Source organism: Okeanomitos corallinicola TIOX110 (genome assembly GCF_038050375.1).
In the GTDB taxonomy this organism is placed as follows: Bacteria; Cyanobacteriota; Cyanobacteriia; order Cyanobacteriales; family Nostocaceae; genus Okeanomitos; species Okeanomitos corallinicola.
This window is the reverse complement of record NZ_CP150886.1, coordinates 2,479,699-2,941,071: the sequence shown is the minus strand read 5'-3', so window position 1 is coordinate 2,941,071 and position 461,373 is coordinate 2,479,699. Positions and strand designations below refer to the sequence as shown.

Genomic DNA, 461,373 nt, shown 5'->3' with positions numbered 1-461,373 from the left:
CCTTTATCGCTTAACTCAAGCAACGGTTACTGACACAACGAACGGTAACGAAACTACAAATTATGTTTACGATAATGTGGGTAATCGGTTAAGTCGTACCAGCACAAACGATGGTACAACCACCTACACCTACGATGAAAATGAAAGACTGCTGACTCAAACCAATGACGGAATTGTTACTAACTATAGCTACGATGATGCGGGTAATTTAATTACCACCGCTACAAATGGTGAAATTCAAGTTACCTACACCTGGAACAGTAAAGGTGAACTGAGTAAAGCAGTTATAAATCAAGATGGAACTGAACAAACAATTGAGTATCAATACAATACAGATGGTATCCGCGTTGCGTCTACGATTGATGGAGAAACTACCAATTTCTTGATTGATACAACCCAACCAGAATTTGCTCAGGTGATTGAAGAATATAATGCAGGTAATACAGATGTTACCTATACCCACGGACTTGATTTAATCAGTCAGCAGCGGAATGGAGAGACATATTTCTATCATACTGATGCTTTAGGAAGTACGCAGATTATTACAGATAATGTTGGTAATATTGCGAATGCTTACATTTATAATCCCTACGGTAGTATCAGTCAGCAAACAGAGATTGTTCAGAACAGTTACAAATATACTGGAGAGCAATTTGACCCAGAATTACAAAGTTATTATTTGAGAGCAAGATATTACAACCCATCTACTGGAAGGTTTGTTTCAAGAGATCCATTTGCAGGCTTTACTGAAAGACCATTGAGTCTGAATAAGTATACTTATACGGAAGGGAATCCAATCAATGCGATCGATCCTAGTGGGGAAGTTGCAGTTCTAATTTATCCTAGTTTACTAACATCTCCCGCAAATCAAGCTGCTTTCTTCACCATAACTGCATTACAAACATTTGGTTCTGCTAACCTATTATTTATAGGAAATGTTTTAGAGGGTGCTAATGATGGCAATAGTAGAGCAGATAATTTTCTTCAAGTCGCTTTGAGTAAAACTAAAACACAACTGGATAAAATTGAAAAGGCAGTCAAAATAATAGCTAAAGGGACACCAAAACCTTTAGGTAGAGCAATTAAAAAAGGATTTGATCTAGGAGAAGATATAGGAATAGAGTACATTAGTTCAAAAATTGGTTTAAGCTAACATTTACTACGGAGATACGTTTGAAGGGAACGAAATGCTTCGTTGTTAGATTCCGTAATTAATCCATATATCAAATGGAAATAAACTTAATTCAATTTGATGTATAGTGCGATCACTTGATTTTGTAGGGTACTTTTCCTGAAGCTTTGTTATTCCATTGTTTGATAATGGGGAAAGCACCACCCTAATGGAATATGCGGTGGATTACACTGTCGCTAGTCCACCCTACAATTTATAATTATATGGAAATGCGATCAGTATAGATTCAGGGTGCGATCGCTTTTGGGGAAGGCTGATCATTTATAGGGTAATTTATTAGTGCGATCGGTTTTTTTGTGAGGATTGGAGGGCGATATTTATTTGGATCCCAACATCAAAAATTGTGCAGATTTTAAGAGAGAATTTTACTACTATTATGCAATTTTACAACAGTGAAACGGAAAGTATTTTGCTCTTAATTTGAGTGTGATATTGCAGTTTGTAGGGTGCGTTAGGTGGCGATAATTTTTGACAAAAAACCCAAGTTAACAATCCACCGTGTTGTTTAGGATTACAATTTGTCATAATCTTCTGGTTCTACATTGGGGACTTTGGCTAAAACTTGTTGGAATTTATCCCAACTACCGCGTTTAGCTTTTTCTTCGATATAGTCTTTGGTCATCCATGCAGAAACTTGTGCTGATAGGGCAATAGCTACAAGTTGTTCTAGGGACATATTTTCTTTGGCTGCTAAGGCTTCGATTTGTTTATATAAAGATTCAGGGATTTGTACGTTTAAGTTACTCATGATAATTCTCCTACTTGTTGTAAGAATTGTTTAGGAGTTAATACTTTGATGCCAAATTTTTCTGCTGCTTGTAAATCCTTTTGATTGTAAGTGATAATAAAGTCGGCTTGGCATTCTACAGCTAAATCTATGACAAAATCATCATCTGGGTCGCGTGCAACTGGCCGCCATAGATAAAAAATATTACATTGGTTGGATATGGCACAAATCGCTTCTATAATATTATCAATATCTTCATCTTCTAGGTTTAACTGGTCTTTTTCTCGTTTAAGTATTTCTTCATACTCGAAGATTAAAGCGGTCGAAATATTTAATTGCCAACGAGTATCGTTGAGTATGCTTAATAACTTGTAGGATGCACCACGGTTAGAGCGTAGACCAGCTAGAATTACATTAGTGTCTACTACAATTTGATAAGGTCTAGTCATTTTTTAGTTTGTTCCATAGTACCTTGTGTTTAGTTAGTTGCTGTTTGTTGATAAATATCAAATAATAGCCTCACCATCCTGATCAAAGAAATATAACTTTTTCGTATCTACTGTTAAGGTTATTTTTGATTTCCCTAAAATTTCTTGTGCTGTAGCAACTCTAGCAATTAATAATGAAGAATCTTGTGGATTTTCTTCTTTATTTGTTCCTATTTCTGAACCACCATCTCGATTTTCTGCTACTTCTATTTTATCAACTCCAGCATGAAAATAAATGATCATTTCATGTCCCAGAGATTCAACAGTTTCTATATCTACTTCAATATTATGACCTTGAGAAATTTTATCTCCATAGGCAAATGCTTCTGGACGTAAACCTACTAAAATTTCTTGATTGAGATAATTTTCTAATTGTTGATAACGATTTATTGTTTCTGGATCTATTACTAATGGTTGATTTCCAAAGTTAATTATTAAGTCTCCCATCTCATTTTTAATTAGCTTACTTCTAAAAATATTCATGGCTGGAGAACCAATAAAAGCAGCGACAAATGTATTAGCTGGAGAGTCATAAAGTTCTTGTGGTGGGGCAATTTGTTGGAGTTCTCCTCCTTTCATGACTGCGACGCGATCGCCCATTGTCATTGCTTCTACTTGATCATGGGTAACGTACACCATTGTAATGCCCATATTTCTTTGCAATTGGGATATTTCGGTTCTAATTTGTACCCGCATTTTGGCATCTAAATTAGATAATGGTTCATCCATTAAAAATACCGAGGGGTTACGCACAATGGCCCTTCCCATTGCTACTCTTTGTCTTTGTCCTCCTGACATTTGTTTGGGTTTATTATCTAATAGGTTGGTTAAACCTAATTTTTCTGCTGCTGCTATTACCCGTTTTTGTCTTTCTGCTTTGGGCATTTTTAACATTTTCAAGGGAAATTCCATGTTTTCCCTAACTGTCATGTGTGGGTAAAGGGCGTAGTTTTGAAATACCATTGCTATGTTTCTTTCTTGGGGGGTTTTGTCGTTGACTATTTCTCCCCCAATTAAGAGTTTACCACCACTAATTTCTTCTAGTCCTGCGAGCATTCTTAATGCTGTTGATTTTCCACAACCAGAAGGTCCAACGAATACTAAAAATTCTCCGTCTTTGATATCTAAGGAGAGGTTTTTTAGGGCGGTGTAGCCGTTGGAATAAACTTTGAATATTTGTTGGAATTCTATTGTTGCCATGATTTATTCTCAATAAGATGATGTTTTTTGTTAGTTAATACAGTAATTTAAGTAATTTAAAATTCTTGAACAAGAATAATTAAAATTGCTGATTTCAAAGAACTAATTTTAGTTTAAATAATATCCCAAATAATTTCATCTTATACCAATTTTATATAAAGTTGCGCCAAATAAATACCGTAGAGACTCTACATCCGCGAATAAAGCGCATCCTCATAAAGAAATGGTATTACAATATCATCACAATAAAGTTTTAAGCTACGCGACATAAATAGCATCCTTTTCTACAGCATCAATAATTTGAGGTTTTAACATCTTTTTAGTGACTAAATCAACGGATAAAGATAAATTATCTTCTAAAAAAAATTTAAGTCCATATATTTATCAAAGGATATTTTTCCTTGAAATTCTACCAGTAAATCAATATCGCTAGTAGTTTTCGCTTCATCTCTTGCATAAGAACCAAATAAAGCTAAGGAAGTGACACCATAACTTTTAATAGTGTTTAAGTTTTCTCTAAGAAAGTTAATTAAATATTCTCTGTTCATAATTTGTAATTTTGTTTTATCAAGATTTACAGGATTTTGTTTGATGTTTGATGTAGTAATTCAAGAATAGAGTTTTTTACCCTTTCACTCCTGAAGAAGCAACACCTTTAACAAACCATTTTTGGAAGATTAAAAAGAGGATTAATACTGGTGCTACCATCATGACTCCAAAGGCCATGATATCACCCCATTGTAGTGGTGGTAAGGTTTGAAATTCGGCGATCGCAACGGGTAATGGTCTAACTTCTTCTCCTACTGTAATCATAACAGGCCATAAAAATGAACCCCATTGTGTTAAAAAGGTCAGAATTGCCACAGTAGCAAATGCAGGTTTAGCAACGGGTACTATAATTTGAAAAAATGTCTGCAATGCACTCGCACCATCTACTTTTGCAGCTTCTTCTAATTCTTTGGGGAGGTCAATAAAAAATGTGTAAAATAAGTAAATAGAAAAGGCATTAGCGATAAAAGGTACAATTTGCGCTATATAAGTGTTACGCAAACCGATTAAGGTAATTTGAAAAAATAAGGGTACTGCAATAGCTTCAAAGGGTATAATCATTAATGCCAAAACTACAGCAAATAAGATATCTCTCCCTTGCCATTGCATCCTAGAAAAAGCATAAGCTGCCATTGAATTTATCAATAATCCTATTAATACTATCATACTGGTAATGAACAGAGAATTAAAGAAATACTGGGTAAATTTAACTCTTTCAAAAACATTTTCATAATTCTGTAATGATATTTGCTCAGGAATAAAGGCCTTAATACTCCCAGATTCAACTAATACTAAATCATCAGGTTTTAAACTCCCTACAATCATAAATAAAATTGGGGCAATAAATAAAAAAGCTAACAAAGTCAATATTAAATAAACAGCAAACTTACCGATTATCTTTTGATATTTTACTGGAGAAATAGACATACTAACTAAACCCTTAAATTCATCTTGCGTCCATCTGCATTTATCTGCGTTCAATCAATTGCCCTTTCCTGCTTAACAACAACTCTCTGAATAATTGTAATTGATAAAACTACCAAGAAAAAGACTACCGTCATCGCAGCACCTTTAGCCATTTTCTGTTGTTCAAACGCTGCCTTTACTGCTTCGTACATTACTGTAGTTGTAGCATTATTTGGTCCACCTTCAGTCATGATTTTAACTTGATCAAATAACCGAAATGCTAAAATTGATGTCACCAACATCACGAAAATCAAAGTATTCCGTAATTGGGGTAAAGTAATATAAATAAATTGATTAATTTTATTACTTCCATCTATGGCGGCGGCTTCATATAAATTCTCTGGAATTGATTGTAAACCAGCTAAAATAATTACCATTTGAAAGCCTACTCCTTGCCACATAGATAATAACATAATCGCAGGTAAAGCAAATGTTGAATTACGTAAAAAGTCGGTTGTTTCCCAACTTCCAAATGTTAAAAATTCCATTAATGAGTTCATCATTCCATCAGGGTTAGGAGCATAAATTAAGATCCAAACGACTGAAACTAAGGACATGGGAAATACAACCGGCATAAAAAAGAATGTTCTAAAAATTGCCATTCCTTTTAATGGTTGATTTAATAATATTGCTATTCCTAAAGCTATTGCTGTTTGCACGGGAACTATAACTAATGCAAAAATTCCGTTGTTTAATAATGCTCGCAAAAATGCTGGGTCTTTAAGGATGCGATAATATTGTTCTAAACCGATAAATTCTAAGGGAAGTGGTGAACCAAGGCGTAAATTTGTAAAGGATAAAATGATGGCGGAAATAAATGGTATTCCTAAAAATAGGAATAGTCCTATTAATGCTGGGGTTATGAATACAATGTGTGTATTTTTTCCTTTTGTAAGTTGGGTAATTAATCTATTCATTGGTTCATTCAATTTATTGATAAAGCACCGCAGAGACGCAGAAAATACAGAGAAGATAACGATACTAACAACTTTTCACCAGTCACCAGTCACCAGTCACCAGTCACCAAATTTGTGGATATCCTTGATTATCTTCTATGTCTATATCAATGGTTATGGCTGCTTGGGTTAGGGCTTTTTTAACTTCCATACCATCAATAATATTGTTGACTGCTTGTTGAAATGCTGAAGTTACTACTGCATATCCAGGAGTTTGGGGACGGGGTACTGTTTGACTATTTAATAATTGTTCGGCAAATAATCTTAAAGGTGCGCCTTCTTGATACAATGGTGATTGAGCGATCGCACTTTTTGTAGCTGGTACTGCACCATTGGCGTTTGTCATGGCTAATATTTCTTGGGGTTGTAATAGAAATTCTAGAAATTTTACCGCTGCTTTAGGGTTTTTACAATTAGCAGTTATTCCCCAATTCCATGAACCTTGTCCCGTTTTTGAACCTTGACCAAAATTAGGTAATGGTAATAATACTAAATCATTTCCTAATGCTTTTTTATAGCCATCATAAGCCCAATGTCCAACCCAAGAAAGGGCTACTCTGCCACTGGTAAAAGCAGCATCATCTAGGTTAGAATCTACATAATTTTTTTCTATCCAAGTTTGTAAATTATTAATTGCTTTGATTGATTTTCTACTATTAATTGCGCTATTTGCTTGCAGTGAATTACCTTTTTGTTTGAGTAAAGTTCCGCCAGCAGAATGTATAATTGGTGAAAATCCATAGGTGAACCATTCACCGCCATAATTTAATTTTAAGTCTAAAACTTGTCCATCTTGATTTGGATCTTGTTTGGCTAATTTGGCTAATGCTTGATTAAATTCTTTGACTTTCCAAGCATCTTGATTATTTTCAGGAATTCTAATTCCTGCGGTTTCTAATTGTTGACGATTGCCGTAAATTCCTAAACCAGAATCAAATGTACCGACGGAATAGAGTTTATTCCCATAAGTTCCCTGTGCAATTATTGATGGTAGTAAATCTGCTTTTACTTCCGGGGAAATGATCTCATCAATGGGGATTAAATTTTGCTGCCAAACATAGTTATAAACAAAGGGGCCATCAAATTCTAAAATGTCTGGTAAGTCGTTAGAAAGTGCGGCTGCTTGGACTTGGGAATTATAAGAACCTTCGGGAATAAAGGTTAATTTTACCTTGATTTCTGGTTTTGATTGATTATATCTTTGTGCTTGTGCAGATATTGTTTTTCTTTCTGCTTCTTGTCCTGCATGAACCCAAATATTTAAAGTGTTATTATTTTTTGTACCACTAAAACAGGAAACTAAAATTAGGGAAATCAAAAATAAACTGCATAGTAGAGGAATATTAAAATATTGGCGATATCTAGACATAATGTTGTGAAATTGGAGTATGAAATTCACTGCAAACAAATTTAGTAAATTTCATCTCAGGACAATTTTAAATACTATTTTAATACAAGATGTAACTTGAAAATCTTAAAAAATATTTAATCAGAGATTTGCATTAGAGTGAAATCTAGATATATCCTATGTTTGAGTAGAGTGTTAATTTTCTTAAAAGTTATGGCTGGACATAGTAAATGGGCAAATATTAAGCGTCAAAAAGCGGTAGTTGATGCTAAACGGGGAAATGTATTTACAAAGCTATCACGGGCGATTATAGTTGCAGCTAGGAGTGGTATTCCAGACCCAGCAGGAAATTTTCAACTGCGAACTGCGATAGATAAAGCGAAGGCGGCGGGTATTCCTAATGATAATATTGATAGGGCTATTGCTAAAGGTGCAGGTACTTTCAGCGATGGTAACAGTTTAGAAGAAATTCGCTATGAAGGTTACGGGCCTGGTGGGGTAGCGGTTTTAATTGAAGCTTTAACAGATAATCGTAATCGTACCGCTGCTGATGTGCGAGTTGCTTTTAGTAAAAATGGCGGTAATTTGGGGGAAACCGGTTGTGTAAGTTGGATGTTTTCCCAAAAAGGTGTTTGTATAGTCGAAGATGTAATGGATGAAGAAAAACTTTTGGAAGCATCCTTAGAAGCTGATGCTGATAGTTATGAAATGACAGATGATGAAGTTGCAGAAGTTTTTACAGAATTTACCAATTTAGAAAACCTTAGTCAAACTCTCAAAGCAAAAGGTTTTCATGTCACAGATATAGAATTACGTTGGATACCAGGAAATCAAATTGAGGTGACAGATCCAGATCAGGCTAAATCTGTGTTTAAATTAATTGATACCTTGGAAAATTTAGATGATGTCCAAAATGTGACGGCTAATTTTGATATTTCTGAAAGTTTAATGGAGTTGAGTTTGTAATTAAATCTTCTGAGACTGTAGGGTGTGTTAGCGTCAACGTAACGCACCAAATTAAATTTTGTAGGTAATAATTCTTTACTTATTATTCTCAACATTACAGAGAAGATATCATATAATTAAACGCAGATTAACGCAGATAGAAAAAACAAGATTTCAAATAATTAAAATTAGGATAATAAATAGGCATTTAGCATTGCTAAACCCTTACAAAACAGTTTCTTTACCATTACCAAAAATTATTATCTATTATGTCCAGATTATTAGTCACCCAATACCAAACGGAAGTACAAAAAATTATCCAGTTTGGTGGGTCAAGAAAAGAAACTTCTATCCGGTTCGCTTTCCAAAATCTGTTAAATGAATATTGCAAACCTAGAGATTTTTTACTTATTCCTGAATTAGATTTTAAACTCCCAAATGGTAAAGTTGTTTATCCCGATGGAACAGTTAAAGATGCTTTGCGGTTAGATTGGGGTTATTGGGAAGCTAAGGACGAATATGATAATTTAGATCAAGAAATTGAGAAGAAGTTAAATAAGGGTTATCCTGATAGTAATATTTTATTTGAAGATTCCCAAACTGCGGTTTTAATTCAAGCAGGTACAGAAACTCAGCGTGTATCTATGCAAGATGCTGACGCGCTGGATAGTCTAATTAATAATTTTATAAATTTTGTTCGTCCTGAAGTTCAAGACTTTCGATCAGCTATAGAAATTTTTAAACAAGATATTCCCATTATCTTAGATTCTCTCAGAAAGTTGATTGATTGTCAAGAGGGGAATAATCAATCTTTTGCAACTGCTAGAAATAAGTTTTGGGAACTTTGTAAAAAGTCCATTAACCCGGAAATTACGTTGTTAGATATTCGGGAAATGATGATTCAGCATATTTTAACTGAGGATATTTTTATTAATATTTTCAGTGAGTCGCAGTTTCATCAAGAAAATAATGTTGCGCGGGAATTACAAGGGGTAATTTCCACGTTTTTTACCGGAAGTTTAAAGCGGAATACTTTGGGAAGTATTGAAAGATATTATGCAGTAATTAAAAGAACCGCTGCTAATATTGTCAACCATCAAGAAAAACAGAAGTTTTTAAAAGCATTATACGAGAATTTTTATAAAGCATATAATCCCAAAGCTGCGGATAGATTAGGAATTGTTTATACTCCTAATGAAATCGTCCGGTTTATGATTGAGAGTGTGGATTTTTTGGTACATCAACATTTTGGTAAGTTGTTAGCAGATAAAGATGTAGAAATTTTAGATCCTGCGACGGGTACGGGTACGTTTATTACTGAGTTGATTGATTATTTACCTCCCCATAGTTTACAGCATAAATATAAACATGAAATTCATTGTAATGAGGTGGCAATTTTACCTTATTATATAGCGAATTTGAATATTGAATATACTTATAAACAGAAGATGGGAGTTTATGAGGAGTTTGAGAATATTTGTTTTGTGGATACTTTGGATAATGTACCTTTTGTAGATAAACAATTGGACTTATTTGTTACGAGTGTGGAAAATACCGCAAGAATTAAACGACAGAATAATCGGACTATTTCGGTAATTATTGGGAATCCTCCTTATAATGCTAGACAAGATAACTTTAACAAAAATAATGCTAATCGTAGTTATAAAGCAATAGATAAATTAATTAAGGAAAGTTATATTAAAAATAGTAATGCACAAAATAAAATAGTTGTTTATGATATGTATGTTCGTTTTTATAGATGGGCAACTGATAGAGTAAAAAATGGTCTTATCTGTTTTATTACTAATTCATCTTTTCTAGATAGTCGTGCATTTGATGGCTTCAGAAAATCTATTCAAGATGAATTTAATTATGTATATTGTATTGATTTAGGAGGTAATGTTAGAGAAATATCAGGAAAAGATGGTGTATTTATTTCTGAAAAACATACTATTTTTGGTGAAAGCGCAATGACTGGTATAGTTATCTGCTTTCTGATTAAAGATAGTAATTCATCAGGTTGTAAAATATTCTATTCTCATCCTTTCCATGTTCATGAAATAAGAGAAAATAAAATTAGCTATTTAGCAGCAAATAAATTTAATCAAATTCCTTTTCAACATATCACACCTGATAAAAAATATAATTGGATAAATCAATCTGATAATAATTTTGATTCTCTTTTACCCTTGGTTGATAAAAACGTAAAATCAGGTACGGGAGAAGCAGCAGTTTTCAAGTTATTTACAATTGGAGTAGTTACGAATCGAGATGAATGGGTTTATGATTTCAATGATTTGAATTTAACTCAAAAAATGCAATTAATGACAAAAGTGTATAACTTGTCTGTTCAAAATCAAACTATGGATAACTCTATTAAATGGAGTTCATCACTAGAGAGTTATTTGCAAAGTGGTAAACGAGTTGAATTTGATCAAAATTTAATCCAATTCACTTTATATAGACCATATTTAAAATTATATCACTATAGAGAAAAAATCTTTAATCACAGATTAACACAAAACCATTATGAATTATTTTCACAAAGTTTACAGAGTGATAATTTTTTAATTGCTTTTTCTTGTGTTGGTTCAAGTAAACCTTTTCAGTGTTTAGCTGCTAATTCATTAGTTGATTTACATTTTACAGGTGACTCTCAATGTCTCCCCCTCCACCGATACGACAAAGAAGGAAACCGCATTGATAACATAACCGACTGGGGATTAAAACAAATTCAAACCCATTATCAAGATGAAACAATCACCAAAATAGATATCTTCCATTATACTTATGCAGTATTACATAACCCAGAATACCGCAAAAAATACGAACTAAATTTAAAACGCGAATTTCCCCGCTTACCCTATTATGAAAACTTCCAAAAATGGGTGAACTGGGGAAAACAACTCATGGAATTACATATAAATTATGAAACAGTCACACCTTATAATTTAACCCGTGTGGATATTCCTTTAAAAGACAATCAAAAAACCATTAAAGTTAAACTAAAAGCAGATAAAAATAAAGGTGTAATCATCTTAGATGATATTACCACATTAACAGGAATTCCTGAAATAGCTTGGGAATATATGCTAGGAAATCGCAGTGCATTAGAATGGATTTTAGATCAATACAAAGAAAAGAAACCCAAAGATCAAACCATTGCGGAAAAATTCAATAATTATCGTTTCGCAGATTATAAAGAACAGGTAATAGAATTATTAATGAGAGTGTGTACAGTCAGTGTAGAGACGATGAAAATAATTAAAGAAATGTCGGATATTTAGATCCCCGACTTCTGAGAGGATGTTTTAAAAGTTTTTAATGTATAAATTGACCCCTCTCCATAGACGCGAAGCGGCTTCTCGAAGAGTACCTCTCCCCTACAAGGAGAGAGGCTTTGAAAACCCCATTCCCTGGTAGGGAAGGGGGGTAGGGGGGTTAGGTTTTTGGAGATTATGGGTTTCATATAATACTTTACAAACAAAAATCCGTCGTTGTTTTGGTGATTATCGTTATGGTAGCCAATTTTCATCTAATAATTGTTCGATAGTATACGGACATTCTAGAGGAAATTCAACCATCATACCTGTTTTTTTATTGACATATTTTAATGCTTTCTGATAAATTTTATCTTGATTTTCTTGTAAATGATTGCGTAAATTTTTAGTTAAATACTCATTCAATTGAGTTCTAAAACTGATAATTTCAGCTTGCCAATGATTCGCATTATATTGATGTTCACTTTTCCAGTATTGTAAGAGTAATAAATGTCTAATTATTTGTTCTAAAAAACTCTCAACTGTCAATTTATCTCGACGACTCATGGCTTCTAATTCTTCAATTAAATGCTCTAAGTCGAGGTGTTCTAACTGCTGTTCTTTTAACATTGTTATGGTTGCTGCTAACCATTTCTCGTTATCAACCTCATACAGAGAATATATGTCATTGATTTGAGTCATTATTTTACTATAATTTTGATCATAACTACTTCCTATCCTAACATATTTATGAAATATACTTAATAGTAAGTAATCATAAAACAGACTAATACTATTTCTTTATGAGGATGCGCTTTATTTGCAAATGGAGAGATGTTCCATGGAACGTATCTACGGTATTTATTTGGCGCAACTTTACACAGAATTGGTATAACTATCCTATTAAATGTCGCGATCAGACACAAGTTTATTTATAAAAAAGGTTATAACAAAGGTTATAAAAAAGTTTTTCCCTGATCTTGCTCTATTATGAGACTTGCGTAAAAATAAGAGTAAAACGCCTTTATCTATATTCACAATGTCACTTACTCAAACTCTCACCCCTCCCCAAACAACCACAGACAACCGCAAATATGACTATGACTTAGTGATTGTCGGTGGTGGTATTGTTGGTTTAACCTTGGCCGCTGCTTTGAAAAACTCTGGTTTAAATATATTGTTGATTGAAGCTAGGGTTACATCTGCTGCGGTATCTAAAGGTCAAGCTTATGCTGTACATATGTTATCAGCGCGTATTTTCCAAGGTATCGGTATTTGGGATAAAATTTTACCCCAGATTGCTAAATATAGACAGGTATTTTTATCTGATGCTGAATATCCCGATGTGGTGAAATTTCAAACCGCTGATATTAGCACAAAAACACCAGAGTTAGGTTATGTTGCTGAACATTTTGCACTTTTAGAACCTTTACAAGAGTTTGTCCAAAATTGTCAAAATGTCACTTATTTATGTCCAGCAGAAGTGTTAAATACACAAACTGAAAATGATCTAGTTACTGTTAATATTAAAGTTGATGGTGTAGAACAAAAAATTAAAACTAAGTTGTTAGTCGCTGCTGATGGTTCACGTTCTCGAATTCGTGAAGCTGCGGGAATTAAAACTAAAGGTTGGAAATATTGGCAATCTTGTATAGTTGCTTTTGTAAAACCAGAAAAATCACATAACTATACAGCTTATGAGAAATTTTGGCCTAGTGGTCCCTTTGCGATTTTACCTTTACCTGGTAACAGATGTCGGATTGTTTGGACTGCACCTCATGAGGAAGCTAAAGCTTTGTGTGCTTTGAGTGATGAGGAATTTTTAGCGGAATTAACTAAACGCTATGGGGAACAGATGGGTAAATTAGAATTGTTAGGCGATCGCTTTGTTTTTCAGGTACAATTAATGCAAAGCGATCGCTATGTTCTTCCCCGTTTAGCTTTAATTGGTGATGCTGCACACAACTGTCATCCCGTCGGTGGACAAGGTTTGAATTTAGGTATTCGTGATGCTGCTGCTTTAGCTGAAGTTATTCAAACCGCACACCAAGCAGGTGCAGATATTGGTAAAATAGAAGTTCTCAAAAAATACCAAAGTTGGCGGAAAAAAGAAAATCTAGCAATTTTAGGTTTTACTGATTTATTAGATCGAGTATTTTCTAATAACTTCTTACCTGTGGTAGTTGTCCGTCGCTTGGGTTTATGGTTAATGAAACGAGTCCCAATGTTAAAAACCTTTTCCCTAAAATTAATGATTGGGTTAAAAGGTAAAACTCCCGAATTAGGTAAAATGTAAGTCAGCTTTCAGCAATCAAAACCTTGTTTATATATGAACTTTAAAATCATCCCTTTCAGCCTCGCATTATCTATTTTATGTGGTGGTTTTATCATCACTCAACCTGTGTTCGCTAACCAAGCAGAAACAGAAGTAAAATCTATTTGGTCTGTATTCTCTTCAACGGCAGGTGGTTTTAAGATTTTAATGCCAGGTCAACCTACTGAAACCACACAAAAAGTGAAAACTAAAACAGGTGAAATAGAAGTTAATATGTTTACTGTTGAGCGTCAAGAGGAGGGTACTAAATATACCGTAGCTTATATTGATTATCCACAGGAATATATTGACCTCTTAATCAAGAAGAATCTTGTAGAACAGGCAATAGATACTGGTAAAAATACAGCTTTAGACAGTGCAAAGGGAACGATTATCAGTGAAGAAAAAATCACCTTAGATGGTTATTTAGGGAAAGAGATAAATTATACTAAACCAGGACAAAGAGTGACTAAGCACAGAATATTTTTAGTAAGAAATAGACTATATCAAGTGAGTGCAGAAAGCGATCAAGCAAAGCAAAAATATCTAACTAAAAGTATCAGTGGTTTTTGTGATTCGTTTAAGTTATTAGCAAAATAACTAAATTTGAAAACATCTGTTGATCTGCAATTTTTGCTATTTGTTGATAAAATATCCTGAATAGTAAATTCTTAGGATTGATAACATTTTCCGCGAGTAGTGTTAAAGTGGCAAGAAACCGATCAAAATTTTGATTTTCCAGACTTTAGGCTAAAAGCGGGTATTCATGCAAAAGAAACTACACAACAAGCAAATTGTTCTGATTGCTGGCGCGGGGCTATGTGCCTTTTTAGTTGGGGGTATGTTTGCTGCCCCGGAAGCTGGAAAAATCCTGAATAAATGGTTGAACTTGAGTCAGAGTCAGCCTGGAAAAATAGCTGAAATCAATCAATCACGGTCAATCGTTTTTAATTTATCGTCTAAATCTTTACCAGAAAGAGCAGCACAGTTAGTAGAAATTGCTGAAAATGGTAGTTCTCCAGATCGAGAAAAAGCACGTTATCTTTTAGCTAGTGATTATATTGAAACAGATCAAGGTAGAAAAGCGCTGGATTTATTGACGGGTTTAGAGAAAGATTACCCCGTTTTAGCACCGTATATTTTACTCAAACAAGCCCAAGCCCATGATATGGTGGGTGATAAAGGCAAAGCCTCGGATCTGCGCCAAAAAGTTTTAAAAGAATATCCAGATCAACCAGTGGTAGTCAAAGCTATGTATTTGATCGGACTACCAACAATAAATGATCAGGCGATCGCTAATTTTCCTTCCCATCCCCTCACCTGGGAAATTATCCGCCGACGCTTACGAGAAAACCCAAATCAACCTAAATTACAATTAATTCTGGCCAAATATGCAGCTGACGAACCGGGAATTGTAGGAATTTTAGATCAGTTAGCAAAGCAACCACAACTGACAGCAGCAGACTGGGATCTGATTGGTTCAGTATATTGGGAAAATAACCAATTCGCTAAAGCTGCCAATGCTTACAGTAAAGCACCCCAAACAGCTAAAAATCTCTACCGTCGGGCTAGGGGTTTACAGATAGATAAAAAACGAGATCAAGCAATTACTATTTATCAACAACAGGTACAACAATTTCCTGATGATGAAGAAACAGGAACAGCACTATTAAGACTAGCTGAACTTGCTACTGGTAAAGCTGCCATCCCTTATCTAGATCAAATTATTAATAAGTTTCCTAAGACAGCACCCCAAGCATTAGAACAAAAGGCTAAACGATTAGCATCTTTAAAAGATAATGAGTCTGCTAATACCACTTGGAAATTATTATTAGGTCAGTATAGTAATTCTGAAGAAGCTGCGGAATTTCGCTGGAAAAATGCCCTGGATAAAGCCAAGAATAAAGATTATGCAGGTGCATGGCAATGGGCCCAACCAATAGTCACAGAAAATAAGCATAGTATTTTAGCTCCCAGAGCCGGTTTTTGGGTAGGTAAATGGGCAACTTTACTAGGTAAACCGGAAGATGCACGTACAGCTTATCAGTATGTATTAAGTCAATTTCCTCAGTCCTATTATGCTTGGCGTTCTGCCAGTATTTTAGGTTTAGATGTGGGTGATTTTAGTAATGTCCGGTTGATGAATCCTGAAATTGTTCCTCGGCAGCGACCAGTACCTCCTGCGGGTTCTGATGCTTTTAAAGAGTTGTATTTATTAGGACAAGATCGAGATGCTTGGTATGAGTGGGAAACTGATTTTAAAAACAAAAGTAAACCTACGGTAAATGAACAATTTACAGAAGGTTTGATGCAATTAACCAGGGGTCAAAATCTCATTGGTATTGCAACTATCTCTAAATTAGAAGATCGAGAAACACCAGAAGAACAGGCAGAATATGCAGCTTTAAGTCAACAAATAACCTATTGGCAAGCCCGTTATCCTTTTCCTTATTTTCAAGAAATACAACAATGGTCTACTAAACGTAATTTAAATCCTTTATTGGTGACAGCTTTGATGCGGCAAGAGTCCCGTTTTCAACCTAAGATTAAATCTGTAGTTGGTGCAACTGGTTTAATGCAGGTAATGCCAACGACGGGAGAATGGATAGCCCCACAAATTGGGATGAATATCAAAGATTTAGATTTGGAAAATCCCAATGATAATATTATGTTGGGTACGTGGTATTTAGATCATACTCATCAACAATATAGCAATAATTCTATGTTGGCGATCGCTAGTTATAATGCAGGCCCAGGAAATGTTGCCAAATGGTTGCGAACTATGCCAAAACAAGATCCTGATGAATTTGTAGAGGAAATTCCCTTTGGTGAAACTAGAAATTATGTCCGTTTAGTGTTTGGTAATTACTGGAATTATCTGCGGTTGTATAATCCTTCTATGTCAGCTTTGGTAGCAAAATATTCAGAGAATCAGCCTCAATTACCAAAGCAGTAATTTGTAAAAGAGGGCGAAAATATTTGAAAATCCCCTCTTTTTCATAGGGATTTTTATCTATTGATATTACGTCTGTTCAGAACTCTTTATTAGGAATAAAAGTCAGAAAGTGACATAATGATAAATTTACGAATTTCTAGAACCCAACGCGATCACAGCATTTTGTCCCCCAAAACCAAAACTAAAACATAATGATGTTTGCATTTGCTGTTTTATTGCCTTGCTGACAAAATTTAGGTTAAATTCTGGTTGTTGTAATCCCACACAGGGGGGTAGTATTTTATGCTGTAAGCTCAATAGGGAAAATGCAACACCTAAAGCTCCCGAAGCTCCTAGTGTATGCCCCGTAGCACCTTTAGTAGAACTAATTGCTACTTGTGGAGGAAATAAGGACTGTATAATTTTGCTTTCTATCTTATCATTAAGAATAGTAGCAGTACCATGAGCGTGAATGTAATCTACATCCTGCGGTTGCAAATGACTACGTTGTAAACATTGTTTAATAGCAGCGATCGCACTTTTCCCTGCCGGTTCGGGCTTATTACCATGAAAAGCATCTGCTGTCAACCCAAAACCTAAAATTTCCCCGTAAATCTTAGCTTGACGTTGCTTTGCTAACTCAGCAGATTCCAGCACAAACACCGCCCCACCTTCACCTAAAACCAAACCTTCCCGGTGTAAATCAAAAGGATAGGCACCTGTTTTTGCTAAAGCTCCCATTTGTTGAAATCCGCAGATAGTTAGAGGAGTAATAGGTGCTTCCACTGCACCAGCGATCGCCCGTTGATATTGTCCAGTTTGGATTAACATGACAGCTTGGGAAATTGCCCAAATACCCGTAGCACAAGCCGCCATCGGTGCTAAAACAGTGCCTGATGCCCCAATTTGTCTAGCCACTGCGATCGCATTCATCTGGGGTAGAGTATCTAACCAGTTGTCTAAACCTAACAATTCTGGATTGGGATCATTACCATACATTCGTCGTGCTAAATCTTCCCAACAACCTTGATAACCACGACTAGAACCTATGACCACAGCACATTCAGACAGAGGAGTTGTTAATTCTGCATCCTCCAACGCATCATTAACCACACTGTGATTTAAAACATTTAATTTAGATGGTTGATCTGAAATTAGCCCTAAAGGAACTTTTGGTAATTCTGGAAATAGTTGGTGTAACTTAATTCCCGTTTTCCAACTCAGTAAATTTTCCCAGCTATCTGCCAAGTCATTACCCAAGGCAGAAACTAAACCAATACCAGTAACAACAACCCTAACCAAGTTTAGATTTTTTATATTTCAGAAAATAAATGATCAATGATTAAAGTAGTCAACAGTCAATATTTGCAACTGACCACTGACTACTAACTACCAACTACTCAGGAGTCTTTAAATTCTCAGCCCCTTGGGTAACTTTAGCAGAATCAATTTTATCACCCTGCTGAATTTGGTTAACCACATCAAACCCATCGGTTACATAACCAAAAACAGCATAGTTGCTATCTAGAAATGCTAAATCCGCAAGAGCAAAATAAAATTGAGAAGATGCAGAATCAGGCATTTGGGATCTTGCCATAGCTACTGCCCCCAATTTATGAGTCAAAACAGGCTTTTTCTTAATTATTTGCCCATAAACAGGTTCATCTTCACCCTCTGGTTTAATTTCCAAAGGTATGCGACGTTCAGTACCAATTTTTTGATCTACATAACCACCTGTACCATCTCCACGAGGATCACCACCTTGAACAACAAAAGGCTGGGGATCACGCACAACCCGGTGGAATGTTAAACCGTCATAGAAGCCCTTTTGGACTAAATCAACAAAATTTCCCGCAGTAATAGGAGCATTATCACCATCAACTTCGATAGTAATTGGACTACCTTTAACTGTCATCACTACAGTAGCTTTACCGTCGAGCCGTGGTAAATTTTTCATTCCTGGAATACTCTCACTTTTATTTTCTGATACAGTTGTCACTTTAGCTGTTGAATTGGAGCTTGTCTCCGTTACCTTAGAGGTAGTTGTAGAAGCTGGAGATGTGTTAGAAGAAACCTGTTCTGTTGAACATCCCCCCAACATCAAACCACCAATCATCAGAAAAAGCACTAAAAATTGTGAAAATTTTAAACGCATTGATAATTATTTACTCAACCAGAGTATCTTAACAATTTTGGATTTTAGATTGGGGATTGGAAAATGGGGAAAAATACAATCATAATTTTTGCCTATTTTTGCCTTTTCCCTATTCCCTTACTTACGAATAACCTCTGTTCAATCCAACATCTAAAATCCAAACTTCCTAAAGTCCTTCTAAGGGTACGCTTAAAAAGCGAGCTAACTGAGCGCCTTGGGTTTCTAATTCAGCTAGAGACATAGGTTGACCCACTCTAGTGAGAGGAATATCACGTCTTCCCTTCACCTTGAGATAAAGAGCGCGTTGGGGATTCAAACCTTCCTTAATAGAGATGCGAACAGACTGTACATCTTGTATGCGGTTTTCTATTTCAATTTGACGGTTTTTACCAGGAAACCCCCAGCGAAAAATTTTAAATTTACCAGTTTCCTGATTAAATTCATTGTAACCGCCGCCTACATCCCATAAAATAACTAACCACAAGTATAAAGATAGCAGCAAACCCGCTGTACCGTACAAACCCATTACTAATCCTTGGGGTATGAACACCAGTTGAGTCGGATCAGTAACAATGAGTAAATTGACTCTGAGATAGCTAGAGATACCAGCCAACAAAAAGCCAGATGCTCCCATAGTCACAATAGCTGCCCAACAGTAGTTACTCAACCGACGAGAACCGAGAACGTTTTGATGCAGCAGGCTATCGCCTTTATTGATCGTTGTTGATGTCGTCATTTAAACTACCTTAGACCGTGAGATTTTCTTTGCAAACTGGGAAATGGTTAATGAGAGATGGATCTCGAATTTAACTGCACCTAAACCATCAAAGATACATTTTCTCAAGCTTATGCCTCAATCTTTATTTAAAAATTAGGGTGATCAGACTTGTAGCCACAAAACTGTTACTCTTTGATTTGATGATGAGTCTTGTGTTAGAGATTTTAGTGAATTTTACCATTTTGACGATAAAACTACCCCACAATTTCAGCATTCCAGGGCAGTTTACTGATCAAGCTAACATTCTCTTGGTTGAGCAATATGTATTGCAAGTTATAATATTTATGAGACAAGTTGTATCATTTTGTTAAAATTATGATACATTTATAAATTTAACGTTCTCAATAATTAACTAAATTCACCTATTCCATCAGGCTAAAAATTGATGAATGTGATAAGTTAAGAATCATTAAGTTACCACAGGCTAAATGATTAGAAAGTGGTGGCAGTAATGGCATAATTCTGAGAAATGCCTCAATAGCTAGGTGATAAAATCTCAGAGCATCTTAGTTACCTAAAGGTAGCGAAGAATGTCAAAATTACGTTTAATTCCTCATGACAGTAGCTGAAAGCATAAAAACTTTAACAGCATCCTGTCTTAAAAAACGTCGCAATTTTAGTAAACAAGAGGATTTTAGTTAAATGACCATCGCAGTTGGGCGCGCCCCCTCAAGAGGGTGGTTTGACGTACTAGACGACTGGTTGAAGCGCGATCGCTTCGTATTCGTAGGTTGGTCAGGAGTATTACTATTCCCCTGCGCCTTCCTAGCACTAGGCGGTTGGCTAACTGGTACAACCTTCGTCACCTCCTGGTACACCCACGGATTAGCATCATCCTACCTAGAAGGTGCAAACTTCTTAACAGTGGCAGTATCCACACCAGCAGACAGCATGGGACATTCCTTATTGTTCCTGTGGGGACCAGAAGCCCAAGGTGACTTCACCCGCTGGTGTCAATTGGGTGGCTTATGGCCATTCGTAGCACTACACGGTGCATTCGGATTGATAGGCTTCATGTTACGCCAATTTGAAATTGCCAGACTCGTAGGCATTCGTCCTTACAACGCCCTAGCATTTTCAGGTCCGATTGCGGTATTCGTCAGCGTATTCTTGATGTACCCCTTGGGACAATCTAGCTGGTTCTTCGCACCCAGCTTTGGAGTAGCAGCAATCTTCCGTTTCCTATTATTCCTGCAAGGTTTCCACAACTGGACACTAAACCCCTTCCACATGATGGGAGTAGCAGGGATCTTAGGAGGTGCATTACTTTGTGCCATCCACGGTGCAACCGTAGAAAACACGCTATTTGAAGACGGTGAAGGTTCAAACACATTCCCCGCATTCAATCCTACCCAAGCAGAAGAAACCTACTCCATGGTGACAGCAAACCGTTTCTGGTCACAGATTTTCGGGATTGCATTCTCCAACAAACGCTGGTTACACTTCTTTATGTTGTTTGTACCAGTAACAGGCCTGTGGATGGCATCCGTAGGCATTGTCGGTTTAGCATTAAACCTGCGAGCTTATGACTTCGTGTCCCAAGAATTACGGGCAGCAGAAGACCCAGAGTTCGAAACTTTCTATACCAAAAATATTTTGTTGAACGAGGGTATCCGTGCTTGGATGGCACCTCAAGACCAACCCCACGAACAATTCGTATTCCCAGAGGAGGTTCTACCACGTGGTAACGCTCTCTAATAGATCCCTTGTCGGTAGCGGCCGTGACCAAGAATCAAGCGGTTTTGCTTGGTGGTCAGGTAACGCTCGTTTAATCAACTTGTCTGGTAAACTGCTGGGCGCTCACGTTGCTCACGCTGGTTTGATCGTATTCTGGGCAGGAGCAATGACTTTATTTGAAGTTGCTCACTTCATCCCAGAAAAGCCTATGTATGAGCAAGGCTTAATTCTTCTCCCTCACATCGCCACATTAGGTTGGGGCGTTGGTGTAGGTGGTGAAGTTATTGACACCTTCCCCTACTTCGTAGCAGGTGTATTACACTTAATTTCCTCCGCTGTTCTTGGTTTTGGTGGTATCTACCACGCTGTACGTGGTCCAGAAACCTTAGAAGAATACTCTTCTTTCTTCGGTTATGACTGGAAAGACAAGAACAAAATGACCAACATCATCGGTTTCCACCTGATCATTTTGGGTTGTGGTGCGTTGCTGTTGGTTCTGAAGGCTATGTTCTTCGGTGGTGTATATGACACCTGGGCACCTGGTGGTGGTGATGTTCGTGTGATTACTAACCCCACTTTGAACCCTGCTGTTATCTTTGGATATCTCACCAAAGCTCCCTTCGGTGGCGAAGGTTGGATCATCAGTGTTGACAACATGGAAGACTTGATAGGTGGTCACATCTGGATCGCTTTCATTTGTATTGCTGGTGGTATTTGGCACATTTTCACTAAGCCTTTTGCATGGGCGCGTCGCGCGTTCATCTGGTCTGGTGAAGCTTACCTATCCTACAGTTTGGGCGCTCTTTCCTTGATGGGCTTCATTGCTTCCGTCATGGTTTGGTACAACAACACTGCATACCCCAGTGAGTTCTTTGGTCCTACTGGTCCAGAAGCTTCTCAAGCACAAGCTTTGACATTCTTAATCCGTGACCAACGCTTAGGTGCTAACGTTGGTTCTGCTCAAGGTCCTACAGGTCTTGGTAAATACTTGATGCGCTCTCCGACTGGTGAAATCATCTTCGGTGGTGAAACCATGCGTTTCTGGGATTTCCGTGGCCCTTGGTTAGAGCCTCTCCGTGGTCCTAATGGTCTTGACTTAGAAAAAGTTAAGAATGATATTCAGCCTTGGCAAGCTCGCCGCGCTGCTGAGTACATGACTCACGCTCCTCTGGGTTCTTTGAACTCTGTAGGTGGTGTGGCTACCGAAATCAACTCTTTCAACTATGTATCTCCTCGTGCATGGTTGGCTACTTCTCACTTTGTATTAGGTTTCTTCTTCCTCATCGGCCACCTGTGGCACGCAGGACGCGCTCGTGCTGCTGCTGGTGGTTTTGAAAGAGGTTTGGATCGTGAGAACGAACCAGTTATGTCCATGAATGATCTTGACTAGGTGTTGCTAGTCTTTTTATCACTGACAACCAATTAATATTTTTAAGTCCTTGCAATGTTGCAAGGGCTTTTTTTTGTTTAATTTTTAAACTTTTAACAGCAAAAAATTACTTATTATCTTTCTAGTTATGGATTTACATTGACTCGCCCACTACATAATAATTGTTGAGAATTTAAGGTTATTTCTTGAAGGGCAACATCTGCTCCCAGGTCTATGTTGTATCCAGAGTTATTTTCTAAGATAATTACTTGATTGCGTTTAATTGTAATTGGTGCTAGTTGTATTTCCTGAGTGTTAATAAGTTCCAAACCAGCTTCTATCTCCAGATGTGTATTTTTGCCTTCAGATGGTAAGATGGCAAAAAGAGTTAACAATTGATTTTCAATGGTAATTTTTTTCCAGGCAGTAGGCTGGTAGTTTTCGTTGATTTCTGGTAAGAGTTTAAATAGTAGATCATTTAAAGCTGTTGATAATAGTTCTGATGATAGGGAATTATTCAGATCCTGTTCTTCTACTATCAACTCACCAACTATAGGTACTATTTCCAATAATCTTAGGCTTTTACCTTTAAGTATTGCTCCGATATTTATTTGTATATTTTTAGCTGTCAGTTCAACACTGGTAACATGAATACCTTGATAAACGGCATTTTTTGCCAAAATAGATACTACAGGAATATTGCCGGCAAGAAGTTGGCGATCGCTTGCCCCAATCTCAATTTCCATCTGAGATATTTGATCCAACTGTGTTCTCAGCCATAGCTTAATTGCAGCGGTGAGAGTTTTAGTCACTAATCGTACTCTTTTGTTATTTGCTGTTGAGGTGTCTGGATCTGTCATCTAACAAAATTAATGGCTATGTTTGCCCAAAAATCAATGTTCTTAAACTTTTATTAAACTTAATAGTGATAACTATTAACTGGAAAATGACCAGTAAATGAGATGATTAAATTTTTGGTATTAAATCTAATAATCCCCAATCATATCAGTTGACAACTAATAAAGGAAGAAGAAATTTTGGCATGGAGGCACGGATACAAAAAATAATTTCTCAATGGGGTATTGCTTCTCGGCGTGAAGCTGAGGAAATGATTAAGCAGTCTAGGGTACAAATAAACGGAACTCTGGCACATTTAGGTCAAAAAGTTGATCCCCAAACAGATACTATCTATGTTGATGGTAAACCTATTTGTGCCGAACAGCGACCCTCTTTGATTTATCTCTTACTACACAAGCCAGCCGGAGTAGTTTCTACCTGTTATGATCCCCAAGGAAGGACGACTGTTTTAAATCTACTACCACCACAATTACAGAATGGTTCAGGTATTCACCCAGTTGGACGCTTAGACGCAGAGTCTACGGGTGCATTAATACTCACAAACGATGGGGACTTGACATTTGCCCTCACTCATCCTAGACATAATATTTCTAAGACATATCATGTTGTGGTTAAAGGACATCCCCCAGAAAAAATTCTGAAGATGTGGCGTAAAGGTGTTTTACTCGCAGGTAGACAAACAAGACCTGCAAAAGTACGTTTAATTGAAGAATTGGCAACCCATAGTAAATTAGAAATTATTCTACAAGAGGGGAGGAATAGGCAAATTCGTCGTGTAGCTGAACAGTTAGGATATCCTGTATACCAACTCCATCGTATTGCGATCGGTTCGATTGAATTACAAACACCAAAAACCAGATTTTCACTGGGTGTAGGTGAATATCGTCATCTCACTCCAGAAGAGATTATTTTTTTAAAAAACCAGATAAAGCGGATATCTATTAATGATTAAACTAAACTAAGGAGTGCAATAAAAATCATGAAATGGCTCAGAAACAATGCAGAAAAGCTCAATAAACCGTCAATAGAGGAACAACAATCAGCAAAATTAACACAATTAGGGGCTAAACTGGCAGAATTACGGCAAAAAAAAGGTTTATCACTAGATGAAATTGTAGCAATTACAAGGATTCCCAGTAGATTATTGAACGCTATAGAGGTAGGTGATATACAAGATTTACCAGAACCAATTTATACCCAGGGTTTGATCAGGCAATTTGCTGACGCATTGGGACTCAGGGGAATAGATTTTGCTAGTGATTTTCCTGTAGGTTTTCACAAGGTGAGTCTACCGAGTCATAAAGTGTCTGAACCATTTTTGCAACTACGTCCCATACATCTGTATTTGTTATACATTTTTGTAATTTTCTGCTCTGTCAATGGTTTATCCCAGTTGTTAAACCAAACTGCACTGCAAGCAAATAACAGCCAAAATCAACTCAAGGTACAAACAAATTCGGACTTCACATCTCAGAATCTCCAAGCAGCAGATTTAGAGAAAATAAAAACGGAGATTAATACTTCCTCATTTAAAACGGTAGAAATTGATGTCACTTTCAAATCATCATCTTGGATTCGTGTGATTACTGATGGTCAAACAAAGTTTGAAGGAGTTTTACCAAAAGGATCGCATCGTAACTGGAAAGCTAAGGAAGAATTGACAGTCATCACTGATAATGCTGGTAGTGTGTTAATGAGTATTAATCAAGAACAACCCAAGCAAATGGGAGAACAAGGAAAATCAGGAGAAATTAGGATTGCGAATAAAGTCAAATCTTAAAACTTGATCACTTACTTAGATGTTAATTTTGAAATGAATAAAGAATTTACCACTGAACCGCAAAATGCGTATCAGAAAAATTTCTGCTATGAAAAAACATAGCTGATTTAACATCACTCAATCTAGTCATGTTGCACGCAGTCTGGTGATTTAGTTACGGTTTGCTGATAGCGAAGCGTGGTGTAAACCATTCTCCTACCCCTTCAAGAAGAGACTTTTTAGTAAACCTAGTTAAACCAGTTTTTACCTCAGCAGTAGGTTATGAGTACGGCGTAAAATCTGTTGTTTAATACTACGTACTCATCAACTATTAATCAGGAATTAATAGGAGCGCGTCCGTAAAGTTGGGTAAGATTTTTTAGGCGATCGCCCAATTCTTCACTTAAAACACCGTCCCGATAACGCCATTCCCAATTACCCTCAGCCGTACTCGGATAGTTCATTCTGGCTTCATTTCCCAATCCTAAAACATCTTGCAAAGGAATAATTGCCTGATTGGCAATGGAACTGAGAGCTAAACGAATGAGATTCCAGTTTATGCCATCAGGACTGATAGATCCCAAATATAACAACAAATTTTGCTTTTCGTAATCATTCGTAGTATTAAACCAGCCTACAGTCGTATCATTATCGTGAGTACCAGTATAAACTACTGCATTACGTGGATAATTAAAAGGTAAAAACGGATTACCAGGATCAGAACCAAAGGCAAAATGTAATACCTTCATCCCTGGAAATTCAAACTGATCTCGCAATGCTTCTACTTCGGGGGTAATAATTCCCAAATCTTCCGCTAATATTGGTAATTTCCCCAATTTTTGTTTAATAACTTCAAAAAATTCTACTCCTGGGGCTTTAATCCATTCCCCATTAATAGCAGTTTCTTCACCTTGAGGTACAGCCCAATAACCTTCAAATCCCCGGAAGTGGTCAATGCGAATTATATCTACATAATCCAGCATGGCTTCAAACCGTTGTACCCACCATTGAAAATCTTGTTTCTGCAAAGCTTCCCAGTTGTAAACCGGGTTGCCCCATAATTGACCTGTAGCGCTAAAATAATCGGGTGGTACTCCTGCCATTAAAGCCACTTCTCCTGTTTCTTCATCTAAGGCAAAAATTTCCGGATTTGCCCACACATCAGCGCTGTCATGGGAGACATAAATGGGGATATCACCAATAATATCTACACCATTTTGATTAGCGTAATTTTTTAGTTGTGACCACTGACGGAAAAATTCATATTGAATGAACTTGTAATAAAATATTTCTGGGGCTAATTCCCGTTCAACTTTAGCTAATGCTGTTGGTTCTCTTTGAGTTAATTCTTTTTCCCACTTGTACCAACTTGCTCCATTATTGGCATCTTTGAGTGCCATAAATAAAGCATAATTATTTAACCAGTAGCCTCTCGTATTACAAAAGGTGTGAAATGCTTCTCTTTGAATAGCTGTGGCATCGGTTTTAAACTTTTCGCAGGCTTGTTTGAGGAGATTAATTTTGATGGGGATAACTTGCTCAAAATCCACTTTATCAGTGGAAAATACTGGCAAGTTTGCAAAATCAGTTTCTACTAAATAACCTTCATCAACCAATTTTTCTGGACTAATTAACAGGTGATTTCCTGCCATTGCAGAGTAGCACATATAGGGAGAATTACCATAACCAGTGGGCCCAAGAGGTAAAACTTGCCAATATTGCTGGTAGCTATTTTTGAGAAAATCAATAAACTTATAGGCTTGTAAACCTAAATCCCCAATTCCGAAACGACTGGGGAAGGAACTAGGATGGAGTAAAATTCCGCTTGATCTAGGAAAAGGCATAATTAACCTAAAATATAAAAGAAAACAATTACGCGCACCGTATTACAAAAGGCGATCATTTAAAAGACAGACATCGCATTTATCATGACATACTCAGGCTTGATATTTGGTATTCATGAAGAAATAGGAAATATGGTAAAGAAATGAGAAGATTAATTACAAGAACTCAGTCATACTCAGACTTAGATCCTTACCTAATTAACAATGATGGCTTATAGAAATCCTGTACCTACTGTTGATATTATTATTGAATTAATTGATAAACCTCACCGTCCGATCATTCTAATTGAACGACACAATGAACCTTTAGGATGGGCTATTCCCGGCGGTTTTGTAGATTATGGTGAACCGCTGGAAGTAGCAGCAAGACGGGAAGCTGAGGAAGAAATCGGGCTACAAATAGAGTTAATAGAGCAGTTTCTGGTTTATTCTGATCCCAGTCGTGATCCCCGCCAGCACACGATTAGTATTGTGTTTTTGGCTACTGCAACCGGTGAACCTGTGGCGGGTGATGATGCTAAGGGTGTGGGTATTTTTGAACCTTGGTGTATTCCGATGAATTTATGCTTTGACCATGATCGGATTTTACGGGATTATTTGCGGTATAGGAATTATGGGATTCGTCCTCGTTTGGGGTAAACAAAAAATTAGCAACTGGTTAGATAGATTCCAAATGGGTTCTATAGGTCTTGAAATAATGGTGTACTTAGATATCTTTCACCAAAACTAGGTTGAATTACTACTATCAAGCGTCCTTGGTTTTCAGAACGTTGAGCAACACGAATAGCAGCGCATAAAGCCGCACCACTAGATATTCCCGATAGTAAACCTTCTTCTCTTGCTAATCTCCGACCATAGGCGATCGCCTCTTCATCAGTAACAGCAATTACTTCATCAATCAATTTTACATTCAAAACTTGGGGAATAAAACCAGCACCAATACCCTGAATTTTATGGGGACCTGGTTTACCACCAGATAAAATTGGACTGTTAGCTGGTTCAACAGCGATCGCCTGAAAACCCTGTTTTTTAGCTTTTAATACTTCCGCTACACCAGTAATAGTACCACCAGTACCCACACCCGCCACAATCATATCTACCAAGCCATCCGTATCTTCCCAGATTTCCAAAGCTGTAGTTTCTCTATGTATTTTAGCATTAGCAGGATTCCGGAACTGTTGCAACATATAAGCATGGGGTGTAGTTTCCACAATTTCCTGCGCCTTGCGAATTGCCCCACTCATCCCTTCAATACCCGGTGTCAATTCTAACTCTGCCCCATAAGCCCGCAACATCGCCCTGCGTTCCGAACTCATGGTTTCTGGCATTGTCAAAATTAACTTATACCCCTTAGCCGCCGCAGTCATAGCCAACGCAATACCCGTATTTCCTGATGTTGGTTCAACCAACACCGTCTTACTAGGAGTAATTAAACCCTCAGCTTCCGCATCATTAATCATACTTACCCCAATGCGGTCTTTTACCGATGCTGAAGGGTTCATACTTTCCAACTTCACCACAATTTGTGCAACACACCCCTCCTCTTGAGGAATACGGTTTAACTCCACCAAAGGAGTCCGGCCAATTAATTGTGTAATATTTTTAGCAATCCGCATGATAAATTATGATTCCTTTAAATGTAGTACATGATATCTAACTGTCTTCGTAAATCTCGCTGTTCAGAGAGATCCTGAAGGGAATATTTTTGTAAAACTGAATTTGCCGCCTGACCAGCTTCTTGCCAAATTTCTTCTATAATCGAACTATCTACACTTTTAGGGTTACTGTCTTCTTCACCAGCTTTAACATCTAACCCTTCTAAACATTCCAAAATATCAAAAACACTAATTTTCCAAGGTTCTCGCGCTAACAAATAGCCACCTTTTGAACCTCGTTGACTTTTCACAATACCCCCCCGTCTTAAAGTAGCCAATAACTGCTCCAAATAACGATCAGGGATATTTTGTTGAGTAGCAATTTGCCGAATTTGCATCGGTTCGCCATTTTCATAATGAGTTGCCATTTCTAACAACGCCAAAATTGCGTATTCAGATTTACAAGATAATTCCACAGGCTGCTATTTAAGAATAAAGGATCAAGAGTAAGGATGAAAGAAAAATGATAAATTATCAAAATTGTTCATATTTATAGTATACTCCGGTTCTCCAGTGGGGTTTGTACTTTTATTTAATCAGCAACAAAAAACCCGCCACAAAGCGGGTACAAATAAATGTTTAAACTCTCAAGTTTTAACTAAATTCTGACAGCAGTTTACAGATACATGAGGTACAAAAACTATCAAATTCTTGTGGGGTGGGCATCTTGCCCGCCCTTATATACCTCACCCAAATGAAATAAGCTGTAACTTTCTGACTTCAACTTTCTGACTTAGAAGCTGAAAGTAGTTCTCAGTGTACCGATAAATACATCTTCATTGTTGCTGCTTTGTCCAATATTGGGCAACCAAATTACACCAGGAGTAACAGAGATGTTTTCGGAAACTTGATACTTATAGAAACCTTCTACTTGGTAAGGAATATCATTTCCAGCAGCACCATTGTTAAAGGAATAAGGTTGAGCGCCACCAAAGACACCTAAAACGTTACCTTTCTTACCAAAGTCAGGTAATGCTACACCCATTCCATAAGACCAAGCTTCATAATCATCATTAGCTCCAAAGCCCGTAACATCATGGTAAGAAACGAAACCACTGATGGAAAGTTTATCACTGGGTCTGAAAGCTGCGGAAATACCGTAGGAGTTACTGGAAGATGCATCGGATGCACTCAGACCATTAGCCGCATTAGTACCAACCACACCAACAGGCGCTCCTCCTCTATTTGTCAGACCTAGACCTGAGTCAAACAAGGTACTACCTGAACCATGATAGCCATGTACATAAGTAGCAGCTAAAGCAATGCGATTACCAACATTGAAGTTTAACTGACCTAAAGCAGCATAGTTACCATCAAACAAACCAGCACCCGCATTAGGATCATTAGCTTCTGAAGCTAAATAACCTAAAGTCACAGAACTAGGTTTGAGAATACCGCCACCTTGACCAAAAGGTACATTCAGAGCAATACCAGAACCACCACCAACTCGATAAATGGGGTTTTCAGAACTGAAGGTACTTAAAGAACCATTACCACCATCGGTCTTATCGAAGAAGTAAGGGTTATTGGTAGCTGCATAATGACTGTGTTGACCACCAGTAGCAGCAATGTAAACCTGTGCAGGTCCAACAGGATATTCGTAGGTTAATTTGTCAATAACAACATTGTTTGTTCCAGTGCTACCAACATCAAAGGTTTGTGTTGTTTCTCCAGAGGGGCTAGTACCATCTGTACCAAAACCACCTGTGTTACCCGCAGCTAAACGGGTATTTAACATATCTCTACCAGTGAAACTGCTTTGCAAGTTCAAACGTACACGATCTTGGAAAACAGTCTTACCAGCAGGATTACCATTAAAAGAGTCACTAACAGCAAAAATTGCTTCACCTTGTAACTTGGTGGTGGTAGAGAACTGGTTAGCTTCTAACTCAGCGGTACGTGCTTCTAAAGCATCTACACGACCACGTAAGGTTGCTAATTCAGCAGAAAATTCTTCTTGTAAACGTTGCAGAGTTGCTAAATCTTGTTTCGTCACCATATCAGCGGTAGCTGTGGCGATCAATTCATTAACTCTATCTAAACAAGCATTTAAACCAGCAGCAAATTCATAACGGGTTAACGCCCGGTTGCCGCGATATGTACCATTGGGATAACCAGCAATACAACCATATCTTTCTACCAAAGACTGTAAAGCCTGGAATGCCCAGTCAGTAGGTTGAACATCAGAAAATTGAGAAACTGATGTTACCTGAGATTGTGTATTACCTTCGTTACTGTAGCGTTGAACTTGATCTAATTTCTGAGCCAGAATTACAGGTTGTTGCGCTACATCTGTTTCTGGTGCTACTTCAACACTGCCACTTGGAGATGCAATAGCAGTTCCAGATACTAATATTGTTGCCCCTAACACTGCTGGGCTAACAATTAGAGATTTCCACAAGAGATTAGACATCTTCACCTTTACTCCTCACACCATATTTTTTAGATAGCCGTTCGTGTCGTATTTATTTACCAGAAATGCGACATCTCAACTGATACCTGTGAATCGAGGCATAACTGCCCCTAATATAATCTTAGTTTTCACAAGGCTAATAATTGATTAACGAATCATTAAAATTCCATGCAATTAGCTTATGTAAAAACTTCCACACTATAGTTAGATATTATATGATATGTCAGATGAATAATCAAGACTAGTCCCTCAATATAAGTTATATTCTTGGTTTACAGAAATATAAAAAGCCTGAAACCATTATTTTCACCTGTTTATCCTTGTTGTGTTGGCTTGGAATTTCTGAATGCTGGATAATATTCAACCCTTATAAACAGAGTTATTGGTTATTACATAAATTTTGCTTAAATTATGTATTGCTAAGATTAAACCTGATTAAACAGTCAAATATATAACTCTAAAGATAAGAAGACAAAATTAAAACCTAAAATTTATGTAGAATATATAGCAGGTGACAGGGAACAGGTGCTACGCCACGGTGACAGAGCTAGAAGTCTTTCAGTGTCTAAGTTCTAGTTCTGCTTAATATCCTAACCGCCTTGTCCATTGCTATATCTCAAAGCTTAATTTCTTTATGTATTTTTAGATAAAAATTCCCTCTACATACAGCAGAGTGTAGATCAATAAGGTACAGAATCAAAATTGAAACCTAGACACCAAGCTAGTTTCACTCCTGACTCCTGAATTCTGCTGTATATATAAAAAACTATCCGCCCTAATTCAGATCGGTTGATCTAACTTAGGGCGGTCTAGCGGGTCTTCAGGTTGCAACCAGACTGCCGGAAGGAACTCCGACTTTTAGCCTAGCTACTTGAGCTAACTTAGTATCTCAGGATGACTAAGGCTAACTATTAGAGAACAGCCCCGGCGCACAGCCGGCTAACTGCAACCTGATGACCCATGCGTATACTACTTTCTATCATGGGCATCACCTCCTTATTGCCTAAACGGTCTTAGTTTCAAAAAGGCAGAGCCAAAAAACTCTGGGTTTTTAACCTAAAATCATCGTAACACATAAAATTATTTTAGCAAGATTGAAAAATAAAAAAACCCCAGACTATTTGCCTGGGGGAAGTTGATTAAATTAAAAACGATGAATTTTAAAGGATGAGATTAATCCATCATCAAATTAGAGAGCGTTACCACGTGGTAATACTTCTTCTGGGAATACGAATTGTTCGTGGGGTTGGTCTTGAGGTGCCATCCAAGCACGGATACCCTCGTTCAACAAAATATTTTTGGTATAGAAAGTTTCGAACTCTGGGTCTTCTGCTGCCCGTAATTCTTGGGACACGAAGTCATAAGCTCGCAGGTTTAATGCTAAACCGACAATGCCTACGGATGCCATCCACAGGCCTGTTACTGGTACAAACAACATAAAGAAGTGTAACCAGCGTTTGTTGGAGAATGCAATCCCGAAAATCTGTGACCAGAAACGGTTTGCTGTCACCATGGAGTAGGTTTCTTCTGCTTGGGTAGGATTGAATGCGGGGAATGTGTTTGAACCTTCACCGTCTTCAAATAGCGTGTTTTCTACGGTTGCACCGTGGATGGCACAAAGTAATGCACCTCCTAAGATCCCTGCTACTCCCATCATGTGGAAGGGGTTTAGTGTCCAGTTGTGGAAACCTTGCAGGAATAATAGGAAACGGAAGATTGCTGCTACTCCAAAGCTGGGTGCGAAGAACCAGCTAGATTGTCCCAAGGGGTACATCAAGAATACGCTGACGAATACCGCAATCGGACCTGAAAATGCTAGGGCGTTGTAAGGACGAATGCCTACGAGTCTGGCAATTTCAAATTGGCGTAACATGAAGCCTATCAATCCGAATGCACCGTGTAGTGCTACGAATGGCCATAAGCCACCCAATTGACACCAGCGGGTGAAGTCACCTTGGGCTTCTGGTCCCCACAGGAACAATAAGGAATGTCCCATGCTGTCTGCTGGTGTGGATACTGCCACTGTTAAGAAGTTTGCACCTTCTAGGTAGGATGATGCTAATCCGTGGGTGTACCAGGAGGTGACGAAGGTTGTACCAGTTAGCCAACCGCCTAGTGCTAGGAAGGCGCAGGGGAATAGTAATACTCCTGACCAACCTACGAATACGAAGCGATCGCGCTTCAACCAGTCGTCTAGTACGTCAAACCACCCTCTTGAGGGGGCGCGCCCAACTGCGATGGTCATGAGAAAAATCTCCAAATATTATAAGTACGGATATTATCTGTCTATGGGTTGATTATGACATAATTTCCATAAACAGAAAGTTAACCAGATTGTCAATCTAGTTTACAATTTTTTACTGTCTCTAATCATAATAAGTGATTTTCTCTAATTTTTCCAGCGGTATAGGAGATAAAATTTAATCTTGGTGACTGGTAATGGGTAATTGGTAATGGGTAATTGGTAAAAAAATAACTAACCAACGACTAATAACCAATGACTAATAACCAATGACTAATGACCGATGACTAATAACGCTAGAATTAGTCCTACAATCTGTGAAATGTAATTAACTCTCAATGTTTACCATAGACTTAAGCATCAAAAATACTGCTTTTCCAATTTCAGTACAACGTAAGTCTGCTGAGGATGCAGAAGCTGTCTACCAGCTAATCTTGGCGGCTATGCGTTCTGGCAATCCTGATATTGTGGAACTCAAGTGTGAAGGCAAAACTGAAAAAAAGGTGGCTGTTCGGGCTAGTGAAATTTCGGGAGTACAAGTTTCGCAGAAAGATGGTGCAGCTAGTGGCAGTGGTAAACCACCTGGCTTTGCTGCGTTCACTGCTGCTGAGTAACTCAAGGTATAAACATGACAGCAGTAGGCATTGAAGTTAATAATTTGAACTTCTTTTGGCCTAGTGGGGAGCAAGTAATTAAATCTTGCTCTCTACAAGTTCCTAGAGGCGAATTTTGGATGCTTTTGGGGACTAATGGCAGCGGGAAGTCAACTCTTTTGAGGTTAATAGCTGGTTTATTAACTCCTCAATCTGGGGAAATTGGCATCTCTCCCCCGGTTGGTTTTGTATTCCAAAATCCTGATCATCAATTGGTTATGCCTACGGTTGGCGCTGATGTGGCTTTTGGGTTAGTGGAAGAAAAATTACCTCCGACTATGGTGAGAGCTAGGGTTGAGGAGGCTTTAGGGGCTGTGAATTTGCTGTCTTTACAACGACGGCCTATTTATGCTCTTTCTGGCGGACAAAAACAACGTGTGGCAATTGCTGGGGCGATCGCTCGTCACTGTGAAGTTTTATTATTAGATGAACCGACTGCGTTATTAGATCCAGATAGTCAGCTAGATTTGGTGGCTAGTGTGCGTCGTTTGGTCAAAAGTCGCGGTATTACTGCTTTATGGGTGACTCACCGTTTAGATGAGTTGAATTATTGTGATGGTGCTTTCTTATTAGATAGGGGTTCTCTGGTGGATGCTGGGGAGGCTGAACGGCTGAAAAAACTATTAATGAAAGAAGGTGGAGAAAAGTAATATAGATATGAGCAAATATGAGCAGTTCCCCAATTACCTATCACCAATTAAATATATAAGAATTATTTATTTTTATATCGAAAATTAATATAACCCTGATGAATAGGTACTTTTATTAACTTTTTCCCTCTGTCTGAGGGTTTATTTTTGCTGTGTAAGATATTTTTTATTCTCTGTAACATAGTGTTACAAGCGATGCTTCAATTACTATAAGTCTTATGAATGATTTTTGTTAACTCTAGATATTTGTGATTAAAAACGATGCCCCGTTCTATCATTCCATCCCTTTTATTAGTGGATGGTTACAATATTATAGGCGCTTGGCCTTGCTTGCAAAAAACCCGTGATCATGCTGGACTAGAAGTTGCACGTGCTGAATTAGTCGAATCTATGACTAATTATAGTGCCTTCCAAGGATATGAAACTCAAATAGTTTTTGATGCTCAATATCAAAACACTGCTAGTAATAGAGAAATGATTACAGACTTTCTCACGGTTCATTACACAGAGTTTGGACAGACAGCAGATACTTACATAGAAAAAGCTTGTGCGGGTTTGCGTCAGCAAGTTGCACAATGTTTGATTTCTCGCGTCATTGTTGCCACATCAGACCGAGCGCAACAATTAATGGTTCAGGGGTACGGTGCGGAATGGTTGTCAGCGCAACAACTGTGCGGTGAAGTTGAATCTACGGCTTGTCGAATGCGTCATAGATATCAATCCCGCAAACAATCCAAAGGTAGATTTTTGGCTAATGCCATTGATGCTAAGGCTAGGCAGAAGTTAGCGCAATTGCGTTTAGGATTGTAGCTCACTCTATGCCCAAAGGTCTAGACTCCTGTTTGGGAGCGGCTTTAGCCTGTAAGAAATTGTATAAGTGATTATATATTTCTGCTGCCAGTTAAGGGAGTCAAAAATTAATTTAAAAAAAATCCCAAAAATTTTCCCAAAGTAGTTGACAACATCTTTTTTTAAGTCTATTATAGTAAACGTTGAGAGCGTTCCTCAGTAGCTCAGTGGTAGAGCGATCGACTGTTAATCGATTGGTCGCTGGTTCGAATCCGGCCTGGGGAGTTAATAAGTATTTTTTGAGAAGCATGGAGTTTAATACTTCATGCTTTTTGATTTTTTAATATATCCCTCTATCATCTGGTGGAGGGAACATCTGCTAGGTGTGAAAAACTACTGTCACCAAAGGTAGAAAGGCTAAGAAAAAGATATGAAAAGATTGCATTTGTATTTCTGAAGTTGGTTCTGGAGTTGTTAATAAAGCGTCTATTCTTTTTTCCAAACGGTCTACTCCCGAAGAACCTAAAGCTGCACAGCATACATCTGAGGTTAGGAGTTGATTATTGACAACTAACAATAATGATTCTGCTAATGTGAGGGGATCTACTTGGGATGCTGCATAGCTATCAGCCCTTAATTCCCTTAACATTAACAGTTCTTGCCATAGAGGTTCTGTATTTGGCAACCATGCTGTACAGGAACGCATCCAACCAAGCCAAAAAAACCAAAATGTATCCCTATACTGATAATGCCCTTGTTCATGGGCTAAAACGCTTTCTAGGTGGGAAGGTGAGAGGGTTTCTAGTAGTCCTTGACTAACGACTAATTCTGGTTGCCAAAAACCCATTTGACCGGCAAATAAGGCTTTTGTTTGTAGGAGTCTGACTGGTTTACCTGCAAGATTTATCTGTGGACATTCACGGGCAGATTTTACGGATTTCCAGCCTTGAAAGGCTTGTTTTAATGCCAGGATGTTAAAAAAACTGAGGAAAATTAAGGCGATGATGTAACTGGAGGAACCTGTGTACATTCCTCCCATTTTTCCTTGTGTACCCATGCAAACCACAGCGGTGACTGTCATAAAGATGAGTAGGGGAGGGAAGAGAAATAAAAATAAGGTTTTACGCCATCGTAAATACCAGTTACCATCGGGGATGCTGGCTGAATGTCTTAACCAGTAAGCGATGGTAATGGCGGTGAAAATCATGAGTAGGTGCATAATTATTATTTTTCTCCTATTTTTCTCCCTTGGCTTGACGTGCAGCTTGAATACGTTTAGCGATCGCTTCTATCTGTTCACTAGCTGCTTCATCTAAACTATCAGCAAAGGCGGCTACAACATCGGGGTTTCCTACTGCTAAAAACCGCTGTAGTTGATCATGGGCTTTGATCATGTCTGCCTGTTTTTTGGTGAGTAATGGCCGCCAATAAAAGGCTTTTCCCTGTTTATCGCAAGTTAACCAACCTTTTTCAGTAAGTCGGCGTAAAACTGTGGTGACAGAGGTGTAAGCTAGTTCACGGTTAGGATCGGCAAGGATGCGATCATGTACGTCTTTGACTGTGACTGAACCTAGTTCCCAAACGATGCTGAGTATTTCTGCTTCTAGGGGACCGACGGATAATTGTTTGGGTTGGTAGTCTGGTAATGGACTCATGTTGATAATTTTTTGGGTTAGTTAACAGTTTACATACATCTTGTCATGGAAAATGTTGGGTTTCCTTGCGTCAACCCAACCTACTGTTGTGGAAAATATTAGCTGAGTTTTTTAGTGCTGGTGTTGTTGTTGAGAGTTGTTTTTACAACTACCTTCTGGGTGATCATGGTGGTGGTTTTTACCGTGACTACAACCTTGTAAGTCTTGCTGCATGAGACTTTCACTCATTTGTTGGAATGATTCATCTACGGGTTTTAAACCGATCCATGCGTCTATTTTTTCAACATCAAAACCTATTTCTCTTTGATCTCCTACTTCTAATAATGGACGACGGATCAAGAGGGGATCTCTCAGCATCATGATCAAGGCAGTTTCTGCATTGATATTTTCAGGGTTGACTTGTCCTGATTTAATGCTGGGTGCGGCTTTATTGAACCATTCTATGACGGGGCGATCGCCAAAAAATGATTTTAATCTTTCTACTGTCCAAGGTTCTGTTAATAGGCTATATGCTATGACTTGATGACCTGCGGCTGTGAGTAATACTTTCTGTCTAGTATTGTTTTTACAGCCTGGTTTTTCATAGAAAATTACTCTGGCCATTGGTGTTTCTCCTGTGGGTTTTTTGTTGAATTTTTCGATGTTTAGTAATTAAACGCAGATGTAGCTTGCTTCCCGAAGGGTACGCAGATGAACACAGATAAATAATGAGTTTATGGTTCTATGTTTTTTACGTTAGTCTGTTATTTATATTTTTGGCTGCTAAATTCAAAATTTTTTAGCAATATGATTAATGATGTCGAATTCAAATCTCTTTTGAGAATCTGTTTCTCCGTAAATGTTAAATGTAACTGTGGGTTCTTCTCCTATTGATTGAACTTGATGTATAGTATCTGGGGTAAAACTAATTAAGTCTCCAGGGTGTAAATTTAGTTCTCCAACTTGTTCTATTTGATCAGTCAATTCTGGATTAGATTTTCTACGCCAAAATGTGTTTTTTTCTTGACCTTTTAATATTAAAACTATTCCCCATGTTCCATGATTATGAATGTTAGATTTTGTTCCTGGTGCAAAGGTAACTGTCTGTACAGTTAGGGGAAATCCTAATTCATCATACAATAATAAAACAGATACACCGGTTTTTGGATCTGGTTCTAAGTTTTGGGTTTGTACCCAGTAAGAATTAGTTATTAATCTTCTAACTAATATTCTTAATTCTGGTAAACAATTTGATTCATCTTCAACATTAATCAGTACATCTTCTACTTCTGTTAAAAACCGATATAGCCGATAATTTTCACGTAATAAATCCCATTCTCTGGCTGATTTACAAAGTTGATACTGTCCATCTCCAGGAATAAACCAATCCTTACATTCCATAATTTTAAATTTAATTAGTAATACCTATAATTACAAATTTAGCTGTGAACTTTGCGGTAAAAAAAGTATCGGCGGATTTGCCTTTGGTAATTGGACTAATGGTTGTGTAGGAGTTTCAGGAAGTTCTGGAAAGATGATTTTATTACTACTGGATAATGAGAATGCGGAACTAGGAATTTGTGTGGAGAACCAGTTATTCATACTTTAGTGATTTGTGATTGATTAGTAATTACGAATTATGAATTATTCGTCTTCTTCTTCGGGGGGACGGGTTAAAATCTCAAAGAGGATACCTGCACCAAAGTTATTTTTATTGTCAATACTTTTAATTTTGGTACTGATTTCTTTGGCTTTTTCTATGTTTCCTAATTTAGCTAATACTAAACCAGAAGCAGCATAAGCATTTAGGAATAATCTGATGTTGGTTTCTTCTTGACGTTGAATGAGGATCGGTTGCAGTTCTTCCCAGTTATCAGGTAATTTTTCCATTTCTTTGATTTTAGCAGTTATTTTTTCTGCTGTTGTCAGTGCTAAAACATAATTATTTTTGTAATAAAAAAATCTATAAGCTGCCACTAAAACATCTGTATTTTCTCCTGTTTTAGCTATTGCTTGCTGCATATATTTTTCGGATTCTTCTGTATTTTCCCAGGTTTGGGATGCTAATATTAGTAGTTTTTTAACATCATCAGATACATCCAACCAGGAAATTTTGTTTTCTGTGGGTTCTATCATGGTAGTTAGAGATGGCAATTTGTTTAAGTGAATATTTACCAGATTTGATGATTCCCAGGTTTTTTATTTAATTGATGATGAATGATTTATTTTAATTTTACATGAAAATCAAAATAATACCAATTATATAGAAATATTTTCTGATTGTTTTTGATGGGATTTAAGTTGTTTATGTATTTGGTTGTTTTTAGTTTATAGCTAACTTTTAAACACTTATATTCTGTTTAATCTGTTGAATGGGTAGTTGAATAGAAAAAGTTGTTCCCTTTTCTAGTTCTGATTCACAGCAAATTGATCCCTGATGTCTCTCAACAACAATTTTATAACTAATTGATAATCCTAATCCTGTACCTTTACCGATGGATTTTGTAGTAAAAAATGGATTAAATATTTGTGATTTTACTTTTTCGGTCATCCCAGATCCATTATCTGATATGTTTATTTGTACAAATTGAGTATTAATTCTTGTGGTCTCAATCAAAATTTTAGGGATAAAATCAAATTTTTGGTTATTCTCAGACTGAGAATTTAAAGCATCTATGGCATTACTAATAATATTCATAAGTACCTGATTAATTTGTCCTGCATTACATTCTACTGAGGGTAATTCACCATATTTCTTAATTATGCTTATATCAGGATGATTTGAGTTTGATTTTAAACGATGTTGTAAAATTACTAAGGTACTATCAATTCCTTCGTGAATATTGACAGGTTTCATTTCTGCTTGATCTAAACGGGAGAAATTACGTAAATTTAAGACTATTTGATCAATGCGATCACTACCAATTTTCATTGAATTTAATAGACTTGGTAAATCTTCATATATAAAATCTAGGTCAATTTTCTGCATATATTTTTGAATATTAGGATCTGCTTGAGGATAGTTTTTTTGATAAAGTTCGATTAATTTTAATAAGTCCTGGGTGTACATTTCTGCATGATTAATGTTGCCAGAAATAAAGCTGAGAGGATTGTTAATTTCATGAGCAATACCTGCTACAAGTTGTCCGAGACTGGACATTTTTTCGGCTTGAATTAATTGGGTTTGGGTAATTTGTAATTCTTGTAATGTTTTTTCTATTTCTGCTGTTCTCACAGCTACTTTATTTTCTAAATTGTTGTAAGCATCGTCAAGGGAATTAGCCATTTCATTATATATTTTAGCCATCATTCCCAGTTCGTCTCTACCTTTGTCTTTAATTCTCACTGTAACACCGGGATGTAAAGCAGCTTGAGTCATGGCTTGAGAAACTTGATCAATGCGTTTACCAACTAATTTATCAAAAAGTAAATAGATGAGAGTAATGAGGACAATTGTTAAACCTATAAATGTAAAGATAACCACCTGAAACATGGAAGTTTGATGATTTAGTAAATCTTTGGTAGGTACATAAATTATTAACGTGCTGATAATGTCACCAAGTTGCCAATTGAAACCGTTTATTTTTCCATACTTATCTATAATTTCTTTAGGTGCATTTTCTGGTTTACCGTGACATTTTAAGCAACTATTTTCCATTATAATTGGTTTGGCTAGGTAAAATAATTTCTCGTTACCATATTTTTTATATCCGGTTTTTCTAGTAATATTGGGATGTCTTTGAAAATAGGCAATAATTTTTGATTCTAATTCGTCTGCTTTATGATCAGAATTCATAGGATTTAAAGCAGGTTGCCTATATATGTATTCTGGCATTTCTTGGTTGAAAATTTTAAAGATTCTACTTGTGGTGAAACCATGAGATTGGGCTTCCAAAATCATTGTATCTGTATGTTTTTCTATGGCTGGACTAAGTTCATTGATTACATAATTACGACTGGCTTTTCCAAAATTTAATACTAATTCACTGCGGTTAAGAGCTTCTTTTCTAAAGGCATTTTCTTGAATTCTAGATAAGTTCCAAACTCCTACACTCATGACAATTATTAGTGATATCATTACTGCTATAGTAAATTTAAACCTTAAAGGTATTTGTGTCCTCGGTTTGACAAGAGGTGTAAATACTTGGGTAGGTAGCTCTTCAACTTTTTTGTAACGCATTGCTTTATATAAACATTAAAATATCTCGATTTTTGATAATTCGATCAAGATAGTTGATGTCTCATGTAAATAGTACCCGGTTTCTTAATTTTTTGTCTCAGTATAAATACCAACAATAGTTGCCTGTCAGCAAGCCCTACATACAAGATTATTGATGTTTGAAAAGGTGAATAACAATCATATTTGAGTAATAACTGATGTTGATTTTTATAGAGTTACTTTTACCTTTTCTTGCAGAGATGATAAATATATTTCTAATGAGCAATAAAGCTTACAGTGGGAGATAATTTTACAGACTGACAATACCTGACCATTGCACCTTTTTTTCCTTTTGCCGACGGTAGGAAAAGAAATACTCTGGAGTTTGAAAAGTGCAGTAGGGAGCGATCGCTATTTGTTCTGCATCAATTCCTAATTGCTGTAATTGTAGATGATTAATTTTTCTGACATCTAAACGTATCTTTCCCGGTTCTGAATCTGGTAGTAAAGGCGAGTCAGGTAAATCCTGTAAAGCTGTAACTATTGTATTCGAGTCATGATGTGATATAATTGTGCTGCCAATTTCTGCTGCCACTTCTACAGAAACTTGGTAAACTTCACCAGCGATCGCCGGGCCTAGAGCAAATCGCAAATCTTGTAAATTGCTGCCTTGAGATTGCATTCTGGTAACGGCTTGGGGGACTATCTTCGCTGCTGTACCCCGCCAACCTGCGTGTAAAGCTGCTACTTGTCCGGTTTTAAGATCACCAATTAGCACGGGTGTACAATCAGCAGAGGCTACCCAAACAGCCTGTAAAGGCTCTTGACTAATTAAACCATCTGCCGAAGCAAATTCATCATTGCTACTGTGCAAAAACTCATTTACTTCTTGAGGTGTCAAAACAGTATTACCATGAACTTGTTTCAAACGATAGGTAACAGCTTCTGGTTGTAGTGCTGTTGTTAATTCTGGGGGTAAACGTGGCCAGTATTGACGGGTAAAAAAACCATGAGGCCAAGATTTTAAAAGATTACAAGTTAGGTAAGACATCCCTTGCCAACTTTGCCAGTTCCAAGTGTGCATCTTTTATCAAACCTCAATCAAAATTTACAACTGTCAATCAATGCTAACTTGAACAATGGGATTTAGGTGAATATCTGTGGGATTTGATCAACAAACTTTAGAAAATTTCTTACACTTAGGGCGTAAGCATCCATATTTACCATTTTCCATACATCTTTTTGACAATCTCCCCTCAACTAATCAAAAGGTATGGCAGTTAGTTGACCAAGGAGCAAAACCAGGCTGTGTAGTAATTGCTACCCAACAAACCGCAGGGAGAGGACAATGGGGGAGAGAGTGGATATCTCCTACTGGTGGCCTATATCTGTCGGTGGCGATCGCCCCTAAACTAGAAGTTACCAATAATTATCAGTTAACATTGGCTAGTGCTTGGGGAATCACCTCACAACTACGAAATTATGGCGTAAGTGTGGGAATAAAATGGCCTAATGATTTAGTATTGGATGGTCGTAAACTAGGCGGAATTTTAACAGAAACTAAAGTTCGTCAAGGACAAATTAGCCAAGCAGTAATTGGTGTTGGTATTAACTGGGTCAACCCAGTTCCAGAAACTGGCATCAATTTAAAATCGTGGCAAGCTACTCAAAACTTTCACCCAATGTCTGGACTAGAAATGCTTACTGCTACCGTTTTACTAGGAATAGAATCCGGTCTCAAGTGTCTTCATCACGAAGGAATAAGCATACTATTGTCTCGTTATCTGAATTTACTTACAAACATGGGTGATCAGGTGTATGTAAATAATCTTTTAGGTACTGTGATTGGCGTGTCACCCCAAGGAAATCTGAGGTTAAAAATAACTGAAGATGATAATAACAAATTGATGACACCAGAAATTTCTATAGAACCCGGTACAATCAGTTTAGGTTACTGTAAAAATTCTGTTTAACTTCCGGGTTGGCTACAAATTTCTCCCTTGAGAACAAGCAAACCATAGATATCATTTCTGTAAACTTATTACACAAACAACTGAGAGAAAAAATGACGCAGCCCGATAAATCTGCCCATAAAATCCCCAGAAAGCGGACTCAAAGTTTAACAAACAGACGTTTTGCGTCTACATTACCAGCCCAAAGCCTTGGTTGGTTGAGTAGTGTTAGTCTCTTGAGTGGTGGCTTTGTATTTGCTCAAACGGAATCACCAGTGGAAATAGCAGTTCCCACTATCGAAAATTCCCAACCCCAAAAAGTTGCTACAGAAGCAAAACAAGAAGCTAAAACTACTCCAGTAGCAGTTAAATCACAACCAGATTTTGCGGCACGGCAAGCTAGACTCAAACAGAAACTTAATCAAGCAAAAGTTTCTCAAACAACAGAATCTGTGCCTAAATCTCAGCCAAAAGCTGAAAATTCTCAACCTGCGGTGATTCTGAGAACTAGCAAACCCCAGGTAGAAAAATCACAGATTAAAAAAGCGGAAACTCCTGTTAAAGCAGAACCTGCAAAACCAGCAAAAGTTGCTAAACCAGTTAAAAATAATCAAAATACTGGCAGTGCAACTACCAGGAAAGCAAAAGATTACAATAACGCCTACATTGATCCGACAGAATACAAAAGTCCTGCTAATAGCAAATATGAACCACCTAGTTCTGTAGTTGTGACAGAACGTTCTACAGGTTGTGAAGCTATTTTCTCTAAACGAGAAATTGCCGCTGGTGCTTGTGGTCAAAAATCTCCAGCAACTCCTAGTGTGGCTGATGCACCTCAAAAGTCTGCTCCTAGCTGGATCAAGAAAAGTGAAACTGCTAGTTTGAAGACAGTACCATCTACAGCTACAACTACGGCTAAAGCTACAGCTATAACCACGACTACAAAGAAGGTGGCGACAACATCTAGCCCCAAACCTCAGAGTAATGTGGTTAAGGCTGTTGCTGCGGCGGTGAACAGTAATCAGACATGGCGCTCTGCCAGAACTGATTCTAGCAGTCATACAAAAACTGCTTATCGTCAGAATCGCTTTATTCCTCAAGCCAGTGAGTTTTCCTCAACTACAGTGGTGAGTTCTACACCTGTCGCTCCTAGTTTTGGGACTTTACCTGCGCCTATGGCTGAGGGTAATGTCGCACCCCGTCCTAGTAATGTATCCTACGATTTTGCTTTAGCTGCGGTGTTGCCACAAGTTCCCTATAGTCAGGCTTTTGCCTATAGTGGTGGTTCTGGAGTGATGTTCCCCTTGTCAGTTGCATCACCTGTAACTTCTCTGTTTGGTTGGCGGACACATCCCATTACAGGCGATCGCCGTTTCCATGCAGGTACTGACCTGGGAGCGCCTACAGGTACACCGATTTTGGCTGCGGCTAAAGGTCAAGTGGAAACTGCTGACTGGATGGGTGGTTATGGTTTAACAGTTACTGTTAACCACAGTTCTGCCCAACAAACTCTTTACGGTCATATGTCAGAAATTTTGGTTAGTCCCGGTCAATGGGTAGAACCAGGAACTGTAATTGGTCGAGTTGGTAGCACTGGAAATTCTACAGGCCCTCACCTACATTTTGAAGTTCGTCACCTCACCGCTAACGGTTGGGTTGCTGTTGATCCTGGTGTGAAATTACAAGCTGGATTAAGCAATCTGTTGTATAGCACCAGAACTGCACAGGCTAGGTAGGTGATTGGTGATTGGGGACTGGTGATTGGGAGAGAATATTTTTACCAATGCCCAATGCCCCATGCCCCATGCCCTAACCTACAAATACCCGTGTTCTATTAAGAATGCGGGTGTAACTTCCTCCTGATCAGGTGTTTTTCCTGGGGAAATGAACTTTTCCACGTATTTACCCAGGATGTCTGCTTCTAAATTCACCCAATTACCTGGATTTAAACAACTGAGGTTTGTTTCTGAATAGGTCAGAGGAATGACTGCTACTGAAAATTGGCAGTTTTCTGGTTGATATGTGGCTATAGTGAGACTGATACCATTGATGGCGATGCTACCTTTGGGAACGATGTAACGGGCGATCGCATCAGGTGCAGCAAAGGTCATTTCCCAAGATGTAGCCGTCTGTTCTGCGGAAATTAGTTGACCCATACCGTCTACATGACCCATGACAAAATGACCGCCAACTTTACCACCCACTCGCAGCGATGTTTCTAGGTTGACATATTGGGCTTGGGTTTGTTCTCCTCCTAAAGTGGTACGGTGCAGGGTTTCCGGTGAAGCGGTGGCAATAAAACCATCTTTTAAAATGTCCTCAACAGTCAAACATACCCCATCTACCGCTACACTGTCGCCATAAGCTAAATCTTGCATAATTACATCTAACTTACTGACAAAAGTAATTTGCCAAGAATTATTAGATAGGGGTTTGATTGTACCTAATCCTTGAATTAATCCTGTAAACATGATTTTTCTGCCAGTCTAACTCTATTTATGTAAGCATTCAGCTATTAACGGACGTTTCCCAGACTTAACAGTTCAGTAGTCAGCTTTTTACTGTGGGGAATGGGCAAGAAACAAAAGTTTAGTAATTCTTACTTTTGAACTCTTAACTCCTGACTCTTGACTGCTTTTATTGGTTAATTTTGGCGGAAATTAACTGATAATTCCTACTAAAAATGTAAAAACTTTCTAGATAATTTTGTGAATTTTTATCAGTTGATTAACATTGCCACATTAACATCAATCTCAAGGCATACTTGGGTAAGACAACTATTATTTTGGGAGAACAGATTGACCTACTCTGGTTTTCACTACAAGTTCGGAGTTTAATAGAAGCAATTATAGAGAAGAAAAGCCCTATGTTTACTTCTGTCTTAGAAAAACCCAATCGAGGGTATTATTTGCCACATAGCACTCAAATAATTAAAGGATTTCAGAGGGTTAGCCAATGATTGAAATGAGAGTCGCTGGTATAGCATTAGATGCCATAACCCGCAGCCCGATTGTACTTTTGAAAGATAGTTCAGATCGTCGGGCATTGCCAATTTATATTGGTCAAGATCAGGCTAGGGCTATTATGGGTGCAATGGAGCATCAAAAACCACCTAGACCTTTAACTCATGACCTGATGGTGAGTGTTTTAGAGACTTGGGATATGACCTTAGAAAAGGTAATTATTCATTCCTTACAAAAAGATACATTTTATGCTGCTTTGATTGTGCAGCAGGGAGATGTAAAAAAAGAGATTGATTCTCGTCCTAGTGATGCGATCGCCATTGCTTTACGTACAAATACACCGATTTGGGTGATGGAAGAAGTGGTAGCTGATGCTTCTATTCCTGTTGATCGTGATGCTGATGAAGCTGAACAAGAAGCCTTCCGCGAATTTATTTCTAATCTTCGCCCTGAAGATTTGATTAAACGATTTGATAACAGTGAAGGTTAAAAAATAGGGCATTGGGCATTGGGCATGGAATAATAACTCATAACCAATTACCCATTCCCTATTTCTTGTGATGCAATACCGACGTTTTGGTAAAACAAATTTAAATTTATCAGTGTTTTCTTTGGGGACAATGCGTTATTTAAGTGACGTAGAAATTGCCCATCAAACTATTGAAAAATCTTTATCTTTAGGTATTAATCATCTAGAAACTGCTAGGGGTTATGGTCAAAGCGAAGAATATTTAGGAACAGCTATCAAAAGCGGTTTATCAGTACCCAGAAGTCAATTATATATCACTACGAAAATTCCTCCCTGTGTTGATGCTGATACTATGGAGAGGTTAATTGATGAATCTTTACAACGCTTAAATTTAGATTATTTAGACTGTTTAGGAATTCATGGTTTAAATACAAGACAACATTTAGAATGGGTAGAAGCTAAAAATGGCTGTATGCAAGCTGTTTATAAGGCTGTGGATGATGGCAGAGTTAAACATATTGGTTTTTCTACTCATGGTAGTTTAGAGATTATTTTAGCAGCAATTAATACTGATTTATTTGAATTTGTAAATTTGCATTATTATTATTTTTTTCAACGTCATAATTCAGCTATTGATGCAGCTATAGAAAAAGATATGGGTGTGTTTATAATTTCTCCTGCGGATAAGGGAGGAAGACTTTATACACCACCGGATAAATTGAAAGAACTGTGTCAACCTTTCACACCTTTAGAATTAAATTACCGATTTTTATTAAGTGATCCCAGAATTACTACTTTAAGTGTAGGTGCTGCAACTCCAGAGGAATTAATTGCACCTTTGGAAGTTGCTGATCATGTTGGTGAGTTGAGATTAGAAGAAATTAAAGTTTTTGAAAACTTAGAAAATCAACAAAATCAGGTTTTAGGAACTGATAAATGTAGTCAATGTTATGCTTGTTTACCTTGTCCTGAAAATATCAATATTCCTGAAGTTTTAAGGTTAAGAAATTTGGCAGTTGCGTATGATATGAATGATTATGGAAAATATCGTTATGGAATGTTTGAAAATGCTGGTCATTGGTTTCCAGGAATGAAGGGAAATCGGTGTACAGAATGCGGTGATTGTTTACCGAAATGTCCTGAAAATTTAGATATTCCAGCGTTATTACAGGATACCCATGAAAGGTTAAATGGGAAAGCTGGGAGGAGGTTGTGGGGTTAGGTAACTGATAATTTTATGAATTACGTAAATTCACTATTGCTTTTTATCTAGATATTTTGAGCTATTTATCAGCAAAATATAGAAAATAAACAATTTTTTGGCTGTAATGACACAAAAATTACAATCCTTATTATAATGATTGCAGTCATTTAACATACATAATCATGAGTCCAAAAATCAAGGATTTACAGGCGGGTTACGCTAAAACTCGCTTGCTGCTTGCGTTGTGGGATTTGGGAGGAACTGAGCAGAAGGTAGCTAGGGGTAAATTAAGCAAGCGGGTAGTCTCTAAAGGTCAGAAGATGGCCGACTATCAAGGTATTTTAGAGGATTTGGAAGCACAGGGGGCTATTAATGTTGCTAAAAAGGGATCTGCTATTAGTTACACTCTCACGTCACCAATAGGGTTAGAGGTTTTGGGTGCGGGTTTGCGTAGTGGTGAGTTTAAATTTAAGGGAAATATTATTGGTACTTGGGCTGCTAATGCGTTGTTGCGGTGGATAAGTGCAGTTAATGTTGTGGTTGCTGCACCAGTTGCATCAGGTAATGAAGTTAAAAAAGAAGTCATTAATTCTTATGAAGAGTTTAAGTCTGTCGCGTTGGATGTTTATGACAAGTTGAATTATGAATATAATTTCAATAATTTAGTACCTATTTATCGTATTAGAAGAAAAATAGGAGAGCGTGTTAGTAGAACAGAATTTAATGATTGGTTATTAGAAATGCAAGCTAATGATATTTTTCAACTGCAAGGAGGGAGTATAGAAGATAGCGCACCAGATAAAATAGAAGATTCTGTCAGTACAGAATTAGATGGTTTACGTTGTTATGCTCGACTGTTGAAAGATTAAAAAATCTTAGCTTTTATTGAAACATTCACACACCAAACTGAGATTATTATGACTACTGACACATCAAAAATTGATCAACTAATTAAAACTCATAACCCATTTGCAGGACATATTGTCGTTAGACCTCAACAAATATGGGGTAAAAGTTTTCCTGATGTTCCTTCAATTAATTCTCATGCTTCTAATGCTGTATTTGATGCAATTGACAAAATTAATCGAGGTCAACTTCAGACAGTAGGAATTACAATTACTGCGGAAAAAGGACTAGGAAAAAGCCATATTATTAGTAGAATACGTCATCAATTACAAACAAGAGAAGACAGCTTATTCATTTACATGAGTAAGTATGATAACTTGAATCAAATTCAATATCAATTTTTGCAAAGTGTTACATCTAGTTTAAGAGCATTCATTAGACCTGATGTAATGGCATTTCAAGAAATAGCCGCAGAATTAATTAATGAATCAATGGGATGGAAACATACTACAGAACAATATATTAGTAGTGTATTTCCGAAATTATTAAAACAATCTTTGGTCAAATATAATTCAGTTGCAACAGTAGTTGAAACATTAAGAAATCACATTGAACAAAAAAAACCTAATATTACCAACCCTTATATAATTCAAGCAATTCTGTGGACACTTTCTACAAATCAGATTAATGCTGCAAATTTTTGGTTATCAGGAAAAGAACTACCAGAAGCACACGCTCAGTTAATGGGATTACCAAATATTACCGATAGTGACAAAGAAAATCAAGCATTAAATAATGTTCGGCAAATTCTCGATATTATTAGTGATTATAGAGTTCCTGTAATTTGTTTTGATGAATTAGATATTGCTGACATTGCAGATAATGGATTTACAGCAGCACAGGTAATTGCTAATTTATCTAAAGATTTATATAACAACCTAAAAAAAGGTGTTGTATTATTAGCAATGTATCCTGATACATGGAATCAACAAATTAGGGTATTACCACAAGCAGAAGCAGTAATTGATAGATTGGTTACTGAAAAATCTGATAGACAACCAATTGAATTAAGATACCTTAATTCTGATCATGTAGTTGCGCTAGTGCAAACATGGTTAAAAGAATTTTATCAAGAACATCAACAAATACCACCTCATCCTCTTTACCCATTTAATGAAAATAAGCTGAGAGAACTTGGTAAAGGTAAACCTACTATTAGAGTAGTTTTAAGGTGGTGTGCAGAAAATTTTATTCCTGGGGTTACTCCACCTCCTGTTAATCCTGTAAAAGGATACTATCAAAGTGAATTAGATAATATTGACCCTAATTCATTCATGGAAGATGAATTATCAATTGTAGTAGCTTTAAAGTTAGCATTTATTAGTTTAGCTAAAGATAGAGTAGAACTAGAAAATGTGAAAGTTGAAGCAGTAGAGGAAATTGTCACAACTAAAGCGGATGAAGGATATCTAAATTTTCGAGTCGTTGGTAATAACAGACAAGTCAAAATAGGAATTCTTGTTCTACAACAATCTGGAGGAAAATTTATAGGTGCAGCATTAAAAAGATTGATTAATTACAAAAAATTTGATTTTACTCGTGGTTGTTTAATTCGCTCCAAAAAAATTAGTTCTGGAGCATCAGTACCTCAACAATGTTTGAAAACTCTTTTGCACAAACAAGGTGGAGAATGGGTAAAATTACAAAGTGAAGATATTCAACCTCTCTTAGCTATTTCGACGATATACTATAATTGTAGAACATATGAACTGACAGAAGAAGAAATTTTTGATTTTATCAAGCAAGAAAAAATTGCTATTAATAATCCTTTAATCAGAGAAATTTTAAGTGACCCTTCTGGTCAAGAACCTGATAATTTAACAGATGATGACTTACCAATGAGAATTCCTCAAAGTGTTGAAAATAGCGATGATATTAAATTAAACATCTAATTTCAATAATCATGAATCAGTCCTTTTCACTTCCTACAGCATTGTGTTTACCTGTCCCTGATGTTGAAGCACTAATACAGGGAAGAACAATAGCAGCTTTACCCAAAATGTTTCTTCGTCCTGGACAAAGATTTTCTCTTTATCCTGTTAATTTTTCATCAAATATAACTTTTATCAAAGTATGGGCTAAATGTGAACTTTGTCAAATTTTAGATAAAACAGCACCACTAGATATTATATCTAAATTAACCATCTGGAATTTACAAACATTTGCAGAAATAATAGAGAAACATCAAAATATTTTCCTAGCCTATTTACGAGTTTATCACTTAGATAAACCTTATGAAATTCCAGCTATTCCTAATATTGAAAATAAACTAGGTAAATTTGCACCTTTACTTTATAATATTTCTGCATCTGAAGCTAAACCAGTATTAAATGAACAGATATTTCTTCAACGTAAATACCAATTAGAAAACCTAGAACCTCCCCTACATCCTGAACTAGCAGAATTACAAACAGCATTATCACAAATAGCTAACAATAACCCAGCAGCAGAACAATTAGAAAATGACATCAAAGTATTTTTAGGTTGGGGTAATGCAGCAACTACAAATACACTAAATTCTGATTTAGATTGGATAAAAACAATTGCAGCATTAGGAGATAGAAGCATAGAAGAAGAGAAAAAAAGCAACTATCAAGCGGGTACAGACTTTGAAAATATATCCCGTCAAAGCCTTGATTTTTTAGGATTTAAAGTTGAAACTGCTTATAAAGGAGGTGCTGGAGGTTTAGATTTATATTGTTCACAACCTTATCCTTTAGTTTGTGAATGTAAAGCAGGTAAAAGTATTCCTAGTGGTACAGTTGAAGAATTAATTAAACTAGGTGGAATGCACTTAGGTAGAGAACAATTTATCAACTCATCAAAATTAGTAATAGGTCCAGGTAAAGCTACTTCAGATAATCTCAAATCATCAAAAGAATGGAAAGTAAGTATTATTAAAGCTATGACATTACAAAAATTAGTAGAATTAAAAGCAAAATATCCAGGTGCAATAAACTTAATTGAATTAAAGGAATACTTAGAACCCGGTCAAATAGATGATAAAATCAACGAATATATTGATAAAATAGAACAAGAGATTAAATTGCGATCGCAAATTATCCAACTCGTCAAAAAACATCTAGAAAAAACAGTTACTAAAAATGCTAAAGTCGGTGAACTTAGCATAGCATATCTTTATGAATATTCACCTCAAAACTTAGAAGAAAGAGAACTATATGAAATTCTGATAGAGCTATCATCACCATTAACAGGTTACTTAGGAAGAATTAAAGGAGATTTCTGGAAACAAGATCAATTTTATTATCTACGCGACTTACCAACCAACTAAAAATAACACTTCTTTCTTCTTTTCTTATCTTCGCGCTCTTCGCGTCTTCGTGGTTTGTTTCCTCAAGTTATCCCAACATCAAAACCCCCTCCAAAAAATTAACCACCAAAGGTAAAAACTCCAACCACTCAGAACCCAACAAAACCTCAGTCAACTCATCACCAGCATAAACAGGAACTTCATATTCCTTACCATCTAAAATTACCCTCCCTAAATATCTTTTAAAATTAACTTCACCCTGAGCAGTTCGCAAAATTTCTTTATCTATATACTCCCATTGAAGACTATCTAAATCTTGTGTATTAATAGCCATAAAACCAGTAAAACCAGTATCCAACAAAGCATCAACAGGTAAAATTAAACCATCAGCAGTAATTAATTCAATCTCAAAAAACAACTGCTTTCTCTCACCGAAATAACCCCCAATCATATTCTACCAACTGCTCCCAATTCATTTAAACAAAAAACACAATGATCTCCATTAGGAAACTTTTCCCGTGCTTTTTGATGTGTAACTTCTTTATCTTGATCAATCACATAATCACCACTATTTAATTCAATAGCTATATACCAACCATAATGATCCTTTATCAACTCAGGACGTACTTTTTCAAAAATCGCCCTATAACGTTGGTGTTCTGCTTCTCTTTCAGCTTTACGTTTAGCTAACTCTTCCGGGGATAAAGTCAATTCAGGAAAAATTCTTCCTCTTCTTCTTCCTGGTTTTGGTGTTAATTGAGTCATATTATTAAAACCTAATTACCAACATTTTAATTGTATCATTAAACCATCTCAACTGTAGAATTTACCACCAATAATAAAAACACTGAATCAGTCTCAAAGCAATAAATAAACACCAAAATTATATTACTTATATTTTTGATACCTTATTGCTTCTCCATATTTTATGTAGTATCATATTAAACTAACACAAATAATCGTCAAATATATACTTGTCAACTAAATCAGCAGTTGAGAGTATTCAATATCAAAAACATGATTAACAAAAACTGGTATAAACAAGCATGGAAATTCTTACAAAGGGAAAATCTAGACCGAGTTTTATTAGTAATCACCATTCTTGTTATCTTTAGTTCCATCACATACTCAATCGTAGAAAACAAAACAATCATTGATTCTGTATGGTGGACTATAGTTACAGTAACCACAGTTGGTTATGGAGACATTTCACCAGTCACCTTACCAGGACGTTTAGTTGCTATTGTCAACATGATAGTAGGAATTGGTGTTCTAGCCATACTTAGTGCTTCTCTAGCTAGTTTTTTAGTTTCCAAAAAAATAAAAGAGGATTTAGGAATGAGTGCTTACAAATTTGAAAATCATATTATTGTATGTGAGTGGAATTATCGAGCAGAGGTTATCATCAAAGAGTTTCGTCAAGATAGTGATTTTAAAGAAGCTCCTATTATTCTCATTGCTGATATTGATAGAAAACCTATTGAAGATGAAAACCTCTATTTTATTAAAGGTAAAGTATCTGATGAAACCTTAATCAGAGCAAATATTAATAAAGCTAAAACTGCCATCATTTTAGGTGATGATAAATTAGAACACAACGCTCGTGATGCAACCACAATCTTATCTACTCTGATAGTCGAAAGTTTAGCATCTTCTGTTTACACAATTGTAGAACTAATGAATGCCGCATATATTGATACTTGCAAAAAAGCTCATGCTGATGAAATAATTGTCAGCAGTCATATTAGTAGTATGTTAATTTCTCAAGCCGCTATCAATCATGGTATTACTTACGTTATTTCTGATTTATTAAGTTTTCAAGACGGAGCAAATAAACTTTATAAAGTTCCTGTACCTCGTTCTAAAATTGGAATGCCATTTATAGAAGCATTCGTTCATATTAAACAAACATATCAAAGTACCGTTGTTGCTTTACAAAAAGGACTCCAAGGGGAAGTAATGTGCAATCCTTCTAACCAATACAAACTAAATAATCAAGATTATTTAATTATAGTTGCCACAGAAAGTTCTTATCAAGAAATCCAAAAATCTCATCTGAGATAATATAGTAGCTGACAGTTGACAAGTGACAGATTTAAAAGTGTTTTGGCTCTATATTTTATCATCTTTTGATATCCTAACTTTCTTGTCTGCGACTATATTTAAAAAATAATTTTGGCATATCTTGGATATAAACTTAATCAAGTTACCTAAAATTACAATTTTTGTGTATCATTCATAAAAACGTAACTACTGTTAGCAAAATTCTCATAAATTAGTTAATTTATAATTAGTAGTTGGAAATTAGGAAAAAATCAGTGGTTCCCCTAAAAGACAATAATCCTACACAAATTACACCATACATAACCTACGGACTAATTCTTGTAAATATCCTGGTTTTTCTCTATGAAATAAGTCTCTCACCCCAAGCATTGAGTGGATTTTTACAACTAGCGGCCGTAGTTCCTAGAGAACTATCTTTAAGCTTTGCAGGAATTCCTGTCAATCAACCTGTCCCAGAATTGGCAACTTTAATTACCTCTCAATTTCTCCACGGAGGGCTTTTACACCTAGCTGGAAATATGTTATTTCTGTGGATATTTGGTAACAACGTAGAAGATAAATTAGGACATTTTAAATATTTAGTATTTTATTTATCTTGTGGTGTTTTAGCAGCATTAGCACAGTGGTACTTTACCCAAAATTCTAGCATTCCTTCCTTGGGTGCAAGTGGGGCTATAGCTGGTGTCATGGGTGCATATATTATTCGTTTTCCCAGAGCAGAAATTCTCACAGTTATACCCCTGGGAATTTTATTTCCTACTCTCTGGATTCCTGCATATTTCTTTTTAGGATTTTGGTTTTTACAACAGGCTTTTTACAGTTTTGCCAGTTTAGAAACACCAACAAATATTGGTATGGAAAGTGGTGGTATTGCTTACTGGGCGCACGCAGGAGGCTTTGTTTTTGGTGTTATCCTTGCACCATTATTAGGGTTATTTAATGATAGATATGGCAGATAATATTTATAGCTATAATTAGCTATAAATTCAAGTTTTGATTTGATGTTAGTAATTAATGAATTCCCCATGCCATAGAGGTCAGGGGAATTACACTAAAAATTTGAATTGTGATTGATCAAAAAGTGGACTCAAAACCCATGGGGAGTCTAAACTCAGTAAACTCATGGCAGTAAAAAAAACCAATATTTTGAAACCAAATCAACTGATTACATATTCTCAACAGTCAACCGGAAATGCTTTCAATTAGCTGCCAATTTCGGTTATTTTCAATTTCTTGTTTGAGAAAGTCAAACACTTGCCGACAGTGGTTGTTTAATTGCAGTGGCAATTCCTCATTTTTGATCACAATATTCATGCGAACTTCTGTATCTGTTGCAGTAGTTTTATCCATAAGCACTTCTACTGTAACCAATTTAGAAAAAGGTATGTGACCAGGGATTTCACGAGCCATAATATATTCGGCTGTGTAGTATTGAACATCTAAACTAGACTCCTGAAGGAGTTGTATCATCAGTGGTTGGATATGTTCGATGGGAACAGAAACAACAAAAGAACAAGTATAACGAGCCATAAAAGCCCCAATTTTTGAAACACTCTGTCCATCCTATAATATAATAGGGTCGAGTCAAGAATAGGTGTTTGTTTCTGAATAAATAAAAGATGGTGTGCCTAAACAACCGGTGTGGCTGTAATTACAAACCATAAAAGAAGTGCCAAAAGTATCACAGTGATTTTAATCAGCAAGTATGCGGTGCTGTCGGATGTAATATGATGGTATGCCATTTCCCGCTACCTCCATTGTCATTAGTTAAGAATTTGTTTGATATTCATCTTGAGGTATTTATTTTTATTATCACTTAATAATTGCCTGGTGAAATACTAATTACATTTTCTGTAATATTATTGAGTTTTATTAAGTTGATACCTGCTGTTAAGATTCTATTTTGATATGGAGGCTGTTAGGATTTAAACCCAGAAAATGATAAATTTTAATCCAGTTAGATAAATTTACAGCAATTCTCATTTGTAAAATCAAATGTCTATAAAAACTCTAATTTCACCTTCCTTAACCCAAGAATATTACTGTACGACCAATCTAAATATATATGATGCTTCTGAATGTATCCGTTTAGCAACCCAAGCTGCAACAGATAGACATTTACGCATCACATCAACTCATCAAAATACATCTATCACGGTTTGTTTATGTGAAGATAATTATCCCGGTTGGCTATCTATTCAAGATATACAATTTCTCCAACCAGCAACAATAACATATCAACCTCAAGTAGTCTCCGCTTCAGAAATTCAACAGCGTATTCCCGAAATTATCGCCTTTACTCAAGCTGCAAAAATGCAGACTAATTATTATCTTTGGGGGGGGACTGTAGCACCTAATTATGATTGTTCTGGCTTAATGCAAGCAGCTTTTAAATCTGTTGGTGTGTGGCTACCAAGAGATGCTTATCAACAAGAAGCTTTTGTTCAAACTATTGATATTAATGAAATACAACCAGGGGATTTAATCTTTTTTGGTACTCCTCAAAAAGCTACTCATGTGGGTTTATATTTAGGCGAAGGTTGTTATATTCACAGTTCAGGAAAAGAAATAGGCAGAAACGGAATTGGTATTGATCAACTTTCGGAACAAGGTGGTCAAGTTAGTCAGTCATACTATCAACAATTACGCGGTGCTGGGAGAGTGATAAACAGCTACATTAGCAATCAGCAATAATACTTTATTTTCACAAATATACTATGGCTCTATGTCAATTCCCAAACCGTGTAAAATCATTCATCAGATACAACTAATTAGCAATGACCAAATACCAAATACCAATCACCAATCACCCATTACCCATCACCCATTACCCAATACTAGATGTATCCATAGTTGTACCTATCAAAGATGAGTTAGAAAGCTTACCTTTACTGTTAGAAGCTATTTCTCATACTCTCATTGCTAGTGAGTTAAGTTATGAAATTATTTGTATTGATGATGGTTCTACAGATGGTTCACCGGAATTTCTCAAGGAACAAGCACAATTGCGGACTGATTTAAAAGCTGTCATTTTACGACGCAACTATGGACAAACTGCGGCTATGTCTGCTGGTTTTAATTATGCTACAGGTAAAGCTATTGTCACATTAGACGCAGATTTACAAAATGATCCGGCTGATATCCCCATGTTATTAGCAAAGCTAAATGAAGGTTATGATTTAGTCAGCGGTTGGCGTAAAAATCGGCAAGATGGGGCAGTAAATCGGCTACTTCCTTCTAAAATCGCTAATTGGTTAATTCGTCGTACTACTAGCGTCTATATTCACGACTATGGTTGTTCTCTCAAAGCCTATCGTGCTGAATTGGTGGCAGATATGCACCTTTACGGAGAGTTACACCGTTTTTTACCTGCTTTAGCTTATATCGAAGGGGCAAGAATTACAGAATTACCTGTCCGTCATCATGCGCGACGGTTTGGAAAAAGCAAATATGGTATTTCCCGAACTTTCCGAGTGTTAATGGATTTGCTAACTATTCTATTTATGAAAAAGTTCCTCACTCGTCCTATGCACGTTTTTGGGTTATTAGGTTTATTCTCAATGGTGTCTGGGGGAGGAATAGGAATTTACCTAACTTTTCTGAAATTCGCTTTTCAAGCAGATATTGGTAATCGTCCTTTATTGATCTTAGCAGTGTTATTACTGGTTACAGGTGTACAACTATTTTGCTTCGGTCTTTTGGCAGAATTGTTAATGCGTACTTACCATGAATCCCAAGGTAGGCCAATATATCGAGTGCGGGAGGTGGTGGCACAAAATGTTAAGTAACGTAACAATAGAAGAAAAAACTACTTAACATTACAATTACACCTACTGTGAAAAGTTTTAATAATTTTGAACCTGAGTTAAGGCGAAACTTGCTGACATTATTTGCAGCAGGTTTATTATTTTGGTCGAGTTTAGCTTCGTTATTACCGACTTTACCTTTATATATTGAGTCCATTGGGGCGACAAAACAACAAATAGGTATTGTGATGGGTAGCTTTGCGATTGGGATGTTGATATTTCGTCCCCAATTGGGAATTTTAGCAGATCGTAAAGGTAGAAAGATTGTTTTACTAATTGGGATGATAGCATCTGCGATCGCTCCCTTTGGTTATTTGTTAGTAAAATCATTACCACTAATAATGGTAATTCGTGCCTTTCATGGTATCAGTATTGCTGCTTTTGGGACTGGTTTTATGTCCTTAGTTGCAGACTTAGCACCAGAACACCGTCGCGGTGAAATCATTGGTTACATGAGTCTAGTTAACCCCATCGGTGTAGCCATCGGACCTGCTTTAGGTGGATATTTACAAGCATCTGTAGGTAATACAGCCTTATTTCTTAACTCTTCTTTGTTAGCTAGTTTGGGTGTCTTGTGTCTGTTACCTGTAGTTAACCCACCTATCCTGGAACAACCACCCAAAAATGCTCAGGATGGATTTTTACGCACATTAATTAGTCCTCGTGTATTTATTCCGGCTGTTGTTTTACTAATCATTGGTTTAGCGTTAGGTGCTGTACATACCTTTATTGCTTTGTATATTAAATCCACAGGAGTAGATTTAAACGCTGGTTTATTTTTTACAGCTGCTGCTATCTCCAGCTTTAGTATGAGGTTGTTTGCTGGTAAAGCTTCTGATAGATATGGAAGGGGTTTATTTGTCACCTTTAGTTTAGTTGCTTACACCGTTTCCATGATCATGATTTGGCAAGCAAACAGTGTAATCATGTTCTTAATTGCAGCAGTGATAGAAGGTGCTGGTTCTGGTACTGCTATTCCCATGATTTCCACCATGATGACAGATAGAGCCTTACCCCACGAACGGGGAAGAATATTTGGAGTATCTTTAACAGGATTTGATATTGGTTTAGTGATAGCTGGGCCTGTATTTGGGGCAATCGCTCAACAAATAGGTTATCGGGGAATGTTCGGTTTTACCACTGGTTTAACTCTTTTGGCTATTCTGATTTTTGCCACTCTTTCCAGCCAAAATATCTCTAAATCTTTCCGCTTTGCTTTTGGCCTTGGGGAAGATGTCTATGCTTTAAAAAGATAATACATAAAAATAATTGCACAAACTCAGTTGTAGAATTTGTGCAATTATTCATTATTATTATCTAACGGGCGAGGAGGGATTCGAACCCCCGACACCGTGGTCCGTAGCCACGTGCTCTAGTCCACTGAGCTACACACCCTTAACCAACGAATTTCATAATAACACACACTTCCCCAATGACGCAAGAGTTTTTCTCAAATTCCTCACATTCTTCTCAACTGACTCATCTCGACTCCCAGGGAGAGGCACAAATGGTTGATGTATCAGGAAAAATCCCCACTGTACGGGAAGCTGTAGCCACTGGTAGAGTGAGGATGCTCCCGGCAACTTTAGCCGCTATTGAAGCGGGAAATGCACCTAAAGGGGATGTTTTAGGCACTGCCAGGTTAGCGGGAATTATGGCTGCTAAACAAACTGCTAATTTAATTCCCCTTTGTCATCCCTTACCTTTACAGAAAATTACTGTTGATATCACCCCAGATGCTGAACTCCCTGGTTATCAAATTTATGCCACGGTAAAAACGAAAGCGGAAACAGGTGTGGAAATGGAAGCTTTAACGGCGGTTTCTGTAGCAGCTTTGACGTTATATGATATGGCTAAAGCTTTAGAAAAGACGATGCAAATTGAATCAATTTGTTTAGTGAGTAAGACTGGTGGGAAATCTGGAGATTTTAAAATCAACTGAATCCAGAATCCATCACCTAATCTTACCCATAGCCTTGTTTAGCTCCGCTGGATTGCCAAATTGTTGATTTTCTGGCAATCTTTCTAATAGTGAAAGAACTTCCTGATCTGCTCCGTGCTTGCGAGCGTGTTTAATTAATTCTTCTTTATTCGCAGGATAGCTAACACCTTTTAAGTGTTTTTGTACTGAAACAGGATTAGCTTTAGTCATTTTTATTTAGCCCTTATAGTTTTTTACATCTTTACAAGTAGATTTATGGACTTCCTCTATCAAAAAGATGAAAAAATTTTGATGCCAGAAAGCCAAAAGGTATAAAATTAACATCTAGTTCAATTACCGCCGAAAATATTAACATCAGTAATATGTGTTAATATACGTAACAAATTGAAAAAGATTAATTATTTATGCCTCCTCGTTGGCCACGTAAACCAGATCGCAAAGATCCAGAATTTCGGAAGTTAGATGATCGGATGAATTTTGCTTTTCATGTAGCCGTTGCTGCTACTGTTAATTCTGGGTTGTGGTTTTTCCACATCTTGAAATCTACAACTTGGGAATGGTTGACACCATTAACACTAGGTTGGGTAGGGGTAATATTACTGCATCTGATTTATATTAGTGCGATCGCTAATTATTCAGAAACTCCACCCACATCAACCTAAAGACTTACCACTGATGCTAGGGTATTTGTAACTGATGGTGGTAGCTATACTCTAGCTAGATGCGTCATAATGTGAAGCAAGCTGAAAAAGGCTAAAAATTATTGCATTTGTTGTATCATCAGGTTATTTTTTATGACTCAAACTAATACCACAGAATTACTAGAAGCCCTAGCAGCAGACATCGGCGAAAATGTTTATATAGATGTTGCCAAATGGCATCTTCACTTATCAGATGCTAAAATAAGCCGTTTAGTTGCTGAAAAATTATATCCATTAATTACTGAAAAAAACGTTAATGAAAACCAAGTTTTGGAAATATTAGCATCTATCCCAGTTAAAATCGCTGGAGGTAGAAAAGAATTGCCACTAAGTGATTTATTACCCCTACAATGTCAAGTAAATTTGATTGATATTTTAGAGAAATATCAGCGAGAAATATAACGATAAATATAACTTTTTGTAGATGTCGGGAGTTAGAAATTCAAAATAGGATTTACTTAATGAATTAGTTTGAATGTAATAATTCATAATTCGGTAGGTAGGGGTTTAGCAATGCTAAACCCTCATGATCTAATAACCATTTATCTGATTACTAATCTAAAATTATAAATAATTAAGGGGGATTCTATCTATGTTTCTACAACTCAAAAATAGTGGCGTTTTAGTAAAAATCATTGATGTGAAAGAGTTAATAGACCCAAATAGTGATATTATCCATGCTCAAGATCAAGAAGGTGAAGAAGAACAAGAAATAGATATCTATCAAAAGGAAAGTTTAGTTTTCCCTTCTGGAGAAAGATTACCACGTTGTTGGTTAGATGCTAATTACCGCAGTTTGAAAGTTGCTTAATTTAGTAATTAGGGTTTAGCAGTGCTAAACCCCTACCCGTATCTAATTAACGGCTGCTTTTTCTTCGACTGTTACAGCTTCAGAATTTTTAGAAAATGCTTTAAAAATCCAAGTTGTGAAAATATGAGAAAGTACACCCATTGGCCCTGCAAACAAACACAAAGTTAAAGAGTGAATTGTCCAAATTCCGGTTTTTTGACCTTCCCAATATATCCATCTACCCACAAATAAATCCATCACTAAAAAGTGAATCCAACCTGTAGCAGCAGCGGTTTCATCACCAAAAAATCTGGCAATATCTGCTAATTGCGGATTTGATAAAGCAGCGGCGTTTTCTGGGGTAATGCTAATGACAAATAAATAAACATAAGCACCAGCCAAAACCACAAACGGAAGAAATGATTCCATTACCTTGCGGGTGACTTTCCAGTTAGGTAACAAAATCATTAACGCCCAAAATGGTAAAACAAACAAATTGGCAATATTGAATAAATCGGTGATATTCATAATTACAAAGCAACAAGTTGAGATTCTATCTCTGATGATTGTAAATCACGACCGATAAAAACTAAACGGGTTTGTTTTTCTTCCTCTGGTTTCCAAGGACGATCATAAAATTTATCAAATCTTGTCCCTACACCTTGCATAACTAACCGCATGGGTTTATTTGCAACAGCAACAAATCCTTTTATTCTGTAAATTTCTTGTTGTTCTGCAAGTTTCTTTAATGTTGCTTGCAGCTTGTCTGGGTCAAAAGTCCGGTCTAAAATTACATGAGTTGAGTCTATTTCATCATCGTGATCATGTTCTTCTTCTGTGTCATGATGACTAGGACGATCATCTAAATTATCTTCAACTGCGGCGGCAAATCCTAGTAGTACAGATGGGTCAAGTTTACCATAATCACTAGAGACTATTTTCACTTCTCTAGGTAATTCATGTTTGACTAATTCTACTACTTTTGATTTTTGTTGATCATCAATTAAATCGGTTTTATTCAAAATTACTAAGTCTGCACAAGCAAGTTGATCTTCAAATAATTCTTGCAATGGTGTTTCATGTTCTAGACTATCATCTTCTTGTCTTTGTGCTGCTATAGCTTCTAAATCACTAGCAAATGTCCCCGCAGCAACCGCAGCACAATCTACCACTGTAATCACTGCATCTACTGTAGCTGCGTTGCGGATTTCTTGCCAGCGAAAAGCTTTAACTAAGGGTTTTGGTAATGCTAAACCGGAGGTTTCAATAATAATATAATCTATACTATCTCGGCGTTTTATTAATTCCCGCATTGTGGGATAAAATTCTTCTTGGACGGTGCAGCATAAACAACCGTTGGCAAGTTCAAATATATTATTTTCTTGATTTTCTTCTATTTCATCTTCTGGGCAAATTTGACAGGATTTTAAGAGTTCTCCATCTATTCCTAGTTCGCCAAATTCGTTAACTAATACTGCTATGCGTCGTCCTTCGTTGTTTTGTAATAGGTGACGGATGAGGCTGGTTTTACCGCTTCCTAAGAAGCCTGTGATGACGGTAACGGGGATTTTTGTGGCCATGTTTGGTGTGTTGTTTTGTTATTTAATTTTACACTATTTCTGTTGTGATGGAAGATTTTTGATTAAATGAACCACGAAGAAGCGAAGTACACGAACGCCAAAAAATCAATTTAGTGTATTTTAAATTTCTCTTGCTGTAATTCGAGCATAATTATAAATTTTGGGGCTGATTCTTGTTCCTTTACTGATTAAATCATCTAAAATATCTTTGACATTATCAATCAACCCTTGATCTTTCGCTAAAATAATTACTCCAACTAAACCAATAATTGTCAAACCTCTACTAATAGCAACTTTTCTACCAGCTTTTTCATCAATTAACAGTTGATCTGCTTTTAATTCTTCTGCCAAAATAATTGCAGAACATTCTCCTAAATCTAAATCTGTTTCTAATTGTAATTTTTCAATAAGTTGGATATTACTGATAGAACGAATTTCTAGCCATGAAGCTGATTTTACAGCTAAAACGGCGGGATGATTACCTGTGGTTAATTCTTCATAGACTTGTTGAGGAATTATTACTTTTCCAAATACAGCATGAAGTAAATCTAATTTACCAACTTTAGAAAGTTCACTTAATGGGGTTGTATCGGAAACAATAATCATAAATTGTTGGCTTGCAACTTCATTTTCGCCTGATTTATTTCTGCTTGAAATTCCTCTAAACTCATACTATCGTCAAATACAGATATTTCATATTTAGACATTAAATCTATAACATCTAATCGAGATATTCCTAATAATTCACTAGCTTTACCACTGCTAATTTCTCCATGTTTAAGAAGTGTCATAATATAAGCTTCTTTAGCTTTATTTTCCGCTTCTTGTCTGATAGAGTCTGTGATGGTATCAATGGGAAGAGTAAATTCTACTTTAGTCATAAGATCACAATTTTCTATTTGTAAGTAGTTCTCGTTCTCAAAAAACTTTATACTATATATAATATCATTTATAACATCTAATCGAGATATTCCTTTACCCAGTAATTAAGTCTACCCAATTTTAAACCCCTAAAATCAGTTTAAAATTGGGTTTTAGCTGAATGCTTACCGAATTATAATTATTGCATTCTATCAATTGTGCGATATTGAATTGCTTCTGCAACATATTGGGGTTTGAGATTTTCTTCCCCTGCTAAATCTGCAATTGTACGCGCTACTTTGAGAATGCGATCGCTCGCTCTTGCAGATAACCCTAATTTTCTAATTGCTGCTTCTAATAAATTTTTACTGGCATCATCTAATTTACACCATGTTTGTAAATGACGACTTTGCATTTGAGCATTACAACGGAGATTTATTTCTGATTGAAACCGATTTGTAGCAATATTTCGCGCTTTTTGCACTCTTTCCCGGACAGATTTTGATGGTTCTCCTGTTGTGATAGTTTGGGTAATTTCTTCTGGTTTAAGACGATTTACTGCTACTTGTAAATCAATTCTATCCATTAAAGGCCCTGATAATTTTGCCCAATATTGCTCACGCTGTCTCGGTGAACAAGTACATTCTTGAATTGTATCACCATAGTAACCACAAGGACAGGGATTTGTACTAGCTACCAATGTAAATTGTGCAGGAAAAACAACAGATTGCCGAGTACGAGAAATGGTAACATAACCATCTTCTAAAGGTTGTCTTAAAAATTCTAAAACATCTCTTTTAAATTCCGTTAATTCATCTAAAAAAAGTATACCGCGATGGGATAAGGAAATTTCTCCAGGACGGGGAAAACTACCACCACCAACTAAAGAAGGCCCTGATGCAGAATGGTGAGGACTGCGAAAAGGGCGATCGCGTACTAATGAACCGCGATTTTTTAATAACCCAGCTACGGAATGAATACGTGTTACTTCTAAAGATTCTGAAAATTCTAATGGTGGTAAAATTCCTGGTAAACGTCTTGCTAACATCGTTTTACCACTACCTGGAGGTCCGACAAATATTAAATTATGTCCTCCCGCAGCAGCGATTTCTAAAGCTCTACGTGCATGAGATTGTCCTTTAACATCTTGTAAATCTGCTAAATTTAAAGATGTTGCTGTGAAATTTTCTCCTATTGCTTTTAATTTTACAGGTTGATAATTTCCAGGATTATTTAATAAAGCTACGACATCAGTAATATTGTTACAACTATAAACAGCTAATCCTGCTACAACCGCAGCTTCTTGAGCATTGTCAGCGGGAACAACTAAGCCAGAAATTCCCATTTTTTGGGCTGTTGCTGCAATAGGTAAAACCCCTGAAACTGGACGTAAACTACCATCTAAGGAAAGTTCACCTAAAAATAGAAAATCTCCCAATAAATCAGCTTTTACCTGTTCAGAAGCGGCTAAAATGCCCACACTAATTGGTAAGTCAAAAGCAGGGCCTTCTTTCCTTAAATCTGCGGGTGTTAAGTTAATAACAATCTTCCGCATCGGAAAGCCAAAACCTGTATTTTTTAGTGTTGCTTTTACCCGTTCTTTAGATTCTTGAATTGCCGAATCTGGTAAACCTAAAATCACAATTCCTGGTAAACCACCGGAAACATCAACTTCGACACCAACTTTGACAGCATCAATACCAACAATAGATGCACTCCAAACTCTAGCTAACATTTATTTTTACCATTCACTCTTTAAATTCTCTACCAGATGAGTAGGTAAATTTGCATGAGTGTAAACACTTAATCAGATAGTTTGTCATCAAAAAACTTCTATTCATGAAGATTTTTAGCAAATTTTTCGGAAACTATTCTGCAAATTGTTTGCACACTAACTGATATTCAGCTTACATCGGTATCAATTTTGGCTTTTACTAAATCAAATCATAATTTATCATCCATTGAACACAAATCAAATTCTATTCCTCTTATCTGTAAACTCAGTTACGTTTTCCCATTAGCTATGAATGTAGAATTCATTTAACTGAAATTCAATGGAGTCTAAAACTATTAGGTGAATAAGTAAAATATTAAAATCTTTCAGTAGGGAAATCAAGCAATTTGTTGTTAAATTAGATGCCAATAACTAATTTTAATTGAGAAAAAATCAAAAATAATCAAAATACATATGAATACGAACTGCTATTCAGGAGAAAAAATCGGATAATATCAATTTCCATAAACTTTCACTTAATACTGATTGCCATGATCGCCAAGTAAACAAAGTTGGCTCAGGCAGGAAATAAATTCAGTATTTAAATATTAAGTGTAATTAAAAGGAAGTTGATATATGAATTTAGAGATTTGTTTTTCTAGATATATCTCCATTTCCGATCAGGAGCAAATAGATAAATAGCAAGACGAGGATCTAGGTGCTGAAATGGGTGAATTCAAAAGTATGAATTCTCTAAATTTTTTGTGGCATGACAACTGATATTTTCCCAAATCAATCGAGGCTAATTTGCTTTTTTACTTTCACAATTCACAAACTAGATAAAAGGGCAAGATACCATGTCGAAGGTAACTGAAAAGCCAAACTTAACAGAAGAGGCACTAGAAAAATCTAAAGTTTGGTTAAAAGTTGCTGTGGCCTTACCTGTGGCGATCGCTGCTGGTTTTCTAGCTACTGCTAAAATTGAACAACTTAAAAAACTAACTTCTTCCGTATCTGTCGCACCCGTTCCCAGTACCACCAATGCTATAGGTAGATTAGAACCACGGGGAGAAGTAATTAGAATTGCTGCCCCCAACTCAGGACTATCCGCAGGTTCACGAGTGCAGCAACTTTTGGTTAAAGAAGGACAACGAGTACAACAAGGTCAAGTGATAGCCATTCTCGATAGCCGCGATAGTAATATGGCCGCAGTAGAGGAAGCAAAAGCTAGACTACAAGAATCTCGTGCTAATTTAATGCGTATCAAAGCTGTTTCCCCCAGGGATATTCAAGCTCAACAAGCTGTCATATCTCGTTTGCAAGCACAGTTGGTAGGAGAACAGGAAGCTCAACAGGCGACTATTGGCCGTATTGCGGCTGAGTTAAGCGGTGAAAAAGTTGCCCAAACAGCTACCATTAGACGCTTAGAAGCAGAACTTAGTGGACAAAGAGATGGTTTAAGAGCGACAATTGACAAGATCAGAGCCGAACAGCGTGACGCTCAAGTTGATGCCGGACGTTATGAGTTTTTATACCGAGAAGGGGCTATTTCTCAGCAAGAAAGAGATAAAAGGCGTTTGCGTGCAGCCACAGCTAATCAGCAAGTGCGGGAAACTCAAGCTAGTTTAAGACAGGCACTAGGAACATTACAACAACAAATTGCTGAAGCTAGAGCAACTCAAATTCAAACCATAGCTACCTTGCAACAGCAACTAATTGAAGCCACTGCTACCCGTGATAAAACAGTAGCGACCTTACAAAGACAAATTGATGAAGAAAGGGCAAGATTAAGCAGATTATTAGATGTTCGTCCCAGCGATATTCAAATTGCCCAAGCTCAAGTTACCAATGCGATCGCCTTTGTCAGAAAAGTCCAAGCAGAACTGCAATTAAGTTATGTCAAAGCACCAACCCCTGGAGAAATCTTAAAAGTTTACACCAAATCAGGCGAGGTGATGAGTCCCAATGGTATCGCCGAAATTGGGCAAACAGATCAAATGTTTGTAGTTGCAGAAATTCCTGAAGATAGTATTGGCAGAATTCGTCTTGGTCAAAGTGCTACTATCACCAGTGATAACGGTGCATTTAGTGGTTCATTTACAGGAAATATTACCGAAATTGGCAGAAAAATCGGTAAGAAAGATGTCTTAAATACCGACCCCGCCGCAGATATTGATGCCAGAGTAGTAGAAGTTAAAATTGCCCTTTCTGTACAGGATAGTCAAAAAGTTTCTGGTTTAACTAATGCTAAAGTCCTTGTGGAAATCAACACGGATGATATTAGCAATAAAAAGTAATCTTAGCACAGGGAAACATTCTGTTTAAGACCAAGCTGCGCCATCAAAATTATTATCCATCCCCTATTTTTAACAGTTTGATATGACTCAGAAAATACCTCTATCTTGGCTACAACTAACAAGAGAAAAAATTCGCCTAGCTGTAGCTTTATCAGGTATTGCCTTTGCTGATATTTTGATGTTTATGCAGCTAGGTTTCCGAGATGCACTCTACTACAGTAATGTCAGAATGCACACCAGTTTAAAAGGAGACATAGTTGTAATTAATAATCAATCTAATGCTGTTTTAGCCATGAAACCTTTTTCTCAAGTCAGGTTATACAAGGCTTTAGATTTATCAGTAGTAGAATCTGTACATCCTATCTATTTAGACTACACAAGTTGGAAAAACCCCATTACAGGCCGTCCTCGAAGTATCCTCACCTTTGGCATAAATCCAGAATTTAATGTTTTTGATTTACCTGGAGTAGAGAAAAATTTAGATAAACTTAAAATTCCCAATGTTGTCTTATTTGACAGTTCTTCCAGAGTAGAATATGGTCCAATTGCCAGCGATTTTAATCAGGGAAAACCTGTCAGAGCCGAGGTAAGAGGAAGAAGAATTCAAGTAGTTGGATTATTCACTTTAGGAGCTTCCTTTGGTGCAGATGGAAATTTAGTTACCAGTGATATTAACTTTTTAAGAATATTTCCTAACCGCCGCAAGGGATTAATTGATATTGGTTTAATTCGATTAAAACCAGGGGCAGATCGAGACCAAGTAGCTGCATATTTACGGAATTATTTACCAACAGATGTTAATATTTTCACTAAACAAGAATTTATTGACTTTGAAAGAAATTATTGGGCTACTAGTACCGCTATCGGCTTTATTTTCACTTTAGGAACAATTATGGGTTTTATTGTCGGAACTGTAATTGTTTATCAAATTCTTTATACAGAAGTTACAGATCATTTATCTGAATATGCTACCCTCAAAGCCATAGGATATACACAAAACTATTTATTAATGGTGATTTTACAAGAAGCATTTATGTTAGCAGTTTTAGGATATATTCCCGGATTTGCTTCTGCTCTCTTTATGTATCAGGTAGCTAGAGATGCGACTTTATTACCAGTTTTCATGAGTTCTTATCGCGCTATTATGGTGCTAGTTTTAACTATTTTAATGTGTTTTATTTCTGGAGCGATCGCTATGAGAAAACTAAGCTCTGCTGATCCTGCTGATATTTTCTAAACGCAAAAAATTCCCTATTACCTATTTCTGATTATGAACATGAAAGAACCTGTAATTACCATTAGAAATATTAACCATTACTATGGTAAAGGTGCGCTGAGAAAACAAATATTATTTAACATCAACCTAGAAGTATATGCAGGGGAAATTGTCATTATGACTGGACCATCAGGTTCAGGTAAAACCACATTATTGAGTTTAATTGGTGGTTTACGTTCTGTACAAGAAGGAAGTCTCAAATTGTTAGGCAAAGAACTATTTGCTGCTAGTCAAAGTAAACTTGTACAAAGTCGGCGTAACATAGGTTATATATTTCAGGCTCACAATTTACTTGGCTTTTTAACCGCTAGACAAAATGTCCAAATGGCAGTGGAATTAAATCAAAGAATTTCCCAATCTCAAGCTATTAAAAAATCAGAAGCTATGTTAGGTGCAGTGGGGTTAACAGAAAGAGTTAACTATTACCCAGACAATTTATCTGGTGGACAAAAACAAAGGATAGCGATCGCTCGCGCTTTAGTCAATCAGCCCCCATTAGTTTTAGCTGATGAACCTACAGCCGCCTTGGATAAACAATCAGGACGCGATGTAGTAGAAATTATGCAGCGCCTGGCTAAAGAACAAGGAACAGCGATTTTACTTGTGACTCACGATAATCGTATTTTGGACATAGCTGATCGCATTGTCGAAATGGAAGATGGACTTTTAACTCGTGATGCTAAAAACTTACCTGCCAACAACAAAGTAAATTTCCCTGTTTCTGATCACCACTAACCACGATCAAATTATTCACCATTGTCTTTTAGTAAGTGATTTTAAATTTCAACTCAGACCTATTTGCTTTAAACTTGTCAGTAAATTTTACCCATGTTGTGATTATCAATTATCAATGAGACATAATTTTGCCACTATTCCGTTAAGCCTTAGCCTTTCTATTGGCTGTGTTTGAAGGCATAGTAGCACTTGGTTGACGAGTCGTCCGAAAAGTGACGTTAACACCCTCATTTGACTGTTCCAGCACCAGTAAAGGGGTAGGTTTAGCCTTTTGATCCCAGTGCATATAAACGATGCGACCTTGAATTGTCGGTTGCCATGAATCATCCTCATTTCTAGGACTCAGATAAGTTTCTATACAGTCCATAATTTGGCTGATAGTAGTGGAAGTTGCTTGGGTTGGTAACTTCATCAATCTAATTTGAATCCTAAACAACACTCTCTTTACAGTGTTGGGAGGAACACCAGTCTCATGCTCAACATCAAAAGTTTCATCTACTTGTCTACCGGTACTACTAGCAACCCCAACTTGTCCCTGCTGAGACTGGCCAGGACGCAGAGCCGTAGTAATTTTATCTTTAATCTTGAGTTTAATTTGATTAACAATGCCAAAGTGAAACACCTCCTCTGACATCCTCATCCGCAAATAATCAAGATTAAAGTCCCGCGAGTGAACTAAATCAGGGTTAGTTTCCATTTTGCGAATAGTTTCCAAAGCTAGTTTCAGCTTTTTTTCTAGTTCTCGCGTGCGGAATTTCTCAAACTTGACTTTCTTTTCGTATTTATGAACTAAAATCTTCCCATAAACAATGACCGCCATTAATCCTAAAAGCAGTCCCCCACTGGCGAACATGAATATAGGTGGTGTAGAAGACTCAGTTGTCTGTACTTTTTGGGTAGACTTTTGAGCTATAGCACCTGAAGACTGGGCTAGAAATATTGTACTAAGCATGGTTAGCAAATTAAAATATTTTACTGGTAATGTTTAGAATGCCCAAATATTTGGTATTACTTTACTATATTGTTAATATTTTTTAACATTACAGCACTTTATTAAGTTTTTATATGCCTAAACACATCAGTAATTCTAGTGATTTACAAAATATTCGCCTTTTAGCCACTGATATGGATGGGACATTGACTCAAGCAGGAAAATTCACTTCAGCACTGTTAGAAGCCTTAGAAAATTTAGTAGCAGCTGGAGTTCAGGTACTGATAGTTACTGGACGTTCAGCCGGTTGGGTTAGTGGTATAAACAGCCTAATGCCAGTGGCAGGTGCATTAGCAGAAAATGGCGGTTTATTTTATTCATCCTATCATTCAAAATCAACAGCTTTAACAGCAATTCCTGATGTGATTAGTCATCGTCAGCAATTAGCTGCGACTTTTGCCAAGCTACAACATCAATTTCCCCACCTCCAGGAATCTGCGGATAATCCATTTCGTATCACCGATTGGACTTTTGATATTTTTGATTTGACATTAGAACAAATACAGTATTTAAGTGATTTTTGTCAACACGAAGGTTGGGGATTTACGTATAGCAATGTTCAGTGTCACATTAAACCCCAAGGACAGGATAAATCTGTAGGGTTATTAAAAGTGTTACGCGAGTATTTTCCGCATTATTCATTAGATCAAATTGCTACCGTGGGAGACAGTCCTAATGATGAAACTTTATTTGACAGTCTTCATTTTCCTATTTCTATAGGTGTAGCTAATGTCCAGAATTATCTGAGTCAGTTAAAATATCAACCCAGATATATAACCACAGCTTCGGAAGGTGAAGGATTTATTGAACTATCCAAGTATATTTTGCAAAGCTAATTCAACTTAATTAATCATATAGACACTTCCAGACACTTCAATCAGGGATATTCTGCCTCTACTGAAAGTGTCTAGATAAAAATTATTAGATATTACTGAAAATTTGCGTAAATTTTATCAGTTATATTTTTAATCCTGATTATTTTTTTATGAATTCTATCTATTATATCAAATTTTTTTTCTCATAACCTAATTTTACAGAAGAGTTAGTTTGTTCTTATCAAAGTATTTATAACTAATGCTTAGATAATATTTAGGCAAACTTATGTATCTTATATAACTTTTTTTAAAGCTAAAATACCCTAACATCTTGGCGTAGCGGATTTTGAAAATTTTTCAATCTTCGCCATAGCAAATGTTTGCCTGTAATTTGAACTTCTCAGCTACAAGGCCAAACACTGAGCAGTTTATCAACTCAATATTTTGGTTGTATATATGAAATCACAATATTCGAGATTAGTAATTAATAAGTTAAGGTAATACCATTTTTATAATTTCTTTGTTATTTTGTATTTAACGGGACAGTTATTCAACATACCGTCAGTTTAAATAGCAAGTAGTTAAAGAAATTTCCTACTGATTCTTTGTGAGATATTCCTGTTGCAATTGTCTTACCTAGAATTAGGAACTAAACGCAGATTTGTTTAAATCATCAAATGTATGATCACAAGTCAAACTGGCAAAATTTCACCACTCAGAAGAAAATAGGATTTACAAATATGATCACCACCAACAATCAATCTATTATTTTTCCCAATTTGATCAACCAAATCAAAGAAATTGATCAAACCAATCACAAATACGATTTGCTGCAACCTATACGTCAATGGTTAGATGAAATCGCCATTAACAATTATCAACTAGCTAAATTGATCGCTAAACTGATTCCTGCACAGTGTCCTTTTGAACGTGATATATTGATTTTTGGGCGCAAAATTGCCCATATCCCCCCAATGTGCAAGTTAAATCCACTATATGAACAATTTGTGGGCTTGCGTTTTCGTGCATTGTGTTATTTAGTAGATGAATGTGGAGAGGATATTCAATCCTACTGCTAGGTACACTTGTCTTCCAGATTGCATGAATATCAAAGTTGAACATCAACCAAATCAAGAACACCTGAATCAGTTAGGTGTGTACAAATGGCCAATTTGGGAAAAGGAAGTTTCCAAATTTCCTTGGACTTATGACTCTCAAGAAACTTGTTATTTTTTAGCGGGGGATGTAGTTGTTACTCCTGATGGTGGAGAATCTGTACGAATGGGTAAAGGAGATTTAGTAACTTTTCCTGCGGGTATGTCTTGTACATGGGAAATTATCAAAGACGTAAAAAAACACTACTTGTTTGTCATAGATATTGATCAAACTTGACTTTGAAGCATAACCGTATATTTTTTGTTTGCTGTGCAAACTCTGTTTTCTTGCTCCTAAATTACGGCTAGTGAGAATTTCCAGAAAGTCAGGTCAATGATCTCAAATTTAATCATCCCATTTTTTCAAATAAATCAGCTAAAACAACATTAGAAAATAAGAATCCTTGAGGATCAGTTAAACGTAATTTATCACCGACAATTTCTGCCCAGTGTTGATCTAAATATCGCTGTAAATATTGTTTAATTTCGGCAACTTTTTCAGATCCAAACTTATTAGATAAATATTCTAAACTCAAACCTTCTGACAACCGTAAACCCAACATTAAAGTTTCTAATAATTCTTCTTGTAAAGGTGTGATTTCACAATCAATGATTGCGCCATTTTCTAACCATTGATAATATTCTTGGGTTTTACGAGGACGGGTAAAACGTTTACCTTGGACATAACTTGCTGCACCCATACCAAACCCGTAATAACTAAGATTGTGCCAATAAACTAAATTATGTTGACATTGGTGTTTACTTTTGGCATAGTTGGAAATTTCATAATGTTCATAACCTGCATTAGTTAAAATATTTTGCCCTAATTGGTACATTTTCACAGTTGTTTCATCTGTGGGTAGGGGTTGATTTCCTGGTTGGTAATAACGACCAAAAGCTGTACCTGGTTCAATGGTTAAATCATAAATGGAGATATGGGTGGGGGATATTTCTACTACTTTGGTAAGGGAATTTTGCCATTGATCTAAAGATTGATGTGGCAACCCGGAAATTAGGTCTATGCTAAATTCGGGTATCTCCACTTGGTGAATGAGTTCAATAGCTGCAAAAATATCATCAACGGAGTGCGATCGCCCAGCAATTTTTAACAATTCTGCATCAAAGCTTTGCACACCTAAACTGACCCGGTTCACACCTGCACTGCGATAACCTGCAATATGTGCTGAATCGAACGTACCAGGATCCATTTCCATAGAAATCTCCGCACCCTCCGCAATGCCAAAACGCTGTTCTAAGGCCGTTAAAATACATTGCAACTGTGCGGTAGATAAAAGTGAAGGTGTACCACCACCAAAAAAAATGGTTTTGAGAGGTTGGTTAAAACTTGGTGAGATGTTGATTTCTTGACAGACGGCTTGAACGTATTGACGAATTGTACCAGAGTCTTCGCCCCGCAAGCGATCGCCCACCACAAACACCGGAAAATCACAATAAAAACAACGTCGCCGACAAAAGGGAATATGTACATAAGCAGCAGTGGGAACTTGAGCAGTCATATCTTTGAGACTCATGCTGAATGAAGAATTAAATTAAATTACTGGAAAATAAAAAGTAATGAAAATTAGTAAATTGTTTACAACTTTTTATCTTTTAATTACAAAAATAAGAATATTTTTGCAGGGAAAACTCTTTGGTTATAATGTTTGCATATATTGTCTTAACTGCCGAAACCCTGAGAGTAAGTACATAATTTATAAATCAATGTCACCGTTGAAATAAAAAATACCTTACTTGACGGGGTAAACACAGTTTTAGGAAAAAAACACAATCATGCTTGATTTCATAATCATTCTTTCATTCATTTTGGCAGCATCGGGAATAGGTTACTTTAGTACCGATCTCCTACCGCACGGAACTCTTAACGGTGTCACCAATTTAGACGCACTGCGCTTAGTAGTTGCTGTTTTTGCGGCTCTGATTGGTGGTGCAATTGGTTTAAGTTTCCAAACCACCTACAGACGCTTAGAAGCACAAGTCAAAGAAATGCCTCTAGAAGTCATTTTAACTCGTGCCATTGGCTTAGTAATCGGGCTATTACTAGCTAATTTAATGTTAGCCCCGCTATTTTTACTACCCATACCCGCAGATTTTGGATTTATTAAACCTCTAGTAGCAGTTGTTGGTAGCATTATACTCGCTGTTACTGGCATGAATTTGGCAGATACCCACGGACGAGGTTTATTACGGTTAATTAATCCTAATACTGTAGAAACTCTAGTTGCAGAAGGAACTCTTAAACCTGCAAATACCAAGGTTTTAGATACTAGCTGCATTATAGATGGCAGAATTGAATTACTACTAGAAACTGGATTTTTAGAAGGTTTAATTCTTGTACCGCAGTTTATTTTACAAGAACTGCAACAAGTAGCTGATGCCAGTAAAGATCAAAAACGGGTGAGAGGAAGACGAGGTTTAGATATTCTCAACCGTATTCGGGAAATCTACCCAGAAAGAATTTTGATCAATCCTGTTGACTATGATGATGTTCAAACAGTGGATGCAAAATTAGTAAAGTTTGCCCAAGAAATTAACGGAACATTGTTAACTAATGATTACAATTTATCTAAAGTTGCCAGTGTCCAAAATGTACCGGTTTTAAATGTCAATGATTTAGTAAATGCTGTTCGTCCTAGTTATTTACCTGGTGATAATTTAGATTTAAAAATTCTCAAAGAAGGTAAAGAACCAACTCAAGGAGTTGGTTATCTAGATGATGGCACAATGGTAGTTGTGGAGGAAGGAAGCGGTTATGTTGGTGGTGAGTTGCGGGTAATTGTCACCAGTGCTTTACAAACTTCAGCCGGCAGAATGATTTTTGCTAAACCCCAAGCTTCCGCTTTAGCGTGAGGGAAATGGTAGGAAAAATAGTTGTTAATAAATCCCTGATTTTTCTAAGGAGTCGGGGATTTTGTTTTATGTTTTGTGATAAATTTTGTGATAAAAGTTCTCCTGAATTTGCAAACAACTCCAAATTCTTTAAATGTTTATAATATAAATGGCAATAATAATAGTTTTTATCATCCAAAAATATCATATCAACCTAATAAACAATATCAAGAAACTGATATAAATACTCAATCTAAACCTACTTACCATAATTTAAGTTTAGCACCTAAAATTCATGGTTTTTATGGACGAAAAAAAGACTTAGAATTTTTATCTAATTGGATATCAAATCAAAAAACTTCTTTAATCTCGGTTTTAGGATTATCTGGAATTGGTAAAACTACCCTAGTTAAAAAATTTGTTGATCTACATTTAGATGAATTTGAAGTCATTATCTGGAGAAGTTTAAAATTTCCCAAATCCCTCAATTTACTTATTGATGATCTATTGAATGTTTGTGAAGAAAAAGCTAAACAAAATATAGATGATAAATTAAAGCAATTATTTGATATTTTTAAAGATAAAAAATGTTTAATTATTCTAGATGATTTAGAAAATATCTTTATTCATCCTCAATACGCAGGACAATATCAACCAGAATATCAAAATTATCAAACCTTCCTAAAAATGATCACAGAAATTGAACATCAAAGCTGTGTAATTATCATTAGTCAGGAAAAATGCCAAGAAATGATATCTTTAGACGACGAACTTTACCCCAGTCATTGTTTAGAATTATCAGGTTTAGGTGATGCAGTAATAGAAATATTAAAAAATCAAGAATTGCAAAATCAAGAAGTTTGGTTAGAATTAATCAACTTATATGAAAGTAATCCTAGATATTTACAGTATATAAGCACCTTAATAAAAGATATCTTTCAAGGTGAAACTTCAGAATTTATCCAAGAAAATTGTCTAATTCTCACAGAAGATATGAAAACTCAACTTGATTTAACTTGGAATAAATTGACTAATGTAGAAAAACAAATATTATCAAAAATCGCTCAACATGATCAACCTCTATCTAGAGATGAAATCAAAAATTCATTATCACTGTCATCAATAGATATAATTAATGGACTACAATCACTAACCAGAAGATATTTATTAACCAAATCAGAAAATAATGAAAAATTATTTCATCTCTCCCCTGTATTCAGAGAATTTTTAAAAAACATCAGTTAAAATATTAAATACAACCTATTAAACAACTGGTTAAAAACTATGTCTAACAAACTATATGATCAAGATTTGCAATTATGGATAGATTCCACAATTAAACAATTACAAAATCATGAATTTTCATCCCTGGATATTGAGCATTTAATTGAGGAGTTAATAGAATTGGGAAAATCAGAAAAAAATGCTCTCAAAAGTAATCTCAAAATCTTGTTAGCTCACTTACTCAAATTAAAAGTTCAGCATAATGCACCAGACACAATGAAAGCAAGTTGGTACAGTTCCGTTGTCGAACATCGTCAACGAGTTATTGATAATCTCACAGATACACCATCTCTGAAAATTTATTTAACGGAAGCATTAGAAAAAGCTTATCCCGATGGACGTAAACTAGCTATTAAAGAAGGTAAACTTGCTAAATTTGGAATTACTATTCCCACAGAAAATGAATATCCTTTAATATGTCCTTTTTCAGTTGAGCAAATTTTAGATGAGGATTTTTATGGAATGTAGATTTGCTAAATTATATTATGAAATAAGTTTCGCGCAAAGACGCAAAGTTTTTTAGTTCAAGTTTCTCTTTTATGAGTGAGATTTAAGAGGATGGAGTGAGTAAGACTGCAAAACAGCTAAAATAGTACCCTAAAGTAAAATCATCAAAATGATAATATGACCACAGCTACACCCGTAAAAACAGCATACGAAGCAATTATCGGTTTAGAAACCCACTGTCAACTCAGCACCAACACCAAAATCTTCTCCAACAGTTCCACCGCGTTCGGTGCTGACCCCAACACCAACATTGACCCGGTGTGTATGGGTTTACCAGGAGTCTTACCCGTACTTAATGCCAAAGTTTTAGAATATGCAGTCAAAGCAGGTTTAGCGTTAAATTGTCAAATCGCCAGATATAGCAAATTTGACCGTAAACAGTATTTTTATCCTGATTTACCCAAAAACTATCAAATTTCTCAATATGACTTACCCATAGCCGAACATGGTTGGTTAGAGATTGAATTAGTGGATGATGCCGGCAACCCCTCCCGTAAACGTATCGGTATCACCCGCTTACACATGGAAGAGGACGCAGGAAAACTTGTACACGCAGGTAGCGATCGCCTTTCCGGTTCTAGCTATTCTCTGGTAGACTATAACCGCGCTGGTGTACCCTTGGTGGAAATTGTCTCAGAACCTGACCTCCGTACCGGACAAGAAGCAGCCGAATATGCCCAAGAATTGCGTCGGATTGTGCGCTATCTTGGTGTCAGTGATGGCAATATGCAAGAAGGATCTCTGCGTTGTGACGTGAACATTTCCGTCCGTCCTGTGGGACAAGAGAAATTTGGGACGAAGGTAGAAATCAAAAACATGAACTCCTTCAGCGCCATTCAAAAAGCGATAGACTACGAAATTGAACGTCAAATCGCGGCCATTGAAGCTGGAGAAAAAATAATTCAAGAAACCCGTCTTTGGGAAGAAGGTTCACAACGTACCAGCAGTATGCGGGTGAAGGAAGGTTCTAGCGATTATCGTTACTTTCCAGAACCCGATTTAGCACCTATCGAAGTGACTGATGTCGAGTTAGGAACTTGGAAAAGCGAATTACCAGAATTACCCGCACAAAAACGTCATCGTTATGAAAGTGAGTTAGAACTTTCTGCTTATGATACGCGAGTTTTGACAGAAGACCGTTCAGTTACAGAATACTTTGAAAATGCGATCGCCGCTGGTGCAAATCCTAAAGCTGCTGCAAACTGGATCACCCAAGATATAGCTGCTTACTTAAATAAACAAAAACTCACTATTTCCGAGATTTCCCTGACTCCCACTAACCTTGCAGACGTAATTAATCGCATTGAATCTGGTAAAATCAGTAATGCTCAAGCCAAAGAAAAATTAGTAGATTTACTGAACGGTGTAGATCCAGAAAAAGCCTTTGCAGGTCAAGAATTAATCAACGATGAAGCCACTTTAGCCGCAATTATAGATGAAATTATCGCTGCAAACCCCAAACAATTAGAACAATACCGTGGTGGTAAAACAAACCTCAAAGGTTTCTTTGTTGGACAGGTATTAAAACAGACTAATAAACGCGCTAACCCCAAATTAACCAACGAGTTATTAGAAAAGAAACTCAACGCAGGTTAATACACTCTCCCAGCATTCAGTCTTTAGCTAATTACTAATAACTGAATGCTGTTTATGAACCAGTATAATTAAACGCAGATGCACGCAGATTAACGCAGATAAAAAAACATGAAATCAGATTTTACCGAACAGTTAATTGTTAAAAATTGAATGCTTATCTGCATGATTAAAAAAGCCAACAAAAATAAAAAATAATTGCTCAGTATTCGTAGAATTCATCTCTAAAAACTGAATTATTTTAGATCATCTCAAACTTGTCAAACTAGAGAAAACCGCAAAATTCACTAAATCATCCCTTCCTATCCGCGTTTATCTGCGTTCATCTGCGTTCAATTATTAGCAACTCTCCCACACAACAGAAAAACAGAAAATATTAAAAGAATAAATCACAGATCAACACAAATACTAGAAAAATTACGGAAATTAAATATAAAATTGTAAAATAGATAAGTCAGTCACATAACAGGATTATAGAAAATGTTGGAATTATATCAATGGGAACTATCCCAATATTCAGAAAAAGTCCGTCTGTGTCTAGATTATAAAGGATTAGAGTATCGCAAAATTGAGGTGACACCAGGAATTGGACAAGTAGAATTATTCCGTTTGACTGGCCAAAGACAAGTACCCGTGTTAAAAGATGGACACAAATATATTGTAGATTCCTCAGCAATTGCTAAGTATTTGGACTCAGAATATCCTGATCGTCCTTTAATACCAACAGATCACAAAAAACGCGCTCAGGCTTTATTATTAGAAGATTGGGCTGATGAAACCATTGGTATTCTCGGTAGAAAAGCTTTATTTGCAGCAATTAGTCAAGATCAAAATTTCCGCAAATCTCTATTACCTGTTTCCACACCAGATATTTTTAGAAGTGTCGTAGAAGGTGTTCCCAAAGATTTTCTAAATGTTTTGGGTATTGGGGTTGGTTTTACTCCTGATGTTATCAATTCTGCGATCGCTAGTTTAAAACAAGATTTAGAAATCCTCACAGAACTATTATCAGATAGTCCCTATCTCTTAGGAGATGAACCAACCATAGCTGATTTAACTGTAGCCGGATTATCTATACTATTAAAGTTTCCAACAGGTGCTTATTTAGATTTACCAGAATCTCTCCAAGGTAAAGGATTACCAATCCTAGCCGATAATCCTGATTATGAAACATTTTTCACCTGGCGCGATCGCATCTACGAACAATTTAGAAAACCCTTAACAGGTAAAACCCCCGCTAACGACAGCGCACCCACTTCAATTCAAATTGATTAGATAATTAGGTGATAGGTGAGAAGTAAAAGTAACAAGTTTACCAATCACCAATCACCAATCACCAACCACCTATTCCCTATTGAAAATGAATCCAGGACAACCATTAGGTTCAGTCATCGAAGGTTCTTTAACCGGCGGTTTAGAAGTCAGATTACACCCGGATATCTCCGTCGAAGATATGCGAGTCGGGAAATTTTTAGTAGTCCAAGGTATGCGATCGCGTTTTTTCTGTATGCTTACCGATGTCGCTTTAGGTGCTGCAAATGCACGAATTGTCGCTAACCCCCCCGGTTGGGAAGATACTTTTTTGCGGGAAGTTCTCGCCGGTAGCGGTACTTATGGCATGATCAACCTTGCACCCATGTTAATGTTTACCCCCGAAACTGAAGAATCTTATACTACTAACGGTAAATCATTAAATCCCTTTGTCCCATCTACTACAGGTTTAGCATCCTTCCAACCCCAAACCAGCACCACCATAGAATTACTACCAGTCAAAACTATCCCCAGTCACTTTAGTCAAGTTTACGAAGCAAAAGAAGATGATTTTCGCAAAGTATTTGGTTGGGAAGATGACCCCCACCGGAAAAACTTTTCTATCGGCAAACCCTTAGATATGGACGTACCTGTATGTATTGATTTAAACCGTTTTGTCGAAAGAAGTAATGGCGTATTTGGTAAATCTGGAACTGGTAAATCTTTCCTCACCCGTTTACTTTTAGCTGGTGTGATCAAGAAAAACGCTGCTGTTAACCTCATTTTTGATATGCACTCAGAATATGGTTGGGAAGCAGTAGCAGAAGGTAAAAATGTTAACACCGTTAAAGGGTTAAAACAATTATTTCCCAACAAAGTAGAAGTATATACTCTTGACCCAGAAGCAACAAAACGTAGAGGTGTTAGGGATGCACAGGAGTTATATCTTAGTTATGAACAGATAGAAGTTGAAGATATTAAGCTATGTGCTAGAGAGTTTGGTTTTTCAGAAGCAGCTTTAGACAATGCTAGTATTTTATGTAATGAATTTGGTAAAACTTGGATTCCGCAACTATTTAATATGACTGGTGAGGATATTAAAATATTTTGTGATGAAAAACCAGGACACCCAGGATCTATTAATTCTTTACAACGTAAGTTATTACGTTTAGATAGTTTAAAGTATATGCGGGCTGTTTGCCCCCAAAATTATATTAAAAAAATCGTACAATCCCTAGAAGCAGGGAAAAATGTAGTTATAGAATTTGGATCTCAATCTAATATGCTCTCTTATATGCTGGTGACAAACATGATCACTAGACGTATCCATGAGCATTATGTCAGAAAAGCAGATAAATTTCTGCAAAGTAAAAATCCTCTTGATCGGCCAACGCCATTAATGATTACAATAGAAGAAGCACATCGCTTTTTAGATCCGGCGGTGGTACAAAGTACAATCTTTGGGACAATCGCCAGAGAACTGCGGAAGTATTTCGTAACACTTTTGGTAGTTGATCAGCGGCCATCGGGCATAGATAATGAAGTCATGTCCCAGATCGGAACTCGCATTACAGCCTTGCTTAACGATGAAAAAGACATTGATGCCATATTTACAGGTGTCTCTGGCGCGGGGGGGCTACGCTCAGTTTTAGCCAAATTAGACTCTAAGCAGCAAGCTTTAATTTTAGGTCATGCTGTACCAATGCCTGTAGTTGTGCGTACACGTCCTTATGACTCTGTATTTTATGCAGAAATTGGCGATCAAGTTTGGGAAGAAAAATCAGATGCGGAAGTCTTTGCGGCCGCAGAATTAGCCAAAGCCGACTTAGGTTTTTAGTTTTATAGTCATTATGGTAACAACCAATGACTCATAACTAGGGCTTGCTGTTCGCGGAGCGTGCCGTCAGGCATATAAATCTCAAAACATTACAGGTAAACGATTTTAGCGATTTTGACTTTCAAAAAATGCAAGCTTTGATGAGGTGAGAACTGAAAAACCTTGCATTTAATTCCTGCTTCAAGGAAAAATAGTTCCCATCCAACTCTTGAAACTGTCACCTGTCACCTGTCACCTGTCACCTGTCTCCACGACAAGACTTTATCAGCAAACCCTAACTAATAACAATTTCGTAACATCCCTCCATTCAGGTCGCTTAACGAGTTCGGTTATCCGGTCACTTTCCAGCAACAGAAGAGGGGTTTTTAACGTCACTATGAATATAGAGCTTTTAAGGAAGTAAAAAACAAAACTTATCCACCCGCAATTCTTAGCCTATAATAGAGGGATTTATTCACCACTCTTTACTATCTGCAAGATTTACCTTACCATAGAAAAGTAAAACTCATACTGACTTCATGTTTGGCAAAAGCTGTCAGCTTCTCAAGAAAGGAAGAATTCTTGAAAACCAACCAGTGTGCTTCTAAGTCTAAGGTATTACAAAATTGAAGAAGGGTCGGAGAAACCCCATCAGGGTAGCACCGTCGTGACAACGGCTATATAAATTAAATGCTTATAGTAGCTCAAAAAATGTCCATTGATTGATGTGTATGCCACCCTTAAAAATCCGCACTCAGATAAGTAAGCCCAGCGATAAATCTATTAACAGCTGTCAGCTAGACAGTAAACTTGTGGACTGGGTAGTGCCGACACTTCCAGGGTTAAGCAGGAAGTAACCGTATCCCGTAGCTTCCCGCAGGGATAGCTCAAAGTGGTCATTGAGATTGTCGAAGTGTAAATTTGAGTAAGTTTTATATAACAGAGTAGAGGACAACGCACCAATGTCTACTGTTAACACCGAAGATGAAAACTTAAATGCCAAATTCACAGCTGATATGGTGCGAACCTATCTGCGAGAAATTGGTCGTGTGCCACTCCTAACCCGTGAGCAAGAAATTGTTTATGGTAAGCAAGTGCAGCAAATGATGACATTGCTGGAAGCAAAGGAAGATTTAGCTAAAAAACTAGACCATGAACCCAGTTTATCAGAATGGGCTGCTCATGTTAACCAATCAGAAAAGGAAGTTCAGCAGACGGTAACACAAGGTAAGCGAGCCAAGCAAAAAATGATTGAAGCCAATTTGCGCTTGGTAGTAGCGATTGCCAAAAAATACCAGAAGCGGAATATGGAATTTCTGGATTTAATCCAGGAAGGAACATTAGGACTAGAAAGAGGAGTCGAGAAATTTGATCCTATGCGGGGTTATAAATTCTCAACCTATGCTTACTGGTGGATTAGACAAGCAATCACAAGAGCGATCGCCCAACAAGGTCGTACCATCCGCTTACCTATCCATATTACCGAAAAGCTGAACAAAATCAAAAAAGTTCAGCGCGAATTGGCACAAAAATTAGGCAGATCACCAACACCCACTGAAATTGCCCATGAATTAGCAATAGAACCTGCTCAAATTCGAGAGTATTTGAACATGGCACGACAACCAGTTTCTTTAGATGTACGTGTTGGTGACAACCAAGACACAGAACTGCAAGAAATGTTAGAAGACGATGGTCCATCACCAGAACATTACACCACCCAGGAATTCTTGCGCCAAGACCTCAACAACCTGTTAGCAGAACTCACACCCCAACAGCGGGAAGTTTTAGCACTCCGGTTTGGGTTAGAAGATGGAAACGAAATGTCCTTAGCCAAAGTTGGAGAACGGTTAAATCTTAGCCGCGAACGAGTCCGCCAACTAGAACATCAAGCTCTTGCACATTTACGCCGTCGTCGAGCCAATGTTAAAGAATACGTCGCCAGCTAAAAGCATAAACCAGCACAAGCTGGTTCAGAAATATAGCCGTTGGCTGTACACGCCTCCTAATTTTAGGGGGCTATTTTTTTAGTTGTTAGTTGTCAATTTTCTAGGAATGGGAATTGGGAATAAATAACTTTATATAGCAGGTGACAGTCATAGAAGTCTTTGAGTGTCTAAGTTTTAGTTCTGTTTAATGTCCTAACCGCCTTGTCCATTGCTATAACTATTTAGGGTTTGCTGATAAAGTCTTGTCGTGGAGACAGGTGACAGGTGACAGGTGACAGTTTCAAGAGTTGGATGGGAACTATTTTTCCTTGAAGCAGGAATTAAATGCAAGGTTTTTCAGTTCTCACCTCATCAAAGCTTGCATTTTTTGAAAGTCAAAATCGCTAAAATCGTTTACCTGTAATGTTTTGAGATTTATTCAGCAAGCCCTATTTAGAATGGAAAAACAGTCTATGGGAGGTAAATTTATGAAATCTCTTACAGAAATCGAAGCAGCAATTACCCAACTTTCTGAAGTTGAGATGCGTCAGCTTGCAGATTGGCTACAGACATACTTAGAAGATGTTTGGGATAAACAAATTGAATCTGATGCTAAATTTGGTCGCTTAGATAAATTAATTCAACTTGCTGAAGCTGATATCGCCGCTAACCGAGTTAAACCACTTAATGAAATCCTTGACAACTGCTGAATTTTGGCGTTTATATTCTGCACTACCACCCAAAATTAAACAACAGGCAAAAAAAGCTTATCGTTTGTGGATAAACGACCAATTTCATCCATCTCTACATTTTAAAAAAGTTGGTAATAATTTATGGTCTGCTCGCATTACAGGTGGATATCGAGCTTTAGCGTTGAAAAAGGGTGATGATTTCTACTGGTTTTGGATTGGAACACATAATGAATATGATTCTTTAATTGGTTAAAGTAAAAACATTTTCTCAAACAAAAACGCAAAGACACTTAGAAACCTTTGCTCCTTTGCGCCTTTGCGTGAAATAAACCTTTCAAACTTTAAGAGGCTACAGCAGTAGAACGAGTCCGTCTTCTTCTACCATCAGAAACCTTAACCGCTTGAGCTTGAGCTTGAACTTGAGCTTCATCTGGAAACTGCATCAACAGAGTTACAGAAGGTTGACATTGCAACTCCCGACGTAGAGAACGAGCTAATTCTTTTTCTAACATTCCTTGCACACCGCCCCAATCTATATCATTCATGCCCTGACCAGTCACAAATTCTGGCCAACGCACACTGAGAATTTCTTCAATCCGTTGCTGTAACCATTTCAACATCAGTGATTTCTCAATACTGGTTACCACACCTTGTAAATGGATATCTGGTTTAGCCAGTAGTTTACCATTCCAATCAATTGCCGCTGCAATGGTAGCCAGTCCTTCCGAAGCCATGCGTTGTCTCTCATGCAGCACTTTAGAACTTACCATTCCTGAACTTGTAGTATCTACCAGTTCAATTCCTGATGGGACTTTAGCACCCACACCGATAGAATTTTCTGTCAGTTCTATCACATCCCCATTTTGAATAATCACCATGTTTTCTTTGGGAATGCCCATACTTTGAGCAGTTTGGGAGTGCTTAATCAACATCCGGTGTTCACCGTGGAAAGGTACAAAGAACTTAGGACGGGTTAAAGCTATCATTAGCTTTTGTTCTTCTTGACAACCGTGACCGGAAACGTGAATGCCTTTATCTCTGCCATAGACAACGTTTGCACCTTGAATCATTAATTTATCAATGGTGTTGACCACCGCAATGGTGTTTCCAGGAATGGGGTTAGCAGAGAAGACAACAGTATCTCCTTCCCGAATTTTAATGTGGGGATGCTCTTTATTGGCAATTCTGGTCATAGCTGCCATTCTTTCCCCTTGCGAACCAGTGGTTAAAATCAGTACGTTTTCATCTGGTAAACCACGAACTGTATGTAGGGGTTGAAATAGGCTATCGTCACATTTGATGTAACCTAAATTCCGCGCATGGGCAATTAAGTTCAACATTGAACGTCCCACAACTGTTACTACTCGGTTATGCTTTTTAGCTAACTGTAAGATTAAGTTGATGCGGTGGACGCTGGACGCAAAAGTAGTTACAAATAGTCGCCCTGCGGCTTGGGAGAATACCCGGTCAAGGTTAGGATAAACGGAACTTTCCGATGGTGTAAATCCTGGTACTTCTGCATTAGTGGAATCACTCAATAAGCACAGTACACCTTTTTCACCATGTTCAGCTAAACGCTGCAAGTCAAATCTTTCACCATCCACTGGGGTATGGTCAATTTTAAAGTCTCCGGTATGAATCACTACACCTAATGGGGTGTGAATGGCAACGGTAAAACTGTCAGCGATGGAGTGAGTGTTGCGAATGTACTCAACAAAAAAGGCTTCACCGATTCTAACTACATCACGGGGCATTACGGTTCTTAGTTCCGTGCGATCGCGTACCCCTGCTTCTTCCAATTTACCCTCTAACATTGCCATTGCTAGTCTTGGCCCATAAATGACTGGGATATCAAATTGTTTGAGGTGAAAAGCAATACCACCAATGTGATCTTCGTGACCGTGAGTAACGATCATACCTTTAATTTTATGACGATTTTCCCGTAGATAAGTAGTGTCAGGTAAAACGATATTTACTCCGTGCATTGCTTCTGTGGGAAAGGCCAAACCTGCATCCAAGAGAATGATTTCGTCTTCATACTCAAACACACAGGTGTTTTTACCTATTTCATGTAAACCACCCAAAGGAATAATTTTTAGGGCAGCATTAGCTTCGTTTTTAGCCATTTTCTCCTTGATATTGTGTGAGTTGTTAATCAGTTGATAGTTAGGGTTTTTTCTATGAAAGACAAAATTAAATGCTTATGTAATTCAATGTCAAAACAGCAAATTTCGACTTCATATATCCAATCAATTTTTTCCTGAATAAATAAAAATGAATTGACAATTTTTCCTGAGCATCTTATGAAAAGGATTCTTATATCATTCCGTTATCTTTCAGTTTTAGCACAGATATTGAAATTGCAATTTAGCAGCAATTATTACAATTTATCTATAAGCAACCTAGAAAACCAGCATTTGGCTAGTTTTTCCATCACATATTAGTCCTTAAACTAAATTGAGTTTCTGCATCACTGCTTCTAAGTGTGGACAGATTTCTGTGTTTGTTTCCCATAAAGGTAAACGGACTGAACCAACTTCCCAACCTTGTAGTTTTAATGCTTGTTTCACAGGAATGGGATTTGTGTTTAAAAATAAAGCTTTAAACAACGGGAATAGTTGTAGATGAATTTCTGTGGCAATTTGGACTTTACCAACATCAAAAGCAGAAACCATCTGTTTTAATTGATTGCCCACTATATGGGAGGCTACACTAACTACACCTTTCGCCCCAATCGCTAATAGAGGTAAGGTAAGAGAATCATCTCCAGCGTAAATATCAAAATTCTGTGGTGTCAAGCGCCGGATCTCACTAGCTTGTTCTATGCTACCACTAGCTTCCTTAACTCCCACTATACTTTTGATTTGTGCCAATTGCACTACTATTTCTGGGTTCAGGTTTTGTCCCGTCCGACCAGGAATATTATACAACAACATTGGCAAGTCTGGACAGGCTGCTGCTATTTCCCGAAAGTGGTGATACAGTCCCGCTTGCGGTGGTTTGTTGTAGTAAGGGACTACTTGTAAAGATCCATGTACTCCTATTCTAGCTGCTTTTTGGGTAGCGGCGATCGCTTCTGTGGTGGAGTTAGAACCACAACCAGCTATTACCTTGGCCTTCCCGCCTACAGCTTGCAATACTTCTACAAATAGCTGGTACTCTTCATCCCAAGTTAAAGTAGGGGATTCACCTGTCGTCCCACACACCACGATTGAATCTGTGCCATTGTCAACTAAATGTGCTGCTAATTTACCAGCTACTTCATAATTAACACTGCCGTCTGCCTGAAAAGGCGTAATCATAGCAGTTATAATTGTGCCAAAATCTCCCACCCTTGTTTTCTCTCCTAATTTTAGTTATTAGTTATTAGTCATTGGTTATTAGTTCTTTTTCTCCAATCACCAATCACCAAAGTTTATTTGAGTAGATTTTTTTCTACTAATAATTCGGCGATTTGTACAGCATTTAAAGCTGCACCTTTACGGATTTGATCACCACACAACCATAATTCTAAACCACAGGCATGGGAAATATCTTGACGAATTCTGCCGACTAAAACTTCGTCTTTGCCACTTGCATCTATGGGCATAGGAAAGTAATTTCTTTGCCAATCTTCTACCAGTTTTACGCCTGGAGCATTGCTTAAAATTGCTCTGGCTTCATCGGGATTAAATGGAGTTTCAAATTCCAGGTTAATCGCTTCAGAATGGGCGCGCAGTACGGGAACTCTTACACAAGTAGCTGTAATTCTGATATCTTGATCACCAAATATTTTCCGAGTTTCATTGACCATTTTCAGTTCTTCTTCACAATAACCCACATCTGTCAATGGGGAATTATGGGGAAATAAATTAAAGGCTAAAGGATAGGGTAATACTTCTGCCACAGGTTGCTGTCCCTGTAAAATGGCAGCAGTTTGAATTTTTACCTCTTCCATGGCTTTTGCACCAGCACCACTAGCTGATTGATAGGTGGCGGCTATGATCCGTTTAACAGGTTTGACTTGATGCAGTGGCCATACTGCTAAAGTCATTAAGATTGTGGTGCAGTTGGGGTTGGCAATAATGCCTTTGTGAGTAGCTGCGGCTTCGGGGTTTACCTCTGGTACTATCAAAGGAACATCAGGGTTCATGCGGAAAGCGCTGGAATTATCTATAACTACCGCGCCTTTTTCTACAGCTACACTAGCCCAGGTTTTGGAAGTTCCACCTCCAGCACTAGCCAATACTATATCAACATTTTCAAAGGAGCGATCGCTAACTGACTCAATGACCAGGTTTTCTCCTTTAAAGTTGAGGGTTTTTCCCGCACTCCGTTCTGATGCCAATAATTTTAGATCAGCTATGGGGAAGTTACGACTTGCTAACAATTCCAGCAACTCTGTACCTACAGCACCAGTTGCACCCAAAATAGCTACACGATAGGACTTAGACAAACTAGACTCCTCCTTTAAGAGGTCAATAAGATTTTTTTTACAACTCTAAATATCTATAATTCCAGTAACAGGTAATCAAATTCCTTTGTTTACTTAATTGCTGATGGATTTCTTGCTAATTTATTTAGGTATCTATAATTTTGTTAGACATTCTCAATTGACTTAGTGTTTTTATTTTAGTTGACAATAATTATTGTTTAATCTGTACATAATTAAACTATATATTACTATACAGCAAATTCTCAAATAGGAGTTAAGATACATAAGTTAAAAAATTAAGCTATGTTAATTAAGCAGTATTTTTCCCTTGTATACACTAATTTCAAAGTCAAGGTTTTGACACCGTAATTAACAAATCAAATTTTGTTAACATCAATTGCTTTGTTTAACCTAACTATATAAACACGATTAATAACACCATATTGACTATCTGGAAACAGACTATTCTGGAAATCTTCCTTGGTGTGAAACCATTATGACAAACCAAAATTGTACTGTATGGAGAGATAATATCCTGAAATAATAGCACAGCCTGAGCAAGTTGGAGAAAATTTTGTTGCTAATTCCTCCAAATATAGACACAGCAAAAAATAGTTAAGCGGTTTTTATTGTAAAAATAAATGTACAAACCTTCAAGACATTAAAAAACAGCTTGAGAAATGCTATTAGTAAAGATATTGCAGCAAAAGTGTTAAGTCCTGTGCTATTGGCGGTACACTGGATATTTGCTCAAGAGTGCAGACTCAATAAACGGATTTAATCATGGCAACAAGACATAATTAAATTCCCAGCATGAGATATAAAGTGAAGAAGCCCAGCGAACAGCTTCTTATGTGTACTCTCAAGATCAAAATACCAAAAAATAGAGACAAAGCATGAAAGTTACCCAGGAAAAACTTGAGAAAAGTCAAATTGGACTAGACATAGAGATTACAGCGGAAATTACCAAACAAAAATACGAACAGGTCATTAAAAAATTAAGTGGTACTGTAAATATTCCTGGGTTTCGCAGAGGTAAAGTACCCCGGCAGATATTATTACAGCGCCTGGGAGTCAGCCGCATTAAAGCATCTGCACTGGAAGAATTAATTCCGGAAGTTGTCGAGGAAGCAGTTAAACAAGAGGAAATTCCAGCCATTGGCCAACCGCGCTTACGCTCCTCCTTTGATGATTTGATCAACAATTACGAACCAGGACAGCCTTTGACTGTCGCCGCAGCGGTGGATGTAGAGCCAGAAATAAAGCTCAACCAGTACACTGGTTTCCAAGTTAAAGCAGAAGAAGTCAAATATGATCCTACAAGAGTAGACAACATATTAGACGAAAAACGTCAACAACTGGCTACCCTAATTCCCGTAGAAGGAAGAGCAGCCCAAATAGGTGATGTAGCAGTAGTTGATTTTACAGGTGTGATTACACCAGCAGAAGGGGAAGAAGAGTCTGAACCTACACCAATTCCCGGCGGAGAAGCAACGGATTTTCAAGTAGAATTACAGGAAGATAAATTTATCCCTGGTTTTATTGCGGGGATGGTAGGGATGAACCCTGGAGAAACTAGAGAAATTTCGGCACAGTTTCCCGATCCTTATGCTAATGAAGAGTTAGCTGGTAAACCCGCACTATTTACGGTGACACTTAAAGAAATTAAGGAAAAAGAACTACCTGAATTAAATGATGATTTCGCCCAAGAAATCAGTGATTTTGAAACTTTGGCAGAATTACGGGCATCCTTAGAAGAACGTTATCAAAAAGAAGCTCAAGATCAAACTAAGGCCAATCAACAAGAAGCTTTATTAGCAGAATTGTTAAATCATGTAGAAGTTGACTTACCAGCTACCTTGATTGATAAAGAAGTTGATGCCATGCTGACACAAACAGCTATGAAATTGTCAGAACAGGGACTAGATGTCAGACAGCTATTTACTCAGGATATTTTGCCCCAATTACGGGAGCGTTCCCAGCCTGAAGCCATAGAAAGACTAACACGTTCTCTAGCTGTGGAAGAAATTGGTAAACGGGAATCTATCGAAGTTACCACCGAAGAAGTTGCGGCTAAAGTCAAAGAACTTTTAGAACAATATGCAGATGAGGATATAGATCCTGTGAGACTGCAATCAGCCGTAGAAGCTCAACTAGTCAATGAGAAAATCACAGACTGGTTGATAGCTAATTCAACTGTAGAACTTTTACCTGAAGGTTCTCTCAGCAGCAAAGAAGAAGAAGAAGAGGAAACAGATGCTGATGAATCTGATAGTGAATAGGGAATAGACTATGGGTAACAGGTAATAGTAAGTAATGGGTAATGGGTAATAGGTATTAGGGTAGTTGGTGATTCATACAAATTATCTGTCACCTATCACCTGTCCCAGAAACCCTCAACTTCTGCGGGAAAAACTTAATATAAGGCATAATAGTGGTTAACACATAGCTCAAATACAAATTCACAGCCTGAAAGCAGCTGTCTCAAAAGCTCACATCTTTGTCCCAATTATTGTTAAATATTTTTGTATGCTTGTATCGCAGTCGGGAAATTACCCAATCAATAGCTTGAGTCCCATCAGTATTAGCTGTAACAACGGCAGCCCTAACAACATTGTACCGATGGTAGTAGAACAATCTGGTATGGGAGAAAGGGCTTTTGACATCTACTCCCGTCTACTACGAGAACGAATCATTTTTTTGGGAACACCCATAGATGACGTAGTAGCTAACTCTATTGTGGCTCAATTGCTGTTCCTTGATGCTGAAGATCCAGAAAAAGATGTTCAACTATATATCAATTCTCCTGGCGGCTCAGTGTACGCAGGAATGGCAATTTATGATACAATCCAACAAATACGCCCTGATGTTGTCACCATCTGTTTTGGCCTAGCTGCAAGCATGGGTGCATTTTTGTTAACAGCAGGGACAAAAGGTAAAAGAATGTCATTACCTGATTCGAGAATTATGATTCACCAACCCCTTGGTGGCGCTCAAGGACAAGCGATTGATATCGAAATTCAAGCGCGAGAAATTCTTTACATCAAGGGTAAATTGAACCAATTGATGGCTGACCACACTGGCCAACCCTTGGAAAGAATTGAAACAGATACAGAGCGAGACTTTTTTATGTCCGCAGAAGAAGCTAAAAACTATGGCTTGATTGATCAGGTTATTTCAAGGCAAAATATACCCTCAGCAGGGGAAAACGTCACCATTCTGAAATAAGAGGCTTGGTATGTCTAAATATGACTCCCATTTAAAATGTTCGTTTTGTGGCAAGTCTCAGGAGCAGGTGCGTAAACTAATCGCAGGTCCGGGAGTCTACATCTGCGATGAATGCGTTGACTTGTGTAATGAAATCCTGGATGAAGAATTACTAGATACAAATGCTGCGGCCTCCCCACCAGCACCTAAGTCAGAACCACCCCAAAAACGTCGTACCAGTTCTGCTAATCTCTCATTTAATCAAATCCCGAAACCCAGAGAGATTAAAAACTATTTAGATGAACACGTCATTGGTCAAGACGAAGCTAAGAAAGTTCTTTCTGTTGCTGTTTACAATCATTACAAACGACTGGCCATTGTTCAGTCTAAAGGTAGTGAAAAAGCCGGAGCGGATGATTCTGTAGAATTACAAAAGTCTAATATCTTATTAATGGGTCCGACTGGTTGCGGTAAAACTCTACTAGCGCAAACCCTGGCGAAAATCCTCGATGTGCCGTTTGCTGTCGCTGATGCCACAACTCTGACAGAAGCTGGTTATGTAGGGGAAGATGTAGAAAATATCTTACTGCGACTCCTGCAAGTAGCAGATTTGGATGTAGAGGAAGCACAGCGAGGAATTATTTACATTGATGAAATAGATAAGATTGCCCGTAAGAGTGAAAATACTTCCATTACCAGGGATGTTTCTGGTGAAGGAGTACAGCAAGCCTTACTAAAAATGTTAGAAGGTACAATTGCTAATGTTCCACCCCAAGGCGGACGTAAACACCCATATCAAGACTGTATCCAAATTGACACAAGTAATATTCTGTTTATCTGTGGTGGTGCTTTTCTGGGTTTAGAAAAAGTAGTAGATCAGAGAGTAGGTAAAAAGTCAATTGGCTTTGTGCAGCCAGGGGAAGGGCAATCCAAAGAAAAACGGGCAGCGGAAACACTGCGTCATCTAGAACCAGATGATTTAGTTAAATTTGGCATGATTCCAGAATTTATTGGCAGAATTCCCATGGTGGCTGTAGTTGATCCCTTGGATGAGGATGCACTCATGGCAATTTTAACCCAGCCCCGTAGTGCTTTAGTGAAGCAGTACCAGAAATTACTGAAGATGGATAATGTCCAGTTAGATTTTAAACAAGATGCCTTAAAAGCGATCGCCCAAGAAGCCTATCGTCGGAAAACCGGCGCGAGGGCGTTAAGAGGTATTGTGGAAGAATTGATGTTAGATGTGATGTATGAATTGCCATCCCGTAAAGATGTTGCACATTGTACAGTGACTAGGGAAATGGTAGAAAAACGTTCCACTGCGGAACTGTTGGTACATCCTTCTTCATTACCAAAACCGGAGTCAGCGTAATTGGGGACAGGTGACAGGGAAGAGGGTATTGGTAAAAGTCTTTTTTCTCCCACCTCTCCCCATCTTCCCCTCTCCCTATTCCCTATTCCCTATTCCCTCAAAATTATGTCTTATATAAAAGTTCGGGGTGTTGAACATTATTACGAGTGGATAAAAGAACCATCCAGTGGGGTAAAACCTGTGATGGTTTTTGTTCATGGTTGGGCGGGTTCTTCGAGATATTGGCAAACTACAGCCCAGGCTTTATCATCAGAATTTGACTGCTTACTTTATGATATGCGGGGTTTTGGGCGCTCCCATGCTCAACTACCAGATGGCAGTAATTTAAGTTATGAATTAACAGCATACGCAGAAGATTTGGCAGCTTTGTTAGATGCGCTGCAACTTCCACGTGTTTATATTAATGCCCATTCTATGGGTGCTTCCGTTGCAACTTTATTTTTTAATCGTTATCCCCAAAGGGTAGAAAAGGGAATTTTAACCTGTAGTGGGATTTTTGAATATGACGAAAAAGCTTTTGCTGCTTTTTATAAATTTGGTGGTTTAGTAGTTAAATTCCGTCCGCAATGGTTAGGGAAAATACCCTTAGCGGATAGGATGTTTATGGCTAGATTTTTACATAGTCCTATTCCTCAATCGGAAAGACAAGCCTTTTTACAAGATTTTATTGATGCTGATTATGATACGGCGTTGGGAACAATTTTTACTTCCGTAAGCAAAGAACAAGCGGAAACAATGCCCCAGGAATTTGCTAATTTAACTGTACCCACTTTGCTGGTGGCGGGGGAATATGATCAAATTATCCCTGCCAAAATGGGGGAACACGCAGCTTCATTAAATAACAAAGTTGAATTTATTGTTATTTCTAAAACTGGACATTTTCCGATGTTGGAAGATGCAGAAACTTATTTACAGAAGCTGTGGGAGTTTTTGGGTAATTAATTGGTAATGGGTAATTGGTAATTGGTCAAAATCTTTTTCTCCCCATCTCCCCCTCAAATTAAACCAAGTTCCCGCTTGAGTAAATTAATAGAATGAGAACCAATATAATTTCCGCAGCGAATTAGTTTAGGTGATCTAATTAAGTCTTCCACAACCATTTGTATAGCTGCTTGTGCCATGGAATAACTAACTTGATCTGTGCAAAATATAATTTCTGAGCGCTTGACTATAGCGTTTAATTTATAAGCATCCTTGGGTTGGGAAGTCATCACCAATAATTCGTCACCACGTAAACCATGTAGAATGACTTCTGTGGCGCGGAGAATACCAGGACTGAGACTAACAATACCAATACAACTGGATTTAGCTAGGCTTTTAACTACATTTAGTTCTTTAGCGTAGTCGTGAATATCGAGGGGAATAACGCGGACGGCTTTGGGTGCGGCGATCGCCTCTACTTCGCCGATAAAATATCTACTGGTGACTAATGTGGCGGAAGTTGTTTGTTCTAAAACTGCTGCTAATTCTTCTGTCACTACCAGTTGCACAGGAATTTCTAGGGATTCTTCCAATTCATCTCCCATTAATTCCCCAGCACCAATATCTTGAGATGGTACAACTACCAAAACTCTGGCGCTACAACGCAAACGCCAGTCAACTTCTGCTAAAAATAATTCTCTGGCTTGGTTGAGAGAACATCCTTGATTTAATAGTTCATCTAAGGTTTTTTGAACTACCTTGTATGCTTCCGGGTATTGTTTGAGAATTGGAGACTGTAACCTACTACCGCCTTCATGACCTTGGGGACGGACATAAATTCCTGAACCGGCAAGACTTTCCACAAATCCTTCGTCTTCCAACTGACGGTAAACTTTGCTGACTGTATTACGATGGAGTCCGGTTTGCATGGCTAAAGCCCTGGTACTAGGCAGTTTATAACCAGGGGAATATTGACCGGAGGCGATCGCAAAGCGAATTTGATTAAATAGTTGGCTAGATGCGGGAATTTCACTGTCTGGCTGAATACGGAATTGAATCATTACCAATTATCCTAATTACTGGTAGCTGCACTTAACTATCTGTGTATGCTACCTGTTAAATATATTATTAATGTTGAACTGTTCTGGGGTGAATTGATAACTTACTGGAAAAGAGCCAAAACATACTGGCATAGTTATATCAAAGAATTTGATAATTTTCGCTAAAATTATTATGAAAGAGCGAGCGATAAATACGGCAAAAGTTAAACTTTCTCAACATGATTGTCAAATAGATGCTTATTTGGCACAACCAACCGCACCTGGTAATTATCCAGGAATTGTGGTTTTACAAGAGATTTTTGGGGTCAATGTTCATATCCGAGATGTGACGGAAAGAATTGCCAAACTGGGGTATGTGGCGATCGCTCCAGCACTTTTTCAACGTCAAGCACCTGGTTTTGAAACTGGTTACACCCCAGCAGATATCGAAGTCGGTAGAAAATACGCCTGGTCAGAAACTACCGCTTCAGAACTGTTGAGTGACATTCAAGTAGCTATTGACTACTTAAAAACCTTACCCAACATCAAAAAAAATAGTTTTGGTTGTATTGGCTTTTGTTTTGGTGGTCATGTCGCCTATTTAGCCGCTACCCTCCCTGATATTCAAGTCACAGCATCCTTCTATGGGGCTGGAATTACCACTCGCACACCCGGAGGTGGAAACCCCACTATCACCCGTACTCCAGAGATTTCCGGGACTATTTACGCCTTTTTCGGTATGGATGACGGGAGTATTCCCCAGGAACAGGTAGATGAAATAGAAACCGAGTTACAAAAACACAACATTTCTTATCAACTGTTTCGCTACGATGGATCTGATCACGGATTTTTCTGCGATCGCCGTGGCAGTTATAATCCTAAAGCGACAGCTGACGCTTGGGAACAAGTACAACAACTGTTTAGCCAACTGTTGTCACCATCTTATTAGTGGTCAGTCATCAACAACAACTGAGTACCGACTACTAACAAATAACAATTTACCTTCACAAAGTCATGAATTCCGAATCAAAACTATCTCAAACAGACAATTCGTCATTTTCAATGGACGATTTTGCCAAAGCATTAGAAAAACACGATTACCAATTTCAAAAAGGACAAGTAGTACATGGTAAGGCATTCCAATTAGACCATGACGGTGCTTATGTTGATATTGGTGGTAAATCGTCAGCTTTTCTACCCCGTGATGAGGCTTCCTTGAGACCAGTTGTTGATTTATCGGAAGTGTTACCGATGAATGAGGATCTGGAGTTTTTGATTATCAGAGATCAGGACGCTGAAGGTCAAGTTACCCTTTCTCGTAAACAGTTGGAACTGAGACACAATTGGGACAAACTAGAACAAATGCAGGAAGGTTCTCAAACTGTGCAGGTGCGAGTAACAGGTGTGAATAAAGGTGGTGTAACTGTAGAAGTTCTAGCATTACGAGGATTCATTCCGCGATCGCATTTAGTAGAAAGAGAAAACCTAGAAGCATTAAAAGGTCAAGCTCTCACCGTTGGTTTTTTAGAAGTTAATCGCAACACCAAAAAATTAATTCTTTCCCAACGTTTAGCCACTCGTTCCAGCAGTTTTAGTTTATTAGAAGTTGGTCAATTAGTCGAAGGAAAAATAACAGGTATCAAACCCTTTGGTGTATTTGTTGAAATAGATGGGATGAGTGCTTTACTACATATCAAACAAATCAGCCAAAAATTCATTGAATCCTTAGATAAAGTCTTTACAGTTGGTCAACAAATTAAGGCTGTAATTATTGACTTAGACGAAGGTAAAGGTAGAGTTGCTGTTTCTACCAGAGTTTTAGAAAACTATCCTGGGGAATTGTTAGAAAATATGGCAGAAGTAATGAATTCCGCCGAAGCAAGAGCAAACCGCGCTGCCAATAAAGCCGCAGAATAGGTAATTAGTAATGGGTAATGGGTAATGGGTAATTGGTAAAAATTTTTCCTCCTCCTACCCCCTACCCTCAAAGCAATTGGGTATTTTTTTATTTGGCAGTTCCTTATTTTCTGGCGGGTGTGGAAGCTAACAGATAAGCCATATTTAGCTTAATTTCACACTACTGAGCTTGTGCTTTATCCCTACTTTAAGTTTTAAAACGACCTTCTAAAATTGGTGTACCTCATTTAGTCTAAAAGTGCTGTATATATTGTGCATAAATAAAGTCAAAAATTTACTTCTTTTACTTGTGAGAAAATAATAAAAACTGTAATTAAATTTAATGAAAATATGAAGTTGGGTTTCCTATCGTCAACCTAACCTACTGAGATATAATATCTAATATGCAAGAGGTAAAAATCATGACTTCTGTAACCTTACAAATCCCCCAATCATTAAAATTCACAGATGATGAATTTGTAGAAATAGTCGCCGCTAACAAAGATTTACGTTTAGAATTATCACATCAAGGGGAATTAATAGTTATGTCACCCACCGGAGGAGAAACAGGAGAGAGAAATTTAGAGTTAAGTGGACAAGTTTGGTTTTGGAATCGAAATAATAATTTAGGAAAAGCATTTGATTCTTCCACAGGGTTTAAATTACCAAATGGTTCTACCCGTTCCCCTGATGTCTCTTGGATTAAAATAGAAAGATGGGATGCACTCACACCAGAACAAAGAAAAAAGTTTTTACCTTTATGTCCTGATTTTGTGATTGAATTAGTTTCTGAAAGTGACGATTTAGCAGATACACAAGCCAAAATGCGGGAATATATTAACAATGGTTTGCGTTTAGGTTGGTTGTTAAATCCTAAAGATAAACAAGTAGAAATATATCGTCAAAATCAAGCAGTAGAAATATTAGAAAATCCGCAAAGTTTATCTGGGGAAGATGTTTTACCAGGTTTTATTTTAGATTTACAACCTATTTTTTAAATGCAGATGTAAGTAAGTAGATAAACACGGATTATTTGATAATGTAACTTCATTTTCTTCCTTTGTGCCTTTACATGAAATAATAAACTATGGTTTTTAAAACAAACCACTCCAAACATAGAGGAATGAAGATATAAAATAGTTGTTAAATATTAATCACCATCACCAATATCCCGGTAAAATTATGTTTCTGAGGTCTATTAATTCCTGAGTCATTTTTAGTAGCTTCCTATTTTATTTCTATATTAATAATAAAATAAATTCAGACTATTACCGCTATTTTCCGCAACACCTGACAAGCAACTGCTAATTCACTTTGATTAGTAAAAGGTGCAAAAACTCTAGAAATTGCATATTTTTGATTTTCCACTTTCACAAAAACTATATCATCACCATTAGTTAACATCGCAAAAGCAGGATAATTTTGATTAGGATTAGCCATTAAATAAGCTAGAGTTTGGGGTAGTGCTGACCAAACTGATAACATGGTTTTTTTAGATTCTATAACTATAATCCATAATCTTTCTTTTAAGACTAAAATATCAATTCTTCCCTGTAAGGTTTCTTCACTATCAGATACTATAATTTGTATTGATTCTTGTGCTTTAATTCTAAAAGGTGGATCATATAAACGAGCGATCGTTAGCAGTGGAGAAACGAGTAATAAAATTACCGTACTTTCTAATAAATGTCCACCGGAACGATGATAAATATAACGTTGCCATAAAGTTGTTAAGTTTTTGATATCATCGTTATTTAATTCTGGTAATTGATCACTCCATTCTGTGAAAAAGTCTGGGGATTGATTTCGAGTTAAATTAAGTCTTTTTTCAGCTTCAGCAATGGTGGTAATGGTTTCTGTGACTGCGAATGTTTGCATGGTAGATTTTTTTGATGTTGATTTATTTAACTATCATAAATTATCATTGTTTTAACTAATTACTTGAGGTGCAGAGAACACAGAGAAAAGAGAGGAAAACGTTTAAACTCGTTCCCCGTTTCCAGGCTGGGAATGTTATTGGGTGTCTCTGAATCTACAAAAGTTAGAACCTTTAAAATTCATTCCTATACAGAGTATGGGTACGAGAAATTTCAACATTACTAGAGTCAACGTCTAAAAAGTAAAGAAATGAAAAAGGAGAAAAATAATCCAATAAAGAAAAGAGCTATACTAGCACGAAGAATAGCAAATGAAATGGTACTTTCTAGCTTTTTCTTAATAAATAATTCATCGTAAATGTCTAACAATTGTTTTTGATTATTAATTAATTGCTTTTTAACTTGCTCCAGTTCATGAACAATATCGTCATATTCTCGCATAATAAATTTCTCACTATGTTTTCTAGATATGTATATATTGTACCATTTAAAATTTATTTCTACACAGAATATGGAAGGAAGAATAACGAACCGCAGAGACGCAGAGAACGCAGAGAAATAAAATAAAAATAGTCGGTTTTAACCGACTTGAGCTTTTAGACAGGGAATTTATTCCCTGTCCTCTATCTAACTAATAAAATATCAATCCCCATCCCCAATATCCCGCTTAGGCGAACGCTTATAAGTAAAAGTAAAACTCTCACCACTAGCAATCACCTTTCGCATCTCATCATACATCGGATAATTACCCACACCACTTAAATTTGCCCAACCCCTCGCCCTAGTTAACGCAACAAATAACTGGTTACGTAAATTGACATCATTTTCATTTCTCGCAACATGATCAAAACCCACCACATAAACCATATCTGCTTCATGTCCCTTAGCGCGAGTAATGCGAGAAACCGTTACACCACCATCACACCAAAATTTATCAGGGTCATTATGAGGATATTGAAAAACTAAATCATTTAACTTTAAAGCGGTGGGAATATAAACATCAATTTCCTGTTCCATCAAGAAACTTGCAACTTCAGTTTCTAACTCCATTGCTTCCATAGGTGAACCTAAAACCAACACTAAAATATCTCGACTGGGGTTGAGTCCATCATGAACAATATTGTGCATAATCTTCTCAGATAAAGCCATCATTTCCGCTTCACGAGAAGAATAAGTTTCAAATTCTAAAACCGGCTCTCCCCACAATTCAGGAATAGGGTTTGGTGAAAATTCAGCTTTTCTGTGAATACTTATCGGTTTACCAACTCGGCGAAAATCTCCCTTTACTTCATAACCAATTCTATTCCAATCATCCTTATTTGTAATTCCTGTTAACATTCCTTCAGGACGTAATAAACCCATCCCCATTGCATGAGCAGCAGTCAGAATTTGTCCCGGAGTCCGATAACAACGACGCATAACTTCAGAACGTTTAATACCTCCAGCATATTGGGGTTGTTTATTTAAAAGATTGCTTAATTTTTCCCCAAATATTTCTTTTGCTTTAGGAACTACCAAACTATCTAAACTTTGTGCTTCATCATACGCCCAAATTAGTCTTTTTTCCTCTGGGTTATCTTCACTTACTGGTTTTAATGCTTGATAAGCTAACCAATAAATTGCCTGTTTATCTTCATATTTTAAATCATCTTCTGCTACTAAATCTTGACCTTCATCAATCAAAATTGCATCAAACATTGGTTCAATACTAATTTCTTCTAAAAGCCGTTTACTTAAATCTATTAAACCCCGGTTTGGTTGTCTTTCTTTAGTGTTTTGTACTGTTCCTGGTCTTTTACCATGATATTCGCAAATAGTTCTATATAAACCAGGTTGTTCTTTTGCACCCCAAGCATGAAATACTTGTAATTTAAAATTAGTTTTCGGATCATAGTGCATTTCTCCACAACTAAAACGCCGTATCCATTGATCTAATAATCTAATCATTAAATCATATAATGAACGGGTAAAAAATACTAAAGCAATATCCCATTCTGGATGTTTTAAGTGCATACTCGCGGCTTTTTGGCAAAGTAAAACCGTTTTTCCTGAACCCGCAATACCGCGAATACGTTGGGGACCGGGGGGAATTTCTTTACCAATATGTTCTTGTTGTAAATCTATTTCGTAAAGTCTTTCTCTTAGACTATCAATCACAGCAGAACGGGTTTTTCCTGTAGTAGAAACTTTATCACGGGGTGGTTTACGCAAGACAGGAGTACCACCAACTACTGAAAGTAACAATTCCCAATCTTTATCTTCAATATTTTCACCGGGAATGATAATATTAGCTTTTTCAATACTTTCTATTAAACCAACTTTCCCTAATTGATCTTGAAAAATAATTGGGGGAATATCTGGTAATTTATCAAAGCCTTTTTGTTGCCACTGTTCTAATGTAATTTGGGGTAATACAATAATCGCTCTACCATTGATTTTTCTCCATAGTGCAGTTTCTCGATCACTGTAAGATATTAATGCTCGCAGTTGATGTTCTGCTATTTGATAGGGATTTATTTCTGTAATATCACTGTTTTTTAATTGCCAACTTTGACTATTGATATTAGTAATTTGGTCAATATTGATAGATTTAATAGTAATTACAACTACACCAAATTCTCGATCAACTATTAATATATCCGGTTCTTTTCTGACTTCTCCTACTTTGGAAAAGATGGGATAACGCCAATATCCAATGCAGTTTCTATCCGCAAATGCACCACGGACAGCATCCCAAACTTTCTGTTCTCCGTCTTGATTTTTTATAGCTTCGGTGGTGATAAACTTGCTACCCTGTTCTTCGATTCCTACAGCCATTTGTTTTGCCTGTATAAGATAATTAATGCTGTTAAATTATCATCATCTATAGGCTGTGAACAGTGAGATTATACTGATATGAATTTTTCAGTATTTTTAACTAGAAAATTAAGTGTTGAATGAAGAATGTGTAAAATTAGAGGAATTTACCAACCGTATAAGATTAAGACTGTAGTATCTAGTACAGATTGAATAATATTGGTCATCTGTCTCTATCTTCTCTAATCATTTCTGTACTATCTGGTAATCCAAAATCTACTGGGTTTAAGCGTCGAATGTTTTGACTTTCTTCTAATACTTTTAAAACATGATTTCTGTGTTGTACTTCTGTTCGCTGTTTTTTGTATCTGTAAGGCTTTTTGTAAAAGTACCACAATTTGAGATTCTATAGACTCATTTTTAGCTTGAGCTAATTTTTCCAATTCTTGATATAATTCATCGGGTAAATTGATGGTGTTAAGGGTAGTGATTGCTAAAACTCCCACAGGTATTTGTTGTTATTATTTATCATCATAACATAAATAAATAATCATTCAGATATCCAAATTATATATTTTATTTTATGTTAAAATCAACATATTATCGTTATGGTGAAGACGATTATGCTAAATTACAACTTGCGTCAATGTCTTCCATCTTCTGCGGAACTTCCTGACTCTGATGATACTCCAGTGGATAACGAATTACAAAACCTCATTCCTAATTTATTAGAAGCTATTTTAGCCTTAGTTTGGCAAAATAGAAATGATTGGTTTTTTGGTGTAGATATGGGTATTTATTATGCACCAAGTCAACCACCATTAGTACCTGACGGTTTTTTGAGTTTGGGAGTTGAACGTTTTATTGGTGAAGAAGGACGTTTAAGTTATGTATTTTGGGAAGAAGATAATATTGCCCCAATTTTTGCTTTAGAAGTAGTTTCTAAAACCTACGGTGGTGAATATGAAAGGAAAAAAGTTGACTATGCCAAATTAGGGATTTTATATTATGCAATTTATGTTCCTAATCGTCAATATCGGCGTAAACGTCAACCTTTGGAAGTGTATAAGTTAGAAAATAAGGAATACATTTTACAACCTGACGGACGGGTATGGATGCCAGAAATTGGTTTAGCTTTAGGAAAGGAGAGAGGTACTTATTTAGGAAGAACTAGAGAATGGTTATATTGGTATAATCAACAAGGTGAAAGATTAGCAACTCCTGAAGAATTGGTACAGCAAGAAAGATTAAAATCTGAGAAATTAGCTCAAAAATTAAGGGAATTAGGAGTTAACCCAGATGAGATTAATTAGCATTTTTTAATACCCAGATCCCCTGCTTCTGGAATCAATTTACAACTTATTCACACGATCATAAAAGAAATCTGGAATCTTATTATTTGTTGACAAAGATTGCTGTTCTTCATGTTCTTTGTTTTTGAATGTAGGTAACATGAATGTATGAAAAATAGAGAGGAATATTAATATAAACAGAAGCACAAACCAAATCATCTCATTGACTGATTCTGGATCAATATCAGGAGTTGGAATAATTGGAATGATAGGGATAGTTTTTGCAGAGTTTTGTTTTTCTAAATCTTGGATTACATCTGCTGCTGATTTATATCTGGTATGGTAATCTTCATCAATCATTTTGCATAAAATATCTCTCAAATTATCACTAAGAGAAATATCTCGATACCAAGGATCACTAAAATGATCAGGTTTTAATCCCGTCATTAATTCAATTATTGTCATTCCCAGTGCATAAATATCGCTATTAAATTGTGGTTCACCGTGAATTTGTTCTATAGGTGCATATCCAGGAGTATGAATTCTAGTAGCTTTTATTTGTAATTTTGTAGCATGAGAAATAATTTCTTTGACTGCACCAAAGTCAATTAAAAATAAATTACCCTGATCATTTATCATAATATTATCTGGTTTAATATCACGATGGATAATATTTTGTTGGTGAAGATAATCAATAATTTTCAACAAATCTATTAGTATTTGATGTGCTGCTTGAAGACTAATTTTTCCATGGATATGTAGTTTTTCCCTTAATGTTTTACCGTTAATATATTGTTGCACTAAGTAAAATTCTTGTTCTTCTTCTATATATTCTACAAATTGGGGAATTTGTGGATGATTTAATTTTTGTAAACTTTTTACCTCGTCATTAAACTTGCGTTTTGCGATCGCCATTTCCCTAGAATTACTACTAAAAAATATGAATTTTTTAACAGCATATTTGTTACCTTGCTGATCCTGCGCTAAATAGGTTTTACCAAAAGCACCTTCTCCCAATGATTCGATCAGTTCGTACTTTCCAACAACCAAGTTTGATACTGTATTCATATCTTACCTACCATCACAGAGATTATCCCCAATCTCATCTCAGCAATAACCAGAGATTAAGAAATTTTACTTAATCTATACTATACCAAATATGTTATGATTGTTGAAACTAAAATTGAGTAGTTAATTAAGTATTTTTACGAAATCAATCAAAAACCAAGCCCATGAATACTGCTACTATTCGCAATGCTCTATTAACCATCGGTGTGGTGTTACTTCTGATTTATTCTTTTGTTCCATCAACTAGACCATATTTTTCTTATTTAGTAGTGATTGGATTTGTGGGATTAACCATTCAATTAACATGGGATGGTGTGAGAAAAAAGAGAGAATTAAATCGTCAAATTGCTAATTTAGAGAATACTTTAAAAAATGAAATCAAATATTTTTATGATCGAAATGTTAATAAATATGAGCAAATCAATAGGGGAGCTTTAATTGATGAAAAATGTGCTAAAAATCAAGAGTTTAGAACTTGGGAAAAACAGAAATTATATTATCAATCCTTACCTAATCTTCTGTTATCTATTGGATTAATCGGAACTTTTACAGGAATTACACTAAATCTAGTTTTAATCGCTTTGAATACCAGAGGAGCAATAGAAATACAAACAATATTGGCAGATATTATTGTTTCAATGGCCATTGCTTTTATTAGTAGCTTAATAGCATTAGCTTGTAGTTCTTTATTGGTTAAATTTTATCCTACTTCTGATTTAGAAATACAGAAAGATAATTTGCTTACTTCCTTAGAACATTATATTGATAATGAAGTTTTACTTAACAACGAAAGTAAAATTGATCAGTTAATCAAATCTATTGATAACTACTCCCAAACATTAAATACATTTTTATCAAGCTTACAAAGAAATACAGAAACTTTTGAAAATGCCATCACTAACGCAACCAATAAAATCAACACATCAGCAAACAACTTTCAAACCATTGTTAATCAATCTTCCCAAACAATGCAAACCGGCGCAAATGTTTTAAATAACGCAACTAATAACATTGCAACTTTAAGTACACAATTTGCTGATTTAACATCATCATTATCCACATCTGCAACATCATTTGAAAAATCAACATTATCATTGCAAACTCATGGCAAAAATCTCCAGAAAGTCACTGATACTTTAGTAAATAACTGCCAAACAGTAGAAAAATTCAGTCAACAAAATACAGAACAATTAAATAATCTCAGTCAGACAATAGTTAATAATTCGAATCAATTACAAAACCTGATTCAAAATAATCAACAAAATCTAGATTCTGTTTCACAACGTCTGGTACAAAACTCTCAAAATCTTTCCACATCTACCCAGTCGTTCCAGACTAATATCAATCAAGTTGTAGATTCCTTAAATCAACATAGTTCACAAATCGGAGATTACAATAATAACTTACAACAATTATCAGGAGTAATTACCAATGCTACCCAGTCATCTAATACAAATTTACCTCAATTAGCAAATATGCTAGGAAATCAAGTTAACCAATTACAAACTATCGCTAATCAATTTAATCAAAATATAAAAATGATGGAACAAATTAATAATAATTTATCTATTCTATTAAATTCCAATCAAAGTAACCAACAATCAAACAACTAATTAATTAGATGAATTGGGAATGGTAAAATGCCGAGATTAACTAGAAAAAAATCTAATACCACAGAAACATTTACTGTGTGGACATCCTTCACAGATTTAATGTCCAATGCGTTTATGATTATCACATTACTACTTTTATTTGTTGTTGCTCAGTTATCACAAAAAACACCTATTGATCCAATATCTAAAAATAATAAACCAACAATTATTTCCCTCCCCGCAGATAAATATAGCTTTCCTTCTGGTAGTGCAGTTTTACCCAGAAATTTACAAGATGATATTTATAAAAATGGTCAAGATGGGATGATTTTAAAATTAATTACCAAAAATTTAGCAGATTTAGAAAATAGTGATAAACAAGTTGATGTAATTGAAATAATTGGACATACTGATGGACAACCATTAGGAAATTTTAGAACTCCCGAATGTAAGAATCAAAGCAGTAGTAATTTAGATAAAAACCTAGAAAATGTAGCTATAAAAAATAAAAATGTTGCTATTCTGTGTGCAGGTTCTAACACTGATTTAGGTTTAATGCGTGCGTTAGCAGTAGTCAAAGAACTACAAAAAGCACAAAGTAAAAGTAATTCAAAACGATTCAAGCAAATACAGTTTCGAGCATATTCCGCCGCACAACTTTTTTTACCGAATGATCAAGGATTTGCCACAATAGATAGAATAGAAAATGATAAACGTAGAAGGATAGAAATACGTTTTGCTCAACTTGGTGAGTACATTACACCTGATAAATAAAATACTAGCGTTACATATTGGCGGGATGAATTGCTGGAAACACTCAAACTTCGTTCCCCATTCAACAAAATCATCCCATGATTCAGCACCGCTGTTAAAATTTACATCACTCTCAACCTATTTCTGATGTCGTAGGAATGAAAGAATGAGCGCCGTTTGTGGCAGCATTGACTGTATAACGTTGTTCAGGGACTGAATACCCCGCTTCTGTAAAGGTTTCTAGAATTGCTTTATTAGTGTCAAAATAAACTTGCCAGTAGTGGTCATTATGACAATAGGGACGTACTGCCAGAACCGGACCAGCTAAGTTAAAAGTGAGAATTTCTACATCTGGGCCTGGGTTGTCGAGAATATGGGGAATTTGGCTGATTTTAGCTTTTAAAAGTGCGATCGCTTGATTATGATCAACACCATGAGCAAGTTGAGCCAGCAAATCAACACGACGGTAAGGATTGGATGAATAATTCTGAATATTATCAGAAAATATTTTATTATTGGCGACAATTGTCATCACGTTATCTAATGTATTTACGGCGGTTGTAAACAGTCCAATTTCTGTCACCGTTCCTGTTACACCACCAGCAGTAATAAAATCACCAACTTTGAAAGGCTGGAAAATAATTAAAAATGCTCCTGCTGCAAAGTTAGCCAATAGTCCACCCCATGCAGCACCAATAGCAATACCAACAGCAGCTAGTAATGCAGCAAATGAAGTTGTTTCAATCCCAAAAAAGCCAAGAATTGCCACAATTAAAACAATTCTTAAGGTTACCGAAATGATGTTTAATAGATAGGTAATCAGTGTTGGTTCAATCTGTTGGCTTCTAAAGATACGTTTTAAAAACCTCGTACAAAATTCAATTAATTTCAGACCAATAAAGAAGAGTATAATCGCACCAACTACTTTGAGACCTAAAGTAGTCAACAGTGCGATCGCAACTTGTGTAATTTCTTGAAAATTCATAACCTATTTTTGTTGTTGAGTTTTTAACAAAACAAACACACAGCTAATTCGAGCAAAACTGATGAATTTCATGTTTTCCTAATGTATTAGATCTCAATTCATCAATAAATTCAACTTCCATTGGGTACACATACTAGGTATTGGTAAACTTCGCCGAATTTATAGACAAATATAGTCATCTCTAGTCATTAATTACACAGAAGTCAGCTAAAATCACTCATATAGACTTTCTTGTGCAAAGAGAACTGAGCAAGAATTTTGTGCATTATCAGCCCGAAGATATGTTAGTATACATGGGCGAATATTCATAGAAACTAGCTAGTGTATGCAAGTAGTAGAGCGGCATATCATTCAAAGAAATCATCCCCATTATCAGGAGATTGATAAATTATGTTTTGCTGCCAAAAACCTCTACAATTATGCTAACTTTCACATTCGCCAAAGTTTCATCTTTGCTCAAAAATATCTTGACTACAATTGTTTAGCAAAACAATTAAAAGCGACAGAACCATACCAGGCCTTACCAGCCAAAGTTGCCCAACAAGTATTATTAGGACTACATCGCAACTGGTCATCTTTTTTTGCAGCAATTAAAGCTTATGCCTCAGATAAATCTAAATTTTTAGGCAGACCCAAATTACCTAAATATAAACACAAAGAAAAAGGCAGACATTTATTAGTTTATACAGCCCAAGCAGTGAGTAAACCCAAAATGAAATCTGGGTTGATTCATCTGTCACAAACACAGATTCACATTCCTACAAAAGTAGATTATTGTTATCTAAATCAAGTAAGAATTGTCCCCAAGATTGACCATTATGTAGTAGAAGTTGTCTATGAAAAAGAGGAAACAGATTATGGTTTAGACCCTAATTCCATAGCAGCGATTGATTTAGGAATAGATAATCTAGCAACCTTAACATCAAACCAGCCGAGATTTATACCAGTTCTGGTTTCCGGGCGGATTATCAAATCAATTAATCGTTATTATAATCAAAGAAAAGCCAATTTACAATCTTTACTACCTGCACATCAAAAGACCTCTAAACGACTACAAAGTTTAACTAAAAAACGGAATTTTCGAGTAGATGATTATCTGCATAAAGCCAGTCGCTTAATTATTAACCATTTAGTCAAGTGTGGGATTGGCACTTTAGTAATAGGTCAAAATCCCTTGTGGAAACAGAATGGGAATTTGGGCAGTAGAAATAATCAAAACTTTGTTTGTATTCCCCATACTCGATTTGTACAGCAGTTGAGTTATAAAGCGAAATTAGTGGGGATAAATGTATTGGTTTCTGAGGAGTCTTACACTAGTGTAGCTTCTTTTTTAGACCAAGATGTGATTCCTACTTATGGCAAAGTTGACTCGAAAGAAGTTAAATTTAGTGGTCGCAGAATCAAAACTAAACTTTATAGAGCAGGTAATGGTTTATTGATTCATGCTGATGTCAATGGTAGTTTGAATATTTTACGTAAAGTAGTCCCGACAGCATTTAGTCTAGGGATAGAGGGCGTTGTAGTCCGCCCCGTCGGGGTTATTCCCGGCAAATGAAAGGCATGAGATATTTGTCTATGTTTTTTGGAACTATGATGTTTAGTCTGCAAACAATCACCCATTAACTCAACTATGACTAAAAACTGCCGTATTACCCTACTTCCTGGCGATGGCATTGGCCCTGAAATTATGGCCGTAGCGGTAGACGTACTCAATGTCGTTGGTAAACGCTTTGATATTTCTTTTGACTTTCAAACCGCACTCATTGGTGGTGCAGCTATTGATGAAACAGGAGAACCCTTACCTGCTGCCACTCTAGATACTTGTCGCAACAGTGATGCAGTTCTACTCGCTGCTATCGGTGGTTATAAATGGGATTCCCTACCCTCTGATAAACGTCCTGAAGCGGGTTTACTAGGACTAAGAGCAGGTTTAGAACTATTTGCTAACTTACGTCCTGCAAAAATAATACCCCAACTCATAGATGCTTCCAGCTTGAAACGGGAAGTAGTGGAAGGTGTGGATATCATGGTAGTGCGCGAACTTACAGGTGGGATTTATTTCGGTAAACCAAAAGGTATTTTTGCTACTGAAACAGGGGAAAGACGTGGTGTCAACACGATGGTTTATAATGAATCAGAAATTGATAGAATTGGCAGAGTCGCCTTTGAAACCGCCCAAAAACGGGGTAAAAAACTCTGTTCTGTAGATAAAGCCAATGTATTAGATGTATCTCAACTGTGGCGAGAAAAAATGACTAAACTGGGTTCAGAATATCCAGAAATTGAACTATCTCATCTATATGTAGATAACGCCGCCATGCAGTTAGTCCGCGCTCCTAAACAGTTTGATACTATTGTTACTGGTAATTTATTTGGTGATATTCTGTCCGATGCTGCGGCCATGCTGACTGGTAGTATTGGGATGTTACCCTCTGCTAGTTTGGGAAGTTCTGGGCCTGGTGTATATGAACCCGTTCACGGTTCAGCCCCCGATATTGCTGGCCAAGATAAAGCTAACCCCTTAGCCCAAGTTTTGAGTGCAGCTATGATGTTACGCTATGGCTTAGATCAACCAGATGCAGCAGACCTGATTGAAAATGGAGTGTTACAAGTTTTACAACAAGGCGATCGCACAGGAGATATTATGTCCCCAGGAATGAATCTTTTAGGTTGTCGCGCTATGGGTGACGCTCTAATTCAGATTCTGGAAAATTAGTTTAAATGTACCATCTTGAAATATCTTGAAAATTTTAGCGTTCTTTGCTAAAAGTTTCCGATAGACTAAAAGCAAATCTATCAATAAAAAATAACTAATAGTGTACGCTTCACTACAACAAGGACAGGAGAATTATACTGCCCCACCACATCAAACCTCTTTGGTAGATCCAGCGGTGATCAAAGCCGCTGGGCAAATTTACTATACCTACTGTGAGGTACATCCTGAAATTGTGGGGCAAGCTTCAGGAGTAGCAATTAGTCGCTTAACCCATCGGGGTAAGGTAATTTTTACCCAGCAACCAGTTCTACTACCGCAGGAATGTTTTATACCCTTACAGCAAATAGAATCATATATGTATTAAAGAATAGGTGACAGGTGACAGGTGATAGGTGACAGGGAAGAAGCAGAGGAAGCAAGGAAAAGTTAATAACTCAATGTCCAATGCCCAATGCCCAATGCCCCATAACAAATAACAATATGGATACATTAATTTTTGTCCCTGCTAGTATCATTGTCTTCGCTTTGGGTGCAGCTATTGGTAGTTTTATCAATGTTGTGGTTTATCGCTTACCAGCAGGATTATCATTGCTTTGGCCACCTTCTCGTTGCCCTAAGTGCTTAAACCAACTCAAAGCCTATGATAATGTCCCGGTTTTTGGTTGGTTGTGGTTAAAAGGAAAATGCCGTTATTGTCACACTAAAATTTCTCGGCGTTATCCCATAGTAGAAGCAGTCACAGGGATACTATTTTTAATGGTATTTTGGGTATTTCAATTTTCATTTATCACTATCGGTTATTGGGCTTTTTGTAGCTGGTTATTGGCTCTATCTCTCATTGACTGGGACACGATGACCTTACCTAGTCCACTGACCAAATCTGGTTTAGTATTAGGTTTATTCTTTCAAATGAGCATCGGTTTTTTAACAGACGCTAGTTGGAATGGTGTAGTCAAACATCTGATAGTTGGGATTGGGGGCGCAGTTTTAGGTCTGTGGCTATTTGATAGTATTTCAGTCTTAGGTTCTATTGCCTTTGGTAAACCTGTCATGGGTGCAGGTGACGCTAAATTAGCAGCCATGATGGGAGCTTGGTTAGGCTGGAAATATTTACTCATAGCTGCATTTATGGCTTGCTTTTTGGGAGCAGTGGTAGGTGGAGGTGCTATTATACTTTCACGTCATCAAATGGGACAAAAAATGCCCTTTGGCCCTTTTCTCGCCTTGGGAGCAGTAATTTCTGCCTTTGCTGGTGAAGCAATTTTGTCATCATATTTGCGGCTAATGTTACCAGTATCTTGAGATTAATGAGCCAAATTAAACAATTCAAAATTCGCAATTGAAAATTCAGAAACAAATTTTAAATCTTCTTTAGCAATTTTTTAACAATTAACCCAATACTTCATCATCAGTAGCTGACATCTACCATGACTGTAACTTTGATAACCCCATTTATTCTTTATATTTTGCTAATATTAGCTTGTGACTTGATATTTTCCCCCCAAAAAATATAAAGTCATTTTTAGGGGAGTGAATTAAAAGCCCAGATGACATAGACTTTGCCAGTACGTTGACATCAATAATGATCACAAACCAAGAGTACAAGATTTTTATTGGCAAAATCATTGTCACTAAGCTACTAACTAAAAAATGCTTTCATTTTATCTGCATTGCAAAAACCATAATTTGATGATTTAGTCAAGTAAAAATAAATCATCACAAAAGCTATCTCCAACTATCATGACCCACTCCAAAAATGGGTAAGGTCAATCCCAAATTTTAAAACCGGATAGACCTTGTTTTGAATCTCCTACCTACTTAAAATAAGATAAAAAATGGCAAACAACGAAGAATCACGCGGTTTAAAGTCTCTATTTGATTGGTTTGCAAATCGTCGTAAATCAGGATCTACTAATTTAGAAAGGCAAGAACGGGAAATAGCAGATGGTTTATGGCACAAATGCCCCAAATGTGGTGTTTTAACATACACCAAAGACTTAAAAGCCAATCAAATGGTTTGTACTGAATGTGGTCATCATAACCGAGTTGATAGTGATGAACGGATTAAACAATTAATTGATGCCAATACCTGGCAACTTATAAATGAACATTTGCGTCCTACAGATCCTTTAGGATTCCGCGATCGCAAAGCCTACAGCGATCGCTTGCGGGAAACCCAGGAAAAAATTGGTTTAATTGATGCCGTCAAAACCGGTTTAGGACAAATTAATGGTTTACCCATCGCTTTGGGAGTCATGGACTTCCGTTTCATGGGTGGTAGTATGGGTTCTGTCGTTGGGGAAAAACTCACCCGCTTAATTGAACAAGCTACACAACGCCGTTACCCTGTGGTAATTGTCTGTACCTCCGGTGGTGCAAGAATGCAGGAAGGAATGCTTTCCTTAATGCAAATGGCAAAAATCTCCGCCGCTTTACAACGTCATCAAGATGCCCGCTTATTGTACATTCCCGTATTAACAAATCCCACCACAGGAGGTGTTACCGCTAGTTTTGCGATGTTGGGTGATATCATCATTGCCGAACCAAAAGCCACTATCGGTTTTGCCGGTAGACGCGTAATTGAACAAACCCTACGCGAAAAATTACCCGAAGATTTCCAAACCGCTGAAGACTTACTCAAGCATGGTTTTGTAGATGAAATTATTCCCCGTACTCAGTTAAAAAATACATTAGCACAGCTAATTTCTTTACACCAGCCCATGCCAACTACACCGAATATGGTGATGTGGGAAACCATGAGTTTAAGTTCTACAGGTGTAGAGTAGAATCATTTACAACTGCAAGGATGTTTTAATCCCCTCAATACGCCTAAAAAGGGGGACTTTTAAGACATCCTCAAACGATTACAATATATTTCTTATTTTTTTATAGAAAAAATACTACCTGTTTTCACAAAAAAAGGTAATTGGCAAAAAATCAAAATGTAGTTCCAAATCACCTACTTGTAAGTTGAGGTACAAATTCATAACATTTTTTATAAAGATTTGTATCAAAATATCAAGTATTTTAACTACCAGGAATTCACAAACTTAGTGTCAGCAGCTATGTAGAGCAGCTAATGGTAAACTGATTCATGCTGATGTTAATGATAGCGAGAATATTTTACCTATAGTCATCCTGATAGGTTTTAGCCGCAGGATCAAAGGCGTTGTAGTTCTCCCCGTCGGTATGATCGGCAAACTTTTAGCAATTAGATAAATACAGTGTTTATCTGTGCTTTTTAGAACTATTAGTGTCTTAGCTGTGTTAAGCATTACAAATTTGAAGGGGAAATATGTTTAGAAGATTGATTGGTTTTGTTGCTGCTACCATTTTGCTGACATTTCAGCTATTTATTGGTAATGCAACAGCGGTAGAACTAAATGAAGCTACTAGAACAGTACCATTGAATGAAAGTGGTGATACTGTCGTCATTAGCATACCGCAACTGGCAAAAGGTAAAAAATTATTTAACGACACCTGCTCTCAATGTCATGCAGGGGGAGTAACTAAGACTAACCAAAACGTAGGTTTAGAACCAGAAGCTCTAGCACTGGCTACACCACCACGTAACAACATTGAAGGCTTGGTAGACTATATGAAGAATCCCACCACATACGATGGTGAAATAGAAATTTCTGAACTACACCCCAGTATCAAGAGTGCGGATATCTTCACAGAAATGAGAAACCTCACAGATGACGACTTAGAAGCGATCGCTGCTCATATACTCATCGAGCCAAAAATTGTTGGGATTAGATGGGGTGGTGGTAAAATCCATTACTAAACATCTATTTGTGAACCTGCTTACTCAGTGAAGTAGGGGCAAATTTACCCTTACTGCATAAAAATCTTAGTTTCAAGTCCTGATACCTGGGTAGATTTAAGCTGATAGCAGGTGACAGGGAACAGGTGCTACGCCATAGTGACAGAGCTAAAAATCTTTCCGTGTCTAAGTTTTAGTTCTGCTTAATGTCCTAACCGCCTTGTCTATTGCTATAATTTTCACTACCTGTTACGAAAAAGTTAGTTGTGCTTCAATTTGCCCTTTGGCAGCAGGACTTGAAGCTTTGTATTTTCAAATTTTTCAAAGAACTGAGAAACTTTATTTGCAACTCCCCAGTTCTAGAACTCCCAGAATTCTTAAAAAAAATTTTCATCTATGACAGATTGTCATATTTAGTGTTAAATGTATTTAAAATAAGAACAGAAAAATAAAAATATATCTCAGGAGAGATCCATGAAATTAATTGCAGCGAGTTTGAAACGCTTGACACTAACAGTATTGACAGTGCTTTTAGTTGTTGGTACTTTTGCTATCTTTACCCCCACAGCATCCGCTGACACCGTAGAAATTAAAATGGGTGCTGACAACGGAATGTTAGCATTTCAACCCAAAGAAGTGACCATCGCTGCTGGTGATACAGTTAAATGGGTTAACAACAAATTAGCTCCCCACAACGTTGTCGTTCAAGCACATGAAGAATTGAGCCATAAAAAATTGTTAATGGCACCTAATGCGTCAATTGAAAGCACCTTCACAGAACCTGGTACTTACACATACTGGTGCGAACCCCACCGTGGTGCTGGCATGGTAGGCAAAGTAATTGTTCAATAAGCTGAGACTTTGACAAGTTTGAAAACCTAGTTAATCATTTTCAGAATCTAGGTTTGTTAAATCACTGAGCATTAGCGGTAACAAGTTGTATCCTTGAAAATAGTAGGATGGACTCGTTGCCGCTAGTTTTTGTTTTTTATTACAGAGGAAAATCTCTTGAAAGTATGAAAATATATTTATCAATCTTACTATTAGCGATCGCCATATTATTCAATATTACACTTATCAATCCATCTCTAGCAGATGAAACATCTACCGGTAGTGAAATTTTTCAAGCTAACTGTGCTTCTTGTCATAGAGGGGGAGCTAACATCCTCATTGAACAGAAAACCTTGGAAAAACCAGCACTGTCAAAATATCTAGAAAATTATGACACCGATCCGATCAAAGCAATTATCAACCAAATACAAAATGGTAAAAATGCTATGCCAGCCTTCAAAAATAAATTAAGCGATCAAGATATTTTAGACATCGCTGCCTATGTTTTCCAAAAAGCAGAAACAGGGTGGTGAAATAATTAAATGATCCTTCACACCACACTGTCTCACCACAATATAAAATTCAAACTTGGATCAACTTATTGATCCTGGTTTGAGGTTTGTCTTTCTTCCTGAACTTGACGTAACTTTTGTATTAGTTTTTGAGTAGATTCACCAGATCCACTAGATTTTTCCCCAACTACTTCAGGTGTTGATGATGGGTTAGGAATAATCACAGCTTGATTTTTTGGTTGGGTTTTTCTATCTTGCTGATCCGCAGCTTGTTGATTATTCTGATTTTGTGAAGGCTTTAGCTGTGTATTCTTGCCTGTCATCGAATCGTTGTTAGTATTTTTAAACTGAAGTTGGAAAGGATAATAACTAATTTGCTGTTCACCTTTAGGTGCATTTGCACTGAAGAAAGCCCTAGTTTTTGATTGTAGTTGAGGAGTTACTGCTCCACCTTGAAACTTAATATCTAAAACCTTCCCATCAGGATCTACAACTAATTGACCTGATACAATACCCTCTATTTCTGGATGATTGGTAGGAATAGTTTTACGGATAACAGCTTGCTTCTGAATGTTAGGATATTCCTGCTGGACAGTTTTTCTCAAATTGTCATCGGATTTCAGCTTGGCCAGTAACTGTTGGTTTTTCTGAATCTGAGCCTCAGATTTACTAATAGTAGGTACTATAGTTTGTTCCTGGGTTGAGTTTTCTGAAGATGGGATGACAATTGGTGCAGCTGATAGTAATGGACTCTTACCTTCTGAAGATTCACCAACACGAAGTCCAGCAGGGGAACTAGCAGTGACTTCTGGGAGATCACTTCCCAACTGGGGATTTTTAAATTCTGTAAATTCTTGAGGTTTTTTCGTAGAACCAATATCAATAGCATCCGCTGATGGGTTAACTAATGGTTCTCCAGATATTCCGTTACTGACCTGAACTTCTGGTAACCTGTTAACATTTATAGGCTGGGTTTCTCTAATTTTGGTATCTATATCATCAACGAACGGAGAAACGGAACGAGATCCAACGCGAGGGACAGAACGAGATTGATTACTACTAATGCGGAAATTAGAAACTTGAGTTCTAAAATCCCTCTGAGTAAACATTGGTGTTGCTTGCTGTCTTGGCAAGTAAGAAAGATTATAGTTAGATGCGGATCTAGGAATAGTTGGTAATACCTGTTGCTTAGGTAATGGAGTTTGTAAAGGCGGAATAATAGTTATTTCACTATCAAAGTCAGGCAGTTTAATTTGCGGTTTTTGCGGTAATTGCAGTGGTTGTAAAGCAACTTGAGAATTATCTGGAGTTTGTGGTAGCCTAGCCTGGTCTGCTGGGCTTAATTCTATTAATCCAACAGCTTTTTTAGCGTTAGCTTCTGTTGATTGAGTAGAATTTACAGGCATCAATGGCACGATTAAAGCAATAGCACCATGGATACCAAGAGAGGCTATAGCTGCTATTCCAGTTGGTTGGTTTAATACTTCTGGTATATTTTTCAGCATGGAGACATAAGACATAATTTTTATCCGTTCACTCAGATCAGTTGTAGTTGACTATTATAATTAGGCCGCAGCCTATAAGAGTTTCATAACACTTATCATGCTGCACTAAGGATTTTATCTTTTAAATTATATTGCCATTTTTAGATGTAGGTTGATTTAATGTCTAAAAAATAGATGAAGATGCAATTATTACAGTTACTTGATTTCGATTGACTAACTACAAACTAAATACTTAAATCTTACTAAAAAAGTTTTTCTTGAGCAAGAGGAGTGAGAAGGGGGAGCCAAAAAGAGGGCAGAATCATCTTGAGATAGCATCTCATCCACCTTGAATAGCCCTTTGACTATCTTCATTTCCAGGTTTTTGGTCAATTCAGTCAGCCCTAAATACAATATCAAGGAAAAATTACCGTATTCATTAAGCTGTTGTGAGATAGCTTTTTAACCAAAAATCCCATCTGATATATCCAGAATATGCTGTAATCAATAACTTCCTGTAAATACGCTCAAAACAGGAAAATTTCTGTTATTTACCATTGCTGGGATAAAGTCAATACAAGTATGAAGTTTTATGCAAATGCCTAGAAAATCTTGGTTTTCAATTGCCAGGTGCTTCAGTGGCGGAAAGTTGAGATAACTTGGCAGTAGGTACTTCTTCCACCTCTGGTAACGTCTCCAAAGCTAAAGCTGTAGATTGACTAGCACCAGATAAGCGTTTTAGTAAGTTTGGGCGCGAATCATATAACAAGTAGATAATGCGATCGCCAACCAGCCAATTTTGATTAACTGACATTACTTGCAAACTTTCTTCCCTCTCCAGTAATAGTGGTACTAAGACACCATCCTGAATTTTTTCTTGTATGTGTTTTTGTTGGACATCAAATTCTGCGGCATTCAAAGTAGTCGTCCCTAACTTCACCCGGCTACTATTTAAGTATTCATGCCAAGTTTTAATAGGAAAATCCTGGACAAAAGCTTGATTTACTCTATTATTTGCTTGAATTTTAGTATTGGAGGCTTGAGGATTGCGGGGATATACCGCTAAAACACGGGGTGGGCTAAATTCCTCAGCAGCGCGTTGGGCTAAAACAAAATTTACTTCTCCATTATTAGTCATGGCTAAAAAAGTTCCCAAGGAAGCAATTCCTGCTTCTTCTAAAACTTCTGTATCTAGCGCACTACTGGCAATTACGCGCAAGTTTTGAGCTTCAGCTTGAGCAAAATATTCTGAGTCAGTGTCAATCATGACGACCTTTTCCCCCCGTTCTTGGAAAAAGCGCGCAATCAGCAAACTCAGGGGATTACAACCAACTATCACCGCCCCAGTGGCATCTTGAGAAGTAATTCGCAATAATTTCACCAGCCAGCCAGCGGTTAACCCCTGACAGAAAACAGTCATGATAATTGTTAAGAACACCAAAGCTTTGATAGCATCACCACCATTGACTCCCCTTTGTGTCAGGGAAATGGCAAATAAAGAAGCCACAGAAGCAGACACTATTCCTCTAGGTGCAACCCAACTCAAAAATAATTTTTGCCGCCAATTAAGATCACTGTTCAAAGTACACAGAAGAATGTTAATGGGACGTACCAAAAACATCAAGACCAAAACAGTCAATAAACTGCCCCAACCTAAAGCAAACACACTGGCAATGGATAAATCAGCCGCCAGCAGGATAAACAGTACAGAAACACTGAGAATTGTCAGTTGGTTTTTAAAGCTGCGTAATAGGCGTTCTTCTGGAACTGATGAGTTAGCTAACACTGCTCCCGCTGCCACTGTTGTCATAATTCCTGACTCGCTGCGGATTGTTTGAGCTAGGGTAAATAAACCCCACAGGACAGCTAAAACCACTAGGTTTTTGAGTTCAAAGGATAAGAAGTTGGCACGTTTTAAAATCAAACTCATCAAATAACCGCCTAGACCCCCAATCATTGCGCCTACACTCAAACGCAAGGCCAAACCCATAATGGCTTTGGTTGGGTCGGGATCACCATTTAAAATGGTATCCAGAACAACGTAAGCCAAAATAGCTCCCACAGGATCAATTAAAACCCCTTCCCCTTCTAATAAGGTGGCTACTTGTCTGTCTACGTTAATTTGTTTTAGTAATGGCCCAACAACTGTGGGTCCTGTAACTACGACTATGGAAGCATAGAGAAAAGCTATATTCCAGGGAAATTCCCCCAGCCAGTGAGCCGCCATACTGCCACCGATCAAAGTAATTAACGTTCCCAAGGTGACGAGTAATTGCAAACTAACGGAAACGCGACCCATTTCTTTTAAATCTAATTTGAGTCCGCCCTCAAATAGAATGATCGCCGTTGCTAGGGAGACAATTACTTCTAGTCCAGTTCCTAGTAAATGAGGATGCAATAAGCCAACCCCATCTGCGCCTAATAGAATGCCTAACAAGAGTAATAAGACGATGCTCGGCAGCTTAAAATATGCGGCCATCACTTGGGCGCTGATGCCGGCTAGAACTGTGAACACCATTTGTAGGGTGATTTGAAAAGATGCTTCCATGTTGTAGATTTTGAGTGATTGATTTCAAAATCCTTTGTAAAGAATTATAAACACTCTCTTTACAGGGTACAACAGCACACCCATCGTAAAGAAAATCAAATATTTTTTTATGCCTAGTTTCTTATAGTACATCTTTTTTCGTTATTTGGCGACCGAAAAATTAGCAGTAATATCCATCGAAAATGTTTTGATTATCCATTCCAGATTTTAGATCAACTTCTCAAGTGTATCTGGGGGCTTTTAATATCCAAGAATTCAGGCTGTTATGCCATAACTGACAGGCTGAAAATTTTTTTTATCAAAGGTGTTGACATTCTCTGGAAAATCCAGTAGATTATGAAAAGTGAAAAGACAGATGCCCCCATCGTCTAGAGGCCTAGGACACCTCCCTTTCACGGAGGTAACAGGGATTCGAATTCCCTTGGGGGTACTTTAATAAAAAACAGCAGACAAGCGGATGGAAGACTCTCTCTTTTTCCTACTTGATTTACTTCTGTGCTTTTTCCATCTTTGAGAAGGATAACCCACACTGTAGGCTTTGACTAATGTGGGCATAAATACTTATTAGGTTTTGCTTAATTCCATTGCCCGCTGACGAATTGCCAGGAGGTTTAATTGTAAGTCTTTGCTGAGGCGGTGTTCAATTATGGATATAGGCATGGTCAGCTTAGGCCAAACTTGGATTGTATAGCAGAGAATTGTTCCTTGACCGATATTCAAAGAATAAGGTTCTAAACACCATTGACCAGAAAATCCTTTGAAATCCCCTTCTACCATTTGAAAGTTGATAAGTTTAGGAAATATCTCTTCTAGATCCAAGACTACACGCGCACAAAACTTGAACTTGAGTAGCTGTTGAGATCCTACTTGCTCTAGACGTATGCCCCCATGGGGATGCTCTAACAAACAGCTTTTAGCTAGATTGGGGATAAATTGAGGTAAGGATTCATAGTCTGTCAAAATTTTCCAGACTTTTTCGATGGGGTGGGGGATTTTCACTTGAGCGGTGATTTGCCGCTGTCTTTCTGCCAATTTTTCCACCTGGATGGAAACTATGTCACTATTTAGATTTGGTTCTAACCCATTTTTTTCAATGGGTGTGAGGGAATCAAATTCTGTTGTCTGGTTTTCTGTGGTCACTTTTGTAGTTACTGCGAGGAGTGTATATTAGTTGGTGCGGAAAACTGAGGTAGTGTGAGGGTAAAACAAATTTGACTTAATGAGGAATCTTGAATAGGGGTACTCTCAACAGCTATCTCTCCATGTAAATGCTGTACTAAGGATTTAACCAATGCTAATCCCAAGCCAGTACCGGGAGTCCAACGTCCTTTACCACGACGGAATTTATCAAAAATATAGGCAGCTTCCTCTTGAGAAATACCACTTCCTACATTAGTCACTTTAATAATAACTTGATCAACTTCTTGTTCAACTCTGTGAATCGCTTGTAAATTAACAGTGGTGTCTCTCTCAGAATATTTACTGACGTTGTTTAATAATTCCTGGAGAATGCGGTCAAAACTTTCTATTTCAGTTTGCAGTTTTAGTGGTTCTTTAGGTATATCTACAGTGACAGATAATCCTTGTTCACTGAATGGCTGTTCTAATTCTGCTACTAAGCCATCAATTTTAGTGTTTAAGTCTATTGTTTCTAGTTGTGGTTCTTCTTGGTGAGATTCTAGCTTCTGGAGTGTGAGTAAGTCATTAATTAAGTTAATTTCCTTAGTACATTCTGATTCTAGAATATCTAAGTATCGAGCTTGACGTTCTGGTGATAGTCCAGGTAGTCGTAGATTACGAATTGACATCCGCATATTTGTCAGGGGATAACGCAAGCGATCGCTCAGGTTACTGACAAATTCATCTTTTAGTTCATTAAGTTCTTGTAACTGTTCAACATACTGTTTCGTTCTTTCATACAATTTTGCTTGTACTTCTAAACTACGCTTGAGTTGTTCAGTTCTTTCATCTACTAAATTTTGTACTTGCTTGAGTGTTTGGGATTGAATGATGGCGTTACTCAATTGAGTACAAACCATTTCTACAAGATTTAATTCGGATGGTTGCCAAATGCGAGCAGTTTCTTGTTGTAAAACCACAAAACCCAGAACATTACCTTGATTTTCTAATGGCATTAATAATGTGGCTGGAAAATCTTCCGTTGCAAACAAGGGGTTCGCTTGCCAATTCTCTGTTTGCTCTGTAGATTTATCCATCATGATCGGTTTCCCCGATTCTAAAAATACACGTTGACATAGCCCACATTCCGATAGCCAAAAAGACTCTTTTCGTACTTCTTCTGGGTTAGCCGTTTCCTGATATTTACCCCACGCTCCCACTACATTAGCTTTTGCTTGAGGAACTTGCTTTTTATGACGATTTCTAAACGTCGGATCTGTATACTTTAATAATATTAATAAACCTCTATCAGCTTCTAAGGATTGTGCTGTTGATGTAATGACTAACTGGAGCATTTTGTTCAACTCCAAATTATTCAGACTAAGTGTAGTTAATTGCTTAATTAAACTTTGATGTTGATTCGCTTTATGTAAGGATTGTTTTTGATTATTTAGTATATGTATTTGAGAAACTTGAGCCATGGCAAGCGCACAAGATGATTCTATTGCTTTGAGTAAATACTTTTCTGATTCATTCCAATCATAACTTTGAAATTTGATTAAGCTAATTAATCCATTGATATTACCACTGATGCTTGTGGGAATTGCCAGAATTGATGGAATATTGCCAGATAAAGATTGATCAATAAATGGGTATTTGTGAGTAATTTTTTTTATATCCTCCATTGTTAATGGTTCTTCACTACATTGTGCTATTGGAGAATTCATCAACAACTTGTGAATCAATAATATGTCTCTGGATTTTTCTGCTGCTAGAAAAGGTTGAATACACCACTTAATTTCTAATAGTGCTTGACATTCATCATTCTCAGTAGTGCTGATAAAGCAGCAGTCCGCATGAAATTCCTGGACTAGCAACTTAGCAAGGTCTTGCAAAATTAATGATGTAGCCTGACTGTTAGTGACTATCTGATTAATTTTATGCACCAAGGCGTGGGCTGCTTTTTCTTGTTGTTGCATCAGCTTGCCTCGGTATGGTTGTAGTTGCTCTACATCACTTGTGTATTTTGCCAGCGATAATAAATGTTCTTTCATTATTTTTGAGTCTCTAAATGATTATTGTGAGTTTGTACCCAACGTAATTTTATTTACAAGAGACACTTTTGATGCCGTCAAATACTTTTGTTGCTTACAAGTGTACATTTTTAGTTGAGATTAATCAAAAGTTATTCCAAACACTCTAAAAAAACTCTATACTAATCCTGTCATGATTTAAAATCAAGGTTTTTTATTTTTGATCATGAAATATTATTAAAATATTCACCCCCTTTTGTATATATATCTATACACTGCATTATTAATTAGCTTATTTACGGTCAGAAAAATTACTATAATATAAATACTTGTTCAAACTTTTAAACTTTAATCAGTACATTGTAAGTTTGGCAATTATGTAACTATTAGTCAAGGATATCTTGTTTATAAATTTACATAAACCGTAATTTCTCTATAATTTGCTAAAAAATATCATAGACATCGCCCGCATTAATACTGTACGAGTTAGTACTAATATATTAATTGCTTACTGAAATTGCTGAATTGACATCAAAACTTAATGCCATGAAATTATAGCCCACATTCGGCAGATTAAATCCACTTCCGAATAATTATCACTAAGGATTCGGGATTTTACAAACTTTTCTCCAAGAATGTTCTCAATAAATGAGATAAATTCCTAATAGATGTTTTATAGTTCCCTGGGACTAAAATCCTGAAAAAATTTACCAATAATGGTTTCTGGGAATAATTATTTTTTTTCTCTACGCTTCTGCAGAATGTGGGGTATAGGTTTAGGAGTTACGCATTGATGAGAATTCTTCCAATACGTAACTCCTCAATAAATATAAATAAACTGACAATGCAGTCTAGTAATCAGTGGGGATAGGTGGTGGATTTTGAGAATCAAAGGGTAGAGGGAAAAACAAAAGCATTGATATTTTAACCTTTCCCCTTTGATTAAACAAAACTTATAGGGCTAAACTATCGACACATAAAGGAAGCATATCGCCATTTTTCGTCAGTCCTAACAACATTGGTTGTTGAGATTCAATTAATTTACCTGTAAGAACACAGCGTTCATCTTGCTGGGCAGTAGCAGCTATACTGGCTCGAATATCATTACGGGAAAACCGTGGTTTCCATTCACCAGATTTTTGTTGTACATAATTCCAGAGAATATCTCTAATGAGGGCTTGATATCCTTGGTTTCCAGCTATTTCCTTAAGTTTATCTTTCAGTTCACGTTCTAAACGGATACTAGTAACTTCCATGTCGGTGGTTGAGGTACGTGTGATGGTTTGCATGATTTTTTCTCCTTATAGATATAGACAGGATAGTAATACAAGTGTAGTATGTTTAAAGGAATGTTCAATAGGTGAAATTTTCTGTGAAATCCATTTACCCCATTTCCATGCCCTCCTACCCCAGCAGCTATCAGGCCAGTTGGGAATTCTCTGTTGTGGGAGTGGAGTATTTATTTAGGGCCGATAATAGCCAGCATCAAGGGCGAAACACGGAGGGTAATGATGATTTTAGAATTAACAGTTTTAATCTGCTCAATAGTAAACCACAACTAGAGATAAAAAGCGGGAGGTGCAAGGAAAATGTTGTACCGTAATCAGACCAAAAAATTACTAGGTCAATTTTAACCCCCGCTTCACCTAAATCAGAGGCGGGGTTTTTTAATCAGTTAACAGTAATCAGTTCACAGTAAACATTAATGACTGAGAACTTATAACTAATAACTGAGAACTGATAACAAGGAGTCAGGCTGTGACAAGTGCAATGCAAGTGTTAGAGCAATCGGTAGTAGTATTTTCTCAAAATTACTTACCACTTTGTAAAGTCAACATTAAGCGAGCAATTGTGTTGCTAGTAACAGAGAAGGCAGAACCTCTAAATTTTTATACAGAAGAGGGATGGTTAGTCCGCTCATCTAGCCTAGTGTTGTCTGTACCAAAACATATTCGTTTAAAAATTACAGCGGCTGAAAGGATGTGGAAAGTTCCCCCAGTCAATCGGCGGGAAGTGCTCAGGCGAGATCATCACAGTTGTCAATATTGTGGTGTTAACAAAAATCTGACCTTGGATCATGTGATTCCCCGCTCTAAAGGGGGTTTACATACTTGGGACAACGTAGTCACAGCCTGTTCTAGATGCAACTCTTTTAAAGGTAATAAAACCCTAGCTGAAGTAGGAATGCGGCTACGTACTAAGCCGAAAACACCTCTACACCCTGCTGTGTCTTTTGCAGAAAAATTTTGGGTGGATTTGCAAGCAAACCTGGAATAACAGGAGAGCATAAGGAATGCTGAAATTAACTTACACTGAAGGAAGTTTTTATTTAGAATGTCTTTCTCTGTCACTAGAAGAATGGGTGGCAAAGAGAGCAATTTTATCATTACGTATTGGTAAGCCTTTTTGCTTAGAACCTAGCACTGCTTCCTTTTTGCTTCCTGTTGATGTACCGGGAGTAGAAAAGTTGAGGATGGAGGCGCGAAGAGTTGATGGTGAAATTATAGATTTGTCTGGTTGTGATGCTGAATATTTAGAAGTGACTTTACGGGGTTCTTGGTTATCAGATGGTACTGAGGATAATGTAGGTGTATTTGTAACTATGATGAGCGATCGCATGGAATTCTTTTTGCATAAACTATGGCAAGAGTCACAAGTTTGTACTTCTGTTCTGAGTGAGTAAAGAAGGTAAGAGGCAGAGAATATTTACAGCAGATATTAGGGATAAAACTAATTTACCTGCAATATGTTGTAATATTTCTGCCTGTTTTATATTCAGTATTTAAAACAACTGCTGACAATTAAGCTATTTTTCTCTTTTGATTACAATACATAACCAATCCTATTAATAATCCAATACCAGCTAAATATTTGATTGGGTCTGGAAAAATAGGATTAGGTGAAAAAAATCCTTCAATAATCCCTGCTATAACTAACAAAGGGATAATTCCAAATACTAATTGTGCCGCCTGGGAACTGTTGATTTTCATTGCATCTCGACGGCGATATTTACCGGGAAACAAAATTGCTTTACCAATTAATAATCCTGCCGCACCAGCAAAAAATATGGCAGGTAATTCTAAAGCACCATGGGGAAAAACAAACGCCCAAAATGGATAAGCTAAATTATTTTGACCGACTAAAGTAGCAACTGCACCAATTAATAAACCATTAAAAACCATTAAATAAGTAGTATATAATCCGGCTGTAATTCCCCCTGCGACAGCACCAAAGGAAACAGAAATATTATTAATCATAATGTTGCTGGATGCTAAAGGTTCAATACCGACGATTGAACCCATCCAGAGTTCACCATGATCTCGGACTTGGGAAATTAATCTTTCTGGTACAATTAGGAACATAAAGCTAGGATCTTGCCACGCATACCACCAAGCGACTAAACCACCAAATAAAAATAGACTGGTAGCAGCGATAATGTATGGGAATGTTTGCTGCACTACAGCGGGAAATCCCCATCGGTAAAATTCTTGAACAGCGTGCCATTCTTGTTTACGTGAACCTTGGTAAATCTGCGTATAAGCACGAGTTGTTAAGGATTGTAAACTCTGAGTTAAAGTTTTACCTACTTCCTGGGTACGTGCGCGGGCTAAATCTGCGGCTACTGAACGATATAAACTGGCTAATTCTCTAATTTCTTCGGATTTAAGGTATTTTAAGCGTTTTTGCTCTACTTTTCGCAATAGATGGTCTAGACGTTGCCAATGTTTTTCCCGTCTGCCAATCCAACGTTTAATATTCATAAAATTTCCAACTACTGAGTTTAATTTAGCTTAAGATAACGTCAAAATTGCTAATTGTAATTATAAGGAGCATTTACCACCATGTCTGACAACTTTAGTGTTACCAGTAATGCAGAACCATTGAGTATGGGTAATGTAGTGAGTGCAGGTGTGCGTTTATATCGTTCTCATCTGAAAGAGTATTTTTTATTGGCACTAAAAGCCTATCTTTGGGTACTTGTACCAGTTTATGGCTGGGCAAAATGTTATGCTCTCTCAGCTTTAATTAGTCGTTTAGCTTTTGGTGATTTGGTGAATCAACCCGAAAGTATTCGTGATGGTGAGCGTGTTGTTAATTCCCGACTATGGCAGTTTTTGGGGACAATGCTATTAATGTCGCTGATAGGTGGGGGAATTGGTCTTGGTTTTATGATTGTGTTTGGCATTTTGCTGGCAATTATTGGAGCGGTTTTAGGAGTACAAGGTGGTGGTTTTGGTAATATTGCTATTTTTTCATTGATCGCTATTTTAGTTACTCTTGTGGGTTTTGTAATTTTTGCCTGGGTTTTAACTAGGTTTTACTTGGTTGATTTACCTCTGGCGATTGAAGAAAATTGTGATGCTACTCAGACTATTAAACGTAGTATTGATTTAACGAAAGGTTATGTGGGAAGAATTTTCTTAATTTCTTTTGTAGCTATTTTAATTACATTACCGCTGCAAATTTTACTGCAAATTCTCACCAGTGTAATTCAGTTAGTTTTTACACCGCTTTTAGCTGATGGCAATGCCTTTGCTTCCTTGATTTTTTTTGTTTTAGTGATTGGTATAGTCATTGGTAGTAATGCTGTGATTTTACCTTTTTTCCAAACTCTCAAAGCTGTGATTTATTATGACTTACGCAGTCGAAGAGAAGGTTTAGGTTTGCAGTTACGTGATCGGGAAGTTTAATAGAACATTTAAGGTTATGCACCTGTTCAATAAAATTAAATTTAGCACTCCGGAAAGTGTAGAGTTAGAATTTACTTTAGCTGGAATTGGTAGTAGAGCTTTAGGGCTATTAATTGACTATCATATTTTAGGTTTAAGTTTAGCTCTATTTATCGTTGTCTGGCTGACTATTTCCGCTCAATTAATTAATATTGGGTTGGAAATTTTTGGTTCTGGCTTTGCTTTATGGATGAGTGCGATCGCTTTTCTGAGTCTTTTTTGTATTTACACTGGTTATTTTGTCTTTTTTGAAAGTCTCTGGCAAGGACAGACTCCCGGTAAACGTATTGCGAAGATTCGTGTGATTAGAGATGATGGTAGACCTGTGGGTTTACAACAAGCCTCTCTTCGAGCTTTATTACGTCCTGTGGATGAATTCCTGTTTATTGGTGCTTTTTTAATTATGTTAAGTAAAAGTGAAAAGCGCCTGGGTGATTTATTGGCAGGAACAATAGTAATTCAAGCTCAAAAAGATAATAAATCTGGCAGTTTTACTATTTCACAAGAGGCAAAATCATTTTATATTAGCCTGCAAAAAGTCTCGGATTTATCGCAGTTACTACCTGATGATTTTGCTATTATCAGAGAATATTTACAGCGTCGCAGTGGGATGTCAAAAAAGGCTAGATATTCACTGTCTATAAAGTTAGCTCAACAGGTAAAGTCTATTATTGATTTAACAATACTACCATCTGACATTTCTGCTGATGTACTTTTAGAAGCTGTTTATTTAGCCTATCAACAACCAGACTATGAGGTATGAGTCATTAGTCATTAGTCATTAGTCATTAGTCATTAGTTTTAAAAAACTGATGACTGACAACCCATAACTAATAACCCATGAATTAAAACTCTAAATTAGTCCAGTCTGGCTGACGATAATAATGGATCATGTTGTCAAACTTTCTTAATTCAGCCCTATGAATACTAATTTCAGGAAAGTTTAACAGCCATTGTTTATTTAATTCTGAGAAGGAATTAGTGAGTTTTTCCCGGTCAATATCTGCTGGAATTTCTCCAAAATAGCCTAGAGTGACATGGGCTGTAAAATGATAATGTTGTTCAATACCCAAACCCATTAATTTACGATTTTGATAAATTAATCGGCGTAATTGTATGACTTCTTCATAACAGCGTTCATCCTTAGGAATTAAACACACAGCAACCGCCCTGGGCATAACTATCAATCCTAGCATTTGCCAAGTAACTGTATTAGCTGGTTTGATTCGTAATTGTTGATACTGTGTAAATAAATCACCTAAGCAAGAATTTAAATCCCGTTCAAATTGGGGATTTTTTTCATTAGCATGAACGAAGGCATGATCCCAAATTAAATCAGCAATGGTGACGTGAAAACTGCTGGGAGGTAGGGGTACAATCAAATCAGAATTGATAGATTCTAAGAGTGATCGCTGATATTTCTCGATTTGGCCGTAAAAGTCAGCGTTCTTTATATCCTCTTCTGCTGGTGGGGTTATCAAGGTATAACCAGGAAAGTTGGTTGGTTTTCTAACTCCATCCTCAGTCTTGAATTTAGAAGACTCCTGAATATGCTGAACTTGGGTTTTAAATGATTCTGGTAGCGTCATGCGTGCTACCCGATTTAAGTAGGTTTGGTAGTTGTCGTCCAATCTTCTGAGCCTCGATCTCTATTGCTAAATTGTAGGAAAATTTACTGATTTTTACCAAGCTATACCAATGAAAATTTAAAATTTGGGAAGAAAAGTACCAAAAAGATAAATATTACCAATTAATTATCCATGACCCATTAGCCCAGCAATTCTCATTTTGAAAGGAGGTTGCGTCATTTCAGCAATCACAAGTTTTGTTAAGAATTATCAAACCCTCGTGGTGAAAGAGTTTTTATGTCATGAAATCTTAAAATGAGAATTTAATTTCTGCCATTAGCCATTACCTTTGATTTTTATGCCAATCTATGTTTACTGGGGTGAAGATGATTTTGCAATGGAAAAGGCGGTGACAGCTTTGCGTGATCGCGTTCTTGATCCCCTATGGACAAGTTTTAACTATACCACTTTTCCTCCTGATCAAGGGGATGCAGCAGTTCAAGCTTTAAATCAAGCGATGACTCCTGCTTTTGGGGCTGGTGGACGTTTAGTATGGTTAGTTAATACTACTCTGTGTCAACAGTGTCCAGAAAATGTTTTAGCCGAATTACAACGGACTTTACCTGTCATTCCTGACAGTTCGTTTTTACTATTGACTAGCCGCAACAAACCTGATGAACGCCTTAAAGGTACAAAATTTCTCAAAAAATTTGCTGAATTTAAGGAATTTTCTCTTATTCCTCCCTGGAAAACCGAATTGTTAGTGCAAGCGGTTAATGAAGCGGCTCAAACCGTGGGTGTAAAACTAACTCCCCAAACTGCCGAACTGTTGGCGGAATCTATAGGTAATGATACACGGCTTCTTTATACAGAAATGGAGAAGTTACGGCTTTATGTGGATGGTGTTAATAAACCTTTAGATGTTAAAACTGTAACTCAGTTAGTGAGAAATACTACTCAAAATACCTTACAATTAGCAGCGGCTATTAAAACAGGAGATACAGCTAAGGCGTTGGGTATTGTAGGTGATCTAATTAATGCGGCTGAACCGGGTTTAAGGATTGTTGCTACTTTGATTGGTCAGTTTCGCACTTGGTTATGGGTAAAGATGATGATGGAGACTGGAGAACGTAACCCCCAAGAGATAGCTAAAGCTGCGGAAATCAATAACCCAAAACGGATCTATTTTTTACAACAGGAAGTTAAGTCTCTTTCTGTACAGCAATTAATTTCATCTTTACCTCTTTTGTTAGAGTTAGAAGTGAGTCTCAAGCAAGGTGCGTCAGAAACTTCTATCCTGCAAACTAAGGTTATTGAACTCTGTCAAGTCTATCAAAGAAGATAATTTGTCATAGTGTCTCTAGTTCCGTAAGAGATTGGTAATTTGTAAAAAATCTTACCTTTTATCTGTCACCTGCTTCCTGTTATATGAAAAAATTTAGTAAATTCCGGTTTTACTGGAACTTCTTATTCCTAAAATAATTCAAATCTACTATCATATCTCTACTATTATTCTGTGTCATCTATCGTATGCAGGAAAATTATTTTATCATTGTGGGAAATTCAATTGAGCATCAGTTATCTACATCTTTAGTATTGGCAACTCTTACCAGTGCAAGCTTTATTTTTGCAACTTTAGGCTGGAGTGCTAAAGCTAATACTCCAATATTAAAAGTTAGTAGTACAGAAGTTACCAGTTATGCTGAATCTGTTTTGGAAATGGAACCAAAACGACAAGAGGCTTTTGAAGAAATTAAAAAGGTGATCGGTAGTAAAGAAGTTCCTAAAATCGTTTGTAATGATTCTAAAAGTATGAATTCTTTACCTGGTAAAGCTAAGGATATAGCTATTAGTTATTGCAACGATTCTCAAACAATAGTTGAGTCAAAAAAATTGACTATTGAGCGTTTTAATGAAATAACTATGGAAACCCAAAATAATAGTGATTTAAAGCGTCAAATATATAATACATTAATACGCTTACAGAAAGAATCCGCTGCTAAGGCAGGTGCGCGTGATGCACAGTAAATGAGATCAGAAGCTTGCTTACAAATTAAATAATAGCGGAATAGCGGGCAAGATGCCCGCACCACTATGGTAGTTTTTTCAGGATCAGGCTGACATCAACAGCTAATTTTTGTCCTAGTTTTAACCACTGACGACACTGTGTAGATTCTGTTGTACTACTGATGTTGTTGAGACAAAGGGGAGCTATTTGACTATGTAAACAGCTAAAATAGAGTTCTTGGGCTTTTTCTAAGCAAATTCCCAAATTTAGCTGATAACCAACATCAATTAACTTTTCTAACCGTTGAATATCCGTATTAAAAGAGCCATTAACATCGTGTAACAATTGCCACAGTAATCTAACAATTAACTGCTCTAATATCTGTTGACCTTCGGGTATATTTAATTGACAGCGGAGATGTTTAGCTTCAGTGGCGATCGCTTCCAATTCTAAGACATGATTCCAACTTAATTGAGGTTCAGCTATATCTTGTTCTAGGCTACGCAACGTTGTCATACAGCGATAACCCAAAGCAATTTCCGCCGCCACCTGTAATTCTTGGGGAACTGTTAATCCATCTCGATGGAAAGCCATAATCACACCGTAATTTTCTCGATATGTCTGGGTATACAACTGATCCAACCTTGTCAGTGTTTCCTGGCTTAATAGTCCCATAATCCGATGCCGTTCTTCTGCAAATAAATTTTGCAAACTAAAGGCCTCATCCCCAAAAATTTGTGTCATTACTAAAATAGCTTGAGCGGCACTTGCTTGTTGCAAAGAAGTAAACAGCCTTTCCTTCAATAGACTGTAATCACGTCTTCCCGTGAACTGCTGAATACAGCAATGGAAATCCCAACCACCCAGATGTAGAACTGCAAATACCAGATTTTCACTTTCCCAAGTAATTTCTGAAACTAGCTTTAAATGTCCTACCACCATAGTTAACGCACCCATGCGTTGCATTTGGTAATCTAACTCATTAGCCGTATAACAGTAAACACGCTTTTGATAAGTCTCAAGAGGATCTGATCGATCTTGTGTAGATAAGTTATTGCTGTTACTGCTGTGATTATCAAACAAAGAAGTAATAGCATAATGGGCAGCTACTTGTCTAAACCCAATTTGGGCAGTCAACACCAACTGACGGTAAATTTCTGCCCCATGTCTAAAGTCTTCGACATTACTGGGAGCTAAACCCAAACGTTTGAGAAAACCCTGTTCTAACTGCACACCTGCCACATCACCAGCTAATTCCAAAGCACGGGAAGCATAGCGCAGAATTTGTGTTCCCTCTGGCCGAGAAAGTTCTTCAAAAAACCAACCACAACTGGTAAACATAAACAGTGAATGACGCTGCATTTCCAATAATTGCAAAGCATCTATCTGTTCGGTGGCAGTGAGTTTATGAGTTTGATGACGGGAAAGAAAACGGGTAACATTAGCGGCCGAGCGATCGCGTAAAATCTCAATATATTCATCCCTTGCTAACCAAGGATCTTTAAATAATTTTCCCCCATGTTCCTCATACACCGCAACTAACTGATCCCGCAACCAGTTTAAAGCATCACGCAGAGGCCTGCGCCATTTTTGATGCCAAACACCACCTTCTCCACCACAACCACAATCATCTTGCCATCTATCAACACCATGAGCGCAACTCCAAGCCGTGACGGATTTTAATTCCACTTCCCAACTAGGAGGATTTAAACTCAAATAGTGAGCAAAGTTTGTCACAGTCCAACCATGACGGGGGAACTCACCAATAAAAGCATAGGCAATAGTTTTCTCAGTTCCTTTTTTATGATGTCCAAAGGTTTCCCCATCGGTAGCCACAGATATTAATTGTGCTGGCCGATGATCCCCGCGTATTGCAGCACCAACCCGACCGGCAAAGTGATGAGAACTATAAACCACATCACTAAAACCCATATCTCTAGAAATTGGGCCATCGTAGAAAAAGATATCAATGTAAGGTAAATCTTCTTCTGTAGTTGCTGATGAAGTAGTTTTATTTACACTCAGAGGAGAAGATGTACTATTCAGAGTTGGCTTTAAATAACAACGATAGGGGCGAGTGGGATCAATTTGATTACCTCCCACTTCATGCCATGCTGGGTGGGGATCATTTTCTGTGGGGAAAGGACGACAGCGTTGAGCTTGGGATGGTGCCAGGACAATAAAACGAATGCCCTCAGAAATCAGAGCCTCTACAGTCGGATAATCAATGGCAGTTTCCGCTAACCAAATGCCTTCGGGATCACGACCAAATCTAGATTTGAAGTCTGCCTTACCCCAGCGAATTTGGGTGTATTTATCCCGTTCATTTGCCAAGGGCATGATAATGTGATTATAGACTTGGGCGATCGCATTGCCATGACCATTTAACCGTTCACTACTTTTAGCATCAGCCTCCAAAATGCGCTGATAAACTGACCTGTCGTAACGTTCCAACCATGACATCAAAGTTGGTCCGATATTAAAGCTCATGTATTCGTAATTATTGACGATCCCCAACAATTCACCCTTGTCATTTAGGACTCTCGCAAAGGCATTAGGGCGATAGCATTCCCAGTGAATTCTTTCATTCCAATCATGGAAAGGTGTTGCACTAGGTTGACGTTCAATGGCATCTAAATAGGGATTTTCCCTGGGTGGTTGGTAAAAATGACCATGCACCGTTATGTACACACCTTGAGCTTTTCGCAGGGGATCATTATCTGTGAGAGATTGTAAATCTTGTTCTATTTGTGCTAATTGAAATGTTGAGCCAGTGCTTGTTGGCAATTGGGCAGCCGAAGTCATATTATTTTTATCCAAAGTAAAATTGCAATTGTGGTGAGAGTATTTCTATAAAGCAGCTAATTTTGACACCAATACTAAATATAGATGATGTTCAACACTGCTCCCCCAGGCATCTATCAACAATAGTGAAATTTATTAAACTTGTTACATCACTTAGCTGCAAAGGGTTATAGTAACTTTTACATTTGTTTTGTGGGCAAATCCGATATAAAAAATGTTTGCAAATTAAGGTGTAATGGAAACTCTGGCAAAAGCAGCCATATTTTGGGAATAAATCTGCATTATCATGCAAACATTTCCTGGCTGATCACGAAATAATCAAAGATAGAATAAAACCTCATAAATAAAATTGTATCACTGGCAACGCTAATTAGCCAAGGAAATGCAAGGTATCTTAATCTAATACCACGTATGTTCTAGCTTAAACCACCTGATAATTCATACTTTTGCAAAGAAAGATTGCAGTTTGGAATTGAATCGCAATTTTATTTTACATATCTGCACCACTGAAAGGTCTTGAGTAGACAAATTTACCAAACAAAAAAGTAATATTTTTGGAATAGCTTTTCTCACATTTGAGTAATATCCTGTATTTTAGTTACAGTTGGTTACAGTAATGATGTTTGCAACTTTAGCAGCATCTGTAACTGATATCCCTATTCGAGATTATCAATGTCAGTCAAAAACATTCTTTTTCTCATTCTCTTACTTTTTATACCAGTTTCCCTAGCTGCTCACTTTTTAGAGTGGGGAGACTTGATAGTTTTCATTACCGCTGGCCTAGCAATTTTGCCCTTGGCAGCTTGGATGGGTACAGCTACAGAAGAAATTGCCGTGGTAGTTGGTCCCTCCCTGGGAGGTTTGTTAAATGCCACCTTTGGTAATGCTACAGAACTTATTATTGCCTTAGTTGCTCTCAATGCTGGGTTGATAGATGTTGTCAAAGCCAGTATTACCGGTTCAATTATTAGTAATTTACTCTTAGTTATGGGCTTTTCCATGCTCTTGGGTGGATTACGCTACAAGGAACAAACATTCCAGTCAGTGGTAGCGCGGGTGAATGCTTCTTCTATGAATTTGGCAGTTATCGCCATTTTATTACCAACGGCAATGAACTATACTTCCATTGGTATTAATGAAGAAACATTGCAAAATCTTTCCCTAGCTGTTGCCGTGGTTTTGATTTTAGTTTATGGTTTAACCTTGCTATTTTCGATGAAAACCCATGCCTATTTATATGACGTAGGTGTAGCAGAAACAGAAACAACGGAAACAACGGAAACAACAGAATCAGAGGTCAAAATAGAGGAACATTCCCAAGAAAAACCAAATATTTGGCTGTGGACTGGTGTGTTACTGGTATGTACCTTATTCGTTGCTTTTGAGTCAGAATTGCTAGTAGATTCTTTAGAAGTCGCCACATCTAAGTTAGGTTTTACGGCTCTATTTACAGGGGTAATAGTTCTGCCTATCGTTGGTAATGCCGCAGAACACGCTACGGCCGTAACTGTGGCTATGAAGAACAAAATGGATCTTTCCTTATCTGTGGCTGTGGGATCAAGTCTGCAAATTGCCTTATTTGTTGCCCCTGTATTAGTTATTGCTGGCAAGATACTAGATAAGCCTATGGATTTAGATTTTAATCCTTTTGAGTTAGTAGCAGTGACTGTATCAGTTTTAATTGCCAATAGTATTAGTTCGGATGGTAAGTCTAATTGGTTAGAAGGAACTTTACTCTTAGCTGCGTATACAGTGCTTGGTTTTGCTTTCTATTTCCATCCTGTTATTAGTTAGTTATCACTACAGCTTTTGCCCAAGGCGATCGCTTTGGGCATAAAATCACTAAAATCAGACTTGATGTTATGGCAGGTAATAAGCTATATTTCCTGATCATCAACTGTTATGTCAAATAAACTACTTACAGACAAATATAATTACTTGGATTTAATAAAGTTAGATTTAATACATAAATATTTCAAATTTAACTTGGAATTTTAACACTGCCGCTATAGAATACATTATATACATGATATAGAGTTGACACTGATTATTAAAAAATAAAAGTCAATGAAGTTAAGTTAATATACTTGTTTATGCGTAAAAAATATCACGTTTTAGCTAATAAAAAAACTTATTTATAGAGAGTTACAGTTTCACCTTATTTGTTTGTCTACTCCTGGTTTATCCTTATAGTTACAAGATATGAGATGAGTTAAAATGACTGATATTGGCCTGCTAATGACGGGCGTATTAAGTACCAAACAACCAAATTTGCCCCATTTGCCGGAGCAACGACCATTTATAACAGAAAATGGCGTGCAGAAGTCAACAAACGATCAGTTATCTCAATTACCTTCTAATTCTCAAATCACACCACCGGAATTTATGACTACAGATAGAAGGAAACGAATTCAAATTTCTGCACTGGCAAATCAACGAAATCAAATTTTAAAACAAGTTCGCCAAAAGCATCTATCCTCTATATCCTTTAAATTAGCAGATGCTCAGGATATTTCTACAGAAAAGCAACTATTAGCAAGATATCCAGCATATAATAGACCGACTATGCCCACTTTACGTTTTGGCAGTGCAGGTACATCAGTGAGAATTATGCAAAGGTTGTTAGTCTCCAACGGTTATGGAATTGAAATTGATGGTGTATTTGGACCTTTGACAGAAGTAGCTATCAAAGCTTTTCAAAGTCAACGTAGTTTATCTGTAGATGGTGTTGTTGGTCAAAAAACTTGGTCAGAATTATCAATTTAAGATCGGGACAGGTATAGCAATGGACAAGGCGGTTAGAACATTAAATAGGGCTTGCTGTTCGCGGAGCGTGCCGTCAGGCATATAAATCTCAAAACATTACAGGTAAACGATTTTAGCGATTTTGACTTTCAAAAAATGCAAGCTTTGATGAGGTGAGAACTGAAAAACCTTGCATTTAATTCCTGCTTCAAGGAAAAATAGTTCCCATCCAACTCTTGAAACTGTCACCTGTCACCTGTCACCTGTCACCTGTCTCCACGACAAGACTTTATCAGCAAACCCTAAATATAACTAAAACTTAGACCCTGAAAGACTTCTAGCTCTGTCACCTGTCACCTGTTCCCTGTCACCTGCTATAGTTTACCTGTCCTGGAAAGAAAAGCTTAACGATGTTGATGTTGTTCTAACAATTTTTGCGCTTTGGGTTTGTAGATCAAGTAAAACAGAGCTTCTAAATAACGCAGTAAGTCTTCACGATTTTCCCTAGATGTGAAGTTCCAAAAACCATAAATCCTGGCTAGGGATAACAGCTTGGTAGTGTGAATTTTCCAAGTGTACGTACTATATACTCGCTTAATTGCTGCTTGGGAAATTGCTGACCAATAATTAGCATTTTGTTCACACTTGGAAGCAAAATCTAGGATTTTTTCGGCTGTTTCTTCTAAATTTGTAGGGTTAATGTAAAAGCCATTAACTTGATCCTGAATAATTTCTAGTGGCCCACCAAATTGGGTAGCGAAGGTTGGTAAACCGGAAATCATCGCTTCTAGAATTGTTAAACCAAAGGCTTCAAATAAAGCTGGTTGGACGAATATACCTTGGCGTTGGGCAATAACACGGTAAATTTCTCCAGAATCTGTTTTGGATAAACGTACACCTAACCAGCGAATTTTGCCGTGGAGATTATATTCATCAATGATGTGATAAAGTTTGATGATTTCTTCCCGTTCTTCGTTATCTCCAGACTCTTCTAGATGGATTTTTCCAGCTACTAAAATCAGGTTGCAATGTTCCTGCAATTCTTTACTCCTACCAAAGCATTCTGCTAAACCAGTTAAATTTTTGATCCGATCTAGACGTGCCATCGAAAATAAGGGGCGCTTGCTGGGATCATCAAGTTTACCAAAGATTTGAGATGAATCTTCTGAAGTAAACAGCATTTCCTCTAATCGCACACCATCACTCTCTACTCGATCTTCTGTGCGGGTATAGGGGAAATAGTAATTCTCATTTACTCCCGGTGGAACAACGTTAAATTTGGGGCTAAATAATTCTGTTCCGTTTACCACGTGATACAAATCTGGCATGGTGAAACATTTGTAAGATTCATACTGTCCAACGCTATCACCTGTACCCACAATTTCTTGATAAGTGCTGCTCACAACAAAGTTAGCTGCATTCATAGCAATTAAGTCAGCGGTAAATTGCAAGGAGAAATGATATTTATCATCTAGGTCTTGCCAGTAGAGGTTACTAAATAAGTATTTGGATTTTTCCAAAGCGTGAGCAATATTACACTGAGTAACTTTCATGCGTCGTGCTAGTAAAAATGCCACTAAGTTGCCATCAGTGTAGTTACCAACAATTAAGTCTGGTCTACCTTGCAGTTCTGCTAGTAGTTCTCTTTCGGAGTCAATAGCAAAGGTTTCTAGATAAGGCCAAAACTCAAACCGAGAAATCCAGTTTTGAGTCATGTTGGGATTAAATTCCCGCAGGGGTACACGCAAAATCCAGGCGTTTTCTGAACCATGGACTTTTTCTAAGCGCTGGTTACACATTGTACCATCGCTGTTGGGAATTAAGCGGGTGAGAATAATTACTTTTGGTTGGACGTTTAAGCCTTCTAAGCCAGCTAAAAGTGCATCTTCTTGTAATTGTTTTTCTAAGCTTTTCGCTTGGTCTAAAACATAAACTACCTGTCCACCTGTATCCGGTCGGCCTAAAACTCCCTCTTGTCCAAACCAGCCATGGGCTGATACTAAAACGATTCTAAATATGATTGGTAACCGGGAAATGAAACCTTCTAGAATTGTTGGATCTGGGGAGTCAATGAGTTCATCTAAAATGCTTAATGTTTCTTGCACTCGTTCAGCAGTGTTACCCCAACCTGGCTCAAAACCAATCATTTGTAGGTCAAAGCGGAACTGTTCGTAGCTTTCATTTTTGGGACGACCGCTCACAAAACCCAGGGCTTTTTTAACCTGTGCAGAAAGTTGTTTTTGTGATTTGATGCGATCATTGATTAACAATTGTACACCGTTGTAATGGTGTAACTGCAAGAAATCAAATAAACTTTCTAACCATTCATTCCGATCTTGGAATATTTTACTAGATAGATAACGGTTGAGAAATTCTACACCTTTACCTATATTTTTGGGGTCGCGGATTGTGGGTGAATAATCATAGAATGGACCAAAGTCCAATTCTAACAAATATCCATCTTGGGGATGAAATTTGTTGACAAAGCGATCGCGCAGATCCAATAATTCCTGCACTGTCATCGGAATAATTTCTAATTCTTCTGTCACCCGATAAACTTCTTGACTGGCAATTGTGGGACGGATAATAAAACAGAAGCTATACTCTTCTTGAATAATTTCCTGTGTATAGTAGATTAATTTTCCTAAATTTGATGCGGTGCAGAATTGCTCAGATTTCTGGTATTTACTACAATAATCGGAATAAACGTTGATTATATCATTTCTTAACCAGTATCTAGTTTCTTGTAAGCGGAGATCACTAAGGAAAGAACGGAAATCACTTTTTTCTTCGCTCTCAAGTAATAATTGAAGTAGTTCAGACATAATTTTCACAAATTAAATTGTTAACATTTTGTTAAGGAATCAGCATCACATACCATTTTTTTCAAAGTCGAAAAAATGTGGATTATGTGTTTTTTCGCAACTAGAATATCTATAGCACAATATTTTTGCCCATAAATACATAAAATCAATTTATCTAACTTTTGACTGATGTGAAGTAAAAATTAAATAAACCGATGATAAAGTTAATAATCTTCAAGATTTTTAATTTTTCGTGATTTTTTAAAATCAAAGATATCAATAATTTGATTTTTCGTCTGATAAAAATTTGTGTTAAGACTCTTTTTAATGAGGCTTTGTTGTTCAAATTCTGACTTGATTTACCTGAAATTTTATGTAAATAAATGTACTAAATGGAATTTTTGACAATGATAAAATAATTGGGAGTAATTACGAGATCAAAAATAAAACGAAGACAACCACTTAAACAAAGCAGCTTAATTCGTTTTAAACATAAGAGTTACTATTTAATTTGTGAATAGAAGCAAATCCGAATGTATTATAAAGATTGATAAATGGTTATTTGTGTTATGACCATTAAGTAAATATGTAAATTAATACATCCAGGACTAATCTAGTTTTATTCGGCTCTCCAAAGCTTAATGGTGTTATCAGCACTACCACTAGCTAGAGTTTTACTGTCTACACTAAAAGCCAGAGAATGAACGGTTGATGAATGTTCTAAAAGGGTGTTTGTTAGTTCTTTAGTGTATAGATGCCAGAGTTTAATGGTATTATCAGCACTACCACTAGCTAGAGTTTTACCATCGGGACTAAAAGCAATAGTTGTCACTGCATCTGTGTGGCCTGCAAATGTATGAATAGGTTCCCCAGTTGGTATATACCAGAGTTTGATAGTTTTATCATGGCTACAAGTAGCAAATGTTTGATCATCCGGGCTAATAGCTATGGAGTTAATTACATCTGAATGCTCACTAATGCTGAGAATTTCTGCCCCATTTTTAACATTCCAGAGTTTAATTGTTTTGTCACCGTCACAGCTAATTAACCTATCTCCGTTTTTGGTAAAAGCAATGGAGTTAATATAATTTTTATGATTAGTGATGGTGTAGATTAATTTTTCTTCTTTGAGATCCCATACTTTAATGGTTTTATCCATACTAGATGTGGCAAAAAGCTCTCCATTAGGACTAAAAGCTATTGCTGTTACACAACCAGAATGCTCAATGAAAGTTTTACTTTTTGAGCCATACCATAACTTAAATGTTTTGTCATAGCTACCTGAAGCAATGATGTTTCCATCATGGGAAAAGGCTACTGAAGAAACAAAGTTAGAATGGCCTGCTAAGGTGTTAGTATTTTCTCCAGTTTGTATATCCCAAATTTTAATGGTTTTATCGGCACTACCACTCACAAATGTCTTCCCTTGGGGATTTACAGCAATAGAGAAAACGTAATGAGAATGTCCATAAAGAGTGTTGACACAATGCCAGTTTTTTGGTCGCTCTTTTTGCACAGATGCTAATACTTTCAGTTCATTGTTATATGCTGCTCTGTATCTTTGTAAAATTACTCTCAGTTTTTCTAACATTCCGTCAGTCCAAACAGAAGGAAAGTCTGCGCTTAACCTAAATAACTGGGGTTCGTAGTTGGGGTTAAGGTTTAAGTAATACCAGTCTGCTAAAAATGCGGCTAGTAGTTTGTGTAGAATGACTATAGTTTGTCTAATTGCTCGCAAACTCTTGGTGTGATCAGTACCTTCTTCTTGTAATTGTTGTTGGAATTCTTCCCAGTTCCATGGTTCAAAAGATAAAGATACAGGTTCTTGAAGACCCCAGAATTTTACATTAAAATAAACTTCATGATCGGTAATATCAGTGTAAATAATAGCTGTGGGTACAGATGATAAAATAGTTTCTAATTGTTTGACTTCGGCATCAAAAATTGAACGTTCAAAGTATTTCCCATAAAATTCTACGGGACAGAAATCGCTGGTGAGAGGATAATACTTTTCTAAAAATAATTTTAGTTGATTACGAATTTCTTTTTGCAGACTATCTCGAAATGAGACCGGAAAGTCATCGCTAATATCTGGTGGTGGGACTAGCATTAATAGACGGGGTTTTTTTTGCTCGTCTCTAAAAATCCTTTGTGCTTCATCACGACTTAATATTCCCGGCCATTTATGCTGATCAAACATTCCTTGAATTTCTTGTTGTTTAATCTCCAGTTCTTTAACAGTATTTTCTCTGCTTAGGTCTAAATATAAAGCACTTAATCTATATCTATCTGCTATCTCGTCTCTCTTCAATTGGAGTAATTTTTCCTGGCGTTCCGATACTAATGCAATTTCTGTATTGTCAGAATCTTCTATCTGTGCATAACTTTCTTGCAATTGCAAAAATTCTGATTTTCTGGCTTCCCTACGCTGGTAGTAATCTATTTCTGCTTGAATTAGCCGCTGATCTTGTCTGACTTTTTGAAGCGAATAAGGCAGCTTAATCTCGTTTTCTTTGATCAGGGTTTGGTTAATGAATGTGGAAACGATTCTGTTTGTGGTATTAGTGACAAAATCTACAGCAGCACCAAGAATATCAAGTGATGACATATTAACTTATAAAACAAAGGAAATTAATACTTTAGTCAATTCTAACCATTAAATTCCTTAATGTATCCGTGTGACATGATTTTAATCACCACAAATTATACTTTTGTGTACTCTAAACCCACTCCTGTAACCTTCGATAAGGTAAACTTTGAGGCTGATTTATCCTTGGTAGAAGTGGGTTTAAGGCTAATTTGACTCTATATTGAATAATACAAGGGAAAGGATTTTGTATCTTTGGGTTTTACATACACACGTTCTTCAGGTTTGAGTTGTAATTCATCAAAACGTTCACGTGTTAAGTGGGCTGTAAAGGTTTGTCCATCATCTAATCTTAATTCTACTTGAATTTCCCAGCCTAAATGAATTACTCGATGCACTGTAGCTGGTGCTGTTGTCCCATTTGCTATTCTTTCTATGATTACATCCTGAGGACGGACGAATATTTCTGGGTTGGCTGAATCGAAACCACTACTCTGGAAAATCTTGGCAGAACTGGGTAAAACATTTACAGGCCCAATAAAACTCATGACGAAAGCAGAAGCTGGATGATCATAAATTTCTGCGGGAGTTCCGACTTGTTCGACTCTACCTTTGTTCATGACGACAATTTCATCGGAGACTTCCATGGCTTCCTCTTGGTCATGGGTGACAAAGACTGTGGTAACGTGAACTTCGTCATGGAGACGACGCAACCAAGCTCTCAAGTCTTTACGAACTTTAGCATCTAACGCGCCAAATGGTTCATCTAGTAATAATACGTTTGGTTCTACGGCCAGCGCTCTTGCTAAAGCTACTCTCTGTCTTTGTCCTCCAGACAGTTGGGAAGGGTAGCGATCGCCTAATCCACTCAATTGGACTAAATCTAATAACTGTTCAACTTTACCCTTTATTTTCTTTTGCGGTGCTTTACGAATTTCTAAACCAAAAGCTATGTTTTGCTTGACTGTTAAGTGTTTAAATAACGCATAATGCTGAAATACAAATCCGATATTTCTTTCTTGTACGCTTTGGTATGTGGCATCTTTACCAGTTAGAAGAATTTTGCCACTATCTGGCATTTCTAAACCCGCAATTAAACGCAGAAGAGTAGACTTGCCAGAACCGGATGGACCTAATAAAGCCACTAATGAACCGCTATTAATTTCTAAACTAACTTGATCAACAGCTTGGAAGCTGCCGAACTGTTTTGATATATTCTCAACTACTATGCCCACTGGTTTTACACCTCTGTAACTAATCTACGGTTCATGGGTAGGATTACTGTACTTTATTTTATATCACATTTTGAATTCGGGAAATTACAGAAAATTACCAGCCACAACTTGCACAATCTAAAATCCCACAATCTAAAACTCCACAATCTAAAACCCCAAAATCTAAACCACTACAGGATGAGGAAACACATCCTTCACAACTTATTTGAGCGCAAGCAGTTCCTAAATCCGCAACAAGACTATCTTGACAAGATGATTTAGGTATTGTCGGCTGTTGTTTCTTTTCTTGTTGACTTTCCTCAGTTTCCTCTGCTTGGGATCTGAGAATCAGATGAGCTTGTTTACAACTTTGAAATCTTAGACGTGATTTAACCAAGGCAGTTTTTAAACCCTCTTTAGCAATAACTTGTTTAATATATTGAGAACAAGACTCACTACCATACAAAACTCGATGAGCGCAAGCAAAACCTTTATGGGGAGAAAGATATTTTTGATATCCGGTAATTGCGGAAACACTTATGCTTCTGATAGCAGAATCCGATACAGAAGCTGGGATAAGAAATATGTTTTTATTCATAAAATTACTTACTTGGGCATGATCTAGGTTACTGTTGTTTTTTAATTACAAATTACAAACTACAAATTACTTACCTAAACCTAGTAAGCAATCCATCAATAAGTATTTATTTTAGTTACCATTGACTCATATCTACTAATAATCCCGGAGAGAGTGTTTTTTACTTCAGCAAATATGACGAAATGTTAAGGATTATTGCAATTCTGCTAAAACATTAAGCCTGAGCGTCAAATCAACCGAAAGTCCATGATAGGATTCTTTGGGTAAATGTGAAAATAGGGAGAAAACCTTTGACACTACGGGTTGCAGTTGTTGGTTCAGGTCCTGCTGGTTCATGCGCTGCTGAAACATTAGCAAAAGCTGGCATCGAAACATATCTATTTGAGCGGAAGCTTGATAACGCTAAACCCTGCGGGGGTGCTATTCCCTTGTGCATGGTTAGTGAATTTGAACTACCTCCAGAAATTATTGACCGTCAAGTACGGAAAATGAAAATGATTTCTCCCTCTAACCGTGAGGTAGATATCAATCTGGTAAATGAAGATGAATATATCGGAATGTGCCGTCGTGAAGTATTGGACGGCTTTTTGCGGGATCGGGCAGCTAAACTAGGCGCGACATTAATTAACGCCACTGTTCGTAAACTTGATATGCCCACAAATAACACTGACCCCTATACAATTCATTATTTTGATCATTCCAACGGCGATGCTGAAGGAACTCCAAAAACTCTGAAGGTAGATTTAGTCATTGGAGCAGATGGTGCAAATTCCCGTATTGCTAAGGAAATGGATGCTGGGGATTACAATTATGCGATCGCTTTCCAAGAAAGAATTCGCATTCCTGAAGATAAGATGGCCTACTACAGCGATATGGCGGAAATGTATGTAGGTGATGATGTTTCTACTGACTTCTACGCTTGGGTATTCCCCAAATATGACCACGTAGCAGTTGGTACGGGTACAATGCACGTCAACCAAAGAGATATTAAAAAATTACAAGCTGGTATTCGCGCTCGCGCTGCGGACAAATTAGCTGGTGGTCAAATTATCAAGGTAGAAGCTCATCCAATTCCTGAACATCCCCGTCCTCGTCGTGTAGTTGGCCGCATTGCTTTAGTTGGTGATGCTGCTGGTTATGTTACCAAGTCTTCTGGGGAAGGTATTTACTTTGCGGCTAAGTCTGGCCGGATGTGTGCAGAAACCATTGTGGAAATTTCTAACAATGGTGCGCGTATCCCTTCTGAGAAAGAATTGAAACTTTACCTCAAGCGTTGGGATAAGAAATACGGTTTAACCTACAAGGTTTTGGATATTCTGCAAACCGTGTTCTACCGTTCCGATGCCACACGGGAAGCATTTGTAGAAATGTGTGATGACATGGATGTACAAAAGCTAACTTTTGATAGTTATTTGTACAAAACTGTAGTTCCAGCTAATCCTATTACGCAGTTAAAAATTACAGCTAAAACTATTGCTAGTTTGTTGCGTGGTAATGCTCTTGCACCTTAATTTTAGGTGATAGGTGACAGGTGACAGGTGACAGAGAATATAGATTTTTTATTTTTTTCTCACTCCTGGATATCCTGACTGCTGTAGGGGGTTGAGTAAAACCTATCACCCGACAGGGAATGAATTCCCAGTCTCATAGCAAAAGTCATCTAAAGATGACTAAACATCAGGAAAATTAATTAGTCCGTTTTAACGGACTTGAGCTATGAGACAGAGAATTTATTCTCTGGCGGGTGCGAAAGCTAACTATTTTCTCACCACTGGTTTGCTGTTACTAAAAATTCACAAACGGGTCAAGACTTTGGTAAAAATTATTCTGCACATATTCTATAATCAAAGGCTGTAAGGTGTATTGACCTGCTATTTTTTCAATTAGACAACGTGAATATATATTGTCTATTGCTTGAAAAAGATCAGATGTGGAAATATGAGGTAATTTATTGATGAAAGAATTAATTGTGAATGGCTGCTGATGAGTTGCGAAATGGTATATTATTTGTTGTTCTAATTATGAATATTTCTGGGATGATAGTGCTAAAGTACCCTATCTCTACAATTCTACGACCAAAGAGTTTTTTACTTACGAAGATACAAATTCTATTGGAGCGAAAACAGATTACGTCAAAAACTTAGGACTTGGTGGTGCTTTCTTCTGGGAAACACCTGGAGATTTGCTCCTAAGTAATCCTGATTCTTTAATCAATGCTGCTGCTACCAATTTGGAAATTATGATTTAGGGCAAATAAATTGTAGAGATGTTTAATGAAATGTCTCTACATCGCCATTACCCGATCCTGTAATTGATTTAAAATGTAGGGGTTGAGCTTTTGTTTTACCCTTACCCAATGTCAAACTTCTAATAATTCGTAGTCATTTCAAATCATGCAAATTAATAACATTGAAAGGTTGAGAATCATTGATGAGATAAAAGAAAAAATCTGAATCTAAAGTCAATATTCTGTTTATTCCCAGACATTCAGCAGCAATCACAAGAGTTCCATCTGCAAGATCCATTGGACGATCTTGATACTTCTTCATTAATTCAAATAGACGTTCATAATCTGTTATTTTAATTTCATAAAAAGTTAACATATTGTTAATTATTAGCTTTCCCAACTGATTTTGCATTACCCATCCTCCACGATGCAAAGCTAGATACATTGCTTCTGTAAAACATGGCCATGTCGTAATCAATGGCGTTGAAAGTTTAGTTACTGCTTTCCTGATAGATTCGTGTTGAGGTTGTGTTTGATCAACAAGAGCAAAAAGAGGACCAGCATCACAGAGAATCATATATCAAAGCCTTGACTTCTATATTTTTTCAGTAGTGCTGAACCATAATCATCTCCTGGAGAATCAGCAGGTAAAATTTCTAGTTGTTCAACTTCTTTTAACCAATTATTCCACTTCATCTGTATATCTTGTTGATTATTTTCCTGAATATCACTATGCTGAAAACTCAAACTTAATGGAGGCTGAATCATTAAATCAATCTCACTTTCTTCTGGACATTGACGTAAATATTCCCTAACTTCTGGGGGAAGAATTAATAAACCTTCTTTGACTTCTAACCTAAATATTTTCCTACTCATCTTTAAATTACCTAACAGAAAATTTTGGTTCTGCTCCTCTAGGATATTCTATTATTAGTAGCAGGAGATTTGTTAAAACCTAGTCAGTTTTGTTAAAGCTATCTCTCATCCCACATTTACTCAATTCTGTCAATAGTAAAAATATACCAGCCTGTTATATCTAATCCAGACCACTAAAAAATAGTTTTTCAACTCACCATATTTCTGTAAAGTTTCTTAAAGTCTAATTTCCACTAAATTCCTCAAACCCAGATATATCAATATTTATAAAAATTAACTTTTGTAAAAACGCAAAAATAGTTACAAAAATCCAATTATGAAAATTTCCAAAATCATAGCAAATCCCTGAAAGTATTGCAAGCTCGTTGGCTAATAAAAATAATTCTCAATTAATTATTAAGAAAATCTAAAGGCAAATAGCAGTAAATTATGAATGTTAAAACTAATATCTGTTAATTATAAGATTGTTTTATGATTAAGCTTAAACTTATCTATGCTCATACTATTTTCTTAGAAAACCGTCATCACACACAAAAACAAAGCCTCAGTCCATTCTACCACCGCACCATAGGTATCTCCTGTATGTCCACCTAATTTATAATTAAACCAAGCCGGGGTTAAAAGAGCGATCGCACTCCCTCCCACAGTCATAGCTATGGCTAAATACAAATTCTGGTGATTAATTACCCAAACCAAAATACTCAAACCCAGCAACAAAAACCAACTTGGTAATATATCTGTGTACGATTGAATAGCTTGTTTATGAAATGCACCCTTACCAGTAGGTTTCAAATAAGGATATTGCCAAATAGCCACCTGTTGTCCCCAACGTCCCCAACCACAAGCCGCCATTAATAACAAATAGCGATTTTCTGATATATCAAATAACGCCGCAGTTTTTATCAGTACAATAGCTACCGCTACCATCGCCCCAAAAGCACCCGTAGCACTATCAGCCATAACTTGTAAACGTTTGTCTGGATTACCAACCGCCAAACCATCAGCAGTATCCATTGCCCCATCTAAATGCAGACCCCCTGTAATAGCTATCCAAGTTATTACTAATAAAACTGTACGGGTTAATACTGGAATACTTAAGTAATTAATTATTATATCTAATAAACCTAAAATTCCTCCAATCATCAAACCTACTACTGGAGCTAAAAAAGCCACATTCTGGAAATCTAAGCCCTTGATATAGGGAAGCGGAATACAAGTATAAAATAATATAGAAGCAATAACCTGTAAAAATTGCTGTTTGCAGAATTCCCAAGCTTGACGAAAATAGATCATAGAAAAAATCAGTGATTCAAATACAGAATCAAAATTTACTGTAAAAAGTTGAGATGAAATCTGGGAATTTTCATGGACGATCACCATATAAAGTTGATATTTTGGAAATGTAGGGTTTTGTCCAGTCCAAAAGCTAGTCCATTCACTTTTTAGCTGTGTTGTAACTCACCTTCCCTAAATTTTTATTTCTCTATGAGTCATCATCTACCCAACACCAGGATACCAGCCCCTTGTATTGTAAATACTGGGACTATTGTAAATAAACTCGATATCCGCAGACTATTGACTGATTTAGGTCCTGTTCATTATGTCTACACCCAAGAAAATAAACTACTCAGCGAGGGTGACGGAGATGTAATGGAAGTATTTGCCCATGACCAACGGTCTACTTTAGTCGCTAATAATGCTTTATATCTGAATATATATAGTTTTGACTATCTGGAATTAAAGCAGTCTCCTCAACAGGAAACATACTTTGATTTAATTCAAGAAGATTTTTGTTTGCGTTTAATTCCTCTATCTACACCTTTACAGGAACGGTGCGATCGCCATTTTAATACCGGAGCAATAGAAGCAATGATGGATCAAGTGCTATCGGCTCGATGGGATGCGGAAATTGACGATGATTGTTCTGATTGCTTTTGACTTAGAAATAATATACCCAATTGCACTGTAGTATATAGCAGGGTCTAACCCCTAATTACCATTAATCAGTATTGGGCAATTTATTCCTTCAGAAATATTACCCAATGCCTAATCCCCCATGCCCAATCTCCCATGCCGAATTTTTCTTTTCAACTTCTAGCTACCTGTAGTCAGACAAAAGCTAGAGTCGGTGTATTTTCCACACCCCACGGAATTGTAGAAACTCCCAGATTTATGCCTGTGGGAACACTGGCAAATGTGAAAACCATTACCCCTAACCAACTCAAAGATACAGGGGCGCAGATGGTACTATCTAATACTTATCATTTACATCTACAACCAGGAGAAGCAATTGTGGCTGGGGGTGGGGGACTACACAAATTCATGGGCTGGAATGGTCCGATGCTCACAGACTCCGGGGGATTCCAGGTTTTTAGTTTAAGCGAAATGAGAAAAATTACAGAGGAAGGTGTAACTTTTCGCTCTCCCCACGATGGGAAAATTATTAACCTTACCCCAGAACGTTCTATAGAAATTCAGAATATTTTAGGGGCGGATGTAATTATGGCTTTTGATGAATGTCCCCCCTATCCTGCTACTCGCCAAGAGGTGGAAGCAGCTACTAGCAGAACTTACCGATGGCTAGAACGTTGTATAGCAGCACATCAACGCACAGATCAGGCTCTGTTTCCTATTGTTCAAGGGGGAGTGTATTTAGATTTACGCGCCCGTGCTGCGACAGATTTAGCTAAGTTAGATATGCCAGGGTTTGCTATTGGTGGGGTGAGTGTGGGTGAACCAACGAAGTTAATGGCAGAAATAGTCAAAACTACAGCCCCACTTTTACCTCATAATAAGCCTCGTTATTTGATGGGTGTGGGTACTTATCGAGAAATGGCCATTGCGATCGCCTCTGGTGTAGATTTATTTGACTGTGTGATTCCCACCCGTTGGGCAAGACATGGTACGGCTATAGTTAATGGTGAAAGATGGAATTTAAAAAATGCTAAGTTTCGAGAAGATTTTACACCATTAGATGAAACTTGCCCTTGTTATGCCTGTGCAAACTTTACCCGTGCTTATATTTCCCATTTAGTGCGATCGCAAGAAATATTAGCTTATACATTATTAAGTATTCACAACATTACCGAACTAATCCGCTTTACCCAAAAAATTAGAGACTCAATTTTGAGCGATCGCTTTGTTCAAGACTTTGGCCACTGGCTAAAAGATGAGGATGACAGGTGACAGGTGCTACGCCACGGTGACAGGTGACAGAAAAAAGTAGGGGAAAGCATTAATTTTGTTCCCAATGCCCAATAACTAATAACTAATACCTAATAACTAAATCATGTTAAAATGCTTCTCAAATATGAAATCTGTATTGAATTAGTTGGATTTAGACAAACATGGAAGTCGCTCTTTTATTAGCAAAACTGCCTGAAGCTTACCAAATCTTCAACCCCTTGGTAGATGTTCTCCCTGTAATTCCTGTTTTCTTCTTGTTGCTGGCTTTTGTTTGGCAAGCAGCAGTTGGTTTCAGATAAATTAATTGAGCATCAATTGTCAGGGCAGGTAAATTACACCTGTCCTAATTTTGTGCTAAACAGTGCTTATTATTTCTTAATATTTTGCAATAAAATAACATAATTAAGTAAAATAATGTAACGAGCATGACAAAAAATCAATAACAACGTCTACGAAAAAACTTAGAGAGGGTAAATATGGGAAACATCAAATTTATTAAAGAAAATAAAGAAATCATTGCAGCTGATGGTGCAAACTTGCGACTCAAAGCTATAGAAAATGGGATTGATATCTATAAATTTTGGGGAAAAATGACAAACTGCGGTGGTGCTGGACAATGTGCCACCTGTATTGTTGAAATAGTTGCAGGACTAGAAAACCTTTCACCCCGTACCGATGTAGAGAATAGAAAATTTAAGAATAAACCAAATAATTATCGTTTAGCCTGTCAAACTCTAGTAAATGGACCTGTCAGCGTCGTTACTAAACCTTAACCAAGGAATGTACCAAAATAGAAAATTGGGGATAACTCTGTCGTCTATGATGCTATTCTAAAATTGTTGACTGAAAATCAATATAAAGAGAGGCTATCTTGCCATGCAAGTGAATGACCTGGGGTTTGTAGCAAGTATTTTATTTGTACTTGTTCCCGCCGTTTTTTTAATAATGCTTTACATCCAAACTGCCAGCCGCGAAGGTGGAAAAAACTAACAGTTTGGTGATTGGTGATTGGTGATAGGGAAAAAGCAAGAAGCAAAAGTCAATGTATTTTCCTCAGTCACCATTCCCAATCTTCAACAACTATTTATGCGACAGTTCTTGCTAATAAAACTGGACAAGTTGCATTAACTCGCACGTAGTCAGACAAAGAAGAGCCGATAAGTCTGTCTAAATCTACAAAACTCTTGGCAATAGAAGGCCGACGGTCTGGAGAACCAAGCAATAACAAATCTACATTCAGTTCTTCAGCCAGGCGACAGATTTCTTCACCAGGTTTACCACTACTTGTTATACAACGGACAGGAATACTTTGTTTTTCAGCCAAGTTGACAGCATTACCCAAAACTGAATTTCTTTCTGGTTTAATATCAGTAATTCCCGATATCTTACCACCCAAGTCAGTATTGATATTAGCCAAAATCAACTGGCTACCTGCAACATCTCTGAGCATAAATAAAGCTAAATTCAAGCAATTTTGCGCTGATTCAGAATTATCCACTGCCACCATAACGCGCTTGATTCTTTTGACATAAATGTCATCTTTAACCAGCAACATAGGACGAGAGGATAACTGAAAAACATATTGGCTGACAGAGTTACCTAAAATTGACTGTAGCCGTTTTAGTCCTCGTGAACCCATGATAATCAAGTCAGCGTCTACTTCGTCAGCCACTTGACAAACTACATTTTTAGGATCTCCTTGTCGTAAAATAGAAGATACCTGGCTAGGGTCGTAGTTTAAATACTGAATTGCATTAGCCAAAATTTTACCGCCTTCTTCCCATTTCTGAGTCATTGCAGCCTCAGAGCTTTGTGAAGGTACGACGTGTAGAACTGTAACCCTTGCAGATTGAATAGATGGCATTTCCTTCAATGTCTTCATCATTTCTTCTGCGTGTCCCAGTCCAGAGACAGCCAGCAAAATTTTTTGTATCATCTTCGGTAATTTTGTAAGGGTTTCTGTGGGTTTCTCTGCTTGTACTGAGAATCAGAATTGATGTTCTCAAATTCGTACAAAAACCTAGTTAGCAAATAAGCACAGACGAATTTCCGCTTTTAGCATCTAGCATTTAGTTTTCAATCTTTAGCACCAAAACTAATCAATGACTAAAAAACTAATAAAAGTTTTAGTTTGTGTGTGCTTAATTACCAAAAAGTACAACTAGGTTTTCGCTAAATTCAGCATACTCTCAATTTACCTCAATCAACTTTACGAAATATGATGTTAACTATTATTTTTAACTTCCATTAATTTTTGTTAAATATTTAGATTTGTGAGTTTATTAATTAAGTTAGAAAATAGGTAACAGTGAACAGACTGATAACTGATTTACCAAGGATTACCAACCATCGTAAAAGCTGCCCAATAATAAGGATGTGCCAGAGACTGATTAGGTTGTTGAATGCTTTCGGTTGGTAGGGGTAAGTCACCAACTTCTTTTATCCCTTGTAACTTACCATCCTTTAAATAAACCTGTCCTTTTGCCATTGCAACTTGTGCTTGTCTGAGAGCATCAGCGCGAATTGGGGAAGTTTTCAAACTCTCATAAAATTTAGTCATTAATGCCGCTGTCCCAGTATCACCAACAGCCCAAAGACTAGCTACACTGGTTTTCACACCTGCCAAAACTGCTAAACCAGCAAAACCAATTTCCGCTTCTTCATTACCTAAAGCACTTCTGCAAGCACTTAAAACTAACATTTCCACTTGAGGATTATTAAAACCTAATTGACGTATTTGGTTTAAACGTAGTTTATTATCCCACAGTTGAATATAAGAATTATCCACAGCACCACTAAGAAAATCTGCATGGGTAGCTAGGTGGATAATACCAAAAGGTTGTTGACGACGCAGAGATTGAAGATTATCAATAGTTGCTTGTTGGTTGAGTAATAATTTACCAGACCAGAGTTTATTAATCAGAGTTGTGATTTCTAAGGGAACTGCTGGTAAAGGTTCTTGTCCTTGGGTACTTTGAGAAACACCCATAGCTAAAACTTGAGATTTTTTAATGTCTGTATACAGCGTATTAGTTAGAGATAAACTAGGCATTAAACCAATGCTGTATTTTTCCACCAAAAACCCTTGACCATCATGAAGTGCTGCTATAGGGGTAGAACGTAAACCCACATCAGGTAAAAATACTAGATTTTGAATTCCTTGGGTTTGTAAATCTGCCTCTATCGGTTCAATTATCCAACTGTAGAGTTTTTGAGCAGGTTTTAAGTAAGTTGTACGGGTACGATATTGGGGTGCAACAACTTGTTCGCGGAATTCTTTAGCAACTTTGAGAATTTCCGATTTGGTAACGTTAGGAACTCGCTTGCGGATGGGTTTACCAGTAGCAGTGACAACGACAATTTCTAATTGTTCTGTTACTTGTTCACTGAGAAGTTTTGACTGTTTATTACCAACCGATGCTGAAATAATTTCTACAGGGACAAAACTGAGATAGATAAATGCAGGTTTAACACCTGTGGCTTTTTCGATGTTTGCAGCAATCTCACCAGCTTCATTAATAGTTGTAGTTTTTTGAGGAATAGGTATACCTAATTGACTGGTGAAACTATCTGTGAATTTATCTTCAGGAATCGGTTCAGAATTGAGAATAGTGGTGGTTGTTGGAGTTGTAGGATTTTCAGGGACACTTGGTTCTTCTCCTGGTAGTTCTTCACACTGGAAACTACAAGGTTCTGGTTCTGTGGGAGTTTCTGGTTCTGTAGGAGTTTCGGGAATAGTTTCAGTAGGATTGATATTAATTGCGACTGTTACAGGTGTGGAAGTAGAAACGATATCGCTCGATTTCACTGTAAAAGCATCAATTGAACCTGTTGTATTTGCTGGTGGAGTGTAGGTTAATGTCTCACCCACAGATATGGTATTTCCTGGTGCTAAAACTGTATCACCTCTTGTGAGTGTACCAGTCAAAATAGAATCAATTTCTACCGTTGTATTATCACCGTTAACATCATTGGTAGTAGCTGCAAATGTAAAATTGACAGGCTGATTTGCTTCCACATTAAATGATATGGGTGAAGTTGCAGAGATAGTAGGAGGTGTATTTACAGAAGTGATTGTAATTCCTGTTGGTGTACCAGTTGCATCACCACCATTGGGTAAAACAGGGAAAGTACCATTAGATATTGCTTCATCACCACGATTTAGTGTACCTACAACACCATTAGTTACACCAGTAGTTCCCACTGTGAATGGAACGTTATCTGCACCACCATCATGTTGAATTGTGATTGTTCCACCTGCACCGGAAATTGGGAATAAAGTAGGAATGGAGAAACCTGTATTTTCAAATGCACCTGTGGCAATGGTATTGTTAAAGCTATCAGATCCTGTACCTTGAATTAAACCATTAGTAATAATTTCAACATTACCGCCTTGAACTGAGCTACCTGTATTATTCGTTATAATTCCAGTATTAATAGTATCAAATTGAATTGTGCTTCCAAAGGAATTGGTGGTAGTTAGACCCACATTACCACCAATAATATCAAGAGTGCCGTCTATAGAATTAGTAGTTACAGATGTATCAATTGCACCGTTGACAGTAATATTTTCTCTAGCACTTAAACTAACTGCTCCCCCTCTACCTACAAAAATACTGCCTCCATTTCTATTTACAGATGAATTGATAATACCAGCAGTAATGCTACCGTTATTACTTGTAATTTCGACAATACCTGCTCTGCTACCGCTAGTTTGTACAGTAGCGTTACTATTATTAATGGAAGTAATAATGTTACCTACATTAATATCACCACTAGCAGATAAAGTAACATTACCGCTGTTGCTTAAAGAGCCAACATCCAAGAAAGAGTCGCTGGTTTCTAGGTTTCCTAAATTTAAGCTGACACCAGAAATACTAATTGCTCCCCCAAGGGTTCTGATGGTGTTAGAGGGGTTAACAAAATTTACTGCACCAGTAGTTGATGTCAAGCTAAAACTACCACTTTCACCCAAGTTTAATGTCGCTATCCCAGGGGTAGTTACTCCCGGTGTTTCCCCTGTGATGGCATTAATAGTAATATCTCCCGTCGCTTGTAAGTTAATATTTGCACCAACATCTAAACTTGCTAATGTTCCCCAAGAAATGGTATTTGCACCATTATCTGCATCTCCCGAAGCAATTGTACTGGTAAAGGAACTATCAAAACTACCCTCGTTTGCCGGAGCATCAATGATAGTGATAGTGGTGGGGTCTAATAATAAAGTACCTTTTTGACCATTAACCGCTGTGGTATCTACTAGGCCGTTGAAAGTTAAATAATTTTTACCAGATACTTCTACAAAACCACCGTTACCGGCGTTTGCACCACCACGAGCAGTAATATTACCGAAAAACTTTGTACCGTTATCAGCCCAGATAATACCTATGCCACCATTACCATTAGTAGTGCTGTCTAAGGAAATCAAGGATTGATTATCTACGTAAGTATTAGTAGCATTGGGTAATTTTCCCTGTCCTTGTAAATCTCCCCCAACCAGGACTTTACCACCACCATTAGTCCCAGAGGCATTAATTTTGGTGTTGATTACAGCAACTTGATCACCCAGAATATTTACTTGCCCGCCTGTATTTCCAGATACATCTACATTGCCAGAAACAATACTTATACCGGGTGTTGTGGGGAGTTTGGTATCAGAACCATTGACCTGGACTGTACCATCAGAGTTAGCGATTAAGCCTGTATTACCGACTGTGAGTAATTCTGGTAAAGAAGCTACTGATAAAATTGGGCTATTTGGTTGATTTTGTCCAGAAATAGGTTGAAATTCTAAACTGAGTAAATTTCCTGGTTGAGTTAACCTGACTAAATTTTCTCCGGGTACGGATGTAACTGTAATTTGTCCCTCTGGTGCTGAAAGTTCACCAGTATTGACTACTGTTCCACCTAAAAGATTTAAACTTTGTCCTGTACCAACTTCTAAATTACCGCTGTTGATAATTGCGCCTTGCTGATTCATAGTAAAAGCAAAACTGTCAGGATTTCCCACTAGGACACTGTAGTCATTTGTACCAAAAGCATTTAACCAATTTTCACCAAAACCGATTCCATTGGCGGTGGTAGCAGTAAAAGCACTAGGTACATTTAAGCTGGCATTGTTACCAAAAATAAATCCAGCAGGATTCATTAAGTAAAGGTTGGCGTTACTACCAGTGACTTGAATTAAACCATTGATAATGGAAACATTGCCACCAGTAATTCTACCCAGAATATTTTGAATATTGGGGTTAGAGAGAAAATTGGCTATTTGTCCTTGGGTTAAGCCAAATTCTTGGAAACTATGGAATAGATTAGCACCTGATGTTGTCCCACCATTGATGTTAATAGTGTTACCATTATTGTTGACGTTTGTACCTGTACCATCAGCATTAGGAACTATTTGAGCGTGAGATAGTTCTGTGGTGAAAAGTCCAATGAGGGGGAGAATGTAGGGTGTCAAACGCCAAAATACTGATTTAATCGTTTTAGTTGCATTATTGAAAACACTGATTTGGGATTTTTGAGGTTTTGGGGAAATTGGATGACTGGTAACTACACAAAAACTCTTGACTCTGCGTTCTCTGCGTCCTCTGCGGTTCGATATTCCGTGACTCGTGAGTAAATCCTGTTTCAGTGTAGCTATAGTATTTTCTATTGCTTGGGGGTGCAGGATTTCATCACTTTTTACAAAACTTATATAAATACCTTTATAAAGACCTTGAGTTTTGGATATTGCTTGTTCTTGAGATGGAGCTATTACCTTGACTCTACAGTCTTTTTGAGTATATTCATGGGTAATATCCACTAATTTATCCGTAGAACCATCATCGCACACCAATATTTCTAAATTTTGCCGTGTTTGCTTGATAATACTAGTGATTGCATTTCCAAGATTAGATTCTCGGTTGTAATTGATGATGATAACGGATATCAGTGGTAACATCTAAATTGACTCCGAAGTTTTGCTCTTATGACAATATAATGCTAGAAATATCACTTAGGTGCAACCTTAGTTAGATATTTTTTGTTAAATATTTTTTACTGAAAAATTTTGTTAAGTTTTTTAATCTCAAAATGAAAATGAATTATGCTGAAAAATCACAGTTTTAGATTCAATTTTATTTCAGTGTTGGTTTATGTAACCTCAATTGTAGTCATGAATACTACTAAGGTTATAGCTAATGATGACAAGATTATAGTTAATGATGGTAATCAGCAGGAATTGATTAACTCTGATCTCAATTTGCATCTAGATCATAGTACATCCATAATCACACAGACAGCAGATGATAACCCAATCCAATCAGAGAATAATACATCTGAGTCTATTTATGTACGGCAAATCAAAGTTATTGGTAGTACAATTTTTAGTGAAAATCAATTAAATGAAATTGTTCAATCATTTATAAATAAAGAATTAACACCAGAAGAAATTAGAAAAGCTGCTGATGCTATTACCCAACTTTATCTCAATGAAAATTATCTGAATTCTAGAGCTATTCCTGTTAGTCAAAACACAGAAAATACTAAAAATGGGGTATTAGTAATCCAAATAATTGAGGGTAGTTTATCAGAAATCCAAATTATCGGCACAAAACGATTAAGTCAAAATTACATTAGAGATAGAATTAGAATAGGTGCAAAAGTTCCTCTCAATGCAATTAAATTAGAGGAACAACTAAGATTATTGAAAATTGATCCACTGCTAGATAATATTGAAGCTAGTTTACGTCCATCTGGTAAAGTGGGACAAAGTATTTTAGTCGTCAGAGTACAAGAAGCAAAATCCTTTAAATTTGGGTTAAGTGCAGATAACTATTTACATCCTAGTATTGGTTCAGAAAGATTAGGAATTCAACTAAAAGAAAGAAACTTAACTGGAATAGGTGATGAATTAGCAGCTTCCTATTATCGTTCAGTTACAGGTGGTGCAAATATTTTTGATTTTAGTTATCAAATTCCTATGAATGCAATGGATGGAAAAGTGCAATTGAGATTTGCACCTAGTAACAGTGAAATCACATCAGGAGATTTTAAAGATTTAGGAATTAAAGCAGAAAGTGAATTATATGAAATTAACTATTATCAACCTATAGTGAGAACTCCTAGAGAAGAATTAGCTTTATCTTTAGGTTTTAGTCATCAAAATGGACAAACATTTCTCAACTTTGATCAACCTTTTCCCTTTGCGACAGGAACTGATCCAGATGGTGTTAGTCGTACCAGTGTAATTAAATTTGCTCAAGATTATGTGAGAAGAGATACTCAAGGTGCATGGTCATTGCGATCGCAATTTAATTTTGGTACAGGTTTATTAGATGCGACAATTAACGATGATCCTGTTCCCGATAGTCGTTTTTTTAGTTGGTTAGGTCAAATTCAAAGAGTACAAAAACTAAACCAAAATCACCTTTTAATTTTGCAAGCAGACTTACAACTTACCCCTGATAGTCTTTTACCTTCTCAACAATTTATTATCGGTGGTGGTCAATCTATTAGAGGTTATAGACAGAATGTGCGTTCTGGTGACAATGGATTTCGTGTAGCAATAGAAGATCGAATTACTGTTAACAGAAATGCCGCAGGATTACCTGTAATTCAAGTAATTCCCTTCACAAACATCGGTGCAGTTTGGAATAAATCTGGCAACCCTAATACTTTACAAGATCAAACATTTTTAGCTAGTGCAGGTTTAGGATTATTATGGAATCAAGCACTAGGAATTGATAATTTAACAATGCGACTGGATTATGGTATTCCCTTTATTGAGTTAGATGATAAGGGTAATAATGCTCAAGATGAAGGTTTCTATTTTAGTCTTCGTTATAATCCATAATTAGTCATTAGTTATTAACTGATAAATGATAGATAATTGAATTACCAAGGATTACCAACCATCGTAAAACCTGACCAAAAATACGGATGGGATAGAGACTGATTTGGTTCTTGAATACTTTCTTCCGGTAAAGGTAAACTACCAATTTCCTTGATACCTTGTAACTGACCATTTTCTAAATAAACCTTTCCAGTGGCCATTGCTATCTGCGCTTGTCTGAGAGCATCCGCACGAATGGGAGCAGTTTTCAAACTTTCATAAAATTTAGTCATTAACGCTGCTGTACCAGTATCATCTACTGACCAAAGACTAGCAACACTGGTTTTTACCCCTGCTAAAACTGCTAAACCTGCAAAACCAATTTCTGCTTCTTCATTTCCTAAAGCACTCCTGCAAGCACTTATTACTAACATTTCTACTTGAGGTTCATGTAAACCTAATTGTCGAATTTGATTTAAACGTAGTTTATTTTCCCATAATTGAATATAGGAATTCTCTACTGCACCACCCGTAAAATTAGCATGAGTAGCTAAATGAACAATCCCAAAAGGTTTTTGACGACGCAGAGATTTAAGATTTTCTACGGTAGTTTGTTCATTTAACAATAATTTACCTGACCAAAGTTTAGTAACCAGAGTTCTAAGTTCAATAGGAACTGCTGGTAAAGGTTCTTGTCCTTGGGTACTTTGAGAAATACCCATAGCTAAAATTTCCGATTTTTTAATATCTGTATAAAGTGTATTAGTTAAAGTTAAACTTGGCATTAAACCAATACTATATTTCTCTACTAAAAACTGTTTACCATCATGCAGCGCGGCCATAGGTGTAGAACGTAAACCAGCATCTAATAAAAAAACAAGATTGTTAATTTCATACTTTTGTAAATCTGACTCAATCGGTTTAATTAGCCATTTATGGAGTTGTTGAGCAGGTTTTAAATAACTATTTCTATTCCGATATTGAGGAGCAACAATTTGAGTCCGAAAATCATCAATTACTGTTAAAATATTCCCTTTAGTAACATTCGGTATCCGATAAAGAACAGGGTTTCCCTTCCCAGTTACCAAGATAATTTCTATTTCGTCTGTATTTTTTTCTGGAATGTTTTTTGCATCTTGTTTATTAGTTCCAGAAACTGAATCTGGTAAAATTTCTACAGGGACAAAACTGATATATATAAATGCAGGTTTGACACCTGTTGCTTGTTCAATTCTTTGAGCAACATTTCTGGCTTGAAATATATTAACGTTAACTTCTTCACGAATAGGAAGATTTAATTGACTAAGAAAACTATATGTGAATTTTAGTTCAGGAGTAGGATTAGGATTGAGAATTGATAAATTAGGGTTAATAATTTTCGTTTCTGAACCTGGTATTTGTTGACATCCAAAAATACAAGAATTAAATGGGTTGCCAGGATCAGGTGTTTCTATTCCTGGTTCTACAATATTAGTATTTGGTGTTTCTGTTCCTGGTATTGTGTTATTTGGTGTTTCTGTTGTTTCTGTTGTTTGTGCATTGGCTAATTCTTTACTCATAACCCCTGCAAACAGAATTATGAAAAGGATGAAAAACCACAATATATCTTTGATGGTTGTTGTGGCACTAGATACTATTTTAAACATCTAAATTTACTGCCATTTTTTGATCATTCGTGATTTTGTCAGTGTTGGGTTTTCTTGCGTCAACCCAACCTACTTCTAATTCTAGTTTTTAACACCACCTAACAACCCATTATGCTTGAGTAGTGCAGTGGTACTAGGTTCACGTCCTCGGAAAGCTTGAAAAACTTCCATTGGGTGCATACTACCGCCAAGGGCTAAAATGGTATCTCGGTAGCGTCTACCAGTATCATGTATTGCCTCTTCATCTTCTAAACCAGCTTCTTCAAAAGCAGCGAAAGCATCAGCACTGAGAACTTCAGCCCACTTGTAGCTATAGTATCCAGCCGCATAACCACCTTCAAAAATATGACCAAAGGCACATAAAAAAGCATCTTCTGGCAATGGGGATAAAATTGTCGTCGTTTTAGCAATGCGTTCGCGGACATCTACGGCTGTTTGCTTACCACCGGGACGATAGCGGTAATGTAATTCCATGTCTATGGTGCTGAGATGAATTTGACGCAGCATTGCTGAACCACTCATGTAATTACGTGCTGCTAACAGCTTCTGATAATAATGTTCTGGTAATGGTTCACCAGTTTCATAATGTTTAGCCATCCCAAACAAAGTCGGACGGTCATAACACCAATTTTCCATAAACTGGCTGGGTAATTCTACTGCATCCCACTCCACATTATTAATTCCTGCTGCGCCAGTGTAGTCAACCTTAGTTAACATATGGTGTAAACCATGTCCAAATTCATGGAACAAAGTTTCTACCTCATCAAAGGTCATTAAACTAGGCTTATTATCTACTGGGGGAGTCTGGTTACAAATTAAGTAAGCGACAGGTAAACGGACAGATGTTATCCCTTTTTCTGTCACTTTACCGCGATGAATGCAAGCATCCATCCAAGCACCACCGCGTTTTTCTGCTGGACGACTGTATGGGTCTAGATAAAAGTAGGCGATCGCATTACCATATTTATCAGCAATCTTAAAATAGCGGACATCTTCATGCCAAATCGGTGCTAAACCATCAGCAGGAGTGACATTCACACCAAACAGCCGTTTAATTAACCCAAATAACCCATCTAATACTTGGGGAAGTGGGAAATAAGGACGTAATTCCTCTTCAGTAAAAGCAAACTTAGCTTCCCGTTGACGTTCTGCCCAAAAGCTAATATCCCAGTGTTGTAAATTATCTGCCTCTACTGCTCCCTGAGACTTAGCACACTTTCTTAAAGCATCCAAATCTTTAACAGCCGCATCATAACTAGCTTGACGTAATTCTTCTAAGAGCTTTTCTACCGCCGAAACATCCTTAGCCATTTTGCTAGTTAAACTCAGTTCAGCATAATTTTTAAACCCTAGTAACTCTGACAATTCTTGTCGTAACTGTAAAATCCTTTCAATTAAAGGGTTATTGTTCAATTTCCCAGAAGAAGCACGGGTAATATATGCCTTATATAATTTTTCCCGCAAATCTCTACGGGTACTATGCTGCATAAAAGGAAAATAACTAGGAAAATCTAAGGTGATATGCCAGGGGCCAAATTCTGGATTAGCATTTTCTTCCCCAGCAATCCGGGCAGCTTGGGCAGCTAAACTCAGTAAACTACTGGGTAAACCGTCAATTTCCTCTGGTTTTGTCAAAACTAAACTATAGGCAGTCGTCGCATCTAGAAGATGATTAGAAAAATCAGTAGCTAGTTCTGCTAACTGCATTTGGATGTCATTAAAACGCTCTCTTGTTTCTCCTTCCAAACCTACACCAGATAGTTTTGCATCCCTAATTGCTGCTTCAACAATGCGTTGCTGGGCTGAGTCAAGAATTTTCCAGTCCTCACTATCACGCAGGGCTTTAAAAGCTTTATAGATAGGCTTACTTTGACCAATAGTATTAATAAAATGTATTACTTGTGGCTGAACTTTTTGATATGCAATACGCAGATCAGGGCTGTTTTTTACACCCATTAAATGGTTAAGTATTCCCCAACTCCAATATAATTTGCCTGTTAATTTTTCTAGGGGTTCAACTAAACCACTCCAGGTTGGTTTTACCTTAGCTTCTAGTATTGATAATTCTTCCTGTAATTCTGCTAAAAGATGTTTAAAAGCTGGTTCTACCTGCTCTGGTGTAATATCTGCAAACGAAGGTAAACCTTGGCCTTGGAGTAGGGGGTTTTGAAAAATAGTAGCAGTTGCACTCATGGTTTTATGTTAGTAGCCGATTAATAAGGCAAAACAACAATGATTTTTATTTATGTAACTAATAATCTAACTTAACTAAAAAATTTAGCTTGCTAGAATGGCATTCTTAGGAATTCTTGAAAATTACTCAGACAGTAACAGCCAAACTTTTGCAGTAAACTATAAGACATAAGTAAATATTTTAATGGTTTTCCAGGATAATTTACCATGATCAGTGTTGTCGTATTTACCGCTTTATGAAAATTCTACTTTCCGTTTTGTTTACACCAGTGGTAATGTTGTTGACATCCACAAATGCGTTAGCAGAAATCATCACTAAAACTGTTGAGTACAAGCAAGGTAATAAAGTTTTGGAAGGTTATTTAGCCTATGATGATGCCATTAAAACTAAACGTCCTGGTGTCTTAGTTGTTCATGAATGGAACGGTTTACAGTCCTATGCTAAACAGCGGACTGAACAATTAGCAAAACTTGGCTATGTTGCTTTTGCTGCTGACATTTATGGTAAGGGTGTCAGACCAAAAAATCCTCAAGAGTCAGCTGCTCAGTCCAGTTTTTACCGTAAATATAGACAGCTATTAAGAGCGCGTGCAAATGCAGGCTTAGAACAACTAAAAAGCTTTGAAATGACTGATACTAACAAAATTGCTGCCATTGGTTACTGTTTTGGTGGTGGTACAGTTTTAGAATTAGCCCGTAGCGGTGCAGACATTGCTGGTGTTGCCAGTTTTCATGGTAATCTCGATACTCCCAACTTAGAAGATGCCAAAAACATCAAAGCCAAAGTATTAGTTTTACATGGTGCAGATGATCCCTTTGTACCCAAAGAGCAAATAGAAGGCTTTGAAAAAGAAATGCGGGAAGCTAATGTAGACTGGCAGATGATTTCTTATGGTGGTGCAGTTCATGCTTTCACCAACCCAGTGTATAAAGGTGAGATTCAAGGCGCACTTTATGACGAAAAAGCAGATCAGCGTTCCTGGAAAGCAATGAAACAATTTTTTGCAGAAATCTTTCGTTAAGAATTAATTAGTTCAAATGCCCGGTAATTTTTTCATCCGGGTTTTATTTTAATTAAGCTGCTGTGCATTTAATTTGTATAAGTCTAGCGGGCAAAGATGCCCACACCACAAGACTTAACTATTTTAGAATTATAAACTTTAGCTGCATAACAGCTTATCAATTGTAGATTTTCAAATTTAATAGTATCAATAAAAGTCTATTTTATGTTGTAACTAATAAATCTTACATTGCATAATCAACAAGATAAAATTATGAAGTTAAAACTGACCACCGACAAAATTAAAATTACTTATGTTTAACTTACCAGCACTCAACACAGAAACAATTTGGGCAATTATCAACGATACCATTGATGATCAGACAGTTAACCAAATGGTATGGCATTATTTAGGTTATCGCTATGACCCAACAACTGAAACATGGGATACCAGTCTAGTTGCACCAGAATGGTTGACTGAATACCCGCAACCTGGGAATTTCCTGGAATCTCGTCCGGCAACTATGAAATTAACTCGTTCTATTCCCCCAGAAAATAAACAACTCCTCAAACAAAAACTGGGTTTTAAAGGTTACAAAATTGGCGAATTTGGACCTCGACAAACCCGCAGAGCTACAGCCGCAAATTGGCTACTAAGTTACATGATGATAACCACTGGCAAAATTGAATAATTTGTAACAGCAGATAGGAGGAAATCATATACACATTTACCAAATATCTGCTTTTTTATAGATTTAAAATTTATGATTAATTGTTTTAATAAATTTGTGTACTTAATCTACGAACGACCAAGTATTTATAAGAAATAATTACTGATTAGTTAAGTTTAATAATGTCATTGAGACTCAAAGCATATAGCTTGTATTTTTTCCTAAAAATGTGTATATTAGTCATTCACACAATAAAAATCATTACACAATTTCACAGATTTGCACCATGATCAACAAATTGATTAATACAAACATTAAAAGTTCACACGTTTTATTAACTCCCAATCAAGTTAAAGAAAAATTACCACTAACTAAATCTGCCGAATGTACAATTTCAAAATTTAGACAAGAATTAGAAAACATCCTCGATTTTCAAGATAGCAGAAAATTTATTGTAGTTGGACCCTGTTCTATTCATGATCCGAAATTAGCCGTAGAATATGCAGAAAGACTAAAAGTCTTAGCAGAAAAAGTAGACGATAAATTGCTGCTAATCATGCGAGTTTACTTTGAGAAACCTAGAACTACCGTAGGTTGGAAAGGTTTAATTAATGATCCAGATATGGATGATTCATTTCATGTAGAAAGAGGAATTTTAATAGCTCGGAGTTTGTTGTTAAAACTAGCAGAAATGGGATTACCAACAGCAACAGAAGCTCTTGATCCTATTATTCCTCAATATATCAGTGAATTGGTTTCTTGGTCAGCAATTGGAGCCAGAACTACTGAATCACAAACTCATCGAGAAATGGCTAGTGGTCTTTCTATGCCAGTAGGGTTTAAAAATGGTACAGATGGTAATATCAACGTGGCTTTAAATGCTCTCAAATCAGCGAAAACGCCCCATAATTTTTTAGGAATTAATCAAAAAGGACAGGTGAGCGTATTTCAAACTAGAGGTAATCCCCATGGTCATGTAATTTTACGTGGTGGTAATCAACCTAACTTTGATCCTGAAAATGTGAAGTTCGTAGAAGAACAATTAAAAGCTGCAAATTTACCACCAAGAATAGTAATTGATTGCAGTCATGGCAACACCAATAAGGACTATAAATTGCAACCTGCGGTTTTAGAAAATGTGATTCAGCAAATAGGAGAAGGTAATAATTCTATTCTAGGAATGATGTTGGAATCAAATTTATATGAAGGTAATCAACCGATTACAGGTAAACGTGAAGAATTACAATATGGTGTTTCCGTCACTGATAAATGTATTGGTTGGGAGGAAACAGAAAGAATTATTTTGGCTGCCCATGCCAAACTCAAGTAAATTTATAATATCAAGGAGTAATGAATAGAAAAAATATTGTGGGGTGGGCATCTTGCCCGCCGCATATATACTTTATGCCTATGATAATTGCTGTAAAAACAAATAATTAATAACTCATCTTACATTATAAAAGAGCATCAATTATTTGTAAATAAACATCCAAAAATTCTGTTTCTTCCTCTAAAATTAAATTTTCAATTAAGCCTTTATGTTGAATAGAAACATGATTTTCTTTGCTAATTATAAAAATCGAACCATCTATTGCATCCCTTAATAACATCATTTCTGTTTCTGTGGGATGATCTAAAACTACAATATTACTACCTTTATAAACCATTCCATCTGTTTCTAGAATATCTTCTGGATATTCAGCAATGAGTAAATCTAATTGAGGGTTGCGTAATAAAGTTTGGATATTGCGATTGTAGTCTTGACTAAGAAGTTTTTCAGAATGGTTGACTAATATTCCTTCCCTACAAACACCACCTATTGTCCATTGAGGATATTTAAACAGAATACGGTCAATAATTATTTGTAGTTCATCAAAAGTAAGCTGATTAAAAGTAATAATTGGGATTCTCGCATCTTGAGCAGAGGGAAAAAATGTTGACAAAATATAGGCAGGAACATCAACACTTGCACCAATAGCAGGGTTAAGGTGCATTGAAATTCCCGGTGCAGCATTAATTTCTAAAATAGCAAAATTACTAATTTGCCAAGATTGAGAAATATTATGAGCAATAACATCAATGCCCAGACAAGTAAGACCAAAATTTTGGGCAATTTCTTCAGCTAAAATAATATTATCAGGGTGAATTTTATCTGTAGCATTAATACTAACTCCACCAGATGAAATATTAGCAACTGGAGAAAGATAAATAGTTTCATCTTTCCTAACTATGCTATCCAATCTCAACCTTTGTTCATATAAATATTCCTCCATAACTTCATCAATAATAATCTGACTCATGGGAGAAGTCGGAGTATCTTTGCGTTCTGGTTGGCAATTTTCTCTATCTATTAATTCTCTAACAGTAGAATAGCCATCACCAATAATTGACGGTGGACGACGTTCTGTAGCGGCGATAAATTTACCATTTATACAGAGTAATCTATAATCTGTTCCTGAGATACTTTTTTCAATAATAATTCTAGTAGATTTATCTTCACTAATGGCTAACTTTGCTAAATGATAAGCATATTCTAATTCTCTAGAATCTTGGACATTAGCAGTGACACCAATTCCTTTATGACCTACTACCGGCTTAACTGCAACAGGATAACCAATTTCTATAGCTACATCTAACGCTTCGGTTTCAGAAATAACAATATCACCATTAGGAATAGGAAAACCTAACCTGTCTAAAAATTCCTTACAGTCATCTTTACGGGTAGTAAATTCCGAATCTAGATGACTATCAATATGAAAACTTGTTGCTACCCCCCGGATTTGTTTTTTACCATAACCATATTGCATTAACCCTTCTTCCCATAAATAGAAAGTGGGAATTCCTTGTTGATGTGCAGCTTGCCATAAAGCATAAACTGTGGGTCCACCGTAAATAGATTCCCGGAACTTATTTTGTAATTTAAGTAATTCTTCCTCAAAGGGAAAATACTCATTTTTAGTAATGCTTTCTAACCAATCCCAAACTAAATAAACTACTCCCCTGGCTGTACGTTCATGTAGGGCTTGAATACTAATTCTGACATAGGAATGATATGGTTTAATGCTCCAAACATTTAAGTATAAACCCATATCTAATTTACCGACTTCAGAAACAATACAAGCAAATAAGTCAGCGTATAATTGATAATTCTGTTCTGCTAAGTGAGGGTAAAAATGACTAATTGTATCTATATAATCCTGAATAGGGAGAGGATCTAAGTATTCAGTTAAAGCAAAATCAAATACTAGCGCACCCGTATCTAGATAGGGGTTGGGTCCAATGAAATAGGTGAAGTTGAAAATATCAAATACATCAGTTCTTCTGGCATTGATGCGGATGATATCGGTACTTTGCTCTTGAACCATTGATTTTTAATTTATTGACAATTTTTGAGGCTAGTTACTCAGCTTTAATCTATTCCTATTATGGATGAATTTCAGCTATCTAAGGGTATATTTTCAACTTAATTAATGTTTAAAAAATTACTCCCATCATTTTCAGGATAATAATAATACTTCTAATACTTGGGAAAGATGTAATGATGTCGCTCTTTTTAATACAAAATAAGATGTAATTTGAAACCCAGTATAGTTATGAATAAAACATCAACTGCTCTCAGAAATGAAGTGAAGGAACTAGCAGAAGAAGCATTTCACCGCAAGCTAATTTCAGGATATGGAGATAGAGCAGATATTAATGAATACCAAATTGTCTATCAAGGTAAACCCAGACACATTTCTCTAGTAGAAGCACGGCTTTTCTTAATAGATCTAATTTACAGGAATCGGATGTACTAAATAAAATAGTTAAGATGTCCAAATCATAAGATTCTCCCAGTTTATGCTTGCCAAAACTGGAAATTATTGTGATTATTAGCGACAACTACTGCCGCTGCAAAATTATCTGCTGGTATTAATTCCTGAAGTTGCCAATTACCTACAACCAGTAACTGAGCAGGTTGGGTGGGTGTTAAGTCAATTCCTATATTTTCTAATTTCACTAAACCATCTCCCGTAGCTTTTAAATAAGCTTCTTTACAAGTCCAGTAACGAAAAAATACTTGTTGTTTTTCTACGGAATTTAGGGATTTGATGATTTCATATTCTTGAGCGAGAAAAAAACGTTGAGCAAGATTTTCTAAATCAGACATGGGGCGCATATATTCTACATCTACCCCAATTAATTGTTGATAACTGACTCCCAATAATCCTAAATCTTGAGAATGTGATATATTAAAAAATAATCTTGAATCTAAAAATTTAGGAGCTAAAAATGGTTTTCCTCGTTGGTGGTAATCAAATTCTATTTCTATTGGTTCTACATTTAAGTAACCTCCTAAAATCAGACGTAAACTACCACGCCCAACAATAAAACGTTGTCGGTGTTCTGGAAAATAAAATCTTTCAGACCGAGCAATTTCGTCACTTGATAAGGTTTCCTTTAAGGCTTGAATCTGTAATTCTGACTGTTTAAGATTGATTTTCCAAATATGTACATCAGAAGATGATAAATGTAAATTTTGGGGTGCAGGTAGCCAAAGACAAGGAATATTATTCATAATATTTATTCGGGTAATAATCCATAGGGAGAAAATAAAACTTCTCTATGATAATCCCATAAAGTACCAATTGATGAGAGAATACTAAAGTTCAATAGTGTTTATCTTGTCTTGCTTCCAGCCCAAAGGAATTTTGTCTAATGTGGAAACGAATTGCGTTAATCTTAGTTTTGGTGTTAAGTGTCAGCCTCAGTAACCCAGGCGTAGCGGCTGCTGCTGGACTCAAAAGCTTTGTAGATACTGCGGATGGTTATCAGTTTTTATATCCTAATGGTTGGTTGCAAGTGAAAGTTGCCAACGGGCCTGATGTGGTGTTTCATGATTTAATTGAGGTATCGGAAAATGTCTCCGTGGTCATCAGTCCTGTACCTGAAGGAAAATCTTTGACAGAGTTAGGAACACCTACAGAAGTAGGATATAGATTAGGAAAAGCGGCTCTTGCTCCTCCAGGTTCTGGCCGTTCAGCAGAATTAATTAATGTTGCCCAGAAAGAAGTTGATGGTAATACATATTACCTGTTGGAGTACGAGGTAAAACTTCCCAATCGCCAAGCAAGACATAATATATCTAGTGTTGCGGTAAGTCGTGGTAAACTGTTCACCTTTAATGCTTCAGTACCCGAAAAACGCTGGAAAAAACTGCAACGGATGATTGATGAAGTTGTTACTTCTTTTACTGTGTATTAATTTAAGTGATTGGGAGGAGGGAGAGAAATAAATTAAAAAGTCAAAATTTAAAAAACAAAATTACATAAATTTTAACTCTTCCCTTTGCCCAATTACCAAGTACCTTGACAAATCATTTATATTATTAATTATGACTGTTCCTCAATTTATATTAGCTTCTGCTTCTCCTGCTCGTCGTCGCTTATTAAAAACTGTGGGAATTGAACCTATCATTAAAGCTAGTGATTTTGATGAATCACAAATTGAAATTACTGAACCTGCACAGTTAGTAAAAACCTTAGCTCGCTGTAAAGCTGAAACTGTAGCACCTATGTTTTCAGAGGCTTTAGTGATGGGTTGTGATTCAGTTTTAGCTATTGATGGTGAGATTTATGGTAAACCTGAAAATGCAGAGGTGGCTATCGCTCGTTGGCAATTAATGCAAGGTAATTTTGGTGATTTATACACAGGTCATGTGTTGATTGATAATGCACAAAATAAAACTATTGTTAATTGTCAAGTAACTAGGGTTTATTTTGCCAAAATGAGCAATCATGCGATAACAGCCTATGTGAATACAGGTGAACCCCTTAAATGTGCAGGTGCTTTTGCTTTAGAAGGTTTTGGTAGTTTATTTGTGGAAAAAATAGAAGGTTGTCATAGTAATGTGATTGGTTTAAGTTTACCATTACTACGGCAAATGATAGCTGAATTAGGATATGAAGTGACAAATTTTTGGCAATAAATGATCATTGTTTATTGTCAAAATTTCCATCATGCTTTTTACTTAAAACAATTGATTAAATTAGCTGCATTTGGCAACTCCAATCAAGCTTTACGAACAGCTTTTAATCTGTTTATAATTCTCAACACAATAGAATGTACTTACTAATTGTAAAATAAAGAATAAATTACATGATTTAGGATAATATGTCCTCTACTTCTCAACCTTCTCTCCGTGAACAACAACATCCCCTCATTTGTCAACTAGCTGATACAATTGAAGCAGTTTGGCATCAACATCTAGATTTATCAACCTATCATTTACCTGCTGAATTAGGATATGTGGAAGGTAGACTAGAAGGAGAAAAACTCATTATAGAAAATCGCTGTTATCAAACACCACAATTCCGCAAAATGCACTTGGAACTCGCAAGAGTGGGGAATATGTTAGATATTTTGCATTGTGTCATGTTTCCTCGTACTGAATATGATATACCTATGTTTGGTTGCGATTTAGTTGGAGGAAGAGGTCAAATTAGTGCAGCAATTGCCGATCTTTCTCCTGTTAACTTAGAACGAAAATTACCAGCAGGTTATAATTCTCAACTTACACAATTAAACCCTATAAATTTCTCTCAACCCCGTGAACTACCAGAGTGGGGAAATATTTTCTCTGATTTTTGTCTCTTCATTCGCCCTAGTTCTGTAGAAGAAGAAAGCTTATTTTTAGGACGAGTAAAAGAATTTTTAGAAATTCATTGTAGTCAAGCCGTTTCCTCCAGTCCTGTAACATCAGAAAAAGAAGCCGTAATTATTGCTGGACAAAAAAATTACTGCACCAAACAACAACAAAATGATAAAACCAGACGTGTTTTGGAAAAAGCATTTGGTCAAGAGTGGGCAGATAATTACATGACTACCGTATTATTTGATTTACCTCACTAACTGTTTTCCCATTCCTTGCTCTAACAGAATATGATAACTATTCACAGACACGATACACGTAAATCTGCATGAGCAAACCCACAGACACAATTTTCAGTCAAATCATCCGTCGGGAAATTCCCGCCAACATAGTTTATGAGGATGACTTGGCTTTAGCATTCACAGATGTTAACCCCCAAGCACCAGTTCACATCCTCATCATCCCCAAAAAACCCATAGTTAACATAGCTACCGCCGAACCAGAAGATCAAGCTTTACTTGGACATCTATTATTAACCGCCAAAAAAGTCGCCTCCCAAGCAGGACTAGAGAATGGTTATCGCCTAGTTATGAATACAGGTAACGATGGCGGTCAAACCGTCTATCACCTACACATACATATATTAGGCGGACGATCTTTGTCCTGGCCTCCTGGTTGATATTTGCTGATCAAGAATCTACAAATCTTGTGGGGTGGGCATCTTGCCCACCCTAATTATTTTGTCAATCTCGTCACATTAGAAAAACATATATCTGTTATAAGATACACTAAATTAATTTATCTTTACAAAACGAAATATACAGTTTAGAGTTATATACAGGTGAGCAAAACAACTCGCCAACATTATAAACAAAGCAATCATAAACAATGACTACAACCATTCAACAGCGCCAAAGCGCAAACGTATGGGATCGCTTTTGTGAGTTCATCACAAGCACCGAAAACCGTGTATACATCGGCTGGTTCGGCGTACTCATGATCCCTACCCTGTTAGCAGCAACCACCTGCTTCATCATCGCCTTCATAGCTGCGCCTCCCGTTGACATTGACGGTATCCGTGAGCCAGTTGCAGGTTCTTTAATCTACGGAAACAACATCATCTCTGGTGCAGTTGTTCCTTCCTCCAACGCTATTGGTTTGCACTTCTACCCTATCTGGGAAGCAGCTTCCTTAGATGAGTGGTTGTACAACGGTGGTCCTTACCAGTTGGTAGTATTCCACTTCTTAATCGGTGTAGCTTGCTACTTAGGTCGTGAATGGGAACTTTCTTACCGCTTAGGTATGCGTCCTTGGATCTGTGTTGCATTCTCCGCTCCTGTAGCAGCAGCAACCGCAGTATTCTTGGTATACCCCATCGGTCAAGGTTCATTCTCCGACGGTATGCCTTTAGGTATCTCCGGTACATTTAACTTCATGATCGTGTTCCAAGCAGAACACAACATCTTGATGCACCCCTTCCATATGTTAGGTGTAGCTGGTGTATTCGGTGGTTCTTTGTTCTCTGCAATGCACGGTTCTTTGGTAACATCTTCCTTGGTTCGTGAAACAACCGAAACCGAATCTCAAAACTACGGTTACAAGTTCGGTCAAGAAGAAGAAACCTACAACATTGTTGCAGCACATGGTTACTTCGGTCGCTTGATTTTCCAATACGCTTCCTTCAACAACAGCCGTTCCTTACACTTCTTCTTGGCTGCATGGCCAGTAGTTGGTATCTGGTTCACTGCTTTAGGTGTAAGCACCATGGCGTTTAACTTGAACGGTTTCAACTTCAACCAATCCATCATTGATTCTCAAGGTCGTGTCATCGGTACTTGGGCAGATGTAATCAACCGCGCTAACTTAGGTATGGAAGTAATGCACGAGCGTAACGCTCACAACTTCCCCTTGGATTTAGCTGCTGGTGAAGTTGCTCCTGTTGCTTTGAGCGCTCCTGCAATCAACGGTTAATCCACTGGGTTTAATAAGCTTAGTTAAATAAAAAATACCCTCCAGAAATGGGGGGTGTTTTTTTATGCACTGACTCTCTGGGTGAGAAGATTTGTACCTGATGTGTCTGCTAAATGCTGTAAATTAAGAATCAATATAAGGGGTGAAAAATGAGGAAATCAGCCTTAGCCACTATGATGATTGTCATCTCAACTATAGTGATTAATACAGTAACCATTACCAAGGTATATTCTCAAACAAAGTCAGTTCAGGGGGCGACAAATAAAGGTAGTCCAGCTACTAACTTAGTGACAGAAGCAGCAAGTATTAATAATAAATGGAATTATGTTAAAGAAGACTCTGAAACTAAAAATACCAGTTTTACAATACGTGATCCAGAATGCAAAAAAATTAACCCCCTTGACTATCTTGATAATCCAGAAAAATTCTTTAAACCCTGCGTATCAACAAAGGATTTAGACCCTAAAAATTACGAGCCAATTGAATATTTAAAAGTTCCCAGACTTGATTCTGGTTTAAGTGTGACAGTTACGAATTTTTAATGTTAAGGGTTTTCTCAGAAACAAGAAAACAGTTTCAATCAATTGAAAAAAAGAAAATAAAAAGGGTAAAAGCATATTAACTTTTACCCTTTTAATATTACCTATGTTTTGAGATTAATCCTCAAAATCATCATCATCTGCGTATTCCTCTTCTTCTTCCTCTCCTTCAATAGCAGATATGACTTCATCGGCAATTAAATCATCGTCATCATCCAAAATGGATCTATCACTCTGTCTACCACCATAAGTACCACTATCTAAATCAGGAGCATCTAGACTGTACAATTTAGCAGTGCGGTCATCTAATACCATATCCAGAGGATCATCGGCTTCATCTAATACTCCAGAACCCAAATCTGTACCATAATCTTCAATGGTAGTGGTTTCTTCATAGGTGTTATAACCAGTACCTGCGGGTATCAACCGTCCAATGATCACGTTTTCCTTTAAACCACGTAGCCAATCAGACTTACCCTCAATAGCTGCTTCAGTTAACACCCTAGTGGTTTCCTGGAACGAAGCCGCAGAAATGAAACTGTCGGTATTTAAGGATGCCTTAGTAATCCCCAACAACACTGGAGTATATTCAGCCTTAGCTCCACCAGTAATGGACATAGCCTCATTCACCTGTTCCACCTGTCGCAGTTCCACCAACTCACCCGGTAACATGGTGGTGTCCCCACCATCATCAATGCGGACTTTGTTGGTCATCTGGCGGACAATGACCTCAATGTGTTTGTCAGAAATATCAATGCCTTGGGACTGGTACACCATCTGTACCTCATTCACCAAAAAGCTTTGTACTTTCTGTAAGGCATGACTAGCACAGGCATAAATTCCTTCGTCAGAACCCAAACTGAAGAATATCTCTAAAATCTCATGGGGGTTAGAAGGGCCATCGGTTAAAGGTTGACCAGCGTTTACCTGCACCCCATCGGAAACTATCAGGTTTTGTCCGGGCCCAAGGGGATAATCAGTCACAGTCCCACCAGCTTCCATCACCTTGATACTGTAGGCATCACGGACTATGGAAGTTTCATCTCCTTCGCCATAAACTACCTTCACTTCTCCGGCATTCCGAGACAAAATACAGGCTTCCTTGGGTTTACGAGCTTCTAACAACTCTTCAATTCTCGGTAAACCTTGGATAATATCCCCAGTTTTAGCCCGCTCAAATACTAACAATACCAAATTGTCACCCCGTTGCACCAAGTCCCCATCTTCAATCTGCAACACCGCCCCAGGACTGACCCGATAAGGACGACCAGTCCGCAAGGTAATGGAATAGGAGCATGGGGAAACACTCCCGTCCTGACTGTCACCTGTAACTTGTAACTTCTCACCTGCTTTGACTGCTAATACCTGTCCAGATTCTGGCGCTACTATCCCTGGGGCAATTTCTACACCCTCTACTAACAAATCACCTTTCTTGACAGTGGGTGGGGCTGTGGTGGTAATGGTGGTCATGTCTACTTCTCTCAGTACCAAACAACGACGCACCGCTTCTACATCCCTGCGGACACCACGGACAATACCACCCTCCTTACACAAAATCTGAGTCCTAGCTACCACTGCCCCTGGTTCAATGGTCAGACCATCTTCAACTTCTAGGGTAGTGTGGGTACTGCCTTGGGTGGCATCGGCAGCTATGTCACGACGAATGACTAAGGATTCTAAAATTACCAGCTGCAATCTTTGAATCTCAGGATGTTCATCGTCATTAACTAATTCAATGTCCGCAGCTAAGGGAGAAGCTGTAATATCTTCCGCTTCTTCTTCAATTTCTAACACCAATTGCGATCGCAATAGTTCCACCCCTTCTACAGATTTCACCCGTTCGGAATCTTTGTAGGGTAAACGTTGTACTGCCCGCAGTTGAATAGAACGGCCATTGGCTTCTTGACCGACGGATGTAGTCGAAGGTAAGTCAGGATTATTAGGAACGGCAAATTCCACCACCGGACGACTCAATAAGGCCGGACCTTCGGGAGATTCTACATACTGGATATAGCGTAACTCTGTGGCTACTACTCCTTGGAATTCTTCCCCAGGTTGGACAAAGGTGTTATCCCGGCTTAATACTGCCTCTGGATCATCCACCATTAGCAATTCCCCTGGTTTAATCACCACTTCTCTGAGGATGTCGTTTTTCTGGGTGATTTCAATTACACCACTGTTTTGACAGAAAATATCTTTAACAACTTCTGTTCCTGCCTCCACATACTGCCCATCTTCTACCAACAATAAGGAAATATCTTTATTTACCTCATGGGTTTCCTCTGGAATCCACAGTAGTGTTCCCCCAGTTACTACCTCATAACCTAACTTGGCCTTACCTTTCTTCTGCACCTCAATGCCGGCAAATTTTAAAAATCCCCCGGTGGTAGTCCGGTAACTGTCATCAATTAACTCGGCGACAATTTGCCCATTTTGAACTTTAGTTCCCGGTGTAGTCCGCAGGTTAAAGGTTTGATTATTGCTGGTGGAAACTAAATAATTATTCTTGCCTTGGGAACTCTGCACCGTTACTGTTGCCTGATCTAAAATCACAGAAGCGGTGATAATTTCAATTTCCCTAGTCGCTTTCCCTGGTGTCGCCTCCGGTAGCCGCACCATACCCCCATGGACACTGGTGAGTTTGGTTTCTGCCAAGACTCCATTACTGGCAATGGCATCACCATTTTTGACTACCAATTCTGCCCCTGGTGGTAAGTTATAAACTTCCCCAGACAAAATCCAAATCAAACCGCCTCTAGTGGCTGTAGTGGTAGTATTCCCCTGACGGTCGGTTTTTTGTTCTGCTACCACATCGGCAAATTGTACTTCTCCAGCCAAGTCAGTGGCTACATCTTTGACAGCTTTCTCTGTATTTGCCCTGGCAGTCCTACCGCCCAATGCTACCTCAGCAATTAACTGGGCAACTTTTACCTTTTGCCCTGGTTGAATATATAAGGTAGAACCTTGGGTAATGGAAATTTCCTGGTTGTCTCCACCTTCACCTTCAATGTTTAACGTCCCATTGGTTTCTGCATACAAGGCATCTTCACCATGACGGGTACGGTAGGGACGGGTTTTTAACTTACGGGATATTTTCACTGTTCCCGCTGTTTTTGCCCGCACCTGTTGGGCAACTTCCCCGGTAAATACCCCCCCGGTGTGGAAGGTACGCATGGTTAACTGTGTACCCGGTTCACCTATACTTTGGGCAGCAATAATCCCTACGGCTTCACCCAAGTCTACCATTTTGGCATGGGCCAAACTCCAACCATAACAATGTTGACATACGGAACGGGCTGCTTCACAGGTCAGTGGCGATCGCACTAATACCTGTTTAACTCCAGCAGCTTGAATTTCTTCGGCTAAATCATCGGATACTGGGGTGTTGCGAGGGGCGATCATTTCTTTGGTCACAGGATGAATTACATCCTCACCTACCACTCTCCCCATTAATCTTGTGCCTATGGGGATTAATACTTTGGAGTTTTCTATCATGTCTCCTAAGATTATGCCCCGGCTTGTACCGCAGTCTATTTCCCGCACAATTACATCTTGGGAAACATCCACCAATCGTCTGGTTAAATATCCAGAGTCGGCGGTTCTCAGTGCTGTATCAACTAATCCCTTTCTTGCTCCGTAACTAGAAATAATATATTCTGTAACTGTTAGTCCTTCCCGGAAGTTGGTTTTAATAGGTAGGTCAATAATCTCTCCTTGGGGATCTGCCATTAGTCCCCGCATTCCTACTAACTGCCTGACTTGGGAAATGTTTCCCCGCGCTCCAGAGAAGGCCATCATGTAGACGGAGTTGAGGGGATTGGTTTGTTTAAAGTGGGTAACAACTTCGTCTTTTAAACTTTCTGATGTTCCATTCCAGGTATCAATTACCTTTTGGAAACGTTCCACTTCAGTAATTTCACCCCGTTTAAACCGTTCCTCGGTGCTGAGAATCTCTGCTTCTGCTGCTTCCAGGAGGGATTTTTTGGAAGGGGGAACCATCAAATCATCTACGCTGATGGATACTCCGGCTTTGGTAGCATAGCGGAAACCCAGGTCTTTGAGTTTATCCGCCATTACCGCTGTCCGTGCTGTCCCATAATGGGTAAACGACCACGCAATTAATTTTCTCAGTTGACCCTTGTTAACGACAAGGTTACGAAAAATCATGTTTTCAGTCATTAGTCATTAGTCCTTAGTCATTGGTAATCAGGAATAGGAAATAGGGGATAGGCAACAGGGAACAGGGAAAAATGGGAGAAAATTTCTCATCAGCACTCCGTAATCGGTACTCATAACTTTTCTTCACTGTCACCTGTCAACTGTCAACTGTCACCTCACCTAACTAGCTAACGCTTCTTCAATTGCCTTGTTATAAATCACCCTACCAGGGGTCGTATAGATATACTGAGACATCAAATTACCTTGGGCATCTTCACGGACACGGCGGAATTTATACAGCAAAGTCCGAGTACCATCTTCGTTTTGGACAACTTCTAACGGCTCTTTATCAGGTTCTCCTGTTTGCATTTCCCCATCAAACCGCACGTAAATATAGGCATGAAGGTCTACTTGTTGTTCTTGATATGCCATAATTACGTCATCCAAGGAAGCAAAAAATTTGTCTTTACCTTTTGTCGCTCCGGGGTTTTCGGCAGTTAGGTAATATGCTCCCAAAACCATATCTTGGCTAGGGGTAACAATGGGTTTACCTGTTGCTGGTGAAAGAATGTTGTTAGAAGCCAACATCAACAGCCGCGCTTCTGCCTGACTTTCTAAGGATAGAGGTACATGAACTGCCATTTGGTCACCATCAAAGTCAGCGTTAAAGGCTGGACATACCAAAGGATGGAGTTGAATAGCTCTACCTTCTACTAAAATCGGTTCAAAAGCCTGAATACCTAACCTATGCAGGGTGGGTGCTCGGTTTAACATCACCGGATGCCCTTCTATCACCTCTTCCAACACATCCCAGACGCTGGGGTCATTGCGAGAAATTAGTTTCTTCGCTGCCTTGATATTGTTCACCATGCCGGAACGAATCAACCTGTTAATCACAAAGGGCTGGAATAATTCAATGGCCATTTCCCTCGGTAATCCACACTGGTGAATTTGTAACTTGGGTCCGACCACAATTACAGAACGTCCAGAATAGTCCACCCGTTTACCTAACAGGTTCTGCCGGAAACGTCCCTGTTTACCTTCAATAATGTCCGACAAAGACTTCAAAGGACGGTTATTTGCTCCCACCACAGTCCGACCGCGACGACCATTATCAATCAGAGCATCTACCGCTTCCTGCAACATCCGTTTTTCGTTACGGACAATAATCTCCGGTGCCAAAATTTCCTGTAATCTAGCTAACCGATTGTTACGGTTAATCACCCGGCGGTACAAATCATTCAAATCACTGGTGGCAAATCTCCCCCCATCCAACTGCACCATTGGACGCAAATCGGGAGGAATCACGGGAATATAAGACATTACCATCCATTCTGGTTTAGAACCAGTAGCAATGAAGTTATCAATCACCCGCAGCCGTTTAATTAATTTGGCGCGTTTTTGTCCCTTGGCATTATTAATTTCTTCCCGCAGACTTTCGGCTTCCTGCTCCAAATTAATATCTGCCAACAATCTCAGCAGCGCCTCAGCCCCAATGCCAACTTCCACCCCTACCAGTTGGGAATCTTCGCTGTAAATAGCATCTTCAATTTCAATCCACTGGTCTTCGGTTAACAGTTGTTTGTAGGTAAGAGTATCAGCATTACCAGCAGCCAACACACAGTATGAGTTGAAGTAAACAATTTGCTCCACATCCCGCAAGGGCATATCTAGCAAAATCGCAATATAACTGGGGATACCTTTGAGATACCAGACATGGGCTACTGGTGCTGCCAGCTTAATAAAACCCATGCGGTGACGACGTACCCTCGATTCTGTCACTTCCACACCGCAGCGCTCGCAGACAATCCCACGATGGCGCACCCGTTTATATTTACCACAGTGACATTCCCAGTCCTTCGCCGGGCCAAAAATCCGTTCACAAAATAAACCATCCATTTCTGGTTTCAAAGTCCGGTAGTTAATGGTTTCTGGTTTTGTCACCTCACCCACTACCTGACCATTAGGTAAAGTCCGCTCTCCCCAAATGCGAATCCGGTCTGGTGATGCTATACCGATTTTTACGTAGTCAAATTGATTAGATTGAATTGATCTCATAATAATTATTAGTCATTAGTTATTAGTTATTAGTCTCATTAGTAATGGGTAATGGGTAATGGGGTTATTTATTTCTCCCCTCACCCACTCACCCCCTCACCTCATTACTACTCTTCCTCTTCCAAGGACTCACGGGAAAGTGACTGATAGGTAGGACGAGGTGGAGTACGACGAGAACCTTGGTCTGCCATCAGGTCAACTTCCACATCCAAGGAACTACCATCAGCTTGGGTTTCTACCTTATGGACAGCAATATCTAAACCCAAGGACTGCAACTCTCGCATCAATACCTTAAAGGATTCTGGAGTACCAGGACGGGGAATAGCCTTACCCTTAACAATGGCATTGAGTGCTTCGTTTCTACCTTGCATATCATCGGACTTAACAGTTAACAATTCCTGCAAGGTATAAGCCGCACCAAAGGCCTCCAACGCCCATACTTCCATTTCTCCAAATCTTTGTCCACCTTGTTGAGCTTTACCACCCAGGGGTTGTTGAGTCACCAGAGAATAGGGTCCAGTGGAACGAGCGTGAATTTTATCATCAACTAAATGCACCAGTTTGAGCATATAGGCCACACCTACGGTGACAGGATGGTCAAAGGGTTCACCAGTACGCCCATCATAAACCGTGATTTTGCCAGCATTGTCAGGGTTATAGAGCCAATCTTTCCCAGTTTCATCCCGCGACTCTTGTAACTTGCCGTGGACAATCCGCCGTGATGACTCTTCCCCATACATTTCGTCAAAGGGAGTAATTTTAAACCTCACTCCCAAGTTATAGCCAGCCCAACCTAATAAACATTCAAATACTTGACCTACGTTCATCCGGCTCGGTACACCCAAGGGATTGAGAACGATATCTACTGGTGAACCATCGGGCAAATAAGGCATATCTTCGGCTGGGAGAATCCGGGAAATAATCCCTTTGTTACCATGTCTCCCTGCCATTTTGTCGCCGACTTGGATTTTCCGTTTTTGGGCAACGTAAACCCGTACTACCATGTTTGCACCCGGTGGCAGTTCATCACCCTGTTCTCTGGTGAACAGTCGCACATCCACAACCCGGCCTTTTTCACCGTTGGGAACGCGTAGGGAATTATCCCGCACATCACGAGCTTTTTCACCAAAGATTGCCCGGAGGAGTTTTTCTTCTGGGGGTTGGTCAGATTCACCTTTGGGGGTGACTTTTCCCACGAGAATATCCCCAGCATCTACCCATGCTCCGATTCGAATTATTCCCTGTTCATCCAATTGACGTAAGGCATCTTCCCCGACGTTGGGAATTTCTCTGGTGATTTCTTCTGGTCCGAGTTTGGTTTGTCTGGCTTCAATTTCATATTTTTCAATGTGAATTGAGGTGTATACATCGTCTTGGACCAGACGTTCAGAAATCAAGATTGCATCTTCGTAGTTGTAACCTTCCCAGGGCATATAGGTAACAACGATGTTTTGTCCTAATGCCAGTTCTCCCCCTTCTGTAGAAGAACCATCAGCCAGAACTTGTCCAGCAACAACTTTTTCCCCAATTCTCACCAGTGGTTTTTGGTTTAAGCAGGTATCTTGGTTAGAGCGTTGATATTTAGATAAAACATATCTAATTTCCTGGGGTTTGGAGACTGAGGAAGAGGAGGTTTCTTGGCTGTCACCTGTCACCTGTAACCTGTCACCTGTTCCCTCCCTAACTCTGACACGAATTTCGGATGCGTCTACATACACTACATCCCCATCTGTCCGGGATACAATCACCATCCCTGAGTCTCTAGCACCTTGGGCTTCTAAGCCTGTTCCTACTAAGGGACGTTCTGGTTTTAATAAAGGTACTGCCTGACGTTGCATATTTGACCCCATTAAGGCACGGTTCGCATCATCATGTTCCAGGAAGGGAATCATGCTGGTTGCTACGGATACGATCTGTACTGGGGAAACGGCTACGTAGTCTACTTGTTCTGGGCTTGTGGTTGTCCAATCTTGCCGATAGCGGACGGGTACTTGTGGTCCTTTGATGTAACCGTTTTCGTCTAAGGGTACGTCACCTGTGGCAGTTCGCAGATCGTCTTCTTCGTCTGCTGTCATGTACACTGGTGGGATATCAAATCTTACTCTGCCATTTTCTACGGGTCTAAAGGGTGTTTCTAAAAATCCATAGAGGTTAACGCGGGCATGGGTAGCTAGTGAACCAATTAGTCCGGCGTTTGGTCCCTCTGGAGTTTCAATTGGGCAAATACGTCCGTAGTGGCTAGGATGAATATCCCGTACAGCAAAGCCCGCTCTTTCTCTGGTTAAACCTCCAGGGCCCAAGGCACTGAGTCGGCGTTTATGGGTCAATTCTGCTAAGGGATTGGTTTGATCCATAAACTGACTTAGTTGGCTAGAACCAAAGAATTCTTTGATTGCTGCCACTAATGGTTTGGGGTTGACTAGGGATGCGGGGGTCAGAACTTCAGCATCTGATACTGTCATTCTTTCCCGAATAATCCGCTCTAATCTGTTTAAGCCTACTCTCACTTGGTTTTGCAGTAGTTCACCAACACTTCTAACTCGGCGATTTCCGAGGTGATCAATGTCGTCAATGCTACCAATATCATATTCTAGATTGATCAGATAATCTATGGCGGAGAGGATGTCCCCTGGGGTCAGGACGCGCATGGTGTCTGGGACGGAGAGGCGGAGTTTTTTGTTGAGTTTGTATCTACCTACTTTACCCAGGTCATAGCGCTTGGGATCAAAGAAGCGTGATTCTAGTAGTTGCTGTCCACCTAGTACTGTTGGCGGTTCACCAGGACGAAGTTTGCGATACAACTCCATCAGGGCTTCTTCTTCGGAAAATTGCCCTTCTTTTTCAATGGTTTTTTGGAAATACTCTGGGTGGCGTAGGGCATCAAAGATTTCGTTATCAGATAATCCTAGTGCTTTGAGAAGTACCTGGGCTGATAGTTTGCGGGTTTTATCTATTCTGACCCACACTAAATCGTTACGATCCGTTTCAAATTTGAGCCATGCCCCCCGGTTGGGTATTAAGCTGGCAGAATAAGTCCTGCGTCCGTTTTTGTCAATTTCTGATTTGTAATAAACTCCTGGCGACCGGACGATCTGGTTAACTATTACCCTCTCGGCTCCGTTAATAATAAACGTACCCCTATCTGTCATTAAGGGCAGATCACCTATGAATACTTCTTGTTCTTTAATATCCCCTGTTTCTTTATTTAGCAGTCTTGTAGGCACATACATCTGTACTGCATAAGTGCTATCACGTCGTTTAGATTCTTCGACGCTATATTTAGGTTCTTTGAGTTTATAGTTTTGTCCTAAAAAGTGAAGTTCTAGTTTCCCTGTGTAATCTGTGATGGGACTAAATGAGTTCAACTCTTCTATTAATCCTTCTTCTAAAAACCAGCGAAAGCTTGAACGCTGGATTTCAATCAAGTCGGGCAACAGAAAGGCTGGTTCCATGTATGTTTCGTTAGTCATGCCTCTACCTTTGTCAACCTGGTTAAACTTTCGCTTGAGTGCTGCTGTGTTGGTGTTCCCAACTTTAGCTTTGTCTGTACAATTTATTGAGTAATTTTTCTAGAAACTACCCTTTCTTGTAGCTTAAAAGCTATTTGCAGCTATAAAATCTGAAATGGATATTGCTGAGGAGGGGTGATATTTTTTCTGGACGCAGCCAAGGTTTCACTCATACTGCTGTATTTTTAACACGCCTCTTCTATACTGGTGGTGATATCCCAAAAATGAAGAATCCGTAAGGGTCGGTTCTGAATCAGGATGAATTTATTTTGCTGATTTTTAGTCACAAGGCTCTTACTTTTATTAATCTTTAATAGTTTGATACTCAGAATTCAGCTGTTGTGGTTGCATTCCATATCCGAATAGTCTGCCAGGGCTTGTTTTTTATTGAGAGCATCTGCTTGTAGAGATATTTTAGATGTCCGTAAATTTTGGATATTTTTATGATCAACAATCACTAGCTCCTGACTAACTAGATTTTTTCATAGCTGTAACTTGGCTAATTTCTGTAGTTAGTTTAATGTTCCTTCCTTTATCATTATGACCTATGTAAAATGCTTTGGAGGATAATGATTTTATCACAGTTTTGTCATGGCAGAGTTCAGGTTTTTGTGATTTACTTCATAAGATAGCTTGAAGAAATGTTACTGGTAGGTTAATTTGCCATCATCTCTAATGCTGAAATTAATTCTATTTATCTAATGACAGTCCAAACAATTTACAAGCATTTTCCGTGGTTTGATTGGCAATCTCTTCTACTGTTTCTCCCCTGATTTTTGCTAGTTGTTGGGCTACATAACCCACGTAAGCGGGTTCGTTGCGCTTTTCTCCCCTTTTGGGTGTGGGCGACAAAAAGGGACAATCAGTTTCTATTAACAAGCGATCGCTGCTAACCATAGCTGCTGATGCTTGTATGGTTTTTGCATTTTTAAAGGTGACTGTGCCACTAAAACTGATGTAAAAGCCCAAATCTAGAAACCATTGAGTCTCTTGAGGTGTACCACCCCAACAGTGCATTACACCCCGTACTCTTTCCCCTTGAATCTCTCGCCATTTTTGCAATATCTCTCTTACTTGTGGAGCTGCATCACGACAATGGATGATCACTGGTAAGTTCAATTCGGTGGCGATCGCTAACTGTTCTTCAAATACCATGACCTGTTGCTCATAGTTATTTGCTTTGTAGAAATCTAAGCCCATTTCTCCAATAGCTACAATTTGATGATCAGAATTGGCTAGAGATTTTATTTTCTCTGCTGTGTTCTGTTCCCATTTACAGGCATCTAAGGGATGCAAGCCAACAGCAAAGCTAATTTCGGGAAATTGGTGAGCTAGGGCTTGGATGCTGGCAAATTCTCCGGGATGAACACAGGAATGGACTAGATGTACTATCCCTGCTGTTTGCCAACGCGATCGCACTGCTGCTAAATCTGTCCGAAAAAGATCAAAGTTAAGATGTACGTGGGTGTCTATTAGCCGCATAGTTTTTGTCAGAGGCCATTGCTGAGGATGTTGTGAGTCTTTATTAGCTCGTTATCAATAACTACAACTGCTATGCTGTTTGGGTAACAGCTTTGACTCTTTTAGCCAATCTTGACTTCTTCCTAGCTCCGTTGTTGGGATGGAATATACCCCGCTTCACAGCTTTATCAATTTTGCTGTAAGCCTCAGACATTCTTGTATCTACAACTTGCTTTGCTTCTGGGCTAGGATTAGCCCCATATTCTTCTACTGCCACAAAGTATTTTTTCATCAGCGTTCTTACTGCTGACTTATATGCTTTGTTCCGCAGACGATTACGTTCACCGATTTTTGCGCGTTTAAGAGCAGACTTTGAATTAGCCACAGTCAATTCCAAAAAGACTATTAATTAATATGTACACACACTACTAGATTTACTAATATAGCACCAAAATTACCAATGTTATAATTTCTGCAAAAAATCTTACCTAAAAAATTTCTGATCAGCATTTTGCCAAAGTTGTGAATTTGCATCAAGAAGAAAAGATATGATTAAGATTATTAGGCAAGAATCTTAGGAGTATCAAAAAAATCCAGGTTAAGCTAGAGAAGAGAATTGGAATAAACTTGATCCCGAAATGGGCTAATAGTCAAACTAATACTCAAATAAGCTAATAAATTTACTCGAACTCTTGCCTAAATTTACTTAAACTTGTTTAAGTCATCGTAAGTAAGGTTTTGACAAAGGTAAATTAGTTAATCTAAAATACCCTTTAGGCAATAACCAAGTCTTCAAATTTGAAGATAGTCAGGTAGGGCAAGCTTTGTCCGCACCGAAAGCCTGTAAATTAAGTAAGTGCCGTCACTCTTGAACATACACCAGATTGCAAATCAATGAGGTACAGAATCAAAATTGAAACCTAGACACCAAGCTAGTTTCACCCCTGACTCCTGACTCCTGAATTCTGCTGTAAACAGGAAGCTAACTTCATATTTTTAGGCAGATTTGAGTAAGTTTAGTAAAGCGAAATATTATAATTTTGGCATTGTCTTTACTCCATGCTGCGAATTATTACTCAGCAGGCAGACGTTAGAGCCGAACTACAACGTATCTGCGAACGCACCCATGATCAACAAGTGCTGCACAAAGAAGCAACGGTGCGAGAAGTGTTACAAGCAGTTAAGCGCCAAGGCGACAAAGCTGTACTGCACTACACAGCCGAATTTGATCAACAAACCTTGCAACCAGAAGAACTCAGAGTGACAGGCTCAGAACTGGATGCAGCTTATCAGCAAGTACCTAAAGATTTGTTGGCAGCCATTCAACTGGCCTGTCGTCAAATTGAAGCATTCCATCGCCAGCGAGTCCCAAAAAGCTGGGTACACTTTGGTGATGACGAAGTAGTATTGGGTAAACGTTATACACCTGTAGATCGGGCAGGTTTATACGTACCAGGAGGACGAGCTTCCTACCCCAGTACAGTATTAATGAACGCTATACCAGCTAAAGTAGCAGGTGTACCTCGGATCGTGATGGTAACACCGGTAAGAGGTGGAAAAGCAGTTAATCCAGCCGTTTTAGTAGCTGCCCAAGAAGCAGGAATAGAAGAAATTTATCGCATAGGTGGCGCTCAGGCGATTGCAGCTTTAGCCTATGGCACAGAAACAATTCCGAAAGTGAATGTGATTAGCGGACCAGGTAACATTTATGTCACCTTGGCTAAAAAACTAGTCTACGGCACAGTGGGTATTGATTCCTTGGCAGGTCCTAGCGAAGTGCTAATTATTGCCGATGAAACAGCCAACCCCGTTCATGTGGCTACGGACTTATTAGCCCAAGCGGAGCATGATCCAATGGCAGCAGCTATTTTGATTACAACTGACGCTGGGTTAGCCAAAAAAGTCCAAGTAGCTGTAGAAAAACAACTGGTAGATCATCCGCGACGAATAGACACAGAAAAGGCGATCGCCCATTATGGCTTAATAGTCGTAGTTGAATCTCTAGAAGCAGCAGCAGAATTATCTAATGAATTTGCTCCCGAACACCTAGAATTAGAAGTTAAAGATCCTTGGGCTTTAATTTCTGAAATTCGTCATGCCGGAGCGATTTTCTTGGGTTATTCGACACCAGAAGCAGTAGGTGACTACTTAGCCGGACCCAACCATACCTTACCTACATCTGGTGCAGCACGCTATGCTTCCGCTTTAGGCGTGGAAACCTTCTTGAAACACTCTAGTATTATCCAATACTCACCCACAGCACTGCAAAAAGTAGCTGGTGCAATTGACTCTCTAGCTCAAGCTGAGGGTTTACCTTCCCATGCTGATTCAGTCTGTAGAAGAGTTCAAGAAGAAGAGTAATTTAGAATGCTTTATTTTTCTCGTGAATGTGATTGACAAATACTAATTAATGGCTTTTCATTTTAGATTTTGGTTTCAACAAACTGACACTTACACTTGAGACATTTTAACGGTTTGAAACCATAAGTCCTCTAGTAAATTAATTGAAGGAGTCGTTAACAACGCCTCCCTATCAATCTTTTTTGGTTAACATTAAACTGGAGCGTGCCGACACTTTCATGTGTTAAATAAGCCTAGCTAAACTGATGAAACAGAAAGAAAATGTGAGTATTTTCTTAACATTTTGTTAGAATTTTTCTATCAGTCTACTCTTGAGGAGACAAAAGCGGTGTTAAAAACTATTTTAGTAGCTTTGGATGGCTCGGAAATTACTGAAAAAGTAGTTAAAACTTTAGGAGATTTGGTCTTATCATCAAACACCAAAGTGGTACTATGTCATGTATTTCCGACACCAGACTCAAAAATAGAATTACCCGCTGATTGTCCTCATCCAGATTCATCTAACTTCTCTTATTTTCAAGTAGAAAAGCAGTTGCAATCTTACCAGGAAAAATTACCTGTTAAAAGTGAAATAGAATTAGTCGCAGGTGATCCTGCTGATGAAATTATTCGTCTAGCTAATATTCATCAAGCTGACTTAGTGGTAGTTGGTAGTCGTGGGTTAACGGGAATGAAAAAAATAGTTTTAGGTTCTGTTAGCACACAGGTAATGGAAGAAGTTCATTGTTCTGTGTTGGTTGTGAAACCGGGGAAGTAATTTGTAATTCATAATTAAGAATGTAGGTTTAGCAATGCTAATGCTAAACCACTACATTTTGTTAATCAATATTTCCTCTTTTCGCTTTTTTCACTTTCTCAACTTGCTTGGGTGTTTCCACTTCTTGATACAGTTGGATAATTTATAATATAAATATCTAGGAGGTATAAAATATGCTAGAAATTCAATCTCATCAAAAAGTACATCGGGGTAGATTATTTCCTGAAATTCAGTGGACAGAAGATCAGAAACATCTTTATAGAGATAATTTAGAAAATCATCATCAACGCTGTAGAGTTATTTTTGAAAGATTGCAGCCAGAGTTGATTAAAAATCATTATAACTGGTTTATGGCAGTTGATTCAGAAACTGGGGATTATTTTATTGATCAAAATGAAGAAGTTGTGACTCAAATGTGTTTGCAAAAACATCCAAATGCTATACCATTTATTTTTGTGATTAATGAAACGGGTGTAGCTGGGAAGATATGATTCTAGGTAGTTTTGGTAGTGATGGGGAGCTTTTTTTTGAAATTGATTTAATTACTGCTGATGGTTTAGAATTATCAGTAATCGCTATGTTAGATACTGGTTTTACAGAACTACTTGCTGTTAATTCCCAAGATTTAGAAGCGTTAGGTTGGCGTTTTTTGCGGGAAAGACCACTAAAAACAGCGCAGGGAATCAAAACTTTTAGAATTTATTTAGGAAAGGTACGCATTGACGGAAGAGAGTTGGAAATTCCGGTTTACGGTGGTGAGGAAATTACAGAAGTTTTACTTGGTAGTCAATGGTTGAAGATTATGCGATTAGTTGCGGATATGTCCGCAGATGTTTTAAGTTTGGAAATAGTTTGAGCAATCTAAATGATTACCAATAACAACAGCATAATTAATATTTTCGTTTAAGTTGCTCAACAAAAATTACCTTTCCTTCCTCAACATTCTTTTTCGCCTTGGCCAAATCTTCTTTAAAACCTTGAGTCTTCAATAACTCTTCCGTGGCATCATTATCTTCTCGATCTACCAAATACGCTAAAAAATCAACAGCCACTAATCATCTTTCTGGTGACAGCTGATCAATATATTCTTGAATTTGTTGGCGGATCTCTCCTGTATTCATAAACTATTCCTAAATTTTTAAGCAGATTATATCGTAAATATCCATATGACAGATGTAGGCGATCGCTTTTCTCTTTCTCATTCACTGAAAATAGACAATCGTTAATATTGTGACTTCCCATTTATTCTTTTTACTAATCCAGGCTACATCACATAAAATGTCTGATTTGTCAACCCCCCGATTTCTAACCCGCAAATAACAGCATCAAATATTTGTAATTCTCTGGTCAGGAAATCTTGCTAATTTGCTCAAATTTTTTGCAGATGTTCAGGTTTACGAGTTCTGAAATACTTACGGGGTAAAGACTTTTAATTTGCAGTTATCAATGCCTGTTTAGAAATAGACAGAGTTAGGCAAAATACAAATTCTACTAAATCATAGCAGATCGCTGAAAGTATTGCAATATCGTTGATAAATAAAAATAATTCTCAATTAATTATTAAGAAAATATAAAGGAGAAAGTTTATAAGTTTTAAACTACTCAACTATTTCAATTCTTCTATAATTTAAATTTATACAAAACCTAAAAGAGAAGGATCTTACTGTTGATAATTGACTGCTGCTATAGTATACAAAATAAGCCTGCTGTAGCAGGCGGAAAACACTTATTTCTCATTAAGCAAATTTTGGGATGTGTTATCATCCCATTTTTACAATATCCTTGTTTAGAGTCCAAAGAATCTGAGAACGTTAAATATCAGACCCAATGGACCAGCTACAGTACCGACCGTATCTCCAGTCTTAGCAATACCAGAACGGTTAACTACAACAACGTCATTGTTGCGGAGAATGGGATTAGTTTCGTCATTAATTTCCTTAGAGAAATCTATTTTAACTATTCGTTTAGTAACAGTACCATTGGGATTGAGGCGAATTAAATCTACTGCTCCACTACTTGCTCTTGCATCATTAAAACCACCAGCCGCCAATAAAGCCTGATTTAAAGTGCTATTGGGTTGTAGCTCTGTTAAGCCAGGTTTTTTAACTTCTCCCACGACCCCAACTTTAATGGTTGCAGGTGATAACGTAGTATTAGCTAATGCAGTGGCTTCTGCGGCGTTAATTTCAGTCGCCATGGGAACAATAATAGTATCTCCATCCTGCAACACAACATCTTGATCTAGGTCTCCTGTTTGCAGTAACTCCCACAGATTGAGAGTTATAGTTTGTTGTGTGTTAATTCTAGTCGGACGGCGAATTTTAATATTCCGAACATCTGCTTCTGATGTAATTCCCCCAGCTAGTTGGATAGCTCGCATAACAGTTGGTAAGCCGCTACCTGTTGTTTCAGGATTAACAGCACCTGCCTGGAGAGTTGCACTTCCTGGTGTTACCAGATAAGAACCAGGGCGATAAACTTGACCGGTAATGGCTACTGTCCGGGGTGCTGTTTGACTAGCTGCATAGTTAGCTGCAAATAAATTGCGCGCTTCAGCAACATTTAATTCTGTGGCTGTGGGTACAACTATGGTGTCTCCATCCCTGAGTGTGATATCTAGGGGAATTCTGCCTGTTTGAGTAATTTCTTTTAAGTTGAGACTGATAACTTGTTCCCCTGAACGTCCAGTTTTACGACGTAACTGCACTTTGGTAACATCTGCGGCTAGTGTTACTCCTTCGGCTGTGCTGAGTGCTGCTAATACTGTGGGATATTGTAAACCAGGGTTATCGCCACCTGTTCCCTGTAAGCTGAGAGTATAAGCTCCTGGCCGTGTCACTTCTCCAGCTACAAATATGTTAATGGGACGTGGGGATAACAGGTTAACTGAAATCAGGGGACGTTTGAGAAAGCGAGCGTATCTTCTGGCTATTTCATCAGATGCTTGCTCGGTGGTTAACCCTAAAACAGAAACACTACCAATTAAAGGCAGGTTAATTGCTCCGCCGGGAGGAACTTGATATTCACCTGTATATTCAGGTACTTCAAATACATTGACACGAATGCGATCGCCACCACCTAACAGGTAATCTGTAGATATGTTTGAGGTGGATGATCTTTGCTGTTGTGCTAGGCTAACGACTGGTAAAGCAAGATTGACTGTGGTAAGTAAAACCACAGATGTTGATGTGTGAGTTAGGAGTTTCCACAAATTTATATTAAGCATATTTACCTGAGAATTTGAGAGTAAGCACTGTAAAGTAATGTCTAATCATTTCAACGTTGACTATACTTAATTATTGGAGTTCCCCCGACAATGTTATCTTCTTCAGTAATTGTTATTGTCCGGATATAATTTGATTAGGACTACGTGTTTTTTAGTGAAGTAATTTTAAAGCTGATGCGGATGTCATCAATGATTTGTTAATGATTAGAGCAATTTTTAGATAATTAGTCAATAGTTAAGCATCAACATTTATTATTGGTAATAATTGGTACTATGATTTAGTAAGGTTTTTGTTGGTGTTAGTTGTTATTAATATTTCTCACGTACCACTTTATATTTATCCCATAAATGCTGCCCTTTCTAAAATATTCAAATGTTTGTAGGCGGGGAGAATTCATGAATCAGATAGTCACTTTAGGCTGAATATTGAACTTATGAAAATAACAAGTTTTTCAAATCAAATTTACAATAAAGGCTGGATTTAATCTGACAAAATTACTGCGAAGAAGTTTGATTTTGGATCTGTTCAATAAAGAATTCTTCTAGAGAACGATGGGAAAAATTAATAGTGATAATTTTCCCCCCCATCAATCGGAGGCTGGAAAGGAAATCGTAGTAATCTTCTTGTAAAATACCATGCCAAGTACCATCAGCGTCAAATTGTAGATCAGCTATTCTTTTTTTCAGAACTTCTGCATCTCCACCTTCACCTTTAACATGATATGTATTTTCTGTACCTAATAGTTCGTTGAGAGAACCACTACAAATTAATTCTCCTTTGGCTAAAATTGCCACGCGATCGCAAATCTGTTCTACTTCACTTAAAACATGACTATTGAAAAAGATAGTTTTTCCTTGTTTTTTCAGGGAAAGGATAATTTCCCGCATTTGGTAACGTCCCAATGGATCAAGTCCTGACATTGGTTCATCCAAAAATACCAGGTCTGGATCATTAATTAATGCCTGAGCCATACCAACCCGTTGTAGCATCCCTTTAGAATAACGTCGCATCAATTTTTTACGAGCATCAGTTTGAGATAAACCCACCAGTTCTAATAATTCAGGAATACGCTGACGTTGTATTTTGGTAGGAATTTGAAATAAACCAGCAGCAAATTCTAAGAATTCCCAACCTGTGAGATAGTCATACAGATAGGGATTTTCTGGCAAATAACCGATACGCTGTTTCACTGAGCGATCGCCCAATGGTTTTCCTAACAATAATCCTCTCCCCGCAGAAGGGCGAATAATTCCTAGTAGTAATTTTAACAAAGTAGTTTTACCAGCACCATTGGGACCTAGTAAACCAAAAGTTTCTCCAGGATAAACTTGTAGAGAACAGCTTTTAAGTGATATAACTTGTTGATTCAGCCAAAAACCAGTGCGATAGACTTTTCTCAACTCAGATGTGAGGACTATCGGTGGTTGATCTATAGGATTTAATTGAGGATCAGGAGTATCTGTAACAGGATTCATTGTGGTTAAACTACCAAGAATCTACAGGGTGTGAATGACTACAGGGTAAACAGTAGCACGATAATAGACATAAGAAAGTTAATCTGTCAATTATCCGTCAGAGAATAATATTTGAGCAATATTTATAGTAATTTATAATACACCCTTAGAACTAGGAATAGTTTCAGCACGACGTGGATCGATTTCCGTAGCCATCCGCATAGCTCTAGCAAAAGCTTTGAAAGTGGCTTCAATAATATGATGGGAGTTAATACCATCTAATTGGCGAATGTGTAAGGTCATTTGACTATGATTGACCACAGCTACAAAAAATTCTCTCACTAATTGAGTATCATAATTTCCCACTCTTTGAGTAGGAATATCTAAACCATAACTGAGATGAGGCCGACCAGAAAAATCTAAAGCGACTTGAATTAAAGATTCATCAAGGGGTGCAACAAAGTGACCAAAACGGACAATACCTTTTTTGTGTCCTAGTGCTTGGTGTAAAGCTTGACCCAAGGTAATACCAACATCTTCATTTGTGTGGTGATCATCAATTTCCCAGTCACCTTTGGCTTGAATATCTAAATCAAACAAACCGTGGGAGGAAATTTGATGGATCATGTGGTCTAAAAAGGGAATTCCTGTGTCAGATTTACAGATCCCTGTCCCATCAAGGTTAATAGTGACTTGTACTTCTGTTTCCCCAGTTGTGCGTTTAACTGTAGCAATGCGTTGATTAGTCATTAGTCATTAGTTATTATTTATTGGTGATTGGTGATTGGTGATTGGGTTTTTTATTCACCCTTACTTTTTTACTGTCACCTGTCACCTGTCACCTGTCACATCTTGTTACATTCCCATCATTTCATAGCCAGAATCTACATAGAGAATTTGCCCAGTAATACCACTAGATAAATCACTACATAAAAATGCGGCGGTGTTGCCTACTTCTAATTGTGTAACAGTGCGACGTAAAGGAGCGACCTTTTCCACATGGTGAATCATATCTAAGATTCCGCCTACGGCTGAAGATGCTAAAGTCCGGATGGGACCAGCGGAAATGCCATTAACGCGAATATTTTGGGGTCCGAGTTCTGCGGCTAAGTAACGGACACTAGCTTCTAATCCTGCCTTAGCTACACCCATAATGTTGTAATTGGGGATAGCTCGAACTGCGCCTAAATAGGAAAGAGTAACAATACTACCACCTTCTGTCATTAAAGGCTTGGCAGCACCGCTTAACTGCACAAGTGAGTATGTGCTAACTTCTAAAGCTTTATTAAAACCAGCACGGGAAGTGTTGCTAAAATCGCCGGTTAGATCTTCTCTATTGGCAAAAGCTAAACAGTGAATGAGGATGTCTAACTTACCCCATTGCTGCTTTACAGTTTCAAAGGTAGCTTGAATTTGCTCGTCATTTTCAACGTTACAAGGTAGGAAAAGACTAGGTTTGAGGGGTTCTACTAATTCAGCTACTTTTTTTTCAAATTTGCCCTTGTCATCTGGCAGATAGGTGATACCCAGGTTAGCACCAGCTTGGTGTAGTTGTTGGGCAATACCCCAAGCAATGGAACGGTTGTTAGCAATACCAGTAACTAAGGCGTTTTTTCCAGACAGATTCAGCATAAAAATTGTCAATGTGATCAATCACTAGGAGCATACTTAACAATACTAGAATCTGAGTCTTTTTTGACTTGGTTGGGGATGAGATTTGGCAAAAATCTAATTTTGGGGGTGTGAAGAGGATCAAAATTGCAGTTAATTGTTTAAGAAGTTGTGAAGATCGTGCAAATTTTTGAACAAAAAACCCAGTTACTTGTGTTTGTGAAACAATTAATTAATAATTTATAGCTCAAAATCACAACAATTAGGTATCATAATCAACAGAACTATATAAATTCATAGATTTGAGTATAGGAAAAGACAGAAAGGTTGACGGTGCTTTCTAGATTTTTCAGGTGTATTCTTAGGTAATCAGTTTTTGTTTTTCCGGCATTGGGTAGGGGAAGGGAGATGATCGTGACACAAGATAAAGCCCTAGCAAATGTTTTTCGTCAGATGGCGACTGGAGCTTTTCCACCAGTTGTGGAGACGTTTGAACGCAACAAAACGATCTTTTTTCCCGGCGATCCCGCCGAGCGAGTTTATTTTCTTCTCAAGGGTGCGGTGAAACTCTCCAGGGTATATGAAGCAGGGGAAGAAATAACGGTAGCACTGTTACGGGAAAATAGTGTTTTTGGTGTGTTGTCGTTACTGACGGGAAATAAGTCAGATAGATTCTATCATGCCGTGGCCTTTACTGCGGTTGAATTACTTTCTGCACCAATTGAACAAGTTGAGCAAGCACTCAAGGAAAATCCAGAATTGGCGATGTTGATGCTGCGGGGTTTGTCTTCGCGGATTCTACAAACGGAGATGATGATTGAAACTTTGGCTCACCGAGATATGGGTTCTAGGTTAGTCAGTTTTCTGTTGATTCTCTGCCGTGATTTTGGTGTCCCTTGTGCTGATGGTATTACTATTGATTTGAAATTGTCTCATCAAGCGATCGCAGAAGCTATTGGTTCTACCCGTGTAACTGTGACTAGGTTATTAGGGGATTTACGCGAGAAAAAGATGATTTCTATTCACAAGAAAAAGATTACTGTGCATAAACCTGTTACCTTGAGTAGACAGTTTACTTAAAATCTGCTGGGGGATAAGTTGACACAAATTTTAGTTGTAGAAAAAACACTCATACTTGGAGGAATATTTCAAAATTGACTAATTTCTACTTTTGCCAATCTTCTTTCCCCCACAGACTATGGTTGAAAGTAGTAGGCTGTATCTGGAAGCTTTTTGGTGGTAGTTGAAGATGGCCACTGGGTACATCCTGATAGCAGCAATTCTAATTTTGGGAGGCGTAATTGCCACCGTGGGCGATCGCATCGGCACACGGGTGGGTAAAGCACGCCTCTCACTCTTCAATCTGCGTCCGAAAAAAACAGCGGTATTAGTAACAATTTTTACGGGTGGGATCATTTCTGCTTCTACTTTAGCAATTCTATTTGCGGCTGATGAAGGGTTGCGAAAAGGGGTGTTTGAGTTGGAAGATATTCAAAAAGACCTGATAGATAAACGAGAACAGTTAAAAATTGCAGAAGACCAAAAAAATCAGGTAGAGAATCAGTTAACGGAGTCAAGGAAAGAACAAGCTCAAGCACAGCAAGATTTACAAAAAATTAATCAGTCTTTGCAAGCTGCTAATGCTAAACAAAGAATTACACAAGCCCAACTTAACCGTACTATCAGTCAGCAATCTAAAACCCAAGCTCAATTAAAAGATACTCAAAGTAGATTGGGTGAAGTGGTGATTCAGTACAGAAAGTCTACATCAGAATTGCAAAGTTTATATAATCAACGGCAAGAATTACAAACCGCAGTTGCAGAATTAGCAAAGGAACGTCAGCGGTTGTATGCAGAGGCTAAAAAAGCTATAGATGAAGCTAAGACGGCGATTGAAAAACGTGATCAGGAATTGGCTAATCGTCAAAAAGTGATTGAGCAGCGTGATCAAAAAATTGCTAATTTGGATAAATTAATTCAAAATCGAAATTTAGAAATTAAACAAAGGGAAAAAGTAATTGCTACTAGGGAATCTCGCTTAAAAGAATTGGAAAAACAACAAACATATTTAGAGCAGGAAGTAGCAAGGTTAGAAAAATATTATCAATCTTACCGTGATTTACGTTTAGGTAAGTTGGCTTTAGTTCGTGGTCAGGTAATCGCTGCTGGAATAGTGCGTGTAGATAAACCTACTGCTGCTAGTCAAGTGGTAATGCAAATTTTGCAACAAGCTAATCGCAATGCCAATATTCAATTAAGTGAACCTAATACAACTCCTGGAAATTCAGAGTTATTGCGTGTTACTAAAGAAAGGGTTGAACAACTGATCAAACAAATTCAAGATGGTCGAGAATATGTGGTGAGAATTTTTTCTGCTGGTAATTATGTCCGAGGAGAAAAGCAGATAGAATTTTTTGCTGATGCGATGCCAAATGAATTGGTGTTTTCAGCTAGTGAAGTTTTGGCGACAACTTCCGCTGATATGAAAAATATGACACTATATCAATTAAGGCAAAGGTTGGATTTGTTGATTTCTGCTTCTCAGTTTCGCGCCCGTAATGCTGGTATTCTGGAAAATGTACAGATAGATGGGACTGTTGGGCGATTTTTTACTCAATTACAAGAGTCTCAAGCAACACTGGAAATTAAAGCGATCGCAGCAGAAGACACCTATACAGCGGGTCCTTTGAGAGTCAAGTTAGTAGCAATATCTGATGGAAAAGTTATTTTTAGCACTTAAATTAATGGGTAATGGGTAATTGGTAATAACTAATGACTAATACACAACCTGCAATTTTGGGCTTTGATCCTGGTCGAGATAAATGTGGTGTGGCTGTGATGGGATTGGATAGAAAACTTTATTTCCATCAAGTTGTCGCTGCTGATGAGGCGATCGCTCAAATTTCATCATTAAGACAACAATATCCTATTTCCTTAGTTGTGATGGGAGATCAAACCACGGCAAAAAAGTGGAAAAAACAATTGAATCAGGAATTAATTCCCACTGTAAATATTATTTTAGTGGATGAACGTTATACAACTTTAGAAGCACGCGATCGCTATTGGCAAATGTTCCCACCCACAGGAATAACAAAATTGTTACCCAAAGGTATGCGACAACCTCCCAGACCAATAGATGATATAGTAGCTATCCTTTTAATTGAACGCTACCTTAATCGCTTAACTTCTAATTAATAATTAATTTATTTATAATTCTGCCCGAATCGTAAAAGCATAATCTCCCCCTGGTTCTAATTGATAATCTTGTTTTTCTAAAAAGCGACCGAGAGGTTCTTTGATTAAAGCCCGACCTTGAGAGGGTTTGACAGATAATTCCCCCCGACGGAAATGCCATTTAAAATGCCATTCAAAATCTCCTGCACTGACATCACCTTCAATTAAGCCATATTGCCAAGATTGAGCGGTGATGCGGACATGGGCGGTGGTTTCTGGTAGACGTTTAGCACTCACTATGATGGATTTCCAATGAGGGATAACAAGTTAACCGTTTAGGTTACTTAGTTTTTATGTAGCAAACATTCTGGAAATTGACAAATTAAGAAGGTGACAGGTGACAGGTGACAGGTGACAGAGTTAAAGATTTGTTTATGTCTAGGTTTTCTTATCTGTTGATGTCCCAACCAGCTTAAAAGTTGTTGTAACAAGAAACTCTGATTTTTGGGGATGTTACTGGTTGCGGAAATAAAAGTTGTGTATTATGTAGTAAGTGTAATTTTTTAATACGTCAATGCACAGTAATAAAGTTGACGTTATATTTTTTTAAATTTTTGAAGCAAAAATTTTGATTAGAGAGATGAATTCTAGACAAATTGAAAGTTGGGCATTGAGAGTTATTGATTGTGTCAAAAGTGGTCAACCTAACGAAGATTTTTTGGTTGAGTTAAAGGCAGTCTGGATACCTGAAGCGAAGGCTGCTCGTCGAATAGCAGGTCATGCTAATGCTGCACGAGGAGAGAATATACTTTGGCTAATAGGTGTTGATGAAAAAAAAGGTATTGATTGTGTTATTGGAGCTAATGCCAATGATGTTGCTAGTTGGTATCCTCAAGTAGAGTCCTTTTTTAATGAGCTTGCTCCAAGAATGATTTCTTCATTGAATATTCCTGTTGATGACAAAATCGTTGTGGCTTTGCTATTTGAAACTGAGCGCGCTCCTTTTGTTGTTAAGAATCCAGTTTATGGTTCTCCAGGAGGAGGTTCTGTTGAACTTGAAGTTCCTTGGCGTGAAAAGACTGCTATAAGATCCGCACATCGTTCTGACCTGATTCGATTACTTGCTCCACTCGAATTATTACCGGAAATCGAAATTCTTGAAATTGAACTGACAGCCACAATTGCAGGAGAAGATTCTGTAGGAAATTATCATTCCGATGAATTGCGTTTAAATTCAGAGTTGTACATTGTTCCTAAAAGTAGGGAGCGTGTGATCATTCCATATCATCTATGTCGCGTAGAGTTTGAAATTTCTGGAATTCCAACATTTGAGTCTAATCCGATTAGTTTAAATCCTGCTCTTGATGACCATAGATTGGGAGCAGGTAAACCTGGCTCTTTAACAATTGAAAGTACACGATACGAAATCATAATTGATGGTCCCGGTAGGATTTCACTCGCAGCAGCAACAAAAAGACCTTCTTTACCGGAAGATGCAAAAAATTGTGATGTTCGTATATCAATTTATCTTCTGCCAACTGGTGCTAATCGTCCAGTTGTTTTAACAAAGACTTTACCTTACCCAGAAGAAAAATATCCATCATAGTGCAATTTATAAAATAGAGTCTAAAATCTCAGGCGTTAAACCTTGTGCTTGTGCTTCTTTGCTAACTTCATCCATCATATTTCTGAGATGTTGCACAGCATCTTGTCGAGAATTGAAAAGTTTTAATTGCATAATTGATGCAAACTTGAGTTGAATTTGTTCCTGTTCTTCCTTCGTTGCTTGACGATAGGCTTCTGCAATTTCTGATGGCACTTTGATGGTGATTTCTTCTCTAGTAGCCATATCTTGCTTACCTCCAATATCACTATTCAAAATAATAAAAAAATCATACAGCGATGCCCACTGTAAAAATCAGGCATCGCGGATTTTAGAATTGGGATTTATCTCTAATCCAAAATCTAAAATCCTTAATCGTTGTTAACGATTTGTAGCCGCAGCTTCCCGTGCTTTAGCAGCATCATCTGGGTGAATACCCAAGCGTGTCAGGTTGATTCTACCTTTATTGTCAATTTCGCGCACTTTGACAATCACTTCATCACCAACTGCTACCTCATCTTCAACCTTACCAACTCGATAGTCAGCAAGTTGAGAAATGTGGATCATACCTTCTTTTCCGGGCAAGAATTCCACAAATGCACCAATAGGTATAATTCGTGTCACACGACCTATGTAAACATCCCCTTCATGCAGTTTGCGAGTCATGCCTTGAACGATGTTACGCGCTCGCTTGGCTCGGTTTTCATCAACTGCGGAAATGGTGACTATGCCACTGTCTTCAATGTCAATTTTTGCACCTGTTTCTTCAGTTATTCCCTTGATGGTTTTACCACCGGGTCCAATGACTAAACCGATCATGTCAGGATCGATCTTGATGGTTAACAGACGTGGGGCAAAAGGTGATGTCTCAAGACGAGGTGTTTCAATTGTCTCAAGCATTTTACCCAGGATGTGTAACCTAGCATCTTTTGCTTGTTCTACAGCCTGTTTGATTACGTCCAAAGATAAACCAGATATTTTCATATCCATTTGTAAGGCAGTGATACCTGTATCAGTACCCGCAACCTTAAAGTCCATATCACCCAAGAAGTCTTCAATACCTTGGATATCTGTTAAAACACGGACTTCATCACCTTCTTTAATTAAACCCATTGCCGCACCGCTGACGGGTTTAAGAATGGGTACACCTGCATCCATGAGGGCGAGGGTAGAACCACAAACAGAACCCATGGAGGTAGAACCGTTAGAAGATAGAACTTCTGAAACTACACGGATCACGTAAGGGAATTGTTCTTTGGTTGGTAATACGGGTAAAATTGCCCTTTCTGCTAATGCACCGTGACCAATTTCTCGTCTTCCGGGCGCTCGCATGGGTTTAGTTTCACCGACGGAGAAGGGAGGGAAGTTGTAATGATGTAAGTAGCGTTTAGATTGATCTGTTTGCAGGTCATCGTTGAGGTTTTGAGCATCGCCAGGTGTACCTAAAGTACAAACTGATAATACTTGAGTTAGTCCTCGGTTAAATAAACCGCTGCCATGAACTCGTTGAGGTAACAAGCCAACTTGACAAGAAACTGGACGAACTTCATCTAGTTTTCGACCATCAACACGGACATTATCTTCAACAATTTGGCGACGCATAAAGTATTTGGTGATACTCTTAAAAGTATTACCAAGGGCTTTACTATTAGCTGTAGCTGCCAGGCGAATTGGATCTTCTTCGGGTAGAGCTTCAATTTCAGTAGAGATACCATCTTTAACTACATCTAAAGCAGCATCACGTTCAGTTTTAGTTAACTCAAATTGCGCCAAGATTTTCTTAATTTCAGCATTAGCGCGATCGCGGATATAGTTTTCTAAGGTTTGATCTACTTCTGGAGGCGCTTCCTGGATAATTTTTAAACCTAGTTCTTCGACTAAATCCAATTGCGCTTGGATTAAATCTCTGACTGCTTCATAACCGAAGTCAATCGCTTCGATAATATCCCGTTCCGGTAACTGATTAGCCCCTGCTTCCACCATGATCACACCATCAGGTGAACCAGCGACAATTAAATCCAAATCTCCCGCTTCAACTTCCGCATAAGTAGGATTAATGATAAAGTCATCACCCACTAAACCTACTCTCACTGCCGCCATAGGTCCATTAAAAGGAATTTGGGCAATAAGAGTAGCAATTGAAGCACCAGTCACAGCTAACACATCTGGCGGTACTTGTTCATCCATTGACAGGGTGAAAGCAATAATTTGCAAATCATCCCGTAACCATGAAGGGAACAGAGGACGAAGAGGACGGTCAATTAATCGGCTAGTAAGAATCGCCTTTTCTGGTGGACGGCCTTCCCGACGCATAATACCACCAGGGATTCTACCAGCTGCGTACAGTCTTTCTTCGTAATCTACCGTGAGGGGAAGAAAATCAATGCCTTCTCTGGCTTGTGACCTTGTAGCTGTCACTAAAACAGCAGTATCCCCCGATTCTATCAACACCGACCCACCAGCTTGGGGGGCTAACAATCCAACCTTCAGCCGAATATCCCTACCATCAAAGGATATTGACTTATCAATTTCTGCCATTCAGTTTGTTTTCCTTCTATGCACTCTATTCTCTCTCTGTGGCAATCCTAACATTTATGCACTATGGACGGCTTCTGTTAGATATATTAGTTTCACAGATTAAAGTTAGGGAACAGGAGGTACAGGGTAGGAGAGAGGGAAAACAGGGAGATAGCAGATTAGGCGTTGCTGATTAAGAGTATGATTTTATTTCACGCAGAGTCGCACAGTCGCAGAGAGTAAAAGTTGAAAATTCTTGATTTTTTAATCTTATACTGCAATTATTTGGATCTTTGAATCTAAACTTTTACTTACTTTCACTTAAATTACTTAATTACTTAATTACTTAAATTACCTTAGTTAAACAATTAGTATCTGATAAACATGGCGATTTTACACGGTATTTGGTTAAATGACAAGGACAACAACCGTTTATTTGTATGGGGCGAAACTTGGCGAAATTCCCAGATTGGGAGGGAATCTATTAACTCAACGGAAATTCCATTCAATCCATTATCTATGACAGCCGCTGAGTTAGGCAAATGGTTAGAAATAAATAATTTACAAATTAATAACTATATTCAAAATTCTGCGGTTACAGTTAGCAAACAAAAAACCCGGAAGAGTACAAAAAAAACAGAAAACACATTAACTACAGAATCACAAATAATTACTTTAATCACTAAATTCATAGGAAATGATCCAGTAATTTATCCTGTACATTCTGCCAGCTTAGATATTGATGATAATTCACTACAATATTTACATCCTTGGAAAATTGAAGGTTTTTGTCTCCAACCTCGTGAAGCTATTAAATTTCTAACTTCTTTACCATTGAGTTCAACAGATGGCAAAGATGCTTTCTTAGGGGGAGATTTAAGGTTTTGGGTGCAGATAGCACGTTGGAGTTTAGATTTAATTGCCCGCTGTAAATTTCTACCAGCTATTCATCACACATCAGATACTTCTATTATTGCTAAATGGCAGGTACTTTTAGATAGTTCTACAGATACAACTAGATTAGAAAAATTTGCTACCAAAATGCCTTTAGTCTGTCGTACTTTTCAGCAATATCAAGAAAGTAATCAAATTAACTTAGCCGTTGATTTTCCCCAAGCACCACAGGAATTAATTTTGACATTTCTCAATCATGTCATAGATGCCCAAATTCGAGAGATGCTAGGTTCTCAATCTCCTGTTGATAATAGATTAATGATGTCTTTACCATCGGCTGTACAGCAGTGGTTACAGTCTTTAACTGGGACATCTCATGTTATGAATACTGATGCAACGGAACTGGAAAGATTAGAAGCAGCCATTAAAGCATGGACTAGACCACTACAATATCAATTAGCGGGAAAAGCTGCATTTCGGACTTGTTTTCAACTACATCCACCAGCAGCAGAAAACACAGATTGGATATTAGCTTATTCTTTGCAAGCAACAGATGATGATCAATTTTTAATAGATGCTAAAACTATTTGGAATCATCCAGTTGAAAAATTAGCTTATCAACAGCGAATAATTGAACAACCCCAGGAAACATTTTTGAGGGGTTTGGGTTTAGCTTCTCGGTTATATCCAGTGATAACACCTAGTTTAGAAACTGCATCTCCCGAATTGTGTACTCTTAGTCCTGTTCAAGCTTATGAATTTATTAAAACAGTAGCTTGGAAATTAGAAGATAGTGGTTTAGGAGTAATTTTACCACCAAGTTTAGCTAATCGTGAAGGTTGGGCTAATCGTTTAGGATTGAAAATTAATGCTGAACCAGCTAAACAAAAACAAGGACGTTTAGGTTTACAAAGTTTGTTAAGTTTCCAATGGCAATTAGCAATTGGTGGACAGACAATTTCTAAATCCGAATTTGATAAATTGGTAGCTTTAAACAGTCCTTTAGTAGAAATTAATGGTGAGTGGGTAGAATTAAGACAGCAAGATATTAAGACTGCCCAAAACTTTTTTGCATCTCGTCAAGAACAAATGTCTTTATCTTTAGAAGATGCTTTAAGAATTAGCACAGGAGATACTCAAACAATTGAAAAATTACCTGTAGTTAGTTTTGATGCTTCCGGTGCATTGCAGGAATTAGTGGGGAATTTAACTAATAATCAAGATATTCAACCTTTGCCAACTCCTAGTAATTTCTGCGGAAAATTAAGACCTTATCAAGAACGTGGTGCTGCTTGGTTAGCATTTTTAGAAAGATGGGGTTTGGGCGCTTGTTTAGCGGACGATATGGGATTGGGAAAAACGATCCAATTCATTGCTTTTTTACTCCATCTGCAAGAACAAAATGCCTTAGAAAATCCTAGTCTTTTAGTTTGTCCAACTTCTGTTTTGGGTAACTGGGAAAAGGAAGTTAAAAAATTTGCGCCTAAGCTCAAAGTTTTACAATATCATGGTGATAAACGCCCCAAAGGTAAAACATTTACTGCCACTATCAATAAGTACGATTTAGTAATTACTAGCTATTCATTGGTACATAGAGATATTAAGATATTGCAAACGATGAATTGGCAAATGATTGTTTTAGATGAAGCTCAAAATATCAAAAATGCAGATTCTAAACAATCTCAAGCTGTGCGAAAATTAGATACTACATTTCGGATTGCTTTAACTGGAACACCTGTAGAAAATAGATTGCAGGAATTATGGTCTATTTTAGATTTTCTCAATCCTGGTTATTTGGGTAATAAACAGTTTTTTCAAAGACGGTTTGCTATGCCGATTGAAAAATATGGTGATACTGATTCTTTAACACAGCTAAGGTCATTAGTGCAACCTTTTATTTTGCGTCGTTTAAAAACGGATAAAACCATTATTCAAGATTTACCAGAAAAGCAGGAAATGACTGTTTTTTGTGGTTTAACTGCTGAACAGGGGCAATTATATCAAGAGTTGGTAGATGAATCTTTAGTGGAAATTGAATCAGCGGAAGGTTTGCAACGTCGAGGTATGATTTTAGGTTTATTGGTCAAACTTAAACAAATTTGTAATCACCCGGCACAATATTTAAAAGAATCTAGTTTAGGAAAATATCAATCGGCAAAATTACAGCGTCTAGAAGAAATGCTAGAGGAAGTTTTAGCTGAAGGAAACCGGGCTTTGATTTTTACTCAGTTTGCCGAATGGGGTAAATTACTTAAACCTTATTTAGAAAAACGTTTGGGTAGAGAAATCCTATTTTTGTATGGTAGCACTAGTAAAAAGCAGCGGGAAGAAATGATTGACCGTTTTCAACATGATCCCCAAGGACCACCAATTATGATTTTGTCTTTGAAAGCAGGTGGTGTGGGTTTAAATTTAACTAGGGCAAATCATGTTTTTCATTTTGATAGATGGTGGAATCCTGCGGTTGAAAATCAAGCTACGGATAGAGTATTTAGAATTGGACAAACTAAGAATGTGCAAGTTCATAAATTTGTTTGTACTGGTACTTTAGAGGAAAAAATTAATGACATGATTGAAAGTAAGAAACAATTAGCGGAACAAGTTGTGGGTACTGGTGAAGAATGGTTAACGGAACTAAATACAGATCAATTACGTGATTTACTATTACTTGACCGTAATGCAATAATTGATGAGGATGAAGAATAAGGTAAAATATATATTCTGACTCCTGACTCCTAAATTATGACTAATGATACCTTACAAGCAAGCAGAGAATGGTGGTCACAAAGGTGGCTAGATTTACTAGATTCTTATCGGTTTAAAAAACGGTTAGAAAGAGCTAGAAATTATTCTAGACAAGGTAATGTTTTAAATATTGAGTTTAAGTTAGCTAAAGTATTAGCTAGGGTGCAAGGTAGTGAACCAGAACCCTATCAAGTTTCTTTATCTCTAGATGCTTTTAGTGATGAAGAATGGGGTTATGTAATTGAAACTATGTCCCAAAAATCAATTTTTGCGGCTAAGTTGTTAGCAGGAGAAATGCCACAAAATATTGAGGATGTATTTACCAGTAATGGACTTTCCTTATTTCCTTTTACTTTAGGTGATGTTCATGGTAAATGTTCTTGTCCTGATAAAGCTGTACCTTGTAAACACATCGGTGCTGTATATTATCAATTAGGCGATCGCTTTAGTGAAGATCCTTTTGTCTTATTTCAATTAAGAGGAAGAACTAGAGACCAAATTATCAGTGATTTAAGGAAATTACGCAGCAGTAAAAACCAAGAACAAACTGAAATAATACCTTTAGAAACTGAAACTTCAGAAATTCAACAAAAACCTACTGAATATCAAGATTTATTAAAATTAAATAACTTTTGGCAATACAATGAGCCATTAGAGTCATCCTTAGTGGTAATTTCTCCTAGTGTCAGTGAGACAGTATTAGATACTTTAGGCACAATTCCCCTAGCTAAAGATCAGGAAAATGTAGCCGCTTCCTCTACGGGTGATTTGATGATGAATTATTTACAAACCATTTATAAAGATGTAAGTCAAAAGGCATTTTTAGCAGCGATGAATGTAGGGGGATAAATTCCTGGATTTCTCAGTATCTGTTTAACATTACTAAACCCCCTTACACCCCTCAATTTTTACTAAATTTGTGCTTAAATTTAGAGGATAACTCAGTCATATCAAGTATCATGTTGTAGTCATAAATAAACACTGATAAAAATATCCTAGTTTATTCATACTTTATGTCTAGTTGATTACTCGTAATCCCCAATCTCAAAAGGGATCATACTGTTCTACAATGAAACTTACAAATTCTCAAAAGGAGCATATATGGATCTATTTATTGCAATAGTTGTATTAGCACTAGTAGGCTATGCTTTTGGATCAGCTAAATTAATCAATCAAGGAAATGTTGCTGTAGTTGAAAGATTAGGGAAGTATCATCGGGTACTTAGTTCAGGATTGAATTTCATTGTTCCCTTGATTGACCAAATTGTCATGGAAGATACAACCAGGGAGCAAGTTTTAGATATCAAGCCTCAAAATGTGATTACTAAGGATAATATTTACTTAGAAGTTGATGGAGTCGTGTACTGGAAAATCATAGATATAGAGAAAAGCTTTTATGAAATTGATGATTTGCAACAGGCACTTGCTAATTTAACTACTACAAGCCTACGAGAAATCATTGCCCAAAACAGCTTAGAAGATACTAATATGTCCAGAGACGAAATGGATAGAACATTATTAGACCATTTAAATGCAGTTACAGCAGGTTGGGGCGCTCAAATTATTCGTTTGGATATTCAAAGAATTACACCACCAGAAAGCGTTCGCGCATCAATGGAAAAGGAGCGAGCTGCGGAAATTGAAAAAAGAGCGGTGATTTCTGCTGCTGAAGGGGAAAGACAAGCAGCAATAAAAAAAGCCGAAGGAACTAGAGCTTCCATGGAAATTATTTCTGGAGTTTTACGTTCTCATCCCGAAAGTAAGGATATTTTACGGTATCTTGTTGCCCAAGACTATGTACACGCTAGTCAAAAACTCAGTGAAAGTAATAATGCCAAAATTGTATTTGTAGACCCTGTGAATTCAACTGATATGTTTCAAGAGTTGATTGCTGAGTCAGTCACCAAAGAAGAAGAGGGTAAAAACTTTAGTAACGGTACAAATTAATAATTAATTGGGAAGTTATCTGTAAACTGTCTGTAAATAGCATCGGCAACCAGAGAAACATCTTTCATTTGGGCAACATCGTGAACTCTGAGAATATCAGCACCATTAAAAATTGCAGCACAACAAGCTGCTGCTGTTCCCCAAACTCTGGCTTTAGGTTCTGGTTGATTGATAATTTTACCAATAAAACTTTTGCGAGATGCTCCCACCAAGATGGGACATTCTAACTTTTTTAATTCTGGTAATTGGCGAAAAATTTCTAAATTTTGGTGATAATTTTTAGCAAAGCCAATTCCAGGATCAATAATAATTTTATCTGAGGAAATGCCAGCAGAAACTGCGACTTTAATTTGTTGGGATAAGAAACTATAAATCTCTCCCATCAAGTCTTGATAATCTGTATATTGTTGCATTGTTTGGGGAGTTCCCCGGATGTGCATCAACATAATTGGTACATTTAACTTACCCACCGTTGATAACATTTGCTGATCAAAAGTACCCCCAGAAATATCATTAACTATATCAGCCCCTGCTTCTATGGCAGCTTTAGCTACATCTGCTCTAGTTGTATCTACAGAAATAGGAATATTGATTTTTGGTCTGATTATTTGTAAAACTGACAATACCCGATCAAGTTCTTCCGTCAGGGTAATTTGTTCTGCACCTGGTCTGGTTGATTGACCACCAATATCAATAATATCAGCCCCAACTTCTACCATTGCTTGTGCTTGAGCTAAGGCAGCATTAGGGTTATTAAATTGACCTCCATCACTAAAACTATCAGGGGTGACATTTAAAATCCCCATTAAGTATGTTCGCTGTCCCCAATTAAAACAGTTTCCACGAATAATTAATTGTTTTGACATAATTTACCGAATGGGCATAGGGCATAGGGCATAGGGCATGAAAGAAATTGAACAAATTAACTTTATTCTCTTGCCTCTTGCCTCTTGCCTCTTGCCTCTTGCCTTTGTTATTGATAATTAACAATCTTGGCAAAACTATCAGCTTCTAGACTTGCACCTCCGACAAGAGCGCCGTCAATTTCTGGTTGAGCCATAATTTCATCAATATTATTCGGTTTTACTGAACCGCCATATTGAATAGTTACATTAGGATTCGTCAATTGAGAGCGAATTAAACCAATTACCCGATTTGCTTCTTTAGCTTCGCAGGTTTCACCAGTACCAATAGCCCAAATTGGTTCATAGGCTATAACTAGGTTAGTTTGATCTACATCAACTAAGCCTTTTTCTAACTGGTTACTAATCAATTTTTCGGTTTTCTTTTCATCCCGTTGTTGTTTGGTTTCACCAACACAGAGAATAGGTGTCAGTCCATATTTTTGAGCAGCTTTGAGGCGCAAATTTACTGTTGCGTCTGTTTCGCCAAAATATTGTCTTCTTTCACTATGACCAACAATGACATAGCGCACACCCAATTCCGTGAGCATGGGAGCAGCAATTTCACCAGTGTATGCTCCGTTTTCTTCCCAATGGACATTTTGCGCACCCAAATTCACACGACTACCGTGTAATGATTTGGACAATAGGCTTAAATCAGTGAAGGGAGGACACAACACAACTTCTCTGGCTGAGGGTGTATCCTCCAGATGAGGCAAAAATCCATTTAAAAATTCTGAGGATTCTGCCTGGGTTTTGAACATTTTCCAGTTACCGGCAATAACAATTTTTCGCACAGGTTATTTTGTCAAGATGCTAACGCTACTAGATCCATCTTTCACTGTACTACTTTTTTGGACACACCTTCTCTATCAGGAGGGGAAAGAGTTTTTATTTTGACTTACAAGTAATAACTTTTATGTAGAATTATAAAAGCTTATTAATACTATTTACTATTTGATCTAATTTCTGATTATGCGAGCAAATTCCCGAAAATTTATGACTGGCGTGTGGCTTGGACTGGAAGTTACTTTTACAAACAAGTAAATATTAATACATTTATCTTATTTGATTTTTAAATGAATCTTGCTAAACCTGATATATGATTGAATCTTTGTGTTTTTCGTTTTGTCTATAGCTGTAATTTAAGAAACAAACTACCCGGATTTTTATAGTTATTCTAGGAAGTTAAATATATATAGTTTTAGTAAAAAATTGATCAAATACTTAATTTAACTAATTGCACAGGATCTTTCAAAAGTAATGAATGTAGTTTTTGATTAAAATTTGATTAAAATAAAAATCAACTTCTGAATCTTTTGAGTGTAAATTATGTGCAGTTAATAAAAGCAGATGTTAGAATTGGTTAATTCTCATATTTGTACTGAGAATTTAACCTAATGCACTTTATAGAATTGTATAAAACAAAACTAAATTAATATTTTGTCAGTTACATTTCTATTCGGTGTCAATTAATTATAAAAAACAACACAAAACCAAGATTTGGAACTTGAATATTATTACTTTTTTTACTCCCTTGATTAAATATCCACGCAGTTTATGGCACCTTGGACAAACAGTATTGGGTATTATTTTTCGCCATCCTATTACTGGTACAAGTGTGATTCCGGTTTTACCTGATGGACGCATTGTTTTAGTCCGACGCAGTGATGATGGTTGTTGGTCTTTACCCGGTGGGATGGTGGACTGGGGAGAAGATATTCCTAGTGCAGTCCGGCGAGAATTAATGGAAGAAACTGGTTTAGAACTATTAAAAATTCGTCGTTTGGTGGGAGTTTATTCTGCACCAGATCGAGACCCTAGAATTCATTCTATTTGTGTTGTAGTGGAAGCGGAAGTAGAAGGGGAAATGACAGTAGGAGATGATTTGGAAGTGTTAGAAATTCAGGCCTTTGAACCTAGTTCTTTACCAAAACCAAAAATGTCTCATGATCATGCTAGACAATTACAGGATTATTTACAAGGTTTAACAACTTTGGCATAATTAGTCATTATTCACATTAATTACTAAAGCATCAACTAAAGCTTTTGCTTTCAACAACATTTCCGATAACTCATCTTCAGGATTTGATAACGCGACAATTCCCCCACCCACACCGATATAAGTCTGTCCAGGTGTTAAAATAGCAGTACGAATAACAATGTTTAAATCTGCTGCACTATTACAACTTAAAAAACCAATTGCACCTGAATAAATACCTCTAGCTTTTGGTTCTAATTTATCTATAATTTCCATGGTTCTAATTTTTGGCGCACCTGTCATTGAACCACCAGGAAATGCCATTTTTATACATTCAGTCACTGTCATTTCTGGACGTAATAAACCCCTGATTGTAGTTACTAATTGATGTACTGTACTATAGGTTTCTACATCCATTAATTTGGGAACATGAACACTACCAATTTGACAAACTCTCCCTAAATCATTACGTAATAAATCCACAATCATTAAATTTTCAGAACGGTCTTTTTCACTGTTGCGTAAACTGTCTTTTAAACTTTCGTCTTCTGAAGCTGTTTTTCCCCTTGCTAATGTTCCTTTTATGGGTTTTGTTTCTACCCAACCTTGGGAATCTATCCTTAAAAATCTTTCCGGTGAAGAACAAGCAATGGTAAAATTCTTAAACCTTAAAAAAGCTGAATAAGGTGCAGGGTTAATTTTTCTCAGTGTCCGATAAAATTCTAAGGGTTCGGGGGTTATATCTGTAGATAATTTATTGGTTAAACAAACTTGATAAGTTTCACCGTGGTAAATTTCTTTTAATGATGTTTGAATATCATCAAGATAATCTTGGGTTGACTGTTGTAAATGGAAGTTGACCTTTTTTTGATTTGCAGGTTTAATAATTGATTTTAGTGGTGATAAAGTTTGGAGTTTTGACTCTATTTCTAAAAACCACGCTTCTGCTATTTCTGTTGCTTCTATTTTAGTTAAACATACTAAATAAGTAACTTTTTCCTGATGGTCAAAAGCGATGATTTTATCTGCTAAGATAAATGCAGCATCTGGTAAATCAGAATGATGGACTAAATTACCACCACATTCTGCTTTGAGTTCATAACCAAAATATCCTACAAACCCACAATTAAAATCAAAGGGTAATTCTTCATTTACAAAATATCTATGATTGATTTCTCTTTGTAAATAATCAAAGATACTTTCTTGCTGAGTTGTAGTTTTACCAGCTTGGGTAATTTGAATTTCTTGATTTTCGGTTTTATACTCAACTAATAAACTATTAACACTGCTATTATCTCCCATAAATGAAAAACGAGATAAACCCGGTTCATATCTACTACTGTCTAACCAAAAAGTATTTACACCTTCACCAAAAAGCTGTACAAATACCTGTTCAACATCAGGATATATATTTAATTTTTTACTAATAACTTGATATTTTTGTTGTTTGTGTTTTTGATGTCTCTTTGGTGAAAGTATTTTTTGATTATTCCTATGTTCCAAAATTTGATAATTATAAAAATCAGCAGTTATATTTCTAAAGTTTTTAAAAATATCTTTACCATATTCAGTACAAATTGACTCAGGATGAAATTGTACACCCCAAAAAGGTAAATTGCGATGACGTAAACCCATGATTACATTATCAGGAGTCCAAGCAGTTTTTTCTAAACATTCAGGTATGTCATTTGCAACAACTAAGGAATTATAACAAACAGCTAAAAATGGTGATGGTAAACCATGAAATAATTCACAATTATTGTGTTCAACTTTGCTAAATCTACCATGTTTTATTTCGGGTGCATGGATAATTTTTCCCCCATAAAAATAACCTAATCCTTGATGTCCTAAACACACACCTAAAACAGGAATTTGGATATTTTGTAATACTTGACCACAAATACCAAAATCTTGATCATTTTCTGGTCTACCTGGACCTGGGGAAATTACTATATTATCAAATTTAATCTTTGTTAATTCTTCCCAGTCAACTTCATCATTACGGATAACAATGGGATTTTCTCCATTTACCTCTGCAATTATTTGATATAGGTTAAAGGTGTAAGAATCATAATTATCAATGATTAGTGTTTTCACTGTTTTCCGATTTAACTTTGAGATAATCGCTTTACTTCTTTATCCTTTAATATTTCATTAGCTTTAGCTAACATTTGAGGAATTTTATCAGCTTGGGGACTGTTAACAAGACAGTTTTGTAAATTCACTTCATTCAATTTATCAGCTTTATTTCCAGGAAACCAATGATTACCATTACCTAATAAGTTATACCGCATTTTTCCATACTCTATCATATCATAGGCTAGGGTCAAATTTAACAACCATAAAACTACTTTGATGTTGATATTTCCTGGGGTTTCTTCCCAGTTTGGTAAGTTCATATCCCAGGTTTTAAACCATTCTTCCCCTAAAGTTTCTATGGCTGCATTTTCTAATTTTTGAATAATAGGGGGTAAGATTTCCTCAGTTTTATCTAATAATTCTAATGTCTTTAAATGTTCATCGAAATCACTGGGTTTTGCAGCACCAATACTTAAAGTATGTACTTGGGGATGACTTAAACAAAATAAATCATTAAACACCATCGGACTCAATGGTTGACATAGGTTGACTAATTTTTGGGAAGGTTGATATAACAAACCTCCTTTATTCGCAGGACTGATAATAAATACACCCATATCTAATTTATTGGCGGCTTCTATAGCTGACCAGTTCCATTGATTGATATAGTACCAATGTAGGTTTACATAATCAAATTGATTGCTATTAATTGCCTCAGTAATTATCTCTGTTGAACCGTGGGTGGAAAAACCAATAAATCTAACTTTTCCCTCTGCTTGTAATTCTTTGGCAACTTCTAAACAACCACCATCACGAATACTATGATTTAAAGTTTCATCATTATTAATTCCATGTAAACCTAATAAATCAACATAATCTAATTTCAGATAGGCTAAAGATTTTTCAAAGGTTTTTCTAAATTCCTTGGCATTTGCAACAGGAGAAACCTTAGTTTGCACTATTAACTTTTCTCGGTCAAACTGAGGTAAAATTCTACCTAATTGCATTTCCGAAGTTCCGTAACCACGTGCAGTTTCAATATGATTAATTCCTAACTCAACAGCACGACGAATAGTAGCTTCTAAATTATCTTGTTTGTCTTGGGGAATTTCCTCTGGTTTAACATCTTGCCATTTGAATTGATAACGCATTCCCCCACAGGAAAACACTGGCATTTGTAAATTTGTGCGTCCAAATCTTTTATATAACATAATGAAATTTTCGATAATGATTAATTACTTAATTTGTGTCTTGGACTGAGCTTTTTAATAGGTGGGAAATACCCACCTTATTTTATTTTACCTACATTTGGCGAACAGAAGGTTTACCATCAATAACTTCACCAATCAAAACCAAATCAACACAGTTGACAAAGATGCCATTTTCCAAAACACCGGGAAGATTGTTGAGTGTTTTTTCTAAATTTACAGGGTCGTCAATATGATCAAATGTGACATCCAAAACCATGTTACCTTGATCAGTGATTACAGGGCCAGCTTTTTTCACACCCATACGTAATTCTGGCTGACCACCGAGTTTTTTGATAGCATTAATGACGGGGGTGATAGCCATAGGAATTACTTCTACAGGAACTGCAAAACTAGAACCCAAACTGTCTACCAACTTACCACTATCAACTACAACAATAAATTGATTTGCTAGGTAATCTACCACTTTTTCGCGGGTGTGTGCAGCACCACCACCTTTAATTAAGTTTTTGTGGGGATCAACTTCATCTGCACCATCAATAGCAATGTCAATATGATCAATAGCGTCTAAAGTAGTAAGAGGAACGCCATATTGTTTTGCTAACACTTCCGACTGAAACGAAGTGGGAACACCAACAATATCTTTAAGTTCTCCAGACTTGAGGCGATCGCCCAAAAACTGTATTGTATAAGCTGTAGTTGAACCCGTACCTAAGCCAACAATAGAACCTGATTTTACCAAGGCAGCGGCAGCTTTACCAACTTCTTGCTTCATCAACTTGACGGGATCTGCTGATACGGACATTTCTAAAACTGCTCCATAAAATTTACATACAATGAACATAACCCAAATTACATACATTTTGTAGTTTAAGTTTATTTCTTTCTTTAACGGTGGATTTTCAAATATTCCAAGCTTTTTAGTCTTGAACAATATCAAATATATCCTTTAAGAAAAATTTTATACTTTTTGGTTGAAGTTTTTACTGAAAAATGTATATCATATAATAAATTTATTTGAGCATATTTAAAATAGGAGTTGTAAATGACCGAAGAAGCTAAAGCAGATTATCAACTTCTGATGACTATAAAAAAGTTAGATAATTTTCAAATAGATAATGTTCCCTGTAAAATTTTCCTGCCTAAAAAACTTATTGATCCTATTAACATTCATTTTTACATAACACAAGAACATCTTTCGCTGACACGTCATCTATTTGAGTTCTCAATTGAAGGAATATTGAGAAATACTGCCGGAGAAATAACAGGAAAAATAAACGCAAGTAAAGTTTATAGTAAAGGTATAAATATTCGTAACTTTGGTTCAGATTTTCAAGAAAATATTTTAATAGGAGATCCAATAGATTTTCAAATCACCAACTTTTTGAACAATGAATATAATGATGAAAATGCTAACGTAAATAGTAGCATTTATTTCTGGCTTACTCCAAATGTACTTTTATCACCTGTTCAAATTATTGAACGCAGTTATACTGGTGAAGTAAAAGTTGAAACTATACATAAATTTGAATTTTTACTAGCAAATTTTATTCCTGTTATTTTTACTAACCATCATCGCTATCTGGACAATAAGGAAAGCAATGATATAGTAACTTTTACTGAACTTGTAGCAGAATGTAAAGCAGACTTACAAAGCCAAAAATTAGAGGATATTCTTAATTATCTTGATGATTTTTTGGCAATAGTTTCTTTCATAACAAGGCAACGTTGCCTTTGTCTTGGCTGGCAATTAGTTTGTTCAAAATATTTCACGAAATTTTATAGAAGAAATTTAGCACTTCCCACAAATATCCAAGAAAATAGTATAGAGGAAACAATAGTTGATAAAAGTAAATTTAAAGGTTTTATAGAAACAGCTTATGAAAACTTCTTAGTAATTGAGCCAAAAATACTTATAAGACAAGCTATTTATTCTTATATCAGTGCTAATGAGCAAGCTACATTAGAAAGCTCTTTCACTAGATTATATTCTGTTCTAGAAACACTTGTTTTAAACTTTCGCCGACAAAATGAATTAGAATTTGTACTGTCTCAAGATGATTGGAAGGTATTTGAAAAGGAGATTAAAAAATGGATAAAAAAATACCCTGATTTAGAAGCAACGCCAGAAAAAAGACAATTAATTTATGAAAAGGTTGCTGAGTTAAATCGTGTTTCTTTTAGCACTGCCTTTAAGCAATTCTGTGATTCATTACAACTAGATTTAAAAGATATTTGGAATGTTACTGGTAAAACATCTCTTACAGAAATTAGAAACAAGCTCGTTCATGGAGACACATTCAATAAATCTCAACTGTATTCATTATCAGTTGCGCTTCAGCATCTAAACTGGATTGTAGAAAGAGCTATTCTGTCAGTATTTGGCTGGCCTATTTCAGAGTCTAGAGTTAGTAAAGAATTTCTCGCCAACAATATGAATTTATATCAAAATTGGGAATCTGAACGTCAATTACTTGCTAAGTATACAGAAAATATAATTTTACCTATCAATGACGCTCCTCAAAATGAAGTTTAAATATGAAACTTTTAACTAGCAAAAAGAGTCTTCATGAAAAAATGAATATTCTGTAATTTCCTAATACAGAACATAATCCAAACTTGTGTAAACAACCTGTAGGTTTAAAATGATAATAGCGATAAAATATTTACTAGGTACATTGACATTATTAACCTGTTTATCAAACAGCCCAGTTACTGCCCAAGAAATGAATACAGAACAGCCATCTGTTGAAAATATTAATAGTTCTGATTTAGATTATATCCAAAAAGTTGTAGAATCCAAATTAATGAATAATTTACCCGATGGTAAATTTTATCCAGAAAGATTAATTAGTCGGGCAGAATTAGCAACAATTTTAGTTAAAGCTTTTTATTTAGATCAACGCCAAGAAGCTAAACAAGAAAAAGCTGTAAATGTTCCCGATGTCCCTAAATATCATTGGGCTTATCAAGATATTCAAACAGTCTTAAAAACAGATATTATGAAAGGTTATAGGGGGAAAATGTTTTTCCCTAACCAAAAAGTAACAAGGGCTGAAGGTATCGCAATTTTTGCCCAAGCTTATGGAGTCTTTCAGTTTCCCGATGCCACAGTCAATGAGATTCTAGAATCATATCCTGATCAAAATTCTATACCCCAATGGGCAAGAAAGGCGATCGCCACAGTCATCGCCGAAGGATTCATCAACACAGACCCCAATGGCAACATTAACCCATTAAGTCCCATGAATCGTGGTGACATGGCGTACTTATTAAGTCAATATTTACAACGTCAGCAAAAACAACCACCAATGCCCGTAGTACCTAAATAGGATGTAGGATGCTAACAGTTTTAGCTTTGTTACTTATATATGAGTGCTGCTGAAAGCGAGAGAGTCAGTTACTAGCCCCTAATTACCAATTAACTCCACCCCATCTCGTTCATCTACATCTTGCAAATAAACTTTCACAATTTCCTCTTTAGCTGTAGGTAATTTCTTACCCACAAAATCAGGATGAATAGGTACTTCTCGATGACCTCTATCTACTAATACAGCTAAACGAATTACCTCTGGTCTGCCATACTCATTCACCGCATTTAAAGCCGCACGAATTGTCCTACCTTTAAAAATCACATCATCTACTAAAACAACAGTTTTACCAGTCAAATCAAAAGGGATCTCAGTTTTAGCAGGAGTTCTTAAACCAATCTTATCCAAATCATCACGGTAAAAAGTAATATCTAAAGCACCCACAGCCACATCAATGCCTTCTAAAATTTCTATTTGACGTGCTAACAAATTAGCTAATGGCACGCCTCTGGTATAAATCCCTAAAAGTACCAACTGTGATAAATCCCGTGTTTTTTCAATAATTTGGGAAGCAACACGGGTTAGAGTACGACGTATTTCTTCCGCTGAGAGAATTTCAACGACTTTAGTAGACATAATGTTTGATGACTGGAGAATAATTAATTCTGAATTCTGACTTGAGTTATGAATTATGAATCAATAATATGCCTAAGACTAACCATAATAGAAAAGAATATCGAGTTAATTGCAAAGCTTTATCAATCGAATCTGAGGTAATAGGATTAATCGCATCTCCTAGCAGCGGTTTATGTTTTGCTACTCCACCATAAAAATTTATTCCTCCCACCTGCACACCCAAAGTTGCAGCATAAGCGCATTCACTCCAACCAGAATTAGGACTAGGATCTTTTACCGCATCTCGGCAACAAATACGCCAAACATATAAAGGTTTTAATGATGAAATTGCCAAAGTTATCACAGTCAAGCGACAGGGAAACCAGGTTAAAAAGTCTTCTAACTTAGCACTAAACCAACCAATATCAGTATAAGGTGCTGACCGATAACCAACCATAGAATCCAAGGTACTACTGGCTTTATATGCTAAAGCGAAAGGAACTAATCCCACAAATGGGATGACACCACCAACAATTGCATAAAACAAAGGAGCTATTACCCCATCAGTAGCATTTTCTGTCACCGTTTCTAGAACCGCGCGCAAAATATCCGCTTCTGACAGATTTTCTGTATCCCTACCCACATAATTACTTAAAATCTGCCGTGCTGAGTCTAATTTTCCCATGGTTAAAGGTTGAATAACATCCACAGCAGCTTTGCGTAAACTATGAAGAGCAAAGCAACTAGCTAGAAGAATACTTTCTACCACAATTCCTAACAATGGATGTAACCATCTAGCAATTTGAACCATTAACCAGCCAGATAAACCACTGCCTACTATCAAAATAATAGCTAGTACAATTCCAGCAAAGCGCTGTACTTGAGGATTCTGAGCATATTTGAAAACAAAATTGCTGAAACCAGAAATTGTTAACCCCATCACTTGTACTGGATGCGGCCAACCCCAAGGATCACCAATTAGATAATCTAATAAAGCAGCAATAATTAGTATATAGATGTCATTAGTCATTAGTTATTAGTGATCAGTCATTAGGTCAGTATTGAGCTAACAGCGGTTAGCTTTGTGAAACCAATATCACAAATTACCATCCAATCATGTACAGTTTGATCAGATATTCTGACTAATAAATCATGAATTCTGAATTTTGATGATAAATTTGCACCTCATCTTCAGTTTTTCTACTTCTGGTTATTAGCTGACTGCTGACGACTGAATGCTTACTTCATTCATAAAACAGTCAACAAACTGTAACCTTTCACCTGTCATCTCAAAAATGACTAAACTACAAAACTTGCTTCTTCTCCTAAAGATGCTTGCCAACTTCTGGCATCATAATAAAGATCAGCTAAAGTAATACTGTACAAAGCTTCCTTCAATTTTTGGTTAAGTCTTTGCCAGAGGGTAAATGTCACCCAATCTTCTGCTTGTGTAGGTGGTTGACTATTCAGAGGTATATTAGTTAAATTTTCGCCCACAGCCTCTAAAATTTGCCCAATAGAAATTTGTTCTGGCTTTTTTGCTAATTGATAGCCGCCTACACTACCACGAATTGAGTTAACTAAACCAGCACGACGCATTTCCATCAGTAACTTCTCTAAATAAGGTGCGGGAATATCTTGGCGCTTGGCGATCGCTCTGACAGATGCAGGTACATATTTTGGTTGTAAACTCAAATCTAGCAATGCCTTTACACTATAGTGTCCTCTGGTTGTTAGTTTCATAGATCAGCGAATAGAAAGAGAGGGAATAAGGAATAGGCAATAGTAAAAATTTAATGACTAATGATTTGAGAATCATCCTTGGTCAGTCAACCAAATTTTGACGGGACTTTAAAAAACTTAAACAAAATACAGTTTACCAGTAATCCACAAACTATATATATATATATCAGCATGACCTGAATTTTTTTGAGAAAAAAACTTGACAAGATTGATAATTGTGCAACAATTTTTCCTATAAGTGTAATATACTTAGCTATGCTGAGATAAAAAATAAAGGAATTCTTTCCTGTTAGCTCAGTATCAGTTAAAATGAATTCGATTCAACCACTTCAAACATTTAATTTCGACCTAAGTTGATGGCTAAACAGAACAAAATTAAACCCCTTGTCGGTGATGAACTACTCAGTAAAGTTAAGGAGCTAGAGAACGAAAGTAAGGAAGATAAAGCTAAACAGTGCGGCTACTATACTACTACCAAAAATGGTGTAGAGCGCGTCAATATGATGAAATTCTTAAATGCCCTAATTGATGCTGAAGGCATTGAGTTGGACAGTTCACCTAGTGCCAACGGTCGTGGTGGACGTAGTGCCAGCTATAGAATTAGTGTCCAGTCGAATAATAACTTACTCATAGGTTCAGCTTATACAAAACAGATGAATCTTAAACCTGGAGATGAATTTGAAATCTCTTTAGGGAAAAAGCACATTCGACTACGCCAAGTAGATCCTGAAGACAAAGAAGATGGTGCTGAAGTAGAAGAAACAGCCTAACTACAGATTATTTGCCAGTGATCATTTATGGGGGTTTAGCAATGCTAAACCCGTAATATCAGTTGTTAAGTTTAATAACTGACCAATAGTTGCTCACAGATAGCCAATAACTTAGAAATTTAGGAGTGAAATTTAGGAGTTCAAGGCATCAAAAACCAGCAAAGTTATTGAGTGATGTCATGAAATAGAGCTAATATTTCCTTGAAAATATTTAACCATGACACTCAATCTCTGTTGTGTTCTTGGTTCTGAATCCTTGTCTAATGACCGATGACAATATCTGTCGTAGGCAAAGCAGGTAAATAATACTGTAAGGCCTCACGGGTAGCAGCTAAATTACAGGTCAACGCAATTTTATCTTTTTCTAGTAAACCTAAAATACAGTCAGGATTATCTCTAGCTACCACAGGTAACTGGTGTAAACCACGTAATGTCATCCGATCTAAAGCTTCAGATAAAGGTTCATCTTGCCAAGCATAGAGAAGATCAGTGGTACAGATATCAAAAACTGTTTGACTAGATAAATTAACCTTGATTTCAGCAGGGTAATTTTGATAATTTTCCCAAACAGAAAGAGTCCGGTTAATATCATCAAGAGACAGAATTCCGACTAGAAGATCATTGTCATCAACAATTAAAGCAGTGTGGATGCGATCGCGGATCATTTCCATTGCTGCTTCCAAAACCCCCAAATTCATCGGCATTTTTTGAGGATAGGAGTGCATTGCATCCGCCACATACATATGCTGTACAATTTCTACCTGTTCATCTTTTAAATCAGAAAGACCAATCTGTTGCAAATTAGAATTGGAATTAGCAGTTGGTTTAATTCGCTCCACTAACCATACAGTTAAACCCACCGCTGCCATCAAAGGTAAAACAATTCGATAATCACGGGTTAATTCAAACAACATGATAATAGCCGTTAAAGGCGCTCTCACACTCCCTGCTAAAACCGCAGCCATACCCACCATGGCATAGGCAGGAGGAGCAGCCATATATTCAGCAATTGCTGGCACTATCAAAGCCAAAAATTTAGCATAGGCAGATCCAAAAGAAGCACCTAAAAACATCGCTGGGGCAAACAAACCACCAACAAAACCATTAGCAGAACTAACGGCAGTCATCACGACTTTCAAGACCATGAGTATAATTAATAGATTTAAAGAAAACTCCTGATCTTGCAACATTCCTTGTACAGTTCCATAACCAATACCCAAAATTTGTGGGTATTGCAAAGCCACCAAACCAACCACAGCACCACCAACAACCGGTTGAACAGGTTTAGGAATCTTGCCCAAAAATTCAAAATTTTGCAACTTACCAGCAAAAAAATCTTTAGCTAACTGAATCGCCTGTTTATAAACTAGAGCAACTAAACTTGCACCCAAACCCAAGCCCACATAAAGAGGTAGTTCCCACAGACTACGGACTTGATAAGCAGGTAAAGCAAAAGCAGGTTGAGAACCCAAACCAATTTGGGCAATTAAAGCAGCGACAACCGCAGCAAGTAATACAACACTCACAGCAGAAGTGGCAAAGGAAGTAGCACCTAAAACTACCTCCAGAGCAAAAAACACCCCAGCAATGGGAGCATTAAACCCAGCCGCTAAACCAGCCGCAGCACCAGCACCCAAAAGTAACCGCTGTCTTTCTTGGGAAACTTGCAGTACATCCGACAACAAAACCCCAAAATTAGTACCAATTTCCACACTAGGACCCTCTGGACCCAAGGATGCACCACTACCTAAAGAAACAGCAGCTGCAATCATTTTAGTCACAGGTCTTAATTGTTGTTTAACTTCTCGACCTTGGGAAACAGCAATTAAAGATGAAAGCCCAGGCCCAAAATCGTGTGTGCGCCAACGCATTAAACCCACAACAATTCCCCCCAGAATGGGGACACAGGCTAAAGTCCAAGCACCCCAGACTCCTATCAGTCCCATGAAATTTTCTAACAACAGAACATGAATGAGGTGAATTAAATAGTGAAATGTGACTACACCCATGCCCGTACTACCACCGATTAAGATGGCTAAAAACAGCACTATGGTTTCCGGTGATGGTTGAAAACGATTGATCAGATAAGTTAGAGGAGTCGAAGGTATGGGAAGAGCAGGTCTTTCCGTCACCTTCTTCAGTTGAGTAGGAGGCAATAGAGTCATGGAGAGACGGGGTAAATGTAAGAGAAAATTTAATTTTTTATTGGGTAATTATTATTGTGAAACATGATTTAGTAACCAGGCAACTATACTGAATCAACTTGATTGATAAAGTTTTGGTAAAACTAAACAAGTAATGCAAATTATGGTGATCACAGAGGGTAACAATAAGAGAGAATTATTAATTAGGCCACGTTGTTAGTTATAACTATGAACCTATCTGGTGGAATAATAGAGTTATGGACACAAAAATCAATTCTTACTCTTCCTACTCTTAAATTTTGTAGCATGATTTGCCAGTTAGGTGGCAGAGAATAGGTAAATAGTAAACAGAGGTTAATGCCTACACAAACCTTCTCTACTAAAAGCTGCACCTTAGTGTAGTTAGTGAATATAGTTATATTGATAGAGCAATTAAATGGACTAAACGGATGTTATAGATGAATATACACACATTTGATAATAATTATGTTAGCTGTCCAATCTGCCAAAGAAATAGCAGAACAAAGCCTGTTAAGACCTACATCGGTTTATTTACTTGTCCGTATTGTCAGGAAAAACTCGTAGTTTCCCAAAGCGGTCACTACGTCAGAGATCCATTTACTTGGAAGACTATGATGATTTCTTCAGCACTACGTCGTCAAAGTAGACCTTTAGCCAGAATAGTTAGAGACTTAGTTCTTCTTAAACGTCCTCTATTTGCTTTAGGAATTGGTCTGGGTATTTTACTAACTACAATTGCTGCTACCCAAGAAAGTACAAGTTTGAATCAGGAACTGTTTCCTGGTCATGAACAAATGCAAAAATAATTTTGCGTATATATTAAGAATATTAAATAAATCTTGCTTTTGTATCCCAAATACAATATACGAATCTGCAAATCGTAGTACAACAGGGGTTACAGCTACAAAAAAGCAAGATATTAATTGTCAGGTGAGGTAACAAGTGACATCACTACTCAAAATTGCCCAAACCGCTGATGAACAGCAGATTTCTGAGTTTTTCCAAGCATCTGTAGGTCAATGGCGTTCTGAAAGACGTTATTATAGTTTGCCCCAAGGAGAAACAAAGGAAATGGTAAGTATGATCACTGTCCAGTTTTTGCCACAGGGGGATGATGAACTGCGACAACTAGCGCAGTTACATAATTTAACTGATTTAAATAGCTTAATCTGTGGGGCTAAAGTAAGTTGGCAAAGCATTGATTTGAACAAAACTCAGCAGGAATCAGCAGGTATCACTGTATTTGGAGCAGAAGGTAATACTTTATATCGTGATCGTGGCTTTGCAACTACTAAACCAGTGACTGCTCAATACTACTTCCCTAACTTGAATACGCTTTGTTTACGAACTGAGTATCATAATTCACTCTTTGAAGAAGAAATAAAACTCATCGGCGATAAATACCGCACCAGACAAACTATTATTTCTCGTGCTGGTGAGCAGCTAATGATTGGGCAATACCTAGAAAAGCGCATCTAGACAAAATGATTTGTTTTGGGTTGGTACTGTCAATCATGTTAGCAGGAATAAATGTAATAGGTATTAGTTAGCTGTTTGAGCTACCAACCTGAATGAAAACCCCGATGAATGACCAACTTTTTCAGGAATTTCTGAAAATTTTGTCAAGTCTCGCTCCAAAAAATTAATTTATGTGTCATTATTAAGGAGAGAATTAATTCGGCGATTAGCGTTTTGTTGTTAGTATTGACAGGCTTTTTACTTGTGGTATTTACAGACTGCTCTCCGAAATCTAAATCTCTACAAACTTGTGATTTTGGAGACATTTTATGTCAGTTTATGTAGGTAATCTTTCTTACGAAGTTACACCCGAAGATTTGACTCAGGTATTTGCAGAATATGGTTCTGTAAAACGGGTTCAAATTCCTACTGACCGGGAAACAGGCCGTGTACGCGGTTTTGCCTTTGTAGAAATGAGTTCGGAAGAAGAAGAGACTGCCGCTATTGAAGCACTAGATGGTGCTGAATGGATGGGACGTGGCTTAAAAGTGAATAAAGCGAAGCCAAAGGAAGATCGTGGTGGTGGTGGTGGTGGTGGTCGTCGTGGTCGCTACTAAGTTTTCCACAAATAATTAAACCATAAAAAATACAAGTAGCCTATTCCGAATCCGGGATGGGTTTCTTTTTTGGTTGTTATTTTAGCTTTTGATTTACAGTTGTAATTCAAATTCTGGTAAAACATTTTCTCCAGAAAGAATTGCAGGAAGTTGGACTATTTCTACAGGTTTTCCAATTCGGTAAATTTCTGTTTTTTTATCTTCGGGGTTAATTAACCAACCTAAACGTAAACCATTTTCTATGTCAGCCATTTAACCCTCTTCATCGTCACCAAAATCAGGTTCAACACCAAGAGCGCGTAATTGTGCTGCTAATCTTTCTGCACGTCTTCTTTCTCGCTCCCCTTGTTTTCTTTCCCGTTCTGCCGGTGTGAGAACCCAGTTATCCGAAGCATCATACCAGCGTAACCACTGCCGTTCAATGCCTTCATAGACACCTTGCCACAGTCCCAAACCTAATTCAATATCATTTAGCCATACACGCAGTTGATTGATTTCCAATTCAGCATAACTACTTCCCTGTAATTGAAATGCTCTTAACTGGTCAGTGTAACGATCAAAAACTATATAATAGGGTACTCTTAAAACTCGTTCGTAAACTTCCCACTTAGTTGGAGGTTGACTAGCATCTCGTAAGGTTCTCCCTAAATCTTCTTTTTCTGTTCCTGGTGAAGTAAATTCTACCACTACAAAAGGATTAACGCCTTCTTGCCAAACTACATAACTCAGCCGCAGTTCTTTTTGTGCATACAACCTGGGGACATCAACGACAGCAAACCAGTCAGGGCGTTTATACCATAATGGATGATGAACATCGTAGTAAAGATTTAGGTCTGTGGCGATAAATACCTGATTTTCTGGGAAGTTTGACGGACAAAAAGTTTCCCGTAATAACTGCGGTTGTAAAAGATGAAATTCGTCTGGCAAACCGGGTTCTTCTGGATCTTCGCTAGGTAAATCATACATTGTCGGTAGGAATTCCTGAGCAGAACGCGGTGGGTCTGTTTGATACATAACGGCTGTAAAAAAGAAATGTCAATTTCACTATAATGCTTGTTCTAATTCTTGATATTGCAATAAATCCAGTGCTAATTTTATTACTTGAGAACTAGATTTACACACTTTGGTAATTTTGTAGTTCTTAACACGCTGTACTAATGGTGCTGGCAAAAAAATTGATATTTTTTACATTTGATATGCTACACTAACAAATGAATACTCAGCAAAAAATCACGACCTGATGTTTACCAGGACGCTGATATAATTTTGCAATATATATTCACTTTAACTTATATTCACAAGGAGAAAATTGTGATACTGAAAATGTTGCTAGTTATACTAGCCTTGCTTGTTGTTGCCTTTATTTTTCAAAAGGCAGATTCCTTAACTACAACGGTTTTGGCTATCGTTGAAAAGTTCAAGTAGATAACTAACAAACAGCACGAAAATCAAGTTACTTGCACTAACTTCGCTATTTGCGTGCTAAATAAAAACATGGGTGGACTGCTATCACCAGCATTCTGCCCTTTTTTTATTTTATTATGTAAACACAATATAGCAATAGTATATTATATTTGTCAACTGTTTATATAATAAAATATTTTTCTCTTTGCCCTTTCCTCGTTCCTAGTCTCTGACTAGGAATGCAGTTGATGAAGCTCTGACTCAACTACCACGACAAAATCGGGTAAAGTGGCTTGTATTCTGGGTTTGGAGGCAGAGCCTCCTGGTAGGCATTCCCAGCCGGAGTCTGGGAACGAGGGATTATACACGGTTTAATCATTTTATTTTTTGCATATCGTATTTACATCATCTTTGTCTAATCTCCAAAAATGCGATATTTGGGGGGAGGGATGCGATCGCCTGTAGATGATAAAATTTAGAATTGCGATCGCTACGTTATATTTTTGTAATGGCGTTGATATTAATAATAACTCGCCGATTTACGATGATGCACAGCAGTTACACCATCTTGATTTAACACCTGACCATCATCCACAGTGGCATAAACCAACCAATGATCACCTACTTCCATCCGGTTTTGCACTGTACATTCTAAGTAAGATAAAGCACCATTTAAAATCACACCGCCATTATTAGCTTCTGTGGTATCTAAACCAGCAAATCTATCCTGTCCAGGGGCGTAAACCTTCATAAAGTGCTTACGTATTTCCCGACCTTCAGCTAAGATATTAACGACAAAATTATTATCAGTGTGGGTTAAATTTTCCATCGCTCTATCCTTAGCTACCGCAATGGTTAAACCAGGAGGATTAAAACTAGCTTGAGTTACCCAAGATGCTAACATTCCTGTTTTCACATCTCCTTGGGTAGCGGTGACAACACACAAAGAACCAACTATCCTACCCACTGCTTGTTCAACATTACTCGCAGGTTGTCTAGCAACGACAGTTTTCTTGGCAGCGCGTTTTAAAGCTTGAGCAAAATCTGTTCCTGCTTCTTCACAGGTTTGTAAAGTGACTTCATTGGGTTTGAATTTAACGCGGATAGGGTCAAAACCAAATCTGTAACCTGCATCTTTGAGTTTACTTTCGATTAAATCAACGGCTTCCCCACTCCAACCAAAAGAACCGAAAACACCTGCTAATTGGTTGTTTGTTGCTGTTGATAACACAATACCTAAAGCGGTTTGTACCGGTGTGGGTGCATGGCCGCCTAAAGTTGGAGAACCAATAATAAAACCTGCGGATCTTTCCACTGCGGTTTTAATTTCTTCAGGATCTGCAAATTCGCAATTTATTGATTCTACACTCACACCTGTTTTAGTTATACCACGGGCGATCGCCTGGGCTAAAGTTGCAGTATTTCCATAAGCAGAAGCATAAATCAAAGCCACGCTCATGTCAGCGTTAGTCTGCTGTTTAATCCATTGTTTGTAAGATTCTGTCAGTTCCTGTAAAGCGTATCTCACCAAAGGGCCATGACCAGTAGCATACAACCTTACAGGCAAATCTGCGAATTTTTCCAAGGCTGTTTCTACTTGTCTGGCATGGGGAGCCATGAGACAATCAAAATAGTAACGTCTATCTTCATTAAAAGTTTCCCAACCTTCATCAAAAACCTGATCACCGCAGATGTGCGCTCCAAAGATTTTATCAGTAAATAAAATATTTGTTTGGGGATCCCATGTACAAAGTTCATCAGCGTAACGGGGGTTAGGTGTGGGAATAAATTGTAAGTTATGTCCTTGACCTAAATCTAAACTTTCCTCACCCCGCATGACCAAAATTGGTAACTCTTCATTTTCCAAAGCAGTGCGTAAATTAATTGCACCTGGATTAGAACAAACAAAGGTAATTTGGGGAGCAATTTCTCGTAAAGCTTTTAATGTTGCAGCACGGTTAGGATTGATATGACCAAGAATTACATAGTCAATTTTTTTCACATCAATCCTTTCTTGTAAAGCCTGTAAATAAATTTCTGTAAAAGTTTCCCCAGGAGGATCAATAACAGCAATTTTATCACCTTGAATGATAAAAGAATTGGCAGTTGTACCTTTAGCTAAAGCATATTCTATTTCAAATCTTAATCTTGCCCAACTGCGGGATCTTAATATGGTTGTATTTGTACCAACTGGTAATATTTGCACATCGCGGGGTTTAGTTGCTGACATAGTTTTATCTCCTTAAAAAAATTAATACTAATCTCTTGTCCCCCTCCTCGCTTGCGGGGAGGGGTTAGGGGTGGGGTTTTATTGCCACTAAAATTTTTTCTAAAACCCCCTCTATATTTAATAAAACATCTTCATTCTTAAATCTGATCACCTGCAAACCCAAAGACTCTAAAAACTCTTGTCGAATAGCATCTTCTTTTTGAGTGTAATTGTGAATTTCTCCATCTACCTCAATCACTAATTTTATTTCATGACAGTAAAAGTCAACAATAAACCGATCAATAACTTGCTGACGACGAAATTTAAAACCTAAATGTTTGTTTTTTAATCTTTGCCAAAGTAGCTTTTCTGCTAATGTAGATTCTTTCCGCATTTGTCTGGCTAAAGGTTTCAGTTTTTCCCAGAGTTGTGGTGAACTTTGCCAAGGAACAGAAACACCTGTTTTATTTATGCAGTCTTGATCTGGCATGATTAGAAATTGATTTTTGGGTTGAAGTTTTGTGCAGTTGTTGGTTTTTCCCCAGAGTTATAAAACCCCACCCCCTAACCCCCTCCCCGCAAGCGAGGAGGGGGAACAAGAAAGGAGAGGGGACAAGGAGTTGAATTTTAATAGTGATTACCAACTTTCCGATGGTGAACCGCTGTCAATGATTCGGGTTTGGAGACTCTACCAGCATAAACTGTACTGTACACTGCCCAATGATCGCCACAGTCCATCCGGCTCATGACTTCACATTCCATATAAGCTAGAGCATCACTTAAAATGGGTGCGCCATTTTCCGCCGGTTGGGTTTTTATGCCTTCAAAACGATCTGCACCGGGAGCGAATCGTTTTAAGAAGTGCTTCATTAATGGTTGATAGTTGCTTTCTTCGAGTACATTAAGAACAAAGCGATCGCCTACTTGCATTAATGATTCAATTGCCCGATCTTTGGCTACTGCAATGGAAAATCCTAAAGGTTTAAAACTGGCTTGACTCACCCAAGAGGCTAACATCGCACTGGAGACATCGCCTTTTTTGGCAGTGATGATATACAAACCGCCGCTAATTCTTCCTACTGCTTTATCTAATTCGGCATCAAGAGATTTCATGGCTTTAATGCTTTTGTCTCTTGTCACCCATTGTCCCAAATCTGTTCCCGCTTCTTCACATTTTTGGTAGGTGTTATCTGTAGGTGTTTCCCGAATTTCAATTACAGGAAAAGCTACTTTTAAACCCGCAGCCCGGAATTGATTTAATAGAGGATAGGTGGGTTCATCGTCGCCACCACCGGTTTCAAAGATGCCAATGGCTTGTTTTTCCGTTGCTGATCCTAGCACTGTGCTGAGTGCAGCTTGAATATTAGGGTTGCTGGAAACAGGAATCATACCCACAACTATTCCTGCACAGCGTCCTGTAAGCTCCCGTAACTCTTGTAAATCAACTGCTCCCCCCAAATCAACCATTTCTACGGCTACACCCGTTTTCACGATACCTTTAGTGAGGGATTGAGCTAGGCGATCGCTATAACCATATTCAGAAACGTAAAATACCCCAACTACGGTTTCTGCTTTGGTTTGGTTTTGACTCCAATGGCGATAACGTCCAATTAATTCATCAACATTGTGAGATAATAGGGGTCCGTGTCCAGTGGCTACCATTTTGATAGTTTTCAATTCTGCCATCCGTTTTAAGGCAGATAACACAGAACGAGCATTTGGCCCCATTAAGCAGTCGTAGTAATATCTAAAGTCTTTTTCAATTTCTGGTAAATTTTCATCAAAGGTGAGATCGGAACAATAGTGCATTCCAAAAGCATCACAGGTGTAGAGAATTTGGGTTTTGTGATCAAAGCTGAAAATGGTGTCAGGCCAGTGTAAATTAGGGGCAATCACAAATTCAAATTCATGACCATTACCAATATCTAGGCGATCGCCATTTTTAACTATACGGCTTTTAAAAGGTTGATGTACTAAATTTTCTAAAAATTGAATTGCAACTTTAGAAGCGACAACGGTAATATCAGGTGCTTTTTGCAGCAAATCTTTAACTAAACCACTGTGATCTGGTTCGGTATGACTGATAATTAAATAATCAATATCTTGGGGATTGATTAAACCTGTTAATGTATCAAAATATAGTTGACGAAACTTTTCGTGGGATGTATCAACAAGAACAGTTTTCTCACCACGGATCAGAAAAGAATTGTAAGTTGTACCGTTTTGTAAACCAAACTCAATATCAAAGCGATCGCGATCCCAGTCCAAAGAACGAATAGCTGTGGTATCCTGGTCAATCTCTACAGTCTGTATAGTTAGTCGTTTTGCTGGAGTAGGGTTTCCCTGTCCATTTCTATCGGTGAGTAATACCATAACTCCCCTCCTTAATAAAATTGAGTATTTATTCCTCTCCTCCTATTGTGACACGGCTTGAATATAACTTTTTCTTAAAAAACATATCACTCACTTAAAAAATTTAAAAGTGTGAACCAGAACAGAAAATTAAAACCTATTGATAATTTTTTATTAACACTGATGATTGGTAACTCCCGTCTCCACTGGGGGTTATTTATCAACGGTGAACTTAATACTACCTGGGATACAGAACATTTACAAAACTCACCCCCTCACCCCCGCACTCCCTCACCCCCTCTCCTCATCGCTTCCGTAGTTCCCACACAAACCACAAAATGGCAAAATTACCCAAATGCAGAATTTATTACTTTAGATCAAATATCTTTAGGGAGAATTTATTCTACATTGGGAATTGATCGAGCTTTAGCTGTATTTGGTGGAGGTAAAGTTTATGGTTTTCCTATTTTAGTAATTGACGCAGGAACAGCTTTAACTTTTACCGGTGCAGACGCAAATCAAAATTTAATCGGTGGGGCAATTTTACCAGGATTAGGTTTACAATTTTCCAGCTTAGGACAAAAAACCGGACAATTACCATTATTAAAAGTTGGGGAAGTTCAGGAATTACCACCAAGATTTGCCTTAGATACAAAATCGGCAATTCAAAGCGGAATTATCTATACTTTGTTAGCAGGAATTAAGGATTTTATCGCTCATTGGTTATTGTTATTTCCTGATAGTAAAATTGCTATTACTGGAGGAGATAGTAAGTTGTTGGGAAGTTATTTAAAAGAGCAATTTCCAGAAATCGGAGAACGGATAATTTTAGATAAAAGTTTGATATTTTTGGGAATGAGAGAAATAGTTAGGGTTAATTAGGAATAAAAGTATGAATTTTTGCTCTTAGCAGATAGACCGGGATAAAAATTAAATATAATTGATATTTGGCGATAGTTAAGCTCACCGAAGGTATCGCATAATCTATAATCTGCTAAACTGTTCCCAAATACTTAAATTATCTACTTGCAAATAACTAAATACCAGAAATCAAAAACCTCAATCCTGTAAATCCTCAAATCCTGGACATCCTGATTCAGACATATTAATAAATTTATTATCCAGCACCTTTGATTTATTTGAATATAGAGACGATTCGTGAATCATCCCTACAGATTTTATTCCTAACTTACAAACTCCAAATATCCCTTACTTAATTCTTCAACTGCCAAATCATAAAATCTTTTACCATGTTCTGGAGTTGCTAAATCAGGATTTGAACCCATGCGGCCATCGGGATAACGAGAACGAAAATCAGCCGCACCATAGATTTTGTGTCCACTTGCTACTTCTGAAGACAGAGGAGCTTTTTTAATAGCTTCTGGATAAACATATTGAGTCAAAGCTACTTCACTAGGAGTAGCATGAGAACCTTCTTGATCACCGTATAATTCTTTAGCAAGTTTATATACAGAACCACACATAAACCAATTAGCCACTTGACATTGTACTTGTTGGCAATTATTGATTTTTAAATCTTCCAAATGTGCATAAGTTTCCGAAAAAGCCGCTTTCATAGTAGCAATATTTCCACCATGTCCATTAATAAAGTAAAACTTAGTAAAACCAAATTTGGCTAAACAAGTTATATGATCTCGTATTACTAAAATTAAAGTGCTGGGACGAAAACTAATTGTACCGGGAAAAGCTGTGTGATGTAATGCCATACCGACATTGATAGTCGGTGCAACCATCGCTGCTGTTGCGTCACCCACACCACGGGATATAGCTTCTGCACAAATAGCATCAGTTCCAATTAAACCAGTTGGGCCATGTTGTTCTGTCGAACCAATAGGAATAATAATTCCCTGAGATTGCTGTAAATAAGCTTCGACTTCAGTCCAGGTGCTAAGATGTAGTAACATTTTTCATCTAAATTCATTCTTTAATCTATTATGAATTATTTTATTTGTTTCTGTATTCATACAGTGCTTAAATCATCATTCTTTAAATAAATGAATAAGCAATAGTGTATTTACTGAAGATAAGAAGAGTAATTCAGAATCAAATTATAGGTTGCCTAAAAACGAAAATATTGATATCTTGGCAAAAGAATATTTAGCATTAATGATCATGACAAATAATTTTTTGGAAAAGACACACTTTCTATTAATTTCGGCTCTTACCGTAGGTTTTAACATAGTTTTTCCTGATGATGTTAAAGCCCTAACTTTTATAGATTCCTGGAACTTTAACAGTAACAACTTCAATTCTAGTCAAGGTAATGGGACTCTCAGCAGTAATTTTGTGACTGACAACATTACCTATTTTACAGGGACAACAATCAATGCTGTAGGTAGCGATCCTGCTGGTAATGCTCTTGCTTTACAAGGTGGTGCATCCAATATCAATAACGGCAGAAATATCACACTTGAGTTTAATCTTTCTGCATATTCTGACCCAATTCTCACATTTGCAACTCAAAGAACAAATACTGGTTTCAACAACAACTTGATTGAATGGTCTACTAATGGGACTACATTTTCATCCACTGGAATCATCGCTACAAATCCTTATAACCCAGCCACAAGTTTTGCTCTACAAACTTTTGACTTCAGTAATGTTAATTCTCTTGATAATGCTGCTACAGCCTTCTTGCGTATTACTTTTAATGGTGCTACTAATGCTGCGGGAAATAACCGGATTGATAACATACAACTAAATGGGACTCTAAACACTACTCCTGTTCCGTTTGAATTCAATTCTGCTTACAGTTTGCTGATTTTAGGAGGAGCTTTTGGGTGGCGTTATTTGCGTAAGTAATGCTATGTTTTTTAAACTTGTTTATTTTAAGTCATTGGTGGCAAGTATTTGATTGTATTGATCATATTGCCATTAGTAGATTTAGGTAAAAAGTTAGCATCCAAGTTTTAGATAAATTAAGTGTTTTACAGTCATTTATGAATGAAACAATAAGTTTATTTATTTAGTGTTTCCATTGTATCAATACTTAAAATATATAATTTTGTGGATACTTACGTAATTTGCGTAAATACCCGGTAGTGTTTACCAGAAAAGATATGTATTAATCAGAGTTGACAATTTATGTAATTTGTGGCTAATTAAAGAGAATTAAGGTATTTGTGTCAGAATCGGAAAATGTTCTCCTTCCGCTTCCTCAACTTTAAGTGTTGAAAATAACACGATGTCACTTGTATTCTCAAATAGTGGTTTATTAAGTGGTAGTCTACCTAAATCTGCACAAAATTAGATAATAGGTAAGAATTATAACAATGGTTAAGGCAATCGGGATTGATTTAGGAACGACTAACTCTGTCGCTGCTTTTAAATTAGTAGAAGTAGAAGTTGTCACAGCTAAAGATAATACCCCACCAGATAGAAAGCTGACGCGTTCCGTGGTTGCTGAAGATCAGGGAAAATTTTTGGTGGGGGAGCAAGCGTATAATCAGTTACGCCATAATCCAGAAAATGTAATCATTTCCATTAAACGCTTGATGGGTAGAGGTTTTGGGGATGTGGCGGTACAAAAACAAAAGTCAGAATTTGGTTATAAAATAGCCCAACCAACTCAGGGAACAGATAACAGTCTAGCGGTGTGGTTAGGTGGTAAAGAATACCAACCGGAGGATATTTCTGCGGAAATTCTCAAAAAGGTAGCGGATAATGCCCAAGATTATTTTCAAGGAATTGGTCAAAGTGGGGAAGCAATTGATCAAGTAGTCATTACTATTCCTGCCTATTTTAATGATAAACAACGCTACGCCACACGCACGGCGGCACTGAAAGCTGGGCTAACTCCCTTAGAATTATTACCAGAACCAACTGCCGCAGCTATATCGTACGGGTTTTCACCGAATAGTGATGATGTAAAAACGATTTTAGTCTATGATTTTGGTGGTGGAACTTTTGATGCCTCAGTAATTACAGCAGGGGGGACTTCATTTATTGAGCAGAGTAAAGCCGGAGATTTGTGGTTAGGTGGTGATGATATTGATTCACGTTTAATTAAGTTTGTGAAAGAGCAGGTAAGTCAAAAGGAGAAAATCGCAGATATTGAGGGTTTGATAGCCAAAATGCCCTATTATCAGCAGGTTCGTTTTTATGCGGATTTAAAAATTGCCGTAGAAAGGGCAAAGGTAGAATTAAGTAAATATACAGTGGCGCAGATTATTCCTGGTAGTCAGTTACTAGATGAACTAGGAATAGCAATTCCTTTAGATGTGGAAATCACCAGGCAGCAGTTTGAAGATATGATTGATGACTTGGTAGAGCGATCGCTACAAATTTGTTACCAAGCTTTAGAGTATGCGGAATATAACTTAGAAATGGTTGATATGGTGTTGTTAGTTGGTGGTTCTTCCCAAATTCCCACAGTACAACGCAAACTTAAACAAGCATTTGGTGATCATAAAGTTGTCCTGCATCCCCGGCCAATGTATGCAGTAGCTGAAGGGGCGGCGATTGTGGCAGCCGGACAAACCGACAAAGTTACCACAGTATCCCGTGATTATTTTATTGAATTAGCAGATGGTAAATATCAGGTAATTAGTCAGGGTGATATTTTACCAGTACAGACACCAATATACACTTTCAAAACAGTAGCGGAAGGGCAAAGACTAATTCACTTTCAGTTTTTTAGTCCCGATAAAGTCAAAGAAAAGTTAGATGGAATCACCCATAACGAAAGAATTGGGGAAATGTGGCTAAGTTTAGACGAAAAATATCCAGCCGGAACAGAAATTCAGGTGAATTTAGAACTAGATGAACAAAATAATGATTTGCGAATGACAGCAACATTAAAAAATGATCCCTCTATCAGAGTTAGTTGTATATTTTCTCGTGGTCGTGCAGATGAAAAAATATATCAAGAATTGGAAGCAGCGATAGATGTACTTAATGATCAAAATTTAACTGCCTATGGTGTGGAAGAAGCCCTAAAATTAGCAGTTCCTGTAGTCAAATTAGCTAACCAAATTATTAATCCGACCACCGGTGAAGAAAGTCAGGATTTATTATCACAAGCTGGGGAAAATCTGCAAAAATTCCAAGTTAATATGTCATCGGCAAGACTAGAAGCCGAGGCTTTAGTGGGAGACTGCGATCGCATTTTGAAACTATGTAGTTTTATGATTCTCCAGCCACAGCAAGAACAACTAAAAAATCTCAGTCAAGAATTACAATCTGCTATTGATAATAATAATCTTTCTGGCATGAAACACTACAGTGAAGAAGCTAGAAAAGAAATAGAAAAACTACCGGAAGAAGTACAAGTAGTTCAAGCTTGTATTATGGCAATTCAACAAGCTAAAGTCATAGCACCAACGCAAGCAAATGCGATGTCTGATAAACTCTCTCGTTTATTAATGGCTATGAAAAATGGAGATGTTAAAGAAGCAGAACGTTTATTACCAGAACTACAACCAGAAGTACAACATTGGCTTCATCAAGAGATACCAAGTAACAGCATTGTGACAGGGCTAAAACAATGAATATTAAAATTGACTGTCCCGTTTGTGGATACAAAGAAATTGAAGGTAAAACTTGCCCTAATTGTGATACAGATTTAACTCTAATCCGCAGCCTTCAAGAATTGCCACCAATAGAAACAACAATATCACAAAGAAAACTTAGTACCTGGACATTAGTCTTAGCTTTATTAATCCTCATCATAGGTATTGGTTTAGGCGCCTTAAGTAGTTTTTTCCTGATCAAAAATCAATATAGTGATAATGTATTTACTAACAATTCAGCCGTAGTTATTAACCAAGAATCAGTTGCGGATAACAAAAATATAAATATAAATTTATATACTGTTAAACGTGGAGATAATTTAGGTATAATTGCAGAAAAAGTATGTGGTAAAGCTAGTGCTTGGAGATTAATCGCAGAAGCTAACCCTCGTCTAGAAAATCGCCGTAACTACTTTATTCAGGTGGGAGAAAAATTAAAAATTCCTAACTGTCAGGAGAAAATTCAATGAATATCTTTGATAGTCTCAAGGAAGCTAGTCAAAAATCCGAACAACTAGCTCAAAAAAAGCAGCTAAGGGAAGCTGTAACCATTGCAGAAACAGCATTAAATCTTTGGGATCAAAAAACTAATCTATGGGAAAAATTGTTAGGTAAATTTTTAATTGCTAATTTGCGGGAGAGTTTGGAAAAACAGTTAGTAGAATGGCATAGTCAAATTTATCAAGCAGATAAACTAATTCATCAAGCTCAATCAATACTAAAAAATGACACTGGTGATCCTTTTGATATTACCTCACTTAGTAGTGCGATCGCTATTTATCATCTCTCTAATCAAGTGATTGTTGATCAGCAAATATCAGAATTAATTGCTAAATATCAACAAGAATTAGCACAAAGACAAAAATTTCAATCATTAATAAAACAAGCTAAAACCCAAGCAGCTAATCGCTTTTTTAAAAGTTCTATATCTATTTATAAAGAAGCGGGATTTATTTATAAAAATGAATTTGTTCAACAAGCTATTGCTGATATTCAAGGTCAGGTTTATCAAGAAGAAAATTATCATTCTGCCCTTGAAAAAGCCAGAAATGCTGAAAATGAAGGTAGGTTAAAGGTTGCAATTTCTATTTTAGAAGACGCTTTAATTAATTTTCCTCGCACTGATGGCTTTGATTTACTCAAAAAACTTAAATTGAGAATTCACGGTAGAGAAATATTTTTTCAAGGTTTAGTAGCAGAAAAAAAAGGTGATTTTTTTACAGCTAAATCTTGTTATGAAAAAGCAAAAACGCTCATATCAAATTCTACAGATTGTCAACTTCGCTTGGGTTTAGTAGCTATAAAAATGCAAGATTGGGAAAATGCACTTTTCTATTTACAAGACTTAACAGGACAGCAAGCTACGTATCTCAGGGGATTTGTATTAGCGCAACAAGGTAACATACAACCAGCATATCAGGAATGGGAAAAAATATCTACTCCCCTAGTCACTGCCCAAAAAGAAATAATTAGCCGTATTTCTCAACAGCAACACCTCATATATCTTCAGAAAATAGAAGATTTAGTGACAGCAGGAAATTTACAGGAAGCTCAAAATTTGAGTAGAGAGTTTCTGCAAAAATTTGCAACTCACGCCTTGGTAGAGACTAATCTCAACGAATATATTCATCCTAGTTTAGAAATATCAATTTGGCAAAGTTATGACTACTCAAACATAGCCAAATATACACAGGAAAATTGGATTTACCAACCCAATATTAATAACTTACATAATTGGGTAGTTGCTAATTATTATTATTCTCAAACACACCCCGAAAATCTCATAGAATTTATCGCTGCTTTGTCAACTTCTTTAGCTAACATCAATATAGATAACAGCTTAAAAAATCTACCTTGGTTGGATAATGATCCTGTGGATTTTCAGGCTTTATCATTAAATTTAAAACGTCGCTTAGAAGCAGCAATTGATAATGTAAAAAATACCAGTCTTGAAGTTTATTTAAATTTGCGTGATTACTATCGTCGTGAATTAGTTGCTCTGAGATTAATGGGTGAACCATCAAACTCAGGGTTACAAGTTAATGATCTATATATTACCCCTGGTTGTTATGATCATTTTTCAGAGTCATGGCAAACTCTGTTAGTTGATAAAATCCCTGATCATAATCATCTTCTTCGCTCCCTTTATACCCCTTGGGGGTTAGCTGTAGCTGCTTGTTTAGAAGGAGATATCCAACGCGCAATTCACATTAAACCTATAAATCAGCCTACAAATAAACTGGAAGAGTTTGCTAATCAACTCCTTAATTATCACGAAGGTTTTTATCAGCTACAACAACAAAGATGGCGCTTGGCAATTACACCTTTACAGTCAGCGAAGGAAGAACTTAAATACCATCAAGATTGGCAACAGGAAATAGAGAGACTTGTTAATTTACAACGCCAAGTTATTCTAGAATTTAATGAACATTTAAAATTTGCCAACTTCTGCTATGATATTTTACCAAAAAGTGAATCAGTTAAAAGTTACTATACTGAATATAAAGCGGAAGAGATTAGACAGCAAATTGTTAATGAAAAAATTTCCCTTAATCAAGCATTAGAAAAACTGCAAGAATTAAAAATCATTGATAGAGATAATACCATTGTCTGTGACATGATAGATAATGTTGAACTTTCCCAGGAAATAAAAGAAATTAATCGCTTGTTCCAAGTTCGCCAATATGAGGCTATGCTGGGAAAAGCTAAACTTTCCAAACGTGATCGAGTTCGTTATATTGTTGCTGAGTTTTTCTTAGATATGTTAATTAAGGGTATTCAAAAAAATCGCTTACATGACCAGGAATTAATTCTCCAACTAGGACTTTGGGCTTATGAAATTTGTCCCCATGAACCAGCTTTTCAAGAAATTTACCGGAGTTTAAAATTATGTTGATTCATAATATTTTAATATTAGAATATCGAAAAATATCTGATATTTTGCTTTGTAAAAATAGCTTTTAAGACCAAATTACTTAGATATAAATGAAATTATGGAATATAATCCCTACGATATTTTAGGCTTATCTCAAGCCGCATCAAAAGTAGAAATTACTCAAGCTGTGGCTGTGGCTATTCAGCGTAAACAGTATCCAGTAGATGTGATTGCTAAAGCTCAAAAGAGCTTGATGAAACCGGAAGAAAGGACTATTGCTGATTATTTACGCCCAATTTTACCTACTATTAAGGAATTCAAGTATAGTGATTTATCAGCTTTACAAAAACCAGCACTAAGCTTAACTTTGTTATCAGAATTTGATGGTTTAGATCAGGCGATCGCTCAAGCTGTTCAACAAGAAAAACAAGAAAGAAACGCTTTACCCCTATCTTTATCAGAATTATTTACTGCTGGAGTCGCCGCTTGTAAAGAAGGACGTTACCCAAAAGCGATAAAATATTTAGAAGACTACTGTGAAGGTTGTACAGAAACCCATAGCCAAAACTATCTAAAGGCAAAAATCTGTTTAATTAAAGCCTACCAAATGGGTGGACAATTACACAGAGCTATAACCCTTTGCCAGTCTTTAATTAATCATAGTCATCCTCAAGTTAATACTTGGGCTAACAAAATTTTAGCTATCTTATCTAAATAAGTATACCGTGTCTGAATTAAACTCAAATTATGTGATTAGCCAAGAAATGCGTGATTTACTTATGCAGGAAATTGGCGACATTAAAAAAGAAAATGTCCTATTACAACAGTCTCTGCGAGAACAACAAACTCAAAATACTTCAGAAACAGAAGACTTCTTTTTGGAACTTTTAGAAATAGCTGATGCGATAGAAGCACTACTACGATATTTGGAACATAATCCCCAACCCAGTCCAGAATTTATCGAACGTTTACCGCGTTCCATCGCCGCAGTTAACCGCAAATTTCTGAGTGTACTCAGAAAACGTCAACTGATACCAATAAAATTAGTTAATCGAGAACCTGATTTTAATCTTTGTCGCGTCGTAGATCAAGAGGAAAGAACCGATGTACCAGACCAAACAATTACTAAAGTCGTTCGGCGCGGTTTTCGCTGGGGTGATAAAATTCTCCGCCCTACAGAGGTAATCACGGCGAAAGCAAAATCTAATTCAGATCATAATGATGATAATATTAATAAAACCTTAAATCAGAAAACAGAAGAAATAACAATACAGGAATAGTCTCAAGAGAGTTTGGACTCTGAATTATTGGTGATTTATGGATAGATGAATATCCTCATCATTTGTATGGGTTTGTACAGAACCGAAACAATAATAATTCTACCTTGAGAGTCATAATGGTCAAAATAGTGCAAATTTTCAACTAGCTACAAAATTCTATGAATCATCAGGAAAATAATATTCAAGAAACTGCTACAACTACAAAAAAATGGCGCGGTTGGCAAGAAAATATAAGTTTAATGGCGATCGCATTAGGTTTAGCATTATTGATTAGGACATTTGTTGCTGAACCCCGATTAATACCATCAGAATCAATGTATCCCACTCTACATATAGGCGATCGCTTAGTAGTAGAAAAATTATCCTACCATCTTCAACCACCAAAAAATGGTGATGTCGTTGTTTTTCGCACACCACCAGGATTGAAAGAACGTGGATATGATGAAAACCAAGCCTTTATCAAACGAGTCATCGCTGTCCCCGGCCAAACAATTGGCATAGTCAATGGTAAAGTTTATCTCAATAATCAACCCATACAAGAAGACTACATCGCTGAACCAGCAAATCAACCCTTTACATCGGTAGAAGTTCCAGAAAATCAACTTTTTGTGATGGGAGACAACCGGAATGATAGCAACGACTCCCGTTATTGGCGGTTTCTACCCAGAAAAAATATCATTGGCCGTGCTATTTTCCGTTTTTGGCCTTTAAATCGGATTGGTTTAATTTAGTGATTAGTGATTAGTTATTAGTCAAAAGCTACCGCATATTTTAGATCAAGAGTTTGACTGCTGATAGCTGATTAACTACTTAAAACCGTAAATAATACATCAACTGAGCGATCGCATCCCCAGGCAATTCTAGCCGTTGTTGAAAATCAACTAAGTTACGATAAGAACCATGAGCTAACCGATTTTCTATCACTGCTTTTGCTAAAGCTAAATCTATCAGAGGAATTTTGAGCAGATTTTCTAACGTTGCTGTATTCGGATTTATTTGCCTAGTGTTAGCTAAGGATTCTTCATCATAATAACTAAAATTTAGTAGCGGTTTCAGAGGTTCTAATCGCTGCACAGGCAAACTCAAAGCCGCAGCAATATCTTCAATACAATAAAATTTAACTCCTGATTTTGATAACTCAACCAATGTTCTCCCTTGGTGAATAGATAAACCTGGTAAACGCAACCAGTCATCTACAGTCGCTTGGTTAGCATCAATACACATACCCAATTGAGCCGCCATTTGCACTTCTTCCCCAGATTGGAGACGATAATAGGGATCATTAAGTAGTTTAGAACGGAACTGTTTTAATTTGAGATTTAACGGTAGCCACTTATTCATGGTATTAAATGGTATTAATTAGATCAAGAAATTTGGTCTAACATCTGACGGCGTTTTTGCTCGAATTCATACTCAGAAATTAAGCCATCTTGACGCAGAGCATCTAACTCACGCAAAGCATTAGCAACAGATTCTACTTGATTATTTACCTGTGATGAATTTTTGACCACAGACTGACCAAAATTAAAGTTTCTATTAAAAGCTTCTTCATCCTGAGCTAAATACCAAACACCTTCTATAGCACTAGCTACCTTGGGAATTGGTGTCCAAGATAACAGCACATACAAAATTCCCCACAATGGTTGTCCTAAGTAAAATTTATGTAAACCTGAAATTGTGAGCGTCCCAGAAAAAGCTAAAATAGCAGCAATACTCCGACTTTTACGTTTAGTTAACATTGTCTTTATCAATCCCCGATTTTCAGAATCTTTATAAACAAACAGTTATAATTGCATCATACTTAGTTCAACTCAATATGGCAAAGTCCATAAAATAAAGACATAACCTCGATTATTGTATGGATTTAGCTGACAGTGATCAGACTTCCGTGAACAACTAAATTAACTTCTACAATTCCCACTTAGAGATAGGATAGTTTATATATTCGTTTTTATCTTGATTCTAAGTAAACAAATATACTTTATTTCCAATTGATAGTCTTTGCCAGTATTTACTTATAATTTTAAAAAATAGTATAAAATATGCCGCAAAAATCCTTACCATTAGAAATACCCGAATTACTTATTGATCCCTATTCTATTTTGGGAGTTTCTGTCAATGCTGATGACCGTCAAATTACAAAACGTTATTATGTTTTAGCTAAACAGTTACATCCTGATAACTTTATTATTAATAATAAACCTGATCAAGGGTTAGCAGAAATAATATTAACCCGTTTAGTTAACCCTGCCTATCAACAATTAAAATTGGCAAAAAAACGTAATGATACTTTGGATAAATTGAAGTCAAAAGCATCAGTATTGAGTGATCAAGTTATTATGAGCTTAAAAGATACTCTACACCTTGATATTGAGTCAATGTCTGCACAAGAAGTAGAATTTTTCTATGAACAGGCGATCACATCCTACGCATCAGGACAATATAAGTCCCTTGAAAACTTTCATCATGTCACCAAACATATAAACAAATTAAATTTATTTTACCTATCGTTTCCCAATAATGCTTTTCTAGAAACACAAACTTTCGCCTATGATTCTACTTCCATTGTTCCCATGCCAGAAGTAAAAATAGTTGATCTGAAATTTTCAGAAGAGCAAAAAGAATCTCTCGCTGAACCGTTTAACTATGCTCAACGTCACTATGAGCGAGCTATTCAGTATCAACAGCAAGCACAATGGTCATTAGCTGTCAAAGAACTACGTGATGCTATCAAATTAGAACCAACTAACAGTAATTATTATGCTTTATTAGGAGTAGTACATTTTCAGCAAAACTTTCCAGGTATGGCTAAAGTTTATATTCGTCAAGCCCTAAAATTAAACCCAAAACATGAACTAGCTGTAAAATATGCACAACTCCTCAATATTGAAATTGACAACACATCCAATCCTAAATCAATAGTCAAGGCTTTAAGTATCGCTTCTTTATTAGGTAGATTTTTATCTAGAAAAGAATAAAAATAGCACCAAAATTGTCATATAAATAGGAGATATATAATCTTTGACTGGACTTACATTACACCATTGTTATTCATTAATTTTAATACTTAGGGTACATAACATAAATTATGTAATTTATTAAAAATGAATTGTACAAATAAATAATTTATTACAAAAAAACAAAAATATCACAATGTGCTTTAGCATTGACTTATTTTAGAATATCAGTACCTTTAAAAACAATCATATCAGGGCCAGCTTTCAATGAAAATTTTAGTTATTGAGGATGATCAGCTAAATGCCTATGCACTGAGTGCTATTCTGACTGAACAAAATTATGCAGTAGAAATTGCCAATGATGGAGATGTAGCCTGGGATTTAATTGATACCTACGACTATGATCTCATCCTTTTAGATATCATGTTACCAAAGCTAGACGGTATTAGCTTATGTAAAAAAATACGTTTAAGTGGTCGGCAAGTACCAATTTTATTACTAACAGGATGTGATAGTTCAAAAGACAAAGCTGTTGGTCTAGATGCAGGTGCTGATGATTACGTCGTTAAACCCTTTGATTCAGAAGAACTGGTAGCCCGTGTTAGAGCATTATTAAGACGAGGTAGCATTACTTTACAACCCATATTAGATTGGGGTGGGCATTTACGATTAGATCCCAGTAGTTGTGAAGTCACATATTACAACAACCTACTTTCCCTCACACCAAAAGAGTATGCCTTACTAGAACTATTGATGCGAAATAATCGCCGAGTTTTTAGTTGTGGGATGATTTTAGAGCATCTTTGGTCTTACGAAGATACACCAGGCGAAGAAGCAGTGCGTACCCACATTAAAGGTTTACGCATGAAACTAAAATCAGTGGGAGCGCCCCATGATTTAATAGAAACAGTATATGGTATTGGTTATCGTCTTAAACCCCAAGAGGAAGGGGGAAATCATCTAGACAATAAAGAAGTAACCAAAAAAAAGCTGAATTTTAAATCCCAGCAAACTATCACAGCGATTGAGAAAATTTGGCAGAGATTTCAAGGTCGTGTAGAAGAACAAGTTAGCATCATCGAAGAAGCTGTTAACTCAGAATGTGACCAAGAATTACACTCAGAACTTTGGTTAAAAGCCATAGCACAGGCTCATACTCTCAGAGGATCTCTAGGTACTTTTGGCTTGGCTTATGGTTCAGAATTAGCAATAAAAATTGAAAAATTATTAAAATTAAAATTAGAGCGAATTTTAACTAAAACTGAAATAAATAACCTCAAGAATTCGATAAAATTACTACGGCAAGAAATTGAAAATAAAAACCAGCAACAATCTCAGCAGTTATTAATTGAACCACAGCAATCAACTCAAGCAAAAATATTAGTCGTAGATGATGATCCACAAATTCTAGAATTATTAGTAGCATTATTGACTCCTTGGGGATTAGAAATTATTGCTATTAGCGATCCTTTAGAATTTTTGTCAACCTGGCAAAAAATCAATCCAGATATGTTAATTCTGGATATCGAAATGCCAGATAAAAATGGGATTGAGTTATGCCAAATAGTTCGTAATGATCCCCAAGGAATTCAATTACCAATTCTATTTTTAACAGTTCATAATGATGCAGATACAGTAAATAAAATTTTTAGTATTGGTGCTGATGACTTTGTGAGTAAGCCTATAATTGGCGCAGAATTAGTTAACCGAATTTTCAACAGATTAGAACGGGTGAAAATATTAAAAATAATAGCAAAAAATGACGATAATAAAATTGATTATAGCAAAAATAAAGCTCAATTTATAGACGAATTAGAATTAAGAGTTGCTGAACGTACAGCCGAGTTAACTACTGTTAATCATCAATTACAGGCAGAATTAGATGAAAGAACACGTACACAGGAAGCTCTGCGAATTTATCAAACTCGATTTGAAGGCATTTTAAATATTGCAGATGATGCCATTATTTCTATTGATAGTAGTCAAGCTATTATTTTATTTAACCATGGTGCAGAAAAGATTTTTGGTTACTCTGCCCCAGAAGTTTTAGGTGCAAAACTAGATTTATTATTACCGACCCGCTTTACCGAAAAACACCGTCATCATGTTACTGATTTTGGTACACATTCTAGTCAAGCTCGGAGAATGGGAGAAAGAAAAGAAATATTTGGTCGTCGCCAAGATGGTAGTGAATTTCCCGCAGAAGCTTCTATTTCTAAACTAGATGTTGGTAAAGAATGTGTTTACACAGTAATTTTACGTGACATAACTGAGCGTAAACAAGTGGAGAAAATGAAAGATGAGTTTGTTTCTGTAGTTAGTCACGAATTACGCACTCCCCTAACTTCAATTCATGGATCTTTAGGAATCTTAGCTAGTGGTTTGTTAGCAACAGACTCAGAACGGGGTAAACGTTTACTGCAAATTGCCACTGATAGCACAGAAAGATTAGTCAGATTAATTAATGACATTCTTGATATCGAGCGCATCGAGTCTAGTCAGGTGAAAATGGAGCGGGAAAATTGCAATTTGGAGGATTTGATTCAGTCTGCTGTCAATATTATGCAGCCTTTAGCTAATCAGGCTAAAATAGTTTTATCTATTTCTAGTTTATCTGTCAAACTATGGGCTGATCCAGATCGAATTATCCAGACTTTAACTAATTTGTTGAGTAATGCTATTAAGTTCTCTCCAGATGATTCTACAGTTTATTTAATAGCAGAACATCAAGAAAATCATGTTTTAATCACAGTTAAAGATACTGGGAGGGGAATACCAAAAGATAAAATAGATAGTATTTTTGAAAGATTTCAACAAGTTGATTCTTCGGATTCACGTAATCATGATGGTACAGGTTTAGGTTTAGCTATTTGTAAAAGTATTGTACAGCAGCATGGTGGCAACATTTGGGTGGAAAGTGAGGTTAATCAAGGTAGTAGCTTTTATTTGAATTTGCCTGTTTACCAGGATCATGAAATAGATGATTTAGAACCTGCTGTGATGGAATCAACAGTAATTTATTATCAAAATACGCCCTTAGTTTTAGTCTGTGATGATGATGTAATTATTCGCAGTGAATTACAACAAATGCTAGAACAAGGCGGCTATAGAGTAATCACAGTAGATCGAGGTGAAGAGGCGATCGCACAAGCAGTTTCTCAACATCCAGATGTAATTTTACTTGATTTACTCATGTCAGGAATGAATGGTTGGGAAACTATGGCACTATTAAAAGCAAATCCTGAAACTAAGGATATCCCAATTGTAATTTGTAGTGTCTACAAAGCCAGCAAAATGGATTCATCTAGTGCTGATTTTGTAGATTGGTTAAGTAAGCCAGTCAAAGAAAATAGTCTTTTAAATTCTTTGAGTAAAGTCATATCTGAACCATCTAAAAAAGTGAGAATTCTGATTATTGAAGATGATCATGATCTCGCAGATTTGTTAGTCACGGTATTTGAAAGACATAACATTGATACTTTTCTTGCTAAAACTGGCAGAGAAGCTATTCATCTCAGTCAAAAAGTTAATCCTGATTTACTCATTCTTGATGTGATTTTACCAGAAAGTGATGGTTTTACAGTTGTAGATTGGTTGAAAAAACATAATCAACTTTGTAATATTCCTGTAGTTGTTTATTCTGCTCAAGATTTAGATGATTCAGAACGCCATCGTCTAAAATTAGGACACACAGAATTTTTAACAAAAGGAAGAGTTACAACTAAGGAATTTGAAGAAAAGGTAATGTACTTATTGCAAAGAATGACTCAAAATTATTAAAATCGCAAGAACTAATCATACTTTTTTTGTCAATAGAATAATTGTCAAAATTGTGATAATATTTACCATTGATTATCTTGACTATAAACAACACAAATTTAATCATGGGTATTAATAATGGCTAAAAAGCGGATTTTAGTAGTTGATAATGAGGAGTATATCCAAGAAATAACCAAGATTTGTTTGGAAACTGTTGCCGATTGGGAAGTGATCACTGCTAGTTCTGGAAAAGAGGGAATCACTAAAGCAGAAAATTACCAACCAGATGCGATTTTACTAGATGTGATGATGCCAGATATGGATGGAATTGCTGCCTTTGCAAATCTACAAGCCAACCCAAATACAAAAGAAATTCCAGTAATTTTGTTAACCGCAAAAATTCAAGATGCTGATCGTCGTCGCTATGCTCAGTTAGGGATGAAAAGCGCGATCGCCAAACCATTTAAGCCACTAGAATTAGCCGTTCAAGTAGCTGATACCTTGGGCTGGAGTTTATAAAAATAGCTGCTACTTTTTATACAATACCTACCATGTATAACTTAATATCATATCTCTATTCTTAACCTATCCAAAAAGTAGACCATACAACTAATCAGATTTTTATTTGATTGTATTGTTTGTTATTTCATGATACTTAATTATCAGGTAAATTGAAAGCAAATCTTACATATACATAATATTTATGCCTGTTAGTGTCAGTGCTATACTTAGCATGGGTGAAAAAAGTAATGCCTTGGCAAAACTATTAATCAACCATTTACAGTAGCTTATACTTATAGCTTGCGTGACGACATAGGAGTCATATAGCAAGCTAAACCAACAGCTATCAGCATTAAGCAGTAAAACCCTTATAGTACAAAAATTTGTGATCAAAATTTGTACTTATTTCACTGCCAATACTGCCAATATGCTGTAACTCAATAACCTCTGCATCTATTTTTTACTAATGAAAGTTTCTCCTGTGCTTTTCAATGTAATTCCTACATTTATTATGATAGGTGCGGGAATTATGATACTATCAATTTTCAAAACTTATCATATTCTCAAATTACTTCAATCTAATCAGGAGAAAAAAAATTGGCAAGCCTTACTTTATTTAATGATATTCTTCGTTCTGGGTTACTTAATTGCTTTTTTTCTGTTTGTCTATAAAATACTTGATTTAATTCCTATCTTAACAGGTGTTGTTTTCTTTTTCGGTTCGTTATTTGTTTTTTTTAGTGTCAATATCTATCACTCAACACTAGCTAAATTTATAAAAATTCAAGAAGAAAATAGACAGACAAAAAAAGAATTAGAAATTCACTTAGCAGAATTTAAACATTCGCAAAGCCAGTTAATTCATCATGAAAAAATGCTCAGTCTTGGTCAAATGGTAGCTGGTGTTGCCCATGAAATTAATAACCCTATCAGTTTTATTTACGGTAATATTGAACATTTAGATAATCACATCAATATTTTATTATTTATACTCAAGTTATACCAGCGAGAATTTCCTAATGCTACACCCGAAATCCAAAAAATAATTTCTGAATACGAAATAGAATTTGTTAAAGAAGATTTACCAAAACTATTTTTATCAATGAAAGCAGGAACTGAGAGAATTAGAGAAATAGTTAGACTGCTGCGGACATTTTCTCGGATGGATGAATCTGAGGTGAAATCAGTTGATATTCACGCAGGAATTGATAGTACATTAATGATTTTAGAACATCGTCTACAAGCTAAAACTGAACATCAAAAAATTAGAGTTATTAAAAGATATGGTAATTTATCAACAGTAGAATGTTACGCAGGGCAACTAAATCAAGTATTTATGAATATCTTGATTAATGCTATTGATGCTCTAGAAGAAAAAAATAGTCATTCTTCCTATAAAGAAATTCTCAATAATCCTAATATTATTACTATTACTACTGCTATAAATAATCATCAACAGCTAGAAATATCTATTAGTGACAATGGTAATGGTATCCCTGAATCAGTTCAAAAACATATTTTTGAACCTTTTTATACTACCAAGCCTGTAGGTAAAGGAACAGGTTTAGGTTTATCAATCAGCTACGAAATTATCAGAAAACATCACGGTACACTAGATTTTGTTTCGACACCAGGAAAAGGAACACAATTCATTATTCAAATGCCTATTCATCTTTCATAAAGATACATATTAATTATTGTCAATGATTAGTAACTTTATTTTTACTCCGATAATAGCATCCCATGTAAATGCAATTCCTGTTTTTCAGTTTGTGAAAAATAATGTTTAAACCATTGACTTGATAATCTTGCTACTTCCTCAATTGCTCCAGGTTCACTAAATTTATGACTAGCTTCAGGAATAATTTCCAGTTTTTTATGATGAGTAGGAATTTGTGCCATTGCATCCTCATTCATAGCGATTATTGTACAGTCATTACCACCAACAATTAACAAAGTTGGAGCTTGCACATCACAAAGACTCTCACTGACTAAATCAGTATAACCACTACGGCAAACTATCGCTCCTACATTTTGAGGGCGAGCTATAGCGGCTAAAAATGCCGATCCACTACCCTTATTTATACCAAAGTAACCAACTTTTAAATCATGCGTAAGAGGGTTTTGAAATAACCAGTCAGTTATGTTAATTAACCGCGCAGCCAGAAAATTAATATCATGACTAAAATGTTGAGTACGTTGATCAATAGTCTCTTCTTCTGCTGTCAATAAATCTACTAATATAGTTGCTAGTCCTTCCTGTTGATGCAATAAATGTGCTAAATAATGGTTGCGGTTACTATAGCGACTACTACCACCATTCTGAGCGAAGATAACAATTCCCTTGGCTTCTGTAGGAAGAAACAACTCACCTTTGAGTTTGATAAATCCCTCCTCAATAGTCACTATTTGTTCCAAGACATTCCACAATTTTTTATTATTCATGTTATTAGTTAGTTAGTTAGTTATGAGTTATTAATCATTAATCATTAGTCATTGATTATTGGTTTATTTATCTTCTCCTACCTCCTAATCTTAAAAGTTCTTCAACTTCTTCATCAGTAGTTTGAGAAAAGTCCTCATACCATAAGCCAATAGCAGACATTATTTTTGGGGTCATTAAAGACACTATTTCATCTACTTCTAACTTCAACTCTTCATAGGTGCTTGCTGGTGCAACTGGAACTCCAATAATTAATTTGGCAGGTTGCTGTTGTTTAATCAAAGTAATAGCAGCACGGATAGTTGAACCAGTAGCAATGCCATCATCTATGAGAATTACTGTTTTATTTTTAATGTTGATTGGTGGAGCATCTCCTCGATATTTGCGATCGCGGCGCTGCAATTCTTGTAATTCTTCAGCCCCAACTATCTTGATTGTCTCTTTGTCTATACCTAAAGTATTGATCACATCATAATTTAATATTCCTATATCCCCAGCAGCTATTGCTCCCATTGCTAATTCCTTGTGACCAGGTACACCCAGTTTTCTGACAATACAAACATCTAAAGGTGCATTTAAGGCTTGAGCTACTTCAAATGCCACTGGTACGCCCCCACGGGGTAAGGCTAAAACCAACAAATCTTGATGGTTAGCATAATCCATTAAACTTTGTGCTAACATTCTTCCTGCTTCTGTGCGGTTGTGAAATTCGACCATTGTATGGATTTTAGGTATTGTATTTTAGCTTTTAGGTTACTGGTCAGCCTTCAGCTTTTTAACAGTTATGACACAAATAAAAACTGGACAATAATTCATCAATTTATCGAAAATTTTGATTTCTTGATCTCCTCAATTCTTACAACAAAATTACAATATCTATACTTAGCCTGAATGTGAGTTATCATGAACCCATAAATATTTCATTTACAAAAAAATTGATTAATATGGCCAATATAGCTCAAGCAGTATCAGAACAAAATCACAAAAAGTATAGATATTAGATACTCCTAAAGGAATACTAAACTATGTTTGACAAAATTTTAGTGGCACTAGACAAATCTGACAGAAGTCAGTATATTTTTGAACAAGCCTTATTTTTGGCAAAAGCAAGTCAGGCAAAGGTCATGTTGCTTCACGTTTTATCCCCTGTGGAAGACCCTTACATCAACCCGATATTTTTACAACCAGAAGCAATCTATCCCACATTGCACACAGATACTGTTGTTCAGTATATACAAGCTTGGGACGAACTCAAGCAAGATAGATTAAGCTGGTTGCGATCGCTGGCTCAAACAGCGGTTAACAATGGTGTTGAAACTGAGTTTACCCAAACTGCCGGTGATGCGGGTCGCCTGATCTGCGAACTAGCTTTAAACTGGTCAGCTGACTTAATTATAGTCGGTCGTCGGGGTCGTAGTGGTATCAGCGAAGCTTTTTTAGGGAGTATCAGCAACTATGTTCTTCATCATGCCCATTGCTCCGTTCTCACAGTTCAAGGCTTAACCACCACTAGCATACCAAACATTGAAAGCGCAAAACTAACTTCCGCCTGAAATGTAGTTCATCAATCTCCATAACCTTAATGATTCTGTAGAGCAATTACTCCTGAATTACACCTTAACTTGAGTTTATTTACAGCTAGTATTTCTACAAATTTTTCCGCTAAGTTAATCACGAAAGTTGTGAAATTAGCGACAGCTATACTTAAGCTAGATTCATACTTAATTTTTAGTGTAGCATAAGTGACGTTTTGAAAACCTCAGTCAAGCTTAATACATTGAGTGATTAACAGAGATTACCATATCAAAAATCTATCAGAAACATTCCCATTTAAAATCCAGAGGTATCAATGATTCTTAATAATTTTAACAAAACAACAAACGAATATAAAGAACTTAAAGAAAAACCGCATTGGCAAGGACGACCTGCAATTAAAACCTCTGTCAAAGGCCGAGATATCAAAAAGCCCCAGGAAAATATTAACGACATGAACATTGGAGATGATCTAAATCGCGGCCGAGTGGCAATTTTTATTGATGGATTAAACCTTTTCCATGCAGCTTTACAATTAGGAATTGAAATTGACTACGTTAAATTACTGTGTCGTTTAACTCAAACTTCTCGCCTTTTGCGTGCCTTCTTTTACACTGGAGTTGATGCTAGTAAAGAAAAACAACAGGGTTTTCTCCTGTGGATGCGTCGTAATGGATATCGTGTAGTTACGAAAGATATACTTGCAGTGCCAGAAAATGGTAAAAAACCCAATTTAAACGTCGAAATTGCCGTAGATATGATTACTCTAGCTCCATACTACGATACAGCAGTTTTAGTCAGTGGAGATGGTGATTTAGCTTATGCTGTTAATGCAGTCAGTAGATTAGGATCTAGAGTAGAAGTGATTGGACTGCAAGGTATGACTAGCGATAACCTCATTGATGTTGCTGATTACTTCATGGATTTTGATAATATTAAACAATACATCCAAAAAGATTCTAATATAGGTTACAGTTATCGCACTTCATCTAGTTCTCAATATTAAGCCCCTGTTCATCATAGGTAATAAGGAGTGCTAAAAGTGACTAAAATCCAATTGACTTTAGTGATTACTTATTCACTAATGACTTGCTATTTCTTTTCCAATTGGTTTCGCTTTTCCCTACGACAACCTGCCTCTACCCCAGAAGAGAAATTTTTATCCTTTGTGATGTCTTTAATAACTACTATCTTCTGGCCTTTAATTATTCCCATATCTTGTTTCAAAATTCTGAAAAATAGGCAATTGGAAGCCCACACAGTAATTCCGTTACTTTTGACTATATTTGCTTTGAGTATTTCCTACTGTTTAAACTTTTAATATTCCTTACAACTTCAATTTTGAGGCGGGATTACCCCGCCCCAATTTTTTTATTTAGGGTTAGGAGTTAGGAGTCAGGAGTCAGGAGTCAGGACAAGAGTTAAACCCTTTTACTTGTAAGGCTTTTAGATTTATTCATCAAGTCCTTCCTATTTATAGCAATGGACAAGGCAGTTAAGACATTAAGCAGAACTAAAACTTAGACACTGAAAGACTTCTAGCTCTGTCACCTGTTACCTGTCACCTGTTACCTGTCACCTGTCACCTGTCACCTACTATATTATTGAAGGTTTGTGGGGAAAGTACCGGGTTTGACAGCAATGTTAATATTTTTGCCGTTGCGACGCAAATCTAAGCGCACATTACCCCCAACTTGTGTTTCTTCCACCGCTCTTTGTACAGCATTCGTATCAACAACTGATTGACCATTCAGCTTTTTGATCACATCCCCAGCACGTACTCCGGCTTTAGCTGCGGGTGAGTCGGGCATAACTTTGACAATTAATACACCCTGATCATCACTTACCGTTAAATTACTGTTGGGATCTGAGTTAATTCGTTGTTTTAATTCAGCCGTTAAACCCACCATCTGAATACCTAGATAGGGGTGTTGAGCTTTACCAGTAGTAATCAATTGATTAGAAATTCTTTGGGCAGTGTTGATGGGAATAGAAAACCCTAAACCTTGCGCTCCGCGAATGATGGCTGTATTCATGCCAATCACCTCTCCACGAGCATTTAACAACGGACCACCGGAATTACCAGGGTTAATTGCTGCATCGGTTTGAATAAATTGAACTCTTTTGTCAGGAACACCTACTTGATTACTGGTGCGCCCTGTTGCACTGATAATTCCCGTGGTTACACTGTTATCTAAACCCAAGGGATTACCAATTGCGATCGCCCATTGTCCTGGTTGTAGTGTATCTGAATTACCCAAAGCTACTGTAGGTAAGTTGTTTGCCTCAATTTTTACCACAGCTACATCCGTTAATTCATCTCTTCCGATCACCTTACCGTTAAAAGTACGTCCGTCTTTGAGGGTGACAGTCACAGTATCCGCACCATCTACCACATGAGCATTGGTAAGAATACGTCCATTGTTACTAATAATAAAACCTGAACCAGTCCCCCTTTCTACTCGATTTTCTCCTTCTAAGGGAATTTTTGAACCGAAAAAGCGCCGGAAAAAGGGATCATTAAACTCTTCCGGTAGTTCAGCTTTCACTGTGCGAGAAGAGTTAATTCTCACCACCGCAGGCCCCACTTTCTCTACAACTCTGGTAATGAAATTGGGATCGGTATTGCCTGGTAATGGTGTGGCTGCATTTACCTTTTCTACAGCCAGTCTAGAGGCAGTTTCAGCTACTTGCTGTTGGTTATCTGCTAAATAGCCACCGGCAAAGGTCATCCCTGATCCCAGCAGCACCAAAGAGAAAGAAGCTGCTGCTTTTTTCCATGCTGCTTGATCATGTCTTTTGGATAATAAGTTTTCCTGATCTTGTGGTTGGTTTTTCATTTTTCTTATCTGAAACAATATTTAGAGTTATTACTAATGTAGATATTTGTTCGACAGCTTTTGTTGCTTAATTCTAGCATTGTCAGCTTTTAAGCCATTTGTGGATTACCCGCCAATGTCTGGTTAGATACACTCACAACTACAGAATTTTCCCAAAAATATCTAAAATTTGTGAACCTAAATTTAATGTCTCCTATTTAACGATAAAATACGGTAATTACTGAAATTATGAATTTATTTCTCAACCCCTCACGACTTGACAACTCTGTTAATATTTTGTTATATTAATTAATAACAATCGTTCGATATAAAAAAGCTCACCCATGCCCAAAATCGTAGACCATGAACAATACCGCAAAGAACTAATTGTCAAATGTTTTGACTTATTTGCCGAAAAAGGTTATGGGGCAATCACCATGCGGCAAATTGCTCAAGGTTTAAACGTTTCTACGGGTACGCTATATCACTACTTTCCTAGTAAACAAGCTTTATTTGAACAATTGGTAGCAGAAATTAGTGAGCAGGATGTCATTACAGCCTTAGCAGAATTAGGAGGAAAAAATAACCTCCCAGAAATGATGACAGCCTTGGGTAATTATCTAGTCAAAAATGAAGATTACCTGATCAAGTGGACCTATGTATGGGTTGATTTTTATCAAAACCAAGACTCAAAAATCATGCTTAATAACAGCACAGTTTTCAAACGTGCCAATAAAAGATATCAACAAGCAACCTGTGAATTTTTGGGAATTGAAAATCAAGTTTTAGCCTCATTTGTATTGAGTTTCGTGAATGGAGTAATTCTAGAAAAATTATGGGGTGATGAAACCATAAACTTTCTGGAACAATGCCAACTTCTAGGAGAAATGTTGACAGCTTATTTACAGAAAAATAGTGAGTTTTATTAATTAGCCACAGGTTTTTCATTTAGGGAATAATTATGAATTATAAGTTATTATTTAAACCTGCCAATCCAGGTTTAATTGCCTTAGTTTTAGTAGCTACTACAATTACATCTGGCATTGCAGTTTATGGAGTTTCTAGATTTAGTAAAGTTAGCAATGCTACGACAGGAGAATTAACAGAAACTACTCCTATTCCTAGTAAAGTCACAGCATTAGGTAGACTAGAACCAGCTACGGAAGTTATTAAGTTATCAGCACCTTTAGCATTAGATGGAGATAGGGTAGCAAAAATTTTATTTAAAGAAGGTGACATAGTAAAAACAGGAGAAATAATTGCCATTTTAGATTCACGAGACAAATTGCAAAATGCTGTTTTACAGGCAGAAAAGGAAGTCAGAGTTGCTACAGCTAAACTAGAGCAAATTAAAGCCGGGGCTAAATTGGGAGATATTCAGGCACAAACAGCTAATTTAGAAAGAATAAAAGCCCAATATGAAGGTGATAAAAATGCCCAACAAGAGAATATTGCCCAGATAGAAGCACAATGGCAAGGTGATAGAATTGCCCAACAAGCAACAATTAACAAATTAACCGCAGAACTGAATAATGCTGAATCAGAATATCAACGTTATCAAAAATTATATGCAGAAGGAGCAGTGTCTAATTCTTTAATTGATAGTAAACTTTTAAATCTAGAAACTGCTAAACAACAATTAAGTGAATCCCAGGCAGTTCTGAACCGCATTAATACCACAGCAAGTAAACAATTAGCAGCAGCGAAAGTAGCATTAAATAGAATTAATAAAACCAGTAATAAACAAATTAATGAAGCGCAAGCCACACTGAACAGCATTGCCGAAATTCGTCCTGTAGATGTGAATTTAGCAAAAACAGAAGTAGACAGTGCGATCGCTAATTTAAATCGTGCCAAAACCGACTTAGAAGCAGCATTTATTCGCGCTCCCATGACAGGAAAAATACTCAAAATACATACTCGTATTGGTGAAAAAATCAGTGAATCTGGTATTGCAGACTTTGCACAAACTGAGCAAATGTTAGCAGTAGCGGAAGTTTATCAAACAGATATCAGTAAAATCAAACTAGGGCAAAATGCTATTATTCGCAGTCCTTCATTTACCGGTGAATTGAGGGGAAAAGTTACACAAATTGGTTTACAAGTTAATCGTCAAAATGTGTTTAGTAACCAACCAGGAGAAAATTTAGATAGTCGAGTTATAGAAGTAAAAATTCGTCTGAATTCTGAAGACAGTAAAAAAGTTGCCAATTTAACTAATTTACAAGTACAAACAGCTATTGAGTTGTAATTCTTCACTTTTAAGAATTCCCAATAACTAATGATTAACAACTAATAACTATAGGAATAATATTTGATTCTTGAAAAGATACGTAGGGTGCGTTAAGCTATCGCTAACGCACCAAACCCTTGATAATGGTGCGTTACGAACTCCGTTCTAACACACCCTACAATACCTAATTTTGTATGGCTACGCCACGCAAGCTATCAAAATTCAAATAGGAGTCCTATATTAACTAATGACTAATAACTAATAACTAATGACCAATAAACTATTCCGAAAAACACCTTTAGCTTTGCGACAGCTAATGAAAGAGAAAACCCGGTTAGCCGTGGCTGTTGCAGGAATCACTTTTGCTGATATGCTGATATTTATTCAGATGGGTTTTGAAAGTGCATTATTTGATGCTGCCATTCAACCGCATCGAAATTTATCAGCAGATTTAGTATTAATTAATCCCCAGTTTAATACTTTATTTTCAGTGAAAAGTTTTTCGCGGCAAAAGCTTTATCAAACATTAAGTTATGATGGGATAGAATCAGTTAATTCTGTTTATATTGGTACGGGAGAATGGCGCAACCCCAAAACACGCATTGATAGAGCTATTTTAGTGTGGGGTGTAGATCCAAATCAACCAGGCTTGAAATTTCCAGAAGTACAACAAAAAAAAGATGAGCTTAAAGCATTGCATCAGGTAATGTTTGATCAAGCTGGCCGTCCAGAATATGGTGCGGTAGGGGATATTTTTCAAAAAACTGGCACTTTTCAAACAGAACTAAATAGCAAAGCTGTTAACGTCAAAGGTGTATTTAGTAATGGTGCTTCCTTTGCTGCTGATGGTAATGTTATTACTAGTCATTCTACATTTTTGAATTTATTTCCGAATAGGAAACCAGAACAAATTGAAGTAGGTTTAATCAATCTCAAACCAGGCGCAGATGTTGAAAAAATCAAAGCAATATTAAGAATAGGATTAAATCCTGATCCTAAAAATCCCTTTGTAGAAGTGGGAACACCAGAAGATTTTGCTCAAAAAGAAAAAAATTATTGGGCAAATGGTACAGGAATTGGTTTTATTTTTGGTTTAGGTGTAGCAGTAGGATTTATTGTGGGTATAGTTATTGTTTACCAAATTCTCTATGCTGATGTTTCCGATCATTTACCAGAATATGCAACTCTCAAAGCAATGGGTTATACAGATAACTATCTGTTAGGAGTTTTAATTCAAGAGGCTTTAGTTTTAGCTATTTTAGGTTATTTACCTGCATTTTTTCTATCCTTTGGATTATATCAACTTACCTTTGCTGCTACCATGTTACCCATTTCCATGAAAGTAGATCGGGCAGTAACAGTATTTATTTTAACTGTAATTATGTGTAGTGTTTCTGGGGCGATCGCTTTGCGGAAATTACGCTCTGCTGATCCTGCGGAAATTTTTTAAAATCAGCCCAAATTTAACTTTGAGAAAATTACTATAAATTACTATCAAGAAATCATGTTAGACACTTACTCTCAATCATTAACAACAGCTAAAACCGTGATTAAAGTTGCTAATATTAATCATTATTTTGGCACAGGAACATTAAAAAAACAGGTTTTATTTAATATTAACCTGGAAATAAAATCTGGAGAAATAGTGATTATGACAGGGCCATCTGGATCAGGTAAAACAACTTTATTATCATTGATGGGTGGTTTACGTTCTGCTCAAGAAGGGAGTTTGAAAATATTAGATCAGGAAATATTAGGAGCAAGTAAAAATAAATTAACTAAATTGCGTCGGCAAATCGGTTATATTTTTCAAGCCCATAACTTAATGACATTTTTAACAGCCAAAGAAAATGTGCGAATGTCCTTAGAATTGCATGATAAATATCTCAACCAAGATATTAACGCCAAAGCCAAAGTCATGTTAGAAGCAGTAGGTTTAGGAGATAAAATAGATTACTATCCAGAAGATTTATCAGGAGGACAAAAACAAAGAATAGCGATCGCCAGAGCTTTAGTTAGTCATCCCCAAATAGTATTAGCAGACGAACCCACCGCTTCTTTAGATAAACAATCTGGACGTGATGTAGTAGAATTAATGCAAAAATTAGCCAAAGAACAAGCTTGCACAATTTTGCTAGTTACCCACGATAACCGGATTTTAGATATAGCAGATCGCATCATTTATATGGAAGATGGAAAACTAAAAAGTGATGGAGTAGATGTAGTAGCAAAAGTAAATTGAGGAACTCAACAGAGAATATTAACTTTCAAAAGCAGTAGTAAAAGTATAAAATTGACTACTGAAAATAGATAATGTTTTATGATTGTGAGTAATTGTCAAGTGTGATACCTTAAAAATAGCACTTATGCTAATGTACACCTAACTGTTAACAATTACTAATGAGGTTCTATGGCAATATACCATTACTCAATCATGATTTTGGCAGATTTGCCAGAAGATAGGTTGCTATATTGCCACTATTTAAGTGAAGATAGATTTGCCACTTATAATATTATTGAAGTAGAAACAGCAGCAGAAGCATTCAACCAACTACTAAAAACTACACCAGACTTAATACTCATCAACCATCAACTAGCAGACTTAGATGGATTAGAATTTATTAACCAGTTAAAATCTGAGCAGTCAGAAATTCCAGTCATCATGGTAGCAGAACATAATGACGCAACCATAGCAGTGGAAGCCATGAAAAATGGAGTTGATGATTATATAGTTAAAAGTAAAATGACTGCTTACAGACTTTGCAGTTCTATTCATAAAATATTAGAGAAAAATCAATTATTAAAACAACTGCGGATACAAGAAGGACAACAACAATTACTATCAAGTATCCTACTGCGTATTCGTCAGGGTTTAAATCTACAAGAAATTCTACAAACAGCAGTAGCAGAAGTACAGCAGTTTTTAATTGCCGATCGAGTGATAGTCTACAGATTTGATCATCAAATGAATAGTGAAATTATCGCAGAATCAGTGGTACAAAATTGTCAAAAATTCATAAATAATCAAGTTAAAGATAATAACTTTCAAGCAAAGCAAGGAAAAGATTATCTACAAGGAAAAATCAAAGTAATCAATGATATTTATGATGCCGGATTAACAGAATATCATATTAATTTACTGGAACAATATCAAGTTAAAGCTCATTTAACTGTGCCAATTATATTAACTCAAGAACCAAACAATAAGCAACAAAATCATAAAGGTAGAGAATATTTATGGGGTTTATTAATTGCTCATCAATGCAGCAGTACCCGTGAATGGAAAAAATATGAAATAGATTTACTTCAGCAACTTTCAGTACATTTAGCCCTAGTCATTAAACAAGCAGAACTGTATAAAAATCTTCAAAATAGCAATCTTATATTAGAAGAAAAAGTACAAGCCAGTGAGAGGAGATTTCAAGCTATTTTCAATAATAGCTTTCAATTTATCGGACTATTGACAACTCAAGGAATTTTATTAGAAGTCAACCAAAAAGCCTTAAAATTCGGCGGTTTAGAATTAGAAGATGTTGTTAATAAACCATTTTGGGAAACTTACTGGTGGACAATTTCCACAGCAACGCAAAAGGAATTAAAACAAGCGATCGCCCTGGCTGCTCAAGGTGAATTTATCCGTTACGAAGTAGACATTTTAGGTGCAGGAAGTCAGATAGCCACCATAGATTTTTCTCTACGTCCCCTGCAAGATGAAACCGGAAAAGTAGTCATGCTGATTCCAGAAGGGCGAGATATTACCGCAAAAAAATGTCTGGAAAAGGAACACCAAAAAGTGCTAACAGACCTGCAAACTTCAGAAACAGAACTGCGGGGACTTTTTAATGCCATGGTAGATGTAATTTTAGTCTTAGATCAACAGGGACGCTATCTAAAAATTGCTCCCACCGCAGCAGAAAAACTTTATAAACCAGCTACAGAGTTACTAGGTAAAACAGTTTATGAAATTTTTCCTAGTCAGATAGCAGAGCAGTTTGTGAATTTAATTAAAGAAACTTTAAAAACGCAACAAACTTCAGAATGTGAATATAGCTTACAGATTAACAAAAAAAGAGTTTGGTTTAGTGCCAAAGTTTCCCCAATTTCCACAGAAGCAGTAATTTGGGCAGCCAGAGACATTACCACAGTCAAAGAAAATGCCATGATTTATCAACAAACAGAAAAGGCATTTCAAGAAAGTCAAATGCTTTTGCAGGTAGTCATGGATAGTTTACCAATGGCTATATTTTGGAAAGATAAAAATAGTCACTTTTTAGGTTGCAACCGTCAACTACTATTAGATGCTGGATTATCTTCCACCGCAGAAATCATTGGTAAAACAGACTTTGATATGCCATGGCAAGAACAGGCAAAATCTTATCAACAAGATGATCGCATCGTTATAGAGTCTGGCCAACCCAAATTTAAGATCGAAGAAAAAATCACAAAAATCGGCAACATTTCCAGATATATACATACTAATAAAATCCCATTGCAAAACCCTGATGGTGAGATTATTGGTATTTTAGGCAGCTATGAAGATATTACAGAACGGAAAGAAATAGAACAGGCATTACAAGAAAGTGAAGGAAGATATGCAGCATTGACAACCTCAGCCCCTGTGGGGATTTACCGTGCTGATAGTCAGGGAAATTTTTTGTACGTTAATCCTAAATGGTGTGCAATTACAGGATTAACATTTTTAGAAGCAGCAGGAAATGGGTGGAAAAAAGCATTGCACCCAGAAGACAGAGAAATAGTAGAAACAGAATGGAGTCTTCTGGTAAAAACAGGTAAAATCTTCTGTTTAGAATATCGTTTTCAAGCATCAGATGGAGTAGAAAACTGGGTGTTTGGACAAGCAGTTCCAGAACAAGACTCCACAGGCAAAATCATCGGTTATGTAGGTACTATCACAGATATTAGTAGTAGAAAAAAAACAGAACAAGCGTTGAGGCAAAGTGAGCAACTTTATCGTACCTTAGTAGATAACTTTCCCAACGGTGCAGTAGTATTATTTGATCATGACCTGCGATACCTACTGGTAGGGGGTTTAGGACTTGCCACCGTAGGTTTGAACAAAGCAGAAATGGAAGGAAAAACAATTTGGGAAATTTTTACACCAGAAATATGTGAAATTATTGCTCCTGACTTACAGCAAGCATTAGCAGGAGAAACAAAAATATCTGAAATTGCTTATAGCGATCGTCTCTACATCACACATAACATTCCTGTCCGAGATCAGTATGGTAATGTCGTGGCAGGAATGATCATGACTCAAGATATTACCGAACGCAAACAGTCAGAAAATGCAGTTAGGGAAAGTGAAGAGAGATTTCGACAGTTTGCAGAAAACAGCCGAGAAGTCATACTGGTGCGTCAGGTGGAATCTGGACAATTACTCTATGTGAACCCAGCATATACAGAAATATGGGGACATTCCCTGGAAAGCTTATATGAAAACCCTAATTCATGGAAAGATAGTATCCACCCAGATGATATTCAATCCGTTAATAGTAAATATCAAAACATTAGTAAAAAGGAATTTGTAAACGCCGAGTACCGTATTATTCGAGCCGATGGATCAATTCGTTGGATATGGGGACGATGCTTCCCCATCAACGATAGTAATGGCAATATCTATCGTATTGGTGCAATAGCCCAAGACATCACCGAACATAAAATAGCAGAACAGGAACGCGATCGCCTACTACATATCCTATCTGTACAGAATTATTCCTTAGAAACCCAAGTTAGTCAACGTACAGCCGAACTCAGACAAAGTGAAAAACGCTTCCGTAATTTGGTAGAAACATCCAGTGATTGGGTGTGGGAAGTCAACGAATTTGGCATTTACACCTACGCTAGTCCACAAATTATTCATATTTTGGGATATACACCCGCAGAGATATTAGGAAAAACACCCTTTGATTTTATGCCACCAGATGAAGCCGAAAGAGTATTGGTAGAGTTTACAAAATTCGCTTCAGTCCAAGCTCCCTTTCAATGTTTAGAAAACACTAACCTCCATAAAGATGGCAGATTAATTATTTTAGAAACCAGCGGAGTTCCCATTTTTGACGAAAATAACCAATTTTGTGGCTATCGCGGCATGGATCGAGATATTACCGCACGCAAACAAACAGAAAAAACATTACGCCAAAATGAAGTACGATTCCAACGCATTGCCAGTAATCTCCCTGGGGTAATGTATCAATATGTTCTCCATCCAGACGGTTCTCATGAATTTATTTATATGAGCGATCGCTGTAAAGAAATCTATGAAATAGAACCAGCTACAGTGCTGGAAAATGCCGATAACTTATTTTATTTAGGTCATCCAGAAGATATCCCTGTCTTATTTGAATCTATTAGCCATTCAGCCACTCACCTAGAACAATGGTCATGGGAAGGCAGAATCATTACCCCATCCGGTCAACTCAAATGGATACAGGGTTGCTCTCAACCAGAAAAACAAGCCAACGGTGATATTTTATGGGATGGCTTAATTATTGACATTAGTGAACGTAAACAGATAGAAATTGCATTCCGTAACCTTTCAGACCGACTGGATCTAGCTATCAAATCAGCCCAAATTGGTATCTGGGACTGGGATATAGTCAATGACTGTCTCATCTGGGATGACCGAATGTACCAAATCTATGGAGTCAAACCCTCAGACTTTACAGGTAATTACCAAGACTGGGAAGCCCGAATACACCCCGATGATATTTTACTTTGTCGCCTTGCGATCCAGGAAGCTATTGAAGGTAAAAAAGACTTTGAAGAAGAATTTAGAATTGTTTGGTCAGATGGTCAAATCAAATACATTAAAGCCTATTCTCTGATTCAGCGTGACCAGCAGGGAAAAGCACAACGGATGATCGGCCTTAACTTTGACATTAGCGATCGCAAACAAGAAGAACTAGAAAATCAACACCTCAAAGAACGTCTACAATTTGTTCTCTCAGGTAGTCCAGCAGTTATTTATACCTGTCAACCATCCCAAAAATTTCAAGCCACCTTCATCAGCGACAATGTCCATCATGTTCTTGGCTACACAGCACAGCAATGGTTAGAAGAAACAGATTTTTGGTTAAATCGCATCCATCCAGACGACTTAACTGAACTATTTACACAGCTATCCCATTTAGAAACACAGGAATATCACCTCTATCAATATCGCTTCTGTGACAAAAATGGTCATTATCGGTGGATAGAAGATGAATTCCGTCTCCTGCGCGATCAAGCTGGAAAACCCGTAGAAATCATTGGTTATTTAGTTGATATTACAGAACAACAAGCCGCCCTACACGAACGTGAACTAGCAGAAGCAGAAATTATCCGCAGTCGAGACTTACTCCAAGCAGTATTTAATGAATCAGCCGATGCTCTATTTTTAGTGGATATAGAAACCGTAAAAACCATAGACTGTAATCAAAGGGCAGTAGAAATGTTCGCCGCTAACAGTAAAAACGACCTCATTAATATTGAAGGACATACACTACAAAAACAGCAATTTACCCCCACAGAAATCCAGGCAATTATGGATGAAATGAACATCTATGGGGTTTGGAGTCGGGAAATAGAATACAAAACTTTGGCAGGAAATTTATTTTGGGGCAGCATAGCAGCCAAGGAAATTACCATCGGTAATCAAAAAATGAACCTGGTCAGAGTATCCGATATTAGTCAACGCAAACAAGTAGAAACTCAACTCCAAGAAAACAATAAACAACTAGCAGCTTTTAATGAACAACTCGCCCGCGCGACCAGACTCAAAGATGAATTTCTCGCTAACATGAGTCATGAACTACGCACCCCCCTCAATGCTATTCTCGGTATCTCAGAAGGTTTACAAGATTTGGCCTATGGAGGCATTAATGAAAAACAAAGACATGGTTTAGAAACGATTGAACGTAGCGGCAAACATTTATTAGAACTAATTAACGATATCCTAGATTTATCAAAAATAGAAGCTGGGCAAATTGAATTACAATACACACCGACAAACATCAGACAAGTCTGTCAATCTAGTTTGGCATTTATTAAACAACAAGCCTTTCAAAAGATCATTCAACTAGAAGTCAAAATTCAACCTAATCTTCCAGAAATTTTCGTAGATGAGCGGCGTATTCGCCAAGTTTTAATTAACTTACTCAATAACGCTGTAAAATTTACTCCAGAAGGTGGCAAAATTACCTTAGAAGTAACATATCAATCCATAGCTTCAGAAACAGAAATTACATCCTGTAAAAGTTTTATTGCTATTAAAGTCATTGATACTGGTATTGGCATTGCCACTGAAAATCTTCATAAACTATTTCAGCCGTTTGTACAAATAGATAGTGCTTTAAACCGTCAATATAATGGTACTGGTTTAGGATTATCTTTAGTCAAGCGAATTGTAGAAATACATGGTGGTGAAGTCAGGGTTGACAGCACCGTAGGTGTCGGTAGTTGTTTTACAGTATTTTTACCTTGTACTAATTTATGTGAGATTACCTCTGAAATAGTAAGTCAAACATCATCTGATTTCAACTCCGACCTTTATTCAAGTCCCAAAAAATCACCCCTAATTTTACTAGCGGAAGATAATGAAGCCAATATTTTTACTATCTCTAATTATTTAGAAGTTTCAGGATACCGCATTATTGTCGCCAAAAATGGTAGAGAAGCGATCGCACTAACAAAAAGCCAATTTCCTGATTTAATTTTAATGGATATTCAAATGCCAGAAGTTCATGGTTTAGAAGCTATCGAACAAATTCGACTAGATCACAATTTTGCTAATATTCCTATCATCGCCTTGACGGCATTAGCAATGCCAGGTGATAAAGAAAAATGTCTAGCTGCTGGTGCAACAGAATATCTCACAAAACCTGTTAAACTCAAGCAACTAATCACCATAATTAAACAGTTTTTAGCCGCAATGGCAGATTCAAAACATGAACATTAGTAACTTATTGACAGCCGGTGGCATAGTTATCTGGCCACTACTGTTTTTTTCTGTCCTAGCAGTGGCATTAATTCTGGAACGAATTACTTTTTGGTTCAAAATTAGTGGTCGTCAACAGCAAGTCGTTCGGGAAGTCCTAAAGTTCTATCGTCAAGGTAATGTAGTTAGTGCTTTAGATATTTTACAAAATAATGCTGATTTACCCATCGCTCGGATTTTTTTAGCCGCTTTGGAATTAGAAGAACCCACCCCAGAAGAATTTCGCTTGGCTTTAGAAAGTGAAGCACAAGGAGAAATTCCCTTACTGAAAAGATTTCAAAATATTTTTGATACTATTATTGGTCTTGCCCCTCTATTGGGACTGCTTGGTACTGTTTTGGGTTTAATTACTTCCTTTGCTTCTTTGGATATTGGTAATATTGGTGGCACTAAAACAGCTAATGTTACATCTGGGATTAGTGAGGCTTTAGTATCCACTGCATCGGGTTTGATTGTAGCTATTTTTACGCTTTTATTTGCTAATATCTTCCGTGGACTTTACATCCGCCAAATTGCCTGGATTCAAGAATATGGTGGACAACTAGAATTACTAAACCGTCGTCAATATGAAAGAGCTAATAAGAGTTAAGGTTAACCGCAGTTATTCTTAAATTAAATAAGTAGGTGAGCGTTAAAAATTGTCGTTATGGCAAGGCAGGGGGCAGGAGGCGGGAGGGAAGAGGTTTTTAGCAATTTTACATTTTGTTACATAGGGTTTGCTGTTCGCGGAGCGTGGCGTAGCCATAAAAGTCTTGTCGTGGAGACAGGTGACAGGTGACAGGTGACAGGTGACAGTTTCAAGAGTTGGATGGGAACTATTTTTCCTTGAAGCAGGAATTAAATGCAAGGTTTTTCAGTTCTCACCTCATCAAAGCTTGCATTTTTTGAAAGTCAAAATCGCTAAAATCGTTTACCTGTAATGTTTTGAGATTTATATGCCTGACGGCACGCTCCGCGAACAGCAAGCCCTACATACAATACATCATTTAACAATAAAAAAACCCCTGGCTGGGGGTTTGTAAATTATTCAGGTGGAGTGAATACCTAAGTAATAAATACCTACAGTAAATATAGTAATCCGAACAAAACGATCCAGATTACATCTACAAAGTGCCAGTATAATTCAGCAGCTTCAATGCCAAAATGGTGTTCATTGCTGTAGTGTCCGGGAGTACGCGATCGCCATAACACCGCCACAATCGCTAAAACACCGATAGTTACGTGCAAACCGTGAAACCCAGTCAACACATAAAAAGCACTAGCGAACAAATTGGTAGTTAAACCAAATTCCAGATGGGTATATTCATACACCTGACCGACCAAGAAAATCGCACCCATAGCCGCAGTAATAGCTAACCAGATCCGCATTCCCTTAGCATCATTCTTTTTGATTGCTGTATCAGCATTGTGCATGACAAAACTGCTGGCGATCAAATTGATCGTATTCACACCAGGTAACAAAAGTTCTAACTCTGGTGTACCTTCCGGTGGCCAAGCAGGTAAAGTAGAACGGAAAGCTAAATAAGCACCGAACATTCCTACAAAAATCATCCCTTCAGCAATCAGAAACATCACCAAACCAAACAAACGATGATCTGGATGTGCTTCGTGGGCTGAAGCTGCTACATGATGATTCTCTTCAAGTTTCGCGGTGTCAATTGTTTGACTTTGCATGAATTTTTAAATTGGTAATTGATAAAGAAGGGAACAGGGAACAGGGAACAGGGAACGGCGAATAAAGAAATAGGTAAAGAATTAATTTCCTCCCCAACTCCCCATCACCCTGTCACCTGTCACCTGTCAACTGTCACCTGTTTCTCTTTTACACCGTAGTCATAAGGGCCAGTAGTTAAAACTGGAAGTTTCTCAAAATTCTCAATTGCTGGTGGTGAAGAAGTCATCCACTCTAAAGTCAGCGCACGCCAAGGATTATTAGGTGCTTTTTCACCGTATAACCAACTCCAGACGGCATTGATAATAAAAGGTAAGGTTGAAATTGCCAGGATATAAGACCCATAAGTGCAGATTTCATTTAAAGAAGTGAATTTAGGGTCATATTGGGCAATACGGCGATTCATACCCATCATGCCTAACTTGTGCATGGGTAAAAAAGTCATATTTAAACCAACAATGGTTAAAACTGCGTGAACCTTACCCCAAAATTCATTCATCATTCGTCCCGTCATCTTTGGAAACCAATGATAGATAGCGGAGAAAATGCCTAAAACGCTCCCGCCAAACAAGACATAGTGGAGGTGAGCGACTACAAAATAGGTATCGTGAACGTGGATATCAAAAGGGACTGATGCCAACATCACACCACTAATCCCACCAATCACAAAAGTTCCTAAGAAACCCATAGCAAAAATCATCGGACTATTGAGGCTGATTTTCCCACCCCAAATAGTTGCTAACCAACCGAAAATTTTGATCCCGGTAGGAACAGCAATGATCATCGTCGTGATCATAAAGAACATCCGTAACCAACCAGGGATACCACTGGTAAACATATGGTGCGCCCAGACGATTAAGCCTAAAAAGCTGATTGCCATAGAAGAATAGGCGATCGCCTTATAACCGAAAATTGGTTTACGGGCATGAACTGGTAATATTTCGGAAATTGCCCCAAAAAAAGGCAAAATCATAATGTAAACCGCCGGATGAGAGTAAAACCAGAACATATGCTGGTAAATTACCGGATCACCGCCACCACTAGGATTAAAAAATGCTGTCCCAGCAATCAAATCAAAACCCAACAGAACTAGCGCCCCAGCTAAAACAGGAGTAGAAAGCAAAACTAAAGCCGAAGTCGCCAACATTGACCAGCAAAACAAAGGCATTTGATAGATACCCATACTGGGAACACGCATTTTCAGGATTGTGACAATAAAATTAATTGCCCCCAAAATTGACGATGTACCCAAAAGTAGGACACTAATAATCCAAATTGCCTCACCCACTTGACCAGTTACCAAACTCAAAGGCGGGTAAGAAGTCCAACCAGCATCCGGTGCATCACCCACCGCCAAACTCAGGGTAAGTAATATACCTGCTGGGGGGATCATCCAAAAAGCCACAGCATTCAACCGGGGAAAAGCCATATCCCTAGCCCCAATCATCAAGGGGATGAGATAGTTAGCAAAACCCGCCCCGGCTGGGACAATCCACAGAAAAATCATGATTGTGGCGTGGAGTGTAAACAGACTGTTATAAACTTCCGGGGTGACAAAATCTATCTCTGGGGTACGTAATTCCGTCCGCACCAAATCAGCCATCACACCGCCGATGCAGTAAAAAACGAATGATGTAACTAGATATTGAATACCGATTACCTTATGGTCGGTATTAAAGGTAAAAAATTCCCACCATTTTCTTTCCCCTTCGTCTTCATGGGAAATGGGAATATTAGTAGTGTCTTGTAATTGTGCTTGTGTCATAGTCAATTAGTCATTGGTCATTGGTCATTAGTCATTAGCCGTTGACTAATGTTGAATTTGATGCAACATTTCTGAATGAATACCCATATTGTGGGTGTAGGGAGCGAGAAATTTATCTGCTGATAATTCTTGGGGATTGATAGCCACTGCTTGAGTCAAGTCTTCTTTACTGGCAACTTGCTGTGATTGCATCCAACTATCAAAATCCGCTTGGGACTCAACAATTACCTGACTTTGCATCGCACCGTGGTATGGGCCACAGAGTTCAGCACAAATGAGGGGATATTGACCAATTTTTCTGGTTGTGAAGCGAACTTGTGTTTCTCGACCGGGGATCACATCTTGTTTAAGACGGAATTCTGGTACCCAGAAAGCATGAATGACATCATTAGCTTTCATGTTCAGTTGTACTTCTTGACCGATGGGTACATGAAGTTCACCAGTTAGTATCCCTGTATCTGGGTAGGTAAACAGCCAAGCATATTGGAGGGCTGCAACGTCAACTATTAATGGTTGAGACTCTCCTGTTTTATCTTCACTTGTACCAATACCGGAATTAGCTTCCGCTAATAGGGCAACTTCATTGGTGTCTAAATTGCCTGGTGCATTGGTTAAAGTTGCAGCAATAGCAGTACCTGGTTTTGACATGGATTCTTCCATCATTGGCATTTCATGGCCATCATGAAGACTCAATCCGCCAATTTGGTTGTAAACATCAAAACTGTACACAGAAATACCAAGAACGATAATTGCTGGGATCGCCGTCCAGAGGATTTCTAGAGGGACATTACCTTCAATTGCTGGTCCGTCCTCGTTGTCACCGGCACGACGACGATATTTAATTACTGAGTAAATTAAAACTCCTTCAACTATTAGAAATATTCCTATAGAAACTGTCAACATCGCATTGAATAGACCATCTATCAATACGGCTTCATCCGATGCTGCTACGGGCAACAGACCGTGATTTTGACCGTACCAGAAGCTGACTAGAGTTAGCACGATGCCAATGAGTAGAGTCCAGATTGTATTTGGAATTTTCACGGCTTACTTAATTGAATTAACTACGTTATTTCAAAATAACTCACTTACCAAGGTAGTGCAGCCTGGGAAATATGGAGTCTGACTATCTGAAATCTTTATTAAATTTTTTGATTAACTTGCCAATCTTGAGTAGAAGATTATTGAGTGTAATATCTGTGGGAGAAAATAGGAAATATCTAAAATATCATCAAAATTTCCGAAAGTTTTCAGAAATTAGAGGAAATTTTCAAATATTTTCATTATTTAATGATTGACATCTTAAAAAATACCTAAATCTTACAGCTAAAACTAGCAGAAGTGATCCAAAGTATAGGTGAAAGCCAATCTAGAAACTCTAGCTCATGGGTTAGGGTGTAAATAGGTCTGGACTGAACAAATAACGTAAGTTGTTAAATTTAGGAGTAGGAATTCAGGATTTGAGAATTTAGGGGTAAAAATAGATTTTTAAGAGATTTTTACTCTCGTCTATCCGTTTCCTGTACTTATCTTTCTATCTCTCCATCACGGTTAAAGTGATGCAACTTGGCTAAATAGAACATTTTAAGAAGATATACCTCAAGCGGGGATCAGGTATCGTTGATGAACGAATTTGTCCTACAACAACAAAATGAAGCGGCAGCCCAACACAACAGCCCCAAGGAAGTTATTCGTCGCTTGGTGTGGAAAATCTGCATAGCTACCTTAATTTTGATGGCTATAGGCAGCGCCACCCGCGTGATGAATGCTGGACTTGCTTGCCCAGACTGGCCGTTGTGTTATGGGGAATTAGTGCCGGCTAAACAAATGAATCTCCAAGTGTTCTTGGAGTGGTTTCACAGATTGGATGCGGCTTTGATTGGTTTTAGTGCGATCGCCCTGGCTGGTTTATCCTGGTGGCATCGTCGAGTTTTACCGCATTGGTTGCCTTGGGCTGCCACTTTTGCCCTATTCTTAATCATTTTTCAAGGTGTGTTAGGAGGGCTGACTGTTACCCAATTGTTGCGGTTTGATATTGTGACTGCCCATTTGGGAACGGCATTATTATTTTTTATCACCCTCCTAGTTATTGGTACGGCACTTACCCCCTATCAGGGAACTGGAACTGTTGGTAAATTACCTTGGCTGGGTTTAATTGCTGCTATTTTGGTTTATCTGCAAAGTCTACTGGGTGCTTTGGTGGGTTCTCGCTGGGCTTTACATCAATGTTTTGCCGGGGATCAATTATGTGGTGTGATGTATAGCCACATTTTTGGTTTGCTACCACCAACGTTAGCTATTTTGACAATTGTATTGATCTCTTGGCGAATTCCAGCACTACATCCAACTTTACGACGACTAGCAAATCTGGCGGGTGGTTTGTTAATTCTCCAGCTACTTTTGGGGGTTGCCACTTTCCGCTTACATCTACAAGTTGAACCTCTCACCGTCACTCACCAAGCTGTAGGTGCTACTTTGTTAGGCACTTTGGTGGTGTTTACGGTTCTAGGATTACGCGACAGAACAATTAGTAATTCTGCTAATGGGTAATGGGTAATTGGTAATGGGTAATGGGTAATTGGTAATGGGTAATGGGTAATTGGTAATGGGTAATTGGTAATGGGTAATTGGTAAGCAAGCTCTCACCTGTCACCTGTCACCTGTCACCTGTTCCCTGTCACCTGTTCCCTGTCACCTGTTCCCTGTCACCTGATAATTGATAATTGAGAAAGGAAGTATAGCCAACATGATTGAGACTAATGTCTCTCGCCACCACAATACATTTCTCCAAGTAATTCAAAGTTACTACCAGTTGACTAAACCTCGGATTATTCCGTTGTTGTTGATTACAACCTCTGGCAGTATGTGGATTGCTGCTAAAGGACAGGTAGATCCTTGGTTGTTGGTGGTAACGCTGATTGGCGGTACTTTGGCTGCTGCCAGCGCCCAAACAATCAATTGTATCTATGACCGAGATATAGATTATGACATGGAAAGGACGCGCCACCGTCCTATGCCTTCTGGTAGGGTGCAGCCCCGTGATGCTTTAATTTTTGCGATCGCCCTGGCTGTAGGTTCTTTTACTCTCCTGACGGTATTCGCTAACCTTCTGGCTGCACTTTTAGCATTTTCTGGTATCGTTTTTTATGTTTTAGTCTATACTCATTGGCTAAAACGTCACAGCACTCAAAATATCGTCATTGGTGGTGCTGCGGGTGCTATTCCGGCTTTAGTCGGTTGGGCTGCGGTGACTGATACTTTAAGTTGGGCAGCTTGGTTAATTTTTGCCATTGTCTTTTTATGGACTCCCCCTCATTTCTGGGCTTTGGCGTTAATGATTCGGGATGATTACGCTAAGGTGGGGATTCCGATGTTACCTGTGGTTGCTGGTGATCAGGCCACGGTACGCCAAATTTGGTTTTACACTGTCATTACTGTCACTGCTACAGTGTTACTGTTTTATCCTTTGCACACCAGTGGTGTTGTCTATGTGATCATTGCTTTGACTTTGGGCGGGATATTTATCCATAAGTCTTGGCGGTTATTGCAAAACCCAGAAGATAAAACTGTCGCTAGAGAATTGTTTTTATATTCCATCTCTTACATGATGTTGTTGTGTTTGGGAATGGTGATTGATAGTTTACCTTTCACTCATAATTTAGTGAGTACAATTCTGAGTCAGTTACATTTGGTTAGTTAGAAAAACTAGCACAATACTAAAAAACGATCGCATTCCTGATTTTTGGGGGTGTGATCGTTTTTTTAGGTGAATGGAAATTACAGATGATTTTGTTCGTTTAGAAAGAATGCCTTCTGTAAACACGATATAAAATTAAGCATTTTAACAACTATAAATAGTGCGATCGCGTATCATCGCTAGTACATTGCTAGTACATTTACTTATAGTAAAACCAATTACTTCCTATCCATAGGAGGATATATATATTACTTAATTCTTTTTTACAAACTTTAAAATTTAAGATATAAATTTTTACACTTAGAGTCTTGTGTGTGCAAGTGTGCTTAGGATATATTCGGATGTAAGTATAAATTTGTTGCAACAACAGTATTGTGAATTTAGCTACAACCTATTAAATATATAGAGAGTTAGGACTATGGATAGCACTCATCAAAATTCGGATCATGGTGATAATGCTCTGAATGGAATTAATGCGATCGCTCACAACTACTTATCTCAAGAAATACTTCCAGGAACTCAGTACGCTCTTAATCAATTTCTGACATCTTCTGATTTTGCACAAGATATACAACTTGCATTTGGTGAGAATGCAGATATACAAACAGCCTACACCGCCATAAATAACCTCATTACAGGCAGCATTGTACCTATTATTGAAATCGTCCCCCAAATACAACTAAATGGTAATAATGGAGCTTTTGCAGAAAATACCAACACTATTTATCTTGCTCAAGAAATCATTAATTCTGAAAACTTCCAACTAGCAATTAATACCTTTTTAGAAGAAACCGGACATTTTATAGACTCGCAATTAAATGATATTGACTCACCTGGAGATGAAGGAGAATTATTTGCCAACTTAGTCCAAAATGTATTCTTAACACCGGAAAAAATAGCCGCATTAAAATCAGAAAATGATCATGGACAAATCAATATTAATGGTCAAGATATTGATGTAGAATTTTCCGAAAATCCTGGAGAATTTACCGTTAATAATACAGGGGAAATATCCATTAACTTCCTAGCTGATGCGGGTAGTTTTACCAGTGAAATGGGTGTATTCAGCTTAGAAGGAATGGAGAACTTAACCCCTGGTTCTACTGAATATATCCAAGAGGCTGCTGATCGAGTGTTAAGTAATTCCAACTTAGGATATATAGTAATTAGAGATCCCAGTGAAGGAGCAAAATTTAGCGGAGAATTAGGAGAAAGTGATAAAAACCAAGGTGATTATTCAGGAATAACAACATATAATTTCACGCCTGGGGATAGAATAGGAATGATGTTAGTTCCCCAAGGAACAGTCCAAGAAGTAGTTAATAATCCTAACATTGGTGGTAATAAAAGACCTTTATTTTCCCTCGCTGCGGCTAACCCCAATAATGCTGTACAATTAGGAGAATTAGTATCAGGAACATTTGGTTGGGAAGATTTAAGAAATGATGGTAGTAGCGACGCAGATTATAATGATATCATCTTCCAAATTCAAGGTGTAACTGGTAGTGCAACAGCATTAAATCAAGTAATTAATCCTAACAGAGATTGGACTAATACCCCATTAGGACAGGAAATTATTACCTTTGCACAACAAACAAATAATGATGATTTAACACCACCAGAAATTACTGCTTCCTTATTTGAGGATACAGGTTTAAATAATGCGGATAATATTAGTAGTAATGCTAGAATTATTGGACAATTAAGTGATTCTAGTGATATTGTTACCTTCCAAGCTAAATTAAATAATGGTAATTTAGTAGATATTTTATCTGAATTAAACCCTGATGGTAGTTTTGATTTAGATGAGGATAAACTTACCGAAATTAATGGTGGACAATTAGCTGATGGAACTTATCAACTAACTTTACAAGCTGAAGATAGATTTGGTAATCTTTCCGAAGAATTTAATTTAGGATTTAGCTTAGATACCACAAAACCAGAAGCACCAAATCAATTAGCAATTGTAAATGACAGTGATTTAATTACTAATAATAATACTCCCACTTTTGTTGGTGAAAGTGAAAGTGGAACAACAGTTAGATTATTTAATGGACAAACACAAATCGGACAAGCAATTGCAGTTAATGGAGTTTGGGAAATTACACCTACAACTTCTCTCAGTGAAGGGGTAAACAATTTAAACTTTAATAGCATTGATGCAGCTGGAAATATTAGCGATAGTGTAGATTTAGAAATTATTGTTGATACTACTGCACCACAAATTAATATTACCAATCCCCAAGAGAATGCACAAATTACCAATGGTGCAAGATTACAAGGAAGTGTGAATGAAACAGGTTCTCAGATAGATAAATTAAATTATCGTTTTGGTGACGGTAGTGAAATTAATGTACCGATAAATGATGCAGGTGAATTTGATATTGAATTGGATTTAACCAATTTATCAGGACAGCAACATCTGATTATTAATGCAATTGATATAGCAGGAAATAGTACAGAAACAACCCAAACTGTCATCATTAATGTAGAGAATTCAGCAATTCAAACACCAGGCTTTATGCTGGATACAATGTTTGATTCTGCACCTATAGGTGATTCTTTTACAACTTTTGAAACAGTCAATCTTGTTGGTAAAACAGAAGCAAATGCTACCGTAACTTTACAACAAACAGGAACATCAATTACCGCTGATGCTGCGGGTAATTTTGTATTTACCGATGTGGTATTAACATTAGGTGATAATTTATTCACTGTTGCAGCAGAAGATACAGATGGAAATACCAGCACATTTACCACAATTATCAATCGAGTTGAACAAGATAACAGTGATGTAGTTTTAGATTGGAATGGGATTTTATTAAATGCTATTTACGAAGATAAGACAGCACCACCAGAAGCTTCTCGAAATATGGCAATTACACAAATTGCTGTATTTGATGCTATCAATGCAATTACTGGAACTTACGAAAACTATTACTTCACAGGTACAGCACCAACAGAAACATCAGCAGAAGCAGCAGCAGTAGCAGCAGCACATCAAGTTTTAATTAATCTTTATCCTGAACAACAAGACTATTTTGATCATGCTTTAACCGCTTCTTTAGCAGAAATTACTGATGGAATAGCAGAAGATAATGGAGTTACATTTGGACGTACCGTAGCTGATGATATCTTATTATTAAGAAGTACAGATGGTTGGGATAATACTGTTACTTATACACCAGGAAATGAACCCGGAGAATGGCAACCAACTCCCCCAGAATTTGCTGATGGTTTATTACCACATTGGGGACAAGTAACACCATTTGGGTTAACCAGTGGTAATCAATTCCGTCCTGATGGAACACCAGATTTAGACAGTAGTGATTATGCAGCCGAATTTAACCAAGTTAAAGATTTAGGTAGTATTAATAGTACCATCAGAACCGCAGACCAAACAGAAATTGCTCAATTCTGGGAAGATGGTGCAGGTACATTTACACCTCCTGGACATTGGAATCAAATCGCCCAAAATATCAGCGCGGAAACAGATAATTCCTTAGTAGAAAATGCTCGTGTATTTGCATTATTAAATATCTCCTTGGCTGATGCGGGAATTGCGGCTTGGGATGCTAAATATCATTATGATTTCTGGCGACCAATCACTGCTATTCAAAATGCAGATAGTGATAATAATCCCGATACAATTAGTGATGCTCATTGGATACCTTTAGTTAATACTCCCCCATTCCCAGAGTATGTTTCTGGACATAGTACATTTAGCGGTGCTGCGGATGTTATCTTAACAGAATTGTTGGGTAATAATATCAGCTTTACTACTAATTCTTTAGGAATGCCTGGAGTTTATCGGGAATTTGATAATTTCACAGATGCAGTTAATGAAGCAGGAATTAGTCGTATTTATGGAGGTATTCATTTTAATTCGGCTAATTTGGAAGGTTTGGAAACTGGTAGAAGTGTGGGTAATTATGTTCTGGATAATTTGTTAGCACCAATTAATGAACCAGTAGAACAATTAATTGTCATGCCAGGAGAACAGTTAAAACTGGAATCTCAGGAAATATTTGGTAAAAATGCTAATTTTGCCCTTGAAAGTGAAGAAACCCTACCTATAGGCAGTTTAGACAGCGATGGAACATTAATTTTTGAACCATCTCCCTCACAAATCGGCAGTTACGATTTTACCTTAGTTGCTAGAGATGGCGAAGAAGTTACAACTAAAGAATTTAATTTATCTGTTGTTGCTGATCCAGAAACAACTACCAGAATTAGCGGTGTAATTCAAAATACTGACCAAGAACCTTTAGCGGGAGTAAGAGTTAAAATCGGTGAGATTTCTGCTACCACAAATGCAGATGGTTCATTTATTTTGACATTGATTTCACCACCAGATGCGGATGCAGCATTGATCATTGAACCAGGTCAACAAGTTGATGATATTGTGTATCCATCTATTGCCGAAAAATTACCTTTAGTGTTGGGACATGATGTTTATGAAAATGTAAATAATGTTATTGATCGTCCCATTTATTTACCACCAATTGATATTGAAAACGCTCAAACAATTGATCCTAATATTGACCAAATTGTTACCAGTGCAGCTATACCAGGTTCATCTGTAACTGTTTTTGCTAATAGTTTATTTGATCAACAAAATCAACCCTATACAGGACAATTAAGCATTACTGAAGTTCCTACAGAATTGACTCCTGCTGCATTACCAGAAAATTTGCTTCCTGATTTGGTAGTAACGATTCAACCAGGGGAAATGCTATTTACTAATCCTGCACCTTTGAGTTTACCAAATCTTGCTGGATATGCACCGGGTACAGAAATGGATTTATGGTCTATTAATCCGGAAACAGGAGATTTTGATAATGTGGGTATAGGACGAGTTAGCGCTGATGGAACTGTCATTGAAACTATAGAAGGTGGTATTCGGAATAGTAGTTGGCATTTCTTCGCACCACCCGCACCAACTCCAAATAACCCTGAAGATGATGATCGTAACCCGGATGATGGTTGTGATGAATGTAAAGCTACAGCACCAGGAACTTCAGAAGTAGAATTACACTCAGGTGCGGTGATAGAGAACCATAATTTAGTACCTTATCAATCTTTAGGAATTAGTCGCGGTATCAGTTTAAATTATGATTCTGAAAGGGCAGATGCTAGACCAATTTTGCATTTTGGTTATAACGATGTACCGAATGATTCTGCCCTGAGATTGATGGCTGAGTTAACAATTAAACGGGGTGATTTTGAGTTAGAAGTACCGGGTTTTGCTGGTGGTGAATTTGGATTAAATGGTGGTGAACATTTCTGGTCAATTCCTAATGGTGGTGGCAAGATTGATGCGGCCTTGCAAGCCGATTTACGAACTTTCGCTTCTGGTCGTTATGATTATGATTTGACTACTGGTTTATTGCGTTTAAATAATAATCAGTTGAATGGGTCAACTTCTACCACTGAGGGTAAATTCCTACATATTAATACTGTAAATAGTGCCTTTGGTAGTGGTTGGGGATTAGCTGGTTTACAGGAAATTGTTGTTAATCCTGATGAGTCGGTAATTATCATTGATGGTGATGGTAGCGAGTTATTGTTTGAAAAGAATGATGATGGTAGTTATGATTCACCAGTTGGCGATTTTTCAACCTTAGAACGTTTAAATGATGGTACTTTCCGACGTACGATGACAGATCAGATGGTTTATACCTTCAATGGGGAAAATCTGTTAACAAAAATGCGCGATCGCGTCGGGAATGAAACCGAATACATCTATGAAAATCGTCGTTTGACTAAGATGGTTGATCCGGTAGGTTTAGAAACTATCTTTACCTACACCAATAATAGAATTACAGAAATAACAGATCCCTCTGGTCGTGGCACTGAATTAATTTATGATACTAATGGTAATTTAACCAAAATTACTGACCCTGATGGTACAAGTCGCACTTGGGAATATGACGCAGACCATCGTATGATTGCTGAAGTTGATAAGCGAGGAAATCGAGAACAGACATTCTATGATTTTGCTGGAAGAGCAGATAGAGCAATTCGTAAAGATGGTTCAGAATTAGATTTTGATCCTGTACAAGTGCAAGGTTTATATTTACCAAATCAAACTATTGATCCAATAAATGCACCTGTCGCTTTCCAATTAGGAGAAGCTGCATCTACCTATACAGATGCGAATGGTAATGAGATTGTTAATATTTTAGATCAGGCTGGACAGATAGTTTCTTCCTCTGATGAAGTTGGTTTATTACCTACTGTGGAGCGGAATGAGGATAATCTGGTTACTCAACAAACTGATGCGAGGGGTAATATTACCTCATTTACCTATGATGATAATGGCAATGTGCTGACTATTCAAGATTCTCTCTCATTTATTTCTCCTGGAGGCAATGCTTTAATTATCAGTGAAGGTAATAATGTAAATGCTCAGGCAACTGCATTTATTGATGAATTACTTCAAAATGCTGGCGTTGCAACCACGATTGTTAATACAGTACCAAATACCTTACTTGGATTCACTCAAGTTATAGATATTCGGGTTGAAGATACATTTGCATTGACAGAATCAGATGAAGCACTGTATTTAGAATTTCTACAATCAGGAGGTAATTTATTATTAGTAGGTGAAAACAACAACTTTGCTACTCGCAATAATTCAATTTTAGACTTTATCGCAGCAGCAGGTGGTGGTTCACTTGATTTTGTTGAACCTGCTTTTGTGCAAGAAGTTTTAGCACCATTTAACAGCCCTAATCCTATTTTTGATGGTAATGTTACTTATGGTGGGGTAGCAACTGGGGGTGTGACCAATCCAGGAACAGGCCAATTTGTCACAGTAGATAATGCAAATCGAGGTAGTACACTCTACTTTGATGAAAATGATCTTCCAAACGCTCTGGGTGGAAAATTAACTGTTATGTTTGACACTAATTTCTTCCTCAGCACAAATGATATTACAGACAACCAAAACTTAATTAACAACATAATTGGTTTTGAACGGATAGATACTCGTTTCACATACGATCCAACTTTTAACCAACTCACCAGCATGACTGATGAACTCGGTCGTCAAACTCTTTATCAAATTGACCCCAATAACGGCAATCTTTTATCTATCAATCAAGTAGTTGGTGAAGTTGGTGGAGATGATGATATTATTACCCAATTTACCTATACAAATAACGGATTACTTGACCTCATTACTGACCCTCTAGGACGCATTACTGATAGTGACTATGATGCGAATGGTCGTTTAGTTTCCATCATCTACGCCAAGGGAACAACAGATGAAGCACAACGCCAATTTGAATATGATTTAGTAGGAAATCAAACGGCAATTATTGATGAAAATGGTAATCGCACTGCATTTGAATATGATGCACTTAATCGGTTAGTTAAAATTATTGAAGCTGATCCCGATGGCAATGGTCCTTTAACTTCTCCCATTACTAACTATAGCTATGATGCTGATGGGAATTTGATATCAACTACCGATGCTGTAGGTAATGTGAATCAAAATACCTACGATGAATTGAATCGGTTGATTGAAAATATTGATGAACTCAACCAAAAAACTAGCTATGGTTATGATGCTTTGGGTAATTTGCTTTCACTAGTTGATCCTTTAGGGAATGAATCTGAGAATAGATATGATGCTCGGAATCGTTTGATTGAGACGATTGATCCTGATAGTGGGATTACTAAATTCACTTATGATCTGAGTAATAATCTCACATCTGTTACAGACCCGGTAAATAATCAAACTACCTTTGTTTATGATGCCCGAAATCGCCTCATCAGCGAAACAGATCCTTTAGAACAATCTACTCAATATCAGTATAATGCGGTTGATAATTTGATTGCGAAAACTGACCGCAATAATCGCCGGACTGAGTTTAATTATGATGACATCAATCGTCTAACTCAGGAAACATGGCTAGGAACTGATCAGGTAATTAATTACAGCTATGATAAAGCTAGTAACCAAACTACGGTTAATGATAAATTTAGTTCCTTAGCATTTACTTATGATAATCGAGATCGTTTATTGTCTGTAAATAATGCTGGTACTCCCGGTTTTGCAAATGTTGCCCTTAACTACACCTACGATAAATTAGGCAATATTCTCTCAGTTGTTGACACCATTAATAATATTGCAGGTGGCAATAATTCCTACACTTATGATGCTTTAAATCGCCTCACTCAACTAACTCAATCTGGTAATAATGTCAGCGATAAAAGAGTTGATTTTGCTTACAATTCCCTGGGACAATATACATCAATTAATCGCTATGCTAACCTCACCGGAACTCAGTTAGTTAATGGTACAAGCTACACCTATGATTCTCTCAATCGTCTCACCAATTTAAACCACAGTAACGGTACAAATAATGTCGCCTTCTACAACTATGTTTATGACGCGGCAAGTCGCATTACTCAGATTACCGATATTGATGGAATAACAGATTATACCTACGATAATCGCGCTCAGTTAACAGGTGCTAACCACAGCAATGCTAACAACCCAGATGAATCTTACACCTACGATGCAAATGGCAACCGAATCACTTCTAGTATTCACGGTAATGGCTATGTAACAGGTGAAGGCAACCGCTTACTGTCTGATGGTACATATAATTACGAGTACGACAATGAAGGGAATTTAACCAAGCAGACAGAAATTACTACTGGTAAGGTGCAAGAGTTGACCTGGGATTATCGTAACCGCTTGATAGCTATTGTTGATAAGGATGCTGAAGGTAACGAGACGCAACGGGTTGAGTTCACCTATGATGCTTTCAACCGCCGCATTGCTAAAGCTGTAGATACCAACCCTCAAGATACAACTCCCGCAGTGGTGACACAGTTTATTTATGATGCACAGGATGTACTGTTAGAGTTTGTAGATAGTGATGGTGCTGGTGGAAATCAGCCTGTTTTAGATACACGCTATCTGCATGGTGCGGGTGTTGATCAGGTTTTGGCGCAGGAAAGTGGTGGTAATGTAGTCTGGCATTTAACAGACCATTTGGGAACGGTTCGAGATTTGGTGAATAATAGCGGTGCGGTGGTGAATCATTTTGTTTATGATTCCTTTGGTCAGGTAATTTCTGAAAGTAATTCCGCTATTGATACTCGTTATCTGTTTACGGGAAGAGAGTTTGATCAGGAGATTGGGCTTTATTATTACAGAGCGCGGTATTATGATGCGAATACGGGACGGTTTTTGAGTGAAGATCCGATTGGGTTTGCAGGGGGAGATGTCAACTTATACAGGTATGTGTTTAACAGTCCAGTTAATCTTAATGATCCTTCAGGAGAAACAGCAGTAGCAGCACCTGTAATTTTTATTCCTGGTGTTGGTCAAGTTATTCTCATTGGTGTTGTAATAATTGGTGGCGCAATTATTATTTCAGAAATTCTTGATAATACTAATGTTGACTCACCAGCCGATACAGCTACAGATGCAGTTGAAAACCTAAAACCACCCGGTAATTGCACCAGACAAGAATGGTATCAGTTGCAACAAGCAGTTAGCAATGCTAAAGGTGCGACTCAAGGAAAAGGCTGTAGACCTGGGATGGATCGAGCAACTGCATTAGCTAATGCAGCTTTATTTGAAGCTGAAGCAGCAGCCAGAGATGCTATAAATACAAGATGTTTCGGAGGAGGTAATGCAGGTCATAGAATAGCCGCTGATAATGCACGTCGCGCTGCACAGAACTGTCGGAATATCGCTTCTCAATGTCCAGTATGAATCCATTCTCTTTTAACCAAAAACATTCTGAAGTAACTTTGGAGTATTTAAAAGCTCAAATTGAACAGGCTTTCGCTGGTGTAGAATTTCCAGGAGATGATCATCTTTCTGATACTTACGATCAATCAGAAATTGAAGACTTCCAAGGAAATAATTGGCAACACTGGAATCAGATTGACTGCTATTTAGTCAATAAAAATTATTCTAGCCTTGTTTTCTTGACCCCTGAAGCCTTCAGATTTTTCTTGCCAATTTATATCATGTGTGGATTAGAACATCCTTCTAGTAATACTTTAGAGTTTACCGTATATAGTCTGATATTGCGGAACAACTCAGATGATCCAGAACTTTCCAAATTGTGCTTATCATGGTTTAATATATTGAACAGCGAACAAAAAAAAGCTGTTGTATTGTTTTTGAAATATGTCAGAAGCAAATCAGAGTATGGAATTTCTGATTCAGCGTCTGAAGCACTTCAAAGTTACTGGCTGCATACTCAGTAAAGATAGGAATTTTCTAAGTTATGAGGTACGAAGTTAACAGGCAAGATGCCTGTACCACAAGGGTTTAATGATTTCAGTTTGTACCTCATTTCCATACAATATGCTGTATATTATTTGTGGTGTGGATTATCCTTAGATTTAATTGAAATATCCATAATTTTAGTAATTCCCAATTTCCGACCAGATACAATTAATGTAGACTTTTTAAAATACAGTGGTATTATTCCTGATGGTTGGGAATTATCTAATACTCCCATCATGAATAATTTCCAAACTCAAATTACTTTTAGTAATAAAGTGAAAATAAATGCTGAAAATAATCGCATTATTTTTACAGAAGCTTTAGGAAAAGATGATAAACACAAAGTTCCTCAATTAAGTTATCAATTTATTCAATCTTTAAATACAGCTAACTATCAAGCTCTTGGTTTTAACACCAATCATTTAGTAGTTGTCAGTAAAGATGAAGATTTAGCACGTCGTTATATCACTGAAAAATTGTTAAAACCCGGTATTTGGTACAAAGCAAGTAAAGAACCAATGAGAGCTAGTGTTAATTACTACTATACTTTAGATGATTGTCAATTAAATCTTAACGTGAGTGAGGCCAGATTACAAATTCCTGAGCAATCCCCTCAATCGGCTTTATTATTTACAAGTAATTATAACTATCAATTACAGGGAGAAACAAGTTTTGATAAACAGCAAAATTTAATCCAAACATTAGAAAAATACGAATCAATGATTAAGAAAAATCAGAAAATTATTTATGCTTTTTTTAATTGATTTGAATAGCAAAATACAGTGAATTAAAATAGCGATCGCTTACCGAAGGTATCGCTTTTTGGGATGTGGAAGGGCGATAGCGAAGCGCGACTTGACGTATTCCCTGGAACAAATACACCAACAACAATTGGAGGACGTGAATATTCTGGACACGCTTTAGATCAAATCCAAGGAAGAGGATTAACTCCATCTGTAGTTGAGAATACAATTCAGTCAGGGCAACAAATTCCTGGAAAGATACCAGGAACAACGGCATACTACGACTCCATTAACAACGTTACTGTTATTACAGACACGGCATCTGGTCGTGTAGTGACAGATGCTCCTGGTCGAATTAAACAATAGAGAGAAGAAAAAAATGGACAAGCATGATTATAAGCAGTATCAACTTATGAAAGATCACATAATAGAATTTGAGGAAGGAAAATTAGGGTTGGATCAACTAATCAATGCTTTATATGGATTACTTAAATCTCTGCAAACAACCGAAGAAGAATGGATAGATAAATTCCAAAGTGAGTGGTGGACTTTGGAACAGGTATATGCCGTAGCACTTGATCGCAAAGAAACTACTTTGAACTCAGACAGTCAAAATCTTGTTTATGAAACTCTCGAAAATATGAAAACTTTGTTAAAAGACTTGAAAATATAGTTTTTGGGATCGACTCTAATGAACTCCATTATTTATCCAATTATTGTTGACGATAATGGCGATCTTCTGATTTTTGAATCAAATAGAATCGCAGAATCTTATCTTGAACCGATAGATATTGATGTTTACACTGCTTATGATTGTAAAGGACATTTACTCAAATTAATGATTCAAAACAATCGAGTTATCATACAATTAGCAGAAAGAGAGCCTAATCATATCAATGAATTGCGCCAAATATTAATTGGATTTATGTTGAGAGTGGGAGTTCAATCAGATTGGCTATCTAATGCTTCGTTACAAGACTTGATTATTAAAAGCTTAGAGTATAAGACACAATGATGAAATTGTAACCATGAATAATCTAATTAACATAGTTTAATAAAAGTATGATCCAACAAGTTACGCAAGTTCTCATGGTGGCTACTCTTTCTCTCACTGGTTTTGTAGCTGGAAATTTTTTACTTTCCTGGAATCAAAAAAAGTTAAAAAAGGAACGACAGGGAGAAAACTTTACAACTTTTATGACCTATTTTTCAGAAAAAGAAGTTCCTGAAAATGTTTGCTTTCAAGTCTATAGCTATCTTCAAAATAGTGACATCAAACTTCATGATTTCCCTATACGCCCTACAGATGATCTTGGAAAGGTTTATGGGATTTGTGAGGAAGACCTTGATGAAGCTGTTTTAGAAATTGCTAGAAATTGCGGCTGCCCAATTTTAAATATTAATAATAACAGGGAACTTACCTCAGTTAAAACAGTTGAAGATTTAGTGCGATTTCTAATCAATTTTCAGAGAGTTATTTAAACATGAAACGTCCTATTATTTACGACAACGGAGACCTTATTATTTTTTAATCAATGGAGAAAGCCGAATCTTATCTTGAACCGATAGATATTGATGTCTATACTGCTTATGATTGTAAAGGACATTTACTCAAATCAATGATTTAAAACAATCGAGTCATAATACAATTAGCAGAAAAAGAGCCTAATCATATCAATGAATTGCGCCAAATATTAATTGGATTTATGTTGAGAGTGGGAGTTCAATCAGATTGGCTATCTAATGCTTCGTTACAAGACTTGATTATTAAAAGCTTAGAGTATAAGACACAATGATGAAATTGTAACCATGTTTAGAACTTAGGGGAAGTGCGATAGCGAAGCGCTCCGTAGGAATCGCTGTTTTGGCGCAGGAAAGTGCTGGTAATGTCGTCTGGCATTTAACAGACCATTTGGGAACAGTTCGAGATTTGGTGAATAATAGCGGTGCGGTGGTGAATCATTTTGTTTATGATTCCTTTGGTCAGGTAATTTCTGAAAGTAATCCCGCTATTGATACTCGTTATCTGTTTACGGGAAGAGAGTTTGATCAGGAGATTGGGCTTTATTATTACAGAGCGCGGTATTATGATGCGAATACGGGAAGGTTTATTAGTAAAGATCCGAAAGGAAAATTATTCAGAAACCCAAAAGCACCAGATGGAGGAACAGCCTTCCAGCCAACATCTGGTAAATCATATTTTGATAATTTAAGGTAACTTGAAGTTTGATACTTGAAAAAGGAAAAATATCTTATGCAGTTGATAGAACAAACCTTACAAAGTGCTAATGTTAATATTTCTTTAGAGGAACTATTAATTCTAAATAGTGCGCTAAATGAAGTTTGTTATGGATTAGATGAGTTTGATTTTGAAACTAGAATGGGAGCTTCTCATGAAAAAGTTGCAGAACTTCTAAAAAAAATTGGTACAATAATAGACGATCTCGAATCTCATGCAAACTCTTAAAGTGCGATCGCTTTTAGGCAATGTGAGAGAGCGATCGCTGTTGGGAATTTGGGAGTGCGATAGCGAAGCGCGACCTAGGAATCGCTTTTTGGGATGTGGGAGGGCGATAGCGAAGCGCGACCTAGGAATCGCTTTTTTGGGGATGTGAGAGGGCGTAGCGAAGCGCACCGAAGGTATCGCTGTTTAAGTATGATAAAATTACTAGACACAATCAAACCCTTTTTCTCCTCTCAATTTCCTATCAAAAGTCGCCGTTATAGTACAACCAAATTGTTGAGCAACTGCACCAATTAAATAATCAGAAAAATCTGCATTTCCCTGTTGAAAACGCCGCAATCCTTGATAAATAACTGAACGATTCTCCCACTCAAAAACAGCACATTGCAACATCATCTCTACAGTATTACTAATTTCTTGTTTAGTAAAATTATAAGGATTACCACGCAAAACCCAGATTAACTCACAAATAACAACATTAGCAATAAAACATTGTTCTCCACTGTGTATAATCTCAACAGCTTTTTCCCATTGTTTTTCATCATCTTTTGTGAGGTAACGTACTAAAATATTTGTATCAACTCCAATCACTTGCACCCTCACTAATTGTTTGTTCCATTTCTTCTAAAGTGGCGGATTTCATCCCTTTTCTGTGCAAAATCCCAGATAATTTTCCAACAGGTATATTCAGGGGAATAAGTTTAACTATGCCATTTTCATCAATCACAAAATCAACTTTACTTCCTGTATCCAAATTCAGATAATCTCTGATTTCTTTAGGTATAGTTACTTGTCCTTTGGTGGTAATTGTGGCACTGGTCATGACTTCAACTCCTTACTTGAGTTCCTTACTTTAAGAATAACACAATCTAATCTTGCGATCGCTTTGATAATAAGGATTTTGGAGGGGCGATCGCTCCTAGTAAATTTCCCTGCGATGACCAACCCTAATAATAATGATTAATTGATTTTCTACATCTAACTCATAGATAACTAGATAATCGCCCACTCTTAACTTATAAAATCCCGACCATTGACCTGTTAGAAATAGAGGAGTGATCTGCTCAAAATTTAGACTTAACCAATTCAATTTTATTAAGAATCCGTAGACGCACGACCTAAGCCGGATTATCTAAATCAGTTATAGATTCTGGTTCAAAACTTATAGAATAACTCATTTAACGTTCTATTCTATACCTTTTATACACTAAAGCAAGGGTATATTATGACATGGTATGCAGCACATACAATAATGTACGTGAAATTCGCAGATGGCAATCAAAATAAATACCCAATCTGGGAAAATATTATTTTGATAGAAGCAAACTCGGATGAAGAAGCCTTAGAAAAAGCAGAGACAAGAGCCAAGGAAGATGAAAGTGAATCTGAAGATGATTTTACTTGGGAAAATCGTTCTGCTTCTTTAATTTTTGCTGGTATTCGTAAGCTAATTTCTTGCAATAATCCAGATGAAAATCCGCATCACGGAACAGAAATATCTTATTCTCAGATGGAGGTTAAAACCGAAGATGAGTTATCAAAACTTGTGAAAGGAGAATCTGTAACAATCATATACGAAGAGTAATTATTAGACCTGTAAGCTCGATATCTGTTTACAGGAAGAGAGTTTGATCAGGAGATTGGGCTTTATTATTACAGAGCGCGGTATTATGACCAAGCTACAGGAAGGTTTTTGAGTGAAGATCCAATTGGGTTTGATGGTGGGGATAGTAATTTCTATCGGATTATATGTAAAAGATTGTATGAGTCAGAAAGATTGTCACAAGGAATAATTTATGGAAATAACAGGAAAAATCAAAACATCAATTGAAACTCAAGTTCTACTCATTTTAGAAAAAATTTTACTGAAACCAAGTAGTAACTTCAAGTTAACGGATAGAATAATTCAAGACTTAAAGGTGGCATCAGATGATGTTAGTTTTATCTTGATACCAGAACTTGAAAATGTATTTAACCTCAACATCCCTTATGAAGAGTGGGAAAAAGTATTGACAATACAAGATACGATAAATTTACTCACGACGTATGTTGGAAATGGGGAATAAGTTAGCTTTACCTTACCGTAGGTATAGGTTGTTTGGAAATGTGGGAGGGCGATAACATATCCCTGATCTAAGTAGCAAGCACTTAGCATTCTGTATTAATTACTTTTTCTTTCGTCAATTTTCGTATCCACCTATCTCATTTTCTGTAATTAAGATTAAAATGAATATAATACTCAGATTCAGTATTCAATATTTTTGGTAACAAAATTACTAATCATGACTCAACTAGAAATCAATCAATTCCAGACTAATTTGACTAAATATATTGACTTGGTAATCAAAGGAGAGAAAATTATTATTACAAAAAATAATCAACCAGTGGCAGAAATTTCACCAATTCAACGCCCCTTAAAACGAGGTAGTGCTAAAGGAAAAGTATGGATATCATCAGATTTTAACGAACCGCTTGAATCTTTCTAAGACAAAGATTAGTGATAACGGACTTGACTATGTTAAGGAACTACCAGAATTAGAAAGCCTAGAGCTTTACTATACAAATGTGAGTGATAGTGGTTTTCAGAAGATTCAAAAACTTCCTAAACTCCAATTTCTAAACATTGGGTGGACTCAGGTTACTGATGCTGGACTATCTGATTTAGTAGGACTGACACAATTAAGAAAATTAAACTTAGACTCCACTAAAATTTCTGATGTTGGACTTCAGGAACTACAAACACTGAGCAAACTTAAAAAGTTAAGTTTGAATAATACAAATATCACAGAAAATGGACTTAAAAATTTAAGTCAATATCTTTCACCTTGCAGTATTGATGTTAATACAATTGACAAACAAAAACTTTTTCCTTCTTGTTATGCTCCATAGTGCAATCGCTTTTCTACGAAGATAATGGGATATCGTTAGCGGTAGCTTACCGAAGATATCACTGTTTGGAAAATGTGAGAAGTGCGATCGCGAAGCGCGACCTAGTAATCGCTCTTTCTATGGGTAAAAAATAAAGGTGTAAAAAAAGAAATATAACATAGTCAGATCCCCGACTTCTTTTATGATTAATTAATCTCAAAAGTCGGGGATATTACAAATTACAAATCGTACATTAAACACTCCAGTGCATCAGGATACATTTCACAGTAACTTTCTAGGGCCGTTTGCCGATGTTTAGCTTGTTTTTGATGGGCTTTTTCTGCTTGTAATTCTTCCACAATATCCCAAGCTACAGCGCAACTGGGGGAATTAATTCCATTTTGATCACAAACATCTCTAGCTTCGGCGATGGATTCGAGAATTGCCTCTTCAATGGTTTTAGTTTCGTTTAGTGCGGAGTTATTTGCAGCGTGAACTCCGTTGTAAGTTGTCATAATACTTTCACTTTATTTAAGGGAGATACAGAGAGCAAATATACAACACTCATCTGTTAAGAAGTTGGTGGTTTTTCATGGCAGGGTTTTTTCTGTTTATGTTCCCCATACTTAACTGACAAGTATTGACTAAACTCTGATTAACGGTAACAATTTATTAGAATTTTTTTAGTTAATTACTATACTTTTTGTGATACAGCATATTTCATTCTTATGAGGTACAAATCATAATAATGAAACTCTTGTGGGGTGGGCATCTTGCCCGCCAATAGTGTACCTAATTACACGGTTTAAATACCATATAAAAGAATAATTAACGGTGGAATAATCAGTGTCATCAAGATAGTTAAAGGCGCACCCACGCGGAAAAAATCTACAAAGCGATAACCACCGGGACTATAAACCATAGTATTTGTCTGATAACCGATAGGGGTCATAAAACTATAAGAAGCAGCAAAAGTCACAGCTAACATAAAAGCCAAAGGATTAAAATTAAGATTTTCTGCTACTTTAGCCGCAATTGGTAACAATAAAATTACAGCCGCATTATTAGACAATATTTCAGTCATACAAGCAGTAAGCACAAAGAAAAAAGTCAGTAACCAATAACCAGGTAATTGACCTCCTAATTTAACAATATTTTCTGCTAATAATTGAGTAGTACCAGAATTATTCATAGCAATACCCAAAGGAATTAAACCAGCTAAAAGAAAAATAATATCCCATCTTACCGCTTCATAAATTTCCTTTGGTTTCAGACAACCAGTCAGCACCATTAAAATTACACCAATTAAAGAACTAACCAAAATAGTCAGTAATTTAAAAGCTGCCACCAAGACAACACCCAAGCAAATAGCAATAGCAATACCCGCCTTAGAATGACGGAGAATTTCGATATCTTGCTGCATAATTAGCAATAGATTACGACTGGTTTGTAAACCTATCAAACTTTGTTGGGGACCACCTACTAATAAAACATCACCAAAACGTAAAGGTGTTTTTCCCAGACGTTCACGGCTTAATTCCTGACCCCGACGAATAGCTAAAACCGTGACATTATATCTTTGACGGAAACGTAATTCTTTTAAAGTAGAACCAATTAAATTAGAACCAGAAGTAACTAATACTTCCGCCACACCTTCCTCTTCTGAATTTAACTCTGATATCAAAGACGGGTAACTAAACTTCACCTCTGGTAAAATTTCAATTCCTTGTTGATTTTTAATTTGTAATAAATCTTCCCTACCACCCCTCACCAACAGAATACAACCAGCCTTGAGTTTTTTATCAGCTAAAGGTTGAGAAAAATGTACCCCATTATCAATTATTTCAATTACATCTACATCAAATTGACGTTGGATACGACTAGTATTTAACGTTTTTCCTACTAATGGAGAGCCTGGTGGAATAATAATTTCACTAATATATTCTTTGAGTTGATAATCACAAGTAACAAGATCATCTGTAGAACATGAACTAACTTGATTTTTTAATAATCGAGGGGCAAAAATAGATAAATAAATTAATCCAACAAAAAATGTAATTAAACCCAAAAATGTAAACTGAAATAAACCAAATGTGCCATAGCCCAAAGTGGCAGATAAACCACTAGCCAGGACAGTAGTAGAAGTACCCACTACCGTAATCATACCCCCCAAAATGGTAATGTATGATAAGGGTAATAAAAGTAGAGAAACAGACATTTTTTGCCGATAACACCAATTTTCGACAATTGGTAAAAACACAGCCACAACAGCGGTGTTATTCACTAATGCCGTAATTGGACCTGCGAGTAAACCTAAAATAAATATTTGTTTTGTGGGGTTTTTACCTCCCCATTTGAGCAGGGAATTTTCAACTATTTGAATTGCTCCTGTGCGGCTAATTCCTGCACTTAAAATAAACATTGCCATCACAGTCACGGTGGCAGAGTTACTAAAACCAGAAATACTTTCTTCTGGAGTGATTAAACCTAGTAAAGTTAATAAAACTGCAACAATAAGAGCAACTATATCTGTAGGCAACCATTCTCCGATAAAGCAAACAAAGGCAAAAACGACAACGGTTAATGTCAAAAAAATAGACATAGATAATTGATATTATTTTAAGATAATCTCCTCTTAAAATCTTCATATTCAAACTCTCGGACTAATTCAAATTCCCCATTTCGGAGAATACCTATAGATGGATGTTTTACCCCATTAAACATGGAAGTTTTCACCATTGTATAGTGAATCATATCTTCTAAAATAATAGAATCTCCTATTTTTAAAGGAGTAGAAAAATAGTAATCTCCCATCCCCATCACATCCCCAGCTAAACAAGTTAAACCTCCCATTCTATATGCTGTTTCTCCTGGTTGTGGATCTCTTGCTCCTTGAATTCGAGGTTTATAGGGCATTTCTAAACAATCTGGCATATGAGCCGTAAATGATACATCCAACATAGCAATAATTGGATCAGGAGTTTGAATAAGATCCAAAACTGTCGCCCTTAAAAATCCTGTTTCCCAAGCGATAGCGGAACTTGGTTCAATATAAATATCAAGATGGGGATGACGAGTTTTAAAATCTGTCATTACCTTAACAAAATGCTCAATATCATATCCTTGACGGGTTAATAAATGTCCACCGCCTAAGTTGAGCCATTTAATATGAGGTAGGTGATTTCCAAAGAGTTTTTCAATTTGTTCTAAGGTGGTTGATAAAGCATGAGAGTCACTTTCACAAAGATTATGACAATGTAACCCTTCAATACCTTCTGGTAATTTATCACCTAATGTTTCCGCTCTGATCCCTAAACGAGACATTAAAGATGCAGGGTTATACATATCGGTTTCTACTGGGGAATATTCCGGGTTTATTCTTAACCCTGGGGAAATTTTCGCGTTGAAGGTTTTTTCTTTAAAGCTTTCCCACTGACTCAGAGAGTTAAAGGTGATGTGGGTTGCGTCTTTGATGGCTGCTGCAAATTCATGTTCCTGATACACGGGAAAGTAAAGGTGCAGTTCTCCACCCAATTCTTCTCTAATTAGCATGGCTTCAAATAATGAGCTTGCTGTCGCACCTTTTAAATATTTCCTGACTAGGGGAAAGGTGCTATACATGGCAAAACCTTTTAAGGCCAGAATAACTGTAATACCGGCTCGTTTTTGGACTGAGTTGATTAATTCTAGGTTTTTAATCAGTTTTTCTTCTTCGAGAACGTAGCAAGGGGAAGGTATTTGGGAATAGTTCATAATTGGTGATTGGTGATTGGTGACTGGTGTCAGGTGACAGGTGTCAGGTGACAGGTATCAGGTGACAGTAACGCACTAAGCTCTTAATAATGGTGCGTTACGCTATCGCTAACGCACCCTACGTATCTATGTATCTAGAGATGATTAATTAAGAAGTCGGGGATCTGGAATCACGCTCTGATTTTTTATTTTCTATTCAAATATGGGTGTTTCGTCTATGAGTTGATGCCAGGGTAGTCCGTATTTTCCGAGTTTCTCTAAAAAGGGATCTGGGTTAAGTTGTTCAACGTTGAAGACTCCTTTTCCTTGCCATTCTCCTGTCACCATCAGTAATGCACCTAGCATGGCTGGTACTCCTGTGGTGTAGGAAATTGCCTGGGCGCCAACTTCTTTGTAAGATTCTGCATGGTCGCAGTTGTTGTAAATGTAGAAGGTTCTTTGTTTACCGTCTTTGAGTCCGCGAATATGACAACCGATGGATGTTTGCCCTTGGTAGTTTTCACCTAAAGAAGAAGGTATGGGTAAAACTGCTTTGAGGAAGTTTAAGGGGACTATTTGTTTTCCTTCGTATTCGATGGGTTCAATGCTGGTTAAACCGACATTTTGTAATACTCTCAAGTGGGTAAGATATTCCTGGGAGAAGGTCATCCAAAAACGGGCGCGTTTGATGGTAGGTATGTTTTTAACTAAAGATTCTAGTTCTTCGTGATATAAAACGTAGGAATCTTTTAGTCCGATTTCTGGGTAGTCAACGCTACGGTGGATGGAGAAGGGATCAATTTCTACCCATTGGTTATTCTCGTAGTATTTACCTTTTTGGGTGATTTCTCTGATGTTGATTTCTGGGTTGAAGTTGGTGGCGAAGGGATGGCCATGACTACCGGCGTTACAGTCTACGATGTCTAGATAGTGGATTTCGTCAAAGTGATGTTTGAGTGCATGGGCAGTAAATACTCCTGTGACTCCGGGGTCAAATCCACATCCGAGTACGGCCATGATACCGGCTTCTTGATAACGCTGTTGATACGCCCATTGCCATTTGTATTCAAATTTGGCTTCTTCTGGGGGTTCGTAGTTGGCGGTGTCTAGGTAGTTGACTCCGGTTTCTAAGCACGCATCCATGATGGCTAGGTCTTGGTATGGTAGCGCGACGTTAATTACTATGTCTGGTTGAAAGTCTTTGATTAATGCTGCTACTTCGCTGGATTGATCTGCGTCTACTTTGGCTGTGGTAATGCTAGGATGGTTGATATCTTTGGCGATCGCATCACATTTTTCTTTGGTTCTGCTGGCTAAGAGTATATCTGTAAATACTGCTTTTTCTTGAGCGCATTTTTTGACAACTACGTTACCTACTCCACCTGCACCAATTATTAATACTTTTGCCATACTATACACCCCTACAGAATTTAGGTTTCATGAATTAACTATGATTTCTATTTAGCTTTTGCAGCTAAAGGATATGGTAGTCTTTTTTATCGTCTTTGTAAGCCTATCCAAATCTAAAATCAATGTAAAATCAACAAGTTGTCATCTATCGGATTTTTTAAGCTTGTGTCAAAAATCCTAATTTGAAATCTACCGATTTATCAAAAACTCTGACTGCTGTGCGGGTTTAACTAAATTATACTAAATTATGAGGATTGCATATTTATCTCTTAACCTCTACTTAACCTTATAAATCTTCTCTTAACCTATATAAAATGGTGTTTTTATCAACTTGAGATAATATCTCTTGAATGACGGTACTTGCTCCTAATTGCCCCCAGGTACAGCCTTTTTCTAAATAAATTTGGGCTGCTTTACCGACGGTGTAAGCACCATACCCAGCTATGCCTGCTTGGGCGATCGCACTAAAACCAAAGGTAGTAATATTTAAGGGATTTTCACCACTGGCGATCGCTGCTGCACTTTTACCTAATCCTAGTACAAAACTGCTGCCTAATTCTCCTAATAATAAACCACCAGAACTGAATAGAATTGTTTTTAATAAATTGGTAGCTTCATAACTTGTCATTGGTAAAGAATACAATTTAGCCAAAGAACGAATTAAAGCCAAATCTGTAACCAAACCACCGATTATATCTAAAAAAGCGATGGGATTTAAAGCAATAGCGAGAGCTTTATATCTGGCAAATTTCCAAATAATATCTTCTGCTTCTTTTTGACGGAAATTAAGGGTTTTTTCGGCAATTACTTTTTCTACATCTCGCGCTTGCACTAGGGCATTTAAAGCTAGTAATGATCGCCCTTCTCGATTTAAAATATTTAAAATAGTTTGTTTTAATTCTTCTACTTGGGGCGGTGGTGTTTCCCACTCATAACTTACCTTCCCATCAGGATATTCTATCCTCACTTCCATCGGTGCAGGTTCAGCTGCAACCATGACAATTTCATCAGGTAAAATATCTTGTTTATTAAATACACCTTGGGTATTTCCTAGACTTAGCCTTTGCAAATTCTGATAAATTTTGGTTCTATCTGTATCTGGATATAAGTCAATTTTATTAAATACTAAAATCAATGGTTTTTGAGATTTACGTAACTCTAGAAATGCTTGATATTCAGTTCTAGTAATATCTCCAGAAACCACAAATAAAATTAAATCTGCCTGTTGTGCGACATCTCGCGCCATTTCCGCTCTAGTTTCTCCCTCAATTTCATCTAAGCCGGGGGTATCAATTAATTCCACTACAACTTTTCCGCCTGGTTTCCAACGTAGCGATCGCGGCCATTGCGTCACACCATTCAAAGGTCCTGTTTGCAGTATTTTTTCCCCTAACAAAGAATTCAACACCGCAGACTTACCACGACTTACCAAACCAAAAGCCGCTATTCTGACGACATTTCCATCTAGTTTGCTGAGGGTATTGGTTAAAACTTCTATTTCGGGTTTAACTAAACTTGCTAATTCTGGTTTTGCGGATAGCTGTCCTGACTTGCGGAGATATCCATACCAAGATATTGCCTGTCTAAGACTAGCACGGGCGCGATTGAGATGGGTTTCTTGCTGGTTACGGACTGTGTTCGGTTGAGACAAGGTGAAAGCAATAATAGATTACATATCTATTTATATCGGAAATTTGGGTTTTGTGACCTATCTTAATTACTATTTAAAATCATGTTTAAAATAATGCGCTGTGTTCACCATCCCAACACTGCTCATTTTCCCATACTCTACCAGATTTCTCACATGATGATGAATTGTCAATCCAAGGAATAGATGTGGGATGATAGGAAGTTTCTTCGTTGATTTTAGCAGGATAAATAGATATAGAAGAAGAATTAGATACAAGTGATATTACCTTCAATATTCCGTAGGTATTAAAGGGTAGACTAAAGATAAATAGAAATAAAAAAGTTTGGCGCAGACATAATAAATGTTTAACCCTATTTTTTGTATTGATGGGAATTGGCTTACATATTTTAGATGAATTTTTTTGTATGAGCATAACTCTAATGTCTAAGTTAATGATTTTCATCTTGAATTTGTACGAGAATCATTATTAAGGATTTTTACTGAAAAGTCAAATAAAAAATCATTGAATCTTTAAAAATACAGTATTAATACGTACTTAAAAATACTGATTACATTTGACATTTGTAAAAAACATAAAGCTAAAAAATATATACAGCAATAATTACGTCTATCACCTAAGCTTAATCACTTAGGGTCTTTTAGTTTGAAAAAATACTTTAAGGAAGTGTAAAGTAATCAATAAGTAGGGCTTACACTACGCTACCAGTAAGCCCTAACTACTATGGTTGAAAAGGGGTATATTTTCCCCCTAAAGCTTCCACAATAGCGCGGGTATTTGCTTCCATCATTTTGATGTAAGTATCTCCACTACTTCCTTTTGCACCAATGGAATCAGAGTAAAGAGGAGTTGGTGAGAGTTTAACCCCTGCCTCTTCAGCTACAGTTTTAATTAAAGCAGGATTGATTGTTGTTTCGGCAAAAATCGCCGGTACACCCATTTTTTTAATTGCATCCACCAGGTTTTTAACTGTTTGGGCGCTTGGTTGTTCTTCCGTGCTAATACCTATTAAAGTTCCCGCAATTTCCATCTGGTATGTATTAGCATAATATTGAAAGGCATCATGGGTAGTAATCAGTTTCCGTTTATCTGCGGGGATGGTTTGAATTTGTTGTTGAATCCACGTATGTAATTTTTGTAATTCCTTGGTAAGTTGGGCGGCATTTTCAGTAAATTTATCCTTGTCTGCCGGTGATAACTCAATTAATGCCTGTGTAATTGCCTTAACCATAGCTATAACGTTTTCTACACTTCCCCAAACATGAGGATCTGGGACAATTTCCCCTTTGCTTTTTTCTAATTTTAAAGGTTGGACAACTTCCCCCACGGCTACCTTTTTGACTTTACCTCCTGCCGCATTCATTAACTTAATCAGTCCTGGTTCTAAGTTATAACCGTTGTACAAAATTAAATCTGCGGTTTCCAAAACTCGACTATCTGCGGGGACAGGTTCATAAACATGAGGATCTGCACCAGGTTGAAGAATTCCAGTTAATTTAATTTCCTCTTGGGCAATTTCTGCTGTTAAGTCCGCAATGATCGTGCTAGTTGCAACAACCTGCGGTTTATCATCTTCCTGTAACTGAGACTCAGCAGCAGAACAGCCAAATAAAGCTAAAGGTAAAAATATACCCAGACACAACCGGGAAATTTTGGTTTTATTCATTTCAGTAATATCCCTGATCCTAGTTATGAGATTTAATTATGTGAGAGATGATTTTTAATTATACAATTTTTCATATTTCTCTCATTTTTATAGTAAGCTCAAAGTAGTGAATAATTTAACTACGGTTATGGAAAATATTTCTTTTTACCAAAAATTTAATCCATTACGGAGACAAACACAGACAAGACCAGTACCAGCAATAAAATCTATTAATATGAATTTCCCAGAGTCTATAAATATTTCTCATCTCGGAGTACATTACCGGACACAGGAAGCACTAAGGGATGTGAACTGCATCGTTAAACCAGGAAAACTGACAGGAATATTTGGACCGAATGGGGCGGGTAAAAGTACCTTAATGAAAGCAATTTTGGGATTAGTTCCCATGAGTCATGGCAATGTTTTATACAAAAACAAACCATTAATGCAGCAATTAGACAAAGTTGCTTATGTACCACAAAGAAACCAAATTGACTGGAACTACCCAGCTACGGTGTGGGATGTAGTGATGATGGGAAGAATCAAAAAAACAGGTTGGTTGCGGAGTTTTTCTACAGTTAGCCGCCAAATAGCCAAAGAGGCCTTAGAACGGGTAGGAATGAGAGAATATAGCGATCGCACCATCGGAGAATTATCAGGAGGCCAACAACAGAGAGTATTTTTAGCCCGTGCATTAACCCAACAAGCAGATATTTTTTGTTTTGACGAACCCTTTGTGGGGATAGATCAAAAAACCCAAAGCGTAGTTTTCGAAGTTTTCCAAGAACTAGCAGCAGCACAAAAAATTGTCTTAGTAGTGAACCATGATTTAGGGGAATCAATCACCCATTTTGATGATTTAATTTTACTCAATCGTGACTTAATAGCAACAGGTTCTCGTCAACAAGTCCTAACAGAAAAAAATCTCAATCTGGCTTATGGGGGAAAAGTAATGTATTTTGCAGCTTAGTCATTGATAAGTTTTTTACTATCACCAATCACCAATCACCAATTACCAACTTATGCTTTATCAACTCATTGAACCATTACAATATGGGTTCATGCAGCGTTCATTAATAATTGCCATATTAGTAGGTTTATTGTGTGCCGTAGTTGGCAGTTATTTAATGGTACAACGCCTAGCATTACTGGGTGATGCCATTAGCCATTCTGTATTACCAGGACTAGCGATCGCCTTCATGATCGGTGCTAATATTTTTGTCGGGGCATTTATTGCTGGTATTTTGAGTACCATAGCCATAGCATTTATTCAAACCCGTTCTCCCATTAAAGAAGATGCGGCCATGGGAATTGTCTTTTCAGCCTTTTTTGCCTTGGGAATTACCCTCATTACCATTGTGCAAAAAAGTAATAAAATAGACCTCAATCATTTTTTATTTGGTAACATTCTCGGTGTAACTGTTGACGAAGTGAGAGACACAGCTATCATTGCCGCCATAGTTTTAATAATTGTGTTTTTACTATATAAAGAACTGTTATTTTACACCTTTGATCCATTAGGTGCAAAAGCCGCAGGTTTACCAGTAAATAGCTTAAATTTTGGGTTAATGTTATTAATTTCCTTAACCATTGTCGCCAGCATGAAAGCAGTGGGAGTGATTTTAGTATTATCACTTTTAATTACCCCTGGAGCAACTGCTTATTTACTGGTAAAACGGTTATATCAAGTAATGATTTTAGGGGCAATAATTGGGGTATTTTCTAGTATTAGCGGAATGTATCTCAGTTACTTTTACAATTTACCTTCTGGCCCGGCAATTGTATTAGTAGTGTCGGGTTTATTTATTTTAGCGTTGCTGTTTAGTCCTAGACATGGGATTTTTACCTCTAGTCAGAGAAAGCAAGCGATAAGTGATCAGTAGAATTTGCTGACTTCTACCTGCTTACTCCTGAACTAACAACGAATCTAGTTGAGCTTTTGTATCCAAAGCATACAAGTCATCACAACCGCCAATGTGTTGATTGTTGATAAAAATTTGAGGCACACTACGACGACCATTAGCGCGTTCTGCCATAGTTGCCCTGGCAGCTTCGTCACCGTCAATTTTATACTCGTTGAATTTTACACCCTTCCACCATAAAAGCATCTTGGCGCGGATGCAATAGGGACAAGTTTGCCAAGTGTATATCTCCACATTAGCCTTGATACGTTCTGGATGACGACCTAAAAGGGGGTTAAGGAAGTTAAACATAAGTTATTGGTGATGTAGGTTTGACAAACAATTCTCATTCATATCTATTCTAGTATTTGTTTCGTTTTTATTCAGTGGCTGGGTTTTAGCCTGCCGACATTACATTAAGCAAAAATAGATAGACATTTTCTGTCATTTTGACCACTTCAGATCATAGACGGCAGTAAAACTTAACTTTTTTCTATATGTATCCGTACTTTGGTAGACTGAAAGACTGAAATGGCCAGATAAAAACGTCGCTAAGATCAGCAATTAAGAGGGTAGTCCTGTGGAAAATACACTTGGTTTAGAAATTATTGAGGTAGTAGAGCAAGCAGCGATCGCCTCTGCAAAATGGATGGGTAAAGGCGAAAAAAACATTGCTGACCAAGTAGCAGTGGAAGCTATGCGCGAACGGATGAACAAAATCCATATGCGCGGTCGCATCGTCATTGGTGAGGGTGAACGGGATGACGCTCCCATGCTCTACATCGGTGAAGAAGTAGGCATCTGTGCTAATCCTGAAGGAAAACTACAATGTAGTCCCGATGAATTAATCGAAATTGACATCGCTGTTGACCCCTGCGAAGGTACAAACCTGGTAGCTTACGGACAACCCGGTTCAATGGCTGTTTTGGCAATTTCTGAAAAAGGTGGTCTATTTGCTGCTCCTGACTTCTACATGAAGAAGTTAGCAGCACCTCCAGCAGCTAAAGGTAAGGTTGATATCAACAAATCAGCTACAGAAAACCTCAAGATTCTGTCTGAGTGTTTAGATCGCTCTATTGAAGAGCTTGTAATTGTTGTCATGAAACGGGAACGCCACAACGATTTAATCAAAGAAATTCGTGAAGCTGGTGCAAGAGTACAATTGATTTCTGATGGTGACGTAGGTGCGGCTGTATCTTGTGGTTTTGCTGGTACTAACATTCATGCACTCATGGGTATTGGTGCTGCACCTGAAGGTGTAATTTCCGCAGCAGCTATGCGAGCTTTTGGTGGTCACTTCCAAGGTCAGTTAATTTACGATCCAGCAATCGTGAAAACAGGTTTGATCGGTGAGAGCAAAGAAGCCAATATTGACCGTCTGAAATCCATGAATATCACTGATCCTGATAAGGTTTATGATGCTCATGAATTGGCATCTGGTGAAACTGTTCTCTTTGCAGCTTGTGGTATTACCAGTGGTAATTTGATGCAAGGTGTACGCTTCTTCCATGGTGGTGCTAGAACTCAAAGCTTGGTTATTTCTACTCAGTCTAAGACTGCTCGCTTTGTAGATACCATTCACATGAATGAACAACCCAAAGTTGTGCAATTGCACTAATCTTTGGTGATTGGGGATTGGTGACTGGTGACTGGTGACTGGGGAAAAGGTGATTGCAACACATTTTTTCTTTTACCAATTACCCATTACCAATTACCCATTACCCATCAGCAAATTACCAATTTAAGAAATTAAGAAATAAAGATGAATATTGCAGTGGTGGGGTTAAGCCATAAAACAGCCCCTGTAGAAGTAAGAGAAAAATTAAGTATCCCTGAACCTCAAACCGAAGGTGCGATCGCTCATCTCCTTGGCTATCCTCACATTGATGAGGTTGCTATCCTCAGCACCTGTAACCGGTTAGAAATCTATATTGTTAGTAATGACATAACTCAAGGTATTCAAGAAATTACCCAATTCCTGGCAGAACATAGCAAGTTGCCTATCACGGTTTTACGTCAACACTTATTTATGTTGATGCACACTGACTCAATTATGCACATTATGCGGGTTGCTGCTGGTCTGGATAGTCTGGTTCTGGGTGAAGGTCAAATTTTGGCTCAGGTGAAAAATACTCACAAACTGGGACAACAATTTAATGGTATAAAAACAATTTTAAATCGCTTATTTAAACAGGCATTAACCGCAGGTAAAAGAGTAAGAACAGAAACAAGTATAGGTACTGGTGCTGTTTCTATTAGTTCCGCTGCTGTGGAATTAGCACAGATCAAAGTAGAAAATTTAGCTCCCTATCGTGTGGCTATTATCGGTGCAGGGAAAATGTCCCGGTTACTTGTACAACACCTGATTTCTAAAGGTGCAACTCAAATTAGCATTGTTAACCGTTCCCTTCCCCGTGCAGAAGAATTAGCTAAACAGTTCTCTGATGTACCTATTCAGATCCATCTTGTACCAGATATGATGTCTGTGGTCTCTCATAGTGATTTAGTATTTACTAGCACTTCTTCTACTGAACCAATTTTAGACCGAGCGAAGTTAGAAATGGCTTTAGATCCCCAGCATTCGTTAATGTTATTTGATATTTCTGTACCCAGAAATGTAGATGCAGATGTCAATGATTTAGCAAATGTCCAAGCCTTTAATGTAGATGATTTAAAGGCTGTTGTGGCCCAAAATTACGAAAGTCGCCGCAAAATGGCTCAAGAAGCTGAAAAAATCCTCGATGAAGAGGTAGATGCTTTTGATATCTGGTGGCGCAGTTTGGAGACTGTTTCTACTATTAGTTCTTTAAGAAATAAGGTGGAAAGTATCCGCGAACAAGAACTACAAAAAGCTCTATCCCGTTTAGGTTCAGAGTTCGGAGAAAAACACCAAGAAGTAATTGAGGCTCTCACTAGGGGAATTGTCAATAAAATTTTACATGATCCAATGGTACAATTACGGGCGCAACAGGATGTAGAAGCTAGACGTAATTGTATGCAAACTCTGCAAATGTTATTTAATTTAGAAGCAGAAGAACAGTTTAGTTAATTAAAGGGAACAGGGAACAGGGAACAGGAAACGGTAAAAACTGTCACCTGTCACCTGTCACCTGTCACCTCATAATTTTAATTGTCCTAACTGCTTTGTTTGTTCTTCTAATCTCACTTGCAAGCGATCGCACACTAAATCACACAATTGAAATAATATCGGATCGACAATTTCATAAATAACACTGACTCCTTCTGGTGTTCTTTTGACGATACCCGCTTGAGTCAAAATCTTTAAATGTTTTGATACGTTAGCTTGTCCTAGTCCAGTCTCCGCTATAATCTGGGTTACGTTCTTTGCACCAGTTTTTAAGCAACACAACACCTGCAACCGACTAACTTCAGAAAGCACTTTAAAATATTCTGCAACTTGATTAATAGCGCCTGGTAATACTTCTTTCATAAAAATACCAAAAATATTTGACCTTTTTATTGACTATTCTACTATATACTAATATAGTGAGAAAATAAGAAATCAAGGGAAAGATATGTTGTTCAGACAACTTTTTGATCAAGAATCTAGTACATATACTTACTTAATCGCTGATGTTCAGACAAAAGCAGCAGTGTTAGTAGATCCCGTACTGGAGAAGACAGAAAGAGATATACAACTAATTCAAGAATTAGGTTTGACACTACGTTACTGCTTAGAAACCCATATTCATGCAGATCATATCACAGGTACAGGTAAATTGCGTCAACTAACTGGGTGTTTAGGGATTGTACCGGAAAATGCACCAGCCAGTTGTGCAGATCAGCAGATGAGAGATGGGGAAATTGTGCAACTAGACTCGATTGCAATTAAAGCGATCGCTACTCCTGGACATACAGATAGTCATTTAGCATATTTAATTAATAAAGAAAGATTATTAACTGGAGATTCTTTATTAATTCGTGGTTGTGGAAGAACTGATTTCCAAGGTGGAAATCCAGGAACTTTGTTTGATGTAGTTACACAAAAGTTATTTTCTCTCCCTGATGAAACTTTAGTTTATCCAGGACATGATTATCAAGGTTTTACAGTTTCTACTATTGGGGAAGAAAGGAAATATAATCCTCGATTTTCAGGACATAATCGGGAGGGTTTTATTCAATTAATGAATGGGTTAAATTTACTAAATCCCCAAAAAATGATGGCAGCAGTGCCAGCAAATGAACGTTGTGGAAATGCTGTTCTAGTCTAATTTCATGTTTTCTGGAATATGTCACGCAGAGGCGCAGAGAGCGCAGAAAAAGAGAAGTTATAGAAGATTTTGGGTTAATTTCACAATAAGTTAAAGGAGATTTTAGTAAATGACTACATCAGCAGAAAAACAATTGCAATTCTTAAATGCAGCAACAGTTAAAGAATTACATGAACAAGGTAAGGTGCAATTAATAGATGTGCGAGAAATTTCAGAATATACAGGTGAACATATTCCTGGTTCTCAAGTTTTACCACTTTCTAATTTTCAACTAGAACAGGTTTCTTTAATTGATAGTAAACAGATTGTTCTTTATTGTCATGCGGGAAATAGATCAAATCAAGCAGCACAAAAATTAATTCAATCTGGGTTTACAGAGTTTAGTCAGTTGCAGGGAGGAATTACAGCTTGGAAACAGTCAGGATATCCCACTAAAGTTAATAAAAATGCTCCTATTAGTTTGATGAGACAGGTACAAATAGTTGCAGGTTTTCTGGTGTTTACGGGAACTGTTTTAGGTGCTTTTGTCTCTCCTTGGTTTTTGATTTTAAGTGGTTTTGTTGGTGCTGGTTTAGTTTTTGCAGGGGTAACTAATACCTGTGCAATGGCTATGTTATTAGCTAAATTACCTTATAACAAATAAGCTATTTTGTTTAAGCTGTTTTGTTGGGTTGTGCTATTGCTTAACCCAACCTACACATTTAATTTTGAATTTTGACCTTTGAATTTTGACTTTTGAATTCGGAGTAAAGCGACGTGTGGATATTAGGACATATATTAGCAGTTGGAATTGGTATTAGTTTGGGTTTAATTGGTGGTGGTGGTTCGGTTTTAGCATTACCAATTTTAGTTTATGTGATGGGAGTACCTACTAAGTCTGCTATTGCTATGACTTTGGTAATTGTCGGAACTGTGAGTTTAATTGGTTTAATCCCTCATTGGAAAAAGGGTAATATTAATTTTAAAAAGGCAATAATTTTTGGTTCTGCAACGATGATGGGCGCTTTTTTTGGTGCAAAAGTTGCAGGTTTACCATTGATTACTGCTAATATACAAATGCTGCTATTTGCAATTATGATGTTGTTAGCAGCGATTTTAATGATTAAACGGAGTTTTAAACAAACTGCGAACGCATCTTCAGAAAATAACCCAGAAAATCCCAATTCAGAAGTCTATCAACCACCTGTTTGTAAATATTGTTGGTTGTGGTTATTATCTGAAGGTTTTGGGGTAGGAATATTAACGGGTTTGGTAGGAGTTGGTGGTGGTTTTGCTATTGTTCCCGCTTTGGTTATTTTGGGTAAAACACCGATGAAAGAAGCAATTGGAACTTCTTTATTAATTCTAGTTGTTAATGCTTTAGCGGGATTTTTAGGATATTTAGGACAAGTTAATTTAGATTGGCAATTAGTAGGAAGTTTTATTCTAGCTGCTAGTTTAGGTAGTTTTTTAGGTAGTTATTTATCTCAGTTTATTGATGGTAAAAAATTACAAAAGTATTTTGGTTATTTTTTAATAGCTGTAGCAACTTTTGTATTGTTTCAAAATTATGGTAGTTTTCAAAAACAGAAATCAGCAGTCAGTATACAAGGTGAAAGGGTACAAGTAACAAGGTAGAAATTTAAATTAAATATGCGTTTTTAATACCCTTGTAAAGACGTTCCACGGAACGTCTCTACATTCATTTTTGGAGATGTCTAATACACTGCGGCGTAAGAGAAGCTGCATCTAATCTACTACAACCACCGAGCCGCATCTTTAGCGTGATAAGTTAAAATCAAATCAGCACCAGCCCTTTTAAAGCCTGTCAAAGTTTCCATCACCACACGCTCCTCATCTATCCAACCGTTTGCAGCGGCAGCTTTTACCATAGAATACTCACCAGAAACATTATAAGCGGCCACAGGTAAATTACTAGCTTGTTTCACCTGCCAAATAATATCCATATATGCCAAAGCTGGTTTTACCATTAGCATATCAGCACCTTCGGCAATATCCAACTCAATTTCCTTGATTGCTTCACGGGAATTACCAGGGTCCATTTGGTAAGTGCGTCTATCACCAAATTGTGGTGTAGAGTCCGCTGCATCCCGGAAGGGTCCATAATAGGCAGAAGCATATTTTGCCGCATAGGACATGATAGGAATGTCTTGAAAACCAGCTTCATCCAAACCTGCACGAATAGCCTGAACAAAACCATCCATCATTCCTGAAGGTGCTATGATGTCTGCGCCAGCTTGTGCTTGAGCAACAGCGGTTTTTTTCAATAATTCCAAAGTTGGATCATTTAAAACTCTACCAGTTAAATCACCAGTTTGTAAATAACCACAATGTCCATGACTTGTATATTCACATAAACAAGTGTCATTGATAACAATTAAATTAGGAACAGCTTTTTTAACTGCTGCTGTTGCTTTTTGAACAATACCACAATCATGCCAAGCACCGGTCGCATCTATGTCTTTATTTTCAGGAATTCCAAATAAGATAATTGCCGGAATTCCTAAGTCATAAACTTCTTTTGCTTCTTCAACAATTTTATCTATGGAAAGTTGATAAACCCCGGCCATAGATTTTACTTCATTAGCAATTCTTTCACCGGGAACAGCAAACAAAGGATAAATTAAATCATTGGTTGTTAAAACGGTTTCACGTACCATGCGACGTAGTTGGGGATGGGTACGTAAACGACGGGGACGATGGGTGGGAAACATAGATTTTTATTTTTTATCAAGAAAAAATGCAATGGACATCAAAGAAAGCGTCACAAAAGCTAGGTTCTACTTTGTAACCTTGGGACAAACTAGAAACAGTGCTTAACTGTCTTTGCCCTGCTGTTGATGAAGCTGTGGGGCAATTTTGTATTTTACAACCTATTGGACGCTTTACTGGAATGAATGCGAGAAAATAATATTAAATTAAATCTGGGGGATGATTCAGAAGTCAGAATAACTGCTTCAGTTCTTAATTTTGTCTTCTGAAATATTTGATGATTTTACTATCCGGTAAAAATGATTACTAAAAAACTCGAAAAATGAATGGATAGCGAAAGGGTGTATCAGGATTATCAAAAACTTTGACAATGGCAAAAATGGTTAATCCCCAATGGATTAAATATCCTAATCCTGCTAATGGTAATAATATCACTAATGGTAATACTAACCAACCCAAGAGAAAGAATAATGCTCCTAAAATTGCACCATAAAACCAAACGTTAAAATGAAAGTTGATGGATTCTTTAGCATTATCTTTGACTACAGGATCATCGGATATTACTAATAAAGCGATTGGTAAACCTACTGATACAAAGGTGGTGCTGAAAAATATTGCTCCATGAGATAATGCTGATAAGAGTCTGCGTTTATCACTGTCGTACATTATTACCTCCTTGTTGGTTCTATTTTTATTATACTCGGTTACGGGATGACAATTACTCAATGTTTGTCTGCATCAGGATGTCCAGGATTTGAGGATGTACAGGATGGTTTTTAATATTCATCTACATTTTCAGAAATAGCATTTTGTCAGAATCAGGATGTCCAGGATTTGAAGATGTACAGGATGTTTTTTTAAAATTCATCTACATCCTTAGAAATTACGATAATTTCAATTTTCCAGAATATCAATATCAAATATTATCCTGTTAATCCTTTAATCCTGGTTATCCTGATTCAGACAGTTAAATTTTAATAAAAAACGGTGCATTATATTTCATTAATGCACCTTACGATATGAGCGATATGTTTGCAGCAACGCAACGCTTACGCACTGCTAAATTCAACACTTTGCCTAATTTGAAATAAATTTCTAAAAATTCCTGTACAGAGGCTTGACATTTGGTTCTCTTTATGAGAACATAGGGCTACACGAAGACAAAAGTAAAGGACAGGTAAATATGTTTCAAGAAATAACATTTAAGAAAAAAATAAATTATGAAAATTATTGGTATTGAAAACCTAACTGCATTTAGTAAAATTCATCCAGATTCTGAAATTAGTCTTAATGTTTGGCTCCAGACTGCCCAAAAAGAAGAATGGAAACACATTATAGATGTAAGAGAAGTCTATCCCCACGCAGATTTTGTACAAGGCTACACAGTCTTTAATATAGGAGGAAATAAGTTTCGGTTAATTACTAAAATTACCTATAAAGTCAAGACTATTAAGATTGAAGATGTATTAACTCATAGTGAATATAATGAAGATAAGTGGAAAAAATGATGACTAATTAGGAGACTTCGCTTCTCAATAGTCTAATTACACTACTGAGAAGCTAATAAATATCTAGGACATAGCTTTACTATACTATGTCCCCAGTGAAAACATTCTACCCCAAAGGGGGTTGTATATGACAACTACACTAAACAAGGAAGAATACATTAAGCTACTTTCTGAAACTGTGCCACGTATAATTGACACAGAAATAGAGCATAAGCGTCTACTAAATGAAGTAGATAAGCTTATGGATTTAGGGGAAAATTTGACAGACGAACAAGCTGAAGTTTTACAGTTGCTAGTAACACTAATTGAGCAATATGAAAATAAAGTCTATCAAATGAAAGCTGTAACTCCCCTAGATATATTACATGAGTTAATGTCAGTAAGACAACTCAAACAAAAGGATATCGTTGAAATTTTTGGCTCAAAAGGTATTACTTCAGAAGTAATAAATGGTAAGAGAAGTATTAGCAAAAATCAAGCCAAAGCATTGGGAGATTTTTTTCATGTATCATATGCTTTGTTTTTGTAAGTAAATGGGGAAATAGCTTAGTTAAGACTTTAACCCCAAATCCAAAAATCTCTACTAAACTACAAAACCTCCCTACCCAAATAAACCTGCAAAACCTCCGGTACTTTAATCGTCCCATCAGCTTGCTGATAATTCTCCAAAATAGCTGCCATCGTCCTTCCCACAGCTAAACCAGAACCATTTAAAGTATGTACAAACTGCGTCCCTTTCTTACCAGCTTCCTTAAATCTAATATCCGCTCTTCTTGCTTGAAAATCAACACAATTAGAACAACTAGAAATCTCTCGATACTTCCCAGAAGATGGCAACCAAACCTCTAAATCATAGGTCTTTGTTGCCCCAAAACCTAAATCAGCAGTACATAAATTAATCACCCGATAAGGCAATTTTAAACCCTGTAAAATTGACTCTGCACTTCCTACTAACTTCTCTAATTCCTCAAAAGAATCTTCCGGTTTTACTAACTTCACCAACTCAACTTTATTGAATTGATGCAACCGAATTAAACCCCGCATATCTCGTCCATAACTTCCCGCTTCTCGCCGAAAACAAGGAGTATAAGCACAGTGATAAATGGGTAATTCTTCCGCGTTGATAATTTCCCCCCGATAAAAATTTGTCACCGGAACTTCCGCAGTGGGAATTAACCACAATTCATCATCTGCACATTTAAAACTTTCCTCTGCAAACTTGGGTAATTGTCCAGTTCCCGTTAAAGAATCAGTATTTACTAATATTGGTGGACTAACTTCAATATACCCATTTTCAATATGTTTAGAAAGCATAAATTGAATTAACGCTCTTTCTAAAGCAGCACCCGCACCTATCAAACTCACAAACCGACTTTGGGCAATTTTTACCGCTCTTTCAAAATTCAAAATACCCATCTTTTCCCCAATTTCCCAATGAGGTAAAATATTGGAATTTTCGGGTTTATATTCATCTCCCCATTTTCTCACTTCGGGATTATCATCTTCACTTGCACCTATAGGTGTAGTATCACTAGGAAGGTTAGGAAGTGCTAAAAGTAAATCTTGAATTTGCGCTTTTAATTCTTTTTCCTGGGGTTCTAATTCGCTTAATGTGGTTTTGAGGGTGTTTCCTTCTTCTTTTAAAGCGAGAATTTCTTCACTTTGCGGACTAACACCAGATTTGATTTTTTGTCCTACCAGTTTACCAATTTCATTACTACGAGCTTGTAATTGACTACGTTTTAATTCTAATTCCCGCTGTTTTTGACTCAAATCTAATATAGGTTGAATGTCATATTTACCACTGCGACTGTTCAACTTTTCTTGTACGAGTTGGGGATTTTCTCTAATTTGTTTAATATCCAGCATTTTTGGTTGTCGTTAATTTTGTCAATTGTACTTGATGGAGGTGATTAAGCTTTAGATTTTAGCAATGCTAAACCATTTCTTGCATCATCAATCATATCTATTATTAACACCAGTTTTATACAATAACCATACAAAATCATCAAATTAATCGAAATCCCTTTTTCATCTGCGTTCTACCCTCAATATAAAATGTAGGTTGGGTTGAGGAACGAAACCCAACAATTATAAGATATTGATAAGATTTTGTTGGGTTGCGCTATCGCTTAACCCAACCTACAAAATATGATAAACTATATTTAAAACCAGGAGGTTTTCAGCAATGATGACATCTGAACCAGTAATTTTAAATATCAAAAATGTTGGTTTAAGTGATGAACAATTTTTTCACCTCTGTCAAACTAACGAAGATTGGAAACTGGAAGAAACAGCTACAGGAGAATTAATTATTATGCCTCCAGTGGGTGCAATTAGTGGTAATAGAGAATCCGAATTTAATGCTGATGTTGCAATTTGGAATCGTAAAACTAAGCTAGGAAAAGTCTTTAGTTCTTCCACTATTTTCACTTTACCTAATGGTGGTAAACGTTCTCCTGATGTTGCTTGGATAGCTAATGAACGTTGGGAATCTTTAAGCATTGAAGAACAAGAAAAATTCCCTAAAATTTGTCCTGATTTTGTTATAGAATTACGCTCTCGTACTGATTCTTTAACTCAATTACAGGAAAAAATGCAGGAATATCTGAATAGTGGTTTAAGGTTAGGTTGGTTAATTGATCCACAAAATCAACAAGTAGAAATTTATCGTCAAAATCAATCTGTAGAAATAATATTATTACCAACAAATTTATTTGGAGAAGATGTTTTACCTGGATTTATTTTAGAATTACCTGTTTTCAATAATTAACAATAGCAATTCTATTAATCACCTATTTTGTAATGCGATTGAGCAAAAACAGTGAAACTACAAGCCCTGCAAAATGCGCTGAGATTGTATTGGTATTAGCCTGAACTACTAGCATATCTAATCCGCTGATAATCCGAGTAGGGTCAAACAATTGAGTAGTTACGGCTTGTGGAGATATTGACCTGGCTACCAGTGTACCTACTATCGCTTGCGCTCCCAAAAGTGTCACCAGTATTCCTGCTAAATTTATCCATAGTCCCATTCTTAATATTTGCACTGTTTCCAGCTTCCGGGGACGATTGCTAGGGTTAGAGGAATCTAATTGTTTGCCAATTCTGGTGTAACGATAGGCTAAGTAAATACCGACACCTAAAACAACTATGCCACAAATGGCTAAAAATACACCGAATCCCGTGCCTGGGTTGTTGTTGGGACTACCTGATCTTTGACTAAATATGGCAAATAATAAGACAATTATCCCGGAAATTACACCTAGTACAAGTTGAATCCAAAAACTAATCCAACCAGCTAGACGAAACTTTTGGGCGATCGCTCGAATATTAGAGGATGGGGTTTCGGAGTTTTGTGTCATTAGATTAAAAATTAAAGATATAGATAATTGTTAATGGGTAATGGTGAAAAATACAATTGATTACCAAGTCACCAGTCACCAGTCACCTGTTCCCTTAACTTCCAGAATAATTGATAATGAATAAGTTAGATCAAGTCAAACTGTAATAATTAATTATGGATACTGCTATTGTGCCGTCTACTTTCCTACTCACTTTATTGTTATCAGTAGGACTATTTTTCTTTATTCGCGCTTCTACTAAAGACCGCATCGAAAAAGCTCAGTTGGTTTCTGAACAAGATGAGACTACCTTGATGACTCAACTCAAGGATTATTTTCGCTCCCGTGCCTATCGTGTGACATCTATAGATCAAGATAAAAATATAGTTACTTTTGAAGGTCTTGTCAGACCTAGCTGGTTTTTAGCTATCTTTTTGACTTTTTTAGCTGCTGTTGGTTTTGCTTGTTTGTCTTTGGTTTTAGCTCAGGTATTTGATAGTCAAAGTCCACTTTTTCTATCTTTGGTACTGCTGTCACCATTAAGTGGTATATTTTATTGGCGCAAATCTGGAAGACTTGAGCAAGTGTCACTCAAAATGGAATCTGTCCAAAATGAGCAGCACTCCTCAAGTATAATTACTGTTGTTGCCCATAGAGATGAACTTGCTGAGTTACAAAGGGCATTACAGTTAAAGATGTTGGATTAAACCTTGGCGGCCATTCCAAGGTGAATAGAATTACATCCTGATGCTTTAAGCTAATTACTTCTGACTGACTTTTGAGGAAACAGAGCAGTAGGGAGGAGGCAAAACAAATCCTTATTTTGACAGTTTTGCTGACTATTTTCTGGAGTCGTCAACATAATCTAAATCCTTTGATAGATAATATTGATGATTTCCGATAAGTATAGTTACAGCAATAACTGTATTCATGTGCTTGATTTTGTTGCTACTCCCTGCTGTATGAGCAGAATAGATATCTTGCTCTTGTGGCTTTTTCCTGACCAAGAATTGATACTCTAATTTGGGTAAGCATGACTGGCATTTCAGTTCAAAACTAAAAAAAAATTGAATTTTTGGATAAACTGATCAATTTTGCCAGTTAATTAATGTCAGAGTCAGAAGTAATGAGTAGGATTCAATGCGTGAGAAACCATTGTCTAGATGCTAACGACTAGCTACAGCCACTAATTCTTGTCCAGCAACAGGAGTTTCCAACACTCTCAAGCTGGGGAATAAGAAGTGATTTTCTTCTACGTATTGAGCGCCAAACAGACCTTTTTCCGCCCAGAAATAACGGTCTGTGGTGTGTTCGTTCCGTTTTACAAGTAGCAATGCAGGTGGCAAGATACCTTCAGCTTGAATGAATTTTCTCGCTGCTGTCACAGGTTTATCTTCGCCGCTTTCGATGCTATATTGAGGCACGTGTTCCAGGATGCGTCGCCCTTCCTGACGACGACGACTTTTCCGTTTACGTCTCCTTGCCAACCTATTGTCCTCCTCTTTCAAGCTATCAGATTGTAGTTATAGCTACAAAACCCGTCGTAATTATATACGTTATATTTTAAAAAATCAATGGTTTTTAATGTTTTGATACAACTACAGTTTTCCTTTGGAAGTTGAGAAAAATTTTTATAGCTAAGTGGTGATAAAAGTAGATTAAAAATAACTAAGTATTTGGTTGTGAAAAACGGTGGTGATGAAAAGGTAAGCAAGAAGAGGTGGTGAGAAATGTTGCTTTTTTTCCACACTTTTGCTTGTTTGTGCCTTAGTTTTTCTGAGAGTAAAATTATAGTTAATTATCCATAATCAAGTAATAATGAGAGAATATAGTTAAACTAAAAAGGCGATCGCCAAAAACACAGCAAGTTTTCTATTTGTCCCTGCTAAGTCATAATTTTGAGCAAGAGCTAAACAATGTTAATGTCTGCCAGTTCTGATTTCATTGCTCTGTGTCGAGAGCAAATATCCCTACTAACCCAAGGACTGGGAGCGTCTTTGAGTATTGTGTACTTAACACAAGAATTAGGAGAAACGTCCACAGGCCAAGCACAACTAATTCCTGTGGTTGTCTACCCAGAAACAGCAGCATTACAGCAGGGAGAAAAACTTACGCAGGCTAAAGCAGTTCAACAAATAGAACTAGAATCTAATCACCTTTTGTCATTACCAGCACAGCCGGGAAAATTATTGACTGCTGCCTCAAAATCTTTCACTTCACCTTCAGAGTCTAGAAATACAGATCAAGCAGCTACCCCCAATTCAGAAAATGAATATGTTGTCAGTGCTAATCAAATAGTTTTACCTCTAATTTATGAAGGGGTAATGATGGGTTTATTGGTAACGGGAAGAGAAGATAGACCTTGGAATGAAAGTGAAGAGAGTCAAATTCAGCGCATAGCTAAAACCCTGGCCATCGCCTCTATTTTAGATCAACGTCAGGTATGGTTAGAGCAACAGTTACATCAACAGCAAATTCTCCAAGAACAACAACGAGATTTATTAGATAATCTTTTACATCAGTTCCGTAATCCTTTAACAGCTATTCGTACCTTTGGTAAACTACTTTTAAAAAGATTACTGACCACAGATCCTAATCGGGAAGTAGCCATCAGCATAGTTAGAGAAAGCGATCGCCTCAATGAATTACTACAACAATTTGATCAAGTCATCGCCTTAACTAATGCAGATTTAGAACCCATACCCCTAACAGCATCCAATGTAGTAGAAGCATCTTTGCAAACAGCAACCAAAGCACCTTTATTATTACCAGGAACTGGGGAAGAAGTCACAAATTGCCATTTAAAAGATTTATTAGCACCATTATTAATATCTGCTCAAGCTATTGCCCAAGAAAGAAATTTAGAATTAATTGCCGATATTCCAGCAGATTTACCCTTAGTAAAAGCTAATATTAAAGCCATCCAAGAAGTTTTAAATAACATCATTGATAATGCTTTGAAATATACTCCCACTGGTGGTAAAATTTTTATTCAAACTGGATATCAAAAAGCGAACTTCCAAGGCATAGCCATTAGCGATACAGGCCCTGGTATACCGCCAGAAGATTTAGAACATTTAGGAGAAAGGCATTACCGGGGTGTACAAGCACAAACAGAAATTCCCGGTACAGGATTAGGAATTGCGATCGCCAAACAACTGATCGCACAAATGCAGGGAGAAATTGAAGTTTTCAGCCCTGCATTTAATTCCAATCTTACTTCCCTAAAACAACCAGGAACTACAGTCATGATTTGGTTAAAAATTGGTAATGGGTAATCGGTAACAATCTTTATTCACCCCCTCACCTCCTGAATTCTGTTGTATTTTGTCCTCTGGTTACATACTTAGGGCTTGCTGAATAAATCTCAAAACATTACAGGTAAACGATTTTAGCGATTTTGACTTTCAAAAAATGCAAGCTTTGATGAGGTGAGAACTGAAAAACCTTGCATTTAATTCCTGCTTCAAGGAAAAATAGTTCCCATCCAACTCTTGAAACTGTCACCTGTCTCCACGACAAGACTTTATCAGCAAACCCTACTTAATTGTGAAATTGATGGTACTCTGTTTTTGCACAAACGCCTTTATCACTATCACAATACAATCTATGACACTCAACTTATATTTACTACGACATGGTGAAACCACCTTTAGTCAAAACGGTAATTTCTGTGGTAAAACTGATGCAGATTTAACACCAGCAGGACTGCAAATGACAGAGAGTTTTGCTGCGGTTTATGTTAGTCCTATGAAACGCACCATTGCCACTGCCAAGCCATTTTGTGATGTTGTTGGTGTCGAGATGCAGGTACGGGAAGGACTCAGAGAAGGTAGTTACGGTGAATGGTAAACCAAGAGTAAATCCTTTGTGCAAGAGAATTACACAGAAAACTATATGAAATGGTTGTCAGAACCAGCTTGGAATGCACCACTAGGTGGAGAAACGGCGGTAGAAATTGCTAACCGCTCTATGCCTGTAATTACTGAAATTATAGATAAACACTCTGAAGGTAATGTTTTAGTAGTTTCTCATAAAGCCACAATTCGGATTATGCTTTGTAGTTTACTAGGAATTGATTTGGGATGCTATCGCTATCGGGTAAATATTTTGGTGGCATCAGTCAGTATGGTTAAATTTGACGTTAATGATCCTTTGTTAGAAATATTAGGCGAACTGCTTGCAGCAGCGCTTCGCTATCGCTACCACATACCCGATCATATTCGTTCTCGTCCAGGAACTTAGAGATATAGAGAGGGGGAGAGGGGGAGATGGGGGAGAATATTAACTTCTGCCTTCTGCCTTCTGCCTCCTGAACTCCTGACTCCTTTCCTTGATATTCTATTGCAAAGAAACTAACAGATTTTGATTAATAGTCATTTCTAAATCTGTGTTAGGTTCAATCGCAATTAAATCTACACTACTCTTACCAAAGAAAAGACCAATTAAAGCCCCAATACCAGCACCACCAAGAACTTCCTCAGTGGCAATAGCGCGATCGCCTGTCACCGCAGATATAGCCGCAGCCGCACTTGCACCCAACACAGTATTCTTAATAATTGAACCTGTGCTACTTCCTTTTCTCACAGTTTCCACCTTAGTAATCACACCAGAAGAAGCACTCAAATTATATTCTTGGCCATTAGTCAAAACTAACTTTTGTGCCATAAACTGAGAACCACCTTGAGCCGGTCTGAGTTCACCAATTACCTGACTACCAGCAGGAATTACCACAGTACCATCTTGGGTAATTACATTTTGGGAAGTTGTCAAAGTTAAAGGTGCAGTTTCCTCCTTTGTCACCAGAATTTTCTGTGCTTGTTCATACTTCACCGGAATTACAGTTCCTTGAGGAATAGTTACAGTAGTAATTGGTGGTGGAGTAGTTTGCAATGCAACGATATAGGGTGAATTAATAGCCGCCACTTGATTAGTGCTAACCAACGCTTGATAAATAAACGCCGCTACCTGCGCTCTAGTAGCAGTCACAGTAGGATTGAGAAACTTAACATTAGGATAATTAACTACAATTGCCCTCTCAGTAGCCGCAGCGATAGGAGTCCGTGCATAGCCAGAAATATTAAAAGAGTCATTGTAATATTGCAAAGTGGTTTCAGTATTGCTCATCGGAGCATATTCCAAGCCATTAGCCAAAGAAACTAAAACCTGCTCACGGGGGATATTTTGATTAGGTCTAAAAACATTCCCAGGATATCCCGACAAGAAACCGATAGAATAGGCTTGTCTAATTGCACCATAAGCCCAATAACTACTAGCTACATCATTAAAATTAACAGGCTGACGTTGTGCAGACTTACTAAAAGCCTTATTAATCATCGCCGCAAATTGGGCGCGTGTCACCGGTTCTTCAGGACGAAATGTACCATCAGGAAACCCAGCAATTACACCCCGTTGAGATAATTGTTGAATAAATTGTGATGCCCAATAATTAGATGAAACATCAGAAAAATTGGTTTGTGCCAAAGATGGCGCAGGTGTCATTAAAGGTGCTATACTACCAGCAGAGACAGTTAAAGCCATCAATAAAGCTGTCTTAGATTGTAAACGATTTAAAGTAAACATTGATTTTACTCCTGTAAAAATTATTTGTTTTTCTAGTTAACTCTTCTGTTATCTACATAGACAATTTTGACATCAAACAGTTCCTGTTTTTACTACCTTTTGTAAATAGTTTTATAGTCAGCATTCATCAGTCAGCAGTTAGTAGTCGGGAAAAAGCAGAAAAACTAATATACATACCCGTTTGATTAAATAGGTAAGGGTAAAGCAATGCTAAACCCTTACAAATCTAGATTTTTTGTAATCTTGCGAAAATCAATTTCCCCACCGTGTTTAGTAGCAAAAAAATATATTCCCAACTTCTTGCAGAAATCGGGAATATGAAAAATAAAATAAAAACTCTCAAACCTATCACCCACCCTAAATCTAGTAACGAGACAGTACCAAATTTGACTGTAAAGTGATGTCTAAATCTTCTTCTGGACGCAAAACGAAGACATCAGCTTGTTTTTTTCTTAACAGCACACTTGCTAAAGCACCGGCAGCAGCACCACCAATGGGTTCTAAGGTTTCAATTTTCTTGTTACCTGTTAACAGTGAAATTACTGTAGCAGCACCCGCACCTATTGCCGCATCAGTTAATATCCGTCCAGTATCAGTACCTTGAGAAATTCTTTCGGTTTCAGAAATGGTACGAGAGTTAGCAAAAATTTGTTGTCTTCTACCAGAAGTAAAGACTAATTCTCTAGCTACAAAACGTACACCTTGTTTATTGTCGTTGTTGTAATAACCATTATCTACATTAACTGGTTGCAATTCACCAATAATTTCAGTTCCGCGAGGAATTAAAACATTTCTGTTGTTGTCTATGATGTCGTTAGCTATTCTTAATGTCAGAGGCGTAGTTTCCCCTGGTTGCACAATTACCTTTTCCTTTTCGTAGGTGACAGGTAAGGTAACATTGGCTGGAATTGTTACAGAACGAGATTGATTAAGATTAAATTGTGCTTGAGCAGGAGCAAAGGTAAATAAAGGTGTAACTGTAGCTGTAGTAATGGCCATTGCCATCAATGCAGCAGTGCTAGATTTCCAACGTATAATACTATTCATTATGAAATTTCCAATGATTGTGATAGATATGATGACGTGGACTAAGCAGGATAGTTTCTCTCAGTTATCAGGTTTAGCATTGCTAAACCCTTAGATGAACCTCTACCAATAATCTGTATTTTTGAGGATTACCCAAATGAGTGAAACATCTGTTCAAGTTCCTATCAATACTATTGTTCCTATGCTGACTGCAATTAGCGATACCTCCAGTAAGCTGCGCTAACACCAATGGGAGAAATTCAAAACTCTAGAAACTAATTTTGTGACTCAGTATGGTGTAGAGGTATGGGAAGAAGTATTTAACTTTCGTCTCAAACCAGCTTTAGATAAAGATTTTGACAAATGTAACAAGGGAATTAAATCAGTAAAAACCGTGGGTTAGTTTAACCGATAATTTTTCCCAAACAAAAACCCGCCCAAAGGCGGGTTAAAAGTTAGAGGTTAAATAAAATACCTATTCAACAAATTCATCATTCAAATTAGAACTTGAAGGTAGTACGCAGAGTACCAACGTAAATAGTATCGTTGCTGTTATCATGTTCTGGATTGAAGATTACCAACAAACCAGGAGTGATCATGATGTTGTCGGTTAGTCTCATTTTGTACAGACCTTCTAAGTGGTAAGAAGTGTCAGAATCTTCTGTTGCAGTACCATTAGCACCTGTAACTTTAGGTGGTTGACCAAAAATCAGACCCAATGTATTACCTTCTCTACCCAAGTCTCTTACCGCTAAAGTAGCAGCCCAGTAGAACAAGTCTGCATCTGAGTCACTGACTTCACTTTGAGCGTTAGTGTAACCAGCCCAACCACCAACAGCTATTCTAGAGCTAGGTTGGAAAGAAGCTTGTACACCGTAGTTGTCAGATGTGGTAGCAACGTTACCAAACGGTCTACGAGCATTGAGACCACCTGTGCTGTTGGTAAGGTCTACAAAGCCACCGCGCTCATAACTACGAGCATAGGTGAAACCAATATTGAAAGCTTTGCTGGGTTTGAATTCTAACTGACCAAAAATGGTACTGCTACCATCAAAAATCCCGTTCTTCTGATCAGGATCATTGGGGTTATCAGGTGCTAAATAAGCTGCACTTAATGTAAATGCACCTTTAGGATTCAATTGTACAGTTACACCAGCGCCACCATTACCTTGACGATAGATGGGGCTGAAACGTCCGTAACGAGAGATAGCACCTGTACCACTACTCTTGAAATCAGGGTTAAAGGAGTTGATGTTTTCGTACATTTCCGCACCAGCAGCATCAACCTTGACACGGATTTTTTCACCAAAGTTAAAGGCGTAGTTGATTTTATCAAATTCAATGTTGTTGCCAGTTTCTTCAGCAAAGCCCAACCGGGTCATTCTTGTACCAGTAACGTCGTTGTTTTGGATGAAGTTACCAGCACTCATTCGCATCTGCAAAGTGTCTGAACCTGTGAAGCTACTTTCTAAGCTTAAACGTACACGGTCAGAAAAGGTTGTGTTTGATTCTAAATCACCACCACCAGCAACCTGATCACCAAATACTTGATCAAGCGAGAAAATAGCTTCCCCTTTCAACTTGGTAGTGGTGGAAAACTGATTAGCTTCTAACTCAGCGGTACGAGCTTCTAAAGCATCTACACGACCACGAAGAGTAGCTAATTCAGCAGAAAATTCTTCTTGTAAACGCTGTAAGGTAGCTAAATCTTGCTTACTTACCATGTCAGCGGTTGCTGTAGCGATTAATTCGTTAACACGGTCTAAACAAGCATTCAAACCAGCAGCAAATTCATAACGGGTTAAGGCACGATTACCACGGTATGTACCGTTGGGATAACCTGCAATACAACCGTAACGTTCAACTAAGGACTGTAATGCTTGAAACGCCCAGTCTGTGGGTTGTACGTCGGAAAACTGAGAAACAGATGTTACTTGGCCTATATTATCTGTCTGTTGGGATAACTGAGCAACGCTGGTTACTGATTCTTGAACTTCGTTAGCTAAAGCACTGTTAGCAGACAGTAAAGTTGCTGCAATTACAGGACTAACTTTCAGAACATTCCAAAATTGTTTTGTCATGCTTTTTCTCTCACACACACTTAATAAATCCATGTTTATGATAAACTTCCTTCCCTGGAAGGGGAATTTACACATAAAATTCTTAGTAATCAATATACATTATTTATCCCTGATTGCACAAGTCCCATATTAATTTTCAGTATTAAATTTTAGTTAACTTAGTCGGTAAATTTAGGACAATACTACGTTTATGGCGTAATATTTTTCCTTCAGATTCAAATCTTTGTAGTAATCTTGTCACTGTGACTCTCGTTGTGTTCAATACTTCTGAGATATCTTGATGCGTGATATTTAAATCTACCAATTTACCATGTTCTATATCACGCCCAAATTTCTCACTTAACCACAGTAAAAAATGCCACAATTTTAATGAAGTTGGTTTTTGATGCAAAATGCTTAAAAGTTCTTCCCCTTGTTGGATGTGAGATAACAGTGCCTTGATATCTTCATGCCAAAGATCGGGAGGTATAATTCTTGCCTCAACGCTTGTCAAACATTGGATTTGATAGGGTTGTACTTTTGACAAAGCGTAGCCAACTACATCTCCTACACCCCAATAACCTAGTGTGGTAAATGTTCCTTCTTCGTTCCAAGTTAAGGTGCGAACTATACCCCGATCAATTCGCCATAATACATCATTTCTTACGGGAATTACTGACCTAGCGGTGAACAATTGTTGAGCCAATTGTTTGTTGTCAGTAGGTTTGAGCGTCTGAATTGTAGAAAAGGTCATATTTGCTTAGATAGGAAGGTAATTTTGATGGTTATTCAAATTATTCAAATTATTCAAAATTAATATTTGAAGTCTATCTATTAGAAATATTAATGATTTTTTATGATGATGGAAATTTAAGGAATTTTGTGCATTATAATACTGAAAGTTTAAGGTTAGGTAAGCTTTTAGTGAAATATATGTTATTTAGGAAATAGGTAAGACAGAACAATAACTAACCAATGCCTAATGATTAAGTAAGTTGGTGCAAAAAAAACAAGGTATGTTACAAAATGTAAAAATGCCTAAAAACCTCTTCCCTACTGCCTTCTGCCTTGCCCTAACGATCAATATTCGTGCCTACCTACTTAACGTTGACCTGTAACAATGTATGCTACTCTCTGACCAATATTAGTAGCGTGATCTGCCATTCTTTCTAAACATCGAATAGCTAGTGTTAACAGCAAAATTGGCTCGATGATGCCGGGAACGTCCCGCTGATATGCTAAGATTTGATATAACTTATCATAAGCATGATCTACAACATCATCTAAAAATTTAATACGTCGTCCATTAATTTCATCTAAATCTGCTAAAGCTACTAAGCTGGTTGCTAACATTGCTTGGGCATGGAGAGACATGACCGCAATTTCTGTTAGGCAAGGATGAGGTGGATAAGGAAATATTTTAATGGCAATTTTAGCTAAATCTTTGGCATAGTCGCCAATTCTTTCTAAATCTCTTACTAATTGCATAAAAGCACTCAAACATCGTAAGTCCTGAGTAGTAGCGGCTTGAGATATCATAATAGATGTGCAATCAGATTCTATCTGTCTATAGAAGCGGTCAATTTTCTTGTCTAGTCGAGGGAGTTCTTCAGCGGCAGTTAAATCACGTTCAAACAATGCCTGGTGACTAAGCCGAAAAGATTGTTCTACTAAAGCTCCCATCCGCAGTACATCACGTTCTAAACTTCTAATAGCGCGTTCTGATTCTAGGTTTCCGGGATCGGGATCAGAGTTGGGATAATAAAAAACAGCTTTCACGCGATTAATCTCAAAATTTTATTTATATACTTTTAACTATAGTCCTGGCTAGGTAACTTTGACATTACTTCGGGAATGTGAATTTGTATCCAAGCACCTCCAATTTCGGGGTGATTCATGGCTTTAATTGCACCACCGTGGGCTGAAATTATTTGTCTGACAATGGCTAAACCTAAGCCACTACCGTTAATTGATGTTGTCATTTTGCTTTCATGCACAGATTTATGTTGTCTGGCTTTATCTCCCCGGTAAAAGCGTTCAAAAATGTGGGGTAAATCTGAATCAGCAAAGCCATTACCTGAGTCTATGATATTAATTTCTAATAGTTGTGATTGAATATCTTTAGGAATAAATTCGCCAGCAGAAATTAGGTTTATTTGAATGTGAATACTTGTATCAGGCAAGCTATATTTAATACAGTTATCTAATAAATTCATAAATACCTGGTGCATCCGAGATTTATCTGCGCGAATACAGGCATTTTCTAGACCAGAATAGGAGATTTTGATATTTTGATATTTTGCTAATGGTTCTAGTGTTTCCCAAACAGATGTGATTAGCGATCGCACTTCCACTGTTTCTAGATGTAATAACATAGTGGAGTTGGTTTCCATCTGGGTTAGTTCTAACCAGCTTTGAACCAAATTAATTAACCTATCTACTTCCTGCATTAGGCGGTTAACCCAACCATCCAAAGGAGGAGATAAACGGTTTTGCAAGGTTTCTGCTACCAGACGAATGGAAGTGAGAGGAGTTCTCAATTCGTGAGCTAAATCAGAAAAAGATCGATCTCGCTGTTGGTTAATATCCAGCAACGGTTGACGGTTTTCCAGAAAAACGCCGACTTGTCCTCCTGGTAAGGGAAAACTGGAAGCCGCTACAGCTAATGACTTTAACTCTAACATGACTTGTCCATGATCACGGGAAGGGTGAAAAACCCATTCTCTGACTTGGGACTTTTGCCAGTCACGAGTCTGTTCAATTAACTGATCAAGTTCATAGGACCTGACTAACTCTAACAATAAGCGTACTTGCCCTGGTTGCCACCTTTGTAAGTGCAAAATTTCCTTGGCTTGGTTATTACACCATAATAACTGATTTTCTTCATCTACTTGTAAGTACCCTAGGGGTGCAGAGTCAAGTAGTTGCTTGTATACTTCTAAAGACAAGTATAAATCTTGCTGATTTTGCTTTGCTGTTGACATTTCCTGGAATAAGCGATCGCTCAAAGTCCTTGAAAAAGGAAGCAACGGCAAGGATACTTTATTAGTATGGGAGCTTAAAGGTTTAATGATTTGCTCCAAGTAATCGTTTAGTTGAACTTGCTGCCATAACCAAAAACCAAAGCCAACAGCCAAACCCAGCAAAAATCCCAATAAAAACATTTTAGTCGTTAGTTGCTATGTAATTACTCAAAGCTAACAACTATCTCCAACAATTAACCAAATCTATAGCCAAAACCTCTCACAGTCACAATATATTCTGGATGACTGGGATCTTGTTCTAACTTTTCTCGTAGCCAGCGGATATGCACATCTACAGTTTTGCTGTCACCAACAAAATCTGGACCCCAAACTTGATCTAGTAGTTGTTCTCGTGACCAGACACGACGAGTATAACTCATAAATAATTCCAATAAACGGAATTCTTTCGGTGATAAATTTACCTCTTGTTCTCTCACTAATACCCGACATTCCTGGGGGTTTAAACTAATATCTTTGTATTTAAGTACGGGTACCAAAGGCATATTACTGAGGCGCTGACGACGTAGCAAAGCACGACATCTAGCCACCATTTCCCGCATACTAAAAGGTTTAGTCAAGTAGTCGTCTGCTCCCACTTCTAAACCCAAAACTCGGTCGGTTTCACTGGCTTTAGCACTCAGAATCAGTATGGGTACTGAGTTTCCTTGATGACGGATGAGACGGCATATATCTAATCCGTTGATTTGCGGTAGCATCAAGTCTAAAACTACTAAATCAAAAGCGGGTTCACCTAGTTCTGTCTCATAATTTTTAAGATGTTCTAAGGCATATCTTCCATCAGTAGCAGTAATTACCTCATAACCTTCTTCTGCTAAAGCCACAACTAGCATTTCTCGGATGAGTTCTTCATCTTCCACTACTAGGATGCGGCTGGATTTGCCAATATCTGCTTTTGCAGAATATTTAGTTAGTTCAGTGGTATACATTGATAACACGGGGTTTAGATACTGTACACGGTTTTAACAAGTCTTGTGCTGCCTATGATCCAGATTGATTTTGTTAGGGATATTTTGTTTAGGCAGATTGTATTGAATTTAACAAATTGCATATATTATAAATCACATCTACTGCTAGTGAACAATAATTTTCCACAGCTTTGGCAGATTTATCGGAAAAACTTGAGTTTTTTTCTTGACCGATATATCTGCAAACAGTGTTTCTTGGCATTTATTAAATCACTAACTGTTTTAGAGGGAATTAAAACATGGAAACGCGTGCAGCTAAAGACAAAAAACAAGAACTTATACAAGCGAATATAATATGGCTTTGCCACGCCAAGGGCGAACGTGGACTAATGAAAAATCCAGAATTTTAACCCACGAAGGTGGGTTTTGTCCGTGTAGCCGCGACTTCCAGTCGCCAAGGCAAGTAATAAATTAGACTTTTAAAACACCCTCTTAATCAAGAAACAAGATTACAAAATTTATATAATTATAATTCAGTTAGAATCTGCATTAAAACAAGTTCAAGATTTAGCGGTGAAAGCTATTGAATAAACTGCAAATTTAAATTCTTATCAGGCAATTAAAGAGATAACTTTAGAACAAGTTAAAAGTCAAGAGAAGAATAAGTAATTGATAACTGATGAGGCATTGACTGAGGTGGATATTTAGCGGGCAAGATGCCCGCACCACAAAAGTTTCATAATTACGAATTACGTTCGCGTAGCGTTTCCGATAGCGTAGCGTGGCGTTAGCCATAGGAAATATTACGAATTACGAATTACGAATTACGAATTACGAATTAATTTATTCTGTTTTTGGTTTGCCAAACCCCAAAGGTGGTTTGAGTCTGCGAGTTTTATTACTTTTGCTTTGTTGTTCTTTTTGAGAATTTTGATTAGAGTTGTTACTTTGGCTAGGCATGATATTTATGTGTAAAAATTGATGGTAATTTTACCTACACAAATCAAAGTCATCATTCCTGAAATCTAAGATATTTAAGACCTATGCAAAGTTATGCAAAACTAGAAAAATCTAAATTTGGTGGGATATCTTGAATGCGTCCAGGACCAATTGCTTTTAAGGCTTCTGTGAGGAGAATATCGCCAGTGTACAGGGCTTTACCAACAATTACACCTGTGACTCCTTGGGGTTCTAATGCTAATAAACTTAATAAGTCAGTCACAGAACTGACACCACCGGAAGCGATGATGGGGATGGAAATTGCAGATGCGAGTTCTCGTAATGCGTCTAAATTGGGTCCTTCTAATGTACCATCGCGGTTGATGTCGGTGTAAATGATGGCTGCTGCACCAAGTTCTTGCATTTGGGTAGCCAGTTGGGTGGCTAAAACTTCCGAGGTTTCTAACCAACCACGGGTAGCAACTAAACCGTTACGGGCATCTATACCGACTATAATTTGTTGGGGAAATTCTTGACAGAGTTCTTGGACTAACTGGGGTTTTTCTACTGCAACTGTTCCCAGAATTGCCCACTGGACACCAAGATTAAATAATTGTGTCACACTGGAGCGATCGCGTAAACCTCCACCAACTTCTATGGGTATGGAAACAGCGTTACAAATTGCTTCAATAGCAGCTAGGTTGACGATTTTACCTGCTTTTGCCCCATCTAAGTCTACTAAATGCAATCTAGTTGCACCTTGGTCAGCCCACATTTTAGCAGTTTCGGCAGGGTTTTCGCTGAAGACTTGGGATTGTGCATAGTCTCCTTTATATAGTCGGACACAACGACCTTCTAGTAAATCTATTGCTGGTAATACTTCCATAATTCGTAATTCTTAATTTGTAATTCGTAATTAAATCATGATTCCTGGTCACTTTTGCTATTTTCTAAATTTTTGACTGCTTGGCGAAAACCTAAGACTAGCAAAATATTAGCTAGGGTTAAAAATACTTCTGCGCTTCCATGTAACCAGTCTATGTTGGCTAGTTGTTCTTGATAGTGAATTTTGGCATAAATTCCCGCTGGGATGGTTACGCCCACAAATACCAATGTGCCATAAAATCCATAAAGGGCTAAACGTGGCATTTGTGGACTGCGGCTGATAAACCACAAGAAACCCAAGTAGGGAAACAAGGAAAGGGCAAATAGGGTTTCTTTTGATATCATTGTTCTGATTTAATGGTTTCTGGTTCAATGGTGTTTGCAGACTTGGTAGAACGCCAAATCCACACGGCAGCAGCCCATAGAGTAAAATTACCGACTAAGGTCATGGTAGCTTGGAGGGTGACTAACCATTCTAAAGATTCGGAGTTGTCGAAATAATGCCAGGTACAAGCACACATAGCACTAATTAAAGCTGGTAGCATGGCGAAGGATAAACCCCACCAACTACGGTTTTCTGTTAATTCACCGTATCTCCAAATTAACCAAATGGCGACTATCCACTCAATGACGCTAGAAACATGAATTATCCAGGTGGGAATAGAAAGGGTGTGCATAAATCAATTATCAGTAAATATAAAAATCTAAAATCTAAAATCTAAAAAATGCGAGTTTTATTATCTGGGTATTACGGTAAAGGTAACGGTGGTGATGAGGCTTTGTTAGCCACACTTTTACAGATGTTACCACCTCATGTTACTCCTGTGGTACTTTCTGGAAATCCTCAAGAAACAAGTTTACGTTATGGTGTGGAAAGTTACAACCGCATGAGTTTGTTGGAAATAATTAAAGCTTTGCGTTCTTGTGATGCTTACATCTGGGGTGGTGGTAGTTTAATTCAAGATGTCACCAGTTCTATTAGTCCTTTTTATTATGGGGGATTAATGGCGATCGCACAAGTTATGGGTTTAAAAACTATCGCTTGGGGACAGGGAATAGGGCCTTTATTACGTCCCCAAACTCGTTGGTTAGCAAGGAGAAATTTTGCTGGTTGTGTGAAAGTGAGTGTTAGAGATAGTCAAAGTTCTGCATTATTATCTAATTGGAATATACCCCATATTCTTGCACCTGATCCCGTTTGGGCATTAGCATCAAAACCAGTCCCAGAATTAGCAGATTTCCCTAAATCCAGAATAGCAGTTACGCTCAGAAATCATCAGCAATTAACAGAAACTAGATTGGCAAATTTAACTCAGGCTTTAGTAAATTTACAAACAGCAACCCAAGCATTTATCTTATTAATTCCCTTTCAAAAAAGCGAAGATTTAGAAATAGCTGAACAGATAAAATTACAATTAACCAATAATAGTCAAATCCTCTGTTTAGAAGCACCTGAATTATTAAAAGGTGCATTTCAGGATGTAAATATGGTAATAGGAATGAGATTACATAGTTTAATCATGGCTGCTAGTGAAGGTTGTCGCTGTTTTGCTTTGAGTTATGATCCTAAAATTAACCGTTTAATGGAAGATTTACAAATACCAGGATGGGATTTAGAAAATATCCCTGATGACGTCAATTTGATTAGTCAAACCTGGATTGATTTTTATCAAAATAGTGATAAATTATCAAGTGAAAAAATACAATCTTTACTAGATCAAACATTATTGCATCAGGAATTATTAAAAACAGCACTGACAGATTGATAACCATTTTTTCTAATTATGCAAACATAAAAAAACTATTGAACGTCTCAGGCAATTAGGAATAATTTAACCAATAACCAATAACCAATAAGCAATAAATAATTACTAATGACAAAACCAATAGAAATTCGTAACCCCCGCACAGGTAAACTTGATTATGTAATTATTCCCCCACCGCCGAAATTACTTTCTCAGCAATGTCATAGAATGCGAAGGGGACAAATTGCTTGGGAAGAAATCGGGATTCAAATTAGAATAGAAGCACTACAACAGTGGAAACAAGCTATATTAGCAGAACGTCAAAATATAACCGACGCATTAGTAAATGACACAGGCAGATTATCAGTATCAATTTTAGAAATAGATACTTTTTTAAACAGCATTGATAGATGGTGTAATTTAGCTCCCCAGCTATTACAAACAACTGCAAAAAATACATCCATACCTTTTATTGCTTTACGACAAACTGCCGTTCCCTATACTTTAGTAGGTGTAATTAGTCCTTGGAATTTCCCACTTTTATTATCTACCATTGATACAATTCCTGCTTTATTAGCTGGTTGTGCAGTCATAGTCAAACCTAGTGAAATTACACCCCGTTTCGTTGCACCTTTAATGACTGCTACAAATACAGTTCCATTATTAAGAGATGTTTTAAACTTTGTCGAAGGTGCAGGACAAACAGGAGCAGCTTTAATAGAAGATGTAGATTTAATTTGTTTTACAGGTAGTGTAGAAACGGGAAGATTTGTCGGAGAAGCCGCAGCTAGAAACTTTATTCCCTCTTTCTTAGAATTAGGAGGAAAAGACCCAGCTATAGTTTTAGAATCAGCAGATTTAGATTTAGCAACCTCAGCAATTTTATGGGGTTCAGTTGTCAACACAGGTCAGTCATGTCTATCAATTGAAAGAATATATGTAGCTGAAGCTATTTTTGAAGAATTCTATCATCAATTAGTTACAAAAGCCCATCGTTTACAATTAGCTTATCCCACAGTTGAAAGCGGAGAAATAGGCCCAATAATTTCTGAAAATCAAGCCGCAATTATTAACGAACATCTCCAAGATGCAATTTCTAAAGGTGCAGTCATTCATTCTGGTGGTAAAATTGAAGAATTAGGTGGTGGTTGGTGGTGTCGTCCTACAGTTATCACTGAAGTTAACCATTCTATGAAAATCATGACCGAAGAAACCTTTGGTCCAATTATGCCAATTATGCCTTTTTCCACCATTGAAGAAGCTATCAATTTAGCTAATGATTCTATTTATGGATTAAGTGCTGCTATTTTTGCTGACCCACCAGAATTAGCATTAGAAATAGGAATGCAAATAGATGTAGGTGCTATTAGTATTAATGATGCAGGATTAACATTTATGATGCAGGAAGGAGAGAAAAACGCCTTTAAATTTTCTGGTTTAGGAGGTTCACGCATGGGTGCAGCAAGTTTGAAACGTTTCCTCAGAAAAAAAGCATTTTTGATTAAAACCAACACTAACAAAGACCCTTGGTGGTTTCATGATGAAGAGTAAAGAAGATGGGAGATGGGGAGAGAAATAATTCAATTACCAATTACCAAACTAAATTATGTCTAATATTCGTTTATAAATGCCAGTTTTAGCCCGTCATGAAGGTGAGTGGCAGGGAAATTACACCCTAGTTGATGTTAATGGTAAAATTATAGATCAACATCAATCACATTTAAGTTGTCAATTTCCTGAAAACGGGGAATTTTCATACTATCAAATCAATCGTTACACCTGGGAAAATGGTAAAACAGAAGAACATCAATTCCCAGGAACATATCGAGATAAAACCCTGTGGTTTGATACCGAACGTATTCAAGGTAAAGCCTGGGAAATTGATAATTCAACTGTGATTTTATGGTTTGGTTACAAACAGTTACCAGGAGCGTATCTATACGAGATGATTCAAATTAGCCCGGATAATAAAAATCGCGCTCGTACCTGGCATTGGTTTAAAAACGAGCAAATCTATCAACGTACTTTAATTAAAGAAGAAAGGTTAAAGTAACAGCAATTTCCTTTTAAAAAAAGAACGCACCCTGCTGAGAAAGGAGAATTTAAAACTTAAACTCAATGAAATTGTTTTCTATTTCTACTCATGAAGCTTTTTTAAAGCTATGTTTTTTCCTGAACTGGTGGAAGCCATAAAACACTCCACCAAATACTACTAAACTTGCGTTGGTGGAAAATCCAAAGGGAACAGGTTCAGGAGGACCAGAAAGAACAATGTTGTTGAAACCTGCTGCGGAATTTGCAGACCCAGCATTTTCATTCAAATTGATGATTATTTGGTATTGTCCAGGTGTTAGCAGACCTGACCCAATAACACCTGTTTCGACATTTCCAAAGCCATAACGACCAACCGCATTACCCGCTGTTCTGGAGAAAAAAAGTTCCTCTACTGATTCATCAGTTTTAACAAGCAAAATATTGAAGTTATCCGCATTACTACCAGTTCCCGATGCGTTACCATTAAATGCCCAATTAAAAGTTAATGTGATTGGGTTAGCAACCGCAAATGGAGTAAGTGTAAACACAGGTGAACTAGCTATGCTATTACCGTTACTCAAGCCAGGAGCTATTATACTAGTAGAACCAGTATTAGCACCTAAGAGTATAAAATTTGAATTGAATACGTTTCCAAATCCATTTTGAGGAGCTTGTATATTAACTGGTATTGATGGAGAAGCATTGTTGCTACCTGCTAGACCACTAACCGTAAAATCTGCTGGAGCAGGTGAAAACTCAAGTGCTTGAGCAGATTCGGCTGACAGAGTCATACTACCAACAGTCAGAAACCCAGACAGAGCTATTACCGCAGTAGCTAATTTTTTAAAATCCGGTTTAAATTTATACTTCATTTTTCCTGATCCTGTTTGATTTTGATACGGAAGTAAATTTCTAATGTAAATAAAACAATCAGTTAATACTTTTCTTGGCAGTCAGTTTTATTCGTTGACCCCAAGTCTACTGTACATAACTGTACATAAGTATAACCACAATTATAAAGAAACCGATTGACACAAACAATACATTTACCTAAACTTCATAAACTATTTGGGTGTATACTGATCCCTATTCTCACAGCAAATATTGCCTGTAACTGCCAAAGTTGTTTAATGTAGGATGACAAGAGATCCGAAAATTCAATTTGTTTAGGTTTAGGCATGGCAAAAAGCGATAAGATTAATTATTCTACACCCAGCGGTTTTCCCGAATTTCTCCCCAGCGAAAAGCGTTTAGAAGTACATTTATTAGATATAATCCGCCGCGTATTTGAAAGTTATGGTTTTACACCTATTGAAACCCCAGCAGTAGAAAGATTAGAAGTGCTGCAAGCGAAAGGAAACCAAGGGGATAATATTATTTATGGAATTGATCCAATTTTACCACCAAATCGCCAAGCAGAAAAAGATAAATCTGGTGAAAGTGGTTCAGAAGCAAGAGCTTTAAAATTTGATCAAACTGTTCCCTTTGCGGCTTATATTGCTCGTCATCTGAATGAATTAACCTTTCCCTTTGCTCGTTATCAAATGGATATGGTATTTCGGGGAGAAAGGGCAAAAGATGGACGTTTCCGGCAGTTTCGCCAATGTGATATTGATGTCGTCGGTCGTGGTAAACTGAGTTTATTATATGATGCCCAAATGCCGGCAATTATCACCGAAATTTTTGATGCTATTAATATCGGTGATTTTGTGATTAGAATTAATAACCGCAAAATTCTCACAGGTTTCTTTCAGTCGGTGGGAGTTGCTGAAAACCAAATTAAAGCTTGTATTGGCATTATTGATAACTTGGAAAAAATTGGTGAAGCAAAAGTTAAATTAGAATTAGAGAAAGAAGGTATTTCTTCAGAACAAACTGAGAAAATAATAGAGTTTATTAAAATAGATGGTGGTGTTGATGATATTTTAGATAAACTCAAACATTTAGCTAGTAATTTACCATCAGCAGAAGAATTTAATTTAGGAGTTAGTGAGTTAGAAACTGTAATTAATGGTGTCCGAGATTTAGGAGTAGCTGATAAACATTTCTGTATTGATTTATCAATTGCCCGTGGTTTAAACTACTATACAGGCACAGTTTATGAAACTACCTTAATTGGCCATGAAGCATTAGGTAGTATTTGTTCTGGGGGTAGATATGAGGAATTAGTGGGAATGTTTTTAGGGGAAAAAATGCCCGGTGTGGGTATTTCCATCGGGTTAACTCGGTTAATTAGTCGCTTATTAAAAGCCGGAGTTTTAAATACTTTATCTGCTACACCTGCACAGGTAATGGTAGTAAATATGCAGGAAGATTTAATGCCTGTTTATTTAAAAGTTTCTCAACAATTAAGACAAGCAGGAATTAATGTAATTACTAACTTTGATAAAAAACAAGTTGGTAAACAATTTCAGCTTGCAGATAAACAGGGAATTAGATTTTGTATTATCATTGGTGCAGATGAAGCAGCTGCTGAAAAATCATCTTTAAAAGATTTACAAACTGGGGAACAAATAGAGGTAGCTTTAATAGATTTACCTACAATTGTAAAAAGTAAGTTCTAGCAGTAAACATTAACTGTAGGGTGCGTTAAGGTCAGTGTAACGCACCAATCACCAAGGTATTTCCAAATCAAAAGGTGCTTGTGGAGAGTCAAGGACAGAATTTAGTGATTCCTCGGTTTCTACGTGTTTACGTCCTGCCAAGATATTTTTGTTCATTTTAATACCTGTATTTTTATAGATAAAGATGAGATATTGATTAAATATTATAGGCTGACAGCAATTTTATGTATAATCTTACTGAGGGGTGAGACACCTGATGGGTATAACACCACACCTAAGATTACTAAGATCAGCAATATAATTAAGTTTAATTGATTCCTTTGGCTAGGTATCAATATTTGAGGGCGATCGCACAACCATAGTATAACTATTCAGTACAACTATCACGGAACGGCGATCGCTTCTTTTTATTATTCCCCATCTCAAAATACCGCTACAATTGATAGAGAATAGGTGATAGGTGACAGGTGACAGGTGACAGGTGACAGGTGACAGGTGACAGAACTACAAAATTTTGTGATCCTAAATTTAGTCATCAGTTTCTTCATAATCACCAGTTCTACTCGGCAAAATGTAAAATCAAATCATGAACACATCAGAAAATACATTAAAAGTAGGTAAACAAGCTTTTAATTATTTTACTAAAGGCTTAGAAACTGGTAACTGGCAAGATTTTTTAGATATGCTTACCGATGATTTTAATTTTTGGTTTCCCATGGGAAAATTTCATGGTTTAAACACAGGAAAAACACGTGCAAAAGAATTTTTCACATATGTTTCTGAAGCATTTAACCCAGGATTAAAACTTACCTCCTTAGACAATATTACCAGCAACGAAAAAACCATCATCTTTGAATTTCGAGATGAAGGTAACTTATTTGGAGAACCTTATAAAAATCGTGTTGCAGTTGCTTTTGACGTGCGTGGGGATAAAATTTGCAGCTATAGAGAATATTTTGGTAGCGATGGAAAATCCTATTAATTATTAGTGATTAGTCATTAGTTCTTTTCTGCATCTAAACCATTAATTTCTCGACATTTAACTTCTGCTACTTGATAAGCATCCAAATATTTCTGATCACCTAACATCACATCCCCATAATATTGATATGGTGTATCTCCATAAATAGGTAAAGGATCATCCTCTGGATAATCTTCCTTTGATTCGTCAATAATTGTTTTTAGCTTTTTTGCACTTACACTTTGTGCAGAAAAATACCATATATTTTCAGCTTTTCTATTGAAGTGAGGAAATGTCGGATCAATAATTTTATCTTCTAACTCAATCCAAGCGTGTTCAATTGGTTTATAAGGTTGTCCAGTCACAACTATAAAACCTTGAACATATTTTGCACCTTCAGTAGCTAAAACCGCTTTGTAAGCATTATCAAATGGTTTTTTAGCTTTACTTTTAATAGTTTCAGCAATTTCTTGAGATAGGGATTCATCTAATGATTTATTCATAGGTAAAATTATGATCAATTTACTTATTTATTTAATTTCTGGGATTGTGCGGAACATGGAAAGGCAAAATTGAATCAAACCTCACATAAGAATATTACACTATTTTTCTACCAGAATGAAGATGATAGCAAAACCTAAATTTTGGCAAATTCTCACAGCAGCAACATTGATATCATCAACATTTATCAGCATTGTTACTCTAAATTATGCTATAGCTGATAATAAACCTAGCACTACTCAAGTTAGTAAAGCTATTCTTACCCTATCTGGACACACAGCACCTCTCCGCACCATTGTTATTAGTCCAGATGGTCAAACTTTAGCTAGTGGTGGTGATGACAAAACTATTAAACTTTGGCATCTTCAAACCGGTCAATTACTCCGCACCCTCACAGGACATACAGAAAATTTAACTTCTCTAGTGTTTAGTCCAGATGGTAAAACTTTAGTTAGTAGCAGTTATGACAAAACTATTAAACTTTGGAATGTACAAACCGGAAAATTAATCCGTAATCTGAGTGGACATTCCGCACCAATAACATCTATAGCTATTAGTCCAAATGGTCAAATTTTAGCTAGTAGTAGTCATGATAAAACTATTAAACTTTGGAATTTGAGTAATGGGAAATTAGTTCATAGTTTTAAAGTTTTAGCAACTGCTGTAGTCATTAGTCCAGATGGTCAAACTTTAATTAGTGGTCATGAAGATGGAATTATTAAACTCTGGAATCTTTACAGCAGAAAATTAATTACTAATTTAGTACCACCAAAACCAAAAAATCCAACCTATGATTTTCAACGCGCTTCTAGTGTGACATCTCTAGCTATTAGTGCTGATGGAAAAACTTTAATTAATGGTGGTTATGACGATTCTCATATGTCAATTCAAGAAACGGATGGTAAAAATATTAAAGTTTGGAATCTGAAAACCGGTAAGGTTATTCATAATTTATCTACTGGAATTGGTAGCGTTGATGCTGTATTAATTACTCCCGATGGTAAAAGTTTTATTTCTGGTGGTTTAGGTAGTCAAATTAGTATTTTTAATTTAGAAACTGGTAAATTAATCCGCACTCTTGAAGGTCATGCAGGGGGTATTTATGGGTTAGCAGTAAGTCAAGATGGCAAAACTTTAATTAGTGGTAGTGGTGATAAGTCAATTAAGGTTTGGCGATTATAGCAGGTGACAGGGAACAGGTGACAGGTGACAGTCCTAGAAGTCTTTCAGTGTCTAAGTTTTAGTTCTGTTTAATTTCCTAAGCTACAGCATCACCTAAATCGACTAAAACCGCATAAAACAACCAAGTTGCCCAAATCTGCAATTTAAGGTTCTTCAGTACATAGTATGCTAAATTATTAAGATAAAAAATCTAAATCAGATGAAAATAACATTCTCATCGAAGTTGTATTAGCTGAAAAAAGACTTTTATGTATAGGTAGGCACAACGATGGGCAAGGACTTGAGGGACATTTTCCTGTTTCCATATAAACATTAATTTAATAAAACTTGTTCATCTTGTTACGTTATTTTTACTAAGTGTGTTCGGATTACCTCACAGTCATCTGTGTTTGTAATCGCTATGGTGTAAGCAGTTACCTAAAACAAATATGCTAAAAAATAACAGAAACAGCGGAAATATGGAAAAAGTAAACAAAATTCGTGATTTTTACTTTGCTGTGTGTGCAATTGAAGAATACCAAGAAGAATTAAGAAATTGCACTACTAAAGTAGAAATTATCAACTTGGCTAAAGAAAAGAATTTCGATATAGACGGAGAAATATTTGAACAAGGGATACGTAATGCGTTTGAGTCGCTTCCGTTATGTGACAGGTTTGGGGATGGTAAAACATTTACTCCTGAGTGGGCATCAAATAAGCCTCTCATACCAGTAACAAATGAGGTTATGTACCAGGACTTTTTGAAAAGATTGCTTGGGTATAAGTATCTTAAATCGTTAGGAATTGATGGAATTCAATAACCTGAGTAGTTTTTAATGAAAATAAAGGGAGTCGTTTCGCTCCCTCTCTCTTTTGATAATAGATTGGGTAGACTTCCTCTATAGATTAAAACGGTGTTTTCCCGGTTTTGACAGTCAACCAATTGGAGACGTTGTAGAACAATTTAACGACCTCTCAACACCTGAATCATCACGCAAATTCTTATTATGACTACTCTAACCGCCAAATTTTAATATCCCCGTCACCACTCCCACTGACCAAGGTTTTACCATCGGAACTAATGACTAGGTTATCAATCCTGTAAGAATGACCAGTGAGGATAGATTTTAATTCTCCTGTAGCCAAATGCCAAATTTTGATAGTGTCATCAACACCGCGACTAAACAAGCTCTTACCATCGGGGCTTATAGCTAGGGAAAAAACACCACCAGAATCACCAGTAAGGGTAGATTTTAATTCTCCTGTGGCTAAGTTCCAGATTTTGATACTGTGGTCACGACTTCCACTGACCAAAATCTGACCATCAGGGCTAATAGCCATATCATTAACCCAGTCAGAATGACCAGTGAGGGTAAATTTTAATTTTCCAGTGGCCAAGTTCCAAATTTTGATAGTTCTATCTTCACTCCCAGTAACCAAAGTTTTGCCATCAGGGCTGATAGCTACATTATTAACCCAGCCAGAATGACCAGTGAGGGTAAATTTTAATTCTCCTGTAGCTAAGTTCCAAATTTTGATAGTTCCGTCCCAATTCCCAGCGACCAAAGTTTTGCCATCAGGGCTGATAGCTACATTATTAACCCAGCCAGAATGACCCGCGCGGGTTAATTTCAATTTTCCAGTGGCTAAGTTCCAAATTTTGATAGTTTTACCACAGGAGTAGTGATGCTTTTGGGAGTGACTGTGGGTGTAGTTGGAGTAACTGGAAAAGAAGGAGTGTTAGTTTTTAGTGCTACTGGTTGTGATTTACTATTACTTTCATTACGTGGTTGTAATACACATCCTACTAATCCTGACAAGAGAATTAGGTTTAGCCGGAGCAGCAGCAAAGCCACAGGATTTGCCATTCCTAGTTTTATACATAAAATTGATCAATATTGGGATATTCACCTAACTTTGTTCAGAGAAGCCTAAAAATTTACAAGAAATGAGCAACAATCTTGTTTTATTCACTAAATTTTACTAACCAACCAACCCATCTGATTACCCAACTTCCCTGCTTTGGTGAAGGTGAAGCTACCCCACACAAAGGTCATTTCATCGTCCATACCTCATTTCTTGGCAATTTACAGAAATTATTTAACCATACTAAAAATTATGCACACAGTGATTTTGTGGAGATAAAAAATCATGAAACTGATCAGAACTCTTCTTGCCAGAAAATTACTTTTTGGCATAGTTGTAGTAGGAATTTCAGCTTGCAACTTACCAACAACTGAGTCCGCAAACACTAATAATCAACAAACAGCCCAACAAGTTAGCCAACAAACAGCTACTAACAATCAAGCCTGTACCTTAGTAGAAAATGGCTTCGGTTCACAAGGACAGGTAAAACTGCGGGTAGAAGAAGTCGTAACAGGTCTAGAAGTTCCCTGGGGAATAGCTTTTCTGCCCAATCAAGATATGTTAGTTACCGAACGACCGGGACGAGTTCGCCTGGTACGGAATGGTAAACTGATTCCCCAACCAGTAGCTACTATTAATGTTACAGAAAGCGGTGAAGATGGTTTACTCGGTATTGCCACCCATCCCAACTTTGCCAAAAACCGATTTTTTTACATTTACTACACCGCTGATAAAAATGGATCACAGGTTAATCGTGTAGAAAGATGGCGACTATCTCAGAACGGACTTACTGCTTCCCCGGATAAAATAATTGTTGATAATATTCCCGTAGCACAATTTCATAACGGTGGTCGTATTCGCTTTGGACCTGATGGAATGCTTTACATTGGCACTGGTGATGCTAGAGAACCGCAAATTTCCCAGGATGTTAATAGCCTTGCTGGTAAAATTTTGCGTGTTACACCTGACGGACAAGTACCACCAGATAATCCGTTTGCTAACAATCCTGTTTATATCACTGGGATTCGCAACACTCAAGGGTTTGATTGGCTGGATAAATCAACACTATGGGTAACAGACCACGGACCTAGTGGGGATTTGGGAAGAAGGGGTCACGATGAACTCAGTTTAGCAAAAGCAGGAGATAACCTGGGCTGGCCTACTATCTACCGTTGTGAATCACAGAAAGGAATGGTTACTCCGTCCATTGTTTGGCGTGAAGCTTTACCTCCTGGTGGTGCAGCAATTTATACAGGCAATTCTCTTCCTGAATGGAAAGGGAGTTTAATAATTGCCACTCTTCGTTCTCAACACTTGCAGCGCGTTGTTTTCAACCCCCAATCTCCCCAAAAAATTGAGCGTCATGAGGTATATTTGCAAGGGCAATATGGTAGGCTGCGAGAAGCAATTATGGGGACAGATGGTGAATTATATGTCACCACCAGTAATTGTGATGGCAGGGGAAATTGTCCTCCACAGAGGGATAAAATTCTGCGTATTACTCGTTAAGTTCATGCGATCACCTCCGGTGCGCCGTAGGCGATCGCAGGAATAGGATTTTGCGTAGGTTTTGTTTATACCCCAAAGCTTCCCATATCTTCCCAGTTTGTGTGTAAAATTCTGGAAACCTAGCTTCAGCTTGTGAAGTCCTAGATAATGTAAACACTACACAAATTCAGGCAACGATTATGTAATCCTTTGGCTCAATCAAATTCTCATTTATCGCGAATGGTAGCAACCTATCAACATACCTATTCGTGAACATTCCCTACGCAATGATTTTGATTGTAGTCACCAAGGTATAAAATTCATGTCACAAATTTATAAATATCCGCGTACACCTCATATTCAGGGTTCGCGATCGCAACCTGGGGATGAAGACCTGGATAATGCCCCTTTTGCAAATATCCAAACACAGCATCTAGTCATTGAAGAAAAAGTTGATGGTGCAAATGCAGCTATCAGTTTTACATCTGATGGACAACTGCGACTGCAAAGTCGGGGGCATTATTTAACAGGTGGAGGCAGAGAAAAGCATTTTAATCTGTTTAAACAATGGGCGCATACCCACGCTAGTGCATTTTGGGAAGTTTTAGGTAGTCGTTTTATTCTGTTTGGGGAATGGTTATATGCCAAGCACACAGTTTTTTACGATGCTTTACCCCACTACTTTTTAGAATACGACCTCTTGGACTTAGAAACCCAAGTATTTCTTAGCACGAAACGCCGTCAGCAGCTATTAGCAGGATTACCACTGGTTTCTGTTCCTGTGTTGTTTACAGGCAAACTGCAATCTTATCAGCAAATGTTGGGGTTATTGGGTAAATCTCATTATCAAACCCCGGCATATTTAGAAAATTTTGCCCAAGCTTGTCAACAACAAGGATTAAATGTAGAACTTGCCCTCAAACAAACTGATCAAAGTGGTTTTATGGAAGGTTTGTACATCAAAGTTGAACCAGGGGATACGGTGACAGCACGTTATAAATATGTGCGTTCTAGCTTTTTGACTACGATTTTACAATCTGAAAGTCATTGGCTTAACCGTCCTATTATCCCTAATTTGTTGCATCAAAATGTGGATTTATTTAGTTAGTTCATACCTTAACGAAGGCAGAAGGCAGGAGGTTAATTTGACTCTCAACTTGCACATTTTAAAACCCTTATCCAGTAAGGTTTTGATAAATATCGGAAAATGTGCTTGTTTCATATTTTGCGGGAGCGTTAATCGCGCCCGTGGGAGGCTGATATCTTGCACTAATAAAAATTGATGTAATTTCATTGCACCGTATAATCCCAAACACCCTGATTTACTCTTTAAAACCAATAAAAATAAGGTAGTCTTATGGCGTTTTTAGATCATTTAGGTTTGTACCCAGAGGTGCAAGATATCAACATCCAACGGTGGCAGTATACGCTCGCTCCTGCAACAAAATTGTGGCGAATTGGTATTAGCCACTATTACATAAATGGAGGATAATTATATGAATTGGACTTTTCCTTATTGTCCAGATGCAAATAATTGGACAATAAATTGGCAAGCATTAGAAACAGAATTTGACTGGTTGAAATCGCTGGCTGAATGTCCCCAAGACCCCCGTTATCATGGAGAAGGTGATGTACTGATTCATACAAAATTAGTCTGTGAAGCATTAGTAGCATTACCAGAATGGCGAACATTACCAGCTAAGGAACGCTCAGTGTTATTTGCGGCGACTTTGCTGCATGATGTGGCTAAACCTGCTGCCACGCAAATAGAAAGCGATGGTGCTATTTCCTCTAAAGGTCATGTCCTCCAAGGTGCAAAGATGGCACAGCAAATTCTTTGGGATTTGCAAGTTCCATTTCGGGAACGAGAGGCGGTGGTGGCTTTGGTAAAATACGGTAGTTTACCTCTGTGGTTTTGGGACAAACCCAACCCGGAAAAGGCAGTAATTAAAACCAGTCAAATCATCCGTTGTGATTTGTTGAGTTTATTAGCCGAAGCTGATGTCCAGGGGCGATATTGTGATGACCAAGCCCAATTATTGGAACGAATTGCATTTTTTCGGGAATTTTGCCAAGAAAATCAATGTTTTCACCAGCCGCGTATTTTCCCCTCAGACCATAGTCGGTTTGTTTATTTTCAGAAGGAAAATGGCCACCCAGACTATGCAGCTTATGATGATACCTGCTTGCAAGTGGTGATGATGTCGGGATTACCGGGTGCAGGGAAAGATACTTGGATTCAAGAAAATCTCTCTGACTGGCCTGTCATTTCTTTAGATGAACTGAGAAACACTCTGAAGATTGCACCTGATGAAGACCAAGGTGCGGTGATCAATGCGGCGAAGGCTTTAGCTAAAGATTATCTGCGAACTGGACAATCTTTTGTTTGGAATGCTACTAATATTAGTCGTCAATTGCGGAGTTCATTGATACGTCAGTTTGTTAATTATCAAGCCAAAATTCGCATTGTTTATTTAGAAACATCTTGGGAGGAGTTGCTGCAAAGAAACCGCGATCGCGCTGCTAAATTACCAGAGAAGGTACTTTATAAATTGAGGAATCGGTTAGAAGTACCGGATATTACTGAAGCACAAACTGTAGATTGGATAGTGCATTGAACCAGCTAAATTAAGGCGATTTTCGAGTAAATAAACTACATTTTAACCAGAAAATCGCTGGTAAAACTCTGTAAAAGTCTCTTGTTGTTTGCTGTTGTCAAGAACCGAAAAAATTACACTTTTAAATCTGCCCCAAAATTGACCACCCTGTAATAAAAAATCTGCAAAGATTTGGGCAACTACCTCTGGGTCATTTTTAAAGACTCCACATCCCCAAGCACCTAATATTAAGGCATCACAACCGCCCTCGACTGCCAAACTCAAAACTTTTGATGTACGATTAATAAGAGTGGAAACTATTTTTTCACTTAACTGTGGTTGATTTTTTTGAATCATTCCCGCATTTGGTGCTGGACTGGTAATGAAATCTACAAGATATGGTTTTTCTAGCAACTCTCCATCATCGGTTTTAAAAACTGGGCAATTCGGAGAATAAATCATCCAATCTGAGTACAAAAGTGAACTCTCATGACGATGAAATTCATAATATTGACGGCATTCCAACTGGCTTTTGTAGAGTGCTGAACTTCTTGCTAAACTCTCTTCTTGGGCTTGTGATCCTCTTAGAAATCCACCCCCTGGGTTTTTCGCGGAAGCAAAATTTAGAACACCAATTTGTTGAAATTGCCCAGTTTTTGCTATGCGTTCTGCTCCCATCAGGGTTGTCTCATTCCTGACTTCAAACCCAGTCTCTGAGAAACGAGGAATGCTATTGAGTACCCTGGATTCAATCTCAGCTAAATTGTCAGGACTATAGCATTTTGTCGAATCAAAACAATATTTTAATTCGCGAGCGATATCAACTTGATTGCCATTAGGATAGATATAGCCACCGACATCAAGAATTTCTAGGGTATTTTGGGCTATAGCAACTCGTCTCATTAGTGTTCTCTTTACTACTTCTGGCTCATGTGCATTTTAGAAAGATTTTTACAGAGGTAGAATATCATTTTCACCTTCCCTTCGCATTTATGCAACACCTGGTTTTCTAACATGGCATAACATCATCAAGTTTAAGTTGCAAATTGGGAAATAGTCCAGAAACAATTGTATCTCCTAAATGATATTTTTGCTGTTGATATACGCCATTCACTAATTGACAGACTGTAAAAGTAGGTTGTTTAGGACTACCAATAAATTGCAGTCCACCTAAACCACGAAAATCAACAATCCAATATTCTGGTATTTCCAGAAAAGCATATTCTTCTACTTTTCTAGCATAATCATCTTGCCAATTACTACTCACCCTTACGGGTTCGTCAGTTGCTTCAACGCGGAGAACCCGCGCAACGCACTGACTCACTACTTCAGCAACTAACTTAATAGTATTACCATTACAAATAATAGGTTCTTTTTGCCATAGTGGTTCTTGGCTAAGTGTTGCTTTATCTAAAACAATAATATCTGGTCGAAGTGCTGTTGCTTGAGCAGCAGGTGGCTTAATTAAACAAGTTTTGGGAATTAACCAATTGAAATTACCAAGAAGAATTTCTGTATAGATTCTACCAGCAATATTTCCAGCAACTTCTTCATGGGGTCCAGTGGGTTCCATGTCACGTAATTCTCCGTCAATGAGTTCGTAACGAGGGTTGTCTCCATACTCAACTAAAAATTGCTCGAAAGTAAGGAGTTTGGGAGGACTATAAGTCATAAATTTATATGGTATCAGTAAGTTATTTTATTTTAACAAAAGGTAAAATATCTTTCTCATACTTCCACGTTTTTACAAAATAAGTACGGTAGAGCCTTATTTTGATTTGTTTGATAGAATACTTGTGATTAATTCACTTTTTTGGTTGCTTTTTAAGGCTTTAGAGGTTTCATTGTCATAGAGTTTGCTGTTACGTTCGCTCCAGTATGTCAAATCTCCATCAAAAGGCGATTCTCCGGCAAGCTAACGCCATGCCGGGAGTCCTCTTGCTCCATTGAGATAGATTATCCTAAATACTTAAAAACGATTCTAGTTAGACTTATGGATAACACGCTGCAATTATTAACCCCTATACAACTTGGTACTTACACCTTACCGAATCGTCTAGTGATGGCTCCTTTAACCCGCTGTCGTGCTGCGGCTGGCAACGTTCCCTACGAACTCCATGCCACCTACTATGCACAACGAGCAACCGCTGGACTGATTATTTCCGAAGCAACCCAAGTCTGTCCCCAAGGACAAGGTTATCCCGCTACCCCCGGCATCCATTCCGCTGAACAGATTGCTGGCTGGAAAAAAGTTACCCAAGCGGTTCACGACAAAGGTGGTCGCATTTTTCTACAACTCTGGCACGTTGGGCGCATTTCCCATCCTGATTTTCAGCCAAATGGTGAATTACCCATTGCCCCTAGCGAGATCGCCCCAACAGGAGAAGTCGGAACCTACGAAGGCATGAAACCCTACGTCGCACCCCGCGCCCTTGAACTCGAAGAAATCCCCAGCGTGATTGACCAATATCGTCAAGGTGCGAAAAATGCCCTCGAAGCGGGCTTTGACGGCGTTGAAGTACATGGCGCAAATGGTTATCTGATTGATCAATTTTTGCAAGACTGCACCAACCACCGCACCGATGCTTATGGCGGCTCAATAGAAAATCGATCGCGTTTTTTGATGGAAGTTTTGGAAGCTGTGACTGAAGTCTGGGGTAGCGATCGCGTTGGTTTGCGATTATCTCCTTCCAGCAGTTTTAACGACATGGGCGATTCAGACCCTAAGACCCTCTTCAGCTATGTCGTGCAGGAACTCAACAAATTTAACTTAGCCTACCTGCACCTCATCGAACCCCGTCTCAATGCCAACCAAGATACCCTAGAACATCTCAGTAGCGACCTCACCGCTGGTTTTTTCCGTCCCCTGTTTAACAGCAAAATTATTGCCGCTGGCGGATTAAACCGTGAAATTGGCGAACAAATCATCTCCAAGGGCGAAGCTGATCTAATTGCCTATGGTCGCATCTATATTTCTAATCCTGACCTTGTGAAACGTTTTGCCCTGAATGCGTCGTTAAATCCCTACGATCGCAGTACCTTTTACGGCGGTACAGAACAGGGCTACACTGACTATCCCTTTTTAGAAGAAGCGTAAAGTTATGACCCCGGAGTACCGATTTTCAGAGTTGCTCTAGCTTGGTAATTGGCACTCCCAAAAGCCGCCTAGAAATATTTTTTGTGATTCGTGGCGATCGCCTCTGGCACTGCGCTCCGCGCAATCGCCGCCTGCGGTTGGTCGGCGTTGGTAATTACAGCTTGACAGTCAGTTAACCTAAGCATGAGAGTCACCCCTCATACTCGGCTTCAAAACCGTGCGTGATGCTTTCACATCACACGGCTTCTCTCCGGGGTATAGCAACGATTCAAGAAAAAATTCGCCATATTGCTTGAAATACTTGTCCAGAGGTGATTCCACTGATTCTAGAATTCCTCTCATTTTACATTAGGCATCCCCCATTGGTGACAAGTTAAGGCTGTAAGTCTTTTGTCAAGAGGCTTTCAGAGAATTGTTGAAAAAAAAAACTGATCAGTTCCACGTTGAATATCTGGAAAAGGAGCGACAATTAATTTTATGTTTGGTTTTCGGTTCTGTTTGATAATACCTAAATCTCGATTTTGAGGGTCAGCAAAATACTTAACAGGATCTGTTGCCTTACCTTTGTGATGAGCCATAGTAAAATGATAAAGACCACGATAAATCATTTCTAATGAAATCTCATCAAAGGGGAGAGAAAGTTCGTCAGCCACAGCATCACCTAAATCGACTAAAACCGCATAAAACAACCAAGTTGCCCAAATCTGCAATTTAATACCATTAATTGAACCTGTCCATAAATAACTTAACCCCAAGAGTCTTTTGACTGTGTTAAAAGCATCTTCAATTCGCCATCTTCGTCGATATAAATCTGCAACAACATAGGGAGGTAAAACATGAGGGTCTAGGACACTGGTTAAATAAGAATGCCATGTTTTTCCTGACCGCACTTCAATCAAACGTAAGGTGATAAACGGAGTCTTTTTCGTGCCAGAACCCAGACGTATCTTTCGGTCTCGCAATCCATAACTATCTGTAAATATTTGTTCTACCTTTATTGCTGCTCCTTTCTTTATTCTGGTAATAAAATCAACTTTCTTTTCAATTAATTGATGCCAAAAATTAAAGTGATAAAACCCTCTATCCAACAACAATAAGGTATTTTGTGTCACTAAATTCAAAATATTTTCTTCTAGTTTAGTATCAGATGCTTTGGGATTTTCTTCAAACCAAATCTCTACAGGTAATCTGGTCATTAAATCAATGACTTTACTCATTTTTCCTGCTAATTGTCCTCTTTGTGCTGCTTCTAAACTTTGTAATTTACGAAATAATGCTTCTAATGTTGAGCCGTCTACTATCCAAATCTTCTCGAATTTTAATAACGTAAATTGAATACTTTCTGGTAGTGGACGTTTATTTCTACTGTGCCAAGCCGCCCTCAAACTAGGCAATAAATCTTTAAATACTTTTTCAAATAATTCCGATGGAAATGTCAAAAATCTCTGTGATATAGCTTGTTGACTAACTTTTGTGGGATTACACCACAGAAAACCATCTCTAGCTAATATTCTTGTCAGTTCTCTGACTCCGGCTACGTCTCTCCACAACAGGGTTAACACCGCCGCCATCATCAACGGTAAATTCAGTATCCGTTCTCTGAGTCCTAATTTTCTGTAGTAATTTTCTTGATTTGTAATCGCTGGTGTCAGTAATCTTTCCAGTTGCTCTGCAATTACTTCGTCTTCCACCATTGGTCTGTGTTTCTTTTTTGCGTGGTCTCGATTAGTTTTTCGGCTGGTGGTCATGGCTCGTCTCAATCGCTCAATTACTTGTCTAGACTAAGTTTCCCATGTTTTTTACCACTACAAATCCCACCCTTGACAATTTCTCCTTTTCCTTAACTTGTCACTAATGATCGCTGGCTGGCGGTTTTGAACTTGTTTGGCTATCTAGTCCCAAGCTCCTCTCTAGCTCTGCTATCCTTTCCCGCAGTGCTTTAACCTCTTGCTCTAGCCTCTCTATTTTTTGATCTTTTTCTTCTGGACTCATGTTTGAACGCTACCATGTTTCTTCCCTTTTGGGAATATCCTTTACTTTCCTACCTGGGCAGTTACCAATTTTTCAGAATTACGTCTTTTTTCCTTTGGTTCATTAGTGAAAGTGATTATTTAGTGAAGTTTAAACAACAAAAACTTATCTTTATTTCTGCTTGACTACCCTCTCAATTCTCCTCAAGGTTTTTTTCGACTTTTTCAGCAAACCCTATTTATTTGCGTCATCTCCTGGCGAACTTCTGCTACTGTGAGACGTTCTGATTTGAGGCGTTCTAATATTGGTTGAAACTTCTCGTAGCACAAAGCTTTGATTGTGTTGCAATCAAGTAAATCTAGATTGCTAGGTTCGATGTCCGCTATGAACTCGCCCACCTTAGCATAGGAGGTTGCTGTGGTTGCTGTCCACTCCAATGATTCTTGAATGGCCTTCAACTCAGTACGCTGGAACGTCAGTTTCGCAAAGTAGACGGTTTGGCACATCTGGATGAAGGCGCGAGTCATTTGTTGCGCTTGTTTCTGAATTTGGTCACAAATTTGTTGATCAATTGGGTCGAGAACTGTTAATGTAGTCATAGATAGCAACCTTTGTGAATAGAGTTATAGATAGCAGCCTTTGCAAATAGAGTTATAGAGTTATGGATAGCTACTTTTGCGAATGGAGTTATAGATAGCGACCTTTTTCAAAGGGGTTGAAACAAAACGACTCGCCCTAAATGGTGAGTGAATTATTTAAATGCAACTCCCGGTTAACTTTCCACGGTCGAACCGGGTTTTGCTGTTGAAATTATTTTACACTAATTTGCTTAAATTGCGATTACTAGCTCGCGCTATTTCTTTCCTTCAGTCTGGTAAGGGATACGCTATCGCGCTCCAAACACTGCCGATAGCGCAGTTTGGCGTAACCTATCTTGCAATCCCATCCCTAACTACCAGCTTCGTTGCTGTTATTTGGTTTGTGCAGCTGCAAGATCATGGACTCCATTCTTGCCAACGACGCATTAATAGACTGCTGAGAGTCCCGTAATTCAAGAACAACATTATTTACTACAGCGTTACGTGCTGTAGTGGTTTCCACAAAATCATCAATTTTGCGGGTTAAGCGGTCTAAAGAGTCATCTACCTTGGTGACAAAATTATCAACTTTTTCACCCATAGATTGAACTGTTTCACCCATGACTTGAACAGTTACGGCTAAACCATCAAGCTGTCGTTGGGTAATATCTTGCCTTTCAGATAATCTGTCAATCCGTTTATCAGCTGATTCAGCATAGGAAGCGGCTGATATCAAAAGCTGCTTAACTGTCTCAAATTCATCCTCAAGCTGGTTGAGCCTGGTGTCTGTATCCACTGGCTGTGGTGTGGTCATAACGCCTCTGTTTTAGTTTTTGGGATTGGTGGTTAGTTGGGTGATTGCTTTCAGCACTGCGCTGGAGCGCGATTGCCTCCGGCAGTGCTATCAGACTAAATAAGGAGAATCAATCCATATCATAAAATTAATGTTTCGAGCTTTGCTTGTACTTCTTCTATTAAATCTTGTGCAACAGTTTCAACAAATTTTACCTTTCTAGCCCTCCAATCTAGTGTTTTAATTTGGTCAGCTAACACAACTCCTTTTGTTTGCATTCCCTCAACAAGTGGAACTTCAAAACTAAGCCCTTTTGGATTGCTAGTTATAGGACACGCTAGAACTAAAGAAGCAATTCGATTATATTTAATAGGAGATATAACAAGAACAGGGCGATAGCCGATTTGCTCACGCCCTTGTTGTTGTAGTTCGTTATTTAATGTCTTAGCAATATCATCAAAAGACATTCCTGACGCTTGCAGGGCAAATGCACGCCTAATAGAATCAGCCGTAAATCGCTGTGTGTTCCCAAATTCTAATTTGACAATATCTCCTCTATTTGGAAAATAAGAATTAACTACCAATCTTCATTCCCCACAGCGTTTCCAGTTTCAAATTCAGGATGAAATTTATCAGGAGTCATACCTTCTAGCAACTCATCAAGCGTATATTTTTTTCTTTTTTGTGGTGTAATTACAATCCTGTTACCTTCTACACTAAAATCTATCGCTATCCCTTCCGTTACTTGCGCTTGTTCAGCTACGGATCTGGGAATCCGAATAGCTAAACTGTTTCCCCATTTTGCAACAACTGTCGTCATAGTTATCTCTAAATATTTTGTCAGATATCCACACTGTTCAACTTGAGATGAAAGGAGTCAAATAGTTATCTCTAAATATTTTGTCAGATATCCACACTGTTCAACTTGAGATGAAAGGAGTCAAATGGTATAAGAACACCAATGCCTATTTTGCTATGCCTTATGCCCGCTCTCATCCCCCCTTGCTGTTGCTATGCGTTACCCCCCATCTTTCGTAACAATCTTGAAACTTATATGTGGCAAAGGTTTCAAGACTTAAAAATCTACCTACTCTTTACAAAATGCACCTCATCCTTATTGATAAAACCCTCATTTTATTGAGAAACAGCAACGGAGGATTAAGAGTTGGGGGTTTGCGAGCGATTCGCCTCCGGCGCAGCCCTGGAACGCAATCCCTCTCACGAATGCTAAGAAAGATCCCGGTAATGGATAGCTTGCTGTTGGGGGATAAGCTTAAAACTTGGCTTAATGTATATACTCTGAATATACATATTGAATTAGCAGGTGTCAATAAATTTTTTAAAAGATTAGGAATTACGCAAAAAAACGAAAAATCAAGGTTTGAGAGTGGGAGGTGAAGGGATGGGAAAATAGAAATGTAAATGAGCAAAACCCCTACACCCAGCCCTCATAGATAAATTTGGTACGTAAGTCCTAAAGATGTTTGGGGCGCGAGTTGGAATCCTATATATAGGATAGTCGGTGCAAGATCAGCGAACTCCTTGCAGCAGCGATTGGCTACGCCAGTGCCGTAGGCAATCGCATCGCCAGGAAAGCCTAACTACCAGCTTGAAAAATCTGGTTAGCAGTTAGTGACAATTCTGGAAATGTTGGCGAAATAATCCGGTCATCACCTCTGAACTGACTAACTTGATATTCCCCCTCAACTAACGAGTAAATTGAGATAGCTGGTTGTTTAGGATTGCCAAGAAAACGCCTACCTCCGAATGCAGCGTAGTCTACAATCCAGTATTCTGGAATGCCTACGGCTTCGTATTGTCCCAGTTTTGTGAAATAGTCATCACGCCAATTAGTGCTAACTACCTCAATCACTAAAGGAACTGATGCCCCCTGAGTAACTGTAGATTGCTTTTTCCACAGTGGTTCATTCACAAGATTGGGACGATTGACCACCAATATATCTGGTGAATAACCAGATTCATTTTCAGGTGGTTTGACAAGTGCAGTTTTGGGAATGAAGTAGGGAAGATTTAATCGCTTGATATCGACCGATATTTCCAGCGCCAAAAAACCGACAACATCCTCATGATCACCTGTAGGCTGTGACATCTCAACAATTACCCCATCATGCAGTTCATACCGTCCCTTTTCTGGTTTCCATTGGGTAAACTCCTCAAAAGTTAGGGTTTTAGCTAAGGCTTGAACCATAATTTACCTGCCTTGTTTAGTTTTCATGGTTCGGTTGTCTTTTGAGTACGGGTAGCTGCAAGAAGCGATGGTAACGAGAATACCCCAGATATCGCTTCATTTGAAAAAGTCAAGCCACATTTTTGACGTTTAAAAAATGTGCGCTCGCTCTAACTTGCCTTTGAGTTTTGGTTTTCTACCTCAGATTGGTTTTTTTCAATCAACGCCCTTTTGACTATTACGCTCACTAGCTGAGGGACTGACCGAAATTCAGATTTAGCCCACTTTTCCAGTGCCACGTACTCATCAGGGTCAAAGCTGATAGTTGTTCTAGGTCGTTTAGTAGCCATGAATAACATCACTTGTCTATCTAACCGTCATTATCATCTATCAGCACCAATCTGTCTTCACAACATCATTTATAGATAAGTGATGTACTTGATGATTACTATATCATCATCTCCACTATCCAAGTCAAGCACCAGTTGTTTCCCACATTCTGCACTTCATTTTGTAATATATAAAGATTACGAAAATTGGGGTTAATCAGTAAACCAAAAAGTTTTTCCCAAAGAGCGATTCCTATGTTGCGCTGAACGCTATCGTTTCCATCCCCAAACGCTTCAATACCTGCAATACACTATAAAGCTCATTATCAGGATTTACCAAAGAAAACAGCCGCGAGTTAGCATATTTATGTTCCAATACCTTTAAAAATAAAAACTCATTACCATTGGTAATCATGCCAAAGGTTGGTAGCACAGTTTCCTCATTACTCAACATATAAGCTAAAGCTTGAGGAATTGCGCGTGTCACCGCAAAATCACTCCGTTTTGATTCAATTACCAACAACCAAAGCCGATTTTTTAACACCAAAACATCAATTCGCCCCCGAATAATAGTTCCTTCATCCTCCATTTCTAAAGCCACACTCGTTTCTGTTTCAATCCTAAATGGCTTATGATAAAAACCAGCTAAATCTAACAAGGGCGCAAGTACCACCATCTTCACCGTATTTTCTAGCATTGGCGGATCATCCATCAATTCTAAAAAATTAGCCTTCACCCGATCTAATAAATGTTGCTCTTCCTCTTTCAAAGCCTCAAGCCCATCCAACCACTCAGGAAAAAAGGTAGCATCTTGAACGATTTGAATGCTAAAATTTTGCTTTAATTCCCGTAGTGTCACATCCTTGGCTGCAATATACTGAACCATCTTGATATTTCTCCTGACGAAATTTTAGGCTCAAGTGTATAGAAAAACCTATTAAGCCTGAAACCTTTACGCCAACTTACTTAGAGAATCGGTTTCAGGCAACTGGTATGGATAACAATATGATTCGTGTTCTCTCTTCCTGTTTCATTGACTCTACATTAGATTCCTCTCAACTCTGCTGTCAAGCCTAATTGAGATGCTCTTACGCTGTGGTTGGAACATCTTAACAGAAGATTATACTTTGGAATATGGTGGCGATCGCTTATATGTGGATATTGCAGCAGAAAAATCAATTGCAGCACATTGGTGACAAGTTAAGGCTGTAAGTCTTTTGTCAAGAGGCTTTCAGAGAATTGTTGAAAAAAAAATGACTAACTTTTGTGGGATTACACCACAGAAAACCATCTCTAGCTAATATTCTTGTCAGTTCTCTGACTCCGGCTACGTCTCTCCACAACAGGGTTAACACCGCCGCCATCATCAACGGTAAATTCAGTATCCGTTCTCTGAGTCCTAATTTTCTGTAGTAATTTTCTTGATTTGTAATCGCTGGTGTCAGTAATCTTTCCAGTTGCTCTGCAATTACTTCGTCTTCCACCATTGGTCTGTGTTTCTTTTTTGCGTGGTCTCGATTAGTTTTTCGGCTGGTGGTCATGGCTTGTCTCAATCGCTCAATTACTTGTCTAGACTAAGTTTCCCATGTTTTTTACCACTACAAATCCCACCCTTGACAATTTCTCCTTTTCCTTAACTTGTCACTAATGCTCCCTAGAAGACTTTTTAAGCAATCATTCTTATCTTTATCATTAAGTTTAAAAAGAATCTGAATACTGTCAATTATTACACTATTATTAGTATCCATAAGCACACCTCTATAATAATCAGCAATTGTGACTAAATTGCTACATCATTATTTTAGACCCTTAAAACTTCAATTTTTACTATTGGTTCATAATTTGCACCACTGATACGATACCAGCAATTAAATTACTTTCATAATCGCTCTGCGATCGCTAAATCCCTCACTTGTGATAAACATCCAGCTTATTGCCAATAATAAAGCTCATAACCATTGATATTAGGTTCAAAAATAATAACTACTCACCCCTATTGACAATAAATAAGGGGCAATTTTCGACTACTCAATATCTCCCCCTCAAGGAATTATCACCAACACCACATTGAAAGGCGATCGCCATATCCCCCACCTGCGATAAATATCCAGCTTATTGACAATAATCAAGCTCACAACCATTGATATCACGTTCAAAAATAATAACTGCTCACCCTTATTGAGAATAAACAAGGGGTAATTTTCGACTACTCAATATCTCCCCCTCAAGGAACTATCACCAACAGCACAATGAGGGGCGATTGCGCGGAGCGCAGTGCCAAAGGCAATCGCTTTATCATCAAAGATGAACATCTTTTCTTGTCAGTGTACTGCAACCGATTTGTTAGACTGCTATAACCATACAGTTAGGACTAATTCTGTGGAGACTCATTCAGTTGTTGTTGAATTTGTTGGACTTCTTTGAGCGATAAGCCTGTTACGCGAGCAACCATCTCAATCGCTAAACCTTCCCTTAGTAAATTATTGGCAATTTCTCTCTGTTTTTTTGCCCCTGCTTCTTCCTGAATCGAACGGTAAATCACAGATTCTTGCATGATGTCTCTCCGCACTAAACTATAAATTACGTCTTGCTCTAATCTTAACCCAGCCAGAATTGCTGAGGCTGCTATCAGATTCGCCTGTATCGCTGGGTCTTCAATCTGATCGGCAATTTTAGTTACCTGACGTAATGTCTCTGCTGGATTGGCAGTCTGTCCCAGTGTAGCAAAGGGCAATAGTCCAGGATATTGCAAAAATAGTGAAGCAGGTTGCTCCCACAAACGAATGACATCAAATTCATGGCGTGTGCGTTCCATTGTGAAACTGGTTTGATAAACTAACTCTGAGCTAGTCTGCTTCAGATAAATCACAACTTGCCGCATCGGTTTAGTTGGATCTTTGCGGTACATTCGCACGCGGTAATCCAAAACACGGAATGGAATATTGTTTTTGGGAAGTGTTTGGAACTCGATATGCAAAACGGATTCGTCTGATTCCAGTAAAATTAGGGCATCGGCACGAATCGGATCGAGGGAGAGTTCAGAGGGTTTGAGTTCTGTCATTGTGACAGACTTTCCTAACAGCCAACTGGCGAAGTCGGCCGAGAAGTATTCGGCAAGGTATCGGCAGGTATCGTCATACATGGGAGAGATTGTACAACTGATTATACCGATTTGATGTTGAGCAAATATAACGTTTGATGAAGTGTGATAGGGCAATTGCCATATCCCCACTAGTGATAAATATCTAGCTTTTTGACAACAAAAAACTCACAACCATTGATATTACGTTCAAAAATAATAAACACTCACCCTTATTGTCCACATCTGCGGAATGTGGGTTGAAAGACGATCGCTTGAGGGGGCGACAAGCAAGCTGAAAGCAATACAGTTTTCACACTCTGCATCTATACCTGAAAATAATTCATACTTCAATTTGCCAGCAAAATATCTAATTTCTCATGTTGATAAGCTGTTGTGCATTTAATTCATATTAATTAGGACTTACGCATTGACAGAATAATAAAATAGTGCATTGATAAATATGGGTCGTCTAGTAATGGGTGTGGGAGAATGAGAGAAATTACTAAACCCTTGCTACGCAACGCTAACGCGAACGACAGCACAATGCAATCTAGACATCTACACCTTATTTTTGCTGTCAGAGCCAAAGTATGGAGGGTGCAGTAGGTTAGCAGAGATATTGGGAAATGTTTCACATGATAGTGTAAACCGCTTTTTATTGAGAGAGAGATACGAACCCAAAGATTTATTCAAAATAATAGAGAAAATAATTAACCTAGAAGGAGGAATATTAAGTGTAGATGACACGGTTATAGAAAAGATTTACAGCGACCCCAAAAATGCCGAATTAATCGGTTATTTTTGGTCAGGAAAAGCCCATAAAACTATTATTGGCTTAAATTTAATCACTTTATATTACAGTGATATTAATGGTAATTCAGTCCCAATTAATTACAGAATATATGATAAAAAGGAGGGAAAAACAAAAAACGATTATTTTAGAGAAATGGTAAGTGAAATAATAAGCTGGGGAGTCAAACCCAGAATGGTAACAGGAGATAGTTGGTATTCTGGAGTAGAAAACTTGAAGTTTCTAAAAAACCAGAAATTGGGGTTTTTATTCGGAATTGAAAAAAATAGAACTGTTTCAAACGAGCCACATAAGTATTGTCAGGTCAGCACTCTGGCTATTTCTGAAGAAGGATTAAGGACTCATCTGAAAGAATTTGGATTTATAAAGTTGTTTAGGAAAGACTTTAAAAAAGAAGACTCTAGACATTATATTTTATATCTGCCAGATGAGGAGAAAATCCAAGACATAACCAGAAATGAATTTATCACAATTCATGATACTCATTGGGGTATTGAAACCTTTCATCGTGCTATAAAACAAGTATGTGGAATTTGTAGATTCATGGTTAGAGATACCTATACAATCAAAACACATATATTTTGTTCACTTCAAGCTTTTGTGAAATTGGAGTTTATGCGCTCTGAAAAAGTAATTAGCAATTGGTATGAAATACAACGGAATCTGTTTACTTTAGTTGTACGTGAGCATATTTTTGCTAATCTTAATAGCGAACTGCTTGCAGCAGCGCTTCGCTATCGCATGATCTAGAGTTCATAGATCATATTTTTTGTCAATGCGTAAGTCCTAATTTAATACAATACGCCACTGGAGATAGAAAATTGATGTTATTTGAGCAGGAGATAGTGTGAAATTTAAAATCCAAGTAATTGTTGAATCAGATTCAGGAGAAACCCAATTAATTCAAGAAGTTTTAGAAATTGAAAAAGGTAATCTACAACCTGAAAACTTAGGACTTACCCTAGCCCAAGGCAAAGAATTATTGCTTCAGACACAACGCAGCATAGTTGAGCAACAGATAGCAGAATATCAAAAACAGCAAGAGTTATGCTCACATTGTGGCAACAAATTATTGCATAAAGATAAACGGACAATCACACATAGAACACCGTTCGGTAAATTAAAACTGCAATGTCATCGCTTATTTCACTGTGCTTGTAGCGAGCAAGCAACTCGTAGCTTTAACCCAGTTGCAACCCTACTAAAAGAACGCACATCACCCGAATTACTCTATTTAGAATCAAAATTTGCCTCTCTCATGTCCTATGGACTGTCCAGCAAATTATTACAAGAATTACTACCAATAGAAGGAGAAATAAACCCTACATCTATACGGAACAATTTACACTCCCTTGGTAAGCGGTTGGAATCAGAATTACCAGCAGAAGCAGGAATATTATTTGAGGGTTGTCAGAGAGATTGGGAGAAGCTACCGAAACCAGATTTGCCGTTGGTAGTGGGTATGGATGGAGGATACGTTCGTTCTTACGACAGGAAATCTAAAAAAGCCGGAAATTTTGAAGTTATTGCTGGCAAGAGTATCAAAGCAGACGGCGCGTCTAAATGTTTTGGCATGGTTTATTGTTACGATACCAAACCCCAACGTCGAGTATTTGAGGTGTTAAAATCTCAAGGACCGAACTTGCATCTACCAAGTTTCAAGGGCTTTGGGATGAGTAACTTTATTATCTCCAATCCAATTATCTACCCCATCTCCCCCAAAATTTTTCGCTCTCAACGTTATGGCACTAAAGTGTAAATGGGGAGTATAGGGTGTCACCGTATCCATCCGGGAAAATTTTACGATAAAGCCCGGATTTCTCACAAGAGGAAAAAATAATTGATGAAAAGCTACACCAAGTGAAATTTATTTGATACATGAATGGCGGCGATGATAAAAATGTCATGTAATCACCTCGCCCGTGTTTTACCGTAAACCTATTTGGGTTTTAGAGGTAACAAGAGCAGTACCCGCATCAATGTCGCCTTTAAAGGTGACTTTTAGAACCTGTTTTCCACTTCCCCAGGTGTAAGTTGCTTCACCTTTAGTCCGAAGGTTTTCCTCACCTTCACAACCAAGGATGCTTCTGGCTGCGGTCAGTGTTGTGACACCAACCCTGATTTTTTCGTATTGCCCAAGTCCAATGACAGGTTTGCAGACTTCAGTGCTGGGAGTGTGAACGGTGCTGACTACACCATTGGCAACTCCTACGCCAAAGATGAAGCCAATGGTTAGCAAGGAACGGATGAATCCACTCTTGGGGGTGGGGGAGTTATTTGATTTGTTAGGCGAAGTATTCATGCTTTACAATGGGGGATAGTTTAAATTTGTTAATTACCTGGGAAGCCAGGTTTTTTCTTAATTAGAGAATGTTCACAAGTACAATATTGTTGCCATTGGAACATGTGGATCTCTGCATTGCGAAGCTTTGAAACCATAATCACCAAGAACAAGAAAACTCTCAACAGCACTTCCACTTTGGATGGGTTGTAAGGGCGTTAAAGTCAGATATGAAAAAGATGAAGTAAACCAAACTTTTGGTCGTATTATGATTCATAAATTAAAATTGCGGTCATTATTTGATTCACAACATGAGATGTTGATTGTTTACAAGTCTTGAAATTACGTTATTTTTTGGTCACCTTATGGTTCAAAGTCTGTCCATTTTTGCGGTAAAAGCACAGTTTGCTGAGAGCTTTCTTGATCTGGAGAGTTTTAAGTACGATTCCTTAGTTGTTCGTGAAACAAGTGTTTATTTAACTGTTTACTGCTTCTAAGTATTCGTTAAAAAATTCTAGCAGCCATTAAACTCCATAAAGAAATTAATGACGCTTTGCTTCAGTTAGAGAAATAACCTTGACCTATGGGGTAGATTAAGAATACCTCTGCTGCGGTTAAAGCAGAGAATGCAACGCAGATCCAAGCATACCTACCTACTAATCTTTCAGAAATACTCCATAGTTTTTACGCCACTTTTATCTTCATTGATTGTAAGGGTAACAATGGATTATATAAAGTTTTGTAACAAAAAGTAGGACTGGCGTAAAGTTTTGCCAGTCAGTCAGAAAGATGATTAGAGGTTCAAAGTTTCATTCCTCATTATCATCGGGAGTGCAATTTTAGATTCGCCGAACCTAATCAGGGTTAAATAGTATCACTTGATACTTTTCCAGGACTACTGTATCTTGAAATCTTCGGAAGAATTTAGTATGGTTGACTCTTTCCCAAGTGATTTACCTGATTTTGATGTGCAACTTCAACAGTTAGCTGATAGGCTACAACAGTACCTAACACAGAGTCTAGAACGACAGCAAGCTCTGGGTGAACTAGTTGATGCAATAATGCGATCGCACAGACTTTGTCGTCCGTCAAAATTACTCCCTCATGTTGTGCAAAAAATTTCTTTGGACTTACGGAAGCAACTTTTGCATGATATTAGCCACGATATAGATAGTTATAATCCACAACGCATACCCATAAGAGAATGGGCAAATTCTCGGCGGAATCGAGCTTTGAAAAAAATATTGAGCGATCACATAATAATTGATCAGATAGCTCAAGAAGCCAAAAAGGCCGCACCTGATAGTAATCAACGGAGGCTGGCTTTAAATTTGTTAGTTGAAGCTATCCAAATATCAGATAAAATTCACAATCTTAACAACGTATCTTTTCTATTGCCGCCTAGTTTAGATGGTAAATACATATATAACGAGGCAATTCAGGAAACTCTACTGTATGTGTGCCTAAATATTCACAAATACGACCCAAGTCGTGCTCACCTAATGACTTGGGTTAATTTTTTGCTCTGTAAAAAAATTAGTGATGTACGCGATAAATATAAGAAGAGGGGTATCACAAAATTACCAAAAATTAGCAAAAAAATAACAGATGATAAGCACTCTAGAATTAAAATAGTCTCCCTAGATAACGCAGAAACTTTAGAAATACCTTGGCAAAAAGAAGCAGCGTTTTCCAAATCACAACAACTGAGAGATTTGATCGAATCAGACCCAGATAGTGTGTTTAGTAACGCACACATCACAGGAAGACCAGATGTAAATTTTAAAGTTATTGCGTTGGAGAAAGTGTGGGGAGATAAAACTTGGGAATATTTGGCAGATAAATGGCAAATTGATTCCATTCAAACCCTTTGTAGTTTTTACAATCGTTGCGTAAAAAAATTTAGCTCTACTTTTCAGGAATACTTACAAGATTAATACAAAAATTTAGCTAATTGGCGAGGTAATTTTTCAATTATGGAAATTAGTAGCATGATAGAAGCATTGACTTTTACAGTCCCTATCCCTTTGAAAGCACATAGAATAGCGCAACAGTTATCTCAAGCACAATTTACTGCCGAGAAAGTCCGAAAAGTCTATCACAATATTTTAGCCGTACATACAGTAGATTTTTATCTGCGATGCATGGGACTAGACACAGATGTCGCTCAAAGTGATAGTCATGATAAAGTAATGCTAACTTTTACAGATGTGGCAGATATAGATGTAAAAAATTACGGTAAGTTAGAGTGTCGTCCGGTGCTATCAGATGCAGATGTTTGTTATGTACCACCAGATGTTTGGTCAGATAGAATTGGCTATATGGTTGTCCATCTGAACGAATCATTGCAACAGGCGACAATTATAGGATTCGCCACAACAGTATCTGAAAATAAAGGTATTTTACCTATTAGTGAGTTGCGAACACTTGCAAAGTTTTCAGAATACCTGAGTCATATTAGACAACCAAAACCAGTAAACTTGCGGCAATGGTTTGAGGGAGTTTTTGAAGCGGGTTGGCTGGTTTTGAAGGAACTTTTAAGCGAAGAACAGATAGAACTGGCTTTTGGTAGTGCAAGAAACCGACAGTCAAGTTTATTATCATCAGAATTCGACATCATAAGAGCTAAAAAAATAGACTTAGGTATGCAACTTGTTTCTCATTCACTAGCTTTAATTGTAATACCAAGGGTGAATGATGAAACAGAAGTAGACCTGATTGTACAGTTACATCCAATTAAGGATCAATTCTATCTACCAGAAAGTGTACAAATGAAATTACTCGATAAAAATGGAACTGCTGTTTTGGATAATCAATCTAGAGAGTCTGATAATTATATCCAATTGAAGTTTACCGCTGAACCAGGAGACCTTTTCAGTATTGCTGTTTCTTTAGAAAATGCCAGTGTAACTGAGTCGTTTTTCGTTGCAGAGAATTAGCAAATAAATCTTAATTTATCATTTCATTAATCCGAACTCGGTAGGCGTTGCATAAAGGAGTATGAATTAGTAAATGCTTGAATGTGAATTGCCCATATTGTGACTGATATCAAATCCGGTAGCATCGGAATGATATGTTTTCCCCAAAGCTATTGATATTGCAACGGGAGATAGTCAATAAATAATACCGATGCACCCGGAAACGATATGACTCTAGCCATATAAGTAAGAACTACAGATATCAACAATGAGCCAATTATTTGTTCTAAGTTTAGAGGGTGATTTCAAGAGTGGCTTTAAAGCCACTCTTGAAATCGGTGAAGAGGGAGATAAACGCCCTACTTCTAAAACCATTGGTGAACTGCCTCCCAAGCCAGAAATGCTCGAATTTTATAAAGATTGGCAGTTATCACAAATAGCGTGGCTGAAGAGGGGACGGATGAAAATTCCATCATCACCAACTGATCAATTTTCCGTTAAGCATCTGATTGAAGACTCCCAAAAACAAGCTGATGTATTGCGCCGAAACCTGAATAACTGGCTAAACCAATCTGAGTCATTTCGCCGTATCCGAGACAAATTGCTAGCGAAGTATACATCCTCAGAAGAAGTGCGTGTACTGCTTCGCCTTCGCAACCAAAATGCCACTAAGTTAGTTAATCTACGACGCATCCCTTGGCAGTTATGGGACTTGATTGAGGAATACTCAATGGGAGAAGTAGCCCTGAGTAATCCTGAGTCTGAAAAAGTGGACAAAAATAATATACCTACTATTGAAGATAAAGTAAAAATCTTGGCTATTGTGGGTAATACTAAAGGCATTAAATCCGAGCAAGACCTGGAATTTTTAAAGCAATTACCAAGGTCAGAAATCAGAGTTCTGCAACAGCCAGAGCGTTATCAAATCAATGATGAATTATGGGAACAAACTTGGGATATTTTGTATTTTGCTGGTCACAGTGAAACTTTAGAAGAGGTGGGAAAGATAGAGATTAATCAAAACAGCCCCCCGGACACTTTGACAATTGCAGATTTGAAGTATGGTCTCAAAAAAGCTATTCGACACGGGTTGCAGCTGGCAATATTTAATTCTTGTGATGGATTGGGTCTAGCATATCAACTAGAAGATTTACACATTCCCAACATAATTGTTATGCGGGAACCTGTGGAAGATAAAGTAGCACGGGAGTTTTTGAAGCACTTCCTTAGTGCTTTTGCTGGGGGGCAGTCTCTAGATGCAGCAGTACGAGATGCACGTCAAAGGCTACATGGTTTAGAAGATAAGTATCCCTGTGCCAGCTGGATTCCTGTACTATGCCAAAATGCTGCATCTGCGCCGCTGAAGTGGTCAGCGTTGGGACGACGGACTACCAACATCTGCCCCTATCGTGGGTTGTCTGCTTTCCGAAAGGAGGATGCACCATTCTTCTTTGGCAGAGAAAACTTTACCCAACAGCTAGAAAATGCTGTCCACAGAGAGCCTTTAGTCACGGTGATTGGACCATCAGGAAGCGGTAAATCCTCGGCAGTATTTGCAGGACTAATTCCTAAGTTGTGTTCTCAAGGCAATTGGCGGACTCTGGATTTTCGTCCTGGCGATCGCCCCTTTCATGCTTTGGCATTTAAGCTAATTCAGTACTTAGAACCAAATCTAGAAAGTGAGAATGATCGACTCAGGGAGACTCGCAAACTAGCTACTGATTTACGACAAGAACCAGAATCGCTTCGAGATGTGATCGAACGGATTATTTGGAATAATCCTGGTACTCGCTTTTTAATGGTGATAGATCAATTTGAGGAACTTTATACTCTTTGTTCTAAACAAGAGTGTCAGAGCTTTTTAGAGCGATTATTAGAAGCAGTTAAAACTGTTAACCATTATAATTTACATCTGACTCTGGTGCTGACTTTACGGGCGGACTTTCTTGGTTATGCCCTTTCTGACCGCTCCTTTGCTGATGTTATTCCCATTGCCGATCAGATGCTTGGGCCAATGAATTCTGTTGAGTTGGAACAGGCAATCACTCAACCCGCCCAGTTATTTGGTGTAACGATTGAATCTGGATTGACAGAGTTGATATTAGAGGAGATTATGCCGAATGGCAAGGCAATGGAACCAGGTTACTTGCCTTTGGTGGAATTTACTCTCACGCAGTTATGGGAGAAACAACAGGATGCTAAATTAACGCACGATGCATACAAACAGCTAGGAGGAATCAAAGAAGCGATCGCTCACTATGCAGATCAGGTTTTCAATCAACTTAATGAAGAACAAAAAGAGCGAGTCAGACGCATCTTTGTTCAACTTGTACGTCCAGGACACCCAGGAGAAGGAACTCCAGATACTAGACGGATAGCAAATCGTAGGCAGATAGGTGAAGAAAATTGGGATTTAATTCAACATTTAGCCAATGTTCGGCTTGTAACAACTAATAATCACTTAGTTTTAGATAACCATGGCAAACTCATCGAAGAAGAAATTGTCGAAATTGTTCATGAAGCGCTAATCGAAAAATGGTCTCTCCTAAAAATTTGGCTGGATCTTGACCGAGAGTTTCGTACTTGGCAGGAACGTTTGCGCTCGTCAATCATCGAATGGAAGAAAAATAACAGAGATGATGCAGGCTTACTACGAGGGAAATTTTTAATCGAAGCAGAAAACTGGCTACGAGACAGACAGCCAGAATTAACCAGGGAAGAACAAAAATATATTGAGCTAAGTACCAAACTCCGGAATCGGCGTAGAAACATCACTATCTTTACACTTAGCACTATTTTTACGATTATTTCAGCTGCTGCTGGTATCGCTTGGTTATCTAGACAAGCAGCAGTTGTCGCTTTAGAAGACCAAGTTAATGCTCTGAGTCAATCGTCTGATGTACTGAGAAATTCAGGTCAGCCCTTTGATGCTTTACTTTCAGCAATGAAGGCAGCAGAGCCAATTCTAACAAAGCAAATTCAGGTAGAGCCTAAAGATGAAACATGGAAACAAGCACAGAAAACTCTGCAATGGTCATTGTTTAAAGTTAGAGAGCAAAATCGTCTAGATGGACATCAAGATGAAGTTTGGAGTGTGAGCTTTAGCCCAGATCATCAGTTAATCGCTACTGCTAGTGCTGATAACACTGTCATACTCTGGAGTCGTAAGGGAAAAAAACTAAAAACCCTAAAAGGACATGAAGGTGTTGTAGCTAGCGTCAGCTTTAGTCCAGATAGCCAAACAATAGCTACTGCTAGCTTTGATAAAACTATCAAACTCTGGAATCGTCAGGGGCAACCACTAAAAACCATAGAAGGATATAAAGAAGGACATAAAGAAGGACATAAAGAAGGACATAAAGGTTGGGTTTATAGTGTCAGCTTCAGTCCAGATGGTAAAATCATTGCTTCTGCCAGTAAAGATGGAACCGTTAAGCTTTGGAATCGAGATGGAAAGCTGCTTCGAGAATTTATGGTTCCAGCACCTGCCGATAAGAGTGATGGTGGACTAAACACTGTCACTTTTAGTCCAGACGGAAATACTATTGCCGCATCAAGTTGGGATAAAACAGTCAGGCTGTGGAGCCTCAAAGATGGACAGGAGAAAATTTTCAGGGGCCATCAAGATGCAGTCAACAACGTCAGCTTCAGTCCAGATGGTAAGATGCTGGTTACGGCTAGCCGGGATCAAACTATCAAGCTTTGGAGTTTAGAGGGCAAGGTACTTAAAACCCTTAAAGGACACACTGGTGAGGTCAGTAGTGTTAGTTTCAGCCCAGATAGAGATAGTCGAACTATTGTCAGTGCTGGTTTTGATAAGACAGTTAGATTTTGGAATCTCAATGGTGAACAACTTAAACCATCTCTGACAGGACACAATGGACAAGTGAATCAAGTTGTTTTCAGTCCAGATGGTAAAACTATTGCTAGTGCTGGATTCGATCAAACTGCTAAACTTTGGGCTTTCAACCACCAACAGCTTCAGAGGCTGAATGGGCATAAAGATAATGTTTGGGGAGTAGTCTTTAGCCCCGATGGTGAAACAATTGCTACAGCTAGCCAAGATGGAACTGTTAAACTATGGAATCATAATGGTCAAGTAATTAATACCCTACAAGGGCATAAAGACATAGTGACAAGTGTAATATTTAGCCCAGATGGTGCAATAATCGCTACTACGAGCAAAGATAAGACTGTGAGATTATGGAGTCGAAATGGTAAACAGATCAAGACGCTGACGGGGTTTAAAAATTCCAAAGATAACCGGGTTGATAGTTTAAGTTTTAGTCCCAACGGTAAGATATTTGCAACGGCAGATTGGACTGGAGAAGTTAAGCTTTGGAGTCGAGACGGTAAAGAATTAGATGCTTTCCAAGCACATAAAGATAGAATTTACGACATTACTTTTAGTCCAGATGGTAACATGATTGCTACAGCTAGCAAAGATAACAAGGCTAAACTCTGGAATCTCAAGGGTAGACAAATCGAGTCTTTGGATGGACACTCAGATCAAGTCTTTAATATTAGCTTTAGTTCTGATGGTACGGAGATCGCTACTTCTAGTCGGGATGGAACTATTAAACTCTGGAATCTAGATGGCGAACTGCTCAACACTATTGATGTTTCTTCTATTTACGCTGGTCAAGTCTACAGTACTAGATTTGGCCCCAACGGTAAATTAATTGCTGCCGCAACTAGAGATGGAAGAATCACTGTTTGGAATACAAACGGTGATTTGCTCAAAATTCTAGAGGGACACACTGATATCGCTGACAATGTTAGTTTCAGTCCTGATGGTAAAACTGTTGCCAGTGCCAGCAGGGATGATTCGGTTATTTTGTGGACTTTAGATTTAGAAGAACTAGAGAAAACTGCTGCTATATGGAAGTCAGACTTAAATCAGGTAATGCAACAAAGCTGTGATTGGGTAGGTGATTATTTACAACATAATTTGAATGCTGATAAAGGAGATCAGCGTCTTAAAAAAGTTTGCGATAAAGGTGATACTAATAGTTAGAGTAACTTCAGAGAAAAATTCGATAATTAAGGTTGATGCAGAGACAGTGTGACAAGCAGAAGCAGTAATTTTTATAAAAAATTAAATTAACCAATACTTCGGACAATTTTTAGAACGAAGTCACACAGCTTACAGCGTATGGAGTCTAGGAAATGTCGAATTAAATGCAACTCAGGTTTAGACCTGACTAAAATTTAATTATTGTTGGTAACTCAAAGCCCTAGAGGATAAGCGATACAGCCACCGAAAAAGTATCCGGACTATTGATTAACTTGATATAAGCCGTTATGATTTTTAAAAAAATATTGCCCAAGTGGTTTTTCTCTGATTTCTTCCTCGACTGGAAACTTGAAAATTGGCAAGAAATTTATAAAAACCAAACTTGTTTATTAAATATCTACTATCAAGGATGTTATCGTTCACTTCCACAAGTTATTGTTTTTGATAACACAAAGGAAAATTTAGATTTAAGCAAAATTAACTTTCAATTAACTTCTCATAAATTTCAAATAGACGAGAGTCTGGAAGCTGAGAAAATATTTAAACTCTATAAACAATTTATCTATTTACACAAACGTAAACTATTTAATGAGACTTGTCTCAGGCTTGTTTCAATAAAAGTTCAGCAAAAATCAACCAATTCCAAATGTATTTTGTTTCAACTTCAAACATCTGACTACTTTGATTATGTTCAAACTAACCTTTGCTTAGATGCAAAATTAAATAAAAACCATATCTCCTTAAGAGAGAAAGTACACATCAGAGATAACAATTATCAATTAGAGGAACTTGAAGACTCTCCATTAGCCAATATATTGGGAATCAATATTTTGATATTTACATCAGATGGAACTCTAATTCTCCAAAAGAGGTCTGCCCATACCCTAGTTCGTCCTAATCAAATTTGTTCATCAGCTTCAGGAACACTAACAAAAGCAGATGTTCCAACTTATCAACAAGAATTCAGCGCTGATAAATTATTACCTGCATTTCTAAGAGAAATGTTTGAAGAAATTGGACTAGAACCATCTAGTATTACTGAAAGTTCAGTCAAGTTTCTAGGAGTTCTTAGAGAGTTAAACCGAGGTGGACAACCTGAATTGTTTCTATCAGCATATATTGATTCAGATAAGAATCAGGTAGTAGATGCGTATCGAAATGCTATAGACAAATTTGAATCAATATATTTATTGTTTTTTGAGATGGGTTCATTAGCCAATGAACCACTTGACTCTCTAGAACGACAATCTAAATTTTTATCAAAAGTTGATGAACTTATTGAACAATATGAAAAAACAATTGCAGTTCCTCTAATGGCTCACTTGGCCTTGTGGTGTAGGTCACGTCTTAACTGGTTCTAAAAACTATAGTCATTCCAAATAAAAACAAACAACAGGTAAAAAAATTAAGATGCTTCCTTGGAGATTTAAATATTAGTTAAGCATACTATGTACCGAGGTTCAAGAACCTCAAGCTTCTCCTGATAGACTTGTCCGGATAATTTTATTTATTGCTTTGGCAATGACTTCTGCATGGTTACATGGTCAAAAAACTCAATCTTATAGACAAAAATCTTATGTTTGTCGTCATGCCTGAAAATCATATTTACAACGAATCGCACTTGCAGGTATTCCGGCTGAACCCCCTGTTAGCGAATGTTTTACAAAATATTTCGTAATTGCTCAAAGCATGATTCTATTTCTTCCCATGTTGGATAATCGCCATAGCATAAATTTCTGCATTGTTGGCTATATTCCTTAGCAATTAATTGTAGCGACCTGCAATTATAAGTCCCCCAACCTGCAATCATCGTTGTCTCCAGCCAGGATTATTTGCAACTATAATTTCATTTGAACCAGAATTAATTGCAACTGAGCCAGGATTAAATGCAACCAGCCTGCAATCATCCGTTTCGACCAGGATTATTTGCAAATAAACTCGACGCTTTACCAGGACTGAGTTTTCAGTATTCGCAGGGGTTTGTCAAAAAACTCATTTGAGAATTTAATAGATTAACTTTGAATTCTTTACTGAGTTTTTTAACTCGAAAAGCAACGGTTTAAGGTTCTCTAAGCCTTACCAGTGAGGCAGTTAACAAAACGTTCGTTTTTTTTACTTTTATAGTTGCAGATAATCCTGGCTCAAACCGATGATTGCAGGTTGGTTGCAATTAATCCTGGTTCAGTTGCAGTTAATCCTGGCTAAAGCATAATTATAGTTGCAATTAATCCTGGTTTGAAAATCCCTTGATTGCAGGTTTGAGCGATTAGTATTGCAGGTCGCTACAATTAATTGTCGTAAGTCTCCTGTTGGAAAAATTGCTATGCTCTTTGAAAAACTCAAATTTTCAGGTGGTTGATAATTATTAAAATGTTGTTGTCCAATGTCATTACAATCTTTTTTAATGTTATTATATTCTTCCGTGTTAAGCATTTCTTGTACTTCTTGCCTTTGGGCTAAACAGTACAGATCGTAGTAATGTCTGGCGTGAGTTCCTATTGGTTGTTTTTCTTCTTTTAAAAGCAACACTCTAGAGTGTATAGCAAATAATTTCTCTACAAAAGTGCGTCGGAAATGTAACAATTTCATAGGAAATGCAGATTCATCATCTGTACCTAAACTAATACCTGTTTCTTTTAAGAAATCAGCTAAATAAGAAGATATTGATATTTCTTCTACAGGATAATTACCACTACGTATTCCCATTTCTAAGTAAACATTATTAGCTATTGGTTTATTACCTAAAAACTGAGGCTTATAGTTAAAAAAACTATGACGATGAGTTCCTTTACCACTATTACCCCTGGTGTTATCAAGTGTAAAACCGGGATGCCCATTTACCAATGTTTCTATATTTTTTAAATGTTTATCAATACTATTTTTACTAAGAGATGGATTAAAACTTTGAGGATTCAAAAACAGGTCAATATCTTCTGAGAACCTTTCTATTAGCTTCCACCCCTTAGATAAACTCGTTCCTCCTTTAAAAATCACTTCATTTGGATAGTTCTGTGCCACAATTCGCAGAGCTTCTGTGACATAGTAATCCTTTTCAATGAACTGTTCGGTTAGCCCTGGATGTGCAAAATGTTGTTTAGCAGCTTTGATAGCATCTGCGAATTCTGGATGTTCGTAAAGTTTCACTTAGCTTGCCACTCCTTGGCATAGCGAAGATTCCTTAGATTACCAAAATCAAAACGAGATACGGGGTTTAATCCTTTCTTGATTTTTACTAAGATATCTCGACTCTTTCCTAGCTCTTGCCCGATTGCTCCCAGCATAGCTCGCACTCTTGGAGGTTCTTTATCTGCCACGTTAACAAGTCGCTCAAACCTATCTCCTTCTCGAAAATAATTAAGCAATTTTTGTTTTGTTTCAGTAGGAGATAACTCACTTAGTTTTCCCTTACATCTCAAAAAATCCAATAGAGATGTTTCAGTCTCAGTTAAATCATTCCAAGTAGAAGGTCTACGAGTATGAATTTGGGCGCGAGAACCAACAATGCTACGTGGTGCGCTATTGGCTGATGTAGCAAATTCACCTTGCACTGAATTTTGAGTTGTGACCACCATAATTCAATTGGATTAAAATCAGGAGAGTATGAGGATAAACAAAGAACTGAAGCACCAACAGCTTCAATCATTGACACAATTGAATCTCGTTTATGTGCGGATAAATTATCCATTACTACCACTGCTCCCGACCATAACTGTGGCACTAAAAACTTTTCAACAAATACTTCAAAAGCGTTGCCATCCATTGAATCATTCATTGTCATTAATGCAACTACTTTTTGAATACTAATAGCTCCAATTACTGTAACCTTTGAGCCTCGATAAAAGGGTTTGACAGAGTAAGCTCTTGCTCCTAGTTGTGAGCGGGCATGAGTCCTCGTTAAGCCAAGTAGGATACCAGTTTCGTCCAGAAATACTAAATTTTCTGGCTCTATATTTTTGACCTGATCCCAATAATCTAATCTTAAATTCAGAACTCTTTCTGTTCCTGCTTGGGTACTCCGCGTTGTTTTTTTTTACGATTTAATCCTAATTTCTGTAATGCAGAACACATTGCACTTCGACCTACCCAATTACCAGTTTTATCTGCAAATAATTCACACAATTCTATCAATGTTGCATCCGAATTTGCTTCAACCAATTCTCTTAAATCTATGTCCGCATTTGTCAGATGACTAAATTGTGGTTTTCCTCGCTTCTTGGGTTGTAAATCTCCATCAATTTTTTGTTGTTTTACCAGCTTTTGTACTAAACTTTTTGACACAGAAAATATATTAGCTACTTTCCTGATTGATATGTTTTTTTGAATATGGGCAGCAACTATTTTTTCTCGAAGATCCAGAGAGTATGATTTCATTTAAAAGCATTTGTATTTTAATCTAGTGTACCTCATTACAGCCGGAAGTGCTGTACCATCTGGATTATGAAAATCTAATGACATCAAACTACCAAGCTTCAAGGCTTTATCAAGTATTGCATCAAGGTTGTTCATACTTTAGAACTCAAATGTAATATGTCTCAGAAATATAGTGAAGTGACTGCCTACTTTTCCGATATCCATTTCCAGAATTTGTAAGTACCATAGCCAACAGCGGCCGCTGCTGCTGCTGGTGCGGCCACTGTAATAGCAACACCGGCAGCCATTCCCATTCCTACTGTTGATCCAACTGCGGCTAAACCAGAAGTAATTCCAGCAGGACTCAAACCTGCAACACTTCCGGCAGCTGCAACTGTACCAACTGCTCCAGCAGTACCAGCTACTGCGCCTACAGTTGTCATAGTTCTACCAACAGCACGAGCTTCACGTTCATCATCAGGAAGACTCTCATCATCGTTTAAAACCTGATTCATAGCTAGTGTTGTAATAGCAGCAGGAGCAGCACCAAGTACGCCAATACCCGCAACTGCACTACCTCCAACTGCTGCTAAACCTGACATAATACCAGCACCACTTAACCCAGCAGCCGCACCAGCAGCACTAACAACACCAAGACTACCCGCAACTGCGGCTCCACTTCCAGATGCTCCCGCTCCAACTGCTCCTGCATTTTTTACTTGTTCGCTGGCGTGTACACCTGTTTTACACCAAGTAGCAAAGTGTTCACAATTATTATCAAATAGGTGATAAGCATCTTCTCCTAATCTGCTTTCAGCACGCCAAACCACAATATCTGGTGTATCACATGGCCGTACTCTCTTACAAAAACCGTGTTTCCAGATGCAAAGGAAGCCCAAGAAATATGAGAAATCTTCCCATAGTTCTTTGTATAATGAATAACTGTACCATCACCGCAGTCTATACCATGATGGCTGTAAGCACCGCAATTATAGTAAACGTGATCTTCTCTCATGCTCTAGTCACCTTGAATACTCGAATTTTATTAATAACAACAAAATAAAAATGTGCCTAAGTTATTTATGACACATTTTTTTGTATGTCGCTACATCTAATGTCTAGTTGTTTAACAAGTCTATTTATTCGTGTATAAGGTTATGACGACCAGCCTACCACCCAGACAACAATGTATTGACATTGTGTACACGATTATCTATAGTAGGGGTAATGGAGTAATAAAATTCAGGAAACTAAAATGGTAGCTTCCTTTGAAATGGATAATCCTGGGCGCAATCAGGTTATTAATATTAGAGTTCAAGAAAAACAGCGTAATTTAATTGATTATGCTGCATCAATTCTTGGTAAAACTCGTTCTGATTTCATGCTAGATGTCGCTTGTAGAGAAGCAGAAAAAGTAATTTGTGAGCAAACTTTTTTTGCTTTAGATGAAAAGAAATATCAAGAATTTATTGATATTTTAGATGCACCACCTCAAGTAGATGAGGAACTACGTAAGTTTTTGGCTGCTAAATCACCTTGGGATTAAGAATGGCACAGACGAAAATTATAGAAGCTCCTCAACCAATTAATTCTAGCCATGATATATCACAATTCAAATCAAGGTCAGAAACTTTAAATAATTGGTTGAGGGAAAAAGCTTTAAAGAATGAGGGGGATACTGCTAGAACTTATGTAGTAATTTGTGAAAATAAAGTAATTGGTTATTACTGTTTGGCAAGTTCTGGTGTATATCACTCAGTGGCTATTAGAAAAGTCAAGCAAAATGCACCAGATCCAGTGCCTTGTATGATCATTGGTAGGTTGGCTGTTGATGAACAATGGGAAGGGCAAGGTGTAGGATCTGGTTTACTAAGAGATGCAATTTTTCGGGTTCTACAAGCATCCAAAATTGTAGGAATACGATGTATTTTAGTTCATGCGAAAGATGAAGAAGCTAAACAATTTTATCTAAAACATAAATTTAAGCCCTCACCGATAGAACCTTTAACATTAATGTTGCCTTTACAAGATATTGTTGCAAACCTTTAATAACAGAAAATATTTCTAACTGAATTGGCGATAATTTTTTATAGGGGAGGGTCATTCAATAGCTGCTGTGTAGAGTTAACCAGTCTATCATGAGTCTGACGTTGTTTTTTGACAGTGGTTAAAGTTTGAATAATGGGAGTTAAACAACGTTGTGCATCTTCATATCCACGCTGTTGGAGTTCGGTAATTCGTTCAAAACTGAAGTCTAACCAACTATCAATTAAACCTATAATTGGCATATTTGATTTATTAATCGGCTGTTCTGGTCTAATTTCAATAATAGTTTGTTCTGGAAAATCATGACGATTCCAAGTTACTCCATTTTGCAAGTGAATAATAATTGCATGAGTACAGCCACGCACAGCTAAAGCTTTTAAAGGAACGTTATCAGCTAACCCACCATCAACGTAAGATTTTCCATTTACTTCTCTACTAGGAAATGCTAAAGGAAGAGCAGCACTAGCTAAAAGAAGATTATGAATTGTTTCATCATCTGTGAAGTCTTGTACACAAAGCCAGTGAGCATCTGTCCCGGTGTGTGCGCGAACAAAATTAATTAACCAGTCGTAACCTAAACCGGGAATTTTCAAGCTGGGAAATACTGTAACCCATAACTCAATTCCATTTCTTAGGCTGTTAGGATTGATTTTTTCTCTTAATAGTTTTTCAATGGGTGCAGGGTCAAAAATTGCGGTAGAATCTTTTAATATCCCCTGTTCTAGTAGGAAATGAAGCATCCATTCCCGCAGTATGGGTACAAAGGTTTGAGTAGTGTAACTAAGTGTGCGGAGAATTGTACCTGTATTGGGGCGTAAAATCTCAGCTTCGGCTAGTTCTTTCCAAAATTCGTTAAGCTGCTGTACTGCTTGGGAAAAAGGGCGATAAGATGACAAAACTGCACCATTTAGAGCGCCTATGCTAGTTCCTGCAATAATATGTGGTACTAATCCGATTTCTGCAATATATTTTAATGCACCGGCTTGATATGCTCCTTTTGCACCTCCTCCAGTGAGTACGAGTCCAAATGTCGGGTTAGCTGTTTTCATATTTATTAATTAGAAATATTATTGATTATTGTTAGACAATCGTTTGCTGTTTCTTCAACAATAGTGGTGATAAATTCCCGTGCGTCGGTGGTACGAGAAATACTATCAATTTGAGCGCGACACAGATAAATTGCACTTTGAGCAGGTTTATTTGGTCTAACTTCTTCGGGAAGTGTTGCTAATTCTAATGTTGTACCAATGACAAATAAATGAGGTATATTTGTTAATCTTTTTTGAGGAATAGAACGAATTTCTAATAAGCCAGCAGTTAATTCTCTATCATCATTATTCATGGAAATCCAAGTTTGTTCTAATAAATCACCTATTCCAAAAAAACTGTTAGGTAATTGTTTAGAATGAGCGATAATTTTATTAACTAATAATTGCCGATACCGTTCTTTATCTCCTGTTTCTAATTCATAGTTAATTACTGAACTGCTGAATACTTCCCGTGCTAATAATGCAATTTGTATTGCCCAAGGTAGTTGACTGTAAGTTTGTCCAGCAGCCCAAGCTGTGATAATATGATCTAAGTCTTCATTAGCAGCTACTCGTACTTCTAATTTACGGATTCGTGATTCTATATTATTCAATCTTTGATGTACTTGTTCAGCTAATTGATTGAATTGTTCACTCAGTTTATTTATTGCATCTTCTTGTTTTTGCAGTCGTTGTTTTTGATGACGAATAGCATCACGAGCTTCTAATAATGAGTTTTGAGTAATTTCTAAGGCAGTTTGACTAATTTTTAATGAGTCAGTCAGTTCTAAAACCCAGTTAGCTAGTGCTTCTTGTCCTGCAATTAAGTTACCATCTAATAGAATTTGGCGTTTATTATCACTGCCATCTAGTTTAGATATTAGGTTTCCAAACCATCCTCTATTTTTGCGATAGCGGAGCATTTCTTTGTTAATTTGGATGCCATTTATTAAGTCAATAATGGCTTTATCTCCCACAACAGGAACTCGACGTTGCAGTTTTTCTAAGGTTTGGGTAGATGGAGTTACAAAACCTGTATTTTGTTGGAAATTACCTGATTCTTGAGGAGAAAAAAGATTAGTCATTACTTATTCCTTATTAAATCACCTACGTATTGTAAAAAAGCATCAGCTTTTTTGGTTTTTTCTCTTGATTCAGAGAATAAGTAATTAAGTTCAGTAACTAATTTTTCTTTCTCCTCAACTTGCAATTTTTGATCCTGCTGTGATTGAATTAAACTTTCGCGGTAGTTACTTAAGTAAATATCAAGGTCTTTGAAAAATATATTAACTCGTTGTTTGAAGTCTTCATCTAAATATTGGTTTATTCCCTGTTTTATATTTTTAATGCTTTGTTCAATTGATTCATTAGCTTTGTCAATAATTTCTTGTAAAGAAACAGTATAGTAATCTTCTTTTTTATCTGGACGTTTAACTCTAATTGTCTCTTTTTTAGGAACTATCCAAAACCAATGTGTAAATTTCCTCTTCTCAACTACTTTAGTTTCATATCCCTGATCCAATACTGTTCGGTTAAGGAAAAAAAGGGGTAAGATCAAGAGAAAAGAGTTCGCGTTTTAATTGCGAGAACAAGGAAAATTGAGAGACTTACTTTTTCTCCTTGAGACTGTTGTATAAGTCAGCCCAGTTTTGTCGCAGAGAATCAATACATGATTGTAAGTAATCAACCTGAGTCCTCCGAGCAACCGAGAGAACCGCATCAATATGAGCAGGACTTCCAGCCTTCCCTAAATGCTTGTATTTAGTTAACTTGCCTGGTTGAGAAGTAGGGAAAATGGGTTGAGAAGCGTGTAACTTATAGTACCAATAAACCCCTTGTTTACCCCGTGCTTGATAACGGGAAACAGAACAACCAGGAGGCGCGATTTCCCCCGCCGCTTTAATTTGTTGAATCATAAGAAGCAAAGTCGCAATCGCTTGTTGCAACAGTTCCGCTCTGGCAATGAGATCATCTTCTTTTGTGGACATGATCAATAACATTTGTATGTTCTCGAAATATATTCGAGAACTGCTATCAATCCCCTACTGGTGATTATGGAGGTTAAGTTATCAATGTGGGTGATGTGATAAATCGGTGTAGACATCTAGTGCTTTTAAATTATACTCTTGGAGGTTTCAGGTACAAACAAACCTATTCTCTAGATTTTAAATCGTGTTTATCGGAATGTTATACACCTAGATATTAACAACGGCAAAGTTTGGTTACAACAAAATCTCACAGAAGAAAATCCCACCGCAGATTTAGTAAAAATGGGAGTACCTAAAGAAGATATTGTACTAGGTTTACATCCTCCTTATAAACGCCCCTATACAGATTATGGAGTAGCCTAAAAATATCTTCTTATCTTTGCTCCTTTGTGTCTTTGCGTGAGATAAAAAAGAAAGGTAGAACCTTTCAAAAACCATTCTCAGTCTCCAGACTGGGAATGAGAGACAGATGTTGCGATCGCAATGAGTAGTATTGGATTATTTATTGGTTGGAACATTCTTATAGAGATTTTAGAAGGTAATTGTTAATAATCATATTCTGTAAATTTTTTTTAATGTTAAATATGAGAGCGATCGCTTATAATTGTTATACCTTATAAACGCCTCTTTTTTCAACGTGGCTTTCAGGCTCTATCCCTTATGAAACAAGCTGTTTAGCCACCTTGCCACCCATTAAGTGAAAATTGGCTTTTAGATCAGACTTGGGAAGAGAACATGGATGATGTGGAGAGGGAAGGTTATTGTGAGTTGTGGAAGAAGGCGGTTAGTAGGACTTTTGATTGGGTGTAATCAAGTGCAAGGGCAAATTTTATGATGCCCCTACAATTTAGGATAATTTATCTGGATGTACTCAAGTCAATACATTTATGCAAATCGGTCTTCAGTATATGCCTTGATGGATCGGGGTCTAACTGTTTGCCAGGGATATCGAGGTTGTAATTTGTTTAATGGGAAACTGGCAAGACGGTTTTCAATATGATTTTTTTCTTCATCAGTGATGTTAAACATGGTGTAAACAGTTTCATCAATTTGGTGAAGAGCATTGAAAAAATCGGATTCAACTTTTTGAAAATCAGCAAATCGCTGGCGATAGGTTTGCATCAAAGTGGTATAATCTTGAGGCACATTCAATTTTTGAATGGTCACTTTTGAAATAGTTTCATCAGTGCTATTAGTTAAGAGTAAATAAACTAATTCTGCTAAATCAGCATTGACCAGTTCTATGGAAAACAAACCTGTGCGAATACAGTTATTATCCAAGATTAATTCTTCTGCTAATACGTCTTCTTGACTCCAGTTAGAAAAGTTTAAACCCAAACTGCGATCGCTTAACCTGTAGCGACTTGTGACAATTTGCTTTTCTACTTCTGATAATAGCCACTCATTGGGATTGTTTCTAGCGATCGCGGCTAAACGAGCTAGATTATTATAACTATCTACTAATTGCTGTTCTATATCAGGTTCTAAATTTTTTAACCAGGGTAAAGCTTCAAGTGTTCGAGGATAAAAAGTTGTTCGTGAAGATCCTTCTAATACTCCTGAACGTAGTCTTACAGCCCAATAGAAACGAACAACTTTACTATTCAGATATGCTGCAACCGCTTCTATTGATGGTCCGTCAGGTTTAGGCAAGGCAACGATAACTGTATCAATTGCTGCCAAAATTTGCTCATTGCTGTTGCTAGATACTACAGCAGAAGTTGGAGCAAGAGTAAACTTAGCAACTGCAAGAAAATTATCATAAGTTTGATCAGCCCAAAGACTAAGTTTTCCGTAGGGTCTGTTCTTAACAGCTTCAAGATCAACCCAACCAGTAAACTCCCCTGCCCAACCCATTGATATACTGCGTCCAGCAATGACTTGAACAGCACTTGCTCCTGTAGATTCTGGGGTCACTTCTGTTCCACCTCTTTGAATGCCATAGGTAAACCAAAATGGGCGGTTATTTCGGCTGATTTGTCGTGCAACTGCTTCTTTTAACTCAACAACGTTTCCACCATTACCGTTTGGATAAAGTTTTTTTAGTATTGGAACATCATGAGGATGCACCAATGGTAACAAATAATCTCCCCACAAAGCTTCTGCGGGATTACTGGGATCAATAGCAGTAATTCTTGGACTAATTTTGGCATCAAAAAAATCTTTGTATTTAATTTTCACCGATTGTTCATTACTTGGCCATTTTGATGGTACATAAACTTCAATTTCATCATCTTCTTGGGCTGATGTTTTTTCAATTACTAACAACATAGGAATTACATTTGCATCCCACTGTTTTCCAGCAAATTCTAGCCAAACTATTTTTCTTAATGCCGCATTTTGTCTTGGATAAAGCAGTTTCCAAACCTTTGCGGCAGCTTCTGAGTTAGCATAACCACCACTTACCACCATGCCTAAAAAGCCATTCGGTTCTAACCATTCTGTCAAAGAACGATAGAGAAAAACTAAGCCTGTATCAGCATTTTGTCCCCAGACTTGTTGCCATAGTCCTTTCATTTCCTCGCCATATTTTACCCGTTCGGCACGAATGTAAGGCGGATTTCCGAGAATGTATTTCCACTGACTGCGATCGCGTTCCCATGATCCAGGAGATAAAAAATCTTCTCCTAAAATCGAAACCAAATCATCATCCCGAAGCAAACTATTTAAGTTATAAACATAAATATTGGGAATATCTGTTTGTTTTCTAGAAGGTTTAAATCTTATCATTGCCCACATTAATTGAAAGTGGCTGATGAAAGCGGCAAATGGATTCAGATCAAACCCCCAAACATTTTTTTGTAGCTCTTGCAATACAAAATCTATATCTAAATCTCTCGCTTTTGCATCTTCCAAACAGCGATGAACATAGCGCACGAGAAATGAACCACTGCCACAAGATGGATCTAGTAATTTTCCTTCTGCGTGACTGAAAACAGTTTGTTCTAATAACCAATCAACAATTGAAGGGGGTGTATAAAATTCTCCTAATCTTTTTCGTTTAGCAACAGGTAAAAATCCTTGATAAATGTCTCCTAAAATTTCTTCAGATAACCCCGAAAAATCATAAGCATTAAATCGGAGAATCAGACGTTGTAATGCTTCATTTAATGCTCCATTTGTTTCATAAATCCAATCAAACACATTTTGTTCAAATGGTTCATGATACAGCCGTCCCAAGTCCTCAGCAACCAGTTTTACTAATGCCTTTGCATCTCCAATTAGGTGATCAACAAACGCTGACCAATCTTTTGGACCACCATTAGAAAGTCGTCGTTTATTGGTTAATTCTAAATCCTCTACTAATCGTAGAAACAAAACTCGTGCAATCAATACAGCTACAGAATCAGCCGCAAATGCCTCCCTAATTCTTTCTTGTATTTGTTTATCTTTTGCATTTATTTCTCGCCCATATTGAGCTTCAAACTGGGGTAAAATATCCTCACATAAATGCCTTTCAAAATTAAATTTACGTTTGAGGCGCATCATTGCTCGCTCTCTACTATCTTTCGTCGCAGATGCTAAATTGCCCTCAGCTTCTTTTTCTTGCTGCTTAAAATATTCATAATTTTTACTTAATGCTGCAATAACACCTTCTGCGGCAGCGTTTAATTCTGTAAAACTAATTTGTAAATCTTGTCGCAATTGATTTAAAGTATCATTTGTATCAAGTTTTAAATAAATATAAGGTAGGTTTCCTTCAATAAAAGTTTGCCATTGATTATTGTGAGATGCTTGTGAATAAGAAAGAAATTTGAGTGTTTCTCTCAATTCTTCAAAAGTAATATCAGATAAATAAATTGGATTTTCTAAACCTTGAACAGCCTCACCTGTTGGTATAACAATCCAAAGATAGTGAGCCGTAAGAAATACAACATAGCGAGTTAAACCTTCAACATATTTGCGCTTTTGATTCCATAGCTTTTGTCGTCCGGTTTCTGTAGTCAGTTCTTTATCATCTTTTTTTAAATCACCCACAACCCAAGCGATTTTTTCATGGGTTAAAAGCTTAATATCTGCATACCCTCCTCCGGCTGCATCCTCTGTGACAACATGATCTTTAGGATAATCAAGCAATGCTGACAAAAAATCTCGGACATCTGGATTGTAGGATCTTTCCGGCCTATTCCACTCTAAAGCCAGCCATTTTTCTAATGCGTTCAGCTGTTGTTTTGGTGATCTACTATTTTTAGGCACAGTCTAACCTCTCTGTATTGAGTGATGATTGACATTTTAATATAAGGCAGATTAGTATTGTGCGATCGCCCTTTTCTTACTTTCTCTTTCAACAAGCGATCGCCTTCCCCACTACCATCCCCTAACACCTAAAAACCTAACCTTCATGAATCAATTGTAACAAAGCCTCAGTAGAAATCTTCCCACTCATATCCGTACCTTCCAAGAGACTATCCGCCAAATCCCGCTTATGGTGATGTAACTCCACAATCTTATCCTCAATAGTGTCCTTTGCTACCAACCTATAAATCGTCACCGGGCGTTGTTGGCCAATGCGGTGGGCGCGGTCAGAAGCTTGATCCTCAACCGCCGGATTCCACCAAGGGTCTGTATGGATAACATAATCAGCCGCAGTTAGATTCAGTCCTGTACCCCCAGCCTTCAAACTAATCAGAAACACATCCCCCTCCCCAGCTTGAAACGCATCCACACTTTTTTTCCGTTCATTCATTGGGGTACTACCATCTAAATACTGATATTTAATACTTTGACTATCCAAATAATTACGGATAATATGCAAATGATCTACAAACTGACTAAACACCAAAGCCTTATGGCGATTTTCCAACAGTTCACCCAACACCTCACCAAAAAGTTGCAACTTAGAACTAGATAACTCAGTATCAGGCATCACCAAACTAGGATTACAGCAAGCGCGACGCAACCTCATAATCTCTGCTAAAACTTGCAAATGTTTTTGTCCTGCATCTGCATCACTTTCACTCAATTTAGATATAGCTTGACGACGCAAAGCTTCATAAAATGCCTTTTCCTCTTTACTCAACTCCACATGAAGTAAAATCTCTGTACGAGAAGGCAATTCTTCCAACACCTGATTTTTTGTACGTCTTAATAGAAATGGTTGAATTAATTTTTTGAGTTTATTTCGTGCTTGTTTATCTTGATATCTCTCAATAGGATTGGCAAAACGTTGATTAAAACTTTCAAAAGAACCCAATAAACCAGGATTAATAAATCGGAACAAATTCCACAACTCACCCAGATGATTTTCAATCGGTGTCCCAGTAGTCAATAATTTAAAATTAGCTTGCAAATTCATCGCCGCCTGGGAACGTTTAGTAGACATATTTTTGATAGCTTGAGCTTCATCTAAAACAATGGTTTGCCACTGCACCCCAGACAGCATTTGTGCTACTTCATCCTGCTGCAATAAACCATAACTACAAACCAACATATCCAAGGGTTGTAAGCCATCTAGTAATTTTTGGCGGTTAGAACCTGTAAATTGAATGATATTCAAAGTTGGGGCAAATTTCTCTGCTTCACTTACCCAATTCATACAAACGGAAGTTGGGGCAATAATTAGAGTTGATCCATGATGGGCATTTCTGAGAATAACAGCTAATGCTTGCACGGTTTTACCCAGTCCCATTTGGTCAGCTAAACAAGCACCTACACCCCAATGTGCTAAACGCGCCAACCAACAAAAACCTTCCATCTGATAATCTCGTAATTCGGCTTGGAATGTAGATGGAAGTTCTGGTTTAAGGTCTTGCACTTCCTTGAGTTTCTTGATATGTTCTTTCCAATGTTTATCTGCTTTGAGTTTCCCTACTTCATCTACAAAATCTTCTAACCCTAGTGTTGCTAAGGGGTGAAAACGCATCCCTTTACCATGTTTTTCGGAAAATAATCGTAACTCATCCAAACGTTTCCGAAAGGCTTGGGTTAAAGCTAAAAATTGACCATCACCAAGAGGAATAAACCTGCTAGGAGTTTTTTCTAAGAGTTCCAATAGTTGCTGCATATCCAATACTAAATCTGCACTTAATTTCAATTCACCAGTAGCAGCAAACCAATCTTGTTGACGTTGAATTGATAAGTTAAAATCTTTCAAGTCTGCATTATGACTAACCCGCAGTTTTTCCCCTTCTGGCCATTCAATAACTACGCTGTTTCCTAATGCTTGTAGTTCTAAAAGTAGTTCTAAACAGTCCTCTGGGTTTTCTATTAACCATTCGCTGTCTTCTTCTTCTGTGCTGAGGGTGGGACAAGCTTGAATGGCAGTTTGGGCAAGTTGTTTTTCTTCTGATAAGTTTCTTCTAGTTTGTAAACGTTTACCTTCAATTTCAGCAATGACTGTTTCTCCACCTGCACCGGGACGGAAATAAGGTCCACCTTGGACAAAAGGACGTGATAACAGGGTAACTTTCAAACCTGCATTGGCAGGTAAAAGATGAATATGGGGTAAAGTTTGGGCGGGTACTTCTTCTGCACCTTCTACTCCTCCACCAATGTCAGAATGAACGGTGACAATACCGGAAACGGCGTTGATGGCTGCTAGAACTTTTTTCTCGGCAATGATGGGGACGTTTAGTTTATTTTCCTTACCCAAAATTTCGCCTATACGTCTATGTTCAGGTGTAATTTCAATGACTTTTATGCGGGTGGGGGTTTCTTTGATATTGATGATATTTTGTGATGTTAATTTGGGTGAAAATTCTAAGGTGAGACGACCTTGTTTTTCTTTTTTAACGAGTAGTTCTGGTTCTCCTTTGACTATTTCTACCCGGATATTAGGGTTATCTTCCCAAAAAACTAAGGGATGTCCAATTAATGCGAGGATGGTTTTTTCGTTGAAGCGATAGTTAACTTTGCCATAATAACCATCGCCATAAGTTTCAATACAATTACAAGCCCGAATATCTTGATGAGTAAGATAATCATACTCACTTAAATTATTGCTCAGATTTTTGAGGGCAATGGGACGACCTTTACTCCATTGTCCTTTGACACTAATTTTTTGTTCTTTGGGTTGCAGACCACATTGGCTAGGGTAGAAGGTAATGAACCATGCTAAACGTAGTTCTGATTGGGGTTTTGTGGGTGTTGGGGCTTCTTTTTGCAGGTTTGCTAGGGCATTAAGACACATTTCCCAAGCTTCTTGGGGTTCGATGATATCTATGATGGTTTCAACTTCGTTGTCTTCTCGTATTGCTTGTGCTTGTTGTTGGTAGTTGCTGCTGGGTTTGAGTCGGGATAGGAGTTCTGCGGTTTCCATTGCTAACCAGTGATGACCGGATGCGTTAGCGAAGCGCTGCTGAAAGCAGGTCGCTCTCCTGTACAATGGTTCTAATAAATCTGGTAATTGTTTTTTTGCAGCATCCACATCCATCCAGTACAGACATAGAGAAGAAAAGAATGTTTCTAAACTATTTTCTTTTTCTAAGGAAGGAATGGGAGCATTAACTATTAATTCTTTTTGAGTAATATCACCTTGCTGAACTTGCAGAATCATTTTCAGTCTTATATAAACTGAATTAAGAAAATGATCTGATTGCCGAATCATGATATTGGTGTAATTTTCTGCTTCTTTGAGGCGTTCTGGTGAACCATCTTTCAACAGTGCTAAAATAAAGAATAAGCCAGCAATTGTATTAAAATATATTTGGCGTTTGCCTGTGGCTTTTTTCAATGATTTTAGGGCATCTGTATAATATTTAATAGCTTTCTCGTTCTCACCCCGTAAAAAACTTGACCAACCCCAACCAATAGCGCCATTATTTGCAAATTCTTCTGATATCTCTTTCAAACTATCCTGTGCATCTTCCGTATCACCACGTAAGAAATATTGTTCTGCCAACATCAAATGCAAATAATCTGAGATATATTTTTCAGGTTCATCACATTTATCTGCCAATAGCATTAACGCATCATATAAAATTGCTTCTGTCCATGCGATATCAAGATTCTCTGCTATGGAAAAGCAGTCTGCACCATAATTGTATAATTCATTCCATTCTTCGGTGTAAGCTGTGGTGATAGCTTCCAGAATTAAAACGGCATTATTACCATCTCCATTCCTTACAAATTCTTGTACTTCCTCAACTATAGCTAGTAATTCATCTATAAATTCACTATCTTCTGAACCATATTCTAATTCTTGTAATCCATCTCGTAAAATCCGCTTGACCTGAGAACGAAATGGTTTGACATCAATATTCCGTTGTGGGGTAGATGGTTGCTTTTTAGCTGGTTTTGGCAAATCTATTAAACTGACAAAGTTATCAATTTCATCAATTAGTTCTGGCTGATTTTCTACTAATTCCTGTAATAATCTTTGGGTTTGAACAATATCAAGACAATTTAATAACTGTTCTAATGTGGGACGTTCTGTAATTGTTTCTGATTTACGTAAACAACATAATAAAGTAGCGACAATATGTTTACACCACCCATCATAATTGTAATCACAGTTACAATCATCTGAGGTAATGCCGGCTGCATCAAAATTGATACTGACTTGATAGGGTCTAATTTCGCTTCCTTCTACTGCTGCTTGAATTAGATTACCTCGTTTTTTCAGGTCTGCAATTGCATCTCTACGATAATAATCTTCACCACGACTGTAAGATGAGGAATTAGAGTTATGGCGAATTATTGCTTCAGAAATTGGTAGAGTTGGCATATGAGGGTGTTTGCAAAGTAAGAAAGGATGTAAAAAGCTCTCTCAGTATCAATACTGTAGCCTAAATAAATTTTGGCAAAACTGGTAAAAGCAAGCATAAATAAGCGTTGTGCCTAAAAAGTAGTCTGGAATCTGAAACCCTTATTCTGCTTTCAATACAATACGTTAAAAAACTCTTGTGGGAAACCTGCAAGGAATTTTTGACCTGATTGTTTTGGCCAAGCCTAACGAGAAATGGGAGCTAATGCTTAAAGTATCATCATTTCACCCTCGTTGTTTTTATAGTAGTTGAGGATTGATGATCACAAAACCCTGATGAGGAAAAGTTGATGAAGCATAATGCCATGATTTTCGATGAAACGCCTATATAATAAGGCTTTCAACGAATTTGAAGAAAAGTACCGAAGAAGCAAAAAATTACCTAATGAAACATGAAAATTGTCAAGATTAAAGCGATTTTTCTCAGTGGACTGTTAGCAATTAGTCCCACATTTCCCATCCAAGCACAGGAAAACAAACCCAAAACCCCAAATATCCCAATATTATCCCCCCCCAATACCACAAAGAGAATTTCGAGGTGCATGGATAGCTACTGTATTAAATATAGATTGGCCTCCCTGCCTGAATAATTCTTTCCCCGAAATATTGAGGGGATACAATTTTATGTCTCATTGAACGCGATTCCTAGGTCGCGCTAGTTCCCTCCGGGACGCTTTGCGTTGGCGTTAGCCTTGCGTTAGCAATACGCTATCGTTTCCATCCCCAAACGCTTCAATACCTGTAATACCCTATAAAGCTCATTATCAGGATTTACCAAAGAAAACAGCCGTGAATTAGCATATTTATGTTCCAATACCTTTAAAAATAAAAACTCATTACCATTGGTAATCATGCCAAAGGTTGGTAGCACAGTTTCCTCATTACCCAACATATAAGCCAAAGCTTGAGGAATTGCGCGTGTCACCGCAAAATCACTCCGTTTTGATTCAATTACCAACAACCAAAGCCGATTTTTTAACACCAAAACATCAATTCGCCCCCGAATAATCGTTCCTTCATCCTCCATTTCTAAAGCCACACCCGTTTCTGTTTCAATCCTAAACGGTTTATGATAAAAACCCGCCAAATCTAACAAGGGCGCAAGTACCACCATCTTCACCGTATTTTCTAGCATTGGCGGATCATCTGGATCAAAATCAGGAGGTGCTGGTTGGGTTTTTTCAAACCAGTTTTGCAAGGCTTTGATTTGAGTTCGTCTTCTGGGTGTTTCTGCTGCTGGTTCACTGGCTGGAGTTGTGGTATTATCAAGCGTCTCAGTAGCTTGCCAAACTACAATTTCCACATCTCCGGGGGGTAAATTCAGGGGGTCGGTAATTACCAAGTTACCAGATGAATCAATTTTTCCTTTGAGTTTGTATGCTTGCATAGTATTTTTCATTAGATTCTATTTTTATATTATCTCGCGTTAGACCAATCTAGCTAAGGCTGTGACTATGATTTTGAATTGGGAGATGTCTATTAAGAGGGGTGCTGATGGTAGGGATTTATTAGTGGTGATTCTTGGTGTTTGTAGGTTATTTCAGGGAGTTTAATTAGGAGGAAGTTGAAGGATAATTTTGGATTTTGGATTGGATGTTTAATGTCGGTCTAAAATCCAAAATTATGTGTTTATAGCATAAAAATAAGATTTATGGAGCGGTATATTCGCAAAAAATCTTCAAACCCACTTTGAGCAAATATAAAACAACGACAGTAGAGATCGCCGGATCAAGAGGTAAGCCTGATAAAGTAGTTACAGAGACTATTAACCCTGTGAGTAAAGGGGCGCTGGCCGGGTTTTTGGTATATTCTTGAAATTGAGAGCGAAAGCCATCATCACCACAGAGTTCTTCGCGCAGAATTTTTAGGGTAGAATCCCATAGAGATTTATTACCATAGACTTCTATACTCGTTTTTTCTTGCCACAGTTCATCAAAACTGGTGTCAAATCTGCCATTATATTTCTCTAGAGTAGTGAATGCTGCTTGTGCTGGGGCGTAGTCTTTGAGAAGTTGCTGAATTTCTTGGATTTCGGCAGAGGTTAATTGGATAGTCATGTTTTTACAGGTTATGTTTCTCTTTTAAATATTCTCATTTTAGATTATCTGGTGCTGACCAAATTGCATCACGTATTTCTCCAGCGCAATCTTCACCTGTTATCTCACGCCAGATTGCTTCAAATTGGTTTTCTCCTAATTGGTTGAGCATTCGCGCTAAATCTTTGATAAGCAAGTTAATCCATTTTTTCTCATGCTCAATATCAAGTTCAAAAGCTTGAATATACATTTTCATAGCCTCATTCCAATTTAATAAATTTTCTAACACATTGCCTAATTCTCTCAATGTTAATGGAATTTTATACCAATCTTTAAACTGTTGAAAAATTTCCAATGATTTTTTGTAATAAGTCATTGCCATTTCAAACTGTTGTTCTATCTGTGCTATTATACCCAATAAACAATAATCATCCGCAGCTTTGTACCAATCCTGTATATCTTCTCTTATGTTTAGGGATTGTTGGCAGTAATTAATTGCTTCCTTAAACTGCTGCTCTTGCAGTGACATAATTCCAAGTTGATGATATACAGTTGCAACTTTATCCCAATTTTTTATATCTTCAAAAATTTTCAAGGCTTTTTTGTAATAGGCAACGCTGTCATCAAATTGATGTTGTCTTTGTGTTAATGTACCCAATTGGACATATACATCAGCAGTGTTATACCAGTCTTTGGCATCCTCGTATATCTTTAAGGATTTATTGTAAAAATCTCTTGCTTTGTCAACTTTTTCTTGTAAATAGGCTATATTACCAAATTGATAATATATCCTTGCAATATCATGTAAATTACCAGTCTTATTGTAAATATTAAAAGCCTTTTGAGAGTAGTCGAGAGATTCCTTCAATTGTCCTTGTTCTCGCGCTATATCACCCAATTGATAATATGTACCTGCCGCTTTATATGCGTCTCCTGTTTTATATATATTTTTATTATCCTCGTAGATTTCCAAAGCTTTTTTTGAATAATATATTGCTTGGTCAAAATGTTTTTGCAGTTGTTCTACTCTACCCAAATTATGATAAATACCAGCAGCCCTGTGAAAATCTCCAGATTTGTTTCTGATATTCAGAGCTATTTGGTAATGAGCAGTCGCTTGGACAAAGTCTCTTAATTCCATAGCAACATTGCCTAAATTATTATTTAAAGTGGCAATTCCATCATTTACTAAAGGATTTTCTAGTGCTACTAGCTCATCTAAAATTTTTTGATAAATTTCCCTTGCTTTTTCTAAAGCATTTATTTCTAGAGCTTCATTTGCTTCATTATTGCGTAGATACATCCACAAATCAAAAGCATCATTACCTTTTTCTTTTGCTTCTTTCACATCTCATCTATACCTATTTGCTTAATCGCTCGTTGTCGTAGAGATATAAACTCAGGTGTACGTCCCCAGAGTTTATATACATCTCCTAATACCGTAAGAATTAATTGAACAGTACCCCAAAGTTTATTTTTTTCAGCAAGATGTAAACTCTGTAAAAAATTTGGTTCTTCCAATTGCAACATTATGCTGGTGGATTCTGGATTGCTAATTAATTGCTCAGAGTATTTTTCCGCCAGTGCTGCATAAAAAAGAAGTACATTTTTCTCCAGTTCCCAAATCGCAGCTTGGGTACTTTTTTTAATCAGCAGTTGGCGCAAATACCAAGGTAGAACGGGGTGAATTTGATAGATGTTATTGCCAAGATGTTCTATAATACCTACTTCTACTGCTTCAACAAGTATTGTTTCCCAGTTATTGGTTTGTAAATTTTCGCCACAAATTTCTCTGTACGCCTTTCCAAAATCACTATCAGGATTTAATAAGAAGATGCACAGCCAATATGAATAAAAACGCTCAGAAAACAAACCCAAAAACGGTAAATGTCGCTGCGCTTTTTCCGACAACTTAGAAAAAGAATAGTCCAAAGACACCGTGAGAGATTTATCTCTCCCTTCTTCCTCAGCACCTGAAAAAGTATCTAATCCCAGCTGCAACGCTTCAATTAATTGTGATGGTGTCTGCGTTTTCAAGTGCGGTAAAATTACCCGCAAAGATAACGGATGTCCGCCCAAAAGTTTCAACAAATCTAAATATTCTTTGGGAAGTTTCGCTCTATCTACCCCCACCATTTGCAGAATCTTCGCGGCTAATTCTTCCACATCTTGCTCACGTAGTCCCTGCAAATTTACTAAACTGTAAGCACAACCAAGCCAAGATTCCTCACGACGGCTAGTAATCAATATCCAAGACTTTCCACCACGCAAATTTTTGAGAAATCGTTGTAAATTCTCTCGCTCACTTGCACTCAATAACGGCTCATTTCCCACAGGAAACCCCGCCACAGGTTCAAAGTTATCCCAAATTAATAAACAGTTATTATTTTTCAGGTAATTTAATACAGCCTGTTGTTGCTTCTCCGTTGCATACTGTGAAAATTTATCCCCCCAAACCTTTCTACCAACATGATTGATAACATTACTTAAAGTTGCACCATGCTCAAAGGAAATAAAGAATATAAATGAGCGTCCCTGAGTTTCATCTAGCCATCGAGCAAAACCTCCAGCTAACTCAGTTTTACCCACCCCTCCCATGCCTTGCAACAGTACAATATTGTTTTGGCGAAATGCTCGCTCTAACCGCAAAATGTCGTAATCTCGTCCAATAAAACCATAGCTTCCCTCTTGGGAAAAATCCACTAAATTACTAACAGTTTCTTCAAAGTAACTTTCAATATCATCAACTGTATTTGCAGGTGTGAAGGGCGTATAGTTTTCTTGCTGATATAGCACTGGCACTAGCCAATCTTGTAGTGGTTTATCTCCTTTGGGACTAGGACGCTGTGGCTGATTTAAAACTTGTTTTCGCCCTGCACTTACTGCTGTTGAGAGGCTTTTACCTGCTGCTAATTCCCCATATAAACGCCCCATGAAATGTTTAGCAGCTTGGGCATAAACACTATAAGCCATTGCTACTACACCCTTAGCTCCCAAAGACACTAAGCGCGTAGCTACTGAAGAAAAACTCCCTTCTCCCTCCTGAGCCGATTTGCAAGCATTCAATACAAAAATAGGCACACGACAATTTGCTAAATTTTGTGCAATTTTTGCTGCTGTGATAATTTGTGGTGAACCATCAAACGCCTCAAATATTAAAACTCCTTGTCCTGCAACACCGAAACTATGCTGAAATCCTTGGCTGTTGGGATCAAAATTGCCATGTCCATCAAAGTGAACAATATGATAAAATCCTGGTTTATCGTTTAATTCCCGTTCAAATTGCTCAAAGCTGGGCGGACGCAATACTTTAATATTAACTCTTTTCCGAATATTTGATACTGACTCTAAAAGAGGACGGGCAATGGTTTTAAAAGCAATATCTTTTTCTCCATAAGGACGGGCAATTACTAACAAAATATTCAGTTTATCTGCGGGTAAGTCTCCCATTTCTGCCCGAATAGGATAGTCGCTGAGGCTGCGAGACATACCTGCTAAAGAAGGTGCGAGAAATAGGCGATCGCTTGGTGAGTACAACAATTCCCAAGGCAAGTTTAGCACTTCTGGATTATCAGAAATAATCACCAATTCGCAGTTATTCAACCCTTCTCTAGTAGATTCATGAAAAAATTCTCGTGCTTTTTCACTACTGCGAAATACTAACTCAAATAACTGCTCTCCCCAAGTCTGAAATTGCCGCTCAATCCTGGCTGCAATGTCCGGGGCTAGTCCATAGGGCTGACGCAAGTAGTCTTCCAGATACCAGCGCAAATCGTCTAATGCTTTCTGATCAAAGGGATGCTCAAAAGGTATTGCTGGTGCAGTGCGACGAATAGCTTGTCCCCGTTGCCAGGAAAGTTGAATCGAATTTCCATCATGAGTAATCTGCAAGCAATTTTTCGCCATATTCACAGCCTTTTTAATTGATTAATTTTATTTTATCTCAGGAATATAAGTACAAGTGTAAATAAAAATCTACTTAGCCTTTTAAGGCAGAAAGCCATAACAGGTTTTTAACTGAATCTTTAGCATTTTATCCTAAATATCCTATCCTAAGTCAGTATCACTCCCCCTCTGAGGTATTTTTTATGGTAAAGAGCGAAAAACACGCCTTTAAAAACAACATAAGTAAAAGTATAATTAAATTTCAATTAAACTACCGTCAAATATGTATTAGAATATAAAGCAATAGCTAATTTAAAACCTCAAAAATTATTGAATAAAAACAATGAACATTAATCAGAATGTTTTAGAAGTTTCAGGAGTAGAAATCACTAAATCTATCTTAATAGATTTACAAAAACTCTCCTCTTGCTCTGGAGAACCAATAGCATCTGTCTATGCAGATAACCTACTACGTACCATGCGTACTATGCGCGATAAATTACCGTTTGACCCCTATACAGAAGTGGTAATGGCATTACATGATGCACTTGCATATTCTAACCGTTGGATTGACTATAACGCCAGTCAATACCAGGGAGTTTGTGAATTACTTACATCCCTAGTCAATCAAGAAACAATCAACAATTCATCAGTTGAAACAGCAATTTTAACTCTAGAAGAATTAGGCTTTGATACCCTACCATTCGGAGTCACACTTGATGAAAACCTGGATCTAGATAAAGACGAGGAATAATAGCAAATGGATGATGATAAATCTATTCCTCAACACTTTCTAGATACCTCAGTTTTACGTTCTCTGCTACTAGGTACACAAGTCTATAAGCAGTATTTTGAATCTCAATTTACTGACCAACCACTTTATATTTCTAATTACGTGCAAATGGAAATGAGACGCAGTTATCTAATTAATCTTATTTCCTTCTACTTTGTGCTGCGCCTAGAGACTATAAATAATATTGGCGATGCTATTGCACTGTGGAGCAATAGATTTAAAACTAGCGAACTCAAAGCTATTTTACAACTTATTCCCCAACTTTTTAGCACCCATCAACTTAACTTTAGTAGTCCCCAAGATAAAGAAAAAGCCATCTCGATTTTAGGAATTTATATCAAACGTTTTGAACTGCTACTCAGAAAAAAGTTTAATAATACCAATACAGATTCTACCACCTGTACCCGCGCCCTAGTACCGCTTACCCTTGACTTACAAAATCTGGCTGCTGGCTTAAAACAGTTTGCTGATGAGTTTGGAGATGTAAAGAACTGTCGCAGCAAATGTCAGATTGACCAATTTCTCTTAGTACAATACCGTTCAGAAATTGAGCAACTTATCCAAATTGCTGCTCAACTACCCAAAAACTCAAATACTAGGGGATTTATCAATATTGCCAATAATTTAAAAGAAATATTAGCTCAAGGAGCAGCTGCTTGTGACTGCAAACGTTGTGAAAAGATTGGAGATGCTGTCATTGCTTTAAATGCACCCCGGAATATGCAACTAGAACATACTGATAATTCCTTCGACTATTTATGTTCAACTATTAATCAACCCCATTACAAACATCCTTCAGAGAGTAAAATATTTGCCAGATGATAATTTTCTAATAAATTACTATGGCATTTATCAAAAATAACTTTGTAAATTCGGAGTTTACTTCTGTCAACTTAATATCTTCCCCCAATGGGGGATTTATAAGGGCAAAGTTCAAAAAACACCACCATGAACACGCCCAACTACAGCTTATTACTACAAAGCCTGTGGACACCACCTACCACACCCATTGCCGAAAATTCCCACCCCAATCACCATCCCCCAGAACCAACAGAAATCACCGAATTTCTAGGAGAAGAAATACTCTATCAACAAACAATTCCCGCCACCGAACCCAACCTCAAAACCATCCCCAAAGACCTACCAAAACAACTAATAAAAGCCCTACAATCATTAGGAATTACCCAACTTTACTCCCATCAAATCAAAGCCTTACAAGCAATTAGAACAGGTAAAAGTTTTATCCTCACATCCCCTACAGCCAGTGGTAAAACCCTCAGCACATACCCCGGCATTCTCGAAGGTTGCATGAATCAACAACACCGAGCCTTAGCATTTTATGGACTGCGAGCTTTAGCACTAGACCAATTCCATAAAATCTCACAATTACTTTCTACCATACCTCAAAAATATCGCCCAGTCTTAGCAATGATCACAGGAGATGTCAAATCAGCAGAAAGAGAACAAATTCTTGCCAGTGAACCCCATATATTAGGTGTCACTCCCGAATTAATTCACTTCCAACTCAAACAACTTTGGAAATCACCAAATTGGGCAAACTTTTATCAACGATTACGCTACATCTTAATTGATGAAGCACACACCCTTTCCGGTAGCTATGGCGCAAACATGGCTTGGTTAATTCGCCGCATTAAACTAGCAGTAGATAAATACGGTGGTGACTCCCAAAAACTGCAATTTATCTTCCTCAGTGCTACTTGTGGTAATCCTAAACAATTAGCTTTAAAAATCTCTGGTTTAAAACCTACAAAACTCAACCCCAAACCCTTAATTTGGATTCGTAAAAGTGGCGCATCTGCACCACAAAAACAAATAATTGTCACCCAACCGAGTTACAATTTAACTGCTGACACAGCCCGAATAATTCAATTTTTACTCAATCAAAATAAATCAGGAATCGCTTTTTGTAACTCCCGGCGCAGTGTGCGAGAATTAACAGAACTGTTAAAATCAAACCAAGTTACCGCATTTTATAGTGGCATTACGTCCGAGCGTCGAGCCGAAGTAGTTAATCAACTTCAGTCTGGTATAATCAAGTGGATAATTGCCACAGAAGCCTTAGAAGCAGGAATTGATTTACCAGAATTAGAATGTTGTGTATTGCGTGGCTGGCCTGGTTCTAAAATGGCGTATCAGCAACGCAGTGGTAGAGCAGGACGTTCTCAACCAGGACTAACAGTGCTGCTTCCCAATGCTTTAAATCCCATTGACTGTTATGTGGCAGAACATCCAGAAATGCTAGTATCTGGAGAAGCTGAGGAAGTGTTTTTTAATGATGAATATCCCATCTTTGCAGCCAAACATTTGATGTGTGCAGCCGCAGAAACAGGTATTCCCACAAACAAAATTAAACACTATTTCGGTGCAGCCGCTTTTGATGTCGCCAAACTGTTATTAGCCCAAGGACATTTACACAAAGGTCGTAATGGTTTATGGGCTAAAGGTTATCCCCATAAAGATGTTAATTTTCGTGGTGGTTTATCGCAAACAACTATCAAATTAATCGCCGCAATTTCTGGGGAAGAATTAGAGGAAATATCTGAAGATATCGCTCATCGAGAAGTGCATCCCCAAGCTATTTATAAACGACAAAATGCTAAGGGACAAATGCTGACTTATCAATGTATTTCTCTAGACCTGAACAGTAAACGAGCGATTTTAAAACAAGTAACAGATAGTTCAATTTTTACAGTTGCAACTACAATATCACAAACCAGTAGTTTAACTGTGCTGACTGACCCAGTAAATTTACCATTATTGTTTTCTCCAGATAGTTTAGAAGAAAAGAAACAGGGGGAACAGGAACAGAAAATAAAGGGGAAAGTTTCGCACAAAACTGACATCCTAGTCATAGGAAAATCTGTGAAGGAGGAACAGAGAATAAAGGGGGAAATTTCGCATTCTGTACCTCTATCTGAAGTTGAAGAATGTCAAGTAGAACTTACGCGGAATAAACGTAGACCGAAGGTCGTGCCGAAGGCTACCGCAGAGATGCAGAGAAGCCAGTGCGTTGGTGAGGCAGTCCGGTCTTGGGGGTGTCCCCCAGGAGGAACTGCCGAAAGGGTTTCCCGACTTGTTAGCGAAGCTCCTCTGTTAGCGAAGCTCTCCCAAAGGGAGCAAGAGGCAGCAACTGGCGCAACGCAGAGAAATGAGGGTTTGAGAGAGATTTTGCGTAAGTCATGTCAGGAATATTTAACGCTGGAATTGAGTTTTGGGGAAGTGCAGCACATTACCAGTGGTTACAATTTAATGACGCAAATTCATGAGCAGACTTGTTTAAATAAACGCTGTCTCAATTATAAAGAACCCTTACCTCAACAACCGCGCTGTCCCCTGTGTCGTAAACTCACCCGCAAAGCTGTAATTGTCAAAACTTTATCAGAAGAAAAGTTTAAGCAACCTTTCCGTACTCAGTTTTCTGCTCCAATGGTAAAGGTAACAATTAACTCCAGTGCGCGGGAATATATCCAGCAATTTGCAAAGGAAATTAGAAGCGGTTTAACTCGCAGTAAAGAACCAATTCCTTCTGGTTATCAACAGTTGTGGGAATATTCCAGTACCTTCATTGCTATGCACAGCTTTGGACATCAAATTATGAGAGCATTACAGCTTGTAGCTACAGTTGACCCCAAACAGGTGAATTTTACTGTGGTGAAGGAGTTGGGAGACGGTAACAACTATACTGGTTATTTCTATGATACCAGTGATGGTGGCAATGGTGCGGCTGAAGCTGTGTTTAAACATCTGCCAAAACTAGCGGAGGTTGGTAGGGTAATGGCACGAGATTGTAATTGTCATACTGGCTGTGCTAAGTGTCTAATTCAACATGGTTGTCCCGATGGGAATACTGCTTTATTGAAGCAGATGGGGTTGGTGTTGTTAGATGCAGTTGCTATAGCTGAAACGTAGGTTCTTGTTCAATTTGTGAAGCACAATAAAACAAGAGATTTCACGACGGTTTCTAAGTTGAAATGTAGCTTCTTTACTTGTTAAATTTGCGAAAATACCTACCCTTAACAGGCCACTCAAAGGGTAGGATAAAAAAAGTTATCGAAACAATGGGATATAAAACCGGACTTCGTCCCGCTACGCTAACGCCTTTGAAGGCAAAAAGTTTTTGGAGCGGGGCATAAATCTCCGTTACAAAAACGGCCTTCTGCCTCCTGCCTTCGTTAACAGTTATAGCATTTCCTAGTGTAACGAATTACAACATTATCTGCGTTTATCTGCGTCCATCTGCATTCAATTATTAATGCTTGTATCTCACTCGAATAGGATTTATCATATCATAGTAAAAAGAAAACAACTAACCTTTTATTTGATGATTTTTATGAACCAGAATTTAGATGAAAAACAAGCTCGTTTTCAACTCAACAATATACCAAATCGCTTAGGACATATCGCATCTAATTTAGCACGGATTAAGTCTTTTTCCCAAGTTGCTTATAAAGAAGCGGTGAAAAGCGTAATTTCCGAAATAAAGTTGTTTATTGAGTGGACAGCAGCAGAAATAGAACCTATTCAAACTGAAGAATTAGTAAATATTCAAGTTCAACTAGCGATGTGGGAATTAACTTGGAATGATATTGGGGAGGATGAAAAATTGCGTGCTGAAGTTGCAGAACAATCTGGTATTTGGTCTAAACAAGTTTTAGATATGTCAGGCTTGCTATCTGAATCTATGGTATAGTAATGAACTCAAAAAAAAGGTTTTATCTCAATTAAATGTACAAGAGATTAAAACCTGAATGAGAATTTACAAAATATCTAAGATGTTATCGCTCATGAATAATCAAATAATAGAAAATTATTGGCAAGCTTATTTAGCCACACTTCCAAATAATTCACAAGCTGACAATAAATATGATATAAGTCAATTTGGTGACAATTCTTGTTTAGCAAATCAACTCAGTGATTTAGTTGTCAAAGGAATCAAAACTGCAACTTGTTCAGCTTTATGGGAATGGGAAGCAGAAGGAAGCACACTTCCTAAAGTGGGATTAAAAGCAATTGTAATTGATGGTAATGAACAACCAATTTGTATTATTGAAATCACCGAAGTAAGCATTAAACCGTATATTGAGGTTGATGCCCAGTTTGCTTATGATGAAGGTGAAGGCGATGGCTCACTGGAGTTTTGGAGACAAGAACACTGGAACTATTTTTCCCGTGTTTTACCCAAAATAGGTAAACAACCAACACCGGAAATGCTATTGGTATGTGAGCGGTTTCGTGTGGTATACAAGTAGTACAAAGGCAGGAGGTTAAACATGGTTACTGCTTGATAGCGTGGCATAAGTCATGTTTTGGTTTTCAGTTTGTACTTCATTGACTTGCAATCTGCTGTATCTATTCATGAAAATAATTGTCTACCAAAGTTTTATAAACATCTATGAAAATTATAAAAAAAATATTTGCAGGTTCATTCTTAGTAATAGGTTTAGCCATACTCTTACTAGGAACTATAGAATTAATTGATTCTAATAAATCCAATGAAGATAAAGAAGGTGCATTAGCAGCAATAGTTGTATTTGGTATACCATCAACAGCTATAGGAACATGGATTATTTGGGGGTTACGTCAGCAGCATGAACAGAAACTTAAACAATTTCAATTAGAAAGAGAGCAACTATTTCTGCGTCTCTTACAACAAGAAGAAGGAAGAGTTACTATTACAAAATTTGCTTTAGCTGCTCAAATATCTATAGAAGAAGCTAAACAATATTTAGATGAAAAGGCTAAACAACTAAATGCTAATTTTGAAACCAGTGACAACGAGGGAATTATTTACAGATTTCCTGAATAAACAATGGATGAGTAATGTGATAGTATTAATTTTCATTAAACTTGTTCAGCAATATTAATCAAAATAATTAATTTGCAGCGTTACGCTGCATGGGAGAGATGTAATTTTCTCCCGACTATGTCAATAATTAACCTTGCTGATATTCAACAAATTAATAAAACACAGCAACAACTTCTATTTCCTAAACAAAAACACAATCAAAATCACTCCGCATTTGATTATATCATAGCAGATAACTTTCAATTGGTGATGAAACAATTGTTTTTACAACTTCCTGTACAACCTTTATTAAATGCTAATCCTCAAATTGCTCAATTAGTTGCTCAAGTACAAGAACTTGCACCTGAACTTTTTCACCCACGCAAGAAGTTATTAGTTGATAACCCAGTCATTGCACCTTTGACAGTAAATAATGAAAATTACTTTATTCAAATCATCACAAATATAGCATTTAAACGGGGTATTCCTAGAATTTATGAATGGGCGATGCGTTATCCTAAATTAAGCTGGCAAGACCGAGTAAAGTTGTGGACTACAACTGTTCAATATTCAGTTTACCCTAACCAAATACAACTTGTAATTGTAGCAGTAGACCCCGTAAAACCAGCCCAAAGGTTAGATATAAACTGGACTCAAAAATTGCATCAACAAACTGAAAAATGGTTAATTAAATTACTCAGTCAAACTCAAGATAATAATTTAATATCAAAACAGGTAAATCAGGAAATAATATCATCAATGATAAATTTAGACAATATTCCTGAAACCAATATTTAATATTATGTCTGGCTAAACACCTTTAAATAAAAATGCTTGAAACTCCTATTTTTAGGAAATTACAATTATGGGCAATTAGTCGGACATGATATAAGAGCTTAAAGCCTCAGTTTTATTAGTAAAATTTAGTTATATTCCTGTAGCTATTTTCTAATTCAGAAATTAAAATAGTGATTAATACTGTTTGCGGGACTTTGGTATGACTTCCGAATCTAGCCTTTTGCAGCTATCCTAGCTAGTCGTACCGCCATTCCCCGAACAGTACCTCCTACAAAAAAAGTCACGATGCCAAAATGAACATGAATTGGACTAACCAACATCAACAGGTGGCCAGGGAAGATTTAGTCATGTTCATTAACGCTTGTCTTTCCTGCACAGGACAGCGTGAGTTTTACAGTGATGGTTATGGGCAGCGTGTATCTATAGACTTTTTACACGACTATATTCTAGGTAATTACCGCTTGCTTTATACCCGGACATTAGCAGCAGGAATTAACCACTTCAACCAAGCACAGATTATTCTCAAATTACTAGCCACCGGAAAACACACACCCCCTGAACATCGCCAAGAAGAGGGGGCATTAATAGCCACCGTCTTAGCAGCCCTACCATCACAACGAGGTTGGGAAGTATTGCAACAATTACGGAAAAGAGGTATTAATAATCGCCGGAGTAGAGCGATCGCCCGTGACTATCTTCAACAAAGACGCGACATTAACTTTGATGCTGTCAAATATCGTTCTAAATTTAGAGCGATTGCCTCCCATGCACACCTCACCCTCCCAGGAGAATTAGGTAACTTTCTTTTTGGTAAATGGAAACAGCAAGTTTATCAAACCGAATTATTTGAGACATTTCGCCAAGCACACCATAGTGCAGAAGCAGTTTATCAGCTACCCTTTACCGTTGCTGAAGGTTTAGCTGTAAAACACGGCATTAAACGTGAGGTTTTTTTGTCCCGCATCCAAGACCAAATGACCTTAAACGAAAAATTGCGATCGCAAACTTCAGCCAACCGTGCAGAAATAGAAATTGACATTAATTTAGGTCGTCTTCCTCTGACTCGTTTAGCACTATATATCCTCTCCCTATCATTAGATACTCGTAAACAGCAGGGGGATATCTTCAATCAAGCATTAGAGAAATCTGCGGCCTTCACATTAAAAAAATCTCCCCTCAAACTTGGACGAGTAGCAGCAGTTCTAGATTGTAGTTACTCCAGTTCCGGTTCAACTGAAAAACGTCGTCGTCCTCTAGGAGTAGCGTTAGCAACTCATTACCTACTTAAAGCAGCATCCCAGGAATACCAAGCTTTTTGGACAATACCAACCAATGACCCACTGTTGATTTTACCTCGCGGACAAACAGATTTAGCCACACCCCTACTTGATGCTTTAGATTGGAGTGCAGATTTAGTAGTCATCATTAGCGACGGTTGGGAAAACGACCCCCCCAATGGTGCATCGGAAATTCTGCGTATATATCGCCAACGTTTAGACCCTAAACAGAAAACTTCCATTGTGCATTGCAATCCTGTTTACAATGCCGATGACTTTTCTTTACATACCCTCAGTCCCACAATTCCTACAGTCGGATTAAGAGATGCAGAAGATTTACCGACGATGTTAGGTTTTGCCAGATTTGCTGAAGGTTCTGCATCTTTAGCCGATTTAGAGGAATATCTAGCAGCGCGAGTTAAGCAAATGTTAAGTGGATAAAATCTACAATTTACATCCCCCATACAAACATCCATATACTAAATTATGTGTGGTGTTGCTTAAAAATAATCAAACTAGACACACTATTATATGGTATCCAAAAGTAACTTATTAACAGACATATCACTTAAAGGATTAGAAATTGCCCCTTCCCAAGTATGGGGTTCAGTCCGTATTGTGCCATTATTGCGTCATCAGGTTCGGAACGATTTACGCTTACTACGTCGTAGCTATAATGAAGATTTAACAGTTGTTTCCTTAGCAGGAGAAATCACCGCACCAGGAATGAAATATTTCTCCTATATTCCTCATGGATTAGTATTATCTTGGACTGATGATGGTAGTCCTGTAGGTGCTTTTGGGGGACAACTTTTGAAAACAGATGGTAAGCAGCTAAACTGCAATTTTGCTAGTGTGCGATTAATGCACCGCATGATAAAACGGGAATCTAAGAATCAACTGAGATTTTTACCACTGCATTTAGCAATGGAAGGCTTTTTATCAATGTTTTTTGAGGGGCCTGATATTGCTTGGCGTGAATATTCTAAATACACCCTTTCTCGTGGTCTAGGTATTCGTATCGAAAGCTCTTTTAGTGGGCGTTATATTGCTGGACTTGAAGATGCTTTGCGAGTGTTTGAAATTCATTCTCGACAGGTGGGGGTATTGGTATTTGTAGCAGAAGCATTAGCATCAGCTTTTGTAGTTCCTACACCAGAAGATTATAAACTTTTACACAATAGTTTATTAGAAGATTTTTATGGTGAATTATTGTATCAATATGCTTTACTTCATCAGACAACTTTTCCTATGAGTGTATCTTTAAATGAGTCAAAAATTAATGATTTAACAGCTTTGAGAGCAGCAGTAGAAAATATGCGTGCAGATTGGGCATCTTTTCAGGGTTTTATGGCAGAAGGACTGCTAGGACGCAGGTTGATTTCTCAGAGGGTTTATACTGCTGGTTCATTTATATTACAGCGATTTATTACTGACCTCAACCCCAAAGAAGAGAATCATATTGGAGAAGCAATTATTCGAGAAAATGGTGAATTGGAGTATTTGAAAACTTACCGTTTATCAGGAATGCAAACTCGTCGAATTTATTTGCTGAGTCAATTAGCAGAGCATAATTGGAATTTGGATGCTACAGCTAGTAAATTGGGCAATACACGAGAGGAGTTTGTGCAACGTTTAGAAAAGGTAGGGTTTGGTTATTTACTCAATGCAGAAGTAAGACAGGCAGCACTGAAGAAAGCCAAGGGTAAAAGGTAATATTTTGTAAAAACTACTGTAAATAACAGCATATTCAATAAATTTGTGCTTTGTAAAGCTAACAAATTTTATCCTTGTAATCCCGGTGTTTGATAAACTCGTGGTACAAAATTCTCCAACACATCAGGTTCTTGATGATTATTAGACTCCTGTACTGTCGCCACATCTTCCTCTGGTAATGGCAACATCCGTCCTGCTTCCTCAATGCGGTCATACAATGCCTGTGTCAACATTTTAATATCAGGAATTGTCACCTGACTTTCTAACGCCAGTCTCACTTGTTTATCCCAAAGATTCTCACTTTCTTTAGCTCGTTTTTCATCTGTTTTCGACACAGGAATAATTAAAGGATAAGGAATAGATGCTTGTCCCCCTGAACCGTAACCAGGACTGGTAATTACACATTTACCTTGGGGAAATTTGAGAATTTCATCGGCACTGATAACAGGCATTTTTTGTAAATTCTCACTCCAGCTAATTGAACGGCTCATTTGTCCACCAAGAGTTCGCCCTGTGGTACGATTTTTAATTAATACTTCCTTTTCACCATAGCGTTTTGAGTAATCCTCTGCCGTTTTGTAGTTACCAGGATTGAATAAAACATGGGTACTGCAAGCTGAAGCAATGGCACTCCCCATTTTATCCCCATAAATATCATAAAGCTGCTCTAAACTTTGAATACCCAAGATAAAACAAGCCCCATTAGAACGATATTCATTAATCCATTGTGGTAGCCTATCCAGTTTAATTGATGGTAATTCATCCAAAGAAATAATCAACGGGTCTTTCCGGGGACGGCTTAAATTACCGACAATCATTAAGTGCATTGCAGCTGCTAACAGGGGACCGACCACACTGCGGCGTTCATCATCCAGCTTAAACACTACCATTTCTCTACCTTCTAGCTGGGTAGGAATATCCGATTTACCGATGAATGCCCGCAGTAAATCAGCTTGAATAAAAGATGAGAAAGTACCTGCGGCGGTGGTTAAAATCCCGGAAACAGTCTTTTCTGCGTCCTTAGCACTCAAAAATTGAATAAATGAAGTTGCTACCCATTCATCTAAGCGTTTAGACTGTACCGCATGATCAAGACGTTGTACCAATTTTGGCAACCGCAACACTGCATACAACATCGCCATATCTGGGTAAGGTGAACCCTTGACTAACTGTAATAATGCTTTTGCTAACAAGTCACCGGCTTTAGCAAAAAATTCGTCGCTTTTACCACCACTAGCAGCATTGCGGTTAATGACTTGACCAATTTCCCCAGCCATCACCCCATCGCGTGCATCACGCATATAATCAAGGGGATTGATAACGCCGCTAAATGCTTCACCGGGGGCAAATACTCGCACTTTATAACCGTACCTTGCAGCTAAAGGTGCGTGGAGTCGCATTTGGTCGCCTTTTTTATCGTAAAGTATAATCGGAAACCCTTGCTGCATTGCACTTTCTAGCATCCTGTCTATAGTTGAGTAAGTTTTCCCAGAACCCGGCGCACCTATTACCAGTGTTCCCCGTTCGGCATGAGGAAACCAAACTGTAGGTGCAGCACCCAGAATGGTTTGCAGGTTAGCAATAGGCGATCGCCACTTACCTTTTGCCCAATAACGGGGTGTACCAGACCAAAGGGTAACTTTATTGTGTTTGTGTTCTTTAATTTGTTTAAGTGCGAGGTTAGTAGCTGCTAGTTTTTCGCTGATACCGCAGACTTTACCAGTGGTGATTTTACCTTTACCAGTACCACTGATTTGTAGCAGAATTAGGACTACCAGTAGTCCACCTATCATTGTCCAGCCTTGGGGATTGTTGTACTGTTGCAGGAATTTACTGAAGTCAATACTGGCTAGTGTGGGTTGGTAGGATGGTACTTCAAATAATGTCGAGTTAGCACTGATATGGCTGTTTGGTAGATTTTTCTGGTAAAAGTTCATAGCGGTTGAGTATGGGTTTACCAGCAATTTTAGTTACCAAGCCAAAGTTAGGGTATTGACCTTCTGGATATTTTTTTTGACAGAGATAAGCTTCCTCTTTAAATGTTGTACAATATAGTTGTACAACTTCTTAAAAAAGAGAATGTTAAACAAAGAAACCACTTACTCTCAAGCAAGGTTGAATTTAGCAACTATCTTAGATCAGGTGTGTGATCAACGGGAAATTGTAGTAATTAAACGTCGTAATCAGAAAAATGTGGCGTTAATTGCAGAAGATGAACTTTCCAGTTTATTAGAGTGTGTTTATTTATTAAGATCACCTGAAAATGCTAAACGTTTATTTCGGGCTTTAGAATGGACACAAACAGCAATGGAAACTCCTCAAACATTGGCTGAGTTAAAAGAGGAGTTAGGAATTGAATAATAAAAAAAAAAGCCAGATACTCATAATCAAGAAAAAGAATTATCTGGTTATTTTCCTGTTTTCAGTCCTGATTTTAAAGCAGATTTAGCTTGGTGGTATAATCATGATAGAAAAAAAGGGGATAAGATATTAGATTTAGTAGCGGATATTCTTGACGGTCAACCGTTTACAGGCTTAGGTAAACCTGAACCTCTTAAATATATTGCTCCTGATACTTGGTCACGACGCATTGATTTAGAACATCGTTTGGTTTATAAAGTAACACAAAATAAAGTTTATTTTTTACAAGCTCGTTATCATTATGAATCAGATTAAAATCAAAACATAGTATGCTAAACAAAAAACACAAAATTATTCCTGGAAGTGCCGTTGCGGCAATATCAAACTTGAAATCACACAGAGCATTAAGCAAACTCAATAACTAAATTTAGAGGCTAACGCCTCAGACATTGGACAATCATATTTATACAGTCCAATGGTTAAATCAAGAACTACAAACAACTCTCATCGCCCTAATCAATCTAGCACCAAAACCACTGCTTCTCAACCTAAAACTTCAAAAGCCAAACCAAATGACACGGATGCTTATGACTTTGAAGGAGAAGAATTTGAAATAGACCCAGAACTATTTGATGATAATTATAACCAAGTTCGTAAACCACTTCTTCCCTATGGCATTGTTGTTAACGATAAACCTGCTGGACTTTTGATTCCAGAAGACCAATTAGAAAAAGCTGGTTGGATAGAAATGCCAACAGAAGATGACTTAACTACTGTTACTTTAACTGAAGATGTTACCGGATTATTAATTACTGAAGGTCGGTTACTGGTTTTAGGTTTTGCACCAGAATATATCCGCTATAAATCAGACGTGGAAGATGTGGGTGGTTCGTTGGTTGGTCTTTATGATGACTACAGAAATAGTCTGGATAAAAGAACAATGGATGTCTGTTCAGAACACGCAATTATGTTTCTGAATGACAAAAACAAACCATTACATACTACTCCTGTTGTAGTCCGATTCAAGAATGTAGCTCTCTGGAGTTTTAAATCAGTGCGTGAGGAGTTTTATCGTTCATTAGAGAAAACCTTTGCTGATTATTTCCAAGTGCAATTTAGCGGTAAAAGCGATAAATGGCGGAGTTTAGGTGTACTGGAAGTTGAGTTTAAAGCACTTAAAGAAGGTGAAGGTAAGAATAAACATAATTGCTGTAAAACAGTAGCTTATACTAAACCTACAGTTGATAATTTCCCCCAACTGTATTTAGGTAAACCCGCAGCTAAAAGTTTAGTTTGGCAACAACATGATGCGATTGCAGGTTTTAATGAACCACAATCTCTACCTGCTTTACCAGGAGAATCAACTTCTGTTGAGGTGGAAGTGTTACCACCAAACAAGAATAAGAACCTATCCCTTGCTTGAAGCATTACTGCTCTCTGAGCAATCACTGAGCCTGTCTCTACATCATTTTTCAAAGTAGATATGCCAGATGAAATTTGGCTTTCTAGGGCTTGTTTTGTGGCAGCTAGTTCATCCTTGGTTTTTTTGAGTTCTGTGCTTAGACTGTCAATCTCAGAAGACTTAGTTAAGAACTCAAGCCGCGCATCTTCTAACTTCTTAATTGCTTCTTCGGCAGCCTGTAGTGGTGTTAGCGACATTGAAAATTGACTCCATAAATTTATCAGTTATGCTGCGTTTTCACCGATTGCACACTTGATCACATTCAAACATTCCCGCTTGGTCAATTCCAATGACTTGTTAGACATCTTAGTCATTATCTTAGTAACATAGCATTGACGATTTACAGTAGGTAGCCGTAAGACAGTGTGGTGGATTGACCTAATAGTTATCTCCAATAATCTCTAATACTGCACCAATGATTGCTCCTATGATTCCTCCCCCTAAAGAGAACTTAATAATCACATTAACTTCTCCGGTAAACATCCAACTAAGCACTGTAGCGACTACAGTTGAAACTAGAGGAGGTATCGTAAATCTAGGATAATTCTCTACAAGCCAAACAATACTACTGATGATGCCAATCACTATAACCAAAGGTATTGCCAATATTATTAGTAAGATCGTGGGGTCGCCAGCCATCAGCCTAGGCGATGACAACTCGTTTATCAGATCCTGAAAAGATGTTTTCTTCATATAAATTGACGAGATTGTATAAGTTTTGATTGTGTAGCCTAACAGTGAAATTGCGCGGCTGAAAGTAACCTTTGCAACACAACCAAGATTCCTCAACAGTCAAATCTGACAGAGTGTTATGCTGCGTTGCTGTCCACAGATTACTCTGCCTCTGCTTCAAGAAAACCTTTGATGGCTTCAACAGGAACACTCACCGATGGATGATTAAAAATTGCCTTAAGAGTTTCAATGCCGTCTTCCTTTTCACTGTTAGTAAGCGATTGGTTGGTAGATGGAGAATCAATCCGTTGATTGTAGAGCTTATACGTTTGAGTCAAGTTGTCTTGCTCTTCTAACTTCCCAAGAAGAGTTTTCAATCTCCGAAGCTGAGGAGTTTCACAGCAAACATAAACATTAATATTGTTAATAATTTGGCTGCCTTGTTGAATAACTGAATTGGAAATATCTTCAGCAGAAAAATTAACTGTTGTAATAACTGCTGTAGCTTCTGATGACCTATGTTTAATGTTTAACTCAATACGACTGTATAGTAGCCAGCGGTCTTGTTGAGAGCGCATTGCAGCAAGACAAGCTCCAGCTTCCATACGCTGAAAATACTGTCCCTGACCACTAATCATTTTCTGCATGGGGGTTAGTGGCTTCTGGATGAAATTAGGTAAGCGGATAGGACGAGGATTAAACTGCATAAGAAACTTAGGTGATTTCTGAAATTTTCTAGACAGGTAGTCGGGATCTCCCGAATTTATGGTTAAAACAGTAGCTTAAGCTACAAAAAACTCGAACCATAAAAGTGTAGCATTATATACTAGACAATATCAGTCCTACTTATAAGCATAAAGCCAGAAGAGTTGTTGGTTATACATTGCCCTAAAGGGTTATACAGACTTATCCAACTGTTATAACTACACCACATTAAAATGTCACGTCGCCTGGATAGTTTTTCGGCAACTAATTCTGAAAACTAACAGACCATCCTGCTGTACTGATGTTCCGAAGGTTGAGCGGCATAACGCCGCATAACCATTTATTATACGGAAACTTTCCGTATAATCTTTTTCTAAATCCTAATATATCAAGCATTACAGCTACCTTCTTTCTGGATATACGGAAAACTGCTTTTTAAACCCCTATTTTGGATATTATACAGAATTTTTCCGTATATTCACCCTTCACGGGAGGATTATATGGAATTTTTCCGTGTATCCCTTGGCGTTATAATGTGCAAGGATTAATTTGACTTGTTACTGTACTACTTTGACTAAGATTACCTTTCACCTCTCTATTTGCACCTGTTGGTGTAGAAGTAGTATTAACACTCTGCTCATTCCCACTGTCTAAATTGCCTACAAACATCAATGCATTCACCTGATAACTGAAAAACGGAATTGGACCGATAAAATAAGGTGTACAACCCATCCTCCAAGCACAAAAACGAAAATATAAAGCAGTATCTACGGTATCTGTGGTTTCATCTGCTTCCATCACCACCACTTTAAAAGGGAGCATCCCAATTTTGCAAAAATAGAGAGAGAAAAAGAATTCGCGATAAATTCTCGCGAATAAATAGGGGGTCTCAATCTTGCGCCTCTTCCTCCTCCTGTTCCAACCCAGAACGAATATCGAGAAGACACTCATCCAGAGTATCAATGATTCTCTGTAATTCTTCCCAAACAGAGCGTCGAAAAACCGACATCACAGCATCAATATGCTCAGTATGTTTTACCGATGTTTTGACTATTAACCCAGTTGGTGAGGGAAAGATTATCCTGAAAGAATGCTCCGTAATATATTCCTTGTAATCTGCCTGTTTTATACTCTTTCCAGTACGCTGGTTTTCCTTGCTCTTGTGAGCGGATTCTGACTTTTCCGCCATCTAGACAGACTTCTGTTAATTTCTGTTTGACATTCGGTGGGGATGTATCCAATTTATGTACTTGACGATGATAGGTGCTATGACCTACTTCTATTCCGGTCATTACCTTGAGGTCTTGTTCTGCATTTTGGAATGATTCATTGGCTGCTAGTAATAAACAGCACTTTTCTAGTAATGGGCTAAACCTCCTATATGGCTCAATTCCCATTCTTGCGGCTTGTTGTTTGGTGATGATTATTTTCCCCAGACAACTTCTTATGGTTCGGCTGCGTCCTCTTGTTGTTCCCGTCTTTTCTCCGACAAAAAAAAGGCGATTTTCGGGCTGACGTGTTCTAATACTTGGTCTCTGACGGCTGTTTCGATTCCTTCAAAGGTTTCTATTTTTTCTGGTGGCGTGTTTTTATACAGGATTTTGGCGATGGCTTTTACGTGTGCATCTAGTTCTTTTTTCTCTTCTGGTGTCATTGGCCTTTCTACTGGGGATGGAACACTTTTCAATTGTCGCGAATTTTTGTGTTTATGTACAGTCCCCCGCTTTATTCGCGAGTTTATCTCGCGAATATTCTTGCCTTCTCCCTATCTCTTTGCAAAATTGGGATGCTCCCGCAAATCTCTGGACGTTTCTTTGATACTCAACTTGCTTACCAAGTTTTAAATGCTGGCATTAAAACCAGTGCTTCTTTAGAAAATGTCACTCGTAAACTGTTACGTATCCAAATAGATAAAACCTTACAAACTAGCAATTGGCATCAATCTCTGACTCCAGAACAATTACAATATGCTGCTCTAGATGCAGCTATTTTACTCGACATTTACCCGATTTTAGTCAAGAAATTAAAACAGGCTCATTTGCTGAAAATTGCCCAACTTGAATTTCATTGTCTGCCTGTTGTTGCTCAAATGGAACTCAATGGAATGTTGTTTGATGTGTCTCAATGGCATAAATTAGGTACAAAGTTAGAAGCTGATAAAATAACTGCACTTCAACAACTTAAACAATTGCGTTTGGTGGGTAAATCTCAATTATCTCTGTTACCAGAATTGACTGATACTGTTAATCCTAATTCTTCCCAACAAGTTTTAGCTGCTTTCCAAACTATGGGTATTCCAGTACAGTCAACTAATCAAAAAGATTTAGTGCCTTTAGTTGAGCAATATCCTATTATTAAGGCTCTTTTGGACTATCGTCACCTTGCTAAAATTACTGCCACTTTTACTGATAGTTTACCTAAACATATTCACCCAAAAACTGGGAGAATTCACCCTAATTACTATCAATTAGGGGCAAGGTCTGGAAGATTTTCCTGTCGTCAACCACCTTTACAAACTATTCCCCGTGATGCTGCTGCTAGAAGTTGTTTTATTGCAGCACCTAACTATCAAATACTTAAAGCTGATTATTCGCAAATTGAGTTAAGAATTGTGGCGCGTTTGAGTGGTGATGCTAAGATGCGCCAAGCATACCGTCAAGGTGCTGATTTACACAAACTGACTGCTGCTTTGGTAACTGGTAAGCTGATCACGGAGGTGACAGAGGAAGACCGCAGACTGGCTAAAGCGATTAATTTTGGGCTGATTTACGGTATGGGTGCTGCTAAACTTCGCATCTATGCTGAAACTAAGTATGGTGTGACTATGACACTGGAGTCGGCGAAGGCTTTTAGAAAGCGGTTTTTTGATGCTTATTCTGGTGTGACTAGGTGGCATGAAACGATTAAGAAAGCATATTTGCGGGGTGTGAAAGAAAGCCGGACTTTGGCAGGGAGAAGACGGAGATGGGCTGATAAACCAAGGTTGGCTGAAATGCTCAATCATCCTGTGCAGGGGTTAAATGCTGATATTAATAAGTTGGCTATGGTGAAGCTTGTTAAGCCGTTAAGTAGGACTAATGCCAGGTTGATTTGTGTTGTTCATGATGAAATTGTGCTGGAATGTCCAGGAAATGAGATTGAACAGGTAAGCAGGATTTTACACAGATGTATGGTTGCTGCGGCTGAAAAGTTTCTGAATCCTGTGCCTGTGGTGGTGGATGTTAGTGTGGGTGATAGCTGGTAAATTCTGTGACTAGCTGAAAGAAAGTTAGTTTTTCAGTAATTATTCAGCTATTAGTAATCAGCCTATAGTATCAAACCAAGAAAAAAGATTCAGGAACATTAATTTCAGAAATTTACACTTTCCTCCTTTGTTCTCATTCTTTGAATATTTCATGATGGCTACTTCAATAATGGACAATTGACAATGACCTCTACCTTAAAGTCAGAGAATTGAAAAAGCGCATTTTTTTGTTTTTTCCCTTGAAAGGGGAGGTTTTAAACCTTGAATTAAACAATTATCAACTGTCAATTGTTAATTATCAATTGATAATAGTAGCCTAAATCATTTCCACTGCACAGGATCTAATTGATAATAAGATTGTAATTGCTGATAAACCCCCGGATAATGAGATAACAATTGGTGTGGTTTTTCAAAGAAAGTTTCAGTCGCCACAGCAAAAAATTCTGCGGGATTTGTTGCACCATAACTATCTATGACATTATTTACACCTTGGAGAACATCATTACAAAGTTGTTGATATGCTTCGCTCATCACTTTAGCCCAAATTGGATAATCTGAACTGTGTTTTAAAATCGGCACACCTTCAGCTTTTCCATCTTCTTGATCTAACTGATGGGCAAATTCATGCAGAATAACATTATGTCCATCCTGCCAATTAAGGGTGTCCTGTTTTATCTGTTCCCAAGATAATATTACCTGATCTCTTGTCCACGATTCTCCTAGTCTTGCTACACGCCTTTCTTCAACAACATAATTATCAATAGCAGTCGTTTCCTTAACAATATAAGCACTAGGATAAACCAAAATTGAACGCAGTTTAGGGAAGTATTCTCCTCGTTCATTAAGTAGAAGTAAACAGGCAACAGCAGCAATGATTATTTTCATCTCTTCTGTTACCTGTAATTCTCTACAGCCAATAAATTGCTTTTCTGTTAAAAATACTTGAATATGTCCTTGTAGTCGCTTTCTTTCATCAGGAACAAGATAGAGATATATTGGCAAATTATTTTCAATAATGGCATTCCAAAGGGGAGGAAAAGAACGACCTTTGAGACGGTTTCTTCTCCTTTTACTGAGAATGGGATTAATTAAAATTAGAGTAACAATTAGCCCGATGATAACAAAAATAATTATTGTTTCAATCATTGATTGTTGGTAGCATTACTGCTTTTTTTGATGAAAATCTAAAATCATATATAGGAATCATATAGGAATCCGGTTTGATTTCTGAATTTTCCTACGTAGGAAGGCAAGAGGATTAGAAAATATTAAGGTGTACCGAGTTTTGTATGGCTACGCCACGCAAGCTATCAAAAATCAAATAGGAGTCCTATATTTGATTATTGGAAACACTCCGTACACTTCCCATATTCACTTTCTACACAGATAATTTCACAAATCAAATACCAGTTCTATATTAGCTAAATTGTTGGGAGCATCCCAATTTTGAAAAAATAACCGCAACAACACCAAAAACTCTCTTTTTCCTTCTTCCCTTCGTGTCCTTCGTGTCTTCGTGGTTCGTTCATTTCACGTCTTGAACTCAAGTAAAAAATAAACTTACACATTTGGGATGCTCCCAAATTGTTGAGGATAAACCCAGCTTATTCAAATAGCTCCTGGTGCTGATAAGCAAACCGTGAAACATCTTCACTCGACACGGGTTGAGCGTAAATAGCCTGATTGCGAATAGCTTGCATCTGCTCAGATTCTCGTTCCATCGCCGGGGTAAAATGCGATCGCTGTCTTAGTAAATCCTCAAACTCAATTCGCCCTGGTTTACCTTGAGCAAAAGCCCTTTCAGCACAACGACGCACAGCATTACCAATTTCTGCGGGAGTACAAATCCTATATTCAGTCAATAACCTGCGCCATTGCTCATCACTCCAAGGCGAATCATTACCTCGAAAAGCTGGAAAATACCTAGCTAAATGCAAATTAAAAACTTCGTATCTTGCCCCCTCATGGGGTAAATCTACAAAAAACACATCATCAAAACGACGTACCAATTCAGCAGGTAGCATTTCCAAGCGGTTAATAGTAGCAACGGTATAAACAGGCTCTTGATGCTCCTGCATCCAAGTTAACAACGCCGCAGATAAACGCCGTGCCACACCTCCATCTGCATTCGAGTCCCAGCCAGCAAAACCCTTATCAAAATCATCCCAGTAGAGAACACAGGGAGCAAGGGATGTTACCAAAGCGATAAACTCCTTTAAAGCTCGATCAGGATGAGGACTACCTAATAGTACACCCCAATTAGCTGCTAACAATGGCAAGCCCATTTTCTTAGCTGCTAACTTAGCCGATAAACTTTTACCTGTTCCTGGTGGTCCCCATAACAGCATTCCCGTGGGAAACTTCAAGTTATATTTTTGTGCTTCTGGTTGCAACAAACAGGTAATCGTTTCTAACCGTTTTGAGAGTAAATCTAAACCCCCGGCTGAAGGTACATCAGGTAGGGCAATACAGCGCTTCCCGTTGTAATGAGGTACACTTGATTTAAATATTGAAAGTATAGGTATAGGAAAAGGATAAGATCGATAGACTGTAACTCATAGCTTCGGAAACTGCTGTAAATTATCCTATTATCAAAACAACTTTTTTCCCACCTGCTCCCTGCTGTCTTAAAGATTGATATTTTTTGATTTGGAAGTCCCTTAGAGATTGCTAAAATGGCGTAAACTGTTTTCAAAATGAGAATTGCTGTCCTAATTATGACCTTTCAAGTGTAGACTGTACCTGATAACTATGACTGAAGTTCCAACACCCTAACGTCATACTTCGGTGAACAGAAACCGCTACAAGTACACAAAATTTAATATTTGGTAGTAAAATTATCGCCAAATTCATGTATGCTAAACATGAAAATTTATAGTCAAAAATAATCAGAATAAAGCTATGAAAATCCTTCATGGCACTTGGATACCCAACCCAAAAACCGACTTTGTGCAGTCAGGTTCATTTTATCTGTGGGTAGAAACGCCTGTATTAAAAAAGAAACGTAACCCTAAACAACAGATTCATCCTGGACATCTGGACAAAGACGAATTATTACAATTTTTAGGACAGGAATTAGGAATTAAAGAACCATTACCAACCTTAAAAGAACGCATATCTACAAAATATTTTGCACTGCCAACCGCTAATAATCAACCTTTACCCTCACCAGAACTAATTAAATATTTAGAAATAGAAATTCCTGAAGAATACACAGATTTTCAATATTGGCAAGTATGTTGTTATAAAACTTTAAGCTCCTTAAAAGGTGATATTACCTCAGCAATTAATATTATCAAACTGCTCAACGATATTCATTTTTTAACAATCAATAACCTGAGTGAAATTCAACTTGGTTCAGACTTATTATTTTGGTATCACTATACCCAATCATTCAAACAAATAATTCTCAAAGATCAATATATTCCCACCCTCAAATACAAACCATTAGAATTAAATAAACCCACAGGTAAAACTAAACCAAACAGACTACTTCCCCCTACATTTGAAATTTATGCCGGGTGGGAAATAATTTCCGAACAGTATGAAGCTAGTATTCAGAAATATATTGAATATATGCCATTAATTTGTGTAGCAGGTTCAACTATAGAAAATGAAAACATTGAGTTTTATAACCAAGAAACCCTATTAAGACACTTTTCTGAATATATCCTCAATAACATAGTTATTCATACACCCTTAACAGCCGCCTTTGATAAAAAAATTACAGATTCCTTAGTTTACCATTGTTTTTCTCGTTCACATTTTACCCGATATGTAACCTTAGCAGAATATCATCAATGGCAGACATGGAAAAGTAAAATTACCCGTTCCCAATCAGAACTACCTTTTTATCTGTGTTTTCAACTTAATTCACCTGCTGCTGACCAAATAGATAACTGGGAAATGCAGTTTTTAGTATCTAGTAAACAAGACCCTTCTTTAAAGTTAGCTTTAGCAGATTATTGGTCAATGAGTTCAAAAACAAAAACAGGTGTACAAAAACAATATGGTAGTAACTTTGAAACTAACTTGTTATTAAATTTAGGATATGCAGCACGGATGTATCCCCAATTATGGCAAGGATTAGAAACAGATACTCCAGTAGGAATGAAATTAACATTAGAATCAGCATTTGCATTTTTACAAGAAAGTGCTTGGGTGTTAGAAGATGCAGGTTTTAAAATTACCGTTCCTGCTTGGTATACCCCTGCTGGTCGTCGTCGTGCTAAACTGAGATTGAAAGCTTCTGGTAATAGTCGTTCTGCAACTAAAGGAGAAAACAAAAGTTATTTTGGTTTAAATTCTTTGGTGCAATATGAATATGAATTAGCAATTGGAGAGGAAGTTGTTACGAAACAAGAATGGGAACAATTAATTAATGCTAAAGCACCCTTAGTGCATTTTCGTGGTCAGTGGATGGAATTAGACCGGGATAAAATGCAGCAATTACTAGAATTTTGGCAATCTCAAGGTGAAAAAAAACCAGAGATGTCTGTTTTAGAATTTTTACAATGGAATGCAGAAGTTGGGGAAGATTGGGATATTGAACATGATGAAATTTTGTCAGATATGATGGTAAAACTACAGGATAAAAGTAGATTAGAACCAATTTCTGACCAATTAAATTTGCAAGGTAATTTACGAGAATATCAAAAACGTGGTGTTGCTTGGTTAGAATATTTGGAACGGTTGGGTTTAAATGGTTGTTTAGCAGATGATATGGGTTTAGGGAAGTCGGTACAGGTAATTGCTAGACTTGTGCAGGAGAGAGAATTGTTTTCTATTGAAGGGGAGATAGAAAAAATAGAAGATAGGAAAAATAAGAAATCTCAAAAAGATAGAGGAAATGAAAGATATCAGCAAGAGTCGCTTTCTATTGACGGGGAGATAGAAAAAATAGAAGATAGGGAAAATAAAAAGGATAAAAAAGGTGGAGAGAATGTCAATAGTTTGCAAACATCTGTGTTACCGACATTATTAATTGCACCGACATCTGTGGTTGGTAACTGGAAACAGGAAATTGCGAAATTTGCACCTCATCTTCAGAGTATGATACATCATGGGAGCGATCGCATCCAAACTGTTCCCGAATTCAAAACAGCTTGTCAACAACACGATGTTATCATTACCTCCTTTACCCTAGCACGCAAAGATGAAAAACTCCTGCAAAGTGTAAAATGGCAAAGAATTGTCTTAGATGAAGCACAAAATATCAAAAATCCTAAAGCTGCACAAACCAAAGCTATCCTCAAACTTGCAGCTAAACACAGACTAGCTTTAACAGGAACTCCTGTAGAAAACAGATTGTTAGATTTATGGTCAATTTTTAATTTTTTGAATCCTGGTTATTTAGGTAAAGAAGCACAGTTTCGTAAAGCTTTTGAAGTTCCGATTCAAAAAGATAATGATAGAATCAAATCAACTACCCTGAAGAAATTAGTTGAACCTTTGATTTTACGTCGGGTGAAAACTGATAAATCTATTATTAACGATTTACCAGATAAAGTTGAACAAAAACTCTACACTAATTTAACTAAAGAACAAGCATCTTTATATGAGGTAGTTGTCAAAGATGTAGAAGAGAAATTACAAACAGTAGAGGGAATTCAACGCAAAGGTTTAATTTTGTCAACCTTGATGAAATTAAAGCAAATTTGTAATCATCCGGCTCAATTTTTACAAGATAACAGTGATTTTTCAACAGAACGTTCTCATAAACTCAGTCGTTTAGTAGAAATGATAGAGGAAGCTGTTTCGGAAGGGGAAAGTTTACTGATATTTAGTCAATTTACAGAAGTTTGCGAACAAATTGAAAAACATATTAAACATAATTTACATTGTAACACCTACTATCTGCATGGTGGGACAAATCGTAAACGTCGGGAACAGATGATAACTGAATTTCAAGACCCAGATACAGAACCATCTGTATTTATCTTATCATTAAAAGCAGGAGGTGTAGGGATTACTTTAACCAAAGCGAATCACGTTTTTCATTTTGATAGATGGTGGAATCCCGCAGTGGAAAATCAAGCCACAGATAGAGCTTTTCGGATTGGACAACAAAAGAATGTATTTGTACATAAATTTGTAGCAATGGGTACTTTAGAGGAGAAAATTGATCAAATGATAGAAGATAAGAAAAAACTTTCTGCATCTGTAGTTGGTAATGATGAATCTTGGTTAACAGAATTAGATAACGAGGCTTTCAAACAACTAATTTCTTTAAATAAAAGTGCAATTTTGGAGTAAAATAAGTAGTAGTAAATAAATTGTATATTTATGAAAGGGAACAGGGAACGAGAAACGTAAGCATTCAGCCGTTAGCTATATACGTGAAATATTGAAATACAAAGAGTGAAAATAGACAGATGCAGATCACATTCCTGAAATTACAATTTCTGAATCTTTGTTATTGCTGTAAAAAGCTGATTACTGTTAGCGTTAGGTTGCCGTATGACTTCTACATTGTCACACAAGCTATAGGAGTTAGCTGAATACTTACCAGGTGGCCGCCGAAAAAAAATTGCTCTCCGACTTTGTGCAATCGTATAAAAATAGAGTTGCAACAAAAGTGCTACTGACGACTACAGGAAATATGGACACTAAGAAACACTTCCAGTTGCTTGTATACAGCTTTATTACTTGGCTCATTTTTTACATAATTGGACTTCCCGACTATTACCAGCAATGGTACTTTTGGGCAAAAATTGTGGTTTGTGTCTTCGTCACACTCATCTATTTTCCGATTACGCAATATACCCTCAAAAAGTATTGGACTGACAGCAAGCATTTGGTCAACTCGTGTTGGCTGGCCCTATACCTAACACTTCCGCTTTTTGTATATGACTATCTGCTGCTGGCTGTTTATAAGGGGCTTGGAATCGGGTTTGTTATTCCATACTGGTATTTGACGTTCTTCTACTTCTCTTTCTGGATTCAATTTCCTCTTGTCGGTTGGTGGATGCAAACAGTATCACAGTATCCGTATCTCGGTGGCCACCCTTACCGGAAAACAGATTAAGAAATACAGAGCTTTTTGTTGGTTCTGAAAATGTTAAATTAATTTTATTCAGGTGCTTAATTATGGGTAAATTTAGTCGGACATGGTGGGGAGATCGCTTTATTCAAGCATTAGAAAATTTTACTGATGATAATCGGTTAAAAAGAGGTCGTTCTTATGCTAATAATGGTAAGGTTTTAAACTTTGAAGTTAAGCAAAATCATATCACTGCCAAGGTTAGAGGTTCAATAAATCCTTACTTTGGTGTGTATAAAGAACCTACTTACCATATTCATATTGAGATTAAAGCTATAGATAAAAGTAGTTGGAATCAAGTTATTGATAAACTATCATCTAAAGCTAGTATTATTTCTAGATTGTTGTTGAATGAAGTTCCAGAAAATATTGAAGATACTTTTCAAGAATTGGGATTAAATTTATTACCTCATAGTAGTAAAGATTTTCAAACTAACTGTTCCTGTCCAGATTATGCGAATCCCTGCAAACATATTGCTGGAGTTTATTATTTAGTTGCTTCTCGATTAGATAAAAATCCATTTCTATTATTTGAATTACGGGGATTATCAAAGGACGAACTTCATAAAAAACTAGCTAATTCTAACTTAGGTAAAGCACTGGTACAGGAATTAAATCCCCAGGAATTTAGATTAGAACCTGCTTCTTCCTTTTATACTCAGCTAGAAAAACAATCTGTGGATGAAAAGCCAAGTGTGCGAGAATTTTGGTTAGGGAAAAAGCGTTTACCTCAAACCATAGAAGTACCTAATTCTAGTGGTGTGTCAGCAATTCTTGTGAAGAAACAGGGAGATTTTCCAGCTTTTTGGCACAAAGATAATTCGTTTATTGAAACAATGGAGGAATTTTATCAACGGGTGAAAACCAAAAATAAAAGTTTGATTTAGCTGTTCTTAGGTACTTTTTATGGGAGCATCCCAAATGTGTAAAAATAAAACCCGTCATTACGAGCGGAATGAAATGGAGGGAAGTAATCGCATATTAAGACTTTGAGATTGCTTCATTACGCTACGCTCCATTCGCAATGACTACTTATCATTTTTGTGAATTTGCAAAATTGGGATGCTCCCCTTTTTATTGGGAGTATCCCAAATGTGTAAAAATAAAATCTGTCATTACGTTCACGAAGTGTAGCTTTAGCTTTGCGGAATGAAATGGAGTGTATCGTTCAACCGAAAGCTCCGCTAACGCAATGACAACTAATAATTTTGGTAAATTTGCAAAATTGGGATGCTCCCTTTTAATTTAATCAGGAATTACACAAAATCTACTTCAAATAGTGTCATTGCGACGAAAGGAAGCAATCTCAGAACCTAACATTTAAAATGCCTAAGTCCTACTAATAACTCGTATTTTTATACTCTGTGGTTAATTCTCTAATGAATTTCGTGCATCTTGATACAAAATTGGTATAACGTTATAAAAATAGGATAAAAATCAAATGTCATACAGCCAATTTACCCTGGAACAAATTAAATCTGAATTTGGGATAACTTTATCTGAACAAATCGGCTTCTTCTCCGCAATTCCTGAACGAAAATATAGTCAGTTACTGTCAGAAACACTAGAATATAACGTTCCTTTAGCTCTATCTATTAACTCCGAAAAATCTCGTTCAGAAATGATAGTTACACCAATATTAATTGAAATTAGAAAACAATTAACCAATCAAATAAGTTTATTTTCAGGTAAAGATTTTAATGTAGATCCAGAAAGGGGTTTAACTGGATTTTGTGATTTTCTGATTAGTAAATCTTCTGAACAATTAATTATCGAAGCACCTATAATTACTTTGGTAGAAGCGAAGAATGATAACATAGAATCAGGTTTAGCTCAATGTATGGCAGAAATGATTGCTGCTCAGTTATTTAATCAACGTCACAATCAAGAAATTAATACAATTTATGGAGTTATCACTACAGGAAGTATTTGGAAATTTATGCAATTACAAGAAACAACTATTACTATTGATTTGAATGAATACTTTTTAGTTAATATAGGTAAAATAATTGGCATTCTCATTAATTTTTTAGGCTCAAGAGACTAGATATGGCTTGCTGTAAAGCCTTTTGGGTATGGCTGCGCTGAGAAGTTTGGCGTAAGCCATAAAAGTGATCCGTGGAAGCAGAGCGCAGGGGGATCTCACAAGGGTAGGTATTTTACATTGTCGTGAGAGCAAGACTTGGTAGGCAAGTTCAGGGGGTGACAAGTAGGTTGAAAGAAATATAAATAAAGGGTTTGGGCTGATAAAACCTCAATAAAATATAGTATTTATTTAGAATCAGATATCAATTTATTAAGTTTTTATTCCTTCGTAAACCCTAAAGAAACTAATACCAATTCTGTATAAAGATGCGCCAAATTCATTAGGATATTAACCGCAGAGGTAACAGAGGAGGAAAATACAAGTCGCAAAATTAAGCGCAGCCTCATAAAGAAATGGTATAAGATAATTATCTGCTTGATAGTAGAGTTCATGATCAAAAAACCCCACACCCCACACCCTATAACCTGTCTAAACTTCAGCTTCTTTATCGCACCCTGAAAAGGAAAGAATCAGGGTTTGACAACCATTTTTCAGAGTCTGATATAAGAGGGATAAAACTACCTTCCAACTCCTAAGTCAGCGTAAATGAAAATTTCCACAGCTAAGACTATTAAAAGGATAAACTCCACAATACACAAAATATTAATAGCTAAAGGCGGCTGTGAGACTAAAAACCAAAAAGCAAGCAATGCAACTATACCAGATAAAACAAAAGTAATCTCATCAACGATTAATTGCTCTATCTTGCGTCGAAAACGTCGCTTATCACTTCTATGGGCTATTTCCCAACCAAATATAGATTCTATGTCTGCATTACCAGTTAGTTCTTGAATTTTATTGACAAGGGTATAACGAATGTATCTTCCGATAGCTGAGATTTTTTCGTCGTTGACCAGATAAGCCCAACCAAGGATAAGACAAACCCAAGGAATAACTAGGAGTGCGTAGTTGTTGTTGTTGTTTTTACCAGATAGGGCAAAAGAGAGAATACCACCAAATACACCCAGCGTTACATACAGCATATTATCGCGAAAACCTATTCGCTGTGCTTGTTCTTCCTTTAGTTTTTCATATTCGTGAAGGTATACTTCCAGGATTTGTTCCTTATCACTCATAAGTTAACTAGTAGTTTTAAATGTAACATTGATAATTTAGCGCCATTTGCATCTGCGCGATCGCCTAACAATAGTTTAGTCCTTGGAAACCAAAAAAGTTGAAAAACCTTTGAACACTTGAAAAAACTGGATGAAGATCATTCTTGACCTAGATTGAGGTATAAATTAAAGAGCAATATCTTGTCATTAAGCTCCAGTTACTTAATAGCACCTTAACTTCGATGCAAATTGAAATGCAATCTTACATATTTTAAAACTTTTCAATGCTAGGGTTTAATTTTTATGAAATGGCACAGTTACGAGAAATTTTGGAAGAACATTTTGCGGCTCGTAGTAGTCAGTATTTAAAGTCTCTCATGTCTAATTGTAATCTTCAAGATCAACTAAATTTAAACTATAATTGTCCACCAAAAGAATTTGTGGAAATCTTTTTGGCTGAAGCTACGACAACTTATAACTATAATGGTGATGGGAAACAATTAAATTTAATTATATTTTTAAAGTATTTCAAGTTTAAAGTAGTAGATGATGAACAGGAATTCATCGAAAACTTAATTGCTAAATCCAGCCAAAGAGAAAATTTAGAATCTCCACTCAGACGCAAAGATTACAATGATTTACTGGCTAAGAATAGACAAGCAAAACCACAAATAACATCCAGAGTAGAAGCAGTGAGAATTGATAAAGAAGTTATAGTTGGTTATGATTTAGAAACTTTAGCTCCTGAGTTTACACAACGAGTTGGTTATGAAGGAATATTTACCTTTACCATTAGTGGTTATGATACGACTATTCTTCAAGACTATATAATTGAGAGGATGTTACGGGATCTAAAACATAAGACTGAGCGACCTAACAGAAAAATTGATGTTCGTCTCTATCCATCTGATATATTAACAGGAGGACAGATAATAGAATCGAAACTGAAAAATTGTAATCAATGTCAAAATATTTTAGATTTATTTCTTCCAGAAACTTGTCTGGATATTGTATTAGTTATATGGTTATATAATATCCCAGAAACAAATCGAGAACAGATGGAATCTGTGGCTATTGAGTTTTGCGAAAAAAGTAGATTAGAAGTAGATTCTTATATCAACAAAAAGAGCCGTTCTTTTGTAATTATTTTTGCTCATGTTGGATTTGAACACCCTATAAATGGTTTAACAAGTCTTACTATTCCCAAAGAATTTGAAACTACGAGTTTATTACAGTGGTTTCGAGGATATTGCCCATCTAGTGCCAATGTTTTCTTTGGACAGAGAAGGTTTAAACGATACAGTTAAAATTTTGCAGGGACATCCATTTCCACCAGGAGTTGGGTTAGATGATTAAAACTTTGGAAGCAGTTATTAGAAGGCAATGGCTACCTCCTGAATTTGCTGTTCGGGAAGTAGTAGCTTTTGAGCGACACTTTGGCATGAAGCACTTATGGTTAGCTTGTCATGCAGCCCTACCTTTATTTCTGACTCCAGAGTTAGTCAATTTAATTCATATTAATTAGGACTTACGCATTGACAGAATAATAAAATAGTGCATTGATAAATATGGGTCGTCTAGTAATGGGTGTGGGAGAATGAGAGAAATTACTAAACCCTTGCTACGCAACGCTAACGCGAACGACAGCACAATGCAATCTAGACATCTACACCTTATTTTTGCTGTCAGAGCCAAAGTATGGAGGGTGCAGTAGGTTAGCAGAGATATTGGGAAATGTTTCACATGATAGTGTAAACCGCTTTTTATTGAGAGAGAGATACGAACCCAAAGATTTATTCAAAATAATAGAGAAAATAATTAACCTAGAAGGAGGAATATTAAGTGTAGATGACACGGTTATAGAAAAGATTTACAGCGACCCCAAAAATGCCGAATTAATCGGTTATTTTTGGTCAGGAAAAGCCCATAAAACTATTATTGGCTTAAATTTAATCACTTTATATTACAGTGATATTAATGGTAATTCAGTCCCAATTAATTACAGAATATATGATAAAAAGGAGGGAAAAACAAAAAACGATTATTTTAGAGAAATGGTAAGTGAAATAATAAGCTGGGGAGTCAAACCCAGAATGGTAACAGGAGATAGTTGGTATTCTGGAGTAGAAAACTTGAAGTTTCTAAAAAACCAGAAATTGGGGTTTTTATTCGGAATTGAAAAAAATAGAACTGTTTCAAACGAGCCACATAAGTATTGTCAGGTCAGCACTCTGGCTATTTCTGAAGAAGGATTAAGGACTCATCTGAAAGAATTTGGATTTATAAAGTTGTTTAGGAAAGACTTTAAAAAAGAAGACTCTAGACATTATATTTTATATCTGCCAGATGAGGAGAAAATCAAAGACATAACTAGAAGTACCTTCGTCACAATTCATGATACCCATTGGGGTATTGAAACATTTCATCGAGCCATAAAACAAGTATGTGGAATTTGTCGGTTCATGGTTAGAGATACCTGTGCAATCAAAACTCACATATTTTGTTCACTTCAAGCTTTTGTGAAATTGGAGTTTATGCGCTCTGAAAAAATAATTAGCAATTGGTATGAAGTACAGAGGAATCTGTTTACTTCTGTTGTCCGTGAACACATTTTTGCTAACCTTGACAAGAATGCCATTGTCTAGACTGCATAAATGATATTTTTGTCAATGCGTAAGTCCTAGTAACATAAAAAGGCTTGTTCATAGTCACCTTGAGAGTAATAAGCACTACCTAAATTCATGAGTAGTTGTGCTTGTTTATGGTGATCATTTACAGCTTTTGCTTGCTTTAAATCTAGGAGAAGTTTCTCAATTTTAGAAAGATTATTGTCTGAGATTGATTTTGACATTTATTTTTAATAAATACACAACCAATTAATTATGGCTCTATAATGAGTACGTTTCCAACGGGGTTTTATATTTTTTATGCTAGATGGATCAATTGATAGTTTTTTAAGAAGGGAATCACCTGAAGGTAAGATATCAGTTAAACTATCTTGGTTATTTCTTGTAGTTGAATTGCTCATAATTAATAATTGTTATGTTGGAAATATTTAACTAATTGTTGAAAACTTTGTGACAAAGGAAGGTTTAATACCAAATCCGGTTGCCACGCCCCCCGAACGATTAAGCCTCAAAATCATGATATTGCGTTAAATTCCGGTATTTTTTTAGGGGGTTATGAGAACCGGATTTGGTATAATTTTGTGTGCAGATTTAAACCTTGTTTGCAATATTCTTTAGCAGAATTGTGATTATTTAATTGACAATAAAGCATTGCTAAATTCTCCAAAATATAAACTTCTGTAGAATAGTTCTCAATATCTCTACAAATGCCTAAAGCAGCTTTTAAGTTTTCTTCAGCTTCTCGATATTGTTGCATTTTTGCAAAAGTAACTCCTAGATTACACAAAGCTTCGGCTTCACCTTTACGATCTTGTAATTCCTGCATAATATTTAAACTTTGCTTGTGGTATTCTATTATATTGTCATATTGTTCTAAACCACTGTAAGCTTGAGCTAGACTACCTAACACTTGTGTTTCTATTTCAAGATTTATGTTTTCTTTTGCTATTCTTAAACTTTCTTGACAATATTTAATCGCTTTTTTAAATTTCTTTTCTTGACATAGACTGACAAATCAGAGACTTTTATCTACATCAACTATAATTATAAAAATTAAGCAAGATTTATTCATTATGGGTTTTGGAGCAGCTAGTGCAGAGGAAGTATATCGTTATGCTTTGAGGTTAGATGAACCACATCGTACTCTTACGGATAGATTTGGCTTTAGTCTTGTTTTTGTCAATGATGGTTCACCAGTGTGTATGGAGTTTATACAACGTTATTTTGTGGACTTATGCCACCGAACAGCAGATCGCATTCGTTTTATCTTTTTTTCTGATATTGATAAGGAAGAATTTGAAAATGATGTTAGAAGGAAGTTGGCAAGGGGTGATATGAGGGGCAATATAACTTCGCTCCAAATTATTCTTGGAATGCTTCCTTGGGGAAGACGCAGATATCATTATTGGGAAGATGATTATCCTGAAAGGGGAATATGGGATGAATTGCGACCTAGAGGATTTCGACCTGTTCATTCCCCTGAACGAACATTCAATGATTTAAACAGAAAAATCGGAGAATATTCGGCTGTGCCAGGAGTTTATGAAGCACATCGTTTTGCTCAAAGACTGGGTATAGGTCGTCATGTTCCCTGTATTGTGGCATTTAATGATATTGGTTCTCTCTCAGTTGATGTAATGCCAATTGGAAAAATGTCATCTGATGAAATTTACTACCATGTTAGAGAATGGGTTGACAGCTTTTATGAGGAAAATCAGAGAATTTTTCATTATTTGTCAGAAGTTGAAAGAAATATAGAACAGCTACAGAAAAAGTCAAGAATACCACTGCGGAAAATTAATGAATGGCAATATCGGTGTAAAGACTCTTGGAAAGAGTTAATGATTATTGCTAATGCTATTTTTGAAGTTTCATCAATTAAGAAAAATGACAGAGTTGACTTTGTTAATCTGATAGAAAAGTATAGGAAAGATTACAAGTTTCCGAGTGAAGTTATTAGAGAATTTGAAAAAAAATATAATAATTGGTTTAATCTCAAAATTTTAGATACTCTCTTATATGTTGAAGAAACTTTAGTTGATACTGTTAGTTTTGAAGTGCTACATAAAACCTTGAGTCAGATTGTTAAAGAAAACAATTTTTATCAAGAATATTGTCCTGAAATTATAAAGCAGAAAAATATAATTCATGAACGATATTTAATAATAGAAAAAGTAGAAGGGCGTGTTTCAGAATATTTATATTGGTGGAAAAAACGAAAAATAGAACGACCAAGTTCTAAAGAATTTAAAAAAGCAAGAAGGCAATGGCTACATCTCATAGATCAATCTTTTAAAGAGACTGGATTTCGTACAGAATTAAAATATGTTTTTGATTTTGTTCGTCAGCTACCTTTGTCAGTTAAACCATCTAAAGCTGCTGAGTTAGCTTGGATTGAATATTCTCATTATTGCAAAGTTGATCCTGATAATCAAGAATGGCTTATTGTAAAAGATGATTTTATGAGTATCATAATAAATTATGTTAATATAATTCAGAGAGGATGTCCAGAATGGTTGATAAAAAATAATGTTAATCTCACAATTTATGATGCAATTCCTTTAAACAATGAACCCGGAAGTGATGGCAATATTGATAATTTACCGAAAGAACATCCATTACTAATTGTTCTTTTAAAAAATCCTGAAAGTATAAAGAAAGGCAATCAGATAATTACTGAACAAAGTCATATTCAATGTTTACACGCTCTTAGAGAATCAATTAAAAGATATACATTAAATAATGATGAATTTCATCAGATGCGTTCTGAATTTATTAATATTCTTCAGAAATATCGAAATCAATTAGAAGCTAAAGTCAATGAAATACAAAAAGAAGTCCTTTCATTAGGTTTATTAAAAAAACAAATCACTTTTGAAGAAGTTCAAAAACTTAGAATTGAAATGGATAAATATCAAGCTATTGTAAATCAATTTGTTTATACCCATAAAGCTGATCCTGAAGTTATTAATGTACCCATATCTCAACCTTTAGTAGAAGCTTGTGGTTTTAATTCTCAAGATTTAGCTGAACACAATAGAAAATCAAAAGATATTAATAGTCTCAAACAAGAAGTTGATTCTACTCCAAAAGAAGAACAGGAAAATTTAGAAAAGTGGCAACAGTTTACGGAAACAGTTAAAAGATATTCTCCACAATATGCTTTATCCTATGCGTTAAGAGAAACAATCCCTCAAGCTAAACTTGAAAAAGCTTTTAACTTATCAGAACAAGATACTGCAAAACAAAGTATTTTTACCAAAGATGTAATAACTATAATTCAAGAAGCATTTAAAAATCCTGAAACCATAAATCTTGAAGAAAATATTGGCACTTTATTAAGAGAGGGTAATATTATTCTACCATTACTCAAATTAAATGAAAGTGATTTAACTAAAGTTGTCAAGGTACTTTCTCAAGATACAGATAATTTTTCTCTAAAATTTGCTGAAAAAACACGCCCTGTTGAACAAATTTTGATTTTAATTGGTGCAGATGTTATTCCAGCACTAAACTATATTAACCAAATTAACAATAATACAATGGTCAATTCACAAACTCAAATCTTCTCTAATTTAGAACAAGATGATATTATTCAACTCGAATCATCTTTAAATCAAATATTTAGAAATATTGATTCTATAGGAGCAAAAAAAAGTCTTCTTAGTAACGCAGGAGTTAATAATTATTTTATTGATGCTCTTGATTTTAATTTAGGTATTAGTGAATTTATTACTAGCTTAGTCGCAAGGTTTAAAGAATATAAAGTCTCTAGTCAAAAACCTAATTATCATCCTCTAATTAGCTTTTTAGAATATATTACAAAAGAACCAGAAAAGTATAATTTAGATGACAAAGATTTACAAATATTCAATATAGTTATAACTTTTGGTAAACAGAAAATAGGAACATTATCAACAGAAAATTTGCAAAGTAAAACTAACTTAATTATTTCTAAGATAGGTAATTCAGAACCCGTTATTGGCATAATTACAGCATTACCAAAAGAATATGTAGCAGTTAAAACTGTATTTGGACAAGGGCGAGATGTTAAGGAAAAAGGAGCAGGGGCAGGGCGAAGATATTGGTTAACAGATATTGCTGATAGTGAAGGCACTCCTCAAACAGTAGCCGTAACTTTAGCTGATATGGGTAACAATATTGCTGCTGTTCGAGCAACTAATATGTTGAATCATTATCCTACTGTCAAATCAATTATTATGTGTGGTATTGCTGGCGGTGTACCACATCCTACCAAAGTGGAAGATCATGTACGTTTAGGTGATATTGTTGTTTCTAATAAAAAAGGAATTGTACAGTACGATTTTGATAAAGAGTCTCAAAAATTTACAGAAATTCGTGCTATGCCAATTGCTGCAAGTGCAGAGTTAATCGAAGCTGCCAGATATTTGCGTAGTAATGAAATGTTAGGACAAAGCCCCTGGGAAGATATTATCATCAAAGCGCTGCAAAAGCTAAATTGGCAACTTCCTTCTCCAGAAACAGATATACTTTATTCTTCTGAGGAAACCGATGAGATAATTTCCCATCCAGAAGATTCAGAAAGACGAAAAGATCAACCTAGAATTTTATTAGGTGCAATTGGTTCAGCAAATAAACTCCTTAAAAATCCTCAAAAACGTGATTTATTAAGGGATCAATTTGGAGTTAAAGCTATTGAAATGGAAGGATCAGGTGTTGCTGATGCTACTTGGAATCATGGTATAGGTTATCTTGTAGTTCGTGGTATTTGTGATTATTGTGATGAACATAAATCTGATACTTGGCAACAATATGCAGCCGTTACAGCAGCAGCTTATGTACGTACTTTATTAAGTTCAATGTGAAATTAAGGTGTTTCTAGTTGAGTTTTAAGTTCGTATAATTCTTCTATCAGGGGAATATTTAATTCAGTAGCGATTATCAATGCCTGTTCACAATTTTTTTTTGACTTATCTAAATTGCCAACTTGTTGATAAATCTCTGCAATACTGTAGAGAATGATAGCTTCAAGGGGACGATCTCCAATATCTCTAAAAGTCTCTAATGCTAGTTGTAAATTTTGCAAAGCTTCCGAGTAATCTTGAAGTGCTGCTAAACTTACTGCTAAGTTATATAGAGCTTTGCCTTCTTCAAGAAGATATCCCGTTGTCTTAGCGATCGCTAACGCTTGTTGATAGAACTCCATCCCTTGATGGTAATTCTCTAAATAATAAAAACAATGACCTAAATTCGATAAAGTTCTCAATTCAGCTTGTGTATTACCTAGTTCTCGAACCATAACTAGATAAAGTTGATAGTATCTGATTGCTTCTTTGTAATCCTGTAAGGAATAATAAGCAATCCCAAGATTGTTGAGACTAGCACTTTCTCCAATACAGTCTCCTATATCTCGTACAATTTCTAAATGCTTTTGATAGTGTTTAATGGCTTGATGATAATTTCCTAGAGCATCATAGGTAACACCTATTTCCCAATGAGCATTTCCTTCACTGACAAAATCTTTGATAGCTAATGCAACAGCAAGGCTTTGTCTTTGGTAATTTAAAGCTTGAGCATACTCTCCCATACAAGAGTAAATTCGTCCAATAGCTTCCAAGGTATGTATTTCCATCTGAGTATCTTGGAGTTGTTGCACAATTGCTAAACGTTGTTCACTACAGGCGATCGCCCTATTGTAATTCTTGAGTTCACGATAAGCACGGCTCAAACGTCCCAGTGTCTGTGCTTCTCTATGAGTATCTTGACTTTTTTGAGTAAATTGGAGATGTTTTTCCCCATATTCGATAACATGAGGGTAATCGTGCAGGTCAGCATAGGCATCACAAAGGTTTTTAAGAGCTTGTTCTTGTCCCCAATGGTTTTGAATGTTTTGGGCAATTATTAAATGCTTTTGATAATACTCAATTGCTCGCTTATTCTCTTTAAGAGACAGATAAATAGTTCCTAAACTTCCTAAAGCATATCCTTCTACTTCTAGATGCTTTATTTTCTGTGCTAGTTGTAAACATTGTTCGAGATAATCAATAGCTTTGTCTTCTTCTCCCAATTGGTGATAAGCATTACCAAGATTACCCATTGCTTTCATCTGTCCAGGGCGATCTCCAATTTCTTGAGCAACTTCTATACGTTGCTGATTATACTTGACAGCTTGGTGGTAGTCTCCTTTAGTAAAGTAAGCAATTCCCAAGTTTGAGAGTGCATTTCCTTCTCCCAACAAGTTACCTATTTCCCGTGCTATAACTAAACTTTGTTGATGATAATTGATCGCTTTTTCATAGTTTCCCTGAGTATGATAAATCAGTCCCAAGTTAGTTAAAGCATTTCCCTCTCCTTGACGATCTTGAATTTGTTGGGCGATCTCTAGGCGTTGCTGTTGGTAGTTAATAGCTTGAGTGTAATTTCCTAGCTGATGATAAGTTAAACCCAAATTTCCAAGAGCGCAACCTTCTTCTAAACGATCAGAATTTGCCTGTGCAATTTTTAGACTTTGATGGTGATACTCCAAAGCTTGATCATAAGCTCCTATATCTACATAGGCATTCCCTAAACCAGTCAGAAAAATTGTTTTTGAACTTGGGGTAACTATATCTAAGAGTTTTTTATAAAGTTCAATCTGGGTAAAGTAATAGCCCCATGTACCTAATTGATTATGAAGTTCTTCTTCTGTGGGTGTTTTAAGACTAAATTGGAAAACTTTGATGGCTGTTTGCCAATCTTCTACTTCACACAAATGATAAAACGTTTCCAATAAGCCTTTTACCTGTTCTAAATTAGAGGATTCTGGTAATGCTTTATATTTAGTTATCCAATTAACAATAGCTCGGTATTGAGTACGTTTCCATCGAGGTTTAATATATTTTATGGTAGATGGAACAATTGATAAGTGGTCTAAGATTGACTTACTATCTGCTAATAAATTTACTTTGTTGAAGTTAGTCTCTTTGTTGCTCATTATTCTTGATTTGTTCTATTAATTCTTGACAATTTTTTATTGAAGGAAGTTCTAATGCTGTAATTAAATCTAAAGCTTTATAGCAGCATTCAAGAGCAGAGTCTATGTCACTTAGTTCCCAATAAACTATAGCTAAATCTTGAAGAATTTGAGCTTCTTCACTTTTACTATCAACTTCCTTAAAAATTGCTAATGCAGTCTGTAATATTTTTAAAGCATCTGTAAATTCTGAAAGTTCCAATAAAGCAATACCTAAAGAATGTAATGCAGCACCTTCTCCCCTTCTATCACCAAGTCTTTGAGAGATAGCTAAATGTTTTTGAGCATAATTGCCAGATTGAACATAATCTTCTAATTTTTCGTAAACTACACTTAAATTACCCATAGCATAGCCTTCCCCACGCAAATCACCAACTTCACGAACAATTATAATTTGTTGTTGATGTAAATCTATTGCTTGTTCATAATCTCCCATTTCACGATATAGCATTCCTAAAATATTTAAAGCTTCGGCTTCATTAGAGCGATCGCCTATTTCTTGAGCAATATCCAATGCTTGTTGAGTGCAGTCAAATCCTTTTTCATAATCACCTAAAGTATAATAATCTTGCCCTAAACCTAACAATGCTGATGCTTCCCCTCTTTGATCACCCAGTTGACGAAATAAGGCTAAACTACTTTCATTACATTGAACTGATTCATTATACTTATCCAAGTTATGATAAGTAATTCCCAAATTTCCCAGTGTTTTTGCTTTGAGGAATAAATATTCACTTGTTAAATCCTCAAGTTTTATATTTGTCTTTAAAGCTTGCTGATAGTATTTAACAGCTTCATTATATTGACCTTGATAGTGACAAATTAAACCTAAACAAAGTAAATTAGTAATTTCTCCATTACAATTATTAATCTGGCGAGATAGTTTTAATCCGTTTTGATATGCTTCAAATGCTTTTTGATATTGTCCTAAATCTATATATCCATCTCCCATCACTACAAAACAATCTATATCCACTGTTGAATTAAGTTTATATAATAACTTTTGACAGAGTGATATTTCTTCCTGATAGTAACTCCAGATATCAAGTTGTAAACTTAAGTGATTTCCATCAAGAAATTCTAAAGGTGATAATAGTACCTTTGAAGCACTATCCCAGTTTTCAACTTCGCATAAATGATAAAATGCTTCTACATACCCTCTAACTTTATCTAAGTTTGAAGCATCTTCATAAAATTGATATTTAGTTAACCAATTGACAATAGCTCGATATTGAGTACGTTTCCATCTAGGTTTAATAGATTTGATATCCGATGGATTAATTGATAAATGATCTAAAATTGATTTATCTGATGGTAATATTTCAGTTTGATAACTCTGTTGCTCTATAGTTTCAAAATTAGTTTGATTATTAATCATTGCTGGTTAATCTTTCCATTAATTCTTGATAATCTTCAATATCCGGCATTTCCAATGCTCCAGCAGTTTGCAATGCTTTTTGGGCAAATTTTTGAGCATTATTTAGATCATTTAATTTTTCATAAATTTCAGCTATATTATATAAGGTTATTGCTTCAACATAGCGATCTCCCGTTTGATTGACGATATCTAAAGCACTTTCTAAATATTCTATAGCTTCCCTATATTTTTGAATTTGAATTATTGTTGTGCCTAAATTACATAATGCCTCACCTTGTCCTTTTAGATAACCAATCTTTCTAGCAATTTCTAAACTTTTTTGATACATTTCTATAGCTTGATCTATATTTCCTAAAGCATCATAAGCATTACCTAAATTATTTAATGCCGTTGTTTCTTCTCTAGGATCTCCTAATTGTTGTGATATTAATAAAAATTGTTGTCCATAATCTAATGCCTTTTCATATTCCTCCATAAAGTAATAGGTATTACCAATATTACCTAATGAACTGGCTTCACTACCCTTACTACCAATTTCACGAGCAATTTTTAAGTGATGTGAATGATATTCAAGAGCTTTTTCATATTCTCCCATAGAATAATAGACAAGACCTAAAGTACCTAATATATTACCTTTACCTTCACGATCTTCGATTTTTTCAGCTATTATTAAAGCCTGATTTTGATACTCAATAACTTGTTTATAGTTTCCCAGAGAAAAATGGGCAATTCCTAAATTAGTTAGTGCATTTTCTTCTAACCAAAGTGAGTTTATATCTCTTGATATTTCTAATTGTTTTTGATGATGTTCAATTGCTTTATAATAATCACCTAAATCATCATAAACATTACCTAAATTGCCCCAAGCATTAGCTTCTTCTTCTATATTTTCAGTAATAATTGCTATTTCTAAATGTTGTTGATGATATTTAATTGCTTGAGGATAATCACCTAAGCTCCGATAAGTAGATCCTAATCCATTGAAAGCTAATCCTTCTCCTTTAATATCATTAATTTCTTGCTTGATAGCTAATGCTAGATTATGATATTCAAGAGCTTTTTGATGATCTCCTAAAGAATTATATATACTACCTAAAGTTCCTAAAACATTACTTTCATTATTTTTATCATTTGTTTCTTTTGCTAAAAACAAAGCTTTTTGACAAGATTCAATAGCTTGAGGATAGTTATTTAACTCTGAATAAACAATAGCAATATTATTCCAAGTTATTCCTTGCTGTTGGTAATCATGACTGATTTTTGTTACCTTCAAATTTTGCTCATAGTATTCCAAAGATTTTGAATGTTGGCTCAAAAAAGTATAAGCATTTCCTATAGCATTAAGACAAGTGCCATCAGAAATATGGTCTAATTTTCCTAACAGTTTACTACAACAATTAATTTGTTGAGAATAATAACCCCAAGTGCCTAACTGCACAAGTAATTCTTCTAAAGTTGGGGTATTAAGTTGAAGATAAAGAATGATTTTACTTCTTTTCCAATCTTCAAGTTCACACAAATGAAAAAAAGCTTCTAATAAACCTTTAACTTGATCTAAATTAGAAGCATTTGCATTAGGTTTATATTTTGTGAGCCAATTAATAACTGCTCGATACTGACTTCTTATACTACGAGGTTGAATAGATTTTATTTCATTTGAATTAATTTCAATCTGTTCTAAAATAGATTGACTAGAAGGTATTATAGGAATTGATTTAAGATAATTAAAACTAGATTGTTCTTCTTTTTTTATTTCAGTTATTTTTGCTTCAAATTCTGATGATATTTCAATATATTTATTAGTTGGTTCAGGGTAATTTTTTTCTTCTTGATTTTGAAGTTGTTGAATAATTTCTAAACATTTAAAATAACATTGTATTGCTTTATTTTTAATTCCTAAAATAGAATAAAAATCTCCTAAATTTGAAAGAGCATTAAATTCAATTAAAGAATCTTGCAGTTGTCTGGCGATCGCTAAACTTTGTTCATAATAACCCCTGGCTTTATAATCTTGAATAGCCTCATAGGCTAATCCTAAATTTAGTAATACTTCTGCTTGTCCATAATAATCTTCTATTTCTTGCCGAATAATCAAGCTTCTCTGAAAATAATCAATAGCAGTATCATAATCTTCTAAAGTATAGTAAGCTTCTCCTATATCTTCTAAATATTCACCTTGTGCTGGCAAGTCATTGAGTTTTTCTGAAATAGCTAAACTTTGCTGAAAATAATCAATAGCATTAAGAGGTTGCTCTAACTCATTATAGAGTGTACCTAAATGGGCTAAAGCTGCTTCTTCTCCGGGGTAATCTCCGATTTCTTGGGCTATTTTCTTACTTTGCTGATAATATTCAATAGCACTATCATATTGTTCTGTCATAGAATAAAGGTTTCCTATACTTCTGAGGATGCGACTTTCCCAAAAAAAGTCTTGAATTTTTTGTGCAATTTTGAGACTCTTTTGATAATAAGCGATCGCTTGTTCATAATTACCTTGACGATGATAAACTGCTCCTAGTGTTTCTAAGTGTTTTTCTTCTCCACGACGATCTCCAATTTCTTTAGCAATAATAGAACTTTGTTCTAAATACTCAACAGCTTGAAGATTATTTCCTAATAGAAAATAAGCACCACCTAAACTTCCTAAAGCAGATTCTTCATCATGACGGGAACCAATTCTTTGAGCAATTGATAAACTTTTTTGATAACATTCAATAGCTTGTTCAGCATTTTCTTGAACTAAGTAAACTCTTCCTAGACTTGCTAAACTTTGGCATTCTTCTTGGTAATCTTGATTTTTCTGAGCAATATTTAATGCTTGTTTTAAATAAGAAGTAGCTTGTTGATAATCAATCAAATCAAAATATGCTTCTCCGATATTTCTTAAACATCCTGTCACTAATTTACTATTTTTAATTTCTTGAGCAATGTTTAGACTATTTTCATAATATTCAATAGCTTTACTTGAATTTCCAGTGCCTTGATAGAAATTCCCTATATTTCCTAAACATTGACTTTGCAATGATAAATCTTTTATTTCTTTTGCAATAGTTAAACTCTGTTGATAATTATCAATTGCTTTATTAAAATTACATAAAATAAGATAGGAATTTCCCCTATTATTTAAAATAATTGCATCAATCCTTGAATCAAGTTTATTAAAAAGTTTTTGATATAAGTTAAGAGGTTCTTGATAGTATCCCCAAGTATAAAGCTGATTATGTAATTGTTCTTTTGTAGGCGTATTTAAAACAGTAAATAATATTTCACTTGCTTGTTGTAAAGAATTTATTTCACAAAGATGATAAAATGCTTCAATTAAACCTCTGACTTTCTCTAAATTAGAAATATTATCAAATAATTGATATTTAGTTAACCAATTAACGATAGCTCTATAACAACTCCTTTTCCATCGAGGTTTAATAAACTTAATCTCTGCTGAATCTATACCTAGCTTTTCTAAAACAAACTTACTAGATGGTATAATACCACTATTATCAGGCGATTGCTGTTGTGGAAATTGTTTCTCAATCTGGTTGGTCATCTTTAACCTCCTGAGCAACTTTCAGTTGTTTTTGCAACTTTTGACATTCTTTAACAAGAGGAATATCTAACTTCATTGCAATTGATAAAGCCTGATTACAATAGTCAATTGCAAGTCTAAAATTTGCTAACTCATAATAAATTTTAGCTAAATTATATAAAGAATTTCCTTGTCCTTCAAAATCATCAATTTCTTTTGCGATAAATAAATGTTCTTGTTGGTAATCAATTGCTTTATCAAAGTCTCCAAGTAAGCGATAAACATTACCTAAATTACCTAAGCCATTTCCTTCTCCTTGACGATCTCCAATCTTTTTCGCAACCTCTAAACGTTTTTTCTGAAAGTCAATAGCCTTTTGATATTCACCTAATTTCTCGTATGCTACACCCAAACCACCCCATGCGTTTCCTTCTGCTTGAAGATCGCCAATTTCTTTCGCTATATTTAAATGAATAGTATGACATTCAATTGCTTTTGTATAGTCTTCCAAAGCTCGGTATGATAAGCCCATATTACCAATAGCTGCTCCTTTAAGTTGACGGTTTCCAATTGCACTAGCAATAAATAAGGATTCTTCAAAAATTTTAATTGCTTGATCATACTTACCCATAGTATGGTTTGCTAAACCAAGACAAGTAAGGGCGGAAGATTGAATATTTAAGTCATTTATTTCTCTTGCAGTTTCTAAACTTTGTTGGTAGCATTCAATAGATTTAAAGTATATTCCTAGATTCTCGTAAGCAACTCCTAAACCAATTAGTAATACAGCATTTACATTTTGATTTAACTTTCCTATAATATTTTTGTACAGTTTAATTTGTTCAGAATAGTAACCCCAAGTATCAAGCTGTTTATGTAATTCTTTATTTTCAGCAGTATGCAAACGATAAGCAATAATTCTCACTGCTTTTGTCCATTCTTCTACATTACAAAAAGTATAAAATGCTTCTAATAAACCCTTAATTTTCTCTAAATTAGAAGTATCTTCATAAGGTTGATATTTCGTTAGCCAATTAATAACTGCACGATAAGAAGCTCGGGTTTTTCCGCTTTTCATTGCTTTGACTTTAGCTGAATTAATGCTAAGTTCTGCTAAAATAGAGTCACTATAAGGTAAAAGATCCATCTTATCTAAAGCAGTTTTTTCTTTATTATCTATCTCGATTTGATTATTCATTTGATTCATTGATTAATTGTAGTAATTGCAAACAGTCTTTTTGTAAAGGAATATTCATAAAATGAGATGATTTAAAAGCTTTTTGAACGAATGGATATGCCATTTCTAAGTAGCCATATTCATAATATTTTTGAGCTAAACAATAATAACAAAGAGCTTGATTATAACTATCACCAATTTCTGTAAAAATTTCTAAAGCTGATTGTATAGTTTCTAAAGCTTTTGAAGACTCTAAAAAATAAGTTTGAGCTTGCCCCAAATTACGAAGAGAAGTTGCTTCACTTTTGCGATAACCAATCTCACGACTAAGATTTAATTGCTCTTGAGAATATTCTACTGTATGTTCATAATCATTTTGTTGAAGATAGAAAATTCCTAAACCTTCTAATGCACTTACTTGTCCAATTTTATTCTCAGTTGATTGTGTAATATCTAAACTTTTTTGAAGATAATAAAGTGATTTTTTATTGTCCCCAATAGCATTATAGATAATACCTAAATCACTCATAACTAAACTTTCTCCTATTCTATCTCCGATTTTTTTAGCAATGTTTAAACTTTCAATGTTAGCTTCAAGTGCATCAGAATTATTTCCTAGAAAGTGATATGTTTTTCCTAAATTAGTTAATATATTTCTTTCTATTGATATAGCTCCTATCTGTTGAGCAATACTCAATCCATCTCGAAGGTATTTAATGGATGTATTAAAATAACCTAAATCATTATTAATTTTACCAACACCTGTTAAAGAAATTGCTTCCCATTGATAATCTAATTTTCCTAAAAGCTTGTTATAGAAATTAATAGTTTCTTGATAAAGACCCCAAGTTTGTAATTGTTCATGTAACTCTTCATTGGTTGGTGTATCTATACGAACTAGCATTATTTGTTTTGCTTCTAACCATGCTTCTACTTCACAAAAATGATAAAAAGTTTCAAATAATCCTTTGACTTTCTCTAAGTTAGAAGTATCTTTATTCAATTCATATTTTGTTAGCCAGTTAGTAATTGCTCTATAGTGAGTTCTTTTTAAGCGAGGTATGATATCTTTTATACTACTTTTATCAATACCAAAAGCAGCTAAAACTAAATCACTTGGAAATGAATCTAAATCAATACCCAAACTCAAGAATGCTTTTCCTTCTTCTTTTTTATTTTCAATATTCCGAGCAACTTGTCTCCATTGCTGACGATAATAAATTGCTTGATCTTGATTTCCTAAAGCATCATAAGCATTACCAATACCTTCTAAAAATCGGCAATCCCATTTATGATCTATCTTTCCTAATAAATTACTATAAATACTAATTTGTTGTTTATAAAGTCCCCAAATTCCCAATTGATAATGTAATTGATAATTAGTTAAATTGTTACCAAGATTAATATTGATAGATAAAAGTTGCTCTACTTTATCCCAATCTTCTACTTTACATAAATGATATAAAGCTTCTATATATCCTGTTACTTTTTCCAAATTTGATGGATTGTTACTAGCTGGTTTGTATTTTAATAGCCAGTTTTTGATTGCTCTATAATGAGCTTTTTTCCAATGAGAAATATGAGAGTTATTTTGTTTAAGTAAAACAAGATCAATTTTAGCTATTAGCTGTGTTACTTGAATTGTAATATCTAATAGCTGAAAATCAGATTCATAAGAAAATTTTAAATCAATCATCTTTTTCGTCATCCAAACCTCTTAAACATTCTAAAGATACTCCTCTGATCATATTATGCTGTCTAACTAAATATTGATTATTTTCATCAACTCTTTCCTCAACTAAGTAACGCTCTTTTAAAGCACCTAAAGCTATTTGTTGCCCATCTTCATCAACATCCTCATCTTCTTCTAAATGTGCTAACCAAAAATTTTCTGGTACTTCACAACGATAAACTGAAGCGTAACATAATAATAAATAAGCATTATAAACACCTTCTTCTAAACGGTCAAATGTTTTCTCTAGCCTAACTTTTACATTTGTGCGTAAATTTTGAGTATATTTATGTAAATTAAACTGATCATCTGCTGATGCAGTTATACCCTTAGTTTTTGCTTCTTCAATCGCTTTTTCCACTTCCTCTACTTCTTTTCCATACTTATTCCAATATCCTAAAATATTGCCATTAAAAGGATGATTAACTATTTCACCAGCTATCACCCGTAAAGCTAAAGGATGACCTTCATAAGCTCGTCCAATACGTTCTAAATAATGTTTACCTTCTGTTTCTTCACTAATATCTAATCCTGTTTTATCAAATAAAACTAACTGCTCTTTTTCTTCCAAACCACTTAAAGGTTGACAATACCAGAAATTTTGAGAACGAGTACCTACAGTCGGAATTTGTACTGGTAAATCCTGTGAAGTTAAAACAATACAACTTTCACAAGTATCAGAATTTAGCCAAGTTTTAAAAAACTTTACCCACCATTCATCTTTAAAATCACTCCATCCTTCTTCTTCATTTCCTTGTAAAATATTTTCTAAAGAATCAATCTGAATTAAATAACGATTTTCCTGTAAATATCTCACTAAACGATACATTAACCTCTGAGTATCTTTCCGATCATCAGGGGTAACTACTTCACCACTTTTTTCTAATAATCTCGCTGCCACACTACCAAAATCAGAAGTTTGTTCCTCATGATCAAAATTCTCTTGGAGATAATAATTCCAATCTGCAAACCAATCTTTTAATTCATCAGCTAACTTTTCTCCTAAAGCAGTTTTTCCTATTCCTGTAATTCCCACTAAAATCAATAAGCGACATGAACCTGTAATCTTCTCTTTCAATTCCTTAATTAAATTTTCTCGCCCAACCCAAGCATCATTGTAAGCAAAAAAGTTGGGAGAAATAGGCTCAGTAGAATCTTTACCGCTGGAATTTGTATTATTAACCTCGTTTACTTCCAGCTTCGCCAAAACTTCAAAAGCAAACGCACTGGCATTGCGAGCAGCAATTTCCTGAGAGCCACTCGCATCCGCTTCACTCTTACCATCAATCAAGTCAGAAATTCCTCGGATAACAAGTGCCGATACTTGCTGGTTTGCATAAGCCGCTTGCAGTAAACCTCCCCCTTCCATCTCCACAGCTACGGCATCACCGTAATTCGACTGGAGAAATTTAAAAATGCTAGATTTGCTTGAGGCAACCACTTTTTCTCCTGCGGCAATGGGTGCTACAACAACACGGGGAGCGTTATTTGTACCTAAGTTAAATCTTTGCAGCCAATCTGTTTTCTTTGCTTCAGCCCTAGCTCGTTGTATTAAGTTGTATGTAGATAACCCCACCTCTGGCCTGGGTTGAAATTTCTGTTTTGCCTTACCAGATTCATAACCATATACCTTTGTTGCAGCTACTACATCGCCAAGAGTTACATCTTTAATGCCTCCGGCAACTCCTACAAAGAGGATGACACTGGGAGTGAAGTGGGCGATCGCCCTTTCTGCTTCCAACGCTGCTCCCGCATTACCAGCACCAACCTCAACAATCCCGACTTCCCAGGTTTTATCATTGGTGATAAATTTGCCGCGCTCATAAATTGTTCCTTGGGGGTGCATCTCTTCCTGGAGGTCGGTGAGGTGGGCGCGAACAGCCATATATTCTAAAGGAATAGCAGTAAGTATAACCGCGCAAGGGGTGACCATAAGTATAATCTCGTTTTTAACCAGCTATTTTTCTATTGTGAATATTTTGTACGAATTTGCCAACTTATATCTATCTTTAGCTAGTTGATGAGATTTTTATACCACATGGAAACCTGTACTTAGAGCGATCGCAGCAAGTCAGCTACTATGATCACTTTCCTTGTGCCACAACTAGCATATTTAATACAGTTATTCTTACTGTATTTTTCAGATACAAGCCGTTATTTATTAAGTAATAATCGGCTAAATGTCTTGCCAGATTTTTATTATCTGCGAAATCTCATGCTGAAATGTAGGTAGTATAATAGGCTTGCTCTGAATTATTAGGTTAAGTTGGTAAATCAGTTGTTGAATGGTAAGTGTTTGGGAACGGCCAGTTGTGACAGCATTCAGCAAATGAATGATTAATGAATCCCTAATCTCAGGAATAATTGTTTCACTGTATAGTTTATATAGGAACTCAGCAGCAACGGCTGTCATGTATTCTGCTGAAGTTTGCTTATCTGCAAGAACCTTGACAACGGAAGTGTAAGTTGGCTCTACTTTCCAATTAGCTAGTCTAGCTCCTTCCATCAAAGTTTCAGCATCGACAATTGTGTAATGGTATCCCCAACTCGCTAATTTTATAGTTGTTTTACGGTAAAGTACCTCATTACTATTTTGCTGTAGTAAACAGTAATTTAGTACAACCTGTGTCCAAACACCCTGGACTCCTTTAGACTGTGCATACCAACGCAACCATTGGTCATCAGAGTATAATATTTTCCCCGCTTCTTCTGCAATTAACACAGTATCAACAAATGCTAATCCAATGACTTCATTTAGCTTCTTTCGCTCATCTCTATTGATATCTAATGCTGTCCGACAAGGAAGAACTAAACAATTGTTATATACCCAATCAAGAATTTGCTGAAAATAATTCTTAGCTTCATCAACTTGTTCTGGCTTAATTTCCTCTCTTGTAGGTTGTCCCTGCTGAATTCCTAAATTTAAAAAACCTTCTCTATTAAAACCTTGTGCATCTTCAAGCATTCCTTGAAATAAATTGACTGCGGATTGAGCAATCCCAAATTTTCCTAAAACTGCTACTACATCTTTTGCTACATTTAATTGATATAAAGTCATTAGAGAAATGGGATCAATTACTACTAAACCTCCTTTTTGGATGATAGATAAAGAGGTTTCAAATTTTTCGTATTGGAAATTTGACCAAGTATGGATGTAAGTATCATTTCTGAAAATTAGCCCATACCAGAGTTGCAGTGGAGAACGATTTAAAGCAACTGCGAATGAGCCAAAAGGAATTTTTTTCTCCTGATAACCTTGGTATAAACGATTAAAATTATTCTCCCTATCTTGCAGCATCTCTATCAATTGTTGTATCCATTCTGAGGATATTTCATCTCCATTCATAGGAACGCTAAAAGTATAGAATCCTTTGATATTTGGGAAATTATTCAATAAATCAAAGCTTTGCTTACCTGCTGCAAAATATTTATCTACTATAGCTAAAACTTTGCGAGTGCTTCGCCCAAAGCCAAAGTTATCTTCTGCTATAACTACTTCATCCCCAAAAGTTTTATCAATTAGAGATTGATAAAGTGGATGTTTAGAATTAATTTCTTTACGAGCAAAACTAGCCTCTTCTCGGTCTTCAATTATAAACCATTCCTCACTACCAGATTCTTTTCCTAAAAGAACTCCACACCCATCTTCTACTTTAGTAAATTCCTTTGCGTTGGGTTGAATTTTTCTCCCCTCCATATAAGATATTTCATAGAAAGCATGGACTTGTCCATTATCGTAGAAGTGTCGTCTCATTTCATAAATCACTTCCAAGAAGTAATCTATTTTATTTCTAACTTTGAGCAACTTTGCAAGTATTTTACATCCTACCAGATTCAAAGTTTCAATACTCGGTTTTGAATCTATAAAATCGTCTAGTTCATCGTAATTACGTTTGTCATAATTAGCAACTGCTAATCGCAATTGCATTACTGTATCACTGGGAAAAATTTCGAGGTATGCTTTGCAGACTCGGATAACATTGTTTGTATCACCAATATTGTCATAAATATAGGCAGCTATCTCAGAGACAGACTCTAAGGAACCATATTTGTTGAGGAGTTGTTCGCAAATGTCCAGAGCAGTTTTATAGTTACCAGAATAGTAGTAAGAATACAGTAATTTATCCGTTAATTTATTGTTTAATGTTTTATCAACAAACTGCTCGTATATTTCAGCAGCATCTCGATAATATTGCCATGAATATAGCTGCTCTGCAAATACAAGTTGATAGGGAAGAAAATTATGGGAAAGGAGTCCGGCTTTTGCCTGCTCGATTAAGGATGGAATTTCTTTTTCTGAACCTATATGCTTATAGAACCGAATTTGCTGAGAGATTGTGATTACACTGTCTGGAGCTTCATTAATCAACTCTTCAAGCACAATTTTTGCATTTTCATTATCTCCATTCAACATCAATAAATCAAATTTGAGATGTTTAGCATCTTTTTTAAGATTGCTAGGAACATTATCTCTAGCTATAAACTGATTAACAATATTTTTGGCTTCATTCCAACGCTTCATTCCTATTAATAATTCAGCAGCTAAGAGAGGTATTTCTGGGAAATCAGGGCAATCTAGAATAGATTTTAAATAATTGTAAGCTACTTCATCATTTCCCTGCTCATGTGCCAGTAAAGCTCTTTGTTTGATACAATAAATGTTGTTAGGTTCTTTTTGGAGTGCTATTTGAATATCACGAACTGCATCATCATATTTTTTAAGTAATCTCAAAGCACCAGAACGATTGGTTAAAGTATCAAATTCTAAACGAGAGAGGTTATTTGGATTTACATATTGTCCTCCCAGAACCTCAGTAAATAAGTTGACTGATCGTTCTAGATTTTGCTTCTCAGTTTCACTTAATTGTCCAGCAAAGGCAAGTGGGAATTTTTGAATTACACCTTTTGTTAAGCTGGCTCCCAGGGCAACTTTGACAATATTAAGATTGTTACTATTGTCTTTGTTCAGTGCTAATTGCCACCACTTTTCTGCTTCTTCATCTAAATTACGTCTCTCAGCAGCATCTCCCAGTGCTACTAAAACATCGAGACTGTCGCGGTATGCAGGAGGTATCTGTTCTATAATCGCATCAATGGATTCTCTAACAGGAGTAATCCGAATACGCAGAGAATATGCTAGTTCATTTGCTGGATTTTTCTGTATTGCTTGATTAATTAGATTTTCAGCGTTATTGTAATCTTGCTGGAAAACATAGCCCATAGCTGCTAATGCTAAGGCTTTATCATCTTCTGGGTTATACTGTTTAGCTTCCAAGAAACATTTCGCCGCTTCGCTAATTTCATCTAGTCCTAATTGCGCCATTCCCAAATTAGCCAGTAGGCGGTATTTAAATATTTTATCTGACTTGTACCATAGCTTTCCTTTTAACTCATTTAGATAGTTAACCGCTTGCTGAAGGTTGCCTTCATTAATCAACTTTCTTGCATACTCAATTTGAGTATGATACTCATCTGTATTATTTGAAGAAGCTAAATCAAATTTTTGACCTATCTCAGCAATCAGTTGTTCACGACTAATACTTGGTATTAAAACTCCCTGATGACGTTCAATTGTTTCTGTGTTATTTATTTCAAATTTTGCTAGAATTTCAAAAATGAATGCACTCGCATTTTGTGCGGCCACATTTCTAAAATTGACTAAATTATCTTCATGAATAATATCAATTGTTCTAGAGATACCATGCACTGTTAACGCAGCAACACATTTATTAGCATAAGCAGTTTCAAGAAAACCAAATGCAACGTTTTCAACTGCTACAGCATCGTTATAATTAGAGTGTAAAAATTTTATAAGTGTTGCTCGTTGATCACCAACTTCCTTATTTCCAGATGCGATTGCTGCTAGAAAAACATCAGAACGTATATTTAATGTTTTATCCAGTATCCGATTTAGCCAATAGGATTTTCGCTTTACTGATTTAGCTCTTTCTTTAAGGCTATAGCATGGTTTTGCTACTTCTGGGCGTGGTAAAAATTTATTCTCTGCTTTACCGGACTCATAACTATAAATTTTTGTAGCAACTACTACATCACCAGCCTTAACATCCTTAATACCAGTGGCAGGACTGAGTAAAATAATAACTTGTGGCTGAAAGTGCCGAATCGCCCGTTCTGTCTGTGAAGCTGCACTACCGTTATTGTTATCAATTTCAGCGATTGCCACTTCCCATATTTGCCCAGCTACAGAAAATTGCCCAAACTCATAAACAGTGCCTTCGGGGTGTATTTCTTCCTCACAGTTACTTAAATGAGAGCAGACAACTTGGTAATCTATAGAATGAGCGGTAAGAATAACTACACGAGGCATTTACCAATACTCTTATATTATTAACATCAGCTTATTTTAGCAAATTAGTATAAATTTGCCGGATTAGATTAAGCTTTCTGGGCAAACCAGGTATCATCAAAGATAAAAGAACTGCTGAACCAGATATACCGTGCTTTTAAATTCTTTACTTCGCTAGGCATACCCATCCCTGGGGTCTCAGATGGAACGAGCGATTTTGCAAAGATTTCGCATAAATTGACTTAGCAGTATCTATATTTCGTTATTTGAGGTTTTTCGACTTTTTCGGTTCTCAAGGATTAAACTATTGTTAGGCGATCGCGCAGATGTAAATAGCGCGTACTGTTAAGTGTTATATTTAACGCTAAACTTAGATACTAGTTAAGTTATGAGCGATAAGCAACAAATCCTTGAAGTATACCTTCACGAATACGAAAAACTAAAGGAAGAACAAGCGCAACGAATTGGTTTTCGCGATAATATGCTGTATGTAACGCTGGGTGTATTTGGTGGCATTCTCTCTTTTGCCCTATCTGGTAAAAACAACAACTACGCACTTCTAGTTATTCCTTGGGTTTGTCTTATACTTGGTTGGGCTTATTTGGTCAATGACGAAAAAATCTCAGCCATCGGAAGATACATTCGTTATACCCTTGTCAATAAAATTCAAGAACTAACTGGTAATGCAGACATAGAATCTATATTTGGTTGGGAAATAGCCCATAGAAGTGATAAGCGACGTTTTCGACGCAAGATAGAGCAATTAATCGTTGATGAGATTACTTTTGTTTTATCTGGTATAGTTGCATTGCTTGCTTTTTGGTTTTTAGTCTCACAGCCGCCTTTAGCTATTAATATTTTGTGTATTGTGGAGTTTATCCTTTTAATAGTCTTAGCTGTGGAAATTTTCATTTACGCTGACTTAGGAGTTGGAAGATAATTTTATAAAGTGGGCTAAATAAACTTCCATCATTTACAGACTGTTACCTATACCAAAATACGGTTCAGTTACTGTTTTTCAGACATCATAGGTATAGAATTTTCAATAATTTCAGCCTCTTATGCTTTCTTTAACTGAATCGTATTTACCTATACTTCTCTCTTATGTTGCACATTGATGTTACTTATCACATTATCAAATCTTTCAAATTTTTATCTGGCTATCTACTAAGGGTAAAGGAATAGATAATTAATAGATATCTTGTATTTTCAAGCACAAGCATTATTAACAAGGTCTAAGAGCTATAAACCTTATACAATCCGTCTTTTAGTTGATTTTGTCCCCCCTTCAGCTATAACACTGAAAGCTAGTGTTATAAGATTTTGGGAAATTTTCTAACTTTTTTATATATTTAGGGTTTGCTGAAAAAGTCGAAAAAAACTTGGAGGAGAATTGAGTGGGTAGTCAAGCAGAAATAAAGATAAGTTTTTGTTGTCTAAAATTCACTAAATAATTAATTTCACTAATCAAACAAAGGAAAAAAGACGTAATTTGGAAAAATTGACAAAAAAATCCCCAAAAAAGCCTTGATAACAGGGTAGAAAGGTTCATGACTAAAAAAGTTAGGGCAATAGAAGTTAGAGAAGTATGAGGCAATTTAGCCATGACTCTACCCAGGCTAAATCTTCGTTTACCTTGTCCAAATTTCCCCTCAATAGAATTACGAATCCGTTCATCATCAATAGCTTGTTTCTTTGTTTCTTTGCTGACATTTTTAGGTGGTCTACCCAGTGGTGGTCCACTAATTCTAATTCCTCTTTCTTTGCACCAATCTCGATTCTCCCTACTCCGATAAATTTTATCTACATGAACAGATTCAGGATAATATCCGGTAAAATTTTTGTAAGCTTCTACTTGAGATTTTAAATCTCCTGATTCATTAAAATTATCCCAACTAATCTGGTCTAAAAATACATAGCCGTCAAAGCAACTAGCTGAGAACTTTGCCCCAAATTCCGTGTTTTTAGCGGCTTTACCACGTACTATCGGACGAATATGTGGTTGACTTAAACTGACTATCCTGTCTTCTATACTCCGTTTCTCATGTTCATATAACCATAGTTGTTGACGATACACTTCTGCCACTACTAGCAACATTTTATATTGTCTGTTGCTCAATTCTAAGAGTGACGCACCCGCATTCATTAGTTGTTGAATATAGGCTAGGTTTCTTTTGATATATTGCAGTTGCTTCTTGATAGCTTTTCTTCTTTCAGCGGATTTTACTTTCTTTTTTCTGGCTACTAATAAATATTCTTTTCTGGCTATTTTTCTGTAGGTTCTTGGTTTGTTGCTATTTTTTACTTTTACAGAGTTATATAATATATCTATTATTGTTTCTGTGTGCTTTCTGGCTTGATTTAATAATCCTAAATCTGTGGGATAACTGATGTCTGCTGGCGCACAACTAGCATCTAATATTAATTTACCTCGATTCTTCACCTCACTTTTTGAATCCTCGACTTCTGACTTTTTTGCTTTTACTTCTTCCTCCTCTTGACTTTCTAATACTTGTTTGACTATCTTTTGATTCAATCTGTTTACTAGGTTCATATCTATTCTTTCTCGAAAATGAACTAGCATTGATGGGTCAAATGGGGAATGATTACTATAGGCTGACATTCCTATAAAGTATTGCAGATAAGGGTTTTCTCTAATCTGTTCTACTGTTTCCCTATCACTTGTTCCTAGTTTCTCTTTAATTATTAATGCTCCCAATGCCATTCTAAATGTTTTGGCTGGTGCGCCTAAAACTTCAGTAAATATGGCTGCGTATTCTGCAACAAAAATTCTGTCCAAGGTATTATTTTCGCCAAGATTACCCAACGGTTATCTGCTGCTAGTTTTCCCCCAAAGGGTAACTCAAATTCTTCCGCTTGCGTGTCTTGTTGTTTTTGTTTGCGATACATTTTGATGCACCTTGATGCAAGGATTTTTACCTATTTTACACCTTTTCCTTGCACCTTATTCCTTTTTTCTTACCCTTAAACTCTTTATTTATCTGGCTTTTGCCTTTATTCAGCAACCCCTAAGTAGTCCAGATGTGAAAGCTGATGTGTCACTGAAGTTAATATTTAAATTTTCATCTCCAGTACAACCAAATGGCTCAGAAATCAGTACCATCAAAAATGCCCTTAATCGTAACCCGGTTGATAGGTTAAATTTAATGGCGAAATTCATCTATTAGTTGACTGTTGACTGTTGACTGTTGACTGCTGACGGTTGACAGTTGACGGTTGACGGTTGACTGCTGACTGCTGACTGTTGACTGTTGACTGCTGACGGTTGACAGTTGACGGTTGACGGGCGAAATTCATCTATTAGTTGACTGTTGACTGTTGACTGTTGACTGCTGACGGTTGACAGTTGACGGTTGACGGTTGACTGCTGACGGTTGATAGTAATTACTTAAAAAATATGGAAAATTTTCAGAATTTACGAGTTTACCAGTTATCGGAAAAACTTGCCAATGAAATTTGGTTTATTGTTATAAACTGGGATTATTTTGCTAAAGATACTATTGGTAAACAATTGGTGAAGTCCACAGATAGTATTGGTGCTAACATAGCTGAGGGTAATGGACGTTACAACTTGCAAGATAATCAACGTTTTGTCAAGATAGCTAGAGGTTCTTTAAACGAAACAAGACACTGGTTAAGATTAGCGTATCAGCGCAAGTTGTTAACTCAAGACCAAATAGACAAAATAAAACCAATTATTGATGAACTATCACCTAAATTAAATGCGTATCTTAACTCCCTTAAAAGTAAATCAGAAAAGAATTAATAGTATAGTTAACATTTGACAGTTCACGGTTAACAGTCAACACTAAACAGTCATCAGTTAATAAGTATGCAAGAGTTTCAGTTGCGTGTAGTTCCCACAGATAATAATAACTTTGCCCTGGAATTGTATCAATGTGCTTATAAAAAGGCAGGAGAAAAGAAACGTCCTTCTGCCAAGCGTATTGGTAGGTTAAAGGGTAATGTTTTAATTCAGGTAAAACAGGCGATTTATGATTGTTTAAAAGCCAATAATTATGACCCAAAAACATTAAGTCATAATCGCCAAAGTCCTTATGTTTTAACTGAGGAAACGGGTATAAATTTAGCTTTGTTATTTCAGACGTTACAACCACTTTCTAAACCAGAAAGAATTGCTAATATTGCCCAAGGTATAAAAGCTATGAGTTATGAAGAATCCCATTATTGGTTTGCTAAGATTAGTAATGGTAAACGGAGTCAAGCGTTAAAAGCGATTAGAGTTTTATTAGGAGATTAGATACTTTTTGTGAAAATTATGAATTTAGAATCTTCTACTCAAATTGAACCTGCAACTAAAATCCTTTGTATTGGAGCTTCCACATATAATACAGGAACACCTCAAGTTATTAGTCAAGCCTTACAGGAAACTAATTTATTAAATGATTGGGCTATAATTTGGGCTGTTCATGACTATTTTGTTATTCCTAAAAAAGAAAATTGTATAAATGATATAATAAATTATAATTTTCATGAAATTAAGGAGCATCTAATTTTTGTTGATGAAAATTTCAATTATCTTATTCAAAAAGGATATTTATACATATTGCCTGATTCTTATTGGGTAAACGCATATCCTGAAAAACGTATAATCTCTAGAATTATAATAGACAAAAATATATTAATGATAGAAGCATCTAATTCCGAAGAAATTTATCAAGAAGAATTTGATTATGTAGATAACATAGAAAATCCTAATGGCATAGACAATTTACCTTGTATTGATAAAATAATGATACAACTTGCTGATAATCATACTGGTAAAATTGCTGGACTCCTTCTAGCAGGACTTGGTAAAGATGGGGCAAAAGGAATGTTAGCAATTAACAGAAAAGGAGGAAAAACGGCAGTTCAAAATCCAGAGGAGTGTAAGCATGATAGGCGTAACAATACATACTCAATGCCAATAACAGCAATAACAGAAGCCAAAAATGAAGGACGTAGCCATGAAATCATAACTTTAAACATCCAAAAACAAGCTAATACAAATGATATAAAAACTCTAACTGAATGGCTAGAGTTTATTAAAAATAATTGAACAACATTATCCACTATGGATATTAACCAACAAAAAGAACAATTTAGCATCACATACATTAGAGCGATCGCCTCTGTAGCAGGTTATTCTTTATACAGACCAGAAATAGATAATGATAGTGTAGATTTAGGTATACTTAGCAGAGGTGGGACAGGTAAAATCTTTTCTCCCAGATTGGAATTGCAACTTAAATGTACCGCTAGAGATGTTCTTGAAGAAAACTCTATTAAATATCCCCTCATCATCAAAAATTATCATGATTTAAGGATAAATTCTCTTGTACCGAGAATTTTAGTAGTTGTCCTAGTTCCAGAAAAAATCACAGACTGGATAAAACAAACTGAAGATGAACTGTGTCTGAGATATTGTGCTTACTGGGTTTCATTACGCGGAATGCCAGATACCACCAATACAACCAATGTTACTATTGAAATACCACGTCATAATCAGTTTACACCAGATGCACTTCAAGCCATTATTCAACGGATTAGTTTTGGAGAATTGCCATGAAAGTTACCATCAAAGATAGTCAAACACTGAAAACAGTTCAACCTGATATTATTCAGGCACACCTCCAAGCTACAGGATGGCAGGAAACAGGACGAATTTATAATGATACTGGGGCAATTTGGCGATTAAAAAAAGACACCACAGATGAATATGAAATTTTGTTACCTCTTCAACATAATTTAGGAGATTATGCTGAAAGAATTAGCGATATTTTAAAAACATTAGAAATAGTCGAGAATAGAGATCAATTTGATATTCTCAGTGAGTTTATTACTAATTACCCTAACTTCACTGTTCAAGGTGTTGTCATGCAAATTGCTACTCCAGAAAATGATAAGCTGAGAGGAGAAATCACATTATTAGGTGCAGTGTTTGAGAAATTACAAGAAATTAAAACAGTTCTAGCTAATCAGGATTATATCTTAGCTATTAAAGCTTATCAAGAACGGTTACAAATTCACTGTATAGGTGATTTAGTGAAACAAGATAATCATTTCATTCTCAACAATCCGAAAAATTTACAAATTGATTAATGACAGATGACGGTTGAGTGTTGATGGTGTAATTAATTTTCTCCGAATTTAGAGAATAATCAAATCCTGTACATCCTTAAATTCTGGACATTATCTCGACTTCGCTCGATAACCACCTGATTCAGACAAAAAAATCCTGGAAATTATCAAACCTGAAAAAACCTAATTCAGACAATAAAAAATCACCCCATCCTGTAAATCCTGTAATCCTGGACATCCTGATTCAGACAATCAATTGACAAGCCACCCACTTATAATAAAATATATTAATTAATACCCAAATCTCTGCGCCTCCATGACTACCCCTACCCCCCAACGTCCAGAATTATTCATAGAAAAAAGATTACCTGTACAACTCCTCAATGAACAGGTTAATTTTGAACACGGGGGAAATCCTTTTCACCCGGATTTCTCACAAGAAGAAAAAATCATTGATGAAAAGCCACAGCAAGTGGCATTTATTTGATACATGAAGCGCGGCGATGATAAAAAATAAATGTCACCGTATAAATTCAACAAAAGTCGTCAAATATATCATATAAATGTCTTGGTATATACGGAGATAAAAATTATTTTAGTGAACTTAGACATCAAAAAACAGAGTTAAGAAAAAACAAGTTTTTCAACCCTAATAAAAACTAGAAATGAGCGTGATAATTGCCGCCAAAGAATTAACCAGGATTGGGTAACAACTGCAAACAACGGTAAGCAGTCGCATAAATATCCTTGTAGGGACAAGAACTATTAATCGCAATTAAAACTCGTCTGGTTGTTATCTTAATCAAAGCTCCTAACTTCAACAACTTGGTACGGATAGTGCCAACTTGTGCATTCTGTAATTCAGTTTTAACTAAACTTTGTTTAATGACTCTCTGTAATTCTGATAATGCTCCTGCTGCTGGGTCTACGTTTGATGGTCTTAATTTGGCTGCTAATAGATGTTTGCCACAGAATATATATAGTGGTGCATAACAATATGCTCCATAATATGTGTTGAAAAATACTTGTTCTTGATTTCCATGTACTAAATCATCTGTCACGTCTAGGTCTAAGATTATTTGTTTCGGTTCTTTTGGGTATGATTCTAGAAATATTTTGATAAATAATTTTTCTATTTCTGCTGTTGAGTGTCCGATGCGATGATATCTACTTTCTGTTCCCTGTTCTATGTTTTCTGGACAATGTTCTAAACGATTTAATGTACTTTTCCCTGCTAATATTATTGGTTCATTCTCTTGATTTATTCTTTTTCCTATGAAGAGAGCGAACATTGGGTCATGTCTTAGTTCTTCATGGTCGTTGAGGTCTTCATATCCCATGATTAACCCATATATTCTTTGTGCTATGAGGTTTTCTATTGAATGTTGTTTTCTATTTGGCTGCCTGTAATCTTGGAAACATTGCGCTAGTCTTGATGTGATTTGCAGTTTCTTATCTATCTCCGCAATTAAACTTAGTCCTGCATCTGATGTTACTCTTCCACCCTGGAAATTTACTACAACTGGGCGAGCTTTTTCTCTTTCAAATTTGAACTGCTTTGGTGTACAATCTGTTGATACTGGGGTCATACTTTATAACTGTTGAAATGCTTTCTACATATACATTTTCTCAGTTTTTGACCCCTTTTTTTATTTCTTTGTGAGAAATCCGGGTTGGTTGTTTTATGCGGTTTTAGTCGATTTAGGTGATGCTGTAGCTGACGAACTTTCTCTCCCCTTTGATGAGATTTCATTAGAAATGATTTATTGTGGTCTTTATCATTTTACTATGGCTCATCACAATTGCCTGACTTATCAGGATTACCCAGTAAGGATGTTTCAATCCCTAATAGGGATTATTGTAAATTGCAATAGAATTATCTGCTACTGATAATGCAATCTTGATCCGTTTCAATCCCTAATAGGGATTATTGTAAATTGCAATTACCGGAATTTGATAATATAAAAATAATTCGTGATGTTTCAATCCCTAATAGGGATTATTGTAAATTGCAATTCTTATCAAAAAGCACTTAGCTTTATATAATAAATGTTTCAATCCCTAATAGGGATTATTGTAAATTGCAATTTGTACTTGTGCTACAAAAATGATCACAATGCTCATGGTTTCAATCCCTAATAGGGATTATTGTAAATTGCAATTGGGCATTAATGGTATCTGGTGTAGCCATGACGTTTCAATCCCTAATAGGGATTATTGTAAATTGCAATAATTAATAGCTAAAATTTCGGAGTGGGAGATTCGGTTTCAATCCCTAATAGGGATTATTGTAAATTGCAATTTAAATATATGTATACAAATCATATATTGGTGGGGATAGGGTTTCAATCCCTAATAGGGATTATTGTAAATTGCAATATCCGTTATTGACAAGTCCTGTAGGATTTTCAATGATGTTTCAATCCCTAATAGGGATTATTGTAAATTGCAATAAAATCAAGATATTCAGGAATCAATGGGCAGCTTAGTTTCAATCCCTAATAGGGATTATTGTAAATTGCAATTGTTAATTCTGTGGCGAGCCAAAAAACATCTAACAGTTTCAATCCCTAATAGGGATTATTGTAAATTGCAATCAAAAATCTGATTTAAGATATTTAGCTGCTCATTTGTTTCAATCCCTAATAGGGATTATTGTAAATTGCAATAAATCAAACAGTAAATCAATTTTTACCTCAGTTTAATAACATGTTTCAATCCCTAATAGGGATTATTGTAAATTGCAATTATTAAAACCTAACCCAAGGAGTAGAAAAGATGATGTTTCAATCCCTAATAGGGATTATTGTAAATTGCAATAATTCATAGATTATCAACCGTTGTAGAGGGTGAAGTTTCAATCCCTAATAGGGATTATTGTAAATTGCAATAGTACAGGATGAAAAGATAGAAGGTATCAATAAAGGTTTCAATCCCTAATAGGGATTATTGTAAATTGCAATTTGTGATAAATCTTGATTAAAAGAGAAGCCAGATGTTTCAATCCCTAATAGGGATTATTGTAAATTGCAATAGGTTTTTCAGTAATCGGTCAGCGCAGTCTTGACGTTTCAATCCCTAATAGGGATTATTGTAAATTGCAATATCATAAAAAAGAGATTTTAGTGCTGGGGATAGATGTTTCAATCCCTAATAGGGATTATTGTAAATTGCAATAGCGGCATCCTGAAAGCATTGACATATTAGGTTTTCGAGGTTCAGTTGCGCGGATGTCATAATCATAGTCCATTTCAGAGATTGCGTCAAGAGCAAAAAACGCTGAAATCCAGACAGGGTAAGGTGCGCGGGTGAGTGAACAACAAAAATAGCTCCAAATCCAAGCCCATCAAGAAATACAGCCATTTTTTCACATCTCCAAATTTTTACACCCACCCATCCGCGCAACTAACAGGATGATAAAAACAGACCATCAAATCTGTCACCTGTCACCTGTCACCTGTTCCCTGTAACCTGTAACCTATATTAACTCACCAAATCAGGGAAAACCTCTTGAACAGCAGGATGTACCAACTTATGATTTTGGACATTTAAACCCTTACCCAAAGCCGGATTAACGTCCAAAGCCTTAACCCCCAAATTAGCCAACTGCACCACATAAGGTAATGTACTATTATTCAGTGCTTGGGTTGAAGTCCAAGGTACAGCACCAGGCATATTGGGAACACCATAATGTACCACACCCTCATCAATGTAAACTGGATTAGTGTGAGAAGTAGGATGTAAAGTTTCCACACATCCACCTTGATCAACCGCTACATCAACAATTACAGAACCTGGACGCATTTGTTTCACCAAATCACGGGATACTAAAATTGGTGCTTTTCTGCCAGGAATCAAAACCGCACCAACAACTAAATCAGCCTCTTTCACTGCGGTTTCAATATGGGCAGAATTGCTATAAACTAACTCAACTCTTGAACCAAACAAAGTTTCTAAATAAGATAACCGCTCCACATTTACATCTAAAATTTGGACTAAAGCACCCATACCCACAGCAATTTTAGCCGCCTCCGTACCGACAACACCACCGCCGAGAATTACCACCTTACCCGCTTTAACTCCCGGTACACCTCCTAAAAGAACACCTCTACCTCCCTGTTGACGTTCTAGGAATCTAGCCCCAAACTGTACAGCTAACCTCCCAGCAATAATACTCATCGGTGTCAGCAAAGGTAGCCGATTTACACCAGGCTGTTCTACAGTTTCATAGGCGATCGCACAAGTCCCCGCATTCATCAAATACTCCGTTAACCCCCGATCCGCAGCTAAGTGTAAATAAGTAAATAATAATTGATTTTTTTGTAAGAAATCGTACTCTGTCTTTAAAGGTTCTTTCACCTTCACCACCATTTCCCGCTCCCAAGCAGCAGCAGCATCAACAATTTTTGCTCCCGCACCACAGTAATCATCATCAGTAAAACCAGCACCATTACCAGCTTGAGTTTCCACAAACACAGTATGACCGCTTTCCTGGAGAACCCGCACACTAGAAGGACTTAAACCCACCCGAAATTCCTGATCTTTAGTTTCTTTAGGTACACCAATTTCCATTTATTTATAGCCTCTAATAATTTTTGAGTAAGAATTCAGTTAACGCCTCACAGCATTTCGTAAAAATTTAAAGTCATCAACAGTCAGATTCTTTACATTTATACCCAAATACACTATTTGCGATTTATTAAACATTCTGACTCCTGACTCCTGAATTCTTACAGTTTTGATTGACTATAGAGTGCAGTATTTATTCCATTGAGTCCGTATTCAATCATTCAAAATGACAAATTTAACAATTACCCTTCCCTTGACGAATCCCCAACAATTCTTACAATAGATAAAGAAACATTAAAAATTGTAAAGATAAAAATCAGCAGTTTCAGAAAAGACACTTACAGCATATTGCAAGTAAATGAGGCACAAATATTCATCAAAAATATTTGCACCAAAAAATTTTTACTGCTGAAAGCTTTTTTTGAAAGCTTCTTTAACTAAGTTTCGTTTGCTGACCATCAAAATAAAGAGAGGAACTTCCGATTATGGCACAACCACAACCAAACGTTACCCCCAAACTAGAAGAACCAAAGTTTGGATTTAACGAATACGCTGAACGTTTAAATGGACGTGCAGCAATGATTGGCTTTATCTTAATGGTCGTGATTGAATATGTCACTAATCAAGGTGTACTTGGTTGGTTAGGTTTGAAATAGTTCCAACAGTAAGCTACAGAAGCTACAGAATATAACCAAAAACCAGTTGGATCATCCGACTGGTTTTAATTTTTGAGAACTACCGTACACAAAATGGCAAATTACCACACCCTTATTTTTGTACTGCAAGACTATAATGTTAGATGCCTCAATAGCCTTAAATAAAAATGTAGCAATTGCGCTATTCTGGATAAATTTACAATAAAAATTAAGTTAACGGAAACTAATTAAGCTGTGATGAACGCTGTATTACCTCGTTTTTTGAAGTCAGCCTACCGCAAAGAACCAATCATCAGCACCTTAGTAACAATAGGTATAGTAGATGCGCTGATTGGAGGTTTTGATGATAGTTGGACACTATTTACCTTTGGACTAGGAACAACAGGAGTGGCCTTATTGCTGAAATTATGGCAGATGCAGCAGCGTCCACCCCTCCCAGAAGAAACAGTAGTCCAACATTATTTACCACCTCAATCTTCCAGTCCACCGTTACCAATTATTACAGTTTCCAAGAAAAAACCACGTCAATAGTTAATCAAGCAACTGTATTGTAGAAATTCTACTGATAAGTGAGGGAACTGTGAGAACGGAAGGAAGAAGGGAAGGTAAAACACCTGCGATGATGTCCAACTTGAACTGGGCAATTTTAGCAGCAGTGATGTTTTCTATGCCAATGGTATATAACTTTGATACCAATGCGGCTCAAGCGGCCAAGGAAGTCAAAATCAACTCTTCAGAAAACATAAGTTTTACCCAACCCCGACTACTTCGCACCTTAAAAGGACACACAGGAACAGTTAAATCACTTAACTTTAGTCCCAATGGCAAAATACTGGTCAGTGGAGGTTCAAACAATGAACCAATCATACGTTTTTGGAATCCTGAAAATGGTAAAAAATTAGCTACCATTAACAGAGCGCATCAAGGGTCTGTAGACTCCATCCTCATTTCTCCAGATGCTAAAACCTTAGTTAGTTGTGGGAGTGATTACAGAATCAACCTTTGGAATCTCCAAACCCTAGAATTTAGCCGTGCTTTTGATGGACATACCAGCCCGGTGTTATCTTTGGTCACAACTCCTGACAGTAAAATTTTGGTCAGTGGTGGTTTAGACGGAATTCGTTTGTGGGATTTGCAAAAACAACTGCCACTGGCTACCTTAGTTCGCTACGATAACATCATTTATACCCTAGCTATTAGCCCTGATGGACAGACCTTAGCCAGTGGTGATAACAAAGGTATTGTTAAACTGTGGGATTTAAAATCTCGTCAATTAATTAAACAGTTAAAAGTCCATTCTCAGGTTGTTACTGGTTTAACTTTTACACCTAATGGTGAAACCTTAGTCAGTGCCAGTGGAGATAAAACTATTAAAATTTGGAATATCAATAATGGTGAACAACTGCAAACCTTCACCGGACATAACTTTCCAGTTAATGCTATTGCGATTAATGCCGATGGTAAAACCCTAGCTAGTGCGGCCCAAGATGGGATTAAACTATGGGATTTAACCACAGGAGAGTTAAAAAATCCACTGACTGAAACTAATAATTCTGCCAGTGCATGGACACAACCCACCAAAGATATCGCTTTTAGTACCGATGGGACAATGCTGGCTAGTGGTGGTATGGATGACAAAATTAATATTTGGCTAAATCGGTGATTGGTGATTGGTTTATCCTTCTGAAAAATCCCCGACTTCCTAAAGAAATCAGGGATTTAACAAAATGATACAGCACTTTCCGGTGTAATGAGGTACATTATTGGCGGGCAAGATGCCCACTCCACAAGAGTTTCTTTATTATGATTTGTACCTCATAAGAATGAAATATGCTGTAATTAATGGGTGTTAACCGAGAGAAACGGTTAAACTTGCGGGTTTACTTAAATCACCTGTGAACACCACACCGCGATGATTAGCGTGGAGATGACGGAGAATTTTGTAAATTGCTTCAACTTGTTCTGGACTCCCGGCTTTATCAGCAATTTCTGCAATAGAAAGTGCTTTTTTCTCTTTTTGTAGAACTTCCACAACTCGTTTTTGTAAATCCAGAATTGTCGCTGCGGCCTTTTTACCAGCTTCCACACCAGGTTGGTGATAAGCATTAATATTAACTAAGCTGGCATATAAACCTACCGCCCGTTCATATAATGCAATTAACGCGCCAACTGTGCGGGCATTAACTTGAGGAATGGTAACTGTAATAGAATCACGGTTATTCTCGTACAGTGCTTGACGAGTTCCTAGCAAGAAACCAGATAAATAATCACCGGCTGTGACACCAGGATCAATTTCTGGAGATGGAGTTTGCCGATCTTCTAACACCTCAATTAAGGTTGCAAAGAAGTTAGGCACACCTTCCCGTAATTGTTGAACATAGGCGTGTTGGTCGGTAGAACCTTTGTTACCATAAACGGCTATACCTTGATATACGGTTTTGCCGTCTAAATCTTGTTCTTTACCTAAAGATTCCATTACCAACTGCTGTAAGTAACGGCTAAATAATAACAAGCTATCTTTGTAGGGTAAGACAACCATGTCTTTTTCGCCTTTGCCATTTCCAGAGAAATACCAAGCCAAAGCTAATAAAGCCGCTGGGTTATTTTTCAGGTTAGAGATGCGGGTAGCATCGTCCATTTCCTTTGCCCCATCTAACATGGCACGGATATCAATACCCTGTAATGCTGCTGGTACTAATCCCACAGAGGACATTTCGGAAGTGCGTCCTCCTACCCAGTCATACATGGGGACAGTGGTTAACCAACCTTCAGATTGTGCAACTTTATCTAAGTTACTATCTGCGCTGGTAATGGCCACTGCATATTTAGCAAAGTCTAAATTTTTGGCTGCGTAGGCTTTTTTGACCTCGATCATGCCGTTGCGGGGTTCTGGTGTACCACCGGATTTAGAAATGACTAATACTAAGGTAGTCGCTAGGTTGTTGATATGGGAGAGAACCCGATCAATGCCAGCAGGATCGGTGTTATCAATAAAGTGAATGTTAAGAGGGGGAGAATCAGGGGCAAGGGCTTCAGCAACAAACTGGGGACCTAATGCTGAACCACCAATACCGATGGAAATAACGTCCGTAAAGCAGCTTTCTTTGGGGGGATGAATTGCACCTGTATGCACCTGATCCGCAAAAGTTTCGATTTGTTCTAAGGTTTGAACAATTTCTTGGGTCAGTTCTGGGGTGGGTGCTAGGTCTGGATTCCGCAACCAGTAGTGTCCTACCATGCGATTTTCGTCAGGATTGGCGATCGCACCTTTTTCTAAGGCGACCATATCCGCAAATGCTTTTTCAAATTTTGACTGCAACGATTCCACGAAGGCGTTATCAAACCGCATCCGGCTGATATCTAGATACAGTCCTAATCCCTCGTGGAAATATAACCAATCTTGGTATCGTTGCCAAAGTGCCTTAGCATCCATAAGAGGGAATTCTCAAATATATTGGTCAAACTCCAGTTTAATGTATGGTTCTGGCGATCCCTGCTTTGTCTTATACAGTTTGTAGTCAGGTGGCTGACGATTGCTGATTAGTAAAACTATAAATAATTATTTGATGGTAACAAGCACTTAGATTTCTCCGTCCAATCAATCCAAAATCTCATGATTTAGGGCTGATTTAGGGCGATCGCTTGTCTACACATTCATAATAATGTATCTTAAATAAGGTAAAAGTAATAATACACTCAACTACCATACTTCCATCACGGTAAAAACTGTAGGTGCTGAGTAGGAATAAATATCCATACACTCCCCATCATTTGTTCATCACCTCTTGGGGACTATTTTTTAATAATTATTTACTTTTACTTCTCAACGCAGCTATTAATATACGCTTAGTTCACATACTTTATATATAATATATACAAACTAACTTTTAGTAAGACTTAGGGGCTATGTGACCAGAAACTTTATTCTTGCGTAACAGTAACTCAGGCATTGCTAATACTTTCATTAGATTTTGCGTAATTCCTGTGGTCTAGAGTTTTTCTCTGATTATACAAACACTCACAGATTTAATATGGATCATTTATCTGAAACTATTATAACATCCTCTGATCATCAACCTAATATAAATGAAACTGAAACTCTCAAGCAAGAAATACACTCATTGCGACAGAAAGTAAATAAGCTAGAACAGGAACTAGCGTATTTACGTAAGTTAGATACTCATGATAAAAAAATAGATCAACATCAAGATATAAATCAAGAAAGCGAAGGCCAATCTGTTGAAATAGAACTCCAAGAAAAAACCAATTTATTACAACTGATCCTTAATAGCATCAGTGATGGGGTCATTGTCGCTGATAAAGAGGGAAAATGTGTCATCGTGAACCCAGCAGCTTCTAAGATGTACGGTAGCAATAGTACACAAACCCAATCAGAGGAATCGTCACAGCATTATGAACTATTTCGTCCAGATCAGATTATGCCATTTCCAACAGTAAAAATTCCTCTATTACGTACCTTAAATGGTGAAAGTTTCGACAATCTAGAAGTATTTAGCCAACATGAGCAAGATCAAGAAGGAATGTGGACTATTGTTAATGGGACACCTCTTGTAGATGATCAAGGTAAGATTCACGGTGGTGTAATTGTTTGCCGGAATGTGACAGAACGCAAACAGGTAGAAGAACAACTGCGTCAACGAGAGGAATTTTTACAAAGTATCTATATAACAGCAGAAGTGGGTATTTTCGTCATAGATGTGACAAAAACACGTGAATTTCGCATGTTCAGTTTCAATCCATTAATTGAAAAAATTACTGGTTTGACTACTCAGCAGGTTCAGGGTAAAACTGCTTTTGAAGTATTTGGAGAAGAAACTGGACTTCGCTTTGAAGAAACCTATCAGCAGTGTATGCGAGCAGGAACTACTATCTCATACGAAGAGTCTGTTCACTTCAATGAAGAGACACGATGGTTTTTGACAACACTGTCTCCCTCCAAAAATGACCAAGGAGAAATTTATAGACTTATTGGCACTAATACGGAAATAACAGAGCGTAAAAAGACTGAAAAGGAATTATTAGAAGTAAAAAATCTCTATCAACAAATCCTCGATTCCATTCCAGATTTTGTTCTCTGTAAAGGTGCAGAATCACGTATTATCTATGCTAATAAAGCATTTCGTGATTACTATGCCATGACTATGGAACAGCTGCAAGCAATTATTGATGCTCCATTCAATAATCCCGATTATACACAGCAATATGTTAAAGATGATGCTTACGTTTTCAATACTGGCAAAACTATGTTATTGGAAGAACCTGTTACCCGCCATGATGGAGTAGTTCATACTTTCAGCACCATTAAAAACGCAATCTTTGATATAGAAGGGCGTGTAATTCAAACTGTAGGAATTTCACGAGATATTACTGATCGAAAACAAGCTGAAATAGCTTTACAACAAAAGACAAATGAACTTGAAAAAGCTTTGATAGAACTGCAACATACCCAAATGCAAATGATTCAGAGCGAGAAAATGTCGAGTTTAGGGCAAATGGTAGCAGGTGTAGCCCATGAAATTAATAATCCCGTTAACTTTATTCATGGTAATTTAGATCATATTGAAGGATACACCCAAGATTTATTAAACTTAATCAAGTTATATCAGCAACGCTATCCTGAACCATCATCAGAAATACAAGCAGAAATAGAAGCAATTGATCTAGAATTTATAACTGAAGATATGATAAAAGTGCTTCAGTCCATGCGATTAGGTACTAACCGGATTCGGGAAATTGTTCTTTCTCTACGTAACTTTTCTCGGTTAGATGAAGCAGAAGTCAAGAATGTGAATCTACATGAAGGTATTGATAGTACCATTACTATTCTGGACAACAGGTTGAAAGCAAAATCAGAACGTCCTAAGATTCAATTGATTAAGAACTATGGCAATTTACCACTGGTAGAATGCTATGTAGGGCAACTGAATCAAGTGTTTATGAACATAATTAGCAATGCTATTGATGCCATAGAACAAAAATATAGCGATTGCCAATATCAACAAGAGAAACAAGAAACTGGTTATATTAAAATTTCCACAGAAAAGTCTAGTGACAATCGAGTAAAAATTATCATTACTGACAATGGAATAGGAATTCCAGAATCAGTGGTGGTAAGTATTTTTAACCCTTTCTACACAACTAAATCTATAGGTAAAGGGACTGGACTTGGACTTTCTATTAGCTATCAAATAGTTACAGAAAAACACAAGGGCTTGTTAAAATGTTCCTCTGTGGAAGGAAAAGGTACTCAGTTTATAATTGAGATTCCGACTAAAGTCAAATAAATCTTCACCAGTTTTATTTTTGGTTTCTGGTCAAATTCACACATCTGGCATAGGAAGGACACGTAAGAATTTCACTAATTCCCCCCTAATTTCTATACCTATGAGATAATTATCTATAGTAAAACGATAAAAAATACCTTGCTCATCTAGCTGTCGCAGCTTTGGTAGGTTGTGCAAATGCCATTTATTTTCTGTAAATTCAACAAATACAAAATTGTAGACCCGTTCATAGGCCACGGGTTCTAAACTTTTTAGGTCTGCCAAAAAAGACTTTGCGTAGCGGACTTCTACTTCCAGATTCACTCTTACTCACCAATTTTTTGTTAACTTACTCACATAAACATTAACTGTCTGATTGCCTCATCATGATTGAGTATGTCCCAGGGATGCTGTGATGATTTTACTTCCTTTATGGCTTTAAGCATATAGGAGTCAAAATACAAAGCTTGAACAACTCCCCAAACTATTTGTAGATCTTCATCAGATATTTGCTCGATGAGATGGTGCATCCTGATTCGTAGTAAATTCATTTCCAACTTTACCTAACAACGATAGAAATATTGCCAATCTATAGTTAACATTACCTAAGATACACTACAATCTATTCCGTTGCATTTCCATAGACAGGCAGTAAGGAGTAGGAAGAAATGAAAAGGTGAATCACTGCCCATACCTAATAACTAAATAACTAAATAACTAATGACTAATGACTAAGAACTAATTATGATTGAATACCTGATTTTTCTGGCTATTTCTGCCGCCACTTTTGCTTTGTTTGGGCTGGGACTAAATTTACAATGGGGTTTTACCGGATTAATTAATTTTGGTCATATTGCTTTTATGACTTTGGGCGCGTACACTACGGTGTTGCTAAGTTTAAAGGGTGTACCTCTATTATTCTCTGCTATTGCTGGGGCAATTGTGGCAGCTTTGTTGGGTTTGGTGATTGGTTTTGCCACTTTGCGCTTACGGGAAGATTATCTGGGTATTGTTACTATTGGTACAGGAGAGTTAATTAGATTGGTGATCAATAACCAGGAGTTACCAGTGGGCGATCGCTGGGTGTCTGGTGCTTTTGGTGTCCAAAGTTATACTATTCCTCTGAGTACAAGCCCTAATTTATTTGTCCGATTTTTGATGATTGGGATACTTACTTTACTGACAATTATCACTTTATTCTCTCTCTGGCGTTGGGTGAAAACTGCTCACAATTCTGCCAATGTTTCTCTGAAAAAAGAATTTATTTCTCGGTTGGTAGTAGGTATTATTCTGGGTTTATTATCAGTTGCCATTGATATCTCTGGCACATTGGGACTGTATAATTACAATCCGAAAGCAGGTTTAATGTTGTTGGCTTTATTAGTATTAGCTTTCGTATTCTGGCGGTTAGAATTTTTAGTTAATTCTCCCTGGGGACGCGTTCTTAAAGCTATCCGCGAAGATGAAGAAATACCCAAAGCTTTGGGTAAAAATGTTTTTTGGTACAAGTTACAATCTTTAATGTTGGGTGGTGCGATCGCAGGTGTTGCTGGTGCTTTCTTTGCTTGGCAACTAAGCGCAATTTATCCTGATAATTTTCAACCACAACTTACCTTTGATGGTTGGATTATGATTATTTTAGGCGGTTCTGGGAATAATATTGGCGCGATTTTAGGTTCAGTTATTTATTTCGCCTATGATGCTTTAACCAGGGAATTCTTACCAAAAATAAAAATTATTCGTCTAGATGCAGAAAGAATCGGTGCTTTTAGAATTATGTTTATCGGTCTAATTCTGATGGTATTAATGATTTGGCGACCTCAAGGTATTCTAGGTAAAAAGGAAGAACTTACTTTGAGTAAATAGGTAATAGGTAATAGGTAATTGGGTTATTTATTCTCCCACTCACCCCTTTACCCACTCCTCCCTCATGTCCTGACAACTGAAGGTTAAAATAAAACTAAAAATCATCATGGTAAATAATATTGAATCTCCTCAACTACCCCTATTAGCTGCTACCGGACTAAATAAAACTTTTGGTGGGATCCAAGCCGTTAAAGATGCAAAAATAGAAGTTAATAAAAGTAGTATTACTGGTTTAATTGGTCCCAACGGTGCTGGGAAAACGACTTTATTTAATTTACTTTCTAATTTTATTCGTCCAGATCAAGGAAAGGTAATTTTTGATGGTGAACCTATCCACAATTTACAACCATTTCAAATTGCCCAACAAGGTTTAATTCGTACTTTTCAAGTAGCAAAAACTCTATCGCGTTTATCGGTTTTAGAAAATATGCTGTTAGCAGCACAAAAACAAACCGGGGAGAATTTTTGGCAAGTTCAATTTCAGCATCATATTGTTGCCAGAGAAGAAAGAGAACTGAAAGAAAGAGCGATGTTTTTGTTAGAATCTGTAGGATTAGAAACAAAAGCAAATGATTATGCCGGTGGTTTATCTGGTGGACAGCGTAAACTGTTAGAAATGGGTAGGGCTTTAATGACTAATCCTAAGTTAATCTTATTAGATGAACCTGCTGCGGGTGTCAATCCGCGATTAATTGATGATATTTGCGATCGCATTCTCAAATGGAACAGAGAAGACGGGTTAACTTTTCTCATTATTGAACACAATATGGATGTAATTATGTCTTTGTGCGATCGCGTATGGGTACTAGCAGAAGGACAAAATTTAGCCGTTGGTACTCCCACAGAAATTCAAACCAATACCCAAGTTTTAGAAGCTTATTTAGGACAATAAGGAAAAATTAGCTAAATGGTTAGATTTCAACTCAGGGAGTGTTGATAAAATAAATGATGATTATAAGTTTCTTGAAAAACACTATTTAGCGCTTGTATTGATTTATTTGAGAAGGCAAACTTGATTTTATTTACTATTTCTTGCCAGCCTAATAATGTACCTTTATTTGTAGCTTGTTTGTACTTTTGAGTATAAAAATCTTGCCAAAAAGTTGGTGCTTTATAGGTTTTGAGTTTACGCCAGCGTTTGCGCCAAGTCAGAGTATCCTTATCTGTGGGTGGTTCTGCATCTAGAATTGGTGGTAAGTCCGCATAACTGACAAATCTGACTAGATGTTCAGAAATTACTAGGATGACGTGCGGCCAACAACGGATTTTTTTGATTTGCTCAACAGGTATTTTTAATAGTAAAGCTACTGCTTCTGGGGTGACAAAGCGAAATAATGGGTTGACGTAGTTGGAGTTTGTTGCTTCAATTGTGATCATGATTAAAGATTTCTGTCTTTTGGTAAGATGAACCTAATTTTTAGGTGACAAATGCTAGAAGATTGGAATTCTATTTTAGCTTGCCGATCGCTCTTTCGTTTGGTAGACTAGGGGCGGTCGCTTTTTATGCTATAAGTATTTAAGACTATTATTAGGCTTTTGTCAAATATGGGTTTGGTGAGGTTGCGGATTAAAGAATTTGCGGCTCAGAAGAGTTGGACGTTAAAAGAAGTTTCTGATCGTTCAGGAATTGCATACACCACGCTCAAAAATTATGCTAAGTCCCCAGGCTTGGCCTCAGTGGATGTGACATCTCTTCATAAATTGGCACGCCTATTTGATGTTATGATAGAAGATTTGTATGAGATAGTTCAGGAATAGGGAACTGGTGACTGGTGAGAGTAGTTTACCCATTACCAATTACCCATCCTCAATAAGAGTGCGATCGCTGACGTTATTGGGGACGGAGGCAAGATAAAATTTGATAACTATAAACTGTGATAAAGGTCTAAATGGCAGAA

399 protein-coding genes, 3 tRNA genes, 12 pseudogenes and 1 CRISPR repeat array (2 of these 415 cut by a window edge) are annotated in these 461,373 nt (G+C 37.0%); of the genes and pseudogenes, 220 read left to right on the top strand and 194 right to left on the bottom strand.

Annotation, left to right across the window (positions count from 1 at the left end):
- On the top strand, positions 1–1,153 hold the final stretch of the coding sequence (locus WJM97_RS12765; RefSeq protein WP_353929182.1) for a putative Ig domain-containing protein. The gene continues 10,538 nt to the left of window position 1, outside the view; the window shows 1,153 of its 11,691 coding nt (coding positions 10,539–11,691); its start codon lies off the left edge, out of view; the stop codon is at positions 1,151–1,153.
- A 550-nt stretch (positions 1,154–1,703) separates the two neighbouring features.
- On the opposite strand, the gene WJM97_RS12760 is transcribed toward WJM97_RS12765, so the two are convergent.
- The 7 genes from WJM97_RS12760 to WJM97_RS12730 all read right to left on the bottom strand — a co-directional run bounded on the left by WJM97_RS12760 (position 1,704) and on the right by WJM97_RS12730 (position 7,447).
- The gene (locus WJM97_RS12760; protein WP_353929181.1) at positions 1,704–1,940 is read right to left on the bottom strand and encodes a hypothetical protein; all 237 of its coding nucleotides are present in this window, start codon (positions 1,938–1,940) and stop codon (positions 1,704–1,706) included.
- Entirely contained in the window at positions 1,937–2,368 is a 432-nt protein-coding gene (locus WJM97_RS12755) for a putative toxin-antitoxin system toxin component, PIN family (protein WP_353929180.1), read from the bottom strand. The genes WJM97_RS12760 and WJM97_RS12755 overlap by 4 nt, the downstream gene beginning before the upstream one ends.
- 57 nt (positions 2,369–2,425) lie before the next feature.
- A complete protein-coding gene (gene ugpC / locus WJM97_RS12750; RefSeq protein ID WP_353929179.1) occupies positions 2,426–3,607 on the bottom strand; it encodes a sn-glycerol-3-phosphate ABC transporter ATP-binding protein UgpC in 1,182 nt (393 codons plus the stop codon).
- A gap of 356 nt (positions 3,608–3,963) precedes the next feature.
- Positions 3,964–4,155, bottom strand: coding sequence for a nucleotidyltransferase domain-containing protein (locus tag WJM97_RS12745; RefSeq protein WP_353929178.1), 192 nt, complete (start codon positions 4,153–4,155; stop codon positions 3,964–3,966).
- Between the two features lie 76 nt (positions 4,156–4,231).
- Positions 4,232–5,083 carry a carbohydrate ABC transporter permease gene (locus WJM97_RS12740; protein ID WP_353929177.1) on the bottom strand — a complete coding sequence of 284 codons (852 nt, stop codon included), beginning with the start codon at positions 5,081–5,083 and terminating at the stop codon, positions 4,232–4,234.
- Positions 5,084–5,133: 50 nt separating this feature from the next.
- Entirely contained in the window at positions 5,134–6,039 is a 906-nt protein-coding gene (locus tag WJM97_RS12735; protein ID WP_353929176.1) for a sugar ABC transporter permease, read from the bottom strand.
- A gap of 103 nt (positions 6,040–6,142) precedes the next feature.
- Positions 6,143–7,447 (bottom strand): sugar ABC transporter substrate-binding protein, encoded by a 1,305-nt coding sequence (locus WJM97_RS12730; protein WP_353929175.1) that lies wholly within the window; start codon positions 7,445–7,447, stop codon positions 6,143–6,145.
- 192 nt (positions 7,448–7,639) lie between these two features.
- Here WJM97_RS12730 and WJM97_RS12725 point away from each other — a divergent pair, with 192 nt between their 5' ends.
- Positions 7,640–8,392, top strand: coding sequence for a YebC/PmpR family DNA-binding transcriptional regulator (locus WJM97_RS12725; protein WP_353929174.1), 753 nt, complete (start codon positions 7,640–7,642; stop codon positions 8,390–8,392).
- Between the two features lie 248 nt (positions 8,393–8,640).
- Positions 8,641–11,658, top strand: a complete 3,018-nt coding sequence (locus tag WJM97_RS12720; RefSeq protein WP_353929173.1) for a type ISP restriction/modification enzyme — start codon at positions 8,641–8,643, stop codon at positions 11,656–11,658.
- Positions 11,659–11,886: 228 nt separating this feature from the next.
- Here WJM97_RS12720 and WJM97_RS12715 read toward each other — a convergent pair whose 3' ends face one another.
- Entirely contained in the window at positions 11,887–12,333 is a 447-nt protein-coding gene (locus WJM97_RS12715) for a DUF29 domain-containing protein (RefSeq protein ID WP_353929172.1), read from the bottom strand.
- A gap of 337 nt (positions 12,334–12,670) precedes the next feature.
- On the opposite strand from WJM97_RS12715, the gene WJM97_RS12710 reads away from it, so the two are divergent.
- From WJM97_RS12710 to WJM97_RS12700, 3 genes are all read left to right on the top strand, one after another.
- A complete protein-coding gene (locus WJM97_RS12710) occupies positions 12,671–13,927 on the top strand; it encodes an FAD-dependent hydroxylase (RefSeq protein ID WP_353929171.1) in 1,257 nt (418 codons plus the stop codon).
- Between the two features lie 33 nt (positions 13,928–13,960).
- A complete protein-coding gene (locus tag WJM97_RS12705; RefSeq protein WP_353929170.1) occupies positions 13,961–14,545 on the top strand; it encodes a hypothetical protein in 585 nt (194 codons plus the stop codon).
- A gap of 166 nt (positions 14,546–14,711) precedes the next feature.
- Positions 14,712–16,901, top strand: coding sequence for a transglycosylase SLT domain-containing protein (locus WJM97_RS12700; protein WP_353929169.1), 2,190 nt, complete (start codon positions 14,712–14,714; stop codon positions 16,899–16,901).
- A gap of 126 nt (positions 16,902–17,027) precedes the next feature.
- On the opposite strand, the gene WJM97_RS12695 is transcribed toward WJM97_RS12700, so the two are convergent.
- The 3 genes from WJM97_RS12695 to WJM97_RS12685 form a co-directional block, all read right to left on the bottom strand.
- Complete coding sequence (locus tag WJM97_RS12695; protein WP_353929168.1) at positions 17,028–18,182, bottom strand: beta-ketoacyl-ACP synthase; 1,155 nt, start codon at positions 18,180–18,182, stop codon at positions 17,028–17,030.
- Positions 18,183–18,276: 94 nt separating this feature from the next.
- Positions 18,277–19,035, bottom strand: a complete 759-nt coding sequence (locus tag WJM97_RS12690) for a peptidylprolyl isomerase (protein ID WP_353929167.1) — start codon at positions 19,033–19,035, stop codon at positions 18,277–18,279.
- A 166-nt stretch (positions 19,036–19,201) separates the two neighbouring features.
- Complete coding sequence (locus WJM97_RS12685; RefSeq protein ID WP_353929166.1) at positions 19,202–19,771, bottom strand: photosystem I assembly protein Ycf4; 570 nt, start codon at positions 19,769–19,771, stop codon at positions 19,202–19,204.
- A gap of 684 nt (positions 19,772–20,455) precedes the next feature.
- Here WJM97_RS12685 and psbD (WJM97_RS12680) point away from each other — a divergent pair.
- Both psbD (WJM97_RS12680) and psbC read left to right on the top strand, forming a co-directional pair.
- On the top strand, positions 20,456–21,511 hold the full coding sequence (gene psbD / locus WJM97_RS12680; protein WP_353929158.1) for a photosystem II D2 protein (photosystem q(a) protein): 1,056 nt from the start codon (positions 20,456–20,458) through the stop codon (positions 21,509–21,511).
- Positions 21,495–22,880, top strand: a complete 1,386-nt coding sequence (gene psbC, locus WJM97_RS12675; protein WP_353929165.1) for a photosystem II reaction center protein CP43 — start codon at positions 21,495–21,497, stop codon at positions 22,878–22,880. The genes psbD (WJM97_RS12680) and psbC overlap by 17 nt, the downstream gene beginning before the upstream one ends.
- 125 nt (positions 22,881–23,005) lie before the next feature.
- Here the strand turns inward: psbC and WJM97_RS12670 are convergent, their stop codons facing one another.
- Positions 23,006–23,719, bottom strand: coding sequence for a DUF2993 domain-containing protein (locus tag WJM97_RS12670; RefSeq protein ID WP_353929164.1), 714 nt, complete (start codon positions 23,717–23,719; stop codon positions 23,006–23,008).
- Positions 23,720–23,901: 182 nt separating this feature from the next.
- Here WJM97_RS12670 and WJM97_RS12665 point away from each other — a divergent pair, with 182 nt between their 5' ends.
- Both WJM97_RS12665 and WJM97_RS12660 read left to right on the top strand, forming a co-directional pair.
- Positions 23,902–24,669, top strand: coding sequence for a pseudouridine synthase (locus WJM97_RS12665; protein WP_353933164.1), 768 nt, complete (start codon positions 23,902–23,904; stop codon positions 24,667–24,669).
- Between the two features lie 27 nt (positions 24,670–24,696).
- A complete protein-coding gene (locus tag WJM97_RS12660) occupies positions 24,697–25,497 on the top strand; it encodes a RodZ domain-containing protein (RefSeq protein WP_353929163.1) in 801 nt (266 codons plus the stop codon).
- 314 nt (positions 25,498–25,811) lie between these two features.
- On the opposite strand, the gene malQ is transcribed toward WJM97_RS12660, so the two are convergent.
- Positions 25,812–27,320 (bottom strand): 4-alpha-glucanotransferase, encoded by a 1,509-nt coding sequence (gene malQ / locus WJM97_RS12655; RefSeq protein ID WP_353929162.1) that lies wholly within the window; start codon positions 27,318–27,320, stop codon positions 25,812–25,814.
- A 207-nt stretch (positions 27,321–27,527) separates the two neighbouring features.
- On the opposite strand from malQ, the gene WJM97_RS12650 reads away from it, so the two are divergent.
- The gene (locus WJM97_RS12650; protein WP_353933163.1) at positions 27,528–27,959 is read left to right on the top strand and encodes an NUDIX hydrolase; all 432 of its coding nucleotides are present in this window, start codon (positions 27,528–27,530) and stop codon (positions 27,957–27,959) included.
- 41 nt (positions 27,960–28,000) lie between these two features.
- On the opposite strand, the gene cysK is transcribed toward WJM97_RS12650, so the two are convergent.
- From cysK to psbD (WJM97_RS12630), 4 genes are all read right to left on the bottom strand, one after another.
- Positions 28,001–28,936 carry a cysteine synthase A gene (cysK, locus tag WJM97_RS12645; RefSeq protein WP_353929161.1) on the bottom strand — a complete coding sequence of 312 codons (936 nt, stop codon included), beginning with the start codon at positions 28,934–28,936 and terminating at the stop codon, positions 28,001–28,003.
- Positions 28,937–28,953: 17 nt separating this feature from the next.
- Entirely contained in the window at positions 28,954–29,391 is a 438-nt protein-coding gene (locus WJM97_RS12640) for an Rrf2 family transcriptional regulator (protein WP_353929160.1), read from the bottom strand.
- A 317-nt stretch (positions 29,392–29,708) separates the two neighbouring features.
- On the bottom strand, positions 29,709–31,388 hold the full coding sequence (locus WJM97_RS12635) for an iron uptake porin (RefSeq protein ID WP_353929159.1): 1,680 nt from the start codon (positions 31,386–31,388) through the stop codon (positions 29,709–29,711).
- Positions 31,389–32,577: 1,189 nt separating this feature from the next.
- A complete protein-coding gene (gene psbD / locus WJM97_RS12630) occupies positions 32,578–33,633 on the bottom strand; it encodes a photosystem II D2 protein (photosystem q(a) protein) (RefSeq protein WP_353929158.1) in 1,056 nt (351 codons plus the stop codon).
- 335 nt (positions 33,634–33,968) lie between these two features.
- Between psbD (WJM97_RS12630) and WJM97_RS12625 the strand changes: the two genes are divergently transcribed.
- The 4 genes from WJM97_RS12625 to WJM97_RS12610 all read left to right on the top strand — a co-directional run bounded on the left by WJM97_RS12625 (position 33,969) and on the right by WJM97_RS12610 (position 36,007).
- A complete protein-coding gene (locus tag WJM97_RS12625) occupies positions 33,969–34,244 on the top strand; it encodes a hypothetical protein (protein WP_353929157.1) in 276 nt (91 codons plus the stop codon).
- 14 nt (positions 34,245–34,258) lie between these two features.
- The gene (locus WJM97_RS12620; RefSeq protein ID WP_353929156.1) at positions 34,259–34,933 is read left to right on the top strand and encodes an ABC transporter ATP-binding protein; all 675 of its coding nucleotides are present in this window, start codon (positions 34,259–34,261) and stop codon (positions 34,931–34,933) included.
- A gap of 261 nt (positions 34,934–35,194) precedes the next feature.
- Complete coding sequence (locus WJM97_RS12615) at positions 35,195–35,743, top strand: NYN domain-containing protein (protein WP_353929155.1); 549 nt, start codon at positions 35,195–35,197, stop codon at positions 35,741–35,743.
- Between the two features lie 192 nt (positions 35,744–35,935).
- Positions 35,936–36,007: transfer RNA gene (locus tag WJM97_RS12610), tRNA-Asn, on the top strand.
- A 94-nt stretch (positions 36,008–36,101) separates the two neighbouring features.
- On the opposite strand, the gene WJM97_RS12605 is transcribed toward WJM97_RS12610, so the two are convergent.
- The 8 genes from WJM97_RS12605 to pgeF all read right to left on the bottom strand — a co-directional run bounded on the left by WJM97_RS12605 (position 36,102) and on the right by pgeF (position 42,599).
- A complete protein-coding gene (locus WJM97_RS12605; RefSeq protein ID WP_353929154.1) occupies positions 36,102–36,941 on the bottom strand; it encodes a M56 family metallopeptidase in 840 nt (279 codons plus the stop codon).
- A gap of 16 nt (positions 36,942–36,957) precedes the next feature.
- A complete protein-coding gene (locus WJM97_RS12600) occupies positions 36,958–37,377 on the bottom strand; it encodes a BlaI/MecI/CopY family transcriptional regulator (RefSeq protein ID WP_353929153.1) in 420 nt (139 codons plus the stop codon).
- A gap of 111 nt (positions 37,378–37,488) precedes the next feature.
- A complete protein-coding gene (locus tag WJM97_RS12595; RefSeq protein WP_353929152.1) occupies positions 37,489–37,980 on the bottom strand; it encodes an ArsC/Spx/MgsR family protein in 492 nt (163 codons plus the stop codon).
- A gap of 165 nt (positions 37,981–38,145) precedes the next feature.
- Positions 38,146–38,757 carry an AraC family ligand binding domain-containing protein gene (locus WJM97_RS12590; RefSeq protein WP_353929151.1) on the bottom strand — a complete coding sequence of 204 codons (612 nt, stop codon included), beginning with the start codon at positions 38,755–38,757 and terminating at the stop codon, positions 38,146–38,148.
- Positions 38,758–38,787: 30 nt separating this feature from the next.
- The gene (locus WJM97_RS12585; protein WP_353929150.1) at positions 38,788–38,958 is read right to left on the bottom strand and encodes a hypothetical protein; all 171 of its coding nucleotides are present in this window, start codon (positions 38,956–38,958) and stop codon (positions 38,788–38,790) included.
- Between the two features lie 42 nt (positions 38,959–39,000).
- Positions 39,001–39,492 carry a hypothetical protein gene (locus tag WJM97_RS12580; protein WP_353929149.1) on the bottom strand — a complete coding sequence of 164 codons (492 nt, stop codon included), beginning with the start codon at positions 39,490–39,492 and terminating at the stop codon, positions 39,001–39,003.
- Positions 39,493–39,697: 205 nt separating this feature from the next.
- Positions 39,698–41,536: a DUF3365 domain-containing protein gene (locus tag WJM97_RS12575; RefSeq protein WP_353929148.1), complete on the bottom strand. Its 1,839-nt coding sequence runs from the start codon at positions 41,534–41,536 to the stop codon at positions 39,698–39,700.
- Between the two features lie 289 nt (positions 41,537–41,825).
- Positions 41,826–42,599, bottom strand: coding sequence for a peptidoglycan editing factor PgeF (pgeF, locus tag WJM97_RS12570; RefSeq protein WP_353929147.1), 774 nt, complete (start codon positions 42,597–42,599; stop codon positions 41,826–41,828).
- 76 nt (positions 42,600–42,675) lie between these two features.
- Between pgeF and WJM97_RS12565 the strand changes: the two genes are divergently transcribed.
- Together WJM97_RS12565 and WJM97_RS12560 are read left to right on the top strand one after the other, a co-directional pair.
- On the top strand, positions 42,676–43,488 hold the full coding sequence (locus tag WJM97_RS12565) for a biotin--[acetyl-CoA-carboxylase] ligase (RefSeq protein WP_353929146.1): 813 nt from the start codon (positions 42,676–42,678) through the stop codon (positions 43,486–43,488).
- Positions 43,489–43,580: 92 nt separating this feature from the next.
- The gene (locus tag WJM97_RS12560; protein WP_353929145.1) at positions 43,581–45,203 is read left to right on the top strand and encodes a peptidoglycan DD-metalloendopeptidase family protein; all 1,623 of its coding nucleotides are present in this window, start codon (positions 43,581–43,583) and stop codon (positions 45,201–45,203) included.
- 78 nt (positions 45,204–45,281) lie between these two features.
- Here the strand turns inward: WJM97_RS12560 and WJM97_RS12555 are convergent, their stop codons facing one another.
- Complete coding sequence (locus WJM97_RS12555; protein WP_353929144.1) at positions 45,282–45,938, bottom strand: riboflavin synthase; 657 nt, start codon at positions 45,936–45,938, stop codon at positions 45,282–45,284.
- Positions 45,939–46,422: 484 nt separating this feature from the next.
- Here WJM97_RS12555 and WJM97_RS12550 point away from each other — a divergent pair, with 484 nt between their 5' ends.
- From WJM97_RS12550 to WJM97_RS12530, 5 genes are all read left to right on the top strand, one after another.
- A complete protein-coding gene (locus WJM97_RS12550; RefSeq protein WP_353929143.1) occupies positions 46,423–46,920 on the top strand; it encodes a bifunctional nuclease family protein in 498 nt (165 codons plus the stop codon).
- 70 nt (positions 46,921–46,990) lie between these two features.
- Positions 46,991–48,121 carry an aldo/keto reductase gene (locus WJM97_RS12545; protein ID WP_353933162.1) on the top strand — a complete coding sequence of 377 codons (1,131 nt, stop codon included), beginning with the start codon at positions 46,991–46,993 and terminating at the stop codon, positions 48,119–48,121.
- Positions 48,122–48,285: 164 nt separating this feature from the next.
- Entirely contained in the window at positions 48,286–48,972 is a 687-nt protein-coding gene (locus WJM97_RS12540) for a hypothetical protein (RefSeq protein WP_353929142.1), read from the top strand.
- A 48-nt stretch (positions 48,973–49,020) separates the two neighbouring features.
- Entirely contained in the window at positions 49,021–50,901 is a 1,881-nt protein-coding gene (locus WJM97_RS12535; RefSeq protein ID WP_353929141.1) for a hypothetical protein, read from the top strand.
- A gap of 11 nt (positions 50,902–50,912) precedes the next feature.
- The gene (locus WJM97_RS12530) at positions 50,913–52,301 is read left to right on the top strand and encodes a DUF1802 family protein (protein WP_353929140.1); all 1,389 of its coding nucleotides are present in this window, start codon (positions 50,913–50,915) and stop codon (positions 52,299–52,301) included.
- A gap of 67 nt (positions 52,302–52,368) precedes the next feature.
- Here the strand turns inward: WJM97_RS12530 and WJM97_RS12525 are convergent, their stop codons facing one another.
- Positions 52,369–52,731, bottom strand: a complete 363-nt coding sequence (locus WJM97_RS12525) for an aspartyl protease (protein WP_353929139.1) — start codon at positions 52,729–52,731, stop codon at positions 52,369–52,371.
- On the bottom strand, positions 52,728–53,045 hold the full coding sequence (locus WJM97_RS12520; protein WP_353929138.1) for a hypothetical protein: 318 nt from the start codon (positions 53,043–53,045) through the stop codon (positions 52,728–52,730). Before WJM97_RS12520 ends, WJM97_RS12525 begins: the two co-directional genes overlap by 4 nt.
- A gap of 252 nt (positions 53,046–53,297) precedes the next feature.
- Between WJM97_RS12520 and WJM97_RS12515 the strand changes: the two genes are divergently transcribed.
- Together WJM97_RS12515 and WJM97_RS12510 are read left to right on the top strand one after the other, a co-directional pair.
- Positions 53,298–54,344, top strand: coding sequence for an ion channel (locus tag WJM97_RS12515; protein ID WP_353929137.1), 1,047 nt, complete (start codon positions 53,298–53,300; stop codon positions 54,342–54,344).
- A gap of 254 nt (positions 54,345–54,598) precedes the next feature.
- Complete coding sequence (locus WJM97_RS12510) at positions 54,599–55,303, top strand: rhomboid family intramembrane serine protease (RefSeq protein ID WP_353929136.1); 705 nt, start codon at positions 54,599–54,601, stop codon at positions 55,301–55,303.
- Positions 55,304–55,526: 223 nt separating this feature from the next.
- Here the strand turns inward: WJM97_RS12510 and WJM97_RS12505 are convergent, their stop codons facing one another.
- Complete coding sequence (locus WJM97_RS12505) at positions 55,527–55,874, bottom strand: hypothetical protein (RefSeq protein ID WP_353929135.1); 348 nt, start codon at positions 55,872–55,874, stop codon at positions 55,527–55,529.
- A 465-nt stretch (positions 55,875–56,339) separates the two neighbouring features.
- Between WJM97_RS12505 and WJM97_RS12500 the strand changes: the two genes are divergently transcribed.
- The 3 genes from WJM97_RS12500 (at position 56,340) to WJM97_RS12490 (ending at position 59,406) form a co-directional block, all read left to right on the top strand.
- Positions 56,340–57,038 (top strand): C40 family peptidase, encoded by a 699-nt coding sequence (locus tag WJM97_RS12500; protein WP_353929134.1) that lies wholly within the window; start codon positions 56,340–56,342, stop codon positions 57,036–57,038.
- Positions 57,039–57,121: 83 nt separating this feature from the next.
- Positions 57,122–58,132, top strand: a complete 1,011-nt coding sequence (locus WJM97_RS12495; RefSeq protein WP_353929133.1) for a glycosyltransferase family 2 protein — start codon at positions 57,122–57,124, stop codon at positions 58,130–58,132.
- Between the two features lie 47 nt (positions 58,133–58,179).
- Positions 58,180–59,406, top strand: a complete 1,227-nt coding sequence (locus WJM97_RS12490) for an MFS transporter (protein WP_353929132.1) — start codon at positions 58,180–58,182, stop codon at positions 59,404–59,406.
- Positions 59,407–59,471: 65 nt separating this feature from the next.
- Here WJM97_RS12490 and WJM97_RS12485 read toward each other — a convergent pair.
- Positions 59,472–59,545 (bottom strand) — tRNA-Arg (locus WJM97_RS12485).
- A 37-nt stretch (positions 59,546–59,582) separates the two neighbouring features.
- On the opposite strand from WJM97_RS12485, the gene moaC reads away from it, so the two are divergent.
- A complete protein-coding gene (gene moaC / locus WJM97_RS12480; protein WP_353929131.1) occupies positions 59,583–60,092 on the top strand; it encodes a cyclic pyranopterin monophosphate synthase MoaC in 510 nt (169 codons plus the stop codon).
- Positions 60,093–60,104: 12 nt separating this feature from the next.
- Here the strand turns inward: moaC and WJM97_RS12475 are convergent, their stop codons facing one another.
- Positions 60,105–60,302: a DUF2795 domain-containing protein gene (locus tag WJM97_RS12475; RefSeq protein ID WP_353929130.1), complete on the bottom strand. Its 198-nt coding sequence runs from the start codon at positions 60,300–60,302 to the stop codon at positions 60,105–60,107.
- Positions 60,303–60,496: 194 nt separating this feature from the next.
- Here WJM97_RS12475 and WJM97_RS12470 point away from each other — a divergent pair, with 194 nt between their 5' ends.
- The 3 genes from WJM97_RS12470 to WJM97_RS12460 all read left to right on the top strand — a co-directional run bounded on the left by WJM97_RS12470 (position 60,497) and on the right by WJM97_RS12460 (position 61,604).
- Positions 60,497–60,754, top strand: a complete 258-nt coding sequence (locus WJM97_RS12470) for a hypothetical protein (RefSeq protein ID WP_353929129.1) — start codon at positions 60,497–60,499, stop codon at positions 60,752–60,754.
- Between the two features lie 132 nt (positions 60,755–60,886).
- Positions 60,887–61,195 (top strand): DUF3181 family protein, encoded by a 309-nt coding sequence (locus WJM97_RS12465; protein WP_353929128.1) that lies wholly within the window; start codon positions 60,887–60,889, stop codon positions 61,193–61,195.
- 190 nt (positions 61,196–61,385) lie between these two features.
- Positions 61,386–61,604, top strand: coding sequence for an acetyltransferase (locus WJM97_RS12460; RefSeq protein ID WP_353929127.1), 219 nt, complete (start codon positions 61,386–61,388; stop codon positions 61,602–61,604).
- Positions 61,605–61,646: 42 nt separating this feature from the next.
- Here the strand turns inward: WJM97_RS12460 and WJM97_RS12455 are convergent, their stop codons facing one another.
- From WJM97_RS12455 to WJM97_RS12435, 5 genes are all read right to left on the bottom strand, one after another.
- Positions 61,647–62,111: an ABA4-like family protein gene (locus WJM97_RS12455; RefSeq protein WP_353929126.1), complete on the bottom strand. Its 465-nt coding sequence runs from the start codon at positions 62,109–62,111 to the stop codon at positions 61,647–61,649.
- Positions 62,112–62,113: 2 nt separating this feature from the next.
- Positions 62,114–63,163 carry a cobalamin biosynthesis protein CobW gene (cobW, locus tag WJM97_RS12450; protein ID WP_353929125.1) on the bottom strand — a complete coding sequence of 350 codons (1,050 nt, stop codon included), beginning with the start codon at positions 63,161–63,163 and terminating at the stop codon, positions 62,114–62,116.
- Between the two features lie 120 nt (positions 63,164–63,283).
- Positions 63,284–63,769, bottom strand: a complete 486-nt coding sequence (locus tag WJM97_RS12445) for a DUF3368 domain-containing protein (RefSeq protein ID WP_353929124.1) — start codon at positions 63,767–63,769, stop codon at positions 63,284–63,286.
- Positions 63,766–64,044, bottom strand: a complete 279-nt coding sequence (locus WJM97_RS12440; protein WP_353929123.1) for a UPF0175 family protein — start codon at positions 64,042–64,044, stop codon at positions 63,766–63,768. Before WJM97_RS12440 ends, WJM97_RS12445 begins: the two co-directional genes overlap by 4 nt.
- 179 nt (positions 64,045–64,223) lie before the next feature.
- Positions 64,224–65,759, bottom strand: a complete 1,536-nt coding sequence (locus WJM97_RS12435; protein WP_353929122.1) for a YifB family Mg chelatase-like AAA ATPase — start codon at positions 65,757–65,759, stop codon at positions 64,224–64,226.
- Between the two features lie 836 nt (positions 65,760–66,595).
- On the opposite strand from WJM97_RS12435, the gene WJM97_RS12430 reads away from it, so the two are divergent.
- The 3 genes from WJM97_RS12430 (at position 66,596) to WJM97_RS12420 (ending at position 70,046) form a co-directional block, all read left to right on the top strand.
- On the top strand, positions 66,596–68,035 hold the full coding sequence (locus WJM97_RS12430) for an HlyD family efflux transporter periplasmic adaptor subunit (RefSeq protein ID WP_353929121.1): 1,440 nt from the start codon (positions 66,596–66,598) through the stop codon (positions 68,033–68,035).
- 82 nt (positions 68,036–68,117) lie between these two features.
- Complete coding sequence (devC, locus tag WJM97_RS12425; RefSeq protein WP_353929120.1) at positions 68,118–69,272, top strand: ABC transporter permease DevC; 1,155 nt, start codon at positions 68,118–68,120, stop codon at positions 69,270–69,272.
- 33 nt (positions 69,273–69,305) lie between these two features.
- Positions 69,306–70,046 carry a DevA family ABC transporter ATP-binding protein gene (locus WJM97_RS12420; protein ID WP_353929119.1) on the top strand — a complete coding sequence of 247 codons (741 nt, stop codon included), beginning with the start codon at positions 69,306–69,308 and terminating at the stop codon, positions 70,044–70,046.
- Positions 70,047–70,188: 142 nt separating this feature from the next.
- On the opposite strand, the gene WJM97_RS12415 is transcribed toward WJM97_RS12420, so the two are convergent.
- Positions 70,189–70,998 (bottom strand): hypothetical protein, encoded by an 810-nt coding sequence (locus WJM97_RS12415; protein ID WP_353929118.1) that lies wholly within the window; start codon positions 70,996–70,998, stop codon positions 70,189–70,191.
- Positions 70,999–71,111: 113 nt separating this feature from the next.
- Here WJM97_RS12415 and WJM97_RS12410 point away from each other — a divergent pair, with 113 nt between their 5' ends.
- The 3 genes from WJM97_RS12410 to WJM97_RS12400 all read left to right on the top strand — a co-directional run bounded on the left by WJM97_RS12410 (position 71,112) and on the right by WJM97_RS12400 (position 73,244).
- On the top strand, positions 71,112–71,873 hold the full coding sequence (locus tag WJM97_RS12410) for an HAD family hydrolase (RefSeq protein ID WP_353929117.1): 762 nt from the start codon (positions 71,112–71,114) through the stop codon (positions 71,871–71,873).
- A 719-nt stretch (positions 71,874–72,592) separates the two neighbouring features.
- The gene (locus tag WJM97_RS12405; protein WP_353929116.1) at positions 72,593–72,931 is read left to right on the top strand and encodes a Mo-dependent nitrogenase C-terminal domain-containing protein; all 339 of its coding nucleotides are present in this window, start codon (positions 72,593–72,595) and stop codon (positions 72,929–72,931) included.
- A 22-nt stretch (positions 72,932–72,953) separates the two neighbouring features.
- On the top strand, positions 72,954–73,244 hold the full coding sequence (locus WJM97_RS12400; protein ID WP_353929115.1) for a cupin domain-containing protein: 291 nt from the start codon (positions 72,954–72,956) through the stop codon (positions 73,242–73,244).
- Positions 73,245–73,356: 112 nt separating this feature from the next.
- Here WJM97_RS12400 and hemW read toward each other — a convergent pair whose 3' ends face one another.
- Positions 73,357–74,538, bottom strand: coding sequence for a radical SAM family heme chaperone HemW (gene hemW / locus WJM97_RS12395; RefSeq protein ID WP_353929114.1), 1,182 nt, complete (start codon positions 74,536–74,538; stop codon positions 73,357–73,359).
- Positions 74,539–74,797: 259 nt separating this feature from the next.
- Between hemW and WJM97_RS12390 the strand changes: the two genes are divergently transcribed.
- From WJM97_RS12390 to WJM97_RS12350, 9 genes are all read left to right on the top strand, one after another.
- Entirely contained in the window at positions 74,798–75,874 is a 1,077-nt protein-coding gene (locus WJM97_RS12390; RefSeq protein WP_353929113.1) for a PIN/TRAM domain-containing protein, read from the top strand.
- Between the two features lie 87 nt (positions 75,875–75,961).
- Positions 75,962–77,098, top strand: a complete 1,137-nt coding sequence (locus WJM97_RS12385; RefSeq protein WP_353929112.1) for an NB-ARC domain-containing protein — start codon at positions 75,962–75,964, stop codon at positions 77,096–77,098.
- Positions 77,099–77,137: 39 nt separating this feature from the next.
- Positions 77,138–77,605: a DUF29 domain-containing protein gene (locus WJM97_RS12380; protein ID WP_353929111.1), complete on the top strand. Its 468-nt coding sequence runs from the start codon at positions 77,138–77,140 to the stop codon at positions 77,603–77,605.
- A gap of 156 nt (positions 77,606–77,761) precedes the next feature.
- On the top strand, positions 77,762–79,240 hold the full coding sequence (gatB, locus tag WJM97_RS12375) for an Asp-tRNA(Asn)/Glu-tRNA(Gln) amidotransferase subunit GatB (protein ID WP_353929110.1): 1,479 nt from the start codon (positions 77,762–77,764) through the stop codon (positions 79,238–79,240).
- Between the two features lie 477 nt (positions 79,241–79,717).
- On the top strand, positions 79,718–80,512 hold the full coding sequence (locus WJM97_RS12370; RefSeq protein ID WP_353929109.1) for a glutathione S-transferase family protein: 795 nt from the start codon (positions 79,718–79,720) through the stop codon (positions 80,510–80,512).
- Between the two features lie 85 nt (positions 80,513–80,597).
- A complete protein-coding gene (locus tag WJM97_RS12365) occupies positions 80,598–82,325 on the top strand; it encodes an ATP-binding protein (RefSeq protein ID WP_353929108.1) in 1,728 nt (575 codons plus the stop codon).
- A 941-nt stretch (positions 82,326–83,266) separates the two neighbouring features.
- Complete coding sequence (locus WJM97_RS12360) at positions 83,267–84,250, top strand: RNA polymerase sigma factor, RpoD/SigA family (RefSeq protein WP_353929107.1); 984 nt, start codon at positions 83,267–83,269, stop codon at positions 84,248–84,250.
- A gap of 467 nt (positions 84,251–84,717) precedes the next feature.
- Positions 84,718–84,939: a hypothetical protein gene (locus tag WJM97_RS12355; protein ID WP_353929106.1), complete on the top strand. Its 222-nt coding sequence runs from the start codon at positions 84,718–84,720 to the stop codon at positions 84,937–84,939.
- Positions 84,917–85,174, top strand: a complete 258-nt coding sequence (locus tag WJM97_RS12350) for a hypothetical protein (RefSeq protein ID WP_353929105.1) — start codon at positions 84,917–84,919, stop codon at positions 85,172–85,174. Before WJM97_RS12355 ends, WJM97_RS12350 begins: the two co-directional genes overlap by 23 nt.
- Before the next feature lie 88 nt (positions 85,175–85,262).
- On the opposite strand, the gene WJM97_RS12345 is transcribed toward WJM97_RS12350, so the two are convergent.
- From WJM97_RS12345 to WJM97_RS12335, 3 genes are all read right to left on the bottom strand, one after another.
- Positions 85,263–87,047, bottom strand: coding sequence for a ribonuclease J (locus tag WJM97_RS12345; protein ID WP_353929104.1), 1,785 nt, complete (start codon positions 87,045–87,047; stop codon positions 85,263–85,265).
- A gap of 321 nt (positions 87,048–87,368) precedes the next feature.
- Entirely contained in the window at positions 87,369–88,253 is an 885-nt protein-coding gene (gene dapA / locus WJM97_RS12340; RefSeq protein ID WP_353929103.1) for a 4-hydroxy-tetrahydrodipicolinate synthase, read from the bottom strand.
- 83 nt (positions 88,254–88,336) lie between these two features.
- Positions 88,337–89,356, bottom strand: coding sequence for an aspartate-semialdehyde dehydrogenase (locus tag WJM97_RS12335; RefSeq protein WP_353929102.1), 1,020 nt, complete (start codon positions 89,354–89,356; stop codon positions 88,337–88,339).
- A gap of 875 nt (positions 89,357–90,231) precedes the next feature.
- Here WJM97_RS12335 and tig point away from each other — a divergent pair.
- The 4 genes from tig (at position 90,232) to WJM97_RS12315 (ending at position 94,856) form a co-directional block, all read left to right on the top strand.
- Entirely contained in the window at positions 90,232–91,617 is a 1,386-nt protein-coding gene (tig, locus tag WJM97_RS12330) for a trigger factor (protein ID WP_353929101.1), read from the top strand.
- 247 nt (positions 91,618–91,864) lie between these two features.
- On the top strand, positions 91,865–92,563 hold the full coding sequence (clpP, locus tag WJM97_RS12325; protein ID WP_353929100.1) for an ATP-dependent Clp endopeptidase proteolytic subunit ClpP: 699 nt from the start codon (positions 91,865–91,867) through the stop codon (positions 92,561–92,563).
- A 10-nt stretch (positions 92,564–92,573) separates the two neighbouring features.
- Positions 92,574–93,914 carry an ATP-dependent protease ATP-binding subunit ClpX gene (gene clpX, locus WJM97_RS12320; RefSeq protein WP_353929099.1) on the top strand — a complete coding sequence of 447 codons (1,341 nt, stop codon included), beginning with the start codon at positions 92,574–92,576 and terminating at the stop codon, positions 93,912–93,914.
- A 105-nt stretch (positions 93,915–94,019) separates the two neighbouring features.
- Complete coding sequence (locus tag WJM97_RS12315) at positions 94,020–94,856, top strand: alpha/beta hydrolase (RefSeq protein ID WP_353933161.1); 837 nt, start codon at positions 94,020–94,022, stop codon at positions 94,854–94,856.
- Between the two features lie 53 nt (positions 94,857–94,909).
- Here WJM97_RS12315 and WJM97_RS12310 read toward each other — a convergent pair whose 3' ends face one another.
- Complete coding sequence (locus WJM97_RS12310; protein WP_353929098.1) at positions 94,910–95,896, bottom strand: GntR family transcriptional regulator; 987 nt, start codon at positions 95,894–95,896, stop codon at positions 94,910–94,912.
- Positions 95,897–96,068: 172 nt separating this feature from the next.
- Between WJM97_RS12310 and WJM97_RS12305 the strand changes: the two genes are divergently transcribed.
- The 3 genes from WJM97_RS12305 to WJM97_RS12295 all read left to right on the top strand — a co-directional run bounded on the left by WJM97_RS12305 (position 96,069) and on the right by WJM97_RS12295 (position 98,769).
- Positions 96,069–96,824, top strand: a complete 756-nt coding sequence (locus tag WJM97_RS12305; RefSeq protein ID WP_353929097.1) for a dienelactone hydrolase family protein — start codon at positions 96,069–96,071, stop codon at positions 96,822–96,824.
- 65 nt (positions 96,825–96,889) lie between these two features.
- Positions 96,890–97,792, top strand: a complete 903-nt coding sequence (locus WJM97_RS12300) for a S1 RNA-binding domain-containing protein (protein ID WP_353929096.1) — start codon at positions 96,890–96,892, stop codon at positions 97,790–97,792.
- Positions 97,793–98,193: 401 nt separating this feature from the next.
- Positions 98,194–98,769 (top strand): Uma2 family endonuclease, encoded by a 576-nt coding sequence (locus WJM97_RS12295; RefSeq protein ID WP_353929095.1) that lies wholly within the window; start codon positions 98,194–98,196, stop codon positions 98,767–98,769.
- Positions 98,770–99,031: 262 nt separating this feature from the next.
- On the opposite strand, the gene WJM97_RS12290 is transcribed toward WJM97_RS12295, so the two are convergent.
- The 4 genes from WJM97_RS12290 to WJM97_RS12275 all read right to left on the bottom strand — a co-directional run bounded on the left by WJM97_RS12290 (position 99,032) and on the right by WJM97_RS12275 (position 102,950).
- On the bottom strand, positions 99,032–99,649 hold the full coding sequence (locus WJM97_RS12290; protein ID WP_353929094.1) for a type I restriction endonuclease: 618 nt from the start codon (positions 99,647–99,649) through the stop codon (positions 99,032–99,034).
- Positions 99,650–99,876: 227 nt separating this feature from the next.
- A complete protein-coding gene (locus tag WJM97_RS12285) occupies positions 99,877–100,089 on the bottom strand; it encodes a hypothetical protein (RefSeq protein ID WP_353929093.1) in 213 nt (70 codons plus the stop codon).
- Between the two features lie 201 nt (positions 100,090–100,290).
- Complete coding sequence (locus tag WJM97_RS12280; protein WP_353929092.1) at positions 100,291–102,465, bottom strand: ATP-binding domain-containing protein; 2,175 nt, start codon at positions 102,463–102,465, stop codon at positions 100,291–100,293.
- Positions 102,466–102,701: 236 nt separating this feature from the next.
- Complete coding sequence (locus tag WJM97_RS12275) at positions 102,702–102,950, bottom strand: hypothetical protein (RefSeq protein ID WP_353929091.1); 249 nt, start codon at positions 102,948–102,950, stop codon at positions 102,702–102,704.
- Between the two features lie 117 nt (positions 102,951–103,067).
- Here WJM97_RS12275 and WJM97_RS12270 point away from each other — a divergent pair, with 117 nt between their 5' ends.
- On the top strand, positions 103,068–103,757 hold the full coding sequence (locus WJM97_RS12270; protein ID WP_353929090.1) for a Uma2 family endonuclease: 690 nt from the start codon (positions 103,068–103,070) through the stop codon (positions 103,755–103,757).
- A 39-nt stretch (positions 103,758–103,796) separates the two neighbouring features.
- Here WJM97_RS12270 and WJM97_RS12265 read toward each other — a convergent pair whose 3' ends face one another.
- Complete coding sequence (locus WJM97_RS12265; protein WP_353929089.1) at positions 103,797–104,804, bottom strand: serine/threonine-protein kinase; 1,008 nt, start codon at positions 104,802–104,804, stop codon at positions 103,797–103,799.
- 164 nt (positions 104,805–104,968) lie between these two features.
- Here WJM97_RS12265 and WJM97_RS12260 point away from each other — a divergent pair, with 164 nt between their 5' ends.
- Positions 104,969–106,417: a hypothetical protein gene (locus WJM97_RS12260; protein WP_353929088.1), complete on the top strand. Its 1,449-nt coding sequence runs from the start codon at positions 104,969–104,971 to the stop codon at positions 106,415–106,417.
- A gap of 27 nt (positions 106,418–106,444) precedes the next feature.
- A complete protein-coding gene (locus WJM97_RS12255) occupies positions 106,445–107,170 on the top strand; it encodes a flagellar motor protein (protein ID WP_353929087.1) in 726 nt (241 codons plus the stop codon).
- A 112-nt stretch (positions 107,171–107,282) separates the two neighbouring features.
- Here the strand turns inward: WJM97_RS12255 and WJM97_RS12250 are convergent, their stop codons facing one another.
- Positions 107,283–108,134: a mechanosensitive ion channel family protein gene (locus WJM97_RS12250; RefSeq protein WP_353929086.1), complete on the bottom strand. Its 852-nt coding sequence runs from the start codon at positions 108,132–108,134 to the stop codon at positions 107,283–107,285.
- Positions 108,135–108,459: 325 nt separating this feature from the next.
- Here WJM97_RS12250 and WJM97_RS12245 point away from each other — a divergent pair, with 325 nt between their 5' ends.
- From WJM97_RS12245 to petJ, 8 genes are all read left to right on the top strand, one after another.
- Complete coding sequence (locus tag WJM97_RS12245; protein WP_353929085.1) at positions 108,460–109,689, top strand: transposase; 1,230 nt, start codon at positions 108,460–108,462, stop codon at positions 109,687–109,689.
- Between the two features lie 75 nt (positions 109,690–109,764).
- Entirely contained in the window at positions 109,765–110,850 is a 1,086-nt protein-coding gene (gene leuB, locus WJM97_RS12240) for a 3-isopropylmalate dehydrogenase (RefSeq protein WP_353929084.1), read from the top strand.
- A gap of 100 nt (positions 110,851–110,950) precedes the next feature.
- Positions 110,951–111,214, top strand: a complete 264-nt coding sequence (locus tag WJM97_RS12235; RefSeq protein WP_353929083.1) for a hypothetical protein — start codon at positions 110,951–110,953, stop codon at positions 111,212–111,214.
- A gap of 116 nt (positions 111,215–111,330) precedes the next feature.
- On the top strand, positions 111,331–112,152 hold the full coding sequence (locus WJM97_RS12230) for a prepilin peptidase (protein WP_353929082.1): 822 nt from the start codon (positions 111,331–111,333) through the stop codon (positions 112,150–112,152).
- 533 nt (positions 112,153–112,685) lie between these two features.
- Positions 112,686–113,636: an acetyl-CoA carboxylase, carboxyltransferase subunit beta gene (gene accD, locus WJM97_RS12225; protein WP_353929081.1), complete on the top strand. Its 951-nt coding sequence runs from the start codon at positions 112,686–112,688 to the stop codon at positions 113,634–113,636.
- Between the two features lie 509 nt (positions 113,637–114,145).
- Positions 114,146–114,637 (top strand): photosystem II cytochrome c-550, encoded by a 492-nt coding sequence (gene psbV, locus WJM97_RS12220; protein ID WP_353929080.1) that lies wholly within the window; start codon positions 114,146–114,148, stop codon positions 114,635–114,637.
- A 453-nt stretch (positions 114,638–115,090) separates the two neighbouring features.
- Positions 115,091–115,468: a plastocyanin gene (gene petE, locus WJM97_RS12215; protein ID WP_353929079.1), complete on the top strand. Its 378-nt coding sequence runs from the start codon at positions 115,091–115,093 to the stop codon at positions 115,466–115,468.
- A gap of 164 nt (positions 115,469–115,632) precedes the next feature.
- Positions 115,633–115,980 (top strand): cytochrome c6 PetJ, encoded by a 348-nt coding sequence (gene petJ, locus WJM97_RS12210; RefSeq protein ID WP_353929078.1) that lies wholly within the window; start codon positions 115,633–115,635, stop codon positions 115,978–115,980.
- A gap of 65 nt (positions 115,981–116,045) precedes the next feature.
- Here the strand turns inward: petJ and WJM97_RS12205 are convergent, their stop codons facing one another.
- Positions 116,046–117,479 (bottom strand): hypothetical protein, encoded by a 1,434-nt coding sequence (locus WJM97_RS12205; protein ID WP_353929077.1) that lies wholly within the window; start codon positions 117,477–117,479, stop codon positions 116,046–116,048.
- Between the two features lie 583 nt (positions 117,480–118,062).
- Complete coding sequence (locus WJM97_RS12200; RefSeq protein ID WP_353929076.1) at positions 118,063–119,991, bottom strand: cation:proton antiporter; 1,929 nt, start codon at positions 119,989–119,991, stop codon at positions 118,063–118,065.
- Positions 119,992–120,348: 357 nt separating this feature from the next.
- On the opposite strand from WJM97_RS12200, the gene WJM97_RS12195 reads away from it, so the two are divergent.
- Positions 120,349–120,421: transfer RNA gene (locus WJM97_RS12195), tRNA-Glu, on the top strand.
- 134 nt (positions 120,422–120,555) lie between these two features.
- Here WJM97_RS12195 and WJM97_RS12190 read toward each other — a convergent pair.
- The 3 genes from WJM97_RS12190 to WJM97_RS12180 form a co-directional block, all read right to left on the bottom strand.
- Complete coding sequence (locus WJM97_RS12190) at positions 120,556–121,086, bottom strand: SRPBCC family protein (RefSeq protein WP_353933160.1); 531 nt, start codon at positions 121,084–121,086, stop codon at positions 120,556–120,558.
- 53 nt (positions 121,087–121,139) lie between these two features.
- Complete coding sequence (locus tag WJM97_RS12185; protein WP_353929075.1) at positions 121,140–123,164, bottom strand: GAF domain-containing sensor histidine kinase; 2,025 nt, start codon at positions 123,162–123,164, stop codon at positions 121,140–121,142.
- A 932-nt stretch (positions 123,165–124,096) separates the two neighbouring features.
- Positions 124,097–124,432, bottom strand: coding sequence for a hypothetical protein (locus WJM97_RS12180; RefSeq protein WP_353929074.1), 336 nt, complete (start codon positions 124,430–124,432; stop codon positions 124,097–124,099).
- A gap of 481 nt (positions 124,433–124,913) precedes the next feature.
- Here WJM97_RS12180 and WJM97_RS12175 point away from each other — a divergent pair, with 481 nt between their 5' ends.
- Both WJM97_RS12175 and WJM97_RS12170 read left to right on the top strand, forming a co-directional pair.
- Positions 124,914–125,420 (top strand): HNH endonuclease, encoded by a 507-nt coding sequence (locus WJM97_RS12175; protein WP_353933159.1) that lies wholly within the window; start codon positions 124,914–124,916, stop codon positions 125,418–125,420.
- Positions 125,421–125,436: 16 nt separating this feature from the next.
- Positions 125,437–125,826: an alr0857 family protein gene (locus WJM97_RS12170; RefSeq protein ID WP_353929073.1), complete on the top strand. Its 390-nt coding sequence runs from the start codon at positions 125,437–125,439 to the stop codon at positions 125,824–125,826.
- Between the two features lie 118 nt (positions 125,827–125,944).
- Here the strand turns inward: WJM97_RS12170 and WJM97_RS12165 are convergent, their stop codons facing one another.
- Entirely contained in the window at positions 125,945–126,904 is a 960-nt protein-coding gene (locus WJM97_RS12165) for a stage II sporulation protein M (RefSeq protein WP_353929072.1), read from the bottom strand.
- A gap of 81 nt (positions 126,905–126,985) precedes the next feature.
- On the opposite strand from WJM97_RS12165, the gene WJM97_RS12160 reads away from it, so the two are divergent.
- Entirely contained in the window at positions 126,986–127,834 is an 849-nt protein-coding gene (locus tag WJM97_RS12160; RefSeq protein WP_353929071.1) for a DUF975 domain-containing protein, read from the top strand.
- A 16-nt stretch (positions 127,835–127,850) separates the two neighbouring features.
- Positions 127,851–128,636, top strand: a complete 786-nt coding sequence (locus WJM97_RS12155; RefSeq protein ID WP_353929070.1) for an RDD family protein — start codon at positions 127,851–127,853, stop codon at positions 128,634–128,636.
- A gap of 82 nt (positions 128,637–128,718) precedes the next feature.
- On the opposite strand, the gene WJM97_RS12150 is transcribed toward WJM97_RS12155, so the two are convergent.
- On the bottom strand, positions 128,719–129,504 hold the full coding sequence (locus WJM97_RS12150) for a DUF1868 domain-containing protein (protein ID WP_353929069.1): 786 nt from the start codon (positions 129,502–129,504) through the stop codon (positions 128,719–128,721).
- Between the two features lie 295 nt (positions 129,505–129,799).
- Between WJM97_RS12150 and holA the strand changes: the two genes are divergently transcribed.
- Positions 129,800–130,786, top strand: a complete 987-nt coding sequence (holA, locus tag WJM97_RS12145) for a DNA polymerase III subunit delta (RefSeq protein ID WP_353929068.1) — start codon at positions 129,800–129,802, stop codon at positions 130,784–130,786.
- 185 nt (positions 130,787–130,971) lie between these two features.
- Positions 130,972–131,469: a DUF4168 domain-containing protein gene (locus tag WJM97_RS12140; protein WP_353929067.1), complete on the top strand. Its 498-nt coding sequence runs from the start codon at positions 130,972–130,974 to the stop codon at positions 131,467–131,469.
- Positions 131,470–131,533: 64 nt separating this feature from the next.
- Here WJM97_RS12140 and WJM97_RS12135 read toward each other — a convergent pair whose 3' ends face one another.
- Positions 131,534–134,254, bottom strand: coding sequence for a DUF3536 domain-containing protein (locus WJM97_RS12135; RefSeq protein ID WP_353929066.1), 2,721 nt, complete (start codon positions 134,252–134,254; stop codon positions 131,534–131,536).
- A 672-nt stretch (positions 134,255–134,926) separates the two neighbouring features.
- Between WJM97_RS12135 and cax the strand changes: the two genes are divergently transcribed.
- Positions 134,927–136,048 (top strand): calcium/proton exchanger, encoded by a 1,122-nt coding sequence (gene cax / locus WJM97_RS12130; protein WP_353929065.1) that lies wholly within the window; start codon positions 134,927–134,929, stop codon positions 136,046–136,048.
- A 423-nt stretch (positions 136,049–136,471) separates the two neighbouring features.
- Positions 136,472–137,020 carry a peptidoglycan-binding domain-containing protein gene (locus WJM97_RS12125; protein WP_353929064.1) on the top strand — a complete coding sequence of 183 codons (549 nt, stop codon included), beginning with the start codon at positions 136,472–136,474 and terminating at the stop codon, positions 137,018–137,020.
- Between the two features lie 383 nt (positions 137,021–137,403).
- Here the strand turns inward: WJM97_RS12125 and WJM97_RS12120 are convergent, their stop codons facing one another.
- The 4 genes from WJM97_RS12120 to yidD all read right to left on the bottom strand — a co-directional run bounded on the left by WJM97_RS12120 (position 137,404) and on the right by yidD (position 144,202).
- A complete protein-coding gene (locus tag WJM97_RS12120) occupies positions 137,404–139,824 on the bottom strand; it encodes a sucrose synthase (RefSeq protein ID WP_353929063.1) in 2,421 nt (806 codons plus the stop codon).
- A gap of 598 nt (positions 139,825–140,422) precedes the next feature.
- Positions 140,423–142,411 (bottom strand): WD40 repeat domain-containing protein, encoded by a 1,989-nt coding sequence (locus WJM97_RS12115; RefSeq protein WP_353929062.1) that lies wholly within the window; start codon positions 142,409–142,411, stop codon positions 140,423–140,425.
- Between the two features lie 197 nt (positions 142,412–142,608).
- Positions 142,609–143,625, bottom strand: a complete 1,017-nt coding sequence (locus WJM97_RS12110; protein WP_353929061.1) for a sulfate/molybdate ABC transporter ATP-binding protein — start codon at positions 143,623–143,625, stop codon at positions 142,609–142,611.
- Positions 143,626–143,719: 94 nt separating this feature from the next.
- On the bottom strand, positions 143,720–144,202 hold the full coding sequence (gene yidD / locus WJM97_RS12105) for a membrane protein insertion efficiency factor YidD (protein ID WP_353929060.1): 483 nt from the start codon (positions 144,200–144,202) through the stop codon (positions 143,720–143,722).
- A 290-nt stretch (positions 144,203–144,492) separates the two neighbouring features.
- Between yidD and chlP the strand changes: the two genes are divergently transcribed.
- On the top strand, positions 144,493–145,713 hold the full coding sequence (chlP, locus tag WJM97_RS12100; protein WP_353929059.1) for a geranylgeranyl reductase: 1,221 nt from the start codon (positions 144,493–144,495) through the stop codon (positions 145,711–145,713).
- Positions 145,714–146,204: 491 nt separating this feature from the next.
- Positions 146,205–146,450: a glycosyl hydrolase family 18 protein gene (locus WJM97_RS12095; RefSeq protein WP_353933158.1), complete on the top strand. Its 246-nt coding sequence runs from the start codon at positions 146,205–146,207 to the stop codon at positions 146,448–146,450.
- 133 nt (positions 146,451–146,583) lie between these two features.
- Here WJM97_RS12095 and WJM97_RS12090 read toward each other — a convergent pair whose 3' ends face one another.
- From WJM97_RS12090 to cobS, 3 genes are all read right to left on the bottom strand, one after another.
- A complete protein-coding gene (locus WJM97_RS12090; protein WP_353929058.1) occupies positions 146,584–147,006 on the bottom strand; it encodes a nucleic acid-binding protein in 423 nt (140 codons plus the stop codon).
- Positions 147,003–147,305, bottom strand: a complete 303-nt coding sequence (locus WJM97_RS12085; protein ID WP_353929057.1) for a hypothetical protein — start codon at positions 147,303–147,305, stop codon at positions 147,003–147,005. The genes WJM97_RS12090 and WJM97_RS12085 overlap by 4 nt, the downstream gene beginning before the upstream one ends.
- Positions 147,306–147,815: 510 nt before the next feature.
- A complete protein-coding gene (gene cobS / locus WJM97_RS12080; RefSeq protein ID WP_353929056.1) occupies positions 147,816–148,598 on the bottom strand; it encodes an adenosylcobinamide-GDP ribazoletransferase in 783 nt (260 codons plus the stop codon).
- A gap of 192 nt (positions 148,599–148,790) precedes the next feature.
- Here cobS and WJM97_RS12075 point away from each other — a divergent pair, with 192 nt between their 5' ends.
- The 5 genes from WJM97_RS12075 (at position 148,791) to psbM (ending at position 151,481) form a co-directional block, all read left to right on the top strand.
- Entirely contained in the window at positions 148,791–149,243 is a 453-nt protein-coding gene (locus WJM97_RS12075; protein ID WP_353929055.1) for a hypothetical protein, read from the top strand.
- 132 nt (positions 149,244–149,375) lie between these two features.
- On the top strand, positions 149,376–150,491 hold the full coding sequence (gene tgt / locus WJM97_RS12070; protein WP_353929054.1) for a tRNA guanosine(34) transglycosylase Tgt: 1,116 nt from the start codon (positions 149,376–149,378) through the stop codon (positions 150,489–150,491).
- 161 nt (positions 150,492–150,652) lie between these two features.
- Positions 150,653–150,790 (top strand): photosystem II reaction center protein K, encoded by a 138-nt coding sequence (locus WJM97_RS12065; protein ID WP_353929053.1) that lies wholly within the window; start codon positions 150,653–150,655, stop codon positions 150,788–150,790.
- 177 nt (positions 150,791–150,967) lie between these two features.
- Positions 150,968–151,264 (top strand): 2Fe-2S iron-sulfur cluster-binding protein, encoded by a 297-nt coding sequence (locus WJM97_RS12060; RefSeq protein ID WP_353929052.1) that lies wholly within the window; start codon positions 150,968–150,970, stop codon positions 151,262–151,264.
- Positions 151,265–151,367: 103 nt separating this feature from the next.
- Positions 151,368–151,481, top strand: a complete 114-nt coding sequence (gene psbM, locus WJM97_RS12055; RefSeq protein WP_353929051.1) for a photosystem II reaction center protein PsbM — start codon at positions 151,368–151,370, stop codon at positions 151,479–151,481.
- A 94-nt stretch (positions 151,482–151,575) separates the two neighbouring features.
- Here the strand turns inward: psbM and WJM97_RS12050 are convergent, their stop codons facing one another.
- Positions 151,576–152,427, bottom strand: coding sequence for a universal stress protein (locus WJM97_RS12050; protein WP_353929050.1), 852 nt, complete (start codon positions 152,425–152,427; stop codon positions 151,576–151,578).
- A 393-nt stretch (positions 152,428–152,820) separates the two neighbouring features.
- Positions 152,821–157,434: a CHAT domain-containing protein gene (locus WJM97_RS12045; protein ID WP_353929049.1), complete on the bottom strand. Its 4,614-nt coding sequence runs from the start codon at positions 157,432–157,434 to the stop codon at positions 152,821–152,823.
- A gap of 213 nt (positions 157,435–157,647) precedes the next feature.
- Here WJM97_RS12045 and WJM97_RS12040 point away from each other — a divergent pair, with 213 nt between their 5' ends.
- Positions 157,648–159,327: a ShlB/FhaC/HecB family hemolysin secretion/activation protein gene (locus WJM97_RS12040; RefSeq protein ID WP_353929048.1), complete on the top strand. Its 1,680-nt coding sequence runs from the start codon at positions 157,648–157,650 to the stop codon at positions 159,325–159,327.
- A gap of 41 nt (positions 159,328–159,368) precedes the next feature.
- Here WJM97_RS12040 and WJM97_RS12035 read toward each other — a convergent pair whose 3' ends face one another.
- The gene (locus tag WJM97_RS12035) at positions 159,369–160,865 is read right to left on the bottom strand and encodes a CHAT domain-containing protein (protein WP_353929047.1); all 1,497 of its coding nucleotides are present in this window, start codon (positions 160,863–160,865) and stop codon (positions 159,369–159,371) included.
- Positions 160,866–161,033: 168 nt separating this feature from the next.
- Positions 161,034–163,145, bottom strand: coding sequence for a M3 family metallopeptidase (locus WJM97_RS12030; protein ID WP_353929046.1), 2,112 nt, complete (start codon positions 163,143–163,145; stop codon positions 161,034–161,036).
- Positions 163,146–163,381: 236 nt separating this feature from the next.
- Here WJM97_RS12030 and WJM97_RS12025 point away from each other — a divergent pair, with 236 nt between their 5' ends.
- The 3 genes from WJM97_RS12025 to WJM97_RS12015 all read left to right on the top strand — a co-directional run bounded on the left by WJM97_RS12025 (position 163,382) and on the right by WJM97_RS12015 (position 166,146).
- On the top strand, positions 163,382–164,167 hold the full coding sequence (locus WJM97_RS12025) for a dienelactone hydrolase family protein (protein WP_353929045.1): 786 nt from the start codon (positions 163,382–163,384) through the stop codon (positions 164,165–164,167).
- Between the two features lie 292 nt (positions 164,168–164,459).
- Complete coding sequence (locus WJM97_RS12020; protein ID WP_353929044.1) at positions 164,460–164,837, top strand: DUF1823 family protein; 378 nt, start codon at positions 164,460–164,462, stop codon at positions 164,835–164,837.
- 265 nt (positions 164,838–165,102) lie between these two features.
- Positions 165,103–166,146 carry a 3-deoxy-7-phosphoheptulonate synthase gene (locus tag WJM97_RS12015; protein WP_353929043.1) on the top strand — a complete coding sequence of 348 codons (1,044 nt, stop codon included), beginning with the start codon at positions 165,103–165,105 and terminating at the stop codon, positions 166,144–166,146.
- 124 nt (positions 166,147–166,270) lie between these two features.
- On the opposite strand, the gene WJM97_RS12010 is transcribed toward WJM97_RS12015, so the two are convergent.
- Positions 166,271–168,181 (bottom strand): cyanophycin synthetase, encoded by a 1,911-nt coding sequence (locus WJM97_RS12010; RefSeq protein ID WP_353929042.1) that lies wholly within the window; start codon positions 168,179–168,181, stop codon positions 166,271–166,273.
- Positions 168,182–168,409: 228 nt separating this feature from the next.
- Here WJM97_RS12010 and WJM97_RS12005 point away from each other — a divergent pair, with 228 nt between their 5' ends.
- Complete coding sequence (locus WJM97_RS12005; protein ID WP_353929041.1) at positions 168,410–168,613, top strand: hypothetical protein; 204 nt, start codon at positions 168,410–168,412, stop codon at positions 168,611–168,613.
- 41 nt (positions 168,614–168,654) lie between these two features.
- Here WJM97_RS12005 and hetI read toward each other — a convergent pair whose 3' ends face one another.
- A complete protein-coding gene (gene hetI, locus WJM97_RS12000) occupies positions 168,655–169,374 on the bottom strand; it encodes a 4'-phosphopantetheinyl transferase HetI (RefSeq protein WP_353929040.1) in 720 nt (239 codons plus the stop codon).
- Between the two features lie 140 nt (positions 169,375–169,514).
- Between hetI and psbP the strand changes: the two genes are divergently transcribed.
- From psbP to WJM97_RS11970, 6 genes are all read left to right on the top strand, one after another.
- The gene (gene psbP, locus WJM97_RS11995; RefSeq protein ID WP_353929039.1) at positions 169,515–170,060 is read left to right on the top strand and encodes a photosystem II reaction center PsbP; all 546 of its coding nucleotides are present in this window, start codon (positions 169,515–169,517) and stop codon (positions 170,058–170,060) included.
- Positions 170,061–170,190: 130 nt separating this feature from the next.
- Positions 170,191–170,784 carry a nucleoside triphosphate pyrophosphatase gene (locus WJM97_RS11990; protein ID WP_353929038.1) on the top strand — a complete coding sequence of 198 codons (594 nt, stop codon included), beginning with the start codon at positions 170,191–170,193 and terminating at the stop codon, positions 170,782–170,784.
- A gap of 185 nt (positions 170,785–170,969) precedes the next feature.
- Positions 170,970–171,707, top strand: a complete 738-nt coding sequence (locus WJM97_RS11985; RefSeq protein ID WP_353929037.1) for a phycocyanobilin:ferredoxin oxidoreductase — start codon at positions 170,970–170,972, stop codon at positions 171,705–171,707.
- A gap of 68 nt (positions 171,708–171,775) precedes the next feature.
- Positions 171,776–172,126, top strand: coding sequence for a histidine triad nucleotide-binding protein (locus tag WJM97_RS11980; protein WP_353929036.1), 351 nt, complete (start codon positions 171,776–171,778; stop codon positions 172,124–172,126).
- A 209-nt stretch (positions 172,127–172,335) separates the two neighbouring features.
- Complete coding sequence (gene psbA / locus WJM97_RS11975; RefSeq protein WP_353929035.1) at positions 172,336–173,418, top strand: photosystem II q(b) protein; 1,083 nt, start codon at positions 172,336–172,338, stop codon at positions 173,416–173,418.
- Positions 173,419–173,567: 149 nt separating this feature from the next.
- Complete coding sequence (locus WJM97_RS11970; RefSeq protein WP_353929034.1) at positions 173,568–173,960, top strand: hypothetical protein; 393 nt, start codon at positions 173,568–173,570, stop codon at positions 173,958–173,960.
- Between the two features lie 114 nt (positions 173,961–174,074).
- Here WJM97_RS11970 and WJM97_RS11965 read toward each other — a convergent pair whose 3' ends face one another.
- The 5 genes from WJM97_RS11965 to rpsT all read right to left on the bottom strand — a co-directional run bounded on the left by WJM97_RS11965 (position 174,075) and on the right by rpsT (position 185,528).
- Positions 174,075–178,136 (bottom strand): DNA-directed RNA polymerase subunit beta', encoded by a 4,062-nt coding sequence (locus tag WJM97_RS11965; protein ID WP_353929033.1) that lies wholly within the window; start codon positions 178,134–178,136, stop codon positions 174,075–174,077.
- Between the two features lie 159 nt (positions 178,137–178,295).
- Positions 178,296–180,173, bottom strand: coding sequence for a DNA-directed RNA polymerase subunit gamma (locus tag WJM97_RS11960; protein ID WP_353929032.1), 1,878 nt, complete (start codon positions 180,171–180,173; stop codon positions 178,296–178,298).
- A 107-nt stretch (positions 180,174–180,280) separates the two neighbouring features.
- Complete coding sequence (rpoB, locus tag WJM97_RS11955; RefSeq protein ID WP_353929031.1) at positions 180,281–183,643, bottom strand: DNA-directed RNA polymerase subunit beta; 3,363 nt, start codon at positions 183,641–183,643, stop codon at positions 180,281–180,283.
- A 729-nt stretch (positions 183,644–184,372) separates the two neighbouring features.
- Positions 184,373–185,164 carry a TatD family hydrolase gene (locus WJM97_RS11950; RefSeq protein ID WP_353929030.1) on the bottom strand — a complete coding sequence of 264 codons (792 nt, stop codon included), beginning with the start codon at positions 185,162–185,164 and terminating at the stop codon, positions 184,373–184,375.
- Positions 185,165–185,234: 70 nt separating this feature from the next.
- Positions 185,235–185,528: a 30S ribosomal protein S20 gene (gene rpsT, locus WJM97_RS11945; protein ID WP_353929029.1), complete on the bottom strand. Its 294-nt coding sequence runs from the start codon at positions 185,526–185,528 to the stop codon at positions 185,235–185,237.
- A 674-nt stretch (positions 185,529–186,202) separates the two neighbouring features.
- On the opposite strand from rpsT, the gene hisD reads away from it, so the two are divergent.
- The 4 genes from hisD to WJM97_RS11925 all read left to right on the top strand — a co-directional run bounded on the left by hisD (position 186,203) and on the right by WJM97_RS11925 (position 189,117).
- Positions 186,203–187,504, top strand: coding sequence for a histidinol dehydrogenase (gene hisD, locus WJM97_RS11940; RefSeq protein ID WP_353929028.1), 1,302 nt, complete (start codon positions 186,203–186,205; stop codon positions 187,502–187,504).
- 328 nt (positions 187,505–187,832) lie between these two features.
- On the top strand, positions 187,833–188,261 hold the full coding sequence (locus tag WJM97_RS11935; RefSeq protein ID WP_353929027.1) for a universal stress protein: 429 nt from the start codon (positions 187,833–187,835) through the stop codon (positions 188,259–188,261).
- Between the two features lie 173 nt (positions 188,262–188,434).
- Positions 188,435–188,752, top strand: coding sequence for a hypothetical protein (locus WJM97_RS11930; RefSeq protein WP_353929026.1), 318 nt, complete (start codon positions 188,435–188,437; stop codon positions 188,750–188,752).
- Positions 188,749–189,117, top strand: a complete 369-nt coding sequence (locus WJM97_RS11925; protein WP_353929025.1) for an aspartyl protease — start codon at positions 188,749–188,751, stop codon at positions 189,115–189,117. The genes WJM97_RS11930 and WJM97_RS11925 overlap by 4 nt, the downstream gene beginning before the upstream one ends.
- 34 nt (positions 189,118–189,151) lie before the next feature.
- On the opposite strand, the gene WJM97_RS11920 is transcribed toward WJM97_RS11925, so the two are convergent.
- From WJM97_RS11920 to fabI, 5 genes are all read right to left on the bottom strand, one after another.
- The gene (locus WJM97_RS11920; RefSeq protein ID WP_353929024.1) at positions 189,152–189,313 is read right to left on the bottom strand and encodes a hypothetical protein; all 162 of its coding nucleotides are present in this window, start codon (positions 189,311–189,313) and stop codon (positions 189,152–189,154) included.
- A 734-nt stretch (positions 189,314–190,047) separates the two neighbouring features.
- On the bottom strand, positions 190,048–191,487 hold the full coding sequence (locus tag WJM97_RS11915) for an SLBB domain-containing protein (RefSeq protein WP_353929023.1): 1,440 nt from the start codon (positions 191,485–191,487) through the stop codon (positions 190,048–190,050).
- A 495-nt stretch (positions 191,488–191,982) separates the two neighbouring features.
- A complete protein-coding gene (locus WJM97_RS11910; RefSeq protein ID WP_353929022.1) occupies positions 191,983–192,963 on the bottom strand; it encodes an ABC transporter ATP-binding protein in 981 nt (326 codons plus the stop codon).
- Between the two features lie 132 nt (positions 192,964–193,095).
- Entirely contained in the window at positions 193,096–193,692 is a 597-nt protein-coding gene (gene hisB / locus WJM97_RS11905; protein ID WP_353929021.1) for an imidazoleglycerol-phosphate dehydratase HisB, read from the bottom strand.
- 105 nt (positions 193,693–193,797) lie between these two features.
- Positions 193,798–194,574 (bottom strand): enoyl-ACP reductase FabI, encoded by a 777-nt coding sequence (gene fabI / locus WJM97_RS11900; protein ID WP_353929020.1) that lies wholly within the window; start codon positions 194,572–194,574, stop codon positions 193,798–193,800.
- Positions 194,575–194,961: 387 nt separating this feature from the next.
- Here fabI and ntcA point away from each other — a divergent pair, with 387 nt between their 5' ends.
- From ntcA to WJM97_RS11885, 3 genes are all read left to right on the top strand, one after another.
- On the top strand, positions 194,962–195,633 hold the full coding sequence (gene ntcA, locus WJM97_RS11895; protein WP_353929019.1) for a global nitrogen regulator NtcA: 672 nt from the start codon (positions 194,962–194,964) through the stop codon (positions 195,631–195,633).
- Positions 195,634–195,802: 169 nt separating this feature from the next.
- Positions 195,803–197,293 carry a DUF3084 domain-containing protein gene (locus tag WJM97_RS11890; RefSeq protein WP_353929018.1) on the top strand — a complete coding sequence of 497 codons (1,491 nt, stop codon included), beginning with the start codon at positions 195,803–195,805 and terminating at the stop codon, positions 197,291–197,293.
- A 32-nt stretch (positions 197,294–197,325) separates the two neighbouring features.
- Positions 197,326–197,748 (top strand): pre-16S rRNA-processing nuclease YqgF, encoded by a 423-nt coding sequence (locus WJM97_RS11885; protein ID WP_353929017.1) that lies wholly within the window; start codon positions 197,326–197,328, stop codon positions 197,746–197,748.
- Positions 197,749–197,760: 12 nt separating this feature from the next.
- Here the strand turns inward: WJM97_RS11885 and WJM97_RS11880 are convergent, their stop codons facing one another.
- Positions 197,761–198,024: a DUF3146 family protein gene (locus WJM97_RS11880; protein WP_353929016.1), complete on the bottom strand. Its 264-nt coding sequence runs from the start codon at positions 198,022–198,024 to the stop codon at positions 197,761–197,763.
- A gap of 343 nt (positions 198,025–198,367) precedes the next feature.
- Between WJM97_RS11880 and WJM97_RS11875 the strand changes: the two genes are divergently transcribed.
- Positions 198,368–199,333, top strand: a complete 966-nt coding sequence (locus tag WJM97_RS11875) for a hypothetical protein (protein WP_353929015.1) — start codon at positions 198,368–198,370, stop codon at positions 199,331–199,333.
- A gap of 6 nt (positions 199,334–199,339) precedes the next feature.
- Here WJM97_RS11875 and WJM97_RS11870 read toward each other — a convergent pair whose 3' ends face one another.
- Complete coding sequence (locus tag WJM97_RS11870; RefSeq protein ID WP_353929014.1) at positions 199,340–199,576, bottom strand: hypothetical protein; 237 nt, start codon at positions 199,574–199,576, stop codon at positions 199,340–199,342.
- Between the two features lie 135 nt (positions 199,577–199,711).
- Positions 199,712–201,868, bottom strand: a complete 2,157-nt coding sequence (locus WJM97_RS11865; protein ID WP_353929013.1) for a polyribonucleotide nucleotidyltransferase — start codon at positions 201,866–201,868, stop codon at positions 199,712–199,714.
- 363 nt (positions 201,869–202,231) lie between these two features.
- Here WJM97_RS11865 and WJM97_RS11860 point away from each other — a divergent pair, with 363 nt between their 5' ends.
- The 3 genes from WJM97_RS11860 (at position 202,232) to WJM97_RS11850 (ending at position 207,433) form a co-directional block, all read left to right on the top strand.
- Positions 202,232–205,447 carry a DEAD/DEAH box helicase gene (locus tag WJM97_RS11860; protein ID WP_353929012.1) on the top strand — a complete coding sequence of 1,072 codons (3,216 nt, stop codon included), beginning with the start codon at positions 202,232–202,234 and terminating at the stop codon, positions 205,445–205,447.
- Between the two features lie 36 nt (positions 205,448–205,483).
- Positions 205,484–206,335, top strand: coding sequence for an SWIM zinc finger family protein (locus WJM97_RS11855; protein WP_353929011.1), 852 nt, complete (start codon positions 205,484–205,486; stop codon positions 206,333–206,335).
- Between the two features lie 252 nt (positions 206,336–206,587).
- Positions 206,588–207,433, top strand: a complete 846-nt coding sequence (locus tag WJM97_RS11850; RefSeq protein WP_353929010.1) for an SPFH domain-containing protein — start codon at positions 206,588–206,590, stop codon at positions 207,431–207,433.
- Here WJM97_RS11850 and folP read toward each other — a convergent pair.
- Together folP and tpiA are read right to left on the bottom strand one after the other, a co-directional pair.
- Positions 207,430–208,299 (bottom strand): dihydropteroate synthase, encoded by an 870-nt coding sequence (gene folP / locus WJM97_RS11845; protein WP_353929009.1) that lies wholly within the window; start codon positions 208,297–208,299, stop codon positions 207,430–207,432. The two genes, WJM97_RS11850 and folP, sit on opposite strands and share 4 nt — an antisense overlap.
- Before the next feature lie 107 nt (positions 208,300–208,406).
- A complete protein-coding gene (gene tpiA, locus WJM97_RS11840) occupies positions 208,407–209,132 on the bottom strand; it encodes a triose-phosphate isomerase (RefSeq protein ID WP_353929008.1) in 726 nt (241 codons plus the stop codon).
- 713 nt (positions 209,133–209,845) lie between these two features.
- Between tpiA and WJM97_RS11835 the strand changes: the two genes are divergently transcribed.
- Positions 209,846–210,340: an NUDIX hydrolase gene (locus WJM97_RS11835; protein ID WP_353929007.1), complete on the top strand. Its 495-nt coding sequence runs from the start codon at positions 209,846–209,848 to the stop codon at positions 210,338–210,340.
- Here the strand turns inward: WJM97_RS11835 and pabB are convergent, their stop codons facing one another.
- The 3 genes from pabB to rpiA all read right to left on the bottom strand — a co-directional run bounded on the left by pabB (position 210,341) and on the right by rpiA (position 214,408).
- Complete coding sequence (gene pabB / locus WJM97_RS11830; RefSeq protein WP_353929006.1) at positions 210,341–212,413, bottom strand: aminodeoxychorismate synthase component I; 2,073 nt, start codon at positions 212,411–212,413, stop codon at positions 210,341–210,343.
- Between the two features lie 11 nt (positions 212,414–212,424).
- Positions 212,425–213,606, bottom strand: coding sequence for an aldo/keto reductase (locus WJM97_RS11825; protein ID WP_353929005.1), 1,182 nt, complete (start codon positions 213,604–213,606; stop codon positions 212,425–212,427).
- A 91-nt stretch (positions 213,607–213,697) separates the two neighbouring features.
- A complete protein-coding gene (gene rpiA / locus WJM97_RS11820; protein WP_353933157.1) occupies positions 213,698–214,408 on the bottom strand; it encodes a ribose-5-phosphate isomerase RpiA in 711 nt (236 codons plus the stop codon).
- A 240-nt stretch (positions 214,409–214,648) separates the two neighbouring features.
- On the opposite strand from rpiA, the gene WJM97_RS11815 reads away from it, so the two are divergent.
- Together WJM97_RS11815 and WJM97_RS11810 are read left to right on the top strand one after the other, a co-directional pair.
- The gene (locus WJM97_RS11815; RefSeq protein WP_353929004.1) at positions 214,649–216,139 is read left to right on the top strand and encodes a hypothetical protein; all 1,491 of its coding nucleotides are present in this window, start codon (positions 214,649–214,651) and stop codon (positions 216,137–216,139) included.
- Positions 216,140–216,248: 109 nt separating this feature from the next.
- Positions 216,249–216,935, top strand: coding sequence for an S-layer homology domain-containing protein (locus tag WJM97_RS11810; RefSeq protein ID WP_353929003.1), 687 nt, complete (start codon positions 216,249–216,251; stop codon positions 216,933–216,935).
- Positions 216,936–217,013: 78 nt separating this feature from the next.
- Here the strand turns inward: WJM97_RS11810 and pyrR are convergent, their stop codons facing one another.
- The 3 genes from pyrR to WJM97_RS11795 all read right to left on the bottom strand — a co-directional run bounded on the left by pyrR (position 217,014) and on the right by WJM97_RS11795 (position 219,272).
- The gene (pyrR, locus tag WJM97_RS11805; protein WP_353929002.1) at positions 217,014–217,550 is read right to left on the bottom strand and encodes a bifunctional pyr operon transcriptional regulator/uracil phosphoribosyltransferase PyrR; all 537 of its coding nucleotides are present in this window, start codon (positions 217,548–217,550) and stop codon (positions 217,014–217,016) included.
- Positions 217,551–217,596: 46 nt separating this feature from the next.
- Positions 217,597–218,559, bottom strand: coding sequence for an adenosylcobinamide-phosphate synthase CbiB (gene cbiB / locus WJM97_RS11800; RefSeq protein ID WP_353929001.1), 963 nt, complete (start codon positions 218,557–218,559; stop codon positions 217,597–217,599).
- Between the two features lie 269 nt (positions 218,560–218,828).
- Positions 218,829–219,272 (bottom strand): Rrf2 family transcriptional regulator, encoded by a 444-nt coding sequence (locus tag WJM97_RS11795; RefSeq protein WP_353929000.1) that lies wholly within the window; start codon positions 219,270–219,272, stop codon positions 218,829–218,831.
- 356 nt (positions 219,273–219,628) lie between these two features.
- Here WJM97_RS11795 and WJM97_RS11790 point away from each other — a divergent pair, with 356 nt between their 5' ends.
- Positions 219,629–220,042 (top strand): AbrB family transcriptional regulator, encoded by a 414-nt coding sequence (locus WJM97_RS11790; protein ID WP_353928999.1) that lies wholly within the window; start codon positions 219,629–219,631, stop codon positions 220,040–220,042.
- A 260-nt stretch (positions 220,043–220,302) separates the two neighbouring features.
- Here WJM97_RS11790 and WJM97_RS11785 read toward each other — a convergent pair whose 3' ends face one another.
- Positions 220,303–222,207: a chloride channel protein gene (locus tag WJM97_RS11785; RefSeq protein WP_353928998.1), complete on the bottom strand. Its 1,905-nt coding sequence runs from the start codon at positions 222,205–222,207 to the stop codon at positions 220,303–220,305.
- 437 nt (positions 222,208–222,644) lie between these two features.
- Here WJM97_RS11785 and WJM97_RS11780 point away from each other — a divergent pair, with 437 nt between their 5' ends.
- The 3 genes from WJM97_RS11780 to WJM97_RS11770 all read left to right on the top strand — a co-directional run bounded on the left by WJM97_RS11780 (position 222,645) and on the right by WJM97_RS11770 (position 224,282).
- Entirely contained in the window at positions 222,645–223,013 is a 369-nt protein-coding gene (locus WJM97_RS11780; RefSeq protein ID WP_353928997.1) for a hypothetical protein, read from the top strand.
- Between the two features lie 136 nt (positions 223,014–223,149).
- On the top strand, positions 223,150–223,686 hold the full coding sequence (locus WJM97_RS11775; protein ID WP_353928996.1) for a phycobiliprotein lyase: 537 nt from the start codon (positions 223,150–223,152) through the stop codon (positions 223,684–223,686).
- 308 nt (positions 223,687–223,994) lie between these two features.
- Positions 223,995–224,282, top strand: coding sequence for an RNA-binding protein (locus WJM97_RS11770; protein WP_353928995.1), 288 nt, complete (start codon positions 223,995–223,997; stop codon positions 224,280–224,282).
- 93 nt (positions 224,283–224,375) lie between these two features.
- Here WJM97_RS11770 and WJM97_RS11765 read toward each other — a convergent pair.
- The 6 genes and pseudogenes from WJM97_RS11765 to WJM97_RS11740 all read right to left on the bottom strand — a co-directional run.
- Positions 224,376–224,525, bottom strand: a pseudogene (locus WJM97_RS11765) (Uma2 family endonuclease); the annotation flags it as partial.
- A gap of 9 nt (positions 224,526–224,534) precedes the next feature.
- Positions 224,535–225,296: a Uma2 family endonuclease gene (locus tag WJM97_RS11760; RefSeq protein ID WP_353928994.1), complete on the bottom strand. Its 762-nt coding sequence runs from the start codon at positions 225,294–225,296 to the stop codon at positions 224,535–224,537.
- Positions 225,297–225,326: 30 nt separating this feature from the next.
- Entirely contained in the window at positions 225,327–225,452 is a 126-nt protein-coding gene (locus WJM97_RS11755; RefSeq protein ID WP_353928993.1) for a hypothetical protein, read from the bottom strand.
- 754 nt (positions 225,453–226,206) lie between these two features.
- A complete protein-coding gene (locus WJM97_RS11750) occupies positions 226,207–227,916 on the bottom strand; it encodes a diflavin flavoprotein (RefSeq protein ID WP_353928992.1) in 1,710 nt (569 codons plus the stop codon).
- Between the two features lie 64 nt (positions 227,917–227,980).
- Entirely contained in the window at positions 227,981–228,385 is a 405-nt protein-coding gene (locus tag WJM97_RS11745) for a DUF559 domain-containing protein (protein WP_353928991.1), read from the bottom strand.
- 137 nt (positions 228,386–228,522) lie between these two features.
- Positions 228,523–230,268: a diflavin flavoprotein gene (locus WJM97_RS11740; RefSeq protein WP_353928990.1), complete on the bottom strand. Its 1,746-nt coding sequence runs from the start codon at positions 230,266–230,268 to the stop codon at positions 228,523–228,525.
- Positions 230,269–230,430: 162 nt separating this feature from the next.
- On the opposite strand from WJM97_RS11740, the gene WJM97_RS11735 reads away from it, so the two are divergent.
- On the top strand, positions 230,431–231,129 hold the full coding sequence (locus tag WJM97_RS11735) for a pantothenate kinase (RefSeq protein WP_353933156.1): 699 nt from the start codon (positions 230,431–230,433) through the stop codon (positions 231,127–231,129).
- Positions 231,130–231,431: 302 nt separating this feature from the next.
- On the opposite strand, the gene WJM97_RS11730 is transcribed toward WJM97_RS11735, so the two are convergent.
- Positions 231,432–232,172 (bottom strand): creatininase family protein, encoded by a 741-nt coding sequence (locus WJM97_RS11730; RefSeq protein ID WP_353928989.1) that lies wholly within the window; start codon positions 232,170–232,172, stop codon positions 231,432–231,434.
- Between the two features lie 208 nt (positions 232,173–232,380).
- Between WJM97_RS11730 and WJM97_RS11725 the strand changes: the two genes are divergently transcribed.
- The 7 genes from WJM97_RS11725 (at position 232,381) to lepB (ending at position 240,664) form a co-directional block, all read left to right on the top strand.
- Positions 232,381–233,070 carry a hypothetical protein gene (locus WJM97_RS11725; RefSeq protein ID WP_353928988.1) on the top strand — a complete coding sequence of 230 codons (690 nt, stop codon included), beginning with the start codon at positions 232,381–232,383 and terminating at the stop codon, positions 233,068–233,070.
- 470 nt (positions 233,071–233,540) lie between these two features.
- Positions 233,541–235,757 carry an Hsp70 family protein gene (locus WJM97_RS11720; protein WP_353928987.1) on the top strand — a complete coding sequence of 739 codons (2,217 nt, stop codon included), beginning with the start codon at positions 233,541–233,543 and terminating at the stop codon, positions 235,755–235,757.
- On the top strand, positions 235,754–236,248 hold the full coding sequence (locus tag WJM97_RS11715) for a LysM peptidoglycan-binding domain-containing protein (RefSeq protein WP_353928986.1): 495 nt from the start codon (positions 235,754–235,756) through the stop codon (positions 236,246–236,248). The genes WJM97_RS11720 and WJM97_RS11715 overlap by 4 nt, the downstream gene beginning before the upstream one ends.
- Positions 236,245–238,674 carry a peptidase M, neutral zinc metallopeptidase site gene (locus tag WJM97_RS11710; RefSeq protein ID WP_353928985.1) on the top strand — a complete coding sequence of 810 codons (2,430 nt, stop codon included), beginning with the start codon at positions 236,245–236,247 and terminating at the stop codon, positions 238,672–238,674. Before WJM97_RS11715 ends, WJM97_RS11710 begins: the two co-directional genes overlap by 4 nt.
- A 97-nt stretch (positions 238,675–238,771) precedes the next feature.
- Positions 238,772–239,371, top strand: a complete 600-nt coding sequence (locus WJM97_RS11705; RefSeq protein ID WP_353928984.1) for a molecular chaperone DnaJ — start codon at positions 238,772–238,774, stop codon at positions 239,369–239,371.
- Positions 239,372–239,378: 7 nt separating this feature from the next.
- Positions 239,379–239,933: a nucleotide exchange factor GrpE gene (grpE, locus tag WJM97_RS11700; protein ID WP_353928983.1), complete on the top strand. Its 555-nt coding sequence runs from the start codon at positions 239,379–239,381 to the stop codon at positions 239,931–239,933.
- A 158-nt stretch (positions 239,934–240,091) separates the two neighbouring features.
- A complete protein-coding gene (lepB, locus tag WJM97_RS11695) occupies positions 240,092–240,664 on the top strand; it encodes a signal peptidase I (RefSeq protein ID WP_353928982.1) in 573 nt (190 codons plus the stop codon).
- A gap of 79 nt (positions 240,665–240,743) precedes the next feature.
- On the opposite strand, the gene WJM97_RS11690 is transcribed toward lepB, so the two are convergent.
- A complete protein-coding gene (locus WJM97_RS11690) occupies positions 240,744–241,274 on the bottom strand; it encodes a ComEA family DNA-binding protein (RefSeq protein WP_353928981.1) in 531 nt (176 codons plus the stop codon).
- 23 nt (positions 241,275–241,297) lie between these two features.
- Entirely contained in the window at positions 241,298–241,672 is a 375-nt protein-coding gene (locus WJM97_RS11685; protein ID WP_353928980.1) for an NINE protein, read from the bottom strand.
- Between the two features lie 303 nt (positions 241,673–241,975).
- Between WJM97_RS11685 and WJM97_RS11680 the strand changes: the two genes are divergently transcribed.
- The 4 genes from WJM97_RS11680 to WJM97_RS11665 all read left to right on the top strand — a co-directional run bounded on the left by WJM97_RS11680 (position 241,976) and on the right by WJM97_RS11665 (position 248,831).
- Positions 241,976–242,911, top strand: coding sequence for a DnaJ domain-containing protein (locus tag WJM97_RS11680; RefSeq protein ID WP_353928979.1), 936 nt, complete (start codon positions 241,976–241,978; stop codon positions 242,909–242,911).
- Positions 242,912–243,157: 246 nt separating this feature from the next.
- Positions 243,158–246,670 carry a response regulator gene (locus WJM97_RS11675; RefSeq protein WP_353928978.1) on the top strand — a complete coding sequence of 1,171 codons (3,513 nt, stop codon included), beginning with the start codon at positions 243,158–243,160 and terminating at the stop codon, positions 246,668–246,670.
- A 117-nt stretch (positions 246,671–246,787) separates the two neighbouring features.
- On the top strand, positions 246,788–247,168 hold the full coding sequence (locus WJM97_RS11670; RefSeq protein ID WP_353928977.1) for a response regulator: 381 nt from the start codon (positions 246,788–246,790) through the stop codon (positions 247,166–247,168).
- Positions 247,169–247,616: 448 nt separating this feature from the next.
- The gene (locus WJM97_RS11665; RefSeq protein WP_353928976.1) at positions 247,617–248,831 is read left to right on the top strand and encodes an ATP-binding protein; all 1,215 of its coding nucleotides are present in this window, start codon (positions 247,617–247,619) and stop codon (positions 248,829–248,831) included.
- A gap of 41 nt (positions 248,832–248,872) precedes the next feature.
- Here WJM97_RS11665 and WJM97_RS11660 read toward each other — a convergent pair whose 3' ends face one another.
- Both WJM97_RS11660 and WJM97_RS11655 read right to left on the bottom strand, forming a co-directional pair.
- On the bottom strand, positions 248,873–249,595 hold the full coding sequence (locus tag WJM97_RS11660) for a hypothetical protein (RefSeq protein ID WP_353928975.1): 723 nt from the start codon (positions 249,593–249,595) through the stop codon (positions 248,873–248,875).
- A gap of 67 nt (positions 249,596–249,662) precedes the next feature.
- The gene (locus WJM97_RS11655) at positions 249,663–250,310 is read right to left on the bottom strand and encodes a phosphoribosyltransferase (RefSeq protein WP_353928974.1); all 648 of its coding nucleotides are present in this window, start codon (positions 250,308–250,310) and stop codon (positions 249,663–249,665) included.
- A gap of 308 nt (positions 250,311–250,618) precedes the next feature.
- On the opposite strand from WJM97_RS11655, the gene WJM97_RS11650 reads away from it, so the two are divergent.
- The 3 genes from WJM97_RS11650 to WJM97_RS11640 all read left to right on the top strand — a co-directional run bounded on the left by WJM97_RS11650 (position 250,619) and on the right by WJM97_RS11640 (position 252,447).
- A complete protein-coding gene (locus tag WJM97_RS11650; RefSeq protein ID WP_353928973.1) occupies positions 250,619–251,146 on the top strand; it encodes a universal stress protein in 528 nt (175 codons plus the stop codon).
- A gap of 296 nt (positions 251,147–251,442) precedes the next feature.
- Complete coding sequence (locus WJM97_RS11645) at positions 251,443–252,132, top strand: NYN domain-containing protein (protein WP_353928972.1); 690 nt, start codon at positions 251,443–251,445, stop codon at positions 252,130–252,132.
- A gap of 36 nt (positions 252,133–252,168) precedes the next feature.
- Entirely contained in the window at positions 252,169–252,447 is a 279-nt protein-coding gene (locus WJM97_RS11640; protein WP_353928971.1) for a hypothetical protein, read from the top strand.
- A gap of 280 nt (positions 252,448–252,727) precedes the next feature.
- On the opposite strand, the gene WJM97_RS11635 is transcribed toward WJM97_RS11640, so the two are convergent.
- Positions 252,728–253,966 (bottom strand): HhoA/HhoB/HtrA family serine endopeptidase, encoded by a 1,239-nt coding sequence (locus WJM97_RS11635; protein WP_353928970.1) that lies wholly within the window; start codon positions 253,964–253,966, stop codon positions 252,728–252,730.
- Between the two features lie 323 nt (positions 253,967–254,289).
- Between WJM97_RS11635 and WJM97_RS11630 the strand changes: the two genes are divergently transcribed.
- The 6 genes from WJM97_RS11630 (at position 254,290) to WJM97_RS11605 (ending at position 265,762) form a co-directional block, all read left to right on the top strand.
- Positions 254,290–254,874 carry a TetR/AcrR family transcriptional regulator gene (locus WJM97_RS11630; protein WP_353928969.1) on the top strand — a complete coding sequence of 195 codons (585 nt, stop codon included), beginning with the start codon at positions 254,290–254,292 and terminating at the stop codon, positions 254,872–254,874.
- Between the two features lie 32 nt (positions 254,875–254,906).
- On the top strand, positions 254,907–256,196 hold the full coding sequence (locus WJM97_RS11625) for an ABC exporter membrane fusion protein (protein WP_353928968.1): 1,290 nt from the start codon (positions 254,907–254,909) through the stop codon (positions 256,194–256,196).
- 250 nt (positions 256,197–256,446) lie between these two features.
- Positions 256,447–257,628: an ABC transporter permease DevC gene (gene devC / locus WJM97_RS11620; RefSeq protein ID WP_353928967.1), complete on the top strand. Its 1,182-nt coding sequence runs from the start codon at positions 256,447–256,449 to the stop codon at positions 257,626–257,628.
- Between the two features lie 54 nt (positions 257,629–257,682).
- Positions 257,683–258,420 (top strand): DevA family ABC transporter ATP-binding protein, encoded by a 738-nt coding sequence (locus WJM97_RS11615; protein WP_353928966.1) that lies wholly within the window; start codon positions 257,683–257,685, stop codon positions 258,418–258,420.
- 168 nt (positions 258,421–258,588) lie between these two features.
- Positions 258,589–265,134, top strand: a complete 6,546-nt coding sequence (locus WJM97_RS11610; RefSeq protein ID WP_353928965.1) for a PAS domain S-box protein — start codon at positions 258,589–258,591, stop codon at positions 265,132–265,134.
- A complete protein-coding gene (locus tag WJM97_RS11605; RefSeq protein WP_353928964.1) occupies positions 265,124–265,762 on the top strand; it encodes a MotA/TolQ/ExbB proton channel family protein in 639 nt (212 codons plus the stop codon). Before WJM97_RS11610 ends, WJM97_RS11605 begins: the two co-directional genes overlap by 11 nt.
- A 470-nt stretch (positions 265,763–266,232) precedes the next feature.
- Here the strand turns inward: WJM97_RS11605 and WJM97_RS11600 are convergent, their stop codons facing one another.
- From WJM97_RS11600 to WJM97_RS11590, 3 genes are all read right to left on the bottom strand, one after another.
- Positions 266,233–266,847 (bottom strand): heme-copper oxidase subunit III, encoded by a 615-nt coding sequence (locus tag WJM97_RS11600; RefSeq protein WP_353928963.1) that lies wholly within the window; start codon positions 266,845–266,847, stop codon positions 266,233–266,235.
- Between the two features lie 119 nt (positions 266,848–266,966).
- Positions 266,967–268,610 (bottom strand): cytochrome c oxidase subunit I, encoded by a 1,644-nt coding sequence (ctaD, locus tag WJM97_RS11595; protein WP_353928962.1) that lies wholly within the window; start codon positions 268,608–268,610, stop codon positions 266,967–266,969.
- Between the two features lie 45 nt (positions 268,611–268,655).
- The gene (locus tag WJM97_RS11590) at positions 268,656–269,654 is read right to left on the bottom strand and encodes a cytochrome c oxidase subunit II (RefSeq protein ID WP_353928961.1); all 999 of its coding nucleotides are present in this window, start codon (positions 269,652–269,654) and stop codon (positions 268,656–268,658) included.
- Between the two features lie 579 nt (positions 269,655–270,233).
- On the opposite strand from WJM97_RS11590, the gene WJM97_RS11585 reads away from it, so the two are divergent.
- From WJM97_RS11585 to WJM97_RS11530, 12 genes are all read left to right on the top strand, one after another.
- Entirely contained in the window at positions 270,234–271,160 is a 927-nt protein-coding gene (locus WJM97_RS11585; RefSeq protein ID WP_353928960.1) for a heme A synthase, read from the top strand.
- A 196-nt stretch (positions 271,161–271,356) separates the two neighbouring features.
- Positions 271,357–272,310 carry a heme o synthase gene (locus WJM97_RS11580; protein WP_353928959.1) on the top strand — a complete coding sequence of 318 codons (954 nt, stop codon included), beginning with the start codon at positions 271,357–271,359 and terminating at the stop codon, positions 272,308–272,310.
- Positions 272,311–272,725: 415 nt separating this feature from the next.
- Complete coding sequence (locus WJM97_RS11575) at positions 272,726–282,049, top strand: Ig-like domain-containing protein (protein WP_353928958.1); 9,324 nt, start codon at positions 272,726–272,728, stop codon at positions 282,047–282,049.
- Complete coding sequence (locus tag WJM97_RS11570; RefSeq protein ID WP_353928957.1) at positions 282,046–282,552, top strand: DUF6714 family protein; 507 nt, start codon at positions 282,046–282,048, stop codon at positions 282,550–282,552. Before WJM97_RS11575 ends, WJM97_RS11570 begins: the two co-directional genes overlap by 4 nt.
- 45 nt (positions 282,553–282,597) lie before the next feature.
- The gene (locus tag WJM97_RS11565) at positions 282,598–283,338 is read left to right on the top strand and encodes a hypothetical protein (RefSeq protein ID WP_353928956.1); all 741 of its coding nucleotides are present in this window, start codon (positions 282,598–282,600) and stop codon (positions 283,336–283,338) included.
- A gap of 63 nt (positions 283,339–283,401) precedes the next feature.
- The gene (locus WJM97_RS11560; protein WP_353928955.1) at positions 283,402–283,683 is read left to right on the top strand and encodes a hypothetical protein; all 282 of its coding nucleotides are present in this window, start codon (positions 283,402–283,404) and stop codon (positions 283,681–283,683) included.
- Between the two features lie 46 nt (positions 283,684–283,729).
- On the top strand, positions 283,730–283,990 hold the full coding sequence (locus WJM97_RS11555; protein WP_353928954.1) for a hypothetical protein: 261 nt from the start codon (positions 283,730–283,732) through the stop codon (positions 283,988–283,990).
- An 18-nt stretch (positions 283,991–284,008) separates the two neighbouring features.
- Entirely contained in the window at positions 284,009–284,332 is a 324-nt protein-coding gene (locus WJM97_RS11550) for a hypothetical protein (RefSeq protein ID WP_353928953.1), read from the top strand.
- 47 nt (positions 284,333–284,379) lie between these two features.
- Complete coding sequence (locus WJM97_RS11545; RefSeq protein ID WP_353928952.1) at positions 284,380–284,799, top strand: hypothetical protein; 420 nt, start codon at positions 284,380–284,382, stop codon at positions 284,797–284,799.
- Between the two features lie 382 nt (positions 284,800–285,181).
- The gene (locus WJM97_RS11540) at positions 285,182–285,535 is read left to right on the top strand and encodes an RHS repeat-associated core domain-containing protein (protein WP_353928951.1); all 354 of its coding nucleotides are present in this window, start codon (positions 285,182–285,184) and stop codon (positions 285,533–285,535) included.
- 36 nt (positions 285,536–285,571) lie between these two features.
- Positions 285,572–285,784 (top strand): hypothetical protein, encoded by a 213-nt coding sequence (locus WJM97_RS11535; RefSeq protein ID WP_353928950.1) that lies wholly within the window; start codon positions 285,572–285,574, stop codon positions 285,782–285,784.
- A complete protein-coding gene (locus tag WJM97_RS11530; RefSeq protein WP_353928949.1) occupies positions 285,771–285,932 on the top strand; it encodes a hypothetical protein in 162 nt (53 codons plus the stop codon). The genes WJM97_RS11535 and WJM97_RS11530 overlap by 14 nt, the downstream gene beginning before the upstream one ends.
- A gap of 53 nt (positions 285,933–285,985) precedes the next feature.
- Here the strand turns inward: WJM97_RS11530 and WJM97_RS11525 are convergent, their stop codons facing one another.
- The 3 genes from WJM97_RS11525 to WJM97_RS11515 all read right to left on the bottom strand — a co-directional run bounded on the left by WJM97_RS11525 (position 285,986) and on the right by WJM97_RS11515 (position 286,790).
- Complete coding sequence (locus WJM97_RS11525; protein WP_353928948.1) at positions 285,986–286,372, bottom strand: type II toxin-antitoxin system VapC family toxin; 387 nt, start codon at positions 286,370–286,372, stop codon at positions 285,986–285,988.
- The gene (locus WJM97_RS11520) at positions 286,359–286,604 is read right to left on the bottom strand and encodes an AbrB/MazE/SpoVT family DNA-binding domain-containing protein (RefSeq protein WP_194056125.1); all 246 of its coding nucleotides are present in this window, start codon (positions 286,602–286,604) and stop codon (positions 286,359–286,361) included. The genes WJM97_RS11525 and WJM97_RS11520 overlap by 14 nt, the downstream gene beginning before the upstream one ends.
- A 96-nt stretch (positions 286,605–286,700) precedes the next feature.
- Complete coding sequence (locus WJM97_RS11515; RefSeq protein ID WP_353933155.1) at positions 286,701–286,790, bottom strand: type II toxin-antitoxin system RelE/ParE family toxin; 90 nt, start codon at positions 286,788–286,790, stop codon at positions 286,701–286,703.
- A gap of 243 nt (positions 286,791–287,033) precedes the next feature.
- Here WJM97_RS11515 and WJM97_RS11510 point away from each other — a divergent pair, with 243 nt between their 5' ends.
- The 5 genes from WJM97_RS11510 (at position 287,034) to WJM97_RS11490 (ending at position 288,670) form a co-directional block, all read left to right on the top strand.
- Entirely contained in the window at positions 287,034–287,366 is a 333-nt protein-coding gene (locus WJM97_RS11510) for a DUF4288 domain-containing protein (RefSeq protein ID WP_353928947.1), read from the top strand.
- 24 nt (positions 287,367–287,390) lie between these two features.
- On the top strand, positions 287,391–287,612 hold the full coding sequence (locus WJM97_RS11505) for an RHS repeat-associated core domain-containing protein (RefSeq protein WP_353933154.1): 222 nt from the start codon (positions 287,391–287,393) through the stop codon (positions 287,610–287,612).
- A complete protein-coding gene (locus WJM97_RS11500; protein ID WP_353928946.1) occupies positions 287,578–287,847 on the top strand; it encodes a hypothetical protein in 270 nt (89 codons plus the stop codon). Before WJM97_RS11505 ends, WJM97_RS11500 begins: the two co-directional genes overlap by 35 nt.
- Positions 287,848–288,063: 216 nt before the next feature.
- Complete coding sequence (locus WJM97_RS11495; protein WP_353928945.1) at positions 288,064–288,267, top strand: type II toxin-antitoxin system prevent-host-death family antitoxin; 204 nt, start codon at positions 288,064–288,066, stop codon at positions 288,265–288,267.
- On the top strand, positions 288,254–288,670 hold the full coding sequence (locus WJM97_RS11490; RefSeq protein ID WP_353928944.1) for a hypothetical protein: 417 nt from the start codon (positions 288,254–288,256) through the stop codon (positions 288,668–288,670). Before WJM97_RS11495 ends, WJM97_RS11490 begins: the two co-directional genes overlap by 14 nt.
- Before the next feature lie 218 nt (positions 288,671–288,888).
- On the opposite strand, the gene WJM97_RS11485 is transcribed toward WJM97_RS11490, so the two are convergent.
- The 7 genes from WJM97_RS11485 to WJM97_RS11455 form a co-directional block, all read right to left on the bottom strand.
- Positions 288,889–289,164, bottom strand: a complete 276-nt coding sequence (locus WJM97_RS11485; protein WP_353928943.1) for a Calvin cycle protein CP12 — start codon at positions 289,162–289,164, stop codon at positions 288,889–288,891.
- A gap of 290 nt (positions 289,165–289,454) precedes the next feature.
- Positions 289,455–291,251, bottom strand: a complete 1,797-nt coding sequence (locus WJM97_RS11480) for an SLC13 family permease (RefSeq protein ID WP_353928942.1) — start codon at positions 291,249–291,251, stop codon at positions 289,455–289,457.
- A gap of 17 nt (positions 291,252–291,268) precedes the next feature.
- Entirely contained in the window at positions 291,269–292,402 is a 1,134-nt protein-coding gene (nspC, locus tag WJM97_RS11475; RefSeq protein ID WP_353928941.1) for a carboxynorspermidine decarboxylase, read from the bottom strand.
- A 192-nt stretch (positions 292,403–292,594) separates the two neighbouring features.
- Positions 292,595–293,791, bottom strand: coding sequence for a saccharopine dehydrogenase family protein (locus WJM97_RS11470; RefSeq protein WP_353928940.1), 1,197 nt, complete (start codon positions 293,789–293,791; stop codon positions 292,595–292,597).
- 286 nt (positions 293,792–294,077) lie between these two features.
- Positions 294,078–295,442 (bottom strand): GTP-binding protein, encoded by a 1,365-nt coding sequence (locus WJM97_RS11465; protein ID WP_353928939.1) that lies wholly within the window; start codon positions 295,440–295,442, stop codon positions 294,078–294,080.
- 85 nt (positions 295,443–295,527) lie between these two features.
- Positions 295,528–295,854, bottom strand: coding sequence for a hypothetical protein (locus tag WJM97_RS11460; protein ID WP_353928938.1), 327 nt, complete (start codon positions 295,852–295,854; stop codon positions 295,528–295,530).
- Between the two features lie 307 nt (positions 295,855–296,161).
- Positions 296,162–297,106: a metal ABC transporter substrate-binding protein gene (locus tag WJM97_RS11455; RefSeq protein ID WP_353928937.1), complete on the bottom strand. Its 945-nt coding sequence runs from the start codon at positions 297,104–297,106 to the stop codon at positions 296,162–296,164.
- Positions 297,107–297,233: 127 nt separating this feature from the next.
- Here WJM97_RS11455 and WJM97_RS11450 point away from each other — a divergent pair, with 127 nt between their 5' ends.
- Complete coding sequence (locus WJM97_RS11450) at positions 297,234–298,055, top strand: metal ABC transporter ATP-binding protein (RefSeq protein WP_353928936.1); 822 nt, start codon at positions 297,234–297,236, stop codon at positions 298,053–298,055.
- A gap of 52 nt (positions 298,056–298,107) precedes the next feature.
- Complete coding sequence (locus WJM97_RS11445; protein WP_353928935.1) at positions 298,108–298,968, top strand: metal ABC transporter permease; 861 nt, start codon at positions 298,108–298,110, stop codon at positions 298,966–298,968.
- Positions 298,969–298,989: 21 nt separating this feature from the next.
- On the opposite strand, the gene grxC is transcribed toward WJM97_RS11445, so the two are convergent.
- The gene (gene grxC / locus WJM97_RS11440; protein WP_353928934.1) at positions 298,990–299,298 is read right to left on the bottom strand and encodes a glutaredoxin 3; all 309 of its coding nucleotides are present in this window, start codon (positions 299,296–299,298) and stop codon (positions 298,990–298,992) included.
- 268 nt (positions 299,299–299,566) lie between these two features.
- Between grxC and glpX the strand changes: the two genes are divergently transcribed.
- Both glpX and WJM97_RS11430 read left to right on the top strand, forming a co-directional pair.
- Positions 299,567–300,604 carry a class II fructose-bisphosphatase gene (gene glpX / locus WJM97_RS11435; RefSeq protein WP_353928933.1) on the top strand — a complete coding sequence of 346 codons (1,038 nt, stop codon included), beginning with the start codon at positions 299,567–299,569 and terminating at the stop codon, positions 300,602–300,604.
- Positions 300,605–300,748: 144 nt separating this feature from the next.
- Positions 300,749–302,035 (top strand): glutamyl-tRNA reductase, encoded by a 1,287-nt coding sequence (locus WJM97_RS11430; protein WP_353928932.1) that lies wholly within the window; start codon positions 300,749–300,751, stop codon positions 302,033–302,035.
- Positions 302,036–302,104: 69 nt separating this feature from the next.
- Here the strand turns inward: WJM97_RS11430 and WJM97_RS11425 are convergent, their stop codons facing one another.
- The gene (locus WJM97_RS11425; RefSeq protein ID WP_353928931.1) at positions 302,105–302,437 is read right to left on the bottom strand and encodes a metalloregulator ArsR/SmtB family transcription factor; all 333 of its coding nucleotides are present in this window, start codon (positions 302,435–302,437) and stop codon (positions 302,105–302,107) included.
- An 85-nt stretch (positions 302,438–302,522) separates the two neighbouring features.
- Between WJM97_RS11425 and WJM97_RS11420 the strand changes: the two genes are divergently transcribed.
- The 3 genes from WJM97_RS11420 (at position 302,523) to WJM97_RS11410 (ending at position 304,835) form a co-directional block, all read left to right on the top strand.
- Entirely contained in the window at positions 302,523–303,218 is a 696-nt protein-coding gene (locus WJM97_RS11420) for an MBL fold metallo-hydrolase (protein ID WP_353928930.1), read from the top strand.
- Between the two features lie 109 nt (positions 303,219–303,327).
- Complete coding sequence (locus WJM97_RS11415; RefSeq protein ID WP_353928929.1) at positions 303,328–303,861, top strand: rhodanese-like domain-containing protein; 534 nt, start codon at positions 303,328–303,330, stop codon at positions 303,859–303,861.
- 113 nt (positions 303,862–303,974) lie between these two features.
- The gene (locus WJM97_RS11410; RefSeq protein WP_353928928.1) at positions 303,975–304,835 is read left to right on the top strand and encodes a sulfite exporter TauE/SafE family protein; all 861 of its coding nucleotides are present in this window, start codon (positions 303,975–303,977) and stop codon (positions 304,833–304,835) included.
- Between the two features lie 119 nt (positions 304,836–304,954).
- On the opposite strand, the gene hemB is transcribed toward WJM97_RS11410, so the two are convergent.
- Together hemB and WJM97_RS11400 are read right to left on the bottom strand one after the other, a co-directional pair.
- A complete protein-coding gene (hemB, locus tag WJM97_RS11405; RefSeq protein ID WP_353928927.1) occupies positions 304,955–305,932 on the bottom strand; it encodes a porphobilinogen synthase in 978 nt (325 codons plus the stop codon).
- Between the two features lie 304 nt (positions 305,933–306,236).
- The gene (locus WJM97_RS11400; protein ID WP_353928926.1) at positions 306,237–306,596 is read right to left on the bottom strand and encodes a DUF4870 domain-containing protein; all 360 of its coding nucleotides are present in this window, start codon (positions 306,594–306,596) and stop codon (positions 306,237–306,239) included.
- 554 nt (positions 306,597–307,150) lie between these two features.
- On the opposite strand from WJM97_RS11400, the gene WJM97_RS11395 reads away from it, so the two are divergent.
- Positions 307,151–307,438: a type II toxin-antitoxin system HigB family toxin gene (locus tag WJM97_RS11395; protein WP_353928925.1), complete on the top strand. Its 288-nt coding sequence runs from the start codon at positions 307,151–307,153 to the stop codon at positions 307,436–307,438.
- 127 nt (positions 307,439–307,565) lie between these two features.
- The gene (locus WJM97_RS11390; RefSeq protein ID WP_353928924.1) at positions 307,566–307,967 is read left to right on the top strand and encodes a transcriptional regulator; all 402 of its coding nucleotides are present in this window, start codon (positions 307,566–307,568) and stop codon (positions 307,965–307,967) included.
- A 59-nt stretch (positions 307,968–308,026) separates the two neighbouring features.
- Here the strand turns inward: WJM97_RS11390 and serS are convergent, their stop codons facing one another.
- Positions 308,027–309,307, bottom strand: a complete 1,281-nt coding sequence (serS, locus tag WJM97_RS11385; protein WP_353928923.1) for a serine--tRNA ligase — start codon at positions 309,305–309,307, stop codon at positions 308,027–308,029.
- Positions 309,308–309,629: 322 nt separating this feature from the next.
- Here serS and WJM97_RS11380 point away from each other — a divergent pair, with 322 nt between their 5' ends.
- Positions 309,630–310,211 (top strand): Uma2 family endonuclease, encoded by a 582-nt coding sequence (locus WJM97_RS11380; protein WP_353933153.1) that lies wholly within the window; start codon positions 309,630–309,632, stop codon positions 310,209–310,211.
- 22 nt (positions 310,212–310,233) lie between these two features.
- Here the strand turns inward: WJM97_RS11380 and WJM97_RS11375 are convergent, their stop codons facing one another.
- A complete protein-coding gene (locus tag WJM97_RS11375) occupies positions 310,234–310,803 on the bottom strand; it encodes a DUF3611 family protein (protein WP_353928922.1) in 570 nt (189 codons plus the stop codon).
- 155 nt (positions 310,804–310,958) lie between these two features.
- Here WJM97_RS11375 and WJM97_RS11370 point away from each other — a divergent pair, with 155 nt between their 5' ends.
- The gene (locus WJM97_RS11370) at positions 310,959–311,489 is read left to right on the top strand and encodes a cofactor assembly of complex C subunit B (protein ID WP_353928921.1); all 531 of its coding nucleotides are present in this window, start codon (positions 310,959–310,961) and stop codon (positions 311,487–311,489) included.
- Positions 311,490–311,948: 459 nt separating this feature from the next.
- Here WJM97_RS11370 and WJM97_RS11365 read toward each other — a convergent pair whose 3' ends face one another.
- The gene (locus tag WJM97_RS11365) at positions 311,949–312,269 is read right to left on the bottom strand and encodes a DUF3155 domain-containing protein (RefSeq protein WP_353928920.1); all 321 of its coding nucleotides are present in this window, start codon (positions 312,267–312,269) and stop codon (positions 311,949–311,951) included.
- A 429-nt stretch (positions 312,270–312,698) separates the two neighbouring features.
- On the opposite strand from WJM97_RS11365, the gene WJM97_RS11360 reads away from it, so the two are divergent.
- A complete protein-coding gene (locus WJM97_RS11360) occupies positions 312,699–314,060 on the top strand; it encodes an ATP-binding protein (protein WP_353928919.1) in 1,362 nt (453 codons plus the stop codon).
- Between the two features lie 331 nt (positions 314,061–314,391).
- Positions 314,392–315,027: pseudogene (locus WJM97_RS11355) on the top strand (histidine phosphatase family protein).
- A gap of 96 nt (positions 315,028–315,123) precedes the next feature.
- Here WJM97_RS11355 and WJM97_RS11350 read toward each other — a convergent pair.
- The 7 genes from WJM97_RS11350 to WJM97_RS11320 form a co-directional block, all read right to left on the bottom strand.
- Complete coding sequence (locus WJM97_RS11350; RefSeq protein ID WP_353928918.1) at positions 315,124–316,365, bottom strand: S-layer homology domain-containing protein; 1,242 nt, start codon at positions 316,363–316,365, stop codon at positions 315,124–315,126.
- 363 nt (positions 316,366–316,728) lie between these two features.
- Positions 316,729–317,412, bottom strand: a complete 684-nt coding sequence (locus tag WJM97_RS11345; protein ID WP_353928917.1) for a conjugal transfer protein TrbI — start codon at positions 317,410–317,412, stop codon at positions 316,729–316,731.
- Between the two features lie 479 nt (positions 317,413–317,891).
- Complete coding sequence (locus WJM97_RS11340; protein WP_353928916.1) at positions 317,892–319,472, bottom strand: iron uptake porin; 1,581 nt, start codon at positions 319,470–319,472, stop codon at positions 317,892–317,894.
- A 142-nt stretch (positions 319,473–319,614) separates the two neighbouring features.
- On the bottom strand, positions 319,615–320,205 hold the full coding sequence (locus tag WJM97_RS11335) for a Crp/Fnr family transcriptional regulator (protein ID WP_353928915.1): 591 nt from the start codon (positions 320,203–320,205) through the stop codon (positions 319,615–319,617).
- Positions 320,206–320,552: 347 nt separating this feature from the next.
- Positions 320,553–321,230 carry a phosphate signaling complex protein PhoU gene (gene phoU / locus WJM97_RS11330; RefSeq protein ID WP_353928914.1) on the bottom strand — a complete coding sequence of 226 codons (678 nt, stop codon included), beginning with the start codon at positions 321,228–321,230 and terminating at the stop codon, positions 320,553–320,555.
- 32 nt (positions 321,231–321,262) lie between these two features.
- On the bottom strand, positions 321,263–322,615 hold the full coding sequence (locus WJM97_RS11325) for a PAS domain-containing sensor histidine kinase (RefSeq protein ID WP_353928913.1): 1,353 nt from the start codon (positions 322,613–322,615) through the stop codon (positions 321,263–321,265).
- A gap of 53 nt (positions 322,616–322,668) precedes the next feature.
- Complete coding sequence (locus tag WJM97_RS11320) at positions 322,669–323,421, bottom strand: response regulator transcription factor (RefSeq protein WP_353928912.1); 753 nt, start codon at positions 323,419–323,421, stop codon at positions 322,669–322,671.
- A 449-nt stretch (positions 323,422–323,870) separates the two neighbouring features.
- On the opposite strand from WJM97_RS11320, the pseudogene WJM97_RS11315 reads away from it, so the two are divergent.
- Positions 323,871–324,069: pseudogene (locus WJM97_RS11315) on the top strand (hypothetical protein); the annotation flags it as partial.
- A 382-nt stretch (positions 324,070–324,451) separates the two neighbouring features.
- On the opposite strand, the gene hisA reads toward WJM97_RS11315, so the two are convergent.
- Genes hisA through WJM97_RS11300 form a run of 3 tightly spaced genes read right to left on the bottom strand, consistent with a single transcriptional unit; the run spans position 324,452 to position 325,901 of the window.
- Positions 324,452–325,225 carry a 1-(5-phosphoribosyl)-5-[(5-phosphoribosylamino)methylideneamino]imidazole-4-carboxamide isomerase gene (gene hisA, locus WJM97_RS11310; protein ID WP_353928911.1) on the bottom strand — a complete coding sequence of 258 codons (774 nt, stop codon included), beginning with the start codon at positions 325,223–325,225 and terminating at the stop codon, positions 324,452–324,454.
- Between the two features lie 35 nt (positions 325,226–325,260).
- Complete coding sequence (locus WJM97_RS11305) at positions 325,261–325,569, bottom strand: DUF3593 domain-containing protein (RefSeq protein WP_353928910.1); 309 nt, start codon at positions 325,567–325,569, stop codon at positions 325,261–325,263.
- The gene (locus WJM97_RS11300) at positions 325,566–325,901 is read right to left on the bottom strand and encodes a DUF2499 domain-containing protein (protein ID WP_353928909.1); all 336 of its coding nucleotides are present in this window, start codon (positions 325,899–325,901) and stop codon (positions 325,566–325,568) included. The genes WJM97_RS11305 and WJM97_RS11300 overlap by 4 nt, the downstream gene beginning before the upstream one ends.
- Before the next feature lie 48 nt (positions 325,902–325,949).
- Here WJM97_RS11300 and csaB point away from each other — a divergent pair, with 48 nt between their 5' ends.
- From csaB to WJM97_RS11285, 3 genes are all read left to right on the top strand, one after another.
- A complete protein-coding gene (gene csaB / locus WJM97_RS11295; protein WP_353928908.1) occupies positions 325,950–326,990 on the top strand; it encodes a polysaccharide pyruvyl transferase CsaB in 1,041 nt (346 codons plus the stop codon).
- Between the two features lie 108 nt (positions 326,991–327,098).
- Positions 327,099–328,520 (top strand): aldehyde dehydrogenase family protein, encoded by a 1,422-nt coding sequence (locus WJM97_RS11290; protein ID WP_353928907.1) that lies wholly within the window; start codon positions 327,099–327,101, stop codon positions 328,518–328,520.
- Positions 328,521–328,596: 76 nt separating this feature from the next.
- Complete coding sequence (locus tag WJM97_RS11285; protein WP_353928906.1) at positions 328,597–329,022, top strand: DUF3598 family protein; 426 nt, start codon at positions 328,597–328,599, stop codon at positions 329,020–329,022.
- Between the two features lie 88 nt (positions 329,023–329,110).
- Here the strand turns inward: WJM97_RS11285 and WJM97_RS11280 are convergent, their stop codons facing one another.
- Positions 329,111–329,875 carry a hypothetical protein gene (locus WJM97_RS11280; protein ID WP_353928905.1) on the bottom strand — a complete coding sequence of 255 codons (765 nt, stop codon included), beginning with the start codon at positions 329,873–329,875 and terminating at the stop codon, positions 329,111–329,113.
- Positions 329,876–330,181: 306 nt separating this feature from the next.
- Between WJM97_RS11280 and hisS the strand changes: the two genes are divergently transcribed.
- A complete protein-coding gene (hisS, locus tag WJM97_RS11275; RefSeq protein WP_353928904.1) occupies positions 330,182–331,567 on the top strand; it encodes a histidine--tRNA ligase in 1,386 nt (461 codons plus the stop codon).
- Between the two features lie 583 nt (positions 331,568–332,150).
- A complete protein-coding gene (locus WJM97_RS11270) occupies positions 332,151–332,549 on the top strand; it encodes a nuclear transport factor 2 family protein (RefSeq protein WP_353933152.1) in 399 nt (132 codons plus the stop codon).
- A gap of 17 nt (positions 332,550–332,566) precedes the next feature.
- Here WJM97_RS11270 and WJM97_RS11265 read toward each other — a convergent pair whose 3' ends face one another.
- Complete coding sequence (locus WJM97_RS11265; protein WP_353928903.1) at positions 332,567–333,031, bottom strand: hypothetical protein; 465 nt, start codon at positions 333,029–333,031, stop codon at positions 332,567–332,569.
- A gap of 121 nt (positions 333,032–333,152) precedes the next feature.
- Here WJM97_RS11265 and WJM97_RS11260 point away from each other — a divergent pair, with 121 nt between their 5' ends.
- Positions 333,153–334,211, top strand: a complete 1,059-nt coding sequence (locus WJM97_RS11260; RefSeq protein ID WP_353928902.1) for a WD40 repeat domain-containing protein — start codon at positions 333,153–333,155, stop codon at positions 334,209–334,211.
- 428 nt (positions 334,212–334,639) lie between these two features.
- Positions 334,640–335,011, top strand: coding sequence for a hypothetical protein (locus WJM97_RS11255; protein ID WP_353928901.1), 372 nt, complete (start codon positions 334,640–334,642; stop codon positions 335,009–335,011).
- Between the two features lie 190 nt (positions 335,012–335,201).
- Here the strand turns inward: WJM97_RS11255 and WJM97_RS11250 are convergent, their stop codons facing one another.
- Positions 335,202–335,825, bottom strand: coding sequence for a WD40 repeat domain-containing protein (locus tag WJM97_RS11250; RefSeq protein ID WP_353928900.1), 624 nt, complete (start codon positions 335,823–335,825; stop codon positions 335,202–335,204).
- Between the two features lie 51 nt (positions 335,826–335,876).
- Between WJM97_RS11250 and WJM97_RS11245 the strand changes: the two genes are divergently transcribed.
- The 5 genes from WJM97_RS11245 (at position 335,877) to WJM97_RS11225 (ending at position 340,162) form a co-directional block, all read left to right on the top strand.
- A complete protein-coding gene (locus tag WJM97_RS11245; RefSeq protein ID WP_353928899.1) occupies positions 335,877–336,125 on the top strand; it encodes a hypothetical protein in 249 nt (82 codons plus the stop codon).
- A 216-nt stretch (positions 336,126–336,341) separates the two neighbouring features.
- Positions 336,342–337,565, top strand: coding sequence for a PQQ-dependent sugar dehydrogenase (locus tag WJM97_RS11240; protein ID WP_353928898.1), 1,224 nt, complete (start codon positions 336,342–336,344; stop codon positions 337,563–337,565).
- Positions 337,566–337,866: 301 nt separating this feature from the next.
- Complete coding sequence (locus WJM97_RS11235) at positions 337,867–338,652, top strand: RNA ligase family protein (RefSeq protein WP_353928897.1); 786 nt, start codon at positions 337,867–337,869, stop codon at positions 338,650–338,652.
- A 249-nt stretch (positions 338,653–338,901) separates the two neighbouring features.
- Complete coding sequence (locus WJM97_RS11230; RefSeq protein WP_353928896.1) at positions 338,902–339,036, top strand: hypothetical protein; 135 nt, start codon at positions 338,902–338,904, stop codon at positions 339,034–339,036.
- Positions 339,037–339,040: 4 nt separating this feature from the next.
- Positions 339,041–340,162, top strand: coding sequence for an AAA family ATPase (locus WJM97_RS11225; protein WP_353928895.1), 1,122 nt, complete (start codon positions 339,041–339,043; stop codon positions 340,160–340,162).
- Positions 340,163–340,204: 42 nt separating this feature from the next.
- On the opposite strand, the gene WJM97_RS11220 is transcribed toward WJM97_RS11225, so the two are convergent.
- Together WJM97_RS11220 and WJM97_RS11215 are read right to left on the bottom strand one after the other, a co-directional pair.
- Positions 340,205–341,044 carry a TIGR02452 family protein gene (locus WJM97_RS11220; protein WP_353928894.1) on the bottom strand — a complete coding sequence of 280 codons (840 nt, stop codon included), beginning with the start codon at positions 341,042–341,044 and terminating at the stop codon, positions 340,205–340,207.
- A 106-nt stretch (positions 341,045–341,150) separates the two neighbouring features.
- Entirely contained in the window at positions 341,151–341,813 is a 663-nt protein-coding gene (locus tag WJM97_RS11215; protein ID WP_353928893.1) for a Uma2 family endonuclease, read from the bottom strand.
- A 321-nt stretch (positions 341,814–342,134) separates the two neighbouring features.
- Between WJM97_RS11215 and WJM97_RS11210 the strand changes: the two genes are divergently transcribed.
- The gene (locus tag WJM97_RS11210) at positions 342,135–343,238 is read left to right on the top strand and encodes an alkene reductase (protein WP_353928892.1); all 1,104 of its coding nucleotides are present in this window, start codon (positions 342,135–342,137) and stop codon (positions 343,236–343,238) included.
- A 404-nt stretch (positions 343,239–343,642) separates the two neighbouring features.
- On the opposite strand, the gene WJM97_RS11205 is transcribed toward WJM97_RS11210, so the two are convergent.
- From WJM97_RS11205 to WJM97_RS11170, 8 genes and pseudogenes are all read right to left on the bottom strand, one after another.
- On the bottom strand, positions 343,643–344,932 hold the full coding sequence (locus tag WJM97_RS11205) for an IS4 family transposase (RefSeq protein ID WP_353933151.1): 1,290 nt from the start codon (positions 344,930–344,932) through the stop codon (positions 343,643–343,645).
- Between the two features lie 163 nt (positions 344,933–345,095).
- Positions 345,096–345,230: pseudogene (locus WJM97_RS11200) on the bottom strand (DUF6444 domain-containing protein); the annotation flags it as partial.
- Positions 345,231–345,433: 203 nt separating this feature from the next.
- A complete protein-coding gene (locus tag WJM97_RS11195; protein WP_353928891.1) occupies positions 345,434–345,817 on the bottom strand; it encodes a hypothetical protein in 384 nt (127 codons plus the stop codon).
- Positions 345,818–346,157: 340 nt separating this feature from the next.
- Positions 346,158–346,601: a hypothetical protein gene (locus tag WJM97_RS11190; protein WP_353928890.1), complete on the bottom strand. Its 444-nt coding sequence runs from the start codon at positions 346,599–346,601 to the stop codon at positions 346,158–346,160.
- Between the two features lie 119 nt (positions 346,602–346,720).
- Positions 346,721–347,164, bottom strand: a complete 444-nt coding sequence (locus tag WJM97_RS11185; protein ID WP_353928889.1) for a type II toxin-antitoxin system PemK/MazF family toxin — start codon at positions 347,162–347,164, stop codon at positions 346,721–346,723.
- Complete coding sequence (locus WJM97_RS11180; protein ID WP_353928888.1) at positions 347,158–347,400, bottom strand: AbrB/MazE/SpoVT family DNA-binding domain-containing protein; 243 nt, start codon at positions 347,398–347,400, stop codon at positions 347,158–347,160. The genes WJM97_RS11185 and WJM97_RS11180 overlap by 7 nt, the downstream gene beginning before the upstream one ends.
- A gap of 777 nt (positions 347,401–348,177) precedes the next feature.
- Positions 348,178–348,789, bottom strand: coding sequence for a Uma2 family endonuclease (locus WJM97_RS11175; protein ID WP_353928887.1), 612 nt, complete (start codon positions 348,787–348,789; stop codon positions 348,178–348,180).
- A 561-nt stretch (positions 348,790–349,350) separates the two neighbouring features.
- Positions 349,351–349,983 (bottom strand): type I restriction enzyme HsdR N-terminal domain-containing protein, encoded by a 633-nt coding sequence (locus tag WJM97_RS11170; protein WP_353928886.1) that lies wholly within the window; start codon positions 349,981–349,983, stop codon positions 349,351–349,353.
- Between the two features lie 196 nt (positions 349,984–350,179).
- On the opposite strand from WJM97_RS11170, the gene WJM97_RS11165 reads away from it, so the two are divergent.
- A complete protein-coding gene (locus WJM97_RS11165) occupies positions 350,180–350,293 on the top strand; it encodes an element excision factor XisH family protein (RefSeq protein WP_353928885.1) in 114 nt (37 codons plus the stop codon).
- Between the two features lie 60 nt (positions 350,294–350,353).
- On the opposite strand, the pseudogene WJM97_RS11160 reads toward WJM97_RS11165, so the two are convergent.
- Both WJM97_RS11160 and WJM97_RS11155 read right to left on the bottom strand, forming a co-directional pair.
- Positions 350,354–350,584 (bottom strand): annotated as a pseudogene (locus tag WJM97_RS11160) (IS4 family transposase); the annotation flags it as partial.
- An 884-nt stretch (positions 350,585–351,468) separates the two neighbouring features.
- Positions 351,469–352,239: an Rpn family recombination-promoting nuclease/putative transposase gene (locus WJM97_RS11155; protein WP_353928884.1), complete on the bottom strand. Its 771-nt coding sequence runs from the start codon at positions 352,237–352,239 to the stop codon at positions 351,469–351,471.
- Positions 352,240–352,750: 511 nt separating this feature from the next.
- Here WJM97_RS11155 and WJM97_RS11150 point away from each other — a divergent pair.
- Positions 352,751–353,740 carry a transposase gene (locus WJM97_RS11150; protein ID WP_353928883.1) on the top strand — a complete coding sequence of 330 codons (990 nt, stop codon included), beginning with the start codon at positions 352,751–352,753 and terminating at the stop codon, positions 353,738–353,740.
- A gap of 97 nt (positions 353,741–353,837) precedes the next feature.
- Positions 353,838–354,638 (top strand): annotated as a pseudogene (locus tag WJM97_RS11145) (ISKra4 family transposase); the annotation flags it as partial.
- Between the two features lie 279 nt (positions 354,639–354,917).
- Here the strand turns inward: WJM97_RS11145 and WJM97_RS11140 are convergent.
- The gene (locus WJM97_RS11140) at positions 354,918–355,292 is read right to left on the bottom strand and encodes a hypothetical protein (protein ID WP_353928882.1); all 375 of its coding nucleotides are present in this window, start codon (positions 355,290–355,292) and stop codon (positions 354,918–354,920) included.
- A 540-nt stretch (positions 355,293–355,832) separates the two neighbouring features.
- A pseudogene (locus WJM97_RS11135) lies at positions 355,833–355,955 on the bottom strand (photosystem II q(b) protein); the annotation flags it as partial.
- Between the two features lie 245 nt (positions 355,956–356,200).
- Between WJM97_RS11135 and WJM97_RS11130 the strand changes: the two are divergent.
- The 4 genes from WJM97_RS11130 (at position 356,201) to WJM97_RS11115 (ending at position 364,567) form a co-directional block, all read left to right on the top strand.
- The gene (locus WJM97_RS11130; protein ID WP_353928881.1) at positions 356,201–357,208 is read left to right on the top strand and encodes a hypothetical protein; all 1,008 of its coding nucleotides are present in this window, start codon (positions 356,201–356,203) and stop codon (positions 357,206–357,208) included.
- A 39-nt stretch (positions 357,209–357,247) separates the two neighbouring features.
- The gene (locus WJM97_RS11125; RefSeq protein ID WP_353928880.1) at positions 357,248–358,210 is read left to right on the top strand and encodes a DUF1822 family protein; all 963 of its coding nucleotides are present in this window, start codon (positions 357,248–357,250) and stop codon (positions 358,208–358,210) included.
- Positions 358,211–358,457: 247 nt separating this feature from the next.
- The gene (locus WJM97_RS11120; RefSeq protein ID WP_353928879.1) at positions 358,458–363,206 is read left to right on the top strand and encodes a CHAT domain-containing protein; all 4,749 of its coding nucleotides are present in this window, start codon (positions 358,458–358,460) and stop codon (positions 363,204–363,206) included.
- 287 nt (positions 363,207–363,493) lie between these two features.
- Positions 363,494–364,567: a hypothetical protein gene (locus WJM97_RS11115; RefSeq protein ID WP_353928878.1), complete on the top strand. Its 1,074-nt coding sequence runs from the start codon at positions 363,494–363,496 to the stop codon at positions 364,565–364,567.
- Positions 364,568–365,387: 820 nt separating this feature from the next.
- Here the strand turns inward: WJM97_RS11115 and WJM97_RS11110 are convergent.
- The 6 genes and pseudogenes from WJM97_RS11110 to WJM97_RS11085 all read right to left on the bottom strand — a co-directional run bounded on the left by WJM97_RS11110 (position 365,388) and on the right by WJM97_RS11085 (position 368,571).
- Entirely contained in the window at positions 365,388–366,350 is a 963-nt protein-coding gene (locus tag WJM97_RS11110; RefSeq protein ID WP_353928877.1) for a nucleotidyl transferase AbiEii/AbiGii toxin family protein, read from the bottom strand.
- Positions 366,347–366,778 (bottom strand): hypothetical protein, encoded by a 432-nt coding sequence (locus WJM97_RS11105; RefSeq protein ID WP_353928876.1) that lies wholly within the window; start codon positions 366,776–366,778, stop codon positions 366,347–366,349. Before WJM97_RS11105 ends, WJM97_RS11110 begins: the two co-directional genes overlap by 4 nt.
- Before the next feature lie 26 nt (positions 366,779–366,804).
- A pseudogene (locus WJM97_RS11100) lies at positions 366,805–367,116 on the bottom strand (transposase); the annotation flags it as partial.
- A 74-nt stretch (positions 367,117–367,190) separates the two neighbouring features.
- Positions 367,191–367,577, bottom strand: coding sequence for a transposase (locus WJM97_RS11095; protein ID WP_353928875.1), 387 nt, complete (start codon positions 367,575–367,577; stop codon positions 367,191–367,193).
- 185 nt (positions 367,578–367,762) lie between these two features.
- Positions 367,763–368,386, bottom strand: a complete 624-nt coding sequence (locus WJM97_RS11090; protein ID WP_353928874.1) for a lecithin retinol acyltransferase family protein — start codon at positions 368,384–368,386, stop codon at positions 367,763–367,765.
- Complete coding sequence (locus tag WJM97_RS11085; protein WP_353928873.1) at positions 368,359–368,571, bottom strand: lecithin retinol acyltransferase family protein; 213 nt, start codon at positions 368,569–368,571, stop codon at positions 368,359–368,361. The genes WJM97_RS11090 and WJM97_RS11085 overlap by 28 nt, the downstream gene beginning before the upstream one ends.
- A 240-nt stretch (positions 368,572–368,811) precedes the next feature.
- Between WJM97_RS11085 and WJM97_RS11080 the strand changes: the two genes are divergently transcribed.
- Entirely contained in the window at positions 368,812–369,102 is a 291-nt protein-coding gene (locus WJM97_RS11080) for a DUF1778 domain-containing protein (RefSeq protein ID WP_353933074.1), read from the top strand.
- A gap of 2 nt (positions 369,103–369,104) precedes the next feature.
- Positions 369,105–369,605, top strand: coding sequence for a GNAT family N-acetyltransferase (locus WJM97_RS11075; RefSeq protein WP_353933073.1), 501 nt, complete (start codon positions 369,105–369,107; stop codon positions 369,603–369,605).
- A 38-nt stretch (positions 369,606–369,643) separates the two neighbouring features.
- Here WJM97_RS11075 and WJM97_RS11070 read toward each other — a convergent pair whose 3' ends face one another.
- From WJM97_RS11070 to WJM97_RS11050, 5 genes are all read right to left on the bottom strand, one after another.
- Positions 369,644–370,651 carry a patatin-like phospholipase family protein gene (locus WJM97_RS11070; RefSeq protein WP_353933072.1) on the bottom strand — a complete coding sequence of 336 codons (1,008 nt, stop codon included), beginning with the start codon at positions 370,649–370,651 and terminating at the stop codon, positions 369,644–369,646.
- Positions 370,652–370,656: 5 nt separating this feature from the next.
- Positions 370,657–371,715, bottom strand: a complete 1,059-nt coding sequence (locus tag WJM97_RS11065; protein WP_353933071.1) for a diguanylate cyclase regulator RdcB family protein — start codon at positions 371,713–371,715, stop codon at positions 370,657–370,659.
- Positions 371,715–372,152: a hypothetical protein gene (locus WJM97_RS11060; RefSeq protein WP_353933070.1), complete on the bottom strand. Its 438-nt coding sequence runs from the start codon at positions 372,150–372,152 to the stop codon at positions 371,715–371,717. Before WJM97_RS11060 ends, WJM97_RS11065 begins: the two co-directional genes overlap by 1 nt.
- 85 nt (positions 372,153–372,237) lie before the next feature.
- Complete coding sequence (locus tag WJM97_RS11055; RefSeq protein WP_353933069.1) at positions 372,238–372,618, bottom strand: hypothetical protein; 381 nt, start codon at positions 372,616–372,618, stop codon at positions 372,238–372,240.
- Positions 372,619–372,620: 2 nt separating this feature from the next.
- Positions 372,621–372,734 carry a DarT ssDNA thymidine ADP-ribosyltransferase family protein gene (locus tag WJM97_RS11050; RefSeq protein WP_353933068.1) on the bottom strand — a complete coding sequence of 38 codons (114 nt, stop codon included), beginning with the start codon at positions 372,732–372,734 and terminating at the stop codon, positions 372,621–372,623.
- A gap of 61 nt (positions 372,735–372,795) precedes the next feature.
- Between WJM97_RS11050 and WJM97_RS11045 the strand changes: the two are divergent.
- Positions 372,796–372,981, top strand: a pseudogene (locus WJM97_RS11045) (element excision factor XisI family protein); the annotation flags it as partial.
- 522 nt (positions 372,982–373,503) lie between these two features.
- Here WJM97_RS11045 and WJM97_RS11040 read toward each other — a convergent pair.
- The 6 genes from WJM97_RS11040 to WJM97_RS11015 all read right to left on the bottom strand — a co-directional run bounded on the left by WJM97_RS11040 (position 373,504) and on the right by WJM97_RS11015 (position 387,264).
- Entirely contained in the window at positions 373,504–376,815 is a 3,312-nt protein-coding gene (locus WJM97_RS11040; RefSeq protein ID WP_353933067.1) for an N-6 DNA methylase, read from the bottom strand.
- A 136-nt stretch (positions 376,816–376,951) separates the two neighbouring features.
- Positions 376,952–381,283: a DEAD/DEAH box helicase gene (locus WJM97_RS11035; RefSeq protein ID WP_353933066.1), complete on the bottom strand. Its 4,332-nt coding sequence runs from the start codon at positions 381,281–381,283 to the stop codon at positions 376,952–376,954.
- A gap of 736 nt (positions 381,284–382,019) precedes the next feature.
- Positions 382,020–382,721, bottom strand: coding sequence for a type I restriction enzyme HsdR N-terminal domain-containing protein (locus WJM97_RS11030; RefSeq protein WP_353933065.1), 702 nt, complete (start codon positions 382,719–382,721; stop codon positions 382,020–382,022).
- Between the two features lie 250 nt (positions 382,722–382,971).
- Entirely contained in the window at positions 382,972–383,379 is a 408-nt protein-coding gene (locus tag WJM97_RS11025) for a hypothetical protein (protein WP_353933064.1), read from the bottom strand.
- Between the two features lie 34 nt (positions 383,380–383,413).
- Positions 383,414–384,706: a tetratricopeptide repeat protein gene (locus WJM97_RS11020; RefSeq protein ID WP_353933063.1), complete on the bottom strand. Its 1,293-nt coding sequence runs from the start codon at positions 384,704–384,706 to the stop codon at positions 383,414–383,416.
- Positions 384,703–387,264 (bottom strand): CHAT domain-containing protein, encoded by a 2,562-nt coding sequence (locus WJM97_RS11015; RefSeq protein WP_353933062.1) that lies wholly within the window; start codon positions 387,262–387,264, stop codon positions 384,703–384,705. The genes WJM97_RS11020 and WJM97_RS11015 overlap by 4 nt, the downstream gene beginning before the upstream one ends.
- Positions 387,265–387,586: 322 nt before the next feature.
- Between WJM97_RS11015 and WJM97_RS11010 the strand changes: the two genes are divergently transcribed.
- The 9 genes from WJM97_RS11010 (at position 387,587) to WJM97_RS10970 (ending at position 397,633) form a co-directional block, all read left to right on the top strand.
- Positions 387,587–387,997 carry a hypothetical protein gene (locus WJM97_RS11010; protein WP_353933061.1) on the top strand — a complete coding sequence of 137 codons (411 nt, stop codon included), beginning with the start codon at positions 387,587–387,589 and terminating at the stop codon, positions 387,995–387,997.
- A gap of 6 nt (positions 387,998–388,003) precedes the next feature.
- Positions 388,004–388,858, top strand: coding sequence for a hypothetical protein (locus WJM97_RS11005; protein WP_353933060.1), 855 nt, complete (start codon positions 388,004–388,006; stop codon positions 388,856–388,858).
- A gap of 126 nt (positions 388,859–388,984) precedes the next feature.
- Positions 388,985–391,966: a DEAD/DEAH box helicase gene (locus WJM97_RS11000; protein ID WP_353933059.1), complete on the top strand. Its 2,982-nt coding sequence runs from the start codon at positions 388,985–388,987 to the stop codon at positions 391,964–391,966.
- A gap of 421 nt (positions 391,967–392,387) precedes the next feature.
- Entirely contained in the window at positions 392,388–392,747 is a 360-nt protein-coding gene (locus tag WJM97_RS10995; protein ID WP_353933058.1) for a hypothetical protein, read from the top strand.
- Between the two features lie 94 nt (positions 392,748–392,841).
- On the top strand, positions 392,842–393,306 hold the full coding sequence (locus WJM97_RS10990) for an ASCH domain-containing protein (protein WP_353933057.1): 465 nt from the start codon (positions 392,842–392,844) through the stop codon (positions 393,304–393,306).
- Between the two features lie 143 nt (positions 393,307–393,449).
- Positions 393,450–393,863 carry a hypothetical protein gene (locus tag WJM97_RS10985; RefSeq protein WP_353933056.1) on the top strand — a complete coding sequence of 138 codons (414 nt, stop codon included), beginning with the start codon at positions 393,450–393,452 and terminating at the stop codon, positions 393,861–393,863.
- Between the two features lie 117 nt (positions 393,864–393,980).
- On the top strand, positions 393,981–394,640 hold the full coding sequence (locus WJM97_RS10980; protein ID WP_353933055.1) for a hypothetical protein: 660 nt from the start codon (positions 393,981–393,983) through the stop codon (positions 394,638–394,640).
- 293 nt (positions 394,641–394,933) lie between these two features.
- Positions 394,934–396,358, top strand: coding sequence for a hypothetical protein (locus WJM97_RS10975; RefSeq protein ID WP_353933054.1), 1,425 nt, complete (start codon positions 394,934–394,936; stop codon positions 396,356–396,358).
- 90 nt (positions 396,359–396,448) lie between these two features.
- On the top strand, positions 396,449–397,633 hold the full coding sequence (locus WJM97_RS10970) for a hypothetical protein (protein WP_353933053.1): 1,185 nt from the start codon (positions 396,449–396,451) through the stop codon (positions 397,631–397,633).
- 68 nt (positions 397,634–397,701) lie between these two features.
- Here WJM97_RS10970 and WJM97_RS10965 read toward each other — a convergent pair whose 3' ends face one another.
- Positions 397,702–399,570 (bottom strand): type IV secretion system DNA-binding domain-containing protein, encoded by a 1,869-nt coding sequence (locus tag WJM97_RS10965; protein WP_353933052.1) that lies wholly within the window; start codon positions 399,568–399,570, stop codon positions 397,702–397,704.
- Positions 399,571–399,712: 142 nt separating this feature from the next.
- Here WJM97_RS10965 and WJM97_RS10960 point away from each other — a divergent pair, with 142 nt between their 5' ends.
- The 3 genes and pseudogenes from WJM97_RS10960 to WJM97_RS10950 all read left to right on the top strand — a co-directional run bounded on the left by WJM97_RS10960 (position 399,713) and on the right by WJM97_RS10950 (position 401,417).
- Positions 399,713–399,994 (top strand): type II toxin-antitoxin system Phd/YefM family antitoxin, encoded by a 282-nt coding sequence (locus WJM97_RS10960; RefSeq protein WP_353933051.1) that lies wholly within the window; start codon positions 399,713–399,715, stop codon positions 399,992–399,994.
- Positions 399,995–400,048: 54 nt separating this feature from the next.
- A pseudogene (locus tag WJM97_RS10955) lies at positions 400,049–400,309 on the top strand (Txe/YoeB family addiction module toxin); the annotation flags it as partial.
- Positions 400,310–400,469: 160 nt separating this feature from the next.
- Entirely contained in the window at positions 400,470–401,417 is a 948-nt protein-coding gene (locus WJM97_RS10950) for a DUF5895 domain-containing protein (RefSeq protein ID WP_353933050.1), read from the top strand.
- Positions 401,418–401,834: 417 nt separating this feature from the next.
- Here the strand turns inward: WJM97_RS10950 and WJM97_RS10945 are convergent, their stop codons facing one another.
- The 5 genes and pseudogenes from WJM97_RS10945 to WJM97_RS10925 form a co-directional block, all read right to left on the bottom strand.
- Positions 401,835–402,149: a hypothetical protein gene (locus WJM97_RS10945; RefSeq protein ID WP_353933049.1), complete on the bottom strand. Its 315-nt coding sequence runs from the start codon at positions 402,147–402,149 to the stop codon at positions 401,835–401,837.
- A 140-nt stretch (positions 402,150–402,289) separates the two neighbouring features.
- Positions 402,290–402,835 (bottom strand): hypothetical protein, encoded by a 546-nt coding sequence (locus WJM97_RS10940; protein WP_353933048.1) that lies wholly within the window; start codon positions 402,833–402,835, stop codon positions 402,290–402,292.
- A gap of 526 nt (positions 402,836–403,361) precedes the next feature.
- Complete coding sequence (locus WJM97_RS10935) at positions 403,362–403,655, bottom strand: hypothetical protein (RefSeq protein ID WP_353933047.1); 294 nt, start codon at positions 403,653–403,655, stop codon at positions 403,362–403,364.
- Between the two features lie 67 nt (positions 403,656–403,722).
- Positions 403,723–403,845 carry a hypothetical protein gene (locus tag WJM97_RS10930; RefSeq protein ID WP_353933046.1) on the bottom strand — a complete coding sequence of 41 codons (123 nt, stop codon included), beginning with the start codon at positions 403,843–403,845 and terminating at the stop codon, positions 403,723–403,725.
- 19 nt (positions 403,846–403,864) lie between these two features.
- A pseudogene (locus WJM97_RS10925) lies at positions 403,865–404,487 on the bottom strand (ISKra4 family transposase); the annotation flags it as partial.
- 132 nt (positions 404,488–404,619) lie between these two features.
- On the opposite strand from WJM97_RS10925, the gene WJM97_RS10920 reads away from it, so the two are divergent.
- Positions 404,620–406,077, top strand: coding sequence for a DNA polymerase (locus tag WJM97_RS10920; RefSeq protein ID WP_353933045.1), 1,458 nt, complete (start codon positions 404,620–404,622; stop codon positions 406,075–406,077).
- Positions 406,078–406,398: 321 nt separating this feature from the next.
- On the opposite strand, the gene WJM97_RS10915 is transcribed toward WJM97_RS10920, so the two are convergent.
- Together WJM97_RS10915 and WJM97_RS10910 are read right to left on the bottom strand one after the other, a co-directional pair.
- Positions 406,399–407,223, bottom strand: a complete 825-nt coding sequence (locus tag WJM97_RS10915) for a M90 family metallopeptidase (protein WP_353933044.1) — start codon at positions 407,221–407,223, stop codon at positions 406,399–406,401.
- 458 nt (positions 407,224–407,681) lie between these two features.
- A complete protein-coding gene (locus tag WJM97_RS10910) occupies positions 407,682–408,473 on the bottom strand; it encodes an AAA family ATPase (RefSeq protein WP_353933043.1) in 792 nt (263 codons plus the stop codon).
- 505 nt (positions 408,474–408,978) lie between these two features.
- Here WJM97_RS10910 and WJM97_RS10905 point away from each other — a divergent pair.
- The 4 genes from WJM97_RS10905 to WJM97_RS10890 all read left to right on the top strand — a co-directional run bounded on the left by WJM97_RS10905 (position 408,979) and on the right by WJM97_RS10890 (position 415,166).
- Positions 408,979–412,332 carry a DEAD/DEAH box helicase gene (locus WJM97_RS10905; RefSeq protein WP_353933042.1) on the top strand — a complete coding sequence of 1,118 codons (3,354 nt, stop codon included), beginning with the start codon at positions 408,979–408,981 and terminating at the stop codon, positions 412,330–412,332.
- A gap of 256 nt (positions 412,333–412,588) precedes the next feature.
- A complete protein-coding gene (locus WJM97_RS10900) occupies positions 412,589–413,104 on the top strand; it encodes a hypothetical protein (protein WP_353933041.1) in 516 nt (171 codons plus the stop codon).
- Between the two features lie 62 nt (positions 413,105–413,166).
- A complete protein-coding gene (locus tag WJM97_RS10895) occupies positions 413,167–414,006 on the top strand; it encodes an SWIM zinc finger family protein (RefSeq protein WP_353933040.1) in 840 nt (279 codons plus the stop codon).
- Between the two features lie 554 nt (positions 414,007–414,560).
- Positions 414,561–415,166, top strand: a complete 606-nt coding sequence (locus WJM97_RS10890) for a hypothetical protein (protein ID WP_353933039.1) — start codon at positions 414,561–414,563, stop codon at positions 415,164–415,166.
- A gap of 557 nt (positions 415,167–415,723) precedes the next feature.
- Here WJM97_RS10890 and WJM97_RS10885 read toward each other — a convergent pair.
- Positions 415,724–416,281: a hypothetical protein gene (locus WJM97_RS10885; RefSeq protein WP_353933038.1), complete on the bottom strand. Its 558-nt coding sequence runs from the start codon at positions 416,279–416,281 to the stop codon at positions 415,724–415,726.
- 263 nt (positions 416,282–416,544) lie between these two features.
- Here WJM97_RS10885 and WJM97_RS10880 point away from each other — a divergent pair, with 263 nt between their 5' ends.
- The 3 genes from WJM97_RS10880 to WJM97_RS10870 all read left to right on the top strand — a co-directional run bounded on the left by WJM97_RS10880 (position 416,545) and on the right by WJM97_RS10870 (position 418,905).
- Positions 416,545–417,567, top strand: coding sequence for a hypothetical protein (locus WJM97_RS10880; RefSeq protein WP_353933037.1), 1,023 nt, complete (start codon positions 416,545–416,547; stop codon positions 417,565–417,567).
- Positions 417,568–417,608: 41 nt separating this feature from the next.
- Positions 417,609–417,785 carry a hypothetical protein gene (locus tag WJM97_RS10875; protein WP_353933036.1) on the top strand — a complete coding sequence of 59 codons (177 nt, stop codon included), beginning with the start codon at positions 417,609–417,611 and terminating at the stop codon, positions 417,783–417,785.
- A gap of 154 nt (positions 417,786–417,939) precedes the next feature.
- Positions 417,940–418,905, top strand: coding sequence for a transposase (locus tag WJM97_RS10870; RefSeq protein WP_353931436.1), 966 nt, complete (start codon positions 417,940–417,942; stop codon positions 418,903–418,905).
- A gap of 35 nt (positions 418,906–418,940) precedes the next feature.
- Here WJM97_RS10870 and WJM97_RS10865 read toward each other — a convergent pair whose 3' ends face one another.
- Together WJM97_RS10865 and WJM97_RS10860 are read right to left on the bottom strand one after the other, a co-directional pair.
- On the bottom strand, positions 418,941–419,111 hold the full coding sequence (locus WJM97_RS10865; RefSeq protein WP_353933035.1) for a hypothetical protein: 171 nt from the start codon (positions 419,109–419,111) through the stop codon (positions 418,941–418,943).
- A gap of 329 nt (positions 419,112–419,440) precedes the next feature.
- Positions 419,441–419,836, bottom strand: a complete 396-nt coding sequence (locus WJM97_RS10860) for a tetratricopeptide repeat protein (RefSeq protein WP_353933150.1) — start codon at positions 419,834–419,836, stop codon at positions 419,441–419,443.
- 169 nt (positions 419,837–420,005) lie between these two features.
- On the opposite strand from WJM97_RS10860, the gene WJM97_RS10855 reads away from it, so the two are divergent.
- Entirely contained in the window at positions 420,006–423,734 is a 3,729-nt protein-coding gene (locus WJM97_RS10855) for a hypothetical protein (RefSeq protein ID WP_353933034.1), read from the top strand.
- 2 nt (positions 423,735–423,736) lie between these two features.
- Here WJM97_RS10855 and WJM97_RS10850 read toward each other — a convergent pair whose 3' ends face one another.
- The 7 genes from WJM97_RS10850 to WJM97_RS10820 all read right to left on the bottom strand — a co-directional run bounded on the left by WJM97_RS10850 (position 423,737) and on the right by WJM97_RS10820 (position 440,019).
- Positions 423,737–425,842, bottom strand: a complete 2,106-nt coding sequence (locus tag WJM97_RS10850; RefSeq protein WP_353933033.1) for a tetratricopeptide repeat protein — start codon at positions 425,840–425,842, stop codon at positions 423,737–423,739.
- Positions 425,823–427,259 carry a tetratricopeptide repeat protein gene (locus tag WJM97_RS10845; RefSeq protein ID WP_353933032.1) on the bottom strand — a complete coding sequence of 479 codons (1,437 nt, stop codon included), beginning with the start codon at positions 427,257–427,259 and terminating at the stop codon, positions 425,823–425,825. The genes WJM97_RS10850 and WJM97_RS10845 overlap by 20 nt, the downstream gene beginning before the upstream one ends.
- Complete coding sequence (locus WJM97_RS10840; protein ID WP_353933031.1) at positions 427,252–430,803, bottom strand: tetratricopeptide repeat protein; 3,552 nt, start codon at positions 430,801–430,803, stop codon at positions 427,252–427,254. The genes WJM97_RS10845 and WJM97_RS10840 overlap by 8 nt, the downstream gene beginning before the upstream one ends.
- Positions 430,787–431,980, bottom strand: coding sequence for a tetratricopeptide repeat protein (locus tag WJM97_RS10835; protein ID WP_353933030.1), 1,194 nt, complete (start codon positions 431,978–431,980; stop codon positions 430,787–430,789). The genes WJM97_RS10840 and WJM97_RS10835 overlap by 17 nt, the downstream gene beginning before the upstream one ends.
- Positions 431,973–433,655, bottom strand: coding sequence for a tetratricopeptide repeat protein (locus WJM97_RS10830; protein WP_353933029.1), 1,683 nt, complete (start codon positions 433,653–433,655; stop codon positions 431,973–431,975). The genes WJM97_RS10835 and WJM97_RS10830 overlap by 8 nt, the downstream gene beginning before the upstream one ends.
- The gene (locus tag WJM97_RS10825; RefSeq protein WP_353933028.1) at positions 433,648–435,624 is read right to left on the bottom strand and encodes an NB-ARC domain-containing protein; all 1,977 of its coding nucleotides are present in this window, start codon (positions 435,622–435,624) and stop codon (positions 433,648–433,650) included. Before WJM97_RS10825 ends, WJM97_RS10830 begins: the two co-directional genes overlap by 8 nt.
- A gap of 243 nt (positions 435,625–435,867) precedes the next feature.
- Positions 435,868–440,019, bottom strand: a complete 4,152-nt coding sequence (locus tag WJM97_RS10820; protein ID WP_353933027.1) for a hypothetical protein — start codon at positions 440,017–440,019, stop codon at positions 435,868–435,870.
- A 367-nt stretch (positions 440,020–440,386) separates the two neighbouring features.
- Between WJM97_RS10820 and WJM97_RS10815 the strand changes: the two genes are divergently transcribed.
- Complete coding sequence (locus tag WJM97_RS10815; RefSeq protein WP_353933026.1) at positions 440,387–440,938, top strand: hypothetical protein; 552 nt, start codon at positions 440,387–440,389, stop codon at positions 440,936–440,938.
- 465 nt (positions 440,939–441,403) lie between these two features.
- Here WJM97_RS10815 and WJM97_RS10810 read toward each other — a convergent pair.
- Both WJM97_RS10810 and WJM97_RS10805 read right to left on the bottom strand, forming a co-directional pair.
- A protein-coding gene (locus WJM97_RS10810; protein ID WP_353933025.1) for an IS5 family transposase occupies positions 441,404–442,908 on the bottom strand; the annotation gives its coding sequence in 2 pieces (ribosomal slippage) (positions 441,404–442,786 and positions 442,789–442,908; 1,503 coding nt in all).
- Between the two features lie 267 nt (positions 442,909–443,175).
- On the bottom strand, positions 443,176–443,316 hold the full coding sequence (locus tag WJM97_RS10805) for a hypothetical protein (protein WP_353933024.1): 141 nt from the start codon (positions 443,314–443,316) through the stop codon (positions 443,176–443,178).
- A 100-nt stretch (positions 443,317–443,416) separates the two neighbouring features.
- Between WJM97_RS10805 and WJM97_RS10800 the strand changes: the two genes are divergently transcribed.
- From WJM97_RS10800 to WJM97_RS10775, 6 genes are all read left to right on the top strand, one after another.
- Positions 443,417–443,785, top strand: coding sequence for a four helix bundle protein (locus tag WJM97_RS10800; protein WP_353933023.1), 369 nt, complete (start codon positions 443,417–443,419; stop codon positions 443,783–443,785).
- 66 nt (positions 443,786–443,851) lie between these two features.
- Positions 443,852–444,280 carry a hypothetical protein gene (locus tag WJM97_RS10795; protein ID WP_353933022.1) on the top strand — a complete coding sequence of 143 codons (429 nt, stop codon included), beginning with the start codon at positions 443,852–443,854 and terminating at the stop codon, positions 444,278–444,280.
- 18 nt (positions 444,281–444,298) lie between these two features.
- Positions 444,299–445,078 carry a chemotaxis protein CheB gene (locus WJM97_RS10790; RefSeq protein ID WP_353933021.1) on the top strand — a complete coding sequence of 260 codons (780 nt, stop codon included), beginning with the start codon at positions 444,299–444,301 and terminating at the stop codon, positions 445,076–445,078.
- A gap of 15 nt (positions 445,079–445,093) precedes the next feature.
- A complete protein-coding gene (locus tag WJM97_RS10785; protein WP_353933020.1) occupies positions 445,094–445,588 on the top strand; it encodes a DUF4365 domain-containing protein in 495 nt (164 codons plus the stop codon).
- A complete protein-coding gene (locus WJM97_RS10780) occupies positions 445,585–446,121 on the top strand; it encodes a hypothetical protein (protein WP_353933019.1) in 537 nt (178 codons plus the stop codon). The genes WJM97_RS10785 and WJM97_RS10780 overlap by 4 nt, the downstream gene beginning before the upstream one ends.
- Before the next feature lie 295 nt (positions 446,122–446,416).
- A complete protein-coding gene (locus WJM97_RS10775) occupies positions 446,417–446,587 on the top strand; it encodes a hypothetical protein (protein WP_353933018.1) in 171 nt (56 codons plus the stop codon).
- Between the two features lie 205 nt (positions 446,588–446,792).
- Here the strand turns inward: WJM97_RS10775 and WJM97_RS10770 are convergent, their stop codons facing one another.
- The 3 genes and pseudogenes from WJM97_RS10770 to ald form a co-directional block, all read right to left on the bottom strand.
- The gene (locus WJM97_RS10770) at positions 446,793–446,921 is read right to left on the bottom strand and encodes a hypothetical protein (RefSeq protein WP_353933149.1); all 129 of its coding nucleotides are present in this window, start codon (positions 446,919–446,921) and stop codon (positions 446,793–446,795) included.
- Positions 446,922–446,981: 60 nt separating this feature from the next.
- Positions 446,982–447,689 (bottom strand): annotated as a pseudogene (locus WJM97_RS10765) (IS1380 family transposase); the annotation flags it as partial.
- 246 nt (positions 447,690–447,935) lie between these two features.
- Positions 447,936–449,277: a CRISPR direct-repeat array (repeat unit 37 nt; unit sequence GTTTCAATCCCTAATAGGGATTATTGTAAATTGCAAT).
- A gap of 306 nt (positions 449,278–449,583) precedes the next feature.
- Positions 449,584–450,672: an alanine dehydrogenase gene (ald, locus tag WJM97_RS10760; protein ID WP_353933017.1), complete on the bottom strand. Its 1,089-nt coding sequence runs from the start codon at positions 450,670–450,672 to the stop codon at positions 449,584–449,586.
- A 482-nt stretch (positions 450,673–451,154) separates the two neighbouring features.
- Between ald and WJM97_RS10755 the strand changes: the two genes are divergently transcribed.
- From WJM97_RS10755 to WJM97_RS10745, 3 genes are all read left to right on the top strand, one after another.
- Complete coding sequence (locus WJM97_RS10755) at positions 451,155–451,325, top strand: chlorophyll a/b-binding protein (RefSeq protein WP_353933016.1); 171 nt, start codon at positions 451,155–451,157, stop codon at positions 451,323–451,325.
- Between the two features lie 237 nt (positions 451,326–451,562).
- A complete protein-coding gene (locus WJM97_RS10750) occupies positions 451,563–451,856 on the top strand; it encodes a hypothetical protein (RefSeq protein WP_353933148.1) in 294 nt (97 codons plus the stop codon).
- A gap of 49 nt (positions 451,857–451,905) precedes the next feature.
- Entirely contained in the window at positions 451,906–452,988 is a 1,083-nt protein-coding gene (locus WJM97_RS10745) for a WD40 repeat domain-containing protein (protein ID WP_353933015.1), read from the top strand.
- Positions 452,989–453,174: 186 nt separating this feature from the next.
- Here WJM97_RS10745 and WJM97_RS10740 read toward each other — a convergent pair whose 3' ends face one another.
- A complete protein-coding gene (locus WJM97_RS10740) occupies positions 453,175–454,758 on the bottom strand; it encodes a glucose-6-phosphate isomerase (RefSeq protein ID WP_353933014.1) in 1,584 nt (527 codons plus the stop codon).
- A gap of 598 nt (positions 454,759–455,356) precedes the next feature.
- Between WJM97_RS10740 and WJM97_RS10735 the strand changes: the two genes are divergently transcribed.
- Positions 455,357–457,630, top strand: coding sequence for a PAS domain-containing protein (locus WJM97_RS10735; protein WP_353933013.1), 2,274 nt, complete (start codon positions 455,357–455,359; stop codon positions 457,628–457,630).
- Between the two features lie 36 nt (positions 457,631–457,666).
- Here the strand turns inward: WJM97_RS10735 and WJM97_RS10730 are convergent, their stop codons facing one another.
- Together WJM97_RS10730 and WJM97_RS10725 are read right to left on the bottom strand one after the other, a co-directional pair.
- Positions 457,667–457,927, bottom strand: a complete 261-nt coding sequence (locus WJM97_RS10730; protein WP_353933147.1) for a cytotoxic translational repressor of toxin-antitoxin stability system — start codon at positions 457,925–457,927, stop codon at positions 457,667–457,669.
- 35 nt (positions 457,928–457,962) lie between these two features.
- Positions 457,963–458,160, bottom strand: coding sequence for a hypothetical protein (locus tag WJM97_RS10725; RefSeq protein ID WP_353933012.1), 198 nt, complete (start codon positions 458,158–458,160; stop codon positions 457,963–457,965).
- 193 nt (positions 458,161–458,353) lie between these two features.
- Here WJM97_RS10725 and WJM97_RS10720 point away from each other — a divergent pair, with 193 nt between their 5' ends.
- Positions 458,354–459,475, top strand: coding sequence for a branched-chain amino acid ABC transporter permease (locus WJM97_RS10720; protein ID WP_353933011.1), 1,122 nt, complete (start codon positions 458,354–458,356; stop codon positions 459,473–459,475).
- Positions 459,476–459,581: 106 nt separating this feature from the next.
- Positions 459,582–460,367, top strand: a complete 786-nt coding sequence (locus WJM97_RS10715; RefSeq protein ID WP_353933010.1) for an ABC transporter ATP-binding protein — start codon at positions 459,582–459,584, stop codon at positions 460,365–460,367.
- A 26-nt stretch (positions 460,368–460,393) separates the two neighbouring features.
- Here the strand turns inward: WJM97_RS10715 and WJM97_RS10710 are convergent, their stop codons facing one another.
- Positions 460,394–460,852: a hypothetical protein gene (locus WJM97_RS10710; protein WP_353933009.1), complete on the bottom strand. Its 459-nt coding sequence runs from the start codon at positions 460,850–460,852 to the stop codon at positions 460,394–460,396.
- Positions 460,853–461,020: 168 nt separating this feature from the next.
- Between WJM97_RS10710 and WJM97_RS10705 the strand changes: the two genes are divergently transcribed.
- Positions 461,021–461,233 carry a helix-turn-helix transcriptional regulator gene (locus tag WJM97_RS10705; protein WP_353933146.1) on the top strand — a complete coding sequence of 71 codons (213 nt, stop codon included), beginning with the start codon at positions 461,021–461,023 and terminating at the stop codon, positions 461,231–461,233.
- Between the two features lie 131 nt (positions 461,234–461,364).
- Positions 461,365–461,373, top strand: the start of a protein-coding gene (locus WJM97_RS10700; protein WP_353933008.1) for an alpha-ketoacid dehydrogenase subunit beta. 975 nt of this gene lie beyond the right edge of the window; only the first 9 of its 984 coding nucleotides appear in the window; the start codon lies at positions 461,365–461,367; the stop codon falls past the right edge of the window.

What these genes read in the sequence shown, in the direction of transcription:
- WJM97_RS12760 (WP_353929181.1), bottom strand. Translation starts at nt 1,940, where the DNA reads ATGAGTAACTTAAACGTACAAATCCCTGAATCTTTATATAAACAAATC.
- WJM97_RS12755 (WP_353929180.1), bottom strand. Translation starts at nt 2,368, where the DNA reads ATGACTAGACCTTATCAAATTGTAGTAGACACTAATGTAATTCTAGCT.
- ugpC (WP_353929179.1), bottom strand. Translation starts at nt 3,607, where the DNA reads ATGGCAACAATAGAATTCCAACAAATATTCAAAGTTTATTCCAACGGC.
- WJM97_RS12745 (WP_353929178.1), bottom strand. Translation starts at nt 4,155, where the DNA reads ATGAACAGAGAATATTTAATTAACTTTCTTAGAGAAAACTTAAACACT.
- WJM97_RS12740 (WP_353929177.1), bottom strand. Translation starts at nt 5,083, where the DNA reads ATGTCTATTTCTCCAGTAAAATATCAAAAGATAATCGGTAAGTTTGCT.
- WJM97_RS12735 (WP_353929176.1), bottom strand. Translation starts at nt 6,039, where the DNA reads ATGAATAGATTAATTACCCAACTTACAAAAGGAAAAAATACACACATT.
- WJM97_RS12730 (WP_353929175.1), bottom strand. Translation starts at nt 7,447, where the DNA reads ATGTCTAGATATCGCCAATATTTTAATATTCCTCTACTATGCAGTTTA.
- WJM97_RS12725 (WP_353929174.1), top strand. Translation starts at nt 7,640, where the DNA reads ATGGCTGGACATAGTAAATGGGCAAATATTAAGCGTCAAAAAGCGGTA.
- WJM97_RS12720 (WP_353929173.1), top strand. Translation starts at nt 8,641, where the DNA reads ATGTCCAGATTATTAGTCACCCAATACCAAACGGAAGTACAAAAAATT.
- WJM97_RS12715 (WP_353929172.1), bottom strand. Translation starts at nt 12,333, where the DNA reads ATGACTCAAATCAATGACATATATTCTCTGTATGAGGTTGATAACGAG.
- WJM97_RS12710 (WP_353929171.1), top strand. Translation starts at nt 12,671, where the DNA reads ATGTCACTTACTCAAACTCTCACCCCTCCCCAAACAACCACAGACAAC.
- WJM97_RS12705 (WP_353929170.1), top strand. Translation starts at nt 13,961, where the DNA reads ATGAACTTTAAAATCATCCCTTTCAGCCTCGCATTATCTATTTTATGT.
- WJM97_RS12700 (WP_353929169.1), top strand. Translation starts at nt 14,712, where the DNA reads ATGCAAAAGAAACTACACAACAAGCAAATTGTTCTGATTGCTGGCGCG.
- WJM97_RS12690 (WP_353929167.1), bottom strand. Translation starts at nt 19,035, where the DNA reads ATGCGTTTAAAATTTTCACAATTTTTAGTGCTTTTTCTGATGATTGGT.
- WJM97_RS12685 (WP_353929166.1), bottom strand. Translation starts at nt 19,771, where the DNA reads ATGACGACATCAACAACGATCAATAAAGGCGATAGCCTGCTGCATCAA.
- psbD (WP_353929158.1), top strand. Translation starts at nt 20,456, where the DNA reads ATGACCATCGCAGTTGGGCGCGCCCCCTCAAGAGGGTGGTTTGACGTA.
- WJM97_RS12670 (WP_353929164.1), bottom strand. Translation starts at nt 23,719, where the DNA reads ATGACAGATCCAGACACCTCAACAGCAAATAACAAAAGAGTACGATTA.
- WJM97_RS12665 (WP_353933164.1), top strand. Translation starts at nt 23,902, where the DNA reads ATGGAGGCACGGATACAAAAAATAATTTCTCAATGGGGTATTGCTTCT.
- WJM97_RS12660 (WP_353929163.1), top strand. Translation starts at nt 24,697, where the DNA reads ATGAAATGGCTCAGAAACAATGCAGAAAAGCTCAATAAACCGTCAATA.
- malQ (WP_353929162.1), bottom strand. Translation starts at nt 27,320, where the DNA reads ATGCCTTTTCCTAGATCAAGCGGAATTTTACTCCATCCTAGTTCCTTC.
- WJM97_RS12650 (WP_353933163.1), top strand. Translation starts at nt 27,528, where the DNA reads ATGGCTTATAGAAATCCTGTACCTACTGTTGATATTATTATTGAATTA.
- cysK (WP_353929161.1), bottom strand. Translation starts at nt 28,936, where the DNA reads ATGCGGATTGCTAAAAATATTACACAATTAATTGGCCGGACTCCTTTG.
- WJM97_RS12635 (WP_353929159.1), bottom strand. Translation starts at nt 31,388, where the DNA reads ATGTCTAATCTCTTGTGGAAATCTCTAATTGTTAGCCCAGCAGTGTTA.
- psbD (WP_353929158.1), bottom strand. Translation starts at nt 33,633, where the DNA reads ATGACCATCGCAGTTGGGCGCGCCCCCTCAAGAGGGTGGTTTGACGTA.
- WJM97_RS12625 (WP_353929157.1), top strand. Translation starts at nt 33,969, where the DNA reads ATGTTTACCATAGACTTAAGCATCAAAAATACTGCTTTTCCAATTTCA.
- WJM97_RS12620 (WP_353929156.1), top strand. Translation starts at nt 34,259, where the DNA reads ATGACAGCAGTAGGCATTGAAGTTAATAATTTGAACTTCTTTTGGCCT.
- WJM97_RS12615 (WP_353929155.1), top strand. Translation starts at nt 35,195, where the DNA reads ATGCCCCGTTCTATCATTCCATCCCTTTTATTAGTGGATGGTTACAAT.
- WJM97_RS12605 (WP_353929154.1), bottom strand. Translation starts at nt 36,941, where the DNA reads ATGCACCTACTCATGATTTTCACCGCCATTACCATCGCTTACTGGTTA.
- WJM97_RS12600 (WP_353929153.1), bottom strand. Translation starts at nt 37,377, where the DNA reads ATGAGTCCATTACCAGACTACCAACCCAAACAATTATCCGTCGGTCCC.
- WJM97_RS12595 (WP_353929152.1), bottom strand. Translation starts at nt 37,980, where the DNA reads ATGGCCAGAGTAATTTTCTATGAAAAACCAGGCTGTAAAAACAATACT.
- WJM97_RS12590 (WP_353929151.1), bottom strand. Translation starts at nt 38,757, where the DNA reads ATGGAATGTAAGGATTGGTTTATTCCTGGAGATGGACAGTATCAACTT.
- WJM97_RS12585 (WP_353929150.1), bottom strand. Translation starts at nt 38,958, where the DNA reads ATGAATAACTGGTTCTCCACACAAATTCCTAGTTCCGCATTCTCATTA.
- WJM97_RS12580 (WP_353929149.1), bottom strand. Translation starts at nt 39,492, where the DNA reads ATGATAGAACCCACAGAAAACAAAATTTCCTGGTTGGATGTATCTGAT.
- WJM97_RS12575 (WP_353929148.1), bottom strand. Translation starts at nt 41,536, where the DNA reads ATGCGTTACAAAAAAGTTGAAGAGCTACCTACCCAAGTATTTACACCT.
- pgeF (WP_353929147.1), bottom strand. Translation starts at nt 42,599, where the DNA reads ATGCACACTTGGAACTGGCAAAGTTGGCAAGGGATGTCTTACCTAACT.
- WJM97_RS12560 (WP_353929145.1), top strand. Translation starts at nt 43,581, where the DNA reads ATGACGCAGCCCGATAAATCTGCCCATAAAATCCCCAGAAAGCGGACT.
- WJM97_RS12555 (WP_353929144.1), bottom strand. Translation starts at nt 45,938, where the DNA reads ATGTTTACAGGATTAATTCAAGGATTAGGTACAATCAAACCCCTATCT.
- WJM97_RS12550 (WP_353929143.1), top strand. Translation starts at nt 46,423, where the DNA reads ATGATTGAAATGAGAGTCGCTGGTATAGCATTAGATGCCATAACCCGC.
- WJM97_RS12545 (WP_353933162.1), top strand. Translation starts at nt 46,991, where the DNA reads ATGCAATACCGACGTTTTGGTAAAACAAATTTAAATTTATCAGTGTTT.
- WJM97_RS12540 (WP_353929142.1), top strand. Translation starts at nt 48,286, where the DNA reads ATGAGTCCAAAAATCAAGGATTTACAGGCGGGTTACGCTAAAACTCGC.
- WJM97_RS12535 (WP_353929141.1), top strand. Translation starts at nt 49,021, where the DNA reads ATGACTACTGACACATCAAAAATTGATCAACTAATTAAAACTCATAAC.
- WJM97_RS12530 (WP_353929140.1), top strand. Translation starts at nt 50,913, where the DNA reads ATGAATCAGTCCTTTTCACTTCCTACAGCATTGTGTTTACCTGTCCCT.
- WJM97_RS12525 (WP_353929139.1), bottom strand. Translation starts at nt 52,731, where the DNA reads ATGATTGGGGGTTATTTCGGTGAGAGAAAGCAGTTGTTTTTTGAGATT.
- WJM97_RS12520 (WP_353929138.1), bottom strand. Translation starts at nt 53,045, where the DNA reads ATGACTCAATTAACACCAAAACCAGGAAGAAGAAGAGGAAGAATTTTT.
- WJM97_RS12515 (WP_353929137.1), top strand. Translation starts at nt 53,298, where the DNA reads ATGATTAACAAAAACTGGTATAAACAAGCATGGAAATTCTTACAAAGG.
- WJM97_RS12505 (WP_353929135.1), bottom strand. Translation starts at nt 55,874, where the DNA reads ATGGCTCGTTATACTTGTTCTTTTGTTGTTTCTGTTCCCATCGAACAT.
- WJM97_RS12500 (WP_353929134.1), top strand. Translation starts at nt 56,340, where the DNA reads ATGTCTATAAAAACTCTAATTTCACCTTCCTTAACCCAAGAATATTAC.
- WJM97_RS12495 (WP_353929133.1), top strand. Translation starts at nt 57,122, where the DNA reads ATGACCAAATACCAAATACCAATCACCAATCACCCATTACCCATCACC.
- moaC (WP_353929131.1), top strand. Translation starts at nt 59,583, where the DNA reads ATGACGCAAGAGTTTTTCTCAAATTCCTCACATTCTTCTCAACTGACT.
- WJM97_RS12475 (WP_353929130.1), bottom strand. Translation starts at nt 60,302, where the DNA reads ATGACTAAAGCTAATCCTGTTTCAGTACAAAAACACTTAAAAGGTGTT.
- WJM97_RS12470 (WP_353929129.1), top strand. Translation starts at nt 60,497, where the DNA reads ATGCCTCCTCGTTGGCCACGTAAACCAGATCGCAAAGATCCAGAATTT.
- WJM97_RS12465 (WP_353929128.1), top strand. Translation starts at nt 60,887, where the DNA reads ATGACTCAAACTAATACCACAGAATTACTAGAAGCCCTAGCAGCAGAC.
- WJM97_RS12460 (WP_353929127.1), top strand. Translation starts at nt 61,386, where the DNA reads ATGTTTCTACAACTCAAAAATAGTGGCGTTTTAGTAAAAATCATTGAT.
- WJM97_RS12455 (WP_353929126.1), bottom strand. Translation starts at nt 62,111, where the DNA reads ATGAATATCACCGATTTATTCAATATTGCCAATTTGTTTGTTTTACCA.
- cobW (WP_353929125.1), bottom strand. Translation starts at nt 63,163, where the DNA reads ATGGCCACAAAAATCCCCGTTACCGTCATCACAGGCTTCTTAGGAAGC.
- WJM97_RS12445 (WP_353929124.1), bottom strand. Translation starts at nt 63,769, where the DNA reads ATGATTATTGTTTCCGATACAACCCCATTAAGTGAACTTTCTAAAGTT.
- WJM97_RS12440 (WP_353929123.1), bottom strand. Translation starts at nt 64,044, where the DNA reads ATGACTAAAGTAGAATTTACTCTTCCCATTGATACCATCACAGACTCT.
- WJM97_RS12435 (WP_353929122.1), bottom strand. Translation starts at nt 65,759, where the DNA reads ATGTTAGCTAGAGTTTGGAGTGCATCTATTGTTGGTATTGATGCTGTC.
- WJM97_RS12430 (WP_353929121.1), top strand. Translation starts at nt 66,596, where the DNA reads ATGTCGAAGGTAACTGAAAAGCCAAACTTAACAGAAGAGGCACTAGAA.
- devC (WP_353929120.1), top strand. Translation starts at nt 68,118, where the DNA reads ATGACTCAGAAAATACCTCTATCTTGGCTACAACTAACAAGAGAAAAA.
- WJM97_RS12420 (WP_353929119.1), top strand. Translation starts at nt 69,306, where the DNA reads ATGAACATGAAAGAACCTGTAATTACCATTAGAAATATTAACCATTAC.
- WJM97_RS12415 (WP_353929118.1), bottom strand. Translation starts at nt 70,998, where the DNA reads ATGCTTAGTACAATATTTCTAGCCCAGTCTTCAGGTGCTATAGCTCAA.
- WJM97_RS12410 (WP_353929117.1), top strand. Translation starts at nt 71,112, where the DNA reads ATGCCTAAACACATCAGTAATTCTAGTGATTTACAAAATATTCGCCTT.
- WJM97_RS12405 (WP_353929116.1), top strand. Translation starts at nt 72,593, where the DNA reads ATGATCACCACCAACAATCAATCTATTATTTTTCCCAATTTGATCAAC.
- WJM97_RS12400 (WP_353929115.1), top strand. Translation starts at nt 72,954, where the DNA reads ATGAATATCAAAGTTGAACATCAACCAAATCAAGAACACCTGAATCAG.
- hemW (WP_353929114.1), bottom strand. Translation starts at nt 74,538, where the DNA reads ATGAGTCTCAAAGATATGACTGCTCAAGTTCCCACTGCTGCTTATGTA.
- WJM97_RS12390 (WP_353929113.1), top strand. Translation starts at nt 74,798, where the DNA reads ATGCTTGATTTCATAATCATTCTTTCATTCATTTTGGCAGCATCGGGA.
- WJM97_RS12380 (WP_353929111.1), top strand. Translation starts at nt 77,138, where the DNA reads ATGTCTAACAAACTATATGATCAAGATTTGCAATTATGGATAGATTCC.
- gatB (WP_353929110.1), top strand. Translation starts at nt 77,762, where the DNA reads ATGACCACAGCTACACCCGTAAAAACAGCATACGAAGCAATTATCGGT.
- WJM97_RS12370 (WP_353929109.1), top strand. Translation starts at nt 79,718, where the DNA reads ATGTTGGAATTATATCAATGGGAACTATCCCAATATTCAGAAAAAGTC.
- WJM97_RS12365 (WP_353929108.1), top strand. Translation starts at nt 80,598, where the DNA reads ATGAATCCAGGACAACCATTAGGTTCAGTCATCGAAGGTTCTTTAACC.
- WJM97_RS12360 (WP_353929107.1), top strand. Translation starts at nt 83,267, where the DNA reads ATGTCTACTGTTAACACCGAAGATGAAAACTTAAATGCCAAATTCACA.
- WJM97_RS12355 (WP_353929106.1), top strand. Translation starts at nt 84,718, where the DNA reads ATGAAATCTCTTACAGAAATCGAAGCAGCAATTACCCAACTTTCTGAA.
- WJM97_RS12350 (WP_353929105.1), top strand. Translation starts at nt 84,917, where the DNA reads ATGAAATCCTTGACAACTGCTGAATTTTGGCGTTTATATTCTGCACTA.
- WJM97_RS12345 (WP_353929104.1), bottom strand. Translation starts at nt 87,047, where the DNA reads ATGGCTAAAAACGAAGCTAATGCTGCCCTAAAAATTATTCCTTTGGGT.
- tig (WP_353929101.1), top strand. Translation starts at nt 90,232, where the DNA reads ATGAAAGTTACCCAGGAAAAACTTGAGAAAAGTCAAATTGGACTAGAC.
- clpP (WP_353929100.1), top strand. Translation starts at nt 91,865, where the DNA reads ATGCTTGTATCGCAGTCGGGAAATTACCCAATCAATAGCTTGAGTCCC.
- clpX (WP_353929099.1), top strand. Translation starts at nt 92,574, where the DNA reads ATGTCTAAATATGACTCCCATTTAAAATGTTCGTTTTGTGGCAAGTCT.
- WJM97_RS12315 (WP_353933161.1), top strand. Translation starts at nt 94,020, where the DNA reads ATGTCTTATATAAAAGTTCGGGGTGTTGAACATTATTACGAGTGGATA.
- WJM97_RS12310 (WP_353929098.1), bottom strand. Translation starts at nt 95,896, where the DNA reads ATGATTCAATTCCGTATTCAGCCAGACAGTGAAATTCCCGCATCTAGC.
- WJM97_RS12305 (WP_353929097.1), top strand. Translation starts at nt 96,069, where the DNA reads ATGAAAGAGCGAGCGATAAATACGGCAAAAGTTAAACTTTCTCAACAT.
- WJM97_RS12300 (WP_353929096.1), top strand. Translation starts at nt 96,890, where the DNA reads ATGAATTCCGAATCAAAACTATCTCAAACAGACAATTCGTCATTTTCA.
- WJM97_RS12295 (WP_353929095.1), top strand. Translation starts at nt 98,194, where the DNA reads ATGACTTCTGTAACCTTACAAATCCCCCAATCATTAAAATTCACAGAT.
- WJM97_RS12290 (WP_353929094.1), bottom strand. Translation starts at nt 99,649, where the DNA reads ATGCAAACATTCGCAGTCACAGAAACCATTACCACCATTGCTGAAGCT.
- WJM97_RS12285 (WP_353929093.1), bottom strand. Translation starts at nt 100,089, where the DNA reads ATGCGAGAATATGACGATATTGTTCATGAACTGGAGCAAGTTAAAAAG.
- WJM97_RS12280 (WP_353929092.1), bottom strand. Translation starts at nt 102,465, where the DNA reads ATGGCTGTAGGAATCGAAGAACAGGGTAGCAAGTTTATCACCACCGAA.
- WJM97_RS12270 (WP_353929090.1), top strand. Translation starts at nt 103,068, where the DNA reads ATGCTAAATTACAACTTGCGTCAATGTCTTCCATCTTCTGCGGAACTT.
- WJM97_RS12265 (WP_353929089.1), bottom strand. Translation starts at nt 104,804, where the DNA reads ATGAATACAGTATCAAACTTGGTTGTTGGAAAGTACGAACTGATCGAA.
- WJM97_RS12260 (WP_353929088.1), top strand. Translation starts at nt 104,969, where the DNA reads ATGAATACTGCTACTATTCGCAATGCTCTATTAACCATCGGTGTGGTG.
- WJM97_RS12255 (WP_353929087.1), top strand. Translation starts at nt 106,445, where the DNA reads ATGCCGAGATTAACTAGAAAAAAATCTAATACCACAGAAACATTTACT.
- WJM97_RS12250 (WP_353929086.1), bottom strand. Translation starts at nt 108,134, where the DNA reads ATGAATTTTCAAGAAATTACACAAGTTGCGATCGCACTGTTGACTACT.
- WJM97_RS12245 (WP_353929085.1), top strand. Translation starts at nt 108,460, where the DNA reads ATGCAAGTAGTAGAGCGGCATATCATTCAAAGAAATCATCCCCATTAT.
- leuB (WP_353929084.1), top strand. Translation starts at nt 109,765, where the DNA reads ATGACTAAAAACTGCCGTATTACCCTACTTCCTGGCGATGGCATTGGC.
- WJM97_RS12230 (WP_353929082.1), top strand. Translation starts at nt 111,331, where the DNA reads ATGGATACATTAATTTTTGTCCCTGCTAGTATCATTGTCTTCGCTTTG.
- accD (WP_353929081.1), top strand. Translation starts at nt 112,686, where the DNA reads ATGGCAAACAACGAAGAATCACGCGGTTTAAAGTCTCTATTTGATTGG.
- psbV (WP_353929080.1), top strand. Translation starts at nt 114,146, where the DNA reads ATGTTTAGAAGATTGATTGGTTTTGTTGCTGCTACCATTTTGCTGACA.
- petE (WP_353929079.1), top strand. Translation starts at nt 115,091, where the DNA reads ATGAAATTAATTGCAGCGAGTTTGAAACGCTTGACACTAACAGTATTG.
- petJ (WP_353929078.1), top strand. Translation starts at nt 115,633, where the DNA reads ATGAAAATATATTTATCAATCTTACTATTAGCGATCGCCATATTATTC.
- WJM97_RS12205 (WP_353929077.1), bottom strand. Translation starts at nt 117,479, where the DNA reads ATGTCTTATGTCTCCATGCTGAAAAATATACCAGAAGTATTAAACCAA.
- WJM97_RS12200 (WP_353929076.1), bottom strand. Translation starts at nt 119,991, where the DNA reads ATGGAAGCATCTTTTCAAATCACCCTACAAATGGTGTTCACAGTTCTA.
- WJM97_RS12185 (WP_353929075.1), bottom strand. Translation starts at nt 123,164, where the DNA reads ATGAAAGAACATTTATTATCGCTGGCAAAATACACAAGTGATGTAGAG.
- WJM97_RS12180 (WP_353929074.1), bottom strand. Translation starts at nt 124,432, where the DNA reads ATGCAAACCATCACACGTACCTCAACCACCGACATGGAAGTTACTAGT.
- WJM97_RS12175 (WP_353933159.1), top strand. Translation starts at nt 124,914, where the DNA reads ATGCAAGTGTTAGAGCAATCGGTAGTAGTATTTTCTCAAAATTACTTA.
- WJM97_RS12170 (WP_353929073.1), top strand. Translation starts at nt 125,437, where the DNA reads ATGCTGAAATTAACTTACACTGAAGGAAGTTTTTATTTAGAATGTCTT.
- WJM97_RS12165 (WP_353929072.1), bottom strand. Translation starts at nt 126,904, where the DNA reads ATGAATATTAAACGTTGGATTGGCAGACGGGAAAAACATTGGCAACGT.
- WJM97_RS12160 (WP_353929071.1), top strand. Translation starts at nt 126,986, where the DNA reads ATGTCTGACAACTTTAGTGTTACCAGTAATGCAGAACCATTGAGTATG.
- WJM97_RS12155 (WP_353929070.1), top strand. Translation starts at nt 127,851, where the DNA reads ATGCACCTGTTCAATAAAATTAAATTTAGCACTCCGGAAAGTGTAGAG.
- holA (WP_353929068.1), top strand. Translation starts at nt 129,800, where the DNA reads ATGCCAATCTATGTTTACTGGGGTGAAGATGATTTTGCAATGGAAAAG.
- WJM97_RS12140 (WP_353929067.1), top strand. Translation starts at nt 130,972, where the DNA reads ATGCAGGAAAATTATTTTATCATTGTGGGAAATTCAATTGAGCATCAG.
- WJM97_RS12135 (WP_353929066.1), bottom strand. Translation starts at nt 134,254, where the DNA reads ATGACTTCGGCTGCCCAATTGCCAACAAGCACTGGCTCAACATTTCAA.
- cax (WP_353929065.1), top strand. Translation starts at nt 134,927, where the DNA reads ATGTCAGTCAAAAACATTCTTTTTCTCATTCTCTTACTTTTTATACCA.
- WJM97_RS12125 (WP_353929064.1), top strand. Translation starts at nt 136,472, where the DNA reads ATGACTGATATTGGCCTGCTAATGACGGGCGTATTAAGTACCAAACAA.
- WJM97_RS12120 (WP_353929063.1), bottom strand. Translation starts at nt 139,824, where the DNA reads ATGTCTGAACTACTTCAATTATTACTTGAGAGCGAAGAAAAAAGTGAT.
- WJM97_RS12115 (WP_353929062.1), bottom strand. Translation starts at nt 142,411, where the DNA reads ATGTCATCACTTGATATTCTTGGTGCTGCTGTAGATTTTGTCACTAAT.
- yidD (WP_353929060.1), bottom strand. Translation starts at nt 144,202, where the DNA reads ATGAATAAAAACATATTTCTTATCCCAGCTTCTGTATCGGATTCTGCT.
- WJM97_RS12090 (WP_353929058.1), bottom strand. Translation starts at nt 147,006, where the DNA reads ATGATTCTCTGTGATGCTGGTCCTCTTTTTGCTCTTGTTGATCAAACA.
- WJM97_RS12085 (WP_353929057.1), bottom strand. Translation starts at nt 147,305, where the DNA reads ATGAGTAGGAAAATATTTAGGTTAGAAGTCAAAGAAGGTTTATTAATT.
- cobS (WP_353929056.1), bottom strand. Translation starts at nt 148,598, where the DNA reads ATGATCTATTTTCGTCAAGCTTGGGAATTCTGCAAACAGCAATTTTTA.
- WJM97_RS12075 (WP_353929055.1), top strand. Translation starts at nt 148,791, where the DNA reads ATGAGTCATCATCTACCCAACACCAGGATACCAGCCCCTTGTATTGTA.
- tgt (WP_353929054.1), top strand. Translation starts at nt 149,376, where the DNA reads ATGCCGAATTTTTCTTTTCAACTTCTAGCTACCTGTAGTCAGACAAAA.
- WJM97_RS12065 (WP_353929053.1), top strand. Translation starts at nt 150,653, where the DNA reads ATGGAAGTCGCTCTTTTATTAGCAAAACTGCCTGAAGCTTACCAAATC.
- WJM97_RS12060 (WP_353929052.1), top strand. Translation starts at nt 150,968, where the DNA reads ATGGGAAACATCAAATTTATTAAAGAAAATAAAGAAATCATTGCAGCT.
- psbM (WP_353929051.1), top strand. Translation starts at nt 151,368, where the DNA reads ATGCAAGTGAATGACCTGGGGTTTGTAGCAAGTATTTTATTTGTACTT.
- WJM97_RS12050 (WP_353929050.1), bottom strand. Translation starts at nt 152,427, where the DNA reads ATGATACAAAAAATTTTGCTGGCTGTCTCTGGACTGGGACACGCAGAA.
- WJM97_RS12045 (WP_353929049.1), bottom strand. Translation starts at nt 157,434, where the DNA reads ATGTTACCACTGATATCCGTTATCATCATCAATTACAACCGAGAATCT.
- WJM97_RS12040 (WP_353929048.1), top strand. Translation starts at nt 157,648, where the DNA reads ATGAATACTACTAAGGTTATAGCTAATGATGACAAGATTATAGTTAAT.
- WJM97_RS12035 (WP_353929047.1), bottom strand. Translation starts at nt 160,865, where the DNA reads ATGAGTAAAGAATTAGCCAATGCACAAACAACAGAAACAACAGAAACA.
- WJM97_RS12030 (WP_353929046.1), bottom strand. Translation starts at nt 163,145, where the DNA reads ATGAGTGCAACTGCTACTATTTTTCAAAACCCCCTACTCCAAGGCCAA.
- WJM97_RS12025 (WP_353929045.1), top strand. Translation starts at nt 163,382, where the DNA reads ATGAAAATTCTACTTTCCGTTTTGTTTACACCAGTGGTAATGTTGTTG.
- WJM97_RS12020 (WP_353929044.1), top strand. Translation starts at nt 164,460, where the DNA reads ATGTTTAACTTACCAGCACTCAACACAGAAACAATTTGGGCAATTATC.
- WJM97_RS12015 (WP_353929043.1), top strand. Translation starts at nt 165,103, where the DNA reads ATGATCAACAAATTGATTAATACAAACATTAAAAGTTCACACGTTTTA.
- WJM97_RS12010 (WP_353929042.1), bottom strand. Translation starts at nt 168,181, where the DNA reads ATGGTTCAAGAGCAAAGTACCGATATCATCCGCATCAATGCCAGAAGA.
- WJM97_RS12005 (WP_353929041.1), top strand. Translation starts at nt 168,410, where the DNA reads ATGAATAAAACATCAACTGCTCTCAGAAATGAAGTGAAGGAACTAGCA.
- hetI (WP_353929040.1), bottom strand. Translation starts at nt 169,374, where the DNA reads ATGAATAATATTCCTTGTCTTTGGCTACCTGCACCCCAAAATTTACAT.
- psbP (WP_353929039.1), top strand. Translation starts at nt 169,515, where the DNA reads ATGTGGAAACGAATTGCGTTAATCTTAGTTTTGGTGTTAAGTGTCAGC.
- WJM97_RS11990 (WP_353929038.1), top strand. Translation starts at nt 170,191, where the DNA reads ATGACTGTTCCTCAATTTATATTAGCTTCTGCTTCTCCTGCTCGTCGT.
- WJM97_RS11985 (WP_353929037.1), top strand. Translation starts at nt 170,970, where the DNA reads ATGTCCTCTACTTCTCAACCTTCTCTCCGTGAACAACAACATCCCCTC.
- WJM97_RS11980 (WP_353929036.1), top strand. Translation starts at nt 171,776, where the DNA reads ATGAGCAAACCCACAGACACAATTTTCAGTCAAATCATCCGTCGGGAA.
- psbA (WP_353929035.1), top strand. Translation starts at nt 172,336, where the DNA reads ATGACTACAACCATTCAACAGCGCCAAAGCGCAAACGTATGGGATCGC.
- WJM97_RS11970 (WP_353929034.1), top strand. Translation starts at nt 173,568, where the DNA reads ATGAGGAAATCAGCCTTAGCCACTATGATGATTGTCATCTCAACTATA.
- WJM97_RS11965 (WP_353929033.1), bottom strand. Translation starts at nt 178,136, where the DNA reads ATGACTGAAAACATGATTTTTCGTAACCTTGTCGTTAACAAGGGTCAA.
- WJM97_RS11960 (WP_353929032.1), bottom strand. Translation starts at nt 180,173, where the DNA reads ATGAGATCAATTCAATCTAATCAATTTGACTACGTAAAAATCGGTATA.
- rpoB (WP_353929031.1), bottom strand. Translation starts at nt 183,643, where the DNA reads ATGACTAACGAAACATACATGGAACCAGCCTTTCTGTTGCCCGACTTG.
- WJM97_RS11950 (WP_353929030.1), bottom strand. Translation starts at nt 185,164, where the DNA reads ATGCGGCTAATAGACACCCACGTACATCTTAACTTTGATCTTTTTCGG.
- hisD (WP_353929028.1), top strand. Translation starts at nt 186,203, where the DNA reads ATGCTGCGAATTATTACTCAGCAGGCAGACGTTAGAGCCGAACTACAA.
- WJM97_RS11930 (WP_353929026.1), top strand. Translation starts at nt 188,435, where the DNA reads ATGCTAGAAATTCAATCTCATCAAAAAGTACATCGGGGTAGATTATTT.
- WJM97_RS11925 (WP_353929025.1), top strand. Translation starts at nt 188,749, where the DNA reads ATGATTCTAGGTAGTTTTGGTAGTGATGGGGAGCTTTTTTTTGAAATT.
- WJM97_RS11915 (WP_353929023.1), bottom strand. Translation starts at nt 191,487, where the DNA reads ATGCTTAATATAAATTTGTGGAAACTCCTAACTCACACATCAACATCT.
- WJM97_RS11910 (WP_353929022.1), bottom strand. Translation starts at nt 192,963, where the DNA reads ATGAATCCTGTTACAGATACTCCTGATCCTCAATTAAATCCTATAGAT.
- hisB (WP_353929021.1), bottom strand. Translation starts at nt 193,692, where the DNA reads ATGACTAATCAACGCATTGCTACAGTTAAACGCACAACTGGGGAAACA.
- fabI (WP_353929020.1), bottom strand. Translation starts at nt 194,574, where the DNA reads ATGCTGAATCTGTCTGGAAAAAACGCCTTAGTTACTGGTATTGCTAAC.
- ntcA (WP_353929019.1), top strand. Translation starts at nt 194,962, where the DNA reads ATGATCGTGACACAAGATAAAGCCCTAGCAAATGTTTTTCGTCAGATG.
- WJM97_RS11890 (WP_353929018.1), top strand. Translation starts at nt 195,803, where the DNA reads ATGGCCACTGGGTACATCCTGATAGCAGCAATTCTAATTTTGGGAGGC.
- WJM97_RS11885 (WP_353929017.1), top strand. Translation starts at nt 197,326, where the DNA reads ATGACTAATACACAACCTGCAATTTTGGGCTTTGATCCTGGTCGAGAT.
- WJM97_RS11875 (WP_353929015.1), top strand. Translation starts at nt 198,368, where the DNA reads ATGAATTCTAGACAAATTGAAAGTTGGGCATTGAGAGTTATTGATTGT.
- WJM97_RS11870 (WP_353929014.1), bottom strand. Translation starts at nt 199,576, where the DNA reads ATGGCTACTAGAGAAGAAATCACCATCAAAGTGCCATCAGAAATTGCA.
- WJM97_RS11865 (WP_353929013.1), bottom strand. Translation starts at nt 201,868, where the DNA reads ATGGCAGAAATTGATAAGTCAATATCCTTTGATGGTAGGGATATTCGG.
- WJM97_RS11860 (WP_353929012.1), top strand. Translation starts at nt 202,232, where the DNA reads ATGGCGATTTTACACGGTATTTGGTTAAATGACAAGGACAACAACCGT.
- WJM97_RS11855 (WP_353929011.1), top strand. Translation starts at nt 205,484, where the DNA reads ATGACTAATGATACCTTACAAGCAAGCAGAGAATGGTGGTCACAAAGG.
- WJM97_RS11850 (WP_353929010.1), top strand. Translation starts at nt 206,588, where the DNA reads ATGGATCTATTTATTGCAATAGTTGTATTAGCACTAGTAGGCTATGCT.
- folP (WP_353929009.1), bottom strand. Translation starts at nt 208,299, where the DNA reads ATGTCAAAACAATTAATTATTCGTGGAAACTGTTTTAATTGGGGACAG.
- WJM97_RS11825 (WP_353929005.1), bottom strand. Translation starts at nt 213,606, where the DNA reads ATGTTATATAAAAGATTTGGACGCACAAATTTACAAATGCCAGTGTTT.
- rpiA (WP_353933157.1), bottom strand. Translation starts at nt 214,408, where the DNA reads ATGTCCGTATCAGCAGATCCCGTCAAGTTGATGAAGCAAGAAGTTGGT.
- WJM97_RS11815 (WP_353929004.1), top strand. Translation starts at nt 214,649, where the DNA reads ATGACCGAAGAAGCTAAAGCAGATTATCAACTTCTGATGACTATAAAA.
- WJM97_RS11810 (WP_353929003.1), top strand. Translation starts at nt 216,249, where the DNA reads ATGATAATAGCGATAAAATATTTACTAGGTACATTGACATTATTAACC.
- pyrR (WP_353929002.1), bottom strand. Translation starts at nt 217,550, where the DNA reads ATGTCTACTAAAGTCGTTGAAATTCTCTCAGCGGAAGAAATACGTCGT.
- cbiB (WP_353929001.1), bottom strand. Translation starts at nt 218,559, where the DNA reads ATGACTAATGACATCTATATACTAATTATTGCTGCTTTATTAGATTAT.
- WJM97_RS11795 (WP_353929000.1), bottom strand. Translation starts at nt 219,272, where the DNA reads ATGAAACTAACAACCAGAGGACACTATAGTGTAAAGGCATTGCTAGAT.
- WJM97_RS11790 (WP_353928999.1), top strand. Translation starts at nt 219,629, where the DNA reads ATGGCTAAACAGAACAAAATTAAACCCCTTGTCGGTGATGAACTACTC.
- WJM97_RS11785 (WP_353928998.1), bottom strand. Translation starts at nt 222,207, where the DNA reads ATGACTCTATTGCCTCCTACTCAACTGAAGAAGGTGACGGAAAGACCT.
- WJM97_RS11780 (WP_353928997.1), top strand. Translation starts at nt 222,645, where the DNA reads ATGAATATACACACATTTGATAATAATTATGTTAGCTGTCCAATCTGC.
- WJM97_RS11770 (WP_353928995.1), top strand. Translation starts at nt 223,995, where the DNA reads ATGTCAGTTTATGTAGGTAATCTTTCTTACGAAGTTACACCCGAAGAT.
- WJM97_RS11760 (WP_353928994.1), bottom strand. Translation starts at nt 225,296, where the DNA reads ATGTATCAAACAGACCCACCGCGTTCTGCTCAGGAATTCCTACCGACA.
- WJM97_RS11750 (WP_353928992.1), bottom strand. Translation starts at nt 227,916, where the DNA reads ATGTCAGCAACTAAACCCCGCGATGTGCAAATATTACCAGTTGGTACA.
- WJM97_RS11745 (WP_353928991.1), bottom strand. Translation starts at nt 228,385, where the DNA reads ATGCCAGATCAAGACTGCATAAATAAAACAGGTGTTTCTGTTCCTTGG.
- WJM97_RS11740 (WP_353928990.1), bottom strand. Translation starts at nt 230,268, where the DNA reads ATGGTATTACTCACCGATAGAAATGGACAGGGAAACCCTACTCCAGCA.
- WJM97_RS11735 (WP_353933156.1), top strand. Translation starts at nt 230,431, where the DNA reads ATGATTGGTAACTCCCGTCTCCACTGGGGGTTATTTATCAACGGTGAA.
- WJM97_RS11730 (WP_353928989.1), bottom strand. Translation starts at nt 232,172, where the DNA reads ATGTTACTACATCTTAGCACCTGGACTGAAGTCGAAGCTTATTTACAG.
- WJM97_RS11725 (WP_353928988.1), top strand. Translation starts at nt 232,381, where the DNA reads ATGACAAATAATTTTTTGGAAAAGACACACTTTCTATTAATTTCGGCT.
- WJM97_RS11720 (WP_353928987.1), top strand. Translation starts at nt 233,541, where the DNA reads ATGGTTAAGGCAATCGGGATTGATTTAGGAACGACTAACTCTGTCGCT.
- WJM97_RS11715 (WP_353928986.1), top strand. Translation starts at nt 235,754, where the DNA reads ATGAATATTAAAATTGACTGTCCCGTTTGTGGATACAAAGAAATTGAA.
- WJM97_RS11710 (WP_353928985.1), top strand. Translation starts at nt 236,245, where the DNA reads ATGAATATCTTTGATAGTCTCAAGGAAGCTAGTCAAAAATCCGAACAA.
- WJM97_RS11705 (WP_353928984.1), top strand. Translation starts at nt 238,772, where the DNA reads ATGGAATATAATCCCTACGATATTTTAGGCTTATCTCAAGCCGCATCA.
- lepB (WP_353928982.1), top strand. Translation starts at nt 240,092, where the DNA reads ATGAATCATCAGGAAAATAATATTCAAGAAACTGCTACAACTACAAAA.
- WJM97_RS11690 (WP_353928981.1), bottom strand. Translation starts at nt 241,274, where the DNA reads ATGAATAAGTGGCTACCGTTAAATCTCAAATTAAAACAGTTCCGTTCT.
- WJM97_RS11685 (WP_353928980.1), bottom strand. Translation starts at nt 241,672, where the DNA reads ATGTTAACTAAACGTAAAAGTCGGAGTATTGCTGCTATTTTAGCTTTT.
- WJM97_RS11680 (WP_353928979.1), top strand. Translation starts at nt 241,976, where the DNA reads ATGCCGCAAAAATCCTTACCATTAGAAATACCCGAATTACTTATTGAT.
- WJM97_RS11675 (WP_353928978.1), top strand. Translation starts at nt 243,158, where the DNA reads ATGAAAATTTTAGTTATTGAGGATGATCAGCTAAATGCCTATGCACTG.
- WJM97_RS11670 (WP_353928977.1), top strand. Translation starts at nt 246,788, where the DNA reads ATGGCTAAAAAGCGGATTTTAGTAGTTGATAATGAGGAGTATATCCAA.
- WJM97_RS11665 (WP_353928976.1), top strand. Translation starts at nt 247,617, where the DNA reads ATGAAAGTTTCTCCTGTGCTTTTCAATGTAATTCCTACATTTATTATG.
- WJM97_RS11660 (WP_353928975.1), bottom strand. Translation starts at nt 249,595, where the DNA reads ATGAATAATAAAAAATTGTGGAATGTCTTGGAACAAATAGTGACTATT.
- WJM97_RS11655 (WP_353928974.1), bottom strand. Translation starts at nt 250,310, where the DNA reads ATGGTCGAATTTCACAACCGCACAGAAGCAGGAAGAATGTTAGCACAA.
- WJM97_RS11650 (WP_353928973.1), top strand. Translation starts at nt 250,619, where the DNA reads ATGTTTGACAAAATTTTAGTGGCACTAGACAAATCTGACAGAAGTCAG.
- WJM97_RS11645 (WP_353928972.1), top strand. Translation starts at nt 251,443, where the DNA reads ATGATTCTTAATAATTTTAACAAAACAACAAACGAATATAAAGAACTT.
- WJM97_RS11635 (WP_353928970.1), bottom strand. Translation starts at nt 253,966, where the DNA reads ATGAAAAACCAACCACAAGATCAGGAAAACTTATTATCCAAAAGACAT.
- WJM97_RS11630 (WP_353928969.1), top strand. Translation starts at nt 254,290, where the DNA reads ATGCCCAAAATCGTAGACCATGAACAATACCGCAAAGAACTAATTGTC.
- WJM97_RS11625 (WP_353928968.1), top strand. Translation starts at nt 254,907, where the DNA reads ATGAATTATAAGTTATTATTTAAACCTGCCAATCCAGGTTTAATTGCC.
- devC (WP_353928967.1), top strand. Translation starts at nt 256,447, where the DNA reads ATGACCAATAAACTATTCCGAAAAACACCTTTAGCTTTGCGACAGCTA.
- WJM97_RS11615 (WP_353928966.1), top strand. Translation starts at nt 257,683, where the DNA reads ATGTTAGACACTTACTCTCAATCATTAACAACAGCTAAAACCGTGATT.
- WJM97_RS11610 (WP_353928965.1), top strand. Translation starts at nt 258,589, where the DNA reads ATGGCAATATACCATTACTCAATCATGATTTTGGCAGATTTGCCAGAA.
- WJM97_RS11605 (WP_353928964.1), top strand. Translation starts at nt 265,124, where the DNA reads ATGAACATTAGTAACTTATTGACAGCCGGTGGCATAGTTATCTGGCCA.
- WJM97_RS11600 (WP_353928963.1), bottom strand. Translation starts at nt 266,847, where the DNA reads ATGCAAAGTCAAACAATTGACACCGCGAAACTTGAAGAGAATCATCAT.
- ctaD (WP_353928962.1), bottom strand. Translation starts at nt 268,610, where the DNA reads ATGACACAAGCACAATTACAAGACACTACTAATATTCCCATTTCCCAT.
- WJM97_RS11585 (WP_353928960.1), top strand. Translation starts at nt 270,234, where the DNA reads ATGAACGAATTTGTCCTACAACAACAAAATGAAGCGGCAGCCCAACAC.
- WJM97_RS11580 (WP_353928959.1), top strand. Translation starts at nt 271,357, where the DNA reads ATGATTGAGACTAATGTCTCTCGCCACCACAATACATTTCTCCAAGTA.
- WJM97_RS11575 (WP_353928958.1), top strand. Translation starts at nt 272,726, where the DNA reads ATGGATAGCACTCATCAAAATTCGGATCATGGTGATAATGCTCTGAAT.
- WJM97_RS11570 (WP_353928957.1), top strand. Translation starts at nt 282,046, where the DNA reads ATGAATCCATTCTCTTTTAACCAAAAACATTCTGAAGTAACTTTGGAG.
- WJM97_RS11565 (WP_353928956.1), top strand. Translation starts at nt 282,598, where the DNA reads ATGCCTGTACCACAAGGGTTTAATGATTTCAGTTTGTACCTCATTTCC.
- WJM97_RS11560 (WP_353928955.1), top strand. Translation starts at nt 283,402, where the DNA reads ATGTGGAAGGGCGATAGCGAAGCGCGACTTGACGTATTCCCTGGAACA.
- WJM97_RS11555 (WP_353928954.1), top strand. Translation starts at nt 283,730, where the DNA reads ATGAAAGATCACATAATAGAATTTGAGGAAGGAAAATTAGGGTTGGAT.
- WJM97_RS11550 (WP_353928953.1), top strand. Translation starts at nt 284,009, where the DNA reads ATGAACTCCATTATTTATCCAATTATTGTTGACGATAATGGCGATCTT.
- WJM97_RS11545 (WP_353928952.1), top strand. Translation starts at nt 284,380, where the DNA reads ATGATCCAACAAGTTACGCAAGTTCTCATGGTGGCTACTCTTTCTCTC.
- WJM97_RS11535 (WP_353928950.1), top strand. Translation starts at nt 285,572, where the DNA reads ATGCAGTTGATAGAACAAACCTTACAAAGTGCTAATGTTAATATTTCT.
- WJM97_RS11530 (WP_353928949.1), top strand. Translation starts at nt 285,771, where the DNA reads ATGCAAACTCTTAAAGTGCGATCGCTTTTAGGCAATGTGAGAGAGCGA.
- WJM97_RS11520 (WP_194056125.1), bottom strand. Translation starts at nt 286,604, where the DNA reads ATGACCAGTGCCACAATTACCACCAAAGGACAAGTAACTATACCTAAA.
- WJM97_RS11510 (WP_353928947.1), top strand. Translation starts at nt 287,034, where the DNA reads ATGTACGTGAAATTCGCAGATGGCAATCAAAATAAATACCCAATCTGG.
- WJM97_RS11500 (WP_353928946.1), top strand. Translation starts at nt 287,578, where the DNA reads ATGGAAATAACAGGAAAAATCAAAACATCAATTGAAACTCAAGTTCTA.
- WJM97_RS11495 (WP_353928945.1), top strand. Translation starts at nt 288,064, where the DNA reads ATGACTCAACTAGAAATCAATCAATTCCAGACTAATTTGACTAAATAT.
- WJM97_RS11485 (WP_353928943.1), bottom strand. Translation starts at nt 289,164, where the DNA reads ATGACAACTTACAACGGAGTTCACGCTGCAAATAACTCCGCACTAAAC.
- WJM97_RS11480 (WP_353928942.1), bottom strand. Translation starts at nt 291,251, where the DNA reads ATGTCTATTTTTTTGACATTAACCGTTGTCGTTTTTGCCTTTGTTTGC.
- nspC (WP_353928941.1), bottom strand. Translation starts at nt 292,402, where the DNA reads ATGAACTATTCCCAAATACCTTCCCCTTGCTACGTTCTCGAAGAAGAA.
- WJM97_RS11470 (WP_353928940.1), bottom strand. Translation starts at nt 293,791, where the DNA reads ATGGCAAAAGTATTAATAATTGGTGCAGGTGGAGTAGGTAACGTAGTT.
- WJM97_RS11460 (WP_353928938.1), bottom strand. Translation starts at nt 295,854, where the DNA reads ATGCTCATACAAAAAAATTCATCTAAAATATGTAAGCCAATTCCCATC.
- WJM97_RS11455 (WP_353928937.1), bottom strand. Translation starts at nt 297,106, where the DNA reads ATGAATAAAACCAAAATTTCCCGGTTGTGTCTGGGTATATTTTTACCT.
- WJM97_RS11450 (WP_353928936.1), top strand. Translation starts at nt 297,234, where the DNA reads ATGGAAAATATTTCTTTTTACCAAAAATTTAATCCATTACGGAGACAA.
- WJM97_RS11445 (WP_353928935.1), top strand. Translation starts at nt 298,108, where the DNA reads ATGCTTTATCAACTCATTGAACCATTACAATATGGGTTCATGCAGCGT.
- grxC (WP_353928934.1), bottom strand. Translation starts at nt 299,298, where the DNA reads ATGTTTAACTTCCTTAACCCCCTTTTAGGTCGTCATCCAGAACGTATC.
- WJM97_RS11430 (WP_353928932.1), top strand. Translation starts at nt 300,749, where the DNA reads ATGAATATTGCAGTGGTGGGGTTAAGCCATAAAACAGCCCCTGTAGAA.
- WJM97_RS11425 (WP_353928931.1), bottom strand. Translation starts at nt 302,437, where the DNA reads ATGAAAGAAGTATTACCAGGCGCTATTAATCAAGTTGCAGAATATTTT.
- WJM97_RS11420 (WP_353928930.1), top strand. Translation starts at nt 302,523, where the DNA reads ATGTTGTTCAGACAACTTTTTGATCAAGAATCTAGTACATATACTTAC.
- WJM97_RS11415 (WP_353928929.1), top strand. Translation starts at nt 303,328, where the DNA reads ATGACTACATCAGCAGAAAAACAATTGCAATTCTTAAATGCAGCAACA.
- hemB (WP_353928927.1), bottom strand. Translation starts at nt 305,932, where the DNA reads ATGTTTCCCACCCATCGTCCCCGTCGTTTACGTACCCATCCCCAACTA.
- WJM97_RS11400 (WP_353928926.1), bottom strand. Translation starts at nt 306,596, where the DNA reads ATGTACGACAGTGATAAACGCAGACTCTTATCAGCATTATCTCATGGA.
- WJM97_RS11395 (WP_353928925.1), top strand. Translation starts at nt 307,151, where the DNA reads ATGAAAATTATTGGTATTGAAAACCTAACTGCATTTAGTAAAATTCAT.
- WJM97_RS11390 (WP_353928924.1), top strand. Translation starts at nt 307,566, where the DNA reads ATGACAACTACACTAAACAAGGAAGAATACATTAAGCTACTTTCTGAA.
- serS (WP_353928923.1), bottom strand. Translation starts at nt 309,307, where the DNA reads ATGCTGGATATTAAACAAATTAGAGAAAATCCCCAACTCGTACAAGAA.
- WJM97_RS11380 (WP_353933153.1), top strand. Translation starts at nt 309,630, where the DNA reads ATGACATCTGAACCAGTAATTTTAAATATCAAAAATGTTGGTTTAAGT.
- WJM97_RS11375 (WP_353928922.1), bottom strand. Translation starts at nt 310,803, where the DNA reads ATGACACAAAACTCCGAAACCCCATCCTCTAATATTCGAGCGATCGCC.
- WJM97_RS11370 (WP_353928921.1), top strand. Translation starts at nt 310,959, where the DNA reads ATGGATACTGCTATTGTGCCGTCTACTTTCCTACTCACTTTATTGTTA.
- WJM97_RS11360 (WP_353928919.1), top strand. Translation starts at nt 312,699, where the DNA reads ATGTTAATGTCTGCCAGTTCTGATTTCATTGCTCTGTGTCGAGAGCAA.
- WJM97_RS11350 (WP_353928918.1), bottom strand. Translation starts at nt 316,365, where the DNA reads ATGTTTACTTTAAATCGTTTACAATCTAAGACAGCTTTATTGATGGCT.
- WJM97_RS11345 (WP_353928917.1), bottom strand. Translation starts at nt 317,412, where the DNA reads ATGAATAGTATTATACGTTGGAAATCTAGCACTGCTGCATTGATGGCA.
- WJM97_RS11340 (WP_353928916.1), bottom strand. Translation starts at nt 319,472, where the DNA reads ATGACAAAACAATTTTGGAATGTTCTGAAAGTTAGTCCTGTAATTGCA.
- WJM97_RS11335 (WP_353928915.1), bottom strand. Translation starts at nt 320,205, where the DNA reads ATGACCTTTTCTACAATTCAGACGCTCAAACCTACTGACAACAAACAA.
- WJM97_RS11325 (WP_353928913.1), bottom strand. Translation starts at nt 322,615, where the DNA reads ATGTTTTTATTGGGATTTTTGCTGGGTTTGGCTGTTGGCTTTGGTTTT.
- WJM97_RS11320 (WP_353928912.1), bottom strand. Translation starts at nt 323,421, where the DNA reads ATGTATACCACTGAACTAACTAAATATTCTGCAAAAGCAGATATTGGC.
- hisA (WP_353928911.1), bottom strand. Translation starts at nt 325,225, where the DNA reads ATGGAAGTATTACCAGCAATAGATTTACTAGAAGGTCGTTGTGTCCGA.
- WJM97_RS11305 (WP_353928910.1), bottom strand. Translation starts at nt 325,569, where the DNA reads ATGATATCAAAAGAAACCCTATTTGCCCTTTCCTTGTTTCCCTACTTG.
- WJM97_RS11300 (WP_353928909.1), bottom strand. Translation starts at nt 325,901, where the DNA reads ATGCACACCCTTTCTATTCCCACCTGGATAATTCATGTTTCTAGCGTC.
- csaB (WP_353928908.1), top strand. Translation starts at nt 325,950, where the DNA reads ATGCGAGTTTTATTATCTGGGTATTACGGTAAAGGTAACGGTGGTGAT.
- WJM97_RS11290 (WP_353928907.1), top strand. Translation starts at nt 327,099, where the DNA reads ATGACAAAACCAATAGAAATTCGTAACCCCCGCACAGGTAAACTTGAT.
- WJM97_RS11285 (WP_353928906.1), top strand. Translation starts at nt 328,597, where the DNA reads ATGCCAGTTTTAGCCCGTCATGAAGGTGAGTGGCAGGGAAATTACACC.
- WJM97_RS11280 (WP_353928905.1), bottom strand. Translation starts at nt 329,875, where the DNA reads ATGAAGTATAAATTTAAACCGGATTTTAAAAAATTAGCTACTGCGGTA.
- hisS (WP_353928904.1), top strand. Translation starts at nt 330,182, where the DNA reads ATGGCAAAAAGCGATAAGATTAATTATTCTACACCCAGCGGTTTTCCC.
- WJM97_RS11265 (WP_353928903.1), bottom strand. Translation starts at nt 333,031, where the DNA reads ATGAATAAATCATTAGATGAATCCCTATCTCAAGAAATTGCTGAAACT.
- WJM97_RS11260 (WP_353928902.1), top strand. Translation starts at nt 333,153, where the DNA reads ATGATAGCAAAACCTAAATTTTGGCAAATTCTCACAGCAGCAACATTG.
- WJM97_RS11255 (WP_353928901.1), top strand. Translation starts at nt 334,640, where the DNA reads ATGCTAAAAAATAACAGAAACAGCGGAAATATGGAAAAAGTAAACAAA.
- WJM97_RS11245 (WP_353928899.1), top strand. Translation starts at nt 335,877, where the DNA reads ATGCTTTTGGGAGTGACTGTGGGTGTAGTTGGAGTAACTGGAAAAGAA.
- WJM97_RS11240 (WP_353928898.1), top strand. Translation starts at nt 336,342, where the DNA reads ATGAAACTGATCAGAACTCTTCTTGCCAGAAAATTACTTTTTGGCATA.
- WJM97_RS11235 (WP_353928897.1), top strand. Translation starts at nt 337,867, where the DNA reads ATGTCACAAATTTATAAATATCCGCGTACACCTCATATTCAGGGTTCG.
- WJM97_RS11230 (WP_353928896.1), top strand. Translation starts at nt 338,902, where the DNA reads ATGGCGTTTTTAGATCATTTAGGTTTGTACCCAGAGGTGCAAGATATC.
- WJM97_RS11225 (WP_353928895.1), top strand. Translation starts at nt 339,041, where the DNA reads ATGAATTGGACTTTTCCTTATTGTCCAGATGCAAATAATTGGACAATA.
- WJM97_RS11220 (WP_353928894.1), bottom strand. Translation starts at nt 341,044, where the DNA reads ATGAGACGAGTTGCTATAGCCCAAAATACCCTAGAAATTCTTGATGTC.
- WJM97_RS11215 (WP_353928893.1), bottom strand. Translation starts at nt 341,813, where the DNA reads ATGACTTATAGTCCTCCCAAACTCCTTACTTTCGAGCAATTTTTAGTT.
- WJM97_RS11210 (WP_353928892.1), top strand. Translation starts at nt 342,135, where the DNA reads ATGGATAACACGCTGCAATTATTAACCCCTATACAACTTGGTACTTAC.
- WJM97_RS11205 (WP_353933151.1), bottom strand. Translation starts at nt 344,932, where the DNA reads ATGGTGGAAGACGAAGTAATTGCAGAGCAACTGGAAAGATTACTGACA.
- WJM97_RS11190 (WP_353928890.1), bottom strand. Translation starts at nt 346,601, where the DNA reads ATGACCACACCACAGCCAGTGGATACAGACACCAGGCTCAACCAGCTT.
- WJM97_RS11180 (WP_353928888.1), bottom strand. Translation starts at nt 347,400, where the DNA reads ATGACGACAGTTGTTGCAAAATGGGGAAACAGTTTAGCTATTCGGATT.
- WJM97_RS11175 (WP_353928887.1), bottom strand. Translation starts at nt 348,789, where the DNA reads ATGGTTCAAGCCTTAGCTAAAACCCTAACTTTTGAGGAGTTTACCCAA.
- WJM97_RS11170 (WP_353928886.1), bottom strand. Translation starts at nt 349,983, where the DNA reads ATGGTTCAGTATATTGCAGCCAAGGATGTGACACTACGGGAATTAAAG.
- WJM97_RS11165 (WP_353928885.1), top strand. Translation starts at nt 350,180, where the DNA reads ATGCTCTTACGCTGTGGTTGGAACATCTTAACAGAAGATTATACTTTG.
- WJM97_RS11155 (WP_353928884.1), bottom strand. Translation starts at nt 352,239, where the DNA reads ATGTATGACGATACCTGCCGATACCTTGCCGAATACTTCTCGGCCGAC.
- WJM97_RS11140 (WP_353928882.1), bottom strand. Translation starts at nt 355,292, where the DNA reads ATGAATACTTCGCCTAACAAATCAAATAACTCCCCCACCCCCAAGAGT.
- WJM97_RS11130 (WP_353928881.1), top strand. Translation starts at nt 356,201, where the DNA reads ATGGTTGACTCTTTCCCAAGTGATTTACCTGATTTTGATGTGCAACTT.
- WJM97_RS11125 (WP_353928880.1), top strand. Translation starts at nt 357,248, where the DNA reads ATGGAAATTAGTAGCATGATAGAAGCATTGACTTTTACAGTCCCTATC.
- WJM97_RS11120 (WP_353928879.1), top strand. Translation starts at nt 358,458, where the DNA reads ATGAGCCAATTATTTGTTCTAAGTTTAGAGGGTGATTTCAAGAGTGGC.
- WJM97_RS11115 (WP_353928878.1), top strand. Translation starts at nt 363,494, where the DNA reads ATGATTTTTAAAAAAATATTGCCCAAGTGGTTTTTCTCTGATTTCTTC.
- WJM97_RS11105 (WP_353928876.1), bottom strand. Translation starts at nt 366,778, where the DNA reads ATGGTGGTCACAACTCAAAATTCAGTGCAAGGTGAATTTGCTACATCA.
- WJM97_RS11095 (WP_353928875.1), bottom strand. Translation starts at nt 367,577, where the DNA reads ATGAAATCATACTCTCTGGATCTTCGAGAAAAAATAGTTGCTGCCCAT.
- WJM97_RS11085 (WP_353928873.1), bottom strand. Translation starts at nt 368,571, where the DNA reads ATGAGAGAAGATCACGTTTACTATAATTGCGGTGCTTACAGCCATCAT.
- WJM97_RS11080 (WP_353933074.1), top strand. Translation starts at nt 368,812, where the DNA reads ATGGTAGCTTCCTTTGAAATGGATAATCCTGGGCGCAATCAGGTTATT.
- WJM97_RS11075 (WP_353933073.1), top strand. Translation starts at nt 369,105, where the DNA reads ATGGCACAGACGAAAATTATAGAAGCTCCTCAACCAATTAATTCTAGC.
- WJM97_RS11070 (WP_353933072.1), bottom strand. Translation starts at nt 370,651, where the DNA reads ATGAAAACAGCTAACCCGACATTTGGACTCGTACTCACTGGAGGAGGT.
- WJM97_RS11065 (WP_353933071.1), bottom strand. Translation starts at nt 371,715, where the DNA reads ATGACTAATCTTTTTTCTCCTCAAGAATCAGGTAATTTCCAACAAAAT.
- WJM97_RS11055 (WP_353933069.1), bottom strand. Translation starts at nt 372,618, where the DNA reads ATGTCCACAAAAGAAGATGATCTCATTGCCAGAGCGGAACTGTTGCAA.
- WJM97_RS11050 (WP_353933068.1), bottom strand. Translation starts at nt 372,734, where the DNA reads ATGTCTACACCGATTTATCACATCACCCACATTGATAACTTAACCTCC.
- WJM97_RS11035 (WP_353933066.1), bottom strand. Translation starts at nt 381,283, where the DNA reads ATGCCAACTCTACCAATTTCTGAAGCAATAATTCGCCATAACTCTAAT.
- WJM97_RS11030 (WP_353933065.1), bottom strand. Translation starts at nt 382,721, where the DNA reads ATGAAAAATACTATGCAAGCATACAAACTCAAAGGAAAAATTGATTCA.
- WJM97_RS11025 (WP_353933064.1), bottom strand. Translation starts at nt 383,379, where the DNA reads ATGACTATCCAATTAACCTCTGCCGAAATCCAAGAAATTCAGCAACTT.
- WJM97_RS11015 (WP_353933062.1), bottom strand. Translation starts at nt 387,264, where the DNA reads ATGGCGAAAAATTGCTTGCAGATTACTCATGATGGAAATTCGATTCAA.
- WJM97_RS11010 (WP_353933061.1), top strand. Translation starts at nt 387,587, where the DNA reads ATGAACATTAATCAGAATGTTTTAGAAGTTTCAGGAGTAGAAATCACT.
- WJM97_RS11005 (WP_353933060.1), top strand. Translation starts at nt 388,004, where the DNA reads ATGGATGATGATAAATCTATTCCTCAACACTTTCTAGATACCTCAGTT.
- WJM97_RS11000 (WP_353933059.1), top strand. Translation starts at nt 388,985, where the DNA reads ATGAACACGCCCAACTACAGCTTATTACTACAAAGCCTGTGGACACCA.
- WJM97_RS10995 (WP_353933058.1), top strand. Translation starts at nt 392,388, where the DNA reads ATGAACCAGAATTTAGATGAAAAACAAGCTCGTTTTCAACTCAACAAT.
- WJM97_RS10990 (WP_353933057.1), top strand. Translation starts at nt 392,842, where the DNA reads ATGAATAATCAAATAATAGAAAATTATTGGCAAGCTTATTTAGCCACA.
- WJM97_RS10985 (WP_353933056.1), top strand. Translation starts at nt 393,450, where the DNA reads ATGAAAATTATAAAAAAAATATTTGCAGGTTCATTCTTAGTAATAGGT.
- WJM97_RS10980 (WP_353933055.1), top strand. Translation starts at nt 393,981, where the DNA reads ATGTCAATAATTAACCTTGCTGATATTCAACAAATTAATAAAACACAG.
- WJM97_RS10975 (WP_353933054.1), top strand. Translation starts at nt 394,934, where the DNA reads ATGAACATGAATTGGACTAACCAACATCAACAGGTGGCCAGGGAAGAT.
- WJM97_RS10970 (WP_353933053.1), top strand. Translation starts at nt 396,449, where the DNA reads ATGGTATCCAAAAGTAACTTATTAACAGACATATCACTTAAAGGATTA.
- WJM97_RS10965 (WP_353933052.1), bottom strand. Translation starts at nt 399,570, where the DNA reads ATGAACTTTTACCAGAAAAATCTACCAAACAGCCATATCAGTGCTAAC.
- WJM97_RS10960 (WP_353933051.1), top strand. Translation starts at nt 399,713, where the DNA reads ATGTTAAACAAAGAAACCACTTACTCTCAAGCAAGGTTGAATTTAGCA.
- WJM97_RS10950 (WP_353933050.1), top strand. Translation starts at nt 400,470, where the DNA reads ATGGTTAAATCAAGAACTACAAACAACTCTCATCGCCCTAATCAATCT.
- WJM97_RS10945 (WP_353933049.1), bottom strand. Translation starts at nt 402,149, where the DNA reads ATGAAGAAAACATCTTTTCAGGATCTGATAAACGAGTTGTCATCGCCT.
- WJM97_RS10940 (WP_353933048.1), bottom strand. Translation starts at nt 402,835, where the DNA reads ATGCAGTTTAATCCTCGTCCTATCCGCTTACCTAATTTCATCCAGAAG.
- WJM97_RS10935 (WP_353933047.1), bottom strand. Translation starts at nt 403,655, where the DNA reads ATGCTCCCTTTTAAAGTGGTGGTGATGGAAGCAGATGAAACCACAGAT.
- WJM97_RS10920 (WP_353933045.1), top strand. Translation starts at nt 404,620, where the DNA reads ATGCTCCCGCAAATCTCTGGACGTTTCTTTGATACTCAACTTGCTTAC.
- WJM97_RS10915 (WP_353933044.1), bottom strand. Translation starts at nt 407,223, where the DNA reads ATGATTGAAACAATAATTATTTTTGTTATCATCGGGCTAATTGTTACT.
- WJM97_RS10905 (WP_353933042.1), top strand. Translation starts at nt 408,979, where the DNA reads ATGAAAATCCTTCATGGCACTTGGATACCCAACCCAAAAACCGACTTT.
- WJM97_RS10895 (WP_353933040.1), top strand. Translation starts at nt 413,167, where the DNA reads ATGGGTAAATTTAGTCGGACATGGTGGGGAGATCGCTTTATTCAAGCA.
- WJM97_RS10890 (WP_353933039.1), top strand. Translation starts at nt 414,561, where the DNA reads ATGTCATACAGCCAATTTACCCTGGAACAAATTAAATCTGAATTTGGG.
- WJM97_RS10885 (WP_353933038.1), bottom strand. Translation starts at nt 416,281, where the DNA reads ATGAGTGATAAGGAACAAATCCTGGAAGTATACCTTCACGAATATGAA.
- WJM97_RS10880 (WP_353933037.1), top strand. Translation starts at nt 416,545, where the DNA reads ATGCTAGGGTTTAATTTTTATGAAATGGCACAGTTACGAGAAATTTTG.
- WJM97_RS10875 (WP_353933036.1), top strand. Translation starts at nt 417,609, where the DNA reads ATGATTAAAACTTTGGAAGCAGTTATTAGAAGGCAATGGCTACCTCCT.
- WJM97_RS10865 (WP_353933035.1), bottom strand. Translation starts at nt 419,111, where the DNA reads ATGTCAAAATCAATCTCAGACAATAATCTTTCTAAAATTGAGAAACTT.
- WJM97_RS10850 (WP_353933033.1), bottom strand. Translation starts at nt 425,842, where the DNA reads ATGAGCAACAAAGAGACTAACTTCAACAAAGTAAATTTATTAGCAGAT.
- WJM97_RS10845 (WP_353933032.1), bottom strand. Translation starts at nt 427,259, where the DNA reads ATGATTAATAATCAAACTAATTTTGAAACTATAGAGCAACAGAGTTAT.
- WJM97_RS10840 (WP_353933031.1), bottom strand. Translation starts at nt 430,803, where the DNA reads ATGACCAACCAGATTGAGAAACAATTTCCACAACAGCAATCGCCTGAT.
- WJM97_RS10835 (WP_353933030.1), bottom strand. Translation starts at nt 431,980, where the DNA reads ATGAATAATCAAATCGAGATAGATAATAAAGAAAAAACTGCTTTAGAT.
- WJM97_RS10830 (WP_353933029.1), bottom strand. Translation starts at nt 433,655, where the DNA reads ATGATTGATTTAAAATTTTCTTATGAATCTGATTTTCAGCTATTAGAT.
- WJM97_RS10825 (WP_353933028.1), bottom strand. Translation starts at nt 435,624, where the DNA reads ATGGTCACCCCTTGCGCGGTTATACTTACTGCTATTCCTTTAGAATAT.
- WJM97_RS10820 (WP_353933027.1), bottom strand. Translation starts at nt 440,019, where the DNA reads ATGCCTCGTGTAGTTATTCTTACCGCTCATTCTATAGATTACCAAGTT.
- WJM97_RS10815 (WP_353933026.1), top strand. Translation starts at nt 440,387, where the DNA reads ATGAGCGATAAGCAACAAATCCTTGAAGTATACCTTCACGAATACGAA.
- WJM97_RS10805 (WP_353933024.1), bottom strand. Translation starts at nt 443,316, where the DNA reads ATGAATTTCGCCCGTCAACCGTCAACTGTCAACCGTCAGCAGTCAACA.
- WJM97_RS10800 (WP_353933023.1), top strand. Translation starts at nt 443,417, where the DNA reads ATGGAAAATTTTCAGAATTTACGAGTTTACCAGTTATCGGAAAAACTT.
- WJM97_RS10795 (WP_353933022.1), top strand. Translation starts at nt 443,852, where the DNA reads ATGCAAGAGTTTCAGTTGCGTGTAGTTCCCACAGATAATAATAACTTT.
- WJM97_RS10790 (WP_353933021.1), top strand. Translation starts at nt 444,299, where the DNA reads ATGAATTTAGAATCTTCTACTCAAATTGAACCTGCAACTAAAATCCTT.
- WJM97_RS10785 (WP_353933020.1), top strand. Translation starts at nt 445,094, where the DNA reads ATGGATATTAACCAACAAAAAGAACAATTTAGCATCACATACATTAGA.
- WJM97_RS10780 (WP_353933019.1), top strand. Translation starts at nt 445,585, where the DNA reads ATGAAAGTTACCATCAAAGATAGTCAAACACTGAAAACAGTTCAACCT.
- WJM97_RS10775 (WP_353933018.1), top strand. Translation starts at nt 446,417, where the DNA reads ATGACTACCCCTACCCCCCAACGTCCAGAATTATTCATAGAAAAAAGA.
- ald (WP_353933017.1), bottom strand. Translation starts at nt 450,672, where the DNA reads ATGGAAATTGGTGTACCTAAAGAAACTAAAGATCAGGAATTTCGGGTG.
- WJM97_RS10755 (WP_353933016.1), top strand. Translation starts at nt 451,155, where the DNA reads ATGGCACAACCACAACCAAACGTTACCCCCAAACTAGAAGAACCAAAG.
- WJM97_RS10750 (WP_353933148.1), top strand. Translation starts at nt 451,563, where the DNA reads ATGAACGCTGTATTACCTCGTTTTTTGAAGTCAGCCTACCGCAAAGAA.
- WJM97_RS10740 (WP_353933014.1), bottom strand. Translation starts at nt 454,758, where the DNA reads ATGGATGCTAAGGCACTTTGGCAACGATACCAAGATTGGTTATATTTC.
- WJM97_RS10735 (WP_353933013.1), top strand. Translation starts at nt 455,357, where the DNA reads ATGGATCATTTATCTGAAACTATTATAACATCCTCTGATCATCAACCT.
- WJM97_RS10725 (WP_353933012.1), bottom strand. Translation starts at nt 458,160, where the DNA reads ATGAATTTACTACGAATCAGGATGCACCATCTCATCGAGCAAATATCT.
- WJM97_RS10720 (WP_353933011.1), top strand. Translation starts at nt 458,354, where the DNA reads ATGATTGAATACCTGATTTTTCTGGCTATTTCTGCCGCCACTTTTGCT.
- WJM97_RS10715 (WP_353933010.1), top strand. Translation starts at nt 459,582, where the DNA reads ATGGTAAATAATATTGAATCTCCTCAACTACCCCTATTAGCTGCTACC.
- WJM97_RS10710 (WP_353933009.1), bottom strand. Translation starts at nt 460,852, where the DNA reads ATGATCACAATTGAAGCAACAAACTCCAACTACGTCAACCCATTATTT.
- WJM97_RS10705 (WP_353933146.1), top strand. Translation starts at nt 461,021, where the DNA reads ATGGGTTTGGTGAGGTTGCGGATTAAAGAATTTGCGGCTCAGAAGAGT.